At 58.1% G+C, this 458,494-nt stretch carries 424 protein-coding genes, 6 tRNA genes, 3 rRNA genes, 22 pseudogenes and 2 riboswitches (2 of these 457 running past the window's edge); of the genes and pseudogenes, 247 read left to right on the top strand and 208 right to left on the bottom strand.

Features of this window, described 5'->3' with window-relative positions:
* The 9 genes from QPJ95_RS03370 to QPJ95_RS03330 all read left to right on the top strand — a co-directional run.
* Window positions 1-810: the 3' portion of a serine hydrolase domain-containing protein gene (locus QPJ95_RS03370; RefSeq protein ID WP_270920631.1), read on the top strand. Its footprint begins 354 nt before the window's first position; only the last 810 of its 1,164 coding nucleotides appear in the window; its start codon lies beyond the left edge, outside the window; the stop codon is at window positions 808-810.
* Window positions 811-893: 83 nt separating this feature from the next.
* Window positions 894-2,519, top strand: a complete 1,626-nt coding sequence (locus QPJ95_RS03365; RefSeq protein ID WP_270920632.1) for an AMP-binding protein — start codon at window positions 894-896, stop codon at window positions 2,517-2,519.
* A 654-nt stretch (window positions 2,520-3,173) separates the two neighbouring features.
* A 16S ribosomal RNA gene (locus tag QPJ95_RS03360) occupies window positions 3,174-4,640 on the top strand.
* A gap of 267 nt (window positions 4,641-4,907) precedes the next feature.
* Window positions 4,908-4,984: transfer RNA gene (locus QPJ95_RS03355), tRNA-Ile, on the top strand.
* Between the two features lie 201 nt (window positions 4,985-5,185).
* A tRNA-Ala gene (locus QPJ95_RS03350) sits at window positions 5,186-5,261 on the top strand.
* Window positions 5,262-5,779: 518 nt separating this feature from the next.
* A 23S ribosomal RNA gene (locus QPJ95_RS03345) occupies window positions 5,780-8,676 on the top strand.
* A gap of 273 nt (window positions 8,677-8,949) precedes the next feature.
* A 5S ribosomal RNA gene (rrf, locus tag QPJ95_RS03340) occupies window positions 8,950-9,064 on the top strand.
* The 16S, 23S and 5S rRNA genes sit together here with 3 tRNA genes alongside, the layout of an rRNA operon.
* A 136-nt stretch (window positions 9,065-9,200) precedes the next feature.
* Window positions 9,201-9,277, top strand: a tRNA-Met gene (locus QPJ95_RS03335).
* Between the two features lie 446 nt (window positions 9,278-9,723).
* Entirely contained in the window at window positions 9,724-11,694 is a 1,971-nt protein-coding gene (locus QPJ95_RS03330) for an AAA family ATPase (protein WP_270921187.1), read from the top strand.
* A gap of 236 nt (window positions 11,695-11,930) precedes the next feature.
* Here QPJ95_RS03330 and QPJ95_RS03325 read toward each other — a convergent pair whose 3' ends face one another.
* Complete coding sequence (locus QPJ95_RS03325; protein WP_270921188.1) at window positions 11,931-14,015, bottom strand: hypothetical protein; 2,085 nt, start codon at window positions 14,013-14,015, stop codon at window positions 11,931-11,933.
* Entirely contained in the window at window positions 14,012-14,347 is a 336-nt protein-coding gene (locus QPJ95_RS03320; protein ID WP_270921189.1) for a hypothetical protein, read from the bottom strand. Before QPJ95_RS03320 ends, QPJ95_RS03325 begins: the two co-directional genes overlap by 4 nt.
* Here QPJ95_RS03320 and QPJ95_RS03315 point away from each other — a divergent pair.
* Window positions 14,341-15,470, top strand: a protein-coding gene (locus QPJ95_RS03315; protein WP_390922452.1) for an IS3 family transposase whose coding sequence is annotated in 2 segments (ribosomal slippage) — window positions 14,341-14,584 and window positions 14,584-15,470 — 1,131 coding nt in all. Because the reading frame shifts where the segments join, the coding sequence is not laid out codon by codon here. The genes QPJ95_RS03320 and QPJ95_RS03315 overlap by 7 nt on opposite strands.
* On the opposite strand, the gene QPJ95_RS03310 is transcribed toward QPJ95_RS03315, so the two are convergent.
* Window positions 15,388-16,134, bottom strand: coding sequence for a DDE-type integrase/transposase/recombinase (locus QPJ95_RS03310; protein WP_270918405.1), 747 nt, complete (start codon window positions 16,132-16,134; stop codon window positions 15,388-15,390). The genes QPJ95_RS03315 and QPJ95_RS03310 overlap by 83 nt on opposite strands.
* A gap of 254 nt (window positions 16,135-16,388) precedes the next feature.
* Here QPJ95_RS03310 and QPJ95_RS03305 point away from each other — a divergent pair, with 254 nt between their 5' ends.
* The 7 genes and pseudogenes from QPJ95_RS03305 (at window position 16,389) to QPJ95_RS03280 (ending at window position 22,714) form a co-directional block, all read left to right on the top strand.
* The gene (locus QPJ95_RS03305; RefSeq protein WP_270918397.1) at window positions 16,389-17,042 is read left to right on the top strand and encodes a hypothetical protein; all 654 of its coding nucleotides are present in this window, start codon (window positions 16,389-16,391) and stop codon (window positions 17,040-17,042) included.
* A 496-nt stretch (window positions 17,043-17,538) separates the two neighbouring features.
* Window positions 17,539-18,195: an FkbM family methyltransferase gene (locus tag QPJ95_RS03300; protein WP_270918396.1), complete on the top strand. Its 657-nt coding sequence runs from the start codon at window positions 17,539-17,541 to the stop codon at window positions 18,193-18,195.
* Between the two features lie 86 nt (window positions 18,196-18,281).
* The gene (locus QPJ95_RS03295; RefSeq protein WP_270918395.1) at window positions 18,282-19,367 is read left to right on the top strand and encodes a glycosyltransferase; all 1,086 of its coding nucleotides are present in this window, start codon (window positions 18,282-18,284) and stop codon (window positions 19,365-19,367) included.
* A 354-nt stretch (window positions 19,368-19,721) separates the two neighbouring features.
* Window positions 19,722-20,150: an IS3 family transposase gene (locus QPJ95_RS24135; protein ID WP_390923109.1), complete on the top strand. Its 429-nt coding sequence runs from the start codon at window positions 19,722-19,724 to the stop codon at window positions 20,148-20,150.
* Between the two features lie 112 nt (window positions 20,151-20,262).
* A pseudogene (locus QPJ95_RS24130) lies at window positions 20,263-20,515 on the top strand (integrase core domain-containing protein); the annotation flags it as partial.
* 24 nt (window positions 20,516-20,539) lie between these two features.
* On the top strand, window positions 20,540-20,848 hold the full coding sequence (locus QPJ95_RS03285) for a sulfotransferase (protein WP_270918394.1): 309 nt from the start codon (window positions 20,540-20,542) through the stop codon (window positions 20,846-20,848).
* 492 nt (window positions 20,849-21,340) lie between these two features.
* Window positions 21,341-22,714, top strand: coding sequence for an autotransporter outer membrane beta-barrel domain-containing protein (locus QPJ95_RS03280; RefSeq protein WP_270918393.1), 1,374 nt, complete (start codon window positions 21,341-21,343; stop codon window positions 22,712-22,714).
* Window positions 22,715-22,847: 133 nt separating this feature from the next.
* Here the strand turns inward: QPJ95_RS03280 and QPJ95_RS03275 are convergent, their stop codons facing one another.
* Window positions 22,848-23,699, bottom strand: a complete 852-nt coding sequence (locus QPJ95_RS03275) for a LysR substrate-binding domain-containing protein (RefSeq protein ID WP_270918392.1) — start codon at window positions 23,697-23,699, stop codon at window positions 22,848-22,850.
* Between the two features lie 99 nt (window positions 23,700-23,798).
* Here QPJ95_RS03275 and QPJ95_RS03270 point away from each other — a divergent pair, with 99 nt between their 5' ends.
* Both QPJ95_RS03270 and ileS read left to right on the top strand, forming a co-directional pair.
* Window positions 23,799-24,458, top strand: coding sequence for an ureidoglycolate lyase (locus QPJ95_RS03270; RefSeq protein WP_270918391.1), 660 nt, complete (start codon window positions 23,799-23,801; stop codon window positions 24,456-24,458).
* A gap of 276 nt (window positions 24,459-24,734) precedes the next feature.
* Entirely contained in the window at window positions 24,735-27,734 is a 3,000-nt protein-coding gene (gene ileS, locus QPJ95_RS03265) for an isoleucine--tRNA ligase (protein WP_270918390.1), read from the top strand.
* Between the two features lie 97 nt (window positions 27,735-27,831).
* Here the strand turns inward: ileS and QPJ95_RS03260 are convergent, their stop codons facing one another.
* Both QPJ95_RS03260 and QPJ95_RS03255 read right to left on the bottom strand, forming a co-directional pair.
* Window positions 27,832-28,188, bottom strand: a complete 357-nt coding sequence (locus QPJ95_RS03260) for a hypothetical protein (RefSeq protein WP_270918389.1) — start codon at window positions 28,186-28,188, stop codon at window positions 27,832-27,834.
* A gap of 227 nt (window positions 28,189-28,415) precedes the next feature.
* A complete protein-coding gene (locus QPJ95_RS03255; protein WP_270918388.1) occupies window positions 28,416-28,763 on the bottom strand; it encodes a hypothetical protein in 348 nt (115 codons plus the stop codon).
* Between the two features lie 199 nt (window positions 28,764-28,962).
* On the opposite strand from QPJ95_RS03255, the gene QPJ95_RS03250 reads away from it, so the two are divergent.
* Window positions 28,963-29,415 carry a methylated-DNA--[protein]-cysteine S-methyltransferase gene (locus QPJ95_RS03250; protein WP_270918387.1) on the top strand — a complete coding sequence of 151 codons (453 nt, stop codon included), beginning with the start codon at window positions 28,963-28,965 and terminating at the stop codon, window positions 29,413-29,415.
* 7 nt (window positions 29,416-29,422) lie between these two features.
* Entirely contained in the window at window positions 29,423-30,259 is an 837-nt protein-coding gene (locus QPJ95_RS03245) for an EamA family transporter (protein WP_270918386.1), read from the top strand.
* A gap of 31 nt (window positions 30,260-30,290) precedes the next feature.
* Here QPJ95_RS03245 and QPJ95_RS03240 read toward each other — a convergent pair whose 3' ends face one another.
* The 7 genes from QPJ95_RS03240 to fsa form a co-directional block, all read right to left on the bottom strand.
* Window positions 30,291-30,998 (bottom strand): CDP-alcohol phosphatidyltransferase family protein, encoded by a 708-nt coding sequence (locus tag QPJ95_RS03240; protein WP_270918385.1) that lies wholly within the window; start codon window positions 30,996-30,998, stop codon window positions 30,291-30,293.
* Window positions 30,999-31,037: 39 nt separating this feature from the next.
* Window positions 31,038-31,337: an EF-hand domain-containing protein gene (locus QPJ95_RS03235; protein WP_270918384.1), complete on the bottom strand. Its 300-nt coding sequence runs from the start codon at window positions 31,335-31,337 to the stop codon at window positions 31,038-31,040.
* Window positions 31,338-31,479: 142 nt separating this feature from the next.
* Complete coding sequence (locus QPJ95_RS03230; RefSeq protein WP_270918383.1) at window positions 31,480-32,067, bottom strand: cytochrome P460 family protein; 588 nt, start codon at window positions 32,065-32,067, stop codon at window positions 31,480-31,482.
* Window positions 32,068-32,169: 102 nt separating this feature from the next.
* Window positions 32,170-33,090, bottom strand: coding sequence for a tyrosine recombinase XerC (locus QPJ95_RS03225; protein ID WP_270918382.1), 921 nt, complete (start codon window positions 33,088-33,090; stop codon window positions 32,170-32,172).
* Window positions 33,087-33,794: a DUF484 family protein gene (locus QPJ95_RS03220; RefSeq protein ID WP_270918381.1), complete on the bottom strand. Its 708-nt coding sequence runs from the start codon at window positions 33,792-33,794 to the stop codon at window positions 33,087-33,089. Before QPJ95_RS03220 ends, QPJ95_RS03225 begins: the two co-directional genes overlap by 4 nt.
* A gap of 537 nt (window positions 33,795-34,331) precedes the next feature.
* Window positions 34,332-34,733, bottom strand: a complete 402-nt coding sequence (locus tag QPJ95_RS03215) for a hypothetical protein (protein ID WP_270918380.1) — start codon at window positions 34,731-34,733, stop codon at window positions 34,332-34,334.
* A 231-nt stretch (window positions 34,734-34,964) separates the two neighbouring features.
* A complete protein-coding gene (fsa, locus tag QPJ95_RS03210; protein WP_270918379.1) occupies window positions 34,965-35,618 on the bottom strand; it encodes a fructose-6-phosphate aldolase in 654 nt (217 codons plus the stop codon).
* 94 nt (window positions 35,619-35,712) lie between these two features.
* Between fsa and QPJ95_RS03205 the strand changes: the two genes are divergently transcribed.
* The 4 genes from QPJ95_RS03205 (at window position 35,713) to QPJ95_RS03190 (ending at window position 40,808) form a co-directional block, all read left to right on the top strand.
* Window positions 35,713-37,908 (top strand): primosomal protein N', encoded by a 2,196-nt coding sequence (locus QPJ95_RS03205; RefSeq protein ID WP_270918378.1) that lies wholly within the window; start codon window positions 35,713-35,715, stop codon window positions 37,906-37,908.
* A gap of 254 nt (window positions 37,909-38,162) precedes the next feature.
* A complete protein-coding gene (locus tag QPJ95_RS03200) occupies window positions 38,163-39,398 on the top strand; it encodes an MFS transporter (RefSeq protein ID WP_270918377.1) in 1,236 nt (411 codons plus the stop codon).
* A gap of 87 nt (window positions 39,399-39,485) precedes the next feature.
* Window positions 39,486-40,358 (top strand): 50S ribosomal protein L11 methyltransferase, encoded by an 873-nt coding sequence (locus QPJ95_RS03195; protein WP_270918376.1) that lies wholly within the window; start codon window positions 39,486-39,488, stop codon window positions 40,356-40,358.
* 102 nt (window positions 40,359-40,460) lie between these two features.
* Entirely contained in the window at window positions 40,461-40,808 is a 348-nt protein-coding gene (locus tag QPJ95_RS03190) for a hypothetical protein (protein ID WP_270918375.1), read from the top strand.
* A 209-nt stretch (window positions 40,809-41,017) separates the two neighbouring features.
* Here the strand turns inward: QPJ95_RS03190 and QPJ95_RS03185 are convergent, their stop codons facing one another.
* A complete protein-coding gene (locus QPJ95_RS03185) occupies window positions 41,018-41,236 on the bottom strand; it encodes a DUF1127 domain-containing protein (RefSeq protein ID WP_270918374.1) in 219 nt (72 codons plus the stop codon).
* A gap of 333 nt (window positions 41,237-41,569) precedes the next feature.
* Between QPJ95_RS03185 and ruvC the strand changes: the two genes are divergently transcribed.
* The 17 genes from ruvC (at window position 41,570) to folD (ending at window position 57,337) form a co-directional block, all read left to right on the top strand.
* Window positions 41,570-42,067, top strand: a complete 498-nt coding sequence (gene ruvC / locus QPJ95_RS03180; protein WP_270918373.1) for a crossover junction endodeoxyribonuclease RuvC — start codon at window positions 41,570-41,572, stop codon at window positions 42,065-42,067.
* On the top strand, window positions 42,064-42,744 hold the full coding sequence (gene ruvA, locus QPJ95_RS03175; protein ID WP_270918372.1) for a Holliday junction branch migration protein RuvA: 681 nt from the start codon (window positions 42,064-42,066) through the stop codon (window positions 42,742-42,744). Before ruvC ends, ruvA begins: the two co-directional genes overlap by 4 nt.
* Before the next feature lie 41 nt (window positions 42,745-42,785).
* Window positions 42,786-43,805 carry a Holliday junction branch migration DNA helicase RuvB gene (gene ruvB / locus QPJ95_RS03170; RefSeq protein ID WP_270918371.1) on the top strand — a complete coding sequence of 340 codons (1,020 nt, stop codon included), beginning with the start codon at window positions 42,786-42,788 and terminating at the stop codon, window positions 43,803-43,805.
* Between the two features lie 110 nt (window positions 43,806-43,915).
* Window positions 43,916-44,548 (top strand): hypothetical protein, encoded by a 633-nt coding sequence (locus QPJ95_RS03165; RefSeq protein ID WP_270918370.1) that lies wholly within the window; start codon window positions 43,916-43,918, stop codon window positions 44,546-44,548.
* 94 nt (window positions 44,549-44,642) lie between these two features.
* A complete protein-coding gene (ybgC, locus tag QPJ95_RS03160; RefSeq protein WP_270918369.1) occupies window positions 44,643-45,023 on the top strand; it encodes a tol-pal system-associated acyl-CoA thioesterase in 381 nt (126 codons plus the stop codon).
* A gap of 105 nt (window positions 45,024-45,128) precedes the next feature.
* Window positions 45,129-45,824 carry a protein TolQ gene (tolQ, locus tag QPJ95_RS03155; protein ID WP_270918368.1) on the top strand — a complete coding sequence of 232 codons (696 nt, stop codon included), beginning with the start codon at window positions 45,129-45,131 and terminating at the stop codon, window positions 45,822-45,824.
* Between the two features lie 3 nt (window positions 45,825-45,827).
* Window positions 45,828-46,319 (top strand): ExbD/TolR family protein, encoded by a 492-nt coding sequence (locus tag QPJ95_RS03150; protein ID WP_270918367.1) that lies wholly within the window; start codon window positions 45,828-45,830, stop codon window positions 46,317-46,319.
* Window positions 46,320-46,331: 12 nt separating this feature from the next.
* Window positions 46,332-47,465: an energy transducer TonB gene (locus QPJ95_RS03145; RefSeq protein ID WP_270918366.1), complete on the top strand. Its 1,134-nt coding sequence runs from the start codon at window positions 46,332-46,334 to the stop codon at window positions 47,463-47,465.
* The gene (gene tolB, locus QPJ95_RS03140) at window positions 47,462-48,790 is read left to right on the top strand and encodes a Tol-Pal system beta propeller repeat protein TolB (protein WP_270918365.1); all 1,329 of its coding nucleotides are present in this window, start codon (window positions 47,462-47,464) and stop codon (window positions 48,788-48,790) included. Before QPJ95_RS03145 ends, tolB begins: the two co-directional genes overlap by 4 nt.
* An 82-nt stretch (window positions 48,791-48,872) precedes the next feature.
* Complete coding sequence (gene pal / locus QPJ95_RS03135; protein WP_270918364.1) at window positions 48,873-49,370, top strand: peptidoglycan-associated lipoprotein Pal; 498 nt, start codon at window positions 48,873-48,875, stop codon at window positions 49,368-49,370.
* A 3-nt stretch (window positions 49,371-49,373) separates the two neighbouring features.
* Entirely contained in the window at window positions 49,374-50,189 is an 816-nt protein-coding gene (gene ybgF, locus QPJ95_RS03130; protein ID WP_270918363.1) for a tol-pal system protein YbgF, read from the top strand.
* Window positions 50,190-50,199: 10 nt separating this feature from the next.
* Window positions 50,200-51,450 carry a tRNA lysidine(34) synthetase TilS gene (tilS, locus tag QPJ95_RS03125; RefSeq protein WP_270918362.1) on the top strand — a complete coding sequence of 417 codons (1,251 nt, stop codon included), beginning with the start codon at window positions 50,200-50,202 and terminating at the stop codon, window positions 51,448-51,450.
* Between the two features lie 77 nt (window positions 51,451-51,527).
* Entirely contained in the window at window positions 51,528-53,447 is a 1,920-nt protein-coding gene (gene ftsH, locus QPJ95_RS03120; protein WP_270918361.1) for an ATP-dependent zinc metalloprotease FtsH, read from the top strand.
* 135 nt (window positions 53,448-53,582) lie between these two features.
* The gene (locus tag QPJ95_RS03115; protein WP_270918360.1) at window positions 53,583-54,167 is read left to right on the top strand and encodes an MOSC domain-containing protein; all 585 of its coding nucleotides are present in this window, start codon (window positions 53,583-53,585) and stop codon (window positions 54,165-54,167) included.
* A gap of 171 nt (window positions 54,168-54,338) precedes the next feature.
* Window positions 54,339-56,015: a formate--tetrahydrofolate ligase gene (locus QPJ95_RS03110; RefSeq protein WP_270918359.1), complete on the top strand. Its 1,677-nt coding sequence runs from the start codon at window positions 54,339-54,341 to the stop codon at window positions 56,013-56,015.
* Window positions 56,016-56,074: 59 nt separating this feature from the next.
* Window positions 56,075-56,380: a chorismate mutase gene (locus QPJ95_RS03105; RefSeq protein WP_270918358.1), complete on the top strand. Its 306-nt coding sequence runs from the start codon at window positions 56,075-56,077 to the stop codon at window positions 56,378-56,380.
* Window positions 56,381-56,419: 39 nt separating this feature from the next.
* On the top strand, window positions 56,420-57,337 hold the full coding sequence (gene folD, locus QPJ95_RS03100; protein ID WP_270918357.1) for a bifunctional methylenetetrahydrofolate dehydrogenase/methenyltetrahydrofolate cyclohydrolase FolD: 918 nt from the start codon (window positions 56,420-56,422) through the stop codon (window positions 57,335-57,337).
* Between the two features lie 94 nt (window positions 57,338-57,431).
* On the opposite strand, the gene QPJ95_RS03095 is transcribed toward folD, so the two are convergent.
* Together QPJ95_RS03095 and QPJ95_RS03090 are read right to left on the bottom strand one after the other, a co-directional pair.
* On the bottom strand, window positions 57,432-57,818 hold the full coding sequence (locus QPJ95_RS03095) for a hypothetical protein (RefSeq protein WP_270918356.1): 387 nt from the start codon (window positions 57,816-57,818) through the stop codon (window positions 57,432-57,434).
* A 51-nt stretch (window positions 57,819-57,869) separates the two neighbouring features.
* On the bottom strand, window positions 57,870-58,277 hold the full coding sequence (locus QPJ95_RS03090) for a PaaI family thioesterase (RefSeq protein WP_270918404.1): 408 nt from the start codon (window positions 58,275-58,277) through the stop codon (window positions 57,870-57,872).
* A 296-nt stretch (window positions 58,278-58,573) separates the two neighbouring features.
* Here QPJ95_RS03090 and QPJ95_RS03085 point away from each other — a divergent pair, with 296 nt between their 5' ends.
* Window positions 58,574-59,053, top strand: a complete 480-nt coding sequence (locus QPJ95_RS03085) for a DUF4405 domain-containing protein (RefSeq protein WP_270918355.1) — start codon at window positions 58,574-58,576, stop codon at window positions 59,051-59,053.
* 42 nt (window positions 59,054-59,095) lie between these two features.
* Here QPJ95_RS03085 and QPJ95_RS03080 read toward each other — a convergent pair whose 3' ends face one another.
* The 13 genes from QPJ95_RS03080 to QPJ95_RS03020 all read right to left on the bottom strand — a co-directional run bounded on the left by QPJ95_RS03080 (window position 59,096) and on the right by QPJ95_RS03020 (window position 71,107).
* Entirely contained in the window at window positions 59,096-60,403 is a 1,308-nt protein-coding gene (locus QPJ95_RS03080; protein WP_270918354.1) for a P-loop NTPase family protein, read from the bottom strand.
* A gap of 190 nt (window positions 60,404-60,593) precedes the next feature.
* Window positions 60,594-61,088, bottom strand: coding sequence for a prepilin peptidase (locus QPJ95_RS03075; protein WP_270918403.1), 495 nt, complete (start codon window positions 61,086-61,088; stop codon window positions 60,594-60,596).
* A 9-nt stretch (window positions 61,089-61,097) separates the two neighbouring features.
* Window positions 61,098-61,946, bottom strand: coding sequence for a tetratricopeptide repeat protein (locus QPJ95_RS03070; RefSeq protein WP_270918353.1), 849 nt, complete (start codon window positions 61,944-61,946; stop codon window positions 61,098-61,100).
* Between the two features lie 28 nt (window positions 61,947-61,974).
* A complete protein-coding gene (locus QPJ95_RS03065; protein WP_270918352.1) occupies window positions 61,975-62,559 on the bottom strand; it encodes a tetratricopeptide repeat protein in 585 nt (194 codons plus the stop codon).
* 2 nt (window positions 62,560-62,561) lie between these two features.
* Window positions 62,562-63,542, bottom strand: a complete 981-nt coding sequence (locus tag QPJ95_RS03060) for a type II secretion system F family protein (protein ID WP_270918351.1) — start codon at window positions 63,540-63,542, stop codon at window positions 62,562-62,564.
* Between the two features lie 13 nt (window positions 63,543-63,555).
* Complete coding sequence (locus QPJ95_RS03055) at window positions 63,556-64,524, bottom strand: type II secretion system F family protein (protein ID WP_270918350.1); 969 nt, start codon at window positions 64,522-64,524, stop codon at window positions 63,556-63,558.
* Window positions 64,524-65,987, bottom strand: coding sequence for a CpaF family protein (locus QPJ95_RS03050; RefSeq protein ID WP_270918349.1), 1,464 nt, complete (start codon window positions 65,985-65,987; stop codon window positions 64,524-64,526). The genes QPJ95_RS03055 and QPJ95_RS03050 overlap by 1 nt, the downstream gene beginning before the upstream one ends.
* A 25-nt stretch (window positions 65,988-66,012) precedes the next feature.
* Window positions 66,013-67,251 carry an AAA family ATPase gene (locus tag QPJ95_RS03045; RefSeq protein WP_270918348.1) on the bottom strand — a complete coding sequence of 413 codons (1,239 nt, stop codon included), beginning with the start codon at window positions 67,249-67,251 and terminating at the stop codon, window positions 66,013-66,015.
* A gap of 169 nt (window positions 67,252-67,420) precedes the next feature.
* Window positions 67,421-68,047, bottom strand: a complete 627-nt coding sequence (locus QPJ95_RS03040; RefSeq protein WP_270918347.1) for an OmpA family protein — start codon at window positions 68,045-68,047, stop codon at window positions 67,421-67,423.
* Window positions 68,048-68,062: 15 nt separating this feature from the next.
* On the bottom strand, window positions 68,063-69,451 hold the full coding sequence (locus QPJ95_RS03035; protein WP_270918346.1) for a type II and III secretion system protein family protein: 1,389 nt from the start codon (window positions 69,449-69,451) through the stop codon (window positions 68,063-68,065).
* 213 nt (window positions 69,452-69,664) lie between these two features.
* Window positions 69,665-70,525 (bottom strand): Flp pilus assembly protein CpaB, encoded by an 861-nt coding sequence (gene cpaB / locus QPJ95_RS03030; RefSeq protein ID WP_270918345.1) that lies wholly within the window; start codon window positions 70,523-70,525, stop codon window positions 69,665-69,667.
* 125 nt (window positions 70,526-70,650) lie between these two features.
* Window positions 70,651-70,827: a hypothetical protein gene (locus tag QPJ95_RS03025; RefSeq protein ID WP_270918344.1), complete on the bottom strand. Its 177-nt coding sequence runs from the start codon at window positions 70,825-70,827 to the stop codon at window positions 70,651-70,653.
* 91 nt (window positions 70,828-70,918) lie between these two features.
* Window positions 70,919-71,107, bottom strand: a complete 189-nt coding sequence (locus QPJ95_RS03020; protein ID WP_270918343.1) for a hypothetical protein — start codon at window positions 71,105-71,107, stop codon at window positions 70,919-70,921.
* Between the two features lie 352 nt (window positions 71,108-71,459).
* Between QPJ95_RS03020 and QPJ95_RS03015 the strand changes: the two genes are divergently transcribed.
* The gene (locus QPJ95_RS03015) at window positions 71,460-72,266 is read left to right on the top strand and encodes a lytic transglycosylase domain-containing protein (RefSeq protein ID WP_270918342.1); all 807 of its coding nucleotides are present in this window, start codon (window positions 71,460-71,462) and stop codon (window positions 72,264-72,266) included.
* A gap of 143 nt (window positions 72,267-72,409) precedes the next feature.
* A complete protein-coding gene (locus QPJ95_RS03010; RefSeq protein ID WP_270918341.1) occupies window positions 72,410-72,901 on the top strand; it encodes a hypothetical protein in 492 nt (163 codons plus the stop codon).
* A 101-nt stretch (window positions 72,902-73,002) separates the two neighbouring features.
* On the opposite strand, the gene QPJ95_RS03005 is transcribed toward QPJ95_RS03010, so the two are convergent.
* From QPJ95_RS03005 to tldD, 5 genes are all read right to left on the bottom strand, one after another.
* Window positions 73,003-73,629: a 3-oxoacid CoA-transferase subunit B gene (locus QPJ95_RS03005; protein ID WP_270918340.1), complete on the bottom strand. Its 627-nt coding sequence runs from the start codon at window positions 73,627-73,629 to the stop codon at window positions 73,003-73,005.
* Between the two features lie 11 nt (window positions 73,630-73,640).
* A complete protein-coding gene (locus QPJ95_RS03000) occupies window positions 73,641-74,339 on the bottom strand; it encodes a CoA transferase subunit A (protein ID WP_270918339.1) in 699 nt (232 codons plus the stop codon).
* 244 nt (window positions 74,340-74,583) lie between these two features.
* Entirely contained in the window at window positions 74,584-77,316 is a 2,733-nt protein-coding gene (gene topA, locus QPJ95_RS02995) for a type I DNA topoisomerase (RefSeq protein WP_270918338.1), read from the bottom strand.
* Window positions 77,317-77,490: 174 nt separating this feature from the next.
* The gene (gene dprA, locus QPJ95_RS02990) at window positions 77,491-78,648 is read right to left on the bottom strand and encodes a DNA-processing protein DprA (protein ID WP_270918337.1); all 1,158 of its coding nucleotides are present in this window, start codon (window positions 78,646-78,648) and stop codon (window positions 77,491-77,493) included.
* A 212-nt stretch (window positions 78,649-78,860) separates the two neighbouring features.
* A complete protein-coding gene (gene tldD / locus QPJ95_RS02985; protein ID WP_270918336.1) occupies window positions 78,861-80,282 on the bottom strand; it encodes a metalloprotease TldD in 1,422 nt (473 codons plus the stop codon).
* 195 nt (window positions 80,283-80,477) lie between these two features.
* Here tldD and coxB point away from each other — a divergent pair, with 195 nt between their 5' ends.
* The 10 genes from coxB (at window position 80,478) to QPJ95_RS02935 (ending at window position 89,647) form a co-directional block, all read left to right on the top strand.
* Window positions 80,478-81,389 (top strand): cytochrome c oxidase subunit II, encoded by a 912-nt coding sequence (gene coxB / locus QPJ95_RS02980; RefSeq protein ID WP_270918335.1) that lies wholly within the window; start codon window positions 80,478-80,480, stop codon window positions 81,387-81,389.
* A 131-nt stretch (window positions 81,390-81,520) separates the two neighbouring features.
* The gene (cyoE, locus tag QPJ95_RS02975) at window positions 81,521-82,462 is read left to right on the top strand and encodes a heme o synthase (protein WP_270918334.1); all 942 of its coding nucleotides are present in this window, start codon (window positions 81,521-81,523) and stop codon (window positions 82,460-82,462) included.
* A 1-nt stretch (window position 82,463) separates the two neighbouring features.
* Complete coding sequence (locus tag QPJ95_RS02970) at window positions 82,464-82,631, top strand: cytochrome C oxidase assembly protein (RefSeq protein ID WP_270918333.1); 168 nt, start codon at window positions 82,464-82,466, stop codon at window positions 82,629-82,631.
* Complete coding sequence (locus QPJ95_RS02965; protein WP_270918332.1) at window positions 82,631-83,218, top strand: cytochrome c oxidase assembly protein; 588 nt, start codon at window positions 82,631-82,633, stop codon at window positions 83,216-83,218. The genes QPJ95_RS02970 and QPJ95_RS02965 overlap by 1 nt, the downstream gene beginning before the upstream one ends.
* Window positions 83,219-83,240: 22 nt before the next feature.
* On the top strand, window positions 83,241-84,053 hold the full coding sequence (locus tag QPJ95_RS02960; RefSeq protein WP_270918331.1) for a cytochrome c oxidase subunit 3: 813 nt from the start codon (window positions 83,241-83,243) through the stop codon (window positions 84,051-84,053).
* Between the two features lie 97 nt (window positions 84,054-84,150).
* The gene (locus QPJ95_RS02955; protein ID WP_270918330.1) at window positions 84,151-84,828 is read left to right on the top strand and encodes an SURF1 family protein; all 678 of its coding nucleotides are present in this window, start codon (window positions 84,151-84,153) and stop codon (window positions 84,826-84,828) included.
* Window positions 84,829-84,832: 4 nt separating this feature from the next.
* Window positions 84,833-86,221, top strand: coding sequence for a threonine synthase (thrC, locus tag QPJ95_RS02950; RefSeq protein ID WP_270918329.1), 1,389 nt, complete (start codon window positions 84,833-84,835; stop codon window positions 86,219-86,221).
* Window positions 86,218-87,480 (top strand): M16 family metallopeptidase, encoded by a 1,263-nt coding sequence (locus tag QPJ95_RS02945; RefSeq protein ID WP_270918328.1) that lies wholly within the window; start codon window positions 86,218-86,220, stop codon window positions 87,478-87,480. The genes thrC and QPJ95_RS02945 overlap by 4 nt, the downstream gene beginning before the upstream one ends.
* The gene (locus QPJ95_RS02940; protein ID WP_270918327.1) at window positions 87,480-88,064 is read left to right on the top strand and encodes a GNAT family N-acetyltransferase; all 585 of its coding nucleotides are present in this window, start codon (window positions 87,480-87,482) and stop codon (window positions 88,062-88,064) included. Before QPJ95_RS02945 ends, QPJ95_RS02940 begins: the two co-directional genes overlap by 1 nt.
* 167 nt (window positions 88,065-88,231) lie before the next feature.
* Entirely contained in the window at window positions 88,232-89,647 is a 1,416-nt protein-coding gene (locus QPJ95_RS02935; RefSeq protein ID WP_270918326.1) for an FAD-binding oxidoreductase, read from the top strand.
* 37 nt (window positions 89,648-89,684) lie between these two features.
* On the opposite strand, the gene QPJ95_RS02930 is transcribed toward QPJ95_RS02935, so the two are convergent.
* The 5 genes from QPJ95_RS02930 to QPJ95_RS02910 form a co-directional block, all read right to left on the bottom strand.
* The gene (locus QPJ95_RS02930) at window positions 89,685-89,861 is read right to left on the bottom strand and encodes a hypothetical protein (protein ID WP_270918325.1); all 177 of its coding nucleotides are present in this window, start codon (window positions 89,859-89,861) and stop codon (window positions 89,685-89,687) included.
* Between the two features lie 214 nt (window positions 89,862-90,075).
* A complete protein-coding gene (locus QPJ95_RS02925) occupies window positions 90,076-90,270 on the bottom strand; it encodes a hypothetical protein (RefSeq protein ID WP_270918324.1) in 195 nt (64 codons plus the stop codon).
* Between the two features lie 112 nt (window positions 90,271-90,382).
* Window positions 90,383-90,922, bottom strand: coding sequence for an adenine phosphoribosyltransferase (locus tag QPJ95_RS02920; RefSeq protein ID WP_270918323.1), 540 nt, complete (start codon window positions 90,920-90,922; stop codon window positions 90,383-90,385).
* Between the two features lie 103 nt (window positions 90,923-91,025).
* Window positions 91,026-91,655 carry a LysE family translocator gene (locus tag QPJ95_RS02915; RefSeq protein ID WP_270918322.1) on the bottom strand — a complete coding sequence of 210 codons (630 nt, stop codon included), beginning with the start codon at window positions 91,653-91,655 and terminating at the stop codon, window positions 91,026-91,028.
* A gap of 87 nt (window positions 91,656-91,742) precedes the next feature.
* A complete protein-coding gene (locus tag QPJ95_RS02910; protein WP_270918321.1) occupies window positions 91,743-92,621 on the bottom strand; it encodes an S-methyl-5'-thioadenosine phosphorylase in 879 nt (292 codons plus the stop codon).
* A 307-nt stretch (window positions 92,622-92,928) separates the two neighbouring features.
* Here QPJ95_RS02910 and QPJ95_RS02905 point away from each other — a divergent pair, with 307 nt between their 5' ends.
* A complete protein-coding gene (locus tag QPJ95_RS02905; protein WP_270918320.1) occupies window positions 92,929-94,575 on the top strand; it encodes a SulP family inorganic anion transporter in 1,647 nt (548 codons plus the stop codon).
* A gap of 139 nt (window positions 94,576-94,714) precedes the next feature.
* Here the strand turns inward: QPJ95_RS02905 and QPJ95_RS02900 are convergent, their stop codons facing one another.
* The gene (locus QPJ95_RS02900; protein WP_270918319.1) at window positions 94,715-95,362 is read right to left on the bottom strand and encodes a CatB-related O-acetyltransferase; all 648 of its coding nucleotides are present in this window, start codon (window positions 95,360-95,362) and stop codon (window positions 94,715-94,717) included.
* A 237-nt stretch (window positions 95,363-95,599) separates the two neighbouring features.
* Between QPJ95_RS02900 and QPJ95_RS02895 the strand changes: the two genes are divergently transcribed.
* Entirely contained in the window at window positions 95,600-95,992 is a 393-nt protein-coding gene (locus QPJ95_RS02895) for a GFA family protein (RefSeq protein ID WP_270918318.1), read from the top strand.
* 85 nt (window positions 95,993-96,077) lie between these two features.
* On the opposite strand, the gene QPJ95_RS02890 is transcribed toward QPJ95_RS02895, so the two are convergent.
* Window positions 96,078-96,689 carry a flavin reductase family protein gene (locus QPJ95_RS02890; protein ID WP_270918317.1) on the bottom strand — a complete coding sequence of 204 codons (612 nt, stop codon included), beginning with the start codon at window positions 96,687-96,689 and terminating at the stop codon, window positions 96,078-96,080.
* An 84-nt stretch (window positions 96,690-96,773) separates the two neighbouring features.
* On the opposite strand from QPJ95_RS02890, the gene QPJ95_RS02885 reads away from it, so the two are divergent.
* The 4 genes from QPJ95_RS02885 (at window position 96,774) to QPJ95_RS02870 (ending at window position 99,403) form a co-directional block, all read left to right on the top strand.
* On the top strand, window positions 96,774-97,262 hold the full coding sequence (locus QPJ95_RS02885; protein ID WP_270918316.1) for a GNAT family N-acetyltransferase: 489 nt from the start codon (window positions 96,774-96,776) through the stop codon (window positions 97,260-97,262).
* A gap of 46 nt (window positions 97,263-97,308) precedes the next feature.
* Entirely contained in the window at window positions 97,309-98,085 is a 777-nt protein-coding gene (locus QPJ95_RS02880; protein ID WP_270918315.1) for an EcsC family protein, read from the top strand.
* A gap of 120 nt (window positions 98,086-98,205) precedes the next feature.
* Window positions 98,206-98,733, top strand: coding sequence for a DUF1178 family protein (locus QPJ95_RS02875; RefSeq protein ID WP_270918314.1), 528 nt, complete (start codon window positions 98,206-98,208; stop codon window positions 98,731-98,733).
* A 28-nt stretch (window positions 98,734-98,761) separates the two neighbouring features.
* Window positions 98,762-99,403 carry an SDR family NAD(P)-dependent oxidoreductase gene (locus QPJ95_RS02870; RefSeq protein ID WP_270918313.1) on the top strand — a complete coding sequence of 214 codons (642 nt, stop codon included), beginning with the start codon at window positions 98,762-98,764 and terminating at the stop codon, window positions 99,401-99,403.
* A gap of 113 nt (window positions 99,404-99,516) precedes the next feature.
* On the opposite strand, the gene QPJ95_RS02865 is transcribed toward QPJ95_RS02870, so the two are convergent.
* Complete coding sequence (locus tag QPJ95_RS02865; protein ID WP_270918312.1) at window positions 99,517-101,283, bottom strand: trypsin-like peptidase domain-containing protein; 1,767 nt, start codon at window positions 101,281-101,283, stop codon at window positions 99,517-99,519.
* Window positions 101,284-101,530: 247 nt separating this feature from the next.
* On the opposite strand from QPJ95_RS02865, the gene QPJ95_RS02860 reads away from it, so the two are divergent.
* From QPJ95_RS02860 to glmM, 9 genes are all read left to right on the top strand, one after another.
* A complete protein-coding gene (locus tag QPJ95_RS02860; RefSeq protein ID WP_270918311.1) occupies window positions 101,531-102,460 on the top strand; it encodes a glycine--tRNA ligase subunit alpha in 930 nt (309 codons plus the stop codon).
* Between the two features lie 143 nt (window positions 102,461-102,603).
* Window positions 102,604-103,131, top strand: coding sequence for a DUF6446 family protein (locus tag QPJ95_RS02855; RefSeq protein ID WP_270918310.1), 528 nt, complete (start codon window positions 102,604-102,606; stop codon window positions 103,129-103,131).
* A 30-nt stretch (window positions 103,132-103,161) separates the two neighbouring features.
* Window positions 103,162-104,373, top strand: coding sequence for a sodium/glutamate symporter (gltS, locus tag QPJ95_RS02850; protein WP_270918309.1), 1,212 nt, complete (start codon window positions 103,162-103,164; stop codon window positions 104,371-104,373).
* Between the two features lie 10 nt (window positions 104,374-104,383).
* Window positions 104,384-106,549, top strand: a complete 2,166-nt coding sequence (glyS, locus tag QPJ95_RS02845) for a glycine--tRNA ligase subunit beta (protein ID WP_270918308.1) — start codon at window positions 104,384-104,386, stop codon at window positions 106,547-106,549.
* A gap of 302 nt (window positions 106,550-106,851) precedes the next feature.
* A complete protein-coding gene (locus QPJ95_RS02840; RefSeq protein ID WP_270918307.1) occupies window positions 106,852-109,437 on the top strand; it encodes a putative PEP-binding protein in 2,586 nt (861 codons plus the stop codon).
* A gap of 175 nt (window positions 109,438-109,612) precedes the next feature.
* Window positions 109,613-110,254: a cell wall hydrolase gene (locus QPJ95_RS02835; protein ID WP_270918306.1), complete on the top strand. Its 642-nt coding sequence runs from the start codon at window positions 109,613-109,615 to the stop codon at window positions 110,252-110,254.
* A 151-nt stretch (window positions 110,255-110,405) separates the two neighbouring features.
* Entirely contained in the window at window positions 110,406-111,326 is a 921-nt protein-coding gene (locus QPJ95_RS02830; protein ID WP_270918305.1) for a dihydroneopterin aldolase, read from the top strand.
* Entirely contained in the window at window positions 111,323-112,318 is a 996-nt protein-coding gene (folP, locus tag QPJ95_RS02825; RefSeq protein WP_270918304.1) for a dihydropteroate synthase, read from the top strand. The genes QPJ95_RS02830 and folP overlap by 4 nt, the downstream gene beginning before the upstream one ends.
* Window positions 112,319-112,339: 21 nt before the next feature.
* A complete protein-coding gene (glmM, locus tag QPJ95_RS02820; RefSeq protein WP_270918303.1) occupies window positions 112,340-113,698 on the top strand; it encodes a phosphoglucosamine mutase in 1,359 nt (452 codons plus the stop codon).
* Between the two features lie 27 nt (window positions 113,699-113,725).
* Here the strand turns inward: glmM and QPJ95_RS02815 are convergent, their stop codons facing one another.
* A complete protein-coding gene (locus QPJ95_RS02815) occupies window positions 113,726-114,637 on the bottom strand; it encodes a DMT family transporter (protein WP_270918302.1) in 912 nt (303 codons plus the stop codon).
* An 81-nt stretch (window positions 114,638-114,718) separates the two neighbouring features.
* The gene (gene ilvC / locus QPJ95_RS02810) at window positions 114,719-115,741 is read right to left on the bottom strand and encodes a ketol-acid reductoisomerase (RefSeq protein ID WP_270918301.1); all 1,023 of its coding nucleotides are present in this window, start codon (window positions 115,739-115,741) and stop codon (window positions 114,719-114,721) included.
* A 141-nt stretch (window positions 115,742-115,882) separates the two neighbouring features.
* On the opposite strand from ilvC, the gene QPJ95_RS02805 reads away from it, so the two are divergent.
* The 3 genes from QPJ95_RS02805 (at window position 115,883) to QPJ95_RS02795 (ending at window position 118,069) form a co-directional block, all read left to right on the top strand.
* On the top strand, window positions 115,883-116,338 hold the full coding sequence (locus QPJ95_RS02805) for an Lrp/AsnC family transcriptional regulator (protein ID WP_270918300.1): 456 nt from the start codon (window positions 115,883-115,885) through the stop codon (window positions 116,336-116,338).
* The gene (locus tag QPJ95_RS02800; RefSeq protein ID WP_270918299.1) at window positions 116,335-116,793 is read left to right on the top strand and encodes an Lrp/AsnC family transcriptional regulator; all 459 of its coding nucleotides are present in this window, start codon (window positions 116,335-116,337) and stop codon (window positions 116,791-116,793) included. Before QPJ95_RS02805 ends, QPJ95_RS02800 begins: the two co-directional genes overlap by 4 nt.
* 151 nt (window positions 116,794-116,944) lie before the next feature.
* Window positions 116,945-118,069, top strand: a complete 1,125-nt coding sequence (locus tag QPJ95_RS02795) for an aminotransferase class V-fold PLP-dependent enzyme (protein ID WP_270918298.1) — start codon at window positions 116,945-116,947, stop codon at window positions 118,067-118,069.
* A 74-nt stretch (window positions 118,070-118,143) separates the two neighbouring features.
* Here the strand turns inward: QPJ95_RS02795 and QPJ95_RS02790 are convergent, their stop codons facing one another.
* Together QPJ95_RS02790 and QPJ95_RS02785 are read right to left on the bottom strand one after the other, a co-directional pair.
* Window positions 118,144-119,340 carry a UbiH/UbiF family hydroxylase gene (locus QPJ95_RS02790; RefSeq protein WP_270918297.1) on the bottom strand — a complete coding sequence of 399 codons (1,197 nt, stop codon included), beginning with the start codon at window positions 119,338-119,340 and terminating at the stop codon, window positions 118,144-118,146.
* A 94-nt stretch (window positions 119,341-119,434) separates the two neighbouring features.
* Window positions 119,435-120,079, bottom strand: a complete 645-nt coding sequence (locus QPJ95_RS02785) for a pyrimidine 5'-nucleotidase (protein ID WP_270918296.1) — start codon at window positions 120,077-120,079, stop codon at window positions 119,435-119,437.
* Between the two features lie 139 nt (window positions 120,080-120,218).
* Between QPJ95_RS02785 and QPJ95_RS02780 the strand changes: the two genes are divergently transcribed.
* Window positions 120,219-120,869 carry a GntR family transcriptional regulator gene (locus QPJ95_RS02780; protein WP_270918295.1) on the top strand — a complete coding sequence of 217 codons (651 nt, stop codon included), beginning with the start codon at window positions 120,219-120,221 and terminating at the stop codon, window positions 120,867-120,869.
* Window positions 120,870-120,876: 7 nt separating this feature from the next.
* Here QPJ95_RS02780 and QPJ95_RS02775 read toward each other — a convergent pair whose 3' ends face one another.
* Complete coding sequence (locus tag QPJ95_RS02775) at window positions 120,877-122,775, bottom strand: glycosyltransferase (RefSeq protein WP_270918294.1); 1,899 nt, start codon at window positions 122,773-122,775, stop codon at window positions 120,877-120,879.
* Window positions 122,776-122,870: 95 nt separating this feature from the next.
* Complete coding sequence (gene carA / locus QPJ95_RS02770; RefSeq protein WP_270918293.1) at window positions 122,871-124,040, bottom strand: glutamine-hydrolyzing carbamoyl-phosphate synthase small subunit; 1,170 nt, start codon at window positions 124,038-124,040, stop codon at window positions 122,871-122,873.
* 183 nt (window positions 124,041-124,223) lie between these two features.
* Between carA and QPJ95_RS02765 the strand changes: the two genes are divergently transcribed.
* Window positions 124,224-124,697 (top strand): GatB/YqeY domain-containing protein, encoded by a 474-nt coding sequence (locus QPJ95_RS02765; protein WP_270918292.1) that lies wholly within the window; start codon window positions 124,224-124,226, stop codon window positions 124,695-124,697.
* Between the two features lie 186 nt (window positions 124,698-124,883).
* On the opposite strand, the gene QPJ95_RS02760 is transcribed toward QPJ95_RS02765, so the two are convergent.
* From QPJ95_RS02760 to QPJ95_RS02725, 8 genes are all read right to left on the bottom strand, one after another.
* Window positions 124,884-125,105 carry a hypothetical protein gene (locus QPJ95_RS02760; protein WP_270918291.1) on the bottom strand — a complete coding sequence of 74 codons (222 nt, stop codon included), beginning with the start codon at window positions 125,103-125,105 and terminating at the stop codon, window positions 124,884-124,886.
* Between the two features lie 196 nt (window positions 125,106-125,301).
* Window positions 125,302-126,057 carry a sulfite exporter TauE/SafE family protein gene (locus QPJ95_RS02755; RefSeq protein ID WP_390923072.1) on the bottom strand — a complete coding sequence of 252 codons (756 nt, stop codon included), beginning with the start codon at window positions 126,055-126,057 and terminating at the stop codon, window positions 125,302-125,304.
* Window positions 126,058-126,154: 97 nt separating this feature from the next.
* Window positions 126,155-126,850: an ABC transporter ATP-binding protein gene (locus QPJ95_RS02750; RefSeq protein WP_270918289.1), complete on the bottom strand. Its 696-nt coding sequence runs from the start codon at window positions 126,848-126,850 to the stop codon at window positions 126,155-126,157.
* A complete protein-coding gene (locus QPJ95_RS02745; RefSeq protein ID WP_270918402.1) occupies window positions 126,843-127,565 on the bottom strand; it encodes an ABC transporter ATP-binding protein in 723 nt (240 codons plus the stop codon). Before QPJ95_RS02745 ends, QPJ95_RS02750 begins: the two co-directional genes overlap by 8 nt.
* A complete protein-coding gene (locus QPJ95_RS02740; protein ID WP_270918288.1) occupies window positions 127,562-128,506 on the bottom strand; it encodes a branched-chain amino acid ABC transporter permease in 945 nt (314 codons plus the stop codon). The genes QPJ95_RS02745 and QPJ95_RS02740 overlap by 4 nt, the downstream gene beginning before the upstream one ends.
* A complete protein-coding gene (locus QPJ95_RS02735; RefSeq protein ID WP_270918287.1) occupies window positions 128,503-129,429 on the bottom strand; it encodes a branched-chain amino acid ABC transporter permease in 927 nt (308 codons plus the stop codon). Before QPJ95_RS02735 ends, QPJ95_RS02740 begins: the two co-directional genes overlap by 4 nt.
* A gap of 103 nt (window positions 129,430-129,532) precedes the next feature.
* Window positions 129,533-130,831 (bottom strand): ABC transporter substrate-binding protein, encoded by a 1,299-nt coding sequence (locus QPJ95_RS02730; RefSeq protein ID WP_270918286.1) that lies wholly within the window; start codon window positions 130,829-130,831, stop codon window positions 129,533-129,535.
* Between the two features lie 109 nt (window positions 130,832-130,940).
* The gene (locus QPJ95_RS02725) at window positions 130,941-132,392 is read right to left on the bottom strand and encodes a hypothetical protein (protein WP_286018237.1); all 1,452 of its coding nucleotides are present in this window, start codon (window positions 132,390-132,392) and stop codon (window positions 130,941-130,943) included.
* A 146-nt stretch (window positions 132,393-132,538) separates the two neighbouring features.
* Between QPJ95_RS02725 and QPJ95_RS02720 the strand changes: the two genes are divergently transcribed.
* Window positions 132,539-133,708, top strand: a complete 1,170-nt coding sequence (locus QPJ95_RS02720; RefSeq protein WP_270918284.1) for an amidohydrolase family protein — start codon at window positions 132,539-132,541, stop codon at window positions 133,706-133,708.
* A 115-nt stretch (window positions 133,709-133,823) separates the two neighbouring features.
* On the opposite strand, the gene QPJ95_RS02715 is transcribed toward QPJ95_RS02720, so the two are convergent.
* The 20 genes from QPJ95_RS02715 to QPJ95_RS02620 form a co-directional block, all read right to left on the bottom strand.
* The gene (locus tag QPJ95_RS02715) at window positions 133,824-134,261 is read right to left on the bottom strand and encodes a MarR family winged helix-turn-helix transcriptional regulator (RefSeq protein ID WP_270918283.1); all 438 of its coding nucleotides are present in this window, start codon (window positions 134,259-134,261) and stop codon (window positions 133,824-133,826) included.
* A 123-nt stretch (window positions 134,262-134,384) separates the two neighbouring features.
* Window positions 134,385-134,969, bottom strand: coding sequence for an amino acid synthesis family protein (locus QPJ95_RS02710; protein ID WP_270918282.1), 585 nt, complete (start codon window positions 134,967-134,969; stop codon window positions 134,385-134,387).
* A complete protein-coding gene (locus tag QPJ95_RS02705) occupies window positions 134,966-135,547 on the bottom strand; it encodes an amino acid synthesis family protein (protein ID WP_270918281.1) in 582 nt (193 codons plus the stop codon). The genes QPJ95_RS02710 and QPJ95_RS02705 overlap by 4 nt, the downstream gene beginning before the upstream one ends.
* Window positions 135,540-136,397 (bottom strand): UPF0280 family protein, encoded by an 858-nt coding sequence (locus QPJ95_RS02700; RefSeq protein ID WP_270918280.1) that lies wholly within the window; start codon window positions 136,395-136,397, stop codon window positions 135,540-135,542. The genes QPJ95_RS02705 and QPJ95_RS02700 overlap by 8 nt, the downstream gene beginning before the upstream one ends.
* Window positions 136,397-137,887, bottom strand: coding sequence for a 6-hydroxynicotinate reductase (locus QPJ95_RS02695; protein ID WP_270918279.1), 1,491 nt, complete (start codon window positions 137,885-137,887; stop codon window positions 136,397-136,399). The genes QPJ95_RS02700 and QPJ95_RS02695 overlap by 1 nt, the downstream gene beginning before the upstream one ends.
* Entirely contained in the window at window positions 137,877-140,633 is a 2,757-nt protein-coding gene (locus tag QPJ95_RS02690; protein WP_270918278.1) for a molybdopterin-dependent oxidoreductase, read from the bottom strand. The genes QPJ95_RS02695 and QPJ95_RS02690 overlap by 11 nt, the downstream gene beginning before the upstream one ends.
* A complete protein-coding gene (locus QPJ95_RS02685; RefSeq protein WP_270918277.1) occupies window positions 140,626-141,459 on the bottom strand; it encodes an FAD binding domain-containing protein in 834 nt (277 codons plus the stop codon). The genes QPJ95_RS02690 and QPJ95_RS02685 overlap by 8 nt, the downstream gene beginning before the upstream one ends.
* A gap of 153 nt (window positions 141,460-141,612) precedes the next feature.
* Window positions 141,613-142,407 carry a hypothetical protein gene (locus QPJ95_RS02680; protein WP_270918276.1) on the bottom strand — a complete coding sequence of 265 codons (795 nt, stop codon included), beginning with the start codon at window positions 142,405-142,407 and terminating at the stop codon, window positions 141,613-141,615.
* A complete protein-coding gene (locus QPJ95_RS02675; protein WP_270918275.1) occupies window positions 142,407-142,796 on the bottom strand; it encodes a hypothetical protein in 390 nt (129 codons plus the stop codon). The genes QPJ95_RS02680 and QPJ95_RS02675 overlap by 1 nt, the downstream gene beginning before the upstream one ends.
* A 42-nt stretch (window positions 142,797-142,838) precedes the next feature.
* Window positions 142,839-143,798 (bottom strand): dynamin family protein, encoded by a 960-nt coding sequence (locus tag QPJ95_RS02670; RefSeq protein ID WP_270918274.1) that lies wholly within the window; start codon window positions 143,796-143,798, stop codon window positions 142,839-142,841.
* Complete coding sequence (locus QPJ95_RS02665) at window positions 143,795-145,858, bottom strand: dynamin family protein (RefSeq protein ID WP_270918273.1); 2,064 nt, start codon at window positions 145,856-145,858, stop codon at window positions 143,795-143,797. The genes QPJ95_RS02670 and QPJ95_RS02665 overlap by 4 nt, the downstream gene beginning before the upstream one ends.
* Window positions 145,859-145,897: 39 nt before the next feature.
* Window positions 145,898-147,124 carry a P-loop NTPase family protein gene (locus QPJ95_RS02660; RefSeq protein ID WP_270918272.1) on the bottom strand — a complete coding sequence of 409 codons (1,227 nt, stop codon included), beginning with the start codon at window positions 147,122-147,124 and terminating at the stop codon, window positions 145,898-145,900.
* On the bottom strand, window positions 147,121-148,062 hold the full coding sequence (locus tag QPJ95_RS02655; protein WP_270918271.1) for a PP2C family protein-serine/threonine phosphatase: 942 nt from the start codon (window positions 148,060-148,062) through the stop codon (window positions 147,121-147,123). The genes QPJ95_RS02660 and QPJ95_RS02655 overlap by 4 nt, the downstream gene beginning before the upstream one ends.
* On the bottom strand, window positions 148,052-149,368 hold the full coding sequence (locus QPJ95_RS02650; protein WP_270918270.1) for an FHA domain-containing protein: 1,317 nt from the start codon (window positions 149,366-149,368) through the stop codon (window positions 148,052-148,054). The genes QPJ95_RS02655 and QPJ95_RS02650 overlap by 11 nt, the downstream gene beginning before the upstream one ends.
* A 29-nt stretch (window positions 149,369-149,397) precedes the next feature.
* Window positions 149,398-150,780, bottom strand: coding sequence for a serine/threonine protein kinase (locus QPJ95_RS02645; protein WP_270918269.1), 1,383 nt, complete (start codon window positions 150,778-150,780; stop codon window positions 149,398-149,400).
* A gap of 275 nt (window positions 150,781-151,055) precedes the next feature.
* Window positions 151,056-152,369, bottom strand: a complete 1,314-nt coding sequence (locus QPJ95_RS02640) for a TRAP transporter large permease (protein ID WP_270918268.1) — start codon at window positions 152,367-152,369, stop codon at window positions 151,056-151,058.
* Window positions 152,366-153,079, bottom strand: a complete 714-nt coding sequence (locus QPJ95_RS02635) for a TRAP transporter small permease (RefSeq protein WP_270918267.1) — start codon at window positions 153,077-153,079, stop codon at window positions 152,366-152,368. The genes QPJ95_RS02640 and QPJ95_RS02635 overlap by 4 nt, the downstream gene beginning before the upstream one ends.
* Window positions 153,080-153,152: 73 nt before the next feature.
* The gene (locus tag QPJ95_RS02630; RefSeq protein ID WP_270918266.1) at window positions 153,153-154,133 is read right to left on the bottom strand and encodes a TRAP transporter substrate-binding protein; all 981 of its coding nucleotides are present in this window, start codon (window positions 154,131-154,133) and stop codon (window positions 153,153-153,155) included.
* Between the two features lie 41 nt (window positions 154,134-154,174).
* Complete coding sequence (locus tag QPJ95_RS02625; RefSeq protein WP_270918265.1) at window positions 154,175-155,416, bottom strand: NAD(P)/FAD-dependent oxidoreductase; 1,242 nt, start codon at window positions 155,414-155,416, stop codon at window positions 154,175-154,177.
* A gap of 691 nt (window positions 155,417-156,107) precedes the next feature.
* Entirely contained in the window at window positions 156,108-157,799 is a 1,692-nt protein-coding gene (locus QPJ95_RS02620; RefSeq protein ID WP_270918264.1) for a thiamine pyrophosphate-binding protein, read from the bottom strand.
* 128 nt (window positions 157,800-157,927) lie between these two features.
* On the opposite strand from QPJ95_RS02620, the gene QPJ95_RS02615 reads away from it, so the two are divergent.
* Both QPJ95_RS02615 and QPJ95_RS02610 read left to right on the top strand, forming a co-directional pair.
* Window positions 157,928-158,620 carry a GntR family transcriptional regulator gene (locus tag QPJ95_RS02615; protein ID WP_270918263.1) on the top strand — a complete coding sequence of 231 codons (693 nt, stop codon included), beginning with the start codon at window positions 157,928-157,930 and terminating at the stop codon, window positions 158,618-158,620.
* A 22-nt stretch (window positions 158,621-158,642) separates the two neighbouring features.
* Window positions 158,643-159,377 (top strand): aspartate/glutamate racemase family protein, encoded by a 735-nt coding sequence (locus tag QPJ95_RS02610; protein WP_270918262.1) that lies wholly within the window; start codon window positions 158,643-158,645, stop codon window positions 159,375-159,377.
* A gap of 25 nt (window positions 159,378-159,402) precedes the next feature.
* On the opposite strand, the gene QPJ95_RS02605 is transcribed toward QPJ95_RS02610, so the two are convergent.
* From QPJ95_RS02605 to QPJ95_RS02595, 3 genes are read right to left on the bottom strand one after another with little or no spacing between them, the layout of a single operon-like run.
* Window positions 159,403-160,449, bottom strand: a complete 1,047-nt coding sequence (locus QPJ95_RS02605) for an ABC transporter substrate-binding protein (RefSeq protein ID WP_270918261.1) — start codon at window positions 160,447-160,449, stop codon at window positions 159,403-159,405.
* Window positions 160,419-161,804: a sensor histidine kinase gene (locus QPJ95_RS02600; RefSeq protein WP_270918260.1), complete on the bottom strand. Its 1,386-nt coding sequence runs from the start codon at window positions 161,802-161,804 to the stop codon at window positions 160,419-160,421. The genes QPJ95_RS02605 and QPJ95_RS02600 overlap by 31 nt, the downstream gene beginning before the upstream one ends.
* On the bottom strand, window positions 161,801-162,466 hold the full coding sequence (locus QPJ95_RS02595; protein WP_270918259.1) for a response regulator transcription factor: 666 nt from the start codon (window positions 162,464-162,466) through the stop codon (window positions 161,801-161,803). The genes QPJ95_RS02600 and QPJ95_RS02595 overlap by 4 nt, the downstream gene beginning before the upstream one ends.
* Before the next feature lie 104 nt (window positions 162,467-162,570).
* Between QPJ95_RS02595 and QPJ95_RS02590 the strand changes: the two genes are divergently transcribed.
* From QPJ95_RS02590 to QPJ95_RS02580, 3 genes are all read left to right on the top strand, one after another.
* The gene (locus QPJ95_RS02590) at window positions 162,571-163,554 is read left to right on the top strand and encodes a Bug family tripartite tricarboxylate transporter substrate binding protein (protein ID WP_270918258.1); all 984 of its coding nucleotides are present in this window, start codon (window positions 162,571-162,573) and stop codon (window positions 163,552-163,554) included.
* 110 nt (window positions 163,555-163,664) lie between these two features.
* A complete protein-coding gene (locus QPJ95_RS02585; RefSeq protein ID WP_270918257.1) occupies window positions 163,665-164,159 on the top strand; it encodes a tripartite tricarboxylate transporter TctB family protein in 495 nt (164 codons plus the stop codon).
* Between the two features lies 1 nt (window position 164,160).
* The gene (locus QPJ95_RS02580) at window positions 164,161-165,675 is read left to right on the top strand and encodes a tripartite tricarboxylate transporter permease (protein WP_270918256.1); all 1,515 of its coding nucleotides are present in this window, start codon (window positions 164,161-164,163) and stop codon (window positions 165,673-165,675) included.
* A gap of 42 nt (window positions 165,676-165,717) precedes the next feature.
* Here the strand turns inward: QPJ95_RS02580 and QPJ95_RS02575 are convergent, their stop codons facing one another.
* From QPJ95_RS02575 to QPJ95_RS02545, 7 genes are all read right to left on the bottom strand, one after another.
* Window positions 165,718-166,650 carry an AEC family transporter gene (locus QPJ95_RS02575; protein WP_270918255.1) on the bottom strand — a complete coding sequence of 311 codons (933 nt, stop codon included), beginning with the start codon at window positions 166,648-166,650 and terminating at the stop codon, window positions 165,718-165,720.
* A gap of 70 nt (window positions 166,651-166,720) precedes the next feature.
* Window positions 166,721-167,518 (bottom strand): MBL fold metallo-hydrolase, encoded by a 798-nt coding sequence (locus QPJ95_RS02570; RefSeq protein ID WP_270918254.1) that lies wholly within the window; start codon window positions 167,516-167,518, stop codon window positions 166,721-166,723.
* Window positions 167,518-168,333, bottom strand: coding sequence for a TatD family hydrolase (locus QPJ95_RS02565; protein ID WP_270918253.1), 816 nt, complete (start codon window positions 168,331-168,333; stop codon window positions 167,518-167,520). The genes QPJ95_RS02570 and QPJ95_RS02565 overlap by 1 nt, the downstream gene beginning before the upstream one ends.
* 43 nt (window positions 168,334-168,376) lie before the next feature.
* Window positions 168,377-169,504 (bottom strand): DNA polymerase III subunit delta', encoded by a 1,128-nt coding sequence (locus tag QPJ95_RS02560; RefSeq protein ID WP_270918252.1) that lies wholly within the window; start codon window positions 169,502-169,504, stop codon window positions 168,377-168,379.
* Window positions 169,501-170,136, bottom strand: coding sequence for a dTMP kinase (gene tmk, locus QPJ95_RS02555; protein WP_270918251.1), 636 nt, complete (start codon window positions 170,134-170,136; stop codon window positions 169,501-169,503). Before tmk ends, QPJ95_RS02560 begins: the two co-directional genes overlap by 4 nt.
* Window positions 170,133-171,323: a D-alanyl-D-alanine carboxypeptidase family protein gene (locus QPJ95_RS02550; RefSeq protein WP_270918250.1), complete on the bottom strand. Its 1,191-nt coding sequence runs from the start codon at window positions 171,321-171,323 to the stop codon at window positions 170,133-170,135. The genes tmk and QPJ95_RS02550 overlap by 4 nt, the downstream gene beginning before the upstream one ends.
* 18 nt (window positions 171,324-171,341) lie before the next feature.
* Window positions 171,342-172,253: an SPOR domain-containing protein gene (locus QPJ95_RS02545; protein ID WP_390923763.1), complete on the bottom strand. Its 912-nt coding sequence runs from the start codon at window positions 172,251-172,253 to the stop codon at window positions 171,342-171,344.
* Between the two features lie 212 nt (window positions 172,254-172,465).
* Between QPJ95_RS02545 and QPJ95_RS02540 the strand changes: the two genes are divergently transcribed.
* Window positions 172,466-172,555 (top strand) — tRNA-Ser (locus tag QPJ95_RS02540).
* 361 nt (window positions 172,556-172,916) lie between these two features.
* Here QPJ95_RS02540 and QPJ95_RS02535 read toward each other — a convergent pair.
* A complete protein-coding gene (locus tag QPJ95_RS02535; protein ID WP_270918249.1) occupies window positions 172,917-174,584 on the bottom strand; it encodes a recombinase family protein in 1,668 nt (555 codons plus the stop codon).
* A gap of 11 nt (window positions 174,585-174,595) precedes the next feature.
* Complete coding sequence (locus QPJ95_RS02530; RefSeq protein ID WP_270918400.1) at window positions 174,596-174,829, bottom strand: DUF2924 domain-containing protein; 234 nt, start codon at window positions 174,827-174,829, stop codon at window positions 174,596-174,598.
* Between the two features lie 170 nt (window positions 174,830-174,999).
* On the opposite strand from QPJ95_RS02530, the gene QPJ95_RS02525 reads away from it, so the two are divergent.
* Entirely contained in the window at window positions 175,000-175,341 is a 342-nt protein-coding gene (locus QPJ95_RS02525; RefSeq protein ID WP_270918248.1) for a Crp/Fnr family transcriptional regulator, read from the top strand.
* 418 nt (window positions 175,342-175,759) lie between these two features.
* Window positions 175,760-179,719, top strand: coding sequence for an Ig-like domain-containing protein (locus QPJ95_RS02520; protein ID WP_270918247.1), 3,960 nt, complete (start codon window positions 175,760-175,762; stop codon window positions 179,717-179,719).
* A 37-nt stretch (window positions 179,720-179,756) separates the two neighbouring features.
* On the opposite strand, the pseudogene QPJ95_RS02515 reads toward QPJ95_RS02520, so the two are convergent.
* Window positions 179,757-179,840, bottom strand: a pseudogene (locus tag QPJ95_RS02515) (IS5/IS1182 family transposase); the annotation flags it as partial.
* A 79-nt stretch (window positions 179,841-179,919) separates the two neighbouring features.
* Here QPJ95_RS02515 and QPJ95_RS02510 point away from each other — a divergent pair.
* Window positions 179,920-180,564, top strand: a pseudogene (locus QPJ95_RS02510) (IS6 family transposase); the annotation flags it as partial.
* Window positions 180,565-180,581: 17 nt separating this feature from the next.
* Here the strand turns inward: QPJ95_RS02510 and QPJ95_RS02505 are convergent.
* Complete coding sequence (locus tag QPJ95_RS02505; RefSeq protein ID WP_270918246.1) at window positions 180,582-181,964, bottom strand: amidohydrolase family protein; 1,383 nt, start codon at window positions 181,962-181,964, stop codon at window positions 180,582-180,584.
* A 1-nt stretch (window position 181,965) separates the two neighbouring features.
* Complete coding sequence (locus QPJ95_RS02500; protein ID WP_270918245.1) at window positions 181,966-182,664, bottom strand: GntR family transcriptional regulator; 699 nt, start codon at window positions 182,662-182,664, stop codon at window positions 181,966-181,968.
* Window positions 182,665-182,865: 201 nt separating this feature from the next.
* Here QPJ95_RS02500 and QPJ95_RS02495 point away from each other — a divergent pair, with 201 nt between their 5' ends.
* From QPJ95_RS02495 to QPJ95_RS02445, 11 genes and pseudogenes are all read left to right on the top strand, one after another.
* A complete protein-coding gene (locus tag QPJ95_RS02495) occupies window positions 182,866-184,437 on the top strand; it encodes an ABC transporter substrate-binding protein (RefSeq protein WP_270918244.1) in 1,572 nt (523 codons plus the stop codon).
* A 57-nt stretch (window positions 184,438-184,494) separates the two neighbouring features.
* Entirely contained in the window at window positions 184,495-185,484 is a 990-nt protein-coding gene (locus QPJ95_RS02490) for an ABC transporter permease (RefSeq protein ID WP_270918399.1), read from the top strand.
* A 10-nt stretch (window positions 185,485-185,494) separates the two neighbouring features.
* Window positions 185,495-186,418 carry an ABC transporter permease gene (locus QPJ95_RS02485; RefSeq protein WP_270918243.1) on the top strand — a complete coding sequence of 308 codons (924 nt, stop codon included), beginning with the start codon at window positions 185,495-185,497 and terminating at the stop codon, window positions 186,416-186,418.
* An 8-nt stretch (window positions 186,419-186,426) separates the two neighbouring features.
* A complete protein-coding gene (locus QPJ95_RS02480; RefSeq protein WP_270918242.1) occupies window positions 186,427-187,395 on the top strand; it encodes an ABC transporter ATP-binding protein in 969 nt (322 codons plus the stop codon).
* Window positions 187,392-188,426 carry an ABC transporter ATP-binding protein gene (locus QPJ95_RS02475; protein ID WP_270918241.1) on the top strand — a complete coding sequence of 345 codons (1,035 nt, stop codon included), beginning with the start codon at window positions 187,392-187,394 and terminating at the stop codon, window positions 188,424-188,426. The genes QPJ95_RS02480 and QPJ95_RS02475 overlap by 4 nt, the downstream gene beginning before the upstream one ends.
* Window positions 188,427-188,428: 2 nt before the next feature.
* Window positions 188,429-189,064, top strand: coding sequence for a flavin reductase family protein (locus QPJ95_RS02470; RefSeq protein WP_270918240.1), 636 nt, complete (start codon window positions 188,429-188,431; stop codon window positions 189,062-189,064).
* On the top strand, window positions 189,061-189,798 hold the full coding sequence (locus tag QPJ95_RS02465) for an aspartate/glutamate racemase family protein (RefSeq protein ID WP_270918239.1): 738 nt from the start codon (window positions 189,061-189,063) through the stop codon (window positions 189,796-189,798). The genes QPJ95_RS02470 and QPJ95_RS02465 overlap by 4 nt, the downstream gene beginning before the upstream one ends.
* Before the next feature lie 48 nt (window positions 189,799-189,846).
* Window positions 189,847-191,013: an amidohydrolase family protein gene (locus QPJ95_RS02460; protein WP_390923760.1), complete on the top strand. Its 1,167-nt coding sequence runs from the start codon at window positions 189,847-189,849 to the stop codon at window positions 191,011-191,013.
* Window positions 191,010-192,515, top strand: coding sequence for a chlorohydrolase family protein (locus QPJ95_RS02455; protein WP_270918237.1), 1,506 nt, complete (start codon window positions 191,010-191,012; stop codon window positions 192,513-192,515). The genes QPJ95_RS02460 and QPJ95_RS02455 overlap by 4 nt, the downstream gene beginning before the upstream one ends.
* A gap of 42 nt (window positions 192,516-192,557) precedes the next feature.
* Window positions 192,558-192,971 (top strand): annotated as a pseudogene (locus QPJ95_RS02450) (DDE-type integrase/transposase/recombinase); the annotation flags it as partial.
* A gap of 131 nt (window positions 192,972-193,102) precedes the next feature.
* A pseudogene (locus tag QPJ95_RS02445) lies at window positions 193,103-194,123 on the top strand (IS110 family transposase).
* A 343-nt stretch (window positions 194,124-194,466) separates the two neighbouring features.
* On the opposite strand, the gene QPJ95_RS02440 reads toward QPJ95_RS02445, so the two are convergent.
* A complete protein-coding gene (locus QPJ95_RS02440) occupies window positions 194,467-196,830 on the bottom strand; it encodes a PIG-L family deacetylase (protein ID WP_286018236.1) in 2,364 nt (787 codons plus the stop codon).
* Between the two features lie 26 nt (window positions 196,831-196,856).
* Window positions 196,857-198,026, bottom strand: coding sequence for an ROK family transcriptional regulator (locus QPJ95_RS02435; protein WP_270918236.1), 1,170 nt, complete (start codon window positions 198,024-198,026; stop codon window positions 196,857-196,859).
* Window positions 198,027-198,152: 126 nt separating this feature from the next.
* Between QPJ95_RS02435 and QPJ95_RS02430 the strand changes: the two genes are divergently transcribed.
* From QPJ95_RS02430 to QPJ95_RS24125, 12 genes and pseudogenes are all read left to right on the top strand, one after another.
* On the top strand, window positions 198,153-199,412 hold the full coding sequence (locus QPJ95_RS02430) for an extracellular solute-binding protein (protein ID WP_270918235.1): 1,260 nt from the start codon (window positions 198,153-198,155) through the stop codon (window positions 199,410-199,412).
* 67 nt (window positions 199,413-199,479) lie between these two features.
* Window positions 199,480-200,373, top strand: coding sequence for a carbohydrate ABC transporter permease (locus QPJ95_RS02425; RefSeq protein WP_270918234.1), 894 nt, complete (start codon window positions 199,480-199,482; stop codon window positions 200,371-200,373).
* Window positions 200,374-200,416: 43 nt separating this feature from the next.
* Window positions 200,417-201,253, top strand: a complete 837-nt coding sequence (locus tag QPJ95_RS02420) for a carbohydrate ABC transporter permease (protein WP_390923758.1) — start codon at window positions 200,417-200,419, stop codon at window positions 201,251-201,253.
* Window positions 201,250-202,734 carry an argininosuccinate lyase gene (gene argH / locus QPJ95_RS02415; RefSeq protein WP_270918232.1) on the top strand — a complete coding sequence of 495 codons (1,485 nt, stop codon included), beginning with the start codon at window positions 201,250-201,252 and terminating at the stop codon, window positions 202,732-202,734. Before QPJ95_RS02420 ends, argH begins: the two co-directional genes overlap by 4 nt.
* 3 nt (window positions 202,735-202,737) lie before the next feature.
* The gene (locus QPJ95_RS02410) at window positions 202,738-203,796 is read left to right on the top strand and encodes an ABC transporter ATP-binding protein (protein ID WP_270918231.1); all 1,059 of its coding nucleotides are present in this window, start codon (window positions 202,738-202,740) and stop codon (window positions 203,794-203,796) included.
* A 77-nt stretch (window positions 203,797-203,873) separates the two neighbouring features.
* The gene (locus tag QPJ95_RS02405; RefSeq protein ID WP_270918230.1) at window positions 203,874-204,677 is read left to right on the top strand and encodes a carbohydrate kinase family protein; all 804 of its coding nucleotides are present in this window, start codon (window positions 203,874-203,876) and stop codon (window positions 204,675-204,677) included.
* A gap of 537 nt (window positions 204,678-205,214) precedes the next feature.
* A complete protein-coding gene (locus QPJ95_RS02400; protein WP_270918229.1) occupies window positions 205,215-206,063 on the top strand; it encodes a hypothetical protein in 849 nt (282 codons plus the stop codon).
* A 19-nt stretch (window positions 206,064-206,082) separates the two neighbouring features.
* The gene (locus tag QPJ95_RS02395; RefSeq protein WP_270918228.1) at window positions 206,083-207,162 is read left to right on the top strand and encodes an SIS domain-containing protein; all 1,080 of its coding nucleotides are present in this window, start codon (window positions 206,083-206,085) and stop codon (window positions 207,160-207,162) included.
* The gene (locus tag QPJ95_RS02390; RefSeq protein ID WP_270918227.1) at window positions 207,143-208,087 is read left to right on the top strand and encodes an ROK family protein; all 945 of its coding nucleotides are present in this window, start codon (window positions 207,143-207,145) and stop codon (window positions 208,085-208,087) included. Before QPJ95_RS02395 ends, QPJ95_RS02390 begins: the two co-directional genes overlap by 20 nt.
* Window positions 208,088-208,090: 3 nt before the next feature.
* The gene (locus tag QPJ95_RS02385) at window positions 208,091-209,368 is read left to right on the top strand and encodes a class II D-tagatose-bisphosphate aldolase, non-catalytic subunit (protein WP_270918226.1); all 1,278 of its coding nucleotides are present in this window, start codon (window positions 208,091-208,093) and stop codon (window positions 209,366-209,368) included.
* On the top strand, window positions 209,368-210,453 hold the full coding sequence (locus QPJ95_RS02380) for an N-acetylglucosamine-6-phosphate deacetylase (protein WP_270918225.1): 1,086 nt from the start codon (window positions 209,368-209,370) through the stop codon (window positions 210,451-210,453). Before QPJ95_RS02385 ends, QPJ95_RS02380 begins: the two co-directional genes overlap by 1 nt.
* Window positions 210,454-210,556: 103 nt before the next feature.
* Window positions 210,557-210,674 (top strand): annotated as a pseudogene (locus QPJ95_RS24125) (IS3 family transposase); the annotation flags it as partial.
* A 59-nt stretch (window positions 210,675-210,733) separates the two neighbouring features.
* On the opposite strand, the gene QPJ95_RS02370 reads toward QPJ95_RS24125, so the two are convergent.
* Entirely contained in the window at window positions 210,734-211,831 is a 1,098-nt protein-coding gene (locus QPJ95_RS02370) for a D-TA family PLP-dependent enzyme (protein WP_270918224.1), read from the bottom strand.
* A gap of 215 nt (window positions 211,832-212,046) precedes the next feature.
* Between QPJ95_RS02370 and QPJ95_RS02365 the strand changes: the two genes are divergently transcribed.
* From QPJ95_RS02365 to QPJ95_RS02350, 4 genes are all read left to right on the top strand, one after another.
* On the top strand, window positions 212,047-213,240 hold the full coding sequence (locus tag QPJ95_RS02365) for an amidohydrolase/deacetylase family metallohydrolase (protein WP_270918223.1): 1,194 nt from the start codon (window positions 212,047-212,049) through the stop codon (window positions 213,238-213,240).
* On the top strand, window positions 213,237-214,850 hold the full coding sequence (locus tag QPJ95_RS02360) for a GMC family oxidoreductase (protein WP_270918222.1): 1,614 nt from the start codon (window positions 213,237-213,239) through the stop codon (window positions 214,848-214,850). The genes QPJ95_RS02365 and QPJ95_RS02360 overlap by 4 nt, the downstream gene beginning before the upstream one ends.
* Before the next feature lie 121 nt (window positions 214,851-214,971).
* The gene (cnbZ, locus tag QPJ95_RS02355) at window positions 214,972-215,727 is read left to right on the top strand and encodes a 2-amino-5-chloromuconate deaminase CnbZ (protein WP_270918221.1); all 756 of its coding nucleotides are present in this window, start codon (window positions 214,972-214,974) and stop codon (window positions 215,725-215,727) included.
* Window positions 215,728-215,807: 80 nt separating this feature from the next.
* A complete protein-coding gene (locus tag QPJ95_RS02350) occupies window positions 215,808-216,656 on the top strand; it encodes a fumarylacetoacetate hydrolase family protein (protein ID WP_270918220.1) in 849 nt (282 codons plus the stop codon).
* 46 nt (window positions 216,657-216,702) lie between these two features.
* Here the strand turns inward: QPJ95_RS02350 and QPJ95_RS02345 are convergent.
* From QPJ95_RS02345 to QPJ95_RS02320, 6 genes are all read right to left on the bottom strand, one after another.
* A protein-coding gene (locus QPJ95_RS02345; protein WP_286018159.1) for an IS3 family transposase occupies window positions 216,703-217,790 on the bottom strand; the annotation gives its coding sequence in 2 pieces (ribosomal slippage) (window positions 216,703-217,529 and window positions 217,529-217,790; 1,089 coding nt in all).
* A gap of 227 nt (window positions 217,791-218,017) precedes the next feature.
* On the bottom strand, window positions 218,018-218,671 hold the full coding sequence (locus tag QPJ95_RS02340) for a TetR/AcrR family transcriptional regulator (protein ID WP_270921080.1): 654 nt from the start codon (window positions 218,669-218,671) through the stop codon (window positions 218,018-218,020).
* 20 nt (window positions 218,672-218,691) lie between these two features.
* On the bottom strand, window positions 218,692-219,786 hold the full coding sequence (locus QPJ95_RS02335; RefSeq protein ID WP_270921066.1) for an ABC transporter ATP-binding protein: 1,095 nt from the start codon (window positions 219,784-219,786) through the stop codon (window positions 218,692-218,694).
* 16 nt (window positions 219,787-219,802) lie between these two features.
* Window positions 219,803-220,633, bottom strand: coding sequence for a carbohydrate ABC transporter permease (locus tag QPJ95_RS02330; protein WP_270921067.1), 831 nt, complete (start codon window positions 220,631-220,633; stop codon window positions 219,803-219,805).
* Window positions 220,630-221,541, bottom strand: a complete 912-nt coding sequence (locus tag QPJ95_RS02325; RefSeq protein WP_270921068.1) for a carbohydrate ABC transporter permease — start codon at window positions 221,539-221,541, stop codon at window positions 220,630-220,632. Before QPJ95_RS02325 ends, QPJ95_RS02330 begins: the two co-directional genes overlap by 4 nt.
* A gap of 107 nt (window positions 221,542-221,648) precedes the next feature.
* The gene (locus tag QPJ95_RS02320; protein ID WP_270921069.1) at window positions 221,649-222,884 is read right to left on the bottom strand and encodes an ABC transporter substrate-binding protein; all 1,236 of its coding nucleotides are present in this window, start codon (window positions 222,882-222,884) and stop codon (window positions 221,649-221,651) included.
* A gap of 213 nt (window positions 222,885-223,097) precedes the next feature.
* Between QPJ95_RS02320 and QPJ95_RS02315 the strand changes: the two genes are divergently transcribed.
* The 3 genes from QPJ95_RS02315 (at window position 223,098) to QPJ95_RS02305 (ending at window position 225,983) form a co-directional block, all read left to right on the top strand.
* A complete protein-coding gene (locus tag QPJ95_RS02315) occupies window positions 223,098-224,555 on the top strand; it encodes an aldehyde dehydrogenase family protein (RefSeq protein WP_270921070.1) in 1,458 nt (485 codons plus the stop codon).
* A gap of 40 nt (window positions 224,556-224,595) precedes the next feature.
* A complete protein-coding gene (locus QPJ95_RS02310) occupies window positions 224,596-225,390 on the top strand; it encodes an SDR family NAD(P)-dependent oxidoreductase (protein WP_270921071.1) in 795 nt (264 codons plus the stop codon).
* Window positions 225,391-225,563: 173 nt separating this feature from the next.
* Window positions 225,564-225,983: a DDE-type integrase/transposase/recombinase gene (locus tag QPJ95_RS02305; protein ID WP_270921081.1), complete on the top strand. Its 420-nt coding sequence runs from the start codon at window positions 225,564-225,566 to the stop codon at window positions 225,981-225,983.
* 136 nt (window positions 225,984-226,119) lie between these two features.
* Here QPJ95_RS02305 and QPJ95_RS02300 read toward each other — a convergent pair whose 3' ends face one another.
* The 9 genes and pseudogenes from QPJ95_RS02300 to QPJ95_RS24415 all read right to left on the bottom strand — a co-directional run.
* A complete protein-coding gene (locus tag QPJ95_RS02300) occupies window positions 226,120-226,569 on the bottom strand; it encodes a tyrosine-type recombinase/integrase (protein ID WP_270921082.1) in 450 nt (149 codons plus the stop codon).
* 69 nt (window positions 226,570-226,638) lie between these two features.
* A complete protein-coding gene (locus QPJ95_RS02295) occupies window positions 226,639-226,788 on the bottom strand; it encodes a hypothetical protein (RefSeq protein WP_270921072.1) in 150 nt (49 codons plus the stop codon).
* A gap of 200 nt (window positions 226,789-226,988) precedes the next feature.
* Entirely contained in the window at window positions 226,989-227,114 is a 126-nt protein-coding gene (locus QPJ95_RS02290; protein ID WP_270921073.1) for a hypothetical protein, read from the bottom strand.
* Entirely contained in the window at window positions 227,111-227,317 is a 207-nt protein-coding gene (locus tag QPJ95_RS02285) for a hypothetical protein (RefSeq protein WP_270921074.1), read from the bottom strand. Before QPJ95_RS02285 ends, QPJ95_RS02290 begins: the two co-directional genes overlap by 4 nt.
* Window positions 227,318-227,551, bottom strand: a complete 234-nt coding sequence (locus QPJ95_RS02280; RefSeq protein WP_270921075.1) for a DNA cytosine methyltransferase — start codon at window positions 227,549-227,551, stop codon at window positions 227,318-227,320.
* Complete coding sequence (locus QPJ95_RS02275) at window positions 227,539-228,258, bottom strand: DNA cytosine methyltransferase (protein WP_270921076.1); 720 nt, start codon at window positions 228,256-228,258, stop codon at window positions 227,539-227,541. Before QPJ95_RS02275 ends, QPJ95_RS02280 begins: the two co-directional genes overlap by 13 nt.
* 186 nt (window positions 228,259-228,444) lie before the next feature.
* Entirely contained in the window at window positions 228,445-228,663 is a 219-nt protein-coding gene (locus QPJ95_RS02270; protein ID WP_270921077.1) for a hypothetical protein, read from the bottom strand.
* A gap of 370 nt (window positions 228,664-229,033) precedes the next feature.
* Window positions 229,034-229,654, bottom strand: coding sequence for a LysE family translocator (locus QPJ95_RS02265; protein ID WP_270921078.1), 621 nt, complete (start codon window positions 229,652-229,654; stop codon window positions 229,034-229,036).
* Between the two features lie 1,219 nt (window positions 229,655-230,873).
* Window positions 230,874-230,993 (bottom strand): annotated as a pseudogene (locus QPJ95_RS24415) (IS30 family transposase); the annotation flags it as partial.
* A gap of 155 nt (window positions 230,994-231,148) precedes the next feature.
* Between QPJ95_RS24415 and QPJ95_RS02260 the strand changes: the two are divergent.
* Window positions 231,149-231,412: pseudogene (locus QPJ95_RS02260) on the top strand (IS110 family transposase); the annotation flags it as partial.
* Window positions 231,413-231,453: 41 nt separating this feature from the next.
* Here QPJ95_RS02260 and QPJ95_RS02255 read toward each other — a convergent pair.
* Complete coding sequence (locus QPJ95_RS02255) at window positions 231,454-232,353, bottom strand: IS3 family transposase (RefSeq protein WP_270921312.1); 900 nt, start codon at window positions 232,351-232,353, stop codon at window positions 231,454-231,456.
* Window positions 232,350-232,646 carry a transposase gene (locus tag QPJ95_RS02250; RefSeq protein ID WP_286018121.1) on the bottom strand — a complete coding sequence of 99 codons (297 nt, stop codon included), beginning with the start codon at window positions 232,644-232,646 and terminating at the stop codon, window positions 232,350-232,352. The genes QPJ95_RS02255 and QPJ95_RS02250 overlap by 4 nt, the downstream gene beginning before the upstream one ends.
* A gap of 65 nt (window positions 232,647-232,711) precedes the next feature.
* On the opposite strand from QPJ95_RS02250, the pseudogene QPJ95_RS02245 reads away from it, so the two are divergent.
* Window positions 232,712-233,508, top strand: a pseudogene (locus tag QPJ95_RS02245) (IS110 family transposase); the annotation flags it as partial.
* Between the two features lie 473 nt (window positions 233,509-233,981).
* Here the strand turns inward: QPJ95_RS02245 and QPJ95_RS02240 are convergent.
* Window positions 233,982-234,777: pseudogene (locus QPJ95_RS02240) on the bottom strand (IS5 family transposase).
* 93 nt (window positions 234,778-234,870) lie between these two features.
* Complete coding sequence (locus tag QPJ95_RS02235; RefSeq protein ID WP_270921222.1) at window positions 234,871-235,710, bottom strand: hypothetical protein; 840 nt, start codon at window positions 235,708-235,710, stop codon at window positions 234,871-234,873.
* Window positions 235,711-235,883: 173 nt separating this feature from the next.
* On the opposite strand from QPJ95_RS02235, the gene QPJ95_RS02230 reads away from it, so the two are divergent.
* From QPJ95_RS02230 to QPJ95_RS02220, 3 genes and pseudogenes are all read left to right on the top strand, one after another.
* On the top strand, window positions 235,884-236,075 hold the full coding sequence (locus QPJ95_RS02230; RefSeq protein ID WP_270921221.1) for a hypothetical protein: 192 nt from the start codon (window positions 235,884-235,886) through the stop codon (window positions 236,073-236,075).
* Window positions 236,057-236,221, top strand: a pseudogene (locus QPJ95_RS02225) (IS5/IS1182 family transposase); the annotation flags it as partial. The gene QPJ95_RS02230 and the pseudogene QPJ95_RS02225, both read left to right, overlap by 19 nt.
* A 545-nt stretch (window positions 236,222-236,766) precedes the next feature.
* Window positions 236,767-239,112: a tetratricopeptide repeat protein gene (locus QPJ95_RS02220; RefSeq protein WP_270921220.1), complete on the top strand. Its 2,346-nt coding sequence runs from the start codon at window positions 236,767-236,769 to the stop codon at window positions 239,110-239,112.
* A 118-nt stretch (window positions 239,113-239,230) separates the two neighbouring features.
* On the opposite strand, the pseudogene QPJ95_RS02215 reads toward QPJ95_RS02220, so the two are convergent.
* Window positions 239,231-240,066, bottom strand: a pseudogene (locus QPJ95_RS02215) (IS5 family transposase).
* Window positions 240,067-240,480: 414 nt separating this feature from the next.
* Complete coding sequence (locus QPJ95_RS02210; protein ID WP_270920678.1) at window positions 240,481-241,302, bottom strand: DeoR/GlpR family DNA-binding transcription regulator; 822 nt, start codon at window positions 241,300-241,302, stop codon at window positions 240,481-240,483.
* A 197-nt stretch (window positions 241,303-241,499) separates the two neighbouring features.
* Here QPJ95_RS02210 and QPJ95_RS02205 point away from each other — a divergent pair, with 197 nt between their 5' ends.
* The 5 genes from QPJ95_RS02205 (at window position 241,500) to QPJ95_RS02185 (ending at window position 248,937) form a co-directional block, all read left to right on the top strand.
* The gene (locus QPJ95_RS02205; RefSeq protein ID WP_270920677.1) at window positions 241,500-242,447 is read left to right on the top strand and encodes an ABC transporter substrate-binding protein; all 948 of its coding nucleotides are present in this window, start codon (window positions 241,500-241,502) and stop codon (window positions 242,445-242,447) included.
* A gap of 118 nt (window positions 242,448-242,565) precedes the next feature.
* Window positions 242,566-243,597 (top strand): quaternary amine ABC transporter ATP-binding protein, encoded by a 1,032-nt coding sequence (locus QPJ95_RS02200; protein ID WP_270920676.1) that lies wholly within the window; start codon window positions 242,566-242,568, stop codon window positions 243,595-243,597.
* On the top strand, window positions 243,594-245,603 hold the full coding sequence (locus QPJ95_RS02195) for an ABC transporter permease (protein WP_270920675.1): 2,010 nt from the start codon (window positions 243,594-243,596) through the stop codon (window positions 245,601-245,603). The genes QPJ95_RS02200 and QPJ95_RS02195 overlap by 4 nt, the downstream gene beginning before the upstream one ends.
* A complete protein-coding gene (locus QPJ95_RS02190) occupies window positions 245,600-246,487 on the top strand; it encodes a phosphotransferase (RefSeq protein ID WP_270920674.1) in 888 nt (295 codons plus the stop codon). Before QPJ95_RS02195 ends, QPJ95_RS02190 begins: the two co-directional genes overlap by 4 nt.
* 8 nt (window positions 246,488-246,495) lie before the next feature.
* A complete protein-coding gene (locus QPJ95_RS02185) occupies window positions 246,496-248,937 on the top strand; it encodes a GcvT family protein (protein ID WP_270920673.1) in 2,442 nt (813 codons plus the stop codon).
* Window positions 248,938-249,005: 68 nt separating this feature from the next.
* Here QPJ95_RS02185 and QPJ95_RS02180 read toward each other — a convergent pair whose 3' ends face one another.
* A complete protein-coding gene (locus QPJ95_RS02180; protein ID WP_270920672.1) occupies window positions 249,006-249,785 on the bottom strand; it encodes a DeoR/GlpR family DNA-binding transcription regulator in 780 nt (259 codons plus the stop codon).
* A 152-nt stretch (window positions 249,786-249,937) separates the two neighbouring features.
* On the opposite strand from QPJ95_RS02180, the gene QPJ95_RS02175 reads away from it, so the two are divergent.
* From QPJ95_RS02175 to QPJ95_RS02165, 3 genes and pseudogenes are all read left to right on the top strand, one after another.
* The gene (locus QPJ95_RS02175) at window positions 249,938-252,361 is read left to right on the top strand and encodes a GcvT family protein (RefSeq protein ID WP_270920680.1); all 2,424 of its coding nucleotides are present in this window, start codon (window positions 249,938-249,940) and stop codon (window positions 252,359-252,361) included.
* Window positions 252,362-252,382: 21 nt separating this feature from the next.
* Window positions 252,383-253,318, top strand: coding sequence for a choline kinase family protein (locus tag QPJ95_RS02170; protein WP_270920671.1), 936 nt, complete (start codon window positions 252,383-252,385; stop codon window positions 253,316-253,318).
* A 106-nt stretch (window positions 253,319-253,424) separates the two neighbouring features.
* Window positions 253,425-253,568 (top strand): annotated as a pseudogene (locus QPJ95_RS02165) (IS6 family transposase); the annotation flags it as partial.
* A 115-nt stretch (window positions 253,569-253,683) separates the two neighbouring features.
* Here QPJ95_RS02165 and QPJ95_RS02160 read toward each other — a convergent pair.
* Window positions 253,684-254,625: a MurR/RpiR family transcriptional regulator gene (locus tag QPJ95_RS02160; protein ID WP_270920670.1), complete on the bottom strand. Its 942-nt coding sequence runs from the start codon at window positions 254,623-254,625 to the stop codon at window positions 253,684-253,686.
* 450 nt (window positions 254,626-255,075) lie between these two features.
* Between QPJ95_RS02160 and QPJ95_RS02155 the strand changes: the two genes are divergently transcribed.
* From QPJ95_RS02155 to QPJ95_RS02140, 4 genes are all read left to right on the top strand, one after another.
* Window positions 255,076-255,858, top strand: coding sequence for a transporter substrate-binding domain-containing protein (locus QPJ95_RS02155; protein ID WP_270920669.1), 783 nt, complete (start codon window positions 255,076-255,078; stop codon window positions 255,856-255,858).
* Between the two features lie 103 nt (window positions 255,859-255,961).
* Complete coding sequence (locus QPJ95_RS02150) at window positions 255,962-256,708, top strand: amino acid ABC transporter permease (protein WP_270920668.1); 747 nt, start codon at window positions 255,962-255,964, stop codon at window positions 256,706-256,708.
* An 11-nt stretch (window positions 256,709-256,719) separates the two neighbouring features.
* Window positions 256,720-257,565 carry an amino acid ABC transporter permease gene (locus QPJ95_RS02145; protein ID WP_270920667.1) on the top strand — a complete coding sequence of 282 codons (846 nt, stop codon included), beginning with the start codon at window positions 256,720-256,722 and terminating at the stop codon, window positions 257,563-257,565.
* Between the two features lie 12 nt (window positions 257,566-257,577).
* Entirely contained in the window at window positions 257,578-258,324 is a 747-nt protein-coding gene (locus QPJ95_RS02140) for an amino acid ABC transporter ATP-binding protein (protein ID WP_270920666.1), read from the top strand.
* 251 nt (window positions 258,325-258,575) lie between these two features.
* Here the strand turns inward: QPJ95_RS02140 and QPJ95_RS02135 are convergent, their stop codons facing one another.
* Window positions 258,576-260,642 (bottom strand): bifunctional aldolase/short-chain dehydrogenase, encoded by a 2,067-nt coding sequence (locus tag QPJ95_RS02135; RefSeq protein WP_270920665.1) that lies wholly within the window; start codon window positions 260,640-260,642, stop codon window positions 258,576-258,578.
* 99 nt (window positions 260,643-260,741) lie between these two features.
* Here QPJ95_RS02135 and QPJ95_RS02130 point away from each other — a divergent pair, with 99 nt between their 5' ends.
* Window positions 260,742-261,716 (top strand): sugar-binding transcriptional regulator, encoded by a 975-nt coding sequence (locus tag QPJ95_RS02130; RefSeq protein WP_270920664.1) that lies wholly within the window; start codon window positions 260,742-260,744, stop codon window positions 261,714-261,716.
* On the opposite strand, the gene mtnA is transcribed toward QPJ95_RS02130, so the two are convergent.
* Together mtnA and mtnK are read right to left on the bottom strand one after the other, a co-directional pair.
* Complete coding sequence (gene mtnA / locus QPJ95_RS02125) at window positions 261,713-262,813, bottom strand: S-methyl-5-thioribose-1-phosphate isomerase (protein WP_270920663.1); 1,101 nt, start codon at window positions 262,811-262,813, stop codon at window positions 261,713-261,715. The genes QPJ95_RS02130 and mtnA overlap by 4 nt on opposite strands.
* Window positions 262,810-264,084, bottom strand: coding sequence for an S-methyl-5-thioribose kinase (mtnK, locus tag QPJ95_RS02120; RefSeq protein ID WP_270920662.1), 1,275 nt, complete (start codon window positions 264,082-264,084; stop codon window positions 262,810-262,812). The genes mtnA and mtnK overlap by 4 nt, the downstream gene beginning before the upstream one ends.
* Before the next feature lie 128 nt (window positions 264,085-264,212).
* On the opposite strand from mtnK, the gene QPJ95_RS02115 reads away from it, so the two are divergent.
* The 4 genes and pseudogenes from QPJ95_RS02115 (at window position 264,213) to QPJ95_RS02100 (ending at window position 268,516) form a co-directional block, all read left to right on the top strand.
* Window positions 264,213-265,739, top strand: coding sequence for a sugar ABC transporter ATP-binding protein (locus QPJ95_RS02115; protein ID WP_270920661.1), 1,527 nt, complete (start codon window positions 264,213-264,215; stop codon window positions 265,737-265,739).
* Complete coding sequence (locus QPJ95_RS02110; RefSeq protein WP_270920660.1) at window positions 265,729-266,787, top strand: ABC transporter permease; 1,059 nt, start codon at window positions 265,729-265,731, stop codon at window positions 266,785-266,787. The genes QPJ95_RS02115 and QPJ95_RS02110 overlap by 11 nt, the downstream gene beginning before the upstream one ends.
* A gap of 35 nt (window positions 266,788-266,822) precedes the next feature.
* On the top strand, window positions 266,823-267,872 hold the full coding sequence (locus QPJ95_RS02105; RefSeq protein ID WP_270920659.1) for a substrate-binding domain-containing protein: 1,050 nt from the start codon (window positions 266,823-266,825) through the stop codon (window positions 267,870-267,872).
* A gap of 81 nt (window positions 267,873-267,953) precedes the next feature.
* Window positions 267,954-268,516: pseudogene (locus QPJ95_RS02100) on the top strand (IS6 family transposase).
* On the opposite strand, the gene QPJ95_RS02095 reads toward QPJ95_RS02100, so the two are convergent.
* The 3 genes from QPJ95_RS02095 to QPJ95_RS02085 all read right to left on the bottom strand — a co-directional run bounded on the left by QPJ95_RS02095 (window position 268,448) and on the right by QPJ95_RS02085 (window position 269,178).
* On the bottom strand, window positions 268,448-268,666 hold the full coding sequence (locus tag QPJ95_RS02095; protein WP_270920681.1) for a hypothetical protein: 219 nt from the start codon (window positions 268,664-268,666) through the stop codon (window positions 268,448-268,450). The pseudogene QPJ95_RS02100 and the gene QPJ95_RS02095 sit on opposite strands and share 69 nt — an antisense overlap.
* 153 nt (window positions 268,667-268,819) lie before the next feature.
* Complete coding sequence (locus QPJ95_RS02090; RefSeq protein ID WP_449301431.1) at window positions 268,820-268,972, bottom strand: hypothetical protein; 153 nt, start codon at window positions 268,970-268,972, stop codon at window positions 268,820-268,822.
* On the bottom strand, window positions 268,969-269,178 hold the full coding sequence (locus QPJ95_RS02085) for a DUF2924 domain-containing protein (protein ID WP_270920658.1): 210 nt from the start codon (window positions 269,176-269,178) through the stop codon (window positions 268,969-268,971). The genes QPJ95_RS02090 and QPJ95_RS02085 overlap by 4 nt, the downstream gene beginning before the upstream one ends.
* A gap of 118 nt (window positions 269,179-269,296) precedes the next feature.
* Between QPJ95_RS02085 and QPJ95_RS02080 the strand changes: the two are divergent.
* Window positions 269,297-270,277 (top strand): annotated as a pseudogene (locus tag QPJ95_RS02080) (transposase).
* Between the two features lie 30 nt (window positions 270,278-270,307).
* Here the strand turns inward: QPJ95_RS02080 and QPJ95_RS02075 are convergent.
* Window positions 270,308-270,643 (bottom strand): hypothetical protein, encoded by a 336-nt coding sequence (locus tag QPJ95_RS02075; RefSeq protein WP_270920198.1) that lies wholly within the window; start codon window positions 270,641-270,643, stop codon window positions 270,308-270,310.
* 367 nt (window positions 270,644-271,010) lie between these two features.
* Here QPJ95_RS02075 and QPJ95_RS02070 point away from each other — a divergent pair, with 367 nt between their 5' ends.
* Window positions 271,011-271,292, top strand: a complete 282-nt coding sequence (locus QPJ95_RS02070) for a PqqD family protein (protein WP_270920199.1) — start codon at window positions 271,011-271,013, stop codon at window positions 271,290-271,292.
* Between the two features lie 175 nt (window positions 271,293-271,467).
* On the opposite strand, the pseudogene QPJ95_RS02065 reads toward QPJ95_RS02070, so the two are convergent.
* The 4 genes and pseudogenes from QPJ95_RS02065 to QPJ95_RS02055 form a co-directional block, all read right to left on the bottom strand.
* A pseudogene (locus tag QPJ95_RS02065) lies at window positions 271,468-271,650 on the bottom strand (ATP-binding protein); the annotation flags it as partial.
* Between the two features lie 132 nt (window positions 271,651-271,782).
* Entirely contained in the window at window positions 271,783-271,872 is a 90-nt protein-coding gene (locus QPJ95_RS24120; protein WP_390923754.1) for a hypothetical protein, read from the bottom strand.
* A 21-nt stretch (window positions 271,873-271,893) separates the two neighbouring features.
* Window positions 271,894-272,094 (bottom strand): annotated as a pseudogene (locus QPJ95_RS02060) (transposase); the annotation flags it as partial.
* Complete coding sequence (locus QPJ95_RS02055) at window positions 272,060-272,248, bottom strand: hypothetical protein (RefSeq protein WP_270920258.1); 189 nt, start codon at window positions 272,246-272,248, stop codon at window positions 272,060-272,062. The gene QPJ95_RS02055 and the pseudogene QPJ95_RS02060, both read right to left, overlap by 35 nt.
* A 368-nt stretch (window positions 272,249-272,616) precedes the next feature.
* Here QPJ95_RS02055 and QPJ95_RS02050 point away from each other — a divergent pair, with 368 nt between their 5' ends.
* The 11 genes and pseudogenes from QPJ95_RS02050 to QPJ95_RS24410 all read left to right on the top strand — a co-directional run.
* Window positions 272,617-273,588: a sugar ABC transporter substrate-binding protein gene (locus QPJ95_RS02050; protein ID WP_270920200.1), complete on the top strand. Its 972-nt coding sequence runs from the start codon at window positions 272,617-272,619 to the stop codon at window positions 273,586-273,588.
* Between the two features lie 198 nt (window positions 273,589-273,786).
* Window positions 273,787-275,298 carry a sugar ABC transporter ATP-binding protein gene (locus tag QPJ95_RS02045; protein ID WP_270920201.1) on the top strand — a complete coding sequence of 504 codons (1,512 nt, stop codon included), beginning with the start codon at window positions 273,787-273,789 and terminating at the stop codon, window positions 275,296-275,298.
* The gene (locus QPJ95_RS02040; RefSeq protein WP_270920202.1) at window positions 275,295-276,323 is read left to right on the top strand and encodes an ABC transporter permease; all 1,029 of its coding nucleotides are present in this window, start codon (window positions 275,295-275,297) and stop codon (window positions 276,321-276,323) included. The genes QPJ95_RS02045 and QPJ95_RS02040 overlap by 4 nt, the downstream gene beginning before the upstream one ends.
* Window positions 276,324-276,328: 5 nt before the next feature.
* The gene (locus QPJ95_RS02035) at window positions 276,329-277,363 is read left to right on the top strand and encodes an ABC transporter permease (RefSeq protein ID WP_270920203.1); all 1,035 of its coding nucleotides are present in this window, start codon (window positions 276,329-276,331) and stop codon (window positions 277,361-277,363) included.
* A complete protein-coding gene (locus QPJ95_RS02030; RefSeq protein WP_286018233.1) occupies window positions 277,360-278,331 on the top strand; it encodes a sugar-binding transcriptional regulator in 972 nt (323 codons plus the stop codon). Before QPJ95_RS02035 ends, QPJ95_RS02030 begins: the two co-directional genes overlap by 4 nt.
* A 13-nt stretch (window positions 278,332-278,344) precedes the next feature.
* Complete coding sequence (locus QPJ95_RS02025; protein WP_286018232.1) at window positions 278,345-279,328, top strand: aldo/keto reductase; 984 nt, start codon at window positions 278,345-278,347, stop codon at window positions 279,326-279,328.
* A gap of 57 nt (window positions 279,329-279,385) precedes the next feature.
* The gene (locus tag QPJ95_RS02020) at window positions 279,386-281,098 is read left to right on the top strand and encodes a glycerol-3-phosphate dehydrogenase/oxidase (protein ID WP_270920206.1); all 1,713 of its coding nucleotides are present in this window, start codon (window positions 279,386-279,388) and stop codon (window positions 281,096-281,098) included.
* A gap of 11 nt (window positions 281,099-281,109) precedes the next feature.
* Entirely contained in the window at window positions 281,110-281,952 is an 843-nt protein-coding gene (locus tag QPJ95_RS02015; protein WP_270920207.1) for a class I fructose-bisphosphate aldolase, read from the top strand.
* A complete protein-coding gene (locus tag QPJ95_RS02010) occupies window positions 281,945-283,474 on the top strand; it encodes an FGGY-family carbohydrate kinase (protein WP_270920208.1) in 1,530 nt (509 codons plus the stop codon). Before QPJ95_RS02015 ends, QPJ95_RS02010 begins: the two co-directional genes overlap by 8 nt.
* A gap of 46 nt (window positions 283,475-283,520) precedes the next feature.
* Window positions 283,521-284,531: a zinc-binding alcohol dehydrogenase family protein gene (locus QPJ95_RS02005; protein ID WP_270920209.1), complete on the top strand. Its 1,011-nt coding sequence runs from the start codon at window positions 283,521-283,523 to the stop codon at window positions 284,529-284,531.
* A 62-nt stretch (window positions 284,532-284,593) separates the two neighbouring features.
* A pseudogene (locus QPJ95_RS24410) lies at window positions 284,594-284,785 on the top strand (choline dehydrogenase); the annotation flags it as partial.
* 73 nt (window positions 284,786-284,858) lie between these two features.
* Here QPJ95_RS24410 and QPJ95_RS01995 read toward each other — a convergent pair.
* The 4 genes from QPJ95_RS01995 to QPJ95_RS01980 are packed head-to-tail and all read right to left on the bottom strand — an operon-like array spanning window position 284,859 to window position 288,557.
* On the bottom strand, window positions 284,859-286,052 hold the full coding sequence (locus QPJ95_RS01995; RefSeq protein ID WP_270920210.1) for a M24 family metallopeptidase: 1,194 nt from the start codon (window positions 286,050-286,052) through the stop codon (window positions 284,859-284,861).
* A 14-nt stretch (window positions 286,053-286,066) separates the two neighbouring features.
* The gene (locus QPJ95_RS01990; protein ID WP_270920211.1) at window positions 286,067-286,486 is read right to left on the bottom strand and encodes a cupin domain-containing protein; all 420 of its coding nucleotides are present in this window, start codon (window positions 286,484-286,486) and stop codon (window positions 286,067-286,069) included.
* Between the two features lie 12 nt (window positions 286,487-286,498).
* Window positions 286,499-287,347, bottom strand: coding sequence for a phosphoenolpyruvate hydrolase family protein (locus tag QPJ95_RS01985; protein ID WP_270920212.1), 849 nt, complete (start codon window positions 287,345-287,347; stop codon window positions 286,499-286,501).
* 7 nt (window positions 287,348-287,354) lie between these two features.
* Complete coding sequence (locus tag QPJ95_RS01980) at window positions 287,355-288,557, bottom strand: Tm-1-like ATP-binding domain-containing protein (protein ID WP_270920213.1); 1,203 nt, start codon at window positions 288,555-288,557, stop codon at window positions 287,355-287,357.
* Between the two features lie 44 nt (window positions 288,558-288,601).
* Here QPJ95_RS01980 and QPJ95_RS01975 point away from each other — a divergent pair, with 44 nt between their 5' ends.
* The 7 genes from QPJ95_RS01975 to QPJ95_RS01945 all read left to right on the top strand — a co-directional run bounded on the left by QPJ95_RS01975 (window position 288,602) and on the right by QPJ95_RS01945 (window position 295,249).
* Window positions 288,602-289,291 (top strand): TetR/AcrR family transcriptional regulator, encoded by a 690-nt coding sequence (locus QPJ95_RS01975; protein ID WP_270920214.1) that lies wholly within the window; start codon window positions 288,602-288,604, stop codon window positions 289,289-289,291.
* Window positions 289,292-289,607: 316 nt separating this feature from the next.
* Window positions 289,608-290,918, top strand: a complete 1,311-nt coding sequence (locus QPJ95_RS01970; RefSeq protein ID WP_270920215.1) for an ABC transporter substrate-binding protein — start codon at window positions 289,608-289,610, stop codon at window positions 290,916-290,918.
* Window positions 290,919-291,060: 142 nt separating this feature from the next.
* Entirely contained in the window at window positions 291,061-291,909 is an 849-nt protein-coding gene (locus QPJ95_RS01965) for a carbohydrate ABC transporter permease (RefSeq protein WP_270920216.1), read from the top strand.
* Window position 291,910: 1 nt separating this feature from the next.
* Entirely contained in the window at window positions 291,911-292,870 is a 960-nt protein-coding gene (locus QPJ95_RS01960; RefSeq protein WP_270920217.1) for a carbohydrate ABC transporter permease, read from the top strand.
* On the top strand, window positions 292,867-293,079 hold the full coding sequence (locus QPJ95_RS01955) for a hypothetical protein (protein ID WP_270920218.1): 213 nt from the start codon (window positions 292,867-292,869) through the stop codon (window positions 293,077-293,079). Before QPJ95_RS01960 ends, QPJ95_RS01955 begins: the two co-directional genes overlap by 4 nt.
* Window positions 293,079-294,179 (top strand): ABC transporter ATP-binding protein, encoded by a 1,101-nt coding sequence (locus QPJ95_RS01950; RefSeq protein WP_270920219.1) that lies wholly within the window; start codon window positions 293,079-293,081, stop codon window positions 294,177-294,179. The genes QPJ95_RS01955 and QPJ95_RS01950 overlap by 1 nt, the downstream gene beginning before the upstream one ends.
* Complete coding sequence (locus QPJ95_RS01945) at window positions 294,179-295,249, top strand: ABC transporter ATP-binding protein (protein WP_270920220.1); 1,071 nt, start codon at window positions 294,179-294,181, stop codon at window positions 295,247-295,249. The genes QPJ95_RS01950 and QPJ95_RS01945 overlap by 1 nt, the downstream gene beginning before the upstream one ends.
* Here QPJ95_RS01945 and QPJ95_RS01940 read toward each other — a convergent pair.
* Genes QPJ95_RS01940 through QPJ95_RS01925 form a run of 4 tightly spaced genes read right to left on the bottom strand, consistent with a single transcriptional unit; the run spans window position 295,246 to window position 299,059 of the window.
* On the bottom strand, window positions 295,246-296,232 hold the full coding sequence (locus QPJ95_RS01940) for an NAD(P)-dependent oxidoreductase (RefSeq protein WP_270920221.1): 987 nt from the start codon (window positions 296,230-296,232) through the stop codon (window positions 295,246-295,248). The two genes, QPJ95_RS01945 and QPJ95_RS01940, sit on opposite strands and share 4 nt — an antisense overlap.
* Window positions 296,233-296,241: 9 nt before the next feature.
* The gene (locus tag QPJ95_RS01935; protein ID WP_270920222.1) at window positions 296,242-296,940 is read right to left on the bottom strand and encodes a FadR/GntR family transcriptional regulator; all 699 of its coding nucleotides are present in this window, start codon (window positions 296,938-296,940) and stop codon (window positions 296,242-296,244) included.
* A 3-nt stretch (window positions 296,941-296,943) separates the two neighbouring features.
* Window positions 296,944-298,113, bottom strand: a complete 1,170-nt coding sequence (locus QPJ95_RS01930; protein ID WP_270920223.1) for a mandelate racemase/muconate lactonizing enzyme family protein — start codon at window positions 298,111-298,113, stop codon at window positions 296,944-296,946.
* Window positions 298,114-298,171: 58 nt separating this feature from the next.
* A complete protein-coding gene (locus tag QPJ95_RS01925; protein ID WP_270920224.1) occupies window positions 298,172-299,059 on the bottom strand; it encodes a sugar phosphate isomerase/epimerase family protein in 888 nt (295 codons plus the stop codon).
* Window positions 299,060-299,368: 309 nt separating this feature from the next.
* Here QPJ95_RS01925 and QPJ95_RS01920 point away from each other — a divergent pair, with 309 nt between their 5' ends.
* Window positions 299,369-300,226 carry a sugar phosphate isomerase/epimerase family protein gene (locus QPJ95_RS01920; RefSeq protein WP_270920225.1) on the top strand — a complete coding sequence of 286 codons (858 nt, stop codon included), beginning with the start codon at window positions 299,369-299,371 and terminating at the stop codon, window positions 300,224-300,226.
* 67 nt (window positions 300,227-300,293) lie between these two features.
* Window positions 300,294-300,383, top strand: a pseudogene (locus tag QPJ95_RS01915) (IS6 family transposase); the annotation flags it as partial.
* A 159-nt stretch (window positions 300,384-300,542) separates the two neighbouring features.
* On the opposite strand, the gene merB reads toward QPJ95_RS01915, so the two are convergent.
* The 5 genes from merB to QPJ95_RS01890 all read right to left on the bottom strand — a co-directional run bounded on the left by merB (window position 300,543) and on the right by QPJ95_RS01890 (window position 304,074).
* Complete coding sequence (merB, locus tag QPJ95_RS01910; RefSeq protein ID WP_270920226.1) at window positions 300,543-301,253, bottom strand: organomercurial lyase; 711 nt, start codon at window positions 301,251-301,253, stop codon at window positions 300,543-300,545.
* Between the two features lie 102 nt (window positions 301,254-301,355).
* A complete protein-coding gene (merA, locus tag QPJ95_RS01905; RefSeq protein WP_270920227.1) occupies window positions 301,356-302,795 on the bottom strand; it encodes a mercury(II) reductase in 1,440 nt (479 codons plus the stop codon).
* A gap of 72 nt (window positions 302,796-302,867) precedes the next feature.
* Window positions 302,868-303,251, bottom strand: a complete 384-nt coding sequence (gene merF, locus QPJ95_RS01900) for a mercury resistance system transport protein MerF (protein WP_270920228.1) — start codon at window positions 303,249-303,251, stop codon at window positions 302,868-302,870.
* Window positions 303,252-303,351: 100 nt separating this feature from the next.
* Window positions 303,352-303,657, bottom strand: a complete 306-nt coding sequence (locus tag QPJ95_RS01895) for a heavy-metal-associated domain-containing protein (RefSeq protein WP_270920229.1) — start codon at window positions 303,655-303,657, stop codon at window positions 303,352-303,354.
* 12 nt (window positions 303,658-303,669) lie between these two features.
* Window positions 303,670-304,074: a mercuric transporter MerT family protein gene (locus tag QPJ95_RS01890; protein ID WP_270920230.1), complete on the bottom strand. Its 405-nt coding sequence runs from the start codon at window positions 304,072-304,074 to the stop codon at window positions 303,670-303,672.
* A gap of 72 nt (window positions 304,075-304,146) precedes the next feature.
* On the opposite strand from QPJ95_RS01890, the gene QPJ95_RS01885 reads away from it, so the two are divergent.
* From QPJ95_RS01885 to QPJ95_RS01825, 13 genes are all read left to right on the top strand, one after another.
* Window positions 304,147-304,587, top strand: coding sequence for a MerR family transcriptional regulator (locus tag QPJ95_RS01885; RefSeq protein WP_270920231.1), 441 nt, complete (start codon window positions 304,147-304,149; stop codon window positions 304,585-304,587).
* A gap of 36 nt (window positions 304,588-304,623) precedes the next feature.
* Window positions 304,624-305,028, top strand: coding sequence for a hypothetical protein (locus tag QPJ95_RS01880; protein ID WP_270920232.1), 405 nt, complete (start codon window positions 304,624-304,626; stop codon window positions 305,026-305,028).
* A gap of 259 nt (window positions 305,029-305,287) precedes the next feature.
* On the top strand, window positions 305,288-306,076 hold the full coding sequence (locus QPJ95_RS01875) for a WD40/YVTN/BNR-like repeat-containing protein (protein WP_286018231.1): 789 nt from the start codon (window positions 305,288-305,290) through the stop codon (window positions 306,074-306,076).
* A gap of 11 nt (window positions 306,077-306,087) precedes the next feature.
* Entirely contained in the window at window positions 306,088-306,567 is a 480-nt protein-coding gene (locus QPJ95_RS01870) for a DUF411 domain-containing protein (protein WP_270920234.1), read from the top strand.
* A 12-nt stretch (window positions 306,568-306,579) separates the two neighbouring features.
* Window positions 306,580-306,714 carry a hypothetical protein gene (locus QPJ95_RS01865; protein WP_270920235.1) on the top strand — a complete coding sequence of 45 codons (135 nt, stop codon included), beginning with the start codon at window positions 306,580-306,582 and terminating at the stop codon, window positions 306,712-306,714.
* Window positions 306,715-306,746: 32 nt separating this feature from the next.
* Complete coding sequence (locus QPJ95_RS01860; protein ID WP_270920256.1) at window positions 306,747-307,142, top strand: c-type cytochrome; 396 nt, start codon at window positions 306,747-306,749, stop codon at window positions 307,140-307,142.
* On the top strand, window positions 307,139-307,723 hold the full coding sequence (locus QPJ95_RS01855) for a DsbE family thiol:disulfide interchange protein (RefSeq protein ID WP_390923012.1): 585 nt from the start codon (window positions 307,139-307,141) through the stop codon (window positions 307,721-307,723). Before QPJ95_RS01860 ends, QPJ95_RS01855 begins: the two co-directional genes overlap by 4 nt.
* Complete coding sequence (locus QPJ95_RS01850; protein ID WP_270920236.1) at window positions 307,720-308,244, top strand: TlpA family protein disulfide reductase; 525 nt, start codon at window positions 307,720-307,722, stop codon at window positions 308,242-308,244. The genes QPJ95_RS01855 and QPJ95_RS01850 overlap by 4 nt, the downstream gene beginning before the upstream one ends.
* A gap of 313 nt (window positions 308,245-308,557) precedes the next feature.
* Window positions 308,558-308,836, top strand: a complete 279-nt coding sequence (locus QPJ95_RS01845; RefSeq protein ID WP_270920237.1) for a hypothetical protein — start codon at window positions 308,558-308,560, stop codon at window positions 308,834-308,836.
* Between the two features lie 61 nt (window positions 308,837-308,897).
* A complete protein-coding gene (locus QPJ95_RS01840; RefSeq protein WP_270920238.1) occupies window positions 308,898-309,554 on the top strand; it encodes an SCO family protein in 657 nt (218 codons plus the stop codon).
* Window positions 309,551-309,997, top strand: a complete 447-nt coding sequence (locus QPJ95_RS01835; protein WP_270920239.1) for a copper chaperone PCu(A)C — start codon at window positions 309,551-309,553, stop codon at window positions 309,995-309,997. The genes QPJ95_RS01840 and QPJ95_RS01835 overlap by 4 nt, the downstream gene beginning before the upstream one ends.
* Window positions 309,994-310,611 (top strand): hypothetical protein, encoded by a 618-nt coding sequence (locus QPJ95_RS01830; protein WP_270920240.1) that lies wholly within the window; start codon window positions 309,994-309,996, stop codon window positions 310,609-310,611. The genes QPJ95_RS01835 and QPJ95_RS01830 overlap by 4 nt, the downstream gene beginning before the upstream one ends.
* Before the next feature lie 75 nt (window positions 310,612-310,686).
* Complete coding sequence (locus QPJ95_RS01825; protein WP_270920241.1) at window positions 310,687-311,418, top strand: cytochrome c biogenesis CcdA family protein; 732 nt, start codon at window positions 310,687-310,689, stop codon at window positions 311,416-311,418.
* Window positions 311,419-311,630: 212 nt separating this feature from the next.
* On the opposite strand, the gene QPJ95_RS01820 is transcribed toward QPJ95_RS01825, so the two are convergent.
* Window positions 311,631-312,986: an amidase gene (locus QPJ95_RS01820; protein WP_270920242.1), complete on the bottom strand. Its 1,356-nt coding sequence runs from the start codon at window positions 312,984-312,986 to the stop codon at window positions 311,631-311,633.
* Entirely contained in the window at window positions 312,986-313,312 is a 327-nt protein-coding gene (locus QPJ95_RS01815; protein ID WP_270920243.1) for a TRAP transporter large permease subunit, read from the bottom strand. The genes QPJ95_RS01820 and QPJ95_RS01815 overlap by 1 nt, the downstream gene beginning before the upstream one ends.
* Before the next feature lie 409 nt (window positions 313,313-313,721).
* Here QPJ95_RS01815 and QPJ95_RS01810 point away from each other — a divergent pair.
* From QPJ95_RS01810 to QPJ95_RS01790, 5 genes and pseudogenes are all read left to right on the top strand, one after another.
* Window positions 313,722-314,353 (top strand): annotated as a pseudogene (locus tag QPJ95_RS01810) (transposase); the annotation flags it as partial.
* Between the two features lie 176 nt (window positions 314,354-314,529).
* Window positions 314,530-315,603: a transporter substrate-binding domain-containing protein gene (locus QPJ95_RS01805; protein WP_270920244.1), complete on the top strand. Its 1,074-nt coding sequence runs from the start codon at window positions 314,530-314,532 to the stop codon at window positions 315,601-315,603.
* A gap of 87 nt (window positions 315,604-315,690) precedes the next feature.
* Window positions 315,691-316,368 carry an amino acid ABC transporter permease gene (locus QPJ95_RS01800; RefSeq protein ID WP_270920245.1) on the top strand — a complete coding sequence of 226 codons (678 nt, stop codon included), beginning with the start codon at window positions 315,691-315,693 and terminating at the stop codon, window positions 316,366-316,368.
* A gap of 17 nt (window positions 316,369-316,385) precedes the next feature.
* Window positions 316,386-317,042, top strand: coding sequence for an amino acid ABC transporter permease (locus QPJ95_RS01795; protein ID WP_270920246.1), 657 nt, complete (start codon window positions 316,386-316,388; stop codon window positions 317,040-317,042).
* Between the two features lie 17 nt (window positions 317,043-317,059).
* Window positions 317,060-317,833 (top strand): amino acid ABC transporter ATP-binding protein, encoded by a 774-nt coding sequence (locus tag QPJ95_RS01790; RefSeq protein WP_270920247.1) that lies wholly within the window; start codon window positions 317,060-317,062, stop codon window positions 317,831-317,833.
* Between the two features lie 89 nt (window positions 317,834-317,922).
* Here QPJ95_RS01790 and QPJ95_RS01785 read toward each other — a convergent pair whose 3' ends face one another.
* Window positions 317,923-318,891: a LysR family transcriptional regulator gene (locus QPJ95_RS01785; protein WP_270920248.1), complete on the bottom strand. Its 969-nt coding sequence runs from the start codon at window positions 318,889-318,891 to the stop codon at window positions 317,923-317,925.
* Window positions 318,892-319,055: 164 nt separating this feature from the next.
* Between QPJ95_RS01785 and QPJ95_RS01780 the strand changes: the two genes are divergently transcribed.
* The 6 genes and pseudogenes from QPJ95_RS01780 to QPJ95_RS01755 all read left to right on the top strand — a co-directional run.
* Window positions 319,056-320,393: an aminotransferase family protein gene (locus tag QPJ95_RS01780; protein ID WP_270920249.1), complete on the top strand. Its 1,338-nt coding sequence runs from the start codon at window positions 319,056-319,058 to the stop codon at window positions 320,391-320,393.
* 3 nt (window positions 320,394-320,396) lie between these two features.
* On the top strand, window positions 320,397-321,323 hold the full coding sequence (locus tag QPJ95_RS01775; RefSeq protein ID WP_270920250.1) for a BKACE family enzyme: 927 nt from the start codon (window positions 320,397-320,399) through the stop codon (window positions 321,321-321,323).
* Between the two features lie 42 nt (window positions 321,324-321,365).
* Window positions 321,366-322,391, top strand: a complete 1,026-nt coding sequence (locus QPJ95_RS01770) for a histone deacetylase family protein (RefSeq protein WP_270920251.1) — start codon at window positions 321,366-321,368, stop codon at window positions 322,389-322,391.
* A 49-nt stretch (window positions 322,392-322,440) separates the two neighbouring features.
* Window positions 322,441-323,631 (top strand): amidohydrolase, encoded by a 1,191-nt coding sequence (locus tag QPJ95_RS01765; RefSeq protein WP_270920252.1) that lies wholly within the window; start codon window positions 322,441-322,443, stop codon window positions 323,629-323,631.
* Window positions 323,624-324,745 (top strand): alanine racemase, encoded by a 1,122-nt coding sequence (gene alr, locus QPJ95_RS01760; protein WP_270920253.1) that lies wholly within the window; start codon window positions 323,624-323,626, stop codon window positions 324,743-324,745. The genes QPJ95_RS01765 and alr overlap by 8 nt, the downstream gene beginning before the upstream one ends.
* Before the next feature lie 209 nt (window positions 324,746-324,954).
* Window positions 324,955-325,082 (top strand): annotated as a pseudogene (locus QPJ95_RS01755) (transposase); the annotation flags it as partial.
* A gap of 188 nt (window positions 325,083-325,270) precedes the next feature.
* On the opposite strand, the gene QPJ95_RS01750 reads toward QPJ95_RS01755, so the two are convergent.
* On the bottom strand, window positions 325,271-325,660 hold the full coding sequence (locus QPJ95_RS01750) for a hypothetical protein (protein ID WP_270920254.1): 390 nt from the start codon (window positions 325,658-325,660) through the stop codon (window positions 325,271-325,273).
* Window positions 325,661-326,452: 792 nt separating this feature from the next.
* On the opposite strand from QPJ95_RS01750, the pseudogene QPJ95_RS01745 reads away from it, so the two are divergent.
* Window positions 326,453-326,569, top strand: a pseudogene (locus QPJ95_RS01745) (IS5/IS1182 family transposase); the annotation flags it as partial.
* A 239-nt stretch (window positions 326,570-326,808) separates the two neighbouring features.
* Here QPJ95_RS01745 and QPJ95_RS01740 read toward each other — a convergent pair.
* From QPJ95_RS01740 to QPJ95_RS01720, 5 genes are all read right to left on the bottom strand, one after another.
* Window positions 326,809-327,378 carry a thermonuclease family protein gene (locus QPJ95_RS01740; protein ID WP_270918890.1) on the bottom strand — a complete coding sequence of 190 codons (570 nt, stop codon included), beginning with the start codon at window positions 327,376-327,378 and terminating at the stop codon, window positions 326,809-326,811.
* A gap of 183 nt (window positions 327,379-327,561) precedes the next feature.
* Window positions 327,562-327,768 carry a cold-shock protein gene (locus tag QPJ95_RS01735; protein WP_270918889.1) on the bottom strand — a complete coding sequence of 69 codons (207 nt, stop codon included), beginning with the start codon at window positions 327,766-327,768 and terminating at the stop codon, window positions 327,562-327,564.
* Window positions 327,769-328,385: 617 nt separating this feature from the next.
* Window positions 328,386-328,688 (bottom strand): hypothetical protein, encoded by a 303-nt coding sequence (locus QPJ95_RS01730; RefSeq protein WP_270918888.1) that lies wholly within the window; start codon window positions 328,686-328,688, stop codon window positions 328,386-328,388.
* 148 nt (window positions 328,689-328,836) lie between these two features.
* Complete coding sequence (locus QPJ95_RS01725) at window positions 328,837-331,176, bottom strand: M10 family metallopeptidase (protein WP_270918887.1); 2,340 nt, start codon at window positions 331,174-331,176, stop codon at window positions 328,837-328,839.
* Between the two features lie 298 nt (window positions 331,177-331,474).
* Window positions 331,475-332,383: a LysR family transcriptional regulator gene (locus tag QPJ95_RS01720; RefSeq protein WP_270918886.1), complete on the bottom strand. Its 909-nt coding sequence runs from the start codon at window positions 332,381-332,383 to the stop codon at window positions 331,475-331,477.
* Between the two features lie 157 nt (window positions 332,384-332,540).
* On the opposite strand from QPJ95_RS01720, the gene QPJ95_RS01715 reads away from it, so the two are divergent.
* Window positions 332,541-333,104, top strand: a complete 564-nt coding sequence (locus tag QPJ95_RS01715; RefSeq protein WP_270918885.1) for a carboxymuconolactone decarboxylase family protein — start codon at window positions 332,541-332,543, stop codon at window positions 333,102-333,104.
* Between the two features lie 146 nt (window positions 333,105-333,250).
* Here QPJ95_RS01715 and QPJ95_RS01710 read toward each other — a convergent pair whose 3' ends face one another.
* The 3 genes from QPJ95_RS01710 to QPJ95_RS01700 form a co-directional block, all read right to left on the bottom strand.
* Window positions 333,251-334,039: an ATP-binding cassette domain-containing protein gene (locus QPJ95_RS01710; protein WP_270918884.1), complete on the bottom strand. Its 789-nt coding sequence runs from the start codon at window positions 334,037-334,039 to the stop codon at window positions 333,251-333,253.
* 1 nt (window position 334,040) lies between these two features.
* Entirely contained in the window at window positions 334,041-335,165 is a 1,125-nt protein-coding gene (locus QPJ95_RS01705; protein ID WP_270918883.1) for an ABC transporter permease, read from the bottom strand.
* 78 nt (window positions 335,166-335,243) lie between these two features.
* Window positions 335,244-336,194, bottom strand: a complete 951-nt coding sequence (locus tag QPJ95_RS01700; RefSeq protein WP_270918882.1) for a sugar ABC transporter substrate-binding protein — start codon at window positions 336,192-336,194, stop codon at window positions 335,244-335,246.
* Window positions 336,195-336,381: 187 nt separating this feature from the next.
* Between QPJ95_RS01700 and QPJ95_RS01695 the strand changes: the two genes are divergently transcribed.
* Window positions 336,382-337,389, top strand: coding sequence for a LacI family DNA-binding transcriptional regulator (locus tag QPJ95_RS01695; RefSeq protein WP_270918881.1), 1,008 nt, complete (start codon window positions 336,382-336,384; stop codon window positions 337,387-337,389).
* Here QPJ95_RS01695 and QPJ95_RS01690 read toward each other — a convergent pair.
* Genes QPJ95_RS01690 through QPJ95_RS01680 form a run of 3 tightly spaced genes read right to left on the bottom strand, consistent with a single transcriptional unit; the run spans window position 337,386 to window position 340,550 of the window.
* Entirely contained in the window at window positions 337,386-338,519 is a 1,134-nt protein-coding gene (locus QPJ95_RS01690) for a Gfo/Idh/MocA family protein (protein ID WP_270918880.1), read from the bottom strand. The two genes, QPJ95_RS01695 and QPJ95_RS01690, sit on opposite strands and share 4 nt — an antisense overlap.
* A 12-nt stretch (window positions 338,520-338,531) precedes the next feature.
* Window positions 338,532-339,425, bottom strand: coding sequence for a TIM barrel protein (locus QPJ95_RS01685; RefSeq protein ID WP_270918879.1), 894 nt, complete (start codon window positions 339,423-339,425; stop codon window positions 338,532-338,534).
* A gap of 21 nt (window positions 339,426-339,446) precedes the next feature.
* A complete protein-coding gene (locus tag QPJ95_RS01680; protein ID WP_270918878.1) occupies window positions 339,447-340,550 on the bottom strand; it encodes a Gfo/Idh/MocA family protein in 1,104 nt (367 codons plus the stop codon).
* Window positions 340,551-340,670: 120 nt separating this feature from the next.
* Here QPJ95_RS01680 and iolD point away from each other — a divergent pair, with 120 nt between their 5' ends.
* The 5 genes from iolD to QPJ95_RS01655 are packed head-to-tail and all read left to right on the top strand — an operon-like array spanning window position 340,671 to window position 346,054.
* A complete protein-coding gene (gene iolD, locus QPJ95_RS01675) occupies window positions 340,671-342,542 on the top strand; it encodes a 3D-(3,5/4)-trihydroxycyclohexane-1,2-dione acylhydrolase (decyclizing) (RefSeq protein ID WP_270918877.1) in 1,872 nt (623 codons plus the stop codon).
* Window positions 342,542-343,381 (top strand): phytanoyl-CoA dioxygenase family protein, encoded by an 840-nt coding sequence (locus QPJ95_RS01670; RefSeq protein ID WP_270918876.1) that lies wholly within the window; start codon window positions 342,542-342,544, stop codon window positions 343,379-343,381. The genes iolD and QPJ95_RS01670 overlap by 1 nt, the downstream gene beginning before the upstream one ends.
* A gap of 50 nt (window positions 343,382-343,431) precedes the next feature.
* Complete coding sequence (gene iolC, locus QPJ95_RS01665) at window positions 343,432-344,358, top strand: 5-dehydro-2-deoxygluconokinase (RefSeq protein ID WP_286018230.1); 927 nt, start codon at window positions 343,432-343,434, stop codon at window positions 344,356-344,358.
* Window positions 344,359-344,369: 11 nt separating this feature from the next.
* Window positions 344,370-345,212 (top strand): 5-deoxy-glucuronate isomerase, encoded by an 843-nt coding sequence (locus tag QPJ95_RS01660; RefSeq protein ID WP_270918874.1) that lies wholly within the window; start codon window positions 344,370-344,372, stop codon window positions 345,210-345,212.
* Window positions 345,209-346,054, top strand: a complete 846-nt coding sequence (locus tag QPJ95_RS01655) for a class II fructose-bisphosphate aldolase (protein WP_270918873.1) — start codon at window positions 345,209-345,211, stop codon at window positions 346,052-346,054. Before QPJ95_RS01660 ends, QPJ95_RS01655 begins: the two co-directional genes overlap by 4 nt.
* Here QPJ95_RS01655 and QPJ95_RS01650 read toward each other — a convergent pair.
* Window positions 346,035-347,075, bottom strand: coding sequence for a LacI family DNA-binding transcriptional regulator (locus QPJ95_RS01650; protein WP_270918872.1), 1,041 nt, complete (start codon window positions 347,073-347,075; stop codon window positions 346,035-346,037). The two genes, QPJ95_RS01655 and QPJ95_RS01650, sit on opposite strands and share 20 nt — an antisense overlap.
* Before the next feature lie 207 nt (window positions 347,076-347,282).
* Here QPJ95_RS01650 and QPJ95_RS01645 point away from each other — a divergent pair, with 207 nt between their 5' ends.
* The 5 genes from QPJ95_RS01645 (at window position 347,283) to QPJ95_RS01625 (ending at window position 353,147) form a co-directional block, all read left to right on the top strand.
* Window positions 347,283-348,806 carry a sugar ABC transporter ATP-binding protein gene (locus QPJ95_RS01645; protein ID WP_270918871.1) on the top strand — a complete coding sequence of 508 codons (1,524 nt, stop codon included), beginning with the start codon at window positions 347,283-347,285 and terminating at the stop codon, window positions 348,804-348,806.
* Complete coding sequence (locus QPJ95_RS01640; RefSeq protein ID WP_390922994.1) at window positions 348,803-349,822, top strand: ABC transporter permease; 1,020 nt, start codon at window positions 348,803-348,805, stop codon at window positions 349,820-349,822. Before QPJ95_RS01645 ends, QPJ95_RS01640 begins: the two co-directional genes overlap by 4 nt.
* 97 nt (window positions 349,823-349,919) lie before the next feature.
* Window positions 349,920-350,876 (top strand): substrate-binding domain-containing protein, encoded by a 957-nt coding sequence (locus QPJ95_RS01635; protein WP_270918870.1) that lies wholly within the window; start codon window positions 349,920-349,922, stop codon window positions 350,874-350,876.
* Window positions 350,877-350,947: 71 nt separating this feature from the next.
* Window positions 350,948-352,006 carry a sugar phosphate isomerase/epimerase family protein gene (locus QPJ95_RS01630; protein ID WP_270918869.1) on the top strand — a complete coding sequence of 353 codons (1,059 nt, stop codon included), beginning with the start codon at window positions 350,948-350,950 and terminating at the stop codon, window positions 352,004-352,006.
* A 1-nt stretch (window position 352,007) separates the two neighbouring features.
* Window positions 352,008-353,147, top strand: a complete 1,140-nt coding sequence (locus QPJ95_RS01625; RefSeq protein ID WP_270918868.1) for a Gfo/Idh/MocA family protein — start codon at window positions 352,008-352,010, stop codon at window positions 353,145-353,147.
* A gap of 86 nt (window positions 353,148-353,233) precedes the next feature.
* Here the strand turns inward: QPJ95_RS01625 and QPJ95_RS01620 are convergent, their stop codons facing one another.
* Window positions 353,234-354,439 (bottom strand): cation:proton antiporter, encoded by a 1,206-nt coding sequence (locus QPJ95_RS01620; protein WP_270918867.1) that lies wholly within the window; start codon window positions 354,437-354,439, stop codon window positions 353,234-353,236.
* Between the two features lie 552 nt (window positions 354,440-354,991).
* Between QPJ95_RS01620 and nuoH the strand changes: the two genes are divergently transcribed.
* From nuoH to QPJ95_RS01535, 17 genes are all read left to right on the top strand, one after another.
* Window positions 354,992-355,978: an NADH-quinone oxidoreductase subunit NuoH gene (gene nuoH, locus QPJ95_RS01615; protein ID WP_270918866.1), complete on the top strand. Its 987-nt coding sequence runs from the start codon at window positions 354,992-354,994 to the stop codon at window positions 355,976-355,978.
* A gap of 17 nt (window positions 355,979-355,995) precedes the next feature.
* A complete protein-coding gene (locus tag QPJ95_RS01610) occupies window positions 355,996-356,571 on the top strand; it encodes a 4Fe-4S dicluster domain-containing protein (RefSeq protein WP_270918865.1) in 576 nt (191 codons plus the stop codon).
* Window positions 356,572-356,622: 51 nt separating this feature from the next.
* Window positions 356,623-357,066: a CBS domain-containing protein gene (locus QPJ95_RS01605; protein ID WP_270918864.1), complete on the top strand. Its 444-nt coding sequence runs from the start codon at window positions 356,623-356,625 to the stop codon at window positions 357,064-357,066.
* 58 nt (window positions 357,067-357,124) lie between these two features.
* On the top strand, window positions 357,125-357,676 hold the full coding sequence (locus tag QPJ95_RS01600; RefSeq protein ID WP_270918863.1) for an NADH-quinone oxidoreductase subunit J: 552 nt from the start codon (window positions 357,125-357,127) through the stop codon (window positions 357,674-357,676).
* Window positions 357,673-357,975, top strand: coding sequence for an NADH-quinone oxidoreductase subunit NuoK (nuoK, locus tag QPJ95_RS01595; RefSeq protein WP_270918862.1), 303 nt, complete (start codon window positions 357,673-357,675; stop codon window positions 357,973-357,975). Before QPJ95_RS01600 ends, nuoK begins: the two co-directional genes overlap by 4 nt.
* Window positions 357,976-357,992: 17 nt before the next feature.
* Window positions 357,993-359,474, top strand: coding sequence for a monovalent cation/H+ antiporter subunit D family protein (locus tag QPJ95_RS01590; protein WP_270918861.1), 1,482 nt, complete (start codon window positions 357,993-357,995; stop codon window positions 359,472-359,474).
* Complete coding sequence (locus tag QPJ95_RS01585; protein WP_270918860.1) at window positions 359,474-359,728, top strand: hypothetical protein; 255 nt, start codon at window positions 359,474-359,476, stop codon at window positions 359,726-359,728. The genes QPJ95_RS01590 and QPJ95_RS01585 overlap by 1 nt, the downstream gene beginning before the upstream one ends.
* Window positions 359,721-361,493, top strand: coding sequence for a Na(+)/H(+) antiporter subunit D (locus QPJ95_RS01580; RefSeq protein ID WP_270918859.1), 1,773 nt, complete (start codon window positions 359,721-359,723; stop codon window positions 361,491-361,493). Before QPJ95_RS01585 ends, QPJ95_RS01580 begins: the two co-directional genes overlap by 8 nt.
* A complete protein-coding gene (locus QPJ95_RS01575; RefSeq protein WP_270918858.1) occupies window positions 361,490-362,968 on the top strand; it encodes an NADH-quinone oxidoreductase subunit M in 1,479 nt (492 codons plus the stop codon). The genes QPJ95_RS01580 and QPJ95_RS01575 overlap by 4 nt, the downstream gene beginning before the upstream one ends.
* Before the next feature lie 10 nt (window positions 362,969-362,978).
* A complete protein-coding gene (locus QPJ95_RS01570; RefSeq protein ID WP_270918857.1) occupies window positions 362,979-364,466 on the top strand; it encodes an NADH-quinone oxidoreductase subunit N in 1,488 nt (495 codons plus the stop codon).
* 88 nt (window positions 364,467-364,554) lie between these two features.
* Window positions 364,555-364,917 carry an NADH-quinone oxidoreductase subunit A gene (locus tag QPJ95_RS01565; protein ID WP_270918856.1) on the top strand — a complete coding sequence of 121 codons (363 nt, stop codon included), beginning with the start codon at window positions 364,555-364,557 and terminating at the stop codon, window positions 364,915-364,917.
* Window positions 364,905-365,414 (top strand): NuoB/complex I 20 kDa subunit family protein, encoded by a 510-nt coding sequence (locus tag QPJ95_RS01560; protein ID WP_270918855.1) that lies wholly within the window; start codon window positions 364,905-364,907, stop codon window positions 365,412-365,414. Before QPJ95_RS01565 ends, QPJ95_RS01560 begins: the two co-directional genes overlap by 13 nt.
* Entirely contained in the window at window positions 365,414-365,926 is a 513-nt protein-coding gene (locus QPJ95_RS01555) for an NADH-quinone oxidoreductase subunit C (protein WP_270918854.1), read from the top strand. The genes QPJ95_RS01560 and QPJ95_RS01555 overlap by 1 nt, the downstream gene beginning before the upstream one ends.
* Entirely contained in the window at window positions 365,923-367,140 is a 1,218-nt protein-coding gene (gene nuoD, locus QPJ95_RS01550) for an NADH dehydrogenase (quinone) subunit D (protein ID WP_270918853.1), read from the top strand. The genes QPJ95_RS01555 and nuoD overlap by 4 nt, the downstream gene beginning before the upstream one ends.
* Complete coding sequence (locus QPJ95_RS01545) at window positions 367,137-367,649, top strand: NADH-quinone oxidoreductase subunit NuoE family protein (RefSeq protein ID WP_270918852.1); 513 nt, start codon at window positions 367,137-367,139, stop codon at window positions 367,647-367,649. The genes nuoD and QPJ95_RS01545 overlap by 4 nt, the downstream gene beginning before the upstream one ends.
* Window positions 367,646-368,905 (top strand): NADH-quinone oxidoreductase subunit NuoF, encoded by a 1,260-nt coding sequence (gene nuoF / locus QPJ95_RS01540; protein WP_270918851.1) that lies wholly within the window; start codon window positions 367,646-367,648, stop codon window positions 368,903-368,905. The genes QPJ95_RS01545 and nuoF overlap by 4 nt, the downstream gene beginning before the upstream one ends.
* Window positions 368,906-368,919: 14 nt before the next feature.
* Entirely contained in the window at window positions 368,920-371,355 is a 2,436-nt protein-coding gene (locus QPJ95_RS01535) for a molybdopterin-dependent oxidoreductase (RefSeq protein ID WP_270918850.1), read from the top strand.
* A gap of 30 nt (window positions 371,356-371,385) precedes the next feature.
* Here QPJ95_RS01535 and QPJ95_RS01530 read toward each other — a convergent pair whose 3' ends face one another.
* From QPJ95_RS01530 to QPJ95_RS01490, 9 genes are all read right to left on the bottom strand, one after another.
* Window positions 371,386-373,311 carry a beta-galactosidase gene (locus tag QPJ95_RS01530; protein WP_270918849.1) on the bottom strand — a complete coding sequence of 642 codons (1,926 nt, stop codon included), beginning with the start codon at window positions 373,309-373,311 and terminating at the stop codon, window positions 371,386-371,388.
* A gap of 8 nt (window positions 373,312-373,319) precedes the next feature.
* Window positions 373,320-374,168 (bottom strand): SMP-30/gluconolactonase/LRE family protein, encoded by an 849-nt coding sequence (locus tag QPJ95_RS01525; protein ID WP_270918848.1) that lies wholly within the window; start codon window positions 374,166-374,168, stop codon window positions 373,320-373,322.
* Window positions 374,165-374,770 (bottom strand): 2-dehydro-3-deoxy-6-phosphogalactonate aldolase, encoded by a 606-nt coding sequence (locus tag QPJ95_RS01520; protein WP_270918847.1) that lies wholly within the window; start codon window positions 374,768-374,770, stop codon window positions 374,165-374,167. Before QPJ95_RS01520 ends, QPJ95_RS01525 begins: the two co-directional genes overlap by 4 nt.
* Window positions 374,767-375,678, bottom strand: a complete 912-nt coding sequence (locus QPJ95_RS01515) for a 2-dehydro-3-deoxygalactonokinase (RefSeq protein ID WP_270918846.1) — start codon at window positions 375,676-375,678, stop codon at window positions 374,767-374,769. The genes QPJ95_RS01520 and QPJ95_RS01515 overlap by 4 nt, the downstream gene beginning before the upstream one ends.
* 11 nt (window positions 375,679-375,689) lie before the next feature.
* Window positions 375,690-376,460, bottom strand: a complete 771-nt coding sequence (locus QPJ95_RS01510; protein WP_270918845.1) for an SDR family NAD(P)-dependent oxidoreductase — start codon at window positions 376,458-376,460, stop codon at window positions 375,690-375,692.
* Between the two features lie 70 nt (window positions 376,461-376,530).
* Entirely contained in the window at window positions 376,531-377,889 is a 1,359-nt protein-coding gene (gene melA, locus QPJ95_RS01505; protein WP_270918844.1) for an alpha-glucosidase/alpha-galactosidase, read from the bottom strand.
* 33 nt (window positions 377,890-377,922) lie between these two features.
* Window positions 377,923-378,771 carry a carbohydrate ABC transporter permease gene (locus tag QPJ95_RS01500; protein ID WP_270918843.1) on the bottom strand — a complete coding sequence of 283 codons (849 nt, stop codon included), beginning with the start codon at window positions 378,769-378,771 and terminating at the stop codon, window positions 377,923-377,925.
* Between the two features lie 3 nt (window positions 378,772-378,774).
* Entirely contained in the window at window positions 378,775-379,668 is an 894-nt protein-coding gene (locus tag QPJ95_RS01495) for a carbohydrate ABC transporter permease (protein WP_270918842.1), read from the bottom strand.
* 92 nt (window positions 379,669-379,760) lie between these two features.
* Complete coding sequence (locus tag QPJ95_RS01490; RefSeq protein WP_270918841.1) at window positions 379,761-380,999, bottom strand: ABC transporter substrate-binding protein; 1,239 nt, start codon at window positions 380,997-380,999, stop codon at window positions 379,761-379,763.
* Window positions 381,000-381,128: 129 nt separating this feature from the next.
* Between QPJ95_RS01490 and QPJ95_RS01485 the strand changes: the two genes are divergently transcribed.
* The 7 genes from QPJ95_RS01485 to QPJ95_RS01455 all read left to right on the top strand — a co-directional run bounded on the left by QPJ95_RS01485 (window position 381,129) and on the right by QPJ95_RS01455 (window position 389,353).
* Complete coding sequence (locus QPJ95_RS01485; RefSeq protein WP_270918840.1) at window positions 381,129-381,938, top strand: IclR family transcriptional regulator; 810 nt, start codon at window positions 381,129-381,131, stop codon at window positions 381,936-381,938.
* A 3-nt stretch (window positions 381,939-381,941) separates the two neighbouring features.
* The gene (locus tag QPJ95_RS01480; protein ID WP_270918839.1) at window positions 381,942-383,003 is read left to right on the top strand and encodes an ABC transporter ATP-binding protein; all 1,062 of its coding nucleotides are present in this window, start codon (window positions 381,942-381,944) and stop codon (window positions 383,001-383,003) included.
* Between the two features lie 171 nt (window positions 383,004-383,174).
* Window positions 383,175-384,167, top strand: a complete 993-nt coding sequence (locus QPJ95_RS01475) for a BMP family protein (protein ID WP_270918838.1) — start codon at window positions 383,175-383,177, stop codon at window positions 384,165-384,167.
* A gap of 172 nt (window positions 384,168-384,339) precedes the next feature.
* Window positions 384,340-385,857 (top strand): ABC transporter ATP-binding protein, encoded by a 1,518-nt coding sequence (locus QPJ95_RS01470; protein WP_270918837.1) that lies wholly within the window; start codon window positions 384,340-384,342, stop codon window positions 385,855-385,857.
* Window positions 385,857-386,927 (top strand): ABC transporter permease, encoded by a 1,071-nt coding sequence (locus QPJ95_RS01465; RefSeq protein WP_270918895.1) that lies wholly within the window; start codon window positions 385,857-385,859, stop codon window positions 386,925-386,927. The genes QPJ95_RS01470 and QPJ95_RS01465 overlap by 1 nt, the downstream gene beginning before the upstream one ends.
* Window positions 386,927-387,868 carry an ABC transporter permease gene (locus QPJ95_RS01460; RefSeq protein WP_286018229.1) on the top strand — a complete coding sequence of 314 codons (942 nt, stop codon included), beginning with the start codon at window positions 386,927-386,929 and terminating at the stop codon, window positions 387,866-387,868. The genes QPJ95_RS01465 and QPJ95_RS01460 overlap by 1 nt, the downstream gene beginning before the upstream one ends.
* Window positions 387,869-388,060: 192 nt before the next feature.
* Window positions 388,061-389,353 carry an amidohydrolase family protein gene (locus QPJ95_RS01455; protein ID WP_270918835.1) on the top strand — a complete coding sequence of 431 codons (1,293 nt, stop codon included), beginning with the start codon at window positions 388,061-388,063 and terminating at the stop codon, window positions 389,351-389,353.
* A 20-nt stretch (window positions 389,354-389,373) separates the two neighbouring features.
* Here QPJ95_RS01455 and QPJ95_RS01450 read toward each other — a convergent pair whose 3' ends face one another.
* Both QPJ95_RS01450 and QPJ95_RS01445 read right to left on the bottom strand, forming a co-directional pair.
* Window positions 389,374-390,156, bottom strand: coding sequence for a DeoR/GlpR family DNA-binding transcription regulator (locus QPJ95_RS01450; RefSeq protein ID WP_270918834.1), 783 nt, complete (start codon window positions 390,154-390,156; stop codon window positions 389,374-389,376).
* A gap of 13 nt (window positions 390,157-390,169) precedes the next feature.
* Window positions 390,170-390,973: an inositol monophosphatase family protein gene (locus QPJ95_RS01445; protein WP_270918833.1), complete on the bottom strand. Its 804-nt coding sequence runs from the start codon at window positions 390,971-390,973 to the stop codon at window positions 390,170-390,172.
* Window positions 390,974-391,435: 462 nt separating this feature from the next.
* Between QPJ95_RS01445 and QPJ95_RS01440 the strand changes: the two genes are divergently transcribed.
* The 3 genes from QPJ95_RS01440 to QPJ95_RS01430 all read left to right on the top strand — a co-directional run bounded on the left by QPJ95_RS01440 (window position 391,436) and on the right by QPJ95_RS01430 (window position 395,735).
* Window positions 391,436-392,455: a putative 2-aminoethylphosphonate ABC transporter substrate-binding protein gene (locus QPJ95_RS01440; RefSeq protein ID WP_270918832.1), complete on the top strand. Its 1,020-nt coding sequence runs from the start codon at window positions 391,436-391,438 to the stop codon at window positions 392,453-392,455.
* A gap of 146 nt (window positions 392,456-392,601) precedes the next feature.
* A complete protein-coding gene (locus tag QPJ95_RS01435; protein WP_270918831.1) occupies window positions 392,602-393,714 on the top strand; it encodes a putative 2-aminoethylphosphonate ABC transporter ATP-binding protein in 1,113 nt (370 codons plus the stop codon).
* Window positions 393,714-395,735: a putative 2-aminoethylphosphonate ABC transporter permease subunit gene (locus QPJ95_RS01430; protein ID WP_270918830.1), complete on the top strand. Its 2,022-nt coding sequence runs from the start codon at window positions 393,714-393,716 to the stop codon at window positions 395,733-395,735. The genes QPJ95_RS01435 and QPJ95_RS01430 overlap by 1 nt, the downstream gene beginning before the upstream one ends.
* A 44-nt stretch (window positions 395,736-395,779) precedes the next feature.
* Here the strand turns inward: QPJ95_RS01430 and QPJ95_RS01425 are convergent, their stop codons facing one another.
* On the bottom strand, window positions 395,780-396,646 hold the full coding sequence (locus QPJ95_RS01425) for a LysR substrate-binding domain-containing protein (RefSeq protein WP_270918829.1): 867 nt from the start codon (window positions 396,644-396,646) through the stop codon (window positions 395,780-395,782).
* Window positions 396,647-396,760: 114 nt separating this feature from the next.
* Between QPJ95_RS01425 and QPJ95_RS01420 the strand changes: the two genes are divergently transcribed.
* The 5 genes from QPJ95_RS01420 (at window position 396,761) to QPJ95_RS01400 (ending at window position 403,117) form a co-directional block, all read left to right on the top strand.
* Window positions 396,761-397,948 (top strand): 2-aminoethylphosphonate--pyruvate transaminase, encoded by a 1,188-nt coding sequence (locus tag QPJ95_RS01420; protein WP_270918828.1) that lies wholly within the window; start codon window positions 396,761-396,763, stop codon window positions 397,946-397,948.
* 18 nt (window positions 397,949-397,966) lie between these two features.
* A complete protein-coding gene (gene phnA / locus QPJ95_RS01415) occupies window positions 397,967-399,211 on the top strand; it encodes a phosphonoacetate hydrolase (RefSeq protein WP_270918827.1) in 1,245 nt (414 codons plus the stop codon).
* A gap of 14 nt (window positions 399,212-399,225) precedes the next feature.
* Window positions 399,226-400,674, top strand: coding sequence for a phosphonoacetaldehyde dehydrogenase (gene phnY / locus QPJ95_RS01410; RefSeq protein WP_270918826.1), 1,449 nt, complete (start codon window positions 399,226-399,228; stop codon window positions 400,672-400,674).
* A gap of 248 nt (window positions 400,675-400,922) precedes the next feature.
* On the top strand, window positions 400,923-402,281 hold the full coding sequence (gene pbfA, locus QPJ95_RS01405; RefSeq protein WP_270918825.1) for a (R)-1-hydroxy-2-aminoethylphosphonate ammonia-lyase: 1,359 nt from the start codon (window positions 400,923-400,925) through the stop codon (window positions 402,279-402,281).
* Window positions 402,278-403,117 (top strand): DMT family transporter, encoded by an 840-nt coding sequence (locus tag QPJ95_RS01400; protein WP_270918824.1) that lies wholly within the window; start codon window positions 402,278-402,280, stop codon window positions 403,115-403,117. The genes pbfA and QPJ95_RS01400 overlap by 4 nt, the downstream gene beginning before the upstream one ends.
* 154 nt (window positions 403,118-403,271) lie before the next feature.
* Here QPJ95_RS01400 and QPJ95_RS01395 read toward each other — a convergent pair whose 3' ends face one another.
* From QPJ95_RS01395 to cbiE, 11 genes are all read right to left on the bottom strand, one after another.
* A complete protein-coding gene (locus QPJ95_RS01395) occupies window positions 403,272-405,434 on the bottom strand; it encodes a methyl-accepting chemotaxis protein (protein WP_270918823.1) in 2,163 nt (720 codons plus the stop codon).
* Window positions 405,435-405,566: 132 nt separating this feature from the next.
* On the bottom strand, window positions 405,567-406,316 hold the full coding sequence (gene cobF / locus QPJ95_RS01390; RefSeq protein WP_270918822.1) for a precorrin-6A synthase (deacetylating): 750 nt from the start codon (window positions 406,314-406,316) through the stop codon (window positions 405,567-405,569).
* A gap of 103 nt (window positions 406,317-406,419) precedes the next feature.
* Window positions 406,420-406,920 (bottom strand): hypothetical protein, encoded by a 501-nt coding sequence (locus QPJ95_RS01385; protein ID WP_270918821.1) that lies wholly within the window; start codon window positions 406,918-406,920, stop codon window positions 406,420-406,422.
* Between the two features lie 68 nt (window positions 406,921-406,988).
* Window positions 406,989-407,681: a CbtA family protein gene (locus QPJ95_RS01380; RefSeq protein ID WP_270918820.1), complete on the bottom strand. Its 693-nt coding sequence runs from the start codon at window positions 407,679-407,681 to the stop codon at window positions 406,989-406,991.
* A 4-nt stretch (window positions 407,682-407,685) separates the two neighbouring features.
* Window positions 407,686-407,856 (bottom strand): CbtB domain-containing protein, encoded by a 171-nt coding sequence (locus QPJ95_RS01375; RefSeq protein WP_270918819.1) that lies wholly within the window; start codon window positions 407,854-407,856, stop codon window positions 407,686-407,688.
* A 31-nt stretch (window positions 407,857-407,887) separates the two neighbouring features.
* A riboswitch (cobalamin riboswitch) is annotated at window positions 407,888-408,108 on the bottom strand.
* A gap of 57 nt (window positions 408,109-408,165) precedes the next feature.
* Window positions 408,166-408,513, bottom strand: coding sequence for a DUF1636 family protein (locus QPJ95_RS01370; protein WP_270918818.1), 348 nt, complete (start codon window positions 408,511-408,513; stop codon window positions 408,166-408,168).
* Complete coding sequence (gene cobA, locus QPJ95_RS01365; protein ID WP_270918817.1) at window positions 408,510-409,232, bottom strand: uroporphyrinogen-III C-methyltransferase; 723 nt, start codon at window positions 409,230-409,232, stop codon at window positions 408,510-408,512. The genes QPJ95_RS01370 and cobA overlap by 4 nt, the downstream gene beginning before the upstream one ends.
* On the bottom strand, window positions 409,229-410,539 hold the full coding sequence (locus QPJ95_RS01360) for a cobyrinate a,c-diamide synthase (RefSeq protein ID WP_270918816.1): 1,311 nt from the start codon (window positions 410,537-410,539) through the stop codon (window positions 409,229-409,231). Before QPJ95_RS01360 ends, cobA begins: the two co-directional genes overlap by 4 nt.
* Complete coding sequence (gene cobM / locus QPJ95_RS01355) at window positions 410,539-411,324, bottom strand: precorrin-4 C(11)-methyltransferase (protein ID WP_270918815.1); 786 nt, start codon at window positions 411,322-411,324, stop codon at window positions 410,539-410,541. The genes QPJ95_RS01360 and cobM overlap by 1 nt, the downstream gene beginning before the upstream one ends.
* A complete protein-coding gene (locus QPJ95_RS01350) occupies window positions 411,321-411,701 on the bottom strand; it encodes a cobalamin biosynthesis protein (RefSeq protein WP_270918814.1) in 381 nt (126 codons plus the stop codon). Before QPJ95_RS01350 ends, cobM begins: the two co-directional genes overlap by 4 nt.
* Window positions 411,698-412,885 carry a precorrin-6y C5,15-methyltransferase (decarboxylating) subunit CbiE gene (cbiE, locus tag QPJ95_RS01345; protein WP_270918813.1) on the bottom strand — a complete coding sequence of 396 codons (1,188 nt, stop codon included), beginning with the start codon at window positions 412,883-412,885 and terminating at the stop codon, window positions 411,698-411,700. Before cbiE ends, QPJ95_RS01350 begins: the two co-directional genes overlap by 4 nt.
* On the opposite strand from cbiE, the gene QPJ95_RS01340 reads away from it, so the two are divergent.
* Window positions 412,884-413,618 carry a cobalt-precorrin-6A reductase gene (locus QPJ95_RS01340; RefSeq protein WP_270918812.1) on the top strand — a complete coding sequence of 245 codons (735 nt, stop codon included), beginning with the start codon at window positions 412,884-412,886 and terminating at the stop codon, window positions 413,616-413,618. The genes cbiE and QPJ95_RS01340 overlap by 2 nt on opposite strands.
* Here the strand turns inward: QPJ95_RS01340 and cobJ are convergent.
* From cobJ to QPJ95_RS01305, 7 genes are all read right to left on the bottom strand, one after another.
* Window positions 413,615-414,373, bottom strand: coding sequence for a precorrin-3B C(17)-methyltransferase (cobJ, locus tag QPJ95_RS01335; RefSeq protein ID WP_270918811.1), 759 nt, complete (start codon window positions 414,371-414,373; stop codon window positions 413,615-413,617). The genes QPJ95_RS01340 and cobJ overlap by 4 nt on opposite strands.
* Window positions 414,370-415,086: a precorrin-2 C(20)-methyltransferase gene (gene cobI / locus QPJ95_RS01330; protein ID WP_270918810.1), complete on the bottom strand. Its 717-nt coding sequence runs from the start codon at window positions 415,084-415,086 to the stop codon at window positions 414,370-414,372. Before cobI ends, cobJ begins: the two co-directional genes overlap by 4 nt.
* A gap of 2 nt (window positions 415,087-415,088) precedes the next feature.
* Window positions 415,089-415,718 carry a precorrin-8X methylmutase gene (locus QPJ95_RS01325; RefSeq protein WP_270918809.1) on the bottom strand — a complete coding sequence of 210 codons (630 nt, stop codon included), beginning with the start codon at window positions 415,716-415,718 and terminating at the stop codon, window positions 415,089-415,091.
* A gap of 1 nt (window position 415,719) precedes the next feature.
* Window positions 415,720-416,883, bottom strand: a complete 1,164-nt coding sequence (gene cobG / locus QPJ95_RS01320) for a precorrin-3B synthase (protein WP_270918808.1) — start codon at window positions 416,881-416,883, stop codon at window positions 415,720-415,722.
* Window positions 416,880-420,125, bottom strand: a complete 3,246-nt coding sequence (gene cobN / locus QPJ95_RS01315; protein ID WP_270918807.1) for a cobaltochelatase subunit CobN — start codon at window positions 420,123-420,125, stop codon at window positions 416,880-416,882. The genes cobG and cobN overlap by 4 nt, the downstream gene beginning before the upstream one ends.
* Window positions 420,126-420,274: 149 nt before the next feature.
* Complete coding sequence (cobW, locus tag QPJ95_RS01310) at window positions 420,275-421,309, bottom strand: cobalamin biosynthesis protein CobW (RefSeq protein ID WP_270918806.1); 1,035 nt, start codon at window positions 421,307-421,309, stop codon at window positions 420,275-420,277.
* A 4-nt stretch (window positions 421,310-421,313) separates the two neighbouring features.
* Window positions 421,314-421,688 (bottom strand): DUF1636 domain-containing protein, encoded by a 375-nt coding sequence (locus QPJ95_RS01305; protein ID WP_270918805.1) that lies wholly within the window; start codon window positions 421,686-421,688, stop codon window positions 421,314-421,316.
* 97 nt (window positions 421,689-421,785) lie between these two features.
* A riboswitch (cobalamin riboswitch) is annotated at window positions 421,786-422,012 on the bottom strand.
* 111 nt (window positions 422,013-422,123) lie between these two features.
* Between QPJ95_RS01305 and cobO the strand changes: the two genes are divergently transcribed.
* A complete protein-coding gene (gene cobO, locus QPJ95_RS01300; RefSeq protein ID WP_286018294.1) occupies window positions 422,124-422,699 on the top strand; it encodes a cob(I)yrinic acid a,c-diamide adenosyltransferase in 576 nt (191 codons plus the stop codon).
* A gap of 93 nt (window positions 422,700-422,792) precedes the next feature.
* Here cobO and glpD read toward each other — a convergent pair whose 3' ends face one another.
* The 8 genes from glpD to metG form a co-directional block, all read right to left on the bottom strand.
* The gene (gene glpD, locus QPJ95_RS01295) at window positions 422,793-424,400 is read right to left on the bottom strand and encodes a glycerol-3-phosphate dehydrogenase (RefSeq protein WP_270918803.1); all 1,608 of its coding nucleotides are present in this window, start codon (window positions 424,398-424,400) and stop codon (window positions 422,793-422,795) included.
* Window positions 424,393-425,178: a DeoR/GlpR family DNA-binding transcription regulator gene (locus tag QPJ95_RS01290; protein WP_270918802.1), complete on the bottom strand. Its 786-nt coding sequence runs from the start codon at window positions 425,176-425,178 to the stop codon at window positions 424,393-424,395. Before QPJ95_RS01290 ends, glpD begins: the two co-directional genes overlap by 8 nt.
* A gap of 134 nt (window positions 425,179-425,312) precedes the next feature.
* Window positions 425,313-426,392 carry a DUF1513 domain-containing protein gene (locus tag QPJ95_RS01285; RefSeq protein WP_270918801.1) on the bottom strand — a complete coding sequence of 360 codons (1,080 nt, stop codon included), beginning with the start codon at window positions 426,390-426,392 and terminating at the stop codon, window positions 425,313-425,315.
* A 1-nt stretch (window position 426,393) separates the two neighbouring features.
* Window positions 426,394-427,404, bottom strand: a complete 1,011-nt coding sequence (locus QPJ95_RS01280) for an imelysin family protein (RefSeq protein WP_270918800.1) — start codon at window positions 427,402-427,404, stop codon at window positions 426,394-426,396.
* A 3-nt stretch (window positions 427,405-427,407) separates the two neighbouring features.
* A complete protein-coding gene (locus tag QPJ95_RS01275) occupies window positions 427,408-428,967 on the bottom strand; it encodes a di-heme oxidoreductase family protein (protein WP_270918799.1) in 1,560 nt (519 codons plus the stop codon).
* Between the two features lie 145 nt (window positions 428,968-429,112).
* Entirely contained in the window at window positions 429,113-430,381 is a 1,269-nt protein-coding gene (locus QPJ95_RS01270) for an imelysin family protein (RefSeq protein WP_270918798.1), read from the bottom strand.
* A 134-nt stretch (window positions 430,382-430,515) separates the two neighbouring features.
* Window positions 430,516-430,680 carry a hemin uptake protein HemP gene (gene hemP, locus QPJ95_RS01265; protein ID WP_270918797.1) on the bottom strand — a complete coding sequence of 55 codons (165 nt, stop codon included), beginning with the start codon at window positions 430,678-430,680 and terminating at the stop codon, window positions 430,516-430,518.
* Between the two features lie 450 nt (window positions 430,681-431,130).
* Window positions 431,131-432,849 (bottom strand): methionine--tRNA ligase, encoded by a 1,719-nt coding sequence (gene metG, locus QPJ95_RS01260; protein WP_270918796.1) that lies wholly within the window; start codon window positions 432,847-432,849, stop codon window positions 431,131-431,133.
* A 236-nt stretch (window positions 432,850-433,085) separates the two neighbouring features.
* Here metG and QPJ95_RS01255 point away from each other — a divergent pair, with 236 nt between their 5' ends.
* Window positions 433,086-433,802 (top strand): DUF1194 domain-containing protein, encoded by a 717-nt coding sequence (locus QPJ95_RS01255; RefSeq protein WP_270918795.1) that lies wholly within the window; start codon window positions 433,086-433,088, stop codon window positions 433,800-433,802.
* Between the two features lie 59 nt (window positions 433,803-433,861).
* On the opposite strand, the gene QPJ95_RS01250 is transcribed toward QPJ95_RS01255, so the two are convergent.
* The 4 genes from QPJ95_RS01250 to QPJ95_RS01235 form a co-directional block, all read right to left on the bottom strand.
* Complete coding sequence (locus QPJ95_RS01250; protein WP_270918794.1) at window positions 433,862-435,085, bottom strand: MFS transporter; 1,224 nt, start codon at window positions 435,083-435,085, stop codon at window positions 433,862-433,864.
* 81 nt (window positions 435,086-435,166) lie between these two features.
* Entirely contained in the window at window positions 435,167-435,760 is a 594-nt protein-coding gene (locus tag QPJ95_RS01245; protein WP_270918793.1) for a YceI family protein, read from the bottom strand.
* A gap of 319 nt (window positions 435,761-436,079) precedes the next feature.
* Window positions 436,080-436,709: an ImuA family protein gene (locus QPJ95_RS01240; protein WP_270918792.1), complete on the bottom strand. Its 630-nt coding sequence runs from the start codon at window positions 436,707-436,709 to the stop codon at window positions 436,080-436,082.
* A 61-nt stretch (window positions 436,710-436,770) separates the two neighbouring features.
* Window positions 436,771-437,172 carry a rhodanese-like domain-containing protein gene (locus tag QPJ95_RS01235; RefSeq protein ID WP_270918791.1) on the bottom strand — a complete coding sequence of 134 codons (402 nt, stop codon included), beginning with the start codon at window positions 437,170-437,172 and terminating at the stop codon, window positions 436,771-436,773.
* 145 nt (window positions 437,173-437,317) lie between these two features.
* On the opposite strand from QPJ95_RS01235, the gene QPJ95_RS01230 reads away from it, so the two are divergent.
* Entirely contained in the window at window positions 437,318-438,361 is a 1,044-nt protein-coding gene (locus QPJ95_RS01230; RefSeq protein WP_270918790.1) for an aldo/keto reductase, read from the top strand.
* 158 nt (window positions 438,362-438,519) lie between these two features.
* Here the strand turns inward: QPJ95_RS01230 and QPJ95_RS01225 are convergent, their stop codons facing one another.
* A complete protein-coding gene (locus QPJ95_RS01225; RefSeq protein WP_270918789.1) occupies window positions 438,520-439,503 on the bottom strand; it encodes a GlxA family transcriptional regulator in 984 nt (327 codons plus the stop codon).
* Between the two features lie 133 nt (window positions 439,504-439,636).
* Here QPJ95_RS01225 and QPJ95_RS01220 point away from each other — a divergent pair, with 133 nt between their 5' ends.
* The 3 genes from QPJ95_RS01220 to QPJ95_RS01210 all read left to right on the top strand — a co-directional run bounded on the left by QPJ95_RS01220 (window position 439,637) and on the right by QPJ95_RS01210 (window position 442,879).
* Entirely contained in the window at window positions 439,637-440,554 is a 918-nt protein-coding gene (locus QPJ95_RS01220; RefSeq protein ID WP_270918788.1) for a BKACE family enzyme, read from the top strand.
* A gap of 94 nt (window positions 440,555-440,648) precedes the next feature.
* Window positions 440,649-442,121 (top strand): carnitine 3-dehydrogenase, encoded by a 1,473-nt coding sequence (locus QPJ95_RS01215; RefSeq protein WP_270918787.1) that lies wholly within the window; start codon window positions 440,649-440,651, stop codon window positions 442,119-442,121.
* Entirely contained in the window at window positions 442,121-442,879 is a 759-nt protein-coding gene (locus tag QPJ95_RS01210; RefSeq protein ID WP_270918786.1) for an SDR family oxidoreductase, read from the top strand. The genes QPJ95_RS01215 and QPJ95_RS01210 overlap by 1 nt, the downstream gene beginning before the upstream one ends.
* 67 nt (window positions 442,880-442,946) lie before the next feature.
* Here QPJ95_RS01210 and QPJ95_RS01205 read toward each other — a convergent pair whose 3' ends face one another.
* Window positions 442,947-443,810 carry a helix-turn-helix domain-containing protein gene (locus QPJ95_RS01205; RefSeq protein WP_270918785.1) on the bottom strand — a complete coding sequence of 288 codons (864 nt, stop codon included), beginning with the start codon at window positions 443,808-443,810 and terminating at the stop codon, window positions 442,947-442,949.
* A gap of 104 nt (window positions 443,811-443,914) precedes the next feature.
* On the opposite strand from QPJ95_RS01205, the gene QPJ95_RS01200 reads away from it, so the two are divergent.
* From QPJ95_RS01200 to QPJ95_RS01190, 3 genes are read left to right on the top strand one after another with little or no spacing between them, the layout of a single operon-like run.
* Entirely contained in the window at window positions 443,915-444,121 is a 207-nt protein-coding gene (locus tag QPJ95_RS01200; protein ID WP_270918784.1) for a DUF2061 domain-containing protein, read from the top strand.
* Window positions 444,114-445,016, top strand: coding sequence for a fatty acid desaturase (locus tag QPJ95_RS01195; RefSeq protein ID WP_270918783.1), 903 nt, complete (start codon window positions 444,114-444,116; stop codon window positions 445,014-445,016). The genes QPJ95_RS01200 and QPJ95_RS01195 overlap by 8 nt, the downstream gene beginning before the upstream one ends.
* Before the next feature lie 17 nt (window positions 445,017-445,033).
* Entirely contained in the window at window positions 445,034-445,936 is a 903-nt protein-coding gene (locus tag QPJ95_RS01190; RefSeq protein ID WP_270918782.1) for a DMT family transporter, read from the top strand.
* 18 nt (window positions 445,937-445,954) lie between these two features.
* Here the strand turns inward: QPJ95_RS01190 and QPJ95_RS01185 are convergent, their stop codons facing one another.
* Window positions 445,955-446,680, bottom strand: coding sequence for an NUDIX hydrolase (locus tag QPJ95_RS01185; RefSeq protein WP_270918781.1), 726 nt, complete (start codon window positions 446,678-446,680; stop codon window positions 445,955-445,957).
* 26 nt (window positions 446,681-446,706) lie between these two features.
* Window positions 446,707-447,111: a DUF983 domain-containing protein gene (locus QPJ95_RS01180; protein WP_270918780.1), complete on the bottom strand. Its 405-nt coding sequence runs from the start codon at window positions 447,109-447,111 to the stop codon at window positions 446,707-446,709.
* Window positions 447,112-447,350: 239 nt separating this feature from the next.
* Here QPJ95_RS01180 and QPJ95_RS01175 point away from each other — a divergent pair, with 239 nt between their 5' ends.
* From QPJ95_RS01175 to QPJ95_RS01160, 4 genes are all read left to right on the top strand, one after another.
* A complete protein-coding gene (locus tag QPJ95_RS01175; RefSeq protein ID WP_270918779.1) occupies window positions 447,351-447,851 on the top strand; it encodes an EF-hand domain-containing protein in 501 nt (166 codons plus the stop codon).
* 64 nt (window positions 447,852-447,915) lie between these two features.
* Complete coding sequence (locus QPJ95_RS01170; RefSeq protein ID WP_270918894.1) at window positions 447,916-448,500, top strand: RNA polymerase sigma factor; 585 nt, start codon at window positions 447,916-447,918, stop codon at window positions 448,498-448,500.
* Window positions 448,493-448,882, top strand: a complete 390-nt coding sequence (locus QPJ95_RS01165; protein ID WP_270918778.1) for a hypothetical protein — start codon at window positions 448,493-448,495, stop codon at window positions 448,880-448,882. The genes QPJ95_RS01170 and QPJ95_RS01165 overlap by 8 nt, the downstream gene beginning before the upstream one ends.
* Window positions 448,879-449,361 carry a periplasmic heavy metal sensor gene (locus QPJ95_RS01160; protein ID WP_270918777.1) on the top strand — a complete coding sequence of 161 codons (483 nt, stop codon included), beginning with the start codon at window positions 448,879-448,881 and terminating at the stop codon, window positions 449,359-449,361. Before QPJ95_RS01165 ends, QPJ95_RS01160 begins: the two co-directional genes overlap by 4 nt.
* Window positions 449,362-449,934: 573 nt before the next feature.
* Here QPJ95_RS01160 and QPJ95_RS01155 read toward each other — a convergent pair.
* Complete coding sequence (locus tag QPJ95_RS01155) at window positions 449,935-451,347, bottom strand: diguanylate cyclase domain-containing protein (protein ID WP_270918776.1); 1,413 nt, start codon at window positions 451,345-451,347, stop codon at window positions 449,935-449,937.
* A 93-nt stretch (window positions 451,348-451,440) separates the two neighbouring features.
* On the opposite strand from QPJ95_RS01155, the gene QPJ95_RS01150 reads away from it, so the two are divergent.
* The 5 genes from QPJ95_RS01150 to QPJ95_RS01130 all read left to right on the top strand — a co-directional run bounded on the left by QPJ95_RS01150 (window position 451,441) and on the right by QPJ95_RS01130 (window position 456,153).
* Window positions 451,441-451,725 carry a DUF3572 domain-containing protein gene (locus QPJ95_RS01150; RefSeq protein WP_270918775.1) on the top strand — a complete coding sequence of 95 codons (285 nt, stop codon included), beginning with the start codon at window positions 451,441-451,443 and terminating at the stop codon, window positions 451,723-451,725.
* 39 nt (window positions 451,726-451,764) lie between these two features.
* On the top strand, window positions 451,765-452,454 hold the full coding sequence (locus QPJ95_RS01145; protein WP_270918774.1) for an HAD family hydrolase: 690 nt from the start codon (window positions 451,765-451,767) through the stop codon (window positions 452,452-452,454).
* A 151-nt stretch (window positions 452,455-452,605) separates the two neighbouring features.
* Window positions 452,606-454,165: a trimethylamine methyltransferase family protein gene (locus QPJ95_RS01140; RefSeq protein WP_270918773.1), complete on the top strand. Its 1,560-nt coding sequence runs from the start codon at window positions 452,606-452,608 to the stop codon at window positions 454,163-454,165.
* A 330-nt stretch (window positions 454,166-454,495) separates the two neighbouring features.
* Window positions 454,496-455,083 carry a heme NO-binding domain-containing protein gene (locus QPJ95_RS01135; RefSeq protein ID WP_270918772.1) on the top strand — a complete coding sequence of 196 codons (588 nt, stop codon included), beginning with the start codon at window positions 454,496-454,498 and terminating at the stop codon, window positions 455,081-455,083.
* Window positions 455,080-456,153 (top strand): GGDEF domain-containing protein, encoded by a 1,074-nt coding sequence (locus tag QPJ95_RS01130; protein ID WP_270918771.1) that lies wholly within the window; start codon window positions 455,080-455,082, stop codon window positions 456,151-456,153. The genes QPJ95_RS01135 and QPJ95_RS01130 overlap by 4 nt, the downstream gene beginning before the upstream one ends.
* 218 nt (window positions 456,154-456,371) lie before the next feature.
* On the opposite strand, the gene QPJ95_RS01125 is transcribed toward QPJ95_RS01130, so the two are convergent.
* The 3 genes from QPJ95_RS01125 to recJ all read right to left on the bottom strand — a co-directional run.
* A tRNA-Glu gene (locus QPJ95_RS01125) sits at window positions 456,372-456,446 on the bottom strand.
* Window positions 456,447-456,677: 231 nt separating this feature from the next.
* Window positions 456,678-456,752: transfer RNA gene (locus tag QPJ95_RS01120), tRNA-Glu, on the bottom strand.
* A gap of 100 nt (window positions 456,753-456,852) precedes the next feature.
* Window positions 456,853-458,494 carry the 3' portion of a single-stranded-DNA-specific exonuclease RecJ gene (gene recJ, locus QPJ95_RS01115; protein ID WP_270918770.1) on the bottom strand. The gene runs 101 nt beyond the window's last position, so 1,642 of the gene's 1,743 nt are visible here — the last part of the coding sequence; the start codon falls outside the window, past its right edge; it ends in the stop codon at window positions 456,853-456,855.

The raw sequence follows: 458,494 nt of genomic DNA, 5'->3' as shown, positions 1-458,494 counted from the left end.
GTGTCCTGGTCGGTGGCCAAAAGCTATCTGTCTGCCCTGTTCGGAGTGCTGATGGAGGAGGGTGCGATTGCCTCGCTTGATGACCCGGTCACCAAATATGCGCCCTTGCTGGAGGGCAGCGCCTATGACGGTGCCAGCATCAGGAACGTGCTGAACATGGCCAGCGGAGTGAGCTTTGACGAGGATTACCTGGAGTACAGCTCCGACATCAACCGCATGGGCCGGGTCATTGCGCTGGGCGGTACTCTGGATCAGTTCACTGCAGATCTGAAGGACAGTTTTGCCACCCCCGGCGACACCTGGCAGTATGTCTCGATCGACACCCATGTGATCGGCATGGTGATCCGTGGCGCCACCGGCCGCGATATGCCCTCTCTGCTGAGCGAGAAAATCCTGATGCCACTGGGGCTGGAGCGGGATGGCTATTACATCACCGACGGTGCCGGAGTGGCCTTTGTGCTGGGAGGGCTGAATTTTACCAGCCGCGACTATGCCCGCTTTGGCCTGATGATCGCGCAGAACGGCGCCTACGGCGGCCAACAGATTGTACCGGCTATGTGGATCGCCGAGTCGACACAGGCCTCGGCTCCGACGGCGCCCGGTGATATCGGCTATGGCTACCAGTGGTGGATCCCTGTCGGCGCCCAAGACGGAGAGTTCATGGCCCGCGGTGTCTATGGGCAATACATCTATATCGACCAGGTGCGTGACGTGGTGATCGTGACCACCGGCGCCGATCGCAAGTTCCGCGAAAAAGGCGTGAACAACAGTAACATTGGAATGTTCCGCAAACTGGCACAGATATTGTAACTTCGGGAAAGGGGCAGCGCGGCGGTTGCCCTCTCCCGGTACTGCGGACAGTGCTGCGTATTTTGGATCAAGAGGAAATAGAGATGAAAAATTGGTTGAAAACATACGATGACTGCGTTCCGGCCGAGATCAATCCAGATCGCTACCCCTCGATTGTGGCGCTGTTTGAGGAGGCGGCGCAGACCTACGGCGACAGCGCCGCATATGAATGTTTCGGCCAGACCATGAGCTACGCCGAGGTGGAGGCGAAATCGCGTGCGGTGGCGGCCTATCTGCAGGTGAAAATGGCGGTCAAACGCGGTGATCGTATTGCCCTGATGTGCCCCAATATCTTTGCCTTTCCCATTGCCATGCTCGGCATTCTGCGCGCTGGGGCGGTGCAGGTTAACGTCAATCCGCTATATACATCGCGCGAGCTAGAGCACCAGTTGGTTGATGCCGATGTGGACAAGATCCTGATCTTTGGCGGCTCGACGCCGGTGCTGGCCGAAATTATCGACAATACACCGGTGAAGACCGTCATCACCATTGATCTGGGCGATGGCATTGGCCTGCCGATCCCGACGCCGGCCGTGGATCCGCGCCTTGGCGACGCCCTCAAGTTTGCCGATATGCTGCAACAGGGGGCAGGGCTGGCCCATACCCCCGTTGCACTGACAGGTCAGGACAATATTTTTTTCCAGTACACTGGCGGCACAACGGGCCCGTCCAAGGGGGCCGTTCTCAGTCATCGCAATGTGGTGGCCAATCTGGAGCAGTACAAGGCGCTGCTACACGAGGCCTCAAAGCCGGGCGAGGAGGTGATGGTCTGTGCGCTGCCGCTGTATCACATCTTTGGCCTGACCCTGTCGCTGGCCAATCTGTCAATCGGAGCCCGCATCATCCTGATCCCCAACCCGCGTGACATGGATGCCTTTCTGGCCGCGATCAAAGACGCAGGCATCACTGTCTTTCCAGCGGTCAATACGCTGTTTGCCGGCATGGCGATGCACCCCGGTGCTGGGGATGTGGACTTTTCCCGGCTCAAAGTGGCGATTGGTGGCGGCGCCGCCGTCATCGAAACCACCTCGCAGAACTGGAAGGCGCTGACTGGCTCGCATATCACCGAAGGCTACGGCATGTCCGAGGCATCGCCGGTGCTGACGCTGGTGCCGATTGGGGTGTCTGAGTTCACCGGGTCCTGTGGCCTGCCGGTGCCCTCCACCGATATCATTCTGCTCGGCGATGACGACAGACCCGTCGCCCTGGGGGAGCGTGGCGAGATCTGCGCCAAGGGACCGCAGGTCATGGCAGGCTACTGGAACAGGCCCGCCGCCAACGCCGAGGCCTTTACCGCAGATGGCTATTTCCGCACCGGTGATATCGGGGTGTTTGACGAGGCCGGCTTCCTGCGCATTGTCGATCGCAAGAAGGACATGATCATTGTCTCGGGGTTCAATGTCTTTCCCAATGAAATCGAAGCGGTTGTCACCGCCTGTGCCGGAGTCGCCGAATGTGCCTGTATCGGGGTGCCGGATGACAAGACCGGTGAGGCCGTAAGCGTCTTTGTCGTCAAAACCCCCGGAGCTGAGCTGAGTGACCAGGCAATCATTGCCCACTGTCGCGAGAACCTGACCGGCTATAAAGTACCGCGCCAGATTACCTATCTGGAAGAACTGCCCAAATCCAATGTCGGCAAAATCCTGCGCCGCGCGCTACGCGCGGTCTGATGGGCTGCGATTCTGGGTGATTTCCTCTGTGAGACTCTGCAGGCCTGTGGGTATCTCTGCGGGTTGCGCTATATGGTTGATCCGGGGGCTGTGGTTTGGCGGTTCTGCTGGTTTTGTGCTGGGATAATGGGGCAGGGGGGTGGCTTTATCTTGGTGTAAGGCGTTGTTTTTGCGAGGTTTGTCCGCTTTCTTCAAGGAAACTTTCGATTTGTGTAATTTAGCTGTTGCGGGCTGGGTGCGATAACCCTAGAACCCCCCTACCGGCGGCGCAGATGTGCTACCGGGGACGCTTCGGAGAGACGGGGGATGGAGATTGGGGTTGAAGCGGGCGTGCTGAGAGATTGGCGCATCGGTTTGATTTTGGTCTCTGGGGCTTACGAGCCTAGGACCTTTGGTCTGCTGCTCTTTGAAAATTTATATATCTGAAGAGATATGTGGGCGGTTTGGTTCATTCGATGGATCAACCTGTGCATATATCAACGCTGGTAGGGTCGTATATGCATACGAACCGATGACCAGTGTCAGCTTCACTGTTTGGAGGGTTTCGGTTTCTTTTGAAACTGAAGCACAACCAAACGGTTAAACTGTCCCATTTGAACAATGGGACGATATGTGCAGAGGTTCGACGTCAAGGACACGATCGCAAGATCGTTTCAACTTGAGAGTTTGATCCTGGCTCAGAACGAACGCTGGCGGCAGGCCTAACACATGCAAGTCGAGCGCAATCCTTCGGGATCGAGCGGCGGACGGGTTAGTAACGCGTGGGAATGTACCCTTCTCTACGGAATAGCCTCGGGAAACTGAGAGTAATACCGTATACGCCCTTTTGGGGAAAGATTTATCGGAGAAGGATCAGCCCGCGTAAGATTAGATAGTTGGTGGGGTAATGGCCTACCAAGTCTACGATCTTTAGCTGGTTTTAGAGGATGATCAGCAACACTGGGACTGAGACACGGCCCAGACTCCTACGGGAGGCAGCAGTGGGGAATCTTGGACAATGGGCGCAAGCCTGATCCAGCCATGCCGCGTGTGTGATGAAGGCCTTAGGGTCGTAAAGCACTTTCGCTAGAGATGATAATGACAGTATCTAGTAAAGAAGTCCCGGCTAACTCCGTGCCAGCAGCCGCGGTAATACGGAGGGGACTAGCGTTGTTCGGAATTACTGGGCGTAAAGCGTACGTAGGCGGATCAGAAAGTATGGGGTGAAATCCCAGGGCTCAACCCTGGAACTGCCTCATAAACTCCTGGTCTAGAGTTCGAGAGAGGTGAGTGGAATTCCGAGTGTAGAGGTGAAATTCGTAGATATTCGGAGGAACACCAGTGGCGAAGGCGGCTCACTGGCTCGATACTGACGCTGAGGTACGAAAGTGTGGGGAGCAAACAGGATTAGATACCCTGGTAGTCCACACCGTAAACGATGAATGCCAGTCGTCGGGTAGCATGCTATTCGGTGACACACCTAACGGATTAAGCATTCCGCCTGGGGAGTACGGTCGCAAGATTAAAACTCAAAGGAATTGACGGGGGCCCGCACAAGCGGTGGAGCATGTGGTTTAATTCGAAGCAACGCGCAGAACCTTACCAACCCTTGACATCCTATGACAACTCCAGAGATGGAGCCTTCCTTCGGGACATAGTGACAGGTGCTGCATGGCTGTCGTCAGCTCGTGTCGTGAGATGTTCGGTTAAGTCCGGCAACGAGCGCAACCCACATCTTTAGTTGCCAGCAGGTTAAGCTGGGCACTCTAGAGAAACTGCCCGTGATAAGCGGGAGGAAGGTGTGGATGACGTCAAGTCCTCATGGCCCTTACGGGTTGGGCTACACACGTGCTACAATGGCAGTGACAATGGGTTAATCCCAAAAAACTGTCTCAGTTCGGATTGGGGTCTGCAACTCGACCCCATGAAGTCGGAATCGCTAGTAATCGCGTAACAGCATGACGCGGTGAATACGTTCCCGGGCCTTGTACACACCGCCCGTCACACCATGGGAGTTGGGTCTACCCGAAGGCCGTGCGCCAACCTGGCAACAGGAGGCAGCGGACCACGGTGGGTTCAGCGACTGGGGTGAAGTCGTAACAAGGTAGCCGTAGGGGAACCTGCGGCTGGATCACCTCCTTTCTAAGGATGTTTCTAGCCAGATCAGCTTGCTGATCTCGTGAAACACTTAGCAGATCTCCGCTTCTCACGAAGCGGCGCCCGAAATGGGTGTATGATCATAGAGACGCAAGTCTCAGTTTGGGATCGCAAGATCTCAGACAGAGCCAGGCCGTCCTCATATCTCTTCAGAAACACGCGGCAGCAGCCGTTATCGGCAGCTGTTCGGTGACATAACCACTGAGTGCTGCTCGCACACTGGTTTTGTTTTGCTTATGCAGAATGAAAATCGGGTCGGTAGCTCAGGTGGTTAGAGCGCACGCCTGATAAGCGTGAGGTCGGAGGTTCAAGTCCTCCTCGACCCACCACCCCACTTTCCGCTTCGCGGACAAGTGGGAATAACAGGTCCTCTTGGTGACAAGCGACAAGGTAGTCTACGCAGTGGACTGTCCCGACAGCGGGTCTCAGGATTACACCCTGCCTCGCAGAACATGACTGAGTGCTTCTCGCAGACTTTCCCTGAAAGTCGGCTGCCAGCACGCCCAGTCAATTTGCGGCGCAAATTAACTGGGGCCTTAGCTCAGCTGGGAGAGCGCCTGATTTGCATTCAGGAGGTCAGGAGTTCGATCCTCCTAGGCTCCACCAATTTACTTTGATTAGATCTTCAAGCATTCCTTTGAATGTTTGAACGTCCAATCGGACGTGGCTTCGCAAGAAGCCTTGACATCGTTTAGAGAGATATAATCAACAATACTGTTGGTCGCCCGAGTAAGGGAGAGACCTCAGATTGGTGCTGATCTTCCCTTCGGGGGCGTGATGCAAGCCTGTACGACATCTGTTTCCTCGGATGTTTATGGGTATGCCGGACTGAAACGACGGTGTTGTCCAAGTCAAGTAAACTAACCCGAGTACGTTCTTCAGTCACCTCCCGCACGGATGGTGATTGCATACGGGACGTGCTCAAATTGTTCGCATCATTACTATGGTGCGAGCGGGAAAGTATGCTTTTGATATCAGAGATATATGGGAACAGTTTCTTACCAGCTTCTGTTCTCTGATCGATCGGATTGTTCTACATTCCAACGCTGGTTGGGAGCGGTCAAACGCCCTCAAGTAGCCGCTAGGCGGTAGGGCAAATATCAAGTCTTTCTATTTCTGGATCAAATCAAGCGCGAAAAGGGCGTTTGGTGAATGCCTTGGCAGTAAGAGGCGATGAAAGACGTGATACTCTGCGATAAGTCATGGGGAGCTGAGAATAAGCTTTGATCCATGAATTTCTGAATGGGGCAACCCACCTGATACTTTCTTATTTATACTACTTTGTTGAGACTACGAAAGGGTTCGCCCTCAAGTAGCGCTCCGCGCGGTAGGGCAAAATAAGTTGGTAAACCAGGTATTTTTAACCTGAATACATAGGGTTAAAAAGGCAAACCCGGGGAACTGAAACATCTAAGTACCCGGAGGAAAGGAAATCAATATGATACTCCCCTAGTAGCGGCGAGCGAACGGGGACCAGCCGAGCCAGATGAGTGAGAAGAACATGTTGGGAAGCATGACCATAGCGGGTGATAGTCCCGTATTCTAAGCTCTGATGGACGTATTAAGTAGGGCGGAACACGTGAAATTCTGTCTGAAGATCGGAGGACCACCTTCGAAGGCTAAGTACTCCTTACTGACCGATAGTGAACCAGTACCGTGAGGGAAAGGTGAAAAGCACCCCGACGAGGGGAGTGAAACAGTACCTGAAACCGAACGCCTACAATCAGTTGGAGGGCCCCAATGATCTTCGGATCCGGAGGCCTGACAGCGTACCTTTTGTATAATGGGTCATCGACTTGGTCTCACAAGCAAGCTTAAGCCGTTAGGTGTAGGCGCAGCGAAAGCGAGTCTTAATAGGGCGCATGAGTTTGTGGGATCAGACCCGAAACCGAGTGATCTTGGCATGGCCAGGTTGAAGGTGCAGTAACATGCACTGGAGGACCGAACCCACATCTGTTGAAAAAGATCGGGATGAGCTGTGCCAAGGGGTGAAAGGCCAATCAAACTCGGAGATAGCTGGTTCTCTGCGAAATCTATTTAGGTAGAGCGTCATCCGAATACCCTCGGGGGTAGAGCACTGGATGGGCAATGGGGGCATACAGCCTTACTGACCCTAACCAAACTCCGAATACCGAGGAGTACTAGATGGCAGACACACTGCGGATGCTAACGTCCGTAGTGAAGAGGGAAACAACCCTGACCTCCGGCTAAGGCCCCTAATTCATGGCTAAGTGGGAAAGCAGGTGGGACGACCAAAACAACCAGGAGGTTGGCTTAGAAGCAGCCATCCTTTAAAGATAGCGTAACAGCTCACTGGTCTAAATAAGTTGTCCTGCGGCGAAGATGTAACGGGGCTCAAGCCATGAGCCGAAGCCGAGGATGCACGTAAGTGCATGGTAGCAGAGCGTAGTGTGACATAGATCCTATCCTCTTTAGTGTCCTTCGGGGCATTTTGGAGGACCGGATCTTTCGATGAAGCCGGGGCGTAAGCCATCCGGTGGAGAGATCACTAGTGAGAATGATGACATGAGTAGCGACAAAGAGTGTGAGAGACACTCTCGCCGAAAATCCAAGGGTTCCTGCTTAAAGCTAATCTGAGCAGGGTAAGCCGACCCCTAAGGCGAGGCCGAAAGGCGTAGTCGATGGGAACCAGGTTAATATTCCTGGGCCAGGAAGTGGTGACGGATCTCAGAGGTAGTTCATCCTTATCGGATTGAATGGGCTGCTGAGAGGTCCCTGGAAATAGCCCTTCCATGAGATCGTACCCTAAACCGACACAGGTGGATAGGTAGAGAATACCAAGGCGCTTGAGAGAACTATGTTGAAGGAACTCGGCAAAATACCTCCGTAAGTTCGCGAGAAGGAGGCCCGGTTTCTACGCAAGTGGAAGCTGGGGGCACAAACCAGGGGGTGGCGACTGTTTATTAAAAACACAGGGCTCTGCGAAGTCGTAAGACGACGTATAGGGTCTGACGCCTGCCCGGTGCCTGAAGGTTAAAAGGAGGGGTGAGAGCTCTGAATTGAAGCCCAGGTAAACGGCGGCCGTAACTATAACGGTCCTAAGGTAGCGAAATTCCTTGTCGGGTAAGTTCCGACCTGCACGAATGGCGTAACGACTTCCCCGCTGTCTCCAACATAGACTCAGCGAAATTGAATTGCCTGTCAAGATGCAGGCTTCCCGCGGTTAGACGGAAAGACCCCGTGCACCTTTACTACAGCTTCACATTGGCATTAGGCCGAGCATGTGCAGGATAGGTGGTGGGCTTCGAAACCAAAACGCTAGTTTTGGTGGAGCCTCCCTTGAGATACCACCCTTGCTCTGCTTGATGTCTAACCGCGGTCCGTTATCCGGATCCGGGACCCTGTGTGGCGGGTAGTTTGACTGGGGCGGTCGCCTCCTAAAGCGTAACGGAGGCGCGCGAAGGTTGGCTCAGACCGGTCGGAAATCGGTCGTTGAGTGCAATGGCAGAAGCCAGCCTGACTGCGAGACTGACAAGTCGAGCAGAGACGAAAGTCGGTCATAGTGATCCGGTGGTCCCGAGTGGAAGGGCCATCGCTCAACGGATAAAAGGTACGCCGGGGATAACAGGCTGATACTGCCCAAGAGTCCATATCGACGGCAGTGTTTGGCACCTCGATGTCGGCTCATCTCATCCTGGGGCTGGAGCAGGTCCCAAGGGTACGGCTGTTCGCCGTTTAAAGAGGTACGTGAGCTGGGTTTAGAACGTCGTGAGACAGTTCGGTCCCTATCTGCCGTGGGTGTAGGATACTTGAGAGGAGTTGCCCCTAGTACGAGAGGACCGGGGTGAACGAACCACTGGTGGACCAGTTGTCGTGCCAACGGCAGTGCTGGGTAGCTATGTTCGGACAGGATAACCGCTGAAGGCATCTAAGCGGGAAGCCCCCCTCAAAACAAGGTATCCCTGAGGGCCGAGGTAGACCACCTCGTCGATAGGCCAGAGATGTAAGCGTGGTAACACGTTCAGTTGACTGGTACTAATTGCCCGATAGGCTTGATTTGATCCAGTAATAGACAGACTGTTAGCAATAACAAAAACTCTGTGAACGACAATCAAAGCATACATTCCAACCGTGTCTTAAGGTCGCCATAACTGGCGGCAAGACACGTATCAGACTATACAAGACTTGGACAAAACGGAGTGACTTGCCGTCGGCAAACACTCCGGAGTTGATGCAGGAACGCGCCTTTGCTTCGCAAAGACACTGTCTCCTGCTCGGCGCGCTTGCTCTGCAAGCTCGCCGTATATCTCTCCAAAGCGGGGATTTTCCTCGGTTTGGTGGTCATAGCGCAAGTGAAACACCCGGTCCCATCCCGAACCCGGAAGTTAAGCACTGTTGCGCCGATGGTACTGCATCTTAAGGTGTGGGAGAGTAGGGCACCGCCAAACCTAGAAAAATCCCCAACGATAACAAACAATACCTTCAGAACAAACCATCGTCCTGAAGCACCACAGTCTCGCCGCACATCGCAAGAGAGACTGACCTGGGCTCAAGCAGCGTAAGCGGTAGCCCAAACAAAACTGTCGCGGGATGGAGCAGCCCGGTAGCTCGTCAGGCTCATAACCTGAAGGTCGTAGGTTCAAATCCTACTCCCGCAACCATAAAATTCTACAACAAACACAGACGCTTACAGCCACCTTCGGGTGGCCGTCTGCGTTTGTGCAATCCCCTTCGGTGCTACACTGGTGCTACGGCAGAGAGCAAAGTTCAGTAACGTGGAGACAGGTCACATCGCGCCGATTGCGGACCTTCGCGGCATTGACCACGGGCGACCAGGTTGCTGACTTTGCCGCGTTCAATGTTGTCCGCCCAACTGGCGCGAACGGCCCTTTGCCGCCAATTGGTGCGCTTAGCGTCAAGTGACCACTCTCAGTGGCGGTTTCAACTGATCGACGTAACACACGATTGGAAACGCTCTGTGGGAGTTTCGTATCCCATCGTCTTGCGAGGCCGCTTATTGAGATATCTTGCCCCGACGCTTGCACCCCCCGCCTGGCTTCCCGTACTGTTTCACCAGAACCAAATGATTTGTTAAGGAAATTATTGGATGCCCCATACTGTGAGTTTCGTTAGGCCACACATTTCAATCCAAGAACTCGAAACAATCGTACTTCCAGATTTCGCGGTTTTGACGGGCATCAATGGCTCAGGTAAATCCCATTTTCTGGACGGGCTAAGCAAGGGGGCATTTTCTTCCGATAGCGTTCAGGATCACCAAAGTGAAATTTTATCCTTTGATGGGAGCCAGATTGCCCCAGTAAATTCGACGGAATTCAGTTCGGCACTACGACAACAGGAGAAGGATCAAAGATTTGAACAAATTAACCAGCAAAGAAAGCAATTCAAAAAATCCATTCAAAAACTTGTAACGCAACTGGGATTTCCACCCGCTACCGTAATTTCCACCGACTTTCTGCTGCACGTGCAGAACACCCCGAATCTTCGAGAAATCCACGCCAATTTAGACACTCAACAAATAGGTCATGGCAAATTCGTGTCTCAACTTTCCATTTTTGCAAGGCAGCTTGGGGCCATAGTTGACCAAACTCTACCTATGAATGCGTCGGCCGCGAGGAAAGCTACATTCGAACAGAATATGTTCGACATTATCTTCATGAGTGATGCAGAAGTTTTAGAGGTTTCTTCATGGAATTGGGGGAGAACTGAGCCATTCAAGCAGTCTTTCGCTCAACTTTTCGGCACGTATCGTGACTTATATGGCGTGAACCTGAGAAGGGTTGGAGCCGCAGCCAGTGGCCACAGCGATGCCAATCCACTGAGTAATGAAGAATTTGAGACTATGCATCGGCGTCCACCGTGGGACATCGTCAATGAGTTACTCACGGCAGCAAACTTGGACTTTCAGATCAGTTGTCCTAGTCTCTACGACGACCACGCTTTCACTCCCCAGTTAACTAAAGTCTCGACGGGTGCAAACGTATCATTTGAAACTCTGTCGTCTGGCGAAAAAGTGCTGATGTCGTTTGCAATCTGCTTGTTTAATGGCAGCGATGATAGGCAAGAAACAACTTTTCCAAAACTGCTCCTCCTTGACGAAGTCGACGCCCCTCTACACCCATCAATGGTGCGTGGACTTCTCAAAACGATCAAGGAAGTTATCGTTCAAAAGCATCATGTTAAAGTTATTATGACGACGCACAATCCGACAACCGTTGCCCTTGCAGATGAAGAGAGTCTCTTCGAAATTGCGACACCTCGGGTTAACAAAATCAGTAAAGACAGAGCACTCGCGATCCTCACAGACGGCGTACCAACTGTGGCCGTTTCTTACGGTGGTCGACGGCAAGTTTTCGTAGAGAGCGATACTGACGCAAAGCTTTTTTCGTATTTATACGAAAAGTACAGGCACAAACTTGACTCGGAGCTCTCTCTCAGTTTCATCCCGGTCGGAATTAAAAAGGACAGTGGGGAGGAAATTAATTCCGGCTGTGATCAAGTAAGGAAATATGTGGGTGAGCTTACCAACGCCGGTGTCAGAAGCATATTTGGACTGATCGATTGGGACGGAAAGAATTCCAGTGAAGGTCCCCTGAGAGTCCTATGCGAAGACGTTAGGTACAGTATCGAAAACCTGTTGCTGGATCCTGTTCTTTTAATTCCTGCGCTGGCATCATCCAATGAAGCGGATGTGATGGATAAATTGGACCTTGAAGGCGATTTGTCGTTTTTAGGGATATCAAGTTGGTCACAAGAAACTTGGCAAGTGAATGTCGACAAACTGACTGCGTTCATTCTGGGCGTACAATCTGAGGGCGATGACACCGTCAAAGTTGAATATTTGAATGGAATGTCTCTAAAAGTACCTCAAAAAGTACTGACTATGCGAGGGCACGATTTGGAAAGCCTACTTGTCGAAAAGTTCAAGTTTCTGATTCCTTACAACCGAAATGGGAAAAAGCTTACGGATTTCGTTTGCAAAACGACCCTCCGCCAACTTTCTAACTTAGCGCCAATGGAAATCATAAGCACTTTCAGAATGCTCCTTTCGAAGCGGTAAATCGCCCTTTTAGCGTCGGAGCTTGTCGAAATTCACAAAATCGCTGCAAAGGACGACTTCTTTCAACTTTGCAAGGTCCGGTTACTCAGCAGCGCAGCCATTGGCAGCGATCGCAGCGAAGGTCAGCCAGGGTCGTATCATAGCAGTAACCCAAATTTTATCGTCAGCATCGTCAGCATCGTCAGCCGACTGAGATTGTGTGCTTGGCTGACGATACTGACGATGCTGACGATAAACTATATGGTTGTGATCTGGATAAGCCGTTCGCCTGACTTCCCACGACGTTCAAAGCTGAGAGCAATGCCGCGTCTACGAAGCGGTGGTTGCACACGTCGAAGCGCGGCGCTGAGTTTGTTTTCCTGCCGTGGAAAGCTGTATGGATCATCTGTGAGCGCCGGAAAGCGCTGGCGGAGGGTTTGCTTGAGGTCGGTCGCGGTGCCTTCCCAGTGCTTCTGAGCCCCCATGAGGCGCAAGATTGCCAATGCTACCGGGTTGTTTTCGATTGCGGATTGGTCGCTGGTCTCTCTGTTTGCCGCGTAGGAGTCCAGAAACGCCCCCTCAGGCCACCCTAAGGCTGGCGCTGCGGCTACGACCCATTTTGCAAAGTCCGCCATTCTGGGGGCCTCTGAGAGGCTCACAGAATCAATTCGGGAAAGAGCGGTTGAAACCGCATCTAGAAGAGCCCCCAGAATGAAGGGGGCCGCTTTGGCGAAGTCTCGATTAAAACTACCAAGTGTGCGGCGTTCACGTGATGAGATCACCGGCAGGGTGACGCCAATAGAGCGGTCGGCCAGATCGGGGCGTGCAGCCAGATCCGGTATGCCGTTCAACAGACAGGGACGGGTCGCGTTGAACAATACCTCGTCTGTGTCTGTGTGCAGCTTCCTGGTGCCAAAGCCGCCGCCAGTGGCAATCCGGCAAAAAGCATCAGCCATCATTGGGCGGATGTTGGACAGATTGTCGAAAGACAGGACATGGTTGTGCTTGGCTGCAATCACCAAATCCTGTTCTGTTGAGGGTGTGCTGCGGGTGCTGGGATTGGCTGGATCAACCAGGCTGCGCAAAATCTGCGCTGTCGTGCTTTTGGCGCTGCCCTGTTCACCTGACAGGATCAGGATGGGGTAGGGACCTTTGGGATGGAAGCAGCCGACGACCCAGGCGACAAGCATCCGGAAGTCATCGTCATCTTTGACGTTGAGGAAGGGGCGCAGAAGCTCGATGCCGTCGCTGTGCCGTTCTGGAACGGGCAACGCATCCGTAGATGGCGACCGACGGAACCGGGTCATAGGATGGGTGACCACCTGCCAACCCTCGGCGGTAATTGCGACCGCCTGCCAGCTTGCATCCCCAAGGTCGAGATAGATGGTTCGACCAATAGAGGCGATCCGCGAGAAGACGGGATGGGTTTCGCCTCCAAACAGCGCTTCTCCCTCCAGCATTCGCCGCCGATCTTCGAGGGCCGTTGCCGATGGAACCTTTCCCTCGGTCTGAAAGTGAGCGTAGGCCAAGTGTCTTTGAAAGGTCCTGGATGCAGTCGGCCAATGTTCAAAATGGCCGTCCCTTCGCAGAGTTGCATAAGTCTCATCCTGGGGTGTTCTCCAAAGTTCCATCCCGTCGAGGACATTCGGAGAGTCAGATGTCGATTTCTGCGATGGGGAGTTTCTTGTGTCTCCCTTGCCGAGCACGGCTTCATCGCCAATGTCTTTGGGCGCTGCCATTTCCAGAAGGGCGTCTATTTCTGTCCGCCCAAAACCCAGGTCCAAGAAATCGGCTACGTCCCAACCTTTCACCAGGTCGATCTGTGTCCCCGTGATCTCGTGTAGGGTAGAAGCCGAGATCGGGATTAGGCGTGCTTCGGATTTCCCTACCCTACCCGGCGTAGGGGTAGGGGAAGGTCCCAGGGTACGGGTCAGATCAAGGACGTATTTCTGACCCGCGTCGTCTTGGTCTCCCCACGCGTATACGCGGCGCCCGTGTAGCGGGGAGAGGTCCGCTTTCTTCCAGCCGTTGCTGCCGCCGAACGTGGTTGTTGCCAGGTATCCAAGCGCGGTCAGTGCGTCCGCGCATTTCTCGCCTTCAACCAGGATGATCGGGGTTGAAGGGTCCGCGCTCACAACTTTGTCCAGGTTGTAGATTGGACGCAGGTCCAGCGCCTTCCATTTCCCCTGCGCCACATCGTAGGGGAGGAAGTATTTCCCCCCGTCGGGCAGATTGTACCTGTTCGCGACAAGTACCGGATTACCTGCCACATCTCGGTAGACGAACTGTTGGGACGCAACGCCCTTGGTCGGATGCGCTAGGGAGAAAAATTCGTGTTTCATGCGCTCATTCCCAATTGCCGCTTCAGTTCCAATGCCGCTTGCTTCTGTGAGAGGCCGTTGAGATAGGCGAACAAGCTGATCGGGTCGCCGCCTTTGTCAGGCGTCGCAAAGTCCGCCCAAAACCCGTTATCAACATTGATCCGGAAAGAGCCTGGGCGGCGATCGTTGCGGGTGGGATTGAGCGCGACCCATTCACGCCCTTCCAGCCTCCCTCCCGGTAACCACTTGGCGAGAAGGCTTTCCTGGCGCGCCAGGCAAATGGTGGACCTGTCACGGTATTGTTCCGCCCCTTTGAGAGCATATTCTGCCCCAAAGGAGATACACCATGGCACCACGACCATCCGAAGAATTCAAACGCGACGCAGTGCGGATCGCACTGACCAGCGGGCTGACCCGCCGACAGGCGTCCTCCGATCTTGGGGTTGGTATGTCCACCCTGTGCAAGTGGATCAGAACCTATCGTGACGCGGACGTTGTTTCGAAAGAGGATCAGGAACTGGCCAATGAGAACGAGCGCCTTCGCCGGGAAAACCGCCTTCTACGTGAGGAGAGGGAGCTGCTAAAAAAAGCAACAATCTTCTTTGCGGACCAAAGCAAATGAGGTTTTCATTTGTTGAAAAGCACCGCAATAGCATTCCCACAGAGCGACTTTGCCGGATTGTGGATGTCACCCCACGTGGCTACCGAGCCTGGCGCAAACGCCCTGCCTGCCAGCGTCAACGTGGGGATATGGTTCTGTTGGCCCACATCCGGGAGCAGCACCGCCTGAGTTTGCAGAGCTACGGCCGACCGAGAATGGTCGAAGAACTGAAAGAGCTTGGTCTGGATATTGGTCACCGCCGTGTCGGCCGATTGATGCGCCAGAACGGCATATCTGTTGTCAGAACCCGTAAGTACAAGGCCACAACGGACAGCAATCACAAGTTCAACATCACGCCAAACCTGCTGAACCGGAACTTCTCAGCAGATCGACCCAATCAAAAATGGGTTGTCGATATCAGCTACATCTGGGCCCGCGAGGGCTGGCTCTATCTGGCCGTGGTTCTGGACCTGTACTCCAGGCGCGTGGTCGGTTGGGCTGTCAGCAACCGGATGAAGCGTGATCTGGCCATACGGGCGCTGAACATGGCCATAGCCCTGCGCAGGCCGCCCAAAGGATGCATCCATCATTCTGATAGGGGCAGCCAATATTGCTCGCAGGATTACCAGAAAATCCTGCGCCAGTATGGCTTCAAGGTATCCATGAGCGGCAAGGGTAATTGCTATGATAACGCCGCAATGGAAACCTTCTTCAAAACCATCAAGGCGGAATTGATCTGGCGGCACTCTTGGCAAACCCGCAGGGCTGCTGAGATCGCCATCTTCGAGTACATTAATGGGTTCTATAATCCCCGCCGGAGACACTCGGCATTAGGCTGGAAAAGTCCCTTGGCTTTTGAAAAGATCGCCGCCTAAATGAGCACAAGGGGCGGAACGAAAGCGGGACAGGTCCAGTCCACTGCCCGGCAGGGTTATGCGCAGCATGATCCCGAGAAGGGGAATGGTGGATCAATCCGGGAACGGGGCCTCTGCGGCCCAGAGCCATCTTCAGGGCGTCGCAGCAGAGCTCCGCGCGCATATGGCCCTCCATCGCCCAACCGACAATTTCTCGCGTGGCCATATCTTTGATGCCAGCCAGATAAAGCCAGCCCTCGTCCGTGCCGAGATAGGTAATATCCGCCAACCAAACTGTGTTGGGCGTCTGGCAGTGGAAGTTTTGCTCTAACAAGTTTGGTGATGGTCTCAATTTATGGTTGCGGTCGGTTGTAACAGGCTTTCTACGCTTGCGCAGAAGCGGAGACACCTTGTTTTCTTTCATTATTATCGCCACACGCCGCTCAGAAGCGATCTCACCATCAGCCATTAGATCCTGATGAATGCGCTTGGACCCATAGCATTTCCCGCTGGCTTTGAAAAACGCCTTTATCTTTGGCAGCAACTCCAGATCTCGCGCTTCACGGATGACAAGCCGCTGATCGCGGGCGTCCCATTTGGTGCCCCTTTCATGGACAGGGGTAAAGTACCCCAGTGTCCGGGAACAAGGACGAGGTTCATTTGCGACGAGCCATTGAAACCGCACGGGCAAAATGCGCTTTCGCAACGGCCGCCTGAGTGCTATCCGTTTTTGCAAGGGTTGTGCATTGGTCCGGACCCCTTTCGAACCGGAACCAATAGCTGCCAGAGGTGCCGGAAATTAGACTTATTCTTCATTGTGGATGTCACAAAACTGGAACGACGGCCTTTCAAAATTTTTGCGCCTTAAACCGCTCCCGCCTTCATAGGTTTGGCATTCTCTACCCACAGCACGAGCATCCGACCCAGCACAGTAGTCTGATGTGGCGAATTCAGGCCGAAGGCGTTTCAATTCTTGGTGAATTCCTGCAAGATTGCCGCGCGAAAGCTGGCGAAGGCTGCGATACGGTGCTGTTGAGTGGGGAGGACTTCGAAAATGCAATTGTTGATCTCACACTGGCCTCCGAAATCGAGACATTGGCGCGCGATATTGGGTTCTCTGAAGTCATATGGGTTGTTGTCGATCGGGATAAGCACGATTATGCAGCTTCGATATATGCTGAAATGAGCAGACATGGCGTTGTATTACAGCGAAGCGTGGTCGCTGAAGCGTTAAAAAAGCGTGGCTGTCTTTATGTCTCCACGCATAATTTCAATTACATTTTCGCCCTCGATTTTGCGCGCTTCAAGGAACGATTTAGGGCATCACTAAACGGTGAGTTAGTGGAGTATTCGATGAACGATTTTGTGGCCGACCGACCCGGTAGCATCCTGTTGAAAAGGCTGATGACTCAATCGCGGTACGAAGAATTCATGGCGACGGCTGAGTTTAGTACTGAGGTCGCAAACCAACGGATTTCCAGTCGAAAAGTCGAGAAAAATTATCTCGCCACAGCATTGAACCTGACGGCGATACGCCGCCGTATATTCCCATGGAACCCTATAGTTGCACTTCTGGCCACGCTCAGAAGTTGAATGCATCCGATTTGGTTAGGTCGGGCTCGCTTCTGCCTCTCGCTGCGATCCAAATGAAGGCCAACTAAGCGTCGGCTCTCAATCAGGTGGCGATGGGCTAGATACATACGATTTGGATAAGCCGTTGGCCTGTTTTGCCGATACGTTCAAAACCGATTGCAGTGCAACTTCTATTCCCGGAGACTATCTTTACCGCTGTGTCGCCCTATTACTGACGACACCGCAAACGAGGCAAACCTTATACGTTTTGGCATCGACGGTTTCCTTGGCGATCAAGACTGAACTAGCCAAGACCACGCCGCAAGGCAGAAGTATTTCGAAGGCGACTTTACGGCACAATCTCACTAAAGTAAGCCAATTCATGATGTCATCTGTGCAAAATCATATTCCATGACCTCACTCGAGAGCCGCAGAAACCACGAGAGTTCTTGAAATGAACGGACTACAGAGAGCAATTAGGCGCCTAGGCTGGAAGACGCGCGAAAGCATCGTCTACATGGGCCTTACTGTACCTCTTGAAGGGGACCATATCACCAGGCCAATTTTTGATCAGTTGAGTTGGGTTGGATATGAGACACCGGAAATCGAAGCACTTCTGGCGCTCGTTCGTTCTGGAGATCGCATTTTGGAGGCAGGTGTAGGCCTTGGTGTGGTCTCGGCGTTGGCGGCAAAGCACTTCCCGGATGCGAAAATCCGTAGCTATGAAGCAAACCCTATGCTTATTGCTCCCATACAAGACTTGTACCGTAGAAATGGCCTCACCACTATCGATCTACGTAATGAAATTCTTGTACGTGGAGTAGCAGGCGACAGTCATCGTACTTTCTACATTCATGAGTCATTTGCTGAAAGTTCACTCCTGGAACCAGAAGGGGGAGCGGCGTCGGTTGTAAGCGTGCCGACTGAAAATTTCGAACATGTATTGTCTGAATTTGCGCCTGACGTCCTGGTCATCGATATTGAAGGCGGTGAGGAGGAACTTCTTTGCGCTGTCGATTTGACGGAAATTCGCGTTCTTGTCCTTGAGCTCCATCCAAAAGTAGTCTCGCGTCAGGGGATCAAAGAAATCTATGATTCCTGTGCTGCCGCCGGCTTATACCCTCGTTGCGATCTATCAACGGGAAACGTAGTCGCGTTTGAGAAGGTCACTTGAAACATCTCCAAATGTCTCGTCAAAATGCACTGGAATGGAGGATGGAAAGCGAAAATTTAGTTGACCGAATATTGCAGATATGCTGAATGAAAATCGTCTTCTCGTCATTCAAAATTGTACGGGTGACGCGAAAAATGTACCTTACCTTACCTCAGATTAGACCAGTGCCGCTGCCTTCAATTGCCTCGAACGCTTCAATAATCCGACTGCAAATCATTGAATCCACTCAAGAGATTAATAAGTTGAAATACGATACCAGTATGATCGTCCTGACTTTCAATCAGGAGGCTTACGTGCGTCAAGCAGTGGAAGCCGCTCTTGCGCAAACCGGAAAGCCAATTGAGATACTTATCTCTGACGATTGTTCAACAGACTCGACTTTCACAGTGATCAAAGAGGTTGTTGAGGGGTATCGTGGCCCCCACAAAGTTGTCGTAAACCGGAATGATGTAAATATAGGGCTAGTCGCGCACATAAACCAATCTGTTCTCCGGACAGAAGGTGAAATAATTGTCCCCGCATATGGTGATGACGTATCATTCCCAGAGCGGGCAACTTGCATACAAGCTGCGTTTAGCAAAGACTCCCCTCTATTAGTTCACTCACACGCAATGCCGATAGACAAAAATGGGCAGGAATGCAGCTCGGACTATAGAACCGCAGACGTGTTCAAGACCCATGACCCTTGGCCCTTGGCCCCGTCTTTGTGTCACTACCTCGGAGCTTCAGGAGGCTGGAGCCGCGAGCTATTCAGAAAGTACGGACCACTAAACCGATCCCAGGTGTTCGACGACCACATCCTGGGGTTTCGAGCCGCACTCGAAGGTCGAATTACCTTGATAAATGAACCGCTTCTTTATTATCGCGAAGGTGTGGGGATCTCTCACCTTGATTTCAAAGACCGACGTCGTAGTGCAATCTGTGTGCGACGGATCAGAATTCAGACGATCGGCAAGGCAGTCTATGCTGACCGCCTGGACGATGCTCGGATTTTTGGCCTCGCTCACGACGACCCGATCATCTCACTGCTCAAAACGAGACTCTTCCTCAGCCGCGCACGGCTATCATTCTACACGAATAGGTACGATTTTTTCCCGTTATTTTTGAAGAATCCGAAACTGACGCTGAAAGCCTATTCTAGCGAGCTATTTCACCTTTTAAAAAGACGCTGAAAATACCTTTTGCGACACAGGTTGTATTCTTGGTCGTGGTAGGTGCCTACAGCTCAGGGTGGCATCATGCCGCCCTTGATAAGCGCAAGCCCGACAGAACATCCTTCGGGCCAAGCAGAAATACGAAAAGCGGCCTGAACAGAAAGCCGACACATCTTAACTAAACCGCAAACCTATCCCGAAAAACAGACCACTGAGCGCCCCCCCCCCCCCCCGAAATTCGGACACTGGCGTAGGCTGCAATTTGTAGTCTGCTGATCCTCAATACGAAGGAGATCAGATATGACGAAGCGGAAGCAACTTCACCCAGAGTTTAAGGCCAAGGTCGCGCTGTAAGCGCTGAAACGCGCGGAGATGGTCAGCGAGCTGGCCAGCCGGTTCGGTGTTCACCCAACGAAGATCCATCAGTGGAAACGGGCTTTGCTGGAAGGCGCTTCAGACCTGTTTGAGCGCGGTGGCCGAAAACCCCCGGAAGTTGATGAAGAGCAGGTAAAAGCTGAGACTGAGATGAACCTCGATCTGATGCGGGTGATCGACCAGCCGGTGTTGGAAACCCCGTTTTATGGCGTTCGCCAGCCTGTCGGGACATTGCTGCGCAGGTGCCCTGTCGGTCGGCGGATGACAGGGCACCTGCGGAATGAAGAAAACCTGGTCAATGAGAAACGGATCAGACGTTTGATGCGGCTGCTGGGCCTCATGCCGATTGACCAAAAGCCGAACAGCCGTTGCCCGGCAATACATGCTTGCATGTGCGAGAGGGGGCAAACCCGCAAAGGGCCATAAGATTTAACCCTACTTGCTACGTGGCCTGCGGGTGGGTCGGCCCAATCAAGTTTGGTGTGCCGACATCACCTATCTACCCCCTCTCATGCATATAAACATGCTCTGCCGGGCAGTGGATGGACGGCAAAGGCGGGTTCCTCGGCAACATCTTCATGGAACGGCTCTGGCGGCCTCCTGAATACGAATGCGTCTATCTGCATGCCTGGGAGAGCAGATCCGAAGCGAAGGCGGGCGTCAGAAAATGGATCGAGTTCTACAATCACAAGCGCCCACACTCAGCCCTTGGCGGCCAACCACCCGCCGTGGTTTACTGGCAGAGAATTATAACAACCAACCCCGACCAGCAGGTGCAGAGAGTAGCTTAATTTACGCCAAAATCTGTCCAACTATTGGGGAGTAACTTACCAGAGGCGCATCTGGCGTTTTACGAAGCCCACAACGCAGAGGTGCGTGCGTTCTTCGCCGAGCTAGGCCGGACGGATCTTTTGCTGGAGGTGTGTTGGGAAAAGGGGCATGGCTGGAATGAGCTATGCGACTTCTTAGGTGAACCGGTGCCCGACGAGCCGATGCCAATGGCAAATGTCATGGCCACCCGTGCCAAATCAGGTCATGAGGCAGCCAACCGGACCCTTTTGTGGTTGACCTCAGTCAACCGGTGGCTGACTGGCCGACGCCCCGAGCGGCCTTACAACAGCTAATTCTGCCTGCCGCCCGCCGTGATTGGTGCCTCCGGCGGGGCAGCTTGGTTTTTATTTTGGTCTTGAACCATTTCGGGCATCGGTTTGCTCCAGTTGCGCTTCAATGTTTTGATTCTGGCTCGAATCAAAACAGTAAAAACAACAGTAAATCCCGCTGGAGTTTACTGTTGGGTGCTTTATTCAAGCCATTGAAAAGGCTGGAAAAATGCACGCGAATACCTTCGTTTCCGGGTTTTGCGTCCTCGGGATGTGTTTGGGGCTGGGTGTTGTGCAGGTGCGGCCTGACCAAATCAAAATGCGCCTTCGCCGACAGGCCAACGTTAATTTATCCAAGAGCGTTCAAGGCATCAAAGGCGGCCTTTGCCCGGGGAGGGTGCCGAAGTTACGCCGGGTCACTCCGTTGAAATAGTTGCCATATTCACGATCCGGCAACCTGCGGCCTCTAATGGTCAACGGAACGACTTCTGGTGCCTGACGGGCAAGGACCTATTTATGCAAAAAAGATCACTTATTCGGGCAGGGCTGCTGGCGATGGCCTGCATGGCTCCAACTGTTGGGTTGGGGTTTACCGCGGCGGACGCGGTCAGCGGAAGCATCAGGATTGATGCGACTAGTTGCGATATTGGCTGGAGTGTTGATGCAACCGGTTTTACAGCCGTCAGTATATGGATAAATGCCGTCTTAAGTGAAGAAGCCGGAGGGAGTTACTTTGCTTCAAGTGTATATAGTACTGTAAACGCTGACCCTATAACAATCAGCGGCCTGGCCCAGTGCCTCGGAACTCCATCGTCCAATATTTCTGGCCTGAGCCAAGATGGCGCAGACGGGTCATTTGCATCCGACACCTATATTGGATTTTCATTCACTCTGGGCACTGCCGTCGGATCACTCGGGGCTGGTCCTCACGAATTTTCCAGCGATGGCACTACGCCGGTGGTGCCGGATACTTCAGTTGAAGAGACCCAGAAGACCATCGCGCGCTTTTTGCATGGCCGCGCCAACCAGTTGATTTCCAATCAGCCGGATCTGACCGGATTTCTCAGCGGCACCGTCGGCGGGGAATTCGATGTGAATGTGACACGGGGCCTGGGCAATTTCAATCTGGCGGCAGGTGCCGAACAGCCCGTCTGGATCCAGCTCAGAGGTGCGTGGTCAAAGGATGACGGCGCCGACAGCCGCGCGGTCTTTGGCGCCCTTGGCAGCCATCGCAAAATCAGCGAGACCGTTCTGCTTGGCGCCATGCTGCAGTTTGACCACCAGTCACAGGACGAGGGTGATATGGCGATAGAGGGCACTGGTTGGCTTGCCGGGCCCTATGTTGTGGCCAAGATGGTCGATCAACCGCTGTTCCTTGAGGCGCGTATGCTCTATGGCCAATCTTCCAACACGGTGACGCCTTTTGGCACCCATAGCGATGATTTTGACACCTCACGCCTGCTGACGCAGATACAGGTGAGCGGTGATGTCTACCAGGGCCGCACCCGTTTCAGTCCCTTTCTGAATGCGGCCTATGCTGCGGAGGAACAAAAGACCTACCAGGACAGCCTGGGCAATCTTGTCCCCACGCAAAAGGTTGAGTTGATGCAGATGGCTTTGGGTTTGGACGCGACCCAGCCTGTGCCGTTGAAGGGAGGCGATCTGGAGCTGCGCGCCGGGGTCTCGGGGATCTGGTCGAACACTGGTGGCACTGAGGTCGCAGAGAGCATTCTGCCAGGCTATTCCGGCTGGCGGGGCAAGGTGAACCTTGGCCTGAATTATGTGAGCAACACCAGCGGAACCTTTGCGCTGTCGGCCTATCTGGATGGGCTGGGGGCACAGAGCTATGAAAGTTATGGTCTGCAGCTGGACTATAGCCTGGCGTTCTAGCAACGGCCACCCTCTGGCGCGCTCTGCGGCCTGTCCTAAACGGCGTCCGAAATCGGATGCCGACAGGCGCCGCCGTCACCGTCGCTACCGGCCCATAGGACGTCCCGCCGTTGATCTGAAACTCAGGCAAGACTCAGGCAAGACTAAAGAGAGATTTGACAAAAGGGTTGCTCATCTGAGCCTTCATGCAAAGCAATTGATCCGTATTGATCGCTGTCATATCGGTGATTGGTATAGCCGTCAGCCGCCCATCACAGGGCGCTTCATTTTCATAGGCAAATCCGATCCCCATACCTCGCTTTACCGCTTCTATCACGCCCTCGCGGCTGCTGACCTCCAGCTTGGGTTGTTCGAGCACTCCAAGATCCCGCAACGCCGCATTGACTTTTTGCTGAGTGCTGGACCCGGTTTCCCGAAAGATCAGATCATGACCGGCCAGTGTCGCCATGGTTAATTCCTGTTGTCCTGCCAGGCTGTGATCATGCCGCAGCAGGGCAACCATGCTTTGACGGCAGATGTCCTGCCGCATAACGCTGGCATCTGGCCGCGCTCCGGCCATGACCGCAGCATCGACGCGCAGTTGCTGCAGATTGTCCCAGGTCGTATCCGCATTGGCCAATCGCAATTCAACCCGCACATTGGGGTTCTGCTGCCGAAACTTTGCGACCAGGTCGAGCGCAACATGGGGCCCGTCGGCCCCCAGCACCAATGTGCCGGACATGCCGCCAGCGGCCGAGGTTAGGATGTCGTTGGCATCTCGCTGGGCGCGCAGCAATCGGCTGGTTGCCTCAAACAGCGCCTGCCCATTGGGACTAAGCCGCAACTCGTGTCCATTGCGGCGAAACAAATTCACCTTGCGGCCCTGCTCCAGCGCCTTGATCTGGATGGACACCGCCGGCTGGGTTAGCTTCAGAAGCTCCGCCGCTTTCTGGATCGAGCCTTCGGTGGCAACCGCATGGAACGCTTTCAGCTGGGCAAGTGTCATGAAAATTCTGCTTATGTTTTTTTATATTTTATAAATTGGACAGAATCCACGTCAAGTGGTTACTGACGGGCAATACTGCTTTCGGATAGGACCAGAAAAATGGATGCACCCACACCTAACTACATGTTCGACCCTTCGGAAAAACCGTCTCGGGATCTTTTCGAAGTGCCGCTCATCGTTGCCACTGACGAAAGTGTGAAGGGCTATGGATGCCTGGTCGACGATCCCGCCAAATTTGACATTGAAATTGTTCAATGGCCTGCGCAGGGCTGGCGCCCGATTGATGCCAACACCGGTGACGAGGCTGGCTATGTCGAAGGCACCTTCCGCTGTGACTGGAAGGGCGACATTCTTTATGGGGTGAATGAGGCGGTCAACGGCAACTATGTCCTGGGCTGGTCAACCGACCCGCAGACCGCCTCGGCAGAGGCCCAGACCGAGCCGCGCAACAAGGTGCTGTTGTGGCACATGAACTATCACCCGGACGGCGGCCAGTTGTTTTTCCCGCTGGATAACAAACCCTTTGTGGTGCCTGTGGCGCTGCCTGGCGACGACCTGAAACCAGAGAAAGTTGTGGCGTTCTGGGCGGATGGCTCCAAGGGTCTCTATATCCACCCCGGCATCTGGCACGAGGGAATATTCCCGGTCGAAGACCAGCAGCGTTTCCTGGACCGTCAGGGTAAGGTGCATGCCCGTGTCAGTTGCGACATCGGCGAAGAGTTTGGTGTCTATCTCTCTGTGCCGCTGCAGCTGACCTGATCGGGGGCGGCGAAACCTTGGGCTTTGTCAGTTGCTAGACTTCCCGGTCGGCGTGGGGTATCTGCTGGTCAAATTGCACCTGATTGGATCGCGATGGCCTCTCGGGCGTCGCGAACCCTCATAAGCCAAGGATGTTCGGCCCTTTGTTGCCCGCTGCTGACATATTCCGAATTATTTCCCCGGCTCTCTGACCTATGAGACGCCGGGCCAAGGTGTTTGAGACCTCGCACCGTACGCTTTTGATATTCCCGAACAGACCATCCAAAGGACGCCCCCATGAGCGCCGACACGCCCGAAGCCCCAGACTATAAATCCACGCTGAACCTGCCCAAGACCGATTTCCCCATGCGGGCCGGCCTGCCCAAGCGCGAGCCTATGTGGCTGGACCGCTGGGCCAAGATTGGCGTCTATGACCGGTTGCGCGAGAAAACAGACCGCGAACCGTTCACCCTGCATGACGGCCCGCCCTATGCCAACGGCCATCTGCACATCGGTCACGCGCTGAACAAGACCATCAAGGACATGATCGTGCGTAGCCACCAGATGATGGGCTTTGACGCGCGTTACGTTCCGGGCTGGGACTGCCACGGTCTGCCGATCGAGTGGAAGATCGAAGAGCAGTACCGCAAGAAGGGCAAGAACAAGGACGACGTCGATATCATCGACTTCCGTCAGGAATGCCGCAAATTTGCCGAGGGCTGGGTCGATATCCAGCGCGAAGAATTCAAGCGTCTGGGCATCACCGGCAACTGGGATGATCCATACCTGACCATGGCGTACCATGCGGAGGCGGTGATCGCAGCGGAATTCCAGAAGTTCCTGATGAACGGCACGCTCTACCAAGGCTCCAAGCCCGTGATGTGGTCGCCTGTCGAGAAAACCGCACTGGCCGAGGCCGAGGTCGAGTACCACGACAAAGAGAGCCACACCATCTGGGTGAAGTTCAAGGTGGCTAAGGCAGAACCAAAGACGTCAGGCTGGTCTGCGAGAGATCTTGATGGTGAGGATCTCAACGAGAACAACGTCGGGGAATTGTCGCGAAGGCTATCCGCAATTGAAGACGCATATGTTGTAATCTGGACCACTACACCTTGGACGATCCCTTCGAACAAGGCAGTCGTTTATGGGAAAGACATTGCATACGGGTTGTACGAAGTTACGGGCACCCCCGAAGAGTCTTGGGTCAATGTCGGCGAAAAGTACCTGCTGGCTGATAATCTCGCTGCCGACGTGATGAAGCGCGCGCGCTTAGCCGAAGATCAGTATTCCCGTTTGAGAGACGTAACGAACGAAGAATTGGAGAGCATTTCTCTTTCCCACCCCCTCGCAGGTGCCGAAGGCGGTAATGGCGAATGGGACGACATCCGCGACTTCCGCGCCGCGCCCTTTGTCACCGACACCGAAGGCACCGGCTTTGTGCACTGTGCGCCGAGCCACGGTATGGAGGAATTTGAGCTCTACCGTGATCTGGGCATGCTGGAGCAGGTCATCACCTATAACGTGCTGGACGACGGCGGCTTTCGCGCTGATCTGCCGTTCTTTGGTGGCAGCTACATCCTCAACCGCAAGGGCGGCGAGGGTGATGCCAATAAGAAAATCATCGACAAGCTGGTTGAGGTTGGCGGCCTGCTGGCGCGTGGCAAGATCAAGCACAGCTATCCGCATTCCTGGCGCTCCAAGGCGCCGATCATCTATCGCAATACGCCACAGTGGTTTGCCGCCGTGGATCGTGAAATCGGCGACGATCAGGACACCCACGGCAAGACCATCCGCGACCGGGCGCTGACCTCGATTGATGAGCTGGTCAAATGGACGCCGCAAAAGGGCCGCAACCGCCTGTTTTCGATGATCGAAAGCCGCCCCGACTGGGTGCTGTCACGCCAACGCGCCTGGGGCGTGCCGCTGACCTGTTTCGTGAAAAAGGGCCTGCTGCCCACCGATCCCGGCTTCCTGCTGCGTGACGACGCGGTGAATGCTCGCGTTGTCGCCGCGTTTGAGGTTGAGGGCGCTGATGCCTGGTACATGGACGGTGCCAAAGAGCGGTTCTTGGGCGATGACTATAACGCGGATGAGTGGGAGCAGGTGTTCGACGTGCTCGACGTTTGGTTCGATTCCGGCTCGACCCACGCCTTTGTGCTGCGCGACCGCGAAGATGGCACCAAGGACGGCATCGCCGATGTCTATATGGAGGGCACCGACCAGCACCGTGGTTGGTTCCACTCGTCGCTGTTGCAGGCCTGTGGCACCCTGGGCCGCGCGCCCTATCGCAATGTGGTGACCCATGGGTTCACGCTGGATGCCAAGGGCATGAAAATGTCCAAGTCGCTGGGCAATACCATCGTGCCGGAAACCGTGATTAAACAATACGGCGCCGATATCCTGCGGCTCTGGGTGGCGCAGACCGACTATACCGCCGACCAGCGGATCGGACCTGAAATCCTCAAAGGCGTGGCCGACAGCTATCGCCGGTTGCGCAATACCATGCGTTATATTCTGGGGTCTCTGGGGGAGTTCTCGGAAGATCAGCGGGTTGCGCCTGCGGATATGCCCGAGCTGGAGCAATGGGTGCTGCACCGCATGGCCGAGCTCGACCACAAGGTACGCAGCGGCTATCAGGCGTTTGACTTCCAGGGTGTGTTCTCGGCGGTGTTCAATTTTGCCACCGTGGATATGTCGGCCTTCTACTTCGATGTGCGCAAGGATGCGCTGTATTGTGATGGCGATACGCTGAATGCCCGTGCCGCCCGCACCGTGCTGGATCTGCTGTTCCACCGTCTCACCGCCTGGCTGGCCCCGATCCTGGTGTTCACCATGGAAGAGGTCTGGCTGGAGCGTTATCCCGGCGACGACAGCTCGATCCACCTGACCGATATGCCCGACACGCCGGCTGACTGGCTGAACGAACCGCTGGCGGCGAAATGGGCTGGCATCCGTCAGGCCCGCCGCGTGGTGACTGCGGCGCTGGAGATCCAGCGGACCGATAAGGTGATCGGTGCTTCGCTTGAGGCCTCACCTGTGGTGCATATCCGCGACGACGAAGCACGTGCTGCGCTGGCTTCGGTGAATTTTGCCGATATCTGCATCACCTCTGGGGTCGAGCTGACCGGCGATCCAGCCCCGGCCGAGGCCTTCCGTATGCCCGAAGTGGACGGTATTTCGGTGGTGTTTGAGAAGGCCGATGGCGAGAAATGCCAGCGCTGCTGGAAGATCCTGCCGGATGTGGGCCAGCACGGTCACGATGGTGTTTGCGGCCGTTGCAACGAGGCGCTTGGCTAACGATTAAGACACTGCAAGCACGTCAGTGCCTTGCGCGCCGCCCTTTCCCTCGATGGGAGAGGGCGGCGCATTTTGTTTCAGGGCTGCATATGCAGCGTTACATGAACAGCGCGGCGACGTCATATTCGGCTGTGGCAACCTGATCGGCAGCATCCGCAGTGCTGGCGGCCAGCCCCAGAATGATCGATTCCATGTCGGCCTCGCTGGGCGGGGGCAGGGTGGTTGCCGCGTCTTGAGATGTCTCGTCGACCACGCCCACGGCTTGGACTGCATCGGTGATTTCGGCAGGAACCGAAGGTTCCGTAGGGGCCACCGCTTGCGTCTCTTCCGCTGGGGCCGCCTGTTTGGCGCGCCAGCCCCAGGCCTTGGCATGGTCTGGCGGCCCGGGTTGTTTGTTAACTGTGGTTGAGTTGAGTGCCGTGCTGAGGCCACCAACAGCTGAGATAGAAGTCATAGTGTGTCTCCAAAGGATTTGGGAGCGGCGTGAGTGCTTCCATGATCCTAAGGACGATTTGTTAAAATGCGGCTGAAACATAATAAGGCCAGCGGCCCGGTACGCTTAGAATTTAAATTGTATTTTCAAAGCGCCGAAAGGAGGCCGGAAAATCACCATTTGGTGCGGACTGTCAGATGTTTAAAATCTTACCGGTCCGGCACTGTTCGCCATTGGTCCGCAACGCCTTACACTAGGATGTTCAGGATCTGGCGGTACTGCATCTGCGCGGTGATGGCGCTGACAGGGGTGGGGCCTGCGTGGTGGCCAGAGCGCAGATCCTGATAGTTGATCTGCAGGCCATTCGGGCGCTCATTTGTCAGCGCTGCCAAACGGGCAGTGGTCCGGGCTGGGCCTACATATTGGGTCTGCAGGTATTTCTGACGCGCATCTTCAACAGTCTTGGCGGCGGCAGCGACCCGGTCGAGCTCTTGGTTCTTTTCGACAGCGGCGATGGCATCGGCCTGAAGGATCGCGGCTTTGGCGGCCCGGTTGACGGGCTTGTAAATGCTAATGCTGGAAGCTGCCAAGATCATTTTGCTGCACCTTTGGTTTCAAATTCTTCACGTGTTTAGCTCGAATTTTAGCAAAAGTGAGAAGTATTCTTAATAAAGGTTAACGCGATCAGGGGCTGATGAGCAGGCGCTGATGGGGCGCACCTTGGGCGTGTTAGTGTTTGTATTAATGCGCATCGCACCCTTGCGCAGATTGTTGCAATGACTGAGGGTGCACCCCATGCCCATAGCCTCGCTTCAAACTCCAGTTGGTCTACTCTCGGTCCACGAGCGCGAGGGCGCTATTGTGCGGCTGGACTGGTCTGCGGCTGGCGGCGCACAAACGGCCCTGCTGGATGCGGCGCTGGATCAGTTGCGGGCCTATTTTGCCGGCGAATTGCAGGTCTTTGATTTGCCGCTTCAGGTGGAGGGGTCTGATTTTCAGCGCGCGGTCTGTGCCGCCATGTCAGCGATCCCATTTGGCGAGACCCGCAGTTATGGTGACATTGCCCGCGAATTGGGCGGCGCCGCGCAGCCGGTGGGCAATGCCTGTGGCGCCAATCCGATCCCGGTGATCATCCCCTGCCATAGGGTCTTGGCGGCCAATGGGCTGGGTGGGTTTTCCGGCGCGGGCGGGGTCGAGACCAAGGTGGCGCTGTTAAGGCACGAAGGTGCTGCCGGGTTGTTGATTTGAGGACCGCATGAGCGCGACACTGTTTCTGGCCGTCCTGTTTGCGGCCTTTCTTCACGCGGGCTGGAACGCGCTGGTCAAAACCGGTGGCGACAAGCTGCAGGCGATGTTCATCCTGTCCACCTCGCAGGGGGCGATGGGGCTACTGATGGCGCTTGTCCTGCCGCTGCCTCAGGGGCAGATCTGGCTGTGGTTGCTGGCCTCGGGGCTGGTGCATTCGCTGTACAAGTTTTTCCTGACCTCGGCCTATGAACACGGCGACCTGAGCCGGGTCTATCCGATTGCCCGCGGGCTGGCGCCGATGCTGGTGGCGCTGGTCGGGGTGTTCGTTCTGGCCGATCAATTGTCGCTGCTGGAGTATCTGGGGATCGCCGCGCTGGGCACCGGTATCATTGCCATGGCACGCGGGGTGTTCAGCAATGGTGAAAGTCGGCATATGCTGCGCTTTGCCTTTGCCTCGGCGCTGATGACAGCCTGCTATTCGCTGATCGACGGGCTGGGTGCCCGCGAGGCAGGCGATGCCACCCTGTTTGTCGCCTGGATGTTCCTGATCGACGGGGTGATTTTTGGATCCTGGGCCCTGTGGCACCGGGGCACCTCGGTGCTGACCGCCAGACGTCGGGTATGGTTGCGCGGCTGCATGGCCGGAGGCGCCTCGCTGGCGGCCTATTGGATTGCGGTCTGGGCGATGACCCAGGCGCCGATTGCGCTGGTGACGGCGCTGCGCGAGACCTCGATCCTGTTTGCGGTGCTGATTGGCGTGCTGGTGTTCCGCGAGCGGTTTGACCGCGCCAAGGCGGTGGCCACGTTGCTGATTGTTGGCGGTGTGGTGCTGACGCGGATCTAGCTTGGGTCAGCTGAGAAACACTTAGGGCGTCTTAGCTGTTCTGAGATTTGCGCTGAACCGGAACGACCTGCTGAACCACACCGACAAACAGCAAGTAGACCGAAGTCACCACCAAGCCCCAATGGGCCCAGCTTTGCGGGTGGAAATCCACCCAGGCGGCCCAGCCGGCAAAGAAGGTCCAGGCCAGCGCCATCGGCAATGTCACCAGACGCCAGCGCTCGGTGCGGACCGGATGGACGAACTTTAGCGGCAGGAACATCGCCACGGATAGCGCTGTGACCAGCGCCATGCTGGTCCAGTGGCTGGGCTGCAGGGCAAAGATCACCAGCACCAGCATGTTCCAGCAACCGGGAAAGCCCGAGAATGAGTTGTCCTTGGTCTTCATCCGGGTATCAGCAAAATACATCGCACTGGCAAAGGTGATGACGATGATCGCAAACCAACCGGTCCAGCCTGCCATCAGCCCCGAATTGAACAGCGCAAAGGCCGGGATGAACACATATGTCAGATAGTCGATGATCAAATCCAGCAGCACCCCGTCAAATTCCGGCGCGTAGCGTTTGACGTGATAGCGCCGTGCCAAGGGCCCGTCGACGCCATCCACCGCAAAGGCGACCACCAACCACAGGAACATCAAGTCCCACTTTGCATCGACGGCTGCCAGCATTGCCAACATCGCCAAAACGGCGCCGGTGGCGGTAAAAAGATGAACACTAAGGGCGCGGATCTGAGGAGTCATTAGACTGTGATGCCGAATTTCCCCCCAGCCCGCAAGGGCTCAACTATCAGTCGAGCCATTTTCCATTGCTTTGTGGAACAGGATCTCGGCCAATTCACTGGCAGCTTTATTCCCAGTCCCCTGATTGCCCGGGCCGTCTGCCGGAACGAATTCACCTCGTGCAGCCTTGGCGGCGCGGTAAGACCCAAACTCCTGGTCGGAAATCTGACCGTCCCCATCAAGGTCCAACTCTTTCAGCATGTGACTGAAATCGAGCTGACCCGCGTGACTTTCTAGTGTTACGGGAGAGGGGGCCGGGGTCGTGGCGTTGGGCAGCGGTGTGGCTGTTGAAATAATCATCTTGGCGTCCTTTCTGGAACAATACGAGGCCAAGACACCTGAAAGGTTTTAACCGCAGGTTGATACGCTGTGGTTTTAATCCCCTGTATTTTAAATATGTTTTCTGACCTTGCCGTTTTTGCAGGCAAGGCCAGAAACAAGATCAGTTGCCAACGCGGACCTCCTCCAGCGGATAGGCCAGGAAATCCTGTTCTTCCCAGCTCATGTGGCAATCGTGGCAAAAACCCTGCTTGAATTTCATCGGCTTGCCATTGGGCTGAATGCCCCCATAGAGCCAGTCGGCGGTCTCGGGCGCGGCTCCAGCCTCGAGCTTGGTCATCAAGAACAGCGGCCCAACCACAGCCGCGATCTTCTTTTTGTTGATCTTGATGCTTTCCTTGGCCAGTCGCGACCCAGCCGGCATTACAACGCCCTCTTCGGCGAATTTCAGGTATTGTTCGGCGGCGATGTCGTTGGCATAGGTCAGCAGCAGCCGGTTGCCATGCGCCCCGGCCACGCCGTGACGGGTGCCCGTGACAGTCCAGTTGCGATAGTTCTTGGCCACCATGTCCCCACCTTTGCTATAGCCCTCGACCATTTTGTCGCCAATGCAGTCGTAGATGCTGGCGATGTCGGTTTCAGTCAAATCAAAGGGTTCGGTGATTGAAACCTGGCAATCCTGCGCCTGTGCGGCAGTACTGACGAGCAGGGCGACTGATGCTACAGCCGCAAATCTCACTAGGTGGTTCATGGTGTTGGCTCCCGTTGTTTTGCTATCACCGGCTTGGCTTCACAAAACTAGCGGTTTCCGGCGGATCCACATTGCACGATGCTACACAAGCTCGTGACAGGGTCAGGCCTTGGGGTGGGTGCGATTGTAGATTTCCATCAGATGCGCGGTGTTGACGGCGGTATAGGCCTGGGTTGTCGACAGCGAGGCATGCCCCAACAGCTCTTGGATCGCCCGCAAATCACCGCCGGCCTCCAGCAGGTGGGTGGCAAAGCTGTGGCGCAGCGCATGCGGGGTGGCGGTTGCGGGCAGTCCCAGCTGGGCCCGCGCCTTGGCCATCACGCCCTGAATCAGCCGCGGGTTCAAGGCGCCGCCCCGCACCCCGCGAAACAATGGCCCGTTGTGGTCCAGAGAGTGGGGGCACAGGGACAAGTACCGATCAACCGCACCTCGGGCGGCGTTGATCACTGGAACAATGCGTTCCTTGCCGCCCTTGCCGGTGATCCTCAGCACGGCGGCGATGGGTGCGTCTTTGCCTTGCAACCTCAGTGCCTCGGATATGCGCAAGCCGCAGCCATAAAGCAGGGTCACCACCGCCACATCCCGCGCCGCCACCCAATCTGATTGCGACTGCAGTTCAACCGTGTCCAAAACCGCCTTGGCAGCCTCAGCCGCCAGCGGCCGCGGCAGTTTTTTCTGGAATTTGGGGGCGCGGGCCATCAGCACCGCGCTTGGCTCAAAGCCTTCGCGTTCAGCCAGCCAGCGATAAAAGCTTTTGACTGCCGACAGTTTGCGCGCCAGTGAGCGCGCGCCGGTGCCGGAATTGCGACTCTCGGCCATCCAGGCGCGCATGTCGCTGATGGTGATGTCCTGCAGCGCGCCCAGCCCCTGAGGGCTGCCGAAATGCAGCGTCATAAACGACAGGAACTCGCCCACATCGCCGCGATAGGCGGTGAGGGTATTTTCGGCGGCCCCGTTCAGCGCACTTTGACTGGCCAGCCAATGCTGCAGTGCATCGCGGCAGGCTGGCGATAGCAGGCTCAAGACAGCCAGTGGCGCATCGACCGTTCAAAGACATTGCCAAAGAAGGTCAGCAGGTCGGTGCCATGCTGCGGGGTGAATTGATGCGGGTCTTCGGCGCCCAGCACCAGCAGGCCGGGCAGGCGGCCATTGCCAAGATCCAGCTTCAGGCAAGCCTCCGAGCGGATCCAGTCTGCCTTGTCGCCATAGATCTGCTGCGCCGCCCCTTGCACCTGTCGTAGCGTGACCTGCCGTACGGTGCCGCCGCGCCCCTGGCTGATGTAGTCATCAATGAAACCGGGCTCAACTATGTTGAGAACTTCGCCCATGCGTTTGACCGCCGGATCTTTATCATCCTGCACCGTTTCCAGGACCAGAGTCACCGCCTCCAGTCGCAGGATTTCCGCAATGTCACCGCGTAGGTTCTGCAGAAAATCCTCAAAATTGGTGGGGTCCATCAGCGCCAGAATGGCCCGGTGTATCTGATTGGTGCCGGCCAGATTGTCATAGGCCGCCGCAATGACCGAGCGGTGTGTGTCTTCCAACCGATCCAGCCGCGCCTCCATCCGCTCCATCGCGATGCCGCGCAGATCAACGATATTGGCGCCCATGGCGCGTTCATTGGCGGCAACCAGCGCGTTCATCGCCAATGGATCGTCAAGCACCGCATCGGGTTTGTCGACAATGGCCCGGCGCAGGGCGTCTTCGAGTTTAGGACTGCTGCTCATCTCATGACCTCTGCTGGGTTTGGCGCAGGGTATAACATGAGTTTTAATGAAAGGTGGGGAAATTTTGTGCAGGCGCGGCTTTTTGCGCAGCCTAGTCAAATTGGCGGCTCTAATCTTAAAGATCGCATAACCATGATAGCGAACTTGTGCAGCCGTCAAAGATGTCTGAAACCCAAAAAACCTTCGACGCTGTCACGATGCTTTGGCTAAGCCAACCGAAATGATTTGGACGTTCAGAAGACAAAATTTAATCAGTTACTATCAAACGTGTAGTAGGGGCGAGGATTTGACGCGAATTGATAGATCAATTTATTTTCAACCCACTTCCGTTTGTCAGTCCGCATACGGATTGACCAAACTACAAGCTTATGAAATTTTTCGTTACGTGAAAGGCGCACCGACGCGCATGGCAAGGCGTCTATCCCAGCAATAATGGAACTAAACATAGAAACTATGACCTGTTGAGAAAACAGGTTAATAAGAATAATGGTACACTGTGGCGCGATGTTAACTTGAGCCACAGTGTACCATTTGGGCTTATTTTAAACCTATCTGGAGATCATGGTCCCCAGATTTCTTAACGCTGAGTCCTCCACCTGATACAACTATTAAATCTTGAATGTAAGCAGGGTTCCCGGAACTCATATTAAACGTGAATGCCGTCTGCGCAGCCCCAATGGACGCTACGGCGGTATTGGTGCAGGATTTGCCGATTCCGCCTGACACATCATAGGATTTAAAGCTGTTAGGTTTTATTGTATGCGCTCCCTTCAAGTTGTTACTGTTGCAACCATTGAACGCCGATACTTGTAAGTTCAATTTTTCCGCTGAGCCATTGAGGATGGTAAGACCATCTTCTGCCATTGCTGCCGGAGCAAGCAATAAAGAACTAGCTAAAACAGTTGTGAGAAGCATTATTTTTTTGTTGAGTAAATTCATGGTGTCTCCAATTACGTCACTGACAATTCCCTTTTAGAATGCCTTTCCAAGATTAAGTGTGTCGAGGCTTCGACATCAAGCATTTTCTGTTTCCGATCGGTATGCATGATGGTCACTGGTAATATGGGTCTGATGGGCTGTCGCGTGTCTTTGCAAAAGGTGGATTACTGCGTTTAAAATAAAAAGGGAGGCACCGTTAGGCACCTCCCTCTCTGCAAGCTGAACTGGTGCTTACAGGATCTTGATGTCAGCTGCTTTGATGTCAGCCAAGAATGTTGCCAGGCCTTTGTCGGTCAGCGGGTGGTTGACCAGCGCTTTGATCACGGCTGGCGGTGCAGTCATCACGTCAGCGCCCAGACGGGCACAGTCAAGTACGTGGTTCGCCGAGCGGATCGAGGCAGCCAGGATCTCGGTGTCAAAGCCGTAGTTGTCATAGATGGTGCGGATGTCTTCGATCAGCTCCATGCCGTCCAGGTTGATGTCATCCAGGCGACCGATGAAGGGCGAGATGAATGTCGCACCGGCTTTGGCGGCCAGCAGCGCCTGATTGGCCGAGAAACACAGGGTGACGTTGACCATGTGGCCGTCATCGGTCAGCGCCTTACAGGCCTTCAGCCCGTCCCAGGTCAGCGGCACTTTGACGGCGATGTTTTCGGCGATCTCCAGCAGTTTGCGGCCTTCGGCGATCATGGTCTCGGCATCAACGGCGGTGACTTCGGCCGAGACCGGGCCTTTGACCAGCGCACAGATTTCCTTGGTGACTTCGATGATGTCACGACCGGATTTCTTGATCAGCGACGGGTTGGTGGTGACGCCGTCAACCATGCCTAGATCGTTCAGCTCGGCAATGGCGTCAATCTCGGCGGTGTCTACGAAGAATTTCATGGGAAGGATCCTTTGGATGGGTTGGCCATTGATTGCGCTAGCCTTTAGCGCAATAGCGAGGCATTAAAAACCCCTGAGGCAGAAAGGCAGCGGCATGAGCGGACAGGAGTTTTTTCATGCAGGCGAGCGGGTCGGGGTGCTGACCACGCAACCGCTTGATCGGGTTCTGGATTACCGCGCTCCCGAGGGCGGCTGTTTCCGTGGCGCCTATGTCGAGGTGCCATTGGGGCCGCGCCGGGTTTTGGGCGTGGTCTGGGGGCCTGGGCAGGGCGATTTTGATTCGGCCAAGCTGCGCGCAGTGAACCGGGTGCTGGATATCGCGCCAATGCGCGACGAGATGCGCCAGTTCCTGAGCCGAGCGGCTGCTTACACTCTGACGCCGCTGACGATGATGTTGCGGCTGGCAACCCGGGCGCCGGGGCTGTCTGATCCGGTGTCGATGCGCAAGATCCTGCGGCGCGGCCCGAGTGAGCCGGAGCGGATGACCGATGCAAGGGCGCGGGTACTGGCGGCGCTGGAGGAATACGCTGGGCTGGCCTTTACCCCCAAGGAACTGTCGGATCTGGCTGGGGTGACACCCTCGGTGATCAAGGGGTTGGTGAAGCAGGGCGCCCTGCGGGAAGAGGAGGCGCCGCGCGATCTGCCCTATCCCAAACTGGACCCGGAACGGCCAAGCAAGACTCTGACCGCGGATCAGGCCGAAGCGGCGGCGGTTCTTGCGCAGGCGGTGCAGAGCGGCACCTATGGCACTACCCTGCTGAAAGGGGTGACCGGATCGGGTAAGACCGAAGTCTACCTTGAGGCCGTCGCCGCCTGTCTGCGAGCGGGGCGGCAGGCGCTGGTGCTGCTGCCCGAAATTGCCCTGACAGCAGAATTTCTGACCCGGGTCGAGGTCCGCTTTGGCGCCACCCCGGCGGAATGGCATTCCGGCGCCACCATGACCGAGCGCCGCCGGATCTGGCGCATGGTCGGGCAGGGCGCGGCGCAACTGGTGATTGGGGCGCGCTCGTCGCTATTCCTGCCGTTCCAAAATCTGGGTCTGATCATCGTCGATGAGGAACATGACACCTCGTACAAGCAGGAAGAGGGCGTGTTGTATAACGCCCGCGACATGGCGGTGCTGCGGGCGAATATGTGTTCGGCGCAGGTGGTGCTGGCCTCGGCGACGCCCAGTCTGGAAAGTTGGGTCAATGCCGAGGTAGGCAAATACCGCCGCCTCGATCTGGCCTCGCGTTATGGCGCGGCGGTGCTGCCTGAAATGCGCGCCATTGATATGCGGGTTGAGAAACTGGCCCCGGCCACCTGGATTTCCCCGACCTTGCGCAGCGCCATGGGTAAACGGCTGGAACGCGGCGAGCAGTCGCTGCTGTTCCTGAACCGCCGTGGCTTTGCGCCGGTGACGATCTGTCGGGCCTGTGGTAATCAGGTGGCCTGTGATCACTGTGATGCGCGCATGGTAGAGCACCGGTTCCAGAACCGGCTGATGTGCCACCAATGCGGCGAGACCAAACCGCTGCCGACAGTGTGCCCCTCCTGTGAGGTCGAGGGCAAGATGGCGCCGGTTGGCCCCGGCATCGAACGGCTGGGCGAAGAGGCGGCACTGGTGTTCCCCGAGGCGCGCATTGCTGTGCTCAGCTCGGATCTGTTTGGCTCGGCGCGGGCGTTGAAAGAGCGGATATCCGAGATCGTAAAGGGCGAGGCGGACATCATCCTGGGCACTCAGCTGGTGGCCAAAGGGCACAACTTTCCACTGCTGACACTTGTCGGGGTGATTGATGCGGATCTGGGGCTGCAAGGGTCAGACCTGCGCGCCGCCGAGCGCACCTTTCAACTGATGCGACAGGTGGCGGGCCGGGCAGGCCGCGCCGAAAAACCGGGCGAGGCGCTGTTGCAGAGTTTCCAGCCCGAGCATCCGGTGATCCGCGCCATTCTGTCCGGCGATGAGGAAGGCTTCTGGAAAGCTGAGGCGGCTGAGCGTCAGGCCGCCGGGGTGCCGCCCTATGGCCGCATGGCCGGGATCATCCTGTCGGGCCCCGATCTGCCGACAGTGTTTGACCTGGGCAACGCGCTGGCGCGCAATGATGGGCCCTTGCGGGCGATCGGGGCGCAGGTTTACGGGCCGGCGCCCGCGCCGATTGCCCGCATTCGCGGCCGCCACCGGGTACGGCTGCTGGTCAAGGCTGCCAAGGGGGTGCCGCTGCAGGATGCCATTTCGCGCTGGATTGCGCCCTGTCGGCTAAAAGGCGAGTTACGGTTGAATGTGGATATCGACCCGCAGAATTTTTTCTGAGGACGCGGTGCCTGTTGCGGCGCGCGGATTCTGAGTATTTTAGCAAAAAGAAACTCAAGTGATGGCACTCCCCCGATGTTTCTTTTTGCCGGAAATACTCATGGCGCCCCTCTGGCCACGCAGCTCGACATCTCATCAGGGGCGTTGCGGCTGTGCGGGTCTCGACTGGAACGAGGTCTGCAGGGATGCAGACCTCTATGTGCACTTGCCTATTGCCTCTACCGCAGGCCGCAATTGAGGCGTAAGAGCGAAGAATGTTCAAACCATTCAATCTTACCGACGCGGCGCATCTGCCGTTCTGGCGCCGCCCGATAACCCTGTTGTTCGTGATGTCGGCGGCGATGCCCATTGCGTTTTTCACCTGGTATGCGCTGCTGAATAATTTTGTGATTGAGGTCGCCGGATTTGAAGGGTCAGATATCGGCTTGCTGCATACCGTGCGCGAAATTCCGGGCTTTTTTGCCATCGGGGTGATCGCCATCATTCTGTTTGTGCGCGAGCAGGTACTGGGCATGGTGTCGCTGGCGCTTCTGGGGGTGGCGACCGCCTTTACCGCCTGGTTCCCCAGTCTGACCGGTATCCTGACGTTGACCTTTCTCAGCTCGCTTGGCTTTCACTATTACGAGACAGTGAATCAGTCGCTGCAACTGCAATGGCTGCCCAAGGACAAGGCGCCACAGATGTTGGGCTGGCTTCTGGGCATGGGATCGGCAGTGACGCTGGTGGTGTTTGTGCTGATTGTGCTGATGTGGGAGACGTTGAATCTCAGCTATAACATCGTGTTCATGATGGCCGGGTTTACCACCGCTGGGCTGGCGCTGTTTGCGCTGTTTGCCTATCCGCAGTTTGAATCGCCGACGCCGCAGAACAAGACCATGGTGCTGCGCAAGCGCTATTGGCTGTATTACGCGCTGCAGTTCATGGCCGGCGCGCGGCGGCAGATCTTTATGGTCTTTGCCGGCTTCATGATGGTCGAGAGGTTCGGCTTTGACGTGCATGAGTTGACCGGGCTCTATCTGATCAATCTGGTCGTAAAGATGCTGGTCGCACCGTTCCTGGGCAAGGCCGTCGGGTATTTTGGCGAACGCCGCACGCTGATCTGGGAGTATGTCGGGCTGACCCTGGTGTTCATGGCCTATGGCGGCATTTACTGGTTTGGCTGGGGGGTGCTGTTTGCCTCGGTGCTCTATGTGATCGATAATATCCTGTTTGGGCTGGCGCTGGCGCTGAAGACCTATTTCCAGAAAATCGCCGACCCGGCGGATATCGCGCCGACCGCGGCGGTGGCCTTTACCATCAACCATATCGCGGCGGTGTTCCTGCCGGTGTTGCTGGGCTTGTTGTGGATGGTCTCGCCGGCGGCGGTGTTTGGACTGGCATCCTGCATGGCGCTGACCTCGCTGGGCTTGTCGCTGTTGGTGCCGCGCCATCCTGAACCGGGCAATGAGACGGTGCTGAGCAAATACCGGATGGCCGCGCCGGCCGAGTAAGGTACTGCTGAGCGGTTACATCTCCTGTTTGCTTGACCTCCCGGCCCAGTCAGCCTAGGCGCAATGGATCAGTTTCAGGAGATCGTGATGCCCACCTTTACCGCCCTCACCACCCTATCCGGAAAAGCCGCCGCCGAGGCGCTGGGCGAGGCAATGGAGCATCTACTGCCGGAGCCCATCGGTGTTGGCATTCTTGATCTCGAAGACGCATCCGGGTTGTGGGAAGTGGGGGGCTATTTCACCGAGGCGCCGGACCAGGCCGGGCTGGCGCTGTTGGCGACCCTGCATGATGCCAGGCCGTTTGCGGTGTCCGAACTGCCCGATACCGATTGGGTGGCGCATGTACGACGCGAGCTGGCGCCGGTTGAGGCGGGACGGTTCTTTGTCTATGGCAGCCATGACGCCGACAAGCTGCCGGATGATAAAATCCCGCTGCTGATCGAGGCGGCAATGGCCTTTGGCACCGGCCACCACGGCACCACTTTGGGCTGTCTGCGCATGCTGGACCACCTGATCAGCGAGGGGTTCGAGGCTGATAAAGTTGCCGATATCGGCTGTGGCACTGCCGTTTTGGCGATGGCGGCAGCACGGGTCTGGCAGGGCACCATCTTGGCCAGCGACATTGATCAGGTGGCGGTGGATGTGGCCGAGGTCAACCTGAGTGCCAATGGCATGGCTGGGCGGGTCGGTTGTGTTGAGGCGGCTGGTTTTGATCATGCCGATCTGCTGGCCGCAGCGCCTTATGATCTGATCTTTGCCAATATCCTGAAAGGCCCGCTGGTGGCGCTGGCACCTGAGATGGCCGCGTATCTGCGCCCCGGAGGCTATGCGATTCTGTCGGGCATTCTCAACGAACAAGCCGATTCTGTGGCAGAGGTCTATGAGCAGAATGGCATCAATCAGGTGCGGCGGGATGAGGTTGGTGACTGGAGCACCTTGTTGTTGCAGCGAAAGATCTGAATGCAGTCGGTTTGAAACGCATTTTAAGTAGCTGCCACATAATTGCCTCATTTAAGACGCATGCTGCCTTATCCACTGGTGGGGGCCAGTTCAGGATCTGTAATGAGTGAAGATCATCATAAATTTTTGTCGCGGGTGCGTCGTCTTGAGAACAAGCACGAGGCCATGAGCTATGGATATTCGGCCCGGATACGGTCGGATGGGTTGATTGTTGTCGCACCAAAGAAGAAAATCGCGTCGCGAATTTCCGCCCGATCCATTTTCCTGTTCCTCGCCGCGTTCCTTCTGTTCAAAGGCTTTCTGATCGCCTCGATTGGGCTGGATGGCTATCAGGAGCGGCTGGCAAAACTGCAGGCGGGATCGCTGCTGGAGCAGGGTGGCGCGCTGATCATGACCGCTGATCCGCTGTCGCAAATGGCAGCCGCGCAGATCGGACCGATTTTGCGCTAAAGGCTGCCGTTTTCCCAATGACCCGGTGCTTTGCGCATAGCGGGCTTCAGAAAATCGGCTGCCTGGCGCATCGACTGCTTTGGGGTTTGAGAGCAGCACCGATCATATAGACAGCGGCTAAGCTGTCTTTGAAACATAAAACGCCGCAGCCCTGGGGCTTGCGGCGTTTTTGTTTTCTGCCCCGAGGGAGGAGCCGAAACAGAAAGCTGTCAGTACAGGGATTTCCCGGCGGCGAGGGTCTCGATGTCACCACGACACAATCCAATATCAGCCAACTCGCGGTCGGTCAGAACCGACAGGGCGTTGCGGGTCACGCGGGCGACGTTCCACTGCGCAATGCTTGCCGTGGTTGCGGCGATAATCGTGCCAATACGGCCGATCAGGCCAGTTGCGCCATAGGTGGTGCGGGTGGTGTCAAAAGCAGCCATATCTTTTCCTTTGATTGGAGGTGTCGAAAGTCATCTGTTCAGTTGGGGGGCATTTAGGGTTGGGATCTGTGTTGAGCAAGGGGAGAAAATGCAACTGTCCTATGCGTAAATTGCATAGCTTCTGCTCATATAAACAAGGCCTATGGATGTCCTGCGACAGGCTGTCTTAAAATGTCGGTTTCCCCCTTGATGAGGGTCGTTTTTGATCCACATTGCCGCCAGTTTAGCACTGTTGTGGCGCTGTGGCGGCACTGGAAAGGGTTTGGACATGTTCGCGGTTTGTGCTAATCGACAGAAAGAAATGACAATCGATGGGCAGGGGCCGGGCAAAACATGCGGATTTTAGGAATTGATCCGGGGTTGCGGAACCTTGGCTGGGGCGTCATCGAATCACATGGCTCTAAGCTGAGCCATGTTGCCAATGGGGTTTGCCAGTCCGATGGTGATGATCTGGGCGAGCGGCTGCTGTCGCTGCACAATCAGGTCACCGAGGTGATCGCGCAATTTGTCCCGGATCAGGCAGCGATTGAGCAGACCTTTGTGAATAAGGATGGCGCCGGCACCCTCAAGCTGGGTCAGGCGCGCGGTGTGGCCTTGTTGACCCTGGCCAAGGCTGGCTTGCCGGTGGGCGAATATGCTCCGAACCGGGTGAAGAAAACGGTTGTTGGGGTTGGTCACGCGGACAAGAAACAGGTGATGCATATGGTCAAGTTGCAATTGCCCGGCTGTAACCCGGAAAACGCCGATGCGGCGGATGCGCTGGCGATTGCCATCTGTCACGCGTTTTATCGCGGCACTGCTGATAGGGTCCTGCGCGAGGTGCGGGCATGATTGGCAAGCTGACCGGGCGGCTGGATTACCGCGCCGAGGATCATGTGCTGATTGATGTGCGCGGCGTTGGCTATATTGTCTATTGTTCAAGCCGCACCATGATGGCGCTGCCCGGCGTCGGCGAGGCGGTATCACTCTATACCTCGATGCTGGTGCGCGAAGACCTGCTGCAATTGTTCGGCTTTACCTCCCTGGTTGAAAAGGAATGGCATCACCTGCTGACCTCGGTGCAGGGGGTTGGCGCCAAGGCATCGCTGGCGATCCTGGGCACTCTGGGTCCGGATGCGGTGGGCCGCGCCATTGCCCTGGGGGACTGGGCCAGTGTCAAGGCGGCCAAGGGAGTTGGCCCCAAGATCGCGCAGCGCATTGTTCTGGACCTTAAGGACAAGGCGCCAGGGGTGATGGCGATGGGCGGCACCATCACCGAGGCGCTGGAGGGGCCGGATCTGGAGGTGGTGGAAACCGTGGAGGCGGCGCCGAGGCCAAAGTCGAAAAAGGCGTCGAAACCCAATACAAGCGCAATTGCGCAAGCCAGTGCCCTGTCGGCCTTGTCGAACCTGGGCTACAGCCCCAGTGATGCGGCCTCTGCAGTAGCCGAGGCGGCGGGGGCGGAGCAGGGGGCAGATGAGGCAACGCTGATCCGCGCCGCCCTTAAGCTGCTGGCGCCAAAGACGTGAGTACCTGGGTATCGGACGCCCAGACGGCGGGAGAGACGTAAATGATTGATGCAGATCCGGCGCTGCGACCAGAACAGCAGCCCGAAGACAATGACCGCGCGCTGCGGCCGCAGGGCTTGTCCGAGTTTATCGGTCAGGCCGAGGCCCGTGCCAATCTGCGGGTGTTCATCCAGTCGGCGCGCCAGCGCGGCGAGGCGATGGATCACACGCTGTTCCACGGGCCTCCGGGCTTGGGCAAAACCACCCTAGCGCAGATCATCGCCCGCGAATTGGGGGTGAATTTCCGCATGACCTCTGGTCCGGTGCTGGCCAAGGCCGGCGATCTGGCGGCAATCCTGACCAATCTTGAGGCGCGTGATGTGCTGTTCATCGACGAAATCCACCGGCTGAACCCGGTGGTCGAAGAGATCCTCTATCCGGCGATGGAGGATTTTGAGCTGGATCTGGTGATCGGCGAGGGGCCAGCGGCGCGCACCGTGCGGATTGAGTTGCAACCTTTCACGCTGGTGGGGGCGACCACCCGTATGGGGCTGTTGACCACGCCGCTGCGCGACCGCTTTGGCATTCCAACCCGGTTGCAGTTCTACACTGTGGATGAGCTGCATGAAATCGTCAGCCGCAATGCCCGCCGGTTGGGGGCACCCGCGGATGAGGACGGTGCCCGCGAGATTGCCCGCCGGGGCCGCGGCACCCCAAGGATTGCCGGGCGGCTGTTGCGCCGGGTGGTGGATTTTGCGGTGGTCGAGGGCGACGGCACAATTTCCCGCGAATTGGCCGATAGTTCGCTGACCCGGCTGGGGGTGGATCATCTGGGGCTGGATGGGGCGGATCGGCGGTACCTGCAGCTGATTGCCGAGAATTATGGCGGCGGCCCGGTGGGGATTGAAACCCTGTCGGCGGCGCTGTCGGAAAGCCGCGATTCCCTGGAGGATGTGATCGAGCCTTTTCTGCTGCAACAGGGGCTCATTCAAAGGACCCCTCGTGGGCGGATGCTGGCGCAAAAGGCCTGGAGCCATTTGGGGTTGGAAGCGCCCAGAACTGCGGATGATTTGTTTTCCTGAAATTTCAGAAGCCTCCGGCGGGAGCATTTGATAAAAGATGAAAGCACGGGGTCTTGTTTGTGACCGGGGGGCGCGGCATAGATCGTGGAGCCTAGAATGAGGACGCCGAGATGACTCCGGACCAGATCGAACAGCTTTTCACCCGTAACGATGGCTCTTATGCTTTTGCGCGCTGGGGGCGGCCGATTGTTCCGGTGGTATTTGGGGTCGAGGACGAGACGCTGACGGTGGTCAAAGGCGCGATCGAGGCAGTGGCGACGCTGGCCGGGGCTGAGATGGACGGGATGGATCCTGAACTGGGGGCCAACCTGATGTTCTTCTTCTTTCGCGATTGGGATGAGTTGTCGGCGGTGCCCGATCTGGGGCGGTTGATCCCGGATCTGGAGCCATTGGTGGCGCGGCTGAAGGCGGCGGATGCCAGTCAGTACCGGGCGTTCCGCTTTGATGATCAGGCGGCCATTCAGGCGGCCTTTGTGTTTTTGCGGATGAGTGGTGAGATGGCGGATATCCCGGCGGAGACGCTGGCGCTGTCTCAGTCGGTGCAGGTTATTTTGATGTGGGGCGATGGCGCCTTTGCCGAGGTGTCACCGCTGGCGGTGCTGCCGGACAGCGGTACCGCCATCCTGCGGCCTGAGATCGCCGGGGTGATTGCCGCCGCCTATGACCGGATGATGCCGGTCTCGGCGGATGACAAATCGCATGCCCTGCGGATGTTTGCCCGGTTGCAGGGTGAGGCGCCGTAGCGTGATGTCGCCAGAAAATTCGAATTTTCTGGACAAAATTCTTCGAAGAATTTTTCTGTGGGCAAATCTTTAGGGCAATTGAGCGAGGTTGCGGATGCATAGGTTTCCGATCCGGGTATATTATGAAGACACTGACATGGGGGGCGTGGTCTATTACGCTAACTATCTTCGGTTTATCGAGCGTGCGCGCAGCGATTGGGTGCGCAGGCTGGGCAATGACCAGAACGCTATGCGACTGGATGGGTTGATCTGGGTGGTGCAGCGGCTGGAGGCGGATTACCGGGTTCCGGCGCGGTTCGACGATGAGCTGCAGGTGGAAACCGAAGTGCTGAAGGTGAGTCCGGCGCGGCTGATCATGGGGCAGCGGGTGATGCGCGACGGCACGGAGATTTTCCGGGCCAAAGTTACCGTTGCCTGCGTCAGCACCGAGGGACGGCCTCAAAGGCTTCCGGCAGAGATCCGCGCATTGTCGTAAGATTTTGACCGCTTATGGCTGTTTGATTGGATTTTTCCGCTGATCTAGGTTAAATTGCCGCCCGATAAGGTCAGAAAACTGGCCACAAATATAGCGAGCAGGCTAATGGAAGCAGAAACTCTGGCGTTGGCGCAGGAGATTGATTTCTCCATGTGGGGGCTTTTCGCACGGGCGACACTCACCGTGAAATTGGTGATGATGATGCTTGTGGTGGCCTCGATCTGGTCTTGGGCGATCATTATTCAGAAACATATCTCGTTTCGACTGGCGCGCGGTGCTGCGGATGAGTTTGATGAGGCGTTCTGGTCGGGTGAGCCGCTGGATGGATTGTTTGAACAGATTGGCCCGCAGCCCGAGGGTGCGGCGCAGAGGATCTTTGCATCCGGTATGACCGAGTGGCGGCGCAGTCATCGCAGTGATGGCGGCTTGATTGCCGGTGCGCAGGCGCGGATTGACCGGTCGATGGATGTGGCGATCGCCAAAGAGGCCGAGGTGCTGCAAAAGGGCTTGCCAGTGCTGGCGACGGTCGGATCGACAGCGCCCTTTGTGGGGCTGTTCGGCACCGTTTGGGGCATCATGACCTCCTTCATCGAAATTGCCGAGCAGCAGAGTTCCAACCTTGCGGTGGTGGCTCCGGGCATTGCCGAGGCGCTGATGGCCACCGGCATGGGGCTGTTGGCGGCGGTGCCTGCGGTGATTTTCTATAACAAGCTGAGCGCCGACAGTGACCGGATCATTGGCGGCTATGAGGCATTTGCCGATGAGTTTGCTACCATTCTCAGCCGCCAGTTGGATTCCTGAGCGATGGCGGGCGCGGCACAGCAATCCTCGGAGGGTGGACGCCGCCGGGGCCGTCGTCGGGGGCGCACCCGGCCGATGGCTGAAATCAATGTGACGCCTTTTGTCGATGTGATGCTGGTGCTGTTGATCATCTTTATGGTGGCAGCGCCACTGTCGACGGTTGGGGTGCCGGTTGCGCTGCCCAAGATCGCTGCCGGTGCCTTGCCGGGGGATCAGGATGAACCCTTGACGGTGACCCTGACCTTGGCGGGTGAGGTGCAGATCATGACCACGCCGGTGGCGCCCAGCGAGCTGGTAAGCAAACTGCGGGCGATTGCGGCTGAACGCACCTCTGACCGGGTGTTTTTGCGGGCTGATGGCGGCTTGCCTTATGAGCAGGTGATGAAAGTCATGGGGGCGCTGAATGCCGGTGGCTTCTCGAATGTCGGGCTGGTGACGGATATTGGCGGGCCAGAGCTGGCTGATCCGGCTGATCCGGCTGCGGCCGGGCAATAGCGGAGCAGCATCTTGCAAACCGGGACCAAAATATCTCTGACGGCCCATGTCGGGCTGATGGGATGGGTGGTGTTTGGCGCCTGGTTCCCGTCGGAGCCGCTGCCGTTCCAGGTGCAGGAGGTCACGGTGATCAGCAGTGCCGAGTTTGCCCTGTTGAGCCAGCAGCATAGCGCACCTGAGATTGCCGATGAGCCACCCACACTGTCACTTCCGGGCCAGGAGCCCGCCGTGCCTGAGGTGGCGACCCAGAGCGATGCGGTGCCAGAGACCCTGGTGCCAGAGCCCATCGCGCCGCCTGCGCCGGATCCTGAAGTTGCCGCTCGGCCAGAGCCAGAGCCAGAACCGGTGCCCAGTCCGGTGCCGCAAGCGCCGGAACCTCCGTCGCTGCCGGATGTGGTGCCCCCGCTGCCCGAGCCTATTGAGCGCCACGTCGCACAGCCCGCTGACCGGGTGGCCCCCATTCCGATTGCGCCGCCTGCGCCGGACACTGCGGTGGACGAGATTGTGCAGCCCGAGATCGCGCCGGACGAAGGGGCCGAGACGCAACAAGAGGTGCAGCAGGCAACCGCGCCCGAAGCCGCCAGTGATCGCATTGTGACCGAGGCCGAGGAACAGGACGAGCAGGCCAGCGTTGCGCCGAGGCAATCGCTGCGGCCCAAGACACGACCCAGACGGGTTACGCCGCCTGAGGCGCCGGCGGAGCCAACCGTGGCAGATGCGCCAATTGAACAGCCAGCTGATGTGCAAAATGATGCCGTCGCCGATGCGGTCGCCGAGGCGATCGCAGGGGGCGGTGAGGTGATTGCCCCTGTGCCCTCGGGGCCGCCTTTGACCTCGGGTGAGAAAGATGCGCTGCGCATATCCGTGTCAAATTGTTGGAATGTTGGCTCACTTTCGACTGATGCACTGGGCACCACCGTGGTTGTGGGCGTATCGTTAAGTCAGGACGGCAAGCCGGAGGTTGGCAGCATCCGAATGCTGTCAAGCACTGGCGGCTCGGGCATTGCAGCGAAACAGGCATTTGAGGCAGCGCGGCGGGCGATTATCCGTTGCGGGGCAAAGGGGTTCCAACTTCCCCCTGAAAAATACGGCCAATGGCGTGATATTGAGATGACATTCAATCCGGAAAGGATGCGGATCAAATGAGGATTTTTCTGACAGGTGTTTTGCTGGCTGCGGCGGTGTTTGCTCCGGCTGCCTCTGCGGTGGCGCAAAATGGGCCATTGCGGATTGAAATCACCGATGGTGTCATCGAACCGCTGCCCTATGCGGTGCCCAGTTTCATTGCCGAAACCGCCTCGGCGAGCGAGATGTCCGCGCAGATTTCACGGGTGATTGCCTCGGATCTGAGCGGCACTGGCTTGTTCCGCGAGATCCCGGCCTCGGCACATATCTCAAAAGTCACCGATTTCAACGCGACAGTGCAATTTGCCGATTGGAAGGCAGTCAACGCGCAGGCGCTGATCACTGGTGCGGTCAGCGTCAATGGCAACCGGCTGACGGTGCGGTTCCGGGGCTACGATGTGTTCGCCGACAAAGAGCTGGATGGCGGTGGTTTGCAGTTCACCGGCACCACCGAAGGTTGGCGGCGGATGGCCCATAAAGTGGCAGATACCATCTACAGCCGGATCACCGGCGAGGGCGCATATTTCGACAGCCGGGTGGTTTATGTCTCGGAAAACGGCCCCAAGAATGACCGTCGCAAGCGGTTGGCGATCATGGATTATGATGGTGCCAATGTGCAGTTCCTGACCAACAGTGCCTCGATTGTGCTGGCACCGCGGTTTTCCCCCAGTGGCGACCGGGTGCTCTATACCAGCTATGAAAGCGGCTTTCCGCAGATCCACGTGATGGATATCGGCAAGGTCCAGCGCCGGGTGCTGTCCACCGATGATGGCATCATGAGCTTTGCGCCGCGGTTCTCGCCGGATGGTCGCACGGTGGTGTTTTCGCAGTCGCAGGGCGGCAACACCGATCTTTTCACCATGGATATCAACGGTGGCAGGCTGACCCGGCTGACCAGTGCGCCGTCGATCGAGACGGCGCCGTCGTTTTCGCCGGATGGCAGCCAGATCGTGTTTGAGAGCGACCGCTCGGGCAGCCAGCAATTATATGTGATGGCGGCAACTGGCGGCGATGCGCGCCGGATCAGCCATGGCAAGGGGCGCTACGGCACTCCGGTTTGGTCACCGCGCGGCGATCTGCTGGCCTTTACCAAGCAGAACAAGGGCCGGTTCCACATTGGCGTGATGCGCACCGATGGCAGCGAGGAACGGCTGCTGACCGCCTCGTTCCTCGATGAAGGGCCAACATGGTCGCCCAATGGCCGGGTGATCATGTTCACCCGGGAAACCCAAGGCGCCAATGGGCGTGCCTTGCTGTATTCGGTGGATATCTCGGGCCGCAATCTAAGACCGGTGCGCACCCCGGACGGGGGTTCGGATCCGGCCTGGTCGCCATTGCAGAATTAAGAAGAAAATCACCCCCATAGCGTGGCCAATTGGCCTGTGATAGGGTTAACGGAACATAAGACAAAAGCATGAGGCTGACATCATGAGCGGTTTGACAAAAGTTATTCTTATCACTTCGGCGCTGGCCCTTGCGGCTTGCGATAACGTGACTGGGGGGAATTCCAACTCCAGCACCCTAAACGGTGGTGGCGCGGGAGGCGTGGCGGATCAGACCAGCCCGGCCTATTTCCAGCAAGAGATCGGCGATCGGGTGTTGTTTGTGGTGAATCAGTCCTCGCTGACAACTGAGGCTCAGGGCATCCTGCTGTCGCAGGCCAACTGGTTGCTGGCCAATACCGATTACACCGCCACCATTGAGGGTCACGCGGATGAGCAGGGCACGCGGGAATACAACCTGGCCCTGGGCGCCCGTCGCGCCAATGTTGCGCGCGAGTATCTGGTGTCGCGTGGCGTCGCCAGCAACCGCATTCAGGTGGTGAGCTATGGCAAGGAACGGCCGCTTGAGATTTGTTCGGCCGAGAGCTGCTATTCGCAGAACCGCCGGGCGGTGACCATTCTGACCGGCGGGTTAACGGGGTAAATCATGCGTCTTTATGCTCTTGCCGTGATCGCGGCCGTTGCTTTTGTTCCTGCAGGCCTAAGGGCGCAGGATCAGCAAACCTTGGCTGATATCCGTCAGGAGTTGACGGTTCTGCACGTGGAAATCCAGCGGTTGAAGCGTGAGCTGTCCACCACCGGGGCGCCGGGCACCAGTCTGGGCGGTCAATCCGTTCTGGACCGGGTTGGCGCGATAGAGAACGCGTTGCAGGGGCTGACCTCGCAGACCGAGCGGCTGGAACACCGGATCGACCGCGTGGTGGCGGATGGCACTAACCGGATTGGTGATCTGGAGTTCCGTCTGGTCGAATTGGAGGGTGGCGATATCAGCCAGTTGGGGGAAACCTCGACGCTGGGCGGCGACACCGAAACCCAAGCGCCGAATGGTCAGTCACCGGTTGATACCTCGGATGAGTTGGCGGTGGGGGAACTTGCGGATTTTGACGCTGCCAAACAGGCTCTGAGCGCGGGCAATTATCAGGATGCAGCGGCGCGGCTTGCCAGTTTCGACGTTGCCTATCCCGGCAGTCCGCTGGCCGCCGAGGCCCATTACAACCGGGGCAAGGCGCTGGACGGTTTGGGCGACACCCGCGAGGCGGCGCGCGCATATCTGGCCGCTTTTACCGGCAATTCAACAGGTGCCATCGCGCCCCAAGCCCTGTTTGAGCTGGGCGCCGCGCTGGGCCGTCTGGGACAATCCAGCCAGGCCTGCGTGACCCTCTCCGAGGTCAAAGCGCGCTTTCCCGATACCGCGGCGGTTCTGGCAGCGGAACAGGAAATGGCGACGCTGAGCTGTTCTTGACCGACACAGCATGAATATTCTGTCCGAAGTCCGCGCTCATTTTCAGGCTGATATCCGGGGGGCGTTGCCACCCCGTGTGGGGGTGGCGCTGTCGGGTGGCGGCGATTCGATGGCCTTGCTACACCTGCTGACCCGGTGTTTTCAGGGTCACCAGGTGGAAATTCTGGCTGCGACCGTTGACCACGGGCTGCGCGAGGGTTCGGCGCAGGAAGCGCGGCAAGTGGCGGCAATAGCGAGCCGAATGGCCGTCGATCACGAAATTTTGCTCTGGCAGGGCTGGCAGGGCGAGGGCAATCTTCAGGATCAGGCCCGCCGGGCCAGATACCGGCTGCTGGGGGACTGGGCACAGCGCCGACAGATACCGGTGTTGGCGCTGGGTCATACCGCCGATGATCAGGCGGAAACGGTTTTGATGCGGTTGGCGCGTTCGGCAGGGGTCGACGGATTGGCGGCGATGCCGCAGCGTCGCGCGCTGAATGAAATCACCCTGCTGCGGCCGCTGCTCAAGGTGACACGCGCCCAGTTGCGCAGCTATCTGACACAGAATGATCTGACCTGGGTTGAGGATCCCTCCAATCAGGATCGACGCTTTGAACGGGTGCGCCTGCGTCAGGCGATGAAAGATCTAGCGCCGCTGGGGCTGACCATCGAATCGCTGTCAGCGGTGGCCGAAAATATGGCAAAAGCTAAAGAAGCTCTTGATTTAATTGCATTTAAATTGGCAAGGGAGCTGGCGCAAACGATCTGTGGAGGCGTGGCTTTTGACGAAGTCAGGCTGCGCGATCAGCCGGATGAGATCATCCACCGCTTGCTGTCGGGCGCCCTGCGCTGGGTCTCGGGCGCCGAGTATCCACTGCGGCGGCGGGTCATGGGCAAGGCTTTGGATGTTGTGCGCAGGGGCGGCGGATTGACCCTGGGCGGCTGTCGTATTCTGTCTCGCCGGGGGCAGATCTGGGTCTGTCGTGAATATAATGCGGTGCGCAATGAAGTGGCACCGGCGGATGCGGTCTGGGACAAGCGCTGGTGTTTTCAGGGCGGCGACCCACAGCAGCTGGAGCAGCGACCCTTGGGGCAGGCGGGCCTGTTGCTATGCCCGGACTGGCGCGATTCTGGCTGTCCGCGAGAGCTGCTGGAGGCGACGCCCGCTTTGTGGCGAAATCAGCAGCTGATCGCCGCGCCGCTGGCCAAAATGGCCAATGGATGGACGGTAAATGCGGTAATTTCTGACGAAGAGTTCTATACAGGGCTTTTATCGCATTGAACCTGACAGAATGATCCTTATTTTAGCATCAAAGCAGGTGTGTCGAATGGCATGCCTCAAAAACTAGGAGAGCTGCCTTGGGCAACGCACGTAATATCGCCTTCTGGGTCATTCTGTTTCTACTGGTCTTGGCGCTGTTCAATATGTTCAGCGGTTCGGGCAGCTCGATGCAGAGCCAGGAAAAGACCTTTTCTGAATTTGTCACCGCAGTTGAAGGCGGCGGGGTGACCAATGTCATCCTCGATGGCGAGCAAATTCGCTTTGCCGGGTCTGATGGCAACAGCTACCTGACCATCAAACCGACAGATGCTGAGGTCACAAGGCTGTTGATCGAGAACAATGTCCCTGTGCGGGCTGAAAAACAGACCCAGTCCGGGTTTCAGGCGTTTCTGATCACGCTGCTGCCATTCCTGCTGCTCATTGGTGTCTGGGTTTACTTTATGAACCGGATGCAAGGCGGCGGCAAAGGCGGCGCGATGGGCTTTGGCAAGTCCAAGGCCAAGATGCTGACCGAGAAACAGGGTCGGGTGACCTTTGATGACGTGGCTGGCATTGATGAAGCCAAGGAAGAGCTGGAAGAGATCGTCGAGTTCCTGCGCAACCCGCAGAAATTCAGCCGCCTGGGTGGCAAGATCCCCAAGGGTGCTTTGCTGGTGGGCCCTCCGGGCACCGGTAAAACGCTGCTGGCGCGCGCCATTGCCGGCGAGGCCGGGGTGCCGTTCTTTACCATTTCTGGTTCGGACTTTGTCGAAATGTTCGTGGGTGTTGGTGCTTCGCGGGTGCGTGACATGTTCGAGCAGGCCAAAAAGAATGCGCCGTGTATCGTGTTTATCGATGAGATCGACGCTGTCGGTCGCCATCGGGGTGCCGGTTATGGTGGTGGCAATGATGAGCGTGAACAGACTTTGAACCAGTTGCTGGTGGAGATGGATGGCTTTGAGGCCAACGAGGGTGTGATCATTCTGGCGGCCACCAACCGCAAAGACGTGCTGGACCCTGCCTTGCTGCGTCCCGGTCGTTTTGACCGTACGGTGACTGTTGGCAACCCCGACATCAAAGGCCGCGAGAAGATTTTGGGGGTGCATGCCCGCAAGACGCCGCTGGGACCAGATGTGGATCTGCGTATTATCGCGCGGGGGACACCGGGGTTCTCGGGCGCTGATCTGGCCAATCTGGTCAATGAGGCGGCCCTGTTGGCGGCCCGCCTTGGCCGTCGCTTTGTCACCATGGATGATTTTGAAAGCGCCAAGGACAAGGTGATGATGGGGGCCGAGCGCCGCTCTATGGTGATGACCCAGGAGCAAAAGGAAATGACCGCCTATCACGAGGCCGGCCACGCGGTTGTGGGGATTACCCTGCCGAAATGTGATCCGGTCTATAAGGCGACCATCATTCCGCGCGGATCGGCACTGGGCATGGTGATGAGCCTGCCGGAGTTTGACCGTCTGAACATGTTCAAGGAAGAGTGCCACCAGCGTCTGGCCATGTGCATGGCGGGCAAGGCTGCCGAAATCATCAAATACGGCGACGGCGAAGTCTCCAATGGGCCAGCGGGCGATATCCAGCAGGCCTCGGGACTGGCGCGGGCGATGGTGATGCAATGGGGCATGTCCGATACGGTCGGTAATATTGACTACCAGGAAGCCGCTGCGGGTTATCAGAGCAATGGAGGCGCTGGCGGCTTCTCGGTTTCAGCCGCGACCAAAGAGCTGATTGAGGGCGAAGTGAAACGCCTGATTGATGATGGTTATGAGCGGGCGTTTAAAATTCTGTCTGACAATGCCGAAGGCTTTGAACGGCTGGCGCAGGGTCTTCTGGAATATGAGACTCTGACCGGTGAAGAGATCAAGCGGGTGATGAACGGCGAGTTGCCGAGCGCCAATGATGACGAGGACGATGACGCGGATCAGGGCAATGCCTCGGTCACCGCTATACCCAAGGCCAAGCCAAAGAAGGCGCCGCCCGAAGGCGACATGGAGCCGGAACCCTCGGCCTGATATCAAAACACAATGGCCCGGATACCTTGATAGGTGCCCGGGCCTTTTTTATGCGCTGAGCCTGTGGGCTAGGGTGGATTTGAGTATTTTTAGCAAAAAGAAACCCTGACCAGGGGGATTTGCAGGGAGAGTGATATGCCGACACTACGTGAAGTTGAGTTTCAGGGGGAGATTACCTGGTTGGGGCATGTCGCTGCGGATGCGGGGCTTCGGGCCGCCCTGGTGGCGCATCTGGATTTTGGATTTGACGGCGATGCGGGGGCGCGCCACGCGGGGCACAACCGCGCCTCCTGTGTTCGGGTGAGGGATCTGTACCCGCAGGGCACCGAAATCCGCAATGTGCGTCAGCTGACCATTCTGTCCGAGGAAGAGCTGGCCCTGATTGCGGCTGATATGGCGATGCAGGCACTGGACCCGGCGCATCTGGGGGTGTCGATCGTGCTGCGTGGCATTCCGGACTTTAGCTTTATTCCGCCGTCGTCGCGGTTGCAGGGCCCGGATGGGGTGACGCTGGTGGTGGATATGGAAAACCGGCCTTGCCTATTTCCGGGGCGGGAAATTGACAAGGAGCACCCCGGATTTGGTCCCAAATTCAAACCGGCGGCGAAGAACCGCCGGGGAATCACTGGCTGGGTCGAGCGGCCGGGGCGATTGGCGATTGGCGATAGGTTGCGACTTTTTATTCCGGATCAGAGGCCCTGGACGCCACAATCGCAATGACGGCCCGAGGCGGATTTCAGATCTGCAGTCTGGAGTTGCAGTTACGCCGTTTCGCGTCCTGAAAATGTCGGAAATCATGCTCTGCAAAACGGCTATCAGAGCTATGGCTTGATGAGTGTCGGCGATAGTATGCCGCAAAAACTGCAACATCTGAGACCAGGGGCCAGGGCCATGAGCTACAAAAGCGATATTGAGATTGCGCGCGAAGCGCAAAAGCGTCCAATTCAGGAGATCGGCGCCAAGCTGGGCATCTCCAGTAACGATCTGGTTCCTTACGGCCACGACAAGGCGAAAATCAGCCAGTCGTTCATCAACTCGGTTCAAGACCGCACCGATGGCAAGCTGATCCTGGTGACCGCGATCAACCCAACTCCGGCCGGTGAAGGCAAGACCACCACCACCGTTGGTCTGGGGGACGGGCTGAACCGCATCGGCAAGAACGCCATGGTTTGTATCCGCGAGGCGTCCTTGGGTCCGAACTTTGGTATGAAGGGTGGCGCTGCTGGTGGCGGCTATGCACAGATCGTGCCGATGGAGGACATGAACCTGCATTTCACCGGTGACTTCCACGCCATCACCTCGGCCCATTCGCTGCTGTCGGCGATGATCGACAACCACATCTATTGGGGCAATGATCTGGAAATCGACACCCGTCGTGTTGTCTGGCGTCGGGTGGTCGACATGAACGACCGCGCCCTGCGTCAGATCACCGCCAGCCTGGGTGGCGTTGCCAATGGTTTCCCCCGCGAAACCGGCTTTGACATCACCGTTGCCTCGGAAGTGATGGCGATCCTGTGTCTGGCCAACAATCTGAAAGACCTGGAAAAGCGTCTGGGTGACATCATCGTTGCCTATCGTCGTGACAAGACGCCAGTCTATTGCCGCGATATCGAAGCCGATGGCGCCATGACCGTACTGCTGAAAGACGCGATGCAGCCAAACCTGGTGCAGACGCTGGAAAACAACCCGGCCTTTGTTCACGGTGGCCCATTTGCCAATATCGCCCACGGCTGTAACTCGGTCATTGCCACCAAGACGGCGCTGAAAGTGGCGGATTATGTTGTCACCGAGGCGGGCTTTGGCGCTGACTTGGGTGCCGAGAAGTTCATGAACATCAAGTGCCGCAAAGCAGGCCTGGCCCCCTCGGTGGTGGTTCTGGTTGCGACCGTACGTGCGATGAAAATGAACGGTGGTGTTGCCAAGGCTGATCTGGGAACAGAGAACGTCGAGGCGGTGATGTCTGGCTGTGCCAACCTGGGCCGTCACATCGAAAACATGAAATCCTTTGGGGTTCCGGTGGTTGTCGCGATCAACCACTTTGTCACCGATTCCGATGCCGAAGTGCAGGCGATCAAGGATTTTGTGGTCTCGCAGGGCTCAGAAGCGATCCTGTCGCGTCACTGGGAACTGGGCTCGGAAGGTTCGGCTGAGCTGGCAACCCGTGTGGCTGAGATTGCCGATGCGGACATGGGTAATTTTGCGCCGATCTATCCGGACGACATGCCACTGTTTGAGAAGATCGAAACCATCGCCAAGCGTATCTATCGCGCCGACGAGGTGCTGGCTGATCAGAAGATCCGCAACCAGTTGAAAGACTGGGAAGATCAGGGCTATGGAAATCTGCCGGTCTGCATGGCCAAGACGCAGTATTCCTTCTCGACTGATCCAACATTGCGCGGTGCGCCGGTTGGCCACTCGGTGCCGGTTCGCGAAGTGCGGTTGTCGGCGGGGGCTGGGTTTATCGTCGCAGTCTGCGGTGACATCATGACAATGCCGGGTCTTCCGCGCAATCCAGCGGCGAAAAGCATTTGTTTGAGTGACGAAGGCGAAATCCAAGGCTTGTTCTAAGGCAGAATATGCGCTTTTTGCGGCCCCGGGGAAACCCGGGGCCGCAGGAGTTTTAAGACATGACTCAATTGACACCACCACAGGACTGCCGGGACATGGACGCGTTAAGGGCCGAAATTGACGCTCTTGATGGGCGTCTTATTGCGCTTTTGACCACCCGGGCAGAGTATATCGACCGGGCGATTGCGCTAAAACAAATCAATGGCTGGCCAGCACGGATACCTGAGAGGGTGGAAGATGTGGTCACCAAGGTGCGCAACACAGCCGGGGCCGGGGGATTGGACCCCGATTTGGCGGAAACCTTATGGCGGCAGTTGATAGATTGGTCGATTGCGCGCGAAGCGCGGGTTATCCGGGAAACATGAGCGGGCTTTGATCTGGGCCTGGGGAAAAGGAAGAGAATAATGGCAGCAACTATCATCGACGGTAAGGGTTTCGCCGCAACTGTGCGTGAAAAAGTGGCGGCTCACGTTGCCCGCCTGAAGGACGAGAACGGCATCACGCCGGGTCTGGCGGTGGTGCTGGTGGGTGAAGATCCGGCAAGCCAGGTCTATGTGCGCGCTAAGGGCAAGCAGACCACTGAGGTCGGCATGAACTCCTATGAGCATAAGCTGGAGGCCGACACCTCTGAGGCGGATCTGCTGGCGGTCATCGATAAGCTGAACAACGACCCAACTGTTCATGGTATTCTGGTGCAGCTGCCACTGCCCAAGCATCTGAACGAAGATCTGATCATCAATTCAGTGGCTCCGGCCAAGGATGTGGACGGGTTCCATATTTCTAACGTCGGTCTGCTGGGCACTGGTCAAAAATCAATGGTGCCCTGTACGCCGCTGGGTTGCCTGATGATGCTGCGTGATCACCACGGCAGCCTGTCTGGCCTGAATGCGGTGGTTATTGGTCGCTCTAACATCGTTGGCAAGCCGATGGCGCAACTGTTGCTGGGCGATAGCTGCACCGTGACCATCGCCCATAGCCGTACCAAGGATCTGGCGGATGTTGTGCGTCGTGCCGACATCGTTGTTGCTGCTGTTGGCCGCGCGGAAATGGTACCGGGCGACTGGATCAAGCAAGGTGCCACTGTGATTGACGTGGGTATCAACCGTATTGAAGCGCCTGAAAAGGGTCTGAAGGAAGATGGGTCGGTGAAGACCCGTCTGGTTGGCGATGTTGATTTCGTCAGTTGTTCTGAGCGTGCCGGGGCGATCACGCCGGTGCCGGGTGGGGTTGGTCCGATGACCATTGCCTGCCTGCTGGCCAATACCGTGACCGCCTGTTGTCGCGCCAATGGTCTGGCTGAGCCGGAGGGGCTGACCGCCTGAGCCTGCGCTTGTTGTTGGGCTGGATTTGAGTATTTTTGGCAAAAAGAAGCAGGGGCGGTTCGTGAGAGCCGCCCCTGTTTTATTTTGATGTGCTTTAATCTTGGTAGCCACTGCCGCCGCCTGTTGCACCGCCGCTACCTGACGAACTGCCACTGCTGGACCCGCCGCCCTCGGGTCGTGGTGCCGATTGGGCGGCTTTGATCAGGGCGGTGAAATCTGTGGGGCTGACATAGCCATCGGTCAGATCAACACCTGCGGGTACAGCGATGGGGTCGTGGGGGCTGATCTGGACGCTGCGGGTCTTGGCGTTGTAGGTAAGGCAGCGCCCCTCCCAGCAATTGCGGCCGGTGTTGATCTGTACCTCGATACCGCCGGCGGCGAGTTCCTGAACGGCGTTGTTTTCCGGCGGGGTACAGGCGCCAAGCGCGATCAAGCCAAAGGCAACCGCAAGCCAGCGGTGTGGGGATCTGGGGGTTTGCATCTATCAAATATCTTTGGGTTTTCAATTATATTGATAGTGAGGGCACAAAGGTCAGAGTGCAATGGGCACCATGGTGCCCTGCAAAATGGCGACCAGTTTTTCAGTGTTACCTGTGATGGCGTGGACCTCGGCTGAGACCACCACCAGGCGGCGGCCGGATTTGATGACCTTGCCGGTGGCGCGCAACTGGTCGCCCATGGCGGGGGAGAGCAGGTTGATCTTGATCTCGGCGGTCATCACCTCTTGGTCATCCGGCATTTTTGTCAGGGCGGCATAGCCGGCGGCGGTGTCGCCGATGGCGAAGGTCAGGGCGGCATGGGCGACGCCGTGTTGCTGGCGGCTGCCGGGCAGGATCGGGGCGGTGATGATCACTTCGCCGTCGCTGACCTGGGTGATTTCGGCACCAAGGGTCTGCATCATGCTCTGGCGGGCAAAGCTGTCGCGAATACGGTTTTCCATTTGGCTCATCTGAGGCTCCTGTGTTGTTGCGGGCAGTATAGGCAAGTTGGCCCCACTCGGGGGAGTAACGTGACGGCGTTTGGCATGGACGCGACCCTGACCCTGGTTCTGCCGATGGCGGCGAGGGATCCCCCAGTCATGAGCCGAAAACCAATGAAGATTGCAGCCGAAAGCGGGACCATCCGGGCAATCTGCAGTCGCGCAAAAATAGGTGAAATTATTTTGTCTTTCTAAGACGGAAGACGGCGCGGGAACCGTTTCAGTTGTGGGGAGTTTCGCAAATGGAGATATTGAAAATGAAGCTACGGAGTTGGGTAACGCCTTTGACCATTGGCAGCTTTGTGATCATGGCTGTTTCAGGCACTTTGATGTTCTTTCGTCTGAAATTCGGACTAATCCAGGAGGTGCATGAATGGGCCGGTTGGGTGCTGTTGGCGGCGGTGATTGTGCATCTGGTTATGAACTGGCGCGCCTTTGGCACCTATTTCAAACAGCCACTGGCACGCGCCATCATGGGGGCCTGTGCGGTGGTATTGGCACTGTCGTTCATTCCGATATCCGGTGGCGGCGGCGGTGGAAATCCGGCTCATATGGTCATGCGGGGCATTGGCCAGGCGAATATCGAGACCGTGATTGCCGTCAGTGGCTTGTCGCTGGAGGACGGTCTGCAACGGCTGAAGGGGGTCGGGATCACCGCCGAGGAAGGCATGACAATGCCTGCACTTACGCAGGGTGATCAGGAGCTGCAACGCAGGGTCATTCAAACGCTTTTCTAACGGGGACAAAAGGCATGGGGCCCAGAAACGGGCCCCTTGTCGTCACTTCACAATCACCTCGTCCTTGACGAACATGTTGGCCCAGGCGCGGTCGATCAGCTCGGGGGACATCTGATAGGGGATGCCCTCGAATTCGCAGATGGCGATCATCTGGTCGATCAGGAACACCGGCTGATAATTGGCGTAGATATTGTCGATGGTCGGGTATTTGTGTTTCAGCAGGTGGACTAGGGTCGCCTCGTCCAGCGCCATGCCTTTCTTGCGGGCCACCAGGGCAAAGATCTTCAGGAAGTTTTCCTGACTGGGACCGTCGATCTTGATCTTGAAGAAGATCCGCCGCAGCGCCGCGGTATCAAAAATCTCGTTGGGGTGAAAGTTGGTGGAAAAGATCACCAGAGTGTCAAACGGCACCTCGAATTTTTCACCCGATTGCAGCGCCAGGATATCTTTGCTTTCCTCGAGCGGAACAATCCAGCGGTTGATCAGCGCCTGTGGCGATTCAGCCTGACGGCCAAGGTCATCGACGATGAAGATGCCGCCGGTTGATTTCAGCTGCAGCGGTGCCTGATAGGTGCGGGCGGTGGGGTTATAGACCAGATCCAGCATCGACAGGGACAGCTCGCCGCCGGTGACCACAGTGGGGCGCTGACAGCAGACATAACGGCTGTCAAAGCGGCGTGAGCGGCGCAGGGCGTTTGGATCGTCCTGAACCTGTTCCACCTCGGTATGCACGATGGGGTCATAGACAGTGATCACCTGGCCTGCGTATTCAATTGCGCGCGGCACATAGACCTGATCCCCCAAAGCATCGCGAATGCCGTTGGAGATCGAGGATTTACCATTGCCGGGAGGGCCGTACATAAGAATGGACCGGCCGGCGCTGACTGCCGGGCCGAGGTGGTCCAGCAGGCTGTTTGGCAGCACCAGATGGCCCATTGCATTGGTCAACTGGTCGCGGGTGACCCGGATATTGCGGATCGACTGGCGTTTCACCTGTTCGCGGTAGACATCCAGCGGCACCGGCATGGCGCCGAAATATTCCGACTGCTGCAGCGCGTCCAGAGCACGGGCCTTGCCCGCATCGGTCAGCTGATAGCCCATTTCATTGCCGTTGTTGGCGTTCAGCGTGCCGGTGGCCTCCAGCAGTTTCTGGCCGCGGGCAATATCAACCAGCTCTTGGGTGACAGAGATCGGCAGGCAGATCGCAGCGGCGATGTCGGTAACCATATCGACGTTTTTGCGAAAGATGGTTTTCAGCAGGATATCGCGCATCATCACCGGCGGTAGCTGCATTTGTGTCAGCCCCTTGGGGGCAGGCGGGGCCATCACGTGAGAGGTCTGCATGTTCATGGATAAAGGCCTGTTGCTGGACGCTGCATGATGCACCCCCCTCCAGATCGGACAGGCGCGGTTGTGCAACAGTTTTGTTCAGCACTGTGGCAAGAGCGGGGCAAAGCTGCAGCAATTCGGCGGTTGTTGCGCGGCGGCAAGCCAGAGACGCCGCCGGGGGCGCGGTTGGACAGCGCGGTCTGCTGTTATTCTATCTGCCGAAACAGGCGCCGAGGATCAGATAGATCGCCAATGTGCCGCCCAGACACAGGCCCATGGGGAATTTCTTCCCGACGTCCCAGCTTTGCCATTCGGGGGCCAATCGTCGCAGGGGGGTGTGTTTGGCAATGCGGTGGGTGGCAAAGCCGGCCAGTAGATTGGCGGCAAAAATCAACAGAATGAACCGCATGTCTCCAAAGGCAACCAGCGGCGCCGCCGCGCCGGCGAATTTGGCATCGCCGGCGCCGATCATGCCGGCGCTGTAGAACAGAAACCCCAGGCCGACGCCGATCGGCAGGTGTAGCAATTGCCAGCCGTAATCGGTCCAGTTCATCAGAAAGGGACCGACGACGATGAAGACCACCGCCAGCAGATCCACCGCCCAGTTGGGTATTCGCATGCCGCGCAGATCGGTTAGCGCAATAGCATAGCAGATCGGCAGCACAAAGGGCAGAAACCACAGTGCTGCATGGGCCGGGATAGCCAACAACATGATCTAGGCGCCTTCCAGGGCACGCAGGGCGCGCACTGCTTCTTCAAAATGTTGCGGGTGGGTGCTGATGGCCTCGCGGAGCAGGCCTTCGCCGGTCGAGACATCACCCTGCTTGATGGCCGCCAAAGCCATGGTGTGCAGCAGCTGAGCCCGTTCGATCTGTCCCATCGGGATCACTGGCAGGCTATAGTTGCGCTGTGCGCCGCGGGCCAGAACCAGGTTGTTCTTGGCGGTAAACAGGGACTGGTCCTGGCGGATGGCCTCGCCAAACAGCCGTTCGGCATCGCCGTAGTCGCCACGGGTCAGTTTGGAATAGCCCCAATTGTTCATCACGCCAGCCGGGCGGGTGGTCAGCGATACCGCAATTTCATAAAAGCTGTCGGATTTTTCCCATTCCTTGTTGGCATCCGCCACCATGGCCTCAAGCCGATATCGCCTAAATGTCTCGTGGGTTGGCGGCACCTTGTCCAGGGCAACCTTGGCAGCGTCCCAAGCACCGGTGCGGATCAGCGCATCAGCCAGGCCAACCATGTCGGCATTGGTCGCTCCCGGCAGAGCGTTGACTTTCTTCCAGCTGGCGACGGCCTCGATATTGCGCTTGGCCCGCACCAAAGATATGGCCAGCCCGCGTTGCAGATCAATACGGTCGGCGTTGCCCTCCAGCGAGCGGGTGAAATAGCTCACGGCCTCATTGGGGTCGGCGGCGGTCAGCATCACATCGTTGAGATCTGTTTCGTCAACCACATTGACGTCCTGAAAGGCACGTTCAACGGTTCCAGCGTCGTCATTGGCGCAGGCTGACAGGAAAAAACCCCCGGCCAGACATGCCGATACAAGAAATACTTGGCGCATTTTTGCGTCCTTTACTGCTCTGCCATCGTCATGGTGTCTGGCGGATCAGAATGTTGCCACGGCCGCGCTGCACCAATTCATAGTCTTGGTTTTGTCCAGCATTAATAGCAGAATTATCCAAATTTGCGAGTGCCAAGAGTAGATTCTCGCGGATTGGGTCACTTTCGCCATTGTCCAGCGCATAGGCCCGCCGCAAAACCTGCTCGGCCTCGGCATAGTTGCCCTGTTCCATCAGCACTACACCAAGATTATTCATCGCCTCAGGCCAGTCGGGCTCTGCTTTGACGGCGCGCCGCAACAGGGTTTCGGCCTGGCCAAGACGGCCCAGACCCAGATTGGCGGTGCCCAGGCTGGACAGCACCTCGCCGGTCATGCCATGATCCAGCGCCGCGCGGGTAAAGGCCTCCAGGGCCAGTTCGTATTGCTGGGCTGCCATCAATCGGTGGCCAACTTGCAGCCCGTCTTCGGCCTTGCTGCTATAATCCACCCCCGGCGCCCAGGGGTTGGTGGGATCCACTGTCTCAGCTGTGCAAGACGCCATCACTGCGCTGGCAGCAATGGCGATCAGGGTGTTGCGAAACAGGGCGGGAAAGGCCCCACTGGTTGGTTTCATATCTAGTTGCTCGTGTTGCCCAAATTCTCGATGTTCTTCATCGACGGGCCGACCAGGATGATCAGCAGTGGCGGCAGCGTCAGCCCCATTGTGGCAAGGGTCATTTTGGTTGGCAACTTGTTTGCGGCCTCTTCTGCCCGCATCACCCGTTTATCCCGCATTTCAGCCGCATAGACCCGCAACGCATCGGCGATCGAGGTGCCGAAGGTGGCCGATTGGATCATCACGGTGACAAAGGAGCTCAGATCCGGGACATCACAGCGTGTGGCCATATCGCGCAGAACCTTGTCCTTGTCCTTGCCCGCCTTCATCTCATAGGCAACGATATCAAATTCCTCCGCCAGGTCGGGATAAGAGGCGTGCAGTTCCTTGGCGACGCGGACGATGGACTGATCCAGCGATTGCCCGGCCTCGACGCAGACCAGCATCAGGTCCAGCGAGTCGGGAAAGCCGGCGGTGATCTGCTCCTGGCGCTCGGCGATGCGACGGGTGATCCAGTATTTGGGCAGCATATAGCCGGCCCCGCCAGGCCCGATGATGCGGATCATCATCTGCTGGCCGTCATATTCGGTATCGCCATTCAGCACATAGACAAAGACCAACCCCAGAATAAGACCCAGTATGCCAAGCGCAAATTGGGCAAAATGGAAAAACCGAACCGAGTCCTTGGACTTATAGCCCGCCTGACGCAGTTTCAGCTCCATCGCCGAGAGTTCGTCGGCGTCTTGCGGCTCAAGGAAGCTGGCGAATTTCTTTAGCTGCTCGTTGCGGTTGCCCTGGCGCAGGCGTTCCTTTTGCGGTTTTCCGCCGCTGTCGGAGTGGCTGTTTTTCTTCAGCTTGGCCAATGGATCTTCGCGTTGGTTCATTAACAGCGGCACGGTCAGCAGGATCATGAACAGGCCCAGCAGACCGATCACCAGCAACGGGCCAAAGTCGCCCAGCTGTTCTGTCAGGAAGGTGTTTATATTGGTCAGCAGTTCCATGTCCGGAGCTCTCTCATACTTTGATATTGGTCAGCGCGCGCATGACGAAAAGATTGACGGTCAGCATTATCCCAACAATGAAACAGCAGGGAATGAAGTAGGGGTGGTCCAGCACGTCGTCATAAAATTGCGGATCCTTGGCCAGAGTGCCCATCAAGGCCAGCAGCGGAAAGGCCGACAGGAACTTGCCCGACCATTGGGCCTCGGCGGTGATGGCTTTGACCCGGCGGAACAGGCGGAACCGGGCCCGGATCACCTTGGCCAAACCGCTCAGGACTTCGGCCAGGTTACCACCAGACTGGGCCTGGATGGTCACCGCCACTGCCAGGAAGCGCATATCCTGCATGTCCAGCCGTTCTGCCATCTCCTTGAGCGCCTCGCCGATATCCCGCCCATAGGCGCTTTCGTCAGCGATCATGCCGAATTCAGTGCCCAGCGGATCACTGACCTCTTTGGCAACCATTTGAATCGCGGCCATAAACGGGTGCCCGACCCGCAGGCTGCGGACAATCAGTTCAACTGCGTCGGGCAGCTGCTCTTCGATCATCGACATGCGTTTCTTGGCCTTGTTGTTGACCCACATGAACACCGCCGCGACGCCGATGATGACAGAGCCCAGGATGCGCAGTGGCAATTGGGTTTCGGTGCCGATGCTCAGGCCGACAAAGGCCAGCGCTGCCAGGCCGCCCATGATCATGACCAACTGCCGGGGTGAAAAGGCAATTGCTGCCTTCTGTGCCTTTTCGGCCAGCAGTGAATACAGCGGGATCGACTGCGACTTCATGTGCTGCTGCATTTCCTTGCGCAGCTGGTCCAGCACCTGTTCGCGATTGCCGCCCTTGTCGAGCATTTCCAAGCGGCGGTTGACGCGGCTGTTGAGGCTGATGGATTTGCCAAAGGCCACCAGATACAGGCCCTCGACCAGCACCAGCACGCCGACAAAAATCAGACCATAGATAATGGGTTCTGCGCTCAGTTCCATCAGTGTGCCTCCATCGTGGTGGGCTCGTAAATCGCGCCCGGTAAGTCATAGCCCCACATGCGGAAGCGTTCCGAAAAGTGGCTGCGCACGCCAGTGGCGGTGAAATGGCCGATGATCTTGTTTTCGGGGGTCAGGCCAACGCGCTGGTAGCGAAAGATTTCCTGCATCGAGATCACGTCGCCCTCCATGCCGGTGATTTCGGTGATCGAGGTCATGCGGCGCGAGCCATCCTGCAGCCGTGAGACCTGTACGATCAGGTTCACCGCCGAGGAAATCTGACTGCGGACCGCCTTGAGCGGCATTTCAATACCGGACATCGCAATCATGTTCTCCAGGCGGCTGACCCCATCGCGGGCCGAGTTGGCGTGGATGGTGGTCATGGATCCGTCGTGGCCCGTGTTCATCGCCTGCAACATGTCGATGACTTCCTCGCCGCGGGTCTCGCCGACGATGATGCGGTCGGGGCGCATCCGCAGGGCGTTTTTCAGACAATCCCGGGGCGAGACTTCGCCCTTGCCCTCGACGTTGGGCGGGCGGCTTTCCATCCGGCCGACGTGGGTCTGTTGCAACTGAAGCTCCGCGGTGTCTTCGATGGTCAGGATGCGTTCGGCGTTGTCAATGAAACTGGACAGGGCGTTCAGCGCGGTTGTTTTACCCGATCCGGTGCCGCCCGAGACGACAATGTTGAGCCGGGTGGCCACCGCCGCTTGCAGATATGCAGCCATTTCCTCGGTGAAAGCCCCGAAATTCACCAAGTCATCGATGCCCAACTTGTCTTTTTTAAACTTTCGGATCGAAACCAGCGATCCATCCACTGCAATCGGCGGCACCATCGCGTTAAAGCGCGAGCCATCGGCCAGCCGGGCATCAACATAAGGATTGGATTCATCGACGCGACGCCCCACGGCAGAGACGATTTTATCAATGATCCTAAGAAGATGCTTTTCGTCCTTAAAGGTGACATCACTGAGCTGTAGCTTGCCGTCGCGCTCAACAAACACCTGTTGCGGGCCATTGACCAGAATATCGTTGACGGTATCGTCACGCAGCAGAATTTCCAGCGGGCCCAGGCCGGTGACCTCGTCATAGAGATCTTTGGTCAGGGTCTGGCGGTCGTCGCGGTTAAGAACAATGCCCTTTTCTTCCAGAATCTCGGTGGCGATAGAGGTGATTTCGGCGCGCAGTTCGGTCTCGTTGGCGGTTTCCAGGGCGGCCAGGTTCAGCTGTTCCAACAGTTCGCGGTGCAGCTGGATCTTGATCTCGCCTAGCCGTTCCTTGCGCTTGCGTTCCTTGTCCTGAGGGGCAGATTCGTCAGCGGTTAAGGGCATCGGTCGGCGCAGGGAGGCGCTTTGATTGGCCGCTGCTTTAGGGGTTATCACCTCGGCTGGTTTGGCGGCCTTCAGTCTGGAGACCTTGCCTGCCGGCGTCGCTGCCGCAGAATTTTTTTTGTATTTGGAAAACATTTACGACCTCCAGGGGCGATTTGTATCAGGCTGCGGCAACGTCTTGCTGGCCCAACTCGTGAAGGGACAGAGCCAGTTTGGCAATTTCCTTGCGCAGCGGATTCTTGGGTGCAGAGATCGCCAGAGGAAGCCCGTGATCGCAGCATTGGGTCACCGGCTTGCCACCATCCGGCAATTGCAGATCAATTGAGATGCCGAGGGATTCAGCCATCCGCTTGACCCGGCTCTTGCCGCTCAGGTCGGTGAATTTGGGGGCCCGGTTCAGGGTGAAACGCAGCTTCTCGAATGGCAGCTCTTCGGATTGCAATGCCCGTTTCATCCGCAGGGCATTCTGCGCCGAGCGCATGTCGAGCTCAATCAGTGCAAAATAGACATGCGCCATGTTGAGAACGCTTTCTGACCATTGCACCAGGGTGCGCGGCAGGTCGATCACCACAAAGTCGAAATGGCTGCGCGCCATACCAACAATGCGTTCGATGTCCTCGGCTGAAAAGAAATCCAGCGGCACCATTTCAGAGGGCGCGGTCAGAACCTGCAGCTTGTCCTGGAACGACAGCAGCGCCTGGCCAAACATCTCGGCATCCATGTCATCAATCTGGCCCAGCATCTCCATGACGATCTCACGGCGGGGCAGGTCCAGATAGGTGGCCACCGAGCCGTGCTGCAGATCGAAATCCAACAGGCAGACGCTTGGTTTATCGTGCTCGCTCAGCTCGGCCAGTTCCCAGGCCAGATTGACCGCCAGCGTGGTTGAGCCCGAGCCGCCGGCCAGACCCTGACACACGATCACGGCGCCTTCGCGGGCACTGCCGGATTGCAGTTGATGCGGATTGGGCTTGGCGGCTTGCGGTCCCGGAGCAGGCGTGGTCACCCGCTCAATCGCGGCCTGCAGTTCCTGTTCGGGAAGCGGGTAGGGGACAAATTCATCGGCGCCCTGGCGCAGCAACTGGTGCAGCGAGGCGGGGGTGACGTCTTCGGCAATCAGGATCACTTTGATATCGCGGGACTTGGCCTGAGAGATGATTTCTCCCATCAGCACCAGATTGTCCTCATCGTTGCCATCAATGGCCAGCGCGATAAATTCCAGCGCTTCCGCTTCGGGCTGGTTGAAAAACGCCAGCGCCTCGGCAAAGCCAAGATCGCCCCAGCTTTCGCCCATTGTGGTTTCCATGTCTTCGATCAGCAAATCGAAGTTCTGCACGTCGCGGCTGACGGTGCAGGCGACAATTGCGTTGGTCTCTGGTTGCGGCGTTACACTGCTCATTGCCATTATCCTCGTTGCGGGAAACGGCAGGTTTCACCCGTCCGTTCCTACGTGCGACTCAGTCGGCGCACGTCACCTGTTGGGGATAATGTGGGTGGCAAATCAGGCGATAGTGGGGCCAAAATGCCCCAATAGTTGGGAAATGCTAAACAGTCGCGTGACGCCTAGTTTATTCAGCGACAGTGGCAATTGACCGTTCAGAAGTCAGTGTTGAAGTAGGTACTGCGCTTTCGATATACTCGCGATAGACCACCTGAGCGTATTTTCCGTCCAGCAGCGAGGGGGGGGTTTCCAGAAACCCCGAGACCTCGGTTACGGTTCGCCGGTTTTGACGTTCACGCCCTTGAGTGACGATCAAAGGCTGTGTTTCGCCATGTGAAACAACGGCTTCCAGACGGGACCGGCTGATGCCACGCGACGACAGATAGCTCACCGCAGCCCGCGCCCGGCGCAGGCCCAGCGATTTATTATAGCCGGATGATCCGACTGAATCGGTGTGGCCGTAAACGCGAAAGCGCACCTCGGGGAACTGTTTGATCCAGGTCGCCTGGCGGTCCAGCACCGCACGGGAGTTGGCATCCAGGCTGGCACTGTCAAAGTCAAAGTTGATGGTGGGCGGAACTTCCAGGGCAAAACGGTTGGCCAGTTGCACCGCATAAGACCGATCACCGCTCATCACCAGCGCGTTGTTCAGCGTGGCACTGCCAAAACTCGCCCGCTGCAGCTCGCCGCCGGCTTCGTTTTCGCAGGCGGCGGCCGTCAGGCACAGTCCGAATATCGCTGCTTTCTTAATCATCTGTGCCATCCTTTATTAGTCCAACACATAGCCATAGGAGCCGCTGAAGTCTTGTCGGGCAATTTCACCGGCCGGGCCATCCTGGTTCCGCGATATACGCCCAAACAGGAACAGGTCATTTTCGCTGGGCGGTTTGACCCGGTCCGTCGGCAGGCTCAGCGCCTCGCCGCGTGTGGGGGTGACCAGATGGGCGCTGATAATGACCACCAGTTCGGTTTGGTTGCGTTGATAGTCGGCGCTGCGGAACAGCGCCCCCAGAATGGGAACATCGCCGATCCAGGGCAGTTGGGCGCTATTGTCTAGGAAATCATCCTGGATCAGGCCTGCAATGGCAAAGCTTTCACCATCGCGCATTTCAACAGTTGTGGATGCCTCGCGGCGCGAAAAAGCAGCAACCGATAGGCCACTCACATTTATTGAATTGGTGGTGTCGATCGCCGAGACAGCGGTGACGAGCTCTAGATTGATGAGGTCGCCGTCGATGACACGCGGAATAAAGTTCATTTCGATGCCGAAAGGCTTGAACTCGATCGTGGTCACGCCGTCTTCTTGCGCCACCGGCACCGGGTATTCGCCGCCCGCCAGGAACTTTGCCTCTTGGCCGGACAGGGCCGCCAGATTGGGCTCCGCCAGGGTGCGGACCATGCCTTTTTGTTCCAACGCTTCCAGCAGCAGGCCAACCTGGGTCGATCCGATGTCAAAACCGAATAAGACCGTGCCAAGGGTTCCGTCCTGCGGAGTCACTGGAGTGCCGAGACCATTCCCGTTTTGCAGCCAAGTACCCGTTTTGGCAGCAAAGCTAGTGCCACCCAGCGCAATGGATGAGCTGAGTGATTTGGACACCGAACGCTGCATCTCAGCAAAGCGAACCTTGAGCATCACTTGCTGCACGCCACCAACGGACATCAGGTTTGACACCCGCTCGGGGGCATAGCGTTCGGCGAGATCCATCGCCCGTTGCAGGCGGGCGGCGCTGGACACGGTACCGGACAGCACAATGCCATCATTGGCGGTGCGCACTTCGATTTTCTCATCGGGAAGGATCTGCCGCAGCCGTTCCTTGAATTCGCTGACATCAGCAGCGACATGCACGTCAACATTGGTGATCAAGCGGCCGGTGGCGTCCAGCAGGGTGAGCGTGGTCACGCCGGGCGACTTGCCCAATACATAGATGGTGCGGTCCGACAGCGACGAAATATCTGCAATTCCGGGGTTGGCAATGCTGAGTTCCGAGAAGGGAACGTCGCTTTCGACCACCACCGCCCGGTTCATTGGCACCGCAAGCTTGGTGGCGGTGCCCTTTTTGACAACCCGCAGACCTTCGGCCCAGGCGGTATCCGCGACCGGTGTGCAAATCAAAGCAACCCCGGTTAGGGCTGCTGCTAATGTCGTTCTAAATGCCATGTGACCTGCCTCTCGGATCACGCCTCGTTGTCGGGTCTTTTGCCCGTCTTTTGTCGTACTGTGGATCAGTTTGCCGATATTAGCAAGAATCATTGGCTGCGAAGCCCGCCGCATTGTGTGGACTGAGCAACAGAGATGCGAAAAAGCCGCCCAGGATGAGCGGCTTTCATATGGCAGGTCTCGTGCAGCCTCCGCTCCGGCCCGGGGAGCGGCCTAGTTGCTGCAGGGGATCGGGATTTCCACCACTTCGGCGCCACGGCGGGTGCGGATGGTACAGACCCGTTCGGTCTCTCGTTCCGGGGCTGCCACACGTTCGCCCAACCCCAGCAGAGAGCGTTGATCCACTTCGACAAAGGAGGCAATTGTATCATCGCCGGCGCCAACCAGGGAGAGCGACAACCGCCCGGTGGTCTGGGCCTGGGCCAGTGCGGCCACCTGTTTGGGCAGTGCCGATACGGTCACCGTGCGGGCAATGCTGGCACTGTCAATGTCACCGCCAGCGCTCTGGTCGATGGCAATCAGTTCGATATTGGCCTGGATCAAACGGGTCAGCTCACCGCTGCGGCGCTCATCGGCCTGACCGAGACTGCCTGTCCAATAGACGTCGACCCGGTCGCCTGGGCGCAAAAATCCAGACACCCCGGACGAAACATCAACCTTGATGGCAAAGGCCCGCATGCCGCGTTTCAGGCGCGAGGTAATGCCCGCATCCTCGCCGGGTTTGGTGATTTTTACGGCAAGAACAGCCTCGTTTGGCTCGACCGTGCGCAACACAACCCGGAACTCGCCTTTGAACTCTGGCGGGAACAGGGCTTCCAGGGTGGAATATGTGCCCTCGGGAAGGCTGTCTTGGGGCCATTGCACCAGTCGCACCGCGTCCTGGGTCAGCCGTTCACCGTATTTCAACGCGCGGTTGGCAACAAACACATCGACGGTTGCGATATTCTCAACCTTCTGTGCATTGGCCTGGGCCAGGGCATATTGGTACTTGGCTATGTAATTCTTGGCCATCATCACCGCGCTGCCTGCCAGGGCGAGACCGACAATCAAAACCAGTCCGAAAACTGCGCGCATTGTGTTACCTCTCTTTGGGGTCGCCAGGATGCCGATGGCGGTTTCGAAAGCTATATCACTCGAATCTGAGTAATCGGTTTAGATGATGCACCGCCGTTGCGGCGGGGCGGACCCAAATGGGGAGGTCAGCTGAAAGACCAGTTCGACATATAGCTTGCCAATCCATCGGCCAGTCCAAGCGCACCGTCTTGCATCGCTGAGGCAATCAGAACGACCAGGCCAACGATCGCAGCGGTAAGGACCACCCAATCAACCGTGACGGCACCGTCATCACCTTTGAAAAATGACTTAAATTTATTCATTGCGAACCTCGGTTTGAGTGTTCCTGGGCAAAGGGCCGCGTCTTTGGATCAAAGACGCGGCCCCAAAACTTATACCACTAAGACTGGCGAATTAGACCGGGTCTACTGGACCTTTACCCGACAGGTATGTACCTGTCTGTGAGGTCAGGTCGGAAGCGCCAGTTTCGATCGAGGTGTAAACAACGCCGGCCAGAGCGGCAACAGCGGCGGTCAGAACAACCCAGTCAACAGTCACGGCGCCAGCTTCGTCTTTGCGGAAGTTTTTGAAGAATTTAATCATTGAGTGTCCCTCCAGGGATCTAAAAGTTTTGTTTCCACCTTGCCGTCCGTGGTGTGAGCCTGCTCTCTCCTGCGAAGCTCCGTTCGACTTGGTATGAACACTTATACCCCTTTGAGCGTGGCAGCATTTGGGCCAAAATCTGGACTCTGACGCCTTAGTTTAACTCTTTGACAATATCTAGGCTAAGGCATTGAAAGTTAATGATTTGATTATTCATTTATCATAAATATTCAAGGCAGAGGTGGGGCGGGGAGTGGCAATTGTGGCGGTATCGCCAGAATTCGGCCGTAAGTTCTGGTTTTTTGGCTGCAATCCTTGATAATTTGTTAAAAATTATCATCAAGGCGGGCCCATGTTTCTTCGAATTGCGTCTTTGGCAGTGATTGCTCTGTCCATTCCGGTCTGGGGGCTGGCTGAGACGCCGGCGCCCTTTCCGAGTTTTGAGGCAAAACGGGTGCGGCCACCGCAACCGGGTAGCGGGAACAGAATAACCATACAGATAGAGCCGCCGCAGGCACCGGTTGCTGTGGCGGATAGCCCGGCAGCGACAGGTGATGGCGATGTGGAGCAGCCCGTAGGGCGGTATGGCTGGTTCTGGGAACAGGTCTCGCCTGATCTGGCGGCTTCGGGGCCGGGTCGGCTGGAGCAGGCTCTGATGGTTCTGGCAGGGGGCGAGCCGGTGACCGCGCCGCGGTTGCAACTGATGCAGGACATTGCGGGCGCGCAGGGGATCTCGATTCTGACTGCCAGCATTGGCACCAAAGTATCACCGGCGCTGATTCTGGCGGTGATTGCGGTGGAATCGGCGGGGCAGGTGGAGGCGGTCAGTGCCGCCGGGGCGCAGGGGTTGATGCAGCTGATGCCAGAGACCGCTGCACGGTTTGATGTGAGTGATGCGTTGGCTGCACAGCAGAACATTCAGGGCGGTGTCCGCTATCTGGACTGGCTGATGGAGGAGTTTGGCGGCGATCCGATGCTGGTGCTGGCCGGCTATAATGCCGGCGCGGGATCAGTGCAGAGCCATCAGGGGGTGCCGCCCTTTGCCGAGACCCGCGATTACGTGCCCTTGGTGCTGGCGGCCTTTCAGGTGGCCAAGGGCCTGTGCCTGACGCCACCCCAGTTGATTTCCGATGGATGTGTGTTCCGGACGATGAACTAACAACAGCTGGATGGTGGTGCGAAGAGCGTTGCCCGGTTATTTCCCCAGTGGTTCACTTAAATGGCTAGACGTTGCCATAATTTCGCCAGACGCGATCCGCATCACCCTCACATTGCTTAAAGTTGCATTTTTGGGAGAGTGATTTGGAAATTGGGATTGATATTTCGTCTTTGACCTCGGGAATACAGGGACTGATAGGGCCGGGCATCATCGTTGGTCTGATTGCCCTTGCAGGTTTCATAGGGCGGCTTGTTTTTGTGTCCTTTGGGTCGTCCATAAAAGAAGCCAACCCTTTGCGCAATTTTTCAGGTCTTGGGCTGATTGCTACGAGTATTGCGATGTTTGTCGGTGCCCTTGTGGTGACTGGCAAACTGGACAAGGCGGTGCACCTGATACAACGAAACACGATGGACCCTTTCAATATCTATGTCCTGCAGCGTGATTCCTGTGATCTTTCGGGCAGCAAATACTGTGTCATCGTGTTCGAAGGGGGCCGGGAAATTTCGGTCAACTGGTTCGATAGCAAGGTTTACATGTGGGAGCTGCTCAACCCCCAGACTGGGGCAGTATATAAGACTCTGCGACCCAGATCCCGTGTAGGAGACGGAGAGAGCATCGGGGTAGGGCTTAGCTAGGTTGAAACGCAATTCTGCCAGATCCCGATCGGTTTTTCACGCAACAGGCCCGCTCCAATAAGGGCGGGCCTGCTTATTTATCGGTAAGATGTCTACGTGCATTAACCGACGATTGTGGCCTCGGTGGCGGCGCGCAGCTCGGCCTCAGTCACGCCGTCGGCGGTTTCGACGATCTTCAAGCCGCCTGTCACCACGTCCAGAACGCCGAGGTTGGTGATGATGCGATCAACCACCGCCTTGCCGGTCAGTGGCAGAGTGCAGTCTTTCAGCAGCTTGGAGACACCGTGCTTGTTGGTGTGATCCATCACCACCACAACACGGCCCACGCCGGCCACCAGATCCATGGCGCCGCCCATGCCTTTGACCAGCTTGCCGGGAATCATCCAGTTTGCCAGATCGCCGTTTTCAGCCACTTCCATGGCGCCCAGAATCGCCATGGCGATCTTGCCGCCGCGGATCATCGCAAAGCTTTGTGCCGAGTCGAAATAGGCGGTCTGCGGCAGCTCGGTGATGGTCTGTTTGCCGGCGTTGATCAGATCCGCGTCCTCATCGCCTTCAATCGGGAAGGGGCCCATGCCCAGCATGCCGTTTTCCGACTGCAGAGTGACCTCGATGCCCTCGGGGATATAGTTGGACACCAGCGTCGGAATGCCGATGCCGAGGTTTACATACCAGCCGTCCTGCAGCTCTTGGGCGGCCCGCGCCGCCATTTGGTTACGATCCCACATGTTCGCTCTCCTTATGCCGCTGGCCGGGTGGTGCGCTGTTCGATGCGCTTTTCGTGGGTGCCCTGAATGATCCGGTGCACATAGATGCCGGGCAGGTGGATGGTATCGGGGTCCAGCGAGCCGGTTGGCACGATCTCTTCCACCTCAACCACGCAGACCTTGCCGCAGGTGGCGGCCGGGGCGTTGAAGTTGCGGGCGGTCTTGCGGAACACCAGATTGCCGGTCGCGTCGGCCTTCCAGGCTTTGATGATGGCCAGATCGGCAACCATGCCTTCTTCCATGATATAGGTCTCACCGTTAAAGTCGCGGTGGTCCTTGCCCTCGGCGATCACCGTGCCAACACCGGTTTTGGTGTAGAAGCCAGGGATGCCAGCGCCGCCGGCCCGCATCCGTTCGGCCAGGGTGCCCTGCGGGTTGAATTCCAGTTCCAGCTCGCCGCTCAGGTACTGGCGCATGAATTCGGCGTTCTCACCCACGTAAGACGAGATCATCTTTTTGACCTGTTTGGTCTGCAGCAGGATGCCGATGCCAAAATCATCCACGCCGGCGTTGTTGGAGGCAAAGGTCAGATCCTTGGTGCCGGCGTCTTTGATGGCGTCCAGCAGCAATTCCGGAATGCCGCAGAGGCCAAAGCCACCTGCCGCAATGAACATGCCGTCATGAAGCAGCCCGTCGAGCGCCTCAGTGGCATTGGTGTAGATCTTTTTCATCAAAAACTCCCTGCAACGTTCCTTTTGCAAGGGTTCTGACGCTGAGGCGGGGGGCTGTCAACAATACTGAGGCTACTGAGTATTAGTACTTAGGTGGTTTATAGAAAAAAGAGCGAAGGGGCTTTCCACTCGGAAGAAAGGCACGAGGGGGCGGCCCGCCCGCCCAGTGAAAAGAGCGAGGGGCCTGCCCCTCGCGCTCCCCGGGATATTTGGGGCCAGATGAATGCGGACCTGGCGGTTTTCTCTAGTCTTTGGCAGCGGCCTTTTTTGCCGGGGCTTTTTTTGCGGGTGCTTTTTTCTTGGCGGCGGGTTTCTTTTTGGCGGCTGGCTTTTTCTTGGGGGCGGCTTTTTTCTTTGTTGGCTTCTTGCCAGACTTTTCAGTGATCAGCTGCACGGCCATGTCCATGGTGACATCCTTGACCTCGACATCTTTGGGGAGGGTGGCGTTGACCTTTTCCCATTTGATGTAAGGGCCATATTTACCGTCCATGATAACGACGGCGCCGCCGCCGTCTGGATGATCGCCAAGTTCCTTTAGCGCCTTGGCAGCGGCCCGACCACCGCGGCCCGGATTGGCGCGTTTTTCGGCCAGCATTTCCATCGCGTGGTTCATGCCAACCTCAAAAACGTCCAGGGTATTCTTAAGGTTCACGTAGACCGGTTTTTCCTCATCTGGCAGTTGATGCATGATGTAGGGGCCGAAGCGACCCAGGTTAGAGGCAACGGCGCCGCCTTCAGGGTGCTGGCCAATTTCGCGTGGCAGGGTCAGCAGGGTGACAGCCTGTTCCAGGGTGACCTCATTTGGCCCCCAGCCGGGCAGGTAGTCTTTGTTCTGTTTCGGCAGCGAGGAGCGTGGCGGCTTCTTGACTTCTGGTGTCGGTTCACCGCGCTGGACGTAGGGTCCGAAACGGCCGGATTTCAGATGGATTTCGTCGCCGTCATCCTCACCCAATACACGTTCATAGCCTTCGGCGCCTTCGCCGGAGATCGGTCGGGTATAGTTGCATTCGGGATAGTTGCCGCAGCCGACGAAGCCGCCGGTGCGCGAGGATTTCAGGTGCAATTGGCCCAGTCCGCACTTGGGGCAGGCACGCGGATCAGTGCCATCTTCGCGCGGCGGGTATAATTGCGGTGCCAATGCATCGTCGAGCACGTCGAGCACTTCGGAGATGCGCAGGTCCGAGGTTTCGGAAATTGCCGCCGAGAAGTCACGCCAGAAGCTGGCCAGCAGTGCCTTGTAGTCGCCATTGCCGGCGCTGACCTCATCGAGCTGGTTTTCCAGATCGGCGGTAAAGTTGTAGCCGACGTAGTTGCGGAAGAAATTGAGCAGGAAGATGGTGACGATGCGGCCCTTGTCTTCGGGGTGCAGCCGGTTCTGTTCTTTGCGAACGTATTCGCGGTCCTGGATGGTGGTGATCACACTGGCATAGGTCGAGGGGCGGCCGATGCCCAGCTCTTCCATCTTTTTGACCAGTGTCGCCTCGGTATAGCGGGGTGGCGGTGCGGTGTGGTGTTGCAGCGCCAGCACCGATTCATTCTGCGACAGCAGCGCCGCGCCATTGCTGCGCAGATCGCCGCTTTGGGTTGTCGCGGCGCCATCCTTGGCCGCCTTGTTGAACTGAGGCGTCAGCGCGGTATCGGCAAATTTCGCCGTCTCGCCCATCATGATCTGCGGCAGGCGCTTGTCGTCGTCATCCTGGACCACATCATCGCGGCCTTCTTCATAGACCCGCATGAAACCGTCGAACAGCACCACCTGACCGGTGGCGCGCAGCACCACCTGGCGATCATTGGAGCCGACATCGACAGTGGTGCGCTCCAGTCTGGCGCTGGCCATCTGGCAGGCCAGGGTGCGTTTCCAGATCAGGTCATAGAGCTTGCGCTGGTCGGGCTCGGTGACTTTGAGGCTGGCGGCATCGCGGCCCATTTCGGTGGGGCGGATACACTCGTGGGCTTCCTGGGCGTTCTTGGCCTTGTTCTTGTAGACCCGCGGGCTGTCGGGCACATAAGAACTGCCATAGCGTTTGTCGATTTCCGCCCGCGCTTCGGTCACCGCCTCGGGGGCCATGTCGATGCCGTCGGTCCGCATATAGGTAATGTACCCGGCCTCATAGAGACGCTGGGCGGTGCTCATGGTTTGCTTGGCGCCCATGCCGAATTTACGGCTGGCTTCCTGTTGCAGGGTCGAGGTCATGAAAGGCGCCGAGGGGTTGCGCGCGGCTGGCTTGGCCTCAACCGACTGGACCATCAGGTCGCGACTGGCGACGGCCTGCACTGCCAGTTCGGCGGCGGTAGAATTGGCGAGGCTGAATTTGTCCAGCTTGTCGCCGCCCAGAACCGTCAGGCGGGTCTCGAACTCCTGGCCACGCGGGGTGGTCAGAAGGGCGCGCACCGACCAGTATTCCTGCGGATTAAACGCCTCAATTTCCATCTCGCGCTCAACAATCAGGCGTAGACATACCGATTGCACCCGGCCAGCCGATTTGGCGCCGGGCAGCTTGCGCCACAGCACTGGCGACAGGTTGAAGCCGACCAGATAGTCCAGCGCCCGCCGCGCCAGATAGGCCTCGACCAGCGGCATGTCGACCTGACGCGGATTGGCCATCGCCTCGAGCACGGCGTCCTTGGTGATGGCATTAAACGTGACCCGGCTGACCGGGGTGTCCTTCTTGATCGAACGCCGTTTGGTCAGCGCCTCTTGCAGGTGCCAGCTGATCGCCTCTCCCTCGCGGTCGGGGTCAGTCGCGAGGATCAGTGCGTTGTCTTCTTTCAGGGCGTCGGCAATGGCCTTCATATGTTTGCGGCTGTCGGCCCCGACCTCCCATGTCATTTCGAAATCATTGTCGGTATCGACCGAACCATTCTTAGGCGGAAGGTCGCGCACGTGGCCATAAGATGCCAAAACGGTGTAGTTTGAGCCGAGATATTTATTGATCGTTTTTGCTTTGGCAGGGGATTCTACAACAACTACGGGCATTTAAGCTTAACCTTATGGGGCGGACACGGCACGTTCTATGGCCGGGGAGGATGTGGGGCGCAAGAGGGGATTGTCAATCCGCGAGTTTGGGCGCCGGTTTGACGGCAGTTTTGACGACCAGAAACGGCGGCTGAGCCGCTTTGCGGCGGCTGACTGTTGCCGGGCCAGGGGATGTTAGCGACCGGGGCCACGGGACAACATGCCGCCGGGTTGGCGAATGATCTCGCCCTCCAGTTCCAGCTCGGTCAGGGCGGGGGAGACATCGCGGGTTGCGGCGCAGAGGTCGCGAATCAACTGATCCTCGGCGGTGGGAGAGGGGCCAAGGCGCGACAGGATTTCCTGGTGCAGGGCGGCTGTTTCACGCAGGCTGCGCCGTTGTGGCGGCGGCGGTGGCTCGTCCAGTTGCAGCTGCTGTTGTGCGGGGGGGGATGAGCCTAGGCCTGTGGGCAGCGCCGCGATGACATCCTCGGCGTTGCGCACCAGCTGCGCGCCGTCCCGGATCAGCATGTTGCAGCCACTGGCGCGGGCGTCAAACGGGTGGCCGGGGACAGCCAGAACCTCGCGGCCCTGATCCAATGCGTCGCGGGCGGTGATCAGGCTGCCGGACTTGGCCGCCGCCTCGACCACAACCACGGCACTGGCCAGCCCCGAGATGATGCGGTTGCGGCGGGGGAAATGGCGGCCCTGCGGCGCCAGGCCCATGGGCTGTTCCGAGAGCAACAGGCCCTGTTGGACAATGTCGCTGGCCAGGCTGGTGTTTTCCGCCGGATAAATCACATCCACCCCGCCGGCCATCACGGCGATGGTGCCGCTTTTTAGGGCTGCGAGATGGGCGGCTGTATCGACGCCGCGGGCCAGGCCTGAAACCACAATATATCCCTGCGCGCCAAGCTCACGGGCCAGGGCGCGTGCCATGCGGATGCCAAGAGACGAGGCATTCCGGGCCCCAACCAAGGCAATAATGGGGTGCTGCAATAGGCTGAGATCACCGCGTGTCCACAACAGCGGCGGCGCATCTTTCAGGGCTGCCAGTTGCGACGGGTAGGCGACGTCGCCAAGGCACAAAAGCCGCGCTTTAGCGGCTTTTGCGGCCTTGATTTCGGCGTCAACCACAGGGGCGGGGCATATTTTATACCCTTTTACTCCTGCGTTGCGTGCCACTTTAGGCAACGCGGCCAGCGCATTCTGCGCTGAACCATACTCGGCGATCAGGCGGTGAAAGGTCACCGAACCAACCCTGCGAGAACGCAACAGACGAAGCCAGGAATAACGAATATCTTCCGTGGTGGGTGGGAGTGGGGGGTGAGTGGAAGAAGTGTATTCTTCGGTCATCCGTCGCTCCGCCTGCTTGCTGAACTATGTCTAACGCGAAGGCGGTTAACAGATGGTGAACAGGGTCCAATTTTCAGAAAATTTGCTAAAAACCATTCAAATATATAATAATAAAGAGAATTTCGCTGTCACGGTGTAAGCAGGGTGCAAACCGACGGCGCCGTGACAGCATTTTTTGCGCAGGTTTTCCGGTTTCTGCGCCGGGAGATGCGCTAGGCGGCGGCGCCGCCAACGGTCAGCCCGTTCATCAATACGGTTGGCTGGCCAACGCCGACGGGCACCCATTGCCCGGCCTTGCCGCAATTGCCCATGCCGGGGTCCAGTGACATGTCGTTGCCGAGGGCGCGAATCTGGTGCAGCGCGGTGGCGCCGTCGCCAATCAGGGTGGCGCCTTTCACAGGTGCCCCCACCTTGCCGTTCACCACCCGGTAGGCCTCGGTGCAGGAGAACACGAACTTGCCATTGGTAATGTCGACCTGACCGCCGCCAAAACCAACCGCCCAGATTCCATCCTTGATATCCGCCACCAGATCCGCCGGATCGGCCTCGCCACCCATCATATATGTATTGGTCATCCGCGGCATTGGCGCATGGGCATAGCTCTGGCGGCGTCCGTTGCCGGTTGGGGTCACCCCCATGAGGCGGGCGTTTTGGCGGTCCTGCATATAGCCGACCAGAATACCGTCTTCGATTAGCGTGGTGGCCTGCGACGGGGTGCCCTCGTCGTCGATGGTGGTCGAGCCGCGACGATCGGGCAGGGTGCCGTCATCCAGCACGGTGACGCCCTTGGCGGCGATACGCTGGCCCATCAGGCCAGCAAAGGCAGAGCTGCCCTTGCGGTTAAAGTCGCCCTCCAGACCATGACCAATGGCTTCGTGCAGCAAAATGCCCGGCCAGCCAGGCCCCAGTGCCACTTCCATCACCCCGGCAGGGGCGGGCACTGCCTCCAGATTGACCAGGGCGATCCGCAGCGCCTCGCGTGCCTTGGCCTGCCAGTCCACAGGATTGACCAACCCGTCCAGACCGACCCGTCCGCCGCCCCCCGCCGAGCCGCTTTCGCGGCGGCCGTTTTGTTCCACGATGACCGAGACATTCAGCCGGGTCATCGGCCGCACATCGCGCACCAGAACCCCGTCGGCCCGCAAAATCTCCACTTCTTGCAGCGAGGCCGCCAAAACAGCCGAGACCTGCACCACCCTTTGATCCAGATCACGTGAAAAGGCGTCGATGTCGCGCAGGGTTTCGATCTTGACGGCAAAGGGCATCGCACCGATCGGGTCCTCGTCGGTATAGAGCTTGCGGTTGGTGGCGCTGGGCGCATCCGCCAGAGTGCCGCCGCCATCGCCCACCGCCAGACGCGCGGTCTCCGCTGCCCGCTTGAGCGCGGCGATGGAAACATCGGTTGAATGGGCATAACCGGCGACCTCGCCGTTGATGGCGCGCAGTCCAAAGCCTTCGGAGGCATCATAGCTGGCGCTGCGCAGGCGGCCATCATCAAAGACCAGGGTTTCGGACTTGCGGCGCTCGGCGAATATCTCGCCATCATCAGCCCCGGCGAGAGCAGATTTCAGCACGTTCAATGCCTCATCCGCCGGCAGGGCGGTTTCAAAAGGTCGAAAAGGCGCGTTTTCCATGGTGTGGACCTCATTTTTTTTGATCTAAATCAAGAAAGCGCCCATTTGACGCAAGCATAACTCTTTATCTGTCGCGTGGAATATGATTTCTACCGTCAACAAAGACAACGGGGCCGATGCGTTTTCTGGAATCAAAGATTCCTGATTGAATGTGGCGGCGCGAGGAACAACGCGATCAAACGATCAGGACAAAATATGAAGAACGCTTTTAAGCTTTCGGGCCTTCTTGTGGGCCTGTCGAGCCTGCCCGCCATGGCTCAGAATGGTCTGGAGACCATTGGCAAACCGATTCCAAGGGGCCTTGATTTTCAGCCGGCCGCCACCGAACTGGCGCGGGGCATGCAGTCGCTGGACTGGATGATTCTAATCGTCATCACCGCAGTCACCCTGTTTGTTGCCGCGCTGATGCTCTATGTGATCCTGCGCTTTAACCGCCGTGCCAACCCGACACCCTCCACCTTTACCCATCACACCCCGGTCGAGATCGCCTGGACGCTGGTGCCGATTGTGATTCTGGTGTTCATCGGCTCGTTCTCATTGCCGCAGCTGTTCAACCAGCAGGAAATCCCCAAGGCGGACATCACCATCAAGGTGACTGGCTACCAGTGGTATTGGGGCTATGAGTATGTCGATCACGATTTTGCGTTTGATAGCTACATGCTTGGTCACCCTGCGACCATCGAGCCAGATCTACGGGCCGCAGATGCGGATGTGACGGCCTTTGTGCTGACCGATGCGATGCGCGCCAAGTTGACAGATGCGGGATATAACGAGGACGAATTTTTGCTGGCGACCGACACCGCCGTCGTCGTTCCGGTTGGTAAAACCGTTGTGATGCAGGTGACCGGTGCCGACGTGATCCACTCCTGGGCGATGCCTGCCTTTGCGGTCAAGCAAGATGGCGTTCCCGGCCGTCTGGCTGAACTGTGGTTCAGCGCCGACGTGGAAGGCGTGTATTTTGGCCAGTGTTCCGAGCTCTGCGGCAAGGATCACGCCTATATGCCAATCACTGTCAAAGTGGTTTCCGTAGCCGCCTATGACGCTTGGATCGCAGCCAACAAAGACGCCGATGATTACGTTGAAGTCGAAAGATTTCTGACGAACTAAGATTGGCGGGTGCTGAGATGGCATCCTACTCGTTACCAAAACAAGGCGCGATGTAATCCGCGCCTTGCCTGATTTCTAAACTGCCCTAGGCTACGTGTATGAAGCGCAGCCAGAAAACAAATGGACCAAACATGAGCGACGCAAGCATTCAGGCCAGCATCCTCCGCGAGGATGAGGCCAGCTTTGGTGATTATTTTGCCCTGCTGAAACCGCGGGTGATGTCGCTTGTGGTGTTTACCGCGCTGGTTGGCCTGCTGGCAGCTCCGGTCACGGTTCACCCGGTCATCGGCTTTTGCGCCATCCTGTTCATCGCCATTGGCGGCGGCGCGTCTGGCGCGCTGAACATGTGGTGGGATGCCGATATCGACAAAGTGATGAAGCGCACCAAGGGCCGTCCGATTCCCGCTGGCAAGGTTGAGGCCGGCGAGGCGCTGAGCCTGGGTCTGGCGCTGTCGGGCCTGTCGGTGATCATGCTGGCGCTGGCCACCAATCTGCTGGCCGGTGCGTTTCTGGCCTTTACCATCTTCTTCTACGTTGTCGTCTACACCATGTGGCTGAAGCGACTGACGCCGCAGAACATCGTTATTGGCGGCGCCGCCGGGGCCTTTCCGCCGGTGATCGGCTGGATCGCAGCAACCGGAACCATGTCGATCGAGCCCTGGCTGATGTTTGCCCTGACCTTCATTTGGACGCCGCCGCACTTCTGGGCGCTGGCGCTGTTCATGCGCAATGACTACGACGATGCCGGGGTGCCGATGCTGACGGTAACCCACGGTCGTCGCACCACCCGCGTGCATATTCTGGTCTATACCATTCTGCTGGCGCTGCTGGCCGTTGGCACGGCCTTCTCGGGGGTTGGCGGACCGATCTATCTGGCGGTATCGCTGGTGCTGAACGCCTTGTTCCTGCACGGCGCCTGGAAGATCTGTCGCCGCGACGAGGATGATTCTGAGCGCGACAACTTCAAGGTTGAGCGGAGCTTCTTCAAGCTGTCGCTGCTCTATCTCTTCCTGCATTTCGGGGCCATTCTGACCGAGGCCCTGCTGAAACCTTTTGGACTGGGAGGCTGGTGATATGAGCTTTAAGCCGCAACATGAACTGCACCGACGTCGTTTGGGCCGCAATATGGGCGTCGGCCTGTCGCTGGCCGCCTTTGTGGTGCTGGTGCTGGCCCTGACCATCGTCAAGGTGACATCAGATGACTTCAAGTTCCCGCAGGCCCGCGCGGCAGAGCAGAACTGATGGCGCTGGACGCTCCTCAGAAAACGGCGGCCCAGCTGGTGGGCGTTGTCGTGGTGATGGGCGCGTTGGCCTGGGCCTCGGTGCCGTTCTATGACTGGTTCTGCCGGGTCACCGGATTTGGCGGCGTCACCGGCATTGCCCTGACCGATTCCGACACGGTGCTGGATCAAACCATCACCATCCGCTTTGATGCCTCCAAAGAGCGTGACATGCCGTGGGAGTTCAAACCGGTGGTGCGCGAAATGGAGCTGAAGATCGGTGAGACCGGACTGGCCTTTTACGAGGCCTACAATCCAACCAACCGGCCGGTGGCCGGCGCCGCCGCCTATAATGTCACGCCCTATTCGGCGGGTGGCTTTTTTGAGAAAATTCAGTGTTTCTGCTTTGAGGAGCAGATTCTGGAACCAGGTGAGCGGGTTCAGATGCCCGTGACCTTTTATGTCGACCCGGAAATCGTAGACGACCGGGACGGCAAATACGTGCATACGATAACGCTGTCGTACACATTTTACGAAGTAGATCTGCCCGAGGGTTATGCCGCCCTTGAGCCCGGTGAAAACACCGGGGCAGAAACCAACATGAACTAGCCGGCAGGTGAGGGACACTTAAATGGCGCACGCTAAAAATCACGATTATCATATTCTTCCACCGTCAATTCTGCCATTCTTGGGCGCGTTGTTTGGCTTTGTCATGCTGTTCGGTGCCGTGCTCTGGATGCACGGCATTACGGCATGGATGTTCTGGGGCGGCCTGCTTGGTGTGCTCTACACCATGTTTGCCTGGTGGTCCGAAGTGACCGTTGAAAGCAACATCGGCGATCACACCACCGTGGTGCGAATCGGCCTTCGCTATGGCTTCATCCTGTTTGTGATGTCCGAAGTGATGTTCTTCTTTGCCTGGTTCTGGTCGTTCTTCAAACACGCGATCTATCCAATGCAGGACTATATCGGCACCGAATATATCCAGCCGGCCATCCATATCGTTGACCCGCTGCACCTGCCGCTGATCAACACGCTGATCCTGCTGCTGTCGGGCTGTGCCGTCACCTGGGCGCACCATGCGCTGGTGCATGACAATGACCGCAAGTCGCTGGTTCAGGGTCTGGCCATCGGTATTGCCTTTGGCATCGCCTTCACCGGCCTGCAGGGCTACGAGTACTATCAGCTGCTGGCCCATGATGGCTGGGAGTTTGGTGGCGATATCTTCTACTCGAACTTCTTCATGGCCACTGGCTTTCACGGTTTCCACGTGCTGCTGGGGACCATCTTTCTGGCGGTCTGTCTGATCCGCGCCATGAAGGGCGCCTTTACCCCCGAACAGCACGTCGGCTTTGAAACCGCTGCCTGGTACTGGCACTTTGTGGATGTTGTTTGGCTGTTCCTGTTCTTTGCCGTGTACCTCTGGGGCACTGCCGGAATGTAAGGGATACATGTTTGCGGTTGAAAAACCGCAGACACAGCGTATCAAGCACAGCGCGCGGGGGATGCTCCGCGCGCTTTTGCGTTGACGGGAGGCTGTGATGCGGCGGCTGATTTTCTTACTGGTGGTTGGCCTGGCCGGGCTTGTTGTCTTGCTGAGCCTGGGGGCGTGGCAGGTGCAGCGCATGGCCTGGAAGCAGCAGATCCTGGACATCATTGACGCCCGTGTTGTCGCCGAACCCGTCGCACTGCCGTTAAATCCGGATCCTCTGGCAGATAAATACCGGCCCGTCCGTCTGCTGGGCGAGATGGCGGCGGGCGAGCTGCTTGTGCTGATCTCAACCCGCGAACTGGGGCCGGGCTTTCGGGTCATTGTGCCCTTCGTCACCGAAGATGGCCGCCGGATACTGGTGGACCGCGGCTTTATTCGGGCCGCTGCGAAGAAGTCAACGCGCAACACCGGCAAGGCCGAGCTGATCGGCAATCTGCACTGGCCCGATGAGACCGACAGCTACACCCCAGCCGCCGACACAGCCAATAACATCTGGTATGCGCGGGATGTGGTGGCAATGGCTGCTGCACTGGACAGCCTGCCAATCCTGGTGGTGCTGAATGGCCATCCGATTAATGGCAGTTCTGTCCTGCCGATGCCAATCAACTCTGCCTCAATCCCCAATGACCACTTGCAATATGCGATCACCTGGTTTTCGCTGGCCCTGATCTGGGCCGCGATGACTGCCTACTTCCTATGGCGCCCGCGCGCCAAAACTGAAAGCTGAAGCGATGAAATACATCTCCACCCGTGGGCAGGCGCCCGAGCTGAGTTTTGAAGAGGCGATGCTGACCGGGCTGGCTCGTGATGGCGGACTGTACGTGCCTGCCGAGATCCCTCAGATGAGCCACGATGACATCGCGGCGCTGTCGGGGTTGAGCTATGAAGAGACCACCTTTCGGGTGATGCGGCCATTCCTGGGGGATTGTTTCACCGACGACGAATTCCGCGACATCATCGCCAAGGCCTATGCCGGTTTCGACCATGCCGCCCAGGCGCCGCTGAAGCAATTGGCGCCAAACCATTTCCTGCTGGAGCTGTTCCACGGCCCGACGCTGGCGTTCAAGGATTTTGCCATGCAGCTGATCGGTCAGCTGTTCCAAAGCGCGCTGGCCAGGCGGGGTGAGCGGGTGACCATTGTTGGTGCCACCTCAGGCGATACCGGCTCTGCCGCAATTGAGGCCTTCAAGGGCCTGAGCAATGTCGATGTGTTCATCCTGTACCCGCATGGCCGGGTCTCCGAGGTGCAGCGCCGCCAGATGAGCACGCCTGCGGAGGCCAACGTCCATGCGCTGGCGCTGGACGGGGATTTTGACGAGTGCCAGGCGCGGGTCAAAGACATGTTCAACGATTTCGATTTCCGTGACGGGGTGAAACTGGCCGGGGTCAACTCGATCAACATCGCCCGCGTTTTGGCGCAGGTGGTTTATTACTTCTCGTCCGCCGTGTCGCTGGGCGCGCCGCATCGCAAGATCAGCTTTACCGTTCCCACCGGGAACTTCGGCGACATCTTTGCCGGTTATATTGCCAAGCAAATGGGGCTGCCGATTGATCAGCTGGTGGTGGCCACCAACCAGAATGACATCCTGCACCGCTGTCTGGACGGGCAGGGGTACTACAAGGGTGAAACCATCCCGTCGATCTCGCCCTCGATGGATATTCAGGTCTCGTCGAATTTTGAGCGCGCCTTGTATTTTGCCTACGGGCGCGACAGCGGCGCGGTGGCGCAGTTGATGGACGAGTTGGCCTCTGGTGGCTTTGATGTCTCGCAGGGCGCCCTTCAGGCGCTGAGCGAAACATATGACTCGGGCCGCTGTTCCGAGGCCGAAACCCTGGCCACCATCAAGGCTCAGCTGGCGGCCAGTGGCGATCTGTTGTGCCCGCATGGGGCCATTGGGGTCAAGGTGGCCGGCGAACACCGCAATCCGGCCGTGCCAATGGTGACGCTGGCCACCGCGCATCCGGCCAAGTTTCCGGCTGCGGTGAAAGATGCCTGTGGCATTCATCCGCCTCTTCCCACACAGATGTCGGATCTGTATGACAGATCTGAGCGGGTGACCCGGATCGCCAACGACCTAACGACTCTCGAAGAGCACATCAGAAAGCACATCTCCAAGTGACTGTTCAACAAGACCAGCTGTCTAACGGCTTTCGTATCGTTTCTGAAAACATGCCGGGGCTGCAATCCGCCTCCATTGGCATCTGGGTAACTGCGGGCGGTCGTCATGAGCGGCTTGAGCAAAATGGCATCGCCCATTTTCTGGAGCACATGGCGTTCAAGGGCACTGCCACCCGGTCGGCGCTGCAAATTGCCGAGGCGATCGAGGATGTTGGCGGCTATATCAACGCCTATACCAGCCGCGAGGTCACCGCCTATTACGCGCGGGTGCTGCAGGACGATGTGGCGCTGGCACTGGATGTGATTGGCGATATCGTGCTGAACCCGGTGTTTGATCCCAAAGAGATCGAGATCGAGCGCGGGGTGATCCTGCAGGAAATCGGTCAGTCTCTGGACACGCCGGATGATGTGATTTTTGACTGGTTGCAGGAAGAAAGCTATCACAACCAGCCACTGGGCCGCACCATTCTGGGCCCGGCTGAGCGGGTCAGTGCCTTCAACCGCGATGATCTGGCTGGTTTTGTTCGCGAACATTACGGCCCCGGCCAGATGATTCTGTCGGCGGCGGGAGCGGTGGATCATGATGCTCTGGTCAAAACCGCGGAAAAGCTGTTTGGCCATATGCAACCCCGCGAGAGCCAGCTGGTGGAACCGGCCCGCTTTACCGGTGGTGAGGCGCGGCATGAGAAATCGCTGGAGCAGGCCCATTTTGCGCTGGCGTTTGAAAGCCCCGGCTACCGCGATGACGCGATCTATACCGCGCAGATCTATTCCAGCGCTTTGGGCGGCGGCATGTCCAGCCGGTTGTTCCAGGAGGTGCGCGAGAAACGTGGGCTGTGCTATTCGATCTTTGCCCAGACCGGCGCCTATGCCGATACCGGCTCGGTGACCATCTATGCAGGCACCTCGGCCTCGCAACTGGGCGAGCTGGCCGAGATCACCATCGACGAAATGAAGCGCGCCGCCGAAGATATGGGCCCGGAAGAAGTAGCGCGGGCGCGGGCGCAGATGAAGGCGGGGATGCTGATGGGGCTGGAAAGCCCGTCGAACCGCGCCGAACGGCTGGCCCGGCTGGTGCAGATCTGGGACAAGGTGCCGCCACTGTCGGATACGGTGGCGCGCATTGATGCGGTCACCACTGGCGATGTGCGCGAATTTGCCGAGACAATGGCGACCCAGGCCCCGGCGGCTTTGGCCCTGTACGGGCCAGTGTCAGAGGCCCCCAGCCTGGCCCGGTTGCAGGAGAGGCGCACCGCTTGATGCTGCTGTCCAAACGGAAAGTTCGGGTTGAGACCGAGCGGCTGACCCTGCGGCCGCCGGTCCATTCCGACTTTCATGCCTGGGCCCGTTTGCGGCAGGACAGCCAGTCCTATCTGATGCCATGGGAGCCCAACTGGGCGGAGGATCATCTGAGCCGGAAATCCTTTACCAACCGGGTCTACTGGGCCCAGCGGGCGATCAGCGGCGGCACCGCGCTGCCGCTGTTTCTGTGCCGCCGCGCGGATCAGGTGCTGGTCGGGGCGATCACTCTGGATAACATCCGCCGTGGCCCGGCGCAGGCTGGAACCCTGGGCTATTGGACCGGCCTGCCCTTTGCCCGTCAGGGCTATATGCGCGAGGCCATTGGGGCGGTGGTGCATTATGCGTTTACCAAACTGGATCTCAGCCGTATCGAAGCGGCCTGCCTGCCGGAGAACACCGCCTCACGCGGGTTGCTGGAGCGCAGTGGCTTTAAATATGAAGGCGTGGCGCAGTCCTATCTGCAGATCAATGGCCGCTGGCGTTCTCATGTTTTGTATGCCTCGTTGCGCAGTGACCGCCGAGGGCGGACTGAGACGGGATGATTTTTGGGGGCTTTGTCTTGGGGCGCTGCCCCAAACCCCGGGATATTTTTAGCCAGATGAAACGCGGACCCGGGTTGCGCAGCTGGTCTTTGACTATACGCTATATTCAGGGTGCCTCTATGTGCTGTACTGCTGAGTGAGCGCAAAGGAATGAAAAGAGATTGAGCATGGATTTGAACTCTGTCGATGCTGATTTTATTGCCGGTCTGGAGGCAGACCTGCCTGCGGGCATATTAGGCGAGGCTGACCATAGGTATCTTGAGGAGCCGCGCGGGCGCTATCGCGGTCAGGCCGGAGTGCTGGCGCGGCCGCAGAGTGCGGAGCAGGTCTCGGTGTTATTGCGTGCGGCCAATATCGCCCGCGTGCCGGTGGTGCCTTATGGCGGCGGCACTGGGCTGGTTGGCGGTCAGGTGATGGGGACGGGACCGGCGCCATTGGTGATCTCGATGGAGCGAATGAACGCGGTGCGTGTGGTCTATCCCCAGGAGAATGTGCTGGTGGCCGAAGCAGGAGCCATTCTGGCGGATGTGCAGGCTGCAGCGCAGAGTGAGGAGCGGTTATTCCCGCTGTCGCTGGCCTCGGAAGGGTCGGCCCAGATTGGTGGGAACTTGTCCACCAATGCCGGTGGAGTGAATGTGCTGCGCTATGGCAATGCCCGGGAATTGTGTCTTGGTTTGGAGGCGGTGCTGCCCAGTGGCGACATCTGGCATGGGTTGAGTCGGCTGCGCAAAGACAACACGGGGTATGATCTGCGAGGGCTGCTGATTGGCGCGGAAGGAACGCTGGGTATTATCACCGCCGCGGCGTTGAAACTGTCGCCCATTCCGGCGGCGACAGGCACAGCTTTGCTGGTGGTGAGCTCGCCTGCAGCGGCGCTGGCCATCCTGTCACTGGCACAAGATCGGCTGGGCGAAGGCATCAGTGCCTTTGAGCTGATACACCGTCAGGGGCTGCAGTTTCTGACGGAGACATTGCCGCAAGTGCGCCAGCCGTTTGCGACGCCACCGGAATGGTGCGTGTTGGTTGAGCTGGGGCTGGCCCGGGGATTGGATCCCGAACTGGCACTGGCGGATCTGTTTGAGGCGGCGATGACGGCGGGCCATGCGCTGGACGGGGTGATTGCCCAGTCCGAGGCACAGCGGCAAGAGCTATGGGCGCTGCGTGAGCAGATCCCCGAGGCGAACCGGCTGATCGGCTCGGTGTCCAGCCATGATATCTCGGTGCCGCTGTCGGCGATCCCGGAGTTTATTCTGCGCGGTGGCGTGAGGATCGAGGCGCTGGGAGATTTCCGCATCAACTGTTTCGGCCATCTTGGCGATGGCAACCTGCATTACAACGTGTTCCCCGCGTTTGGGCGATCGCGGGCGGACTATGAGGCTCAACGTGGCGCGGTAAAGCGGACGGTGCATGATCTGGTACATGAGATGGGCGGCTCGATCAGTGCCGAACACGGCGTTGGCCGCATCAAGGTCGAGGATATCGCGCGCTATGGGGATCCGGTCCGGCTGGCGGCGATGCAGGCGATCAAGCAGGCGCTGGATCCCAATGGCATCATGAACCCCGGCGCCGTGCTGCGGGTCTAGCTGAAATTGTAGGGTGCGTGCTGGCACGCACCGGTGGTCACGGCGTGGCAGCTGTCGCGGCCTGGTGTTCGCCCCGACGTTCTGCCGTACGGCTGCGCCGCAGCACCAGCAGTGCATAGCTGGGCACAATGCCACCCTGAGCCAGGCCAAATACCAGACTGACCATATAGAGCGAGACCATGCCGTCGTAGGACAGGTATAAAAACAGCGCCAATTAGTGCAGCATGGAACCGACCAGCAGGGTCAGCAGCCCCCCCCCCAGACGATCAGCCAGACGATCAGCCAGCAAGCAAGCCCGAGACAATGCGGCTGGCAACGCCGCCCAGCGGTACAGTGACAGCCTCTCGGCGCCAATTGCCGGCCCATAGCCCAGACCAACGCAATATGCGACACTGCAAACCCGGCTGCAATCATCAGGGCGGCACCGTTCAGGGCCAGGGTGCCCCCAACCCGCTCCACCAATCGTCAGATAACACGATTGCCACCGCAAATCCGATCATCGTCAGGGTATAGGGCAGTGCGGTCTCGGCCAGACCCGCGCCAAATTCCACTTCAACTGTCGGCAGGATCACAATCAACGCCAACATGCTGACAATGGCCCGCGTAGCGATGGTCAGGGTCATAATCAGGCGGATCCAGGACTAGCGGCTGTCCTGTATCGATGGGGTGCTCATTGCGACAGGCTAGGTCAGACGCAAAACTGCCCGCAAGCCGTTTCGCGCCAAATTTGGGAGGTTATTCGCCCTCGAATTCACACAGGACATGCACATCCATGCCCATGCTTTCCAACACTTTACCGCCGCCCAATTCCGGCAGGTCGATGATGAACGAGCAGGAGACGATGTCGCCGCCCAGTCGCTCGATCAGTTTGATGCCCGCAGCGGCGGTGCCGCCGGTGGCGAGCAGGTCGTCGACCACCAAGATCTTCTCGCCCGGTTGGATCGCATCCTTATGGATCTCGACGGTGGCCTCGCCGTATTCCAGTTTGTAATCTTGGCTCAGGGTGGCGCCGGGCAGTTTGCCCTGCTTGCGGATGGGCACAAAACCGGTGCCCAGTTGGTGGGCAATGGCGCCGCCCAGAATAAAGCCACGCGCCTCCAGCCCCACCACTTTGTCGATGCGCATGCCAGCATAGGGATGCAGCATCTGGTCCACCGCCATGCGAAAACCGCGCGGATCGGCAAATAAAGTGGTCACATCGCGGAACATGATACCTTTGTGCGGGAAATTCGGAATGGTGCGGATGTAATCTTTGACGGTGGTATGCTTTGGCATGGTGGGGCCTCTTTGGGGGTCGGCTCTAAATGGCGCAGGGCTGACCCGTGCGGCCAGACCAAAGATGGTTTGTCTTATGTCTGCTTGTCATGCAAGCCGGAACCTAGGCCGGGCGACGTAGAAACGCCGTGGTCAGCCCCATGCCAATCAGGGCAACGCCGCCACCTTTGGTCAGGTTGGCCACGACGGCAGGGCGGGCGATCCAGCCGCGCAGGCGATCTGCCAGCAGCGCATAGGCCAGCGCATTCAATCCGCCTAAGATCACAAATGTGGCAATCAGAATGGCAAACTGCGGTGCCAGGTTTCCTTCGGGGCGGATGAACTGCGGCACAAAAGCAATGAAAAAGCCAATGGATTTAGGGTTTAAGGCAGTCACGGTTGCTGTATGGCCAAAGATGCCTTTGGCCTGCACATCGCGGGTGTTGGCGAGTTCGGTTACGCCTTCTGCCGAGGCACTGCGCCACAGCTTGATACCCAGCCAAACCAGATAGACCGCCCCCGCCCATTTCAGAACCACAAACAGTGTGGCAGAGGCCATCACCAATGCGCCCAGTCCCACCAGCGATGCGGTCATGGCGATGAAGTCCCCCAGCGCCACACCTAACGCCGCCGCCACAGCCACTTGCCGACCCTTGGATAGGGCATAGCTGAGAACTAACAGTACAGTTGGTCCGGGGATCATCAGTAGGGCCACAGATGCGGCCACAAAGGTCAGCCAGAGGTTCATGTCCATAAAAATCATCCTGTCTAAGTGGTTCTGGAACAGCAAAGACAGCGCTTTGAAGCTACGTCAACGCCAAATTCTGATATCTCGCCTAGACTAACCCAGCACGCGCCCAGCCACCGCATCCAGTTTTGTCAGCAGCGCCGGGTCGCGTTTCTCCGGCGCGGTCATGATTGCATATTCCAGTGCGGTGTCACAGCCGTGGGGGCATTCAGTTCGTTCACCGCCAAGCAGTGCGGGCAGGCGGCGCACCAAGTCAGCCCCATTGCTGGAGTTGCCCTGCAAGGTCGCAAGGATGGCGGTGATATCAACGGCGCCGTGATCTGGATGCCAGCTGTCAAAATCGGTGACCATGGCAATCGAGGCATAACAAAGCTCGGCCTCCCGGGCCAGTTTGGCCTCGGGCATATTGGTCATGCCAATGACGTCGGCGCCCCATTGTTCGCGGTACAGCTTCGACTCGGCCACGGTGGAAAACTGCGGCCCCTCCATCGCCAGATAGGTACCGCCCCGATGCACCGTGATGCCGGCGGCGCGGGCGGCGGTCTCGCAGGCGTCTCCCAGTCGCGGGCAGGTGGGATGGGCCAGGCTGACATGGGCGACACAGCCCGATCCAAAAAAGCTCTTGTGCCGCGCGAACGTGCGATCAATGAATTGATCGACAATAACAAAATCACCCGGTGCCATGGACTCGCGGAACGATCCACAGGCCGAGACCGAAATCACATCCGTGGCCCCCAGCCGCTTCAGCGCGTCGATATTGGCGCGGTAGGGCACATCCGAGGGCGCATGGACATGGCCGCGGCCATGACGCGGCAGAAACCCCATTTTTACCCCGTCCAGTTCCCCGGTCAGGATCTGGTCCGACGGCGCGCCCCAGGGGGTGTCTACGGTAACCCACCGGGCGTCCTGCAACCCGTCAATCTCATACAGGCCCGAGCCGCCGATCACGGCAATCATGGTGGGTTTGGTCATGGTCTGCTTCCTGCTTTGTAATTTCCACCTTTTGTTGTGCCGCGCAGGCGGGCTGTTGGCAAGCGGGGCCTGTATAACAACTACAGTAAACCGCGCGGTTTGGGGTCCCATGTTCATCTGGCCTTAAATATCCCGGGGTTTGGGGCAGCGCCCCAATCTGTGTCACCAGTCAGCCCAATAGCCAGCCCAAATACTCCGGCAAAAGCGCCACCGCCCTGCCGCGCATCGCAGCGCAGCCTTGTATCATAGGCGAATTTTCGCTAGGGGCGGGCAGCGAACACATATTCCCCAAGACACAGGTAACCCGATGAAACGCGCCGCGCTGGCCTTATTGGCCAATCACATGTCCCCGCCCAATCTCTCTATCATGCAAGACGAGGGCTGGTCAGTGGCCCGGGTGCGGACCGAATTGCTATCGGGTCTGACCGTCGCACTGGCGCTGGTGCCCGAAGCGGTGGCCTTTGCCTTTGTCGCCGGGGTGCACCCTCTGGTGGGGCTTTATGCGGCCTTTATGGTCGGACTAATTACCGCTGTGTTTGGCGGCCGCCCGGGGATGATCTCCGGTGCAACCGGCGCCCTGGCCGTTGTGATGGTGGCTTTGGTGGCTGAACACGGGGTGGAATATCTGTTTGCCACAGTGGTGCTGATGGGGGCGCTGCAGATCATCGCCGGCATCATGCACTGGGGCAAATTCATCCGCCTGGTGCCGCATCCGGTGATGCTGGGCTTTGTCAACGGGCTGGCGATTGTGATTTTCCTGGCCCAGTTGACCCAATTCAAAGTGCCGGGAACCGAGGGCAGCGAGTGGCTGACCGGGGTGCCATTGTATCTGATGCTGGGGCTGGTCGGGCTGACCATGCTGATCATCTGGGGGACTCCCAAGATCACCGCGGTGATCCCGGCGCCACTGGCCGGGATTGGCATTGTGGCGGCGATCGTCATTATCTTTGGACTGGATGTGCCACGGGTCGGAGATCTGGCCTCGATCCAGGGCGGTTTGCCGAGTTTTCACAACCCCTTTGGCGAAGGGGTGGGGATCTATGGCACGGCGCTGGCACCCTTCACCTGGGAGACCTTCCTGATCATTCTGCCCTATTCGGGTATTCTGGCGGCGATTGGCCTGATTGAGAGCCTGCTGACGCTGAACCTGGTGGGTGAAATCACCGGCAAGCGGGGCGGCGGCGCCAGTCAGGAATGTATCGCGCAGGGGGCCTCGAATGTGGTGACCGGCTTCTTTGGTGGCATGGGCGGCTGTGCGATGATCGGCCAGTCGATGATCAACGTCAAATCCGGTGGTCGCACCCGCATCGCCGGCATTGCCGCCGCTATGTTCCTGCTGTTGTTCATTGTTGCGGCCTCGGGACTGATCGAACAGATCCCGCTGGCGGCGCTGGTGGGGGTGATGTTCATGGTGGTGATCGGCACCTTTGCCTGGAATTCGATGAAAATCATGACCAAGGTGCCGCTGATGGACGCCTTTGTCATCGTGCTGGTCACCGTGGTGACGGTGATGGAAGATCTCGCCATCGCGGTGGTGGTCGGGGTGATTGTCTCGGCACTGGCCTATGCCTGGAACAACGCGCGGCGCATTCACGCGGTGATCCGCGACTCGGAAAGTGACAAGGGCGCGCGGGTCTATGAAATCGAAGGCCCGCTGTTCTTTGGCTCCACCGACGGGTTTACCGAATTGTTCGACGTGGACGCGGACCCCGATCGGGTGATCGTTGATTTTGTCCGCAGCCGGGTGGTCGATCAGTCGGCCCTGCAGGCGATCGAGGCGCTGGCCGGACGCTACGAGGATGCCGGCAAGACGCTGACCCTGCGCCACCTGAGCCGGGACTGTCACCAATTGCTGTCCAAGGCTGGCCATCTGATGGTCGACAGTGATGATGACCCCGATTATGAAATCGCGGCGGATTACTCGGTTAAGACGGGCATTCTGGGCGGCCATTGAGCCCTGAAAAAACGGAGTGCGCCCGCGGGCGCACACAGGTTTGTTGATTGGAATATGTAGAAGGGCCAGTCTGTTTGTTCAGACCGGCCCTTTTTGCTGTTGAGGGTGAGGGGCTTGGCTCTCACCAAAACAGCGATCTTCAGCTCAGGGTGTTGAGGGCGTCGAGATCACCGCCGAGCAGAGCAGGCCTGGCTGTTGCAATGCTGTCTGCTGGCCAGTGCCACCACTGCAGCTGTTGCAGCCTGTCGATCTGGGCCTGCGCAAACCGATAGCGGCTGACAGTACCGGGATTGCCGGTCACCACGCCGTAGGGCGGGATGGTTCCGCGAACCACGGCTCCGGCGCCGATAATGGCGCCGTTTCCGATTTGGGCGCCGGGCAGGATCAGCGCGCCATAGCCGATCCAGACATCATGACCGATCACCGTGTCGCGGGTATCCGGCTGAAAGCCGATCCTCTGCTCGGGATCGAACGCCGGAAAGGGGAAGCAAGTCAGCCCATCCATGGCGTGGTTGGCACTGGAGGTGATAAAACGGACACCATGGGCGATCTGGCAGTAGCGTCCGATCCGCAGTGTTTCCTGCGACATGGGAAACAGATAGGGCGCCAGGCGGTTGGCCCAGCCCCCGACCGGCGGCGGATCAAAATCCGAGGCATAGGTGAAATCCCCAACCTTGAATTTTGGGTGATCAATGACATTGCGCAGAAAAACAGAGCCAAGGTGGGGTTGGCCATCAGGCAAGACAATGGGATGGACGCTGTTTGCGTCGGGCAGGGAGTAAGGCATGGGGCCTCCTGAACTGGAAAATGTGGTAGTCTTCGTGGGCTACAGGTGCTGGTCCATCATGCCCTCCATGGTTGAGGTTAGATTACCCAATTTCTGTGTGGGGGCAAGCTGTGCCGAGGGATCCTTTTGACGTGTATAAGCTTGGCACGCTGTGCCTGCCGTTGGGTTTACCCGTGCGGGGAAAGCTGAAATGGTTTGTCGGATGTATCCGGCATGTTATTATTGAGGAGACAAGTTTTGGATCAGTTCACCGGTGGCTGCATGTGCGGCGATGTTCGATTTATTGCGTCAGGACGCCCACACCGGGTTGGCATTTGTCATTGTCTGGATTGTCGCAAGCATCATGGCGCGTTGTTTTATGCCGCTGCTGTGTTTCCGCAGGATGCGGTTTTGGTCGAAGGCGAGACGCGGGACTATATTGGACGACATTTTTGTCCACAGTGTGGGTCGTCCGTTTTTGCGCGCAGTGGCGACGAGGTTGAAGTGCACTTGGGGGCTCTGGATGCAGCGGATCAACTTGTGCCGACTTATGAAAGCTGGACCGAGCATCGTGAAACCTGGTTGCCGCCGTTCCCGGAAACGAGACTGTACCAGCGCGACCGCGAAGCCACTGGCCGGTCTGATGAATAGATAATTAGGAATATGGAAGAGCGATCGTTGGAACCAGTTTGTAGGCAGCCCGCTTTTTTAGTCTGGGACGGGCTGCTAGAATGCCTCACGAGGCCTCGTCTGGCCGGGTCAGGCTGAACACCTCGCGGACGGCAGAATAATCGCGGTATCCCATACGGGCCAGCGGCACATAGCGGGTGACGTCAAAGGCGCCACCCACCAGACAGTCATCGCGCATGTGGATGCCGACCACCTCACCAAAAACCACACGGTTGGCGTCGCCGGGTAGGGTGATGACCTTGGTCAGTTTGCATTCAAGTGCGGCGGGCACATTGGCCACACGGGCGCAGGGGATCGTGCTGCATTCCACCGTTTCCAGTCCTGCGTGGACGAATTCGTCATCCTCGCGGGGCAGGGCTGCCGAGGAGGCGTTCATCGCGTCGCGCATGGCATATTCGACGATGTTCACGCAGAACACGCCGGTCTCCAGAATGTTGGCGACGCTGTCCTTGGTGCCGGTCTGATCCGGTTTGGCGCTGGTTGAGGCGAACATCACCTGTGGTGGCTCATAGGCCACTGCGTTGAAAAAGGAATAGGGGGCCAGATTGTTCACGCCATCGGCTGAGCGGGATGAGATCCAGCCGATGGGGCGCGGGGTGACGATGGCGTTGAATGGGTTGTGGGGCAACCCGTGGCCGTCTTCGGGGCGATAGAACATGCGTGTCTCCAAGTGTTTGCCCAAGGCTTAGCCCCGTGTTAGGGCGAATGCCAGTCTGAGTTGGGATGCGGGAGGCCATGTGCGGTGATCGAGCTGATAGCGGAACAGCCGCAGGACCGCTGGGAGGTCGAGGCGCTGTATGATCTGTGCTTTGCGCCCGGTCGCGAGGCCCTGTCGTCGTACCGGTTGCGGGACGATATCCCCCCGGTTCAGGGGCTCAGCCAGGTGGCCCGCGATGAGCTGGAAATTCTGGCCGGCGCGATCCGCTTCTGGCCGGTGCATGTCGGTGAGGTAGATGCGCTGCTGTTGGGACCGGTTGCGGTGCACCCAACCCACCAGGGCGAGGGGCTGGGCGGCTCGCTGATCCGCGATTCTCTGGCCAAGGCTGAAAGCAGTGGCTGGGCGCGGGTGCTGCTGGTGGGCGATGCCCCATATTACCGGCGGTTCGGCTTTGAGCGCCTTGCCGGGGTTGAAATGCCGCCCCCCACAAACCCAGCCAGGGTGCTGGGTTTTGCGTTGCAACCTGGTGCCTGGGACGGTGTTTTTGGCATGGTGCGGCGCTGGCAGGGTTGAAATTTGCGCGCCACCGGCCAATGTTTGATGGATAGAGGAGGCTGATTTGAGCGAAATTCTATCCCCTGCACGCGGCCTTAGCCGGCAGGAAACCGAGGCTGAACTGGATATCTTGGCCGAGCGCTATCGCACTGCGGCGGGTGTTGGTGTGCAGCTGTTGAATCTGGTGGGTGGGCAGGCTGAAAACCTGTTGGACCGTCTGCCGGAAGGGGTGCGGGCCGGGTTGGGCCGCGCCACCGAACAGGCCTTGAGGTTGGCGATGGGGGCGGCTGTGCGCTCGCGCCGTGTGGTGCCGGACCAAAAACCGACAGTGAACCGGGTGATGAGCGCCGCAATGGGCGCGGCTGGTGGCATGGGCGGATTGCCGGGGGCGCTGGTGGAACTGCCAACCACAACCGCATTTCTGTTGCGCATCATTCAGGGTGTCGCCGCCGAGAACGGATTTGATCCCGAAGCCGAGAGTGTCACATTTGACTGTATCCGGGTGTTTGCCGCCGCAGGCCCGCTGGCGCATGACGATGGCGCTGATCTGGGCTTCCTGACCCTGCGCCTGAGCCTGTCCGGTGGCGCCTTGCAGAAACTGATCGCGCAGGTTGCGCCCAAGCTGGGCGTGGTCATGGGGCAGAAACTGGCGACCCAAGCAGTGCCGGTGCTGGGGGCGGTGGCTGGCGCCACTACCAATTACGTTTTCTCCGGCTACTACCAGAAAATGGCCCAGGTTCATTTTGGTCTGCGGCGGCTGGCGATTGATGCCGATGTTCCGCATCAGGATCTGGTGCAGGCTTTGCAGTTGCGATTGCAGCCGGCGGTTTCCAAGGGCTGACCCGGAATGGGCGGGTGTTTTGCAACAGTTTTGCCCGGAAGCCCGGCGGCAATTGGCGCATTGCGCTTGATATTGTTCTGGTCTGGGCTTTAATCAAACTCCGCAACGCGAGAGCAATACATGATACAATATTCCCTGAAATGTGAGGCTGGACATACCTTCGACAGCTGGTTCCAATCCGCTGCGGGTTTTGACAAGCTGGCGGCCAATGGTTTGATATCCTGCGCGGTCTGCGGCAGCGGATCGGTTGAAAAGGCCATCATGGCGCCACGGGTTCGCCCCGGGCGCAATGCTGTTTCGGGGCGCGGTGAACCAGATGTGGTTGCCGCGGACCGCTCGGACAGGGATCAATCACCGCAGGCCGGAGAGAGTGCGCAGGGCTCTGCTCTGGCTGTCCCGACTGCGGGTGCGTTGAGCAAACCTGCCAATGAGGCGGAACAGGCGATCGCCGAATTGCGCCGCAAGGTCGAAGATAATTCGGACTATGTGGGCAAGGATTTTGTGACCCAGGCGCGGGCCATGCACGAAGGTGATGCGCCTGGCCGGGCGATCTACGGTGAAGCCAAGCTGGACGAGGCCAAGGCCCTGATCGAAGAGGGGATTCCAGTGATGCCGCTGCCGTTCCGGCCCCATCGCAAGACCAACTGACAAACGGAACCAACAGGGAGAGTGCAAAATGCATGTTGTGGTGACAGGATCCAGCCGTGGCATCGGCCGCGAAATTGTGAGCCGCTTGCGGGGGGCGGGTCATGCGGTGACCGGCACCGCGCGGGATCATTCCGCCGACGCCCGGCTAGAGGTCTCGGATCCGGGTCAGCAAGCGCGGCTGGCGGCGCAGTTAAAGGGCCAGCCGGTGGATCTTCTGGTCTGCAATGCCGGGGTCTTTCTTGATAAGAATATGGCGCTGGAGGACTACAGCGCCGAGATCTGGGCCAGCTCATTGGCCACCAATGTCACCGGGGTGTTCCTGACGGTGCAGGCGCTGTTGCCAAATCTGCGGCTGGTAACCGAACCCAAGATCGCCATCATCTCGTCACAGATGGCCAGTCATGCGCTGGCACCGGGCGGCGCTTATGCCTATCGCGCCTCCAAGGCAGCGGCAGTGAGCATCGGCCGCAATCTGGCCGTTGATCTGCAACCCGAAGGCATTGCTGTGGGGATCTATCACCCCGGTTGGGTGCGCACGGATATGGGCGGCGATCAGGGCGAGATTTCGGTGCAGGACTCAGCCGAAGGGCTGCTGAATGAATTTGAAGTTCTGAACGTTGCGACCTCGGGCTGCTTTCATACCTGGGATGGCCGCATCCAGGCGTTTTGACCACGGCTGGTGCGTGCAAGCACGCACCCTACAATTGCCAACAGGACGTACTTAAACAAAAACGCCGGGACCCTGGGTCCCGGCGTTTTTGCTATCGTTTTGTTTGGTGCGGCTCAGTTCCAGCAACTGACCAACACCGTCATGCCATTCACCAGGCGGTTCATTGCCGCGTTTGTCAGTGTTGCCGCTTCGGGGGTGCGGTCGCTGGCGGTCAGTCCCGCGTCGGTCAGAACCACCCGGATTGCCGCCGCGTTGGCGGCAAAGCTGACACCTTTCGGCAGTTGCCGCGCGCCGATTTCCTGCGGCAGCAGCATCCCCAGAACCGCGCCGCTGCCATCCAGCACCGGACCGCCGGCATCACCGGTCTGGGCGGCCAGGTCCAGCCGGGCAATACCGGAATTTCCGTCCAGGCTTTTGATGTCGGCGAGGGTGCCCCAGGTCAGGCTGGGCGCGCCGAGGATGCCCTCATAGGAATAGCCGGAGACCGCCACTTCGGACTGCAGGCGTGGCGATGTGGCGCTGAACTCGGCCACTGCCATGGGCGCCAGTGGGGTTGTCGGGCGCAGCACGGCCAGACCATTGGCGCTATCGTTGCTGAGCAGCTCGGCGGTATAGTCGTGATCCAGGGTGATGCGGGTACAGTCGGCCACCACATCCGAGGTGGTCAGCACCGTACCTGCGCCGTCAACATAGAACCCCGACCGCGACATCCGGGGCTGGCGGATCTGCAGGCCCGACATCAGGTCGATGCTTTGCTGCGCATCGCCACCAGCGGCCGGGTCCAGAACGCCGTCGATGCGGGTAAAGCTGGTGCGCATTGCAGTGAGCACCCTGGAGCGGCGGTGTTCATCGCCAGCGGGCCAGATCAGGGTGAAGCCTTTGATCTCGCCATTTTTCAGGCTGGCCTGAGTGAACGAGACAAACCCCTTGCCGCGGCCCTCGATGGTGAAACTGTCAGAGCCGCGTTCCCGTGGCCCGACCAAAGGTACGATTTCCAGCGTTTGCAGAATGTCATAGAGGCCAAACAAAGTGCGCTTGTCGCCGGGCTGCGAAATCAACAAGACCCGGATTTCGCCATCGTCCTTGCTGCTATAATGCGCAAATGGCGGCTCGAACCGCGCAAAAGCCACTTCGCGGGTCGGGATCTGCATGGTAATACCGGCGTCAGTGTTGGTCATCGAAGCCATGCCAACCGAGAGCAGCGGTGCGTTGTATTCATCCAGCAGTGCCTGACGTTGCAGAGTTGTCAGAATACCGCTCAGCTCATAGCCACTGGCCGCCTGCCAGTCAGTCATCGAGGCCCGGGTGCCGCGGCCAAAAGACCCGTCAATGGCGGCGCTGTAAAACCCGGCGGCCTTGAGCGCGATCTGCAGCGCCTTGCGCTCATCGGCGCTCAACTGGCGTTCGCTGCGGCGGGCCTGGGCCGGGGTTTCATCGGCGAGAGCTGGCGTCGGGGTGGGTTGGATCGCCTCAACCTGGGTTGTTATCGGCGCAAGAGTGGCGGGCAGGGTGGTCGCGGCTGTACTTGGCGCGACGCCATCGGGCCAGAACTGCTGACGCAGATTGCGGCCAAAGGCGATAAAGCTGTCGCGCGGGATTTGCCCCTGACCACGATAGACCTGCATGGCCCGTTCGGCATCGGCGCGGCTGTAGGGGCCCAGCACAACGCCGTACCAGCCGCCCCCTAGGGTAAAGCCGCTGACGTCGGGCAAATTGGATGACAGCAGGGCCGCCCGGGCCTTGGCGTCCGCAAGAGACGGGTGGGCGGCGACCTGAATCCAGACCGAGTTCGGTGAGACTTGCTGTGCCTGCGCCGCCCCCGGAAGAGTTGCGGCCAGTGCCATCAGTGTCAGCACCATTGAAGCAAAGAAAATCTTCATTGCAGTTCCTTAATCCCTGAGGAGTCCATTTTTCAGGGCAATTAAGCATTTTAGCGGCTCAAAGGGAATGCCCTATACGGGGGGGAATTCTAGGATTGACGCTTCAATATGGGCTGATTTGGCCAGAGCGGAGATATTCTGGCATAATTCTGCGTCTGAGGCTGTTCCTGCCATATGTGGCGTTGACCCTGACCGGGGGCTTGCATAGGAAAGACCCCGCATTTGCAGCCCCAATAGGGAAAGAGACATGACCCAGACCAATGGCGCTCCGCGCTCGTTCCAAGAGATCATCCTGCGGCTTCAGAGCTATTGGGCCAGCAAGGGCTGCGCCATGCTGCAGCCCTATGACATGGAGGTTGGCGCCGGCACCTTTCACCCGGCAACCACGCTCCGCTCGCTGGGCCCGACGCCCTGGGCCGCCGCCTATGTGCAGCCATCGCGGCGCCCGACCGATGGCCGCTATGGGGAAAACCCCAACCGGTTGCAGCATTATTATCAGTATCAGGTGCTGATCAAACCCAGCCCGCCCAATCTTCAGGAACTGTATCTTGGCTCACTTGCCGCGATTGGCGTTGACATGGAACTTCATGACATCCGCTTTGTCGAAGATGACTGGGAAAGCCCGACACTGGGGGCCTGGGGCTTGGGCTGGGAAGTCTGGTGTGACGGCATGGAAGTCAGCCAGTTTACCTATTTCCAACAGGTTGGTGGCTATGACTGCAGCCCGGTCTCGGGCGAGTTGACCTATGGGCTGGAGCGGCTGGCGATGTATGTTCTGGGTGTTGATCACGTGATGGACATGCCGTTCAACGACCCGGATTCGCCGATCCCGATGACCTATGGCGATATCTTCAAGCAGACCGAGGAAGAATACGCCCGCTGGAACTTTGACACCGCCAATACCGACGTCTTGCTGCGCCATTTTGAAGAGGCCGAGGTGGAATGTGCCGCGATCCTGTCGCAGCCCGCTGACGACCCCAAGACCGGCAAGCGCATTGTGATGGCGCATCCGGCCTATGATCAATGCATCAAGGCCAGCCATATCTTTAACTTGCTGGACGCGCGCGGGGTGATCTCGGTCACCGAACGCCAGGCCTATATCGGCCGGGTGCGGGCGCTGGCCAAGCAATGTGCCGATGCCTTTGTGCAAACAGCGGCGGGCGGCTGGGCGGCCTGATCGGCACTTATCGCGCCTGCCCGGCCAATAGGGCAGGTGCGAGCCAAAAATGCTGACAGCCGGTGCGGGTGACCGGTTGTCAGTGACCAAAAATACAGCAGGGGCGCAGCCCTTCATAGACTGTCTAAAGGACGATAATCATAATGGGTAAGTTTCTTGCCGCCTTCATCGTGGTCTGCGCCGTCGGCGCCGGTGCTGCAATCTATTACCTGAACGAATATGCCTACTATGAAGAGGTCACCCTGCACCCGGGACTGGATGTGGTTCTGCTGCCGCAGAATAGCGACGCCAGCGTGGTCATTGATTATGCGGATTTTGAGGCCATTGACGCCAGCAGCTCTCCGATCCGCTATCGCGCCTGTTTCACCACAGCGCTGACACGTGATGAGCTGGCCCAGAGCTATACCGTGTTGCAGCAGCAGAAACCGCGTATTGCGCCGGGCTGGTTTGACTGTTTTGATGCTCAGGCAATCGGCGCAGAGCTAGAGGCGGGCACCGCCACCGCCTTTATGTCGGTCAAGAACATCGAGTACGGTGTGGATCGCATTGTCGCGGTGACGGATCAGGGCCGCGGCTATGTCTGGCACGAACTGAACAATTGCGGCAAAAAGGCTTATGACGGCACCGTGGTAGGAGAGACCTGCCCGGATTTACCAGAGGTAAGCCAATAACTTAGGCACGGCAACACGGCGGAGATAGATATGAACGCAGCAATCGTCATCCCGGAATTCATCACTGTGACCCTTGGCTTTGCAGTGTTCCTGCTGGGGGCGCGGCTGAATGCCCGGGTCGAAGTTCTGCGCCGTTTCAATATCCCCGAACCGGTGACCGGTGGCTTGCTGGCGGCGCTGGTGGTGCTGGTGATCTATCTGGCTTCTGGCCGCGCGGTAGAGTTTGAGATGGCCAGCCGCGATTTCTTTCTGGTGCTGTTCTTCGCCGGGATTGGCCTCAACGCCCGCCTCAGTGATCTGATTGCCGGCGGCAAGCCCTTGGCGATCCTGCTGGTGCTGACCCTGATGACCATTATCGCGCAAAACCTGATTGGCGCGGCCGGAGCGGTGCTGTTTGGCTATCCGGCGCAGGCCGGGGTGCTGTTTGGCTCTGCCTCGCTGATTGGCGGCCACGGCACGGCAATCGCATGGGCGCCGGATGTGGCCAAGGCCACAGGATTGTCCGGTGCGACTGAGCTGGGGGTTGCTGTCGCCACCCTTGGCCTGGTGCTGGCGGCACTGGTCGGCGGCCCGGTGGCGCGCCTGCTGATCACCCGCAACAATCTGGCACCGGCGCGCCCAGAGGACGGGTCCACCATCGGACTGCCAGATGCAGATCTAGCCCCTGCGGCACAGATTGATCACCTCAGCCTGATGCGTGTCATGCTGTTTTTGAACTTTGCCATTATGCTGGGCTATGTCGGATCCGAGCTGATCGAGGCCGCCGGGCTAAAGCTGCCGCTGTTTGTGCCCTGTCTGATTGCAGGTATTCTGATCGCCAACCTGCGCAGCTGGCTGCGCCCCAATGCGCCCGCGGTGGCGCGCACCCCGGCGCTGGCACTGGTGTCTGAATTCTCGCTGGGTGCCTTTCTGGCGATGTCGCTGATGGCGCTGCAACTGTGGACCATTGCCGAACTGGGTCTGGCCATTGCGGTGATCATGACCGCGCAGACCGCCTTTGCCGTTTTCTTTGTGCTTTATGTGCTGTTTCCGCTGCTGGGCGGTGGCTATCGCGCCGCTGTTCTTGCGGCCGGCTTTGGCGGTTTTGCGCTGGGCGCCACCCCCACCGCCATCGCCAATATGACCGCCGTCACCAAACGCTACGGCCCATCGCCTATTGCCTTTGTGGTGCTGCCCCTTGTATCCGCCTTCTTTGTTGATATCGCCAATGCCATCGTCATCCAGATGATTGTGAATTTCTGAGGACCCCCAGATGCCTGACCTGCTGATTGAACTGTTTTCCGAGGAAATCCCGGCCCGCATGCAACGTCGCGCCGGTGACGATCTGAAAAAGCGGATGACCGATGGTCTGGTCGAGGCGGGTCTGACCTATGCGGGCGCCCACGCCCTGTCGACACCGCGCCGCCTGACGCTGGCCATCAGCGGCCTGCTGGCAGCCTCGCCGACGGTGCGCGAAGAGCGCAAGGGGCCAAAGGTCGGCGCCCCTGATAAAGCTATTGAGGGTTTCTTGCGCGGTGCCGGCCTGACCCGTGACCAGCTGGAAGAGCGCGACACGCCGAAAGGCGCGATCTATTTCGCCTCCATCGAAAAGCCCGGTCGCCCGGCAGCCGAGATCATCGCCGAGGTGCTGGAAACCACCATTCGCAACTTCCCCTGGCCCAAATCCATGCGCTGGGGCACCGGTTCGCTGAAATGGGTGCGCCCATTGCACTCGATCCTCTGCCTGCTGTCGGATGAGGCGGGCGCCGAGGTTGTGCCGCTGGACGTGGACGGCATTGTCGCGGGCAATAGCACCCGCGGCCACCGTTTCATGGCGCCGGATGTGATCACCGTCAGCAGCTTTGACGACTACGCCGCCAAACTGAAACGCGCCTTTGTGGTGCTGGACCCGGATGAACGCGCTGATGCGATCTGGCAGGACGCCAGCAATCAGGCCTTTGCCAATGGGCTGGAGCTGGTCGAAGACAAGGCACTGCTGGCCGAGGTCGCCGGTCTGGTCGAACACCCGGTGGTGCTGATGGGGACGATTGACGAGGCGTTCCTGTCGCTGCCGCCGGAAGTGCTGCAAACCTCTATGCGCGAGCACCAGAAGTTCTTCTCGGTCCGCAATCCCAAAACCACCCGTATTGAGCGTTTCGTCACCGTCGCCAACCGCGCAACGGCGGACAACGGCGCCACCATTCTGGCTGGTAATCAGAAAGTGCTGAGCGCGCGTCTGGCCGATGCCAAGTTCTTCTGGGAGAACGACCTGCGCACCGCCAAGGCGGGCATGGGCAAGTGGACCGAGGCGCTGGAGAACGTCACCTTCCACAACAAGCTGGGCACCCAGGCCGACCGTATCAACCGCATCGCGGCGCTGGCGCGCGAGATCGCACCGTCTGTTGGCGCTGACCCGGATCGGGCCGAGCAGGCGGCACGGATCGCCAAGGCCGATCTGTCCTCCGAGATGGTCTATGAATTCCCCGAACTGCAGGGCCTGATGGGGCGTTATTACGCCGAGGAAGCAGGCCTGCCACAAGACGTCGCCAATGCCTGTGAAGCGCATTATTCACCGCAAGGCCCATCGGATGATGTGCCGAGCGAGGCGGTTTCCGTTGCTGTGGCGCTGGCCGATAAGCTGGACACCCTGACCGGATTCTGGGCGATTGACGAGAAGCCGACCGGGTCGAAAGACCCCTTTGCGCTGCGCCGTGCAGCGCTGGGTGTTATTCGGTTGATTTTGGGGAATGACCTCAAGATACCTCTTGTAGATGCTATGAAGACTGCATTTGGTCCACAGCCTTCGGAATTTCTGATTAGGTCAGCGAAATCATCTGGCGGTGAAGCAAAGTTTCAAGCTGCAACTAAAGTTTCAGGAGAGCATCTTGAATATGATGAAAAGAAAGCGGTAGTCTTTGACCTCCTCTCCTTCTTCCACGACCGACTCAAAGTCTTTCTGCGCGAGCAGGGCATTCGCCACGACGTCATCGACGCCTGTATCGCCATGGATGGCAATGACGATCTGACCCTGCTGGTCAAACGGGCGCGTGCACTGGAGGACTTCATGAAGTCCGACGACGGCACCAACCTGCTGCAGGGCTATAAGCGCGCCAACAACATCCTGATCCAGGCCGAGACCAAGGATGGGGTTGAATATTCCTATGGCGGCGACGTGAAATTCGCCAAGGATGCCACCGAGATTGCCCTGTTCGAAGCGCTTGCTTTGAGCGAGGGGGCGATCTCTTCGGCCATCGAAGCCGAAGATTTCGCGGCTGCCATGGGCAGCATGGCAGCGCTGCGGGCGCCGATTGATGCGTTTTTTGAGGCGGTGCAGGTGAATGATGACAACCAGGTGGTGCGCCGCAACCGGTTGAACCTGTTGCATCAGATCCGTCAAATCTGTGGTCAGGTCGCTGATTTGACTGTCATCGAAGGGTGAGCGGCGACTAAGAAAGGCTCCGGGGGAGCCTTTCAGCCGCGAACGGGCGGAGCCCCGGAGCAAACGGCGACTGGTCGCGTCCTTATCGCTTAGCATGCAACGGACCGGGGCCAGCCCCGGACCCCGGAGTAGTTGGACAAAGGTGAATTGCGGGGCGCTCCGCCAAACCCATTCACTTTGCCAAAATACTCCCGCCGGAGGCAAAGCCATCCACGCCCACCCATCGCGCAGTGTAGGGTGTGTGCTTGCACGCACCACTCGGCGCTTGCACCATAGGCGCACCGCATTATGCTGCGGGGCAAATGAAAGGTGCTGCAGTGCAGAAACAATTGCCAGAGATCCCGTTTGCGGCGCTGATCACGTCGGATGCCCCGATTGTGGCCAATGCCCATGGTGGCCGGGCCAAATGCCTGCAGCGGCTGGTGCGGCTGGAGTTGCCAGTGCCCTGCACGGTGGCGCTGTCGTTTGCCGCTGTGCGCGCCATTGCCGAGGGGCAGATACCACATCTAGGCGCGATCCTGGGTGAGTTTCCAGCAGAGGCCCTGCTCTGTGTGCGGCCCTCGTCCGAGGATCCGGATTGGGGCGGCCCCGGCGCGGTGCTGAATGTGGGCATGAACGATGCCCGTTATGTGGATCTGTGTGACAGCATGGGGGCGCAGGCGGCAGCGGCGCTGTATTTGCGGTTTGTGCAATCTTATGCGGTGCATGTGGCGCGGCTGGACCCGGATGTGTTTGACGCGGTGGCCGAGGACGGTCCCGAGGCGCTGGGCCTGATCCTGCAGGCCTATGAGGCGGAGACGGATGAGAGCTTTCCGCAGGATCGCGGCGAACAGCTGGCGGCGGTATTGCGCTCGATGGCGCGGGCCTGGGATGGCACCACGGCCCGGTTGTTGCGTCAGGCCAAAGGTGCGCCTGTCGATGCGGGGCTGGGGTTGGTGGTGCAGGAAATGGTTCCGGGGCTGGGCCAGGGCGAATGCGGCTCAGGGGTGTTGCAGCTGATCAATTCGCAGACCGGGCAGCCGCAGATCACTGGCCGTTATCTGAGCCAGTCGCAGGGGCGTGATGCCTTGGGCGCCGGAGTGGCGGCGCTGTATCTGGAGCAGGACCCGCGGGGACCGGCGCTGGCGGATGTGGCGCCGGCGGCGTTTGCGGATCTGAAATCCCATGCGGCGCTGATGCGACGGCGCTTGCGCGAGGCGATGCAGGTCGAATTTGTCATTGAGAACGGCCATGTGCATATTCTGGACGGGGTTCGGGTGGCGCGCTCGGCGCGGGCGGCGGTGCGGATTGCCGTGGCGCTGGCCGAAGATGGCATTATCTCGCCGCAAGAAGCGGTGATGCGGATTGATCCGCATTCGCTGAATGAACTGCTGCACCGTCAGGTGGACCCCACCGCGCCGCGCGAAGTGATTGGCTCTGGCATTGCCGCCAGTCCCGGCGCCGCCAGCGGACGGCTGGTGTTTACCGCCGCCGAGGCCCAGGCCAGTGCGTCGCGGCGGGAGCCCTGCATTCTGGTGCGCCGCGAGACCTCTCCCGAGGATATTCGTGGCATGCATGCCGCCGTGGCAGTGTTGACGCAAAAGGGCGGTGTCACCAGTCACGCGGCGGTGATTGGTCGAGGCCTGGGGTTGCCCTGCATTGTTGGCGCCTCGACATTGAAATTTCTCAGCAAGGAAAAACAGCTGATCACCGCCGAGGGGCGGGTGTTCAAGGCCGGTGATATCGTCACCATTGACGGCAGCTCGGGGCAGGTGCTGGCCGGAGAGCCTGCCATGCTGGAGGCGACGCTGGATGATGCCTTTCAGACCCTGATGGGCTGGGCGGATGCCGAGCGTGACATTGGCATTCGCGCCAATGCCGATACCCCGGCGGATGCGCAGCTGGCGCGCAATTTCAATGCCCAGGGCATTGGCCTGTGCCGCACCGAGCATATGTTCTTTGAGCCCGGACGGCTGACGGTGATGCGCGAGATGATCTTTGCCGAGACCTCGCTCGGGCGGGCCGCCGTGTTGGCGCGATTGCTGCCGATGCAGCGCGGCGATTTTTACGAGCTGTTCCGCATTATGGCGGGGATGCCGGTTTGCATCCGCCTGTTCGACCCGCCGCTGCATGAATTCCTGCCCGCCACCAAGACCGGCCAGCGCGAACTGTCCGAGGCGCTGGGCATTCCGGTCAGTGATGTCACCCGCCGGGTTGAGGAAATGGCGGAATACAATCCGATGCTGGGCCTGCGCGGGGTGCGCTTGGGGGTCACGGTGCCGGAAATCTATGACATGCAAGCGCGGGCCATTTTTGAGGCGGCATTGGATGCCTCGGAGGATGGCGTGCCGGTGGTGCCGGAAGTGATGATCCCGCTGGTGTCGGCCAAGCGCGAAGTCGAACTGGTCAAGGCCCGCATTGATGCGGTGGCGGCGGCGGTGAAATCGGAACGCGGGGCTGAATTTGAGTATCGCCTGGGCGTCATGGTGGAAACCCCGCGGGCGGCGTTGCGGGCGGCTGATATTGCGCCGCAGACGGCCTTTCTCAGTTTTGGCACCAATGACCTGACCCAGATGACCTATGGGCTGTCGCGCGATGATGCCGGCCGGTTCATGTCGGACTATGTACGCCAGGGGGTGTTTCCGGAAGACCCGTTCCATGTGCTGGACGTCGAAGGGGTGGGCGAATTGCTGAAGCTTGGGGTGCAGCGGGGCCGCGAGAGCAATCCCGGCGTCACCCTGTCGATCTGTGGGGAGCACGGCGGCAACCCCGAATCGATTGCCTTTTGTCGCGAGGCCGGATTCGATTATGTGTCCTGTTCGCCGTTTCGGGTGCCGGTGGCACGATTGGCCGCAGCTCAATTGGCGATTGCACATACGTTAGCGGTAGAGCCCCCTGCCTCTGCCTAGATGTAGCGAAAACCGGGCCGATTATCGAGGTATTCTGGGTGTTAACAGCCTGTTAGTCCTCTGTTTTGAGTTGCAAATTTTTCGAAAACTGGACCTTTTCGCGACTTTGGGGTAAATGGTCCCCGCGCATGAATTGACGGTGGGCGCGACCTTTTGGTACCTGGGGGTATCCGGAATGAAATCTCATGTATTGGCCGCATTTGTTGCGGCGTCTTTGGCTGCGCCCTGCGCCGCCGTTGCCGAAACCGCGCTGGGAGGCGTGTTCCAACGGGATCAATCGACGCAAACTGCGACTGCCAAAGAGGGGGGGCGCGGCTTTTTGTTCTTTGGACGTAAATCGCCAAAACCGGAGCCGATGGATTACTCTACCGCCTGGTTGGATGCGCGGCCTGCTGCCACGGGTGATGCCGATTTTGCCTGTCTCGCACAGGCGCTGTATTTTGAGGCGCGGGGCGAGACCGTGAAGGGTCAGTTTGCCGTCGCCGAAGTGATCTTGAACCGGGTCCAAAGTGCCCAGTTCCCCAAGTCTGTCTGCGGCGTTGTCAAACAGGGCACCGGGCGTCTCCATCAGTGTCAGTTCAGCTATAACTGCGACGGGCTCACTGAAGCGGTCAGTGAACATCAGGCCTACACGCGGGTTGCCAAGGTCGCCCGGGCCAGTCTGGATGGCGCGACAGAACAGCTGACCGATGGCGCCACCTACTATCACACCACGGCTGTTCGGCCGCGCTGGAGCCGTGTTTTTAAAAACACCACCCAGATCGGAGTGCATCTGTTTTACAGTGACGAGCGCTATCGCACCGCCTCTACCGAATAAGGCGCGACGGTTTTCTCACCAAAATCTGCCGTGTGACTTTCATTGTGCCGCATTTTGCCATTGGATTGGCGCAAGTGGGGCTGTTCTCCGGCTGCGCATCGCCTAAAGTATATTACCATCTTCTGCTACTGTTAGCCAAAGGCGCCATCCCATGAGTTCAGAAATTCGTCTAGCGTTTGAGCATCCTTCTGAGCGCGCCGACGCGATGGCATCCGGTGGGGTGTTGGATCGTATTTCATTGCGTGACCACATCGTTGATGTGGAAATCGGCGCCTTTCAGGCCGAGCGCGGCACCACCCAGCGGATCAGTTTCAACGTGGTGGTCGAGGTGGAACCGTTGGCCGACGATGTTGACGATGATGTGGACCGCATCTTGTCTTATGACCGGGTGACCGAGGCGATTGCACATGAGCTGGCGGACGAGAGGTTGAACCTGCTGGAAACCCTGGCCGACCGGGTCGCCGAGCGTATTCTGCTGGAGCCGCAGGCGGTGCGGGCCTTTGTGCGGATCGAGAAACTGGACCGTGGCCCCGGCGCGCTGGGGGTTGAGATTGTCCGCGCCCGTGATCCGCACACCCCGGATGCCGAAGTTGAGGAACCACCGCATCCGCGGCTGCTGTATCTTGCCAACGCGGCGATCGACAGTGACAATTTCTCGGGCTGGATTGACCAGATGCAATGCCGTCAGCGGCCGCTGATCCTCTGTGTCGGAGCCCATGAGCTGGCGGTGCCGCGGACCGGTCACAAAATGACCGAACGCCGGATTGATCTGCTGGCCATCGAGCAAAACGCCTGGCGTCTGGCGGCGCATGATGATCGCTGCGTGGTGGTCTCGACCCGGACTGAGCTGGACTGGGCAATGAAGAATGGCCAGATCAGCGTCTGGGCCCCCTCCAAAATTGTGCTGGATGCGGTGGATGGCCCCTCGGCGGCGCCGTCCCAGCCGGTGGAACTGGCCGCTTGGTTTGCTGCAACATTTGAGGCCGGTGAGCTGATCGTTATCGGCGCGGACTTGCCAGAAGCAGCCGATGTGCCCCTGCGCGCGGTGCCGGCGGATCAAGTTACGTTATGACCTACTACCGGCCTCTGGTTCAGCACGGCGATGCCCGACCAGAGGGCGCGGTCGAACTGGCCGGGGGGGCGTTGTGGTTTACCCATGCCGAGGCGCTGGATCGTCGGTCGCCTTCTCATATCATCCCAGCGGGGCTGGTGCCTGAGCAGATCCTGCGCCGCCTGTCCGGGCACCGGCCGACAATTGCCGGTCTGGATATGGCGCAGCCGCAGCTGATGGGGGTGCTCAATGTGACGCCAGACAGTTTCTCGGATGGCGGTCAACACGATGATTTGGCCGCGGCGGTCGATGCTGCCCGCCAGATGATCGCCGATGGCGCCAGCCTGATTGATATTGGCGGTGAATCCACCCGACCGGGGGCCGATTTTGTCCCTGAAGACGCCGAGATTTCGCGGACCGCGCCGGTCATTGCAGCGCTGCACGCAGCCACCGGAGCGGCCATTTCCATTGACACCCGCAAGGCACCGGTCGCCGCCAAGGCGCTGGCTGCCGGCGCTGCTCTGATCAATGATGTCTCAGGCTTTACCCATGACATGGCGCTGGCGCCTCTGGTCGCACAGGCCGGGGTGCCGGTCTGTATCATGCATGCGCAGGGTGATCCTGCGACCATGCAGGACAAGCCGGTCTATGAGAACGTGCTGCTGGATGTCTATGACTTCCTTGCGGCGCAGATTGACCGGCTAGAGGCCATCGGCGTGTTGCGCGACCAGATTGTCATCGATCCGGGCATTGGCTTTGGCAAAACGCTTGCGCACAATCTGATCCTGCTGAGGGGCATTGCCCTGTATCATGCGCTGGGTTGCCCGATCCTGCTGGGGGTATCGCGCAAGCGATTTATCGGCACAATCGGCAAAGAACCGCAGGCCACAGCGCGGGCTCCGGGGTCGATTGCCGTAGGCCTTGCAGGCCTGGCCCAAGGCGTGCAATTCCTACGGGTGCATGACGTCGCCGCAACGGCGCAGGCGGTGCGGCTCTGGCAAGCCACCCGTTAAGGCCCGATTAGAAAGAAGAATATGCGAAAATTATTTGGTACCGACGGGGTGCGTGGCACCGCCAATATTCACCCGATGACCGCTGAAATGGCGCTGCGTATTGGTGCGGCGGTGGGGCGGTATTTCCGCCGTGATGCCTCGGGGGTACACCGGGTGGTGATCGGTAAGGACACCCGGCTGTCTGGCTATATGTTTGAAAACGCGCTGACCGCCGGGCTGACCTCAACGGGCATGAACGTGCTGCTGATGGGGCCGGTGCCCACCCCCGCCGTGGGTCTGATGACCCGCTCCATGCGCGCCGATCTGGGGGTGATGATCTCGGCCAGTCACAATCCGGCGGAAGACAACGGCATCAAGTTTTTCGGCCCCGATGGCTTCAAGCTGTCCGATGCCGCCGAGCTGGAGCTGGAAGCGCTGATCGAGGCTGGTGTTGAGCCTGCCCAGACGCAGAATATCGGCCGCGCCAAACGGATCGACGATGCCCGCTTCCGCTACGGCGAGCGGGTCAAAAGCTCATTGCCCAGGGATATCCGCTTTGATGGGCTGAAGGTGGTGATCGACTGCGCCAATGGCGCCGCCTACCGCGCCGCGCCGGAAATCCTGTGGGAGCTGGGCGCCGAGGTGGTGCCCATCGGCGTGTCGCCGGACGGGGTCAATATCAACAGCGGCTGCGGCTCGACCTATCCGCAGGCGGCGGCCGAGGCGGTTGTCGCCCATGGCGCCCATGTGGGGATTTGCCTCGATGGCGATGCGGACCGGGTGATCCTGATCGACGAAACCGGCGCCGTTGCAGATGGCGATCAACTGATGGGGCTGCTGGCCTCGCGCTGGGCCGAAAAGGGCCAACTGACCGGCAATGCTCTGGTCTCCACCGTGATGTCCAATCTGGGGCTTGAGCGGTTTCTGAACGATCAAGGTATCGGCTTGGAACGCACCGCTGTTGGCGATCGCTACGTGGTCGAGCGGATGCGTAGCGGTGGCTTTAATCTGGGCGGCGAGCAATCGGGCCATATCGTGATGACCGACCATGCCACCACCGGTGATGGCTTGATGGCGGGGCTGCATTTCCTGGCCGAGATGGTGCGCACCGAGCAGCCCGCCTCGAAACTGGCGCGGCAGTTCCAGCCGGTGCCGCAGCTATTGAAAAATGTACGTTTCAAGGCGGGGCAGACGCCGCTGGAACTGGACGCGGTGCAACAGGCGATCCACGCGGCGGAACAAGCGCTGAGCGGGCAGGGGCGTTTGCTGATCCGCAAATCCGGCACCGAGCCGCTGATCCGGGTGATGGCCGAATGTGAGGACGAAGCCCTGCTGCATGTCACCGTCGACAAGGTGGTGGATGCGGTCACAGAGGCGGTCACAGATCTGGCGCCCGTTTAAGCGCGCCAGTTTTCCCTGTCAGGCCCGTCAGGCGGCGACGGCCTGACGGCGTTTGCGGCTGAGCAACAGACCGCCAAGGATCAGCGCCAGCGACAGGTAGAGCTGCGGCGGCAATATTTCGTTCAGCAATACCACGCCAAACAGCACCGACCAGACCGGCACCTGGTAATTCACCAAAGACATAAAGCTGGGGCCAGCATCGCGAATGACCTGAACCAGCAGCACCTGCGCCAGAGCAGTTGGAAACAGACCCAGATACAGGATGGCCACCAGTGACAATGCTGACGGCATCGCCGGGATGCCCTCAATCGCCAATGCAAAGGGTGTGATGATAACCGTCGCCGACAGCAGCGCCGCGGCGGACAGCGACAGCATATCGGTCTTGGGGCACAGCCGGGTGATAATGGCGCCGGCTGCATAACACAGCGAGGCGCCTAGGCAGGCAATCCGCGCCAGAGCCTCGTAGTCACTGCCGACCAGCCGCAGCGCGTCAAAGCCGATCAGCACCACAACGCCGGCAAAGCCAATCAGAAAGCTGATACCCCGTTGCAGGGTCAGCCGCTCTCCGGGCACCAGAAAATGGGCCAGTGGCAGCACAAACAGCGGCACCACCGCCATGCAGACCCCGGCAAAGCCACTGGCGACATATTTCTGCCCCCAGCTAAGCAAGGCAAAGGGCAGGGCGCTGGAGAACAGCCCCATTGCGGCGGCCGAGAGCCAGACCAGACGGCCATTGCTGGTCTTAAAGCTTGGCAGGGTGATACCGCGCATCCGGAGAACGACCAGCAGCACCAAGGTGCCCAGCCCGACCCGGCCGGCCACGATGGTCAGCGGCCCCATGTCGCGCAACGCCACCGAAATAAACATGAACGATGCGCCCCAGATCAGGCCAAGGGCCAATAGTTTGATCCAGTTTAGCTTTCCAGCAGATGCACTCATGTCGAACTCTCCAGATGAAAAGGGCGCCCCGGTCTGGGACGCCCCAATTGTCTCACTTGGGCGGTCGCCCGCCCGCGCGGTTTAGTTCTTTTCTTTGTCGACCATTTTGCCAGCCGAGATCCAAGGCATCATGGCGCGTAGTTTGCCACCAACCTGTTCGATCTGGTGCTCGTCGTTGGCGCGACGGGATGCCTTGATTGTTGGCTGACCAACAGCATTTTCCAGCATGAAATCGCGGACAAATTTGCCGGACTGAATGTCGTTCAGAACGGCTTTCATGTTTGCCTTTGTCTCGTCGTAAGGCAAAATGCGCGGGCCGGAAACATATTGACCGAATTCGGCGGTGTTGGAGATCGAGTAGTCCATGTTGGCGATGCCGCCTTCATAGATCAGGTCGACGATCAGTTTGGTTTCGTGCAGGCACTCAAAATAGGCCATTTCAGGCTCGTAGCCTGCTTCGACCAGGGTCTCAAAGCCCATGCGGATCAGCTCGACGATACCGCCACACAGAACAGCCTGCTCGCCGAACAGGTCGGTTTCACACTCTTCGCGGAAGTTGGTCTCGATGATGCCGGAACGACCGCCACCGATGGCCGAGCAATAGGACAGACCGATTTCCAGCGCTTTGCCGGTTGCATCTTTGTCGACAGCGACCAGGCAGGGCACGCCGCCACCTTTGCTGTATTCGCCGCGCACAGTGTGACCGGGGCCTTTAGGCGCCATCATGATGACGTCGATGCCTTCTTTGGGCTCAATCAGGCCAAAGTGAACGTTCAACCCGTGGGCAAAGGCAATCGCGGCGCCCGGCTTGATGTTGTCGTGGACGTATTTCTTGTAGGTTTCAGCCTGCAGCTCGTCGGGCATGGTGAACATGATCAGGTCACACCAGGCCGCCGCTTCGGCAATGCCCATAACCTTCAGGCCTTCACCTTCAGCTTTGGCAGCGCTGGCCGAACCTTCGCGCAGCGCGACGACAAGGTTCTTGGCGCCGGAATCGCGCAGGTTCAATGCATGCGCGTGACCCTGCGAGCCATAGCCCAGGATGGCCACTTTTTTGTCTTTGATCAGGTTGATATCGCAATCGCGATCATAATAAACGCGCATGTCCACGTCCTCTCGGTTTGATGTCTGTTTGTATCTGCGGCGATCATAGCGCTGTATACACAGGGTTCGAGAGGGTGATTGAGATAATTTTGCGATTTTTCGCCCTATTCATTCGCCAACTTCAGGTATAGTGACACATTCATGCTAGATGACCTCGACAGGCGCATACTGCGCCATTTGCAAAGCGACCCAGCCCAGTCGATTCCCGATCTTGGCGAGCGTCTTGGGCTGTCGATATCCCGCCTGACCCGACGGCTCGACAAGCTGCGCCAAGGCGCGGTGCTACGTGGCCAGCATGCGGTGATCAACTGGCGGGCCCTTGGCTATGCGGTCGAGGTCAGCCTGCGGGTGACCTTGGACAAGACCCAGTCCCGCGCCTTTGATGACTTCATCGAGGCGGCGCGCGATATCCCCGAGGTGATCGAAATCCAGACCTTTCTCGGCCGGGTGGATGTGCGATTGTCGGTGATCGCCCGCGATATGGCCCATTATCAACAGATCTACCGCGCCGGCATTCTCAGCCTGCCACATATCGCCGACATCGAGGCGCTGATGCATGTGGCCCGGATTAAAAACGATGCGGGGCTGCCGTTGTGACGGATCTCGACGACATCGACCAGCACCTGCTGCGCGCGCTGAGCCAGGATGCCAGCCTGTCGGCCGGGGCCTTGGGCCGCACATTGGGGCTGAGCCAGCCGGCCACCTGGCGCCGCATCAGGCGATTGCACGACAACGGCATTATCGCCGGGCGCCGTCTCGATCTGGACCACGAGAAGCTGGGCTTTGGTGTTACCGTGTTTCTGGGCATCAAACTGGCCACCAAGGGCCGGGTCAGCCTGGATGATTTTGAACGCGCTGTGACCGCCATTCCCGAAGTGCAGACGGTGGAACATGTGCTGGGCATGTATGATTACCGGCTGCGGGTCACCGCCCGCGATATCTCTGATTTTGAACGGGTGCTGCGCCGCCGGATCATGACCCTGCCGGGGGTCGGCGATGTCGAGGCCAACGTGCTGCTCAGCGAAGAGCGCCGCCCCGGACCGCTGGGCTGACCGGTCCAGGCTTCATCTGGCCAAAAATATCCCCGCCGGAGGCTCCCTGACCTTTGCCGCCGGGATTGACGGCTGATTGCGCAAAGAAGCCTTTGCCAATAGGCCCCGGGAAGGGTAGCCCTAGGCCAACACATTTAACGGAGGATTAGCAATGGCACTATTGCAAACTGTCGACCCGACAGGTCTTGATGAATTTTCAGTGGTCTTCACCGACCGCTCGCTCAACCATATGTCCAAGGCATTCCAGCAGGTTATGCTGGACATCAATGAGATGCTGCGGGACGTCTACAAGGCCGACTCCGTTGCCCTGATCCCCGGGGGTGGCACCTACGCAATGGAGGCGGTGGCGCGTCAGTTCGCCCGCGGCGAAGATGTGCTGGTGGTGCGCAACGGCTGGTTCTCCTACCGCTGGAGCCAGATATTTGAGACCGGCGGCCTGACTGCCTCGGCCACCGTCCTGAAGGCCCGCCAGACTGGCAACGCCAGCCCGGCACCTTTTGCCCCGGCGCCAATCGACGAAGTCACCGCCGCCATCCGGGCGCAAAAGCCAGCAATCGTCTTTGCGCCACATGTGGAAACCGCCGCCGGGGTGATCCTGCCGGATGATTACGTCACCGCCATGGCCGCCGCCGCACATGAGGTCGGCGCGCTGATGGTGCTGGATTGCATCGCCTCGGGCTGTGCCTGGATCGACATGCAGGCCACTGGTGTCGATGTGCTGATTTCGGCACCGCAAAAAGGCTGGAGCGCCTCGCCCTGTGCCGGTCTAGTGATGCTGTCGAAACGCGGCGCCGTGCGGCTGGAGGAGACCAGCTCTGACAGCTTTGCCATCGACCTGAAGAAATGGCGTCAGATCATGGTGGCCTATGAAAACGGCGGCCACGCCTATCACGCCACCCTGCCAACAGATGCGCTGCGGGCGTTTCGCGATACCATGGCTGAAACCCGTGACTATGGCTTTGATAAATTGCGCGACGCGCAATGGGCGCTGGGCGACGGGGTGCGGGCGCTGCTCAAATCCAACGGTGTGACCTCGGTTGCGGCTGAGGGCTTTGGCGCGCCGGGGGTGGTGGTCAGCTACACCACAGATCCCGAGATCAGCACCGGCAAGAAATTTGCCGCTCTGGGCATGCAGATTGCCGCCGGGGTGCCGCTGCAATGTGACGAGCCCGACGACTTTCAGACCTTCCGTCTGGGGCTGTTTGGTCTCGACAAACTATATGATGTGGACGGCACAATAACCCGGCTGCAGGCGGCACTGGATCAGGTTCTCTGATTTTTGGACGGGTCACGGCAACATATGGTGCTGCCGTGACCCGATCCGTGGCGCAGACATAACCCGCCGCAGGGTCAATTCGTGCCCAATCCCTTTCGCATCAATGTCTTGCGAAGGGGGGCGATCGAGTAAAAAGCGTTCAACGCCGCAGCCCGCATATCGCGCAGTGGCCGCGCCTCCAGCATCGAGGCGCGGTTCAGCAGGTCAATGCCCTTGACCCGCAGCTTGATCTCATTGTGACGCGCCTTGTGATAGGCGTCCAGCATCTGCGCATCGCCCAGACTCTCACGTCGGGCCTCGGCCAGCTGCAGCAGGCAGGCCAGATCTCCCAGCGACATATTCAACCCCTGCGCCCCAATCGGCGGCACCACATGGGCGGCCTCGGCCATCAGCGCCAGCCGTTCGCCGTTCAGCCGTTCGGCGCATTGGCTGATGATCGGCCAGATCGTGCGCCGTGATGCCAGTTTCAACTCTCCCAGCACCGCACAAGAGCGCCGGGTCATGGCGGCTTCAAACTCTTCCGCCGGTAATGCTTGCAGTTCCTGCGCCCTTGGGCCGCGCTCCATCCAGACTACTGCCGAACTGGGCTTGCCCTGATGATCGGGCAGCGGCACCAGGGTGAAGGGTCCGCCAGAGCGGTGCACCTCGGTTGAGACATTGTCGTGTGGCTTTGGATGGGTGACCGCAAAGGCCAGCGCTTTTTGACCGTATCTGGTGGTGCTCACCGGTATCCCGGCGGCCTCGCGCATGGGTGAGCTGCGACCGTCAGCGGCAATAACCAGCCTGGCAGAGACCCGGCTGCCATCGCTGAGCCCGACGCGCGCCTGGGCGGTGCGGGTGAACAGGCTGGTGGTGGCGACGCCGGGGCGGAAATCGACATTTGGCAGTTCGGCCAGCCGGGCCAGTATTTCACGCCGCAGCAACCAGTTGGGCAGGTTCCAGCCAAACGGCCTGTCGGACAGATCGGCGGCGTTGAAATCCTTGATCACCCGTGGCTCGGGCAGCTCGCCACCGGCATCGACAATCCGCATGATTTGCAGCGCCGCGGCGTGATCCGCCAGCCGGTCCCACAGCCCACAGCGTTGTAACAACTCCTGCGCGGGCTGCAAAAACGCGGTGGTGCGCAGGTCTGAGCCCTCCGCGTCGCGCACGGTCACCGGCACTGCCGGATCAACACAGATCACCTCAAACCCTGCGGCGCCAAAGGCGCAGGCTGCGGTCAGTCCGGCAATGCCGCCGCCGGAAATCAGGATGTCGCAGGTATCGGCCATAGGTCAGCTCTCCGTTCTTGCGGTGATCTAGGCCTGTGACCAGGGGAATGGCAAGGCGCAAGCGGTCGCAGGGGCGCCGCTCTCGCGAGTTGCCTCAGTCAAGCTGGCGCAAAAAATGAGCCAGATCAGCGGTGTGGTATTCGATGTGATCGGCCTCATGCGGATCCGGTGCCACATGCACGGTACGCATCCCCATCAGGTGTGGTGCTGCCAGATTGCGCGGATCGTCTTCGAACATCGCGGCGCGGGCCGGGGCCACTGCGGCCTGGGCAAACACCTGCTCAAAGGCCGCTTGTTCCGGCTTGGGCAGATAGCCGGCATGTTCGACGCCATAGATGCCATCAAACAAGCCGCTCAAGCCGCGCGCCTCTAGTACCCGTTCCGCATAGGGCGCGCTGCCGTTGGTATAGACGATCTTATGGCCCGGCAGGGCGGTGATTCTGGCCGCCAGCTCGGTGTCTTTTTGCAGGTGGTCCAGTGAAATATCATGCACGTCGATCATATAGGGAACCGGGTCCAGATCATGCTCGCGCATCAACCCGGCCAGGGTGGTGCCATGTTGCTGCCAGTACAGATTGCGCAACCGGTTGGCCTCAGCCTGATCGACGTTCAGCGCGTCCATCACATAACGGGTCATCTTGACCTCGATCTGATCAAACAGACGGGCCGAGGGGTGATACAGGGTGTTGTCCAGATCGAACACCCAGTGATTAACGTGAGAAAAACTGTCTTTGACCATGGCTCTGCTTTAGGCAGCGGGCGATGGATTTGCAAACAAAACCGCGCTTTGTCTCTGACAATTGATGCTGGCGGCACTCCTGGGCTTGATTGCTGCGGCAACAGCCATATAAAATGTGAAACTGAAGTTGAGAGTGACCATGAGCCAGAGCCGACCCAATCAGAAAGACGCCTATAGCCTGATCCTCGAAGCGATCGACGTTGGCATCTACAAACCCAATGACCGGCTGGTGGAAAGCGATCTGGCAGAACGCTTTGGGGTGTCCCGCACCCCCATCCGCGAGGCGCTGCAACGGCTTGAGACCCAGTCGCTGCTGGAACGCGATGGCCGGTCGCTGATCGTCGCCTCGCTGGACCACAACCAGATGGCCGAACTCTATGTGGTGCGCCGTGAGCTGGAGGGCTTGGCTGCCAAGCTCGCCGCCCGTCACGCCACCGAAGAAGAGATCGCTGTGTTGCGCGATATGGTCAGTGCCGATGATGCCTTGGTCGGCGATCCGATTGCCCTGTCCAAGGCAAACCGGCGCTTTCATGAACAGATCCATCTGGCGTCGCACAATCGCTATCTGGTGCAGCAGCTGAACCTGGTACATCGCACCATGGCGCTGATGGCGACAACCTCGCTGGCGGCCAAGGGGCGGGGTGAAATTGCCCAGGGTGAACACAAGACCATCGTCAACGCCATTGAACGGCGCGATGAGGCGGCCGCCGGGCAGGCGCTGAATGATCACATCTCGACCGCCTTCATGACCCGGCTGAAACAGGACGCAGGCCAGCGCGGCGGCCGTTGATCCGGTTCTAAGGCGCTGGGGGCGGCGTTTCCGGCTCGGCACTGCGATGGCCATGCTCCGTTTTATCCCAGAAAAACGGGTGCCAGATCAGCTCATGCAGGGCTTTGTAAGCCGCCACCGCACCCAGCGGAAAATAGAGCATCATGGTTGGCGCCCAGAGCGCCAGGCTGCGCCGGTTAGAGGCAAAGGCTGCCATTATGGCAATGCAGATCCCCAGCAGCTCAAACACAATCAGCATGAGGGTGGTGCCAATCAGCAGGCCTGCGGGCAGCAGCGCGGCGCTGGGATGCGGTAGGCCCAGCAGGATCAGCCAGAAGGACCACAGGAACGGCGCCAGCAGAAACTGCCCGACGCTGCCCAGGAAAAAGGCCTGAAACCCCAGAAAACGTTTCCATCCCAGCTGTGTCAGCAGCACCCGGGGCCGTCGCATATGGACCAGATAGGTCACCATGAAGCCCTTGAGCCACCGGGATCGTTGGCGGATCCAGGGCCAGGGGCGGCAATTAGCCTCCTCATGGGTGGCGGTGGCGATCATTTCGGTTCGGTAACCGGCCCGGTACAGCCGGACCCCAAGATCGGCGTCTTCGGTGACATTATGGGCATCCCATCCGCCCAGTTTCTCCAGCGCATCGCGCCGTACAAACAATGTGGTGCCGCCCAGTGGGATCACCAGCCCCAGATGCGCAAGCCCCGGAAGCACAATGCGAAACCAGCTGGCGTATTCCAGGGTGAAACAGCGCGACAGCCAGTTGGAGCGCGGATTGTAGAAGTCCAGGACGCCCTGCAAGCAGGCAACATCGGCATCCACCTGTTCAAATCTGCGGGCGACCTGTTCCAGCTGACCGCGCGCCGGGGCATCTTCGGCATCCCACACGCCGATGATATCCCCATGGCAAAAGTCGAGCGCATAGTTCATCGCGCGGGGCTTGGTGGTGAGGCTGCCAAATTTCGGCACCTCCACGATTTTCACCCACCGGGGCAGGGTTACTTTGGCCAGCGCGTTACGGGTGATCTCGTCGTGTTCCTCGAGCACCAGAAACACTTCTAGCAGCGAGCGCGGGTAGGTCAGCCGCTGCAGGCGTCGCAGCAGCGCCTTGCTGACCTCGGATTCGTGGAACAGCGGCACCAACATAGATATGCGCGGCAGGCGGCGGATCTTGTGCGGCGCACCACCTGCCAGTGGCGGCTGTCCAACAGGCGCGGCCCTGGCCAGATGGGAGGCGAAGCCGATCAGTTTCAAGCCGACGAACAGGCTCAGCGCGATCACCGACAAGGCGCAGAAACCCGTGAAAACCAGCCGTGGGGCAAACCCCGTTAGCCCGGCGAGTGCGACCAACAACATCAGGGGCCGCAATGGGCGGTTGCTGGTGTGCCAGTGGCGGCTGCTGTCTTGCAGCGGCACACGGGTGCTGGCCGCCAATGCCAATTCCTTGCGAAAATGCGCGGTCAGGAACGCGGTGACCTGGTCCTCAGCCGCCAGCACTGGTCGGATGGAATCGAAACTGCCGCGCAGGGCAGTCTTTAAGGTTTCAAAGTGCTCGGGGTGGGCAATGGCCACGACAAGTTGCGAGCCACTATACGTCCACGGAACGGCCCGGTGCTTGAGCCAGAATTGCGCCGGCTTGCGGTTTAGCAGCCGAGAGTCTGCGGTGATGTCTGAAAGATCGACCCGTTGCAGGCCCTGTTGTTGCGACAGCGCCTCAAGCACCTGATCCGGATCGGCCCAGCCCTGACTTATCAGAATATGGCCAAGCGGCGCGTCCTGGTGGCGTTGCAACACCAGCGCCCGCAGCAAATCGGTATCTCGGATCGCCCGGGCGTCAACAAGGTGACGGCCAAGGCGGCGGCGCAACTGCGGCGGATGTAGTGGCTGCGGATCACGAAAAACAACCGACTCATCAGGCATTGCACCACCGCCATTGTTAACTGTCAGACAGCCTCGGCGGCGGTGGTTAACGGTCGATTAACCGACCGGACCCTTTGCGGGGTTTTACCCTAGGTTTACGCCACCGCCGCTTTGCGGGCGGCCATCGCCTCGGCAAAGCGCTCAAACAGGTAAAAACTGTCCTGCGGGCCGGGGCTGGCCTCGGGGTGCTGCTGCACCGAGAACACCGGGCGGTCGGCCAGACGGATGCCACAGTTAGAGCCGTCGAACAGCGATACATGGGTTTCCTCAACGCCGTCGGGCAGGGTCTGGGCGTCTACCGCAAACCCGTGGTTCATCGAGGTGATCTCGACCTTGCCAGTCGCGTATTCCTTGACCGGGTGGTTGGCGCCGTGGTGGCCGTGGTTCATCTTCACGGTCTTGGCCCCCAGCGCCAGCGCCAGCATCTGGTGACCCAGACAAATGCCAAACACCGGCAGCTCGGTGGTGTCGAGAATGGTCTTGATCATCGGCACCGCATATTCGCCGGTTGCGGCCGGATCACCAGGGCCGTTGGACAGGAACACACCATCGGGGTTATGCGCCAGAATCTCTTCGGCACTGGCACTGGCGGGTAGCACGGTGACATCACAGCCAGCCGAGGCAAGGCAGCGCAGGATATTGCGCTTGGCACCATAATCGATGGCGACAACCTTGTGCTTGGCAGCACTCTGCTTGGGGAAGCCGTCAGGCCAGGCCCAACGCATTTCGTCCCAGCGATAGCTCTGCGCACAGGTCACGTCCTTGGCCAGATCCATGCCTTCCAACCCTGACCATGCGCGGGCAGAGGCCACCAGTGCCTCGACATCGAAATTGCCGTCGGGGTCATGCGCCAGCGCCACATGCGGCGCGCCCTGCTGGCGAATCGCACGGGTCAGGCGGCGGGTGTCGATGCCGCCAATGGCAATGCGCCCGGTGCGGGTCAGCCAGTCCTTCAATTCCTCGGTGCTGCGCCAGTTGCTGGCCAGGGTCGGGTCCCATTTGACCACCATACCCGCGGCCACCGGGTTGCCCGTTTCGTCGTCTTCCGGGGTCACACCGGTATTGCCGATATGCGGGAAGGTGAAGGTGACGATCTGACCGGCATAAGACGGGTCCGTCATGATCTCCTGATAACCGGTCATAGCCGTGTTAAAGCAGAGCTCGGCGACGGTTTGTCCGGTGGCACCAAAACCTGCGCCATAAAACACTGTACCATCGGCCATTGCCAGGCATGCGGTGGGCTTGGACGGGGCGGTATCGGCCATTGCGCGAGTCTCCATGTGGGATAAATTCATGGGTTCTTAAGGGCAGGGCTCAGTCGGGTCAAGCCCGGCCTAATCTGCCGCGGTCATGGGTTTCATGGCGTCAGGTTTGATCGGGTGGTCTTGTCTCCTGTCAGTTGATTGGGTAAGGCTATGGGTTCCAACGCCATGGGGATGGAAAACACAATGGATATGCGCACACGGGTCACCACGGCTCTGAAGCAGGCAATGAAGGATCGGGCTGCAAGCCGCCTGGCTACCCTGCGTCTGATCACTGCTGCGATCAAGGACATGGAAATTGCCGCGCGGGGGGATGGCGAAGAGATCACCATCGCCGACAGCGACATTCTGGCGATTCTCAGCAAGATGACCAAACAGCGCAACGAAAGTGCCCGCGCCTACGAAGAAGGCGGTCGTTTGGATCTGGCCGAGCGAGAGCTTGAGGAAATCGCCATCATCGAAGAGTTTCTGCCCAAGCAATTGGCCGAGTCTGAGGTGCGGGATGCCATTCGGGCGGCGGTTGCCAGCACCGGTGCCAATTCGATCCGCGACATGGGCAAGGTCATGGGGGCGCTGAAATCGAAATACACCGGCCAGATGGATTTTGGCAAAGTCGGGCCACTGGTCAAGGATCAGCTTTGCTCGGGCGGTGACTGCTGAACCCGCCAGGGTCTGCATTTTCAGATAAAGCTGTGTTGGCCGTCAGGCCGACACAGAACACGACACCCGATCAACTGCTATCCATTTTGCCGCCGGTCCACCGGCGGCCGACAGTGGGCCTGACAGGGGTGGTCGGCACGGGTGATCATCGACGAGGCGCCGATACTGGCGCCCCGGGATGGGGTCTTACATCCAGTGACCAAACACATGCATCACGATGTCATCGCGCTTCAGACCTTTTTTCGCCAGCTGCGCGTCGCTGAGCGCCTGCAGCTTCTGGATCTGTAAATACCGGGGGTTGGCCTCGGCCATATCGGCAAGACCCTTGAAAAAGGCGGTCAGACCGCGCTTGAGAGCGGCAAGTGGGGAGCCGGTTGAAACGGCCTGTGTTGTTGCTGCGATAGCCATTGGAGCTTACTCCTGAATATGTTCAAACTCTGTTGACGCAGATCTATGCTGCGGCTGCAGCATCCACCAGTGTTGTCTCGGAAACTCGGCCATGCGTTTCTGACATACCGAAAATATTAACCGTGTTTTTGAAGGCTTTAGAGCCGAAAGTGGCAATGACCATCGGTGACCATCGGTGACCTGCGGCGGCGGGGGGCTAGGTCAGCCCATCCCAGATCAGTTTGACGCCGGTGCAGGTCAGCAGAACATAGGTCAGCGCAAAAAACGCCTTTTCGGGCATCTTGTGGTGCAGGTTGACGCCAATCCAGGCGCCGATCAGCGCAAAGGGCGCCAGGATCAGATCCAGTTGCAGGGTTTCCAGGGTGAACAGGCCAAGAAACCCGTAAGGGATGAGTTTGGCCGAGTTCAGCACTCCAAACACCAGCACGGTCGAGGCCTGATACTCGGTCTTGCTCATCCTACGCCCCAGCATATAGACCGCCGCCGGTGGGCCACCTGCATGGCTGACAAAACTGGTGAAACCGGCGACAACCCCGGCCAGCGCCCCGGCCCATTCCGGCATCGGCGGGCGATCGACCAGATTTTTTCGCAGGTTGGTCGACATCTGCCAGACGACAAAGCCAACCGAGATCACCCCGATCATCACCCGCATGGCATCGGCGTTCACGGCCCGGTACAGCAGTGTTCCCAGCATCACACCGGGCAGACCACCGACCAGCAACAAGGCTGAGTCGCGCAAATTCCAGCGGCCCCAATAGGGTTTCAGCGAGGCCAGATCGACCAGCATCAGCAGCGGCAACATCAGCGCCAGCGCAAAGCCCGGCTCAAGAATGATCGCCAGAAACGAAGATGAGGCAAAGGCCGCGCCGGATCCAAACCCGCCCTTGCTGATGCCGGCAAATATTACCGCAGGGATCGCAAAGACGAAGAAATATGCTGTCATGTCCATCAAATACCTGCCCGCAAAACTCTAATATGTCAGGGTTTTAGCGCTGTCACATGAGGGCTGGCAAGTGGGCTACTGGATTATGCGTTAAATGCGGGGCGGCTCAAACCCCCAGATATTGGTGGATTTTCTGCGGATCAGCGCGCAGCTCTGCGGCCTCCAGCATCTCGCGGGTCTGGCCATGTTCGATAAACGCCACCTTGTCGGCAATCGACAACACCGCATCCACCCGTTGCTCCACCAAAATGACCGCAACACCGTCGTCGCGCATGCGCACCACAACCTGCCGGATCTGCTCAATCATCGAGGGCTGCAAGCCTTCGGTCGGCTCATCCAGCAGCAAGACCTTTGGCCGCAAACACAGGGCGCGGGCGGTTGCCAGCATCTGCTGTTCCCCCCCCGACAGGGTGCTGGCCTGTTGCTGCAACCGTTCACGCAGGCGGGGAAAGATGTCGAGCACCCATTCGCGGGTGTCCTCATCTGATTTGCAGGTCATCATGCCCATCTCGATGTTCTCAGCCACGGTCAGCTCGGAAAACAACCGCCGCCCCTGTGGTACATAGCCAACCCGCCGGGTGGGGATCTTATGGGGGGGCAGGGCGCTGATCTCTTCGCCGTCCAGATGGATGCTGCCCGACATTAGCGGCAGCAGCCCCATGATGGATTTCATGATGGTTGTCTTGCCAGCCCCATTGCGGCCCAGAATACACAGGATCTCGCCCGGTTTGGCGGTCAGAGATACACCAAACAGCGCCTGCACCCGGCCATAGGCAACCTGAATGTCATTGATTTCAAGCATTGGTGGTGGTCCCCAGATAGGCCGCTTGCACCGCCTCGTTTGCGTGGATTTCGTCGGGGGTGCCCGCCGCCAGGATCTCGCCGCCGTTCAGCACCGTGATATAGGCCGCGGTCTGCATCACCACATCCATGTTATGTTCGATCAGCAGGATGGTGGTTTCCCCCGCCAGCGCATTGATCAGCGCGATGAAATCGGCCACCTCGGAATCCGCCAGCCCTTGGGTGGGTTCGTCCAGAATGAACAATCGCGGGTCCTGCGCCAGTCCCATGGCGATTTCCAGCAGGCGCTGATGGCCATAACTCAGATCGCCGGCAATCTGCTCGGCGCGGTCGGTCAATCCCACCCGCGCCAAAACATCCGCCACCTTGGCATTCACCGCCGCGGCATCCGCGCCCAACCTGCGGCGCGCCGCCAGTGCGACGTTTTCATGCAACGTCAGCCCGGCAAAGACCGAGGTGATCTGGAAGGTATAGGCAATGCCCAGCGAGATCCGCTGATGCGCCGCAAGGGCATTGATATTCTGCCCCTCAAAGAACACATCACCACTGGTGGCTGATATGCGGCCACAGAGCATGCCGACAAAGGTCGATTTGCCCGCACCATTGGGGCCGATCAGCGCCATGGTCTTGCCGCGAGGCAGGACAAAGTCGATGTCTGTATTGGCCTTGATGCCCCCATAGGCCTTGGTCAGGCCCTTGGTCGACAGGATATTCATGGCATCCATTTGAACACTCGCTTCCTGAGTTCGCCCGCCAGTCCCTGCGGCGCAAACAGCGTCAACAGCACCAGCACAACGCCGGCAATCAGCATATAGGCCGAGGTGATCGAACTGCTCAAATCAATCAGATAGAACATGAAGATGACACCGATCAGCGGCCCGATGGTGGTGCCAGCCCCCCCCAGCAACACCCAGAGCAGCGGAAAGATCGAATATTGCACGGTGGCAAAGGTCGCTCCGGCATAGCCAAACAGAAGCGCATATGCCGCACCCGCAAGGCCCGATATGGTGCCCGAGATGATCACCGCCTTCAGCTTGTGCGCGACTGTGTTATAGCCCAGCATCCGGGCCCGTTCCTCGTTCTCGCGGATCGCAATCAGGGTGCGGCCAAATGGCGATTGCACCAATCGGGCAACGGCGAGAAAGCAGATCGAAAACAGCAGCAGTGCGGCGAAATAGCGGGTGGTGTCCTGGCTTAGATCCACCCCGAACATCACCCGCTCGGCCTGCGGAATGACAAAGCCTTCGTCGCCACGTGTGTAGCTGCCAAAATACAGGATCGACAGATATCCGGCTTGGGCAAACATTAGCGTCACGATCATGAAGGACACGCCACTGGTGCGCAGCGCCAGAAAGCCGATCACCGCTGACACCACCAGCGCCGAGGCCAGCCCAACCGCCAGCGCCGGGGCTGAGGTCAGATCGAACAGCTCCATCGACAGGCCTAGGCCGTACATGCCTGCGGCAAAGAACAACGCATGGCCAAGGCTAAGCAGGCCGGTATAGCCAAACAGGAAATTATAGCCGATGGCATAGACCGCCAGCACCATGATGCGCGACAGGTTGCCGACGTGATAGGCGGGCAGAATGAAAAACGCCGCTGCCAGCAGGGCAATCACCCCCAGATGCAGCAGGTTGGAACGCTGGGTATCGGTCAATGTGCTGACCTCCCCAACAGACCCTGCGGGCGAAACGCCAACACCATGGCCACCAACAGTGTTGCGATGATCTTGGCCAGCGTCGGCGAAAAGAAGACTGAGATGATGCCGTCGCTCATGCCGATCAGAATGGCGGCAATAATGGTGCCGGGCAGACTGCCCAGACCGCCGATGATCACGGTGATGAAGGCCAGCAGCAGCGGGTCATGCCCCATCAGGTAATGCGCCTGCTGAATTGGCACCACCAGCACCGCTCCTACGGCGGCCAGTCCGGCACCCAAGCCAAACACCCACATATAGACCCGGTCCACCGGCACCCCAAAGGCCAGCGCGGTTTCGCTGTCCAATTGTGTGGCGCGCATGATCAAGCCGACCTTGCTGCGGGTGATCAGCAACCACAGGGTGGTCAGGATAGCCACCGCCGCGACGATCACGAATAATTTGTAACTGGTGATGCTGAGCCCCCAGGGCCAGACCATGGCAAAGCCGCTTTCGCCGTACTCAAACCAAGGCAGGGCAAGGCGGGTGTTGAACGGCGGCTGCACCGGGCGGGCATCGGGGCCAAATGTCATCAGCGTGGTCTGCTGGATGATATACATCAGCCCGATCGTCGCCACGATGGTGCGGTCGGGGTCATAGTTGATCTTTTGCAGGATCAGCTTGTCAGCAGCAGCGGCCAACAGACCCACCACCAGCGGTGCGATCCCCAGCGCCAGGATAAAGCCAATCGCCGGATGGCCACCAATTAGCGAGGTCACCCACCAGGCGATCACCGCGCCCAGCATGTAGAATTCTCCATGTGCCACATTGACGACGCGCATGACGCCAAACACAATGCTCAGCCCCATGGCCGTCAGGGCCAGAATGGCCGCCGTCACAGCGCCTTCAAGTGAGGCCAGCAGTAAGTGAGGACCAAAGTCCATGAGTTATAACCTCGGTTTAAAGAGTTGTATTGCCTGGCCGATAGGCCGGACCGCGCCTCCTCAAGGGTCGGCGCGGTCCTGTTTTTGCAGACTAAAAGTGGTGTTAGAACGACTGGGTGGTGTAATCCACCTCGTCTTCGTACAGCCCGTCCTCAATCGAGGTGGTGTGCTCGACCACCAGCTTACCATCGGATACCTTTGAGATATACTGATGGCCAAAGGTCTGGTGGGTCTTGCCGTTGAACCGTTTGGCGCCCTGCGGATGATCATCCGACAGCGGCATGTCCGACATTGCCTCAACCGCCTCAATCAGTTTTTGGCGATCCGCCGGTCCCTGATAATTGGCCGTCTCCATGCCGCGCTTGATGACGTTCAGGGTCTCCCAGCAGCCGAACATGTGGGAATAGGTCGATACATCCTGCGCATCCTCCACCGAGGCGCCATTGTCATCGACGCCCACGGCAGCCCGGTAGGCCGCATCATGGCTGCTCTGGTCGGCCTGCGCATTGCGCGGGTTGCCCTCCCAGAAATAGGTGCCTTCGAGGAACTCAAGTCCGGGGCTTTTCAGATCCACCGCCTCAAGACTGTCGATAAAGCCAAAGATCTCAGGGCTGTTGGGACCAAAGAATTCACCCAGCTCTTTGACGAATGTCAGCACAGCGGGGCCGACCATGACGTGATAGATCACTTCGGTTTCACGCGGGATACGCGGGAAATACTTGCTGAACGAGGTTTCGGTCGGTGGAATGGCGATGCTCTCGACCACCTGACCACCCTGGGCCTCGATTGCGGCGGTAAAGAAATCACGGTGATCATGGCCAAAGGCAAAATCGGGGAAGATCATGGTGACCTTCTTGCCCAGATTATTAGCGACAAACGGCGCCATCGCCTGCACCTGGCTTTTCACATCGGTGATGCCGGGTTGCAGAGTGTAGCGGTTCAGCTTGCCACTGGCGACGTGGTGGCCTTCAGAGACCACAAAATACGGCAGCTTCAGCTCGCCTGCGCGCGGGGCCGAGCCATAGACAACATGGCTGAACAGGGTGCCAAAGGCGATGTCGCATTCATGCTGGGTTGCGAATTTCTCGATAACCTCGGCGCCGCGCTTGGGGTCGGTGCCGTCGTCTTCGGCGACCAACTCGACCGGACGGCCATTGATGCCACCCATATCGTTGATGCGTTTCACCGCAGCCTGCGAGGTGCGGTTGTACCAGCGACCATAAGCAGCGCCGATGCCGGTGCGATGCACCTGAAAGCCGATCTTGATCGGGGCCGAGCTCTGCGCCTGGGCAAAGCCAGACAGGCCGGGCAGGACGCTGGTGGCCGCAATGGCGCCCGTTCCAGCGGCCAATGTTTTCAACACTCCGCGACGGGTAAATTTGGATTCCGGTTTCGTTACCATTATTTTTCACCTCCCAGTGGTGCACCGTTACGCAAGGTGCATTAAAATCATATTGTGTGTATACAAATGACTTGTCCAGAGTTTTTTCCGGTGAAGTTTGGCTTTGCCGTCACATGCCGCGCGGAGTGGCCAGCAGCCAGAGGCCAAAAAACGTATATAGGATCATGAAAATCGCCAGTGGAATCTGGCTGATCAGGGTTGCTCGCTTGCTCTGATATAGCCGGGCGGTCAGGCCATGCGCGATCAGAACTGACACCACATGCGACACTACCACAGCTGCGGCCTGAATGAAAAAGACCACCTGAACACTGTCTTTTGTTTTCAGAAACCCGGTTGTCACCTGCGTCTTCGCCAGTCCCAGATAATTCGCACCATGGGTCAAGGGGTCGCTCAGCGCCAGCAGAGCGTATTGGCCGTTGACCAGAAAATAGATGAAAAAATGGGCAAAATGATAGCCCAGTGCAATCGGAATGATCGAAAGGGAAAGCCAGCAAAACGCAGTGACAAAGGGCACCCGGTCTTTTGGCACAAGGCGGGCGTTTGCGGCGCGGCTGCCGATGTAGACCACCGCTGCAAAGACGCAGACCAGTGCGGCATTCAGCGCCAGCAATCCGATGACCGAGGGCCAGAAGATCGCTGATTTTCCGGGGAACATCAGCGGGTTCACCCCGATTTTGGCCAGCCACCAAAAGCTCTCCTTTAGCCCGTCAAAGCTGCCGACTCCCAATAGGATCAGGCAGAATACCGCCAGGCTGACCGGGGGCTTGCTCAGCGAGAAGATCGACCAGCCGGGCAGGCCGATGGATAGGCGCGGCAGCCAGCGCACGGGCGAGATCGCCGCGATCAGCCGGAACAGAATGGTGAACGGCTCACAGCGCGACAGCCAGATTCTGGCGCCAAACAGCATCATGCCGAAAAAGGTGAACAGCCAATAGCCCAGCACGAATTTGGTCAGCCGCACCGGGTCATCCGGGGCCGGATCGGCGATCTCAAAGGCGCCGAACGCCAGAAACACCAGCACCGCAATCCAGTACCCGCAGGCCCTTGGCAACCTCAGAACCGGCGGCGCCGACTGATAGCCGAGCAGGATATGATACAGCCCGGTCCAGGGGTTCAGGGCATGCCACAGATTGCCCAACACCCCATGCGCCACCACCAGCCCGACCCACCAAATGGCCCAGATGGTCAGCGAAAACAGGTTGTTCAGCGGATCATGGGTGCCAAAGGCTCCGATTGCGCTGATCGCAAACAGAAATGTCATCGACACAATGCTGATCACATGTGTCACAGATCCGGGCAGTTTGACGCTTAACAGCGACAGCGGTTTGAACGCCGCCAGCAATCGCGCCTCCGAGAGCAGCGCCACCCCCAGGATCGAGGCCACAACCGCCGCGCAGCCGGCCAGAATATACAGGTTGGTAGGCAGCAACAGTACCAGCGCCTGCTCCGAGGCATGCGCCTGAGCGGGTTGCGATTGCCAAAACCAACCAAGGCAGGCAGCGATCAATAGTCCGGGAAATGTGGGTGAGATGGGTCTGAACCTTGGAAAAGTATAAGTCATATGGATGCCAGTCTTATAGTCAGGCGGATGGAAACCTGTACAGCGTCTTGCCATCGGGCCTTTGTTTTCGCGATCTAACGGGCTTGACGCCCAAAGGAGATACGTTAGCATACAAATGAATAAATCACACCCTGGAGACCCTGGCCATGACCGAGAAACTTGTCATTAAAAATATTGGTTTACTGCTGTCTGGCAAGATGGAGCAACCGATACTCGACGGCGACTGCATGATTGCCATTGATGGTAAAATTCATGAATGGGGCTATGAGAAAGACCTGGATACCGATGATGCCACTTTGGTTGTCGATGCCCATGGTGTGGCGCTGGCGCCGGGCTTGATCGACAGTCACATTCACCCGGTGGTGGGCGATTATACACCGCGCCAACAACAGGTTAACTGGATTGATTCGACCCTGCACGGCGGCGTCACCACGCTGATTTCGGCGGGCGAAGTGCATATGCCGGGCCGCCCCCGGGATATTGTCGGGCTCAAGGCGATGGCGATTGCGGCGCAGCGCTGGTACGAGAATTTCCGCCCCTCAGGAATGAAGGTGATGGCCGGCGCGCCGGTGATCGAACACGGTATGGTGGAGCAGGATTTCAAGGATCTGGCCGACGCCGGTGTCACCCTGCTGGGCGAGGTGGGGCTGGGCACCGTCAAGGATGGCAAGACCGCCAAGCAGATGGTGGACTGGGCCCGTAAATACGGCATTCAATCGACCATCCACACCGGCGGCCCCTCGATCCCCGGTTCGGGGCTGATTGACGCCGACATGGTGCTGGAAACCGGCACCGATATCATCGGTCACATCAACGGCGGCCACACCGCGCTGCCGGATGATCAGATCATGTGCCTGTGCGAAGGCTGCACCGCAGGGCTGGAAATTGTCCACAACGGCAATGAACGTGCCGCACTGCTGACCCTGAACACCGCGCGTGAGCTGAAGGTGATGGACCGCATCATCCTTGGCACCGACGGTCCTGCCGGGTCAGGGGTGCAGCCGCTGGGCATCCTGCGCATGGTGGCAATGCTGTCGTCACTGGGCAATGTCCCGGCCGAAATCGCCTTTTGCTTTGCCAATGGCAATACTTCGCGCCAGCGCGAGCTGGACACCGGCTTGATCGAACAGGGCTATTGTGCCGATTTTGTGCTGATGGATCAGGCCCAGCATGCGCCGGGCAAAACCATGCTGGAATCGGTTCAGTTGGGCAATCTACCGGGTGTGGGCATGACCATCATCGACGGCGTCGTGCGCAGCCAGCGCAGTCGCAATACGCCGCCGGCAACCCGGCTGCCCGAGGTTTTGGTGCAATAATCCAAGGGTAGCGCCTGACCCTGGGTGGGTGCAAAGCGCCCTCCCGTGGGGAGGGTCGGGCGCTGCCCGGCTTGCCACCGGGCGAACTGGCAACCAATGGGCGCTGTTTAGGCCCTCAGGACAGTTTGCGCAGCAGCTTTAACAGTTTTTGCTGTTCGGCGGCGGTCAGCGGCGCCAGAGTCTCGGCGGTGATGCGATGGGCCACCGGGAACATCTCCTCGATCAGCTGGCGGCCCTGTGCCGTCAGCGAAATCAGACTGCGCCGCTTGTCGTTCGGGTCGGCCTCGACATTCGCGTAGCCTTTTTTGCGAAGCCGATCCACGACTCCCTTGATGGTGGCAACGTCCATTGACGCCAACCGGCCCAACTGGTTCTGCGAGCATTTTCCCTGCTCGTGCAGGCGGGTCAGCGCGGCGAATTGAGTTGCGGTAAGCCCTTGTAACGCATGGGATTGATAGATCGCCGCATGTTTCTGGCTGGCCTGACGCATAAGATAGCCAACCTGATCATCCAGGATGTAATCGTCTTGGCTGTCTGGGGTAGGCTTGGCCATTTTTGCTCTTTTCATTCCCGAATTTTATTCGTGTTAGTACGAATGAGGCCGACGGGCAATGTCGATCACGCAGAGGTCGCGGCGATGGTGGCCGCTCTCTCCCCGTGATCTTGCAAGTCCTGTCTACTTTAGCCCGTCCTTGCCAATGGCCTCTGTGCTGGTCAGCCCGCCCACCCGGGGCAATGGGCGACCACTGTCGGTGACAGCAACCGCAACCATGATTTCATTGGCCCGAGGCGCATCGTTCAGGCGCACTTCGATGGCGTCGAAATGGCTGCGCACGTAGGCCGCATCCTTATGGCCCAGCGGCACATCCAGCACCTGACCGGGGCTGCCCATCTTTTTCGACGACGGCACCAGCGCGGCGCCTTTTTCAACTGCCGCCCGTAGCGGTGCGCCCAGTTTGGGATGCAGAATGGCCGCCGCATGTTCCAGCTCGCCGTTCTCGCCAACCATTGCCGATTTGCCATAGCTCTCGGCCTGCTCCGGGGTGATCCCCAGCGCCTCGACACATTTGGCCCCCAGCAAGCCGCCCAGCTCGGCACCGATCTCCATCAGGTCTGACAGATCTTCGTGATACTGCCCGGCAAAGGGGTTCTCGATCACCGCCACCGCCACCGCCTTGCGGGTCACCGGGTTGATCACCCGGCCGATCTCGGAATGGATTTCCTCGACATTCACCGCGATTTTGCGAATTTTTACACTCATCGTAATCCATCCTCACCCTTGATGTCCCAGGCCTCCAACCCGCCAGAGCGCGAATGCACCCTTGGACCAGTTGTCATCACCAGGGCAAATGCCAGCTCACCCGCGCGGGGCGCATCGTTGCAACCGACCTCCATTGAATCAAAATGGCTGCGCACATAGGCGGCGTTGATATGGGTGATCGGCACATCCAGCCGGGCGCCGACGCCGCCGACCTTTTTCGACGATGGCACAATGGCGTTGGCGCTGCCCAGCAGCTGGCGCATGGCATAGCCCCCCGGCGCATGCCACAGGGCGCCATGCTCCAGCTCGCCGCCTTCGCCAACCAGCGATCCCTTGCCATAGCCCTGGATCTTGTCGGCGCCGCCCAACATGTCGAGCAGCCGCTGCGCCATCTCCAGTCCCAGTGGTTTCAGGTCTTCCATGAAGCCCTGGATCTCGGGCTCATAGCGGCCGGCAAAGGGGTTCTTGATCACCGCCAGAATAGCCCCGCGCAACAGCGGGGTCGCGGCGACCGGGCCGCCTTCGTGGTAGACCTCTTCGCGGGATGAGATGATCTTTCGGATTTGTAAATCAGGCATATAACTGCGTCCTAATGGATGGGGTGAAACCGGTGTGGCCAATCAACCTGCTGTCGCCCTGCAAAAACAAAGCTGCGGCAATGATATGGCCGGAGTGCATCATGTCCAAGCCCCGATGGGCGCCGGCTTGCAGGGCGGTGTGGATTTCGGTGGCTGAGAGCGGCTGACACTGGGTGACCACCGGCTGGTCGCCCAGATCGCTGTCGCTTTGCAACTGGTCGGCGGCAAGGCGGTGAATGGCGGGATGACCGGGCAGGTCCACCGCATTGGCGATCAGGGTGGCGGCGGCATCCGCCTGTGCGGCGCTGGCGGCCAGCACCGTGACACTATCGGCAATGCCCAGCGACAGGCTGCGGCCATGCCGGCCTGAGGTGGCGATGCCGCCGATCCCGTCCGCATGGGTGATCTCGATACGGCCAAGATCATACCCTTGATGATCCATCATGGCCGTTGCAAAGCTTTGTCCGGGGCTTAGGTGCAGGGCGATATCGCCGCCATTGTTGACATAGGCCCGCTGTAGCGGCGTGGCCACGCGCATTGCGGCCAAAACCGTGTCCGCCACCGCCCCGGCCACCGCCGCCATCGGGGTGATGAAGGCACTGCAATGGGGCCGCGTGGCGCGATCCATGATCTGGGCGATGCCACCCTTGGGGCGGGGAGACTTGGCGAAAAGCTGCGATTTCAACAGCGGCAACTCGGTGACCAGCTCCTCCAGCACAGTTGCAAACCGCGCCTCAGCCGCGGCAAAAGCCGTTGCCCGATCCCCATCCGCGCCGATCACCAGATCAATCGGCCCATGTTGCAAATGCAACCGGGTGCCGCAGGACAGGATACGGGCGACGGGAGGCATCAGCGGCGTTCCTTTGCCCAGCGATAATTGGTACGGTCCATCGGGTCCGGCTGGCTGTCACGCTGCGCAATCTTGCGGGTCTCAGCCGACACGATGGACGAGACCTTTTTGATCTCATCCATATGGCCGCCCAGAGTGGCGTAATCGGCCACCCGCATGGTGAATTCAATCGGTGCCACCAGCGCCGGGGTGGGCACATAGCCAAATGATCCGGTGGGCATATCCAGCACATCCACCATCACGGTGATGCCGCCGCCGGGCCAGACATAGCTCTCGGCACCGCCGCAGGACACAAAGGTCAGCGAGTCCTTGACCGAGCGGGTCAGCCGCACCGGGTTTTCCGTCACCCCGGCGCGCAGGCTGCCACCGGCGCCGCCCATGAACAGCACCGAACAGATTGAGGGCTCACAGTTCTCAGCAATCAGATCCGCCGAGGCCTTGAGCCGGGCAGGGATCTCGGCTGGTTGCGGCATCAGGTCGGCGTCCAGCACAAAATAGCCAAACTGCTCGCCGGTGGTAGAGACCATCAGCAGGCTCAGACCCTCCCAGGCGATCTTGGGGTTGAAGGGGCCGAGAATGGTCAGCGGGTCCTCGATATCGGTGCCGCCCCAACCGGTGCCGGGTTTGGCCACCTGAAAATAGCGACCGGGGGTAGATTTGCGGCCCTTGATCTTGATGCCGGTCGGCGCCACCTCCAGCATCTTGCCGGTCTGGTGTTCGGACAACACGCCGGTGATATGGTCATCCACCACCACCACCTCGTCCACATGGCCAACCCATTGCTTGGGGAACATGCCGATGGTCGCCGATCCACAACCCACCCGCATCAGTTTCTCTTCCATGCCGTTGACCAGTGGCGGCTTGCCAGCCTCAACCACCAGGGTCGTTGTGTGATCCTCTTCGCCGATCTGCATCTCTACCGGTTCGCGGTTGCACAGGCGCAGCAGCGCATCACAGGTCATCCGGCCTTCTTTCTTGCTGCCGCCGGTCAGGTGCTCGACGCCGCCCAGTGACAGCATTTTTGATCCGTATTCGCTGGTCATCACATGACCGATCGGCTCGCCGCCCACCCGCACCACGTCGCGCTCATGACCAATGTGGCGGTCGGTGTCGATCTTCACCTTCACCCCGCAGTACGAGAAGATGCCTTCGGTCACCACGGTGACCATATCGACGCCATCAATTTCCTGACTGACGATGAACGGCGCCGGTTTGTAGTCGGGATAGGTGGTGCCAGCGCCGACGGCGGTGACAAAGGGGCGATCACCCTGAACGATATTTCCGTCCCAGTCCTCGGGCATGCTGTCCTTCATAAACGGCACCAGCTTGTGGCTGGTGTTTTCAATGATGGTCAGCGGGTCCAGCCGCACCAGATCGCCGCCGTGGTTGGCATAGCGGTCACAGGCGCCGATTTTGCCCTCGGCGATGAAACACATCACCGGGCAGGCGTCACAGCGGATTTTGGCGGGGGTCATGCGTTCAGTTGCCATCGGTCAAGTCCTTGATTGCGGCCCGAACACGCGCGGGAGTGGCGGGAACCTGTGTCAGTCGCACGCCCACGGCGTCTTTGATGGCGTTCAGAATGGCCGGAGCCGTGGGGATCAGCACATGCTCACCCAGCCCCTTGGCACCGTAGGGGCCATGGGCGTCCGGGACCTCGACAATGATCGTTTCAATTGGCGGCACATCGCCGATGGTGGGGATCAGGTAATCATGCAGGTTTTCGGTGCGGCCCGGAATGTATTCCTCCATCAGGGCCATGCCCAGGCCCTGGGCAATGCCGCCCTCGACCTGACCCTCGACCAGCATTGGATTGATTGCCTTGCCCACGTCATGGGCGGCGACAAACCGGATTGGCGTCACCGTGCCCAGCAGGCTGTCCACCTCGACCACCACCAGCTGCGCACAATAGCCAAACTGCGCATAAGGGCTGCCCTGACCGTTTGCATCCAGCGGTTTGGTGGGGGGATCATAGGTCTCCTCGGCGCGAAATACATAGCCCTCGCCGTCATGCGACAGCGCCGACAGGTTGATCCGGTGTTCGCTGGCGCCGTCGATAACCCGGATTGTTCCAGTGCTAAACTCCAGCTTGGCGCCATCACTGGCATTGACCCGCTTCAGGATCGCAGCGTGCAGGGCCAGACCGGACAGCCTTGCAGCATTGCCCGACACATAGGTCTGGCGCGAGGCCGAGGTCTTGCCCGCATCCGGGGTGACATCGGTGTCGGCGCCAATCCGCTGGATCTGGCGCACCGGAATGCCCAGGGCGGTGGCAAAGATCTGGGTGATCACCGTATTGGCCCCCTGACCGATATCCATCGCGCCCTGATGCAGCACCACGGTGCCATCAGGCCGGATGCCCGATTTGATGGTCGAGGGATTGGGCAGCGAGGTATTGCCGCAGCCATACCAGCCGGCAGCGATGCCGACGCCGCGCTTATGGGTCTTGTTGACCGCATTAAACGTGGCTGCCGCTGCGCGCTCAACCTCCCAGGCCGGTTGCAGCGCTGATAGGCAGGCCTTGACCCCAACACCTTGTTCAAACACCTGACCACAGACCGTGGGGGCGTTGTCCTCCAGCGCATTCAGCAGGCGAAATTGCAGCCGGTCGATGCCCAGCTTATCCGCCAATTCGTCAAACAGACTTTCCTGAGCGATGGCGGCCTGGGGGACTCCGAAACCACGAAAGGCACCTGACGGCGGGTTATGGGTGTGGATCGCCCGCGCCTCGGCCCGGTAGTTCGGGATGCGGTAGGGGCCAGAGGCGTGCACCGGCACCCGGTTGGATACGGTTGGGCCCCAACTGGCATAGGCGCCGGTGTTGAAATCGCCGGAAAAGTCAAAGCCCTGAATGCGCCCATCCCGGTTGGCGCCGATTTTCAGCTGAATGTTTGAGGGATGCCGTTTGGTGGTCGATTGCATCGATTCCGAGCGGCTATAGGTGATCCGCACCGGCCGCCCCGTGCGCAGTGCCGCCAGCGCCAGATAGGGCTGCACCGACAGATCCAGCTTTGAGCCAAAACCACCACCGACTTCGGTGGGCAGGATGCGGATATCCTTGCGGTCCATGCCCAGAATGATCTCCAGCGCGTCAAGATCCATCACCGGGGCCTGGGTGCAGGCGTGCACCTCGACCCGGCCATCTATGATCTGCGCAAAGCCCGCCTCCGGTTCGATATAGGCGTGTTCGACAAACCCGGTCTGAAACTGGCCCTCGACACAGACATCTGCGCCTGCCGCAGCCTGCGCCGCATCTCCCTGCTGGACAAACCCGCTGCACATCAGGTTGTTGTCACGACCCGGATGCAGTTGCGGCGCCAGCGGCGCGGTCGCTGTGGCCACACTCTCGACGCTGGGCAATTCGCTCCAGTCCACCGGGAATGTGCTGGCGTCAAAGACCTGCATGACATCGGCGCGCCCAACAACGGCGGCGATGGCCTCGCCGCGGAACCGGGCTGTGCCCTCGGCAAACACCGGCTGGTCGGCAAAATCCGGGATGACGCCAAATACATTCTGACCCGGAATATCTGCGCAGGTTAACACCGCCTCGATACCATCGGTCTGGGCCTGCCATTGCTGCAAGTCACCAAAGGTAAACCCCGCATGGGCAAAGGGTGAGCGGATGACCCGCAGCACCAGCGCATCAGCCGGGGCAACATCGTCGCCGTACATCTCGGTTCCACTGACCTTGGCCGCGCCATCCAGCCGCCGGATAGAGGCCCCGACGGCACCATCACCCACCTCAGCGCCGGTGGGGATCTGGGCATGGCTGGCCAGTACCGCATCAATGATCTTGCGATAGCCGGTGCAGCGACAGAGCACGCCGCCCAATGCATCCTTGACCTGACCATCAGTCGGTGTCGGCGTTTCGCGCAGTAGTGCCACCGCCGCAACCATCATGCCGGGGGTGCATATGCCACATTGCGCCGCCCCGTGGTTTTGAAAGCTCTCCGACAGGCGCTGGGCGTCCGGGTCACCAGTGGCCAACCCAGCCAGCGTTTCCACGTTCCGCCCATCGGCCTGATGGGTTGGGGTCAGGCAGGCACAGACCGGCGCACCGTCGATCAGCACCGTACAGGCCCCACAATCACCCGCATCACAGCCGACTTTGACATCGCGCTGCCCAAGTTTTTCGCGCAGGGTCTGCGACAGGCGCTCTCCGGCCAGCGGGGTGACGCTGACATTCTGGCTGTTCAGGCGAAATTCTGTCATCGGGTGTAAGACCTGCTTATCCATTTGAAACCGCTGCCTTGCCAATTGCTCGTTTGATTTGTTCGGCCGCCGCCTCCAGCCGATAGCCGCCATCGGCGCGAATATCGGTGATCGGCGCCAGTGGTGCCAGATGGTCAGGGCTGACCGTGACCTGCTGCGGCATTTGCCCGATCAGATCCGCCTCAAGCCCCATCAGTCGTTGGGCAACCGGCGAGCAGGCGCCGACTGCGACGCGGGCAAAATCAATACGGCCCATGGCATCACAGCCAATCACCACCGCCACCATGGTGATGGAGATCACCAGATATGTGCGACTGCCCAGTTTCTCAAACGCCGCGCGACAATGGGCTGGCAGCGGCGGGATGAGAATGGCCGTCACCAGTTCGCGAGCGCCCAACTGGATCTGACGCGGGCCGGTCACAAACTGTTCTACCGGCATTCGGCGGGGTCCATCGGGGCCGGAGATCTCGACCTCGGCCCCCAGCGTTATCAGCGGCGGCATGCCATCCGCCGCCGGAGAGGCGTTGCAGATATTGCCGGCAATGGTGCCCGCGTTCTGGATTTGCACGCTGCCCACCGTGCGCGCCGCCGCCTGCAAGCCGGCAAAGCCATCGGGAAGATCGGCGTTGGCGATCTCGCTCCAGCGCGTTGCGGCGCCGATGCGCAGCCCATCTGGGCCCCAGTGCAGCCCCGTCAGCCCGTCGATACGGGTGACATCCAATAGGCTTTCTTGCAACGGGGTCTGACCCTGCGCGGGAAAGACATCGGTGCCGCCTGCAATGATGCTGACGGTCTCCGAGGCGATCAGGGCCAGCGCGTCGTTCAGCGTGGTTGGGGCGAAATAGGCCAAAATCCCTGCTCCTCGGGCGATTGAAAAGTTGTTCGTATGCTAATGGTATTGCGCGACGTCAAACCTTGTCAACGGAAAACCCTTTTCCGGACCTGCCAGAAGGCAGGTTTCGGGTCGGATCAGGTCGGGAGAAGGGGGGGGCTGGGCCGCTGGCTACGGCGCGGAGAAAACCATGTGCCAGGCTGCATCCGCAGCTGCCAGATGCTGGACGGGTAAGGCAATCAGCAAGGTCTCGGTCTGGTCGCAGGCGACAATGAGCTTTATCTCACTGGATATCGACAGCAGCAGATAGTGCGGGGTCTTGTCCGGCAGCCTCAGGGCGTGGCCATTTTTCTGCTTTGCGGCCCGATCGGTTGCGGCCAGATCCATAAGCTGGCGGGCCAATGGGGCCGGGCCGTGACTGCGGTTTTGACCGGCGGTTTCAGCCTGCAAAGCCCAGGCGTCAGCCGAGGCGCCGATCATGGTCAGCAGCCGTTCCAGCCGGCTGTCCTGTTGCTGCGAAGCAAGGCTTTCGGCCAGTTGAGACGCCGAGCAGCTTTCAGTCTCTATGCCAGTCTCACAGACCTGCCGGGTGATCCGGAAGCCGGTGCCCTGGTATCTGGCCGACAGGTGGTGCAGTTGCTGCGCGTAGACCTGCACAGTGGAGGTCAGCCCAGCGTGATCCGCTGGGCCAATGTCACTGGCAAGTTCAAGCGACAGCAGCCTGCGCTGGCTGACCCGCAATCTGGCAACGACGACCTGATCAAAATACAAGGTCAACTGCCGGGGCAATATGGTCTCATCAATTTCAGCCAGTAGGCTGCCCATCAGGTTGGCCCGCCCCTGGGCGGCATCGCGTCGCTCTCCCTGCAGCCCCGAGACATCGGCGCAAAGCCGGATCAGAAGCGCCCGCAGGGGGCTGGTGGTGTTGTCCTGTCCGGCCAATTGTTCTGCGTTCAAAGGTGACATCATGCCCCCTCGGACAGGTCGCTCAGCAAGCTCATTGCCGGGGCCACCAGAGCCTGGGCGCTGTGCTCATTGTCACAGACCGCTAGAATGGCATCGTTTGCGGTGGAGGCTGTCGCGCCGGGCCTGCGGATATATATCCGGGTTTCCTGCGGCGTGACGACGATCACCGTGGCGGCGCCACCGCTGGGCGCGGTGATCGGAGCTGCAAGGGCATCCTGCAGGTGAAACCCATGCTCGGCCTGGGCGCAGAGCTGGTCCAGATATTCTTGCCGGTGCTGAACGGCAGCACTGCTGCGCAGCACCAGCCGGGTGCCGAGATCACCAAAGGCAACCAGGCCACATCCGGCAGTGGTCTTGCGCAGGGAATCCAGCCGTGCGGTTATGTCCATCTGGGGCCCCCGCAGAGGCACCGCCCGGCTGGCTGGCGCGCCTTATTCATCATGCGTTGCCAATCTGGGGTGACGATCGACCCTGCGCTGTCCCCGCCTTTCGGCCTTGACGCGGCGGGGCACCACATAGTCCTCAGCCGGGGCAGAATCCGGGTTGATTGGGTCGTCGTGCTCCGGCTCGGCGATGTCGCGAATGTCACCAATGGCAAAGACCTCGGCCTGCATAATCTCCTCGGGGGAGCGGTCACTGGCGGTCTGTTCACCGGTTGCCATGGCAGCAGCCGCAGTGGACAGGGGTCTGTCGAGCAGCGTTTCAACCAGAAATTCAACAAGCCTGTCGGCGCCGCTGGCCTTCCAGGCCTCGATGTCATCACCCGCCTGCAGGGCCTGGCTTAGGGACACCGGAAAGATCCTGTCGAACAGCGCGCCGGTTTCCCTAGCGACCCGGGCCACCACCCGGCTGCGGTCCCGGTCGTTGCACAGCTTGTCAAAATGAGTGACCAGCAGGATGTTGGGGCCGGTCACTGTCTCGGCAATATGATCCCAGACCGCCGCCTCGGACTGGCGCCAGGCCTGGGTTGCATGGGTACACCAGATCACCCCGTCCACCTCGGGCATCAGCGATTGCCAGACCTCGGGCTCCATGTTTGGGTCGGAAATCCCTGGCATGTCGATCAGATCGCAAAGGGTCAGCGCATCGGAGGGAAAGAACAGCCGTATCATCGCCGTGCTCTCCATCTGGATCTCGCCAAGATCCTCTAGCGCGACTGGCGTCTGGGTGCCGTCGGTTGCCACCACAAAGGCCGCGTCGTCGCCATAGGATATCCACACCGGCGGCAGCCGCGTTGCGGTGACACGGGTGGGCAGGATCTGTCGGCTGACCAGCAGGTTGGTCAGGGTGCTTTTACCGGCGCTGAATTCGCCCATGAGCGCCAGGCGCGGCTTGCGCTGGGGGGCGGAGGGGGGGCTGTCGGGGCTTGGCATGGCTGTCTCCTGCGTCATGCGGTATATTTTCCAAGGGTGGTCAACGCGGCCTGCGTTATATCCTGTCGTTGCTGTTGCCCTTGGCTGGCGAAAAGGTCCTGAACGTCCTGGTCCTGTCGACAGTGATCGGCGATTTCCATTAAGATATTGCGTTGGTCCTCAAAAAAGATCTGTAATCCGGCAAGGGTGCTGGCGCGGGTATCGGCGGTCTGAACCTGCTTGAGCTGGGTCATGAAATCCTCGGTTTCACCGCAGATCAGCTGTTGGAAGTTTTTGACAAAGGCCTTGTAACCCCGGGTGCGCCGCCACCAGGAACTCCACCAGTTGTCATTGAAATCCAATGCAATTGTCTGACCCAGTGCTACCGGAGAGGGCACTGTTGGCGCCTCGGGTACCGAAATCTGAATGCCCTCCACCGCCGTGCCAAACCCTGCATACAGCAGCCCGGCCACCTCTTGCACGGCCAGTTCATAGCGCGCCAGGGCAGTGGCCTGCACCCGGCTGGTCATCACCGAATAGGCCGATTTCAGCAGCAGCCGCAGCCCGGTGGCATCATATTCCCAAACACAGGCTTCGCCCCAGCGTTCCAGATGGTCGATCAGCGAATGGGTGGCGCGGTTTACAAATGTGGCATGGGCCCGGTCCGCCCGCTGGCGAAAGGCGTCAAACACCGCGTCGATTTCATCCTCCAGCGCCGCCATCTGGGAGGTGACGATCTGTTCGAACCGGGTTTCGATGTCGCGCATGTTCAGGGCCGCGCCGGGTTTGGAGCCACGGATCATCACCGCATGGGCCGCCTGTTGGCCGGTGGTCATGGTGATGGCCGAGCTGGCAACGCGGGCCAGCAGGGGGGCGCCCAGATCCTTGACGATGCGGTTTGAAATAGAGCGGAGCAGCTCCGGCAGGCCAGACAGTGCCCAGGCCATATCCTGCGGCGATTGATCGGGGTTGGCGGCGGCAAGCCCGACTTTGGCCCAGTTCAGCAAGGCGGCACCGCTGGCGCCCTGCATCTCCTCCAGCTCACCGGTCAGCACTTTCCCGGCCCAATAGGCGCTGCCAAAAATGATCTCGGCCTCCTTGGGTCCGTGGTGGCTGTCTAATGTCTGGCGGATGCTGGCCTCGATCTCGGGGATCTGATTGGCCGGGTCCGCCAGTTCGTCGATGCGATTGACAAAGATCACCACCTCACGCGATTTCAGGGTCGAGATCATCCGGATCAGCCCCATATCCACCGAGGTCAGCGCCTGACTGGCAGAGAGCACCACCACGCAGATGCGGCTGTCGCGGATCGCCTGAATGGTCACCTGTTCGCGCATCATGAAGGTGTCATTGACACCGGGAGTATCGCGCAGGCACAGAGCAATGGGCACGGTGGGGCTGTTCAGATACAGATCGGCCGAGCGGGTGATATCGGCAAACCGGCCCTGACTGTCCTCGCCCTCCATGCCCGACTCAAGATCAAAATCATCGCCAAGGCAGATATAGCGTTCGATCAGGTTCTTGTCGAAATACTCGTATTCATGGGTCTGCCCCATCAGCAGTTCGAACTTGCGGCCCAGCCGGTTGCGCGACCGCTCGCGCATCTGTTCGATCTGGGCCTGGATTTTCGCCAGCTCACCTTCGGCCCCAGCCCGGCCCGCCATCTCGCCAATGCGACCGCCCTTGGTCAGCAACCGGTCCCATTCAGCCTCGGTCATGAACTGAAAACGGGCACTGGTTTCAACCCGGGCATCGCCCGGCGTCAGGTGCAGCGAAGTCACAACCGAGGTCCAGGGATTGACGTCCGAAGGCAGCAGGTCAGCCCAGCCGCCCATCGCGTTGACCAGCGAGGTCTTGCCGGATTTCACCTGTCCCAACAGGGTGATGCAGGGCTCAAAACCGGCCAGCTCTTTGTTCAGGCGCAACAGGGTGCGCTGCGCCTTGTCGCCGGTCTGACCCGCCAAAGCCTCCAGTGCGCCGTCCAGCTCGGCCATCTGGGTGGCCAGCTCGGCAAGCGGCTCCATCCCGGCGTTCAGATTGGCCGGGCGCGCGGCGGCATGAATATTGGTCGTTCTGTCGATCTGTGGCTGCATGTTCATGAGAATCTGGCCCAATGGCGATGGTGATTACAGCGGGGGTTACTGAGAGATGTCATCGGCGATCTCTCTCTTTAGTTGCAGCAGTAAAGTGACCGCATCTATGGCGGCGTCCTCACCGCGTTCCAGCTGAAACAGGATCAGCAGCTCTTCGCCGTCCTGCGCGCCGTCCAGCGCCGCCTGCACCTGTGGCGAGCGGTTTTGCGACGCCAGAAGGGTTTTGGACAGGTCCTTGACGGTGTCCATACAGGTTGAAAGGATCGCATCGGCATTTGCGGCGCCGTCGGTCTCGGCCAGCATCTGACGGGCACGGCCCTGCAACAGGTCCAGCGCGGTGTGCAGAAACGCGTCGGTTGGCGTGTTCTGTGGCGTTGGGTCTGGTTTGGGGGCAGGCGGGGTTTGCTGCCACTGTTGATCCGCGACTTTGGGGGCGAACTGGCGCACCAGCATTTCGGCCTGATCCACGTCCGAGGCACGCCCCAGTTCGACCTGCTTTTGCACATCACGGGCCAGCTGCCTGCCGCCGCTGGACTGCCACAGCTGGGCGTTGACGGTGTGGTCGGCGGTCTGTGCGGTGATGGCCTGAACCGCGGCCAGGGGGTAGACGCCGAGAAATTGCTCGGCGGCAAAGCCATCCAGCCCGGCCAGCAGGCTGGTCAAGGTGCCGCGCATGATCTGGCGATCGGCCATGGTCAGCACCAGAAAGCTGTGGTCCTTTTTTGCGTCTGGAACCGTCGCCCACAGGCTCTGCTCGGCCGGGGTGAAACCCTCGCTGCACCACAGGATGACATCCGCATGGCGGGCAGCGCGTTGCAGGATGTTATGGTTTTGCTCGGCTGAACCAGAGAGCGAGATCTCGACAAAGCTGTGGGTTTGCAGCCGGGTGCCGGGCAGCTCTTGCCGCAGTCGAACGGTGTCGGGCGGCAGGGCAGTCTGGGCGAGGGTGCCGGGATGCCAGCTGGTTCTGCCGTCTGGCGCCTCGATTTCGATACGGGCTTCGGGGCCATAGCAGACTTCGATTATGGGGGCGGTTATGTGGGCTGGAATGGCGGCGGCGTGGCGGCAAATCACCGACTGGCCCAACATCATGTCGATCACCGTCGATTTACCACTGCCGGGGTAGCCGATGACCATGACCTGCACCGGCTTGTCCAGCCGTTGCAACAGCTGCTGGCCCCAATCAAAGTACTCCTGCGGCAAGCCCTGCTGGCTCAGCGCCTGTTGCAACTGGCCGAACAAGGGGCTTTGGATTGGGTCTGGATGTGTCATGCGCTGTCGCCATTCACGATATGAAAAGAGGTGATGCCTTTGGATCTGGAGGCCGAGGCCATGATGGTGATGGTGTTGGATTTCGGCTTTGAAGCCTGCGGCTGGATCGGCGGTTTGGCGGGCTGCGCCTGTGGTGTCGCAGCCTTGAGCTGATCCGAGACCTTGATGACGCAGAACGAGATATTGTCCTGTTCCGGGTCGTTCAAGTGGTGCAGGCAGCCCATCAGCGCGGCGCTGATGTCGCTGCTGGACTGGTCTTGCCGGGCGGTCAGGACCTCTGCAATCATGCTGTCCTCCAGATATTGCAAGCCGTCGCTGGCGGCGATCACGATGTCTCGGTGGCGCAGGGTAAAGGCGGTGCTGCGGCAATCGATGCGGGCAATGTCCTGACCGGACAGCACCGAGGTCAGGCAGGCCCGGTCAGGATGGTTGTGGGCCTGTTCAAGCGACATCAACCCCTGCGTCACGCGCGCATCCAGCTGCGCGGCAAGCGAGTGTTCATCATTCAGCCGCATCAGTTCACCGTCGCGAAACAGATACAGCGGCGAGTCGCCGACCGAGATCCAGTACAGCCGGTCCTGAAACAGCACCGGCGCCAGAAGGGTGGCCCCCATACCGTCGGCGCTGGCGTTCTGGGCGGCGTAATGGCCGACACAGTCATTGGCCGCCCGCGCCGCCGCAGAGAGGGCCTGAGTGATCTGCGCCTCTAACTGTTGCGGCGCATCGGCGCGGAATTTCAGCTCGCTGAACACCTCGGTGACCACGATCTTGCTGGCAATGTCCCCGGCGGCATGGCCGCCCATACCATCTGCCAGAACCGCAAATCCCAGCCCGGCACCGGCCATGAAATCCGAGGCAACGGCATCTTCCTGCCGTTCGCGCCGACCCTGGCTGATTGCGGTGGCGGCATCATAAGTGAACTGGAGCTCAGGCCCCATGCCCGGCTTCGTTCTGTGGGGTCTCGGACCAGCCAAACTCGGGTCCGCAGAGCGGTACAAACCGCAGGGTGGTTTCGCCAATGCGGATCAGATCCCCCATCGCCAGCTCTTCGGTGCTGAGAACCGGGCGGTCATTGCGGCGCACCAGATTGGCCTTGCCGCCGTGACCGATGAAAAAGCTGTTCTGCTCAGAATCAAAGGCAATGGCGGCGTGATTGGCGCGCGAGATACTGTTGTCGCCAAAATCCAGCCGCACGGTCTGGTCTTCGCCGCGACCGATGATGGTGACGCCACTGAACAGGGTAAAAGTGGCGCCGCGTCCGGGACCCTTGACCACTGCCAGCCAGCCGACGGGGTATTGGGTGTAGCCCGAGGTCGCAGTGTCGTCAGCGCGGGCAAAGGGATCGGCGCCTGCGGCCTGACCGGGGTTGAATCCCAGCAGACGGGTTTTGACCCGGCCGGCCTTGCTGGAGCCGCGCCCCATGGCAGGTGAGGGCACGTCGATGGGCTGGGCCGGATCGGGTCTGGCCGTCTCGACCTGCGGTGCTGTCTCGACCTGCGGTGCTGGGGCGCCAAGGCTGGGTTGAACGGCTGTTTCCGGTGCAGCCCTTTGCGGCGCTCGCTCTACCGGTGGCTGGGCTACCGGAGGTTGGGCAACTGGTGGCGGGGCAACTGGCGCGCGGTCCACTGGAGCCGGGACAGCGGGGGCCGGAGCAACAGGGGCCGGAGCAACAGGGGCCGGAGCAACAGGGGCCGGAGCAACGGCTTTTTGGCGTATCGGGGCCGGATGCTGGACCGGTGACTGGGCCGGTGATTGGGCCGCTTGGTCGGGGGCTGGTGTTGGCCTGTCGGCGACAGCGGGCTGAGCCTCAGGCAGGTCCAGATCAAGGCTGCGCAGCCGGGTTTGGGTGCGGGTGAACCGCTTGAATGGTCGGTCCTGCGGCGCCTGTTCCCGGGGCGCGGCCGAGGCCACAAGGCGTTGAAAATCAACATCCAAAAGATCACTCTCGGGGTCGCCAATAGAGGCCAGCTCTGGCTGCGGCTTGGCGGGGGCCGTAAATGGCTCGGCCACCGCCAGTGGGGTTTCTTCGGGTGAAACCGGTGGTTGGTCAGGCACCGTGGTGGCTTTGCTTTGCGGCTCTGACACCTGAAACCGGTTATCCAGACGAAAGGGATCCGTCGCTGGACCGGTTTCCGACAGGATCGAGGCCATGACGTCGTGATCTGATCTGGCGTCGGCAACCTGCCCCCTATTGGGAGAGTTCTGCTCGCGCTTGTCGGCGATGATGTCTCTGATGAATTTCATGGGAGGTCCTTTTCGCGGGTGGCGGCGGGCTAGTCGTTGCGTTGAGAGGCGGCGCCGCCAAAAATCCGACGCAGGGGGAAGAGGATGAATTTGGCGAAGGGGCTTCTGCGGCGGCTGCGGGGCTGCTCTGGCTGGGGGGCAGAGAGACCTGCCTCGGCGGCGGGTGGCGCCATGGGCTGTGTCCGGCTGGCGCTGCTGTCCTGCTCTTGCAGCCAAAGATCGACGTCGCCGATTGGGTCGCCAAAAATATCGACCAGCTGGCGCGGCTTGGCGGGCTGATCAGGTTGTATCTGAGGCCGCTTGGCCTGACGGTGTTTGGAGGTTTCCGGACCCGCAGGAACCAGCCCGCTATTGGTGTTTTCAACCAGCGAGGCGAGCATGTTTTCCAGCTCGGCACTGATCTTCAGCGGTGCCACGTCGGGGCTGAAGATGGCCCGCGTTGCCCGGGTCTGTGCCCGGATAGCCAGCGCCTGTGTCTGGGCCTGTGTCTGGGGCACATCACCCTGCAATTCATCCAGCCATTCCAAAGCTGATTGGTAGCGGACACCGGGCAGAACCGACAAGGCCTTGTCGATGGAGGCCAGAAACGCCTTGTTGAAATCGCGGTAGCCATCACTCAGCGTCAGGCAGGGGTCCGGGTCGCCTGCGGTCAGGGCATCCAGCCGATGCTGGCTGATGGGGGGCGGTGCAGAGGTCACCAGATAACTCAGGGTCGCCCCCAAGGAATAGAGATCGCTTGAGGCCCTGTGCGGCATCTCTGACTGATACAGCTCATGGGCGGAATAGCCGTCCTTGACCGACAGCATGGGATCAAGAGTGCCATCGCCGTCGTCCTGGCCGCCGCTGGCGGCGCCAAAGTCGATCAGCGTTACGGTGCCGTCAGGGCTGAGAAGGAAATTGTCCGGCGAAATGTCCCGGTGCAAAATGCCAAGCTCGTGGATAAAGGCGAGGATGCCCAGGGCCTGTTCCAGCACGTCTTGCAGCAGGGCGTCGGTGACGCGCTCGGGCTGCTGCTCGCGCAGGGTGACCAGATCAACCCCATCGACGAATTCCATCGCGATATAGGCGGTGTTGTTTTCGCGAAACACCTGATGAATGCCGACAATGCCCGGATGCACCGAGCGCGCCAGCCACTGGGCCTCGCGCAGGAAATGGCGCAGCACGGTTTTATATTGTCTGGCGTAAGGAGCGGAGACCGGCTCGACCATGCCCTGGCTGCGGTGGCAGACCCCGGCGGGAAAGCATTCCTTGATCACCACCTGGCGGTCCAGACTGTCGCGCGCCAGATAGGTGATGCCAAAGCCACCGCTGCTCAGGGCGCTTTCGATCTGGTACTGACCGTGCAGCAGTTTAAAGCCACATTGCAGTTCATCTGCCTGATGCTGATTGTCTGCAATGTCGTTGTGAAGCACAGCAATGACCCCCTGTGGCGACCCCTGTGGCCGCAAGAACCTGAGCTGTCAGGGTGCGCGGGGATTGCGTCCGGATCGTGTCAATTTTCGGATGAATTGGGCGAAACTGCCCAAATGTCGCCATGATTGGGTGGAAACGCTTGTAAAACAAACCTTTCCGGCAGGTCAGTAACTTAGGTAAAAATTGTTTTAGATCAGCGGTCTAATTGGGGTGGATCAGGTTTGAAGGGTCAGCCCGAGCCTGTCGTGGCTCGGGCATGGGGTTTGATCCGTGCTTAACCGCCGGGACGGCTGCGGATGTTGTCAGGCAACCAGGTGGCTAGTTCTGGAAAGACCACCAGGATCACCACCATCAGCAGCATCAGACCCACCATGGGAAGGGCGGTTTTGGAGATATAGGAGATCTCGTGTTTGGTCATGCCCTGCAGCACAAACAGGTTAAAGCCGATCGGTGGTGTCACCTGAGCCATCTCAACCACCACCACGATGAAGATACCAAACCAGATCGGGTCAATCCCGGCCTGACGAATCATCGGTTCAATGATCGCCATGGTCAGCACCACCGATGATATCCCATCCAGGAACATGCCCAGGAACACATAGAAGATGGTCAGCGCCACGATCAGCGCCAGCGGCGACAGGTGCAGGGTGTCGATCCAGTCGGCCAGGGCCCGCGGCAATCCGGTAAAGCCCATCGACAGCGACAGGAAGAACGCCCCCATCAGGATCAGCGAGATCATCGCCGAGGTGCGGGTGGCGCCCATCAAGGATTCCGTGAAGGTCTTCCAGCTCAGCGAGCCCTGCAGGAAAGCCAGTGTCAGAGAACCGAGCACCCCGACAGCGGCGGCCTCGGTTGCCGTGGCAAAACCCATATACATCGAGCCGATGACCACCGTGACCAGCATCAGCACTGGCACCAGAAAGCGGCTCTCCGCCAGCATGGTGCCAAAACTCATCGGCGGTTCCGGGTCGGGGCGGGGGCCCTTGGAGAAGAAATGCCAGCCCATGATGTAGAAGGTGAACAGACTGGCCAGCACCAGACCGGGCAGGATGCCGGCCATGAACAGCTTGGTGATGCTTTCATTGATGGTGACACCGTAGACAATCAGGGTCAGCGAGGGCGGGATCATCAGCCCCAGCGTTGCGGCGCCGGCCAGGGTGCCGATGATCATATGCTCGGGGTAGCCGCGCTTGCGCAGCTCGGGGATCGACATCTTGCCGACGGTGGTCAGGGTGGCAGCGGATGATCCCGACACCGCGGCAAAGATGGTGCAGGCGGCAATATTGGTGTGCAGCAAGCCGCCCGGCAGCCAGCGCATCCAGGGCGCCAGACCGCGGAACATGTCTTGCGATAATCGGGTTCGATATAATATCTCGCCCATCCAGATGAACAGCGGCAGCGCCGTCAGGGTCCAGCTGGAGGAGCCGGTCCAGATGGTGGTGATCATCGCGTCGCCGGGTGGCCGGGTGGTGAACATCATCATGCCAACCCAGGCCACGCCCATCAGCGCCAGGCCAATCCACACCGAGCCGCCCAGCAGGGCGAACAGCACGAACAAAAAGATCATGGTGGTATAAAGCTCGTTCATTCGACCGCCTCCGAGATGATGCTGGTTTCGCGTTGGACCAAAAGACGGGTCAGGTAATCCCAGATCGCCACCGCCAGCAGCACGGTGCCGATCGACATCGGCAATTGTGGCAGCCAGACCGGGGTATAGACCCAGTCCGAGCCGGTCTCGGCCCAGATCTGCGCCCATTTGCCGGGCGCATTGGCGAACATTGCAAAGAAAGACAGCAGCCATTCGGGCACAAAATCCTGCCCCTGGGTGCGGTCGTTCAGCAACTCCGACATGATGTTTGTCTTGATCGCGTAGCGGGCGAAATAGGTGGCGATGACGGCGGCGACCCACATCGCCACGGCGTCCAGCCAAAAGCCCAGAAACCGGTTCATGTTCAGGAAGATCGACACCCGGATATGGGCGCCCCGGGTCAGCGCATGGGCCAGCGCCAGGAACGAGGTCGCGGCCATCGCATAGCCGGCATACTCAGTCGATCCGGGAAAGGTCAGGCTGCTCCAGCGTGCGATCATCTGCGCCACGATCAGCAGCAGAATGGCCACCATGAAACAGGACGCGGCGACGCCAGCGCCCAGATAGACCCGGTCAAGCAGCCGCCAGACCGGACGCAACAGGCGCTCGGCCGGGTCGCGGTAGGCCAGACAAAACGCCGCCAGAACAGTTGGAAAAATAAACAGCCAGACCCATAGTGGCAGGCCCAGAAAAGGTTGCCAATCGCGCAATACCCTATCCCCCGGTCAGATATGACACGGCCCCACACAGGATTGCGCGGGGCCGTAAAGTAAAGTGGTGCCTTTAGTTGGCGTTATAGGCGTCCAGAATGGCCTGACCGTCGGCGCCGGCCTGCTCCAGCCAGTCCGAAGTCATTTTGGCACCGATCGCTTCCAGCTCGGCCAGGAATTCGGGGCCTGCGTCGGTCACGTCCATGCCATTGTCTGCCAGCTGTTCAAAATACCAACCTGCCAGTTCTTCCGATTTGGCTGAACAATCGGCGCCGGTCTCGTTGGCCGCTTTTTGCACCGCAGCCTGGGTGTCGGCGCTGAGCCCGTCCCAGATGCCTTTGTTGACCATCACATAGTTGCGCGGCAGCCAGGCGTTGACCTTGTAGTAATGGGTCAGCTGTTCCCAGACTTTACGATCATATCCTGTTGACCCGGAGGAGATGAACGCCTCGGCCACGCCGGTGGCCAGTGCTTGTGACAGTTCGGCGGCTTCGACCTGAACCGGGATCATGCCCAGGGCCTCGGCAAAGGTGGCGGTGGCGGTGTTATAGGAGCGGAACTTGACCCCTTGGGTATCCGCAGAAGAGTTCACTTCTTTCTTGAAATAGAACCCCTGACCAGGCCAGGGACAGGTATAAAGCGCCACAAGGTTCAGATCCGACAGCTGGGCGTTGACCTTGTCCTTGGCCGCGTTCCACAGCTTGTCGTTGTCGGCATAGGTGGTGGCGATAAAGGGCAAGTTGTCCCAGCCCAGAAGCGGCACCTCGTTGGCGTGGGCTGACATAAAGCGTTCGCCAATCGGGGCCTGGCCGGTCTGGACCGCCCGTTTGATCTCGCCGCCTTTGAACAGCGATCCACCCGGATGTACGGTGATGTCGATCTCGCCGCCGGTGTAGTCGCGCACGCGGTCGGCAAAAACCACGCCCATTTCCGAATGGAAGTTGGTTGCCGAATAGGCCATCGGCATGTCCCATTTTTCGGCCATCGCCGCCGTCGCCCCTAATGTCAGAGCTGAAACGGCCAGCGCCGCCTTTACGGTGTAATGCGTTGTCATCTTGTGATCTCCCTATTGGTTCTTTTGTTATTGCCTTGACCCTAGCCAAACCGTTGTGGGGCGTAGGGTGTCATATCAATGTTATTGCGCTGACCGGTGATCAAATCCGCGATCATGCGGCCGGTCTTGGGGCCGCCTGTCAGCCCGATGTGGTGGTGGCCAAAACCTGCATAGACGCCGCTGTTGCCCACCTCGCCAATCAGAGGCAGACTGTCGGACGGCGCCGGGCGAAAGCCCAACCATTCTTCTTCACTGTCGGCGGTCAGCTGCGGAAACAGCGCGCTGACCTTTTTGCGCAGCAGCTTTAGCGGCGCTTCTGACGGGGTGTCCTCCAGGCCGCCAAATTCAACCACACCAGCGCATCTTAGACCCTGATCCATTGGTGTAGCAACGAATTTCCCCGCCGCCATCATCATCGGATTGTTGGGTGTCTGCGACGGGTTCTTGAACTGGATATGGTAGCCGCGCTCGGCCTCGAGCGGCACATTGATGCCGAGTTTCTGCATCAGGGGCTTGGACCAGACCCCCGTCGCCAGCACCGCCTGATCACAGTCGAACCGGCCCTGATCGGTGTCCACCGCGCGAATTCGCCCGCCGCTGAGATCAAAATCCTTAACCTCGGCCCGCACAATTGTGCCGCCCATTTCGACCAGAAGTTTGACCAGATCCTGCACGTAATGGGCCGGATTATGGATGAAGCCGTGGCTTTTGTTCACCGCCAGCAGGGTGATTGATTTCGCCAGGATCGGCTCTTTCTCCTGCACGGCGGCGCCTTCGATCAGTTCGGGGACAAAACCCGCCTCGCGGCGCAGGTCCCAGCTGTAGGCATCGGCGCCAAAGGCGGCGCGATCGGTGTATGCGAAGTTGTATTCACTGGGTTGCACCCATTTTGCTGCATCGGTGCCAGCGGTTAGCGCCTGATGCTGCTGTAGACTGTCGCCAACGATATGGGTCAGCCCGCGGGCAATCCGCCGGGTATCGCCGTCATTGGCATGGGCCAGGTATTTCACCAGCCAGGGCAGCAGTTTCAGCGTATAGCCCCAGCGCAGGAACAGCGGGAAGTCGGGGTTCAGCAGATAGCCCGGACCCTTGGCGATCAGCCCCGGAGCGGTCACCGGCACCATGCCGGAACTGGCCAGAATGCAGCCATTGCCATAAGACGCCCCCATGCCGGGCTCGCCCTTGTCGATCAGGGTGACCCGATGGCCGGCGCGGCTCAGCCAGATTGCGGTGGCGGCGCCAACAATGCCTGCGCCGACAATGACAGTATGCGAGGCGGTCATGAGCGGTCTCCGGCAGCGGGTCTTGGGTGTGGATTGAGTAAATGAGGCACGGTGGTTTCCATAAGTTTTTGAAACCATGCCCGCGCTTGGGTCTCATTTCAAATAGGAATTTCTGGATAGAGCATCATTTATTTTGAAAAGGGGTGCCAGGCATCCCAGATTTCACCAGCTCCAAGTCTTTCACGCCATTATCGAGCCCGGCCAGCCACCGGCACAGTCACTGGCGCCGCCTCGGTTCTGGGGGGCGTTAAACGTCATGGGGCCGGATCACATGACCCGCCACTGCATCCGCGAGGTGTTCCAGGAGGCTTGAATGCCGTTGAAGACAAGGGTGCATTCACATCTGTTCAAGGCCGAGCTGGAGCCCTGTCAGGCACAGCTTTGGGCCGGTGCCAAGTCAACCTTGCCGGTAAAGATGGTGTATTCAGATCTGTATAAGTCATTTCCGCAACCTTGGTTGACCAGGGGATAAGGGGGGACGGCGCCGCCCAAGCGGAGAGGGACGGGATTTTCACCCGCGTGAAGAAAGCTTAACTCAGCACTCCGGTTTTAAGGGAGCCCAGTCCAGGGTGCCAGTGTGCCAGTCTGGCGGGTGTCGCGACGTCCGGGAGACTGGCAGAGCGGGGTTAAGGACCGGCAAGCAGGGCGCGCGCTGGCGGCGCAACGGGTGCCTTTGGGGCGCGGGGGTTGCTTACCCCATCCAGCGCCGCACCGGGGCGTTGCTTTCCTCCAGGGCCTGGATCACCACGTCGATCAGGGTGGGGCCGTCTTGGTCAATGGCCTCGCGCAGGACCCGGTCCAGATCGTCCGGGTTTTCCACCCGCCAGCTTTTGACACCATAGGCGGCGGCAACGGCGGCGTGGTCGGTCTGGTTGAAGTCGACGTTGTAATAGCGCGCGCCCTTGTCGGCGAACTGGCTGGCCTTGATCCAGCCGAAATTGGAGTTGGAAAACACCACGCAGGTAATCGGCGCGCGGCAGCGGCAGATGGTTTCCAGCTCGCCCACGGTGAAGCCAAACGAGCCATCGCCCATCAGCGCCACCACCTTGCTGCTGGGGCGGCCGAACCAGGCGCCAAGGGCCGCTGACATGGAATAGCCGAGCGCCCCGTGGGCGCGGTTGGTGATAAAATGGCGACCGGCCTGGGGCAATTGGTAATAGGCCGAGAAATAGGGGCAACTGGTGCCGGGGTCCGACACCACGGTGGCATCGGGCGGCAGTATCTTCATCAGGCTGTCGATCACCCGTTCCGGCCGGATCGGCGCCTGATCACTGCTGGCGAGTTTGCGAAAGATGTCGAACTTGCGCATCTTGATATCGGCAATTGCGGCCGCGCCACCAAAGGTTTGCGCCCCCTGATCGCGGGTATCCAGCACTGTATTCACCTGTTGCAACGACAGTTTCAAATCACCGACCACGCCGACCTCGGTGCGGTAGTTGGCACCGATCACCATGGGGTCATTGTCAAAGTGAATGATGCGGGTATTGGCGGTTGGCGCCTCCCAGCGTGAGGTGGTGGTTGATCCGGCCCGGCAGCCCATGAAGATGACCAGATCGGCGGCCTCCATCATTTCCCATGTCTGGTCGGTGCCGCCGTTGGAGCCGACGACGCCCAGACATTGCGGGTGGATCTCGGCCAGCGAACCCTGACCCGAGATTGAGGTGGCGACGGGGATGTCGAGACGGCTGGCAAGGCGGGAGAGTTCCCCCATCGCGCCGGCAATCACCACGCCGCCACCACAGACGATCAGCGGATTTTTGGCCGACAGAATGGCATCAACTGCGGCTTGCGCCGCACCGGGTTCCGGGGCCTGGGGGTAGGCGGGGTAGCTTTGGTGTTTGGGGTCGGCCCAGATATCCGAGGCATCGACCTGATCATACTGGATGTCATAGGGCAGGCCGATATGGGCGGCGCCGGAGCGGCCGGTGGTCATCGCCCGAAACGCAGTGCGCATCATCCGCGGGATGTGCTGGGCCTGTTTGATCACCGTGTTCCACTTGGTCAGCGGCCCCATCAGCCGGTCCTGGTCCACCTCGGTCAGCGGGTATTTGCCGTAAGAGCCAACCGAGATATCGGTGGTGATGCCGAGCACCGCATAAGAGCTCTCGGTGGCTTCGATCAACCCGGGCAGGATGTAGGTGGCACCACCGCCCGAGGGGCCTTCGGCGACACCAACCCGACCGGTGACGCGGGAATAGCCATCGGCCATATAGGTGGCGCTGCGCTCGTCCCGGGTCATGATATGGGTGATGCCGTGATCGAGCCGCAGCAGGGCGTCGTAAAACGGCAGCGTAGTGTCACCGGCAAGGCCAAACATGTGGCGCACGCCATGCGCCTGAAGCATTTGCACCATGGCCTCGGCGCCGTTCAGTTTCGATGTCATATCGGTGTCCTCTGGGCTGATTCGCTGTTGAACTTACTGCGTTCAAAATTGTATACAGTTTAGAATGCAAGCTTGCACTCATGTCAATTCTCTTGTAAGTTGTCTGTAATCTAAGGCGGGTAAGGTCCATGTCCAAGCAGCAAAGCAATGTAAGCCGGGTCTATGCGGCGCTGCGCCAAATGGCTGCGGACTTTGCCTTTATGCCAGATCAGCGCATCAACGAGAGTGCGCTGTCCAAGCAATTGGGGGCCAGTCGCACCCCTCTGCGCGAGGCGTTGAACCAATTGGTGGCCGAAGGTTTCCTGACGTTTCAAAACAACCGGGGGTTCTTCTGCCGATCGCTGACGCCCAAGTATATCCAGGATCTGTACGAGGCGCGGGTGGCGGTGGAATGTGAGGCCCTGCGGCTGTCGTGTCGCCGGGCCAGCGATGGCGATATTGCTGAACTGGGCGCCTATCTGCAACACACCGAGGCCGAATATGAAAATGCCGACGACCCAGCCGAGCGGTTGGATATGGACGAGACGTTTCATATGCGGTTGGTGCTTCTGTCTGGCAACGGCGAGCTGGAGCGGAGCTTGCGCAGTCTGAATGATCGCATCCGTTACATCCGGTTGATTGATCTGCAGCGGATGCGGGACAAGGCAGGCGTGCGGGTGCCGGGTGAATTGTCGGCGCATAGCCGCATTTTGCTGGCACTGGCGGGGCGCGATGCGGCGGCGGCCGAGGCGGCGATGCGCGGGCATATCGAAAAGCGCCGCGAAGCTGCGACCGATGCGGTGCGGATCGCGTTTTCTCAACTCTATGTGCCACAAGACTAATCACCATCGGGAAGGGCAGCCAATGCAACAGGGCGGTAAGACGGTTTACGGGGCGACGGTTGGCATCCTGATGCTGGAGACGCGGTTTCCCCGCATTTATGGTGATATGGGCAATGCCATGAGCTGGGATTTCCCGGTGCAGTACCGGGTAGTGACAGGGGCAACGCCGGACAAGGTGGTGCGCAATGATCCAACAGAGATGGCGCAACAGTTCATTGATGCGGGGCGTGATCTGCTGCGGTCGGGCTGTGATGGGATCACCACCAATTGCGGCTTTCTGGCGCTGATCCAAGATCAGGTGAAACAGGCGCTGGGCGTGCCGGTGGCGACCTCGTCGCTGATGCAGGTGCCGATGGTGCAGGCGCTGTTGCCGGCGGGTAAACGGGTTGGGGTGATCACCATCTCGAAGCCGTCGCTGAGGTCGGATCATCTGGCGGCTGCCGGGGCGCCGCTGGATACGCCGGTGATCGGCACCGAGGGTGGCCGCGCCCTGACAAAGGATATTCTGGGCGACAGGCTGGAGATTGATTTTCAGGCCTGTCGGCTGGATATGATCGAGGCCGGCCGCGCTATGGTAGAGACCCACCCAGAGGTGGGGGCCATCGTGTTGGAATGCACCAATATGGTGCCCTATGCGCGTGACATTCGCCGGGTGACCGGGCTGCCGGTGTTTTCGATCCATTCCTTTGTGAACTGGTTTCAGGCCGGGCTAATGCCGCGTGGGTTTCCGCTGGAGCTGGATGATCCGCGCTGGTGATGAAGACCTAGTTCTGTTGCACAGATTAGTTTTGCTGCACAGTGCTGTGCCACTCGCTCAGGAAGCGTTTGCGTTTCAGGTGATCCAGAAAGACCAGCAACCCCGGCCCCAGCTGAATGGGACGGAACGGCACGTTTCGCGCCGTGCCGGTGGTGGGGTAGCGGTGAAAGGGGTATTCAACCACAATGGGGCTGTTCCAGGCGGCGTCCAGCAAATGATCGACGAAGTCGCCGGCCAGATCGGGTTCCTGCGCCGTGGTCAGGATCACCGCGGTGCGCAGCATCATATTGGTGTAATCCTCGGGCTCGATGATGAGAATGCGGTCGCCCAGATCCTTGCGGGCGCGGGCATAGCTGCCCAGCACGTTATAGGCGACAGCGATCTCGCCCCGTGCCACCGCCTCGATCATATCGCTGGAGCAGCAGAACAGTTTGGCGCGCAGACTGCCCATGATCTCCATCAGCCGCCAATAGGATTCCGAAGTGCGGGCATCCTGGGTTGCAAATAGGTAGCCCAACCCGCTGGTGCTCACGTCGTAGGTGCCGATGCGACCGCGAAACCGGTCGGGGTGCTTGCGCAGCAGCGAGATCAGCTGTTGCCGGGACTGGGGGATCTCCAGCTCGGCAAAGGCTGAGGGTGACACCACAATGGAGGCGGGTTCCTGCGAGAAGGCAAACACATGGTTGCGCCAGTTGCCCCAGACCGGGATCAGATCCACCGCCTTGGAGCGATGGGCGCGGGTGTAGCCATCGTTGGCCAGTTTGATCTGCAAATCCATCGCCGAGGAGAGCGCAAGGTCAAAGGGCTGTTGTTCCTGCATCACGGCACTCATCAGCTCGGCACTGCTGGCGCTGGTGTAGTCGATGGCCACGCCGGGCTGATCCTGCAGGAAGGTCATGATCATCGGCGTCAGCAGGGCAGTGTCGGTGGTTGACAGAATCCTGAGCGTGCGGGCCTCGCCGGTGCCGAACCGGTGGTGTTCCTCGACCTCAAACGCCGCCGCCGGTTTTGCGAGAGCCGATAGGGTCGATAGGGCCGCAATCAGACCAATGGAAAGCAAAGAGATACGCATGCGCCGGTCCTGGATTTATTGGTTTCAATGAGGAGAGTGCCGCCGTGGGCCTCGACCACCTCGCGGGCGATGGTCAGGCCAAGGCCGGAGCCGACAGTCCCGACGGCGTTGTCGCCACGGGTGAACCGGTGGGTCAGCGCCTCGGTGTCCATGCCGGCAAAGCCGCCGGCCTGGTCTTCGACCTGGATCACGATGGCGCTGGTGGTTTGCCGGGTGGTGACCTGAATGGCGCGGTCACTGGGGGAATATTTGATCGCATTGTCCAGGATGTTGCGGACCGCGTTCTGGACCAGAATGGCGTCGCCGGTGATTGCCGGGCAATGGGAGCCGGTAAAGCTAAGGTCGATGTCTTTTAGTTCGGCAATCGGTTGCAGGCGGTCTACAAGGTCTTTGGCCAGTTCGGCCAGATCAATCGCTTTGCGCTCCAGACTATCGATGCGAAAGGTGACCATGGCGTGGTCCAGCAACTGCCCCGCCGCGCGTGAGCTTTCGTCGATGGCGCGGATCATTTCCCGCAGCGAGGCGCGGTTTTCAGGTTTTTCAACCCGCAGCAGAGTGATTTCGGCCTGGGCCCGGACGGTGGCCAGCGGCGTGCGCACCCGGTGGGCGGCCTCGGCGATAAAATCCTCGGAGCGGGTGAGCGAGACCCGCAGGCGGGCGATAAACTGGTTCAGCGACAGCACCAGCGGGATCATTTCGCTGGGCACCGGGCGTCTTACCGGGCGCAGATCCTTGGGACCACGGCGCGATACGGCTGCGGTCAGCTGGTTGAGCGGGCGGATGCTGGACTGCGCGGTCCAGATCGCCAGTATTGTTGCCACCAGAAAGAAACCAAGGCCAAGCTGCAGGGCCGAACGGGACAGCTGCGCCAGTTGCGCCGCCTGACCCTCGCGGGTTTGGGCGACGGTGATCAGGATGTCGGCCGGCGCCCCATTCAACGACAGACGCCGCGACAGGGTGACCATGCGGATGCTGTCGCCCTTGTAGGAGAGGGTATCAAAGGCCGATTGGCCGGAGCGCAGCATTTGGCCGCTGATGGGCAGGTCATCGTAGCCGGTCAGCAGCTGGCCCCGCATTGACACGCTGTAGAACACCCGGTCGTTACTGACATTGCCCAGCATCGACAGCGCCGCATAGGGCAGGTCCACGGTGACCGCATCCGCCTGCACCGAGACCGAGTCCATGATCGAGGTGGCCGAGGCCAGCAGGATGCTGTCATGGGTCTGTTGCGCCACATCGCGGGCAAAGGCGAGCACCACAAAGAACAGCAGGGTGGCCAGAACCGCGGCGCTGCCCACCAGTTGCAGGGTCAGACGGCGGCGCAGCGAGCCACTGGTGGGCAGCGGATCGCTCATATCTGTGATATCCGGTAGCCCAGGCCGCGCACGGTGGTGATCTCAACCCCGGAGCCGGTCAGATGTTTGCGCAACCGGCCAACATAGACCTCGATGGCGTTCTCAGAGACCTCTTCGTCGTAGGAAAACAGCCGGTCCACCAGTTTCGATTTGGAGTGAATGCGGTCTGGGCCATTGAGGAATATTTCCAGCAGCCGCAGCTCTTTGTTACGTAGGGTGATGGATTTTCCAGACACTGAAAGGGTGCCGGCAAAGGGGTCGAATACCAGATTTCCGAATCGTCGCTGGTTGGAGCTGTCGCCTCCGTGGCGCCGCAGAACCGCGCGGCAGCGGGCCTCGAGCTCGGAAAAATCAAAGGGTTTGGTGATGTAATCGTCGGCGCCAAGGTCCAGCATTCCGACCCGGTCCGAGACCTCGGATCGGGCGGTCAGCACGATCACCGGGGTTTCAATCAGACGGTTGCGATGCGATCTGAGAAAGCTGCGACCGTCTCCGTCTGGCAGCATAATATCCAGCAATATCAAGTCGTAATCAGTGGTGGCTGAATAATCCTCGGCGACGGAAATACTTGCGGCATGGTCAACCACATGGCCATCCATCCGCAGCCGGTCCAGTACCGCGGTGGCCAGGCTGATATTGTCCTCGACCAATAGGAAACGCATATGATCGGTGGTCCTTTCTGCTGGCGTGACAGGTTTGTGTCAGCTTGTCGTGGTCCCCTTAGTCATGAGCGGCGTTGCCGTGATTTGTCAAATGGGAGGACAATATGATGAAACTGAAACTGACCCGCCGCGCGGTGATGGTAGCTGCGGCTGCAACCTTGGCGCTTGGGACCCCGGCTGTGGCCGAGGATAAAATTCTCGATAGCCTGCACTTTTTGATCCCCGGTGGCGCTGGTGGCGGCTGGGATGGCACTGCGCGCGGCACCGGCGAGGCGCTGACCGGCGCCGGTATCGTCGGCACCGCCAGTTATGAAAATATGTCCGGCGGCGGCGGCGGCAAGGCCATTGGCTTTCTGATTGAGAACGCCGACAGCCAGCATGGCACCCTGATGGTCAACTCGACCCCGATCGTGATCCGCTCACTGACCGGAGTGTTCCCGTATAATTTTCGAGACCTGACGATGGTTGCCGGCACCATTGGGGACTATGCGGCGATTGTGGTTGGCAAGGATAGCGCCATCAACTCGATGGGCGATCTGCTGGCGGCCTATCAGGCTGATCCGCGCGCCACCGCCATTGGTGGTGGCTCGGTGCCCGGTGGCATGGACCACCTGGTTGCGGCGATGGTGATGAAGGCCGCAGGCGAAGATCCAACGGCGGTGAAATACATCCCGTACGATGCCGGTGGCATGGCCATGGCGGCTTTGTTGTCGGGGGAGATCGCGGCGCTGTCGACCGGCTTCTCGGAGGCGGTGGACCTGGCCAATGCAGGCGAGGTGAAGATCATCGGTGTGACTGCGGATCAGCGGGTGTCGGCCTATGCGGATGCGGCGACCATGATGGAGCAGGGCATCGATGTCGAGTTCGTCAACTGGCGTGGGTTCTTTGCGGCTCCGGGTCTGTCTGACGACAAGCTGGCGGCCTATCAGGCGACATTGGCCAAGATGTATGAGACCCCCGAATGGGAAGCCGTGCGGGCGCGCAATGGCTGGGTCAACATCCACAACAATGGCGACGATTTTGTCAGCTTCCTGGAAAATCAGGAAAAGATCATTGGTGATCTGATGACTGAGCTCGGCTTTCGCTGATCCATGCATGTTCCGGGGCGGGTGCGACTGGCCCCGGAATTTTCGAAAATTCCGACTCGTTTTCTGACAAGAAAACGGGCGGTGACACTTACCTTTTGGGGGAGGATCCGATGGCGCTTGATCGCTGGATCGCACTGATCATCCTGATGATCTGCATGGCCTATGGATATGCGGCCTTTTTCACTCTGGACGTCGGATTGCCGCCGTTCATGCAACGCAATGCCATCTGGCCCAGCACCTTTCCCAAGATGTTGGTGGTCATGGCCATTGGCTGTGCGCTGATTATTCTGTTGGGGCAAGGCAAGGGCGACGAGGGGGCCAAAGAGGGCGATATCGATTATCGCCGTCTGACTGACTACAAACTGGGCCAGGCGCTGCTGCTGCTGGCGATGATGGCGGGCTATGCGCTGATGCTGCGACCGGTTGGATTTTTGCTTTCAACGGTGGCCTTTTTGACCATCAGCGCCATGGTGCTGGGGGAACGTAAGCTACAGTATCTGCTGCCGGTCACCGTGCTGGCCACCGGGCTGGTCTGGTATCTGGTGCAACAGGTTTTGGGGATCTATCTGCGCCCCCTGCCGTATTTTATGGGAACCGGAGGCTGATATGTTCGAAGGCATTATGATTGGGCTGACCACGGCCTTTACTTTCTCTAACATTTTGATGGTGATTGGCGGCTGTCTGATTGGCACCTTTATCGGCATGTTGCCGGGACTGGGCCCGATGAGCATCATCTCCATCATGATCCCGGTGGCGATCACCATTGGCGACCCCTCGGCGGCGCTGATCCTGCTGGCGGGGGTCTATTACGGCGCCATTTTTGGTGGCTCGACCTCGTCGATCCTGATCAACGCGCCGGGAGTGGCATCAACCGTTGCCACCTCGTTTGATGGCTATCCACTGGCCCGCGCGGGCAAGGCCGGCAAGGCGCTGACCGTGGCGGCGATTTCATCGTTCTGCGGTGGCTCCATCGGTGCGGTGCTGCTGATGATCTTTGCGCCCGCACTGGCCACTGTGGCGCTGCTGTTCCATTCGTCCGAGTATTTCGCGCTGATGGTTGTTGGCCTGTCGGCGATTGCCGCCTTTGCCGGCACTGGCCAGGTTGCCAAGGCGCTGCTGATGACCCTGCTGGGGCTGATCATGGCCACCGTCGGCGAGGGGGCGCTGTTCAACATGCCACGCTTCACCATGGGGATCATGGATCTGCAATCCGGCTTTGGCTTTGTCACCCTGGCGATGGCGATGTTTGCGCTGCCCGAGGCGCTGTATCTGGTGCTGGACCCAAGCCGGTCCAACAATGAGACCGGTGGTGAGATCAAGGATCTGCGCATCACGCGGGCCGAGGCCAAAGAGATCGCGCCGGTGATTGGCCGCCAGTCGATCCAGGGCTTTATGATCGGCGTGTTGCCGGGGGCCGGGGCCACCATTGCCTCGTTCCTGGGCTATGCGGTGGAACGCAATATCGCCAGTAAAGAGGATCAGGAGAAGTTCGGTAAAGGCTCGCTCAAAGGTCTGGCAGCGCCGGAAGCGGCCAATAACGCCGCCTGTACCGGCTCGTTTGTGCCGCTGTTGACGCTGGGTATTCCGGGGTCGGGCACCACCGCGATCCTTTTGGGGGCGCTGATTGCACTGAACGTCAACCCGGGGCCGCGCCTGATGGTGGATCAGCCCGAGATCTTCTGGGCGGTGATCATCTCGATGTATATCGGCAACCTGGTGCTGCTGATCCTGAACCTGCCGCTGATCCCCTATATCGCCAAGATCTTGGCGGTGCCGCGCAACTATCTGATCCCCTTCATCCTGTTTTTCACCATGATGGGAGCCTATATCGGTCAGAACAACGCCACCGAACTGCTGATTCTGGTGGGGCTGGGGATCTGTGCCACGGTGCTGCGCTTTGCCGACTACCCGCTGGCACCGCTGCTGATCGGCTTCATCCTTGGTTCGATGCTGGAGGACAACTTTGCCCGGGCAATGCAACTATATGATGGGCTTGGTTTTATTCTGGATCGGCCAATGACCCTTGGGTTGCTGGGGATTGCCGCAGTGCTGATTATCCTACCCAGCTACCGGGCCCGTCGGGCGCGATTGCGGGCGAAGGGTATTGCGGACGGCGATTGAGACGGGACCCAGCGGGCAGGATTTGGCTATCCTGCCCGGGTCTTAACCCAGTATTGTCAGCCAGAACCAGACGGTAAACAGGCAAAGACCGGTGGCAAGCAGCACCGAGGTGGCCGCCACTCGTTTGGCGCGGCCATACAGATTGGCAAAGATATAGGCGTTGAACCCCGGTGCCATCGAGGCGTTCAGCACCCCGGAGCGGAACAGATCCTGTGGCACTGCCAGGGTGGTGCCAAACGTCCAGACCAGCAAGGGATGGATCATCAGCGAGGTCATGCAGACAAAGCCGATGATGCGCATATCGCCTTCGGGGCGGTATTTCACCAATACGCCGCCGAGGGCGAACAGCGCTGCGGGCAGGGCGGCGCGGATCAGCAGTTGCAGCGCCTCGTCAATGGCGGTTGGGATCAGCACCCCGGTCAGATTGACGATGAACCCGAGGCCAATGGCCAGGATCAGCACGTTCTTGAACATTGCCGAGAACACCGCTGTCACCGTCTTGAGACGGCCTGCGCCCCGGTTGCGCACCACCTCCATTACGGTGATGCCCAGCCCGTAGCAAAACGGCGCATGGAAGGCGATGATGGCGAAGTTGCCGGTCAGATTACCGGCGCCGTAAGCGCGCTCGGTGATCGGCAGTCCCAGCAGGACCGAGTTGGAGAACAGGCAGCAAAAGCCAATGACGACGCAGTCCTCCCAGTCGCGTTTGAAGATCAGCCGGGCGCCAGACACGCCAATGAAAAAGCAGATCGTCGCCCCGGCGTAAAAGCTGGCCAGCAGACGCAGATCAAAACTGGCGGCGATGTCGAGGTTGGCGATGGCGCGAAACAGCAGGCAGGGGATGGCAAAGCTCTGGGTGAACTTCATCAGGCCTTCGACGTGGCCCTGTTTGAAATAGCCGGCCCTGGTGGCGCTGTAACCGGCGCCGATCACCAGAAATACCGGCAGGATAACGTCAATCAGGTTCTGAAACATTTACGGCCTGGGCTGGCAGAGGACGGATGCCTCCGGCGGGAGTATTTTCGGCAAAAAGAAACTGTGGGTGTCAAATTGCATACCGGATCACCATGCCGTCATAGGCCGGAGTGATATGGTCAGGGGTCTCAGATTCGACCGTGGCGTAGTCCAGATCGTTGTGCATATTGGTCAGCACCGCACGGCGCGGCTGCAGCCGGTCGATCCATTCGAGTGCCCGGTCGTAGTGAAAATGGGTCGGGTGTGGTTTGCGGCGCAGGGAGTCGACAATCCAGCAATCGAGATCCTGCAGTTTTTCCAGCGCATCATCGTAGATCTCGGCGACATCGGGCAGGTAGGCGAGGTCGCCGATGCGAAATCCCAGCGCGTCGATGGCGCCGTGGTTGACCTTGAAGGGGTGAAAGTCGATGGTGCCGCCGGGGCCTTTGATCGAAACCACTCCGTCGATGCTGCGCAGGTCGAGGATTGGCGGGTAAGAGGAGCCTTCGGGCTGCACAAAGGCATAGCCAAAGCGCGACAGCAGGCCGTTCTGGGTATCGCCATTGGCGTAGACCGGCACCCGTTTCTTCATGTTGAAGACAATCATCCGCAGGTCGTCGATGCCATGCACGTGATCGGCGTGGTCGTGGGTATAGATGACCGCGTCCAGCCGCCCGGTGCCGCTGTCCAGCAGCTGGCTGCGCATGTCCGGTGAGGTGTCGATCAGCACCGTGGTGGTGCCGTCAGGCCCGTCGCGTTCCACCAGCAGTGAGCAGCGGCGGCGGCTGTTGCGAGGGTTGTTGGGGTCGCATTGGCCCCAGTCCCCGCCCAGCCGCGGCACCCCGCCGGAGGAGCCGCAGCCCAGAATGGTGAAGCGCAGCTCTGCCATCAGGAGGATACCGCATAGGCGGCGGCCTTGGTGAACAGGCGGTCAAAATTTGCCTGGGTGCGGGCGGCAAAATCGGCGTAGTCGAGCCCATAGACCTGGGCTCCGACGCGGGCGGTATGGGCGGTATAGGCGGGCTCGTTGCGTCGGCCGCGATGGGGCGGCGGCGCCAGATAAGGCGCGTCGGTTTCGACCAGCACGCGGTCTATTGGGGCGGCAGCAAAGATGTCGCGGATCTCCTGACTTTTGGGGAAGGCGGCGATGCCGGACATCGACAGGTAGCAGCCAAGTTCCAGGGTGGCGCGGGCCAGCTCTGGTGACGATGAGAAGCAATGCATGACGCAGGAGAAGGCGCCGTTGTTCATCTCGTCCGTCAGGATGCGTGTCATGTCTTCGTCGGCGGCGCGCGAGTGGATGATCAGCGGCAGGCCGGTGTCGCGGGCGGCGGCGATGTGGATGCGCAGGCTGTCTTTTTGCACCTGTGCGCTGTCGGCGGTGTAGTGATAGTCAAGCCCGGTCTCACCAATGCCGACAAATTTGGGGTGTTTGGCCAGCTCCAGCAGCTGATCCAGCGTCGCCATAGGCTCACTTGCGGCGCTCATCGGGTGGGTGCCTGCGGCGTAGAACACCGGCGCGTGGGCCTCGGCGATGGCGCGCACGGAGGGCTCGTTCTTCAGCTTGGTGCAGATGGTGACCATGCGGGTCACACCGGCCTCGGCTGCATTGGCGATGATCTGCTCCAGCTTGCCCTCGAAGTCGGGGAAATCGAGATGGCAGTGGCTATCGGTGATCTGGGGAGTGATGGTGGTCTGGGTCATGCCTGTCTCTGTCGCGGGAGCGTCCTGGCGGCGCAGCGCCGACCTAAGGGGACGCGGTTTTCTGCATCTTGAAAACGGTATCTAGGACAAGCGCCGCGGGGTCAAGGTTCACCGCCTGACCATGGCGGGCCCGTGCGGTGACCTCAGCCGCGAGATCGGCCCAGGCGCGGGCCGCTTGTGGGGAGGGCGACAGTTGGGTCAGCACCGTTGCCTCATCCGCTGCCGCCTGAGGCACTGGCGGCGTGCCGGTGGCCCCGGTACGGGCCAGCCGTGCCAGTGCCACGTCGATCAGGGTGAGCAGCAGTTCGAACTTCTCAGACGCACCGCGTTGGGCGGCGGCCTCGGCCAGGGCCATGGCGCGTGGTCGGTCAAGGCGGGGCATCGAGGCGAGGATCTGCACCAACTCGGAATAGATCTGCAACCCGCCGAGGTTCAGCAGGCGCAGGGCGACGCCGACAGAGCCACCCGCGAGGGCCGCGAGGTGATCCGGGTTTGCGGGCGGCTCGGCGCCGGACTGGGTCAGCGCCTTTTGCATGTCCTCGGAGGACAGCGGCGACAGGCGCAGGCTGCGACAGCGCGACCGGATGGTGGGCAGCAGCCGCGAGGGCTGGTGCGAGATCAGCAGCAGGGTGGTGCGGGCTGGCGGCTCTTCGAGCATTTTCAGCAGCGCATTGGCGGCACTGGTGTTCATGTCGTCGGCGGCATCAATTATCACCACCCGGCGTCCGCCGTCGGTGGCAGTGAGGCCAAAGAAGCGGTTCAGGGCGCGGATGTCATCAACCACGATCTGGCCGCGCAATTTCCCCTTGTCGTTATAGCTGCGGCTGATGGCGGCAAGGCCGGGTTCGGCCAGCGCCTGAATGCGGTGCGCCACCGGGTGTTCGGGGCTGACATCCAGCGTCTCCACCGGCGGAGGGGCGCCGAACAGGCCGGTCTCAGCCGGCGGGGTGGCCAGCAGAAAGCGGGCGATGCGCCAGGCAAGGGTGGCCTTGCCGATGCCCTGCGGTCCGGTCAGCAGCCAGCCGTGATGCAGGCGGTCGGAATTGAAGGCGGTGAGAAAGGCAGATTCCGCCTGAGACTGGCCAAACAACTGTGGTGTTTCGCGCGGATGTAACGCGCCGGGAGCCTGATCGGCGCGCGGCAGGTCTTCGTCTGACGGATTGCCCTTCATGACAATGCGGCCCGAACCTGAGCCAGAACATCAGCGGCGACCGCATCGAGGGATTGGGTGCCGTCGATCACCCGAAAGCGAGGGGCAAATTCCTGTGCCAGGGCCAAAAATCCGGCGCGCATTTTCTGTTGCAGCTCAATGCCAAAATCCTCGAACCGTTCCTCAGCAGTCTGGCGGCCCTTGGCGCGAGACAGGCCCACCTCGGGGTCCATGTCGATCAGGATGGTCAGATCGGGTTCGCGGGTGATCATCAACTGGTGCAGCGTGTCGACGGTGGCGCGCAGATCGCCGCGTGACAGGCCCTGATACATCCGGGTGCTGTCGGCAAATCGGTCACAGATCACCACTTTGCCGGCCTCCAGGGCCGGTTCGATGGTGCGCTCCAGATGGTCGCGGCGGGCGGCGGTGAACAGCAATAGCTCGGTCTCGGCGGACCAGCGGTCGGGATCGCCTTCCAGCACCAGACGGCGGATTTCCTCGGCGCCGGTAGAGCCACCGGGCTCGCGGGTCAGGACAACCTCGTGGCCCTGTTGACGCAGGGTTTCCGCCAGCAGGCGGCATTGGGTGGATTTGCCCGAGCCGTCGATACCTTCGAAGGTCAGGAACAGGCCCTTGGCCAGTGGTGTCGTCACAGTGCCGCCTCGGGACCATTGATGAATTGGGTGATCAGGACGGATGCGGCGGTTTTCACCCGCACAAAGAAACCGCCACTGGGCACGTCATTTGCCGCCACAAGGGGCAGGCGTATTTCGGGCAGGTCTTCGGGGTGCAGCACCAATTCAGCCAGTTTCTGCCCCTTTTTGATGGGCGCCTGGATGGGGCCGGTATAGACCACCTCGGCGTTGATCTGCTTGCCTGACAAGGCGGGCAGCAATACGACCAGATCCTCGGCGGGCACCAGATCTACGGTTTTTTGCGCCCCGCGCCAGACTTCGGCCTGCGCCACCGGAACAGAGGCTTTGGCGATTGTTTTGCTGGCAAATTGGCGAAACGACCAGTTCACCAGAGCCTCAGACTGTTCGGCCCGCGCGCGGGTGCTGTCCAGCCCCGAGAGCACAAAGATCACCCTGCGGTCGCCCTGAACAGCGGAGCCAACCAAGCCATAGCCGGCCTCAGCTGTGTGGCCTGTTTTCAGGCCATCGGCGCCAATGCCAAGACTGAGCAGGGGATTGCGATTGCGGGTGTTCGAGGGGGCGCGGCCGTCAAATTTGAATTCGGTTTCCGAAAACAGGGGGTAATATTCTGGAAAATCCTCGATCAGATGCTGGGCCAGAATGGCCAGATCCTGAACCGACATGCGATGTCCGGCGGCGGGCCAGCCATTGGCATTGGCAAAGGTTGAATTCGCCATGCCCAACTGCTTGGCGCGCTTGGTCATGTAGCGGGCAAACCCGGCCTCGGTTCCATCCGGGCTGAGCGCCTCGGCAAGCACCACACAGGCGTCATTGCCGGACAACACGATGATACCGCGCAGCAGATCCTCGACCCGGACCCGGTCGGTGGTGTCCAGAAACATGGTGGAGCCGCCATAGCTCATCGCGTGCTGACTGACTGGCAGTTCATCATCCAGGGTCAGGCGGCCATCGCGGATCGCCTCAAAGGCAACATAGAGCGTCATCAGCTTGGACATCGAAGCGGGCGGCAGCGGGGTTTCGGCGTTTTTGGCCAGCAAAACAGTGTCTGTCAGCTGATCCACAACATAGGCGGCGCGGGCCTTGGTTTCAAAGCCTGCGGCAGAGAGCGCCGAGAGGCCAAGCATCAGGCCACCCAGGCCACCCAGTGCGACCAGTCTGGCAGAGGATTTCAAGACATCAATCATAGCTGTACCCTCGGGTGATTAATTGGTGACCGCATAGGCATCCGAGAAGCCGGCAGACTTGACCTGCTTCAACAGGGAGCTGCGTTCGGACTTGCTTTGCGCCGGGCCGACCAGCACACGCCAGAACGGTTTGCCATTGGAGGACTGGGCTAGCACGGTTGGGATCATGCCCGCATTGCGCATTTGCCCAGCGGTGCCGTTGGCATTGGCTTCGACGCTGAAAATGCCGATCTGGATAAAGGGTTTCTCTAGCGATGACGGTCGGGGTGCGGGTTTCGGAGCCGTGGGGGCCGGCGGGGTGGCAGCCCGGGGGGCCGGTGGGGTGGCAGACGGGGTGGCCGCGTCAATGGCGGCGGCAGCGCCGGCGATGGGGTCAAGCGTGGATTGCGAGATGTCATCAGTGTCGCCCGTCGCCGGTTCCAGCGTGGCGATCTCAACCTCGGCGGCGTCTTCGATCACCGGGCTTTCATCGACGGTTTCGCGGCGCAGGGCGGTGACGTTCAGCTCCACCGGGGCGCCAGCCAGCATCCCCAGTGCGGCGGCGGCATCCGAGGAGGCCTGCAATTTTGGACCGGGGATCTCGCGTTCGCGGCGAAACAGGGCGCCGATGACAAATTTGCCGTTGGCATTGTTGCGGATGATCACCCGTTCGGGGTCTTTGGCATCCGGGTGAGCCACCCAAACGCCGCCCAGCGACGGCCGCCCGTCCCAGAGCCCAGCCGCGGTTACCTGAAACACATCCGGCGCTTCGACGTCGCGTTCGACCAGGTGGGTACTGCTGCTGGCGACGGGCGCGGTGTCGCTGGCGCTATCCTTAGGCGTCAGAAATCCCAGTGTGGCGCCGTCTTCGCAGGCGGTTAACAGCACCAGGCAAATGGCCGTAGCTGCCAAGCGTGTGGTGCGAGTTTTCATCCCCGTGGCGTCGCGCATGTTGTATTCCTTGCCTGTCATTTGGACGTCGTTGCGTCGCGTATCGGTTATCCCGGTTCGCCCTATCCTGACGATACCATAGCGCGTGCCTGTTATCATGGAAAGTCTGTCCCTTAATCCTCGGCAATATATCCCCATTTGAGGCAATATTGAAATCCGGTTGGTTTTCCTCTTGCCAGTGTTGCCCGCAGCGCCTAAACCCCGATCCGACCGGGGAGGTGGCAGAGTGGTCGAATGCGGCGGTCTTGAAAACCGTTGAACGTGAGAGCGTTCCCGGGGTTCGAATCCCCGTCTCCCCGCCACCCATGCCCGTCTCGATTTACCATACGGAATTTACTCTGAATTCGTGCGCGATTTCCGTCGATTGCGTGATGGGATTTTACGCCGAGACGTACCAAAGTCAGCCTCTTTGCATGAACAGCCTTGCCAGTCTCTGTTGCCTGATTGAGGCGGTGCCGTTTTGGGAGAACTCCCTGGTAACAGGGTATTTACAGGGAACTTGTTGATTTATCGGCGTATTCAGAGTTTCCGAGTCAGAATCGTGGATGGATTACAGTGAGTTGCGATGAAACTCCCTAAACAGTAGAACAGGGATCTATTTGGCCTGAACAGGGAAGGTGCTTTGTCACAACAGGGATCTGTTGTGACAAAACGGGGTTGGGCTCAAACGCGGATCCCGAGCTTTCGTTCCTGTTCATTCCAGTCCAGTGGCAGTCGGCTGCGCACCAGAGTTTCGAGGTTCACGTTGACCGGTTGGGAGCCCTCGAGAATCGCAGTCTGAATTCTAGGTGAAAGACAGGCGAGGGGGAGAACCCGGGCGACGTAGCTTTTGGAGACACCTCGTGCTTCGGCGATCCGGGCCAGCGGGGTGCCGCTGCGCAGATCGGCAGCCCAGAGATGAGCGTTGCGCAGAGCGCGGATCATTGCTGCGTCAGGAGCGGGTTCGGTTTCGCCTGCAATGATCTTCATCTCCACGCCCCGGCGGCGGCAGGTGAAGAGGGCACTAATAGCAAAGAAGTCGGAGTTGAGAGCGCTGGGGGGTAGGTTCAGGGCTTCGGCTAGAGATATGTGATCTAGGTTGATCCAGATCCGCCCGCGGGCGATTTCACCTGATGTGATCATCGGGGCGACGACGGTGATGCCCGCTTTTTTGATCCGGGCCACAAAGTCAGTCGCCTTGCTGGATGCGCTAACGGAGGGGGCCATTTCGGTATGAGCGAGAATCCGGTGTCGCTTTGCCTGCTCCGCAAGATGATCCGAGATCACTTTGGCAACAGAATCTTCAAAGGCCAAGGCAGGCAGGCGCCAGCCTGAGGGATCCGTCCCACCCGAGATCAGCCGGTTGGAAATGTAGTAGCGCAGGCGTCGGCCATGGCGTTGCGTGTGGGTTGGCGTGAGCAGGTCGCTGGTTTCGTCGCGGAACAGTCCGGTCAGACAGGCGGCGCCTGCCTGGTTGCCAGCCCGATTTTTGGCTGGCACCTGTCCCCGTCGACGGGCGCTTGCAGCCTGCAGCTTTTCCTGAACCCGGTCCCATTGATCCTTTTCAACGATGGCCGGGTGAGTTCCGGGCCAGATCTTGTCCTTGTGGCAAATCTTGCCGAGATAGACGGGATTGCGCAGCAGGGAATAGATCTGACCGCGTTTGAAGGCATTGCCACCCTGCTCCCGACCGGTAGAAAAGACATGGTTTTTGGAGCGTAAACCGAGCCGGGCGGCTTCGCGCGCCACACCCGCAAGGCAGCCAAGGGTCTCATAGAGGTCGAAGAGTTGACGGACCGTTTCAGCCTCACCTTCATTGGGCACCAACTCCCGGGTCATCGGGTCTGGATGGGGATCATATCCGATGGGCGGGACGCCGCCCATCCAGAGGCCTTTCTTCTTGGAGGCAGCAATCTTGTCGCGGATCCGCTCGGAGGTGACTTCGCGCTCGAACTGGGCGAAGGACAGGAGCATGTTCAGAGTCAGCCGACCCATCGAGGAAGAGGTGTTGAAGGCTTGGGTGACGGAGACAAAAGAACAGCCTGCGGCGTCCAACCGATCGACCATGCGCACGAAGTCCGGCAGCGACCGCGTGAGGCGGTCGATCTTGTAGACGACCACCATATCTATGTGGCCGGCATCGATGCTGGCCAGCAGGCGTTGCAGGGCAGGACGCTCGAGCGTGCCGCCGGAGATACGACCGTCATCATAGCGCTCGGTCAGCAGCTTCCAGCCTTCCTGGCGTTGGCTGGCGATGTAGGCGGTGCAGGCTTCATATTGAGCATCCAAAGAATTGAAGTCCTGATCAAGCCCGTGTTCCGAGGATTTGCGGGTGTAGATCGCGCAGCGCATTTTTGGGATGCTCATCGCAGCGTCTTTCCCTTGAGCCCGAAGAAGCGGGGCCCAGACCAGTGTGCGCCGGTGATCGCGCGGGCAATAGCCGAGAGCGAGCGGTAGCGCGCACCGTTCCAGACAAACCCGGTATCGGTTTCATCAACGGTATAAGTTACGCCGTTCCATTGGCGCAGCAGTCGCCCACCGGATCTGAGGGCGGGCGACTTGAGGTGGGGTGGCGTTGCGTCGTGGCGGGCGCGCATGCGCTGCACGTGCACTGTCAGAGGAAAAATTATTACTTGCCCAAACGCAAATTTGGAATTTTACCACCATTGATTTCTCTCGGTCTTTTTCGAGTCTGACCAGGCGAATCCACACCGCTCCAAGTAATCATAGTTTTCCTCTGACAGTGCCGCGCGCACTGCTCCAAGTCATGAAAACCGCTCCGAATTTAGCGATCAGGTTGCTCGAATTGCTCTGCGCGCGTCTGCGCCGCTCGGACGAACGTATGATGGAGTTCGCCTTTCTCAAGTTGCCGTCCCGGCTGGCCCGTACCATGCTCCGCGTGTCTTCAAGCGGTGAAGGTGCCGGTGCGCGACCGACGAAACGGCTGTCACATTCACAGTCCGAAATCTCCGACATGGTCGGCAGCTCGCGTGAGAATGTGAACCGCTGCCTGCACAAATGGCAAAGGGATGGTTTGCTAGATCTGACTAAGGGCTGGATAACTTTGCTGAACCGGGACGGGCTGAAAAGAATTGCAGAAGCGGACTGAAGCGCTCGTCTGTGCATGACCGAACTGTGACGCGCGTCACAGGCTGACGGTTGGCCAAGGGATAGATGTGGCGCGCGCCGGTTCCCCGTACCATAGCATGACTAGTTCGCGACAGAAGGCGCCTGATCATGTGGGTTAAGCTTGAAATGAGTCGGTTGGCAAATTTTGAAGCCGCTGAGAATGAACTTGTTTTCATCGGTATGTGCGGTGGATCGCCTGTCGACCTGAGTGGCGGATTTGCCGATCTGGTGAACCGGGAACGATTCCGACTACGAGGAACATGACTGTCTGGTCTATGACACTGCGTTCGGCAACTTTTACTGCGCCCGGCGCATGGACGTGACATCGCCCAAATTCTCGACCCTCGGTAGTCAGGTGGTCGCGGGCGCTGCGTCAAGGACTGCAGTGGCGGTTGTAAATGGAGAAAATACAGATGGCTGGCGTTAATGTTCTAGACGGCCTTGGCGTATTCGTAGCGACGTTCAGTACGATCCAGGACGCGATTAACAGTCCACAAACGCAAGACGGCTTCACGATCCGAGTGATAGCGGCGGACTACGCCCCCGTCGTGCCGGAGGCTGTCACGGTCACCAAAGAGCTGACCATTGAGACGGACACCAATGCGGGGATTGATCCGAACACGGGTGCGCGCGGGGCGGAGGTGATGGTCGACCGGTTCGTGGTTCAGGCCGACAATGTGACGATTGACGGTTTTACGGTGTCGGGCACGTCGTTCGACGAACGCATCGAGGTTATCAACGGCGCTACCGGAGGGCTGATTACCAACAATATCATTGTCCAGGGCAGGTCGATTGAGGCAGTGTTGATCGAAGGAGGCGCAGAGGTCAGCGCCAACAATATTCAAACCCTTGTAGTGGGGATCCAAATCCAACATCCCGATGCCATATCCAATGTTCAGAACAATGTGATCACTCTGTCCACGGGGGGTGGTGGTTCCGGCATAATTTTAAATGGTTTTCTTCAGAACTCCCAGATCAGCAGCAACAACGTCACCTTCTCCCAGCCCAATACAATTGGCGCAGGGATCCAACTTTCTACCACTATGCAGGCTGTCACACTGCAAAACAATGCGGTTTCCGGCGGGGGCGACGGCATCCTGTTTTTTGAGTTTAATCAGGCATTCGATCAAAGCAGCGTGGTTATTGCCGAGGATATTGCCAATTTTACTGGGCAAGCCAACACAGCGATTGTGCTGGCCACACAAGTCATTGTCTATGGCGTGGTAATCGACGAGACGGCCCTTTCCGCCACAAGCCGTTTCGCCAGGAGCAATAACCCCGATCATCCGGATGGCAGTTTGGACGGTGGCACGGCCTATTTCACCGATCTTCAGGCGGCCATCGACACGTCCTTCGACTTCGCCAGTATCGCGCTGTCGGACAATTACGGCGCGGCCGGTGCCATCACGGTCGGCAAGGAAGGCCTCACACTCGATGCGCCCGCTGGCACCTCAGGCACCCTCACCCTCGATCCCGGCATTCTCAACATCACCCTCCAAGGTGACGGCAACATCGATGTCACCGGCAATGCCTCCGCCAACCGCATTGAGGGCAATGACGGGGCAAATACCCTGACCGGCGGTGATGACGACGACAGCTTCTTCGGCAATGGCGGCAATGACGCCATCAATGGCGGGGTGGGTACTGACACGGTGCTCTACGCGGGCATCCAAGCTGGCTACACGGTTGTCGACAATGGCGGCGGCAGCTTCACGGTCACCGACAACAACGCCGCGGATGGCGATGACGGTACCGACACGCTGACGGGTATCGAGAGTATCGTGTTCAACGATGCACCCGTTGCGTCTGCCGACAGCGGGACGGTTGCCGAGGACAGCTCGGTGGCGGTTGATGTGCTTGCCAATGACACGGATGCGGATGGGACGCTCGATGCGGCGAGCGTCGAGATCGAGGCGGCGGATGACGCCAGCGGCAAGGTGAAGTCAGTCCCGGGCGAAGGCGTCTGGACGGTGGATGACACCGACGGCTCGATCACCTTCACGCCTGAGGCGGATTACGACGGCGCAGTGACAGACATCGCCTATACGGTGGCCGACGACCAGGGCGCGCGCTCTGTGCCCGCGGCCGTATCGGTGACGATCATCGGCGATCCCTTCCGGGTTGAAGCAGAGACGATGACGATCGTCAGCGGCTTTGTTATCAAGAACAGCGGCCAGTCCTCTGGCGGTCAGTATCTGCAAGCCGGTGGGTCGGGAGAGCAGCGCGCCTCCTATACCTTTATGGATACCGATGGCAGCTACGACCTGACCGTCGGCCACTACGATGAATCCGACGGCCAGTCGCAGATGAACCTTTGGGTGAATGGCTTTTTGGCCGGCAGTTTTGTGTGGGACGTCGATGCCGGGGATGCGGTCGCCAATCAGACCGCCTTTGCCGAATTCACCTTCAGCGGGGTGTCGTTGTCTTTGGGCGATGTGATCGAGATTTCCGGGTTCAAGGACGGCGGCGAACCGCTGCGGACCGACTATCTGGACTTCACCTTCACCGGGAGCGGCGGCGGTGATACGCTGGCGCCCTTTGTGCAGTCTGCACAGGCGCCGGACGTGGGACCAGCAGAAGCGGGCACAGCCAGCACTGACATCACCGTGACCTTTGCCGATAATGCGGGCATCGATTTTGCGAGCATAGATGCGGGCGACATCACGGTTACCGGGCCGGGCGGCGCGCTCACGGTCAGCGCCGTCAGCGTCGATACTGGCAGTGACGGCTCCCCCCGCACGGCGACCTACACTGTGGCGGCCCCTGGTGGCACTTGGGATACGGCCGATGAGGGCAGCTATACGGTGGCGCTGCTGGCGGGTGAGGTGCTGGACACCAGTGGCAATGCGGTTGCAGCCGACCCGTCCCTCGAAGGCTTCACTGTGGCGCTGTCTGACGACGGACAGCCTCCGATTACCAGCGACGGCTATTTTGATGGTGTGGGGGCGGACTCCAATTTCCGGTACAAGATCCAAGTCGAGAGCCTTGGCGGTACAGGTGTTGCCCAGATACGCAGCGGGGCAAACGATGCCTTTGTTTATGTTGAAAGCGGCGCCTGGAACGACAACAACTCCGGCGAGCAGGGCGACGGCTATTTCGTATTCACGAACGACATTCTGGACGCAGTAAGTGATGTCGAGGACACCGGGCTCACCAATGACACGAGCATTGTCAACAATCCCCTCGCACGCAGTGGCGACAATCAGCTTGTCTACCGCATTATGGTGCCGGAGGAGCAGGTCGGTGAAGCATTCGAGTGGAGTTTCCGGGTGACCCGCGACGCATTGAACTTCTCCGGACCGGACGGAATAAGAAACGATCAGCAGAATGATCTGCGTTTCAATGTTGTCTCTGTTTCTGATCCATCGGTCACACTGGGGGATCTTCGGCCGAACGGTGCCGGGGAGGACGGCGACTTCAATCAAGGGTTCGCCCGGATTGCGAATGTCAACAGCTCAGGCGAGTTTGGAAACAACCTGAGCTCGATTGCTGAAGCCAGCGGCGATGATCAGATAATCTTCCCCGAAGCAGGACTTTACGACGTATATATTGCCGGTCGCAGTGTTGGACTGCATATCGACCATTTTGAAATCTACCGGGACGGCAGCAGCCCGAACCCGAGCGGGGCAAATTCAACTTTTGTGGCCATCAACGAAACGTCTCCGACTGTGGCAAACTTCATTCGGGATGCCTGGCTGGAGCCGGGGAGCTCTCTCGATATCACCGGTAATTTCGGCGATGTTGACGGCGATCTTTTGGCCTATACCGCAGACGTGCTGCCGCCCGGCGTCTCGTTTGTAAACGGAGAATTCGAAGTTTCCCAAGGTGCGGCATCTGTAAGCGGTTTGGACATCACTGTTACCGCCACGGACGACGACCTGAATTCTGTATCAGACACATTCCTCTTTACGGTCACGGAACCGGGCGGTGCTGGTGATCCGCCAGAACTATTCCGGGTTGAAGCTGAAACGCTTTTGCCAACAACGGATGACCTGACGGTCGAGACTAACGCGCTCGCCTCGGGTGGAGCACTTCTTAAGGCGACCGACGATATGCTTCAGGAGGCGACATACCTGTTCGACGAAATTTCCGGGTTTTACGAATTCCACTTAGGTATCTTCGACGAAAATGACGGGCAATCGGAACTCTCCGTGTTTGTGAACGGTAACTTGGCCGGATCGATTGATTTTGATGAAGATGCGGGCAGCAGCACCGCCTCACCCGACAGTTTCAGAATTGCGTCTGTCGGCGACATCGCTTTGAACACCGGTGATCTGGTTTCCTTCCAAATCAGCCGGGATGGCAGCGAACCAGCACGTTTCGACTACTTCGAAGTTGATTTTGACAGTTTCGTGTAGATATCCATTCTAGGATCCAAACACATTGATTACACCGCCAAAAGATGACTGCTGCGGCCAGTGCGATAGCGGAGAGGAAGACCTTTGGGCATCTGTCATAGCGAGTTGCGATACACCGCCAGGGCAGTGCCATGTGTGGACGTGGCGGTGTCAGAGGGAATCTGCTTGAGGCGGGCGGAGCGAATTTGTAGCGTTCCAGGATGACGAAACGTGATCCTTTCAAGTACTTTCATAGCAGCCCCGAGATCATTCGCTTGGTGGTGATGATGTACGTATGGTTCCCTCTCTCCCTCCGAAATGTCGAAGACCTGTTGCACGAGCGAGGGATTGATATCAGTCACGAGACAGTCCGTTTCTGGTGGAATCGGTTCGGCCCGTTGTTCGCCGCGGAGATCCGCAGCAATCGTATCCAGCAGGTGCGCGCCCATTCCAATTGGCAATGGCACCTGGACGAGGTTTTCGTGAAGATCAACGGCGAGATGCACTATCTTTGGCGTGCTGTGGATCACGAAGGTGAAGTGTTAGAAACCTTTGGCACTAAACGCAGGGATCGCAAGACGGCGTTGAAATTTCTACGAAAAATCATGAAACGCTATGGGAACCCGCATGTCATCGTGACGGACAAACTTCGATCCTACGGTGCTGCCATGAAAGTCATAGGCAATGCACAGAAGCAGGAAACTGGTCGTTGGATGAACAATCGGTGCGAGAATTCTCACTCACTGCCTGGCAGTGGTTTGTTAGCAAACCACGAGAAGGGGCCGTTTCGACGACGAGAACGGGCGATGTTGGGCTTTCGGAGCATGCGTACATTGCAGAAATTCGTCTCTGTCCACGCATCCGTTTAACAGCACCTTCTAGCCTATTCGACGAGCAAGTGAAGTAGCCCGGTTCGCCTGAGTGCCTTATCAAGTTCTGCTGCTGCGCTCGCCAGAACCTCTGCTTCGTCCACAAGTATGCTTCTGTTCCGCATGCAGATTTTTCCGTTGACGATGACCGTGTCGACATCCGCGGCATTGGCAAACTGAGCAACGGTTGTCAGCGGCATCATCGGTGGGAATAGATGGGCTTTTTGACGGTCAAGCAGCACGATATCGGCTTTCTTGCCGACTTCCAATGAGCCGAGTTCCGTCTCAAGTCCGAGCACTTTGGCGGCGTTAATTGTACACATTTCGATAACTTGCTTTGGCATCAATACCGCCGGGTCACGAAAGTGACGGCGATGATAGTGCAGGCATTGGGCCATATGGCGAAACATGTCGTAGCCCCTGTCAGGGGCGGCGGCATCTGATCCAAGCGCAACATTGACGCCCATCTCCAGCAATTCGGGAACTGGGCAGCGGCCGTAAATGGACATGATGGCCGACGGGTTGTGTACGATCGCAGTGTTTGTGCGCAAAGCGGCTTCCATGTCCTCAGACGTCAGATCAACGCTGTGCGAAAAATAAGAATCCGGGCCACACAATCCAAGAGTCTCTGCCAACGCGATGGATCCGTTTCGATGGCCATCCTGTGTGAATAGAACGCCGAATTCGTCTCGAAGCGCCATGACGTCGTTGCACATTGAGCGGATTTCGTCCGGGTTCTGCGCGTACTCATCTGGTTGATAGACCGGCATGATAAGGCAAATGCCGGTGCCTTTGTCCAAAAGGTCATTATGGCTTTCGATCAGCGCGCGGCAGGTTTCCAGCTGTTGCTCAAAGCTCACGTCGATGTCTTGGGACAGGTCGAGGCTGCGATATTTTTTGGGGAAGGGGGGCTGGTTTGGTCCGACCGCCAGATTGGTACGAAGACCGAATTCGCGCGTGGCAGCGCAATGTAGATCGCCAGCTTCTGTCGTTTCGGTACGGTAGTGGTCGCTGCCACCGCCAAGCAACATCGTGCAGGTGGTGATCCCGGCTTTCAGGCGCTCCATTGCACTTAACCGCGCTTCGGCACGCCAAAAATCAGCGGTGGAGGCGCGGGTGTAAAATGCCTCGCAAACATCAAACCAGGCAGCGACATCTCCTGCGCCAAGATTGCGGGTCAATCCGTGCCCGGCATGAGCGTGGCTATCGATCAGGCCCGGCAGGGCGATCATGCCGTGCGCGTCGATGATCTCTGCACCCGGCGGAATTTCGATCTCTGTAGCGGTGCCAACGGCCGTTATCCTGTCGTCGGTCACCACCAGCACCGCGTCATCGATCACTCGGCGTTCTTGGTTCATGGTGATGGCTGTGGCACCGGCGATATATAGTGTTGTCATGCTATGTGTCTTCTGAAAATGCGTTGCTCAACAGGTCGGCCTGCAACTTGGCGTCATCTGCGGATTGCGCCAAATTCAACTGGGTTTCGATATCTCTGAGGTGATGGTCCATAGAGGCAATCGCTCCGAGAGTGTCGCCCTGCTGAAGGTGGTGAATGATGTCTTCATGTTCATCCGGGCCGCATTGTGACACCGATTTGGGTTGATAAACGGCGGTCACAAGGGTGCTCTTTGACACAAGGTCACGCAGCACATCGGTCAGGATCGGTGTTTCGGCGAGTTCGGCCAGCAACAGGTGAAAAGCGCCTGAGAGCCGGATGATTGCCGCATTTTCACCCGTGGAATGTGCTTCTCGCTCTTGGGCGACATGGTCGCGCAAGGTTTTGATCTTGTTTGGTGTAATTCGCTCGGTGAGGGCACGAAGTATCCCAGGCTCGATGACCTGACGAGTGTACAAAACATCACGCGCTTCGTCGATCGAAGGTGTTGCAACAAAGGCGCCACGGTGCGGAATGTGCTTGACCAGCCCATCATGACCCAATTGATCCAATGCGCGGCGAATGCGGGGTCGGCTAACGTTGAATATTTCGCACAGTCGTTCTTCTTTCAGACGAGTGCCGGGTGGAAGTTTACGCTCGGCTATGGCCGCCCATATCCGTTCGTAGATACCCATCTCTGTAGATTTTGCGTCTATTTCCATTACCTAGTCCGACCTCCTTAACTCATTCCGCACTGCATGCCGAATGATTATCGGATCGCATGGCTTCGCATTTCAGACAATTGCAAATACAGAAAATTTCGTCAACAAAAATTGTTAACAATAATTGTGGACAAAAATTTCTATCTATGTACGTTGCGTAAATGTCGGGTGATCCCGGCTTCACATTCCAGGGAGGAAGTTATGAAAACATCTGGGCTAGTACTTGCGGCCGTCTCCGCGATGGCACTCAACGTCGGGGGCGCGAGTGCGGAAACATTCAGACTCGGTTCAAGCGGCGATTTGTATGGTATGGATCCACATTCCATGACCGACAGTTTCACTGTCGCCTTTTTGCACCATGTCTATGAACCTCTCGTGCGCTATGACGCCTCGCTGGGAACCGAACCTGCACTTGCCACGGAATGGGAATGGGTAAGTGAAACCACTGCACGTTATCATCTGCGCGAAGGTGTAACGTTCCACGACGGACAAGAATTCACTGCCGAAGATGTCGTGGCATCGATCAATCGCGCGATCCATCCGGATTCGCCGGTTCGTGGCAACATGGCCGGGGTCATTGGCGCGGTCGCAGTCGACGACTTCACGGTGGATATCACTCTCGAAGGTCCCTCGCCGCTGCTGAACAATTACCTGACCAACATTTACATCATGGACCGTGGTTGGCTCGAAGAACACGATTCGCTGGACCCAATCGACGCGCAAAAAGGCGAAGAAGGCTACACCACCTCGAACGCCAATGGGACCGGTCCGTTTATCCTGAAATCCCGTACGCCTGATGCCAAGACGGTGTTGACCGTCAACGAAGGCTGGTGGGATGAGCCGGTGCACAACCTGACACAGATCGAGTTGAACCCAATCAATTCCGATGCCACACGGGTTGCTGCACTGCTTTCTGGTGAGCTTGACATGATTTTCCCGTCGCCGTTGCAAGATGCGCGCAGGATTGCAGGCACGGACGGTATCAAGGTGATGCAAGCACCGGGTTTGCGCACCATCATGATGGGTTTCAACCTTAGCGATACACTCAACAACTCGGATGCCGACGGTAATCCTCTGAAAGATTTGCGCGTTCGCCAAGCGATTGCCGAGTCGATCAGCTACGATCTGCTGCACGAGAAAATAATGCGTGGTACATCGCGTAGTGCCGGCACATTGGTGGCACCAGATGTGTCTGGCTTCGACGCCGAGGTTGACGCAATTTCGGCATACGACCCCGAAGCGGCCAAGGCCAAACTGGCCGAAGCCGGTTACGCTGATGGTTTCCGGCTGGCAATGAACTGCCCGAACGACCGTTATGTCAACGACGCGGAAATTTGTCAGGCGCTGTCTGCAATGATGGCGCGTGTCGGGATTGAAGTTGCTTTGACCACGGAAACCAAGTCTCTGCATTTCCAACGTGCACGTGCGGGTGAAACCGATATGTTCATGCTCGGTTGGGCAACTTTGCCGATGCTGGATGGCTTCAGCGTTCTGTCTGCGATGCTGCACACCCCTGAGGGGCAATATGGCACCTGGAATCCCGGTGGCTATTCCAACCCGGAGGTGGACCGCCTGACCACAGCCGTTGCTGTCGAGCTTGATGCGGACAAACGGGTTGAGATGACGATTGCAGCGCTGAAAATCGCCGACGACGAATTGGCCTGGTTGCCGCTTCATCAGCAGCCGTTGTCCTGGGCTGCGCGCGATGTGGTGGAAATTCCGCAGACCGCTGACGATAAGCCACGCTTGTGGCTGGCGCAGATCGCGAACTGATCACCAAGGCGGGCTCTTGTGGGGGCCCGCCACTACTTTCTGTCAACGGAGATTGCCATGCTAGCTTTCTTAATTCGCCGATTGGTGCAGGCTGCGCTGGTAATGTTGGTTGTGGCGTCCATCGCCTTTTTGATGTTTCGATTTCTGGGCGACCCGATCACCAACCTTCTGCCCGAAGATGCAACCGAACAGGACAGGGCCGAGATGTCGCAAAAGCTCGGTCTCAACGATCCATTCCTGGTGCAATACGGGCGGTTCATTTCGAACGTTGCGCAGGGTGATTTCGGACAGTCCTACCGCAACAATAGGCCGGTTTCGGATCTTCTGGTGGAACGTTTCCCCGCGACCGCGGAACTTGTTCTTGTGGCGGCACTTCTGTCCTTGATGCTGGGCATACCGCTGGGGATCTATACCGCGCTAAACCCAAGCGGCTGGATAAGCCAAGGATTGCAGATCATCTCTCTGCTTGGAATCTCGGTGCCAACTTTTGTCACCGGCATCCTGCTCATCTTGATTTTCTCTGTGAATCTCCACTGGCTGCCAAGTTTCGGACGCGGTGAAGTGGTTGATCTGGGCTGGTGGACGACTGGATTTCTGACAGTCGCGGGTCTCAAGGCACTGGTCCTTCCCTCGGTCATGCTCGCGTTATTTCAAATGACATTGATCATGCGTCTGGTGCGCGCAGAGATGCTTGAAGTGTTGCGCACCGACTATATAAAATTTGCCCATGCCCGCGGCATCCCGAACCGCATTGTGAACTTCAAATACGCGTTGAAGAACACACTGATCCCGGTAATGACGATTTTCGGTCTGCAACTTGGCGGGCTGATCGCTTTTGCAATTATTACGGAAACGGTGTTTCAGTGGCCTGGAATGGGGTTCTTGTTTATTCAGGCAGTCAACTTCACCGATGTGCCAGTGATGGCCGCTTATCTGGTGCTGGTTTCCCTGATCTTTGTGGTCATCAACACGATTGTTGACCTGCTCTATCACGTTGTTGACCCACGCTTGCGGATGGAACGCCCCTCCGCCAGCCGTGGCGTCTGAGGAGGCCCGGATGTCGGTACTTACACAAAAACTCTATACAGTCTGGGACAGCGATATCGCCTACAGCTTTCGGAAATCCCGCGTCGCGGTTTTTTCAGCGACGGTGCTTGCACTCATGATGCTGTCGGCGTTGTTTGCGCCCTTGGTTTCGCCCCACGATCCCTTCGATATTGCACAGTTAAGCTTGTTTGACAGCGAATTGCCTCCGGCTTGGGTCGACGGCGGCCAGTCGAACTATCTTTTGGGTACTGACACCCAGGCACGTGATGTGCTGTCTTCGATCATCTATGGATTGCGTATTTCGCTTATCGTCGGATTTTCCAGCGTCTTCCTGGCGGCCTTCATCGGGGTTTTGTCTGGTCTGATCGGTGGGTTTCTTGGCGGGTTTGTTGATGCCGTTCTGATGCGGATAGCCGACGTATTGCTTAGCTTTCCGCCCATTCTTGTGGCGCTGATGATCAATGGCATTCTACGCGGAATATTGCCGCAGTCCGCACACGCGGATTCCGCCTTGTTGGTGCTGATCTTGTCGATTGGTCTCACCAACTGGGTTCAGTATGCCCGTACGGTGCGCGGTTCCACCATGGTAGAGCGCAGTAAGGAATACATCGAAGCAGCGCGCACACTGGGCACCGGATCGGGCGGCATCATGCTGCGCCATATTCTGCCGAACGTAATGGGGCCGGTCCTTGTCCTAGCCACTATCAACCTTGGTATGGCGGTTCTGACAGAGGCGACACTCAGTTTTCTGGGGGTTGGCATGCCTGCGACGCAGCCATCGCTGGGCACGCTCATTCAGATTGGCAATGAATATTTGTTTTCTGGCATCTGGTGGGTCGTGATATTCCCGGCGGCCACGCTCGCGGCGCTGGTGTTGTCGGTCAACCTTTTGGGCGACTGGCTACGTGACGCTCTCAACCCAAAACTCCGCTGAGGTAACCCATGAGCCTTCTGAGTATCGAAGACATTGTTGTTGAATTCCCGACTCGCCGCGGCCCGCTTGAAGCTGTCAAAAATCTGACGTTGAACCTTGAAGAAGGACAAATTCTTGGTCTGGTCGGTGAATCCGGCGCTGGTAAATCCATCACAGCGGCCGCAATCACTGGATTGATTGAACCACCAGGCTATATCCGCGCCGGCCAAATTCTGCTGGATGGGAAACGCATCGACAACTTGCCACGCGAACAGATGCGGCGCATCCGAGGCCGCCAGATAGGGTCAATCTTCCAGGACCCGCTGACCAGCCTTAACCCGGTTTACACCGTCGGTGAACAGTTGGTCGACACGATGCAAGTGAATCTTGGCCTGAGCAAAAAAGAAGCCAGAGTGCGCGGAATTAAATGGCTCACGGACGTTGGCATTCCGGCCCCGGAACTGCGGTTTAACCAGTATCCGCACCAGTTTTCCGGCGGCATGCGGCAACGGGTTGTGATTGCACTGGCGCTTTGTTCTGAACCAAAACTTATCATCGCGGATGAACCTACGACGGCACTTGATGTCTCGGTTCAGGCCCAGATCCTTGCCCTTCTGCGGCGGCTCTGCCGAGAGCACAACACGGCCGTTGTCTTGGTCACACACGATATGGGAGTGATTGCCGAAACCGCCGACAGGGTGGTGGTGATGTATGCAGGACGGCTTGTCGAAATTGGCGATGTGGCACAAGTCATCAAAGCGCCGCTACACCCCTATTCCAGAGGTCTGATGAACTCGATCCCGCAAGTGGGCGCCCCGGCCCATCGGTTGACCCAAATCGCTGGCGCTATGCCCGGCCTGCGCAACCCCGCCCCCGGATGTGCCTTTGCGCCACGCTGTTCAAAAGCTATGGAAATATGCTCTGTATCCCGCCCATCAATAACACTTAAGGGCGACACCCGTGTTGCCTGTTTCCTATATGAGGGGGATGAACAATGACGACTACCAATAGGGACCCCCTGCTGAAGGTCGATGGCATTAGCAAACGGTTTGACGTCTCGGCACCGCTGCTGAACCGTCTGCTTGAAGGCAAGCAGCGTCAGACGCTCACTGCTGTGGATCAGGTCAGTTTCGACGTCCCCAAAGGATCGACATTTGCCATTGTCGGGGAATCCGGATGCGGAAAGTCCACCGTCGCGCGACTATTGATGGGGCTTTATCAGACCGACGAGGGCGAAATCACCTTTGACGGGCAGGCAATTGGTCAGATGCCCGCCGGCAAGCCGCCGGAATTGCGGCGACGGATGCAGATGATATTTCAGGACCCCTACGCCTCGTTGAACCCGCGTTGGCGGGTTCGCGATATCATTGGCGAGCCTTTGCGTAATTTCGGTATTTGCAAAACCAATGCCGAAGTTGAACAGGCCGTCGGGAAACTGCTGTCGCAGGTTGGCCTGCAACCCGCCGATGGCGCGAAATTCCCTCATGAATTTTCCGGTGGTCAGCGCCAACGCCTGTCGATCGCCCGAGCGCTTACGACAAAGCCCGAGTTGCTGATCTGTGATGAGCCGACTTCGGCCCTTGACGTGAGTGTTCAGAGCCAAATTCTGAATTTGATGAAGGACTTGCAGGACGAATTCGGTCTGAGCTATGTTTTCATCAGCCATGACCTTGCCGTGGTCTGGTTCATGGCTGAATATCTGGCGGTGATGTATTTGGGTCGGATTGTCGAGATCGGCCCGCGCGAGCAGATATTCCACAATCCGCAACACCCCTACACCCGGTTGCTGATGGAGACCGTGCCGAAACTGGATGTGGGGGCGCCTGAACATGAGCCAGTGGCGGGTGAAGTCCCCAACCCGATATCACCCCCATCAGGGTGCACCTTCCACCCACGCTGTGTGTTTGCCAATGATCGCTGCAAACAAACGGCCCCAACCCTTGCGACGCGCAGTGATGGTGCGCGTTCAGCTTGCCATGCCGCTGATGAAGGGCGTTTGCCCTATTGGTCCCTGCAGGCGGCGGAGTAGATATGGATTTTGATTTCACCCAGCTTCCTGCCGAAGACCGCTACCGGTTACTGGTCAGTTTTATCGTTCCGCGACCGATTGCGCTGGTCACGACATTGTCACCCGCCGGAGTGCCAAACGCCGCCCCAATGAGCTTTTTCAACGTTTTTTCGCAAGAGCCGCCGATCATCATTCTTGGTATTCAGTCACGTCCTGACGGGACGAAAAAGGATACAGTCGTAAATATTGAAGAGGATGGCGAATTCGTCGTCAATATGGTGGACCTGAGTTTGTCAGAGGCGATGATCGACTGCGGTGTAAGCTATGAACCTGATGTGGACGAGATTGCCACTGCGGGGCTGACATGGGTGCCGGCGCAACAGGTGCGGGGCGGTCGGATTGCCGAGAGTCCCTGCGCAATGGAATGCAAGGTGGTTGAAACCATCCGTTATGACCGCCGCTCGATCATTCTTGGGCAAGTCTTGCAGATGCATGTTCGTGACGACTGCATGCACGAAAACGGCCGCCATGTGCGCCCCGACGTCTATCAGCCGATCGCCCGGCTTCATGCCGACAACTACATTGTGTCGGACAACCAATTCCAACTAAAGCCCCCGACCGAGCCCAGGCCCGGAATTAAAGCGAGCGGTACTGTATGAAACTCCACGTCATTAACCCAAACTCGTCCGCGTCAATGACGGATGGAATCCGTCGTACTGCCATTGCCGCCTGTAGCCCGGGCACAAAAATCATCGCCCAATCTGCCTTTGGCACCCCCGCGAGCATCGAAGGCTACGCCGACGAAGCGCGCTCAGTTGCTGCGATGCTCGACGCTGTCATCGAAGCCGAGCGCAATGGAGCGGTGGCGCATATTATTGCCTGCTTTGACGATCCTGGCCTTGATGCGGCGCGCGAAGTGGCCCTCGGGCCGGTGATTGGTCTGTGCGAAGCAGCCTTCATCGCCGCGGCGGGCATTGCCAAACGCTATTCCGTGGTCACGACACTGCCGCGCTCGATTCCGATCATCGAAGAGCTGGCGGACCGGTACGGAACCGGGCGTGGACTGCGCAGCATTCGAGCCGCCGATGTCCCGGTGCTGGATCTGGAATGCCAGTCCGAGCAGGCGGTCAGGAAAGTAGCCGAGACTATGCGTCTGGCGGTTGCCGAAGACGGCGCCGAAGCAGTGATCCTTGGCTGTGCCGGAATGAGCACGCATCTGGAAACCCTATCAGCCGCGGCAGGCGTGCCCGTGATCGACGGTCTTGCCTTCTCCGTTTGCATGGCCGAGGCGTTCGTGAACGTCGGCCTGCGCACATCTAAAGTTGGCGCCTATGCCTTTCCCCGCCTCAAAAATATCCCCGAAACCCGGCTCGCCAGTATTGGCGAGGTTTGACAGAGATCTCCGATGACCCAACCTTTGTTGATTAGAAACATACGCCCGATGGCTGGCGACAGCGTCGATATCCTGATCGAAAATGGCCGCATCAAGCGAATTGCGTCGGCGATTGAAGCGCCGGGGGTGCAGGTCGAGGACGGCTGCGGCGCCATTGCCATTCCGGGATTGGTCGAGGCTCATACTCACCTCGACAAGACGCTTTGGGGGATGCCCTGGCATAGGCACGAGCAGGGCAAGACTCTTGGCAGCATGATCGCAAATGAACGGAGCCTGCGCCGGGATCTGGACATGGATCCAGCCCGCCAGTCGGCGCGTCATGTGGCCATGACCATGGCCAAGGGGACAACGGCAATTCGCAGCCATGTGGATATCGACACTGACCACGAATTGGCAATGTTTGACGGTGTGGTGGCGACCCGTCAGCGCTATTTGGACGTCATCGACATCGAAATCGTTGCCTTTCCGCAATCGGGCATGATGATCCGCCCTGGCACCGAGGCGCTGATGGACACAGCGCTGGCGAACGGAGCGGATGTGGTGGGAGGGCTCGACCCTTGCGGTATTGACCGTGACCCCAAAGGCCATCTGGACGCTGTTTTTGCCCTGGCTGAAAAACACGGAAAACCCATAGACATCCACTTGCATGAGCCGGGCGAGATGGGGGCATTCAGCCTTGAAATGATCCTTGAGCGGACCGAATCTATGGCCATGCAGGGCAGGGTCACCGTCAGCCACGCCTTTTGTCTCGGCATGCCCGATCAAGCGCGGGTGCAGGGATTGATGGAATGGATTGCGCGCCTCGATGTTTCGCTGGCAACGACCGCGCCGCCCTCGCGCCCGGTGCCATCTGTCGCTGCATGTCGTGACCTGGGCATTGCGATCTGTGCCGGATCTGACGGCATCCGCGACACCTGGACCCCCTATGGCAACGGCGACATGCTGGAGCGCGCTATGCTGGTGGGGCTGCGCAATAATTTCCGGGCCGATGAGGAAGTCGGTTGGGCCCTGGAGACCTGCACCACCCAAGGCGCGCGGGTTATGGGGCTTGATGGATATGGCTTGATTGAAGGGGGATCCGCCGATTTGGTGCTGATTGACGGTCTCGGCCTGTCTGACATCGTCGCATTGCGGCCAGAACGGCGGCTTGTGGTCTCCAAAGGGCGGATCGTTGCGCGAAACGGCGTCGTTGAGACGGAGTATCAACCGGCATGAAGCGGATTTTGATGACGGCCGATTGGGTTGTTGGTCACCAAGACGGTGCCCATTGCATGTACCGCAATGGCGTGGTCGTGGTTGAGGGCGACAAGGTCCTGCATGTGGGCTACCAATTTGACGGTGACGTTGCCGAAACGGTCGAATTCGGCGCCGCCCTGATTGGTCCCGGCTTTGTCGATCTGGATGCCCTTGGTGATCTCGACACCACGGTTCTGGGATACGACAATCAACCGCCCGAACGAAAAGGCCGCGTCTGGCCACAAAGTTATATCGATGCCGGGCCCAGGGAAATGTATTCCCCGGACGAACTGGCTTTTCAAAAGCGCTATGCATTCAGCCGGTTGATTAGGAACGGGATCACCACGGCGCTGCCGATCGCCTCGCTGTTCTATCGTGCCTGGGGTGAGACCTACGAAGAGTTTGCTCAGGCCGCACAGGCCGCAGAAGAGCTCGGACTCCGGGTTTATCTTGGCCCTGCCTACCGAACCGGAAACCTGGTTGTCGACGACGTCAGTGGAGATATTTCATTTCACTATGATGAAGAAAAAGGGTTGGCCGGCCTTGCGCAAGCCGAGCGATTTGCTGAACAGTTCGAGGGCCGCGCCAAGGGTCTGATCCGCACCATGCTTGCCCCTGATCGAATTGAGACCTGCACGCCCGAACTGCTTTTGCGCACCGGCGAGCTTGGTCGTGCGCTGGATATACCTGTCAGGCTGCACTGCTGCCAAAGCCGGATGGAATATGACAAGGTTCTGGCCCAACACGGTAAAAGTCCGCTGGAGTTGCTGCGCGATGTGCATTTCTTCAATGACAAGACAGTGCTGCCGCACGGCCTTTTCCTGTCTGGACTGAATGGAATCGCCTATGACGCGCCCGATACGTCGATCCTGGTGAATTCAGGAGCCGCATTGGCCCATTGCCCATTGGTGATGGCCCGTGGCGGGCGGATCATGAAGTCGTTCCGAAAGTTCCGCGATCTCGGTGTCGGTATCGGACTTGGTACCGACACGCACCCACCGGACATGATCGCCAACATGGCTTTGGGCGTGATGACGGCACGGATTGCCGAAGAAAATCCCGGCGCGGCCACTGCCGCGGATCTATACTCTGCTGCGACGGTCGGCGGGGCCGATGCGCTTGGCCGATCCGACCTTGGTCGTCTTCAACCCGGTTCAGCCGCCGATCTCAATGTGATCCGATTGGACGATCCTGCCATGGGGCAACTCATCGACCCGATCCAGACCATCCTTTTGAACGGCTGTGGCCGCGATGTAAGTGATGTGATGATTGCGGGTGTATTTGTGATGAGAAATCGTGAGATCAACGGTGTCGACAACGCGTCAGCTCAGAAAAAAGCACAAGCGCAATTTGAAGGAATGATGGCAAAATATCCGGAACGAACCCTTGGCCACCCTGATACTTCCGAGATTTTCAGCTCAAGCTTTCCAGCTGGGCCAGTGAGACAAAACTTGGTTGAAGAGGGCAGGCGGCGCACTTAGCGTTTCCAGATGCCCTGGCAGAGGAAATCGACTTGAGGCGGGCAGGCCGTGGATCACGAGGACGAGGTGCTTGAAAGCCATGTCACCAAGCGCCGTGACCGCAAAGCGGCATTGAAATTCCTCAGAAAAACAATGAAGCGCTTTGGTCCGCCACATGTCATTGTGACCGATCTACTGCGGTCTTACGGCGCCGTGATGAAGGTCATCGGCAATGCTGACCGACAAGAAACCGGCCGTTGGCTGAATAACCACGCTGAGAATTCCCACCTTCCGTTTCGACGACGAGAACGGGCAATGCTGCGCTTTCGTCGTATGCGAAGTTTACAGAAATTCGTCTCGGTCCACTCGTCGGCCTGCAACCACTTCAATCAGGAACGCCTCTTTTCTTTATGCGACAGTTTCAGGCTCAACCGCACCGCCGCTCTCGCCAAGTGGTGTCAACTTTGTTCAGTATAGGTTCCTGTTTTTGGCGGTAAACTGAGACCAGTTCGAATTGGTCTGATGGTGTGGACGGCTCCACCGGAACGGCATCGCAATGTGCCATGCTGGTTCTGTTAAGAACCAACAGAGAGAAAGAGCCATCCACAATGTGTATTACAACACTCGGGATTGATCTCGCCAAGTCCGTTTTTCAAATTCACGGCATAGACACAAATGGCGTCGTGGTTTTGCAAAAGAAGCTGCGCCGTGGCGCTGTTCTGAATTTCCTGTCGAAACTGGAACCCTGCTTGATCGGCATGGAGGCCTGTGCCACATCGCATCATTGGGCGCGTGAGATTGCGGCGCTTGGACATGATGTGCGGTTGATCCCGCCCGCCTATGTAAAGCCATACGTCAAACGGCAAAAGAACGATGCTGCAGATGCGGAAGCCATCTGCGAGGCTGTCATGCGACCGAACATGCGGTTCGTGCCCATCAAGACCGAGGAGCAACAGGGCGTTCTTGTGCTGCACCGGTCTCGTGACTTGCTGATGCGACAGCGCACGATGATCCTGAATGCCATCCGTGCGTACTTCGCCGAATTTGGGATCATCGCCGCACAGGGGGCCGAAAGGTTGCTGAACTTGTCATTTGCCTAACAGATGAAGGTGATATCAAATTGCCCGAGACAGCCCTGTCTGCTCTCCAGGCTTTGGCGACACAACTCAACGGCTTGGAACAAGAAGTCCGTAAGATTGAGCGCCAACTTCTGGCGTGGCATCGGCATAACGCTGCGAGCCAACGGCTCGAGACAATCCCGGCTGTCGGCCTTATCACGGCGACAGCGCTAGCTGCCAGCGTGCCCGATCCGACTGTCTTCAAATCCGGCCGACAGTTTGCAGCTTACCTCGGCCTTGGGCCAGACAAAATTCGTCGGGGGGCAAGGATTAGCTCGGGCATTTTTCGAAGATGGGGAACGGCTACCTGCGCCGGTTGCTGGATGTCGGTGCCACCTCCGTCACACGGCAGGCGCCAACCACTGACACCCGAACGGGCGCTTGGGTCCGATCATTCCTGGAGCGCAAGCCGACCCGGATTGTCACCGTCGCCATCGCCGACAAGACCGCCCGTACCGCATGGGCGCTGCTCGCCAAGGGAGAAAGCTACAAGGCCACACCGGCCATCTGAACGAAGGAGGTACATGCGGCGCCTGACTACGCCGCGATGAGATGCAAGGGCAGACGTGAGTGATGATGATCGAAAGGAACCGCCGCCGGGACACCCCGAGGTGCTGTCTGGGCTATAATGCTCGCTGGTCTGATTGGGACCTGGCAAGCGGACTTCATCCACTGCCCGGCAGGCGATTGCGAAGCAATCTGCCGAAAGGGGGGCCAGCGGTTATATGAACCGCAAACAAAGGCCGAACACATTACCGCAACCTGCAACGATCAAAATCAGTTCAAATCAACCCTTGCGCAACCGGAGCCGTCCACACATGACAGCACCATCAATTTTGCAAACGCATCGATGGTCATAAAACGTCCCGTTTTGCCAGCAGGTTGGCCATTATCCGAAAGGCACCCGGAGTGGTTTTTTCCATCTGATGATGTAGGATAAGCGAAGTATGAATGTGCCGGCCCTTGCCAATATCTGCGCAAAGAAGCGCGCCTTGCAAAGGCTGCTCTTTGGGGTCTGCCATTGACAAAATAGGAAGATAAGCCGGATCCCATTGTTTGGCAAAATACAACCCGCGTTCTTTTTGCCAGTTCTCCCAGTCGGCGTCTGTGATTTGGTTTGGACGGGTCATCAGTGGAGAATTTGGTTGCAGAACGTCGACCTTTGCCGTCTCATCTGTAACCCGCCAGCGAAGCGATGGTTGGCCAATTTCAAGCGGTCGGGGTGGGCTGCGGTCCGGATCCCAATTGTCCCATGGCCGGTGGTATAGGGTCAGCAAAGTGCCGCCTCGTTCGCACCATCTATGCAATCGCGGCATTTGCTCCGCCAAACCGTCGCGAAACTTTAGGGCAAAAATTCCAATGACCAAAGTGTCAAACCTTGCAAGCGCGGTGTCACTTTTGAGATTGTCGTCGCTAACGGCAGCAACATCGACGCCCAGCCGGTCGAGCCAATGATCAACCCGATCATTGCCACCGCCAATGTAGCCAACCCGCACATCTGGAAGCGCCACGTGAACGACTTGAATGCTCAATTCTGCCGGGCTGATAACTGCACGTGGATCAATGTGAGAGTATTTGATCTTACGGACTTGCTGCGCAGGTCGGCCATCCAGTAACAGCCCGAGGCTGTATCGGCCTTCGGAGACATCGTCAGGGGCTGTCACAATGAATCCAGTCTCTGTCTTGGTTGCCTGCCAGTGGTCCGGAAGCAAGAGCGAGACCTTTGCCGTTGGCGGAAAAATGTCTTTTACCGCTATCGTCAGCGTGCGATCTGCCACTGCCGAGTTGATAACATCTGCATCGGGGGTGATCGCTGCTGAATAAGCAGGCAGTACAACCGGCGGAGTCTCAAATGCAAACCGGCGGACAATTTGTTCGCCATGCACCACTAGACTTGCCTCGATGCAGGGCAACCTGGGTGTGTCTGGCAGATAGAACGAAGGGTAGGGGTCTGTGACCTGCACATCCACCGTCGTGATGAGCCTGTTTTGATCCTGTGACCACCCCTTCGGCAATGCTGATTTGACAGCGATGGTCTCGACCATGCCTGGACGCAATTCGGTTGTTATCTCAACTCCATCACCCGCATTTAAGTAGGACTTGTCGAGACGGGCATGGACCTGGACACCGGCGGCAATTGTGATCAAGTGTGATAGCTGCGTCTCTTTGCGGGTCAGTTTGTGCAGAATGTCTCCACGGGCTTGGTCAGGGCAAACCTGGATTGCATCGCGGATGTAGCGCAATGCAGAACAGGCCAGTGGCAGAATTTTCGCCCCATCAGGAAAGGCTGCTATAGCGGCCGTAATATTATTCTGAGCTTCGCGGAGGACAGGGTTCAGCGCAGGCTCATCGATATCAGCCAGAGTGGACGCAAGCCCCGAATGCAGATCTGTGTCGGGTCCAGCAACATGGCTTTGCGCCAAATGGAGTGGCCAGTCCTTTTCGTCGTCCGCTGAAACCCAACGCCCCATTGCCTGGGTCAAATGGAACGCTCGACTCTGCTGTCCGATCCGGGCAAAGCTCCAGCCGGTGTGCGGCTCGACCCCCTTGACCTGGACTGTCAGCGTCACCGGCGGTGGCGGTAGATCGTCGTCATAGGCCTGGCCTGCGCCGGAAAAGGCTGGCAGGTAGAGTTTTCTGACCTGCCAGACCGGTAGGTCGCTTTCTGCGTAGTTCGGATCTGCCGCCAAACTCGTGACTTCGAAGGCGGCTTGGGTCATCGCGCGATGATGCCCATGTTGCCCCGGGACATCCAAGAAGGTCGGACACATGATATCAGGGCGCTCAGTTCGGACGATCTCGACAAACCGCTTTAACAGTCGTTTGTGGCCCCATTTTCCAAGAGTTTCGACTCCAGACTTGGAGAACCCAAAATCGAAAATACTGTCTTGCGGGTCCTCGCAGTGCCAGTACATGCGCATGTTCAGGATATCACAGGCGCGTTCCATTTCGGCCGTGCGCAGGGTGCCCAGTGCCTCACTTGCTTCGGTACCGATATCATTTTGCCCGCCTTCTCCCCGCGTTGAGCAAGCATAGCTAAGGTCAAACCCATCGCGGAAAGACAGTGCCGCCAGTATGTCAGACTTTTCATCGTCGGGGTGTGCGCCGGTACTCATGAACGAAATTACTGACTTCAATGGCACGAGGGCACGCCAAAGCTGCAAAATCTGTGGCGTCAAACGTTCAGCCGCCAGGCGCTCGGGATCGGTCAAAGACATAGGGGCTCCACTGAGATGGGTTTTAATTATAGGTCGGCGGCGTTGGGTGTGAGGCGCCTGTTCAGGATCAACGCAGCAGCCCCTAAAGTGGCAACCAGCCGTCCAGACGCGCCACACTGAAGACGCGGTTGAGAGTTGTCATTCCGCTGGGATACTGATGCGCTGTTCAGGACCACATTGTTTACCAGATGCTGTAGGATTGTCTCGGGCATGGCCCCGCCCAGAATAATGGTACGCGGATCAAAGATGTTTTCGATAATTTGTGTCGCGTGACCCAAGGCATCTGTTGCTGAACGTAACCACGTCATCAGATCAGGGTTCGACTGGACATACAGTGCTTCAAGAGCTTCGAAATCAACGTCTTCCTGGCCTGCCAACTCCAGGTGATGCTGGACTGACATTCTGCTGAGCCGGGTTTCCAGAGGGGCCGAGCCCCGCGGCGTTGGCACTGGGATGTGGCCAATCTCGCCTGCGTTGCCAAACGCACCACGGATCAAGTGACCCTGACTGACCAGCCCAAGGCCAAGTCCACTGCCAAAGTATAAGTACCCAAAACTGCCCAAGCCTTGAGCGCATCCAGATATGCGTTCAGACATGGCAGCGGCGTTGGCGTCGTTGCTGACTTCAATTGGCAGGTTGAGTGCCGTTTGGAACAGTTCAGTTGGATTGACATTTTGCCAGTTGGGTAAATCCGTTTCGCGGCCGGAAAGGCCTGTGGCCCCAAAGGGCCCGGGCATTACGATGCCGGCCCCCAGCAGGCGATCCCTGGCCTTTGGTACAGCTTGCAGTGCCAGATCCCGCAGCCGCGTCACCTCTGGAACGACCGCATCTGGTTGTGCATCACCAATGGTGGAGCGATGGGTAAAAACTGTGTCGCCAAGTAGATCTAACATCGCAGCATAGATCACCGTTGGCCGGATCTCGATGCCCAACGCATACCCACCGGTCGGGTTTATTCCGTATTGCACCGCCGGCAACCCGCGTCCCGCAGAACGCGCGCCTTTTTCTACCAGCATTCCATCCCCAAGCAGGTCGGCAATGATATTACTGACCGCCTGCACGCTCAGGTCTAAACCACGGGCCAATTCCGCCCGTCCCAACTCTCCTGAGTGGTGAATCTTGCCCAACACAGCAATTCTGTTTCGGGTCCGCGAGCGTTCGGCATTGCTGCCCTTTAAGGTGGGTGATGAAGTCATGTCAGAGCATTAACTCAAATAACTTGATAATTCAAGCAAGTTGAGTTAATACGGTTTCCAGAACAGCGAAATGATGCACACCTCCGGTATTATCGCGGAGCCAGACACGCAACTTGGAGAAAGCCCATGATGAAGACATTCAAAGGATTGGTCGTCGCCAGCCTGACAGCATCCTCAGCACTGCTTGCCTCTTCGGCCACTGCAGACGTTGAGATTCAGTATTGGCAATATTATTATGATGCCCGCGTAACGGCGATGGAGCAGCTGATTGAGGGGTTCGAGGCCGAGAACCCTGGTATTACTGTTAAGATGACCCACTTTCCCTACGCAGATTATCGCACCAAAGTTGCTGCCGCCATTCCTGCAGGAGAAGGCCCGGACGTTGTGCAATTGTTCTATGGTTGGTTGAATGACTACATCGCTGCCGACTTGATTCAGCCCCTGCCGGTCGAAGCTTTTTCGCCATCGGAAATCGACAAAGACTTCTTCCCGATGGTTCAGGCGATGAAAAAGGACGGTGCCTATTATGCACTGCCCACAGCCGTACGCAGCTTGGCGCTGTTTTATAACCAGCGCCTGTTTGACGAGGCCGGTATTACTGCACCACCTGCCGATCTGGACGAATTGATCGAGGTTGCAAAAAAGCTGACCAAGCGCGACGGCGCGGGAAATATCACTCAGGTGGGAATTACCACTGGCATGACCGCGCAGGACCATCATTGGTTTCGCGAAGGTTTGATCCGCCAGTTTGGCGGTACGCCGTATAATGATGGCTACGATACTGTGTCCTACAACAGTGAGGCTGGGGCCGCCGCATTGCAGTATTATACTGATCTGGAAAAGCTGCACGGGGTTACAGCCTCGGGCTTTATGGATGAACCCCAAGCCGCGTTTAAAGCGGGCAGGGCAGGAATGCACATCGACGGCTCATTCCGCATTGGGTCGCTTAAGGCAATCCGCGGGTTGAAGTGGGGCGTTGCTGAATTGCCCGCCGCTGTTGATGGGACCCAGTCCAACTATTCCTCTTATTGGGTCAATGCAGTGACCACCAAGGCCGAGGGAGAGAAGTACGAGGCCTCACTAAAGTTCATGTCCTATATCACCTCGGATGCGGCGATGCAGATCTGGCTGGACGTGGTGGGTGAATTGCCGGCAAAACCTTCGGTTGGGCTAACCGAGACCAACGCCAATGATCCTGTTTTTGGGCCATTTATCAAAGGATTAGCCTACGCACACACGACAGTTTTTGCCAACGAAAGCTCGCAGCGGCAGGTATTGGTCGATATGGTGGCACGTACCGATATTGAAAATCAGCCGATTGCCGAAAGTCTGGCCATTGCCGCCGAGGCCGAGCAAAAAATCCTGAACGAATATTACTCCAAGTAAACTTCTCCCCAGGGCCTAGGCTCTGGGGAAGCTCCCTGTTTCTGACCATTTAACAACCGGACATCCGATGAGCATCTATCGCAACCTGACAATCAAACAGAAACAGATTGTCTGGGCCTGGACCTTTTTAGCGGTGCCGGTCGTTTTCTACTCGGTGATCCGGTTTTACCCCACCGGCACGGCAATTCTGATTTCGTTCCAAGACTGGAACTTGCTGGGCGCGCGGACCTGGACCGGTTTTGATAACTATATCAAACTGTGGAATGATCCGGTGTTCTGGAAGGTGTTTCGCAATACCTTCGCCTATCTTCTGATCGGCACACCTGTGTCCTTGGTTCTGTCCTTTGTGATCGCTTATCACTTGGACAAGGTCCGCTTCATGCATGGTTTTATGCGGATGTTGTATTTCCTGCCCTTCATGACAAGTGCGGTGGCCATGGCTTGGGTTTGGCGCTGGTTCTATCAAGCGGTTCCCATTGGATTGTTCAATAATGTCCTGGCCAGCTTTGGGATCGCGCAAATTGAATTTCTGAACTCAACCACAAATGCACTGCCGGCTGTTCTGGCCCCTGCGGTCTGGGCTGGATTGGGGTTTCAGGTGATCATTTTCATGGCTGGTATCCGCGCCATTCCAACTTCTTATTACGAGGCGGCACGCATTGACGGTGTCGGGTGGTGGGTCGTGCTGACACAGATCACTCTGCCGCTGCTGCGCCCGACCATCGTGTTTATTGTGGTGTTTTCGTCGATTGGGTTTTTGCGGATCTTTGACCATGTGTTCAATATGACCACGAACAATCCTGGTGGGCCGCTGAATGCGACAAAACCACTGGTTCTGATGATCTATGATACGGCGTTTAACAGTTTCAATATGGGCTATGCTGCCGCGCAGACCGTGGTGCTGTTCACCATCCTTATGTGTGTCAGTCTGATACAACTGCGCCTGCTGAGGAGCAGCTGACATGAGCACAACAGAAATAATCCGGCCCACCGCAACTGCGGTGATGGCGAAGAAGTCAATATCCGCAAACCGAAACATGGGGCAAATTCTGCGCTGGTTGGTCCTGTTTGGCGGTGGCGTGCTGATGGTGATGCCCATCGCCTATATGATCTCGACCTCGCTGAAGTGGCCGCACGAAGTCTATAATGTGAATCTGATCCCGGTTGAGCCAACTTTAGATAACTACATGTTTGTGCTCGAGGATGGGCGGTTCTACATGTGGTTTATCAACTCGGGTATCATCGCGGTTCTGACCACGATTTCCAATCTGCTGTTTGACAGTCTGGTCGGCTATACCCTGTGCAAATTCAAATTTCCCGGCCGCACTATTGTGTTCATTGCCATCTTGTCAACGCTGATGATCCCTACAGAAATGCTGGTGATCCCGTGGTATTTGATGAGCCAGTCTTTTGGGTGGTTGGATAGCTATTGGGGGATCATGTTCCCCGGTCTTATGACAGGGTTTGGCACCTTCCTGATGAAGCAGTTTTTTGAAACTGTGCCTGACGATTTCATCGAAGCCGCCCGAATTGATGGGCTGAACGAGTTGCAGATTTGGTGGACTGTCGCACTGCCGCTGGTGAAACCAGCCTTGGCGGCCCTGGCGATCTTTGTCTTTTTGGGCAACTGGACCGCATTTTTGTGGCCGCTAATCGTGACCAATTCAACCGAGATGTACACAATTCCGGTTGGCTTGTCCGGCTTTGGTGACGAGGCGGATGTCGCCTGGGAGTTGATCATGACAGGGGCGGCTATTTCGACCATTCCAACTCTCATCGTATTTTTGATTTTCCAACGCTTCATTATTCGCGGCGTTGTTATGGCAGGGCTCAAAGGATGATTGATAAAAGCGTGTTCCCGGATCCCGTCTATAAGGACACTGTGCTTGCGCCTTTGTTCGAAGGGGTCAAGAACAACTATGCAGGCTACATGGGCGCGGTGAACAAGGCGCACCTGGTGATGCTGGTGGAAACTAAGATCTTGTCGTCCGAACAAGGTCGCGATATCGCCAATGCGCTGATCGGGATCGAAGCTGACACTGACATCAGCGGTCTAAGCTATACCGGCGAGTACGAGGATTATTTTTTTCTGGTTGAGGCCGAGTTGCGCCGACGTCTGGGGGATCTTGGGGGCGCCTTGCACACTGCACGCTCCCGCAATGATATGGATCACACGCTGTTCAAGCTGGCGCTGCAAACGCGGGCAGAGGTAATGCTGGCGCAGATCAACAAACTGGCTGCAGAATTGATCGACAAGGCAAAGATAGAGCAAGACACGTTGATCGTCGCCTATACTCATGGTCAACCGGCCCAGCCGACGACCTTTGGCCACTATTTGGCTGCCGTGATCGAGGTTTTGCTGCGTGATGCTGTCCGTCTGAACGCTGCCATTGCCGGGCTAGATCATTGTCCTATGGGGGCCGCGGCGATCACCACCTCAGGATTTCCAATCAATCGCGAGCGTGTGGCCGAGTTACTGGGATTTGCAGGTCCATTGGTCAACTCCTACGGCTGCATCGCCAGTGTTGATTACATCACCGGGCTTTATTCAGCGATCAAGTTGGTGTTTCTCCATCTGGGGCGCGTGGTTCAAGACATGGCCTTTTGGTCGGCCTTCGAGGTTGGCCAGCTATATGTTCCCAATGCTCTGGTCCAGATCAGCTCGATCATGCCGCAAAAACGAAACCCGGTACCGATTGAACACATGCGCCATTTGGCTTCCGTCACCGTGGGACGTTGCGATATGATGGTAAACACAATGCATAACACTCCGTTCACCGATATGAACGACAGCGAAGGTGAAGTGCAACAAGCCGGATATGCTGCCTTTGAGAGTGGTGGCAGAGTTCTGGAATTGCTTGCGGCGTTTCTGCCTGCCTGCGGGATCAATGCAGATCGGGTGGCGCAAACCACCGATGCGGCCTGTATCACCATCACAGAGCTTGCCGATACTCTCGTTCGCGACGAAGGACTTAGCTTCCGCCAAGCCCACGAAGTTGCTGCAATTACAGCAAAATCAGTTATCGAGCGCAAAAGTTCACTCGCACATGGGTTTGCAGATTTCTCAGCTGCCTTTGTTTTTGAAACGGGGAAGGCGGCCTCTCTGACCCAGGCTCAATTTGAAACCGCCGTTTCAGCTCAAGAGTTCGTAGCGCGACGTGATCGAACCGGTGGTCCTGCACCTGCTGCGTTGGAACGGGCGCTACAGGCCAGTTCGGCTGGTCTGACAGCGTTGATTAGCATGCAACACCAGCGGTCTGAGCGCCGAACCAACGCCTCTGTCCAATTGCAACAGGCCTTTACGACCCTTACGGAGCACTGATCTATGGCTAATCTCGCCCTGCGCAACCTTGTGAAATCTTACGGAAAAACTGAAGTGCTCCACGGCATCAATCTAGAGGTTCAGGATGGAGAGTTTGTCGTTTTTGTTGGGCCTTCCGGGTGCGGGAAATCAACAACCTTGCGTTTGATCGCCGGGCTCGAAGAAACCACTTCTGGCACAATCGTCATCGGCGACCGTGAGGTGAATAATTTGGAGCCGAAGGAACGCGATATTGCGATGGTGTTCCAGAATTACGCGATCTATCCGCACATGTCGGTGAAAAAGAATATCGCCTTTGGGTTGCGATCTTCCAAGGCGTCAAAGGCTGCGAAAGAGGAGCGGATACAGGAGGTTGCTACTATTCTTGATATGGTCAACCTGTTGGACCGCAAGCCTTCCCAATTGTCCGGGGGGCAACGCCAGCGGGTGGCCATTGGCCGAGCCATGGTGCGTGATCCAGCCGTGTTTCTGTTTGATGAACCGCTGTCCAATCTGGACGCCCAGCTGCGCACGCAAATGCGATTGGAGATTAAGAAACTACACCAGCGGGTTGGCAACACCATTGTGTTTGTCACCCACGATCAGGTCGAAGCCATGACCATGGCAGATCGGATCGTCATCATGAAGGACGGCGATATCCAACAGGTCGGCACCCCAGAGGAGGTTTATTACAATCCCGCCAATACTTTTGTCGCACAGTTCATCGGAGCGCCGTCCATGAACCTGCTAGCGGCCGAGGCAACATCAGATGGCCTTCGCCTTTCTTCGGGGCAGAGGATCAACACAGACCGTTGGTCAGACTTACATCCGGGCAAAGTTCAGCTTGGCGTGCGGCCGGATGACTTGATGATTGGTGGCGAGTGCATTTTGATTGAGGGGAAAATCACCCTAAGAGAACCTCTGGGATCCGAGACCCTGATTTATGTTTCGACGGAACAGGGTGAACTGATTGCCAGAGCGGATGGAAGGCATCCGCCAGCTGTTGGGGAAAACATTCTGCTGGGGGCCAATCCTGTCGACCTGTACCTGTTTGACGCAGCGGATGGAAAGGCACTTTCATGAGTTCACAAAACGGCGCGTCCGAGATCATCTGTGCCGGGCGGCTCTATTGTGATCTGATCTTCTCAGCGGTTCCTCGCATGCCAACTCTGGGCACCGAAGTCTTTGCCGACGATCTGACGCTGTCTGCGGGTGGCGGAGCATTTATTACAGCTGCAACTCTACAGGCCTTGGGCAAACCTGCGTCCTTGCTGGCGACGCTGCCGGCCGCTCCTTTTGACGAAGTGGTGAAAACGGATATCCAGAATTGTAGCGTCAACGCCAGCCGTTGTCGCCCAGCATCAGAGGGGGGTAGCCCCCAAGTCACGGTCGCAATCGCCAACTCCAAAGACCGCGCTTTTATTAGCCATCAATCGGGTAGGGCAATTCCTGACATTGTAAAAGACAGCCTTAAAGGCATCCGGCACCTCCATATTGGTGAGCTGCGAAGCCTGGTTGAACACCCAAAACTTATTGAACAGGCCCGCTCAGCAGGTCTAACGATTTCTCTCGACTGCGGCTGGGATGACGAAGTGATGGCCGGAGAAATTGATGTTGGAGAAATCATCTCTGCTGTCGATATTTTCTTTCCCAACAGGATAGAGTTTGAGCGGCTCACAGCCCTTGGATTACCAGCGGATGCGACACCTTTGACGGTGGTCAAATGTGGGGCTGACGGTGCTCGAGCGCTTGGTACAGATGGATGGAAAAGCGCCACCTGTGACCCAACGGATGTCATCGACGCAACCGGTGCGGGGGATTCATTTAATGGTGGGTTCTTGTCAGTCTGGCTGGAAAATGGATCGTTGGACCGTTGCCTGAAACGCGGCAATCAATGTGGACATCTTGCGGTTCAATCAAAAGGCGGTATTGGAGCCTATAAACACTGGTGTGAGCTGACATAAATCCACCCTCTTTATGGGTCCTGTCAGAGGAAACTCGGTTGTGAAGGGCAGGGTGGCGATTTAGCTTTTCGGCATGACCAAACACAACCCATTTCGGTATTTTTCGAGTCTGACCACGCGAATCCACACCGCTCCAAGTAATCATAGTTTTCCTCTGACAGTGCCACTATGTCGGAAACCTTCCCATCAGAGAATATGGCCTCAGTGCCGAATGCAATTATCCTGCGAGCGCAGCAATCTGCTTGAATGGCGACACCCCGGATTGGCCGAATTGTCCTTTTCGGATGATATGAAGAACCTCGAATCCTTAGAGGGTGGCGACCGCTGAATGTATCCCCATTTTTTTCTGAGACACTGCCGTCGCGGGGGGGCGTGGGGTAGTTTCGCAACAATTTCTTGTCAACCGTGTAGTTCTATGGACAGATTGGGTGGGGAATTGTAGTTACATAAGAATCGTCCGCCTAGAACGATCAGGTAGGTGACAGTACTGCAAAATATGTAGTTCTATGAAAAAGTCGGTTTAGCCAGTTAAGAGACATGTCAAAAAATAACATCGCTCAACGCATTCAAGAAGACCGCGGATCTCTGACTCGCGCCTTTCGTAAGATCGCTGATTTTTTAGTTGCTGAACCGCAGCAATTCATCAGCAACCCTATTCGAATTTTGTCCGAAAGCATTGGCGTCAGTGAACCCACGATTATTCGCTTTGCACGCCATTATGAATTTCAGGGTCTACCTGATTTGCGACTCGCCTTCGCCATGTCGACGGCCGCAGCGGACAGCAACCTGTCTGCGCACCTCGAACCGCGCCTAAAGGATAAAGAAGTCGTGAACCGCGAAGCTAAGCAAGCAATAGCAAGCAGAGCAGTTGAACTGACAACCAGCGACAACTCGCTTTTGCTTGACTCCGGTTCTACTGCCCAGTTTCTGACGGAACAGCTAGTGGATGCTCCTGCAAAGACCATCATGACAACTAGTCTGAATTCAGTGCTGATTTTGAGGAATTCCAACCAGCATCGCTTGATCATGTCCGGTGGAACTTTGCGCCCGGACGCAATGTCTTTGGCTGGACGTATGGCAGAAACCAATCTGTCCGATATGGCTTTTGACACCGCCTATCTTGGGGTCGACATCATTAACCCCGAACGCGGACTATCGACTTTCAGCGAAGAAGAATCACATTTGAACCGCGCAATGATTCGGGCCAGTAAACGTGTTGTGGTTATGGTAGATTCCAGCAAGTTCGTTGGACCTGCGTTGCACAATATTTGCGATCTTTCAGCGGTAGATATCATCATTTCTGACACATCACTGCCTGCAGATATTTGCTCTGCAATCAAGGGGCGCGGCGTTGATCTGATCCTGGTGGATGTGCCCTCTTACTAGAATTAGTACTGGAACAATCATGACTTTGCATTTTTCAACCGACCGCGAAATCGCAGCGCAACCAGATATCTGGGATCACTGGGCAACAAGACTGCCTGAGATCGCCTCCCAAACCCGCTCATGGATATCCAGCCGTGCGCCAGATGAGATCTGGCTTTGCGGCGCCGGAACGTCCGCCTTTGTGGGTGATTCACTTGCCAGAGCTATGGGCGGTATGTCTATTCCAATGCACAATATTGCCACCACCGATCTAGTTGCGCGTCCTCAGGATTTCTTTCGTCCAGGCCTGCGCCCATTAGTGGTTTCTTTTGGACGCAGCGGCAACAGTTCGGAAAGCATCGGAACGCTGGACCTTCTGGATCGCTTATGCCCTGCAGCGGAGCGGCTAAACATCACTTGCAATAAGGACAGTGCGCTTGCCACGCGGTTACCGAAAGGTACTGGCGAACAGAGGGTCATTACCTTACCGGACGCCTGCCACGATCAAGGCTTTGCAATGACGTCAAGCTACACAACAATGCTTCTGACTGCGCTGGCAGTTCTCGGAGATGATCCGATCCAGACACTGGAGCAAAAAACCAAAACGCTGGCCGCGCATGCACGGACCATTCTGGCGACAGAAATCCACCACGCACGCCCCACGCGCGCGGTCTTTCTTGGGTCGGGCCCATTTCTGGGCACCGCCCGTGAATCTGCATTGAAAGTTCTGGAATTGACCGCCGGGGCTGTCGTCACAGCCTGGGACAGCCCTTTAGGCTTTCGCCATGGGCCCAAAGCGGTCGTGAATGATCAAACTTCGGTTTTTGTATATCTGTCTGCTGATCCGCTGACGCGCAAGTATGACCAGGACATTGTGGATGAAATTCGAGCACAATTCCCAACCATTTCGGTGACGTCAATTGGCTACCCTCTAGCAAGCGCCGAGACCCCTGACATCCTTCTGGGATTTTCCGACGATCTTTGGGCTACTCCGCTGGCAGTCATTGCTGCACAGCGTCTAGCTGTTGCATGGTCTAAATCGCTTGGACTGAATGTCGATGACCCTTTTTCAGGACGCAACCTTACTCGTGTGGTGTCACATGTCCAGCTTTACACCTGACCCTTGTGCCGGTTGGGTCGGCGGGATTGATCTGGGTGGCACCAAAATTGAAGCCGTCCTGTTTGACAGCGCTCTCTCCCGAAAAACCCTCCGTCGGCGTATTACACCCCGCGACAACTACTCCGATCTACTGGATGCATTGGCGGAAGAAGTGGCTTGGTTGCGTAGTCAATCAGGGCGGCCCGATTTGCCTGTGGGCATCGGCGTGCCCGGACTGATAAATCGCCAAACCGGCATTTCAGTTACCGCGAATTTGCCTGCAAATGGCCACCCACTTGCGCAAGATCTCGCGCAAAAAGCCGGTGGTAAAATTGTCGCGGCAAATGACTGTAAATGTTTCACCTTATCCGAGGCTAATGGCGGTGCTGGAGAGGGACATGAGCACGTGTTCGGGCTGATTTTAGGCACTGGGCTGGGCGGTGGCTATTGTCTGAACGGTCAGTTGATTTTGGGCCGGAATGACCTGCCGGGCGAAGTCGGTCACTATGGGCTCCCTGCGTATTTGGTTGCAACACATCAGTTGCCTCTACTGCCCTGCGGCTGTGGCCGGGTTGGCTGCGTTGAAACGCTGATTTCAGGTACCGGTATAGCGCAGATTGCTAAGACAGTTACCGGCATCGCGCTATCAGCTGAACAAGTAGCGGCAGACCCAAGCGAACCTGGAAACGTCAAAACATTACAGATCTGGTCCGAACTGACAGCGGAGCTTTTGCACACGATCCAACTGCATTTAGATCCGGACTGCATTGTTCTGGGCGGTGGGTTGTCCAATATCGATGAAGTGGACATCATTTTGAGTAAAGCGCTGGATCGCATCGCTCTTCCCTCTGTTCGCCGCCCTGCCATCGTAAAACCTGCCTTTGGCGACAGCAGCGGAAGCCGCGGAGCAGCTTTGTTGGCGTACGGCCTCACTAGGAAAGACTAAATTATGAATATCGTGAAAGACATCATTGCGCGCAATCGGTCGGGTAAGGCGGTTACTTTGCCGTCGGTTTGTTCAGCGCAGCCTGACGTGCTGAAAGCCTCTCTGTTGGTGGCCCATGAACAAAACGCTCAAATGTTGATTGAGGCAACAAGCAATCAGGTCAACCAGTTTGGCGGCTATACTGGCATGACACCTAAGGATTTCATTGCCTATGTGCGCAAACTGGCGGGAGGGATCGGTATTAACCTCGACCAGATAGTATTTGGCGGGGATCACCTTGGTCCTCAGGTCTGGCGCAACACCAAAGCAGAAGAGGCCATGAGCCACGCGCAAGATCTGATGCGTTGCTATGTCGAGGCTGGATTTACCAAAATTCACCTTGATTGCTCAGAGGGATGCGCTGGCGAACCTGCACAGGTTGACGACGAGACCAGCGCGACTCGCGCTGCTGAACTGGCGGCGGTTTGTGAAAAATACGCCCCTAACCCCAACGCACTCAGTTATGTGATCGGGACCGAAGTTCCGCCGCCCGGAGGGGCCCGCGCTGAAGAAGCCGGACAATCCATTACACCCACAAACCCCGAGCACGCGAGACACTCTCTGGCTTGCCACATGGCGGCGTTCGAAGCCAAAGGTCTGGCCGCTGCCTGGGACCGGGTAATTGGGCTGGTCGTGCAGCCGGGCTTGGAATTTGCACCCACACATGTGGATCATTTCGACATGGCTCAGCCCGATCGCTTGTCTGCCGCCCTGTCGGGCACGCCTCATATCGCGTTTGAGGCCCATTCGACTGATTACCAGAACGATAATGTATTCCCTGAGTTGGCGAGGCGTCATTTTGCGGTACTCAAAGTCGGCCCCGCGCTAACTTTTGCTTACCGACAAGCGCTATATGCACTGGATCACCTTTCCGCGCGGCTGAACTCCACCCGTGATGGGCAGGGGCTGAGCAAAGTAATGGAACAACTGATGCAAGACCAGCCTGGCTATTGGCAAAACCATTACCTTGGGACTGAGACCGAGCTACGTCTTCAGCGTCATTTTGGATATGCTGATCGCATCCGCTATTATTGGCCGGAACCGGCTGCACTGGCAGCAGTTGACGATCTGTTTGCAGCCATCAAAGCCCCGGTTGCTGCGCCACTGGTCGCACAGTATTTTGCTCCTGACGTCATCCGCCGTGCCGAGACGTTAGAGGTTACTGCAGGAGGCTGGGCCCGTGCATTGGTTTGGGCCGAAATTCAGACTGCGCTGGCGCCCTATTTCATTGGAGAGACGTAGTGCGCTGGGTCAAACCAAGGGCGGTGTTTGACGGCGACACTTTGCGCGAAGATCTAATAGTCGCAATTGAGCAAGAGATTGTCACGGAACTACGCGAAGTGGGACAACTCGAACCGGGTATTGCGGTTGAAGCAAAAGATGCGGTCCTTGCGCCCGGCCTGTTTGACATTCAGGTCAACGGAGGCGGTGGGGTGATGCTGAACAACAACCCGACCCGCGAAGGCGTTCGGACCATTGCACAAGCACACCGATCGGTTGGAACTGCTTTTGTACTGCCGACAGTAATAACGGACCGACCTGACATTATTGAAAGTGCCGCAGATGCTGTGTTGGCGGAACGCAACAAAAATGGAGTGTTGGGTATCCATATTGAAGGTCCCCACATTCACCCTGCGCAGAAGGGCACCCATAATCCCGAATTTATTCGCAGCTTCGATGCGCGAACGCTGACTCTTCTTGAAAGGCTCAGGAACCACAAATTGCCAGTGCTTTTGACCATCGCGCCTGAGCTGATGGAGAGCGGGCAAATTGCCAAACTGGTAAAAATGGGGGTGACCGTTTCGGCCGGACACAGTACTGCCAGCTCCGAACAAACAGAACTGGCGCTGGCCGAAGGGCTGGCAGGGTTCACGCATCTTTTCAATGGAATGCCGCAAATGGCCTCTCGTGCTCCCGGTATCGTTGCCGCTGCTTTGAACAGCGCTGCCTTTTGCGGGATCATTGCAGACGGGCACCACGTTGACGATCGTATGGTCGAATTGGCATTTCGGGCTCGTCCCAAAAAGGATCGAATGGTGCTGGTTTCCGATGCAATGTCGACAATCGCTGGACCCGACCATTTTGAACTTTACGGCGAAACTATCCATGTGGAAGGAGGAAAGTTGGTGAATGCCCAGGGATCTCTTGCCGGCGCACATACTGACCTGCAATCCTCCGTCCTACGGTTGGTGCGCAATGTCAGATTGAGCACTTGCGACGCATTAAATGCGGCAACGACCGCACCCCGACAGTTTATGTCGCTGCCGTTACAGTCTGTTCAGGGTAGTCCGTTGGGAGAGTTGTCATGGCTTTCATTGCCGCGTTAGAATGTGTCGCAAACTGTTACCAACAGAGAATACAGCCTCAGCGCCGGATGCAACTTTCCTGCGGGCCCAGCTAACTGCTTGAATGGCGACATAAACTGGAAGGTTTTTTGCTTCATTAAAAAAGGAACTGGTGCGTCGGGGGGGGCAAAACCCACGCTCAAGCCAAGGCCGCGATCTTCGAGTACATCGAGGTCTTTTACAATCGCCAGCGCCTACACGCCGGGATCCAATACAACAGCCTAGTTAACTTTGCCGCTTAGATTGGTTATTTTGGCACCCATTATTTTACTGCCCCTCGGGCTGCGACCGTTTGGTGTTTGACAAAATAGTCGCCCCGCACAAATGTGATGTGATCGAAAAGGTTACTGACGACACAGGCGTGGTTGGGCAATATGCGCAGCGTGTCTCCGACTTTGATCTGCCCTAAACCCGCGGTCGATTTGGATTTCAAATGTCCATGTTCTTCACTCAGACTAGCCAGTTGAATATTTGGATGCCCCAGAACGGTACCAAAATCCGCATGGCCAAAGGTGTCGGACGTCAGGGACTTTGATCCGGCGTCGATGGCGGCGCGATCCTTTGTTGGCCGACTGACAACTGTCGTTAATACACTGAGTGCACAGTCATCTTCAGTGACGGCACCTGATGATACCAGTGATCTGTCGTTATAAATATACGAACCTGGTCTGTATTCAGTAATGATGTCATTGGCGGTCAATTTGAATAGGTCCGGCGTGCCGCCGCTTGAAATCACAGGGACGTCTAGACCTGCTTTCTGGCAGGCCTCCTTGGCCTGACCCAGCCATGTTATGGCTTCGTTTCCTTGATCGGCGGCGGGGTAAGTCATGAGTCCGGAAAAAGTCAGTCCCGGTGCCCGAAAAATTTCTTGCGCCAAGTTTGCCGCCTCAGCGGCGGTAGTGACACCACAACGGTTCATTCCTGTGTCGCATTCGACCATAACTTCTAATGGCTTTTTGGCGTCCGCAAAGGCATGTGACAATCCGGCTACAACGTAACCACTATCCGCACAGACGATAATTCGCGCCTTTTCAGTCAGGGCTTTTAGACGCGCAAGCTTGGCGGCCCCGATGATGTTATAACTGATTAGGATGTCGTCGATACCTGCCTCGACCATCACTTCGGCCTCTCCGAGTTTTTGACATGTGATGCCCATTGCACCTGCATCCAATTGTGCCTGAGCGAGCAGGGGTATCTTGTGAGTTTTGATATGTGGTCGAACCGTAAAACCCAATTGTTCACATCGCTTTTGACAACGTGCGATATTCCTCTCAACTACGTTAAGATCAACAAGAACGGCTGGGGTGTCGACTAGGTTGCGCCAGAGTTGCTTGCTTGAGTTATGCTTGGGCAAAGACATGATGAATTCCTAATATTTTCCTGATGCCCATCTTCCAAATATGGGTTTGCGGCTGATCAAACAATACTACAATCGATTGAGTTTCCATTCCGGCCCGCAAGGTTCGGAGTAGTCAGTTACTCGGGCGCCGATCACGCAAGGAGATAAAGAAACCCGTTGACCAGCTTTATCGATGTTAGTATGTAACTGACTAGTCTGTCAATTAGGATTCTGCTATGCCTACCTCATCTGTTACTCAAACGATGGCCTTGAAGCCCTTCGCTACCAACGATTTTGTTATCAAGGGCGGGCATGTAATGGCATTTGATGGGCAGGACGCCGATGTCATGGATGTTCGCGTCAGCGATGGCCGCATAGTTGAACTTGGGGCGGCACTGAGCGGGGAGCAGGTAATTGATGCTAGCGGCGCAATTGTTACGCCCGGATTGATTGATATTCACACGCATATTTACCGCGGCGCGACGTCGCTCAGTGTACCACATGAGAAGGTTGCTATTCGATCGTCGGTTGGAACATTCGTAGATGCAGGATCTGCGGGCGGTGGCAATATTGATGGATTTGAAGAATTCATCCAGAGATCATCTCAGCAGAATATCTTTGCCTATCTGAATATTTCATTTCCCGGGATTTTTGGTTTCAGCAAAAATGTCATGGTTGGAGAAGCGGAAGACGTTAGGCTCTTGAGTAAAATTGATTGCATTGAAGCCGCAAAAAGACACCCTGATTTGATTGTAGGAATAAAAGTTCGGGCTGGAAAAATGGCCGCTGGGGAAAACGGAGCCAAGGCGCTTGAAGTCGCATTGGAAGTCGCCCAGGAATTGGGTTTGCCCATTATGTGCCATGTCGACTATTCGCCACCGGACATCGAGCACATTTTGAAAGCGCTCCGCCCGGGTGATATTCTAACGCATTGCTGCCGGCCAGACCCAAATTCGGTGGTCACGCGCGAAGGCGTAATGCAAGCGGCGTGGCAAGCCAAAAAGCGCGGCGTATTCTTTGATATTGGTCACGGTATGGGCGGTTTTTCGTTTGAAGTATGTCGCCAAATGTTGGCTCAGGGCTTTGTGCCTGATATCATCAGCTCAGACATACATTGTCTGAGTGTCGACGGTCCAGCCTTTGATCTGTTGACGACAATCAACAAAATTATAACGCTGGGCGTTTCGCAAGTTGACGCGATTAAAGCCACGACACAAACCCCCGCTCGCGCCATCTTCAAAGACAGCTTAGGTCGAATTCGCGTTGGCGATACTGCAAATATTTCTGTGTTAAAACCAGACACTGCCGAAAACATATATGTCGATGCCGTTGGCGAGAAAATTTCGTCTACGGACGCTCTCCGTGCCGCGGCACTGGTTGCGAAGGGATCGCTCATTTGTTGTGATCGTGAATTGGCAACCGTGAAATGACCTCGGATTTTGAGAAAATAGGAAACTGGGACTATATTGTAATCGGTGCAGGTTCAGCAGGATGTGTCCTGGCAAACAGACTCAGTGAGAACCCAAATAATTCGGTATTATTGCTTGAGGCTGGCGGCAAGGATTGGCATCCATGGATTCATATCCCTGTGGGGTATCTCTACACAATGAATAATCCAAAAATGGATTGGTGCTACTCTACCGAGAAAGAAAGTGGACTGAATGGTCGCAGCCTAAATTACCCGCGCGGTAAAGTATTAGGCGGCTGTTCGTCGATCAACGGAATGATCTACATGCGTGGTCTGGCGCGGGATTATGATGAATGGCGCGATGCGGGGAATGCGGGATGGGGTTGGGATGATGTTCTTCCCCACTTTCTAAAATCTGAGGACCACTTCGAGCAAAACAACGCATACCATCGCCAAGGCGGCGAATGGCGGGTCGAAGAGCAACGTCTATCGTGGGACATACTGGATTCGGTTAGGGATGGTGCTCAGGAACTTGGAATTCCGCGCGTTGATGATTTTAACGAGGGCACTAGCGAAGGTTCTGGCTATTTCCAAGTTAATCAAAAATCTGGGCGACGCTGGAGCACGGCTCGGGGCTTTTTGAAGCCAGCAATGAAGCGCCCTAACTTGACTGTGCTAACCCGTGCGCAAGTCAGCTCACTGGAACTGAAGGGCAAAGCAGTCGTTGGCGTGAATTTTCTCCAGAATGGGCAACATAAATCAGCTAAGGTAAATCGAGAAGTTGTTCTTTCCGCAGGCGCAATTGGCACGCCGCAGATATTGCAACTGTCCGGAATTGGCTCTGGAAGTCACTTGAGGGACCTCGGGATCGACGTTGCACATGAACTGGATGGCGTGGGTAAAAACCTGCAAGATCATTTGCAAATCCGAACGGTGTTTAAAGTTAAGAACGCCAAAACGCTAAATGAAATGTCGGCGTCGTTGTTTGGTAAATTTAAGATCGCCTCACAATATGTACTGGCACGAAGCGGTCCGATGTCAATGGCACCCAGCCAACTGGGGATATTTGCACGGTCAAATTCTGACTGTGAGTCTCCGGATATTGAATACCATGTGCAACCCTTGTCGCTAGAAAAATTTGGCGAACCGTTACACAAATTTCCGGCGATCACGGTGTCTGTTTGTACGTTGCGTCCGACCAGTCGCGGCACCTGTATGATCCAGTCATCGGATCCAAAGGATGCGCCACTGATTCAGCCCAACTATTTGTCAACGCTCCATGATCAAGAAAAAGCGGTGGCCTCTATCCGTCACGCCCGCACTCTTATGTCGACGAAAGCCATTCAGAAATACGCGCCGTCAGAGATTTTGCCCGGTCGGGAAATTGACGACGAAGCATCGCTGACCAAAGCAGCCGGTGACATATCAACCACTATTTTCCATCCCGTAGGCACCGCAAAAATGGGACATGGCAAAGATGCTGTCGTTGACCAGGAACTGCGCGTGCACGGGGTAACCGGCCTACGCATTGTGGATGCGTCGATCATGCCCACCATAACTTCCGGAAACACAAATTCACCCGTCATTATGATCGCGGAAAAAGCGGCGACGCTTATGACAAAAGTCACTTGAGCGCGATGAAAGTGAGAAAAGGCAGGCCCAATGCAAAAAAACAACCGTCACGGACCGCACTTCATTCTTTGACGCACTAGGCAACGGATACAGTGAAATAAACATTTTTCGGAGAGAAAAAATGAGCACAACAAAAGAGTTAGTATCGAGCGGGTATGTATATGTACCGGGTGTTTTCCAATATTCCGCAGGCGTGGCCGCCATGCCCGGACACACCATCGAGCGGCTTCGTTTCGCCGATCCCGTCCCGTTGAAGGAGGGTTTTAAACGCATTTCGGAGATCATTCAGGCGGCTGGGCAGCCGCTGAAATCTTTTTGTGCATGTGAACTTCGCTCCCCTGCGCCATTCGACGACGCGGGCTTCCAGTCTTTCAACGAAATCTATGCCGGTACATTGAAAGAATGGGGTCTATTTGACCAAGATGACAATCCCGTAGCACGCAGCAATGTTTGTCCGGAACTGAATGGGCCGACAGAGCCAAGTTTTCATTCGTTCGCGTTTGCACGCCCAATAGTTGAATCCTCTGGCCGCCCATCATTTATTGTTTCTGGCAGTGCAGAAGTGCCCGAAGGCACAGATAGCTATGGCGGGAATGCAATCGCTGCGAGCGATACGTCTGCGGATGGCATGCGCTGCAAAGCTCAATGGGTATTGGGCGAGATGGAACGCCGTCTGACAGCGCTTGGTGTGACATGGCAGGACACAACGGCTACCCAAATCTATTCAGTCTATAATATCCACAACTTCCTAGCGGACGACATCGTGTTACGCGGCGCAGCACGGCACGGCGTAACTTGGCACTATAATCGGCCGCCACTGACTGGACTTGACTACGAAATGGACTGCCGCAGCGTGTCCATTGAACGCGTGATTTAGGGCGTTCAGATGGCATCCGCACCACGCCGCTATTGGCGCCTGAGTGAATGATTATTCGCAAGTATTGAAAGAAGTTTTTGATGAAACTATGCCGATTTGGAGCGTTGAACGCTGAAAGACCGGGCTTGATTGATGATCAAGGACGTCTTCGTGATTTGTCAGATGTTCTTGATGACATCGGGCCAGATCAACTTTCTGAGGATATATTTGAAATGCTAAATGGGATCGATGTGGAGGCACTTCCGATCGTATCAGGCAGTGTGCGAATGGGTGCGCCTATCGCCGGCATTTCAAAATATATATGCATCGGATTGAACTACTCGGACCATGCCGCGGAATCTGGGCTGCCAATCCCAACGGAACCAATTATTTTCCTGAAAGCTACGTCCGCAATTTCTGGTCCGAATGACCCTATCATTCAGCCGCCTCATTCAAGTCAACTGGATTGGGAAGTTGAATTGGGCATCGTGATTGGAAAAACGGCGCAATATGTTAGTGAAGATGATGCCTTAGATCATGTTGCAGGTTACTGCCTTATGAACGATGTGTCCGAGCGCACGTTCCAGCTACAGTCCACGCAATGGGACAAGGGTAAAGGATGTGATAGTTTCGGACCAATTGGCCCTTGGATGGTGACCAAGGACGAAATCAGAGACGTGCATAATCTCGAAATGTGGCTGGACGTAAACGGAGCACGTATGCAAACAGGAAACACGCAAAACATGATCTTTAAAATTCCAGAAATTGTTTCTTATTGCAGCCGTTATATGACCCTTCGCCCCGGGGATGTTATTGCGACTGGTACGCCTCCAGGTGTGGGTATGGGAATAAAGCCAAATCCCGTTTGGTTACATCCTGGCGATACTGTGCAATTGGGCATTCAAGGACTTGGGCAACAAACACAGCAAGTTGTGAAGCACGGCTCCTAAAGCACTGGGTAATCCCCCCATTTTTAACAGGGGGCGGTCGTAGAATTTACGCGGCCATTTTCAGTTTCATTGCGGGTGTGATGCCGCCGAGGCCCATATTCGGGCGGTCATTATTGTAAGTCCATAGCCATTGTGTGGCAAAGTCCTGTGCCTCCTCTATGTTTTCGATGATATGTTGGTCCAACCATTCATGCCTGACGGTGCGATTATAGCGCTCGATGTAAGCGTTCTGCTGCGGCTTTCCGGGTTGAATGTACTGGATGATAATACCTTGTTTCTCAGCCCATTCCAGCAGCTTACCACTGATGTACTCCGGCCCATTATCGACCCGAATGGTTCCTGGTTTCCCACGCCATTCAATGATCCGATTAAGGCTGCGAATAACCCGTTCGGCTGGCAAAGAAAAATCGACCTCGATGCCCAAACCCTCGCGGTTAAAATCATCCAGCACGTTCAAGAGCCGAAACGCCCGACCATCCCCGAGGCGATCCGCCATGAAGTCCATCGACCAGGTCATGTTCGGGGCGTCCGGCACTGCCAGCGCATCGGGTTTGTCCCGCTTTAACCGTTTCCGAGGTTTGATCCGCAAGTTCAGTTCCAGTTCGCAGTAAATCCGGTAAACCCTTTTGTGGTTCCACGAATGACCTTGCACGTTACGTAGATGCAGGAAACATAGCCCAAACCCCCAAGTCTTCCGTGCGGCCGTCAGCCCAACCAGCAGATCGGCAATCTCTTCGTTCTCATCGCTCAAGAGCGGGCTGTAACGATAGCACGTCTCACTGACATCAAACGTGCGGCAGGCCAGCGCAATGCTGATACCGTGGCGCGCCACCGCTTTCTCGGCCAGACCCCGTCGTAAGGCTGGCCGGATCACTTTTTTCCCAGGGCTTCCTTCAGTAATTCTGCTTGCATGCTCATCTCGGCATACATCTTTTTCAGCCGCCGGTTCTCGTCTTCAAGCGCCTTCATTTGGCTGATCATCGACGCGTCCATACCACCGTATTTTGATCGCCATTTGTAGAACGACGCGTTGCTCATCCCGTGCTCGCGGCACAGCTCCGTTACAGGCACACCGCCTTCGGCTTGGCGTAGGATCGCAAGAATTTGGGGTTCGCTATATCTCGTCATCTTCATCAAAATCTCCTCATGCATTCTGCCGAGAAAATTCTACTTCCACATCCCCTTAGTTTCGGGGGGGATTACCACTGGACGCACGCAAAAAGGGCGTCCACATCGTGAAGGCATGTTGACCTGCTTTGGGCACGTCTCACTGCATGGACATGCCTCCACAGAGTTTGTGTCAGACCCTCTCTTGCATGCAGATACGCGCTAGTTCAAAGATTCCGGGGCGTACATACCCGCTAGTTTAGTGTGTGTGGGTTGGGGCGCAAATAGCTCAAGATCATATCTTCGATATGTCTTTGACGATTGCTGAGAGTATCATCTTCAAAGAGCGGAGTATCAAATACAACTTCAAGTGTGTGGCGGTTTCCAAGGAAAAAGTATCCGAGACCGACAATAGAAACGTATAGCTGTATTACGTCCACATCTTCTCTAAAAATCCCCTGTCGGGCCCCTCTGTCGAGTAGAGCTTGTATTTTGACAACAATCGGCCGAAAGAGATCTCGCATCATTACCGATTTTTTAAGATGTTCGGCATGCATCATATTTTCTGAATTCACCAGAACAAGAAATTCAGGGTGCTTAGAAAAATACGTGAAGGTGTGGTTGATGAGTTGGCGAATGCCTTCCTCTGGCTCAAAGTCGTCTAGGACCAAACCTGAGTTTTCATCACGCAGTTCTTGGTAGATGTCTTCGAGAATTGCCAAAAATAACCCGCTCTTTGAGCCAAAGTAGTGGTAGATGAGGCCCTTACTCATATTTGATTTTTCAGCGACCCGGTCGACGCGTGCGCCTTCGTAGCCGGCGACCGAAAACTCAGCGCGGCCTGCAGAAAGGATTGCCTTGCCCGTTCGCACCGGATCGCGCTTCCTAATTTTTCTTACGGGTTTCATTTTCAACAATTCTCCGTTGTTTAGTTAAGGCGGTGCTCACCAGATTGATCAAAAAAATGTAAGTGCTCTGGTGTCAGGGTCACAAAAATTTGGTCACCGCTAGAAAATAGCACGCGCTCATGCGTTTGCAGAGTAAGCTCGAGACCCCCTTCAACCTGAACGACTAAAATGGTCTCACAGCCCGTTTGCTCAGCAATTTTTACTGTTGCCTCGATCGAATTTTCAATGGCCTCATGGCTGGTGGATATGTGCTGTGGCCGTAGACCGATCTGAACCATATCACCTAGGCTTACGCTTGGAAATCCTTCGGTTGGAGTGGAGAACTCGCTCGAAGTACCGCCAATTTTATAGACTGTTTGCTTGTCGTTTTTGGCGGCAACGACTGCAGTCAAAAAGTTCATCGTTGGCGCGCCAAGAAACCCCGCGACAAATACGTTTTTAGGGCGGTCAAAAAGCTCCATTGGCGTTCCAACCTGCTCAATAATCCCGCCGTGCATGACCACGATCCGGTCTGCCATTGTCATGGCCTCAACCTGATCATGGGTGACATAGATCGACGTCGCGCCCAACTCGTCGTGCAGTCCGCGAATTTCGGATCTCATATGAATTCGGAGTTTGGCATCCAGGTTGCTAAGCGGTTCGTCAAATAAGAACGCTTTGGGCGACCGAACAATCGCGCGGCCCATTGCAACCCGTTGACGTTGGCCACCAGAGAGATGCTTTGGCAGCCGATCTAGATAGTCCGCAAGCTTCAAGATATTAGCCGCATTCTCAACCTTCTCGGCGATCTCAGCTTTTGGCAAACCACGCATTTTCAGAGGAAATCCGATATTTTCTGATACTTTCAAGTGCGGATAGAGTGCGTAGGATTGGAATACCATGGCCAAATCGCGGCGCTGTGCTGGTGTGTTGGTGACGACTGTGTCGTCTACGATAATATCACCCGCGCTCAGGGTTTCCAGACCCGCAATCATTCGCAGCAACGTGGATTTCCCGCATCCAGACGGGCCAACTAGCGCCACAAATTCTTTGTCTTGAACGGTAATGTCGATGTTATTCAAAACCTTCAGCAGACCAAAGTTTTTGGAAAGATTTTTGATTGTGATCTTTGCCATTTTATTGCTTTCTTACTTATTTTACACCGCCCACAGACAGGCCTCGAACGAGGTAGCCCTGGATGCCGGAGAAGATGATTGCGACTGGAATGGTCGTTACAAGGGTTCCTGCCATGATAAGATTCCACTCAATTTCGTAGAGAGTGCCAGTCAAAAATGCGACTTGTACGGGGGCCGTTTGCATATCGGCGTCGCGCAACATGGTGAGAGACATTGCGTACTCATTCCATGAGTTTACGAATGTAAATATCGAAGTTACCGCGATTCCTGGGATACAAATGGGCAAGAATATTGCCCCGAAGGCTCTGAGGCGGCTGGCTCCGTCCATCCAAGCGGCTTCTTCTAGGTCTTTCGGCACTGTGTCGAAATAGCTCTTAAGCATCCAAACGGCAAACGCCATGAAAAAGGCACTGTGACCGATGATCAACGCGTTGTGGCTGTTGATCAGGCCCAGGGCCGCAAACATTCTGAACAAACCGAGGATCAATACAATTGGCGAGATCATTTGCGTGATCAGCAAATATCCAGTGAAAAAACCTTTACCGCGGATAGGTAGTCGAGACAATGCATATGCCGCGGGAAGGGCCAGTGCGAGGGACACCAACGTTGCGCCAAGGCTAATGTACAGGGAGTTGAAGATCGCGCGACCAAACCCGAGTTCCAGGAATAGTTCTGCAAAGTTCCCAAAGTAGATTTCCTTGGGAAACCACGTCAGAGTAAAGGTGAATACTTCGTCTTTTCTCTTGAGAGCGGTTGAAAGCATGACAGCAAAAGGAAACAAAATGACGATGATAATCGGCAAGAGCAGCAGCCAGCTGATCAGAGTGCGTAGCGGTTTTCCAATCATAACGTTTCCTTGGGACTTCTTGTAATGAATAGAAATAAAAGCGAGAATCCTAACAAAATGGCAAACATCATAACGGATCCAGCGGCTGCATTTCCGATACGCCCAAAGGCAAATGCCTGTTTGTATACATAGGTGATCAGAATGTCGGTTTTATTGGCGGGACCACCGCGCGTCATGATCCAGATAATCGGAAATGAATTGAAGACGTAGATGACGTTCAAAACAACCGAAATTTGCAGGAATGGGCGAAGCAGAGGCAGCGTGATATTGATGAACTTCTGCCAGTGGCTTGCCCCATCTATCGATGACGCCTCGTAAAGGGAGTCTGGTATTGCCGATAGTCCACCCATCAAAATGGTCACAGTGAAGGGCATAGATACAAGAATTCCCACCAGTATTTCGATAGCAAACGCAAATGTAGCATCGGCGAGCCAGGGTATCTTTGTATCAATTAGGCCGAAGGTCTCGAGCGTGTGATTCAACATGCCGAAATCGCCGTTCACCACAAATTTCCAAACAACGGCCGTCATGGCCATCGAAACCGCCCATGGAAGTAATAGAATGGTCCGCGCAACGGATCTGCCGAAGAAATTTCCGTTCAGGATGATGGCAATCGGTACAGATATTAGCAGCGTGCCACCCACGACACAGAATGTCCAAATAAGCGTTTGATTTGTTGCCTGCAGAAATATGGGGTCGTTGAATATTTTGAGAAAATTATCGACCCCCGCAAATCCGCGCACATGGCCATATCGGTTCACGTCCGAAATTGACATTCTAAGAACATCAAATATCGGGTAGCCGATGACCAGCGCCGACAGGAACAAGCTGGGTAGAATTAGGAATACGCTGGGCAGCTTCAACAACCTTGCTCGTCCATCGGGGTTATTTACGCTTGAGTCCGTCAAAGTGGTCTGCTCCCAACAATCTAATGCTGTGTTCTTGGTGTTGAAACTGATGAGTGATCGAATGTGGCTGCGAACGGCCAAGAAACCGGCCGTTCGCTATGCTATCTTTATTCTGCTAGCAATTCATCCATTTTGGCAGCGGCTGCCTTCAGGCTTTCTGATGCAGGCGTGTCACCGGAGTAAGCAACGGAAAGTGCGGAAGCCAAAGATTCAGCCATTTCTTCCCAATTTGGTACAAGTGGCGCAAATTTCGCTACTGGACCCATTTCAAGAAATACAGCCATGTTTGGGTCTTCTGTGAAGAAGGGCTCTGCGGCCATAGACTTGAGAACCGGCACAAAGCCCTCAATCTTGCCAAATTCCAGACGATTTTCGTCGTTGAACATGTACTCAAGGAACGCAACAGCTTCTTCTTTAACTTCGGAGCTTTCGAGAACCGAAATCGTGTCTGTCACACCGTAAGTCGCAGCTTCTGTTGCGGTTGGCACGGCGCTAATTCCGTAGGAAACATCAGGAGCTTCGTCAGCAAGTTGCTTGTTCAACCAAGGTCCGGACAAGACCATGCCCAATTTGCCAGCAGCAAACAGGTTTTGTAGGTCTTCACGGCTGGATCCAGCAACGCCGGGTTGTGTTGCGCCACCTTCGATGAAGCGAACATAGTTGTTTGTCGCAGCAATCGCCGCTTCGCTCGCTAAACCACTTTTGCCATCAGCAGTGATCACTTCGCCACCGTGCGTCCAAAGGCTATAGAACCAATAACCTTCGACATCCAGATCGTTGCCTTGAATACCGATGCCATAAATAGCATCGTCAAGTGCTGCGATTTTAATCGCCGCGTCATAGGCTTCGTCCCAGGTCGAAGGTGCCGCGTCAATGCCGGCTTTTGCCAACAATTCATTGTTTACAAACAGACCACGAGCGGAGGCAGCTATTGGCAGTCCCCAAGTGTGACCTTCTTGTTTTTGTAGGTCTAGATATGTTGGTACGAAGCTGTCTGCAAAGTCGTCACTCATAAGACCTTCAATTGGTGCAAGCACACCATCAACTGCAAAACCAGCCATCCAACGTGTCGCCATATGCGAGATGTCTGGGGCAGTTCCAGCGGAGATATCCGTGATCAACTGTTGCTGCATTTCAGGCCAAGGCAGTGTTTCGATTTCAACGACGATGTCACTTTGACTGGCGTTAAATTTTGCCGCGACTTCTTGGAAATGAGCTTCTGTGTTCGAGCTGTATTCCGCAAATCGAACGCGAACTGTTTCTGCGGACATGGCTTGACCCGTGAGCGCGAACGACAGTGCAAGGGTGCAGAGCGCGGTGCTTCCATACTTAAGTTTGTTCATTGATTTTCCTCCCTGAAAATTCTTGCTGACCCTTAGATTCCTAAGAAAACCATTGACCAACACCGTCCTGAATATTAGTTACTGACTAGTCTGTCAATAAGGTTTGAATTTTCACTGCCTCAGTTTAAAAACCACTCTTAAGAATGTGGCGCTGAAGAAAAGATCTAATTGGGTGTCCAAAATGCCAACCGTAAGCTTTCCAAGGAAGAAATCATGAGCACCTCTAACACTCCTCACATGCAGAACTTCATTGACGGTGCATGGTGTGATGCGAGAAGCGGGAAGTCGGTCAAAGCTAAGTCTCCAAGTACCAATTTAATTCTTGCAACAGTGACTTCGAGTGATCGGGTCGATTCTCAAAATGCAATTGTCGCGGCTCAAAAGGGGCATGAAATCCTCGCCAAAATGACCAATTGGGAACGTTCTTCGCTATGTAATCGGGTCGCAGATGAAATGGTCAAGCGTCGCGACTTACTGGCGCAAACACTGGCAGAAGAGCAAGGCAAGCCCATTGCCAGCGAAGCTTATCCCGAAGTAGACGCCGCCATCGCTGGATTTAGAAATGCCGCAGAAATGGTGAAATGGATGGAGGGCTCCGTCATCCCTGCCGAAACGCCCGGCAAACGGGTGATCAGCATCCGTCAACCTCGTGGCGTTTACGGCATAATTACACCGTGGAATTTTCCGATTAACATCCCTGTGGAATATTTGGCACCCTGTCTCGCCGCTGGAAATGGTGTCGTTTGGGTCCCATCCCCATCAACGGCAATCTGTGCTGCGCGTTTAATGGAATGTATTGTTGCAGCGGGCCTTCCTGATGGCGCTATCAATTTGGTGCTTGGCCCAGGGCAATCTGCCGGCGATGAAGTTGTATCAAATCCGGGCACTCATGGCATCGGGCTCACAGGTAGCCCACAAACCGGTAAAATCGTGGCTCAACGCGGTGCAGGCAAACCAATGCTGCTAGAGCTTGGTGGCAATGGCCCACTGATTGTTCTAGATGACGCCGACGTCGCAAAAGCGGCAGACGCCGCAGCATTCGGTTTTTACTTTAATGCGGGTCAGGTTTGTGCGGCGACTGGTCGGGTCTTGGTAACGCGCAAGAACTACGACGAAGTTGCTGAACGGATCACCGCTTATGCGAACAATCTCGTCGTGAATGATCCCCTCGCAAACAGCACAACAATGGGGCCGCTCCACAATGCAGGGGGCATCCTCAAAACCACCCAGCATATCGAAGATGCGTTGACAAAGGGGGCTGATCTCTTGTCCGGTGGTAAGCTTCTGGCTGGTCAGAAATCGGATCTATTCTTTGCGCCAACCGTATTGGGTAACGTATCTGAAGATGCACTCATAAATATCGACGAGACTTTTGGCCCCGTCGCACCGATCGTTGTCTACGAAGATGAAGCGGGGCTTTTGCAGGCAGCGAACTCAGCGTCTCAAGGGCTGGCGACGAGCGTTTACACACAGAATCTTGCGAAAGCCTTCCAGTTTGGCGAGGGTTTGCAATCGGGTTTGGTAAATATCAATAGTCCAACTTGTTACTGGGAGCTTCACATACCGTTTGGCGGCGCAGCGGGCAAAGACAGTGGTGTGGGCCGGATTGGTGGAATATCGATGCTAAATGAAGTTACTCAAGTAAAGACCATTACGTTTGATATCACTTAGAAATACTAAGGCGCTATCAGGCGATCCTAAGGAGAAGAACATGTCTCGATATGACAACAAAGTCGCTTTGATTACGGGCGCGGGGCACGGGATTGGCCGCTCAATTGCACAGAAGCTTGCTCAAGATGGCGCTGCGGTATCAGTCCTCGATATCGACGAAGAAATGGGGCAACAAACAGTCGAGATGCTCCAATCGGACGGTCATAAAGCGATTTTTGTTCGGGCGGATATCACCAAATATGATGAGGTCGAAGCGGCTTTTGCCAAAACCGCAGAAACTTTGGGAACGATTGATCTTCTTGTCAACAATGCAGCGTTTAGCATGGCCGGGGATCTCAAAAATATGCCGTTGGACGCATGGCATCATGAAATCAATGTGAACTTAAACGGTCCATATCACTGTATCCGCGCCGTTTTGTCATCGATGGTAGAGTCCGGAGGCGGCGCAATTATTAACATCGCCTCGGTGAATGGCGTTCGCTATTTTGGGAGCCCCGCCTACAGCGCAGCAAAGGCAGCAATAATTAGTCTGACTCAATGCGTCGCAAGCGAATATGGCAGCAAGGGCATTCGCTGCAATGCGATTCTCCCTGGTTCGGTTCAAACAGACGCTGTCGCATGGCAGACCCGTATCGACAGAGACCCAAATGTGTTTGAAAAATTGGCGCGCTGGTATCCGGTCGGCCGTGTTGGGCAGCCAGATGACGTTGCCAAGGCCGTGTCTTTCTTAGGTTCAGACGAGGCCGAATACATTAGCGGGGTAGCACTCCCAGTTGATGGTGGACTGCTGGCCGGAATGAACGTCATGATCGACGAGTTCGTTTTGGAGGGTTGATCTGCTACGTCCAAGACGCTCCGCAATCACGTCTACACTCACTTTGGCTGCACACGGTCCTGTCAGAGGAAACTCGGTAGTGAAGGGCAGGGTGGCGATTTAGCTTCTCGGCATGACCAACACTGCCCATTTTGTATTTCAAGACCAGTCCCGACATCATCCGCCTTGCGGTGATGTTGTACGTCCGGTTCCCCCTGACGCTCCGGAATGTGGAGGATTTTCTGCATGAGCGCGGGATCGAAATCAGCCATGAGACTGTGCGGTTTTGGTGGAACCGCTTTGGCCCACCACATGTCATCGTGACCGATCTATTGCGGTCTTACGGCGCTGCGATGAAGGTCATCGGCAATGCAGACAAACAAGAAACCGGCCGTAGGTCGAATAACCGGGTTGAGAATTCTCATCTGTCATTTCGCCGACGAGAGAGAGCCATGCTGCGTTTCCGCCGAATGCGAAGTTTGCAGAAGTTCGTCTCCGTACACGCCTCGGTCTGCAACCACTTCAACCAGGAGCGTCACCTTTATTCACGCGAAAATTTCAAGCTCAACCGCACCGCCGCTCTCGCTGAGTGGCGGCTACCTTGTTCAGCATAGGTTCCCGTCCTTGGTGGTAAACTGAGACTGGTCCGAATTCGCCTGACAGCACCGCCACTAAATCAACGACTTAGCTGAATGATGTTGCCGCCTCGCTAAGGGTGCGAATGGGTGTTTCCCAATAAATTTCCCACGTTCATGATCTGTTTTTGTTCTGTTCGCGTAGGGTTTGGGCCTGCTTTGCTAGGCGCTTCTGACTCGCCCCTTTGGATTTTTTCTGGACCATTGACAGGCTTTTGTGGCCCGTGACCGTTGCGATCTGCTGATCTGTGCAACCTGCCTCGGCCAATTCGCTTGCAGCGCTGTATCGCAACCCGTGCAAGGTGAACTCTGTCAGGTAGTTGGCTTTTCTGACTACCATTACCTTCTTTTGTATCTGGCCATAGTTCAGCTTTCGTCCAAATTCATCGTTCAAGATGTGGTTGAGGCTGGTGCGCTTTGTTGTTCCTAGCACCGCTTTCAGTGCGGTGGTGAAGGGGGTCCAAAGCCGTGGCTTGGTCTTCCCCTGTGTCACCCAGACGCCGTCGCTTTCAATGTGGGCCCATTCCATCCTTGTCAGGTCAGAGGCACGTTGCCCGGTCCCCAGTGCAAGTTCAAAGATCAGCAGGGCTGTTTCCTGGGCCTCTTTGCGATATGTCGCAATGGCCCATGCTGGCTAGGGCTTATGGCCGTCACCAGTCTTGATTTTCGCGATGCCCTTGGCTGGGTTGTCGCGTTGCCAGTCGAGGTCAATGGCCTGTTCAAACAGAATTGAAAGCATGTGGGGAATGTAGTTGGCAAATCGCGCCCGGTGGCGGTTGGCCATTTGCGCCTCGATGATCGTGGATCGGCGCAGTGTCGTCGGATCTTTGGGCCAATAACGTCGTGCAAGTATTCCAGAACTTTCGAGTAATCAGCCTTGGTACGTGTGGCTAGTCGCTCCCATTTCGGCCTTTGCTTGTAACTCAAGATCAGCTTGTCAAAGGTAAATCTTTGAGAGAGTGCGCCATCGCCGCGCATTGGGCGTCAGTATTCCCGATCGTATTCCTCTCTCTTGGGGTCGTCCGGCAGCCGCACATATTGGCCGCCCTTGCGAAAATACTGGTAACTGCGACCTTTGACTTTCTTTGACGTGGTAAATTTCTTTTTCACCATTTCACGCCCTCATACCCATCAACAAAATCACCCCTCACAACGGCCCGTAACTCGGCGGCGTCCCATCGTTCAAATGGACCGACTTTTCGTGGGCGTGGCAAGATCCCTTGTTCAACAAGTGTCCGAAATTCTTTCAATTTCAAGTCGAGCAAGTGGGCTGCATTTTTTTCACCAACTGCAAGGGGCGCCAGGCTGCTCATTTATGCCTCTTTCTGTTCGGGGTGGGTCTCGGCGACCAGGTGGGCGCAGTTGGCGGCGGCCAGCGCGCGGGCAAGGCCGGGGCAGACGCTGTTGCCGCAGCAGCTGACCTGCTGGTGCTTGGTGAAGGGTCCGAAGGTCCAGTTTTCGCCGGTCTGGTGCCAGACACCTTCGATCACGTAGTCGCGCGGGAACCTTTGGTCGTTGAACAGCTCGCGCGGGGTCAGCATCCGCATACCGATATCGACCACCACGTATTCGGTGGCCTTGATGGTGACAGTGACAAATCCGCCTCCGTCCCTGACGCTTGGCTGCGCAGGAACTCGGCCACCTGACGGGCCCGCTGATGGTGCTCGGTCGAGAACTCTGGCACGGCTAGCTCAGCCTGCATGTGGCCCACGCGGTCTTTGACGGTGACCGTGTGCAGCGGTCCGCCGCTACGGGCCCCATCGCCGGTGCCGTAGTATTTGGCGAACCATGGGGCAATCACGCCTTGCTGAGATCCGGTGGCGCCAGTGTTGAACCGCCGGACTGAGGGCGCAGTGGTCTGGCCTCCCGGCAGCCCGACCACATAGGGGTCGCCATGGCTCGGCTTGGGCCAGACAATTGGCCGACCGTCGCGCCGTGCCACCATGAAGAACCGTTTGCGGATTGTCGGGTCGCCAAAATCGCAGGCGCGCAACTCGCCCCATTTTTTCTTGTAACCGGCCTTTTTCAGGCGCGTCATCCATAGCTCAAAGGTGAGGTCAGCGAATTCCTTGATCGGCTGGCCGTCCTCGTCCACCGGGCCCCATGTTTTGAACTCTTCGACGTTCTCCATCAAGATCACATCGGGTTCCACCTCCCAGATATTGCTATCCAGATGGATGGTGTCCGGATGGTTGGCCTGGTGCAGCGCCAGGGCTGCGACCCAGAGCCATTTCAATCCCAGTGCTGGCGCCACCGCCTCCGGCAAAGCTGTCGATGATCAGTGGGGCGGTCATGGCGTCCTCTTTCAGTTTTTCAGGAACCCCGCCGCCACCCGACCAAGGGATTACGGCGGCGGGGTATCAGTCAGAACCACCGATTAGTTTTTACCACCAGCCCTGCGCATCCGTTTGATGCAGCGGTTCATGATGGTCTGGCGTTGTCAGATAAGTTCGGACAAAGCCGCTTTTTTCCGTTCACTCCGCAGATGAAGCTTTGCCAAACGCCTTATTTCCATTTGGTTTGCGAAGTGCAGCCATGCCGCGTGTAAGCCAAAAGGCTCTGCGGTTTTGGTGTCGCAATTGCTCTCTTTCCGGTGCTCTTGTACAGCGGCAGGAGGTGCACATTTGGCGACTTCTATTTGTAGCTGCATGGCGTCCATTCCGGTTCCTTAGTTGGATGAATTGGCGGGGCCGCAGTTGGAAAAACCCATGAGTGGATTTCGCGCCCCCCTGTGCGGCGCTCGCGCCGCTGGTGTGAGAAAGGGTCGGGGGCAACGTGACCCCCGGCCAGTGGGGCCTAGCCGTTGGCTGTGTCTTGCAGGGAGTGATCGGGGCTCAGCGCGTAGCCTTTGGTGCGAGCGTGGCTGCGCACACGGTCTATGATGCCGTTGGTGGTCTCTGACTGGTGCGCAGGGGGGCGGATGCGTTCGAAATCAACCGCCTAGCCTAGCTCTTAGGGTGATTTCGGCCCATACTAGACCTTCGTGCATCCCGCAGTAAACGTTTACTTCGAGCCCAAACTACCGGAAGTCAGCTCCGCGACACAGCCAGCCCGACTCCGCCAGAGACGAACAAGCCACCTGTTATTTTGTGGACCCACGTCATCGCGGACTGAGTAATGCTCATTGCTCTCAATCGCGATCCGAGCGCAGCGTAAATCATCGCGACACTGAATGCGATTACACCAGCTAACATGATCATAAGAGCCATTTGGCTGTAAGCAATTTCGGCAGCGCCGAGAAATTGCGGGAACAGTGCAGTGAAGAAAATTATTGCCTTTGGGTTGCTGGCCGCGACCAGAAACCCACTGCTGAACAGACGTTGGAAGACGGCGACATCGCTCACAAGTTCTGATTTTAGATCAACGCCCTGCGATGCTCCACGCCACATCGAAATGCCCATGAAAATCAAATAGGCGGCGCCTAGATACTTGATTAACAAAAACAACGTTGCCGACTTAGCAAGTGCGAGGCCGAGACCGGCACAGGCTGCAACCGCCTGTAGAATAGTTGCCAGGGCGTTTCCCGAAGCAGTTGCAATCGCCTTGGCCCAACCCAATTTTGCTCCATGCGTAAAAGCGATCAGCGTGCTTGGGCCTGGGATCATCGAAGCCACAAAAACGGTAAAGCAAAACAAAAACCAAAACGTCATTCAAAATTCTCCTTCATGGCAGCTAGGCCATTGAATTCATGAAAACACAAGTCCTATTCGGCGTCAGCTTGGTCCGCACAGCAGACAGTAGTGCAGCGCGCAGCGAAGGACCGGTTTCCGCCCATTGCGTCGAATTTCTGCGGCAGCAGCATGGGTCAAAATGGCTCCGTCTTACCGTTCGTTTCAGTGTGAGTAATGGCCGCCTAAGTCCATGATCGTGTTTCACTAGAGGATCGCGAACCCCAAATATAGGAACGTGTGTGGCCAAGGTGCTGCATGACCCGTTCATCTATTCACTGCGGTATCTATCCATCCCCTTCACATAGGGCGGCAACCCCTCTTTTGTCCCTGCAATCAAAGTCGGCCAGCGGCCCCACGATTGCACGTCAAATCACCTGGAGAATTTTGCCATGAGAAACGTAAGGCCGGGTTCAGTAAAGGCAGCTGTACAGGCATTGATCCGTGAAGCAGGGGCCCTAGAGGCTGCCAGCAACGATCTGGGACACTCTGGCTCCAGCTTATCGCGCGCCTCTTCCAATGACGAAGACAGGCCGGGTGGGTTGGGAGTGAACCATCTGCATCGGTTGGGTCGCATTTTGCCTGCGTCGGCTGAGCCTATGGCAGTCCACTTTGCTGGATTAGCTGGCAGAGTGTTTCAACCCGTTCCAGCATGTGGCTCTCTGACATCTGATCTCAGCGTCTAAATGAAGGAGTTCGCCGACGTCGCGCCGCTTCACGCAAGTGCTCGCTCCGAGGCATCGGACAATCCAAGTGATTTCACTCCAACTGAGGCTTTGGCTTCAGCCGTTGAAGTGGAAAAATTTGTCCGGGCCGCCCTGATCTAAAAGGCGGCGATTGAGGATAAGACCAAACCGCAAACGGTGCGAAATGGGTAGGGGACAGGTCGGGACACAGGTAGGGACAAAACAAGACAGCAGGACAGTTGCGCGACACAGCAGTGGCCCTGCCTGTGGGGAAGTCAGAATTGCTGAGAAAGAGGGAGGGCAGTGAAATGGAGGCGATCGATCAGGCGACAGGTGAGACGCGGGTGCAGGTCAACAGGCAAGCGCCAGATCGGGGTGTTGCAGCGGATTGAATGGGCGTTCCAGCGGGAGCATGCCCGTGTTGAGTTTGATGAGATCACCCGCGAGACAGGTGCGCGCCCCGGTGTTGATACCATCTGGCATCTGATGGAGGGCAAGAGGCTCGGCTGTCGGGTCGATGATGATGCACGATCAAATCCACGTCCAATCGAACTCATCGGCTCTCCGCATTGCCAACGATGTCAGATCTCCGACTTCTGTTTCTCTGTAAAAAAATGTCTGCGGCGATAGGCCATGATTTACACTCCATCTTTCCATAAAGACTAAAGTGTTGCGTCGACCCGTTGAAACCGCCGCGGAAAGCAGATGGGGTGGATGGCTCCTGCTCCAACCGGCGTCGCTTTGCGCCATAATGCAGGTGTCGAAATCTGCGAATGAGGGGAGCCACCCAATGCAAGTTACAACAGTTGGCCTCGACCTGGCCAAGAACATCTTTCATGTGCATGGTGTGACTGATGCAGGTGAAGTCGCATTCAATCGCCCGTTGCGCCGTGCGCAGGTGCTGGCATTTTTTAAGCGCCTTGATCCTTGTTTGGTCGGGATTGAAGCCTGCGGTACCAGCCATCACTGGGCGCGCGAGCTGAGTCAAGTGGGACATGAAGTACGGCTTATCCCGCCGATGTATGTCAAACCTTATGTGAAGCGCGGCAAGTCTGTGATCCTCGTCCCTAAAACCGGACAGTTTCACTATTGACCCTATGCGGCCATTTTCAAAGCTGTATCTTCAAATGCCTGCAGGGGCGTTTTGTAGCCGATACTGGAGTGGCGGCGCTGGCGATTGTAGAAGACCTCAATGTATTCGAAGATTGCAGCTTTGGCTTGAGCGCGCGTTCTGAACCGATGGCGATGCACGAGTTCTTTTTTCAATGAAGCAAAAAAGCTCTCCATTGGCGCGTTATCCAGGCATTCTCCTTTGCGGCTCATGGATTGGGTGATGGAGGCCTTGCCAATTAGCTTGCGGTATTTCCCACCTGCATACTGGCTCCCCCTGTCGGAATGGTGGATCAATCCGGAAACGGGCCCTCGTCGCGCCAGAGCCATCTTCAGGGCCTCACAGCAGAGCTCTGCCCGCATATGGTCCTCCATCGCCCAGCCAACAATCTCCCGCGTGGACATGTCTTTGATGCCAGCCAAGTAAAGCCACCCTTCATCCGTGTCGATATAGGTAATATCCGCCAGCCAAACGGCGTTGGGCGTCTGGCAGTTGAACTTCTGCTCCAATAGATTTGGTGAAGGCTTCATGTCGTGATTGCTGTCAGTAGTTTTGGGCTTTCGGCGCTTACGCAGAAGCGGAGACACCTTGTTTTCTTTCATTATTATCGCCACACGCCGCTCAGAAGCGATCTCACCATCAGCCATTAGATCCTGATGAATACGCTTGGACCCATAGCATTTCCCGCTGGCTTTGAAAAACGCCTTTATCTTTGGCAGCAACTCCAGATCTCGCGCTTCACGGATGGTACGCCGCTGATCTCGGGCGTCCTGACTGGTCAGAAAGCCATAGAACCAACCCCGAGATATCTTGAGGTGTCGGCATAATGTGGAGACCGCATATTGCGCTTTATGGGCAGTGACGAAGCTGTGCTTGTTCGTCATGGTTTCACCGCCCTCGTTGCGAAAAAAGCGGATGCCTTGTGCAAAATCTCCACTTCCTCAGCAAGACGCCTGTTCTCTTTGCGAAGGCGGACCAGTTCAGCGGCATCCGCCTTCTGACGGCGCTTGGCTTCTGATGAACCAAACGCCTCAATCTCAAGCCTCCACGTCTTCAGTTGTGTACCGGTGATCCCAAGCTCGCTCGACACGCTACCCTGCGTCGCTCCTGGCTCGTAAAGCCGTTCAACTGCCGCAGCCTTATAATCGTCCGTATAATTCCGTCGCTGTCGTCCCATTTGGTGCCCCTTTCATGGACAGGGGTAAAGTACCCCAGTGTCTGGGAACAGGGACGAGGTTCACTGACGCGATTGATGCGGAGGCTATTTGCGAAGCAGTCACGCGGCCCACGATGCGGTTTGTTGAAATCAAATCGGTTGACCAACAAGCGCTTCTGTCCTTGCACCGGGCACAAAATCTGATTGTTCGACAACGCACCCAATTGATCAATGCGCTTCGCAGTCTGTTGGCCGAGTTTGGTATCTACATTGCCCGTGGCCTCGCACGGGTGATCAGCTTTGCGCAAAGTGTGGTCGAAGGCGTTGAACTGGAACTTCCCACTATTGCGCAGGACGTGTTCCGCAATCTGTGCCAGCGGCTTGGAGCCCTTCATGAGCAGGTGAGATGGTATGAGACACGTCTGAGATTGGAGGCGAAGCGAGACGCGCGCGTGAGGCTCTTGCAAACAATACCTGGCGTCGGCACTGTCACGGCATCTGCGATCGCTGCTAGCATTGGCGATGGCCATCAGTTCAGGAATGGTCGAGAGTTTGCTGCGTGGATAGGATTGACGCCTGCCAACAAATCGAGTGGTGGGAAAGAGCGATTAGGCCGGATCACCATCCCTCTCGGGACATTGCTGCGCAATGCCCTGCCGGGCAGCGGATGGGTGATCAATATCTGCGCCAGCTCCTTGTCGTAGGAATGACATCGCTTGTGCGACAGACTCGATCCCACCCGGAAAGGGCGAGCAAATGGCTAACAGCCCTTTTGGAACGCAAACCAGCACGCTTAGCAACTGCGGCAATGGCGAATAAAACGGCACGGATCGTCTGGGCAGTTTTGACAAAGAATGAGCCGTACACGCCGAGAACAATTTGAAAACACCTAAACAACACGAGATAGCAAGACCTGCGAAGTGATGGTGCAAAAGTCAGCCGCAACAACCAAGACACCCCGTCGAATGTCCCGGGCGCTATTGCCCGCAAAGCAGAAAGGGACTTGGTTCGCGGAACCCATCCACTGCCCGGCAGGGCATTGCGCAGCAATGTCCCGAAAGGGAGGGCCAGCGGTCAAAACCGCGCAAACAGGCCGGACACAAGACTGCTTCTGACAAATGCGCGGATCACCGCAAAAATGTCTTGCTATGCAGGAGCCATCTACACAGGACATTCGCTGCAGTGGGCATCAAGGTCTGTTGTACGGACAATACAGTCGTTTAGCAGAACCAATGCAACTGCTACTCCCAGCCCATTACCAGCCTTGGTTCTAATCCCCGCGAATATCTTTTCCAAGCCCACTGCTGGGGCACACCAGTTGGTTGTTTCAGCCAAGCAGCTCCCTAGGCTCAGGACTCAAAACCAGAAGATCACGGTTGCTGCGAGAGCGATGGCGGACAGGAAGACCATCGGGCATCGGTCATAACGGGTAGCCACGCGCCGCCAGTCTTTCAGGCGACCAAACATGATCTCAATCCGGTTACGTCTTTTGTAACGACGCTTGTCGTACTTGATGGTTTTGTCTCGCGACTTTCGTCCAGGGATGCAGGGCGTTATTCCCATATCTACAAGGGCCTCTCGGAACCAATCCGCGTCATATCCGCGATCTCCCAATAGCCAGTCGGCCGCTGGCAGACTATTCACCAGAGCTCTTGCCCCAGTGTAATCGCTAACCTGACCGGCGGTCAGGAAGAACTGGATCGGCCGCCCAATCGCGTCCACTGCCCGGCAGTGGTTTGCCTGCAAACCATGAGAGGGGGCGCGGCATGCAACTTCGTGTTCATACCGCCCTTGGTACGTCCGATCAGACGTCCACGCCCCCTTTTTTTACCCGCAGGCTGGAGGCCGTGCGATGTGCCTTGAGGTAAGTTGCGTCAATTGAGATCGTCTTGTTGTCAGGAACCTCGGCTGCCAGCCCCATCATAATCCGCGCGAACACCCCCATGTCGCTCCACCGTTTCCAGCGGTTGTAGAGCGTCTTGTGTGGACCATACTCCTTGGGCGCATCACACCAACGCAACCCATTGCGATTGATGAAAATAATACCACTTAACACTCGACAATCATCGACCCGTGGCACGCCATGACTCTTCGGAAAATAGGGCCGAAGCCGAGCCATCTGATCTTCGCTCAGCCAGAAAAGATTACTCATAAAACCCCCGTAATTTGGGGACTTGAATCATGCAGAACAGATAGCCTCAAGCAGATTAATGGGTCCTGAGCCTAGGAAGCAGCCTTTTTCCGGTCAACCATTTTTCGACTTCAAATTCGATCGAAGCAGATCAACGTCTTTACTCAATTGTTTCTGATTTTCTTGGAGAAAACGGATCACCGCAGATTGTTCAAAAAAACTAAATCTCGCTTTTTTAACGCTCCACCTTATATCCGCTTTCGGGATAGCGGCTATTTCTTCGACCATGCTGTTCAACTCTTGATGGAAGATATTGGTGTCACGAATCGGAAGTGCGACGTAATGATTGCACCCACAAAATCGTTCCCTTTCCTGGGATCGCAGTGAATCCGTATCGATTTCAATATGATCGCCGACATCCAACCTCCAAAGACCCGCATAGCCAGGGCCAGGCCCTGTTCGGAAGAAGTAATCAATTTCGCGCAATTTCTTTTCGCCCAAGAAAGCCGTCTGGTGATCATAAAACACCGGAATGCCATTTTTAAAATTTCGGTTATAAGAGTGCGCGTCCCGTCTGCGAATCCAGATCGAAAACACTATTTCCGCAGCCATCGCAGATTCGAGAGTTTTCTTCGGAAGTTCCCAAATATTGTAATCCGGAGCAAATCGAACCAAGCATGTATTCAGAAAGTTTGAACTTTCTGGTAATGTTATCCCGCAATTTTTCAGAGCTGAGAAATCAGCCTTGTCCAGACAATGAACTTGGGCGACGTTGGCCAACTTCCCGCCCAATAAACTCGCTAGTAGGTTCCTCCTGATATCGGCAATTCCCTGTTTCTTCACGAACCAGACTTTTCCCTGATATCTAACAAGACAGTCACAATAGCGATTTTGCCACCAGTCAACAAGACTGTGACGGTATTTTTTGCTCAGGTTGCTTTCTAATTCAATCATTCGAATGTTATGTGGTAAATGCACTGTAAGTGAAAGGGGTACTTCCGTTTTTATCCATGAGTCAAATGTTTCTTTCAGGCAAACCTTAACTGTCAAAGCGTGTTCGCAATGGGCCGAGGCTGTGTGAAAACGAGTATTTCTGCTGCTCTCATTGAGTAATTAGGAGATGTCGGATGAAGCGTTTCATTGAAGGCGATGACCGAGAACAAGGCGTTCTTTTCTCCGCTCATCTTGAGGGTTTTGTGAGCGACGATAATCCGGTTCGGGCTGTGGACGCCTTTGTTGATGCACTTGATTTGGTCGATATCGGTTTCACGGCGCTGCCGCGACAGGACGGCCCGGTTACCATCCCTTTGGAACATTGAAGGCTTGGATGGGCCACACCCATTTCCTGACCTGAACACGAGAAAAACTCGCCGCAGAGATGAGCCTCCATGTCCAGGCCTATAACTTCAAACGGGTCCTCAATATAATCGGGATTGCCCCCTTGATGGCCGCGCTGAAGGCATAAATGAGCCGAACACCGATACTTGTCGGTCAGAACCCGCTATCAAAGCCCCAACTCGATCAAACAGGACCCCAATGGGGACAAATGGCGCTCTTGGAATAGAAGAAGCGCCAAAGACGGAAAAGCACAGACACAAAGCCCGCAATCAAATGCGTTTCCACACAGCCTCAGCCCAAACCGGGCCTTGCCAGACTTGCTTGGCGCTGCATGGCAGCTTTCGCATTTCAGACATTGGTGCAGATTGCAGCATTTGGATCGTTGCAGGTTCGTCACTCGCTTGAATTTGCGCAAGCACCTTAGGTGTCATCGTCGCCTGACTTTTGGGTGCCGCGCGTAACCTTGATCGGCAGCTAACGGTACTCGGCACGCGGTAAGTATAAAATTAAATGAAAACCATTTTTTAATTTATCTATCCTAGGTCTATTTTACGGCAACACTTTGGCGATCTTGAATTTTGCAATTCATTAACAATATTTATGTGCGCCTGATGTGAACCAACCAGCTAAAGTAACACGCGCTCCATTCAATCTTGAAGTGACAACTTATCCATGAAAAATTCCATCGAAATCGCGTTTTCGGAGGCTAAGGCTCTAGAACGCAACGGTAATATATCGTTGGCGTTGAAGGTTTATGAAGGTGTCGTTGATCGATTCCCTGCAAATGTGCGCGCAAAAAAAGCTATTTCACGCCTAAGGTCGATAGCTGCGGCACCCTCACAAACTATAGTTCGTGAGATTGTGAATAGTTACAAAAGTGGTCATTTTCAGCGCACGCTGGCCATTACAAGTGAACAGTTGATCGTTTTTCCAAACTCGGAGCAGCTGTGGACATTGCGAGGTGCTGCTGCAACGGCACTCGGCCAACATGCTTTAGCTGAAAACGCCTTTCGGCAGTCCGTGAGGCTAATGCCCCAAGTTGCCTCGACATATTTCAATCTGGGAGCTGCCTTGGAATCGCAAGGTAACTACATTGAAGCTGTTGAGAGCTTTACCTCAGCCATTGAACTGTCACCCAAACAAGCTGGATATTATCCGTCCCGAGGCAATGCGCATCGGTCTGCCGGCGATCTTAAGGCAGCGATCGCTGATCTGAGGACGAGTACCAAACTGGACACAGGAAATGCCATAGCTTTCGGTTTTCTTGGTCAGTACCTGCAGGAATACGGCGAAACCCGATCTGCCATAGACGCTTTTAAATCCGCGATTCTGCTAGACCCCAATTCACCGGCTATGCATCTCAACCTGGGGGATTCATATCACGAAGCCGGGGACATTCCTCAAGCCTTAAAGCATTTGGAGCGCGCGACTGTATTGGATCCGAATAATTCCTCGGCTCATAACAACCTGGCTTCCGCATATTTTTCTGCGCGGCAGTATGATGCATCCCTTCTAAGTTGTATGGCAGCAATCGCTCTCAATCCAGACTACGCGAGAGCATACCACAATATTGCCAATGTTCATCACCGCCAAGGGCGTCTCGACCTGGCCGTTGCAGCTTATGGAACAGCTGTGAGTTTAGACGATTCCATGCATGTCGCGCAGACGCTGAAACTCCATTTTCAGGCCCAGATGTGTGATTGGCAGGCACAGGAGGAGTTTGAAACAGTGGCCAATACGATCGGCATCACCGGCAAGGCTGTTCCCCCATGGCCGTTATTGGGTTTTGAAGATCACCCCGAACGTCAAAAACTTCGCTCTGGCCAATATGCAAAGCAGTGGCAGAACAATCGAGCGGACCTGACTGGGTCACCAACAGGGTCCCGGATCCGGGTTGGCTATTTTTCCAGCGATCTTTGCGAACACGCGACGTTGTTTTTGTTGAATGGGGTCATTGAAAACCACAATCAGGCTGATTTTGAAATTATTGTGTATTGCATGAATGAGCCGAAACGAAGCCCGCAGTTGGACAGGCTGATCCGCAACGCAGAGCATTTTGTGGACGTCCATCTAGCGTCGGATGACGACATAGTAAAACGGGCGCGGCAGGACGAGTTGGATATTGCCATTGACCTGAAAGGCTACACGCAAGATGCGCGCACGGGTCCTTTTTCCGCAGGTCTTGCTCCGATCCAGATCAGCTATTTGGGTTATCCCGGCACCATGGCAACACCTTGCATGGACTATCTGATCGCAGACACCGTCGTCGTGCCGCCAGAACAGCGCGAACACTATTCGGAACAGCTCATCTATCTGCCGGACAGCTATCAGCCCAACGATGATCATAGGATCATTGCGCAGGCCCCAGTTTCCAGAGCGTCCTGCGGGCTGCCCGAGGATGCTGTGGTTTTGTGTTGCTTCAACAGCAGCTACAAAATTACACCGCAGGAATTCGACATTTGGATGCGCATCCTGTCATCAGTGCCTAAGGCGGTCCTTTGGTTACTGGATGGCAATGAATGGGCAAAAGATAACCTTAAGCAGGCGGCGCGAGATCGCGGCGTCGATGAGACGCGGTTGATTTTCGCCGAAAATCTCCCGCATGACGCACATCTGGCCCGCCATCGGCTTGCTGATATCTTTGTAGATACTTTCAACGTAAACGCTCATACGACCGCAAGCGACGCTCTCTGGACTGGATTGCCTGTCGTTACCAAAGCTGGATCACAATTTGCGGCCCGCGTCGCCGCCAGCCTTTTAAAGGCTGTGGGAATGGCTGACTTGATTACCGAAGATGCGCAGCAGTATGAGAATCTGATCACAAAACTTGCAACCGACAAGGCTGCGTTGTTAGCGGTCAAATCGCGCTTGAGGGCAAATTTGGCGACGACACCTCTTTTTGACACCGCCGCCTACACCGCGCATCTCGAAGAGGGGTATCGACAGGTCTGGCAGCGTTGGCAGCAGGGTTGGGCACCGCAGGATGTTCATGTACAATCAACACCCAAACCCAATTGAAAGTAGTAGGCTTTGTTGCATCAAGTTTCTGCCGGGTTTCATTGCGTGAATCCAGCGTGATAGCTGGAGGCTTAGTCAGCACGAGTCAAACTTTCGGCTCGTCTTTTAGGCTCAGGACTCATAACCAGAAGATCACGGTTGCTGCGAGAGCGATGGCGGACAGGAAGACCTTCGGGCATCGGTCATAACGGGTAGCCACGCGCCGCCAGTCTTTCAGGCGACCAAACATGATCTCAATCCGGTTACGTCTTTTGTAACGACGCTTGTCGTACTTGATGGTTTTGTCTCGCGACTTTCGTCCAGGGATGCAGGGCGATATTCCCATATCTACAAGGGCCTCTCGGAACCAATCCGCGTCATATCCGCGATCTCCCAATAGCCAGTCGGCCGCTGGCAGACTATTCACCAGAGCTCTTGCCCCAGTGTAATCGCTAACCTGACCGGCGGTCAGGAAGAACTGGATCGGCCGCCCAATCGCGTCCACTGCCCGGCAGTGGTTTGCCTGCAAACCATGAGAGGGGGCACGGCATGCAACTTCGTGTTCATACCGCCCTTGGTACGTCCCCTCTCGGGACATTGATGCGCAATGCCCTGCCGGGCAGGGGATCAGACGTCCACGCCCCCTTTTTTTACCCGCAGGCTGGAGGCCGTGCGATGTGCCTTGAGGTAAGTTGCGTCAATTGAGATCGTCTTGTTGTCAGGAACCTCGGCTGCCAGCCCCATCATAATCCGCGCGAACACCCCCATGTCGCTCCACCGTTTCCAGCGGTTGTAGAGCGTCTTGTGTGGACCATACTCCTTGGGCGCATCACACCAACGCAACCCATTGCGATTGATGAAAATAATACCACTTAACACTCGACAATCATCGACCCGTGGCACGCCATGACTCTTCGGAAAATAGGGCCGAAGCCGTGCCATCTGATCTTCGCTCAGCCAGAAAAGATTACTCATAAAACCCCCGTAATTTGGGGACTTGAATCATGCAGAACAGACAGCCTCAAGCAGATTAACGGGTCCTGAGCATAGGGATGGTCAGGGCGATCTTATTGCGCATAGGTCTGGAAAAGGCAATTTCCAGCATCTGAATTTGCCCGCGATTGCAGAACAGAAGACGCAGCACCAATTGTACTACGGGTTCCAGTGGACCCGTCCAGCAGGGGCTGCGCTGTGTCCTGAGCGGGAAGACCTCGCACCCATCGAGGCCATTCAAGCCGAGATCGGCCATGCTGCATTTCAGACCCAATACCCGCAGGACCTGGCGTCTGCAGGGGAGGACGTCCTGGTGACCGTAGGCTGTCGGAACTGAATATTCATTGCCGCGATACTGCACGACGGACAGTGAACAAACCACGAGACGGGGCCACTTCACTCTCTATGGGTTTGGTCGATGACGATAATTTCGGTTTTCCAGGTTTTTGCAGCTGTAACAATGTCTTGTGGCGGTGTCGCATCGGTGATCAATAGGTCGACACTTGACGGATCACCGATGGAAATCGGTGCAGAGCGACCAAACTTCGTACTATCGGCAGCAATGATCGTCGTGCCGGACCGTGCCATGATGGCGCGCGAATACTGTGCCTCTTCGAGATCAAACAGCATGAAACCATTTTTTGCATTGATAGCAGCGGCAGATAGCACTGAGAAATCAGTTCGAAATTGGCCGACAAAATCCAACACTTGAGCGCCAAATATGCCACCGTCATGTTCGCGTAATTCACCTCCTGGCATGAAGACACGGTTGTTATTGCGAGCAGCCAACGTATGGGCCACAGCGACGGAATTGGTCACCACCAGCAATTCGGTGTGATTTTTTAGAGCATTGGCAATGAATGCCGTCGTTGATCCGATGTCGAGGAACAGTGAACTGCCGTTGCTAATAAGCCCGGCGACATGGGATGCAATCCTATGCTTGGCGCGGGGGCTTTCATCCATCCGTTGCGTAAAGCTGAGTTCAATCGAGCCATGTTTTAAGAGCACGCCGCCGTGTACTTTTTGAACAAATCCATCTTCTGATAACCGCCGGACGTTCCGCCGCACAGTTTCTTCGGACACATCCAAAGCCTCGGCAATGGAGTGAATGCGCATGCTGCCCCCCGACATCGTGATCAGATCTAGTATCTCGGCGCCGCGACTTGTGGCTGGGCGCTTGGGTTTTTCTGTGACGGCTGCGGCTGGTTGGGTGTTCATGTGGGGAGTCTCACATATTGGCTATGTTTTTCCCTTAAAAACCACATTTACCCTCTAATTACCACAAAAATTGATCATTTATGTCGATAATGATTGAATAATGTTGGAGTTTGGCCAGTGTGGGGGGTAGGAACTGCGATTCGAAAGGTCAGCCAATAGGTCTTTGGTCGCTCCATGAAACCACAGGGGGTTTGAAAATGCGTACCATCACCACTTTTCTTGCGGCTGCAGTCACAGGGCTTAGCCTAGCTGGCGGCGCTCTTGCCGAGGCTGAATCGCAACAGCCGATTAAGCTGACGATGCATGATTGGACGGGTCAGTTGCTGACCACGACAATCATGGGCAAAGTTCTGGCCAAGGCTGGCTATAACGTCGAATATGTTCAGGCGGATTACATCGCCCAATTTGCTGGCCTGAAAACGGGCGATCTACACGTTGCGATGGAGATCTGGGAAACCACTGGCCGCGAAGCGATGGATGAAGCCACTGACACTGGCAAGGTCGTCAACATGGGTGAGTCCGGGATGATGGCCATCGAAGAGTGGTGGTATCCGGCCTATATGGAGGAAGCCTGCCCCGGTCTGCCGGACTGGAAGGCGCTGAATGATTGTGCACGCGAATTTTCAACTCCTGAAACCGCGCCAATGGGCCGCTATCTGGGCGGACCGGTAACCTGGGGCGGCTTTGATGACGAGCGCGTCGAGGCGCTGGAAATGGATTTTGAAGTTGTGCATGCCGGCACCGATGCCGCGTTGTTTGCTGAACTGGAAAGTGCCTACCAACGTCAGGCACCTATTGTGTTGTGGGTTTATGCGCCACATTGGGCACCCACCAAATACGACGGAAAATTCGTGAAATTCCCCGCGTATTCCAGCGAATGTTACTCGGATCCGTCGGTTGGGTTGAACCCGTCGCTGGCTTATGACTGTGGCAAACCGACTGGCCCAATCTGGAAGGTCGCATGGTCCGGCCTGGCCGACACATGGCCCGGTGCTGCAGCGGCAGTAAACGCTTTTACCATCAGCAATGATGACATGGGTGCCATGGTCACTGCGGTTGACCTGAATGGCGGCAGTGTTGACGAGGTGAGCGAAGCCTGGCTGGCCGCAAACGAAGGCACTTGGTCCAGCTGGATTGCCAACTAAATAACGTCGACGAACCGGAGCGGCTGGGTGACCTGCCGCTCCCCTTAAATACCCCAATTTATTCAACTATTCCTGACCCGCATTTTGTTGGGACGGTCTGGTTGTGCCCGAGGACGACATGGAAAAACCTATCTTGCTGGACTGCCGAAATGTCTGGAAAATTTATGGGGCTCATGCCAATCGCGTTCATAGGGAAAACAAGGGCAACCCAAGCGCCGATGATCTGAAATCGCATGGGTTGATTGGTGCCGTTCGCAACGCCAATGTTCAAATTCGACAGGGCGAAATCTTTGTCATTATGGGGCTGTCGGGTTCTGGTAAATCCACACTGGTGCGCTGCATGTCGCGGTTGATTGAACCCACCAGCGGTGAGGTGTTGTTTGAAGGCAAAGACCTTTTGACAATGACCGGCAAAGAGCTGATCGAAATCCGCCGCAAGAAGATGGGCATGGTGTTTCAGCATTTTGCCCTGCTGCCGCATTTGACGGTGTTGCAAAACGCAGCTTTTCCTTTGGAAATCCAAGGTGTGCCAAAGGCCGAGCGTGAAGCCCGAGCCCGCGAAGTGGTCGAACTGGTTGGGCTGAAGGGACGTGAGGCTTATTATCCGCGTCAGCTATCCGGCGGGCAGCAGCAGCGCGTCGGTATTGCACGGTCCTTGGCAGTTGAACCTGATCTGTGGTTCCTGGACGAGCCGTTTTCGGCGCTGGACCCGCTGATCCGCCGTGAGATGCAGGACGAATTTCTGCGATTGCAAAACCTGTTGCACAAGACAATTGTTTTCATCACCCATGATTTTGACGAGGCCATTCGTCTGGCTGACCGCATTGCAGTGATGAAAGATGGGGAGGTGGTGCAGATTGCAACGCCAGAAGAGCTGGTCCTGAATCCGGCGACAAAATATGTCGAGGAGTTCACCCGTCACATTCCACGTTCGAAGGTGCTGTCGCTGGGCGCGGTGATGACACCGGGTGCCCCTGATGGTGAAACCGCAGGCTCTCTTCAGGCCACTCAACGCATCGAAGATTGTGCGGACCAGATTGAATCCAATGCGTTGCCGTTTCGGGTTCTGGATGAGGACGGCACTGTCGTCGGCTCGATCGGGCGTCAGGCCGTCGTTGATGTGTTGATCGGCCGGATAGCTACGTCATGAACCGGATGCGCCAAATATTTGCCCAACCGGCGGCGCGATTTTGGATTATCCTGTTTGCCGCGACCTGGCTGCTGTCCAAGTATTCGTGGGATCTGTATAAGGCGCTTGATGCGCGCTGGATCATCAAATACCCCGCCGCAGCACGCCTGCCGCTGGAAGACAAGATCAGCGCCTTTATGCAATGGCTGGTCGAAGACGCCAGCTTGGGGTTGTTTTCCTTTCGCGATCTGACCCGGTTTATCGCCTCGCTGATCGAAGGCCCCTATGATTTTGCCCGTAGCCTGCTGATCGAAGGGTTCTCTGTTGGGTTGGGCAATGAGGCGGTGGAGATTGCGCCATCGCTGAGCTGGATCGCTATCATCGTAACGCTGGTGGCGATGGGCCACTATGCGCGGGACTGGAGACTGGCAGGTTTGATGGGCGGGTGCTTTCTGTATCTTGCGGTCTTTGGCCAGTGGGACAGTGCCATGGTCACATTGGCTTCGGTCCTGATTGCCGTGCCAATTGGGGCGATTGGGGGGCTGATGCTGGGCATTCTGGCCTATCGCTCGCCGCTGTTCGAGGCGATTATTCGCCCGGTTCTGGACTTGATGCAGACGGTTCCGGTCTTTGCCTATCTGGTTCCAATCCTGTTTTTGTTTGGCTTTGGCCCGGTGGCCGCGCTGGTGGCGACAATTATCTATGCCATGCCGCCCATGGTGCGGGTCACGATCATGGCGCTGAGGAACGTCCCCAGTGAAATCAATGATGTGGGTGTCATGATTGGCTGCACCAAACATCAGCTGATGTGGAAAGTGATTGTGCCTTCGGCCTCGCCTATGCTGATGGTGGGGGTGAACCAGGTCATCATGCTGACGTTGAACATGGTGATTATTGCCTCGATGATCGGGGCAGGGGGGCTTGGCTTTGACGTGTTGACGGCGCTGCGGCGACTGGATATCGGCGGCGGTATTGAAGCGGGCGTTGCCATTGTAGTGATGGCGATTGCGCTGGACCGGCTCAGCCAGGCCTTTGCCACCCGTGTTGCTGCTGATCACCTAGTTGACCCCGATCTGAACCTTGCCAAGCGTCATCCGTGGACAACGACAGTCCTGGTTGTCGCTATTGGGACCTTCCTACTGGCGCAGGTGCTGCCGGGAATTCAGTCCTACCCTGACGTCGCGACCCTATCGACAGGCACCTTCTGGTCCGATGTCATGGCCTATATCAACGTCAATTACTTTGACACGTTTGAGGCTGTTAAGACAGCGTTTCTGTCCTATCTGCTGTTGCCGGTGAAACGGTTCTTCACCGGTATTCCCTGGGCCTGGGGCATCTTTGCCATGACCCTGATCGGCTGGCGCGTGGGTGGGCTTGGCCTGTCCATCATGACCGGCCTGTTCACTGCATTTATCGCGGCCAGCGGGCTGTGGGACAAAGCAATGGTGACAGTGTACCTGTGCGGGGTGTCGGTCTTGGTGGCCTCGGCCATTGGTATCCCAATGGGGATCTTGGCGGCGCAGAACGACCGGGCAAACCGAGTTGTGAATTCGCTGATCGACACGCTGCAAACGCTGCCCAGTTTTGTTTATTTGATCCCGGTGGTGATGTTGTTTCGGGTCGGAGATTTTTCGGCAATGATCGCGGTGGTGCTTTATGCACTGGCACCGGCTGTACGTTATGCGGCGCATGGCATCCGCAATGTTGATCCACAGTTGATCGAGGCAGGGCTGGTGTCAGGCTGCACACCGCGCCAGCTGTTGTGGCGGATCAAATTGCCGATGGCGCTGCCTGAACTGCTGCTTGGCCTGAACCAGACCATCATGCTGGCGCTGTCTATGCTGGTCATCACTGCACTGGTCGGGACACGCGATCTTGGCCAACAAGTCTACATCGCGCTGACCAAGGCCGATTCAGGGCTGGGCATCGTTGCGGGCCTTTCGGTGGCCTTTATCGCCATCATTGCCGATCGCATCCTCTCCGCCTCGGCCAAGCGGGCAAAACAAAGGTTGGGATTGACAGAATGAATGTCGCCGCAAAAGCAGCTCTGGATCGCGCCGCGGCTCTGCCGCTCTGGCAGGCTCCGCAACAGGTGGCCCTGTTGGGGGGCGGGATCACAAACTTTAACGTGTCACTGGTGGATCAGGGCAAACGCTATGTTGTGCGTGTTGGGCAGGACATTCCGCTGCACCAGATCATGCGGTTCAACGAACATGCTGTGCATAGTGCTGCGCAGGCCATTGGGGTGGCTCCGGCCATTGTTCACGCAGAACCGGGTATTCTGGTGCTGGAGTTCATTAATGGCACTCCGCTGGATGAGGCCTCCGTGCGTCAGGATGACATGCTGGCCCGCATCATTCCGCTCATCAAACGATGCCACACCGATGCAATGCAGCAAGTGCGTGGCCCGATCCTGACGTTTTGGGTGTTCCATGTTCTGCGCGACTATGCGGCGACGCTGCGGGATGGCGGATCGCCGTATGTGGCCAAACTTGACGCTCTATTGCGCACCGCCCGCCAGTTGGAACAGGACGTTGGTCCGGTTCAGCTGGTGCTTGGCCATAACGACCTGCTGGCGGCAAATTTCCTTGAGGATGGCGACAGGTTGTGGCTGCTGGACTGGGAATACGGCGGCTTTAACTCGCCGCTGTTTGATCTGGCGGGACTGGCGTCCAACAATGAACTTAGCCAGGCGCAAGAATGCGCAATGCTGGAAAGCTATTTTGAGGCGCCGCTGACACCCCAGCTGGCCCACCAATACCACGCCATGAAATGCGCGTCTCTGCTACGAGAGACGATGTGGAGCATGGTTTCCGAAATCCACTCTGAAATCGACTTTGATTACGCGCAGTACACAGACAAAAATCTGATGCGTTTCCAAGCGGCCCTTTCTGACTTCCAAAATACGTGAGGAATACTATGAGCTCCTTCCCAACCAGCGCAAAAGCGGTCATCATCGGCGGCGGAATCGTGGGCTGCTCTACGGCCTACCACCTAGCAAAACTTGGCTGGACCGACGTGGTTCTGCTGGAACGCAAGAAACTGACATCGGGCACCACCTTTCACGCGGCGGGGCTGGTTGGTCAGCTGCGATCAAACGCAAATATCACCCAGTTGTTGGGATATTCCGTTGATCTTTACAAAAAGCTGGAAGAGGAAACCGGTCAGGCAACGGGCTGGAAAATGAACGGCGGGCTGCGTCTGGCCTGCAACGAAGAACGCTGGACCGAGGTTAAGCGTCAGGCCACCACGGCGCATTCCTTTGGTCTCGAAATGGAGCTTTTAACCCCGTCCGAGGCGAAGGAGCTTTGGCCGCTGATGAACATCGATGATGTGATTGGCGCGGCCTACATGCCCACGGACGGTCAGGCCAATCCGTCGGATATTACCCTGTCCTTGGCCAAAGGCGCCCGGATGGCAGGAGCCACCATTTTGGAAGACACCAAGGTCACCAAGGTTGTGATGGACGATGGTGTCATCAAGGGTGTGATGACCGAAAAGGGCTTTATCGAGTGTGAAAAGGTCATTCTGTGTGGCGGCCAGTGGACGCGCGAATTTGCGGCTACTGTTGGCGTCAACGTGCCGTTGGTGCCGATGGAGCACCAGTATATGGTCACCGAACGGATCGACGGCATAACATCCGATCTTCCGACCCTGCGCGACCCTGATCGGCTGACTTATTACAAAGAGGAAGTTGGCGGTCTGGTCATGGGGGGCTATGAGGCAAATCCAATCCCCTGGGCCACGAAGGGCATTCCAAAGGGGTTCCATTATTCATTGTTGGACAGCAACTATGATCATTTTGAACCGCTGATGGAACTGGCACTAGGGCGTGTTCCGGCGCTTGAAACTGCTGGTATCAGGACGCTGACCAATGGCCCCGAAAGCTTTACCCCGGATGGTAACTTTATCATTGGCGAAGCGCCCGAGTTGAAGAACTTCTTTGTTGGCGCTGGCTTTAATGCTTTTGGCATCGCTGCCGGTGGTGGCGCCGGCATGGCGCTGGCCGAGTGGGTGAAAAATGGCGAGCCGCCGTTTGATTTGTGGTCGGCTGACATTCGCCGCTTTGGTCGGCCGCATTTTGACACCGATTGGGTGCGGACCCGGACAGTCGAGGCTTACGGCAAGCACTACACCATGGCCTGGCCGTTCGAAGAGAACAGCTCGGGCCGTCCGTGCCGCAAGTCACCGTTGTATGACACGCTGAAAGACAAGGGTGCTTGCTTTGGTGAGAAACTGGGTTGGGAGCGTCCCAACTGGTTTGCAACAGAGGGTATGGAAGCCAAAGACATCTATAGCTTTGGCCGTCAGAATTGGTTCGACACTGTTGGAGAAGAACATAAAGCTGGGCGCGAGGCAGCTGTCTTGTTTGACCAGACTTCGTTTGCCAAATTTACCCTCAAAGGCCCAGACGCCGAGGCCGCACTGAGCTGGATTGCTGCCAATGACGTGAAAAAACCGGTTGGATCGTTGATATACACTCAGATGCTGAACGATCGGGGCGGTATCGAGTGTGACCTGACCGCTGTGCGTGTGGCCAGAGACGAGTATTATATTGTCACCGGCACCGGCTATGCGACGCATGACTTTGACTGGATTTCGCGCAACATTCCCAAAGGCATGAATGCACAACTGGTTGACGTGACCTCGGCCTATTCGGTGTTGTCGCTGATGGGCCCCAAAGCGCGCGATATCCTTGCGACGGTGACCAACAGTGACGTCTCTAACGAAGCGTTCAAATTTGGCACTGCCAAGACAATTGGTATCGCAGGATGCCCGGTCAATGCTCTGCGTGTCACCTATGTGGGCGAGTTGGGCTGGGAACTGCATCTGCCGGTGGAATATGCCACAACCGTCTATGACGCTTTGACCGAGGCCGGCGCTGAATTTGGACTGAGAGATGCTGGATATCGAGCCATCGAAAGCATGCGTCTGGAAAAAGGCTACCGGGCCTGGGGGTCGGATATTGGTTCGGATCACACCCCGGCCGAGGCCGGGCTTGCTTGGGCGGTTAAGCTGAAGAAGAACATCGACTTCAAAGGTCGCAAAGCGGCGGAAGCGCAGCGCGACAACGGGGTGAAGAAGATACTTGCCTGCTTTACCACCGATCCTGATGTGGTGTTGTCGGGCCGTGAAACCATTTACCGCGATGGCAAACGGGTTGGCTGGCTGTCCAGCGGCGGATTTGGCTACACGGTCAATAAGTCGATCGGCTATGGCTATGTGCGCTCAAATGAAGTGATCAATGCCGACTTTATACGGGCCGGGTCTTATGAGCTGGAAGTTGCGACCAAACGGGTGCCCTGCACGGTTCAGCTCGGGCCGCTGTATGATCCAAAAATGGAACGGGTAAAGCGCTGACCGGCAATAATGTAGTGACGCTGGACACCCGGTGAGCAGAGCAGTGACAGCGCGTTTTTGGCTAAAAATCACGCGGAGCGTGGCGAGGCAGGCTTGGCGATCACCAGTTGGTGGTCGCTGGTCAGATCTGAAAATGCCGAACCGGGTTTCTGGTCGCAAATGATCAGATCATCTGGTTCCAGCTTGGGCAAGCGAAGCGACGGTTTGTCTCCATCGCTGATAAACTTGGATCTATCCACCGCCATAATGGTTCGCCCGGCAATGTCGATCATCGCCCGGGCGATATCTACCTCACATTGATCGTAGGCCATAAACCCAAGCGTGGGGTGAACTTGAGATGCCGATAAAATGGCATAGTCAACCGAGGAACTGGCGATGACGTCAAATGCCGCCCGGTCAAATGCCGCGCCGTCATGGGTCCGCAATTGGGTGCCTGCCATAAAGACCCGGTTGCCCTCGATCATTGATAGGGTGCTGGCGATGAAGGCCGAGTTGGTGACGATGGTCAGGTTTTGTTTTCGACGCAACGCCTGACTCACAAACCCAGATGTTGACCCGGTATCGATGGCAAGCGAAGACCCATCAGCCACCAGGTCGGCAATGCAGTTGGCGATGGCTACTTTTGCGGCCCGGTTCTTGTTCATGCGCGCCAGAAATGGTGGATCCATCACGTTCTGGGTGCTGACCAGCGCGCCATGTACCTTTTTTATGTCGCCGCGTTCGACCAAGGGGATGACAATCCGGCGCACCGTCTGATCTGTGACATCGAGAATCTGCGCCAGTTCGGTAACGGTGACTGTGCCACGCAAATTAACGGTGTTGAGGATTTTCTGTTCGTGTTTTGACATATCAGACTTGTCTTGCTGCTGCGGCGGCCAAATTATGACAGTTTGGCGGGCCGCTCAAGGCGATTAAACAACAAAAAGCCAAATTAATGTTGATTTTTGTTGAAGCTGGAGGTTAGCTGACAAAGGCAGAAGTGTGAGAGGCCTGGTTGGACATGACAATACACGCGGTAAAACATCTTATCATTGGCGGTGGAATAATTGGCTGCTCGATCGCCTATCACCTTGCAAAATCGGGTGAAAAAGACGTTGTCCTTTTGGAAAAGTCGTCTCTGACCGAGGGTGCGACATGGCATGCCGCCGGATTGGTTGGGCAGTTGCGGTCGTCGCGCAACACGACACGCATGCTAAAACGATCCGTCGCTATGTATGATCAGTTGGAAGCAGAGACCGGCATGGCGTTCGACTGGAAGAAAGTCGGCAGCCTGCGCTTGGCCGCAACCAAAGAACGTCTGCTGGAGGCGCAACGGCTGACGACAATGGCGCGTAGTTTTGATCTGGAAATGGAGATTATCAGCCCTGCCGAAGCCAAGGAGCTTTTCCCCTATATCAACGCCAGCGGGTTGGAGGGGGCAGCCTTTATTCCATCTGACGGCCATGTGGATCCGGCAGGCCTGTGTCAGGCCATTGCAGCAGGTGCGCGTAAATATGGCGCGCAGATCCGCCAGGGCGTCAAGGTCACGGATTTTGAAATCACCAATGGCCGCATCACCAAGGTGATGACTTCGGATGGCGATTATGAAGCAGAAGTTGTGGTTCTGGCAGCCGGCATGTGGAGCCGTGAACTGGCGGCAAAACTGGGCGTTACCGTTCCGGCCTGTGCTGTCGAACACCAATATATCGTCACTGAGCCATTGCCGAACCCTGAACTGGTCAAGGGGCTGCCGACGCTGCGCGACCCTGAACGGTTGGTCTATTACAAGCCCGACGTGGGTGGTCGATTGGTGATTGGTGGCTATGAGGAAGGCACATTGCCATTTGGGGATCAGGGCATTCCCGGAGAGTTTGTGCGTCAGTTGCTGCCGGACAATCTGGACCGGTTTGCGCCGCTTGCGGAATTGGCGGCTCTGGTAACTCCGGTGATCAATGAGGTTGGCATCCGCACGGTCATTAACGGCCCAATCCCCTATTCCGCCGATGGCGATTTTGTCATGGGCTGGGCTCCGAACCTGAGTAACCTGATGCTGTCCACTGGTTTTCTATACGGTATTGCTGCTGGTGGTGGGGCAGGGGAAATGATCGCCGAATGGATCGTGGATGGCAGTCCCAGTCTGGATTTGTGGCCACTGGATGTGCGCCGGTTCAGCCCGCACCACGCTACAAAGGCATTTATGTACCCCCGCGCAGTCGAGCATTACGCCCACCACTACAAAATGCGCTATCCAGGCCAAGAGGCGGAAACCGCCCGCAATCTTCGGCTCAGCCCATTGTATCAGCGGCTGAAACAGCATGGTGCGGTTTACGGGTCAAAAAATGGTTGGGAACGGCCCTTGTGGTTTGCCCCTGAAGGGGTGGAGCCGGTGGATCAACTGGCCCTTATCAATCCAGGATGGAAGAGATACGCTGCCGAGGAACACCGGGCGGTCCGCGAAGGGGTGGTGCTGATTGACCAATCCAGTTTCGCCAAATTCGAGTTGATTGGGGCAGGGGCGCTGGCTGCGATGCAACAGATAGCTGTCTCCAACATGGACCGACCCATCGGCAGCGTCATCTATACCCAGCTGTGCAATGAGCGCGGCGGGATTGAGGCTGATGTCACCATCACCCGGACAGGCAAGGACCGGTTCTACATTGTGACCGGATCCGGGTTTGGCGTGCATGACAGCGACTGGATCAACCGGGCCCTGCCCAAAGATGGCTCGGTACACTTGATTGATGTGACCTCTGCCAAGGCGGTGATCAATATCTGTGGCCCCAAAGCCCGCGACGTGTTGCAGAAGGTATGCGAGACCGATGTTTCAAACGCGGTTTTCCCCTTTGGCACATCACAGGGCATCATCGTCGGAGCCGCGACACTGCAGGCGATCCGCATTGGCTATGTTGGTGAATTGGGGTGGGAGTTGCATGTTCCGACGGAATTTGCGCTGCATGTCTATGATTGCCTGTGGCAGGCTGGCCAGGCTGAGGGCATTCGCGACATTGGTTACCGGGCAATTGACTCGCTGCGCCTGGAAAAGGGGTATCTGTACTGGAGCGCTGATATCACCCCCGATTATTCGCCGATTGAGGCCGGTTTGGGGTTTCGGGTGCATCTCAAAAGCAAAGGAAACTTTTGTGGGCGGGCCGTGCTTGAGGAGCAGAAAACGAATGGCACGGAACAACGGCTGTGCACCTTTGTCCATAATGGACCGCTGCCGGTAACGGGCGGCGAAACCATTCTTAAATCTGGCGAAATGGTTTCGCTGGCTTGTAGCGCCGGATATGGCCACACGGCTGGGCAGACTATCATTTTTGGCTATCTTCCGTCAGCTATGGCAGAGGACGAAGATTTTGAACTGGAAGTGTTTGGGGATCGATACCCCATACGCCGGGTTGATGGCCCGATCTATGACCCTTCAAATAGCCGACTAAAAGCATGACCAACACAGGAGTACTGGATTATGGCAGATGAAAACACCGCACCCGTGTTGAAGGCCCTGCGCAAATTGCAGGCGTTTGAGGCTGCCACCCCTCAAACTTGCACAATACAGCGGTTGGGTGGGTTGACCAATCTGGTCTACCGGGTCGAATTTGAAGGCCAAAGCGTGATTGTACGTATTCCCGGACAGGGCACCGAGGCCTACATAGACCGGGCGGTTGAGATCCATAATACCAAAGTTGCCGCAAAGACTGGCATCGCCGCCAGAGTATTGTGGGCCGACAGCAATACCGGTGTCATGATCAGCGATTGCATTGAGGGCATTGAGACGATGACTCCTGCATTGTTTCACAGCCGCACCGGATCTGCGGCACGGGCAGGGCTGGCGTTGCAGCAATTGCACCAGTCTCCGACCCCCTTCAAATTCCGGTTCGAACTGTTTGCAATGATTGATGACTACCTCGGGATCCTGTCCCAAAAACAGATCGAATTACCTGATGGATACGAGGTTGTTGTTGCCGAGTCCGCCCCGATCAAACAGCTGCTGGCGGATAGGCCGGGCACTCTGGTTCCCAGTCATTGTGATCCGCTGTGCGAAAACTTTCTGGACGATGGTACGCGCATGTGGATCGTTGATTACGAGTATTCCGGCATGAATGACCCGCTGTGGGATCTGGGTGATCTGTCGGTCGAGGCGGGACTGACAGACGCGCAGGATATCGAAATGCTGACGGCCTATTTTGGCGCGGCCCCGTCGGCGGCACAAGTTGGACGGATGGTGATCTATAAGGCCATGTGCGATTTGTTGTGGACCCTGTGGGGATTGATTCAGCATGCGGACGGCAATCCGGCCGAGGACTTTTGGGTCTATGCCATCAACCGGTTTGGACGGTGCAGGGCATTGATGATGGGCCCAGGATTTGCTGGCCATATTGCCGCGGTTCGCGCGGCTGACTAACCTTGATCGGCCATGTTGCGCGGCGGCACCTGACTATCTCTGGCTGCAGATCAGACATCCAGGTCAAAAACGGTTTTTCCTTCGGACCCGCCAGAGCAGCCCCTAAATCATCCGGCTTGCCGTGATGATGCAATTTCGGTTGCCACTTTCCCTCCCAAATGTCTCAGACCTGTTGCGGGAGCGAGGGATTGCTATCAGTCACCAGACGGCCCGTTTCTGGTGGAATTGGTTCGGCCCGTTGTTCGTCGCCGCGCAAGATTTATGCGCCATAAGGGATAGCGCTACTGTCCTTACAGAGACTGGTTCGCATCCATCTGACAGCCCCCTATGAGGGCGAGCCTGACAACGAGCAGGATTGGCTGTCGTTAAAAATATGCGCCGCTCGTGTTGCGAACAAGTTCAGTCTGCTTAATCCGATCAAGCGCATCTGATGCTGCAACAGTGGCTGACAATAGGACTTCTATCATCAGGACCGTGGAAATGACCGACGGGTAATAATGCGGGCTTTCTGTTGGGGCGATAAACACATGATCCGCGTATTCAACCAAAGGCGAACTGAGCTTGTCCGTTATGGCAAATACCTTAGCGTTCTTATCGCTTGCATAGGCTGCGGCCACGACCGTTTCTTTGGCGTAAGGTGCATAGGCCAGAACCAGCGCCGTATCGCGTTCTGTTATAGATGCGATGGTTTCAACCATTGTTGCACTGCCGGAATGATCCGTCCGCAGACCGGGGATGGCCATTTGGCCGGTTGTTTCCATCAGGGCGGCCATCCAGTGCATGGACCCTGACCCAAGAATTATCGTCCGTTCCGAGTCTTGAACACTTTTGGTAAACGCCTCGACGGCTGACAGATCCATCTGCTTGAGCGTCAGCGCAATATTCTGCGTTGCTGCCTGGGCAATGTTTTTGGGCAGCTGGTCTTCTTTTTGCGACCCGGCGCCGCTGCGCAAAGCAACAGCGCGATTGCCGAGCCCTTGGGTTACAAATCTTTGCTGGAACTCATAACGAAACGCCTCGTAGTTTTCATAATCCAACGCCCGGGCTAGGCGCAACATCGTTGGCGATGCCACATCGCAGGCCGTTGCCACTGTGCGCATGGAATCAAAGGCAATCCGGTCAGGGTTGTCGAGCGCATATCGCGCTGCCCGGCCAAGTTTTTTTGGTAGATTCGAGAGCGCCTTGGTCAGTTTCTGATCAATTTTTAACATGCCTGACGGGTCCACCTTGTCGCAATAGTCGTACTTCGTACTTTTTTGGTTCGTTCGCAACGGGAATATCGTACCATATGAAATATACTTTGACAAAAAATGGTATCCGCTACATTTTTAAAGCAAGAATTCTTGGGGGGGGGCACTTATTTCATATGTCACATTATTCGACCCTATTTGTGTTCCCGACAGCACGGGGGGGCGGCATTGGCAACGGTTTTGGCGAGGCTTGCAGGTTAGATCTGCAGGCGGAACAGCCGCCAGGAGCAATGCCCGAGCCGACGAGTGCCAAGGCGGGGTCCTCATTCCGAAAATTACAGCGTGCCGCACAATACAGGGTGGCAAAATCGCCAGTGTCAATTGCCAGTGTCAATCGCCAGTGTCGAGACCCCGTGCAACCCGGTCAGAAACCCTGAAAATACCATCTATTCACGCCTGAAACGAGCAACCTTAGCGGATGTTCAAAATCGCCACCAGACATTCAGACTATATGTGTGGCCCTTACTGGAGAAGACTATGTTCAAGGTTATGACAAAGAGAATGGCGATGACCGCGGCTCTGAGCGCGCTTGTCTTTGCGGCCCTGCCTGCACAGGCTGATGTCCTTGATGATATCAAGGCGCGCGGCACTTTGCGCGTGGCCGTCAAAGCCGACTATAAACCATACGGCTATCGCGACACGTCGGGTGCGATCATCGGCATCGAGCCTGATCTGGCTCAGGATGTGGCTGACAAGCTGGGTGTCAGCATCGAATTTGTGCCGGTCGTCAGCTCTAACCGCATGCAGTTCCTGCAGCAGGGCAAAGTTGATCTTTTGATCGCCACCATGACGGACAAACCGGACCGGCGCAAAGTGGTGTCGATTGTTGATCCGAATTACTATTCTTCGGGCACCAACATCATGACCCCCAAAAGCTTTGGGTTCACAGAATGGGAAGACCTGCGTGGCAAACCTGTTTGCGGCATTCAGGGTGCGTTCTACAACAAAAAGACCGGGCGTGATTTTGGCGCCACGATCGTCGCATTCAAAGGTACGGCAGAAGTGTATGCGGCTCTGAAGGCCGGCAATTGTGTGGCATTCGTCTATGATGATTCATCCCACGTGGCGACGCTGGAGCAGGCCGAGTGGGCCGACTACGAAATGCCGCTGCCAACCATCGACGACGCCCCTTGGGGACTGGCCGTTGCACTTGGTGAAACACGGTTCCACGAACTGATGTCTGAGATGATCATCGGTTGGCACAAATCTGGCCGTATCCTTGAACTGGAAACCGAATGGGGCGTCGCCAACACGCCGTTTGCCATGGATATGAACGCCAAATACAAATAGGTGCCAAACCTTTTGGCGGCGGGATTCCTGCGTTTCCGCCGCCAACTTTAGTCGACTTTAGGCGGGCGAGCCTGCGTCAGTTGGGCAGAGGGAAGGAGATCACATGGAAGCATTTTATGACTGGTTCAGAGTTCTTTATGAAACCACCGGAATAAACCTGCCTTTCCTTTACGATAGTTACGACCGGGACCGGATGTTTTTTGGTTTTTTCATGACCATCAAATTGTCGTTGGTCTGCCTGTTTTTCTCGATCATCATTGGGATCATCGGCGCGTGGCTGCAAAATTCACCATTTAAATGGACCCGCCGCATTATGAACGGCTATATTCAGCTGTTCCGCAATACGCCGCCTTTGGTACAATTGTATTTTTTCTATTTTGCCATCAGTTCTTTGCTACCAACCGTGTCGAACGGCTATGGCGGACAACAGCCCATTCTGGGCGGGTTTGCCTGGGCCGCGATTTCGCTGTCGTTTTTTGCCGGCGCTTTCAACGTAGAGATTTTCCGATCCGGGATTGAAGCCGTGCCTCGATCAACCATCGAGGCTGCCGAGGCACTGGGGTTCTCGCGCCTGACAATCTATACCCATATCACGATGCCGCTGGCCATCCGGGTGGCGCTGCCTGCGCTGAATAATAATCTGGTAAATTTGGTGAAAACCACCACTCTGGCCTATGCGATTGCCGTCCCCGAGATGCTTTACGAGGCCAATCAAATCTGGTCCGATAATGTCAACGTAACCGAAATGATGTTCTTTTTGCTGCTAGTCTATTTTGGCCTTGTTGGTGTCCTTGTATGGGGAATGAACAGCTGGGAGCGGAAGCTGAAACTCCCTGGTTTCGGGGCCTAGGGGGCATGACAATGAACAATCAAACGCCCAAAATCATGCCAGTCATGATGTTGACCCCAAAACCACGGCCCGATGATCGGTTTCAGTTACGGCCTTGGCACGGGCTTGTATTGATCGTTGTCTGCATTGCCGCATCGATTCCGGCGGCGTTTGCAGCCACTGACCCGGGCCGGGCTTCAATATGGGACATTCTGGTGCAATGGATGCCGCTTTTGTTGAAGGGGTTTATTTTTAATATCGTCATATCCATCAGCGCGATGGCCCTTGGCACCCTTGCAGGGGCGGCTCTTGGGCTTGGGCAGATTTCGCTGAACCCTGTGGTGCGAAAATTAGCCTGGATCACAACCCAGTTTTTCCGCAACGCGCCGTGGCTGGTTTTGTTGTTCTTTGCCATGTTCCTATTGCCGTTTGAGTTGAAGATTTTTGGCCTGACGATCCCGTTACCGGACTGGCTTAAGGCAATGTTCGGACTGGCACTGCCGGTCATGGCCAACGTGTCCGAAATTGTCCGCGGCGCTATTGTCTCGCTCCCCAGCGGCCAATGGGAAGCGGCAGAGAGCCTGGCGTTCTCGCGCACTCAGGTGCTGTGGCGGATCATCCTGCCGCAATGTGTGAAACGCATGTTGCCGCCCTGGATGAACCTCTATTCGATCCTGACAATGGCCACTGTTCTGGCCTCGATTGTCGGAGTGTCCGAGGTGATGACCCTGACCGGTCAGGCACTGGCAGCCGAAGGTGGGCGCAGTGATCTGCTGATCCCGTTCTATTCATTCGTTTTGTTTCTTTTCTTTGTCTACTGCTATCCGATTGCACGGCTGACAGTACGTCTCGAAAAGAAATTTGCCGTAAAAACCTGAAGGATTACCAATATGGTATGGACTGACACAGACCCGATGGTCTCGATCAAGGATCTGCATAAATCTTTTGGATCCCTTGAGGTTCTGAAGGGTGTGTCAATGGACATCATGAAGGGCGAGGTGATTTGTATCATCGGCCCATCAGGGTCCGGAAAATCCACGCTTATTCGCTGTGTTAACGCGCTTAATAACTTTCAGAGCGGCTCCATTCTGGTCGAAGGTCAGGAAGTGAACGATCCGGATCTGGACAAGCTGGAGCTGCGTAAGAAAGTAGGCATGGTGTTTCAGCAATACAATCTGTTCCCGCACAAGACAGCCATCGAGAATATAATGATGGCGCCGCTTTTGGTGCTTAAAGACAAAAAGGAAGATGTGGAAAGGCTGGCGCGTGGGCTGATCAAGAAAGTTCGCCTTGAGGGTAAAGAAGACAGCTATCCAGGAGAGCTTTCGGGCGGGCAGCAGCAGCGTGTCGCTATTGCGCGTTCGCTGGCGATGAACCCGGATGTGATGCTGTTTGACGAAGTGACGGCGGCGCTGGATCCGGAAACTGTCAACGAGGTCTTGCAAACAATAAGGGATCTGGCCGAAGACGGAATGACCTGTATTCTGGTGACCCACGAAATGGGGTTTGCCCGTGAAGTTGCGGATCATATCTATTTTACGGACCGGGGCGTAATCGTAGAGCACGGGCCGCCGGCCACGTTTTTTGACGCTGCCAAAGACCCGCGCACCATCGCGTTTCTAGGTCAAATTCTGTAACAGTCTGAACAACCGCGCTGAGAACTCCCAGCCACTTCCGGACAGTGGTTTGTTAGCAAACCACGAGAAGGGGCCGGGTCGAATTGGTCTGACAGTACCAATTTTGATGCCGCGCGACTGAGGCTGGCAGCAGGAGATAGCCGCTCCAGTTACAGTGCGGGCTTTCATCAATCGAAAACACCGCCCGGGTTTTCACGGGCGGTGTTCGGGCTTTTTGTCCTGCAGTACCGGTGTCTTCAACCGCCAGGCGGCTAGCGAAGTGCCGCTTCGATATTGCCGCCGTCTACGGTCATGACATGGGCCGTTGTGCGTTCGCTCTGCGCCAAAGCCACAAATGCCTTTCCGACATGCGCGGCCTCGACTTCGCGGCGCAGCAAGTTGCCGGCCATATAGGCCTCCTCATCGATGCCCCTTGCCTTGGCGCGCTCGGTGACAAAAGCTGGGTCGAGCAGGCCTGATCGGATACGGTCGGCGTTGATGCCATTGACCCGCACCCCCTGTGGCCCCAGTTCCAGTGCCAGTTGCCGCAGCAGGAAGAATGTTGCGGCTTTTGGGATGCCATAAGCCCCGAACCCCTTGCCGGGATTAACCGCCTGTTTCGACACGTTGATCAGGATTTGCCCGCCGCGTCCCTGGGCCGCGAACACGCCTGCGGCGGCTTTGGCAAAGGCCTGATGGGCAAAGAAGTTCAGCTCAAAGCTTTTGCGCAAAATCGCGTCATCCAGCCCGGCAATTTCGCCGGTCCACGCGGCGCCGGCGTTGGACACCAGGATGTCCAACCCACCAAATGTCTGGATGCAGGCCTGCATGGCGCGCGTGGCGGCATCGGCTTCGGTGATGTCCAGTGCAAGGCCGCCATGATTGCTGCCGAGATCGGCTAGCGCCGCGTCAAGCGCTGTGGCCTCCAAGTCGACCAGGAACACATTGGCTCCGAGGGCGGCGAATTCCTGCGCCGTGGCCAGACCGATCGCGCCACCGCCGCCGGTGATCATCACCACACGGCCCTGCAGTGCCGGTGGTTTTCCTTTGCCGAGTTTGGCCTGCTCAAGCGACCAGTATTCCATATCGAACAGTTTGGCTGCATCCACCGGCTGGAAGCCGCCGCAAGCCTCGCCGTTGGTCATAGCGGTGATGTTCTGCGCTGCCAGATCTGATGCGGCGGCTGCTGCCTTGGCATTGGCCGAAATACCGACGGCGCCGATGCCCTCGATCCAGGCCAGATTGGGGGTTGGCATCAACATGGTCTTGGCACCACCAAAGCGGGCGGCGTTGGTGTCAAAATAGGCGGTGTATTCGGCGATGAAATCCTCGACCGCCTGGGCAATGGTCTCGCGTCCGCCGGCAAGGATTTCGGCCGTTAGATGCAGCGGGTAATTTTTGGTGCGGATGACGTGATCCGGGGTGGCAACGCCGCGGCGGGACAGGGCGGCAAGATCGTCGCGGGCAAAAAACTCCTGCACATTGTCGCCGTTGCGCATATTCATCACCGGCATGGCAACGTCGCGATCCCCGGTAAAGCGGGCGTTTGCATCGCCAATGATGCCGCGCAGCATCGGCAGAATGTCGGCGGCATTTGCCGACATTTCCTCGGACTGGCCTTGGGCCGTTTTTGGTACCGAACCGCTGGTTTTTTCCAGCCAGGCCTCGACCATATTGGTGTGTTCGATCAGCCGGTCGTATGATTCCCTGGCGGTGTCGCCAAAGGCGAAATGGCCGTGGTTGATCAGGATCAGACCTTCGACATTCGGGTTGGCGTCATAGACCTCGGCGGCAACCTTGGCCAATTCAAAGCCCGGCATGATGAAGGGAACGCAGACCAACCGGTCGCCGAAAATCTCGGCTACAACATCCTGAACATTTGGCAGATCGGCCAGTGACAGCATTGCAGTGGCATGGGTGTGGTCAACGTAGGTGTGCGGCAGGAAGGCGTGCAGCAGGGTCTCGACCGAGGGGTTCGGCGAGGTGGAATCAATCAGATTGGCCCGTTGCAGGTTGACCATGTCCTCGTCGCTCAGCGCATCAAGCTGGCGCAGTTCCAGCAGTGGGTTCAGGCGTACGCCGGGCAGGCCGGCGGCCTTGATAACCCCAAGATCCCAGCCGCTGCCTTTGACGTGCAGCACATCCATCTCGTTGCCGAAAATATCTTTGCGTTTCAATTTGCAAGAGGTGTTGCCGCCGCCATGCAGCACCAGGTTGGAATCCCGGCCGATGATCTGCGATGTGTATACCCGCAGCGCCAGTTCGCGGTCTGCCGGGTCACTCCCTGCAGCGTCCACGAAAATCTTTGCCTCTTTGTCATCCCATCTGTTAAGGACCATGGCCAATATACCCTTTTTCACGTGTGTGTTTTATGCGTTAGAGCATAGATTTTGACAATTGTCAGCACATGGTGTCAAATATCTAAAAGGAGGGGTTTCATGGCGACATCATTGCGCAGACGGACAGCCGGGCAGGTGAGCGGTGAGAGCATCGTGATCGAAGCTGCCTGGATGTATTACCATGACGGGCTGAACCAGACCGAGATCGCCAAATTGTTGCAGGTTTCGCGGGCAACGGTGGTCAATTACCTGCAAGAGGCCCGCGAGCGGGGGTATATCCGTATCAGTCTGGCGCCGGAGGTGTTCACCAGCCATCAGTTGGCCCAGGATCTGCGAGAAAAATTCGGACTTCAGGCGGCGTTTGTCCTGCCCCGTGGCAAGGGCACCGAGGAAGAGGCGCTGATGCGGGTGGCGCGCGGCGCCGCTGATTGGCTGCCCAGCCTGCTGGCGCCCGGTGATCGGCTGGGTGTTGCCTGGGGGCGGACGATTTTTGAAATCGCAGAGGCTATTGAGCAGACCAAGATTAGCGATGTCACGGTGTCGCAACTGGTCGGGTCGATGGCGACGCCCTATGGGTTCACCGCCGAGATCTGTTCCGCCCATATGGCGCAGAACCTAGGGGCAAAATGCATCAACCTGCATGCGCCGGCGGTGCTTAGTGATCCGGACCTGGCGGCGCGACTGCGCGACGAGCCGATCATTCGCCGCCAATTGGATGCCTTGAGCCACTGCAACAAAGCCCTATTTGCCGCAGGATCCTGTGATCCGGACAGTCACATTGTCAGCAGTGGTCTGGCCAGCCGTGCTGATCTGGACTGGTATGTCAAACAGGGTGCGACAGGGGTGTTATGCGGGCGGTTCATTGACGCCGAAGGTCAGGCCATTCCGGGCGCACTGGACGACCGGATGATCGGCATTACCCTTGATAACCTGCAAGGGCTAGAGGTCGGCTTGCTGGTCTCTGAGGGGAACACCAAAGTTGTACCGATGCTATCGGCCATCGCGGGCGGCTGCGTTACTCATGTTGTCACAAGCAACGAAACCGCCCGACTGATGTTAGAGGCTGCAGGTTAATCCAGAACCTGCTCGGGGAACAATGCGGCCAACCCTTCGGCTGAGGCCTCGCAGACGCCGCGTTCGGTGATCAACCCGGTCACCAGACGGGCCGGGGTCACATCAAAGGCCGGGTTGCCGCCGGCGGTTCCGTCCGGGCTGATCTGCACCTGGCCGACACGTCCGTCCTCCATTTTGCCCCAGACCTTGGTCACCTCATCGCCGTCGCGTTCCTCAATCGGAATTTCCGCGACGCCGTCCTTAAGGGTCCAGTCAATGGTCGGTGAGGGCAGGGCCACATAAAACGGGATATTGTTGTCCCGTGCGGCCAGCGCTTTCAGATAGGTGCCGATCTTGTTGCAGACATCGCCGTGCGAAGTGGTGCGATCGGTGCCGACAATCACCATGTCAACGTCACCGTGCTGCATCAGATGTCCGCCGGCATTGTCGACGATCAGCCTGTGCGACATGCCGTGGCTGTCCATCTCCCAGGCGGTCAATTGCGCGCCCTGATTGCGGGGCCGGGTTTCATCCACCCAGATATGCACCGGAATGCCTGCCTCGGCCGCGTGGTACATCGGCGAGGTGGCAGTGCCCCAATCCACAGTTGCCAGCCAGCCAGCATTGCAATGGGTCAGGATATTCACCACTTCGCCCGGTTTTTTGGTGCTGGCGATTTTCTTGATGATTTCCAGCCCGTGCAGCCCGATCTGACGGTTACACTCGACGTCCTCGTCGCAGATTTGCTGGGCGAGCGCCTGGGCTGTTGCTGCGCGTTCAGACTCAGGCACATCCCTAAGCCGGTCGCGCATTACGTTCAGCGCCCAACGCAGGTTGATGGCGGTTGGGCGGGTTTCATGCAAAACTTCCCATGTTTCATCCAGCGAGGCGTCAGAGGCGTCGCGTTTCATTTCCTCGGCCACCGCAAACGCTGCGGTGGCGCCGATCAGTGGGGCACCGCGCACCCACATATCCCGGATGGCGACGGCAAAATCATCGCGGCTTTTCAGATCGACGACGCGGAATTCATGGGGCAGCCAGCGCTGGTCAATAATTTTCACCACCTGCTCTGCATAGTCATACCAGATTGAGCGATAGTGCTTAGCGCCAACTTTCATTCTTTTGCCTCCACAGCAATTACCCGAGCCAGATCCGTCACCGAGGCCATGCAATTCATCCGGGCCCGGTTCACTACAAGCGCCCGGCCAAGTTTCAGCCCGCGCGCCTCGCAATCCGCTCGTAATTCATCATTTTTGATAGTTTCGTTTTCGGCGATATGGGCCAGACTCAAGGTGCGCCGTATAATTTCCACACCGGCAAAGCCCAAGGTGTCCTGCCAGATGTCGTTCAGCCGATGGGCTAGCGCCTGTTCACTGGCCAGCGCGTGCCCCTGATCCTCAAACAGTGTTTTCTCGTAGAGAATCCCGGTCCGTTCCTCGCGCCACAGACGCGAGAATTCGCTGGTGAATACGGTCCATATTCTGTCCACGACGCCGAGAATCCAGTCCTGGTAGTCTGCCCGCGTGCCGGGTGCCTCGGCGTGTCCGGGCTGAGCGAAGTAGGCCATCCAGAAATTGCCCAACAGCATCCCGATATCAAAGCCCATAGGCCCATAAAGTGCGAACTCAGGGTCGATCACCTTGGTCTCGGTGTCGCTGACCATGACCGAGCCGGTGTGCAGATCGCCGTGCAGCATGGTTTCCGCGTTGTTGCAGAACTTTGCTTTCAGATGATGCGCTTCGACTTTCAGATCCACGTCGTTGCGCAGTGTCGCCACAAGGGCATCCAGCTGTGGCGTGTGATGGTTCCGTTCCGCGTCAAAATACGGATCGGAAAACACCAGTGTTTCGGTGATGTCGCAGAGCTCCACGCTTTCGGCGAACAGGGCCACGTCTGCTTTGCGTTTGGCGGTGTCCATGCTCAGGTCCGAGCCGCGGAATAAAGTGCGGGCGCAGTACAGGCCCAGGGTATCGGCCAGCCCGTCATGTGTCTTGCCTGCCATCAGGCTCTGCCGCAGGATGACGTGAGGGGTGAAAAATTCCATCACAATGATGGCTTGGATCTCATTGAAATAGTAGATTTCTGGCACCGTGCCGGGCGCGCGTTTCGCCTGTCTGATAAGCGCGTGATACTCAAAGAACGAGCGTTTCAGCGGCAGCGGCCAACTGTCACCCACTAGGCGCACATAGGGCAGCGCCTGCTTGACGATGACGCTGCCCTGGTCGCTTTGGACGATGAAAACCAGGTTCAGGTTGCCATCGCCAACCTCCTTGGAGTTCCAGTTGGATGTATCCGAGCCCAACAGGTCAGTCAGGGCTTTGATTGGCCCAAGCCGCGCCGCCAGCGTGTCGGTGGTCAAAGGTTGGTAATCCGGATCAATATTGTTCATTTTGCCCCCTTGCAACGGTCACTTGGCGTCGTGTTGATGCCAATCTTCTCGAGCGTCGAGCAAAAGTCAATAGTTGTTGACATATGACAGAATGGGACATTAGGCTCGCTCATCAGGGAGGAAAGCCGGTGCAGAATAAAGCTGTGGAGCTTACGGGGATCACCAAGGCCTTTGGTGCCAACGATGTCTTGCGGGGCATTGATCTGACGCTGAGCCCCGGGCAGGTTACGGTTTTGATGGGGGCCAATGGCGCCGGGAAATCGACGCTTGTCAAAATCTTATGCGGCGTTCACAGCGCAAACTCCGGCACAATCACGCTTGACGGTGAGCCGTTCAGCCCGTCCAGCCCCTCGGAGGCCATTCGCGCCGGAGTGGTGACCGTCCACCAAAGTATCAATGATGGGGTGATCCTCGACCTGGATATCGCGTCCAACCTGATGCTCGATCATCTGACCGCACCTGGCGCTGGGTTCTTCCTGAACAAGCGTAAACATCGCGCCGAGGCTCGTAAAATCGCCGCCGCCATGGAACTGAACGTTGACGTGACCCAATCCGTCAGCGAACTGGGCCTGGCGGACCGGCAACTGGTGGCGATTGCCCGGGCCATGGCCCATAGGCCCAAACTGCTCATTCTCGACGAGCCAACGTCGTCGCTGTCCGCAGTCGAGGCCCGGCGGTTGTTCAGCTTGCTGGACCGCTTGCGCGACGCTGGCGCGGCCATCCTTTATATTTCGCACCGCATGTCCGATATCCGCCGCATTGCCGACCGTATTGTCAGCATGCGAGACGGTAAAATCTCGGGCGTGTTCGAGACATCCCCCCTGAACTATGAGGGGGCCGTGAAGGCCATGCTGGGCCATGCGATGACCGATGTGGATATTGATATTCCCAAGGTCGGCGCGCCGGTGATGCGATTGAGCGATATTTCTCTGCGCCCCGGTTCAAAGCCTTTCTCGCTTGACCTGCACGCCAACGAGGTGGTGGCCATCACCGGTCTTGTGGGCAGCGGTAAGACCGATTTCGCAGATATTCTGTTCGGTCTAGGACAGCCAGTGACCGGCAGGATGAGCTTGCTGGGCAAGCCCTATCATCCCGCCTCACAGCGCCAAGCCATAAATGCAGGGGTGTTCCTGTGCCCCAAGGACCGGGCCAGTAATGCGGTGGTGCAGGATTTCGACATCACCCGGAACATCACTATTCCCTTTTTGGCCCGGCATTCAGCCTTTTCCTTTCTGAAACGGCGCAGCGAACGGGCAACGGCAGGCAAGACGATTACCGATTTGGGAATCGTCTGCCAAAGTGATGGCGATGAGATCGGCAGACTGTCCGGTGGCAATCAACAAAAAGTCATGGTCGGACGCTGGCTGTCCGAAGCCTCGAATCTTCTGGTGCTTGATGAGCCTTTTCAGGGGGTGGACATCAAAGCCCGCAGAGACATTGGCCACAAAATTCGGGAAACCGCCGGTGGACGGGCCACTGTCGTGCTGGTGGCTGAAATGGACGAAGCCCTGGAAATTGCCGACCGAATTATCGTGATGGCCGATCATACGATCGTTGGCGATCACCGAAACGAAGACATTGATCTGGGGGCTGTGCTGACACAGGTCGCCGGGCAGCAAAGCGAAACAACGGATAAGACCGAATATGCAATCTGAAGCCTCAAACGATACGCTGCCCAATACCGAACGTCGCGTCAAATCCAAGCTTACAGCGACCGAATTCGCAATCCGGTACGGCTTTATTGCGCTGACCCTTGGGTTGGTGCTGTTCTTCAGCATTTTTGCCGAAGGTTTCGCGGGCCCCTATAGTGCCGTGTTCATCTTTCAGTCGGTGGCCATCACCGGCATTCTGGCCCTTGGCGTCACCGTGACCCTGGTGGTTGACGGGTTTGACCTGTCCATCGGCTCGGTGGCCACCACATCGCTGATGTTATCGTCTTATGTTCTGGTGGTCTGGGAGATGAGCGCCTTTGCTGCGGTTGCGGCTTGTCTTGCTATGGGGGCAATTGTCGGGCTGATCAACGGGCTTCTCATCGTCAAGATGCGGGTGCCTGACCTGCTGGCAACCCTGGGCATGATGTTCCTTCTGGTCGGGTTGCAGCGGATCCCGACACAGGGGCGTTCGATCGCCACTGGAATGACCCTGCCTGACGGGCGGGTGGCCGAGGGGATATTCTCAAAGGCCTTTCTGGCGCTGGGTCGTCACCGGTTTGATTTCTTCATCGACAATCTCATTCCGGTCTCGGTGATCGTCTTGCTGGTGGTCGGTTTTCTGGTCTGGGGCTTCATGGAGCTGACCCGGCATGGGCGCATTATGTATGCCATCGGCTCAAACCAACGCGCCGCCAGCCTGGCTGGGGCCAATGTCAACCGGTACAAGATCCTTGCCTATATGATCTCCGGAGTGCTGGCCTCTGTTGGCGGCATCCTGCTGGCCGCCCGGTTGGGGCGTGGTGATATCGCCTCGGGCAACAATCTGTTGCTGGATTCGGTTGCGGCGGCGCTGATCGGGTTTGCGGTTCTGGGCGCGGCAAAGCCCAACGCATTTGGCACAATTATCGGCGCCCTGTTCATTGGCATTCTGTTGCAGGGGCTGACGATGATGAACGCGCCTTACTACACACAAGATTTCGTCAAGGGCGCGGTTCTGGTCGTGGCACTTGTCTTTACCTTCGCACTGTCAAAGCGCGGAGGGGCTCATTAGGGCCGCTCACAAAAACACCAAAAGGGAGACTAAGAATGGACTTTTCACGTCGGATATTTATGAAGTTGGCGAGCAGCGCAATGGCACTGGCCGCCGGGCTGTCGCCTGCACTGGCGGGTGAGATGCCGGCGCCGTTTGACAACGCTGGCGACGTTAAAATCGCTCTGGTGCGTTACCTGTCCACCGGCGATTTCTTTCAGGCCTATTTGTCAGGTGTCGAGAGCCAGGCCGCTGCCATTGGCGTCGATCTCCGCATTTTCGATAGCCGCCAGGATGCAGCACTTCAGGCCGACATGGTGGACCAGGCTATCGCTCTGGGCGTCGACGGAATCATCGTGCAGCACGGTCTGACGGAAGCCATGCAAGACGCTGTTCAGCGGGCTCTGGACGCGGGCATCAAGGTCGTGGCATTTGATGTGAACGTCGAAAACCCGGCGGTGCCGCAGGTCGAGCAATCTGACCGTGATCTGGCCCGTCTGGCGCTGGAACAGGCGATCATCGACAATGGTGAAGCCTGGAAAGCCGGATATGTCTATGTGCCCGGTATCGCGCCGCTGGACCGCCGCGACGAGACCTGGAAGATCTTCCGTGAAAAATATGCTGGCATCGACGAAGCGGCTGTCTTTGGTACGCTCGACAACCCAATTGCCAACTCTGTTGCCAATCAGGCCCGGTCTGTGTTGCAGGCAAACCCGGACATCACGGTGATGTTCGCGCCCTACGATGAATTCGCCAAGGGCGTGAAAATCGCGGTCGACGAAGCAGGTCTGAGCGATCAGATCAAAATCTATTCGGCAGATGTGTCCACGGCTGACATCTCGGCAATGCTGGAAGAAAACAGCGCCTGGGCTGCAACCGCAGCGACAAACCCGGCAGTGGTTGGCGAAGTTTCAGTGCGTACCCTGGCCATGCTGTTGGCGGGCGAAGAGGTCGGTCACAACGTCATCGTGCCGCCGACGCTGATCACCCAGCAAATGCTGATGGATGGCGACATCAAAAACATGGCGGATCTTTCGGCAAAGCTGCCTCAGTTCGCCCATGCGGACGTGTCGGTTCCCGACTGGATGCCGCTGCCTGCCCGCTAAATCCGGCACATGGGTCCGAGCAAATTAGGGGCGCAGGAGGTATCCTGCGCCCCTTTTTAGTTATTCCGAACTCGCCCCGATATCATCCGGCTTGCGGTGACGATGCACGTTCGGTTGCCGCTTTCCCTCCGAAATGCCGAGGACCTGTTGCAGGAGCGAGGGATTGATATCAGTCACCAGACGATCCGTTTCTGGTGACATTGGGTGGGCACGTTGTGCGCCGCGCAGATCCGCAGAAAACCTATTCGGCAGAGGCGCGCCCAGTCCAATGGGCAATGGCACCTGGATGAGGTTTTTTTGAAGATCAACGGCGGGACGCAAGCCCTTGGCGTGCTGCGGATCACCATGCTGAGGTGTTGGAAACCTTTGTCACCAAACGCCGGGACCGCAAGGCGGTGTTGAAACCCCTACGAAAAATCATTAATCGCTGTGGGGTCTGCATGTCATGGTGACGGATAAACTTCGATCCTAAGCGCTGCCAGGAAGGTCATCGGCAATGCACAGAAGCAGGAAACTGGCCGGTGGTTTAACAATCGGGGCATGAATTCCCTGCCGGGGTGGAACGCCAGCTTTACTCACGCGCCAATTTCAAGCGCAACCACGCCGCCGATCTCGCCGAGCGGCGCCAGCTTTGTTCGGCATAAAGAACAGTCATGTTGTCCTTGCTGAGACCCGTTCGAATGGACCTGACAACACCGTTTGCGCAGATCAGCAGTCCAGAGATGAGCGTTGTGCAGAGCGCGGATCATTGCTGCGTCAGGAGCGGGCTTGGTCTCGCCTGCGATGATCATCATCTCTACGCCCCAGCGGCGGCAAGTGAAGAGGGCACTAATAGCAAAGAAGTCGGAGTTGAGAGCGCTGGGGATCAAATCCGACGGGAGGGACACCGCCCATCCAGAGGCCTTTCTTCTTGCAGACCGCCAAAGATGCCACCGTCGTCATAGCGCTCAGCCAGCAGTTTCCAGCCCTTTCCGGCGCTGGCTGGCGATGTCGGCGGTGCAGGCTTCATACTGAGCATCCAAGGAATTGCAGTTCTGATCAAGCCCATGTCCCGAGGATTTGCGGGTGTAGATCGCGCAGCGCATATGGGGGATTCTCATCGTAGAGTCTTTCCTTTGCGCCCGAATAAGCGGGGCCCAGACCAGTGTGCGCCGATGATGGCGCGGGCAATCGCCGAGAGCGAGCGGTCGCGCGCTCCGTTCCAGACAAACCCGGTATCAGTTACTTCAACGGTATAAGTTACGCCGCTCCATTGGCACAGCAGTCGCCCACCGGATTTGAGTACGGGCGACCTGAGTACGGGCAATTTGGACCTGTCGCGGTTTGATGCCGATCCTTTAATAGCATTTACTGCAACAAACGGCTCTGTTGCACAAATCTGGTGGGGGATTCATGTTGTGAATCCAGAGTGGTAGCTGACGGGCCTGAGCAAACCGACATCGCCCACCTACAAGACCACGAACCGGACTGCCTATAATGAGGCGCTGAGGCGTCGCGGGTCGCTTACGATCTGGTTCGATCCGGACATGAACTGGGATGCCAAACCTTGCGGCAAGAGGGGCCGATCGCGGATATTCAGCGACGCCGCCATCCAGACCTGTTTGACCGCTGCCCGGCAGGGTATTGTGGCGCAATATCCCGAGAGGGGATGAAAGTGCTGTTCGGGATGGCGCTTCGCCAGACCACAGGCTTTGTCGAAAGCCTCTGGCTGCTGACGGGACTTGATTGGGTAGTGCCTGACTTCAGCACCTTGTCCCGACGTCGAAAGACACTTGCGGTGAACATCCGGTATTGCGGTTCAAAGGGGCCGCTGCATCTCCTGATCCCCTCTCGGGACATCGCGTTGCGATGCCCTGCCGGGCAGTGGACAGTACGGGCATCAAGGTCGAGGGTGAAGGCGAGTGGAATGCACGCCAGCCCCTCTCACGCATGCAGGCATGTGTTGCCGGGCAGCGCGTGGCCCCAAACGGCGCGTTTGGCGCATACGACACGCGCAGATGTCACAACGCCATTGCTGACCGCGGTGCGGCCGCAGTCATTCCGCCACGCAAGACTGCCCAGCCGTGGAAGCCATGCACCGCTGGCGCCATCGCCAGGAACGACGCGCTCCGCGCATCGAAGTATCTGGGCCGGGCGATCTGGCGGGACTGCAGCGGCTATCACCGCCAGAGCCGCGTCGAGACAAACCCTCTCGGGATCATGCTGCGCATAACCCTGCCGGGCAATGGATGCATTGCATGAAACTACTGGGCCAGCGCCTCCCTCTCATGGTTTGCTTGCAAACCATTGCCGGACAATGCATGGCCCGCGACTTCGACCGACAGGTCGCGGAGGTTCAGGTGCGCATCGCGGTCCTGAATGGCTACACCGCGATTGGCATCCCTGTCACAAAATCCGCAAGCTAAACCTGCTTGGGGAAAGGGGAACTCCGTTCATCAGCCTGTTTGTGCAACAGAGTCCTTGCGCAAGTGACCTCTGCTGAAAGCAATCCGCACAAATGTTTCGCGGACATCTTCACGAAGTGGATATTCAGCGATCAGCGCCTGGAAAATCGCGTCACTTTCCATTACATACCCCGCATCAACCAAAAGGGCCGCTTTGGTAACACGTGTCTCGACGGTTTCTGTGTGACGGGATGTCAACTGCTCGATGATTGCTTTAGCCTCTCCCCGACGCCCCGCAGAACACAGTTTTCGGACTTTCATCCTAGCAAACATTACAGCTTTTTCGGGGGAGTTTTGATTAGATAGAAGGGAAGTTAGCAGGCTCACACGTCACCTCGATTTGTAAGAAAGGCGCCTAGCGACAATGAGCACCTCATAGGGAGTTGCTTGTCAGTAGATCGACCAAGTGCAAAATATAAAGCAATGGAGCAACTACAGGTTGTGGCGCCTGCAATTTCGAAGGCGCCGCCAAAGGTTGACACCTTGTCGCAATACGGTACGTATCGCGAAATTGTCGGCTAGAGCTAGGTATCACTTTGTCGGAGCCGAGTTCTTTTGAGATAAGGTTATGAGATTGCTGGAAAAATAAAGAATCGGGCAAACGCGCATCGAAGTAAATGTCTTCGATGGGGAGTTGATCGTACTGAATCTGGAGAGTGGATGTTACTATTCAATCGAAGGCTAGGGATAAGTTATGTGGGCGATGATCGAGGCCGGCCTAACGGCTGATCAAATGGCGACCGCTCTTGCGGACAACTATGATATTGCCAAGGAGACCATCCGCGCCGAAATCCAAAGTTTCTGTGGCAAGCTTGTCGACGAAGATGTTCTAATCGCTTCGAAGGTTGATACCGTAGCGGACACTGCTGAATTCTCTGACTTTCGTCCTAAGTTCGAACCCGCATCGATTTCCAAATATGATGATCTGGTAGACAGCTTTGCGCTCGATCCACCTTTGGTTATCGGATCGATTTAAATCTACTGAACAATGCGTCAAAACCACACCAATTGGCTGTGACATTACAGGAATTCAGAGTACCGGATCTTGCATCCGGTGCGTATGGGCTCGCTGTGCGGATCCCGTCAGAAAACAATGAGTTATCTACCGGGTAGAGTTTGCCACGGGAGCTGTTTTCTCGCAACTACGCAGGCCCGAGTTCGTCGAGGATCCGGATGTCCAAGCGATAGATCCGGTCGGCGGTTCGCCCCTGGTGTTCTACCCGGGATTCGGCATCCAGCTTGTTCACCAGTTCGACGACGTTGAAGAACCGTCCGCGGCGGCTATTCCGGATGCAAGCCCGGGCAATGCTGACAGCCATATGGTTTTTGCCGGTCTCCGATGCCTGATTGAGACGGTGCCGTTTTGGCAGAATTGCCTGGTAACAGGGTATTTGCAGGGAACGTGTTGAGTTGCCGTGACAAAATAGGGTTGGGCTCAGACGCGGATCCCGAGCTTCGGTTCCTGGTCAATCCAGTCCAGTGGTCGACGGGCGCTTGCGGCCTGCAGCTTTTTGCAGCTTTTCCTGAACCCGGTCCCACTGGTCCTCATCAACGATCGCCGGATGCGTGGCAGGATAAGTCTTCTTCTTGCAGGCGGGCCATACCGAGAGGGGAATGGTCAGACATGTTTGGATCGCCGCATCGCTATAGAACGGCTTTCGACCACGCTTGCCCCCCTCTCATGGTTTGCAAGCAAGCTGCGGCCGGGCAAGGGATGGACCTGGCTTCCAGCTCATCTCGGGATCAAGCCAGATTGTTAGCGACCCGCGCTGCTTCATTGCTGCATTGTAATCCGACCAGTTCTTCGTCTTGTAGGCCGTGGCATATCCGCTTGGCCGTTGGCACATTCCACAGCGAATGAAGTTCGCACATGATTTCCATTTTGTCGCCATCGGCAGTGCGGATTCTTTCGAACGGTAAAATGGCAGCCATCAATTTTCTCAGTTTTGTCACGCGTGTTGAGATAACTTTCACCATCCCCCGAACGCGGGAATGCTGGCCGCAAATTTGTTCCTGTCTCACAAGTATCAGAAATGTTGCCTCATAACCCGATGCTACGCTCTCGCTGGTTCATGAAGGGCTGCTGTTAAATAAAATCACTTGTTGACAATTATTTCATTTATGCGAAAGTTCTATCACACACTGCAGGAAATTTCACATTCTAAGTCTGCTGATTGTGGATGTTTGCAGTTCAAGAAGGGCCAACAGGCCATGTGGCCCGGCTCGGCCTACAGAAAAGGGAGTGATGTAATATGATGATACGGAAGAGAATTTTCTTAACGGGCCTTGTGGCCTCGTCGATGATCGCAGCGGCAAGTGGCGGCGCCTTGGCTCAGGATGGAAAGCGGATTGCGTTCTTCGTGTCCAACCTGTCGAACGTGTTCCACCAAGCTCAGGCCGATGAGGCCAAGCGTTATGCTGCTGAGAAATACGGCGCAGAAGTTGTGATCTTTGATGGCCAGGCAGATTCGGCCGTGATGACTCAGAACATCGACCAAATCGCCGCTGGTGCCTTCGATGCCGCGACCCTGCATATCTGGGACGCCGAAGCAGCCACGCCCGGTGTCAGAGACGCCCTCGACGAGGGTATTGTCATGACGTCGTTCTTCAGCCCGATCACGGACACTGGTATTCCGACGGCGCGCAGCGACGAGGCTGGTGTCTCGTTCGAGATGGGCGCACAGATGGCAACAGCCTGGAAAGAAGCACATCCAGACACGCCGATCGTCATGGTTCAGCTTGGGTGGCCAAACCACACTGAAGTGAACTCTGGGCGCACGGAACCGTTTGCTAAGGGTGTGCTGTCTGTCGATCCCGATGCCGAGAACCTTGGCGCATTGGATTCAAGTGCCGGACAGGAAGCGGCAAAGCAGATCATCGTTGACCTGCTGACGCAACGGCCAGAAGTCAACCTGATCTATTCCGAGTCTTCCGATCTTACCGTTGGCACCATGGCCGGCCTCTCTCAGCTTGGCCGGGGCAAGTTCGAAGACGGCAAGCCGTTGACCGAGATCGTGGCCAGTGTGGACTTTGACACTGTTGAATTCGACCTGGTTTATGATCCGAATTCCAGCCTGAAGATCTCGATGGGTCTGCCCCCGGTCGAGACGGCGCAAGGGCGCATTGATCTGATCATGGATGTAGTGAACGGTGACGTTGCAGCTGCGACTAACCCGGCCGAGGAGTTCTTCTACAAGGCTTACACTATCTCCTATTGGTCGATGCCTCAGGAAGAAGCCAAAGTTTGGCTCTCGGCCCAGTTCGGCGGGTAATCGTAAACTCATACCTGGCGGTCAAAGTCTGAAATGGGGCGCAGCCCTAATCCGATCGCCAGGTATCAAAAGCGCCAGCGGCACTTGCACGGGGGTAAATCCCCTCCGCTATCCGCTAATCGGATTAACTCACACATTCAGCGACGGCGTTGAACAATTCTGCAAGTTGATGTGCTGCGGGTTGAAGGAGAGACTAGTTTGACAGGCCAGCAGCAATCACCCGCTCTCTCAGTCGAGGGACTCACCAAGGACTATCCCGGTGTAAGGGCCGTCGACGACGTGAGTTTTGCGATTGAAAACAGCACAGTCCATTGCCTCGTAGGCGAAAACGGAGCTGGGAAATCAACGCTCGTCAAGATGCTGACAGGTGCGTTGCAACCCACCACCGGGTCGATGACAGTGCGCGGCTCATCCTATGAGCCAAGCAACACCCAGGATGCCCGCGCAGGTGGCATCGCCACACTTTTTCAAGAGCTTCACGTGGTTGACGAACTTACCGTTCTGGAGAACCTCACACTTGGGATGGAGCAGAGCCGATTTGGGTTTCTGGTCAAATCAGATCTCGACGATCGAGTGGTCCAGACGCTTGCTGCGATCGAGCCCTCCATCGACCCGTCGGCCAGGGTGGCCTCTCTCAGCGTCGCGCAAAAGCAGATCATCGAAATTGCGCGCGCAGCGTCGTCCGGGGCAAATGTCATCATTATGGATGAACCAACAGCGGCCTTATCTGAGCGAGAGGTTGAGCGGCTTTTTGGAGTGATCCGACGCCTGCGCGAAACGGATGTGACGGTGATCTACATCTCACACAAGCTCGACGAGATATTCAAACTTGGTGACGCAGTTACAGTGCTTCGGGATGGCAAGCACATTGCTACCAAGCCGCTGTCGGAGGTCGCGGGGCGGTCCGAACTGATCGAGATGATGATCGGTCGCAGCGTGTTCCAGGACTACACGCCGCGAACAACTGTCACCGATGACGCCGTGCTTATCGCAAAGGGACTGACAAACACCCTGCTAAAAGACGTTTCTTTCCATATCAACCAAGGTGAAATCGTCGGCTTCTACGGTCTCGTGGGCGCTGGCAAGACTGAGATCGCCCGGGCCTTGTTCGGAGCTGACAGGGTCTCTGGTTCGATCCTCTTCAAGGGGCAGGAGGTTGGACGGTCGCCCAAGGAAGCCATTGCTGCGGGTATTGCCTTGGTTCCCGAAGAGCGCCGGACACAGGGCCTGTTCACCAGCCTTACAATTCGGGAGAATATTCCGGTCATGAATTTGCAACGCCTGTCGAACCGAGGCGTATTTCGGTCCTCAGTTGAGCTGGAAGCCGCTGTTGAATATGTCGGCAAGCTCAACATCGCAACGAATTCGATCGACAAGTATGCAGAGAAACTGTCTGGCGGGAACCAACAGAAAGTCGTGCTCGCAAAGTGCCTGTTTGCCGATGCCGATTTGTTGTTGCTGGACGAGCCGACCCGTGGCGTGGATGTCGGTGCCAAGGCAGAGATCTACGACATCATCAGGAGCGTGGCAGACGAGGGCAACTCGGTTGCTGTCTTCTCCTCGGAACTCGAAGAAGTGCTTGGGATCTGTGATCGCATCTTCCTCCTGTTCGACGGTTCTCTTGAAGCTGAGGTCATCAATGGGCCGGATGTTGACGCAGCTCACATCCTCAATGTTGTGACCGGTGGCCGGGAGGGTTTTCTGCAATGAGTGTTTCGGAAAAAATTGGCAGGACGCTTGTGCACAGCCGCAAACGTATGAGCGACGAGGCTTTTATCACGCTCCTGGTTGCGTCGGTTGCGGTCGGGCTGTTCCTGATCGCCTCCATAGTGGTGCCGAATTTCTTCCAGCTTCTCAACATGCTCAACTTGGTGACCAACAATTGGGCCGTCATCTCCCTCGGCGTCGGGGTTACGTTCCTCTTGGTGTCCGGCAACTTCGACTTGTCTGTCGGCGGTATCCTTGCCCTTTCAGGTGTCCTCGCGGTCTGGTTCTCCCAATCGACGGATGGCCATAACGCGCTGTCTACCGGGCTTGGTATGCCTTATTGGTTGGCGGTCTTATGCGCGCTTGGCGGCGCGCTGGCGATTGGTGGTTTGAATGCTCTCTTTGTTGTTCGGTTGCGCATTCCGTCCATCATCGTGACCCTGGGAACGATGATGCTTGCACGGGGCATCGCGCAGGTTGTGACACAAGGGTCGCAGCGCAACACCAACCTGCCTGACGCATTTGGGGTGCTCGGGAATATGACGATGTTTGGGACGTCGCTTAAGCTGCCCGTGGTCTTAATGGCTGTGCTGGTTCTCATCGCGATCTTCATCGAGAAGAAGACGATATTCGGCCGATTGACCTTTTGGATCGGAACGAACCCGGTCGCAGCCCATTTGTCGGGGATCGATAAATCCAAGCACGTAACCTATCTGTATCTGTTCAGTGCAGTCATCGCCGGGGTCGTGGGGATCCTGCTCGCTTCGGAGTTCAAGTCCGGATATTCGAACCGCGGAACGTTAATGGAATTCGATGCACTGGTGATCGCTTTGCTGGGCGGCGTTGCCATCGCCGGAGGCTTCGGGTCAGTGGTGGGAATGTTCTTCGGTGCGATAATTCTCGCAATTGTGACTTCGGCGGCGACAGGATTGGTTCTGTCGCCGGACTGGCAATACGTTCTCAAGGCTATCGCGGTGTTTCTTGCGATCATTATTCAGACCTGGGCGCTTGCCCGAAGGAACCGGTGAATTTGATGTCACAATCCTCCACTCTTGATCAGCCCTCGGCCACCCGAGATAACCGCATCGGGCAATTTTTGCGCAGCTACTACATCTACTTCGTCCTGGTGGCCGTCGTCGTTTTGCTGAGCATGGCAAACCTCGACAAGTTCGATCTATTTGAGCGCGGTAACTTCCTAAACCATAGGAACATCATCAACGTCCTGCGGGTGTCTGCACCGCTGCTCACGCTTGCGGGGGCCTTCACGCTGCTGATGGTCTCGGGGTACATCGACCTTTCGGTCGGGAGCACGATGGGCTTAAGTGCTGTCGTTTACGCCATGCTGGCGATCAACGGTGTTCCGTTTCTCGCGGCCTTCGCCCTCACCATGGTGGTTGGGGCCGGGCTAGGGGCGATCAATGGTTTGCTGGTTGTCAGGCTCAAGATCACGCCGGTGATCGCAACATTGATCACGCTCAGTCTCTTCAAAGGCGTGGCGCTGCTGCTGGTCCAGGATGGGGTGTCGGCGATCAAGTCCGGTGGCGGCCTGAAGATACCCAGTTGGTTCAACTCCTATGGCAGAGAGGGAACGCTTTTGGGTCTGCCTATGGCTTTCTGGGTCGCTGTCGTTGTCACGCTCGTCCTTGTCATCGCGCAAAATCGCACCCTGCTCGGCAAATACGCAGCGGCGACTGGCGGCAATCCCACGGCCGCGAAACTGTCCGGGATCAATACCGGTAAGATCGTCATGTTGCTATACGTGATCGTAGGCGTGACTGCGGCGCTTGCAGGCATTGCCCGGTCTAGCTTCATGTCACTGGGCGATCCGCTTTCCGGCGATGGTATGGAGCTCTCGGCCATTCTCGTGGTCCTGATCGGCGGCACCGCGTTCAGCGGTGGCGAAGGCAGGGTTCTGCGATCATTCATTGGCGCCTTGATCATCATGGCGCTGACGGTGGGGATGTTGACTATCATTCCAGCCTATTACCAGACACTGGTCCTCGGTGCCGCACTGCTTGCCGCTGCCGCATCGAACCACCTCATCAGCCGAAAGGAGACGGCCTCGTGAATACTAACGCAACCGACTTCCATAGCATGCGTCTCATGGCGCGCGTTCTCACCCTTTATTACGAAGAGGGTCGCCTCCAAGCCCAAATCGCCAAAGAGCTGGGCCTCTCCTCGGCCAAAGTGAACCGCCTTATTAAACAAGGCCGTGCTCTGGGCATGGTCGAAATCAATATTCGCACACCTTTCCAACCACTGTTCGATCTGGAAACACGGATTAAGAACCGCGCCAAGATCGACGATGTGTTGGTGGCGCCCACGGTATCGGACAATCCGGACGTGGTGCTGCAAAATGTCGGCAGCGCCGCCGCGGATGTTCTTTTGAAGAACCTGAAAGATGGCGACACCATCTGCATCACTGGCGGTAAAGGCGTGAGCGCGGTGGTTGAGGGACTGAACCCCGAGCGCACATATGACATTGAAGTGGTTCCGGCGACGGGCTGCGTGCAGGGAAAGCACTATACCGATGTGAACCATGTGGCGACGCAACTGGCCGAAAAGCTTGGTGGACGGGCGCATCAGATCCACGCGCCGTTGTTTGCCGATACGGCCGAACAAAAAGACATGCTGATGGCCATGCGGTCAGTCAACGAGGTGCTGGACCGGGCCCGGCAGGCCACCCTGGCCATTGTCGGTGTCGGGTCGATCCTGACGGCGGATTCCACGTATTACGACCTGCATCCGATGCCCATGGGCGATCAGGATCAAATCAAACGAGTTGGAGCTGTCGGCGAGTTGCTGGGCCATCTGATGGATGAAGACGGCAACGTCTGTGATTACGATCTGAACGCGCGGCTTGTCGGGCTGAGCCCGGTCGAACTGGCCAAAGTACCGCTCACAATGGGCGTGGCGTCCGGGATAAACAAGATTGCGCCAATCTGTTCGGCGCTGCGGGGACATCATTTGGAGGCGCTGGTCATCGACGAGGCAACAGCAAACGGCGTGCTTGACGCGCTGAGTGGAGGGAACTGAAATGAGCAGTGAAATGTTAACACGGGAAATCGGCAAGTCCGGCGTCAAGGCCAGTGGTGTCGGTCTTGGCACATGGGCTATTGGCGGCTGGATGTGGGGTGGCACCGACGAGGATGCCTCTGTCGCGGCCATACAAGCCTCGATTGACGCCGGGATCACCTTGGTCGACACCGCACCGGCCTACGGCATGGGGCGCTCGGAAGAGATTGTTGGCAAAGCCTTGAAGGGTCGGCGCGATCAAGTGGTGCTGGTCTCAAAATGCGGGTTGGTCTGGCACAGCCAGAAGGGCAATCATTTCTTTGATCAGCAGGACAAGCCGGTCCATCGATATCTGGGTAAGGATTCGATTATCTATGAGGTCGAGCAAAGCCTGAAGCGGTTGGGGACTGACCATCTGGATGTCTTCATCACCCATTGGCAGGATCCGACGACGCCTATCGATGAAACGCTCGAGGCCATGCTGGCATTGAAATCTCAGGGTAAAATCAGGGCAACGGGTGCCAGTAACCTGTCAGTAGAGGATCTCAACGCCTATATTGCTGCCGGACAGATTGATTGCATTCAGGAACAGTTCAGCATGGTGCACCGTGTCATTGAGGCTGACCTCTTGCCGATATGTCAAAGCAACGGAATTTCTGTGCTCAGCTATTCGTCGCTGGCGCTTGGATTGCTCACCGGAAAAATCGGCCCGGACCGCACATTTGAAGGCGACGACCTGCGCAAGGATAATCCGTTGTTCTCGCTTGCCAATCGCCAGAAGATCACCGCGCTGATGGATGCAATCGCGCCAATCTGCGCTGCACATAATGCCAGCAGCGCGCAAATCATTATCGCCTGGACGCTTCAGCAACCGGGCATAACGTTCTCTTTGTGTGGCGCACGCAATCCGGAGCAAGCCATCGAAAATGCTGATGCCGGCCGTATCACTCTTAGCCAGGACGACATCGCACAAATCAACACCGCAGCTGCGAACCACCTGACCAACCTAGACGGTTAGACAACGCCAAATCTTAACAAGGAAAAGCACTGACGCCGGTCAGTGAACGGTAGAAATATGCCTAACGACAGAGACCAGAGATTTTCCAGAATTGCCGATAACGGTGCCTTCGACGTGATCGTCGTTGGCGGCGGTATCAATGGCATCGGAGTATTTCGCGAACTTTCCCTGCAGGGGTTGCGGGTATTACTGGTCGAACAGAACGATTATTGCTCCGGCTGCAGCGCCGCCCCATCCAGAATGATCCACGGCGGATTGCGCTATCTGGAAAATGGTGAATTCTCACTGGTGCGCGAGTCCTTGCAGGAGCGGGACGCGTTATTGCAAAACGCCCCCCATATGGTGCGGCCGCTGCCCACAACAGTACCGATCCGCTCAGTGTTTTCCGGCGTCATGAACAGCGTCGCAAATTTCCTGAATTTGCGCACCCAGCCAGCCGAACGCGGGGCGTTGATGATCAAGGCTGGCCTGACGCTGTATGACTGGGTGACGCGCCGTCGCCGTGTACTTCCGACCCATGATTTCCAGGGACCTCGCAAAACACGCAAGCAATGGCCGCAGCTGCGCAAGGACACGCGGTTTACGGCCACCTATTATGACGCCTGGATCAGCCATCCCGAGCGGCTGGGCCTTGAATTGCTGGAGGACAGCGAGGCGGCCAATCCGGATTCTATTGCATTGAATTATGTCTGCCTGACGGCGAACGACGATACGACACTGACTCTGAAAGACACTGAATCCGGCGCCATCTGGCCGGTTTCTACCAAGGCCATTGTCAACGCCACCGGCGCCTGGGTGGATGTAACCGCCGCGCAGCTTCCGGGGCAGTATGACGCCTTAAAGCCAATGGTTGAGGGCACCAAAGGCTCGCACCTGATGATCGATAGTCCCGAGTTGAGAGATGCTTTGGGCGGGCATATGATTTTCTATGAGAACTCCGACGGGCGGGTTTGCATCCTATTTCCCTATCTGTCGAACGTGCTGGTCGGGGCGACGGATATCCGGGTTGCTGCCCCCGGTAGAACACGCTGCGAGGATGAGGAAACATCTTACATCCTGCAGTCGTTGGGCGGTGTGTTTCCGGATATCTCTGTCACCCCTTCGCAAATCGTTTTCAGCTACAGCGGCATCCGACCGCTGCCCAAAAGCGATCAGGAATTCACCGGGCGGATCTCGCGCGGGCATTTTGTCAAAAGGCTGGATGGACCGGTTCCGCAGTTCTGCATGGTCGGTGGCAAATGGACGACGTTCCGTGCTTTTGCCGAGCAGACCACGGATGATGTGTTGCATGAGCTTGGCAGGTCCCGTGTTTGCCACACGTTGAGCATGCCGATCGGTGGTGGTCGGGACTATCCAGAAGACACGCTCAGTTGGGTTGCCGAGACCTGCGCCAAGTTCGGTGTATCGCCGAAACGCGCCCGCCATGTGCTGGATCTCTATGGCAGCAATGCGCACTTGGTTCTGACGGCATGCGAAGAGTTCCCAGAGGACTCCGATTTAGTGCCCAATTGCGCATACTCGGTTGCAGAAATTACCTATCTGATCCGGTCGGAGCGCATAGTTCACCTTGCGGACATTATTCTGCGCCGTACCAGCCTGGCGATCACGGGGCAGGTGTCTTCTGACATTATCTCACGCGTTGCAGCGATTGCCGCCAAATGTCTGGGTTGGGATGCGGCGCGCCAGAACAAAGAAACAGCCTCTCTGATTTCAGAGCTGGGCGAGTATCACGGCGTTTGTCCGCAAACGCTGGCAAACCGATCAAAATGAAGGAACAGACAATGCGTATCAGCACCAAGGCCCGGATGAACCGGATGTTCACCAATGGGGGCTGCCTGGATGTCGCCATTGATCACGGGGTCTGCAACGAGCCCAGCTTTTTGGTTGGGCTGGAGGATATGGGCAGTGTTGTGAATACGCTGGTCGATGCCCGTCCGGATGCGATCCAGATGGCATATGGTCAGGCTGACCTGCTGCAAGATCGGCCTGAGAAAGACAAACCGGCGCTGGTGATGCGCATCGACATGGGCAATCCTTATAACGATCAGCGCCACCGGGTGATGTGGTCTCTGCTGCAAAATGCGGACGAGCCGATCATCGGTGCGCTTGAAATGGATGCGGCAGCAGTGGTGGTGAACCTGTTCATGTTGCCGGACGAGCCCGAGTTGTTCCGCCAATGCGTCGAGAACATCTCAAAGGTGCGGGCTGCCTGCCTCAAATACGGTATGCCGCTGATGATCGAACCGCTGGTGATGCTGCCCAATGATGTTCGCGGTGGTTATCAGGTCGACGGCAATGCCGACAAGATCGTCACATTGACGCGGCTGGCCAGTGAAATGGGGGCTGACATCATCAAGGCGGACCCAACCGAACATGCCGAGGACTTTCACCGCGTGGTCGAGGCCGCACGGGTGCCGGTTCTGGTGCGGGGCGGCGGCAAAGAAGACCTGAAAACCGTGCTGACCAAATCCGCCGCATTAATCGGCCAAGGGGCCAAGGGCATGGTCTATGGCCGCAACATCTATCAGCATGATAACCCAAAAGCTGTGGTCGCCGCGCTGATGGCGATGATCCACAAGGGGGCGTCAGGCGAAGAAGCCTGGGAGATTTATCAAAATGCCTGATCGACAAAAGTATCTTCTGGGACTGGATGCAGGCAACACGGTGATCAAGGCGGTTCTGTTTGACCTTCACGGTCAGCAGGTCGCCACTTCGGCGCTGGATGGGCAATCTGAAACCCCGGCACCTGGCCATGTTGAGCGCAGCCTGCGTGAGCTGTGGCGCAATGCGGCGACAGTGATCCGCGACTGCCTGGACAAAGCGGGCATTGCGGCGGAGCAGATCGCTGCCATTGGCTGCGCGGGACATGGCAATGGGCTCTATTTGCTGGACAAGGCCGGCGCACCGCTGTTGGCCGTGCAATCGCTGGACAGCCGGGCGGCCGATATTTCGGCGGAACTGGCCGCCGGGGAAAATGGTCGCGCCTTGCACGCGATCTGCCTGCAAAAACCCTGGCCGTCGCAAACACCCAGCCTTCTGGCTTGGGTCAAACGCCACCAGCCTGAGATTTACAGTCAGATCGGTACGGTTTTTCTGTGCAAGGATTTCATCACCTTTCAGCTGACCGGCCGCCGCGTCTCGGATCTGTCGGACATGTCCGGCTGCGGTCTGCTGAGAATGCCCGATCTGACCTATGACGACGGGCTTTTGGCACGGTACGGGCTGACTGACGCCAAATCCATGTTGCCCGATCTGGTGCGCCCCGACGAAGTTGTGGGTGGTATCAGCGAACAGGCGGCGGCAGAAACGGGGCTTGCAGCCGGAACCCCGGTTGTCGGTGGTTTGTTTGACGTTGTGGCCAGCGCCCTTGGCTCGGGAGTTGTCGAAAACGGCCAGGCCAGTATCATTGCTGGCACCTGGAGCATCAATCAGGTACTGTCCGAAGCCCCTGTGAGTGACGAGAGTGTTTTTATGGTCGCAGGCTTTGCCGCAGACCGGTTCATCAATATCGAAGCCAGTGCGACCTCGGCGGCCAATCTGGAATGGTATGCCCGTGAGTTGGTCGAGCGGGACATTCACCATGACGATCCCTTTGGCCATTGCAACGCATTGGTCGCCTCGGTCACACCGGCGGCGGACGACCCGTTTTACCATCCGTATCTTTATGGATCAGGCCAGGGTGCTGACCATCGCGCGGGCTATTACGGCATAGCTGGGTGGCACGGCGAGGGCCATTTGTTGCGGGCCTTGTTCGAAGGTGTGGCCTTTGAGCACAAACGCCATATCGACGTACTGGGGCAAGCCGGTGTGCGCTTTGACCGGGCCATTCTGTCGGGCGGAGGGTCCCGCAGCCCAATTTGGCCACAGATGTTTGCCGACATTTTGGGCATCCCGGTGACGGTCGCCAAGGCGCAGGAAACTGGGGCATTGGGCGCGGCCATCGCCGCCGGTATCGGTGCTGGGCTGTTCGTTGATTACGACGGTGCAGTAGGGCAAATGACCGCATCAGACCGGCACTACGCACCGGACACTGCGATGTCGGAACACTATCGGGAACGCTATTTAGCTTTCACCGATCTGGCCACGGCCATGGCCCCGTTCTGGGCTCGCCTAAATGCGGCGCGCGGTCTGACTTCTTCCAAATGACTGCCAAACCAAATGCGGAAATACCGCAAAATCAGAAAGATATGACATGAAAGCTGTTGGCTTTACCCATTCACTGCCCATCGACGACCCGCAAAGCCTGTTTGACGTGGATCTGCCTGATCCGCAGCCATTGGCGCAGGATCTGCTGGTCGAGATCGAGGCGATTTCAATCAACCCTGCCGATGCCAAGCGCCGCCTTCGCACCGCTGTTGATCAACCGCATCCAGAACCATTTCTGGTCGGCTATGACGCGGTTGGTATCGTCCGTGAGCTTGGGGCTGACGTGTCCGGGTTTAGTGTGGGCGACCGGGTCTGGTACGCTGGCGACGCCAACCGTCCGGGCTCTTATGCAACGCTGCAATGCGTCGACGCACGCATCGCCAGCTTGGCCCCAAAATCGGTTGCACCAGAAGCGGCAGCTGCCATGCCACTCACCTCTCTCACTGCTTGGGAGATGTTGTTTGACCGGCTTTGCGTGTCCACGGGTGCGGCAGAGGGCAGCCTGCTGGTCATCGGCGGGGCTGGTGGTGTCGGGTCGATTACCACCCAATTGGCGCGTCAATTGACTGGGCTGACGGTGATTGCCACGGCCTCGCGCCCGGAAACCGAGGCCTGGTGCCGCAAAATGGGAGCCCATGAGGTGGTGAACCACCGTGATCTGATCGCCAGTACCCGTGCCACCGGCCATGAACATGTGGACTACATCACTCAATATGCCGATACTGCCCAGCATTGGGATGCCATGTGCGAGTTGGTCGCGCCGCAGGGTCGGATCGGCACCATCGTTGAAACCGACGAGAAGCTGGACATCTCAAAACTGCAGGGCAAGTCGGTTGGCTTGATGTGGGAACTGATGTTCACGCGATCTCTTTTTGGGACTTCTGATATGGCCGAACAGGGCAAAATTCTGGCGCGAGTTGCTGCGATGATTGACAATGGTCAGTTGGTCACCACCCAAACACAGGTTTTGAACGGGCTGTCAGCAGATGTCGTGAAGCAGGCGCATAAGATTATCGAGACTGGTGCAATGATCGGCAAACTTGTCATCAAATACTGACCCCATACTCCCCATCAAAGACTGAGACGCAGGCGCAGCCTCTTGATGGGGAGACTGTCCATATTATCATTAGAGCAGGCACCGCAGGCTGCGTTTTGGCCAACCAGAAGAATGAAGATCCCAAGACCCGGGTGCTGCTACAGGAGGCGACTGGACCTGACAATTACCCCTGGGTGTATATCCCAATGGAATACCATTATTGCATTGGCAATCCACGCAGGGACGGGATGATGAAGACCGCGCCTGAACCGGGCTGAGAATTCCCAGCCATGCCGGACAGAAACCCGTCTCGGTCTACGCCTCCGCCTAACAGCAGCCTTTTTCGCGTTATTCTGTCACGTTCCATCCCCGGCCTTCAGTGCCAAACATTTCGTAGCCATGAGTGGTCACTGCCAAAGTATCTTCCAGCTTTAGAAAACCGCGTTTTGGGTGGAGCATTGTTGTTTCAATGGACAGCACCATCCCAGCCTCCAGAGGATTATCCGCATCGATCCCGTCGTAGGCCACTGGATGGTTGGTCATTAGGAACGGTGCTTCGTGGCTGATCAGGCCCATGCCATGCGCAAAAAAATCCGTGCAAGCTGCATTTGGTTGCTGAGCAAGCACATTTTGCCCGCGTTCAATTAGATCTTTGCCCAAGGTTCCGGCGGCAACTTTGGAGAATGCGGCCTGTTGCACGATTTCGATTTCCTCCAGCAAATCCTTCAATTCGTTGTCTGGCTCTCCGAGCACACCCATACGGCAGATATCACCAATATACCCCTTCAGATTGCCACCGGAGTCGATCGACAGGATCTCGCCTTTGGCCCATTTTTGGGAGGAGGCGGCGCGGTTGTGACTGGTGCCAAGTGTCAACAGGCAATACTCGAAATTAAGCCCGCGGTTGGTTTCTTCCCGGCGCAGTCGCTCAATTATATCAAACTTTGTGTCACCCTCATGCGACCCCAAAATTGTCGTCTGCATCGCGTCGGTGATGTGGTTCGAAGCCTGCCGCAACAGGTCAAGCTCGGCGGCGGATTTGACGGCGCGCAGACGTTCCAGAACGCCGGTCGCATCGCAAATCGCGGCATCCGGTATCGCGCTGGTCAGAGCGACGTGAGAGTCGGACGGAAGAAAAGCAGGTTCAATGCCAATCCGCGGCTTGCTGATGCCAATCTTGGCCAGATGGGCCAGCGCCATTTGCATGGAATCGACGCTTCCCCAAGCCACGGGATGGAAATTGGGGACCCAGAACGGGTGGTTCTCATGCTCGCCACTCTCCATCTTGTTGGCGACATAGGTGGTTTTGTCAGCGTCTCCCCTCACATAGATGAAAATAGGCAGGTAACGGCTGTGGCCGATCGCATCCATGGCTGCGAAAAAAATGAATTTGTAGCCACCCAGCAGATATTGGACATTGTGTTTTGAGGTGGCGAGCAGCACGTCGAGACCGGCAGCTTCCATCAATGCGTCAAGTTTTTCAAAGCTGTAGGGCAGGGCGTCCGGCGTGGCTGCTGGGGGCGTGTGCATTGTTGTCTCCATTAATACGTGAGGGCCTAAAGGTCAGCGGCTGGGATCAGATGAAAATCGGGGAGTTCGCGCAGCGCCAATTCTGGTCCGGCCGGGGAATAGACAACAAAAATTTCCATCGCCTCTTCGCCGGTGTTCAGGGTGGAGTGAAAGCGGCTTTCGGGAATGAATATGCTGCATCCCGGCCCGACCTGCCGGGTGACCGGCTTGCCTGCCTCGTCTTCGACCATTTGTTCACCCTTCCCTTTGATGATGAAGATGAGTTCTTCGGCGCCCGGATGGTTGTGACGGGTGTGCCCCTGACCTGGCGGCACAAACACAACACCCGCAGAAAGATGTTTGGCACCATTCACCTCGGGCCCAACTGTGAGGGCCAGCCGCCCCCAGTCAAAGCCAAAGTTATCAACGTCATTGGGATATACAAATATACGGTCCATATTGCTCATGGCGGGGGCCTCCTAAATGGAATTGTTGGGGGTGAATTGCAGCGATTTAAACGTCTCGATCTGCTTTCGAATGGCGGTCTCGGCTGGCAGCCGTTCCGCTGAACTGGCCCCGTAAAACCCGTGGCAGCGATCACAGTTCTGCAGGATGAAAGCGGCATCGTCTGGCATTGAAATCGGGCCGCCGTGGCATAGGACAATCACGTCGTTGCGAACTGAACGGGCCGCGGAGGCAATGGCGTCAATCTCACCAACACAATCGTCCAGTGATTTTGCCGATGTGGCGCCAATGGCTCCGCCCGTGGTGACCCCCATGTGGGCCACAATGATATCTGCGCCGGCCTGTGTCATGGCACCGGCTTCTTCCGGGTTGAATACATAGGGCGTTGTCAGCAGGTCAATCTGATGCGCCTGAGCGATCATATCGACCTCAAGACCGTATCCCATACCGGTTTCCTCGAAGCTTTGCCGCATGGCGCCGTCAAACAGACCAATGGTTGGAAAGTTCTGGACGCCGGAAAAGCCCATTGATTTCAGCTCGTTTAGAAATTGCGGCATCAGGATAAAGGGATCGGTGCCGTTCACCCCAGCCAGAACCGGAGTGTTTTTGACCACCGGCAAAACTTCAACCGCCATCTCTTTGACGATTTCATTGGCATTTCCATAGGCCAGTAGCCCGGCCGCAGACCCACGCCCGGCCATGCGGTAGCGTCCTGAATTGTAGATGATGATGAGATCGATCCCGCCGGCCTCTTCGGATTTAGCGGAAAGTCCGGTGCCGGCACCGCCGCCAATTATCGGGCGGCGTTGTTCGACCATTGCCTGAAGCTTGTTTAGAATTATGGTTCTTGCTATCGCGGGCATGGGGTTCTCAATCCTGGTTGATTTCGAGAAAGGCGTTGGCTGCGGCAGCCGAGAACGCCGGGTCATTGATGTGGTGGGGCAGAAAGATCAGTTTTCGGTTTTCAGTTTGGTGAATTCGGGACTTCAGGGCCTCAAACAGCGCGGTATCAGCCGCAGGGTCCCAAAAGTCGCCACCCTCGATGTCGAGCGCCGATATGCCTTTTTCAGGGATCAGAAACCGGACCGGTCCTTCGCAAGCATTCAGCTTGTCAGCGATCCAATGGCCCAGTTCGGCACATTCTGCAGGGGTGGTCCGCATCAGGGTGACATTCGGGTTGTGGTGGTAAAACCAGCGGTCCTTGAACTTTTCCGGCACTGAGCCGGGAGCCCAGAAATTCACCATATCCAGAGCGCCAACAGAGCCGACATAGGGCAGCCCCGTTTTTGCGACAATATCCAGGCGATCCGCATTTGCAGGGAGCACGCCGCCAAAAAGCAAGTCGGCAATTTCGGTGGTGGTGATATCCAGCAGCCCATCCAAGAGACCATCGGCCAACAGCCGTTCCATGGCCCGGCCACCAGTGCCTGTGGCGTGAAAGACAAGGCAATCGAACTGGTCGGCAAGCCGGTCCGTTATCCCGGTGACCGAAGGGGTTGTGACGCCAAACATGCTTAGGCCAACGGCCTTTTTTGCGTTTGTTACAGCCAGGTATGGGGATTTGACCATGCCAATCAACGCCTGAGCTGCATTGTGCAGAATGGCGCGGCTGATTTGGTTTAGGCCTGCAATATCGGTGATCGAGGGAAACATGTTGATATCAGAGATATCGACATAGGGGGCGACGTCGCCCGAGGCGAGAGTCGAGACCATCACTTTGGGCACCCCGTAAGGAAGTTCACGCATACCGGAGGTAACAATCGAGGTGCCACCGCCACCGCCGATGCCAATGATCCCTGCTATGTCTTTGGAATGATCCCGGCAATAAACGGCGAAGGCCGCACCCATGGCCGCAACGGCTGTGCCCCGATCCTGGTTCTGCAGGACTGCGTCAGCACCATTGCGATGATGGCGGGCGATCTCAACATTTGAAACATCAACCGGTATCGTCGGCTCTTGGGTTCCAAGGTGGAGGCAGAGAACATCGGGGAATTCAGCAGCGATAAGGGCTCGCAGATACGCGAGTTCGTCGCCTTTCGTATCCGCTGTGCCTACCAAGTAAATGCATGACATTACGCGATCCCCTTTGGTCCAGTTGGCTCCGGCAGTCTTGGTGAGTGAAATATCTTGATCTTGTTTTGGGACTCGAGTACCATAATGAGATGATAGTACCAAGCAAAAAACTCACCGAGCCCGACGCCGTCACCAAAGGGCCGCGTGCGCGAACGCGCCGCCTGATGGTGATGACGGCCAGTCAAATGATGCAACGGGGCGGTTCGCCTTCCGTCAGTGAAGTGGCTGAAGTCGCGGAGGTTTCGCGTTCGACCGCCTATCGGTATTTTCCGACGCAATCTGCCATGGTCCAGGCCGTCGTTGTTGAGGCGCTTGGTCCGATACTGAGTTGGGAGCCCAGCAAGACAGATCCGGAAGAATTGATCGCGTCGCTTTTCGAATCTTCGTTTCCCCGCATTCTGGCCAACGAAGCAATCTTCAGGGCAGCGCTGCGCCAGTCTCTGGAGGCAGGGGGCGACGCTCTGCAAGATGGCGAGGATGGTTCGTTTGGCAGGGGGCATCGGGTCGATTTGTTGATGCGGGCGCTGTCTGGTCTGGCTGATGTGCTTTCGGATGCTCAAAGGACTCGGCTGGCTCAGGCTCTGTCCTTGGCCTTCGGGATCGAAAGTGCAGTCGTCCTTAAGGATATCTGGGGTTTGAACAACGGCGGCGTTCAGTCTGTGACGCTCTGGGCTGCGCGCGCCATGATCCGGGCCGCGCTTGCGGAGATTTCTGAAAATGACGTCGTGCGATGAAAACCTTTTCATCTGAAAATTGGTCCGGCCAGATGGGGGCTTCGATGCGCGACCTGCCTGGAGGGGCGGGACGGTCCTTTCTCGGTGAATGTATAATTTACTCATAAAATACCCTTATTCTGCGATTTTTATGACTTGAAATACGATAAGTGGCAAGGGGAAATAGGAAACAAACGCTTGACAGATTGGTTCATCTGGTAATACCAATTTTGCAAGAAGAAAGTTCGACGGCCGACACGGAAAACGAAACCGGAAAAGGGAAGATGCTGGCCCGAAATAAAAGGAAAATGAATTCGTATCTGGGAGGAAATCTACGATGAAAACCAATTTCAAAAACTTGATGGCGGGCGCCGCTATTTGCGCAATGTCATCAACGTCACTCGCGGCCGAAGAGCTCGTGATATTTTGGGCAGAATGGGATCCGGCGAACTTTCTGCAGGAACTCGTGAATGAATACGAAGAAGTATCGGGTGTAGAAGTTATCGTTGAAACGACACCCTGGTCCGATTTTCAAACCAAGGCCTTTACCGAGTTCAACGCGCGCGGTGATGCTTACGACATGATTGTTGGTGACAGTCAGTGGTTGGGCGCGGCCTCAACCGGCGGCCATTATGTTGACCTGACCGGGTTCTTTACGGAGCACAATCTGGCGGAAGTCATGGCGCCTGCAACCGTCAAATATTATGCCGAATATCCCGGCAATTCCGGCTCCTACTGGGCTGTGCCTGCTGAAGGTGACGCGGTGGGATGGTCCTACCGGAAAGACTGGTTCGAAGATCCAGCCGAAATGGCGGCCTTCAACGAAAAATACGGCTACGATCTGGCACCGCCCGCGACCTGGGCTGAGTTGCTCGATATCGCCGAGTTTTTCCATCGCCCGGACGAAGATCGCTACGGCGTCGCGATCTACACAGACAACTCGTATGACGCGATGGTCATGGGCGTTGAGAACGCGATCTTCTCTTATGGGGCTGATTTAGGCGATTTTGAAACCTATGAAGTCGATGGCTACATCAACTCCCCGGCGGCTGTTCAGGCGCTGGAAGACTATAAGCGGCTCTATGGCTATACCCCTCCGGGCTGGGCTAAGACGTTCTTTGTCGAGAACAATCAGGCGATCACTGAAGGTCTGACTGCGATGTCGATGAACTACTTCGCTTTCTTCCCGGCCTTGCTGAACGAAGCAACCAACCCGCATGCAGCCAACACCGGCTTCTTTGCCAACCCGGCTGGTCCGACTGGGGCACAGTTTGCGGCACTCGGCGGCCAGGGCATCTCGGTGGTGAGCTACTCTGACAAGCAAGAAGAATCGATGAAGTTCCTTGAGTGGTTCATCAGCGATGACGTTCAGAAGCGCTGGGCCGAACTGGGTGGATATACGGCTCATGCCAAGACCCTGTCGTCAGATGAATTCCGCAACGCTACGCCGTATAACGAAGCCTTTTACCAGACCATGTTCAAGGTCAAAGACTTCTGGGCCGTGCCTGAGTTCGCCGAGCTGCTGACCTCTGCCAACCAGCGTCTGTATCCGTTCATCGTTGGTAATGAGGGGACTGCGCAAGAGACAATGGACGCACTTGCCGCTGACTGGGAAGCAACGTTCAAAAAATATGGTCGTACGGAATAATCCGGACTTCCAATTACCAGTGAAAGGGGCGGCAATTCGCCCCTTTCATGCACCAAACGTCAGCAAAGTTCTGGAGCTAAACAAAGTGACACTATCAGTCATCGCTCGGCTTGATCCGGGCTCGCGCGCGGCAAAGAGGGGAATGAGCGACCTTGCGATCCGCAATTTGTTCATCATTCCGACGATCACCTTTCTGATCGTGTTCAACATTTTTCCGCTGCTCTATTCGTTGGGGTATTCCTTCACGGATTTCAGAGCCTCGACCAACGCCCCCGCGAAATTTGTCGGCTTGGACAATTACAAGTTTCTGCTGAACGACGAGTTCATCTGGCGCAATTTCACCATCACTGCGAAGTACGTGATTATCTCGGTCAGCGGACAGGTGATTGTCGGTTTTGGCATGGCAATGCTGCTTAATCGCGACATTCCCTTGAAAGGATTGATCACCACGCTTTTGATGCTGCCGATGATGTTGTCGATGGCCGTCGTCGGCCTGTTCTGGAAACTTCTCTATGATCCGTCTTTTGGCATCATCAATTACGGCTTGGGGCTGGGGAAATTCGAATGGCTCGCCGATCCTGATGTTGCGCTCTATGCCGTTGCCCTGACGGACATCTGGATGTGGTCACCCTTTGTGATGCTGCTGTCGCTGGCGGGCCTGTCGGCGGTGCCAAAGCACCTGTATGAGGCCGCTGAAATCGACCGCGCAGGCAGCTTTTACACTTTCACGCGCATTACGCTGCCACTGGTCGCGCCGATCCTGATGATCGCGATCATTTTCCGAACCATGGAGGCCTTCAAGACGTTTGATCTGGCCTATATCCTGTCGAGCCAGCCAACGACCGAGTTGATTGCGATCCGGCTGTACAAAATGGCGTTCCTGGAGTGGCAGACGGGTCAGTCCTCAGCTTTTGCCTACATCGTTCTGATCATGGTGGTTGCGATTACCAATCTCTACGTCAAGTACTTGAATAAAGTGAAGGAACGCTGAGATGGCTGGAATTCGTACTCGCCGGGAAGTGTTCTTTAACCGCGCGGCAATTGCCGGTGTTATGGTCGCCTTGTTTATAATGCTGGTGCCGATCTACTGGATTGCGTCCACGGCTTTTAAACCACGCAATCTGGCCACCACTATCCCGCCAACAGTGTTGTTTACGCCCGAAGTCTCACCCTTTGTGAAACTGTTTACCAAACGGTCGCAACTGCGCGATCCGGTGTCCCAAGAGATCTATGATGCGGCCCCCTGGTGGGAGCAGATGGTATTTGACGGCGGCCAAAAGGTCGTGCGCTCAAACAAAGGCGTGGTTCGGCGCTCGGGCTATGGCCAACGCTTTGTCAATTCGTTGATCATCGCAATCACCTCGACGTTCCTGGCGGTATCTATGGGCACGCTGACGGCCTATGGGTTCTCAAGGTTCAAAGTAAAAGGGGAGGATGATTGGCTGTTCTTCATTCTCTCGACCCGAATGCTGCCACCTGTAGTGGTGGCGATCCCGATGTTCCTGATGTACCGGCTGGTCGGTTTGCACGACACTCACGTTGGGCTGATCATTCTCTACACGGCGTTCAACTTGTCGTTTTCGGTCTGGCTGATGAAAGGTTTCATAGACGAGATCCCGCGGGAATATGAGGAAGCGGCGCTTGTTGATGGCTATACTCGGATGCAGGCGTTCTTCAAAATTGTTCTGCCCGAGGCGATGACCGGCATCGCGGCCACGGCGGTGTTTTGCTTTATCACCGCGTGGAATGAGTATGCCTTTGCGTTGATCATGACCAACCGGAGGGCGCAGACAGCGCCGCCATTTATTCCTAGCCAAGTTGGTTCGGGACTGCCGGACTGGACGGTGATTGCTGCCGGAACCTTCCTGTTCCTGCTACCGGTCGCCATCTTTACATTCCTGCTGCGGAACCACCTGCTGCGCGGCATGTCTTTTGGAGCAATTCGCAAATGACCTTTCGAGAGTTGAACCAAAGGTTCTTGGCCCCGGCCGCGCAAAGCCTGATGATCTTTGGTATCATCGCGCTTTGCCAGCCCTGGATCCAGTTTCTCCACCGCTATGGGCTGACGCTGATCATTGTGGGGCTGGTGTCTTTCATGATCACCTCCAAGATCGCACCCGAGCCTGAGATCATCGAAGATATCGAAGAGGACGTCATCTGATGGCTCAAATCGAGTTGAAAAACGTTCAGAAATTCTTTGGCCCTGTGCAGGTGATCAAGGACATGGACCTGACCATCAATGACGGCGAATTTGTCGTTATGTTGGGGCAGTCCGGTTGCGGCAAAACCACCACGCTTCGGGCGATTGCCGGCCTGGAAACTGTCACCTCTGGAGAGATCTTCATTGATGGCGTTGCGGTTCACGAAAAGAAGGCAGCCGACCGGGATATCGCTTTTGTTTTTCAGTCGTTCTCGCTCTATCCACATATGAACGTCTACGAAAACATCGCCTTTCCGTTAAGGGCGGTGGGCATGAGCAACGCCGAACGTGACAAGGCGGTAAAGGAAGTCGCTGAAATCCTGCAGATCACGGCCCTTTTGGATCGGCGGCCGTCGGCGCTGGCGGGCGGTGATATGCAGCGGGTTGCAATTGGCCGTGCACTGGTGCGTCGGCCCAAGGCCTTGCTGATGGACGAACCGATTGGTGCGCTTGATGCCAAGCTGCGCGAAGAAATGCGGTCTGAAATCAAGCGGCTGCACATTTCGCGCGGCTCGACCAGTGTTTACGTGACCCATGATCAGATTGAGGCCATGTCACTGGCAGACCGGATTGTCATTATGCATGACGGCCTGTTGCAGCAAATTGGCGCCCCGGATGAGGTCTATCTGAAGCCAGCCAATCTATTTGTGGCCGAGTTTGTCGGCAGCCCAGTGATGAATGTCGCGGATGTGGTGCTTGAAACCTCGGGCGGGCAAACCCAGGTGCGGCTTGGGCGCGGTGACACCGGCTTTCACTTCCCGGCAGGCTTGACCAACCACCTGAGAGAGACCGGCGCAGATATAGCGCTGGGCATCCGCCCCGAAGCGGTCTCGTTGCAGCACGATGCTAGGGACGGTTATATTCCGGTGGAGACGACAAATATTGAGCCCCTTGGGTCGCATGACATCGTTGATGTCAGGCTGGGTGACACCTTTCTGCGGGCCCGGACCGAAAGTGGATTTGTGTCTGGGGAAGGGCAACAAGTCTGGGTGAATATTGATCCAGCGCAGGCACATTTCTTTGACCGCTCAAGCGGACTTGCGCTGAGGGGGCAAAACTGATGGCCAATCTTGAATTAAGAGGGGTTTCGAAGGATTTTGGCGCCAACAAGGCGCTTCGATCACTGGATCTTCGGATTGAGGACGGTGAATTTTTTGTACTTTTGGGCCAGACGGGGGCGGGTAAAACCACAGCTCTCCGGGTGTTTGCCGGTCTGGAAAAGCCGAACGATGGTCAGGTTCTGATTGATGGCGAAGATGTCGCCAACTGGACGGTGGCAGAACGCGATGTGGCATTGGTTTTGCAGCAATACTCGCTTTACCCACGCCTGACTGTGCGCGGAAATCTTGAGTTCCCGCTGCGCTCAAAAATTCGTGGATTGAACGATGCGGAAATTGCTGATCGGGTTGAAAAAGTGGCGAAAACCCTGCAGATCACCGCGCTGCTGGATCGAAAGGTCGAACGGCTTTCCGGCGGGGAAATGCAGCGTGTTTCGATCGGCCGCGCCATTGTCCGTGAGCCAAGGGTCTTCTTGATGGATGAGCCTTTGTCGGCGCTTGATGCCAAGCTTCGCGAGACGCTGCGAGTGGAGCTGAAGAAGCTTCACAATAACCTTGGGGCAACCTTTCTGTACGTGACCCATGATCAGGTCGAGGCGATGTCGATGGGGGACAAGATCGGCGTGCTGAACAAAGGCAAGCTGGTACAGGTCGGCACCCCCTCCGAAGTCTATAATAACCCGTGCAACACATTTGTTGCGCGGTCTGTTGGCACGCCGCCGATGAACCTGGTCAAAGGCGCATTGGATGGCAGTACGGCAGTCATGGACGCAAATGGTTTTTGCTTACCGGTGCAAGCCAGAAATGCGACTGAGGGGAAAGACCTGCTGTTTGGTGTCCGGCCGGAAAACCTGGTCATCGAAAGCGGCGCGCCGGTCGAGGCCAAGGTCTTTGATATCGAAGACCATGGTGTGATCAAGATCCTGACAATCGAAGTTGGGGCGAATAAACTGCACGCAACTGTGTCAGCTCAAATGAAAGTGTCCCTGGACGAAACTGTTCGGTTTGGCTGGAAAGCAGACAAGGTCTTGCTGTTTGATCAGGCGACAGGGCGAAACCTGGCTGCCAGTTAGTCCAGATTGAAACGAGACCGATAGTTTGAAACTGCCGAGGGATTGATCAGGTTTTTCGGCAGGATGCCATCGACAATACGACGAACTTCAGCCACCACACCGGCCCCCATCCGGTACATGCTTTCCTCAGTAATCCCTGCCATATGTGGGGTCAGAATGACGTTGGGCTGCGAGAAAATGGGGTGGTCTGGGGGCAAGGGCTGCCCGGAAAACACATCCAGAGCCGCACCAGCCAATTTGCCTGCTTGCAGCGCCCCTATGACCGCATCTTCATCAATCACCGGGCCACGGGATACATTCACCAAAATGGCCCCTGTCTTCATGCGGTCAATCGCCTGCCGGTCAATCACGCCTCTGGTCTGGTCGTTGAGCGGGCAGCAAAGGGCCAGAATGTCCGAGTTACGCAACAGATCGTCGAACGAGACCGCGCGGATGTTGGTGGGTAGTTTGGCGGGCGTGCGCGTGTGTGAAATCACCTTCATGCCAAACCCCAATTGGGCCATCCGGTGCAGGGCCTGGCCGACGTTTCCCATGCCAAGGATGCCAAGTGTTCGGCCACTCATTTCACGGCCGCTATTGGAATGTTGACGGCCTGCCTCCCAGCCGTTCTGACGCAGGTCAGAATTCACCCGCGGATATTGGCGCAGAAGGGCCAGGCTGGAAAAGATCACATGTTCAGCCACGGTGACAGAGTTGGCACCAGGCACGTTTGCCACCAGCACACCAGCCTGCGTTGCGCTATCGACCGGGATCATGTCCAGACCCGCACCGTGGCGCACAAGGGCCCGCAAGCCAGTCTCGCGTCGCAGGATTTCGGGATCAATAGGCGCGCGCACAATGATGATTTCCGCGCCCGCGCTTTCGCCGTAAATAGCACTCGGAGTAGGCGCGCTGGCAATGCGAAGCTCACCGATTTCCTGCAGATCGCTGGCGACATCCGGGTGCAAGTTATGGGTCGAAAAAATCAGCGGTGAAAAAACCATTTCAACTCCTTACTGGGACGCGTCCCCGTCTTTGTCTTCCAAGAGTTCGGACCAATAACTCATAGCGCCCCGTAGGTGTGAATTCATCAGCGCCTGCGCAAGCGAGGCATCCCGGCGCAAAAGGGCTTCGAAAATCTGCTGGTGCTCTTTGTGGGACTGCTGGTTCCTGTCGTCTTTTTGAAAGTAGAAAGAAGAACGATGCTGACTCAACTCATAAAAGGACGTACAAATCGAGTAGAATACCGAGTTTTGCGTAGCGCGAACGATCTCCAGGTGGAAATCGTGATCGAGCTGAGCCAAGTCCAAGCCGTTTGAAATACGCTCTTCTGATGCGGCCAGGATTTCGCGCAGCCGGTCATAGTTTTCCTCGGTTGCGCGCTCCGCCGCCAGTTCCGCGGCTTTGATCTCATGGATCTTACGCACTTCAACGGCTTCGTAAATCTGCCAGGGTTCCAAGGGAATTCCAGCGCGGGCGTAAAACGCCATGGTTTCGATGCCAGATTGATCAGGGTTGACGTAAATGCCCGATTTGGCCCGACGATCAATGATATGCATAGACTCCAAAATCGCCAGGGCTTCCCGGACCTGGCCGCGGCTGACTGCAAAATGATCGGCCAGCTCCCGTTCCGATGGCGCCTTGCCACCCTTGGATTTGGCAGAGGCTATGACATAAGACGCAAGCCTAGGTAGAAGCTGGTTTTCCTGCATTTTTCACTCAGTTATTGCGTAGGTGCTGATTACTTTTTCATTTACGGTAAGACCAAGGCCCGGGGCCTCGGGGACTTCGATTTTGCCGTCTTTGACCACGATCTCTTCTTCTGCAAGGTCATGTATCATGGGATTTGCTCCAAGCGAAAACTCAACCGTGAAACTTGCAGGCGACGCCGCACAGATGTGTAAGCCGGCAAAGAAACAAGGAGCCCCTGCCCAAAGATGCGGCGCCAATTTCAGGTTAAAAGCGCTCGCCAAGTTTCCTATGCGCATCGCCTCAGTAATGCCACCACAAAAGGCGGGATCCGGTTGGAATATGTCAGCTGCCCGCAACACCGCAAGATCGCGGAATGCATAACGCGTCGCCTCGGACTCTCCAGCAGCTATCGGAATGTGGGTCGCTGCACGCAACTCTGCCATGCCGGCTTTGTCGTCAGCAATGACGGGCTCTTCAAACCAGGCCAAATCGCAATCTCTGACCTGATAAGCAAACCGTTTGGCCTCTGCCACTGTGTAGGTGCCATGGGCATCGACCATCAGGTCGACATTCGGCCCGAGTGCGGAACGCGCGGCTTTGACTCTGGCTGCAGAAACGCAAGAGGCGCCATCCATTGCACCTACTCTCATTTTCACGGCCCCAAATCCGCCTTTTTCGATGTAGGATTTCAACTGGTCACCAATGTTGTCCTCATCCGCCCAGCCCCCCGAAGCATAAGCGGGCAGACGGTCGGATTTGCGCCCGCCCAAGAGCTTCCAAACGGGCTGTCCCTGCGATTTTCCCAGGATGTCCCAAAGGGCAATGTCGATGGCGCTGATGGCGGCTACAGTCAGGCCGCGGCGTGCCAATTCAGGCATTGCCTGCCCGGCCGCAGCAGCTTTTTCGCTGCGAACACCATTATAGAGATCTTCCCAAATATAGGTCACATCTGCTGGATCACGGCCAATCAATGTGGGGCCGAACTCGTGGTTGAGCAGGTGAACCAATGTGCTGTAGCGGCCGGCACTGCCCGCTGCGTTTTTACCTTCGCCCCAACCCACAAGCCCGTCGTCGGTTTCAATTCTTAAGATGGCAGCGTCAAAGCTGCGCAACCGACCAAAATCGCTAACGTGCTGCTTGTCCATCGCGATAGGAATTTGAACCCACCAAGCTTTTACCGATTTGATTCTCATGACTTTTCCTTAATCCCCCGACACGCTAAGGAATTGCGCAACGGGGGCAGGGTGCAGATTACTTCATCAACGGGAGAAGGGTTTCAGCTGTAATCCGCATCTGGTCTGCATAAAACTCTTCAGCCAACAGGCTGGAGCCATGGTCTTCGATGAATTTCAGCTGCTCGGGAGAAATGTCGACCGGATTGGTTTCGATCATCTCCGGATAGGGTGCAGCAGGGGTCCGGTCCACGGGGGCGACAAATTCGTTGGTCAGCGCCCCGTCATAGCCCACTTCTTTTAGGGTGCCGACAATTTTGGCCCAGTTGAGATGGCCAAGGCCGGCGGCAAACCGGTTGTTGTCCGCCACGTGAAAATCAAACAACTTGTCACCAGCCAGACGAATGGCATCGTAAATGTCGTCTTCCTCGATATTCAGATGGAACGCGTCAAGGCAGACGCCACAGTCTGGTCCAACCGCCTCGGCCAAGGCCAGGGCCTGGGCGCAGCGGTTGAAGAAATAAGTCTCGAAACGGTTTAACGGTTCAATTGCGATTTTCACGCCGCGGGCTTGGGCATGGGCATAACATTCCTTGGTTGCCTCAACCACCCAACCCCATTCTTCATCCGGATTGCCATCGGGCGTGACCTTGCCAACAGTGGCAGGCACCAAGGTGATGATTTCACCTTCCAACTCCGACACCATTGTGATCACGCTTTTTACATAATCCACAGAACGGGCCCGCTGGCCTTCGTCCTTGGCGGCCAGATTCCTGTCCCCCAGCGTCAGCGTCACAGCCCCCCAGCAGCGCATGCCGGTGTCCTTCAACAGAGCGCGGGTTTCACCGATGTCATATTGATCGGGTTCGCCGGAAATTTCGATGCTCTCGTAGCCAAATTTCTTGATCCGCCGTACGGTGGTCTCCAGCGGTTCGGCCCGCATCCAGTTATGTGTTGATAAGTGCATTTCTGCCCTCCCATGGGATATCTGTCCGCGTGGCACCGGCGCAGAACCGGATGCACGCCAAATTCTCTAATTGCCAATCTGGTTGGACCAGATTGCGACATATCCAATGTCAGGTCAAGTGGCGATAATAGGAGATAATACGTGAAAATTCTCTCGTACTTGCTGAAAAATCGAAAAACATATGACCGAGTGACCCGGAAATTTGCCAGTCTCCAGACTAATGCATTGACTGATCTGGCATTTTTGGTATTACCAGATGGCGGGTAGCTTTCCATGCACCGGCGTTGCATTCCAACTGAGAGAGCAAAAATGAAGATCGGCATGTGCATGTTCCTCTGGACGACCAACATCGGTCTGGAGCACGAGGCTCTGCTTTGCGAGATCAGGGAGGCCGGGTTTGACGGGGTTGAAATTCCGGTGTTTGAGGGCCGACCGAGCGACTATGCTGAAACGGGTAAAATGCTTGACCGGATTGGCCTGGAACGCACCGCTGTGACAGCAATCAGCGACCCGCAAAAAAACCTGATATCCGGCGATGCAGATGCACGTGCTGCAGGTGTGGACTACATGCGTTGGGCGATTATGTGTTCACGGGCAATGGGCGCAAATAAACTGAGCGGGCCGCTGCATTCTACACTTGGACATTTTTCTGGAGAGGGACCCACAGGTGATGAATTCAGTCGCTCAATCGACGCGCAACGGCGCATAGGCGATTGCGCCGAAGCCTTTGAAGTCACGATTTGTCTGGAAGCGCTGAACCGGTTTGAGTGTTATTTTCTCAACACAATGGCGGCGCTTTCAGCCCATATTCGCGAGATTGATCACCCTAGAATTCGAGCGATGTATGATACGTTTCATGCGAACATTGAAGAAGCAGACCCAATTGCTGCCTTCACCCAGAACGCTGACTTGGTCGAACACATCCACATTTCAGAAAACGACCGTGGCGTGCCGGGACGCGGCAATATTCCGTGGGACGACACATTCGCTGCTATTGCTCAAAGCGGCTACGATGGCTGGCTGACCATCGAAAGTTTCGGAAGAGGCCTTCCCGACTTAGCAGCCGCCACCAAAGTCTGGCGCGATTTTGCTGAGAGCCCGGAGGCCGTTTACAGAAATGGCTACATGCATATTCGCCGTGGCATGGCCAAAGCAGGCCTGTCCTGATGATCTCCATGGAGCTGGCAGAAAAAACTTTGTGGCGGCGGGCAAAATGGGTCCATAGCCTGCAAGCCTGACAAAACTCAGTCCGGTCCACTATTTCAGGACGACGCCTGAAATCATCCGCCTGGCGGTGAGGATATACCTTAGATTTCCGTTGTCCCGCGGTTATGTTGCACAAATCGGTTGATGGCCGCACTTGCCCTGTCGCTGGACGGAGTTGGGCTATTGCATCTGTCTTGGCTAGGCCAAGAGCCGTGAAAAAATCGAAGCCAGACATACGGACATGCAACTCTGCAAGATGCTAAACTAGAGTCGTGATTCAGGTATCGCTCACGCCCAGAAATGGCCGGAAGATAGCTGCTCCCAGCTGGACAGCCTGAGAGAGAGACAGGTCAAACCCGCGTACGACCGGCTTTTGTGTCTCGCGCCACACGGCCAGATGTTTGGGCGAGCAGAAAACAAGCATGGTTTGACACTGGGTGTCGGCGGCGCAGCCTGCAATGTCCACAACCCCGGCCCAAAGCCGCGCCGTTGCTGGCCATGCCGCTTGAATTGTCAGCCCGTCAGCGCGGATCGACACGTCGATTTTACCATTGCAAATGGGACACTGACATTGAACTCGCGACGCCAGTGCCGACATGGCGGCGACTCCCAAGGCATCAATTGCACAGACTGCACTGTTTGTTACTGCATCAACGGTAACGGCATGTGTGGTCGCTATGGTCGAGAATGGATAGGCCGACGTGATCTGCCCATTTTTGACAACGATCAAGTCTCTGGATTGCAGGTCTTCAAGTATTGCCGGCTCTAAGCTGGCAATTTTCGGTGGCGCTGCAGATCTCAGGTAAGATCTCAAGATCTCCTTATGAGTATCACGCGCATTGGGGCTTATTGCATCCCAGCGCTTTCGCATTCGCCAATCCTGCAACAATTGCGGAATGGCCTCGGCAACTTGAGTGTCACTCACGGCAGACCAGTCGATTCTTGCCAGGGAGTTGGCGGCACTTTGGGCTTCAATGCTATTCTTCAATTCTCTGCTGTCCTTTTTGATTGAGAGGGAGGGTTTGCGGATCGCGAAGTTTACGCGACACTTTGCCAAGCCTGCGATACATTCTCCTTGCCAGTCATGTCATTACCCGGCGCAGCAGCTGAGTTTGGCCACATCCATATCAAAGGTCTGCGCCGCCAGTTTCAGCCCCTCTACCGTGGTCAAATAGGGAAAGAGGGTCTCGCCCAGTGCCTTGGTGGTCATGCCGAACTTCAGGGCCATGGCCAGCGTCTGGATACTATCCGAGCCTTCGGGGGCCATGATCTGGCCGCCGAGCAGCCTGTCGGTTTTGCGATCCGCCACCAGCTTGATCAGCCCGCGTGTATCCCGTGCGGCCAAGGCGCGCGGCACCTGATCCAGTGGCACAATCGAGGTTTTGACGTCAAAGCCCGCCTCTTTTGCCGCCCCCTCGTTGAGCCCAACCCCGGCGACCTGCGGGTCGCTGAACACCACCCAGGGCATTGCGGCGTTTTCATAGCGTCCGGTGCCCTCCAGTACCGCGTTCTGTGCGGCCAGCTTGGCACCATATGCGGCCATATAGACAAACTGATCCCGGTTGGTGACATCGCCAGCGGCATAGATGCCGGGGGCCGAGGTTTGCATGTCCTCGCCAATGACAATTGCGCCGCGCGGGTCCAGCGTGACCCCTGCCTCTGGCAGCCGCATGTCTTTGGTATTGGCCCGCCGACCAGCGGCCACCACCAGCTTTTCGGCGGTGATTTCAACAATTTCGCCCCGCCGTTCAATGCTGAGGGTGACAGATCCGGCATTGCCCGAAACCGCGTGGTAAGACAGGCCGTCCAGAACGGTTATGCCTTCGGCTGCAAAGGCATCAGCCAGCGCCTGTGAGACTTCCGGTTCGGCCTCAGGCAACAGGCGTGAGCGGGTGACCAGCGTCACCTCGACCCCAAGCCGGGCCATCAGCTGCGCCAGTTCAACCCCGACGTAGCCGCCACCGATAAAAATTAGGCTTTTTGGTTTCTCAGGCAGCTCCAGCAGAGAGGTGCTGTCGAGCACGGGCACATCTTCAATGCCCTGGATCGCAGGGGTCATCGAATGGCTGCCGGTGGCGACCACAATCCGCTCCGCCCTGATCAGCCGGTCGCCAACTTGAACGCCGCCTTCGGCCAGCTGCGCCGCGCCCTGTTCGATGTAGTCGATACCTTGGTATGACGGCAGCAGGTCAGAGTATTTCTTTTGCCGCAGCGCATCCACCAAGCCATCCTTGGCGGCCACAACGGCTGACCAGTCGACACTGTGCTTGCAGGGGGTGATGCCGGGGAACCGGGCAGCCGAGGCGCCGCCGTGCACCGCTTCGGCGACGCGGATCATCGCCTTGGATGGCACGCAGCCGACGTTGACACAGGTGCCTCCAATGGTGCCATGACCAACAAGGGCCACACGTTTGCCAGCATTGGCTGCGGTAATCGAAGCCGAGAACCCGGCCGATCCTGCACCGATCACGATCAGATCGTAGCTGCCGCTGCCGTCCTCGCAACACTCATTCATACTGTTACCTTCCATAGTAATTGCCGCGCTTAGCTTGTTTGAAAATCAGATAGGCGATGGCCCCAACTGCCGGGAGCGGCGAGGCCATCATGTTTTGCTCCTGTCAGATCCGCGGGGGGTGCCACTGCGCGACAGCCAGAACCCGTAAAATGCGACAGATAAAATCGCCCCGATGGACAGACGGAACGCATAGTGGAACTGCAACAAGAACAGCAGCGCCGACAGCCCGACAACCGAGACCATGATCCAGCGACGCGGGTTGCTGCCTGGTTGTCCGGCCCGGAGCCAAAGGGCCTGTGCGGTGATGCCAAGCGACGCAAAGAATAGCGGAAACAGCGCGTAATCCAGCCAACCGATTATGGCCGAAAGGCCGACCCCGGCCACCACCACCACCAATAGAGGGGTAAGACAGCACAACATGGCAATCGCGCTCCCGATCAACCCGGTTCGCAACATGGTCTTGTCGTTCATTTTTACCTCCAAATTCAGTGCCGCCACAGCCGCTGCTGCTATCGAATCCAGGTGGGGTGTTTTGACCAGAGACCGGTCCCGGCTGTCAGGACCCAGCGGCTCAAGACTCGGGCGGGTTTTGCAGAACCCGTCCCGGATAGCCGAACTGTTCTGACGCACTGGCGATTTCAGCCAATGTGGTTATCTCGGTGTCATAGGTCAGCTCGAATACCACACTCTGTGCCGCATCGTCGTAAACCCCATCGACAATCACCACCAAGTCGACAGCCGATACCGCCTGGGCCGCGATATAGGGGCACGAGGGACAGGTCAGTTCGGAAACCTCAATCGTTGCCTGTCTCTGTTCAGCCAGCGCACCGCCGGCAAAGCAGGCGGCCATTAGTGTTGGAATAAGCAGATTTTTCATCAGTGTTCTCGCTCAAAAGCTCAGGATGTAGGGGGTGATGTAGGGGAAAATCATGGCAATCAAAGTCACCACCACGGCAGCCCACAGGCAGGCCTTCATGACCCGCTTGTTCACCGGATGGGCGCAGGCATTGCCAGCGCAGTCACCACCGGCGGGGCGATAGGCTTGCCAAAAGCCCCAACCGATAAAGACACTGGCACTGGAAAACATGTACCATTTATAGGCGTAAAGCGCCGTCAACTGCGCGATCCACAGACCGCCCACACCCATGCTGACCAGAACCAGGGGCAGAATGCAGCAGGAGGTCATGGCCAGCGCGCCAAACAGGCTGGCCGCCGTGGCGATACGGTCGCTTCGGGCAGACCCTTCCTTCATAATGACATTTGTTGCGTCGCTTGCCGATATGTTTTCTGACATTCGAATCATCCTTGTCCGCGTCACATCTCCACCTTACGGTCTGTAGGTGGTACAGAGACAAGGAGCCTCGCCATGAGTGACAATCACAAGACAGTGAAGACCGTCCGGCGCTCGGATCTTGCCCGCCTGACCGGGTGCAACCTGGAAACCATACGGTATTACGAGAATATTGGGGTGATGCCTGAACCGCCGCGAAACGCCAAAAACTATCGCTGCTATGATGAAAGCCACATTGCCCGTCTGAGTTTCGTGATGCGGGCCCGTGATCTGGGTTTCACGCTCGAGGAAGTTCGCGATTTGTTGGCTCTGGTCGATGGCGGCATGCAGACCTGCGCCGAAGTCCAGGCCCTTGCGTCGCGCCACCTGGAGAGCATTGGCGCAAAAATTGCCGATCTGCGCCGCATTCAAATGGTGTTGTCAGAAACCGTCGCGCAATGTTCAGGAGAAGACGTGCCTGACTGCGCGGTGATTGACGCCCTGACACAGTCAGATTGCAAGTTGCACACCGCCTAAAGCCACAGTCTGTAGCCTGGTCGAGATAACTCAAACGTGAGCGGGAACAGAGACATTCTTATTGCGCTTGGCTCTGAGAATTTACAGATTGCCGGTATGGCTCTGATTCTGCGTCTTCTGTGTGTGGTGGTGTCCTTCGCATTTATTGCGGGGACAACTGCGCATGGGTTAGCGGCCGCAAAGATGGAGCTCGGCATGCTGAATAGCGACATGATTGCCGACAGCTCAGGTGAAGACTGTAGTGAATGCTTTTCTGATGAGAATTCCGCTAGTAGCTGCGAGCTGAGTTGCCATTCTCCTGTCTCTTTTCTGAGTGCTGAAAATACTATTGATGCTAGCGGATCCGCCAAGCGTATAGTCAAGAAAACGTCTGATCGCTTAGAGGCTGGTATAGTCTTGGGGCTCGATCCGTCGCCTCCACGAACCATCATCCTGATCTAATGAGGCCGCCACTCTGTTGAGTGGCCGGCCACAGCAACGCTTGGGTGTTCTGCTTTCGCAGACCTGCATCCCAAGGTCCGACTGGCTTCCATCAGGATGACTTACGATGACAAACCGGATCCCAATAGGGATATCCCGCCGCACGCTCTTTTCAGGGGGCGTCGCACTTCTGACGGCTATTGCGCAACCTTCCTGGGCGCAAATTCTCAACTCCATAACTCAAGAGCATATTGGGGGGATCACCTTCGACGGGGTGAATTTGGTTCGAGCCCAGGATGGCATCTGGCGCAGCGAAGATGGCGGTGCGAGCTGGCACAAGAGCGCAGAAACTGACCTTGGACAAGTAACGGATCTTGCCTCCCACCCAGATCAGCCGGGGCTGATCTATGCCTCTCATGCCACAGGCGGCGTCTTGCGGTCCGGCGATGGCGGCCGGACGTGGCGTTCGGCGGCGCAGGGTCTGCCGCAAGCGCCTGTTGATGCCATCACCATCGCCGCTCACGATCCAAACATGATCTATACCGCAGTGCGGGGAGACGGGCTCTGGCGCAGTCAGGATGCTGCACAGAGCTGGGAATTTGTCATGGACCGACCGTTTGTCGAGGCGGGCGAGCGCAATGTTCTGTCCCTTGCGTCAGTAAACGATCCAACCGGCATGGGCGGCATCTGGATTTACGCAGGCACCGAGATCGGGGTGATCCGTGTGCCGGATTGTTTCTGCCGCTGGCAGGGCGTGCAGTCCGGTGATGCCATGGATGCTCTGGTTGCGGGACGGGAGCCAACCGCCGAGGTCCCTCTGCCGAAAGGTGAGCCTGTGCAGAGCCTGGCGACGACGGCCCAAATGCCCCAGATGATCTTTGCCGGGTTGCCTTCAGCCATCTGGAAAACAAACGACGCAGGGGTGACCTGGGCCCATGTTAGCGATGCGGTTCAACCGCGCATTGCCATCAACCCTGCAGACCCAAACCATGTCGTCGCCATCACTAAGAGCGAGACACTGATAAGCCGCGACGGAGGCCAGAAGTGGTCTGCGACGCCCACCATCTGATGGAGATCACCATGAATAACTTTCTGAAAACCACCCTGTTTGTCACCGCTTCTGTCGCTGCTGTAGCAGGTGTTACGGCCTTTGCAAATTCCGACGAAACGAGCGCGGAGCAATCTCTGGGAAACGGCGAGGCCGTCACCATCTATAGGGATCCGGGCTGCGGATGCTGCGATGCCTATGCGGCGTATATGGTCGAAAACGGCTTTGACGTCACAATCGTCGATGATCCGAATTTTGACCAGCGTTCGGTCGATGCAGGCGTTCCAGAACGCGGTATCGGCTGCCATCTTGCCATGATTGACGGCTATCTGGTCAGCGGGCTGGTTCCTGCCGAAATCGTAAACCGGCTGTTGGAGGAACGCCCCGATATCCAAGGCATCACACTGCCCGGTATGCCCGGCAATGCACCAGGCATGGCGCGCATCAAGACCGGGACACTCAAGGTCTATGCCTTCGGCGATACCGGTATCAGCGTCTATTCCAACGAGTAAAGGAGCGGATTAATGTCTGACATGATGACGATGATGAGCGGGCCGATGATGTTGGCTATGGGGTTGCTCTGGCTGCTGGTCCTTACCTTTTTGATCTTGGGTATCGCCAGCTTTGTGAAATACCTGTTGCGGGAAAACCGATCGTGAGCGCCGCTTGGACAGCATTGCGGCTGGCCGCCATGCTGCTGCCGGCCGCAGCAAGCGGCGCTGCCGCCGATCAAGTGGACCAGGGCCAGCCACTATATGCGGAGAACTGCGCCTCGTGTCATGGGGTCAAGCTGGAAGGGCAACCGGATTGGCGCCGCCGGCTGGACAGCGGACGGATGCCTGCGCCACCCCATGACGCGAGTGGTCACAGCTGGCACCACTCGGATGCCGCTCTATTCCGCCTGACAAAACAGGGCGTCGCGGCAGTCGTGGGCAACGGGTATCAAAGCGACATGCCCGCTTTCGCAGAGGTGCTGAGCGATGACGAAATCCGCGCGATTCTTGATTATATAAAGGGCACTTGGCCTGCGAAGCAGAGGCAGGTTCAGGCCGAAATATCGCGCGACGCCAGCGCGCTGTCGCAATGATGGGGCGTGAAACCCAGTCGCCGGGTCGCAAATGGGGGCCAGGCATATTTGCCCTGCTGCCAATCAGTATTGCCGTCGGGCTTGGGGCGCTCTTCTTTTGGGGGTTGTCCCACGCCAGCAGTGATCTGCAATCTCCGCTGATCGGGCGCGCTGTTCCAGAGTTTTCTCTGGCTCCCATTGAGGGCATGGAAAACGGCCTTGCCACGGCTGATCTGATTGGCCGGGTTTCCCTGGTCAATGTCTGGGCCTCGTGGTGTGTGCCTTGCCGCGCGGAAAACCCGCTGATGGTGGAGCTTGCGCAATCGGGCCAAGTGCCAATCTACGGGATCAACTATAAGGATGAAGCAAAAGACGCTTTGGCGTTTCTAGAAGAACTGGGCGATCCCTTTACCCGGATTGGCGCAGACCGGTCCGGTCGGGTGTCAATCGACTGGGGGGTCTACGGCGTTCCCGAGACCTACATCATCGATGCCGAGGGCCGCATAGCCTACAAACATATTGGGCCATTTGATCGGCAAGTGCTGCGGGACACCATCCTGCCAATCGTTGCCGAACTTCAATCCAAGGAGGCGGCATCATGAACCGCCGCTTCCTGTTGGCCGCAGCTTTGGCATCGCTGGCAACACCGCTGGCGGCGCGGCCAGCGATGCCACTCCACGACGCGCCACGCCGCATTCCGTCGCCTCCGTTCAGCGATGGTGAGGGTCGAAAACTGACCCTTGATAATTTCCGGGGAAAGGTGGTTCTGCTCAACATCTGGGCGACCTGGTGTGTTCCATGTCGGGAAGAGATGCCGACATTGGACCGGTTGCAGGGGCAGCTTGGCGGCGACGATTTCCATGTTGTGGCCCTGTCCATCGACCGGGCTGGACTGCCGGCAATACGACAGTTCTACCAGGAAAACGGCATCCAGAACCTGACGATCTATCTGGCCGAGGATATTCGCGTCCAATTTGCCCTCGCTGTTCAGGGACTGCCGACAACGCTGCTGATTGGCCGGGATGGCGATGAGCTTGGCCGCCTGGTGGGTCCGGCAGAATGGGACAGCCGCAAAATGATCTCTCTTTTTGAAACGGTAATTGCAGAACAAAGGAGCCCATAAATGACGGTGGGATTTGGAAATTTCAGACACCTGAAGCGACTGACACTGCCCATTCGGTTTGGACGGAGAAGTGGGATTATTCTTGCTTTGGTCACTGTGTCTGTTGGGTCTGCCTTGAACTGGTCTTGGCTTACCGCCATTGGCGCGGCTCCGATCATCCTGTCTGTCGCCCCCTGCGCCATCATGTGTGCGCTGGGGCTTTGCATGAAAGGAAGCGGAAAATGCGCGGCAGGGAACGGCAATCAGTCGCCGCAAACGGACGTGAAACCCGTTGAACAGCAAAACTTAACCCAAGGCACGAAAGGATAATTCGATGCTGAACAAAACCACCAAACTGAGCGCCGCAATTCTGTTGACTGGCGTTCTGAGCACTTCATTTGCTTGGGCCGAAAACAATGACGGCAACGGTCAGAAAACCCCGATGCCGAACCAGGACAGCCCGATGATACACAACGATAGCCAAGGCATGATGGGCATGATGGGCATGATGCAGATGATGTCCCAAATGGAGCCTCTGATGGAACAGTGCACCGACATGATGCAGGCCATGACCGACCATCACGACATGCCAAGCGAAGAAAATAAGGGATAAATCCCTGCGCCGCCTCCATGCTTCGCTATGGGATGGGGGCGGCGATCAAAGGTTCAACACTATGAATAATATACCTAAAATAAACAGGCTGAAACCCCTTCGCCACCTGACTTGGGGCGCTTTGGTAATTGTTGTCGTTGCTTCGGCAGGACACTTGGCCTGGCGCACGCTTAACCCTTCCAATGACCCTGCCCGGGTAGTGGTGACCGGTGAGGCGCTGATCAAAAGCCAGTTCAGCTTGATTGACCACACCGGGCAACGGGTCAGTGAACTGGACTACCGGGACCGTTGGCAATTGGTTTTCTTCGGCTTCACCTATTGCCCAGATATTTGCCCTACCACGCTGTCTTATGTCGCCAACATTCTAGACCTGTTGGGGGGAAATGCGGAACATGTTGCCCCGCTGTTCATCACCGTTGATCCCGCGCGGGACACACAGGAAGTCATGGCCGAATATGTCAGCGTGTTTCATCCACAACTGATCGGCCTGACCGGATCAGAGGCCGAGGTCGCCAGCGCCGCTCAGTCCTTTCGGGTGTTTTTCGAAAAACGAACCGACGAGACCGTACCGGATGGCTATCTGATGGCACACTCCGGCTACATCTACCTGATGACGCCTGATGGCAAATACGAGGCCATATTCCTCGAAGGCCGCGAAACTCCCGAAACCGTTGCTGAGCAAATTCAACTGCGGATCGAAAAGGAATACAAATCTTGAAACCCCTTCTACTTGCCCTGAGCTTGGCATTGCTGCCGGGCATCGCCTTGGCCAATGATGCAATCCAAATTTCCGCCGCATGGGCCCGGGCCTCAATCTTGCCATCCCGCCCCGGGGCTGCATATCTGACACTGCAAAGTGAGCAGGGTGACAGGCTTCTGCAGGTTACTTCGCCGATGGCCAAAACCATAATGATCCATCAAGTTTTGGAAAGTGATGGCGTTAGCCGCATGATGCACCTGCCGGCGCTGGATCTACAGCCGGGGCAGGCGCTGGCCATGGCTCCTGGTCACCTGCATCTGATGATGATGGGGCTGACGGAAAAGCTTGTTGAGGGCACGGAATTCCCGCTGGTGCTACAGTTTGAGGACGCCGGTGACGTCTCCGTCAACGTATCGGTCCTTGGTATTGCCGCCCTTGGACCTGCCGAGGTGGTTCAATGAGGCACATGATCGTTTTGTTGATGCTGATGATTGCGCCTGCAGCATATGCAAACCATCCGGGCGAACAGCTCGGTTCCGTTACAGCGGCAAAGGAAGCCGCGTTTGAACCCACGGGCCTAAGCCAGATCCCACCCCTCGATTTACAAATTGAGGGAAGCCGGCCATTTGCCCTCACCGATCTTGCCGGGCGCGTTATTGTTCTGAGTGTACTCCCGCCGGATTGCGGCCTGCCTTGCAGCAATCAGCAAGCGATACTGACCTCTGTGCAGCAGAGCCTCAATGTCTCACCGATGCGCGATATGGTATCTTTCGTTACCCTTCAGCAGCCAGACGCGCGCCCAAATGCGCTTTGGGATGGGCTGAATTGGTTCGCAGCGGTGCCGAACGGGAACAAATCGGTGGCGGCATCTGCTACTCCTCTCGCTGAAATCAGCACCCGCGATCCCAAGATCCCTATGGTTCATATCTTTGACAAGGACGGCAGGCATTCGGGCATTTTCCACGGTGCCGAATTTTCTGAGATCAACATGGTGCTGTACATCAACGGCCTGACCAATGCGCACCCACATCCAGACATTGGGTTCTGGGGCAGGGTTTGGCAGGCGTTTCAATGATCCGTCCAACCCAACTGTTTCAGACATCCGCAGTGCAGACCGACAGTCAGAGATCCGACTTTTGGGAGCCGCTTCATGACTGATATTTCGACCGTCGGCCTTTTGGTGGCGTGGATCGCCGGAGCTATCTCCTTTTTGTCACCCTGCGTGCTGCCGCTGGTGCCCGGATATATCTCGTATATTGCCGGGCAAACCGGCTTTGAAACGCGCGATGAGGTGCCGCGTAGAGTTGTTCTGGGTCTCAGTGTCTGTTTTGTGCTGGGGTTCTCGACAATATTCATATTGCTCGGGGCAAGTGCGACAATGATCGGTCAATCATTGCTGCAGTGGCGGTACGAGCTGAACTTTGCAGGCGGCCTCATTGTCGTGTTGTTTGGTCTTTTCATGCTGGGCATGGCGCGCATTGCAGTCATGGAGCGCGATTTCCGCTTCCAGATTAACGTTCCGGGCGGCAAACCGCTTGCATCCTATGTTCTCGGCCTTGCCTTCGGCTTTGGCTGGACCCCCTGCATCGGGCCAATCCTTGGCGCGATCCTGACCGCAAGCGCGGCAAGTGCAACTGTTGGCGAAGGCGTTGTTTTGCTGGCAGTCTATTCCGCAGGCCTTGGCATCCCTTTCCTTGTCGTTGCAGCCTTCACCGATCGGTTGGCCGGTAGATTGCGTCGCGTGCGCGGCATTGGGCGGCGGTTGCATCAATTTGCCGGCGTTGTGATGATCCTGATGGGGATTGCCATGATGACGGGCCGATTGTCAGCAATGTCCTACTGGTTGCTGGATGCATTTCCAGTGTTGAGCCGGATTGGGTGACCTTTTGGAATTGGTTATGCTGCTGACCGGGTGAACGCGCGGGTCACGCAATCATGCCCAACACTTCACAACCCGTCTCTCAGAGATCAGGCCGCCCCAGACCCCCAGACCCCCGCAAACCCGGTAGAAATTCTCTGCGCCAGACCGACAATAAAGACGACCATCAGGCCGGTGCCAATACTGCCCATGATGATGTTGACAGTACGGGCATGTTAGGTCTCCGTTGTTTCGGCGCCAGCCGCCAGGACAGCCTGCATCCAGGCGGCAGTGCGCAATAACCGGTCGTCTTCTTCAGCGGCGCCAATCAGTTGCACGCCAACCGGCAGGCCGTTGTTGCCGACCAGAAGCGGCAGATTGAGCGACGGCAGGCCAGCCAGGGTCCAGAAGGTGCAAAACACCGGATCGCCGGTTGTATTGGCCGCCAGCAGCGGCGCCTCACCGGTCGCGCTGGGAGCCAGGATCGCATCGAAATCCATGAAGTGTTTGGCAAAAAAAGCCTCGCATGAGAGTTTCACTGCCAGCGCATCCTCGTATTGCGCAGAACTGATCTGTCTGGCGCGTTCGATTGCCACCTGCAAAGTCTGGCTGAGCTGATCCCAGTGGGCGCTAAAGACGTGGCCTTGGTGTAGATTGATCTCGTACTCGTGGATGGTTGCCTGCACCGCGACCAGATCCGCCATTTGCGGCGCGGCATCAAAGCGTTCTACGCGCCCGCCCAGGCCGCTGATAACCGCCTCCAGGCCTTCCCGCGCGTCATCGTCCAGGCGGCTGTTGAACGGCAGGTCAAACCAGGCAATGTCGGGTTCCACCGGCACCTCAGCCTGCGCCCCCTGCAGCATCTGTGGCCGGGGCCGGGCAAAACTGTTCGGATCAGATGGATCGTAGCTGCCAATCACATCGCATAGCAGCGCCACATCTTCTAGCGTTCGGGCAAATCCGCCAATATGATCCAGCGAAACCGAGGTTTGCAGCACGCCGCGTCGCGAAACCACCCCTCGGGTGGGTTTGAACCCATAGACACCGCAGAACGAGGCCGGCCGGATCATCGATCCGTTGGTTTGGGTGCCGATCGCCAGCGGCACCTGATGCGCGGCCACTGCGGCAGCTGATCCGCTAGAGGATCCTCCAGGGGAACGGGAGGGGTCATGTGGGTTGCTGGTGTCGGTGGGATGCACAAAGGCAAACTCGGTTGTCTTGGTTTTGCCCAGGATCACTGCACCTGCCTCGCGCAGACGCTCGACGATACAGGCGTCGGCGTTTGCGCGACGCCCGGAAAAGATCTCAGAGCCGCGTTGGGTGGGCATATCCACTGTATCAATGATATCCTTAAGGCCAACCGGGACGCCGTGCAATGGGCCAGTGGCGCGGCCGGCCTTGCGGATCAAATCCATCTCGCGCGCTTGCGCCAGCGCCGCACAGGGATCGACAAAAGCCCAAGCGCGGATCGCCTTGTCCGTTTCTTCGATACGCGCCAGACAGGCCTCGGTGAGCTCTTCGGATGAAAACTGGCCGGTGCAGATTCCGTCGACGGCTTGGTTGGCCGGAAGCAGGTAAAGATCTCGTTTCACTATGGTATCCACTTTCCAAACAGATAATCAGGCTGCCACAGTGTAATCCCCGGGAACTGGTACATCAAGAACATGCAGAAGATCACAGTTCCCAGATAGGGAATAATACCACGAAAAATCTCCATCAGTTCGATCTGCTTTTTCAACACCTCTTTCAGGTAATAGGCTGACATTGCCATAGGTGGGGTCAGGAATGAAACCTGCAGGTCCATCCCGACCACCCAGACTTCGATCACCCTGTGGCCGCCCAGATACGAGAAGATCGAGGCAAATGTCCAAGACCCGACAAATAGCCAGCACACCATTGCGGTGGCTTTGGCGGTCAAGAACACACTTTGCTTGACCTTGGTCCAGGTTGCCTGACGTCAGCACCTGTTGAACCGAATTGAGGATTTGAACAACGGAGGATTTCTGAGTCATCGTAACTGTTACGAACAACGAAGTTTGGCGGATCAGGAAAGGCGGCAGTGGGGCGTTTACCCGACGATTGTTCGCCTGAGGTAAAAGACCTGCGATCCGAGGCGATGGCACTGAGGGAATGCGTTGCGGACCTCACATTGGAAAACTGCCTGCTCAACAAAAAGCATGACAGGGCCTCTCGGTGGTGCCTGCACCCCCTGCCGGGAATAGATGGGGGATAGTGAGCCTTTTGGCCGCCATTGGTCCGACGGCAATGGGCGAACGAATGAGCTATCTGTCACCCGGCAGGATATTGCGTAGCAATGTTCGAGAGGGAGCAATGCATCGTTTTACAAGTGGCGAGCGAAGTTTGGCGGCATGGACGCGTCCATGATCAGCCAGATGAAGGCCATGGAAGATGAAAACCGACGTCTAAAGCGAATGTATGCGGACTTGAGCATGCATGCAGATCTATTGAAGGAAGCTCTTGGAAAAAAGTAGGTGGGCCATCCACTGCCCGACAGGCGAATGTCGGCATTCTCCGACAGGGTCATCGCCGGGATATGGCCGAGAATGCGGTGGCGCGCCGAGCCTTCGGTGTCAGCGAGACTTGTTATCGTTATAGTCCCCTGCTGAGCGACAAGAATGAGCAGATTTCCGATCTGCTGGTTGGGCTGACCGAGGCCCGAAAGACTTGGGGGTTTGGGTTATGTTTTTTGCATCAGCGGAACGTGAAGGGGCATCTCTGGAACCACAAAAGGGTTTACCGGATCTACTGCGAACTGGAGCTGAACTTGCGGATCAAACCTCGGAAACGGCTAAAGCGGGACAAAGCTGATGCGCTGGCCATGCCAGAAGCGCCGAACATGACGTGGTCGATGGATTTTATGGCGGATCGCCTCGGGGATGGTCGGGCGTTCCGGCTCTTGAATGTGCTGGACGATTTTAACCGCGAGGGTTTGGGCGTCGGCGGCATCACACCCGCCATGAAACTGAAAATGGCTGCGTAAGTTCTACGAATGAACCCCGTTAAAAATGGGGGGATTACCCGACTTTACTCACGCGCCAATTTCAAGCGCAACCGCGCAACCGCGCCGCCGCTCTCGCCGAGTGGGGCCAGCTTTTTGCGCAATAAGGGACAGCGTTGCTGGCCTTGCAGAGACTGGTTCGCATCCGTCTGACACTGGGGTATTCGGAGCTGGAGCCTGTATTGCTCGCCGGGCAAGTTTGCGACAAAACCGTTCCGGCCTGCGAGAAAAGGTACAAAAACGCAGTAGGCTCGCCCATAGATCATTTCTATATTTCACATTCTGGATATCTATTGGCGCAATGGCCTGGGCTGTGCAAGCTTCGGCACACAAATATCAAGGGCCAAGGCCGACGTGCCAAGGTGCTCAAAAAGAAAAGACCTAAACCGACAATGGAGATCACCATGACTACGCGTAGAACGCTTCTGAAAACCGTGCTAGCTGCGGGTATTGCGACTGCTGTCAGCCTGAGTGCCGCCAGTTTTGCTATGGCCGATGAAATGGCAAAAATCAAAGAATCCGGTGTGATCCGTATCGCGATGAGCGGCGCTTATCCTCCGTTCAATTTCGTGAGTGAATCCAACGAGGTTGTCGGCTTCGACCCGGCCATCGGCGCAGAGATTGCTAAACGTATGGGCGTCGAAGTAGAGATTGTCACCACAGCATGGGACGGCATCATCGGCGGCCTGCTTGCCAATAAATATGATGCTATCGTTGGCTCGATGTCGATTACCGAAGAGCGCAAGGAAGTGATCGATTTCGTTGGTCCATATTACACCACCAAACGCGCGATCTTCTCCAAGCCTGGGTTGGTGATCACTGATACATCGCAGCTTGAGGGCAAAGCCGTTGGCGTAACTTTGGGCGAAACCCATGAAGATTGGGCGCGCGGTCAGGGCTATAATGTGCGCACCTACAAGGGCCTGCCAGAGCTTCTGCTGGAGCTTGAGCATGGCCGGGTAGATGTCATCATCAACGACTCCATCGCGGCGATCCTGGCAATGAAAGAAACCGGTCAGGACTATGTCATGCTGATCGACGAAAGTGCTGGAGTCATTGAAGCTGGCATCGCGATCCGCAAGGGCAATCCTGAGCTGGCGACGTCGATGCAGGCAGCACTTGATGCGATGATGGCTGACGGCACCTATCTTGCGATTGCCAAGGAATGGGTTGGCGGCGATATCCGCTAATTCGCTGGATATCTGGCCCTGCCTGACCTATCAGGCAGGGCCGTTTTATGCGCTGTGTGACCCATCGCAATATGCAGGGCGCGGCAATTGACGTTACTGTTCAGGAGGCAGGCCACGGTGGACTATGAGCTGATGCAACGGGTCTTTCCCTACTTTCTGGAGGCGGCCTGGACTACTATTTTACTGTCGGTTCTAACTGCAATATTAGGGTTGGCATGCGCGATTGTCGGCGCCTCGGCGCGGTTCTCTCGTTTTGCGGTATTCCGCTTTTTGGGCGCCGCCTATGTCAGCGTGTTTCGTGGCACTCCGGCGCTTATCCAGCTGTTCATCCTCTATTTCGGCGGGCCGCAGATCGGCATTCAGCTGGACGCCTTTGAAGCCGGAGTGATTGGGCTGGGGCTCAATTCCGGAGCCTATATGACCGAAACCATTCGAGGTGCGATCATTGCAGTCGACAAGGGTCAGAAAGAGGCCGCTCGGACGCTTGGCATGAGCCGCTGGCAGGCGATGCGCAACGTGATCTTACCACAGGCTATGCGGCTAATGATCCGGCCACTTGGTGTAAATATCAACGCCTTGATCAAAGGTACTGCCCTGGTGGCGGCGATCTCTGTGGTGGAGCTAACCTACACCGCGCAACGCTATATCGGCTCGACCTACAAACCATTCGAGATGTTCCTGATCGCGGGCGTTCTTTACATGATCATCATTTACGTGGTGGGGCTGGGCATTGCCTGGGCCGACCGTAAAGCGCGCATCATTTAATCGAGGAAGGAAAACTCATGGGTCTCGATTTTAGCGTCATTCCAAAATATCTTGATATCGTACTGATCGGCGCGCTTTGGACGATTGCAATTACGGTCGGTGCCGCTGTTGTCAGCTTTTTCGGTGGCATCCTGCTGGCTGTCATCGCTCTTTATGCGCCCGCAGTTCTGCGCTGGCCGTTCCGAGTGTTTTCGTTCCTGTTCATGGGAACACCGCTGTTGCTGCAACTCTTTCTGATCTATTTCGGCCTTGTGCAAATCGGCATCGATGTGCCCGCTTTTGTCGCTGGTGTTGTCGGGCTTGGGTTGCATTTTGCAGTCTATAATTCGGAACTGTTCCAGGCCAGCATTCTGGCTGTTGACAAGGGCCAGATCGAGGCCGCGCGCACACTCGGGTTGAGCCGGATGCAGGCGCTTCGTAAAGTGGTGGTGCCACAGGCCGTACGCGATGTGATCCCGCCAATTGGCAACAATATGATTGCCCTGCTCAAGGATTCGGCTCTGGTGTCGGTGATTGGCGTTTCCGAACTGACCCTGTCGGCGCAGCGCGCCATTGGCAGCACTTACCGGCCGTTTGAGTTCTATGTGCTCGTGGCTGTCGTCTATTATATCATCAACCTCGTTATGGAAGCTGTATTGCGCCACGTTGAGCGCCGCATTCAGGTTTCACGATGAACGGGGAGGAGAGCAAAATGACCAACCAAAAACCGTTCATCGACATCCGCCATGCGCAGAAAAGCTTTGGGTCGCTGAAAGTATTGCGAGACATCAGCTTGCGAGTTCAGCGTGGCCAGATCGTGGCGATTATCGGCCCTTCAGGCTCGGGCAAGAGCACGCTTTTGCGCGCGATCAATGATCTTGATCCGCTGACGGGTGGCGAGGTCTGGCTGGAAGACAAGCAGATCAATAAGAGCCTGCCGCATCGCCAGTATGAGCAGCACATCAATAAAGTGCGGCAAGAAATCGGTATGGTGTTCCAGCACTTTAACCTGTTCCCGCATCTGAAGGTGCGTGAAAATGTGACTATGGCGCCCAAGATGCTCAAAGGCTTGTCTGATGCTGAGGCCAATGCTCTGGCAGAAGAGCAGCTGACCAAAGTGGGCATGATTGAGCGAATTGATTATTACCCATCGCAGCTGTCAGGCGGACAAAAACAACGGGTTGCGATTGCACGGGCACTGGCGATGAAGCCCAAGGTGATGCTGTTTGACGAGGCGACTTCGGCGCTTGACCCTGAATTGGTCGAAGAGGTGAACCTTGTCATGAAGAAGCTTGCAGAAGAGCACATGACAATGATCATCGTGACCCATGAAATGGGGTTCGCCGAGAGTGTCTGTGATCGGGTCTTGTTTATGGATCAGGGCGTTGTGGTGGAGGAAGGCCCGCCAGAGGTGATCTTCCGTAACCCGAAAAATGACCGCACGCGGAACTTCTTGCGAAAGCATCTTGCAGGCCAAAAGGGCTAAGGCTCCGTGCCAGTGCGGATGCCAGTGCGGTTGGCGGTGCATCGCCAAACGGCCCGCTGTTGCGACCCCCTCTCATGGAGGCGCGCAGCTCACCGGTAGCTGCGCTCTTCTATTGGGGTGGTTTCAATCGCTTGCAGCAATCCATCGAGCAAAATCTGTTCCGCGCGGCTCTTCGCTGCGTGGCTGCTCCAGACCAGATAAACGTCAATCGGGGGCAGGTCATCAAAGGGTGGCACCTGCCAAAGTTGCCCGTCCCGGACGTCGCGGGCAGCGACATGAACAGGCAGCGGGCCAACACCCAATCCCGAGACGATCATCCGTCGCACTTCTTCAAGATGGCTCGATACGCCAGTGATCTTTTGTCCCAGAGCGGCCTGTGCGCGCATCACAGTGACGGGTTTCAGAACATCTTGCAGCCGGTCGGTTTCAAAACTCACCGAGGAATGGCCCTCGAGATCGGAAATCGTCAGGTTGTCGCGTCCGAAAAGTGGGTGAGGCGGGCCACAGAACAGCCCGAAATACTCCCGAAACATGCGCCGATACTCAAGCCCTGGGCTGTGATCACCCACCAGGCAGATCGCAAATGAAGCGCGTTTGGCAGCGACCTCGGCAATCGCCTTTGAGCTGGAGAGCACGTCAATAGTCAGGGTCGATTTCGGGTGCGCGGAGTGAAAGCTGGTCAGCGTCTGATCAATTAGCGGGCTGACCACATGGCTTGCCATCGCTATGCGCACATGGCCACGCACGTCATCGGTCATCTCACGCATCAGGGTTGAAAGGCGCAACACCGAGCCGTTGATCTCAACCGCTTCGCGGTACAACAGCCGCCCGGCTTCGGTAAGCGCGTAATGGCCCGGAGAGCGATTGATCAGCTTGCGTCCAATTCGGTCTTCAAGCCGTTTGAGCGCCGTTGAAACTGTCGGCTGTTTGAGCCGTAACTGGTTTGCGGCATCGGTGATCGAATAACTTTCAGCCAGAACCACGAAGGTGCGCAAAAGGTTCCAGTCGAGCTCGCGTGCGGTACGCTCTGCCTCGCATTGGGGGCCAGTCTCTTTCATAGGTACTCGCTATATCTGGAATTTAGATTATCTATTTGAACTATACTAGCGTCTCTCGCATGGTTCCGGCAAGACCACACTCAGACCCCAAGCACGCTGACAGCGATGTTAAGCAGTGCGGGCTGACAAGGCAAAATAGCGGTCGGAAAACTGGGAAGCAGACAATGAGCAATCTTTTCTATCAAGCGCATGGGCGCAAACCTGTTTTGGACCAGGCGCGTGGCGTTTATATGTGGGACCAGGATGGCAAGCGTTATCTGGACGGGTCCTCGGGCGCGATGGTGTGCAATGTCGGCCATTCCAACGAGACTGTGCTCACGGCGATGCGTCGCCAGATGGAAAAATCTACTTTCGGCTATCGATTGCATTTTGAAACCGAAGCCTCCGAGCAATTGGCGACCAAACTGGCTGGTTTGATGCCTGAGGGGCTGAACAAAGTGTTCTTTGTGTCCGGCGGCTCTGAAGCGGTGGAAAGTGGGCTGAAACTGGCGCGGCAATATGCGGTGGCCACGGGGCAGGATACGCGCTGGAAGGTCATCTCGCGCAGGCCGAGCTATCATGGCTGCAGTTTGGGCGCACTGGCTGTAACGGGATACTCACCGCTGACCGCGCCATTTACTCCGATGATGCAAGAGATGCCCAAGATCCCGGCGCCGCGCGCCTATCTGGACGGGCTGGATGCCGATGACACGGCCACCGGTCTTTACTATGCCGACATGCTCGAAGCCAAGATTTTGGTTGAAGGGCCCGAGAGCGTGCTGGCCTTTATCGTTGAGCCGGTGGGGGGGGCATCGACGGGTGCACTGGTGCCGCCGCGCGGATATATGGAGCGGATCCGCGAAATTTGCACCCGCCACGGCATCCTGCTTATCATGGATGAAGTGATGACGGGAGCGGGCCGTACGGGCAAGTTCTTAGGCTCAGATCATTGGCAGGCGCGGCCTGACATTGTGGTGATGTCCAAGGGGCTGGGCGCGGGTTATGTGCCGCTGGGTGCGATGATCGCCGACGAACGGCTGGTCACGCCGATTTTGGACCAGGGTGGCTTTGCGCATGGTTTCACCTATGCCGGTAATCCGCTGGCCTGTGCCGCCGGTCTTGCCGTGCTCAATGAGATTGAAATGCAGGACCTTTGCGCCAATGCCGCTGTGATGGGCAACGGGCTTTTGGCGCGGCTCAACGGCTTGATGCAGAAATACGAATTGATCGGCGATGTGCGCGGCAAGGGCTTGTTGACGGCCTTTGAATTCATGGGCGACCGCGACAGCAAAGCGCCGCTTCCGGCCAGTCTGAATGCGCATCAGCGCTTTGTTGATCTGGCTTATGCGCGCGGGTTGATCGTTTACTCGCGACGCACGCGCGATGGCACCCATGGTGACCACATATTGGTCTGCCCGCCGCTGATCGTGAATGCTGGGCACATCGATGAGATCATCGAGGGTCTTGATGCCAGCCTGGCGCAGTTCAGCCAAGAAATTCATGCCGATTTGAAAGCAGCCTAACCGATGACAAAAATCCTGATCACTTGCGCTATTACCGGCTCGATTCACACGCCATCAATGTCGCCCTATTTGCCGATCACGCCCGACGAGATCACCGAGCATGCCCTGGGTGCAGCCGAGGCGGGTGCGGCGATTTTGCACCTTCATGCGCGCAACCCAAAAACGGGTCAGCCATCGGCGCTCAAAGAAGATTTTATGGCGTTTTTGCCGCGTATAAAGCAGGCATCTGATGCGGTGCTGAATATCTCGACCGGTGGCAGCGCGCTGATGACGCTGGATGACCGTCTCGCCGCTCCCAAGTTGGCAGAACCGGAGATGTGCAGCCTGAATATGGGCTCGCTCAATTTTGCGCTTTATCCGGCGGTGCAAAAGGTCAGCGAGTGGAAATTTGACTGGGAAAAGCCGTTTCTGGAAAACAGTGATGATCTGGTTTTCAAAAATACTCCCCGCGATATGGCCCGTATCCTGACCGAAATGGGCGTCGATCGGGGGGCTCGGTTTGAGTTTGAATGTTATGATATCGGCCATCTCTATATGCTCAAGCATTTCGTGGATCGTGGGCTGGTGCAAAAGCCTCTGTTCATCCAATTCGTCTTTGGTGTGTTGGGCGGTATGGGGGCTGACCCGGAGAACCTGATGCATATGAAGGTGATCGCCGACAAGCTGTTTGGCGATGATTATATGTTTTCGGTTCTGGCTGCCGGGCGTCACCAGATGCCGTTTATTACCATGGCGGCGGCGATGGGCGGGCATGTGCGGGTTGGCCTGGAAGACAGTTTGATGATTTCGCGCGGCACCTTGGCCAAAACCAATGCCGAGCAAGTCGTCAAGATCCGGCGGATCGTTGAAGATCTGGGCCGCGAGGTCGCCACCCCAACCGAAGCCCGCGCGATGCTGGGCCTAAAAGGTGCCGATCGCACCGCGATTTAAGCGCAACCAAGATGCAGGACAGGCAAAATGCAGGACAGGCAAATGAGAGCGATACTAGACGAGCGCCAATGGCAGCATGACCCCAAGCATTTCATGGCCAATGGCAAGATACTTCCAAACCCCGAACAGCCCAAACGCATTGAGGTGTTGCGCGCCGGTGCCGAGGCTGCGGGCTGCATTTTTGAAGCCCCCAAGGATGCAGGGCTTGGCCCGATTGCAGCGGTGCATACGGCTGAATATTTAACCTTCCTCAAAAACATCTACCGTCGTTGGCAATATATTGAGGGCGCCAGTGATGAGGTGATCCCAAATATTCACCCTGCACGCCGCAGCGATGGCTACCCGAAATCGGCGACCGGCCAATCCGGCTATCATCAGGCTGACACGGCTTGCCCGATTGCAAAAGGCACCTGGGAGGCGGCCTATTGGTCAGCGCAATCAGCAATCACCGGGGCGGATATTATCGTCGACGGTGCCCAATCCGCATATGTGCTGTCGCGCCCGCCAGGGCACCATGCTTTTGGTGATTTGGCCGGTGGCTTTTGCTTTCTCAATAATTCGGGCATCGCCGCTGAGCGGTTGCGCGCCGCAGGTTTGCGCCCGGCAATCGTCGATGTCGATGTGCATCACGGCAACGGTACGCAGGGCATGTTCTATGACCGCGACGACGTGCTGACCCTCTCCATTCATGCCGATCCTGACCGATTCTATCCGTTCTTTTGGGGCTATGCCCAAGAACGCGGCGAAGGGCGCGGGCTGGGTTACAATCTCAACCTGCCACTGGCGCGCGGCACTGAGGATGATGGTTTCATGAAAGCACTGGCCACCGCGCTGGAACGGGTGTCGCTGTTTGGTGCCGATGTCCTGGTGGTTGCCTTGGGGTTGGATGCGTCGATTGATGATCCGTTTCAGGGGCTTGCCGTCACCCAAGATGGGTTTGCCCGGATCGGGGCTGCGGTGGCTGACTTAGGGATCCCGGTGCTGTTCGTGCAAGAGGGCGGCTATCTCTCTGACAGCCTCGGCGCCAATCTGACGCGCTGCCTGACGGGGTATCAAACCGCGCGTTGAAGCTATGGCCGCTTGGCCCCAATGTGAAAGAATGCCTATGACACGTCCCTTGACTGATCGTCAGATTGCAGAACTGGGCGAGCTGCGCCGCGCCTTGCATCAAACTCCCGAAGTTTCGGGCGAAGAAAAACAGACCGCTGCGCGCATCGCTATGGAGCTGGAGCGCGCAGGCGCGGACCGGATTTGGACGCGGCTTGGCGGGCATGGCGTTGCGGCTGAATTCATCGGCAAGCAAGACGGCCCGACGGTCATGATACGCTGTGAGCTTGATGGCCTGCCGATCCACGAAATTTCCGAGGTGCCGCATCGCTCAACGATTGCAGGTAAGGGGCACCTTTGCGGGCATGACGGCCATATGGTGATGGTGCTTGGTGTGGGGTTGGCCTTGGCCAAACGCCCAGAATACGGGCGCGTTGTAGTACTGTTTCAGCCTGCCGAAGAGACCGGAGCAGGCGCACAAGCTGTGATCAACGATCCGCGCTGGCCCGAGATTCGTCCCGATTTTGCCTTTGCCTATCACAACATTCCGGGCCGCCCATTGGGTGAGATTGGCCTGTGCGAAGGCCCGAGCAATTGCGCCTCACGGGGGATGAAGATCACATTTACGGGCAAAACCTCGCATGCCGCCGCCCCCGAAGATGGAGACTCGCCCGCTCAGGTGATGGCGGGCTTGATGCAGACTTTGCCTCTGCTCGGCAATGGCGGCACTATGGATGATGATTTTGCCCTGGCCACGTTGACCCATTCTCGCTTGGGCAAGGCGAGTTTTGGCATTGCACCGGGAGATGGCGAGCTGTGGGTTACACTGCGCAGCCAGACAGACGGGCGAATGGACCGGATGGTCGCCGAGGCAGAAACTCTGGTGAGCACAGCGCTTGGGCAAGAGAGTGCTCTATTGGCTGCGGTCAGCTGGCATGACGTGTTTTTGGCAAATGTGAATGAGGCAAACGCCGCCGCCATTGCCGCGCGTTCAGCCCAAAATCTTGATCTGACCAAACACCTTATGACAGCGCCGATGCGTTGGTCGGAAGATTTTAGCCGTTTTGGACTTGATGGTGCGAAATCGGCAATGTTGTTCATTGGCTCTGGCGAGGATCAACCGCAGTTGCACAATCCCAATTTTGACTTTCCTGACGCACTTATTCCGGTTGGAATTTCGCTGTTTGTTGAGATCATTGAACAGATCTTGTCAAACCCCGCGTTACCGGCGCAAACCGGTCGGCCCGCAGCGGATGGCTGATCAATTGCTGGAAAGCTCATGGTGTGAAATCTCGCTGCCAAAAATTGCGCAAAACCTGACCAATGCACTGGCGCGACTGCCACAAGGCACCCGGTTTTGCGCCGTGGTCAAGGCGAATGCCTATGGGCATGGTATTGAAAACGTGGTGCCCTTGTTGATCGAACAGGGTGTCAGCTATATCGGGATTTCATCAAACTCCGAGGCGCGGGCGGCACGTGATGCGGGGTTTGCAGGCTCGATATTGCGCCTGCGCACAGCCACTCCGCAAGAAGTTAAACACGCTGTGCAAGACCGTGTTGAAGAGCTGGTTGGAACCGTCGACGGCGTGAGGTCTCTGATCGAGACACTGGGGCAGGGGGCGTTGCCCCGGCTGCATATTTCTCTGAATGCGGGTGGCATGTCACGCGACGGGCTCGAGCTTTCAACCGCTGGCGGGCGCGAGGCTTGCAAAAAAATTCTGGATTTGGCCGGTGAGCGTGTCATTGGGCTGTGTACGCATTTCCCATCAAACGAACCCAAAGAGCTGGCTGACAGCATTGCCCGGTTTCAAGATGATCTTTCCTGGATCTTCGCCAACAGTTGTCTGCGCCGTGAAGATGTGCTGGTGCATGGTGGCAGCACGCTGACACTGGCCTCTGGGCAAGATCCCCAAACTGATATGATGCGCTGTGGTGCCATCCTATATGGCATTGCCGGTTCGCGGCCAGACTTCCAATCTACTCTCACGCTGAAATCGCGGGTGATCAGCGTGGGTGTCTATCCGAAAGGCAGCACGATCGGCTATGACCGGACCAGTTGTTTGCGCCATGACAGGGTGCTGGCCAGTATCGCGCTTGGCTATGCCAACGGCTATTGTCGCCAGCTTTCGGGGCGCTGTGCAGTGCTGATTCGGGGAAGGTGCTTGCCGGTGCTGGGCAAGATCTCGATGAATACGATCGTGGCGGATGTCACCGATCTGCCCGGTGTGGTGATCGGCGATGAGGTCGTTGCGTTTGGCCGCCAGGGCGGTCAAGCGATCAGCACCCAGGCGATTGAGCAGCTCACTGGAAGGATCATCGCCGATCTGTTCACCGATTGGGGGCAGCGCAACCCGCGTGTGATCTGCCAACGGTAATGGGGCTCGAACTCGGGACGGCTAAGTTTGGTCATTTTGCTGAGAATGCCGACACCAATCCTGACTTCTGTCTTCTGGTTTTCGAAACGGCTCTGTCGTTGATTTTAGGCAGATGGGCTTGCCGACTAACTTGTGAAACCAGCGTGATAGCTGGCGGCCCTGAGCAGCTGGACAGCAATGATTTAAAAGGCCAAAAACGGATGGCTTGGCTTGGGCTGGTAGGCTTGGACTGGGTGTCCCGGACTTCAGCACCTTGTATCGACGACAGATGCTGCTGTCGGTTGCCATTCCCTGCTGGGGTTCAGCAGGCCCATTACACCTTCTGATCGACAGTACCAGCAGACGAATGGTGCATTCTCTGAGTATCCGTATTGGTCAAGTTTGCATTTCAGTCCATTTTCGACCGTCACGTAGCAACGCATTTGCCATTGGCAATCAGCTCGTGACATTATGCTTTCATATCTGCATTGAGGCGCGTGGCGACCACGGCAGGTAGATCGCTCTTCGCAGGCGGGCCCGCCCGCCCTAGATGCGCTCTTTGCCCTGCCATTTACACCTTGGTTGGCAGGTGATGCTTGCATCACCGAGAAGCGGATTGGCGTGGAATTGGGGCAAGGCCTGCCAGGCTCGCGGCTTGCTTTCCGCTCCGGCTGCCCAGTTCGGGCATTCGCTGACCGGCAGTGATTTGCCCTGCAAATCATGTGAGGGTCCATGAGCATCGCAAAAGCGGTTATCCGTTGCCTGGCAGGGCATTGAAAATGCTCGAGAGGGGGCAATATCAGGGATGTTGATAAGGATGTCGACCTTTTCGGAGAGCGTTTTGTCGGAAGTAATGATCGTCTCAATTGTCGCGTCGATCTGCTCAATGTCGCGCTCAACCTGGCGCCGGCGCAGAGTGGCCTGCTTCCTGAGCAATGGGTGTGTTGCGGTGGCAAGTCGAGCCCTGGCAGCCGTCCGATCCTTGATCCACGGCCTGACAGTGCATGTTTACATGCATGAGAAGGGGAGCCTGTCGGGCGGTTGTCATCCCTTTGAGATTGTGAAGCATTTCGATTTTAGGTTTGTCAGCCTGCAACTCCAGGAGAGACCCCAGCATGGCCGCATCCGTCGCCTGGCAGGTGATGCTTGCATCGCTGAGAAGGAACCCGATCCGTTTTGGCCATTGTGCCGGTCCCTTCGGCGAAGCGGCGCGCCTGACGTGGGTTAACCGGTGCAAAAGGTAAATCATGCATTGCAAGACTGGTGTCCAGCAGCCGATGATAGACGCCGTTTGACGGGAAATTGATTCACTGGATCAATTCCTTGCCCGCCTCACCCTCGAATACGACCAAAGATACCTCCGCCTCTCGCACCCAGCGGATGAGCGATCTCAAGCCCGTCTTGGTGTTGGCAAATTGTTTGGGCTTACGGTTTGAGAGCCAAAAGGTGCCGAGCGTATCTTTCGAAACCCCTCTCGGTGCATGCTCTGCATGCACCTACCGGTCAGCGATCGATTCCGCCTCGTTCATTTGTCTTTTCCTTACCTCGTCTTGTCATGCGAGCCCAAAGCCCATGTATCCGTTCATCCCTCTCGCGGTTTGCGTGCAAACCTCTGCCGGGCAGTGGCTCTACCGTCACATGAGGGCCGGGATAAACATAAGACAAGAGGGGGTATTGATGAACAATCACTAGAGATACCAGCAATCGAGGTGACGCGCAGCAGCATCGGGGACGCGCCTCTCAGCGCGAGACTTCGATCGGCAGGTTGCCGAAATCCAGATCCGCGCTGCCGCACCTAACGGCGACACCGCGCTTGGCATACTCAAAACAGGGGCCGTAGGATAAGTCCGTCCGGGGAAAGGCGAAGGATGCCCATCACCCTATTTGTGCAACAAAGCCCTGTCAGGCGATAGCCGCAAAAATTATCGAGCGATTACAGAGCGCCCAGAGAGGCGCATTGCGGCCCGGTCCCCCCCTTTCAATCTTGGACTCGCCTTTGCCCTGGCATCCATTTCAAGCGGAACAAGGTCGCCGCTCTTGCTGAGTGGTGGCCAGCTGCTGCGGCATTTGCGACGGTCCCGATGTCAGTGCTGCTGCATGCGCCATTCCCATGGGGGTTGAGTGTAGGCTTGCCAGATTCCAATCTCATCGGCCTGGGCCAGGTTTGATTCAGAAAGATAATAGCCCTGATCCTGGTTGGGCCATGCCAGTCCTTCTTCGACCAATAGGGCACCGACGTCGCGGCCGTCTGCCTGGCAGGAGGCAAGGTAGAGCCCGTGGTTGCCAGTGTCGCTGCTGAAGCAGTCGACACGCTCGGCCAGGTGAATGATATTTCGTGCACGGTCACTGGATTGAGCCGAGCAATCCCAAAATGAACCGCTTGCTGTGTTGCATTGTTGAGCAGCCTTCGGGGCGTCGATACCAACCAGACGTATTCTGAGGTTGCCTAGGGCAAGGAAGTCGCCATCAATGACGCGAAACGCCTCACCCGGTGCGGAGACCAGAGGCCGAATATCGGCGGACAGTTTCTGAATGCTATGCAATTCCAAAAAGATTTTTGCAGAGATCGGGTCTGCCAGCGGCAGCTCTGCAGAGAACGCTACGCTGGCGATGGATGCGAGGGTCGCGGCTGCAATGGTTCGCTTTATAATCATGCTGGTGATCGCTCAAGTTATTGGATGGGATCTTGGTCTAGCCAAAGAATGCATCCAAAGAGCACAAAATTCAGTTAACTCGCCGCATTTCATTGTGGGTATTGGGGTGAAGTCGGCGCCGGAAACGCAAAACGCGGCCCGCTTAACAGGGGCCGCGCTTCTATAACTTGTCTTCGAAAAGGCTTATGCCAGTGCGAGGTTCACAGCGGACTCACGACCGTCACGGCCGGGCTCAATGTCAAAAGTCACTTTCTGGTTGTCGGCCAGACCGGTCAGACCGGAACGCTCAACAGCGGAAATGTGAACGAATACATCGTTGCTGCCGCCTTCTGGTGCGATGAAGCCGAAGCCTTTAGTAGAGTTGAACCATTTTACGGTGCCATTGGCCATATCCGTAGTCTCCTATAATTTGCTGCCCGCGTTGGTGCGGCAGCCCGGCATGTCAGGTCTGGATCGAAAGACTGAACGCCGTAGAACGGGAGACAGTAGGCCGAAAAAGAAAATCGTTAGCCATGTCCATTTGCGGGATTGTGGCGCAGCTATCAAGAGCTAAATTCAACATAGGCGTAGATTGGCCGAAATCCGCGGTCTCTTTTGCGGGCGGATATTGCCCGATCCGGCCAAACGATCAGTCACAGGCCTGCGGGCTCCATGGTTCCGAAAATACGGATAACTATTGGAAAAAAATGCATAATCACATTTGCACGGACAAATTTGATCGACGTGTAGTTGAGTAAGGTCAGGTCGGAATACCTCTGGTTGTCGCTAATGGGCCGCTATCAGCAGTCCCAGAAACCTCGGCAACAGGTTGGAATTAATTTGCATGACAGTGGCATATTGCGACGAAGAGGCGGCCAGCAGGGGGAAATCGGCCAACCGGGTCAGATAGTCAGGTCTGGGAAAAGGTGATTCGCCGCCAAAACGAGCCCCGCGATGTTGAGGTGGAACCGGTGCCGCAGCGGCGTTGATCCTTAAACGCGGGGAGCTGGGCCTATTTGGGGGCCGCACTATCTGTTTTCACGACCATTGTAGGAGGCGCGGCTCGCTCGGGTGTAGGCCTGTTGAAATGCGGCAACGGATATATAGCCGTCGCTCTGTATCGCGCCCGCAGGGGCGTTGACCGAATAGCGGCCTGGGATTGAAAACGTGCCGTTATATGCATGGTACCGCATGCATCGGTTGTCCCAGCAATTCTGGTTGTTTTGAAGTTTGATTTCGGTGCTGCCGTTTGCAGTCGTCCGCGTCGCGCTATTGGGCGCTTCGCAGGCTGTGATGACCAGCAAGGTCGGCAGAATAAGAAGTGCTTTCATGACCGTCTCCGAAGAAAATACCATTCTTTTACAATAGGATTGGTAAGATCCGATTTGAAGGGAAAACCCGCAACACTATCGCAATACTACCCGATTTCGGGGGAAGTGCAATTCGGGCGAACCCTGCGGGTTTATCTAGTCAACGGTGTCAGAAAATGAAGTCGTTCATGTCCATGTCTGTGAGCAACAGGCCATCAAGCAGAACCGATCCGCCGCTGCCGGTGGCAATCAGCAGCCCGTCTCCTGTCTGCGTGGCGGCGGCGGCGACATCGGCAAACGAGGTCAGGGTTGTGACCTCGCTAAACATGATCCGGTCGCCCTCCTGGGTGGAGAAATCGGTGACCCGGTCGGTCCAGGTGCCGTCTGTAAAGACAAAGATATCCGCCTCTGTGCCGCCAGTCAGTATATCAGCGCCATCGCCGCCTTCCAAGCGGTCTGCGCCGCTGTTGCCTGACAAGTCGTCATTGCCGGTATCGCCAATCAGCCGGTCTGCCCCGGCGTCGCCGTACAATCTGTCGTTCTGCGCACCGCCCTGCAAAAGATCGTTGCCATTGCCACCAAATAGCCGATCCGCGCCATCGTTGCCGTACAACCGGTCTTTGCCGTCCTGTCCATAGAGCTTGTCGGCACCATTGCCGCCGATCAGAGTGTCGTTGCCGGAGCCGCCGAACAGCCTGTCCAAACCGTCCTGTCCATAGAGCTTGTCGGCATCATCGCCGCCGATCAGAGTGTCGTTGCCGGAGCCGCCGAACAGCCTGTCCAAACCGTCCTGTCCGTAGAGCTTGTCGGCATCATCGCCGCCGCTCAGGGTGTCGTCTCCCGATCCGCCGAACAACCTGTCCAAACCGTCTTGTCCGTAGAGCTTGTCGGCATCATCGCCGCCGCTCAGGGTGTCGTTGCCGGAGCCGCCGTACAGCCTGTCCAAACCGTCCTGTCCGTAGAGCTTGTCGGCACCATTGCCGCCGCTGAGAGCGTCGTCGCCCAAGCCGCCGAACAACCTGTCCATACCGTTTTGACCGTAGAGCTTGTCCATGTCAGCGCCACCGCTCAGGGTGTCGGCGCCGGTGCCGCCGTGGGCCTGGTTGTTGCCATCGCCCAGGTCGATGGCGTTGTCGGCGCCATTGCCGGTGACAGTGTCGTCGCCAGCCCCCGCAATGAGATTTTCCAGCAGGGTGCCACCGGCGATGCCGACGTTGCCGGTCAGGCCGCCAATATCCGAGAAATATCCCCCCCGCATGTCGATCCGGTTTGCGGTTGCAAAGGGGCTGGTGTCCAGGGTGTCTGTGCCGCCTTGATCATAGATGGTAAAGGCCACGGCGCCTCCGTTGTAGGGCCCGGTGGCGCTGGTGCCGGTGAGGCTGGCAAAATATTCGCCCAATGGTCCGCCAAGCTCAGAATTGGCCCCCCAGACCGTATCGCCAGCCGTTTCGCTGCTGCCGCCAGCGGCGCCGTATAGGTCCTGAATGGCAATGATGTCCGCCATCATCGGAGTCAGAAGTAGGGCATGGCTGGCCTCGGTCTCGGTGTTTTCCGACTGACTGAAATAGGACATAAGCGACAGTTGCCAGCTGTCATTTGTGAAATTATTATCAACGCCATAGCTGGCGCTGCCGTTGTAGTCTCCCTGGTGGCCCAAGCCCAGAGCATGGCCTATTTCGTGGAAAAAAGTTTGCAGTGAGTAGCTGTCGACCGTGGTGCCGTAATTGCTGATCCAGTCGGTTGACACATTGACAATCGAGTATCCCGTGTTGCCGCTAACAACATTGTGGGCGCTGGAATAGGCGCCACTTTGGTGATCCTGAAAACGCATGTCTGCACTGGTGTTCGAGGTCTCCTGGAACAGGATGTCAGCGACCATTTCCCAGGCGTCAAAGGCCCAGCGGGCCAGCTGTTGTCCGGCGGCGGTCAGGCTGGTCAGGTTTACCGAGATGATGTTGCTGCCCGAGGTATCAAAGCTGTGGCGTATGAAACTGTTGTCTGCCCAGTAGCCGTCGGTCAGATAGGTCGCCAATTCATCCAGCGTTGCCAGAATGGGGCTCGGCTCAGGCGTGCCGCCAGAGGTGACGGTCAGTTCATATGTCCCGGCGTATAGATCCCGGTAACTGCCTGCGGAAAGATAGTAGGTGCCACTGACATCAACAGATGCAATCAGGGTGGAGTTCAGGCTGTCACCGTTGTCGTCGTTGGAGGACACCATAACACCGGCGGAATTGTAGAGCCGCAGATAGGGGTCGGACAGGGTACCGCTGCCGCCATATGATCCGTTGAGGTTGATCGTATTGACCGCGCCGGCCTGTAGCTCAATCGCCACCCAGTCCCGGTCACCACTGGACAGGCTGCCGGCAAATATATCGCCGACTGATATGGAATATGTGGTGGCGATCGAGGCTGCGGCGTCCGAGGTCTCCAGGATCCTTGCCGCCGAAACGGGTCTCTCTGCAAGGGGCAGTTGGCTTGGATCAGGTGTCAGCTTTGAAACCATAGTCATTCGGTCTTCCTGTCTGGTTCCGTTTCGTGCCTATTTAGCGACGCCATGAAGGCTCAACGTTCAGCCCCGAAGCAGCGTGAGGCACCGTGAGGCTACGGTGTCCAGTTTTGATGCTATCTCCCTTGGGGAGAGTCGGCCAAGCGATAATCCCTTGTATTGCGGAGTTTTGTCGACCACAGCCCTGTCGTAGCCTTGACATAAAATCTGGCTTTTATGGGGACCGCCTATGTCCGATCTCATCGGCCGATGCGAATTAGGGTGTTGCGGCGGCTCGGACTGCCGGTCAAGCTGGCTGGCGTTAGTATATGGCCCAAGCGTTGGCTCTGATTTTCTGGCTCATGAACTCCACAAATACCCGGATCTTGGGCGGCAGGTGTTGCTTATGGGCAAAGACCGCATGGATTGGGATGCTGGCGGGGCCGTGCTGGTGATCGGCCAGGATCCGCACCAGCTGGCCATTGTCCAGCGCGGTCTGAACCGACCAACAGGGCTGCATGACGATTCCATAGCCGGACAGCGCCGCCGCGATCAGCGTATCGCCATTGTTGCTGTACATGGAGCCGCCGACCTTTATCGACTGAGACTGGCCGCCAAGGGTAAAGCTCCAGTTGTTGCTGCCGGGGTTGGAGCGAAAGCACAGGCAATTGCGTGTTGCCAGATCCGAGACCTGTTGTGGGGCTCCGTATTGATCCAGATAGCCGGGGCTGGCGCAAGCGACAAGGGCGCTGCCTGCAAGGTTGCGAGCGACCAGCCCGGAGTCCGGCAGCGCGCCGAACCGGATCGCGACATCGTAGCCGAGGCCGACAAGATCCTCGACCGTGTCCTGAAGGGAAAGGCCCAGATTGATCTCGGGGTGGAGCGCGGAAAATTCGACCAGATGCGGTGCGATATACTGGCGTGCAAAGCCTGCTGGCGCGGTCACCCTGAGCAGCCCGGAGGGCGTGCCGCTGAGATCGCGGACAGCGGCGCTGGCCTCGTCCAGGGCGGTGACGATCTGGCGGGCGCGTTCGAAATAAATGCTGCCGGCCTCGGTCAGCTGCAGGCTGCGGGTGGTGCGGTGCAGCAGGCGGGTGCCGAGGTTCTCTTCGAGCCGGGTGAGCAGGCGCGAGGCTGACGACTGCGGCACGTTGAGCCGGGCGCCGCCCTTGGAGACGCTGTTTTCCTCGACCACGCTTACGAACAGTCGCAGGGCCAGTTCATTGTCCATTTTATAGATGGTCCATTTTATAGATGCCAACTGTGATACATGCCGAATTTGGATAAATAATATTCAAATAGCCAGTCTTATCTATTTTGGGCAATGAAATTACATCTCTTGCACAAGAGAAACTGATCACCGGTTTCCCAGCCAAGGACTACAGATGATGACCCATGCCGTTTTGCCGAATCTTCCGCTTCTTGATGAAAACTCTGCTTTGCCCGCGGCTGCTGAGCAACTGACCGCCGCCAAGTTGGCGATGGGGTTTGTGCCCAACATGTACGGAAATATGGCCAACCTGCCTGCGGTGTTGAGCACGTATAACGCCGGGTACGCAGCCTTTCGGAAGGACGCGGGTTTCTCCTCGGTTGAACAGGAGGTGGTCTTTCTGGCGATCAGCCGCGCCAATGGCTGTGACTATTGTACTGCGGCCCATTCAATGGTCGCGGATAAGATGTCGGGTGTTCCGGCAGATGTGTTGGAGGCGCTTCGGTCGGGGACACCGATATCCGACCTTCGTTTGGATGCACTGGCGCGATTTGCCTTTGCCATGACCGAGACGCGCGGCAAAGTCGAGCCGTCGCTGATGGATGACTTCCTGAGCGCAGGTTTCACCCAAGAGCATGTTTTGGCGGTGGTTTTGGCAATTTCGGTCAAGACACTATCGAACTACACCAACCATTTGGCTGCAACGCCGGTGGATGCGGCGTTCCGCGCTTATGCGGTCTGAGGAGTAAAGCCGGTCACCGTGAAAGGAAGGTCTCTTTCGACTATGTGGAGACAGATCCATACGACAGATCCATACGACAAATCCGTCGACTGGATGCGTCTGATCGTCTGCCCCCGCCGCGATTACTCGGGCGGGGGCATTTGGTGTTAGACGGTGCCGCCCAGGCTGCCTTCAAGCGCCACCAGCTCCTGACCGCCGGCCATCAGGTCCTGCAGTTCTTCGGGAGTGATTTCGCCGCGTTTGGCGGTGCCCAGCGTCTTGCCACGGTTCAGAACCGTGAACTGATCGCCGACCGCCATCGCGTGGCGCACGTTGTGGGTGATGAAGACCACCGCGATCCCCTGTTTGCGGACCTTGTCGATGGTGGCCAGCACATTGGCGGTCTGGCGCACACCAAGGGCCGAGGTCGGCTCGTCCAGGATCAGCACCTTGGCGCCAAAGTGAACGGCGCGGGCAATGGCGACGGTCTGACGTTCGCCGCCGGACAGGGTGCCGACCGCCTGATCCGGGCCGCGCAGGCTTATGCCCATCTTGCCCATCTCTTCCAGGGTGACCTTATTGGCATATTCATGGTCAAACAGCTTGAGCGGTCCGACCCTGCGCAGCGGTTCATTGCCCATGAAGAAGTTGCGGCTGACCGACATCAGCGGGATCATCGCCAGGTCTTGATAGACTGTCGAAATACCCGCAGCGATGGCGTCACGGGGCCGCTCAAAACTCAGCGGTTTGCCGTCAAAGTGGATCTCGCCCTTGGTCGGTTTATGGACCCCGGACATGGTCTTGATGAAGGTGGATTTACCAGCGCCATTGTCGCCCAGCAAGCAGTGACATTCACCGGGATAGACCTTGAGCGAGACACCAGCCAGGGCAATAACCGAGCCAAAATGCTTCTCGATGCCCTTCATTTCGATGATCGGGTTTCGGGTGCTGCTCATGTTATCTCTCCCCAGTGATCATGCGGCGGATATAGGTGTTCAGGATCACTGCAAACAGCAGGATGACGCCCAGGAACACTCGGAACAGGCTGCTTTCCACGCCAGCAAAGAACAGGCCCTGCTGCACCACACCAAAGATCAGCGCCCCAAGAGCCGCGCCAATGACCGAGCCATAGCCGCCGGTCAGCAGAGCGCCGCCGATGACCACGGCAATGATCGCCTCAAATTCCTTCAACAGACCGCGGTCAGCCCCGGCCGAGCCAAACTCCATCACCTGACAGGTGGCAAAGACTGTGGCGCAAAAGGCGGTGGCCATGAACATCAGGATCTTGACGCGATTGACCGGAACACCAGCGTAGCGGGCCGCTTGGGCGTCGCCGCCGACGGCGAAAATCCAGTTCCCGAACCGGGTTTTTGTCAACAGGATATGACCAATCACCACCAGAACCAGCGCCCATACTATGAGCATGGGAATGCCGCTTACCACCGGCTGGCCCTGGCGGGTGCCACGCTCAAACACCGCGATGATACCGGCGTCGCCCATCCACTGGAACAGCCCGGTAAAGATCTTGCCGCCGAATAACGGCGCCAGCCAATCGCCCTCGGCAACGTCCTTGATACCGCCGATAATTGTTTTGCGTTCAACCGTCTGCGGCAAATAGATGGTGAATCCGCGCAGGATGAACAGGAAGGCCAGCGTGACAATGAAGCTGGGCAAGCCGGTCCGCACCACGATAAAGCCGTTCAGCGCTCCGATTGCCAGCGACAGCACAAATGTGACCAGGATTGCCAGCCAGACTGGCCAGCCCAAGGTGACGCTGAAGATCGCAATCATCATGCCGGAAAAGCCGATCATCGAGCCGACCGACAGGTCGAATTCGCCGGCGATCATCAGCAGGCAGGCGCCCACTGCAATGATCATGAACTGAGCGGAAACCTGGCTCCAGTTCATAATGCCCTGGCTGTTGAACATGCCGCTGTCGAAGGCGAACAGCAAAAACAGCGTGAAAACGAGGACGGTGCCGACAATGCCGCCCAGTTCGGGACGGATCAGAGATTCTCGAAAGCGGGAACGGGTCTTGATGCGCTCGTCGCCGTCTAGGGCAGGGGTTGGTGCTTCGGGCATTAGGATGGCCTTACCTGGTCCAGATGTTGGATGGTAAAAGGGCGGCCAATTTGCACTGACCGCCCTAATTCGGAAGAGTTAGCGGTATTCGCCCGCAAACATCTCGACTTTTTCAAGTCCGTCGGCGGTGACAAAACCAGGACCGGAGTTGATGTTGTTGCCGGGCAGCACACCGTAGCGGTGATAGTTGGTCATCACCACAACCGGCAGATAGGCCTGCAGGAACGGTTGCTGGTCGATGCCCCAGTTGATCACGCCGGCCTTGATGCCTTTGACGATTTCTTCGCCCAGATCAAAAGTGCCGAAGTAGATGTCACCGGCCAGACCGTTTTCATCCAGCGCCAGCAGCGTCGGATCGGCGCTGGTTGGGCCCAGTGTCAGGATCGCATCCGTTTCAGGGTTGGCGCTCAGATAGGCCATCACTTTGTTCTTGATCTCGGATGGATCCTGTCCACTGTCGATCATCTGGTTGGCCAGATCGACGCCCAGACCATCGGCAAAGCCCTGGCAGCGCTCAGTGGAGGAGGGCGAGCTGATATAGTGGTTGACGCAGAGAAAGCTGCCCACCCCATCGCCCTTGGCCCGCAGTCCAGCCGCAAGACCGGCGTCATATTCGGGCTGGCCCACATACATCAGCGCGCCCACTTGGCGGGTCTGCTCGGGGGTGCCCGAGTTCATGATGATCACGTCGACACCGCTGTCTACAGCCGCTTGGATCGGGCCGGACAGCACGTCAAAATCGCTGAGCGTGGTGATGATGCCGTTGGGCTGGGATGCGGCAGCCTGTTCAATGATCCGCGCCATGTCAGCCAGATCACCGGTTGGCGGGTTGCGGTATTCAACCTCGACATTCATCTGCTCGCCTGCCAGTGCGAGACCGTTTTTGACTGTGTTCCACCAGCTGTCGCTATCCGGAGCGTGGCTGACCAGAATATATTTCTCGCCCTCAGCGGATGCGGTTGTTGCGATCATCATTGGTGTCGCCACAACGGCTGTCGCCAGCATCAGTTTCTTCATTAGTGAAGTCATTGTTTCCCTCCCAGAAAATACCGTCTCTTGGTGCAAAAAAACGGTTATCTCCGTCTCTTCGACTCATATCTAACCACACTTGAGACCCCCTTGCAACCGGTTGCAAAATTTCCTTAAATTTTTGATACTGTCTTTGCCGCGTAAAGCAGCTAGAACGCGTACCGCAGGATCAGGGGATCGGGACAGGATGGCCGTTACATTGAAAGAGGTTGCCGAACGCGCCGGGGTTTCCCGGTCTGCGGTGTCTCGGACATTTACCGATGGTGCTTCGGTTTCCAACAAGATGCGGCACAAGGTTGAAGCCGCCGCCGATGAGCTGGGCTATAGTCCCAATGCGCTGGCCTCCTCGCTGACCACTGGCCGCACGAAGCTGATCGGGTTGGTATCCAATAACTTCAAGAATCCATTTTTCCTGAGGGTCTTTGATCTGTTTACCTCTGGTTTGCAGGAACGCGGGCTGCGACCGCTGCTGGTCAACCTGACCGGCGACCAGGGGCCGGATGAAAGCGTCCGCATGCTGCGTCAATACTCGGTGGATGGGGTGATCGTGGTCTCCTCGACTGTCCCGGCCAGTTTTGCGGGATCATTTGATAAGGCCAATATTCCGGTGGTGTTTGCCTTTGCGCGCTACAAAGACAACCCAAATGCCAATCTGGTTGGCATTGATAACGTCGCGGCCGGTGCTTTTGCGGCGCGCACGCTGATTGGGCGAGGCTATAAACATATTGGATTTCTGGGCGGGCCGGAAAATGCGGTCTCCACCTCGGATCGTTTTCAAGGCTTTGCCGCCGAAATGGCCGCGCACCCTGAGCTGAGGTTCTCGCATGCCTATTCCAGTGAATACTCGTTTGCCGCTGGCCGCGCGGCGATGCTGGGCCTGCTGGACCGTGGTGGTCACGCCGAGGTGTATTTTGGCGCCGATGATGTGATTTCGATTGGGGCGCTGAGCGCCATAGAAAGCCGCGGGCTGCAGGTGCCCGGGGACATTGGGGTGCTGGGCCTGAATGACATGGAAATGGCGGGCTGGGAGAACATCAACCTGACGACGATCCGGCAGCCCATCCGCCAAATTACCAATGCCGCTGTGGACCTGATGGTGTCTCAACTGGAAACGCCTGACCACTACCCCGAGGCGCGCTTGTTCCCCTGCACGTTGATCGAGAGGGGAACACTGCGCAGGCCGGTTACGACCTAACGGAAGATTGACGGACGGGCGTCCATCCAGGCTCCGTTCGCCTTGGCCGAGGCCACCGCTGTGTGAACCGCAGCCATTGACCGCAATCCGTCAACGGCTCTGGGCAGGCTGTCACGGGTCTCGCCGCGAATGGCATCGGCCAGATCGCAGTAGATATTGGCAACTGCCAGCGGAAAGCCTTCGGGGTGGGCAATGGCCACACGCGACAGGCGCTGAGCGTCTTCGTGGAGCCCTGCCTCGCCTTTTTCAATGATCTGAGTGCGACCGCCAACCGGAGTATAGATCAGTTGGTTCGGCTGCTCCGAGGTCCAGCGCAGCCCGCCGGTCTCGCCAAACACCTGGATGTCAAAGCCGTGTTGACGGCCAATCGCCACTGACGATGTCCACAGGCGCCCAACAGTGCCACCGCTCATGCGGAAATTGACCATTGCGTCATCTTCCAGCTGGCGGCTGGGAATGGTCGAGGCAAAGTCAGCCGACAGGTTTTCTACCTCGTCATTGCTGATAAAACTAGCCATATGCAGGGCGTGGATACCGCAATCGGCGAACTGCCCAGAGACCCCGGCCATCGCCGGATCATAGCGCCAGCGCACCCGTGGATTGTCTGCATCCGTGGCGTCGCCGTGGTGGCCGTGACTGAAGTTGGTCACTATCAGCCGCACTTTGCCGATCTCGCCGCTGCGCACCATGGCACGGGCCTGACGCACCATCGGGTAGGCGGAATAGCAGTAGTTCACGGCGCAGATCTTACCGGTGGCCTCGGCCACCCGGACGATTTCCTCGCCCTCTTCGACGGTCATGGTCATCGGCTTTTCGCACAGCACGTTGATCCCGGCCTCTAGAAACGCCTTGGTGATCTCAAAGTGGGTGGAGTTGGGGGTTGCGATTGTGACCAGATCAATCCGATCCTCGCGGTTTTTCTCGCCAGCGAGCATTTCGCGCCAGTCGCCATAGGCGCGATCTGCCGCCACGCCCAGGCGCAGAGCATAGTCGCGGCCCTGTTCAGGCCGGTGATCCAGCGCGCCAGCGGTGAGATCAAACAAGCCGTCAGCCAGTGCGCCCAGGCGGTGTGCCGGGCCGATCTGGCTGCCTTCGCCGCCGCCGATCATGCCCCATTTCAATTTTGTCATCTGTTAGGCTCCTTAGTTAAAGCCAATAGTTTCAAGGTATTCACGGTTCTTGCGCGCATCACCGATGGGATCTGGGTCCAGCGTGGGGTCACAGTCCTGCTCGACCGTGCACCAGCCGGCAAAGCCCGCCTCCAACAGCACCTGACGCACCGCCGGGAAATCCACGTCGCCGTCGCCCAGGTTGCAGAAAATGCCCTGACCACAGGCATCGTAGAACCCGGCCCGGCTGGCAATGACATCTGCTTTGACCCTCGGGTTGATGTCTTTGAAATGCATGTAGGAAATCCGGTCCACATGGCGCTTCATAAAGGCGATCGGGTCAAAGCCGGCGTAAGAGTGGTGGCCGGTGTCAAAGCAGATCTTGAGGATCTTGTCGTCAACCTCGTCCAGCAGGCGCTCAAGCTCGGGCTCAAAATCCATGAAACCTGCGGCATGGGCGTGGATACCAACGGTCAGCCCGTATTCCTCGCTGCCGATCCGCGCTGTTTCGGCGATGCGGTCGCGGTAAGCAGCCCATTCGGCCTTGTCCATCTGCGCGGCCTCAGAGGCGCGGCCGGCGGTGGGGGCGCGGCGCGGCGAGATGGAATCGATCAGCACCAGATGCTCGGCCCCATGTGCCTTTAGCGCGCGCGCAGTGCGGTGGGTGGCATCCAGTACCTCGTCCCAGGCGTCCGGATCATGATAGGCGCGGAACACCACGCCGCCAATCAGCTCCAGCTCATGTTGCGCCAGCGCGTCGCCCAGCTCAGCCGGGTCCTCGGGCATATAGCCAACGGGGCCCAGCTCAATGCCCTTGTAGCCGGCCTTGGCGCAGTCGCTGAGGACGGATTTCCAGCTGGGGTTTCTAGCGTCATCCGCAAATTCCACCCCCCATGAACAGGGAGCGTTGCCAATTCTGATTGTCATTTGTTCGTCCCTTTCAAAGGCTCAGAACGCGTTTATATCTTGCCACTTACGGTCTCGCGACGAGGCGAAAGCAGCTGCTATCACTCGGTTGACATCCATTCCGTCGCGGAAGGTTGGCCAAACCGGTTGTCCGGTCTCGATGGCAGTCAGGAAATCCCTTGCCTCGATGATGATCTGATCCTGATATCCGGTGCCGTGGCCCGGGCCCTGACAAAACGGTTCATAGTCAGGATGGGCGGGGCCGGTCAGGATCTTGGTGAATCCACGCTCGGCCTCGGGGGTGTCCATCTGGTACAGCCAGACTGCGTTCTGATCTTCCTGATCAAACCGCACAGCCCCCTTGGTGCCGGTGATTTCATAGGCATAACCCATCTTGCGCCCGGTTGCGACGCGGCTGAAATACATCTGCCCCATGGCGCCGTTTTCAAACCGGCACATCATCTGCGCATGGTCGTCATTGGTCACGTCGCCGCCCGGGCGGGTTTTATGCACGGTTTCGATTTCCGCCATGACGCGGCTGATTGGCCCCATCAGGGCCAGCGCGCCGTTGATCATATGTGGTGCCAGATCGCCCATGGTGCCATTGGACTGGCCGCTGCAGCGCCATGTGGCAGGGGCCTTGGGGTCGGCATAGAAATCCTCGGTATGCTCACCGCGGAACATGGTGATCTGGCCCAGTTTGCCATCGGCAATCAACCTGCGCACATACTGGCTGGCCGGGGTGCGGATATAGTTGAATCCCACCATATTGGCGCAGCCCGAGGCCTCGGCGGCGGCGGTCATCGCCCGGCTGTCGTTCAGCGAGGCGCCCAAAGGCTTTTCGCAGAAAACCGGCTTGCCCAGAGCAAAGGCGGCCTCGGCTACAGCGCGGTGGGTCGACTGAGGGGAGGCAATCACAATGGCCTCGACCAATGGGTCATTCACCAGCGCACGCCAGTCCTCAGTGGCGCGGCGAAAGCCGTAGGCCAGACGATACCGCTCGGCGCTATCGGCCGATGACGCGCAGACCATTTCCAGTCGGGGGCGCAGTCGCGTGTTAAAGACCGCACCAACCGCAGACATGGCAACAGCATGGGCTTTGCCCATGTAGCCACCGCCAAGAATGCCAATGCCAATTTCCACCATGTTTCGGGTTCCTGCTGAATTTGAGTTTGCAACCGGTTGCAAAATTTGTATCCTGAGATTCGAATTCTAGCAAGCCGCATTCGACTGGGTGCCGGAAAATCCAACAAAGGTCGTGCTGAAATGACGCCAACATCAGACACCATCCGCCTGACCACCGCGCAGGCAATTATTCGCTGGCTAAGCAACCAGTACATCGAGATCGACGGCGCAGAGATGCGCCTGTGCGGCGGCGGTTTTGGTATCTTTGGCCACGGCAATGTGACCTGCCTCGGTGAGGCGCTGCACGAGGTTCAGGACGCGTTGCCGCTTTACCGTGGCCAGAACGAGCAAAGCATGGGGTTCGCCGCTGCCGGCTATGCCAAACAGTGGCTGCGCCAGCGGTTTATGTTCTGCACTGCCAGCGCCGGGCCGGGCACCTCGAACCTGCTGACCTCGGCGGCGCTGGCGCATGCCAACCGGCTGCCGATGCTGCTATTGTGTGGCGATACGTTTCTGACCCGGCTGCCCGATCCGGTTCTGCAGCAGATGGAGAATTTTGGCGATCCGACATTTGGGGTGAATGACGCCTTCAAGCCGGTTGTGCGCTACTGGGACCGCATCACCCATCCGGCGCAGGTGATCCAGTCGCTGCCCGCTGCAATTGCCACTATGCTCGATCCGGCGGATTGTGGCCCGGCGTTTTTGGGGCTGCCGCAGGATGTGCAAGGCTGGACCTATGATTACCCATCGGTGTTCTTTGAGAAAAAGGTCCACCGTATTCGCCGTATCAGCCCGGATGCCGATGAAATTGCCGATGCGACGGCCCTGTTGAAATCGGCAAAGCGCCCGATGATCATCGCCGGTGGCGGGGTGCAGTATTCGCGCGCGGTGGCTGAATTGACCGCCTTTGCCGAGGCACATCAAATCCCGGTGGTCGAAACCATCGCCGGCCGGGCCAATATGGTGGCAACCCATCCGCTGAATATCGGGCCACTTGGGGTCACGGGATCCAACAGTGCCAACGAGATCGCCGAGCAGGCGGACGTGATTGTTGCCGTGGGCACCCGGCTGCAGGACTTTACCACCGGATCGTGGACGGCTTTTGCCAAGGATGCCCGGATTATCTCAATCAACGCAGCCCGGCATGACGCGGCTAAGCATATGTCACTGCCGGTTGTCGGCGATGCCAAGCTGTCGATTGGCCAGTTGGGAACGGCTGTTGCCGGCTATCAAACCCCGGCCAGCTGGACCAGGCAGGCACAGGCGGGGCGCGCCACTTGGGATGCCTATGTCGCTGAGAATGTTGAATACGGCAATCGGCCGGCCTCTTATGCGCAGGCCATTGGTATTGTGAACGAACTGTGTGATCCGCGCGACCGCGTGGTGGCCGCCGCAGGGGGATTACCGGCCGAGGTGACCGCCAACTGGCGCACGCTGGATATCGGGACCGTCGATGTTGAATTTGGCTTTTCCTGCATGGGATACGAGATCGCCGGGGCCTGGGGCGCCCGGATCGCGCAGATGCAGCGGGAACCCGAACGCGACACCATCGTTTTCCTTGGTGATGGCTCCTACATGATGTTGAATTCGGACATCTATTCCTCCGTGCTCAGCCAGAAAAAGCTGATTATTCTGGTGCTGGATAATGGTGGCTTTGCGGTCATCAACAAGCTGCAGAACAACACCGGCAATGAAAGCTTTAACAACCTTCTTGCGGATTGCCCGACAATTCCCGAACCGTTTGCGGTGGACTTTGAGGCCCATGCAGCGGCGCAGGGGGCCGTTGCTGAAACCGTGTCAAACCCGGATGAATTGGGTGCGGCGTTCAAACGGGCCAAAGCCAGCGCCCGGACCTATGTGATCGTTATGAAGGTCGACCCCTATGAGGGCTGGACCACCGAAGGCCATACCTGGTGGGAGGTCGGCACCCCGCATATCACCACAAGCAATCGTGTTCGCGAGGCGCACACCGACTGGGAAGCCAGCCGAGACAAACAGCGAAAGGGCGTATGATGAAACGGTTTACCGCAGCAACAGCAAATCCAGCCGAGATTGTTGAAGAGCTTTTGAATGGTGGCGGAGCGGTCGGAATTTCAGGACTGTTCACCGCGCAAGAGATCGCCGAGGCGCGGGCCATTGTCATGGCGCACTCGGAACACTCCGCCGAAAAGGCCACCCATTTTCAAGGCGCGGCCGAGGGTGCAGGCAATCTGAACCTGCAACGCCGGGTCTGGAACCTGCTGGCCAAGGGCGAGGTGTTCTCGCACATGGCGACCCATCCGGTGCTGATGAATGTCCTGCGCAGTTTTCTGGGCACCGAGTTCATCATGGGCTCAATCGCCGCCAATCGCATTCTGCCCGGTGGGCCGGGGCAGGAGCCGCATGTGGATTACCCCTATTGGGATTTCCATAAGCCTGAGACCCATCCGGTGGGGTTCAACGGCTCGTTTCCGATGAACGCGCAGGTATCGGTGCTGCTGGACCCGTTCACCAAGGAAAGCGGCGCCACCGGTTATGTGCCGGGTAGCCAGCGAGAGCTGCGCTATCCCGCGCCCGAGGATGGATTTTATAACCGCTGCGAGCGCATGACCGGCGAGCCGGGCGATGTCGCCCTGTTTTACGGGGTGACCTGGCACTGTGCGATGCCAAACAAGGCAGATCACGATCGCAGTGCAATTCTGATCCAGTATCTGCCCAAGTGGGTGAAACCGATGGAGGACATGCCTGCGGCGTTGCCGCAACCATTCCTAGACAACGCCAGCCCCGAGTTGCGTCAATTGCTGGGGATGAACTATCCCTATCCCGAGGTGCTGGACGCCGCCAAAGCAGGCAATACGGAGGGCCGCAAGTGATCCTGGACGGAATCAAAAAACGCAATTTTCTGGTCATTGGAAGGGTCGGAATGGACCTGAGTCCTGATCCGGCCGGGACCAGCATCCGTGATGCCACCACTATGGCTGTCGCCATGGGCGGCAGCAGTGCCAATATCGCGGCCGGGCTGGTCAAACTGGGGTGCCAGTCAGCTTTGCTCACCTCAGTTTCTGACGATGCGGTCGGCTGGTATTGCGAAGGCCAGTTGGACCATTACGGCATTGATCGCACCCATGTGAAACGGATCACCGGTGAAGCCCGGACCTCCCTGGCGATCTATGAGACACGGCTCGCCGACCACCAGTCCGTTATCTACCGCAACAATGCCGCCGATTTTCAGATGAGCATCGAAGATGTCGAGGCGGTGGACTATAGCCAATACGGCGCCCTGATCACGGCGGGCACGGTGTTTGCGGCTGAGCCGTCACGTTCGGCAACCTTCCGGGCGTTTGAGCTGGCCCGCGAGGCCGGTCTGCCGATCATCTTTGACGTCGACTATCGCCCCTACAGCTGGCCGTCGGCACAGGTCGCCGAAGAGGTGCTGTCGCGGGCTGGCGCGCTGTCTGATGTGATCGTCGGCAATGACGAAGAGTTTGGCTTTATGGCGGGCGACATCAGTCGCGGGTTGGATAGGGCGCGCGCACTTGCCAGGTCCAGCGCCGCAATCGTGGTCTATAAAATGGGCCCTGGGGGGGCTGTGACCTTTGCCAACCAGCAAGAGATCCGCACCGGGATCTACCCGGTGACTGCCTTGAAACCCACCGGCGCTGGCGACAGCTTTATGGCGGGGTTGCTGGCCTCTCTCGCCGAGGGGCGCGAAATGCAGGATGCAGTTTTGCGCGGCTCCGCCTGCGCCTCAATCGTGGTGGCCCGCCCCGGCTGCGCCCCTGCCATGCCCGTCATGGCCGAGCTTGAAACCTTCCTGGCCTCGCACCCTGGCCCGACCGACCCTCGCTAAAGGATCAAACTATGCACATCGCACCGCATGACAATAAGAACATTCCCATTGTGGACGTGGACGACGCAACTGTTCCGCTGAACTATTTCAACATCGTCAAGCTGAAGAAAGGCGAGGCCTTTGAATATCAGGTGCCGGGATATGAGACCTGCGTGGCGCCGGCAACCGGCACCGTGGATGTCGATGTTGAGGGCGTCAGCTATTCCAATCTGGGCAAGCGGACCATTGATGTCTGGGATGGAGAGCCCGAAGGGGTCTATGTCCCGGTGGGCGCCAAGGTGACCATTGTCTGCGTCTCAGACGAGACCGAGATATTTATCGCCGGGGCCAGATACGACAAGGTTCTGGATCCGTTTGAGGTGCGCGCAGGTGACATTGATCTGGTGCAATACGGCAGCGACGACACCAAAACCCACCGCAAGATCAAGCATATTCTGGGGCAAAAGCAGCACGGCAAAGTCGGCCGTCTGCTGGTCAGCGAGTTGTATACCGTGGGGCAGGGCGGCTGGTCGGGCTTTCCGTCGCACAAGCATGACACCGACCGTCTGCCGGTTGAGACCCGCCACGACGAAACCTACAATTTCCGCTTCCGTCCCAATTATGGCTCGGGTGTGCAGATGCTTCAGCGTGAGGATAACACGCCGGGCGAGGCCTATCATATCATGGATGGCTCGACCGTCATGCTGGACAGCGGCTATCACCCCTGCGCCGTGCTGCCGGGCTACGAGATGTATTACTTCACAATTCTTGGCGGCCTCAGCCAGCGCTCGCTGGTGCAGTATTTCCAGCCAACCCATGCCGCCCAGATTGAGACCATTCCGGGTATCAAAGACATGATCGCAAAGTTCAAATGACGCTGGTCACGCTGGCGGATGTGCTGCAACCCGCACTGAAGAACAACTATGCCGTTGCTGGATTGGTGACATTGGGCTGGGAGGAAATGCGCGCCTATGTGGCCGCAGCCGAGGCTGAAAACGTGGCGGTTATTTTGCAGGCTGGCCCGTCTTGCCGTGATCACACGCCACTGCCTGTGCTGGGCAAGATGTTTCGGCATCTGGCCGAGCAGGCCTCGGTTCCCGTAGTGGCGCATCTGGATCACGGTTACACCGCCGACGACTGCCGTGTGGCGATTGAAAGCGGCTTTACCTCGGTGATGTTCGACGGATCACGCACATCGCTGTCGCAGAACATCGACGATACTGCCGCCATTGTTGAAATGGCCCATGCGGCGGGGGTGTCCTGTGAGGGCGAGATTGGTTTCGTTGGCTATAGCGGTGGTGAAGGGTCCGCCGGCACCGACCCAGACGAAGCTGCAAAATTTGCCCGCGAGACCGGTGTTGACGCGATGGCGATTTCGGTGGGCAATGTTCACCTGCAACAGGACAAAGAAGGTGGGCTGGACGAGGCCCGCATTCGCTCCATCGAAGCGGTGACAACTGTGCCGCTGGTGATCCACGGCGGCTCTGGCGTGCCCGAGTTTCAACGCCGGGCACTGGCGCGGGGGTCAAAGGTCTGCAAGTTCAATATCGGCACCGAGCTGCGCATGGTGTTTGGCGCAGCTCTGCGCGACGCAGTGAACCGCGATCCGTCGCGGTTTGATCGGGTGGCAATTCTGAAAGAGACACATGACCCGTTGGTTCAGGCCACCCGCCATGTGTTGCGCACCTTCAAGGCGGCTAGCGGCTGCGCCGAATAGGGGCGGGGCCGCAGCTTTCGCGGACAACAAGATCGCCGTGTAGCAGGGTTTCCAGTGTTTTATCGTCGCTGCCTGCAAGGCGGTCCAGCAATTGCCCCATCGCCAGTTCGCCAATCCGGGTGCGCGGTTGGCGGATTGTGGTCAGCGCCGGGGTAATGTTGTTGGCAAAGGGGATGTCGTCAAAACCGATCACCGAGAAATCTTCGGGAATGCGGTAGCCGCGCAGTTTCAAGGCGCTGATCACGCCAATTGCAGTGTCGTCATTGTAGCAGAAAAAGGCAGTCGGCAGCGTATCTTTGATGAACAACCGCTCTACCGCAGCGCGGCCGCCCTCGCTGGATCCATCGCCGTCAACCCGCCAGACCGGCAGCGGATCGGCGGCCTCGGCAAGCCCCTTGCAGTAGCCATCCAGACGCAGATCCGACACCGCGTCGCTGCTGCCGCCGGCGATGTAGGCAATGGATCGGTGGCCCAGAGATATCAGATATTCGGTGGCCATTTTTGACGCCGCAACGTCATCAACCCCAACATAGGGAAGGTCAGTGCGGCTGGCGGGGCAACTGACGGGGCAACTGGCGGCAACCATTTGCGGCAGTGCCGAGGGTGGGCTGTTGGGACGGCCGGCAACGGGCAGGTGTCCGGTCAGCAGGATGAGCCCATCTACCATACCCGAGGCCAGGAACCGCATGTGGTTTTCCTCCAGCGAGATGGTGCCTTCGGTATTGCCGATCAAAACCCCATAGCCGCGGTCATTGGCCGCCTTTTCCAACCCGATCAGGATGCCGGGGAAATTGGGGTCGGCAATGGACTGGGTCAGAACCATCACCATTTGCGACCGCTGCATGCGCAGGTTCTGCGCCATGGCATTGGCAATATATCCCGTGCGGGCAATGGCGGCGGTCACTTTCTTGCGGGTGCTCTCGGCAACCTTCTCGGGCTTGCGAATCGCCCGGCTGACCGTCGCGATAGAGACGCCAGCCAGCTTGGCCACGTCCTCGATAGTCGCTGGTCTTTCCGGCATTTCTTTCAATTTCCCTGACCCTCAAAAACGATGTGCTTGTGGCTGCTTTCGCCATTGTTTTGCAAGTGTTTAAGCAATTCTATAACGGTATTGTCTGTATGTGAAAAGGTTTACATCTCCTTATGTAAAGGTTTACATGGGTTATGAAAAGGTTTACATCCGACAATCAGGCTCGCTCACTTACATAACGGCGGGATGGGGATGATGATGTTTGATGAGACACCAGAAACGGCCACGGTTCTGAAGGCAGACCATATCAGCAAGTCATTTGGCGCTGTGCCGGTATTGTTCAGTGTCAGCATGGAAATTCACCCTGGCGAAGTTCATGCACTGATTGGTGAAAATGGCGCTGGCAAGTCGACCCTGATGAAGATCCTGTCAGGGTTTCACGCGCCGACATCTGGTCGCATTCTGTTTGACGGCGTGGAGGTGGTGCTGCCGCCGGATGGCGAGGCCGAGACGCTGGGGATTGTGCTGATCCATCAGGAGTTGAACCTGGCCGAGCAGATGACGGTTGAGGAAAACATCTTTCTGGGCCGTGAGTTGACCCACCGCGGGTTGTTGCAGCGCGACAAGATGCGCGAAAAAGTGTCTGGGTACTTGCAGGATATTGGCGTTGATATCTCACCCTCGGCCCGAATTTCGGACCTGTCCATTGCTGAAAAGCAGATGGTTGAGGTGGCCAAGGCCATTAGCCGCAATGCCCGTGTCCTGATCATGGATGAACCCACCGCAGTGTTGACCGAGGCTGAGACAGAATTGTTTTTCCGCCAGGTTGAGCGGCTCAAGTCCAAGGGTGTTGCCATTGTTTTTGTGTCCCATAAGCTCTCTGAGGTGAAGCAGATTGCGGATCGCGTCACCATCCTGCGCGACGGCCAGTGGATTGGCTCGCAAAAGGCCGAGTTGCTGACCCCGGATGCGATGGCGCAGATGATGGTCGGACGCGAGTTGTCTGATCTGTACCCGCCGATGCATGAGGCCGATGTCGATGCTGTGCGGGTGCTGGAGGTTCGTGATCTCTGCGCCAAGGGTGTTCACGATGTTTCGTTCGACCTTCGTCAGGGCGAAATTCTGGGGTTTTCGGGGTTGATCGGCGCCGGTCGCAGCGCGGTATTTGAGGCAATCTGCGGGCTGGAGCCGATCGCATCGGGGCAGATCCTGGTTGATGGGGTCGAGACCCGATTTGCCGATGTGGCGGAAGCCCGCGATGCCGGGCTGGCCTATCTGACCAAGGATCGCAAAGCCAAAGGTCTGTTGCTGGACAAGCAGATGCGGCCCAATCTGACGCTGTTTTCGCTGCCTAAATTCATTCGCCGCTTTGGGCTGGATGTTGCCGCCGAGGAGGCGGCGCTGGAACGCGCCATCCGTCGTTTTGACATCCGCACCCGTGACGCAAATATCAAGGTGGGCGACATGTCCGGCGGCAACCAGCAAAAACTGCTGCTGGCCAAGGTGATGGAGAGCGAGCCGCGCATTGTCATCATTGATGAACCAACGCGCGGCATCGACGTGGGCACCAAACAGCAGATCTATCACTTCATCGCCGCTCTGGCTGCCGAAGGCGTGTCGGTGGTGATCATCTCGTCCGAGATGCCCGAGGTTATTGGCATCAGCCACCGTGTTGTGGTGATGCGCGAGGGGCAGGTGATGGGGGTGCTGACGGGTGACGACATCAATGAAAACGAAATCGTGCGCTATGCCGCAGGACTAAAGCGGGAGAGCAAGGGATGAGCGAAGTGACAGCAGAGACAACCCCAAAGAACAAGCGGATGCGGTTTGACATCAAGACCGCAGGCCCGGCCATTGCGCTTTTCCTATTGTGCATCATCGGCTTTCTATTGAACCCGGCCTTTCTGAGTGAGGGCAACCTGACCAACCTGCTGACCCGCTCGGCCTTTATTGGCATCATCGCGGTTGGCGCCACCTTTGTGATCACTGCGGGTGGCATTGACCTGTCGGTGGGCTCGATGGCGGCGGCGATTGCCGGGGTGATGATCATCATCATGAACGCGGCCATGGAAACCCTAGGGCCGGGGCTGGCCACTGTTCTGCTCGGCGGTGGATGTTCCATTCTGTTGGGCCTTGGGGCTGGCTGGATCAACGGGGTGCTGACCACCAAAGGCAAGATAGAGGCCTTTATTGTGACCCTGGGCACCATGGGCATCTACCGCTCACTGGTCACCTATTTTGCCGATGGCGGCACCCTATCGCTCGACTTTGCCATCCGTGGCACCTACCGGCCGGTCTATTACGGCAGCGTGCTGGGTCTGCCAGCGCCGGTCTGGGTGTTCATCGCGGTGTCGATCTGTGGCTGGCTGCTGATGAACCGGACCGCCTTTGGCCGCTATTGCACCGCCATTGGCTCCAACGAGAGTGTCGCCAGATATTCGGCCATCAAGGTCGACCGGATCAAGACCATGACCTATGTGATCCAGGGGCTCTGCGTCTCACTGGCGACCATCATCTATGTGCCTCGCCTGGGCTCGGCCTCGGCGTCGACCGGAGTGATGTGGGAGCTGGAGGCAATCGCCGCAGTGATCATTGGCGGCACTGTTCTAAAGGGCGGCTATGGCCGGATTGGCGGCACCATTCTGGGCGCGCTGATCCTGACCACCATCGGCAATATTCTGAACTTTACCGATCTGATCTCAAATTACCTGAACGGGACAATGCAGGGTCTGATCATCATCATCGCGGTGTGGTTGCAGCGCGGTGACTGGGGCAAAGCAAAAGCCAGCAAGAGCTAAGAGTTTAAGAACACGGCGGGAAATTTTCCCAAATGAGACGAACCGGGCGCCACCGGAGGAGAGAGGTGCGCCCAAATTCACCAGTGGAGGAGAAACTATGAAGACCCTGAAATCCCTAAGCGCCCTGGCATTGACCGGTGCACTGGCTCTGAGCGCAGCTGCACTCAGCGCAGAGACCATTAAAATCGGTGTCAGCTATCCAACCCCGACCCATGCCTGGGCGGCTGGCATGAACTGGCACGCCGAGCAGGCCGAAAAGCGGCTGGAGGCGCTATACCCGGATATTGACCTGATCCTGATCAACTCGCCCGATCCCAACGCCCAGGCCTCGGCGCTGGAGGATCTGGTCTCGGTGCATAAAATTGACGCCCTGGTGGTGCTGCCGTTTGAATCCGAGCCGCTGACCGATCCGGTTCTCAACGTCAAGAAAACCGGCGCCCTGATCACCGTTGTTGACCGCGGGTTGAGCCAGCCGGGCATCGAAGACATTTATGTGGCGGGCAACAACCCGGAACTGGGCCGGGTGTCGGCTGTCTACATGAAGGGTCGCCTGACATCCGGCGACAATATCGTGGTGCTGCGCGGCATCCCGACAATCATTGATAACGAGCGTTTCGATGCCTTTATGGCCGAAATGGAAGGCACCGGGATTAACATTCTGGATCACAAGCACGCCAACTGGAACCGCGATGATGGCTTTGAGGTGATGCAGGATTTCCTCAGCCGGTTCCCCGACATCGACGCGGTCTGGGCACAGGATGATGACATTGCTATCGGTGTTGTCGCAGCCCTGAAACAGGCCGGCCGCGATGGCGACGGTATGTTTGTTGTCGGCGGTGCCGGCATGAAGGAAACCATCAAGTCGATTATGGACGGCGACACGCTGGTCCCAGTTGACGTTCTGTATCCGCCATCAATGATTGCCACGGCAATGGATGTAACGGTTGCTGCTTTTAAATCCAATGGTCCGGTTGCTGGCCGCTACATTCTGGGGGCGACTTTAATCACCCCGGAAAACGCGGCAAGCTTTTACTTCCCTGACTCGCCGTTCTAAGCTTTGGGTTTAAAAAGCACAAAGAAGGGGGCTGGCGAAATGGCCCCCTTCATTTTCTGGGAGGAATTAACATGAAAACGATCAAGGGACCGGCTCTGTTTCTGGCACAGTTCGCCAGCGATGAGGCCCCGTTCAATTCCTGGGCGGGCATCACCAAATGGGCCTCGGATTGTGGTTACAAAGGCGTGCAGATCCCCAGCTGGGATGCCCGCCTGTTTGATTTGGCCAAGGCGGCCAGCTCGCGGTCCTATTGTGACGAACTGGTCGGTGTTGCGGCTGAAAATGGTATTGAAATAACCGAGCTTTCGACCCATTTGCAGGGGCAGCTTGTGGCGGTGAACCCAGCCTATGATCAGGCCTTTGACGGGTTCGCAGCTGAACACGTGCGCGGTAACCCCAAGGCGCGGCAGGCCTGGGCGGTTGAGCAGGTCAAACTGGCGATCACCGCCAGCTACAATCTGGGCATTACCGCGATGGCGTCGTTTTCCGGGGCGCTGGCCTGGCCTTATGTCTATCCTTGGCCGCAGCGCCCCGAAGGTCTGATTGAGACCGCCTTTGACGAGCTGGCACGGCGCTGGCGCCCCATTTTGGATCACGCCGATCAGATGGGGGTGGACGTTTGTTATGAAATCCACCCCGGCGAAGACCTGCACGATGGTGTCACATTTGAGATGTTTCTGGAGCGGGTGGGTAATCACCCGCGCTGCAACATGCTGTATGATCCGTCGCATTACCTGCTGCAATGTCTGGATTATCTCGACAATATCGACATCTACAAAGACCGGATCAAGATGTTCCACGTCAAGGATGCCGAGTTCAATCCAACCGGCCGTCAGGGTGTCTATTCGGGCTACCAACCTTGGGTCAACCGCGCTGGCCGCTTCCGCTCTCTGGGCGATGGGCAGGTCGATTTTGGCGCAATCTTCTCCAAAATGGCGGCCAATGATTTTGAGGGCTGGGCGGTCGTTGAATGGGAATGTGCCTTGAAACACCCCGAAGACGGCGCCCGCGAAGGCGCGCAATTCGTCAAGGACCACATCATCCGGGTCACCGAACACGCCTTTGATGACTTTGCGGGCGGCGGTGCAGACGATGCTGCAAATCGCAGGATGCTGGGGCTGGAGACTTGATATGAGCGATACAAAACCCATTCGCCTTGGCATGGTTGGCGGCGGCAATGACGCCTTTATCGGCGCCGTCCACCGCATTGCCTCGCGCATAGATGGTGGTTTTCAGCTGATCGCCGGGGCGCTGTCCTCGACGCCCGAGAAATCTATCGCCTCGGGCGCGGCGCTGGGTCTTGTGCCCGACCGTACCTATGAAGACTTTAAGGCGATGGCCATTCGCGAGGCGCGCCTGAAAGACGGCATCGAGGCGGTGGCGATCGTCACCCCCAACCACATGCACTACCCGGTGGCGCGCGAGTTCCTCAGACGCGGTATTCATGTAATCTGTGACAAGCCGCTGACCTCGACGCTGGCGGATGCCAAGAAACTGGTCAAGGCGGTGGAAAGCTCAGATGCGCTGTTCATTCTGACCCATAATTATACCGGCTATCCGATGGTCCGCCAAGCGCGTGAGATGATTGCCAATGGCGATCTGGGCGATATCCGGGTGGTGCAGGCCGAATACCCGCAGGATTGGATGACCGAACCGCAGGACAACAAACAGGCCGAGTGGCGCACTGATCCGGCCCGCTCGGGCGCGGGTGGATCTGTTGGCGACATCGGCACCCATGCGTTCAACCTGCTCAGCTTTGTCACCGGGCTAAAGACCGAAGCGCTGGCGGCAGATCTGCAAAGCTTTGTGCCCGGGCGGAGGTTGGACGACAACGCCCATGTCATGCTGCGCTTTGATGGCGGCGCGCGCGGCATGCTGTGGTGCAGTCAGGTGGCACCGGGCAATGAGAACGGGCTGCGCTTGCGGGTCTACGGCGCCAAGGGCGGCATCGAGTGGGATCAGGAGGATCCAAACAAGCTGTGGTTCACCCCATTTGGCGAGCCCAAGCGGTTGATGACCCGTGGCGGCAATGGCGCAGGTGAGGCCGCAAACCGCGTCACCCGCACCCCGGGCGGTCACCCCGAGGGCTATCTGGAAGGCTTTGCCAATATCTATGCCGAGGCGGCACGGGCCATTCGCGCTCGCCAGGCCGACGAGCCGCTGCCGCCCGAGGTGGTGTTTCCAACCGTTCAGGATGGTTTGACCGGAGTGCAGTTCATTCAGGCCTGTGTGACCTCATCCAGCAGAAATTCGGCCTGGGTTGCCCTCTAGGGGGGGCGGCCTGAAGCAACCACAAATCTGCAGCATGGGCCTAAACGCTCTTGCTGCAGGTTTCACTTTGTCAGCGGGCTGGACCGTCAGTCTGCCTTGCCTGAGTGGTGCCTGGAGATCCAACCAGACAATGGCCTGGCGGTGATCCCATGGATGATAAGGCTCAGGAACACTGTTAGAACGACCACAAGCGCAATCACCTCGCCGCCCGGCAGTTCACTGTCCATCACGATGATGACAAATACGATGCTGGCCAGGCCGCGGGGGCCAAACCACCCCAGAAACAGCCGATCCTGTTTGGTCGATGCGGTTCCGCTCAGCGAAAGGAATATGGGGAGTACCCTGACAACAGTCAGGCTGAGCAGGGCGTAGGCCATGATTTGCCATGTCACCAGCCCAATGATGCTCGCAACAACGGCTGACCCGAACAACAGCCAGGTCAGCATGGCCAGGGTTTCACCGATGCCTTCAGCCGCCAGCACAAATTTATGTTTGGCCGGTCCCATCAGGCGGCCGAATAACAGGCCTCCGGTAAAGGCGGCGATGTAGCCACTTCCGTGCATCTCTCCGGCCAACTCAAAACAGGCCAGTGCCAGAGCCGGCACCGTCACCTGGGTCCAGACCTCGGTCAGCCAGCCCCTGGAAATGCAGAATTTGAGCAGGGTGCCCGCCACCAAAGTCAGCCCCAGGCCAGCGATCAGGCCGATGCCAATCTCCTCAAGAACAATGATCAGCGGCGCGACAGTACTGGCTGCTGTTCCGGCGGTTTCCAGCGACAGTGCAATGAAAATAAACAGGAACGGAACGCATATTCCGTCGTTCAGCCCACTTTCCGCATTCAGGCTTGCGCGGATCCAGTCCGGCACCCGCGGGTCTGAAATCACTGCTTTGCCAAGGGCGGCATCGGTGGCCGCAAGAATAACCCCCAGAATGGCGGCTTCGTAAAGGCTGAGCATATCCAGCAGTACCAGGGCCAGTCCAAACCCCAGCACAATGACCCCCGGCAGGCCGACCAGTAACATCCGTGTCGGGATTTTTATTTTCGACCGCAACACGGATAATTCGACATTCGCCGCATCGCTGAACAAGATCAGCACCAAGGTCATATCCGCAAATATCCGCAGTTGCTGGCGCAGAGCTCCACCTTCGAACCACCCCAGCACCAGAGGCCCCATCAAAATGCCGGCCGAGACAAAAACGATGGGCCCTGAAACCATGCCACGTTCAATGCGACCGGCGACAATGCTGTAGAGAAAGGCAAATATCGCTAATATGAGGATTCCGTTGTGCATTCTTGCGTTCCGTTTCTGTCAGGTCCGGAGTTCAAGGGGGTAATTCCCCAGAGGATCTCTCACTCTAACACTGAGACCCTGTTATCGGTCAAATGGCTTGGTGCAGGTGCATGTAATAAGGATGACAGCTGAGCCCGCCCAATAGCCCTTGTTCAGGTCGCGAGATATACTAACAATTATGCGGTCCAAATTCAGCGAAGATGCACTCCTTCCAGTTATGAAAACTGCATGGGCTGAAACTGAAATATATTTGGAGAAGGTTTTCATATGGCCCTTGGCTGGGCGCCTTTCTGCTGCGCGCGATCGGAAATTGGGAGTATGAGCCGGAATTTGTGTTGATGCAGCCTGTCCACCTGCGTTGAGCACCAGGGCATCAAACTGGCGCGGCGCCAAATTGCTGAGCCTCCAACAGGATGAAATCCTGTGCCGGCGGGCAGTTTGTTGCGGCAATTTTGCAAAATTGCGCCATCTGTCTAGTCCAGAACGGCTGGGTCCAGGTGCAAACAAGCCATCGGATGCTGCTGATATTGGTCGACACAGGGGTTCGGAGATATGGAATATGTCCTGAGTTTGCTGCCGCTAGCGATTAAAATGCTCATTGTTGTTGGCATCTTGCTGCTGCTGCCGCTGCCGCTGACCTGGCTGGAGCGCAAAATTGCCGCCCATATCCAACAACGTCCCGGGCCGATGCGGGTGGGGTGGCATGGGCTGCTGCAACCGCTGGCCGATGCCATCAAACTGCTGACCAAAGAGGACCATATTCCGGCGCAGGCCGACCGGATATTGTTTGCCGTCGCCCCGGTGGTGGCCCTGGTGCCGCCATTTCTGGTCTTTGTGGCGATCCCGTTTGGCGATCCCGTTCAGCTGTTTGGCACTACGGTGACCCTGTCCTTGGCGGATCTGAATGTCGGGCTGCTGTTCATCCTAGCAGTCTCCGGGATTGGGGTGTTTGGCACCATTCTTGCGGGCTGGGCCTCGAACAGCAAATATGCGGTATTGGGCAGCCTGCGCTCCATTGCTCAGATGATTTCATATGAAATTCCAATGGGGTTTTCGGTGATTGGTGTGGTCATGCTGGCCAACTCCATGCAATTGAGCCAGATTGTCGCGGCGCAGCAGGGATTGTGGAATATCGTGCTGCAGCCGATCGGGTTCTTCGTATTCTTTGTCGCCGGCCTGGCCGAGGCCCAGCGAATACCCTTTGATCTGCCCGAGGCCGAGGGCGATTTGGGGGCAGGGTATCATACTGAATATAGTGGTATTCGGTTCTCTTTGTTCATGCTGGCGGAATACCTGGTTTTGGTTGCCCTGGCCTTTCTGAACGTGCTGCTTTTCTTTGGCGGATGGCTGGGCGGCCCGGCGTTCCTGCCTCCCTTCCTCTGGCTGTTCTTTAAGGTCGGTTTGTTTATTTGGGTGTTTATGTGGTTGCGTTTCACGTTTCCGCGCTACCGTTATGATCAGCTGATGACCATCGGCTGGAAGGTTCTGCTGCCCCTTTCACTGCTGAATATTTTGGTGAGCGGCTTTTTAATGTTGTAAATAGCGGGTCAATTGCAATGGCGAGAACAGGTGTAAAGCGGCACAGTTGGATTGGGCGGATATTCTTTGCCGATCTGCTGGCAGGCCTGCGCCTGACACTGGGTTACATGATGTCCAAAACAGTGACCCACCACTACCCGGATTACGAAAAATGGGTCCCTTATCAGCGCCACCGGGGTCATCATTTTATGAATACCAATGATCAGGGCGAGGTGAATTGCGTCGCCTGTGGCCTGTGTTCGGTAATCTGCCCCTGTGATTGCATTACCGTTATTCCGTTTGAAACAGAACAGGGCGACCGCCGACCCAAGGTGTTTGATATCGACCTTGCGCGCTGCCTGTACTGCGGATTATGCGAGGACGCCTGTCCGGCGGATGCGATTAAACTGGGCCAGGAATATGAGGTATCGACCACCAATCGGGCCACTCTGAAAGTGCATCTGGAGGATCTGATCGCGGCCCCACGTAAGGCCGAGGATGGCGGCCTGGTCAGACCGGCCAGATTGGATTCTGAGGGCACTCAGCGCTCGGTCCTTAGATCAGGACCGTCGACAGGTCTGGATTGGTGGTCGCGTATCCGACGGCATAAGTAGTCAGTTTTCGTCGGTCAGGGGACCCAAAACAATAACAGGAAAGGGCGAGATATGTATGTCAGCACAATATTGCTCCAAAAAGGCACTGATATCTATTCGGTTGCGCCTGACGACAACCTGATGACAGCGCTTCAGTTGTTCAGCACCAAGAAGATTGGCTTTGCTCTGGTATTGGACAAGAGCGGTAACCCGCTGGGTGGAATTTCAGAGCGTGAAATTTGTTCTGCAATGGCGAATTCCGATGGCGCAGGGCGGCAGACGCCGGTCCGGGAGGTGATGAACACGGACGTGGCCAGTTGCGCGCCGGGTGACAACCTGATCCGGATCATGGCGATGATGACGGGCAAGCGAAACCGCCACATGCTGGTCTGCGATGACGGCGGGCTGCGGGGGGTGATTAGCATTGGCGATGTGGTCAAACACCGGCTTGATGAGATCATGCGCGAAGAAGAGGAACTGCTGAAATACATCGAGGGAACCGGCTACAGCCATTGATATGGGCGCCATCTGATCGCGTGGAGAATGGATCAGGGGACACACACAGGGGACAGGTATGGAGCGCGAGTTTTTTCTGCTGTTGTCAGGGGTTGCAACCATCTCGGCACTGCTGGTGGTACTGGCGCGCAACCCTGTTCACAGCGCCCTGGCGCTGGTCGCCTGCCTGGTGCAGATCGCCGCGCTCTATGTGCTGTTAGGCGCGCCGTTTCTGGCGGTAATTCAGATTTTTGTCTATGTTGGCGCGGTGATGGTGCTGTTTTTATTCGTCATCATGATGCTGGATGTGCGAAAAGAAGCCCAGGCCAGATACCTGCGAAACGCCGCCTTTCCCGGGCTGATTGTGCTGGCGCTGCTGGCGGCTGAACTGTTCACCCTGCTGATGCAAAGCACCCGGTTGCATGCGGCCCTGGGGGCAGGGCAACCCATCACCGAACAGCCCTCGGTCGAGGCTCTCAGTCTTTTGCTGTTTCAGGATTTCCTGCTGCCGTTTGAGGTGGCCTCGGTGATCTTGTTGGTGGCCCTGATCGGGGCGGTGGTGCTGGCCCGCCCTGATGAGGCAACCGCCGCTGGCAAGACTGGCAAACCCCACAGCGGGGGGCGCCGATGATCCCGACATTCTGGTATCTGATCCTTGCGGCGACGTTATTTGTGATTGGCGCTGCGGGTGTTTTGTTGCGCCGTAACGTGCTGATCGTGCTGATGTCGCTAGAGCTGATGCTGAACAGTGTGACCATCAATCTGCTGGCCTTTGGCCATGTGTTGCAAGACCTGCGCGGCCAGATCATCGCCATTTTTGTCATCGCCATCACCGCCGCCGAAGTCGCAGTGGCGCTGGGCATACTGGTTGCCTTGCTGCGCAATAAACACACGTTGGAAGTGGATGAGCTGACGATCTTGAAAGGTTAAATTTTTTGGAATTATTGTTGTTCATCAGACCTATACTGGCCATATTCGTCAGCCTGACGGCTGCTGTCTTGATCCTGTGTCTGCGCCATCAGGCCAACATTCGCGATACCGTGTCGGTGGTGGCGGCGGTGGTGAAATTTGCGATTGTGATCTCGCTGGCGCCGCTGGTGCTAGCGGGCGGCACCCATGATCTGACCCTGTTTGAGGTGCTGCCGGGGGTCACCTTTGCCTTTCGGGTTGATGCGCTGGGCATGGTTTTTGCAACGGTTTCCAGCCTGCTGTGGATTTTCGCAGCGCTGTACTCGATCGGCTATATGCGCAGCCAGAACGAACACGCCCAGACCCGGTTCTTTGCCGCCTTTGCGGTGTCACTGTCGGCCGCCGTGGGCGGTGCCTTTGCTGCCAATCTGTTCACCCTGGTGATCTTTTACGAGGTGCTGAGCCTGGTCACCTATCCGCTGGTCTACCACAAAGAGGACGCCACCAGTTGGGCAGGCAGTCGCCGCTATATGGTCTATCTGGTCGGGGCGTCGAAATCGCTGCTGCTGGCGGGCCTGGCGCTGACCTATCATCTGGCGGGCACTCTGGATTTCATGCCGCAGGGCCTGCTTAGCGGTGTTGATGCCTCGGGCGCGCTGTTCAGCGTGGTTTATTTTTGCTATCTGTTTGGATTTGCCAAGGCGGCGATCATGCCGTTTCATGCCTGGCTGCCAGCCGCGATGGTGGCGCCAACCCCGGTCAGTGCCCTGCTACATGCGGTGGCGGTGGTCAAAATGGGGGTGTTCTGCCTGCTGCGGGTGATTTTTCACGTCATGGGCGTGGACCTGATGGGCAGCCTTGGGCTTGGCATCGCCACTGCCTATCTGGTGTCCTTTACCATCGTCATGGCCTCGATCTATGCGCTGACACGCGATGATCTAAAGGCGCGGCTGGCCTATTCCACGGTCAGCCAGCTGTCTTATATCATCCTTGGTGCGGTGCTGCTGACGCCGATGGCAGCTGTTGGCGGCGTGACCCATATCGCCGCCCATGCATTTTCCAAAATCACCCTGTTTTTCTGTGCCGGATCAATCTACTGCGCCTCGCATCGTCGCAATATCAGCGATCTGGCCGGTATCGGGCGGCAATTGCCCTGGACGATGGGGGCGTTTTTCATTGGCTCGCTGGGGATGATAGGGCTGCCGCCAACAGGCGGTTTCATCAGCAAATGGTATCTGGTTCTGGGCTCGGCGCAGGCGGGCGAGATGGTGTTTCTGGCGGTTCTTCTGGTCAGTGCCGTGCTGAATGCCGCCTATTTCCTGCCGGTCACCTACACCGCCTTCTTTGAACCCGCCAAACCGCCACAGGATCAGTCTTTGGTGGCGATGCAGGAGGTGCGCGAGATCCCGATGGTCACGGTGCCACTGCTGGCCTCGGCGCTGCTGTCGGTGGCGCTGGGGCTGAACCCTGGTTTTTTTGTTGAACTGGCGCAGCTGGTTATGCGCGGGGCGGGATTGTGATGATTGCTCGGTTGGTGAATTTCTTTGGCGATAAGCGTCATGCAAAACTGCGCTGGCGGCTGTTACAGCTGGTGCTGGTGCTGGTTGTCATCGCCGACGTTCTGATGCCGCGCCCGCACGCGCAATACCCGTGGCAAGCCATCCCCGGCTACTCGGCGATTTTTGGTTTCATCAGCTGCGTCGCCATTATTTTCATCAGCAAATTCATCGGTCACAGCGGCGGCATTATGCGCAATGAGGATTATTATGACTGAGTGGCTGCATCCTGCCTTGCTGATGCTGCTTGGTGCGCTGGTGCTGCCCTTGCTGGCCGGGGTCTGGCAGAAACTGCTGTCGGTGCTGGTGCCTGTACTGGCGCTGATCAGCGTGGCGCAGATCACCCCTGGCAGTGCCGGACAGGTCCATTTTGCCGGGGTGGATCTGGTGCTGTTTCAGGCCGATCAGCTGTCGCTGGTGTTTGCCTGGGTGTTTGCGATCATGGCGGTGATTGGCAATATCTATGCCTGGCATATCAATGACACTGGCCAGCGGGTCTCGGCCTTGCTGTATATCGGCAGCGCTTTTGGCGTGGTCTTTGCCGGTGATTGGTTCACCCTGCTGGTGGCCTGGGAGGTGATGGCCTTTGCCTCGGCCTATCTGATTTTTGCCTCGGCCAATCGGGCTGCGGTGGCGGCTGGATTTCGCTATCTGATGGTGCATGTGGCCGGCGGAGTGCTGCTGTTTGGCGGCATCATATTACATGGGCTACAAACAGGGTCGTACCTGATTGGGCCGCTGGATCACGGGCAGGGCGGGCTGGCCTATAACCTGATCCTGATCTCCTTCATGCTGAACGCTGCCGTGCCGCCGCTGAGCGCCTGGCTGACGGATGCCTACCCCGAGGCGACGGTGACGGGGGCGGTGTTTCTCAGCGCCTTTACCACCAAAACCGCGGTTTATGTGCTGATCCGCAACTATCCCGGTGCCGAGGTGCTGGTGGGCTTTGGCGTGGCGATGGCGCTGTATGGCGTGGTGTTTGCGGTGCTGGAAAACGACTGCCGCCGGTTGCTGGGCTATCACATCATCAGTCAGGTGGGATACATGGTCGCTGCGGTGGGTATGGGAACCGAGATGGCGCTGAACGGTGCGACCTCGCACGCCTTTGCCCATATTCTGTATAAGGGGCTGCTGTTCATGGGGGCGGGGGCGGTGATCCTGATGACCGGGCGGCGCAAACTGACCGAGCTGGGCGGCTTGTACCGCACCATGCCGATCACGGTATTCCTGTATATGATCGGCGCCTTGGCGATCTCGGCGTTTCCGCTGTTCAGCGGATTTGTCAGCAAAAGCATGATCATTTCAGCTGCGGCTGGGGATCATCGCGCAGTGGTGGTGCTACTGCTGACGGTGGCTTCATCCGGCACCTTTTTGCACACCGGGCTAAAGCTGCCCTATTACATGTTCTTCGGCAAAGATTGCGGGCTGCGGCCATCTGAGCCACCGCTGAACATGCTGCTGGCAATGGGGCTGGCGGCGCTGTTCTGCATCGGCATCGGTCTGTTCCCGCAACTGCTATACGCCCAGTTGCCCTATCCCGTAGACTACCACCCCTACAGTGGCGCCCATGTGACCGAGAGTCTGGCGCTGCTGATGTTCACCCTGCTAGCCTTTGTGCTGTTCCTGAAATACCTGGATCCGGAGAAGACCATCAGTCTGGACACCGATTGGTTCTATCGACGTGGCGCCAGCTTGTTTATGTGGATCGCCCGCCGCCCGGTGCTGATCTGGGAGCAATGGCTGATCACGCTGGGGGACGGGGCCGGGCTGCGGCTGCTGCATCACCTGTCACGGCTCAGCCTGCGCATTGATACACGGGTGGTAGATGCCGCTGTAAACGGCGTGGCCGCCACCGCGCTGCGGCTTGGTAACTTGTTGCGCCATCTGCAAACCGGCATCGTATCGCATTACGCATGGGCGATGATTGCCGGGGTGACCCTGCTGCTTGGCTGGCCGATCTACGTCGCGATGGGCACCCCATGACGGGGCTGCCGGTTCTTAGCCTGCTGATCCTGCTGCCCGCTGTCGGCGCCGTGTTGCTGCCGTTTCTGCGCGCGGCGCAAACCGCCCGCTGGTGCGCCTTTGTCTTTTTGTTTGCCGATTTCCTGCTGGCGGTCTGGGCTCTGGTTGCCTTTGATGCCAGTTCAGCCGCGATGCAGTTTGGCGAGCACTATTCTTGGGTGCCGTCGCTGGGCATCAGCTATCGCCTGGGAGTGGACGGGATCAGCGTCTGGTTTGTGCTGCTGACGACTCTGCTGGGCTGGATCTGCGTGCTGGCGTCCTGGACGTCCATCACCACCCGTGTGCAAGAATTCATGACCTGCCTGCTGGCGATGCAGAGCCTGATGGTCGGAGTGTTCTGCGCGCTGGACATGATCCTGTTCTACATCCTGTGGGAGGCGATGCTGGTGCCGATGTATCTGATCATCGGCATCTGGGGCGGCGACAACCGGGTCTATGCGGCCTTCAAGTTCTTTCTCTATACGCTGGCCGGCAGCCTGCTGTTCCTGATCGGCATTCTGCTGCTCTATTTCAACGCAGGCCAGAGTTTTGATATGCTGGCGCTGATGGACGCGGACTATCCGTTGCAGCTGCAAATCTGGGTCTTTCTGGCCTTTCTGGTGGCTTTTGCGGTCAAGGTGCCGATGGTGCCACTGCACACCTGGCTGCCGGACGCCCATGTGCAGGCGCCAACGGCGGGCAGCATCATTCTGGCCGGGGTGCTGTTGAAAATGGGCGCCTATGGCTTTCTGCGGTTCTCGCTGCCAATGCTGCCCGATGCCTCGCATTATTTTGCGCCGATGATGATCGCGCTGTCCTCTGTGGCCATTGTCTATGGTGGGTTGCTGGCACTGGTTCAAAGCGACATCAAGAAGCTGATTGCCTATTCCAGCGTCAGCCACATGGGTTTTATCACCCTGGGCCTGTTCACATTTGACGCCATGGGCCTGTCGGGTGCGGTGATCCAGATGTTCAACCACGGCATCACCACCGGGGCGCTGTTTCTCTGTGTCGGGCTGATCTACCAGCGGAGCCATTCGCGAGAGATCACTGCCTATGGCGGCTTGATCAAGATGGTGCCGCTGTTTGGTATCCTGTTTGCGGCGTTCCTGCTGGCGTCGATGGCGCTGCCCGGCTTGAACGGCTTTATTGGCGAACTGCTGGTTCTTGCCGGGGCCTTTGGCGTCAGTGGCTGGGCCGGGGCCGCCGGGGTTCTTGGCGCGCTCATTGGTGCGGCCTATCTTCTGGGGGTCTACCGTCAGATGTTGCTGGGGCCGGCAACCGTGCCGGGGGGCGCAGTTCTGGGGGATTTGAACCCCCGCGAGCTGGCCTGTGCCCTGCCGCTGTTGCTGTTTGTGATCTGGTTCGGGCTCTACCCAAAGCCCTTTCTGACCATTCTGCAACCCTCGCTGGACCAGTTGATGATTCAGCTGACCCCATCGGCGGTGTCGCCATGAGGAGGGCGCCATGGATCTGACACTGATCAAGACTTCGGTGCTGCTCTCGGGGCCTGAGATTATCATTATTCTGGGGGCCTGCGTGGCGCTGATGCTGTCGCTGGTGCCGCGACCGGGGCAGGGCGGGTTGATTGCGGGCCTTAGTCTGCTGATGATCGCGCTGGCCGCCGGGATGAGCGCAACACTGGGCCACATGCCGCAATCGGCCTATCAGGGCATGTTTGTGATCGACGGGATCGCAACCTATTTCAAGCTGTTGATGTATCTGGGCACGGCGCTGACTGTGTTGATATCGGGCGGCTATCTGGCCACCGAGAACACCGACAAGGGTGAATATTACGTATTGCTGCTGTTTGCCCTGTCCGGGGCGATGATCATGGTGTCGGGCACCGATCTGCTGATCATCTACATCGGGATCGAGCTGCAGGCGCTGTCGATCTATGTGCTGGTGGGGTTCCTGACCAGAAATAGGCGCTCGAACGAGGCGGCGTTGAAATATGTCATCCTGGGCGCATTCTCCTCTGGGCTGCTGCTGTTCGGGCTGTCGCTGTTCTACGGGCTGACCGGCACCACCCAGCTGGACGCCATGGCGATAGCGCTGGGCAACGCCGAGACCGGTGATCCGCTGTTGGTGCTGGCCACCCTGTTGCTGCTGGTTGGCTTGCTGTTCAAGGTTGGTGCGGTGCCGTTTCACATGTGGTTGCCCGACATCTACGAGGGCGCGCCATCGCCGGTCACCGGGTTCATGTCCACCGTTGGAAAGGTTGCCGCTTTTGCGGTGATCCTGCGGCTGCTGATGCATGATCTTACATCGCTTGCCCCGATCTGGCGGGGCGCTGTGGTGGCTGTGGCGGTGCTGACTATGGCTGTGGGCAGCCTGGCGGCGCTGGTGCAGACCAATATCAAACGAATGCTGGCCTATTCCTCTATTGCCCACGGGGGCTTTTTGCTGCTGGGCCTGCTGGCAGGCGGTGACGACGGCATGGCCAGCGTGATGTTTTACCTGTTGGTCTTTACCTTGATGAACCTAGGCCTGTTTGCGGTGATCGTGCTGCTGAATCAAGGCGCCGCATGGGGCGAACCGATCTGGGATTTCAGCGGCCTGGCCAAGTCCCATCCGGGACTGGCGCTGATCACATTGGTGTTGCTGCTGTCACTGGCAGGCATCCCGCCGACTGGCGGATTCTTTGCCAAATTCTATGTACTGGTGGCATTGGTCGAGTCCGGCCAGGTCACGCTGGCAGTGATTGCGGTGCTGTTCAGCGCGGTTTCGGCCTGGTTCTACCTGCGCATCATCATGCTGATGTATATGGAGGAAACTGATCATCCGGCCCAGGTCTCGATGACCCCCGCCCTGCGTCTGGCCCTGGCGGTGACGCTGATTGGCACCGTGCTGACGGGGCTGTTTCCCGCCATGTTCCTTGACGCAGCCCAGACGGCCGCCCAGGCCGCAACTCAGGCCGCAACTCAGGCGGTGGCACAGGCGGGCTTGGGTTGAAATTGCCTACTTCGCTTTACCTTGTTCCTAAGGGCCCAGTGTCACGGTTTAAGAAAGAGAAACAGGGCCACAGCAATAAGGACAAGACATGCCTATTGATTTCCTGCCGGTGTTTTTGATGGTTGCGGTGGTTGTCGCATTGACGGCGTTCATCCTGACGCTGTCGCGACTGATCCGACCCAATAACCCATACCCCGAGAAAAACCGCCCCTATGAATGTGGCGTTGATCACGTGGGCGAGGCCTCGGCCGGGTTGTTCAAGGTGCAGTATTTCGTGATCGCCATCCTGTTTGTGATCTTCGATGTTGAAACCATGTTCCTGTTCCCCTGGGCCGTGGTCCTGCAGGACATGGGGCTGTTTGGCTATATCGAGATGTTTGTCTTCATCGTGCTGCTGCTGGTCGGCTTTGCCTATGCCTGGATCAAGGGGGCGCTGGAATGGGTGTCCTGAGCAACCGGTTTCAAGACAATGTGTTTTTCACCTCGTCCGATGCCCTCATAAACTGGAGCCGCAAGTCATCGCTGTGGCCGCAGACCTTCGGCATCGCCTGCTGCGCAATTGAGATGATCTCGGCCGGGTGTGCGCGTTATGATCTGGACCGGTTTGGAGTGGTGTTCCGCCCCTCGCCGCGGCAGTCGGATGTGATGATTGTGGCGGGCACCGTGACCCGCAAAATGGCGCCGATTGTGCGGCGTCTCTATGACCAGATGCCCGAGCCGCGTTACGTCATTGCCATGGGCACCTGCGCCATTTCCGGCGGGGTGTATAACACCTACGCAGTGGTGCAGGGGGTGGACCATGTGGTGCCGGTGGACATCCATGTCGCCGGTTGCCCGCCCCGCCCCGAGGCGCTGCTGCATGGGTTTGTTCAGCTGCAGGAAAAGATCACCGGCACCCGGGTTCTGCGGGTTCATCATCCCGATGACGCCGCGATGGAACCGTCCTGATGGTCGCGGATGATATGCCTCTTGCCGCAGTGTTGCAGGCCTATGACCAAAGGGTCAGCCTGGATCTAAGCGCCGCCGATATGCCCTGCCTGCTGGTGCCGCCGGCTGATCTGATTGCCCTGTGCCGCCAGTTGCGCGACGCGCCAGCGCTGCGGTTTGATTTCCTGTCGGATATCTGCGGCGTGGACATCTTTCCGCAAACACCACGTTTCATGCTGGTCTATCACCTGTTTTCCATCCCGCATAAAAGGCGGCTTCGGCTTAAGTGCCGCCTTAGCGAACAAGCCAGTGCCCCGACACTCACCCCGGTTTGGCCCACCGCCAATTGGCACGAGCGCGAGGCCTATGACATGTACGGCATCACCTTTGACGGCCACCCTGATCTGCGGCGGATCTACATGTGGGAGGGCTTTGATGGCTTCCCTATGCGGCGGGATTTCCCATTGCGGGGATACAAGGATGACTACAATCCCATGGGCGCCAAACACCCGCCAGACGAGGCGGCGGGATGACCGAGACAACTGTGCTCAGTGAGATCACCACCGACAGCGGCTTGTCGCGGGACGTGCTGCTGAATCTCGGCCCACAGCACCCCAGCACCCACGGCGTGTTGCGATTATTGCTACAGATGGACGGCGAGATCGTCGAACGGATAGAGCCGCATATCGGGCTGCTGCACCGGGGCACTGAAAAGCTGTTTGAGAGCTTTACCTATACCCAGATTTTCCCGCTGACCGACCGGCTCGACTACCTGTGCCCGCCGTCCAACAACTTGGGCTACGCGCTGGCGGTTGAGGGGCTGCTGGGGATCGAGGCGCCGGTGCGGGCGCAGTATATCCGGGTGATCATGGCCGAGCTGTCGCGGATCTCGGGGCATCTGCTGATCACCGGCGCCCTGCCGATGGACGTGGGGGCGATGACCTCGCTGCTCTATACCATGCGCGACCGGGAAATGGTGATGGACCTGATGGAGATGATCAGCGGTGTGCGGATGCATACCTCGTTCTGCCGGGTTGGCGGTGTGCGCGAGGATCTGCCCGAGGGCGCCGAGGCCCGAATACAGGAGTTCTGCGATATCTTCGCGGCGCGGATATCCGACTATGAGACCCTGCTGGAAAACAACCGGATCTTTCTGGCGCGGGTCGAAAATATCGGCAATATCACCGGCGAGGATGCCATAGCGCTGGGCCTAAGCGGCCCCAATCTGCGGGCCTCGGGGGTGGATTGGGACATTCGCCGCGATGCGCCTTATGAAATTTACGGTCAGGTTGAATTTGATGTCATCCTGCGTCAGGACGGCGATTGCTATGACCGGTGGAAGTGCCGGGTGGATGAGATGCGCGAAAGCCTGAAGATCATCCGCCAGTGTATTGGCCAGATGCCCAAGGGCGACATTCTGATTGATGATCCCAAAATTGCCTTCCCGGTGGACAAAGACCTGCTCGCCCACTCGATGGAGACCCACATCCACCATTTCCTGCTGTCCGCCAATGGCTTCAAGGTTCCGGCGGGTGAGTTCTATTCGGCGATTGAGGCCCCCAAGGGGGAGCTGGGCTATTACCTGATCTCGGATGGCAGCGAAAAACCATTCCGCCTCAAGGTACGCGCACCGTCCTTTGTCAATCTTCAGGCGCTGTGCGAACGCACCACCAATATCAAATATCTGGCCGATGTGATTGCCATGCTGGGCAGCCTGGATCCGGTGATGGGCGAGGTGGACAAATGAGCGATGCCCGCAGTCTGGCCGACATCAAAAGCGACCTTGCGGCACAGGTGCAGCAGGTGATGACGCGTTACCCAACGACCCGCAGCGCTATCATGCCGGCGCTGGATCTGGCGCAGCAAAAATATGGCGGCGTTGATGGTTTGACCTATCAGGCGGTGGCCGAACTGCTGGATGTCCCTGAAATCTGGGTGTTTGAGGTGGCCAGTTTCTATAGTCTCTATGACCGCGCCGCGAGTGGTCGCCACCACATCCGGCTCTGCACAAACCTGCCCTGCCTGCTGCGCGGGGCCGAGGCACTGATGATGTATCTGCAACAACGGCTGGACGTTGGCCCGGGTGAGACCACCGAGGATGGCCGTTTCACCCTGTCCGCAGTGGAATGCCTTGGCGCCTGTGAACAGGCCCCGGTTCTGATGGCAGACAAGCAGTACCACGGGGATCTGACCGCTGCAAAACTGGATGCGCTGCTGGCCTCGCTTGCGGATCAGCCCGCTGAGGATCTGTCATGAGCGAGCAGGTGCTGCTGAGAAACATCGACAACCCAAACGGCCATAAGATCGAGACCTATGAAGCCTCGGGCGGCTATCAGGGGCTGCGCACCGTGCTGCGTGACTTTGCCCCGGATGAGGTGATCGAGGAAGTGAAATCCGCCAACCTGCGCGGGCGCGGCGGTGCGGGCTTTCCCACCGGGCTAAAGTGGGGCTTTGTCCCCAAGGACAGCCCGCTGCCACGCTACCTGTGTTGCAACGCGGATGAGGGCGAGCCGGGCACCTTCAAGGACCGCATCCTGATGGAACGCGACCCGCATCAGTTGATCGAAGGCATGGTGATCGCCGCCTATGCCATCGGCTGCCGCACCGCGTATCTGTATATTCGCGGTGAATACCACCTGTCGATTGACCGCTGCCAACAGGCCATAGCGGCGGCCCATGCGCGGGGCTATCTGGGGGCAAACATACTGGACAGCGAGCACTCGCTGGAGATCCATATCCACAAGGGGGCCGGGGCCTATATCTGCGGCGAGGAAACCGCGATGTTGGAATCCATCGAGGGGCGGCGTGGCCAGCCAAAGCTGAAACCACCGTTCCCGGCGGTGGCGGGGCTGTACGAATGCCCGACTGTGGTCAACAATGTTGAAACCCTGGCCTGCCTGCCACATCTGTTTCGTCGTGGCGGCGAATGGTTTGCCTCTATCGGCCCGGATCATTCGCCGGGGCCAAAACTGTTCGGGCTCAGCGGCCAGGTGAAACGGCCAGGGGTGTATGAGCTGCCAATGGGTATGGCTCTGGGGGAAATGCTTGAGGTCCACGGCGGCGGCGCGCTGACTGGGAAGTTCAAGGCGGCGATCCCCGGCGGGGTCTCGGCACCGATGTTTCCGCGCAGCGCATTTGATGTGAAAATGGACTTTGGCTCGCTGGCGGCGGCGGGCAGCATGTTGGGGTCGGCAGGGGTTATCGGCTTGGATGAAACCGCCTCAATCCCGGTGGTGGCCCGCCGTATCACCGAGTTTTTCAGCCATGAGAGCTGTGGCAAATGCACCCCCTGCCGCGAGGGGCTGACCTGGGCCGCCAAGATCCTGCGCCGGATAGAGGCAGGCCAGGGGCAGCCGGGCGATGTGGAACAACTGGAAATGCTCTGCGGCGGTATTTTTGGCAACTCCTTTTGCGCCCTGGGCGACGGCGCGGCCTGGGCGCTGGGCGCGGCGCTGAAACATTTCCGGCCTGAATTCGATGCGCTGATCGCGGCACACTCACAGGCAGGCTGAAAGGATGCTTGACCATGGTAACCTGCATATTTGACGGTGAGACGATTGAGGTTGATCCCGGCACCACGATCCTGACCGCCGCCCGTCAGGTCGGCAGTGAAATCCCGACGTTTTGCTATCACGCGCGGCTGTCGCTGTCGGCCTCGTGTCGCATGTGTCTGGTCGAGGTCGAGGGCCGCAACAAGCTGGAACCGGCCTGTGCCACGGTGATCGCGCCTGACATGGTGATCCACAGCCAGTCCGCCAGGGTGGTCAGTACCCGTCAGGATATGCTGGAAATTCTGCTCGCCAATCATCCGCTGGATTGCCCGGTCTGCGACAAGGGCGGCGAATGTGAATTGCAGGATACGGTGTTTAAATACGGCAAAGGCGACTCTAGGCTGTTTGATCCCAAACGGGTGTTTCGCGAAACAGACATTGAGCTGAACAAGGTGATCGTGTTCAACGCCAACCGCTGCATCCAGTGCCAGCGCTGTGTACGGGTCTGCGAGGAAATCGTCGGCGATGTGGCGCTGGGCACCGCTGAACGGGGTCTGGACAGTGAAATCACCGGGGTCGGCAACAGCCTGAAAGACTGTAGCCATTGCGGCAATTGCATCGAGGTCTGTCCCGTCGGAGCGCTGATGAGCATTCCCTACCGCTATCAGGCGCGGCCCTGGGACCTAGCGAAAACCGAAACCATTTGCGGCATGTGCGGCACTGGCTGTTCACTGTCAGTGGAATTCGCTGGGGGCACTTTCAAACGGGTCAAAAGCGCCCCCGACACTGGTCTTAACAAAGAGCTGCTCTGCGCCAAGGGCCGCTTTGGCTTTGATGCCATCGACGGTGGGCGGCGGATTGAACAGCCGATGATCCGCAAGAACGGCGTGCTGGAACCGGCCAGCTGGGACGAGGCGATCGCCTGCATCGCCTGCAAAGCCTGGGAGGTCAAAGAGCGACAGGGCCGTATTCAGGGGCATATTTCACCACGCCAGACCAACGAGACCGGTTTTGTGTTTCAACATCTGATGCGGCGGGTGTTTGAAACCCAGGACATCCACTCCAGCACCCGGTTCAGCGGATTACACGCGCCAGATGCAGTCACTGCGCTGGCGCGTCTGGTGACGGGGCATATGCAGCGCAGACCCTTGCAGGAGCTGTTGGAAGCGGATTGTATTTTCCTGCTGGGGGCAAACATCACCGAGGAAAACCCGGTCTCGGGCTATCTGATAAGATCCGCCATGAAGGGCTCCGGTAAGCGGCTGATCATTGCCTCGTCCAGGCCTTGTGGTTTAGACCTTATCGCCACCGCCACATTGCGCCTGCTGCCGGGAAACGAGGGTGATCTATTGTCGCGGTTGATTGCTGAAACCCCTCAGGTTCAGGGCAATCCCACGGATGAGTTTGCCCATAGGGCTGCGGGGCTTCTGGCCGGGTCCAAGCATATCGCATTGCTGATCGGCAGTGAATTCATGCGATCCTCAAAGGCCACCGCGTGTCTAAGTTGGATAGAGCAGGCTGCTCGCCACTTTGGTGCGCAGGGCAAAAAACTCGGCTTGCAGTTTCTGTTTGATAGGCCAAACCAGTTGGGGCTCTGGGATATGGGCTGTCTTGCCGGGGTGGCGCCGGGCTGGCAGAACAGTCAGACACCATTGCCAATCAGCGATGATCCGGTTGACCTGCACTATGTTCTCGGCGCCGATCCCCTGCACAACAACCCGCACCCAGCACCTGATGCCAAACCGCCGTTTCTGGTTGTGCACAGCTCTCACTATAGCAAATCGGCTGAGCAGGCAGACGTGCTGTTGCCTGCACCATCTTATGGCGAGGAAGGCGGGACATATACCAACAATGAGGGACGGGCGCAGAGCCTGCGTTCTGTGCGCCCTCCAAAGCAGGATCTGCTGGGTGCCCGGCAGGTGTTCAATCTCATCTCCGGCGCCATGGGGCAGGGGGCACTACCCGTTGACGCAGATCAGGTCCGCGACAGGATTGCAGCCGAATACCCGGGGTTTGGTCAGTTTGATCAGGGTTTGGGCCGCACCATGGCGGCGATGGATTACCCTTGGCAAGAGGCAGATACCCTGTTGCAGGTGGTGGAAAATCCCCCATCAGACGACGGTGGGACGGGGCAGCGCCGTTACTTGCTGAGTGGCGATACCCTGTTTCAGTCAGGTCAGTTGGCGGCCCGATCCTCTGTTTTATCATCGCTGGACAAAGGCGCTTATGTGGAAATGAACCCAGGCGCAGGGCCCGAACACGCTTTTGAAGGTCTGAGGGTCACACTTTCCGCCGCCGGGCAAAGCTTTACCGCGCCGCTCAAAGTCAATCACAGCTTTGATGCCAAAACGGTTTTTGTCCCGGAGCGGTTTTTGAGGGAACATGGGCAGGATTTTCTATCCGGTGTTGAGTATCCTTGGCGGGTGGACGTGGCACTGTCTGGCTCCGGGGATCCATCCGAGACGGAGTGAAGCTGTCGCGGATGGGTTAACTGAGTGCTGTCAAAGGGGCAGTGCCACACGCAGAACACCGGCAGCGGGCAGCGGGCCGGCCTCACAGGTGACCGGTTCGGCGTTGTAATTGAACCAGAAACGCTCGGTTGCGGTGTCGCGAATGCGCACCCCTTCGGGCAGCGCTTGGGTGGCAATACCAGCCCGCGCACAGAGATCTCCGATCAACCCGTCCAGCGCCGCATCATCGCCCCAGCCGCCCATATAGGTCACAGGACCCGTCCGCATCGCCATTGCGGCCCCGGCTTCTGTTTGCAGCACCACCTCTGCCGATCCCTCCAGTTCCTCCAGATACCCGGTGATAACGCCGCCGGATTTCAGCGCTACCGGCAGATCGGGGCGCAGGGTTTCAACCCGCGACACGGTGACGTCCAAGCCGGGAAAGGCCGGTGGCAGGGGCACAGGGATCGCCATATTGGCATCCCGCGCAGCCGTGCGTGGGCCAATCAGAACCTCAGCGCCGCAGTCCGCCAGCGCCTGTTTCAGATCCTGCGGCATATGCATCATGCCCGGTGCCAGCACCAGGTCATAGCCGCTGAAATCCCGGCTGTCGGGTGGCAGGATATCGACCGACAGGCCCAATCGGCGTAGTGCGCGGTAGTGATCAAACACCAGGCCGAAATAGCTCAACCCGGCGCCCTGTGGTTGCACCGCCCAGGCCCAATCGGCGTCATAGTCAAACATCAGCGCCACCCTGGCCTGTACGGGCTGCACCTCTGGCGCTTGTTTCAGCTCACCCGCAACCTGTCGCGCCTCGATGATCGCCGGGGCATCGGCGCTGTCGGGGCGCAACATGCCTGCGTGCATTTGTTCCTGTGCAAATGGGGCCTGCCGCCAGCGGAAATAACACACTGCCTCGGCCCCGTGGGCAAAGGCCTCCCAGCTCCACAGCCGCACCATGCCGGGCAGCGGCGAGGGGTTGTAGGGCGCCCAGTTCACCGGTCCGGGCTGCTGTTCCATCACCCACCAGCGCCCACGGCCGACGGCGCGGTACAGATCGTGGTGAAAGGCCTGAAAATCCGGGTGGCCCTGATTGGCATATTTGCGTTGCACCTCGGCGCTGGCACCAACGCGATCCTCCAGAAACCCCAGCGGATAGCTGTCCCATGTGGCGATCTCCAGATCCGCGCCCACCTTGAAGTGGTCAAAATCGGTAATCCGGCCCATATAGTTATGGGAAATCGGTGCTTTCGAGTGCGCCCGGATGATCTCCACCTGGGCCCGGTTGAACGCCACCACCTGATCCGAGGCATAGCGGCGAAAGGCCAGCGCATGCGACGGGTTCGGCTCGGTCACCGTCAGGTTGGGCAGGTCGATATCGTCGAAACTGGCGTAGTCCATCGACCAGAACACATTGCCCCAGGCCGCGTTCAGCGCCTCGATGCCATCGTTCTGGCCGCTGCCGGAAAACTGATGCCGCAGCCAGTGGCGAAACCCCTGACGAGCTGCGCCGGAGTATGAAAGGGTGGTGTCGTGGCAGCCGTATTCGTTGTCTGTCTGCCAGGCCGCCACATGCGGGTTCTGTCCATAGCGTTTTGCCAGTAGCCCGACAATGCGGCGACATTCCGCCAGATACCCGCCGTGGCTGAAACAGTAATGCCTGCGCGAGCCGAACTTGCGGGGACGACCCTGATCATCCACCGCCAGCATATCGGGGTGCTTGTCCAACAGCCATTTCGGCGGCGTCGCGGTTGGGGTGCCCAGCACCACCTTCAGCCCGGCCTGACCCAGCACTTCAATCGCCTGATCCAGCCAGTCCCAATTCAGATTGCCCGGCGTCGGCTCAATCCGTGACCAGGCAAACTCACCGATCCTGACCCAGGTCAGCCCGGCCTCTGCCATCCGGCGCGCGTCGCTGGCCCAGATGTCAGCGGGCCAGTGTTCCGGGTAGTAGCAGGTGCCTAGGGTGCGTTGCATTTTGGGCCTCACAGGATGACTTGATACTCGCGTTGCCCGGTGACGTCGGTGGCAATGCAAAAGGTTTGGCCGGCCTGCGCATCATTGCTGTCTACAGCGGCCGAGGTGACAAACAGCGTGGTCAGACCCGGCCCACCAAAGGCAGGGCAGGTGGTCTGTGCGGGCGGTAGGGGCCAGACTGACAGCAACGCGCCGCTGGCCGAGTATCGCGCAACGCGCCCGGCGCCCCATTGGGCATTCCAGAAACAGCCCTCGGCATCTACCACGGCGCCATCCGGGCCAAAATCCTCGCCCGAGAAATCCAGAAACACCTCAGGGTCACCTAGCGGCCAGCCATCAGCCTGATCCAGGGGTTGCCGCAGGATGCGTCCATCGGCGGTATCGGTGTAATAGGCGCAAGACCGATCTGGGGCAAAGCAAATCGCGTTGCTGATGGTGATGTCACCGACAAGCTGTTTCAGTTCGCCGCGATAAAACCGATAGATCGCGCCGGCACCGGGTTCAGCGTTGAACCCCATGGTGCCAATCCAGAACCCGCCCCAGGGATCGGCGCGGCCATCGTTTGACCGGGTTAACGGGTTGTCAGCCTCCAGTGGCACCACAAGTTCGCGCTGGCCACTGGGGATATCGAACCGATACAGCCCGGTCTCGGCGGCCATCAACAGGGTCTCAAAATCCACCCAACCGGCGGCTGAGACACAATCATCAAAGCGCCAGATGTGCTCGCCTTTCGCGTCGCGGTTCAACAGCTGCTTGGACAGGATATCGAACCAGAACAATTGCTTGCGCTCGGGGTGCCACAGGGGGCCTTCGCCCAGGGTGCAGGCCGTGTCGCTAAAGACCTGAGCCCGCGTCATGAGAAAACCGCGTCATAAGCGGCAACAATGTCATCGGCGCGGGTTTTCACATCCTCGGCGCTGAACCCGGGCTTGTAGAGGCCTGATCCAATGCCAAAACCGGTGATGCCTGCCGCCTGCCAGTCGGCAAAGTTGGCCGGGCCAACGCCGCCAACCGCATAGGTCTTGGTGCCTGCTGGCAGCACCGATTTCACCGCCGCCAGCCCATCAAGCCCCATCTTGAACGCCGGGAACAGCTTGATGCCATCGGCGCCGGCCCGCAGCGCCGCAAAACACTCAGTTGGGGTCATAACGCCCGGATACGACAGCATGCCCGCCGCCTTGGTCGCACGGATCACCTCGGCGCAGGTGTCGGGCGACACCACCATCTGAGCGCCGAACTTGGCCAGATGGGCCACCGCACCCGTGTCCAGAACGGTACCCGCCCCGACCACAGCCCGATCGCCTGCATGGCTAACCAGCCGCGCGATGGTGGCAAACGGGTCGGGTGAGTTCAGCGGCACTTCGATTTTGGTGATGCCGGCATCGATCAGCACATCGGCGATGTCACAGATCTCGTGGCCTCGAATGCCGCGAAGGATGGCGATGATTTCTCGTGTCATGGGGTCATTTCTGCCAGTTTGGCCCGGGCGGCGCGCAAGCCGTTCAGGGTCATGTTTTCAGCGGTAACGCGGCGCGCCATTGCGCCCTGTTGGGCAAGGCCACTTTCATAGGCCGCAGCAATGCCGCTTTCGCCGACAATCACCACATCCTGACCCAGCCAATAGGGGCGGGCGGCTGCCAGTTCGATACCGATCAAAAGCCCCGAGATCCGGGATCGGGCTGCGGCGCTGCCCAGATCACAGAGCAGCGTTTCGGCGCGGATGGAAAATAGATTGCCCGCCACCGCCGAGGGCCTGGAGATGGCATCGGCAACCGCCGCCTCAAACGCCTCGGCGTCCCAGCCATCATCGCCCACCGAATGGCGCAACACTGATGCGCCGCAGATCAGTGCAAACAGCTCGCCGGTCATGAAGGTGCGAAAGCTGACAACCTCTCCGGCGCTGATGTGAACCCATTTGCAATGGGTGCCCGGCAGGCAGATCACCCCGTCGAAATCTGGGGTTACCGCAAGGAACCCGGCAATCTGGGTCTCTTCTCCGCGCATGACATCAGCGGCGGGTAGCTGCTTGATACCGGGTAGAAGATAGACGCTGATCCGTGGGTCCTCTGTCTGTACCCGCGTCGCCGCGTCAATCGAGGGCGGGGTGCAGGGGGCCTGACTATAGCGGGCTTCCGCCCATCCCTGACGGGATCCGACCATGCCGCAGCAGATCACCGGGATGCGGCCCTGTTCGGGCAGCGCAGCGCCGACCAGAGCGATCAGCGTCGGCTCAAATTCCTCTGGCCGAAGGCTGGACATGCCCCGGGCGGAAGCAATGTGCTGCAGCACTTGGTGCTGATCATCCATCAGCCACAGCCGCAGATGCGAGGTGCCCCAGTCAACGGCAATCCAGTTTAGGTTTTCCATATCTCCGGTCCTCAACCTGATACCACCACTCCGCCATCAACCGCCATGGTCTGGCCGGTCATCATCCGGCTGGTACCCGAGGCCAGGAACAACACGGCATCAATGATATCCTGCGGTTTCAAATGGTCTTTCAGGCACTGGCGCTCCAGATGCGCCGACAGGGCCTCGGGCGTCGCCCATTTCTCTAGCTGTTTGTCGGTTAGCACCCAGCCCGGCGCCAGCGCGTTGACTCGGATGCCGTCGGGGCCAAATTCACGCGCCAGACCACGGGTCATGCCGGTGATACCCGCATTGGCACTGACATAGGCCGGATAGCCCGCATTGCCCATCATATAGCTGATCGACGAGAAGTTGATGATGGACCCCGTGCCTGCCGCTTTCATTCCCGGCAGCACCGCCTGACAGGCAAAGAAGTAGGCCTTGAGGTTGATCGCCTGCATCCAGTCCCAGAACTCTTCGGTGACCTCCAGCGTCTCATGGCGCTGGTCGTTGGCGGCATTGTTCACCAAAACGTCGATGGTGCCGTTTGCCTGCGCGCTTTGCGCGATGGCGGCCTGCAGGGCAGCGGTATCGGTGATGTCACACTGAATGAACAGCGGTCGCTGACCGGTGTCGCGCTCCATCTGATCGACAAAACCCGAGGCATCCGAACGCCCGACAAAAGCCACCTTGGCGCCCTGGCGCAGGAAGCCTTCGGTCAACGAGGCGCCAATGCCCGAGCCGCCGCCGGTGATGAAGACGGAAGCACCTGCAAGATCGTGAAATGTGGCTGTTTTGCTCATCGTTGGGTCTTTCGTATGCAAGGGTGGGAGAGACCCCCACCAAGTTCGGTTTTCATGTTCGTGACATGGTTCATGTTGCGACCTTACCGCTGACCCAGCCGGGCATCCAGTCACCATGCGCGACCAGCAACTCGTCCACCAGCTTTCGGATCTGGCGCAGATCCAGCTCGGCGGCGGTGCGCGGGTCCATCATGGCGGCATGGTAGATATGGTCGCGGTTCTCGGTCAGCAGCGCCTGCACCGTCAGCTCCTGCACATTGATATTGCTGCGCATCATCGCAACCAGCTGCGGCGGGATGTCATTGACCACCGTGGGTTGAATGCCACTGGCATCCACCAGACAGGGCACCTCAACCGCCGCACCCAGCGGCAGTTGCGGGATCTGGCCGCGGTTTGGAAGGTTGCCATAGATCACTGACGGCGTGCCGGTGGTGATGGCGTTCATGATGATCGCCGCATATTCGTGGCTTTTGGCAACTTCGAGTGTCGGGGCCTGGCGCAGCGCCTCGGCCTGAGCGACCCAATCGGCGATCTGCTCTTCACAGCGAAGCGGGTATTCATCCAGCGGGATCTGAAACTGCTCGATCAGGTCAGGCCGGTGCGATTTGATGAACCAGGGCACATATTCCGCGAAATGCTCGGAGGATTCGGTGACGAACAGGCCAAAGTGTTTCATCACCTCATAGCGCACAAAATTCGGGCAACGATCATTGGCGCCGGTGGCGGTGGGAAAGCGGCCCTCGTCATAGCCCGCCTTCAGGGCAGGGTAGAGATCCCGGTAGCTGCCATCCTTTTGACGGCCCTCAAACTCCAGATAAAACGCCATATGGTTGATGCCACCGGCGCGATAGCGCAGATCACTGGCGGCGATCCCCAGATCCCGCGCCAGTTCCTCGGCGGTGCCCTGAACCGAATGGCACAGGCCCACCTGTTTGATCTTTGGGTAGCGCGCGCCAATCGCCCAGGTGTTGATCGCCATCGGGTTGACGTATTGCAGCAAGGTCGCCTGAGGGCAGACCGCCATCATGTCTTCGCAGACCGACCACAGATGCGGCACGGTGCGCAGGCCCCGCATGATGCCACCAATGCCCAGCGTGTCGGCAATGGTCTGATCCAGACCATAGCTTTTGGGGATGTCGAAATCGGTGACAGTGCAGGGCCTGTAACCGCCGATCTGGAACGCCACCACCACGAAATCCGCGCCCTCCAGCGCCGCTCGTTGATCGGTGAATGTCGCCACCCGCGCCGCCACACCCATGGATGCGATCATCTTGTTGGCCACCAGCGCGGATTCCTCCAACCGGGTGGCGTCGATATCCATCAGGGCGATCATAGCATCGCTCAGGGCAGGGTGGTGCAGCACATCGCCGATGATGTTGCGCATGAAGATGGTCGAGCCGGCGCCGATAAAGGCAATCTTGATGGCCATTGGCTTTCCTATACGAATATCCGCGCTTGCGGATTACTTGACAGCGCCCAGAGTCAGGCCCGCGATGAAGTGTTTTTGCAGCAAAAAGAAGATCGCAACCGGTGGCAGCGCCGCCACTATTGATCCCGCCGAAACCAGATGCCAGGCGGCGACCCACTGACCGTTCAGCGAATACAGACCCGCAGTGACCGGCTGGCTTTCGGCACCCTGGGTCAGCACCGTGGCCCAGAAATAATCGTTCCAGATAAAGGTGAACACCAGCACCGCCAGCGCCGCAATGGCCGGCCGCATCAGTGGCAGGATGATGAACCAGAAAATCCGCCATTCCTTGACCCCCTCAACCCGTGCCGCCTCGATCAGCTCAACCGGCAGCGCGCGGATGAAATTGCGCATGAACAGGGTGCAGAACCCGGTCTGAAAGGCGATGTGGAACAGCGCCAGCCCGGTGACGGTGTTGTAAATGCCCATTTGCAGGGTCAGATCCCGCACCGGCACCATCAGGATTTGAAATGGCACAAAATTGCCGGCCACAAACATGAAAAACACCAGCATGTTGCCCTTGAATTTATACACTGCCAGCGCAAAGCCCGACATGCACGACAGCGCCAGGGTGCCGATCACCGTGGGAACAGTCACCCGGACTGAATTCCACATGTAACTGCCCAGCGGCGTATTGGTGAAGATGTCCGAGTAGTTCTGCGCCAGATTAAAGGATGTCGGCCAGCCCCAGTAATTGCCGGCGGTGATGTCTCCCGCCGAGCGGACCGAGGTCAGCGCCACAGCGATCAGCGGCAGCAGCCACAACACCATGGCAAAGGGCAGGGCGGTTTTATACAGCCGTTGCACGGCGGCCGAGCGGCGCTCAATAGGGGTTGGGAACATCGGTCAGTGGCCCTTTTCGTCGCGGTACATCTTCACCAGGAAGACGGTGATGTAGATCATCATGATCAGGAACAGGACAACGGCAATTGCGGCGCCATAGCCCATGCGGAATCCGTACTCGGAAAAGGCTTTTTCATACATGTAGTAGGCCAGCACCCGTGAGCTGCCCCAGGGGCCGCCTGCGGTCATGATCGACACCAGATCGAAACTGCGCAACGCGCCAATGACGGTGACCACGATGGCGATGAAGGTGGCCGGTTTCAGTTGCGGCAAGATGATGTACCACAGCATGTTCCAGCCCTTGGCATTGTCCAGACGCCCGGCCTCGATCTGTTCGGGGTCAACGGCGTTCAGCCCGGTAATATAGAGGATCATGCAATAGGCGGTCTGCGGCCAGAGCCCGGCAAAGATGATGCCATAGGTCACCCAAGTCTCATCGCCCAGGATGGTCACCGGCCCCAGGGAGAACCAGCCGAGGATCACATTCAGCAGCCCATAAGAGGGGTCATAGAACCAGGTGAACACCAGGCCAACCACCACTTGGCTGATCACAAAAGGAAAGAAGAACAGCGATTTATACAGGCGCATGCCAAACACAGTCTGGTTCAGAAACAGCGCGATGAACAGGCCCGCCGGGATCGCCAGCATATAGAGCACCAGCCAGATCACGTTGTTCTTGAGCGAGGTATAGAACGCCTCATCATCCATCAGCTCAACATAATTGTCGATGCCAACAAAGGTTTTGTCCCCCAGACCATCCCAGTCATACAGCGAAATTTGCATCGACTGAAAAATCGGAAAGATCACATAGAACATGAAAAACAGAATGGCCGGCGCCAGGAATAACACCGGGGCAAGGCTGCGCTGATTGAAACGGGATGCGCGAGACGCTGACATGGGTCAAATCCTGTTGGTTTATTAGGGGGTGGCATCTGCGCAGGGCAGTGACGCAGGACCCTTGGGTCCTGCGCGATTTTTTAGTACTGCTCTTATTTGTAGACGCGCTGACGGGTCTTTTCGAGACGCGCCAGAATGGCGTCCAGACGCTCGGGCTTGACCATGAACTCCTGGAACCCTTCCATGCCGATCTTGGCCATTTCAGCCGGCGCATCGCGGTCAAAGAACTGGGCAATGCCGCCATCGGTTGACGACAGCATGGCATAACCAGCCTGCAGGAACTTGTCGTCACCCACGGTTGCATCCTTGTGGATTGGCAGCTGACCAAGCGTCTCATTGATCTTGGTCTGCGCATCAGCCGTTGCCAGGAATGCCAGGAATTTCCTTGCGTCTTCCTTGTTGGTCGCATTGGCCGGGATGTGCAGCGTATCGGTTGGCGCTTCTTCGGCCAGCGGTACATCCGGGTTGATCACCGGGAACTGGAAGAAGCCCAGCTGATCATCGCTCAGACCTGCCTCACGCAATGGCGCCACGGCAAAGTTGCCCATGACATACATGGCGGCGTCGCCAGCAACCATTGGCGCCAGGGCTTCCTGCCATGAATACGAGGTGTGGTTCTCCAGGAAGAAACCGGCGTCGATCAGCTCTTTCCAGTTGTTCATGGTGTCGACAACGCGCGGATCGGTCCACTCGACCTCACCTTTGGTCAGCGCCATGTGGAACTCATAGCCATTGGTGCGCAGGTTCAGGTAGTCAAACACACCGCCTGCCGTCCACAGGTATTTGGTGCCGATGGTGATCGGGGTAACGCCTGCCTCGGTCAGAGTGGCACCTGCCGCCTTGAACTCGTCCCAGTTGGTGGGCACTTCGATGCTATTGGCCTCAAAGATGTCCTTACGATAGTAAACACCCCACTGGTAATAGGTGTAAGGCACCCCCCATTTTTTGCCGTCGATGGTCATCGAACCGGCCGCCGAGGCCAGCGATTCGTTCAGGCCATTGTCGTCCCAGACATCGCTGACATCTTCAAACAGGCCGGCGTTGACGTAGGGCAACATGCGGTTGCCGGCATACCAGTTGGCCAGATCAGGCGCATCAGCGGTCAGGAAGTTGCGGATCGAGGTCTTATAGCCCTCGTGATCGAACAGGTTCCATTTGACGGTGATACCTGGGTTGGCCGCCTCAAAATCGGCGATCAACTGTTCAAAGGCCGCCTTGGGGGCCGGGTCGGATGTGTCGGTGTTGATCACCAGCTCACCCGCGAATGCAGATGTCGCAAGGATCGTCGAGGCAGCTAGCGCCGCGATGGTTGTTTTGAATTTGGTAACCATGATGCCCTCCCTAGGCGGTTTCATTATTTGAAACTGAATTTCACATATTGAAAATATAACCGCGACTCGCTATGTCTTGTCAATGCTTTCGTCCAGGTCTCTGGTCGGAAGTGATCGAAGGAGGTATCTATGGCAGAACGGCAGGCAGGGGACGGAACCGTCGGAAAAGCACTGGAAGTGCTTGATATGGTGGCGGGCTTTGAACGTCCCGTGCGATTTTCAGAGGTCCTGGAGGACAGCCCCTATCCAAAGGGGACGCTGTATCGTTTATTTCAGACGCTCACCAATCAGGGCATGTTGTCCTATGACCCGGATCGTCAAACCTATGGGCTGGGTGTGCGGCTGGTCCGTCTGGCCCATGCCGCCTGGCAGCAAAGCTCCTTGGCGCCCATTGCCCGCAGCTATGTGGATGCCCTGTCCCAGTCCACCGGCGAGACGGTACATCTGGCGCAGTTTGACCATGCACAGGTGCTCTATCTGGACAAACGCAACGCGCTCAACCCGATCGAGATGTATTCACAGGCTGGCAAGATTGGCCCGGCCTATTGCACCGGTGTTGGCAAGGCGATGATGGCCTTTCTGGGCGAAGAAGAGGTGGCCCGGATCATCGCCCAGCAAAGCTTTCACCGCTTCACTGAACACACGCTAACCACCGAGGCGGCGCTGCGGGCTGATCTGGCGGACATCCGCGTCAAGGGGTTCGGCATGGACCGCGAAGAGCACGAGCCCGGCATCATTTGTATCGCCGCGCCAATCCTGACCCGACGCGGCCGGGTGCTGGGCGGGCTATCGGTCACATCGACCACTGCACAGAAATCACTGGCCGAGCTTGAGGCGCTGGCGCCGCAGGTTCAGGCCACAGCACAAGACATCGCGGTCGAGGCCCAGAACTGGCGCTTTCCTGACCAAGCCACTGACACTATTCGAGCGGGGACATAATTTATGTCGGGACTGACACTGAACAACGTGGTCAAGAAATATGGCGACATCCAGGTAATCCACGGGGTTGATCTGACGATTGATGACGGTGAATTCTGCGTCTTCGTCGGCCCCTCGGGCTGCGGTAAATCCACCCTGTTGCGGATGGTCGCCGGGCTGGAAGAAACCACCGATGGCCAGATCACCATTGGTGGTCGGGACGTCACCGCAATTGATCCCGCTGAACGCGGTGTGGCGATGGTGTTTCAGACCTACGCCCTGTACCCGCATATGACGGTTGAGCAAAACATGGGCTTTGGCCTGAAGATGACCGGCCACCCCAAGGATGAGGTCCGGGCAAAGGTTGCCGCCGCCTCCAAGATCCTGAAACTCGACGATTATCTCGCCCGAAAGCCCAAGGCTCTGTCCGGCGGCCAGCGCCAGCGCGTCGCCATTGGTCGCGCCATCGTGCGTGGCCCCGAGGTGTTCCTGTTTGATGAGCCGCTGTCCAACCTTGATGCCGAGCTGCGCGTCGATATGCGGATCGAGATCGCCCGCCTGCACAAGGAAATCGGCGCCACCATGATCTATGTGACCCATGATCAGGTGGAGGCAATGACGCTGGCGGACAAGATCGTGGTGCTGCGCGATGGCCGCATCGAACAGGTCGGCAGCCCGATGCATCTGTACAACGATCCCGACAATAAATTTGTGGCCGGCTTCATCGGCTCGCCCAGTATGAACTTCATCGACGGTGTGGTCGAAGGCGGCCAGATCCGGGTGCCTTCGCTGGGGGATGTGCTGGTGGCCACTTCGGTTGCTTTGCCGGCGGAGGGCGCGCCGGTCTATGTCGGGTTGCGCCCGCAGCATCTGAACATCGAAGAGGGTGACAGCGATATCAAACTAGATATCCGCGAGCAGCTGGGCGGCGTCGCCTATGTCTACCTGACCACGCCCACCGGCGGACGTATCACCGTTGAAACCCGTGGAGACGAGGCTCTCCCCGAGGGCGGTTCGGTCAGGTTGCGCTTTGACGACGCGGATGTGCTGGTTTTTGACAAGATATCCGAGCAGCGTCTGCGGTAACAAACTGCCCTGTAATGTTTTTTTTAATGCCTGGCCCTTGTGCGATTTGCTTGGACGCGGCCACAACAAAGGGTCATATGGCCTTGTGTTGTGCCTTAAAGTGCGAATTTTATTGACCGGTTGGTTAAATAAATGCCTCATTGCGACATTCATTCAACCGGGGATTGGCAGATGAAAAGCAAATTTTCTATTACACGACGGGCAATGTTGGCCGGAACGGCTGCGCTGGCACTTATGTTGCCCGCCGGTGCGGCCCTAGCCGGAACCGTCAAGGTCGCAGCTATTTACACGCTGCCGGTGGAGCAGCAATGGATCAGCCGTATCCACCTGGCGCTGAATGCCGCCAAAGACCGCGGCGAGATCGACTATGTTTTCTCGGAAAACGTCGCCAACACCGACTATGAGCGGGTGATGCGCGAATACGCTGAACAAGGCGTGCAACTGGTGGTGGGCGAGGTGTTCGGCCTGGAACGTGCGGCGCGCAAAGTGGCCGCAGACTATCCCGAAACGGGCTTCCTGATGGGCTCCTCCTTTGGTCCGGTCGCACCGAATTTCTCGGTGTTCGACAACTGGATCCACGAACCAAGCTATCTGTCTGGCATGGTGGCGGGCGCCAGCACCGAAAGCAACGTGATCGGCATGGTCGGTGGCTATGCGATCCCCGAAGTGAACCGGCTGATGAACGCCTTTATGGAGGGCGCCCGCGCCACCAACCCCGAGGTCAAGTTCCTGGTGAACTTCATCGACAGTTGGTATGATCCGCCCAAGGCCAAGGAAAGCGCCTTTGCGATGATGGATGCCGGTGCGGACATCATGTTCGCCGAGCGGTTCGGCGTCGCCGATGCCGCCGTGGAGCGTGGCGTCAAGGCCGTCGGCAATGTGATCGACACCTCTGCCGACTATCCCAATACCATCCTGACCTCTGCCCTGTGGCACATGGAACCCACCATCGACCGCGCCATTGCGGCTGTGGCCGGTGGCACGTTTGAGGCAGCCGATTATGGCCAGTACAGCTTTATGGGCTACGGCGGCGGATCCTTGGTGGTGGATGAATCGCTGGTCTCAGCCGAGGTGCTGGCCGAGGTCGAAAAGACCGAAGAGTCGATCATGGAGGGCATGTTCCGTGTCAACGTGAACGACGACCGTCCGGTCTCGGATAAGTAACTCAAGTTCAAACTGATGGGAATGGCCCGGCCGACAGGTCGGGCCGCGCCTGACCTTCCCGACACGCCATAGGCGTGCTTTCAGCACGACGAAGGCGCTTTGCACTTCCCCAAGGTCAGTCGCGGCTCTGTGTGGGGGAGCAAGCGTGTGGACCTGAATGCCAGAGAGACTTATGACACAGCCCAAAATCCTCTCATTAAACGCGCTGTCCAAGCGGTTTGGCTCCGTTGTGGCCAATGACAGCGTCAGTCTCGAACTGCACCGGGGCGAGGTTCTGGCCCTGCTGGGTGAAAACGGCGCTGGCAAGACGACGCTGATGAACATGCTGTTTGGCCACTATATGCCCGACGGCGGCTCTATCGACGTGGCCGCGCCCAGTGGCGACATGCAGCCGCTGCCCCTCGGCCATCCACAGGCGGCGCTGTCGGCGGGTATCGGTATGGTGCATCAGCACTTTACCCTCGCCGAAAACCTGTCGGCACTGGACAATATCACGCTGGGGTCCGAACCGCTGTTCTCCCTGCGCCGCGACCGGGCCGGGGCCCGCGCCAAGGTGCAGGGCATCATGACCCGCACCGGGTTGACCGCGCCGCTGGACACGCCGGTTGGCAAGCTGTCGGTGGGCGAGCGTCAGCGGGTGGAGATCCTCAAGGCGCTGTACCGCGATGCCCGCATTCTGGTGCTGGATGAACCCACCGCCGTGTTGACCCCGCAAGAGGCCGACACCCTTTTTGAAAACATCGGCGCCATGACCCGCGACGGGCTATCAGTGATCTTCATCTCGCATAAACTGCGCGAAGTGCTGGCGTTTTCCCACCGCATCGCGGTGCTGCGCCACGGTGTGAAGGTGGGCGAGATCGCCACCTCTGATGCGGATCAGCGGGTGATTGCCCGGATGATGGTGGGCGAGGACACCCCAACCCCAACCCGGGCCGCGATGAAACCCGGCGCCCCGGTGCTGGCACTGTCGGGCCTTGGACTGCGCAGCCATGCGGCGCGCGACAGCCTGACAGATGTAAACCTGACCGTACACGCCCATGAAATCCTCGGCATTGCCGGGGTGTCGGGCAATGGCCAGTCGGCACTGGCGGCCGTGATCTCAGGCCTGCGCCGCCCCGATAGCGGCAGCATTCAGGTCGATGGCGTCGAAATCCTGAACCCTGACCCCAAGGTCATGATCAAGGCCGGCGTCGGCCGCATCCCTGAAGACCGCCATCACGATGGTATCGTTGGTGCCATGTCGGTGGCCGAGAATATGATCATCGAGCGGTTGGATGATCCATTGGTACAGACCAATGGCTTGCTGAACCGCCACGCAATTGCGGCCAATGCCAAGACCCTCAGCCAGTCCTATGACGTGCGCGGCCCCGGTCCCGATGCTCCGGCCCGGCTGCTATCTGGCGGCAATATCCAGAAACTGATCCTGGCGCGGGTGTTTGAACAGAACGCCCGGCTGATCCTGGCCAACCAACCGATCCGAGGCCTCGACATGGGCGCCGCCGCCGAGGTCAGCCGCCGCCTGCTAGAGGCCCGCGCCGCCGGGGCAGGGGTGCTGCTGATATCTGAGGATCTGGACGAGATTCTGGGGCTGGCTGACCGCATCATGGTGATCCACGACGGCCAGTTGACCGAGATCAGCAGCCGCAACCGTGAAGACATTGGCCTGAAAATGGCAGGAGAGCACACATGATCCGTATCGAGCCACGCAACGCGCCGAGCCGGTTGATGACGCTGGGGGTGCCGGTGCTGTCTGCCGTAATCGCATTGGCCCTGGCCGCGATCCCACTGGCGCTGGCCGGGGCGGATATCACCGTGGCCTATGGTGAGATGGTCAAAGGGGTGTTTGGCTCGATGTTTGCGTTTTCCGAAATGCTGACCCGCGCCACACCGCTGATGTTCACCGGGCTTGCCGCCGCCTTGGCCTTTCGCGCCAAGCTGTGGAACATCGGTGCCGAGGGCCAGTTGTATCTGGGCGCCATGGCCGCCGTCGCCATTGGCGCCGGGGCCGTGGATATCCCCGGCATCTTCCTGATCCCATTGATCATTATCCTGGGCGCCGCTGCCGGGGCTGCTGGCATGGCGGTGCCTGCACTGCTGAAAACCCGCTTTGGTGCGGATGAGGTGGTGACAACCCTGCTGCTCAACTTCATCATTCTGATCTTTGTGCAGATGATGCTAGAGGGCGCGCTGAAAGACCCAATGGGGCTGGGCTGGCCGCAGTCTGCTCCGATCCTGGATCAAGGAATGTTGCCGCAGTTGATGCCGCGGATGCGCATGCACTCGGGTTTGATCCTGGCGCTGGTGCTGGCGGGGGTTGCCCAGTTCATGCTGGCGCGATCCGTTTGGGGGTTCCGGCTGCGCGCCGTTGGTGAAAACGCCGCCGCCGCGCGGCACGCAGGCATCGGCGTCAACCGCTCGCTGTTTGGCGTCGCGATCCTGTCCGGCGGTCTGGCCGGGCTGGCTGGCGTTAGCGAAGTGGCGGGGCTCAAAGGCTATCTGACGGCTGATCTGTCACCGGGCTTTGGCTATACCGGCATTGTCGTCGCCATGCTGGCGGGTCTGTCTCCGGTGGGCGTGGTGATCTCGGCGCTGTTCATCGCATCGGTATTTGTCGGCGCTGACAGTATGAGCCGCGCCATGGGGGTGTCGTCTTATCTGGCGGATCTGGTGGTGGCGATGTCGCTGCTCTGTGTGCTGGTTGGCGGCTTTGTCGCCCGCTATCGCATCACCCGCAGCAAACCCGCAGCGAGGGCCGCATGATGGATATCCTGCAAATTCTGCTGTCTGAGTCCTTCTGGGCCGCCTCCCTGCGTATTGCCACGCCGCTGATCTTTGGCGTTCTGGGGGCGCTGCTATGCGAAAAATCCGGGGTGCTGAACCTTGGCATCGAGGGTATCTTTGCCGCTGGCGCCATGTGTGGCTGGATGGCGGTCTGGCTGGGCGCGGGCCTGTGGGGCGGGGTTCTGGTCGCTGCCCTTGCCGGCGCGTTCTTTGGCCTGATCCACGGAATTCTGACAGTGCCGCTGGGCCTGTCGCAACATGTCTCCGGGCTGGGGGTGACGCTGTTTGCCACCTCGCTTAGCTATTTCACCTATCGCACGGCGCTTCCCACCGTGACATCGCCGCCTCGGATCGAACCGTTCCGGGCGCTCGACATCCCCATACTGTCGGACATTCCGTTTCTGGGCCCTGTGGTGTTCCAGCAAACCGCAATGACCATGCTGGCGCTGGCGATGGTGCTGCTGGTCTGGTACGTGCTGAACCGCACTGCGCTTGGCGTGGCCTTGCAGGCGGTTGGCGACAATCCTGACAGTGTCGACGCCCAAGGCCTGTCGGTCTATGGCCTGCGTATTGGCGCGGTGATGGCAGGATCTGCCCTGATGGCCCTGGGTGGTGCCTTTCTGACCATGTCGGCCTTTGATGCATTCTTTTTTGGTATGGTCAACGGGCGTGGCTGGATCTGCATTGCGCTGGTGATCTTTGCCAGCTGGAGGCCCGGTAAGGCGCTGCTGGGCGCACTGTTGTTCGGAGCATTTGACGCCCTGCAGGTCCGCTTGCAAACCGAGGTCGGCGCCATGGTGCCGGGACAGGTGTTTCTGATGGCGCCTTATGTATTGTCGATCATTGCACTGGTGCTGGCGGCCCGCAGGGCGGAATATCCGCGTGCGCTGCTAACGCCCTGGTTCAAAGGGCAACGGTAGAATGACCATTGCTAAGGGCGGCGCCCGACCCTGGGGCGAAGGCCGTCTTGCAAATGCTCCAGTGGAGCATTTGAGGCCGCAGCGGGCTTTAGCCCAGGAAGCACGAAGTGCGCCCTCCCGTGGGGAGGGTCGGGCGCTGCCCGGACCGCTTTGCGATCCGCACCTGAAAAAAACAAACACGCAGGTATCCAAATGTTCGATCTGATCCTCAAAAACGCCACCCTGCCAGATGGCCGCAGCGGCATAGACATCGCCTGCAAGGATGGCATGATCGCCGCCGTCGAGGCGAATATCACCGCCGAGGCGCAAGAGATTATCGACGCCACAGGCTATCTGGTGTCGCCGCCTTTTGTTGACCCGCATTTCCACATGGACGCCACCCTGTCGCTGGGCACCCCGCGCATGAACACCTCGGGCACCCTGCTTGAAGGGATCGCGCTGTGGGGCGAGCTGAAACCGATCCAGAGCGTCGAGGACATTGTCAGCCGCGCCCTGCGCTACTGCGATCTGGCGGTGTCGATGGGGATCGGCGCCATCCGCAGCCATGTGGACGTCTGCGACGATGCGCTGACCGGCGTGCAGGCGCTGATCGAGGTGCGCAAACAGGTGGCGCCCTATCTGGACCTGCAATTGGTGGCCTTTCCGCAAGACGGCGTGCTGCGCGACCCCACGGCGATGCAGAACCTGATCCGGGCGCTGGACATGGGCGTCGATGTGGTCGGCGGCATCCCACATTTTGAGCGCACCATGGCTGACGGGGCTGAATCTGTGCGCCAGCTCTGTGAAATCGCTGCGAAGCGCGGGCTGATGGTGGATATGCACTGCGACGAAAGCGACGACCCCCACAGCCGCCACATCGAAACGCTTGCCTATGAGACCCAACGGTTGGGGCTACAGGGCCGGGTGGCCGGCTCGCATCTGACCTCGATGCATTCGATGGACAATTACTATGTCTCCAAACTGATCCCGCTGATCGCCGAGGCACAGGTGCATGCGATCCCCAATCCGCTGATCAACATCATGCTGCAGGGCCGCCACGACAGCTATCCCAAACGCCGTGGCCAGACCCGGGTGCCACAACTGCGCGAGGCCGGCATCACCGTTGGCTTTGGCTCGGACTGTGTGATGGATCCGTGGTATTCGCTGGGTCGCGCCGATATGCTGGATGTGGCCTCGATGGGGTTGCATGTGGGGCAATTGTCCAGCCGCGCCGACATGACCTGGTGTTTTGAGGCAGTGACCAGCAATTCGGCCAAAATCATGGGGTTGCAGGGCTACGGGCTGCAAAAGGGCTGTGCTGCCAACATGCTGCTGCTACAGGCCCGCGACCCGATTGAGGCGCTTCGCCTGCGGGCCACCCGTCTGGCGGTGATCCGGGCTGGCAAAGTGATCGCCCGGACCGCGCCGCAATTGACAGAACTGGCCTTGCCCGGCAGACCAGCAGGGCTGAACCCGGCAGACTACGCGCCGCAACAGTCCAGCTAGGTGGTCACGACAGGATCGGGTTATTCAGCGATAATCAGCTGTTTAACCCGTTCAGCGACGCTGTGCACCAGATCCGGCTGCTTGCGGATCTGGGTATCCGTCACCAGCGTATCCATCTGCTCGAAGCGGCAATAGCGATAATTGCCATTGGCCGAGAACTTGGCCGCATCCGCCAAAACCGCATTCTCGCGGCTGTTCTCCAACATCGCCAGGGCAACGTCGGTTTCTTCCTCAGCCGCGTTCAAAGCCCCATATTGATGGTCGATCGCAGTGGGGGACACAAAGGCAATATCCGCCTGAATGCGCGAGATTTCACGGATTGTCTGCTGTCCGGAGGTGGCAAAATCAAACGCCGTCAGGCTGCCGCCGAGTAGGGTCACCCGGCTTGCAATGCGATTGGCGTCATACTCCCTCTGCAACCGGCCTGCCGCCTTCAGCGAATTGGAGATGACGTGCAACCCGTGAATGGAGCCCAACTGCTTGGCCAGGGAAATCGTGGTGCTGCCAGTGTCGAAAAAGATCACCTTGTGATCAGTGATCAGGTTGCAGGCGGCGCGGGCAATCGCCTTCTTTTCCTTGACGTTCAGTTTGGAACGCACATCCAGAGGCGGTTCCGAATGCGCATCCGCCGAGACCGCGCCGCCGTGTACCCGCCGCAACAGCCCCAGCGCCTCCATGTCCAGCAGATCCCGGCGCACCGTCTCACGCGACACCGACAGGTCATCGACCAGATCATCGGTGGTGACGCTCTGTAACTCTTCGAGCCGTCTGAATATTCTCTGATGTCTTTGGTTTTTCCACATGCTGCTATCTGTGTCAGATCTGTTGCAGTATTTCCAGCGCCGCCGCGTGCAATTGCGGCGTCGCGGCAGCAATCACCCGTCCGTCCGATCCCTGATGCAGGGTGTTGCCGGACCAGTCGGTAATAATGCCGCCGGCGCTTTCCACTACCGGGATGAGGGCGAAATAATCATAGGGTTCCAATTTTGCCTCGACCACCAGATCCACATGACCCGAGGCCAGCAACCCGTAAGAATAACAGTCACCGCCAAAGCGCGGCACCGCTGCCGTTTGCAACAGGATCTCGATCTTGGCCCGGTCGGCGGGCTCAAAATACAGGATATTGGTGGTATAGAACCGGGCTTGCGCTAGTGTTTCACAGCTTGAAACCCGGCAGTCCTGTTTGACCCCACTGCGATCCTCAAAAGTACAACCTTTTCCACAAATACCCAGCCATCTTTCCCGAATCGCGGGCATATCAATTAGGCCGATCTCCGGGCTCCCGTTGCGAAGCTTGGCCAGCAAGGTGCCCCAAATGGGCCATCCAGTGATAAAGCTTCGGGTTCCGTCGATGGGATCAACAACCCATAACTCCTCGGCATCCAGGTTCAGAGAGCCAAATTCCTCGCCCAGAAACCCGTGTGACGGATAGGTCTTCTCAACCATTCCACGCACAAAGGATTCGACGCTCCGGTCGATTTCAGTCACCGGGCTAAGGTCATTTTTCTCTACGATTTGAACATCTTTTCGGAATCCTGGCAGCGAAACCAACCGGGCTTGGTCCGCCAGATATATGGCGAATTCCACGGTGCTATCCGCGACGATGCGAGTATTGCTCATAGGGGGTCCCAATTGTGACTGATCTGGCCCGGCGTAAACATAGGCGTCTTGCCGTGCGGCGTAATTGCATCAAAGCTCTGATGAGCCCGGTTGTAGACAGAAAAACACAATTATGCAAGAAAACATAGAAATACACAGGACTACACACTAGGGTAACCTGATAGGAGGCTAAGAATCCCATGTGCTGGACGGCAGGTTCTGTCGTGATCTCAAGGTGTTGACTGCGGGCTGATACGCTTAGCCAAACTGTGATGGCGATCACTCGAAAGACACCTTCCCTGGTTGGGCCAATCAGGAATTGATCGAATGCTTAACTATAGGTTCTAGTAATGAAGTTGTAGGTTTAATCGATTTTTCTTGTTAAAAAATCATGCCAAACTGACCAAGGCTTCACATGGATCTTACAAAGGGGTGATCAACAACCCCGCATGAAGTTCATTAAGACTAACAGAGGAGACTAACATGAAACTTAAGGTATCAACTCTCACATCTCTGCTCGCGGGTGCGTTTTTTGCGTCATCACTTGCGGCTGAAACTGAGCTGACAGTCTACACCGCAGTCGAGGCCGAGGATCTGGCCCGCTATGCGGAGACCTTCAACAAGTCCAATCCAGATATTAAAATCAACTGGGTCCGCGATTCTACGGGTATCATTACTGCCAAGCTGCTGGCCGAGCGCGACAACCCGCAGGCCGATGTGGTCTGGGGACTGGCGGCGACCTCGCTGCTGCTGCTCAAGGCCGAAGGCATGCTCGAAGCCTATGCGCCTGCCGGTGTTGAAAAGCTCGACGCCAAATTTGTCGACGGCGACAACCCACCCGCTTGGGTTGGCATGGATGCCTGGGTGGCCTCTGTTTGCTACAACACAGTTGAGGCCGAAAAGGCTGGCCTGACACCGCCAACATCCTGGCAGGACCTGACCGACCCACAGTATGCCGGTCATCTGATCATGCCGAATCCGAACTCTTCGGGCACTGGCTTCCTCGACGTCTCCAGCTGGCTGCAGATCTTTGGTGAAGAGGGCGGCTGGGAGTACATGGACGCGCTGCACAACAACATCGCGCGCTATACCCACTCCGGCTCCAAGCCTTGTAAACTGGCCGCTGCCGGTGAAATCCCGATTGGCATTTCCTTTGCCTTCCGCGGTGCCAAATCCAAGGCCGCAGGCGCGCCACTGGACATCATCGTGCCAAGCGAAGGTGTTGGTTGGGACATGGAGGCCACCGCGATTGTAGCCGGTACCGCCAATCTGGAAGCAGCGCAGAAACTGGTTGATTTCACCGTCACCCTGGGTGCCAACGAGATGTATAACACCGGTTATGCGGTTGTTGCCTATCCCGGTGTTGCCAAGCCGGTGGAGCATTTCCCCGCCGGCCTGTTGGACGCGATGATCGACAATGATTTTGAATTCGCCGCCAACAACCGCGCCTCGATCCTGAAAGAGTGGCAGTCGCGTTACGACGGCAAGTCAGATCCCAAGTAAGAACTGACTCCTAAATAAGCACTGACGGACGGGGGGCAACCTTGCCCCTCGTTCCCCCTATCTCCCAAATTATTCCGGCAGCGTACGGTGGCCTTGGCCGCGACGTGTCGGCCCGTGCGCATAGCGCAGACCGAAGGACCAATCTCGTGACGCAAGCAACAGCATCTGGTGATCTCTATCTGAGCATCACTAACCTCTGGAAAGCCTTTGGCGATTTCCTGGCGCTCAAAGACATTTCCCTAGACATAAACGAGGGCGAGTTCATTTGTTTTCTGGGGCCCTCGGGTTGCGGAAAAACCACCCTGCTGCGCGCTATCGCCGGGCTGGATCTACAGACCAGGGGTCAGGTTTTGCAGGATGGCAAGGATGTGTCGAACCTGCCTCCCTCCGAGCGTGACTTTGGCATTGTGTTCCAGTCTTACGCCCTGTTCCCCAACCTGACGATCGAGAAAAACATCGCCTTTGGTTTGGAAAATACCGGCCGCGGCAAATCTGAAATCACCGCGCGGGTCAGTGAATTACTGCATCTGGTGGGCTTGCCCGAGCAGGGCAAAAAATACCCGGCGCAACTGTCCGGAGGCCAGCAGCAGCGCATTGCGCTGGCGCGCGCCATTGCCACCAATCCCGGCTTGTTGTTGCTGGATGAACCGCTGTCGGCACTGGATGCCAAGGTGCGGGTGCATTTGCGTCACGAAATCAAAGAGTTACAGCGCAAACTTGGCGTGACCACCGTTATGGTGACCCACGATCAGGAAGAGGCGCTGACCATGGCCGATAAGATTGTGGTGATGAACCAAGGGGTGATCGAACAGGTCGGCTCGCCCACTGAGATCTACCGCGAACCGGCCAATCTGTTTGTCGCCGACTTCATTGGTGAGATGAACCAGATCGACTCCACCGTAGCCTCTGACGGCCAGCTGTCGTTGGGGTCGGAAAACTATGCCTGCATCAGTCATAAATTTGCCGCCGGCAGCCCAGTGGTCGCCGCCATCCGCCCCGAGGACATCATCCCGCACGAGGCTGGCTTTGTCCCCGATGCACAAAACAGCAATTGCATCGAAGTCATGTTGAAGGAGATGGAATTCCTCGGCTCGTTCTGGCGCTGCCACCTGCACAGCGACCGCTTTGGCGCCTCTGAGCTGATCGCTGATTTCTCTATTAACGCGGTGCGCCGGCTAGAGCTGGGCGAGGGCAAGGCGATGGTTGTTGAACTGCCCGAAAACCGATTGATGGCCTTTGCCCGCCCGGAGGCTGTGTGATGACTGAGACAACAACTGACCTCACCACGATGCCACCCGGACCGGTGATCAAGGGCAAGCTGAGCCGCGATGACATCGTTATGCGCGGCGGTATGATTGTGATCGCGCTGTATCTGGTGGTGACCCTGGCGCTGCCGCTCTACGTGATGCTGTCCAAATCCTTCTCCACCTACCGGTTTGAGCTGTCACAATATGAAATGCAGGTGTCAGATCAGGATGGGGTGTTTGACGGCACGGTGTTGAACCCGGCGGATCTGAACGCTGCCGTGGGGGTCTTTGACAACGCCGATCTCAGCACCGGATCAGACGGTCGCCTGCCGGTGAGCAAACTATTCCCCGATTTCAGCTTCCGCAGCCCGGTGATGTACCAGATCCGCAATGCGCAGCCTGGCGGTCGGTTCCTCGTCGGCTCAACCCTGCATGACGAGTCCACCTGGCTCGAGCTGGACAGCAACAGTTTCCGCCGGGTGCAATTGCGGCCGATGAAATCCACCGGGTTGGACAATTTCAGCAATTATTTCTCAACCCCGGCTCTGTTCAACTCGATCAAGAACTCGCTGTTCATCGCGGTGATCAGCACCGTGGTCACCGTCACCCTGGCGTTCTGGTTCGCCTATGCGCTGAACCGCAGTTGCATGCGCTTTAAGGGCGCGTTCCGGCTGATTGCCATGGCGCCGATTCTGGTGCCGTCGCTGCTGCCCGGCATTGCGCTGGTCTATCTGTTCGGCAATCAGGGCATGCTCAAGGAGCTGCTGTTCGGCGCCAGTATCTATGGCCCGATCGGCATTATCATCGGCTCGGTGTTCTTCACCTTTCCACATGCTTTCCTGATCATTTCAACCGCGCTGGCGATCTCTGATGCCCGCCTGTACGAGGCGGCGGTGTCGCTGCGGGCCTCGCCCTGGCGCACCTTCTGGACTGTCACCATCCCCAGCGCCCGTTACGGGCTGATCTCGGCTGGCTTTGTGGTGTTCAATCTGGTGATCACCGATTTTGGCCTGCCCAAAGTGATCGGCGGTCAGTTCAATATGCTGGCGGTGGACATCTACAAACAGGTGATCGGCCAGCAGAACTTTGAGATGGGCGCGGTGGTGTCGGTGGTGCTGATTGTGCCGGCGATCTTTGCCTTTGCGCTGGATCGTTATGTGCAGAGCAAACAGGTGGCCACCCTGTCGGCGCGCTCAGTTCCGTTCCAGCCCAGCCCAGACGCAAAAATGGACCGGATCTTTCTGATCTATTCCAGCCTGGTTGGCATCTTCATCATCGGTATCCTGGCGGTCTGCCAGTTTGCGGCGCTGATCAAATTCTGGCCCTACGATCTGTCGCTCAGCCTGAACAACTATCAGTTCGACAAGATGGACGGCGGCGGTTGGGCCTCGTATTACAACTCGATCAAACTGGGTCTGCTGACGGCAGTCATCGGCACCTCGGTGATCTTTTTCGGCGCCTATCTGGTGGAGAAATCCAATGGCTTTCGTGTGGGGCGCTCGCTGTTCCAGATGATCGCAATGCTGCCGATGGCGATCCCCGGAATGGTGCTGGGCCTGGCCTATATCTTTTTCTTCAACAATCCGGCCAATCCGCTGAACTGGATCTACGGCACCATGGCCATTCTGGTGATCTCGGCTGTGACGCACTTTTACACGGTGTCGCACCTGACGGCAGTGACGGCGCTGAAACAGATGGACCGCGAGTTTGAATCGGTGTCGGCCTCGCTCAAGCAGCCAACCCTGAAATTGTTCAGCCGGGTGACGGTGCCGGTTTGCCTGCCGGCGGTGCTGGATATCTCGATCTACCTGTTCGTCAATGCGATGACGACAGTGTCGGCGGTGGTGTTCCTCTATTCACCCAAAACCTCGCTCGCCTCGATCGCGGTGCTGAACATGGATGATGCGGGCGATATCGCTCCGGCGGCGGCGATGGGGATGATGATTTTCTACACCAACGCAGGTGCGCGCATTATCCACCTGATTGCCTCCAAGGGCATCCTGCGCCGCACCCAGGCCTGGCGCGCCCGCTAAGCCATTCTAAACGCCCCCCGCCAATGAATTTTGGTGGGGGGCTGTTAACCCTGCAGGCTGCGGGCGCAGTCCATGAATGAGCGGATGACTTTGACATCCCGGCGCTGCGATAGATGCACCAGAGATTCACTCATGTTGATGTTCAAACCGTCAATCTTTAGCGGCACTAACCGCGCGTCGCTGCCAAATTCCGCCCTTGAGACAAAGCCAATGCCAGCCCCCGAAGCCACAACCTCGCGCCCCGCCTCACGGCCTTCGGCCTCAATCGCCGGCAGCAGCGTGATGCCCTGCTTCGCCGCCTCCTGAACCAGTTTCTCGCGGGTCTTTGAGCCAACCTCGCGAAAAATCAGCGGCATAGTCGCCAGTTCTTTCAGCGTCACCGAGGTCTTGCCCGCTGGCAACAGATCCTTGCTGGCAAAGCCGATGATCTCGGTTGCGCCCAGATCCAGCATATCCATGTCCTTGCCCGGCGATGGGCTGCCGGCCACACCAATCTCGGCGTTATAGGCGCGCAACTCTTCCAGGATTTCTTCGGTATTGCCGACCCGCAGGCTCAGGGTGACATTGGGATAGCGCTGGCGATAGAGGCGCAGGATATCGGTGACGTGATGCGCCGAATCCGCGACGATGCGCAGGGTTCCGTGCACCGCAGCGCTGGTTTCAGTCAGGTAATCATGGATCTGCAGCTCGATCTCGAAATACTGTTTTGTCCGCAGGAACAACTGGTGGCCGGCCTCGGTCAATTGCACTCGCTTGCGGTCGCGACTGAACAGCAACACATCATGCTGCTGCTCCAGTTTGCGCACCTGCTCCGAGATCGCCGGCTGGGTCAGGTGCAGCGCTTCAGCCGCGCGTGAGAACCCGCCCAACAGCGCCACATGGTGAAAGGCTTTCAACTGGCTATGGCGCATTTTCCGGTCTCCGTTTTGATATAAGCAGGGCTTATAAAGTGATCGTTATTTGCAATTTTACATATAGATCTGAATGCCGCAATGCTAGCCATGAAACGAGTGCCGGAGATCATTATGACTAGCCCAAACAGCACGCTTCCAGCCCCCCGATTGGGCGAGCCATATTTGTTGACACCGGGGCCGTTGACGACCTCATTCCCGGTAAAAGAGGCGATGCTGCGCGACTGGGGCAGCTGGGACGATGACTTTCGCGCCATGACCGCCGAAATGCGCCGCCGTCTTTTGGCGATGCTGGGGCAGGGGGCAGAGGATTTTGACTGCGTGCCAATGCAGGGCAGCGGCACCTTCTCGGTTGAGGCGATGCTGGGCAGCTTTGTGCCGCGTGACGGCAAGGTTCTGGTGCTGGCCAATGGCGCCTACGGCCAGCGAACAGTACAGACCCTTGAGTATCTGGGCCGCGATCACGTGGTGTTGGACAAAGGCGATTATCTGCCACCGCGCGGCGATGAAGTGGCGCAAATTCTGGCCGATGACCCGGCGATCACCCATGTGGTGGCGATCCACTGCGAAACCAGCTCGGGCATCTTGAACCCGGTCGAGGAAATCTCGCAGGTGACCTATGCTGCGGGCCGCAAACTGCTGGTCGACAGCATGTCGGCCTTTGGCGCGATCCCACTAGAGGTGGCGCAGGTCAGATACGAGGCGCTGGTGTCCTCGGCCAATAAATGCATCGAGGGCGTTCCCGGATTTGGCTTTATCATCGCCCGCAAAAGCGAGCTGGAAGCGGCCAAGGGCAACAGCACCTCGATGAGCCTGGATGTGCATGCGCAATGGGCCACAATGAACAAAACCGGCCAGTGGCGGTTCACCCCGCCCACCCATGTGGTGGCCGCCTTTCTTGTGGCGCTGCGCGCCCACGAGGCCGAGGGCGGGGTTGAGGGCCGTGGCGCACGCTATGCCCGCAACCGTGATGTGATGGTGGCCGGCCTGCGCGGCTTGGGCTTTGAAACCCTGCTCAAAGACCGCTGGCTGTCGCCGATCATTGTGACCTTTTTCTGCCCGGAGGATCCAAAATTCGTCTTTGCCGAATTTTACGCTCTGATGAAGGCAAAGGGCTTTATCATCTATCCTGGCAAGCTCACCGTGGTGGACAGTTTCCGCGTCGGCTGTATCGGTCAGATGGATGAACATGTTATGCGGCAGGTGGTTGCCGCAGCTAGGGATACTCTGGCAGAGATGGGCGTGAAATCCGCGACCCCTCCGGCCCGAGCACTGGAAGAACGCGCCAAGCTGGCGGCCTGAAGACACAAAGGAAGACCCATGACTATTCAATCCCCTATCGAAGCCAACGGCCGCATCTATCCCACCCCCAAGGTTTGCGCGATTGCGATCTGTCTGGACGGCTGCGAGCCGGAATACCTGGACAAGGCCATCGCCGATGGTCTGATGCCAACGCTGAAGCGCATGCGCGAGACCGGCACCAACCGGCTGGCCCACTCGGTGATCCCGTCCTTCACCAACCCCAACAATCTGTCCATCGCCACCGGCCGCCCGCCAAGCGTTCACGGCATCTGCGGCAATTTTCTCTACGAGCCGGAAACCGGTGAAGAAGTGATGATGAACGACGTGCGCTTCCTGCGCGCCCCCACCGTGTTCGCCAAATTCTACGAGGCCGGCGCCAAGGTGGCGATTGTTACCGCCAAGGACAAGCTGCGCGCATTGCTGGGGGCAGGCCTGTCGTTCGACGATGACCGCGCCAAATGTTTCTCGGCCGAGAAATCGGACACTTCCACCGTCGCCGTGCACGGTCAGGACGCCGCCAGCACATGGCTGGGCATGGCGCAGCCCGAGGTCTATTCGGCTGATCTGTCGGAATTTGTCTTTGCTGCGGGTGTCAAACTACTGGCGGATTGGCAGCCGGACGTGATGTATCTGACCACCACCGACTACGTGCAGCACAAATACGCACCCGATCAGGCGGATGCAAAATCCTTCTATGAAATGTTCGACAAGTACCTGACCCAGCTGGATGAAATGGGCGCTGCGATTGTTGTTACCGCCGATCACGGTATGAAACCCAAGCACCTGGCTGATGGCTCTCCCGCCGTGATCTATGTGCAGGACGTGCTGGACGAATGGCTGGGCGAGGCCGCGGCGCGGGTGATCCTGCCGATCACCGACCCTTACGTCGTACACCACGGCGCGCTGGGGTCCTTTGCCACCGCCTATCTGCCCGAAGGCGCCGACCGCAACGACGTCATTGCCCGGCTGCAAGCCATCGACGGCATGACCGATGTTCTGACCCGCGAACGTGCGGTTGAGAAGTTTGAACTGCCCGCCGACCGCATTGGCGATATCGTGATGGTCTCCGGTGAAAACATCTGCATCGGCACCTCTGAACACCGCCACGATCTGGCGGCGCTGAACGAACCGCTGCGCAGCCACGGTGGATTGACCGAGCAGGTGGTGCCCTTCATCGTCAACCGGGTGATTGATCTGGGCAATAAGCCGGATCTGCGCAACTTTGATGCTTTGTTTTACGCCACCACTGCAGCGGCGCTTTGAGGGTGGACGGAACCATGAGCAAAACAGAAATCCGACACGAAGGTATGCGCATCGGTGGAGAGATTGTCTTTACCGACGCGGTCATCGAGGTGAAGTATCCCTATACCGATGAGGTGATCGGCACAGTGCCTGCGGGCACTGCCGAACACGCCAAGCGGGCCTTTGAAATCGCCGCTGCCTACAAGTCCAAACTCAGCCGCTATGAGCGCAGCCAGATCCTGCAGCGGGCGGGTGAGCTGATCGGCGAACGGCGCGAGTATCTGGCCAAATGGCTGGTGCTGGAGCTGGGCATCTGCCACCAGCACGCCCTGTATGAGACCAAGCGGGCGCAGGATGTCTATCAGTTTGCCGCGTCACAGGCGCTGCAGGACGATGGCCAGATTTTCTCGTGCGATCTGACCCATAACGGTAAAGAGCGCAAAATCTTTACCAAGCGGGAGCCGGTGCGGGCGATCAGCGCGATCACCCCGTTCAACCACCCGCTGAACATGGTCAGCCACAAGATCGCGCCGTCGATTGCCACTAACAATTGCATGGTGTGCAAACCAACCGAGCTGACTCCGCTGACGGCGATCGCGCTGGCCGACATTCTGTACGAAGCCGGGTTGCCGCCGGAAATGTTCCAGATTGTCACCGGCTTGCCGCAGGATATCGGCGAAGAGATGATGCTTAATGAAAATATCGACATCATCACCTTCACCGGTGGGGTGCCAGTGGGCAAGCTGATCGCCTCCAAGGCGGGCTATAAACGTCAGGCGCTGGAGCTGGGCGGCAATGACCCGCTGATCATCTGCAACGATTTGACGGACGAAGATCTGGAAAAGGCCGCCACAATCGCTGTGGCTGGGGCCACCGGCAACTCGGGCCAGCGTTGCACTGCGATCAAACGTATTCTGGTTCAGCACTCCGTCGCCGACAGGTTTGTGCCTTTGGTGCTGGAAAAGGCCAAGGCGATCAAGTTTGGTGACCCGCAGGATCCTGAGACACAACTGGGCTGCGTGATCCATGCGCAGGCGGCTGAATTGTTTGAGAACCGCGTCTATCAGGCCGAAAAAGAGGGCGCCAAAATCCTCTATCATCCGGGTCGGCGCGGCGCCTTGTTGCCGCCCATCGTGGTCGATCACGTGCCCCATGACAGCGAATTGGTGATGGAAGAAACCTTTGGCCCGATCATTCCGATCGTGCGGGTGCCTGACGATGATGTTGAGGTGATGGCGATCTCCAACTCGACCGAATTCGGCTTGTCGTCAGGGGTCTGCACCAACGACCTGAACCGGGCGATATCCTATATCAACGGGCTCGACGTGGGCACCTGCAACATCTGGGAACAGCCCGGCTACCGGATTGAGACCTCTCCATTTGGCGGCATCAAAGACAGCGGCAATGCCGTCAAGGAAGGCGTCACCGAGGCGATGAAGTTCTTCACCAACGTCAAGACCTACTCGCTGCCCTGGCCCAATTAAGATCCAGTTATCAAGGGTCGCGCAAGACCCGCCTGGCGGTGCGTGCGAGCACGCACCCTACACCAACCTGGCCGGTCGCTTCATCTGGCCAGAAATATCCCGGGGGTGAATGAGGGGCCAATTGCTTGGCCCCTCAGAGGGGGCTGGCCCCCTTTGTCCTAGAGGCGAGGAAATCCCGCCAAATCCGTGACGCAGAAGTATTTGACATGGCTCCACTGCTGGGGCTCAAGTTATGAGTCGAGGTCCAAATGAAAATCAAACTTGTTCACACCGAAGGGGAGTCCAATACCTCGGACGCCCGCAAGATCTGGCTGAAGCAATCCATCGGGCCAAAATCCGCGCCGCTTCTGGCCCGCGATTCAGATGCCTTTCTGCATCAAAGCCTGTCCAGCCCCTGCGTCAGCACCATCGCACGCGCGGATGGCATCTGGATCGAGGACATGGACGGTCGCCGGTTGATGGATTTCCACGGCAACTCGGTGCATCACATCGGCTATGGCCATCCCAGACTGGTGGCGGCGATCAAGGCGCAACTGGATGATCTGCCCTTTGCGCCGCGCCGCTTTACCAATGATCCAGCGGTGGAGCTGGCCGAGAAACTGGCCGAGATTGCCCCCGGAGATCTGTGCAAAACCCTGTTTACCACCGGTGGTTCCGACGCCAACGAGGTAGCGTTGAAAATTGCCCGCGCCGCAACGGGGCGTTTCAAAACCATATCGTTCTGGGATGCCTTTCACGGCGCCGGCATGGGGGCGTCCTCGGTTGGCGGCGAGGCGACGTTTCGCAGCCATATCGCCGGGCCCCTGTTGCCGGGATGCGAACATGTGGCACCGTTCCACCCCAGCCGTTGCCCCTATGGTCACAAAACGCTGGAAGACAGCGCCATGGCCTGTGCCAATATGATCGACTATGTGCTGGAGCGTGAAGGCGATGTATCTGCCGTCATCGCCGAGGCGATGCGGGCGGTGCCAATCGTGCCGCCTCCGGGGTTCTGGAAGGCCGTGCGTGCGGCCTGTGATCGCCACGGTGCCCTGCTGATCCTGGATGAAATCCCCACCGGTCTGGGCAAAACCGGCAAGATGTTTTGCTGCGAACATGACGGGATCGTGCCGGATATCCTGACGGTGGGCAAAGCCCTGGGCGGTGGTATTCTGCCCATCGCTGCCTGCATTGTGCGCCCTGAACTGGATGTCTGCGGTGACTTTGCCATCGGTCACTATACCCACGAGAAAAACCCGGTCACTGCACGGGCCGCTCTGACTACCATCCAGATCATCCAGGACGAGGGTCTGGTGGACCGCGCAGCTGAACTTGGGCACTACGCGCTTGAGCGGCTGCATGATCAGTTGGGCGATTGTCCCATCGTCAGCGATATTCGCGGTCGGGGCCTGATGTTCGGCATTGAGATCGTCACTGACCGCACCGATAAAACCCCTGACGTTGCTCGGGCTGAGATGATCTACTATGCCTCACTGGCCGCCGGACTCAGCTTTAAAATCTCGGCGGGTTCCGTGTTGACCTTGTCGCCACCGCTGACGATTTCGCGCGGGGATCTGGACCGGGCACTGGATATCGTTGTCACCGCAATCAAGGATTCCCTGGGGTGAGCAGCACAATTGTTCTTATCGTTCTGGGGGCTGCCTTTTTGCACGCGTTCTGGAATGCGGTGGTCAAAGGGGCAGGCGACAAGACCCTCACCCTGGGTCTGATCGCGCTGGGGCACGTGGGGCCGGGGCTTATTCTGGTCACCATGTTCCCGTCTCCGGGCTGGGATGTGCTGCCCTATGTGATTGCGTCTACGGTGATCCACTGGGGATATTATTTCCTGCTGAACGTGGCGTATCGGCTGGGCGATCTAAGCATGATCTACCCGATCACCCGAGGCATGTCGCCGGTGCTGATTGCGCTGGGGGCGCAGTTTTGGCTGGGCGAGACATTGCCCGCCTTGGCCTGGGGCGGGGTGCTGATCATTTCGGCAGGTGTTTTGATCCTGACCAAGGGGATCGTGCGCGGCGGCATGTCGCGCAAAGGGATTGCGGCGGCGATGGCGGCGGCGGTGATCGTTGCGTCGTATTCCCTAGTGGATGGCGTTGGGGTGCGTCTTGCGGACAATGCCATGGGCTACATCGGCTGGCTCTATATCTCGGAACTGACAGTGGCAGTATTTGTCTTCTCGACCCGCTGGCAGCGGCTGAGAGAGATGTCACTGAAAAGCTGCGCCTTGGGATATCTGGGCGGGGTGCTTTCGGGCACGGCCTACGGGCTGGTGCTCTATGCCAATACAATGGCGCCGCTTGGCATGGTCTCGGCGGTGCGCGAGACCTCTGTTATTTTTGCCGCGATGATTGGGGTGATGTGGTTTGGCGAGGGCCCCAAACGCCGCCGTCTGCTGGCGGCGGTTGTGGTATCTGTGGGCATCATCTGCATCGGATTGACCAAATAGCGCCGCGAAAAGAGGGCGATTTCCACGGGGTTCACCGGTGTTTCTGCTCCAGCGAGATTGGCTGAGCTCAATCAAGACCCGGTGGCCACTGTCATGGCGCATCAGGACCACGACCGGTCACAGACTTGAACCAGCCGTGGCTGTTGCCCTGAGGTCAGAATTCCTGCCAATCGCCGGCCTTCAATCCGACCACTTTGGCGGGCTTGACTGTTGTGTTTTCCTCTAGCTCCCAGTTGGCCTTTGGGCTTGAGCGGTTGGATCGGCTGACGGCTCGGTGGCTGTTTTTGCTAATTTTGAACTGGGCCACCATGGCTGCCAGCTTGCTGGCATTGTCGTTCAGCAAATGACCTGCGGCGGTTGCCTGTTCGACCATGGCGGCGTTTTGCTGGGTCACCTGATCCAGCTGGGTGACGCCAATATTGATCTCGCCCAGACCGGTTGACTGTTCAGCAGAGCCTTCGGCGATTTCGGTGACGAGTTGTGAAATGTGATTGACCCGATCAACGATATTCCCCAGCGCCTTGCCCGCCTGACCGACCAGATCGACGCCGTTTTCCACGTGGCGCGCGCTGTCGTTTATCAGTGATTTGATCTCGGTTGCAGCATCCGAGGAGCGTTGCGCCAAGGCGCGCACCTCAGAGGCGACAACGGCAAAGCCCCGGCCTGCCTCGCCGGCGCGGGCCGCTTCGACACCGGCATTCAGGGCCAGCAGGTTGGTCTGAAAGGCAATGTCGTCAATCACACTGATGATCTGCGATATGCGGCCGGAGGATTGTTCGATCTGCTTCATCGCCGAAACGGTTTTCTGCACAACTTCACCACTGTTTGTAGCCTCCTGACGGGCCTCATCCATGATGATTTCGACACTATGAGCGCCTTCGGCCGAGGATTTCACCGAGACGGTCATCTGCTCCAGTGCAGCGGCGGTTTGTTCCAGCGTTGCGGCCTGGCTTTCGGTGCGGTTGGACAGGTCGTCCGAGGCCTGACTTATCTCAGCGGCGCCACTGCGAATGCTGTCAGCGGCATCGACCACTTGCTCGACCGTGGTTCTTAGGGTGGCGACCGTTGTGTTGAAACTTTCGCGCAGCTGTTCATAGTCCCGTGGGAAGATGTCGTCGATTGTGCAGTTCAGATCGCGCGCCGCCAGTCGGGACAGATGCTGGTCAAGGCGGCCAATGACAGCGCCGCGATCTGCCACCCGTTCCTGTTCGATAGAGGTCAGCCTGTCCTCGGCCGTCTTCAACGCCGCGCGGGTGATATTCATGGCTCGGCTCAGATGACCAATTTCGGTTTTTGACTCCATGAACGCAGGTTCAAAGTCGAATTCCTTATGCGCCAGCTTGTCCAGATCCTTTTGCAAAGCGCCAAATTGTCTGGTGAATGTCAGGATCAGGCGCACACCAATTGCGGTGCTGGCCAACACGGACAGAAGGACCAGCGTTATAGTGATCAGCAGGGCGGTTCTGGCGGACTGGGCCTGTTGTCCGGCCAATGCGTCCATGTTGGCGGCGATCATATTTTCAACAGAGTGCAAATAGGTCAACCAGCTTGTCGCGCGGCTGAACCATTCCTGTGCCGTCAAGTCTGGAACCGGGCCGTTTGGCCCAGCCGCCAGCACTGCTGAGCGGATGTCTTGCAGGCGGCTTTGACGCAGGCCTTTGGCAAAATCCAGATCGGCAAAATACTCGCCCAGTGTCAGGCTCGCAAGGCGCAGCAGCTGCGCCTCGGTGGCGCCTTTTTCGGCAAATTTTTGATAGGTGGGCAGCTCAAACCGGCCAAGTCCAAAACCTGTGGCACCCGCAGCGCGCTGCACGCCTGCGGCTTCCTTGGCGGTGCTCAATGCAATCAAACCAGATCCAATTTGCACAATTTCTGGATTGTCCTGCAGAACCAGCTGGCCGCCAACCTGGGTCAGAATCTGGTTGATAACACCAGAATAATAAGCTGCCATCTGCGGCGTGTTGATGGTGAGCGCGTCAACAGATTTCCGCATCTCGTTCATTTTGGTGAGTTGAGGGAACAAGCCAATTGTTGACGCTGGGGTCTTGGCCAGTGACGCCTTGGTCGCAAGTCTGGTTTTCACCAGTTCGTTTTTGAAAACAGTCCCTTGCGACGATATCAGAGCGGCTGATTGACCCCGTTCCACTTGCAGGAAGTGCACAAGGTTGATCAGCGTAAGGGCCTCATGTGTTTCTGACTGTATCGTTTGGGCACTGCGGTACCGGTCTAAGTCGGCGGACCCTTTCAGACCTCCTATGAAAACAAGAACAATAAGCGGCAGGGTAACAAGCAATAGAATTTGGGATCGCAGTGACATCGTGCGATGCTCCTTTTACGGGTGAGACGTCAGATTTGATCTGTCCATTCTCACGTAAAGGATAATGTTCGATTACTGTAAAAGATGCCAAATAGAGATATGATTTACGGCGCGCCAGTGGGCAGAGGCGGGTTATTTCCGCAGCAGGTAGATATCCATGATCCAGCCGTGATCGGCGCGGGCGCGGGCGCGGGTGGCTATGATCTGATCGGCAACCTCGCTCAACAGACCAGAGACCATGATCTCTTCACGCATGCCTGCGTAGGCCGACCACCAGATCTGCACCCCGGTGGCGTCGATGCTTTGAAACGAGCAGTCGCCGTCCAGCATGACAACCAGCGTGTCGGCACTGTCGGGCCAGCCGTGGTCGCGCAGCTGGCGGCCGGTGGTGACGGTAAAGGGAGCGCCGATTTCATTGACGGGAATGGCGTGCGAGGCGGTCAGCGCCTGGATCGAGGTGACGCCGGGGATCACCGTCAGGGCGACCTGTTGCTGGCGTTGCAGCCGAGTGGCGATGCGCATGGTGCTGTCATACAGCGACGGGTCGCCCCAGACCAGAAATCCAACCTTGCCACCGCTGGGCAGCTGCGCCGCAATTGTCTCACTCCAAACCACGGCAATGGCGTCGTGCCAGTCGTCAACACGCTGGCGGTAATCCGGTGTCTTGGGGTCGCGGCCGGGCAGGTCGAACTCGGCGATTTTGACCTTTTCGTTGGTGATCACCTGATCGCAGATTTGACGGCGCAGCCCGGCCAGATCATCTTTGCCGGCGCCCTTGTTGGGGATCAGGATCAGATCAACCGCATTCAGCGCGTCAATCGCCTGCAAGGTCAGATGTTGCGGGTTGCCGGTGCCGATACCAATCAGTGTCAGGTCGATCATTGCTGGTCTCCAGAAACGAGAGGGCGCGCCTGACCTTGGGGAGGTGCAAAGCGCCTTCCCGGGGGGAAGGTCAGGCGCGGCCCGGCGGTGCCGGGCCAACACGTTATTTGACTTGTATTGTAACCGCTGCATCCACCGGGGTATTATCCACCGTCAGTGGACTGTGACTGTTGCCGTTGAGCGAGACTTTCACCTCGACCTCGCCTTTGGGCAGCTCACCGATGTGCAGCCAGTTGCCGTATAGGCGGCCCAGCTTGATGCCGTTGATATAGACATGCGCATGACCTTCGCCGTCGATATCGGTGGTCGAGGCATGCTCGGGGGCAAAGCGGAAATTCTGCGGCATAACCTGCAGGTTCCATCCGGCCATTGGGTCTTTGGTGAGTTTGATTTCCAGACCGGGGGCATCAGCCCCGGCGGGCAGGTTCACAGCATTTGCGTGATCGTGGCTGGTCATCTCGGCCTGCATTTCCATGCCAGCATGTTGAGATGGATCTGCGTGGTCGTGACCTTCGAAAGTGACGCCATTACCGGCAGCAATCACAAAACCAGCGCCGCCTCCAAAAAGGAGACCAATTGCAAATAGGGCGAGTGGGCGGGACATTTATTTTTCCTCAAAACAAAGAAAATCCTCCGCCGGGCAATACACGGCGGAGGATCATGGAGGTTTGATTAAGCAGAGGCCTCGGCGCGCTCACCTTCGGCTTGCCAGAAATATCCGGCAAATGTGCCGACCAGAACCCAGGCTGCCATGCCAACGCCAAAGGCGCGGGCGGCAAACAGAGCGCCGATCTCGGTTGGCACGGGACCCGAGAAGCTGTCGGGTTCGGGCGCACCGATCAGATGCGGTGCCAGCAGCAGAACCGCCGCAATCGCATAACTGATCTTGTTGCCACCAAAGGCGATCAGCCACATGGCAATGCCAGCCGTCGCGACGGTTGCGGTCCACCAGAGCTGGCGATCGCCTACGTCTGCGGCGGCAACACCCGGAACCTCGGGCGCCAGGGTCAGACCCGGAGCAAAGTGGAAGGTGATGAAACCGGCCAGACCCCAGATAATACCAACACGGGCATTGATCTTAGCGCCTCGCTCTTCGGCAATGGACATCAGCGCAACCATCACCAGCGCATAACCGGTATAGGTCAACATGGTGAAGACGATGCTGAGCCCATCGCGCATGGCATCGAAACCGGGCAGGGTTGGATGAGCAGACACGGATTCGGCCCCGAAATGCACCAACTCACCGGACTCATAAAGCTCGGCGTGGAGCAGAACAGGCTGCACGAACACTAACTGCAGCAGGGCGGCAATCAACCCTGCTGCAGCACCAGCGAACAACGCGCTGGTTAAAATGCGGCTAAACATTGCCTTAGTGGCAGGGAAAGCCGGATGCGTGACGCACATCATGTGCGGCGTCATGCAGGGCTGATGCCTGAACGTGGCCGGTCAGGGTCATGATGCCCAGACCCAGAACCACGGCAAAAACGGCCGGCAGAAAACCAAGGCCAGTGGCGGTCGTGTTAAGTGTTTTAGTCGTCATGTCGTTCTCCTTGCCGTCACACCCGACGGCATCAATTGCGTTCCATATGGCCGGTCTCCTGACTCGTGGGTCACAGCCAACTTTCCCCTTCCCACCGGACATCTGCCCGGCAGTGGTCTGGAAAGCCGCTCGCCACTCACAGTCGCGGGGGCGGTTGAGGTCTCGACGCCGCAATTGGGTCCGCCGTTCCTCATTCCCGTTTCAGTCCTGACGCTTTGCGCCCATGTGAACACCATATGGCGCCAATGTGCCTTATTGCCCCTTGCTGGGTCAAGTTTGAAACCGACCGTTCAGAGGCGGATTTGCGACTTATTGCGGCGTGGCTGCGATGTTTGCCGGGATTCGGGCAATCGCCTTGAACCGCAAATTGCCCAAGGGGCGCGCGTCGGCGAAATTGCCGTCAGGCGACTCGGCGTAAAGACGCAGAAAGGTCAGGACCTCGCCGATGTCATCGGTGGAGATTTCGCCAAACAGATAAGCCGTCTTGCCGGTCTGGCGTACTGACAGGGTCTGGGGCCGCTTGCAGCCGGACATGCAGTCCACCTGTTGCAAAGTGGCCGCCAACCCAGCGCCGCTGATGGCCTCGGCCAGTTGATCTGGCAGGGTTGGATCGGCCTCTTTGCAGGTCCGGCACAGGGTGAGGGTTGGCGTGTTCATTCCGGTTCGGCCAGAGGGCCGTAAAGGATCAGCACCGGCGCGGTGGTTTTCAGCTCGCGCAGCAGCTTGGGCAGTTCGCCAACCGTGTGATGCGACAGTTGTTGATCCGGGGTAGAGACTGCCATCGCCAACATGGCCGGGGTTTCAGGCGGTAACCCGTGGGTTATCAGCAGTTCCGCCAGCGCCGCAAAGGTGCGTTTGCCCATATAGACCACGGTGGTGGCATTTGGGTCGGCCAGCGCGGTCAGGTTCAAGTCGTCCGGCAGCTCACCCGTCACATCATGGCCGGTAATGTACTGCAAGCGCCGCGCGGTCAGGCGGCGGGTCAGCGGAATGCCAGCGGCGGCAGCGGCTGCCGAGGCGGCGGTGACGCCGGGGATGATCTCGTAGCCGATACCCGCAGCGCGCAGGGCGGTGATTTCTTCCTCAAGGCGGCCAAACACACCCGAGTCGCCGGATTTGAGCCGCACCACTTTGGCGCCGGACAGCGCGTAGTCCACCAGCAGCTTGCTGACGTGGTCCTGCTTGGGCGAGGGGCGGCCGGCCCGTTTGCCGACGCCGACCAGATCGGCATCGTCCCGGGCGCAGTTAAGGATCGGGCCAGAGGACAGATCGTCAAACAACACCGCATCGGCGGCCTCTAGCCGTTTGACGGCCTTGACGGTCAGCAGGTCTGGGTCGCCGGGGCCGGAGGAGACAAAGCTGACAAAGCCGCTCATGAGGGTTCTCCGGTGATCAGGTGGAAGAAGCTGCCGGTGACATGGCCCTTGACCGATCCGGTTTCGGGCACCGGGTTGCCATCGGCGTCAAACACCTGCGCCAGCGGCGCGTCGGGTTCATCCAGGATGGTGGTATAGTGGAACTCATGGCCTCGCAGGGCGTCACCGGCTGTAAATCCAGGCATGGCGCTTTGCAGCACGGCGCGGCGATACCCAAGGTGGAACTTGCGTTTCTCATAAGAGGTCACCAGCCCCAGCAGTCCGGCCATTTGGTGACGGTTGCCCTGCTTGTCGATCAGCGCTTCGCCCAAAGCCATGTAGCCGCCGCATTCGCCGTGCACCGGTTTGGTGGCGGCATGTTTGCGCAGGCCGGTCAGATAGGTGGTGGCGGCAGCCAGGGTGCCACCGTGCAGTTCCGGATAACCTCCGGGCAGCCAGACCAGATCGGCGTCCTGCGCCGGCGCCTCATCGTTCAGGGGCGAGAACGGCAGGATCTCGGCGCCGGCATTGCGCCAGCCGGTGAGCAGGTGCGGATAGGTGAACGAGAACGCCGCATCGCGGGCCAGGGCGATGCGTTGGGCGGGCGGTGTTGGCAGCGGTTTCGGCGTCGGAGCCGGGCCGCCTCGGGCGGCGGCTTTGATGGCGTCGAGATCGACGTTTTCGCGCAGGAAGGTCGCATATCCGGCGATTGCCGCCTCAAGATCGGGGTGTTCCACCGCCTGGATCAGGCCCAGGTGGCGTTCGGGCAGCGACAGATCACCGCGCCGGGGCAGCGAGCCAAGCACCTTGATGCCGGCCTTTTCCATGCCCCGCCGGGTGAGCCGTTCGTGACGCGGGCTGGCGACCCGGTTGAGGATCACGCCGGCAAAGGGCACATCGAGGTCGTAGTTCTTGAACCCCAGCGCGGTGGCGGCGGCGCTCTGCGCCTGACCGCTGACATCGACCACCAGAATAACCGGCCAGCCCATGCGCTTGGCGGTTTCGGCACTGGTGCCAAAGGCGGTCTGGCCACGGGTGGCGACGCCATCATAGAGCCCCATGGAGCCTTCGCCGATGCAGATCTCGGCACCAGTGGCTTGCGAAGCGACGGCATCCAGCAGGTCAGGTGCCATCGCCCAGGTGTCCAGGTTGAACGAGGGCCGTTTGGCAGCGGCGAGGTGAAAGGCCGGGTCGATATAATCGGGGCCGCTTTTGTAAGGCTGCACCACCATGCCGTCTTCGGCGAAGGCGCGCAGCAGGCCCAGCATCACGGTGGTTTTTCCGGTGCCCGAAGAGGGCGCCGAGATCATCAGGCCGGGGGGCATCATCATTCGGTTCCTTCGGGAAAGCGCGGATCGGTGCCGACGGGGCGGTAGCGGCGATCATAGTCGCCCGCGTAGAGGCAGCTTTCGTCGAATTCCTCGGCGCCGATGGCACGACCAACAAGGATCAGCGCGGTGCGGCCACGTTCGCCTTCGGTGGCGTCTTCCAATGTCTCCAGCGTCGCCTTGACCACCCGCTGATCGGGCCAGGTGGCGCGCCAGACAATGGCAACGGGGCAATCGGCACCGTAATGGGGTGTCAGCTCAGCGATAACTTTCTCTAGCACATGCACCGACAGGTGAATGGCCAGGGTGGCGCCGGTTTTGGCAAAGTTTTCCAGCGTTTCGCCGTCGGGCATCGATGATGCACGTCCGGATGTGCGGGTGAGGATCAGCGATTGGGCAACGCCGGGCAGGGTCAGTTCAGCCCCCAGTGCGGCTGCGGCTGCGGCAAAAGCGGGCACGCCGGGGGTGACGTCGTAGGCGATATCCAGTGCGCGAAGGCGGCGCAACTGTTCGCCCATCGCCGACCAGACCGACAGATCGCCGGAATGCAGCCGGGCAATGTCGTGACCGGCGTCATCGGCTGCTTTGATCTCAGTGATGATTTCATCCAGTGACATTGAGGCAGTGTTGATAATGCGCGCACCGTTGGGGCAGTGCTGCAACAGCGCCTCGGGCACTAGCGAGCCGGCATAGAGGCACACCGGGCAGGCGGCAATCAGGTCGCGGCCGCGCAGGGTGATCAGGTCGGCGGCACCGGGGCCTGCGCCAATGAAATGTACGGTCATGGGGTCGTCCTTTCGGCAATTGCCGCTGTGGCAAGGCCATTGTCTGTTGTAACGCGGGGCGCGATCAGGCGCGCGGATGTGTTTGGCTGGCCGTTGCGGGCGGCGACCAGAGCGGCGGCCTCACACAGTGATCCAGTGCCAAAGCGGGTTTGGATCCGGGGGGAGCTGGTTAGGGTCGGGGTGTCGGCGATCTCGTCCTCGGACAGGGCGATCACCGGCAGGTTCAAATCAGCGGCGAGTTGTTGCATTTGCGGCGCTGCCGCCTTGGCGGTGAGTGAGGCCAGCGCGTCGGGGCGTGGACAGCCGGTAAGGGCCAGAGCAGCACGCAGGTCATCTGTGCTGGCGCTTTGGCGAAATCCGAGGCCGGCGATCCTCATCGGGTGACGCTCCATTGGATGACGGGGCGGGCGCGGGTCCAGCCGCGCATGGAACCCAGCGGGCTGACTTCGGCGATTTCGGCCTTCATCAGGTCGCCGCCGTGTTGGGCATGGGCATTCATCAGCAGGGTCTCGGTTTCCAGTGTTACGCCGTTTGCCACCACGCGGGTGCCGACGGGCAGGATTTGCCACAGCTGGTCCAGCAGGGCCTGCGAGGCACCGCCGCCGATGAACACGGTGTCGGGCAGCTCTTGCGCCTCCAGTATTTCCGGGGCCTGTCCGACCACCAGGCTGATCCGGTGTGTGAGGCCAAACTTTGCCGCATTCAGGTTAATATTCGCGCTCCGCTGCGTGCGCTGCTCAAATATCAGCGCCCGGGCGCCGGGGGCGGCAAGGCACCACTCCACCGAGACCGAGCCTGATCCGCCGCCGATATCCCAGAGCAACTGGCCGGGGCGCGGCGCCAGTGCCGACAGGGTCAGGGCACGGATCGGCCGTTTGGTGATCTGACCGTCGCTGTGGAACATCTCGTCGGCCAAGCCCGAGGCGCGCGGCAGACCGCCGTGGCCGACGGCAGCAATGGCCAGCGCCACCGGGGCCTGAATATCATCCAGATCAAATCCATCGGCCTGGGCACTGCGCACCCGTTGATGTGCGCCGCCCAGGCGTTCCATCACCGCCAGTTGCGAGCCGCCAAACCCCTGCTTGGTCAGCCAGTTTGCCAGCTCGGCCGGGGCGTCGCCGTGGCGCAGGGTGCAGATCACTTGGGTGTTGGAGGCCAGCAGCGGCAGCAGTTGTTCAAAGGGGGCGGCATGCAACCCGAGGCAGAGGGTGTCCTCAAGTCGCCAGGCCAGATGATTGGCCGCCAGCGCAAAGGTCGAGGGCGCGGGGTGGGAGGTCCATTCGCCGGGCTGAAGGTGCTTGGCCAGCGAACCGCCGGCGCCATGCCAGAACGGATCACCCGAGGCGAGCACGGCGACTTTTTTACCGCGTGCTGCTAATACCGGGTCGATGGAAAAGGGCAGCGGCCAAGGCTGGCCCTTGTCGGCGGCATTGACCAGGTCCAGATGGCGCGGACCACCAAAGATGATTTCCGCCCGGTGCAGTGCGGTTCGGCTTGCATCTGTCAGGCCAGCCAGTCCATTTTCACCCAGACCAATAATCGACAACCAGGGGTCAGACATGACAGGTATCCTTTTGCTGGGAGGCACCACCGAAGCCAGTGCCTTGGCCCGTGTGCTGGCGGTGGCCGGGCGGGACGCTGTGTTTTCCTATGCCGGCCGCACCGCGCGCCCGGTGCCGCAGCCGTTGCGGATGCGGCTGGGCGGGTTTGGCGGTGTGGCTGGATTGGTGGCGTATTTGCGGGATGAAGGCATCAGCCATGTGGTGGATGCCACCCATCCTTTTGCGGCGCAGATGAGCCGCCATGCGGTTGCCGCCTGCGCCGAGGCCGGTGTGGCGCTGTGCGCGCTGGAGCGGCAGCCGTGGCAGGCAGGCAAGGGTGATAACTGGATCATGGTGGCGGATATGGCAGCCGCCGTTGCCGCCTTGCCCGAGCAAGGCGCGCGGGTGTTTCTGGCGATTGGCAAGCAGAATCTGGATATCTTTGCCGCCAAGCCGGGCAATCACTACCTGCTGCGGCTGGTGGATGCGCCCGAGGCGGCACTGCCCTTGCCGGATACCACGGTGGTACTGGCGCGAGGACCGTTTGACGGCGCCAGCGATCGGGCGTTGATGTTGGACCATGGCATCAGCCATATCATCTCCAAGAACGCCGGAGGCAGCGGCGCCGAGGCCAAGCTGATCGCGGCGCGCGCACTGGGCCTGCCGGTGGTGATGATCGAGCGGCCACAGGTGCCGGAGCGGCATATCCTGGGCTGCGTCGATGAGGTGATGGCCTGGCTGGATCATTGCTAGTCTACATCTTTGGCAAAGCGCGGGGTGTAGACATAGCGGCCCACCCGGCGGGTGTCACTGTTGCCAACGATCACCACGGTGCGCATGTCGGCCATCTCGGGCCTGGCCTCGTTCAGGGTGACGGTGGTGATGGTCTCGCCGGGTTTCGAGACGTCGCGGGCGAATGAGATCAGGGTGTCACCGCCACAGGCCTGGCGCAGGATCTCCAGAGCGCGGCCAAACTGGTGTGGGCGCGATTTTGAGCGCGGGTTGTAAAAGCCCATGGCAAAGCCTGCTTCACCCGCCAGACGCAGGCGCTTTTCGATCAGGCTCCAGGGTTTCAGGTTGTCGCTGAGGTTGATGGCAGCAAAGTCGTGGCCCATTGGTGCGCCGATACGGGCTGAGGCGGCCAGCATGGCAGTGATACCGGGCAGCACCTGGATATCCAGATCCAGCCACTCGGGTTTGCCTGCTTCCAGCGCCTCGAATACAGCCGAGGCCATGGCAAAGACGCCCGGATCACCGGAGGAGACCACCACTACGCGGCGGCCCGAGGCGGCCATTTCCAGCGCGTGGGTGGCGCGTTCAATCTCGACCCGATTGTCCGTGGCGTGCAGGGTCAGGCCGGGGCGGGGGAGGATGCGTTTGACGTAGGGGATATAGCCAACGATATCAGTTGCCTCGGCCAATATGTCCTGCACCTGCGCCGTCACCATGCTCTCGTCACCGGGGCCGAGGCCGGCGATTGCGATCCAACCTGTATTTGATAGGGTCATGGGCGGCGTCCCTGTCCATGTAGGATGACAATGGAGAAATAGGGCACTTTGCCGGTGATCTCGGTGAGTTTCTGCACGGTCTGATCCGCCATGGTGCCGCGTTCCACCAGCCAAGCGTCATCGAGACGGCCGGCTGTTTCCAGTGCGCGGCGCAGTTTGGGCAGGTTGCGGCCGATCTTCATCACCACCAGCGCATCGGTATTGGCGGCGCGGGCAGCCAGCTCGTCCTCGGGCAGGGTGGCCATCGCCACGGTTAGCACGTCGTCGCCCCAGGTGATCGGCAGGCCGGTGGCGGTCCAGCAGCCGGTCATGCCGGTGATGCCGGGAATGATCTCCATCTCGGCGCGCCCTTGCAGGCGGGTGTAGAGATGCATGAAGGAGCCGTAGAAAAACGGATCGCCCTCGCAGAGGACAACCACGTCCTGACTGCGGGCCATCTCAGCCAGGGTGTCGGCCCAGCGGTCATAGAACGCGGCAAGCTGGCGGTTGTATTCCGGGTCCGAGAAGTGGATCTCGGTGGTGACCGGGTATTCCATTGCGTGCTCGACAACGCCTTCAGGCAGTAACCCGTCGACCAGGGTGCGCGCTTGACCTTTATAGCCGGCCTTGCGGAAAAACGCGACGTGATGTGCGCCCTGGATCGCGCGGTAGGAGCGCAGGCTCATCAGGTCGGGGTCGCCGGGGCCGAGGCCGGTGCAGATGATTTTACCCATTGTCATTCTTTCCAGCTGGCCAGCGCATTGACTGCGGCGACGGTGATGGCAGAGCCGCCCAGGCGGCCTTGCACGATCATCGAAGGCACTGGCAGGTCCAGCATCAGCGCGTCTTTGGACTCCATGGCGCCGACAAATCCAACCGGGCAGCCGATGATGGCGGCGGGGCGGGGGCAGCTGGGGTCTTGCAGCATGTTCAGCAGGTGGAACAGTGCGGTGGGGGCGTTCCCGATGGCGACCACGGCGCCGTCGAGGTTGGGGCGCCACAGTTCCAGCGCCGCGGCGGAGCGGGTATTGCCCATCTCCTTGGCCATATCCGGAACCCGGCTGTCGCGCAGGGTGCAGATCACCTGGTTATTGGCAGCGAGGCGCGGGCGGGTGATGCCTTCGGACACCATGTGGGCATCGCAGAGGATCGGCGCACCAGTGGCCAGCGCGGCGCGGGCGGTTGCAGCCATGTCCGGGGAGAAGCGGATGTATTGTTCCAGCCCGACCATGCCGGCGGCGTGGATCATGCGGACGGCGACGCTTTCCTCGTCCTTGGAGAACCGGGCCAAGTCAGCCTCGGCGCGGATGGTGGCAAAACTTTCGGCGTAGATGGCGGCGCCGTTGGTTTGGTAGGTGTGGAGCATATTAGCTGCCCTTTGTCAGAATGTCGGGAGCGGCGCGCAACTGGCTGGCGCTCAGGTTTAGGTGTGCGGGCTGATCACTGGCGGTGCCGTTGTAGATCAGGTTGAAGGTGTCGGCCCCGGTGGCGGTCAGGGTCAGCGGTGCGGCGCCGGGATGGGCGCAGCCCTTGGCGCAGCCTGAGACATGTAGTCTGCGGCCCGGTGGCACAGAGGGTGCCAGATCGCGGGCCAAATTCCGGGTGTTTGATAGCGCCTGCAGGCAGCCGGGTGCGCCGGTGCAGGCACTCACTTGCAGGCGCGGGTCCGCTGCATCCAGGATCAGGCCGGGAAGGGGGGGCAAGTCTGTAGCGTGCTCGACCAGCAGCATCCGCCACGGGGTCAGGCGCAGGGCACCCTGAGCGGCGAGGGCGGCAAAGCTGGTGGCCGGGATCTGGCCGAACTCCAGCCCGACCAGCCTGCCGCTGGCGATCTGTCCAAGCCGTTGTTGTGGCGCGGCGGCGGTAAGGGTCGCGCCATGCGCTGAGGGTGGTGCGCGGCGCGCAATGAGCGGGCGCATCCTGCCGCGACCGTCCGGCGCGCCGCCATGGGTCAGGAACCAGCGGGCCAGAGACAGGGCCTCGGCCGCGGCGGTGGTCGGCGTCACTGCGAGGCCTCTGTCAGCGCCGTCGGCGATCAGCACAAGTCCATCAGGGTTGCGCTCAATGCGTATATCGGCGGCGGTATCGCGCAGCACAGGCGCAGGCCCGGTATCGACGGCAAAGCCGAATTTGCCCGGCAAGGGTAGGTCGGTGGCCGCGACCAGCGCGTCGCTGAGTTGCTGGGCCAGACTGTGGGTCTGATCGCCAGCGGCCCAGAACGGCGCGACGAGGACATTGCGGCGGGATTCGGTTGCCGCGTCGGCATCAACCAGACCAAGATCCTGAAGCGCGGTGACCAAGGGCGCGTGATCTTCCTCGGACACGCCGCGCATTTGCAGGTTGGCGCGGGATGAGAGATCCAGAATGCCATTGCCGAAGCGGTGTGAGAGGTCGGCGACCGCTTGCGCTTGGTCACCAGATAAGCGGCCCAGTGGTGCGCGGATACGCACTACCAGCCCGTCGCCGGACATCATCGGCCGCAGCGCGCCGGGGCACCAGCCATAGACCTTTGGCGCGACGCGGTTGTTCATGCTGTACCTTCAAGATCGGCGATGATCGAGTTGCGGCGACTGATCCACAGCCCGGCCTGATGCAACGCGCGGAAGCGGTCGCGCATGGCTTGCAGCGCCTGTGGGTTCTCGGCCTGCATGAAATCCACCAGATCGTCGCGGCCCAGAGTGGCCTCGTAATACAGGTCGAACAGATGCGGCGGCACCGCCTGCGCCAGATGGGCAAAGGCGGCCATGTGATCCAGCGTCGCCGCGATCTCGGCGCCACCGCGAAAGCCATGTGCCATCATCGAGGTGGCCCAGTCCGGGTTGGCGGCGCGGGCGCGGGTGACGCGGGCGATTTCCTCGCCCAGGGAGCGCGCCTGTGGCTGATCGGGTCGGGTCATATCCATATGGTAGAGCGCCGGGCCGGGCTGGCCAAGCCGGGCCATGGCAGCCGCAAAGCCTGCCTCGTGGGCGGCATAGTCTGAGGCCATAAGCAGGTCGGTTTCCGGCAGGTCCTGCAGATGCACAAAGCTGTCGGCCCCTTGCAAGCGGCTTTCCAGTGCGGCGCGGGCCGGTGCGATGTCGCCCTGTGCGTCGATGGCATGGGAGGAGGCGTTGAGCCAGGCCTCGCCTGCGGCCTGGCGGGCGGTGTCAGTGTAGTTGTCCAGATGGGCGCCCATGTTGAGCCCGTATTGGCCGGGTTTGGGGCCAAAGACCCGAGGGGTCTGGGTCAGGTAGGGGTTGTCGCCGGCGTCTTCATCTCGCTGTGCCAGCGTGGCGGCGGCCACCTCGAACATTTGTGCCAGACCGGGAAAGACATCGCGAAACAGACCGGAGACCCGCAGGGTGACGTCGATGCGGGGGCGGCCCAGCAGCGCCAGCGGGATCACCTCAAACCCAGAGACGCGATCAGAGCCGTCGTCCCATTTGGGGGCCAGACCTGCCAGATGCAGCGCCATGGCAAATTCCTCACCGGCGGTGCGCATGGTGGCCGAGCCCCAGAGGTCGATCACCAACCCCTTTGGCCAGTCGCCGTGGTCCTGAAGGTGGCGGCGCAGCAGCTCTTCCGCCAGTTTTACACCCTGCGCCTGCGCCGCCCGCGACGGCACCGCCCGTGGATCGGTGGTAAACAGGTTGCGCCCGGTGGGCAGCACGTCGGAGCGGCCGCGATAGGGCGAGCCGGAGGGGCCGGGGGTGACCAACTGGCCGCTGAGTGCCGCCAGCAATCCAGCCTGTTCCTGCGCGCCGCAGTCGCCGCAGCCAAAGATGTGCAGGCCCTCGCCGTATTGGCTTTCCTTGATGTCGCAGACAAAGCGGTCGATGCGGGTCAACGCCTCAGCGGCAGAGCTGTCCCCGTCGAGGCCCAGATCGGCCTCGACCCCGGTGCCCTGCGCCTCAGCCCGGATGTCGGCGATCAGCCGGTCGCGCCGCGCCGGGTCGAGACCTTCGGCGGTTGAGTACTCATCCAGCAGGCTTTCCAGCCGTGCCATGCCGTCGGGCAGAGTGGTCTGCGCCAGCGGCGGCGGCAGGTGGCCGAGGGTGACGGCACCGATGCGGCGTTTGGCCTGCGCCGCCTCGCCCGGGTCATTGACAATGAACGGGTAGATCACCGGCAGCGCACCAGTTAGCGCTTCGGGCCAGCACTCCGTTGACAGGGCGACAGATTTGCCGGGCAGCCATTCCAGGGTGCCATGGGCGCCGATGTGGACGAGCGCATCGACCTGCGCCTGTAGCCAGAGATAGAAGGCGACATAGGCATGGCGCGGAGTGCGCTCCAGATCGTGGTAGTCGTCGCTGCGGGTTGTCACATCGCCGCGCTCGGGCTGCAGGGCGATCAGCGCCTTGCCGGCGCGCAGGGCGCGGAAGTGAAAGGCGCCGTCGTTGCAATCGGGATCGGACTGCGGCTCGCCCCAGGCTTGGGTCAGGTCATCGCGCAAGGGTTGCGGCAGTTGGCTCAGGGCGGTTTGGTAGTCGGCCAGGGTGAAACTCAGTGTCTCAACTATCAGGCGCGGGGCGAGGGCGCCGGGCTGCTCCACATCATAGCCCTGCGCAGCCAGTGTGGTGAGGATTGTCTCGGCCGAGGCCAGCGCGTCCAGCCCTACCGCGTGGGCCAGTTGGTGCGCTTTGCCGGGGTAGGTGGACAGCACCAGGGACAGGCGTTTGTCGGCATTTGCCAGCGCCGAGAGGCGGTGCCAGCCGATCACCCGGTCAACCACCGACTGAATGCGGCTGGGGTCCGGGTGATGGGCAAAGCGGGAATATTGCAACTTGGGATCTTTGCGACCCGGCGATTTGAAGCTGACCACGCCGGCAAAGACGCGGCCGTCGACCTCGGGCAGCACCACATGCATGGCCAGGTCGGCGGGCGACAGACCCCGGGCGGCGCTGGCCCAGTCCTTGCGTCGGGCGGTGGACAGGGCGACCTGAAACACCGGGCAACCCGTGGTGTTGAGCGGCGAGGCGCTGCCGTCGCTGCTGATGGCGGAAAAGGCGGTGGCGTTGATCACCGCCGAGGGGGCCAGCTGTGGCAGGGTCTGGCGCAGCCAATGGGCGGTTTTGGGGGATTTCAGGCTGGCGGCAAAAATACCGTAGGCGGCAAAGCCCCGGGCGCGCAGTTCCGTTATCAGAGCGTCCACCGGGCCAGTGTCGGCGGCAGTGAGGTAAGAGCGGTAGAAGCTGACGAGAAACAGCGGTTTTCCATCCGCGTCGATGGAGGTGGCGGCGCCGGTGGTCGGATCGTAAAAGCCATGCTCGGGGGTGGTCTTGAGGCCGATGACTGGTCCGGCGTATAGGCCGGCCGCCAGAGACAGCTGTGCAAGTGCCGCCTGTGCCGCCACAGCGCCGCCTGCGTCACAAAGCGATTGCAACCGGCGCAGGGTCGAGACCGGCAGGGTGGAGAGCTCATCCAGACGCGGGTCTTCGCGGCCGTCGGCGGGCAGCACGGCCAGGGCGATGCCGTTGCGGCGGGCCAGATCCTGCAGGGTGGCAAGCCCATAGGACCAATAGCTTTCACCACCGATCAGTCGCACCAGAATGCCTTTGACGCCGATGAGGGTCTGTTCCGCGTAGGTGTCCACCGACAGCGGATGTTTCAGCGCCACCAGATTGGCCAGCCGCAGCGAGGGTAGTTTACCGTCGCCGCGGTGCCAGCCCGCCGCAAACGCGCCGAGGTCACTGTCAGAGAATGACAGTACCACCAGATCAGCCGGGGTCTGGCCCAGATCCTGTGGGGTCTCGCTCTCTTCGAGACCGTGGCTTTCGCGGAAGACGACGTGCATGAGATTTGGTTCTCTGTGGTAGTTAAATGTGGATCATTGCGCGGGAAGTTCTTGCCCGGCCGATAGGTCGGGCGCGCCTGACCTTCCCCCCGGGAAGGCGCTTTGCACCTCCCCAAGGTCAGGCGCGCCCTGTGCATTTGGCCGAAACATCAGGCCCCCAGTTCGGCGCGGATGGCGGCGGCGTCGATGTTATCATGTTCGGCAATGACAACCAGCTGGGTGCGACGGCTATCGCTGCCCCAGGGTCTGTCATATTGCGCCCGCAGACGCTCGCCCACAGCCTGTACCAGCATCCGCATTGGTTTCCCCTCAACCGCGACATAGCCTTTGACGCGCAGGATATTGCGAGTTTGGGCGAGTTTCACGATGGCATCTTGCAGTGCCTGCGGATCGGATACTTCGCCCATTTCGACCACTATGCTCTCAAAATCGTCATGTTCGTGATCGTGGTGGCCGTCGTGGTGTGAGGGGCGGGCCTCCAGATCATCCTCGGCCGCCGCATTGAGGCCCAAAACGATGCGCGGATCAATCACGCCTTCGCTCATCGGCAGCACCGGCAGGCTGCGCGGGTTGATGCTGGTGATCATTTTGCGGGCCTGCGCCACGCCTTCTTCGCCGGCCAGATCGGCCTTGGACAGCAGGATGATGTCGGCGCAGGCGATCTGATCCTCGAACACCTCGGACAGCGGAGTGTCGTGGTCGATGCTGTCATCGGCCTCGCGCTGGGCCTGCACCGCCTTCAGGTCGGGGGCAAACTGACCCTTGGCGACGGCTTCGGCATCAGCCAGGGTGATCACCCCGTCGACGGTAATGCGCGAGCGGATGGCGGGCCAGTCAAAGGCCTTGAGCAGCGGCTTGGGCAGCGCCAGACCGGAGGTCTCGATCAGGATGTGCTCGGGGGGCTCGGGCAGCGCCATCAGCGCCTCGATGGTGGGAATGAAATCATCCGCCACGGTGCAGCAGATGCAGCCATTGGCCAGCTCGATGATATTGTTTTCCGGGCAGTTTTCATCGGCGCAGGACTTCAGGATATCGCCATCGACCCCGGCGGTGCCAAATTCGTTGACCAGAATGCCCAGACGTTTGCCCTGCGGGTTCTGCATCAGGTGACGGATCAGCGTGGTCTTACCGGCGCCCAGAAATCCGGTGACGACTGTGACCGGGATCTTGTTGAGATCGCTCATTGAATTACTCCTGAATAGGGGTGTCGACCGGCGGAATGCGGGCGATGGATTGTTTGCGGAAAATGACCGGACGCTGGCGCCAGGGCACAAGGCCATCGTCGGTGGCGGCATAGGCGGCGGCACCGGCAAGGATGTCGTCAACATGTTCGTCGGGGTTCAGATCGCCGTAAACATAGGTCCAGCGGGCATCGCCGCCGCTGAGCACCATTGAGCAGCCTCGCTTACAAGCCGACAGGCATTCAACGCCGCGCAGCTGGACGCCTTCGGGCAACCCGGTTTCTTTCAGAGCCTCCAGCAGAATAGATCCTGGACGGGTGGCCTCGGGGTCCACGTCTGCGCGGCGGCAGGTGGTACAGACTGTAAGCATTACGTCACCCATAGGGGACCGTCTCCTTGGCTGTGACAAAAAGGGTAGGGCCAGAAGGGGGGCCCGTCGAGCAGGATCCCTCAACCGGTCGCGAAACACCCCGTTCGCCCGTTGAATTCATGTGTTGGCAGGTCTCCCGGCTTGCGGAGTCAAAAGGCAATTGCCTCTTTGCGGTGCTCTTGCCTTCCCGGCCATAGGCCAGTGGCATCAGAGACCTCTCCGGTCACGGTCGCGGGGGCGGCTGTGCTTGCACCTGATGATCCCGGATGGATCACTGGTCACATCACATTCCCTCTTCGCCTGTCAAATACAGGAACCAACAAAACCCCCTTGCGTCATCGCCCCGGTCCTTGTCAAGTCATTGGTGGAATCAGCAGGAGAAGTGCCGTGAGTGACACCCCGAAAAAAGAAGCCCCCATCGATGACGAGGCCCGTCATGCGGCCAAGATGGCCAAGAAAAAAGCCGCCCGTGACCGGATGATGGCCACCAAGGATGGTGAAAAAGGGCTGATCATCATTCACACCGGTCCGGGCAAGGGCAAGAGCAGCTCGGGCTTTGGCATGATCATGCGCTGCATTGCCCACAAGATGCCCTCGGCGGTGGTGCAGTTCATCAAGGGTGGCTGGCAGACCGGTGAGCGAACGCTGATTGAGGAGAACTTTGCCGATCTGTGCCAGTTCTATGCGATGGGCGAGGGGTTCACCTGGGAGACCCAGGACAAGGCGCGCGATATCGCGGCGGCCCAGGCGGGCTGGGAAAAGGCCAAGGAAATGATTCGCGACGAGCGCAATACCATGGTGTTGCTGGACGAGATCAACATCGCGCTGCGCTATGAGTATCTGGATCTCGGCGAAGTGGTGGAATTCTTACAGACGGAAAAGCCGCCGATGACCCATGTGATTTTGACTGGGCGCAACGCCAAGGAAGAGCTGATCGAGATTGCCGATCTGGTGACCGAGATGGGCCAGATCAAGCACCCGTTCCGGGCGGGCATCAAGGCGCAGAAGGGCGTGGAATTTTAAATCTGAGGGCAGCGCCTGACCTTGGGGAGGCGAGAAGCGCCTTCCCGGGGGAAAGGTCAGGCGCTGCCCGGCCTTTCGGCCGGGCATGGAGTCTTAGGCTGCAAGACTGGCCACCTGGTTGGTGATGTATTCGTCCACTGCCACAATTTGTTCTTCGCTGAGCCGCAGGCCCAGCTTGGTGCGGCGCCACAGGTAATCCTCGCCTGAACGAACCCATTCGCGGGCGATGGCCCAGTCCAACTCGCGCGCCGTAATTGTCGCCCCGAAATCCTGCCCCAGATCGGTCGCTGATTTGGCATCACCCAGCAGTTTCCAGGCCTCGGTGCCATAGGCGCGGATCAGGCGGCGGCTGGCGAAAGGGCTGAGGAAGGCATAGTCGCCTGCCAGTTTGCCCTGCAGTTTTGCAACATCCGCAACCGGGAAATCACCGCCAGGCAGCGGCACGCCTGCGGTCCATTTGGGTTTTGTACCGGGCAAGGCCTCGGCGATCTTGACCAATGCAGCCTCGGCCAGTTTGCGATAGGTGGTGATCTTGCCGCCAAACACGTTGAGCAGCGGCGCCGCGTCGCGGTCCAGGGACAGCACGTATTCGCGGGTTGCGGCGGTGGCTGAACTGGCGCCGTCATCATAGAGCGGCCGCACCCCGGAGTAGGTCCAGACGATTTGGTCGCGCGTTACCGGCTTGGCGAAATACTCAGAGGCAAACCTGACCAGATAGTCCTGTTCCGCCTCGGTGCATTCGGGGGCTGTATCGGCATCCGAGTGATCCGCATCGGTGGTGCCGATCAGGGTGAAATCTTCCTCGTAGGGAATGGCAAAGATGATCCGCCCGTCCGTGCCCTGAAAGAAATAGCAACGGTCATGATCATAGAGCCGCGGCACCACGATGTGACTGCCGCGCACCAGCCGCACAGTTTCTCGGCTTTGGATTTTCAACTGGTTCTTCAACAGCTCGGCCACCCAGGGGCCGCCGGCGTTGACCAGCATTTTGGCGCGGCGGGTATGGGTCTTGCCACTGTCGCGATCCTCCAGTGTGATCAGCCAGTGATCGGCAAGGCGCTGGGTGGCGATCACCTTGGTGCGGGGCAGGATGGTAGCACCGCGGGCCTGCGCGTCGCGGGCGTTCAGCATCACCAGACGGGCGTCCTCGACCCAGCAATCCGAGTATTCAAAGGCGGTTTTGAACTTGGTGTTCAGTGGCTTGCCTGCCGCATCCGTGGTCAGGTCCAACCTGCGGGTGCCGGGCAGGATGCCGCGTTTGCCCAGTGTGTCGTACATGAACAGGCCCAGACGGATCAGCCAGGCCGGGCGGCGACCCTTCATCCAGGGCATGATGCCGGACAGCAGTTTTGATGTGGGGGTGTCATTGTCAAACCGCATGTCTGCGTGGAATGGCAGCACAAAGCGCATCGGCCAGGAGATATGTGGCATCGCTTTCAGCAGGACTTCACGCTCGATCAGCGCTTCGCGGACCAGACGGAATTCGAAATACTCCAGATAGCGCAAGCCGCCGTGAAACAGCTTGGTCGCCGCCGAGGAGGTGGCTGAGGCCAGGTCGTTCATTTCCGCCAGGGTCACCGACAATCCGCGCCCCGCAGCGTCGCGGGCAATGCCGCAGCCGTTGATGCCGCCGCCGATGATGAAAAGATCGGTGATCGGGTGATCCATGAGCGGGCGGTCAGTGATCGGGTGGTTAGGCATTTTCGCTGCTTTCGTTTTGAGCCGCACTGAGAATGCGGGTGCCAGCCAGCGCTGCGGCTTCGGAGAATTGTCTGGGCACCGGCTGGTCGGTGATCACCACATCCAGATCGGCAACCGAGCAGATCCGCACCGGGGCAGAGAGCTGGAATTTGCTGCTGTCGCAGACCAGAACCTTGGTGCGGGCGTTTTTCAGAATGGCGCGCGCAACCGAGACTTCGCGGGCATCGTGATCCATCACCGCCCCATCGGCGTCCAGGGCCGAGGCGCCGATAATGGCAAAATCCACCTTGTAGCGCGAGATGAATTCCACCGCGTCTTCTCCGACAATGGCGCCGTCGCTCTGGCGCACGGTGCCGCCCACCAAAATCAGCTCTTTGGCCTGGCCGCCCATCATGGCGTTGATGATATTGATGTTGTTCGACAGGACTGTCAGCCCGCGATGGGTGGCCAATGCGCGGGCCACCTGTTCGGTCGAGGTGCCGATGTTCAGGGTGATCGAGCAGTTTTCCGGGATCAGATCTGCCGCCATTGCCGCCATGCCCAGCTTGCCTGCGGCATTGAGCTTGCGGCGGTCGGCATAGGCGCGGTTGGCCGCCGAGCTGATGCGGACGGCGCCGCCGTGCACCCGCGACAGCGCGTTGCGCGCGCTAAGGTCGCGCAGGTCGGCCCGCACGGTTTGCAGCGAGACATCAAAACGGCTGGCCAGGTCCTCGACCTCGACCCGGTCCTGATGGTCCAGAAGCTTCAGAATTTCAGATTGGCGAGTGTTAGCATCCATGGGGAATCCCTTCACCAAGGTACTAGCGGTCTTCTTTCGTTATGTCACGTTTCAATTGCGAAAGACTTTCGCAATTCTGTTTCTTATGCCGGTAGACCCGCCTGAGGTTCTCAATGCTACTAGCAAATGTGAACTCAGCTCAAGCGGATCAGGTGATTGTCCCAGCGCAGATCGGTTTGGGACAGCATCGTCATCGCTGTCTTGGTGAGCGCCACAAGCTGGCCAGTTCCGGTGCTGGCAATGAAGCCGTTGCCGTTGCTGGCGAGACCGCAGACATCGTCCAGATGATGTTCCTGCAGCAAGGCACCGGAGGCCACATCCATCAGCTGCACCACACCGCCACGCGGCGAGGTGACGGCGAGGGTCATGCCATCATTTGAGAATTGGATCGAGCCGCCATATCCGTTCAGGTTGCGCAGGCGTGGGTCGTCCTCGGCCAGCAGGCGCGGCGCGATGCCGGGGCGGTGCAGCCCGACGATTGGCATATCTGCCCCCGGCTCACCCTGCCATTGCATGGCAAAACCAGTGGTGCCGTCGTGCCGCATTGCCAGGTGGCGGATAGAGTTCTGGTGCAACTCGTCGGGCAACTGCATGTGGTGGTCAACAGTGCCGTCGAACCGCAGGTAGCTGAGGTTGGGCTGCATAGTGTCAAGGTTCAGCTTTTCGCGGCCCCGGTCGGGGTGGGTCTGGATGCCGCCATTGGCGATGACCAGGCCGGCTGCATCGCGCCGCAGCAGCAATTCATGCGGGCCAATGCCGCCCGAGGCAAAGCTGGTGAGGCGCTGGTAGCCGTCAGTGGCGTCCCAAACCCCGATCATGCCGCGGGCGGTGTGATATTCGTTTTCGCTGGTGTAAAGACGGCTGCCGTCCTGGCTAAAGCAGCCGTGGCCGTAAAAGTGATGCCCCGAGGGCGGTTCAAGGCGGGCCAGTCGCATGCCGGTGCGGCAGTCGATCACGTCGGCAAAGCGGCCGGGGCGGCGGGCAAAGCCGATCACCTCGGGGCGCTGGGGATGGGCGCTGGCGCCGTGGCCGCGATCGGGCAGCGGGCATTGAAAAAGCACTTCGCCCTGGGCTGACACTCCGGCCAGAATATAGGTTCCGCCGGGTTGTTTGGCGGCTGACAGATAGGCCGGGCAACCCAGATCCGCCCAACTGGCCTGCGGGGCCAGCCCGGTGGCCAGCAACCCGGCAAGAAAGTTACGGCGCGAGGTCACATCAGTCTCCGTCCAGCGAGTTAAAGCCGGGGTCAACGCCCAGTGAGGGGCCAAGGTCGGTCTCGGCCAGGCTGCGCAGGTCGTTGACCTGTTGTTGCAGGGCCTCAATGCGGAACCGGCTGCCGGGATCGGCGACACCAGCCAGGGTGGGATCGTCGAGCCGGGCGGTTGCGGTCAGGGTCTGGGAAAAAGCTGTTTGGAACCTTGCGGCCAGCTCCTGGTTGTCGCCAGATAAGGCCAGAGCGAGGGGTTGCAGTGCGCGCAGGGACAGCTCCACATGGTGCAGGCTGCGGCCTGAGCGGCGCGCCTCGGCCCGGTTGGGGCGGGGGCGGTCAAAACTGCCCAACGGGCGACCCAGGCGCATATCTGCGGTGATCTGAAAGCCGGTGTTCAGGGCTTTGAACAGTTCCTGCTTTATCTCGGTCCTGGTCTGATAGCGGTCACCGGGGCGGCGCATTTGTGCGGCGTAATTATCGTACCAGTCGGTCTGGATGGCGCGCGCGGTGCTGGCGATGTCGCCCGCGATAGCCCGTGTCAGGCGGCAGCGGGTTTCCGGGGTGCCACGGGTGCTTAGATTTGCGTCATAAAGCAGGAATTCCAACGCATATAACCCCCGCGCCGCGATCGAGTAGCTGGCGAACTCGGACGGCTGATCAATCGACGGTTCACCCTCGGCGATGATCTTGGCCAGTTCCTTGGGGATCTTGCCGCGACTGTCCGGCCAGAACGCCAGTGCAAAGGCGCGGTTGTCGGCCTCACTTGGGCCAAAGCGCAGGTGACTGACCGAGACCCAGGCATCAAAGGTGGCACCAAAAGCCTGGCGCAACTGCGGCGATTCAGCCCGGCAATCCGCCTGCGCGACCTGGGCCAGCTGACTGGCGGTGCTGGCAAGGCTCATCATGCCCGGCAGGATTTGCTGGTCCAGGATATCGTCAACCATATCTGCGCGGGCGGTGAGCGGCGACAGGATCAGGCTGAGGCTGAGGGTGAGGGCGGGGACAATGGCGCGCATGGGTTAGAGACTTTCCAGAAAACGAATAAGGGCAGCGCGGTCGTCGGGTGCCAGTTGCACCACGGTGTCGCGTGCCGGCTGCGCCTCGCCGCCATGCCAGAGCACCGCCTCAAGCAGGCTGCGGGCGCGGCCGTCGTGCAGATAGCCCGCCTGATCCGAGACCTGTTGGGTCAGGCCAACACCCCAGAGCGGCGGTGTGCGCCATTCGCGCCCGGTAGCGCGGGCCTCGGGGCGGTTGTCGGCCAGGCCATCGCCCATGTCATGCAGCAACAGATCCGAGTAGGGCCAGATCAGCTGAAAGCTTTGCTCGGGGCGGTCGCTCAGGCGGTGGGTGACGAATTTTGGTGTATGGCAGCTGCTGCAACCGGTGTCGTAAAACACCTGTTTGCCGCGCAGCACCTGCGGGTCGTCCAGATCGCGACGGGCGGGGACGCCCAGGTTGCGGCTGTAGAAGGTCACCAGATCCATGTTGGGCTGGTCGATCTCACTTCCGCGCACATCGCCGTCGCCGTGGGTCGCGTTGCGGCAGTCGGTTTGTGTCTCGGTGCATTCGCCCCAAGGTTCCGGGTAGAGCGGCGTGGATATGCCGATATCGCCGGAAAAGGCGGCTGCCGATTGCTGATGCACCGTGGGTTGGCCCGCCTTCAGGCCAAAGCGGCCCAGCATGACCTGATCATATTCGCTGGACCAGACCAGATTGGCCCGACCGGAGATGCCGTCACCATTGGTGTCATTTTCGTCCGCTTGGGCCAGAATGTCAGCCACCGGGATGGCCTCGATCAGGCCAAGGCCTATCATCGGAGGCGCCACCCGTGGCGACAGCATGGCATCGGCGTGCAATGGGCCGTATCCAAGGTTGAGCGCGCGGTAGCTGGGGGCGCGCAGAGTGGCACTTTCGCCACCGGACAGGGCGACATCAATATCGCGGTAGGTGACGGAGAACTGATATTCCGGGGCCAGACCCGGCGGCGAGAAATCCTGTAGCTGGGTGCCGTAATTGGGATCTGGCGCGGTGCCGATATAGTCGTGTATTGCGGCCATTTCCGCAGGTGCATCACCGGGAATGGACAGCCGCAGGAACATGGATATGGCGCTGTCATCGGCGCCCTGCGGGGTATGGCCGCGACCATCCTTGATGTGGCAGCGCTGGCAGGAGCGGGCGTTGTGCAGCGGGCCCAGCCCGTCCGACGCTCTGGTTGAGGCCGGGGCAAACACCCAGATCTTTTTGAACAATCCGTTGCCGAGCTTGAATTCAAGCTGCTGCTCGAAGCTGATATTGTCTGAGTGCTGGGAAAACGCCTCGTCATCCTTGCGCGCGCGGACTGTGGCGGCACCCGCCGGGTGATCCTCAAAGGCTTCGGCTGTGGTGAAGTCCGAGGTCGCCGCGGTGGCCGCAGTGATGCGGGCCTGTTCGGCTGCGGTCCGGGGCACCAGATTGAGATGAGGGTCTGCGAGGTTCAGCGTGGTCAGATCCAGCGCTGACAGAGGACTGGCCGCCGTAAATGCGACAGCCAGGACTATTTTATTCTGCGTTTTCCATAGTGGTCGCATTGAGGTGAGCATAGATTTTTGCACCGATCCGGTCGTGGAGTTCAAGCTGCGTTTTTAAGAAATTGGACTGCCGCGCTATGCGCGACAGTCCCTATTCATATAGCGCCAGGATGACATAACTACTGGCATCATTATACAGATCGCGGGAGTATGCTGTTTATTCAAAAACAGCCTTGGGGTTGTCCAGCGAATCCGAGCCTTCGATTGCAACGCCGTCCAGCTTCAGGGCCGAAACAACCCGTTCGATGGATTGGGTCTGGTCGATCAGACCGTTGACGCCACCCATGATCAGCGCTTCGCCTTCGGCATTGCCCTGCTCCAGCATCTGGTCATAGGAGAACCCATTGTCGCCAGCGGTCTTCAAGGCGCCCAAGGCCGCCATGGTGGCGGTCAGCTTGGTGCGCATTTCGCTGTCCAGATCGGGGTTCACAGCGGCGACCAGATCGGACAGGGAGGCGCCCGAGATCATCTCGCCGGTGACGCGGGTATATTCCCCCAGATAGACGTTCTGCACGCCTTTGCCGTCGTAGAAATGGCTGTTGTGGGTGTTGTCCGAGAAGCAATCATGCTCTTCCTCGGGATCGTTCAGCATCAGGCCCAGGCGCATACGTTCGCCCGCCTGTTCACCGTAGGACAGCGATCCCATGCCGGTCAGCATGGCGACGATGCCAGCATTTTCGTCGCCCAGCAATGCGCTGCGGGCGTCGCCAGCTTCAGCCCATTGTGCGGCCATCCAGTCCAGATCAGAGACCAGCAGATCGGTGGCGGCCGTTAGAAAGGCGCTGCGGCGGTCGCAGTTGCCGTTGGTACAGGTCTCGCCGACAGCGTAATCGGTCCAGGGCCGCATGCCCGCGCCATGTTCTGTGCCATACAGATCCTGGCCCCAGAGCATGAATTCGATGGCGTGATAGCCAGTGGCCACATTGGCTTCTACGCCATCGGCCTCGTGCAGCGAGCCTTCCAGCAGGGCTGGGGTGATATCGCTGGCGTCGATGGTCTTGCCGGACAGCTCAAACATCGGGTTGGCAATAACATTCAACGATGCCAGGGCGTTCTCGTCCGAGGGGCCACCATAGGATTGGCTAACATAGTCGATCAGGCCCTCGTCCAGCGGCCAGGCGTTTACCTTGCCTTCCCAGTCGTCAACGATGGCATTTCCAAAACGGAACACTTCGGACTGCTGATAGGGAACGCGGGCCGCCAGCCAGGCGGTGCGGGCGGCGTTCAGGTTTTCATCGGACGGGTTCGCCAGCAGGGTCTCGACGGCAGATTGCAGGTCTTTTGCGGTGGCCAGGCTGTCTTGATATTTGGCCTCGGCAATATTGGAGTAATTCTCCAGAACTGCAGCTTTGTCAGCGGCCAGAAGAGCCGTGGTTCCGGCGGCAAAAACCGTCAGAGCCGTGCCTGCAAGTGTCAGTGATTTCATCAAAGTAAGTCCTTGTGGAAGAGTATTCGTGAGGTCTGGTGGAGGCGCGGCGCCGGGCTGCAGATGGCTCAGGGCGGTTGCCTCTATAGGGCGAAGAGCGTGCCAACTTCGGCGGCTCCACGATGCGATGTGGCTTATTTCGTCAGGATCAATTTTCCGGCGCGGGTGATGCGCAGACTGTAGATCTGACCGTTCAGCAGAATCCGGGCCTGGATGCCGCCGCGGGTCAGCTCTTCGGCGTGATAAGTCGGGAAAACTTCCGCGGTGGGAATGGCCACTTCGGCTACGTGCATGTTCATCAGGGTCGCCCTTTGTTGATATCCGCCCGGTCCTGGATCCATTCCAGGCAAAAACCAGACAGGGTTTCCGGTTCAGACAGCGCCTGCGACCAAAGCGGATCCGGCGGCTGCTGGATCGGCGCGATTGGGTGCGGCTTTTGACCTGAAGAAACACTGTGCGGCATGAGGCGATCTAAACGGTTGTTTCTGGTGCGGGCTGACCTGAATTCAAGCAGGCTGGCTGGAGTGTCGCTAACCTGATTTATTTACTCAGGTATGTCAACCTGAGTTTTTCAGTCAGATATAACTTTCTACAGGAGGTTGCATCATCTGTGGTTGCTGCGGCGGCAGGCTGCTGGGGGGGAGCAAGGATGGTATCCCCTTCACTGGCGGGGATATTTCGAGCTGCGCAAACAAAAACGCACCCCCAAAGGGATGCGCTGATTGTTGTTCTGGTGGGGCGCTTGGCGGTCAGTCACGGACTCCGGAAAACCGCTGCTGCCAGTCCTCGCGCTGGTCATCGGTGATCTTGGCAAACAGCACCTCGGGCACCGCAAAATCATGGCCAGCGGGCAGGGCGTTGAGCGCCGCTGCGACATCTTCGGGCCAGCTGGTGTCCAGCGTGTTCATGGCGCTGAGCATGCTGGCGGCGGCGGTGGGGATGAACGGTGCGCTGAGCACCGCATAGAGACGGATCAGGTTCAGCCCCATGCGCACCTGAGTAGCAGCCTTGACCGGATCACTCTTGAAGGTTGACCAGGGCGCGGTACTTTGCAGGTACTCATTACCTGCCGCCCAGATCGCGCGCAGTTCCTGGGCTGACTTGCGCACCTCGATGGCTTCCATCTGGGCCTCATAGGCGCGGATGCGGGTGGTCAGCTCGGCGATCAGCGCCAGTTCCTGTTCGCCGTATTCACCGCCCTCGGGCACCGTTTCGCCAAACTTGGCGCGGCAGAACTTGGTGATGCGGCTGACAAAATTGCCCAGCACATCGGCCAGATCCTTGTTGGTGGATTGCTGGAAATTCTCCCAGGTGAATTCCGAGTCCGAGCTTTCGGGGGCATGCGACAGCAGCCACCAGCGCCAGTAATCGGCGGGCAGGATCTCTAGCGCCTGATCCATGAATACGCCGCGCCCCTGCGAGGTGGAGAACTGGCCGCCGTCATAGTTCAGGTAGTTGAACGACTTTAGGTGATCGACCAGTTTCCACGGCTCGCCCGAACCCAGAATAGTGGCCGGGAAGGACAGGGTATGGAACGGCACGTTATCCTTGCCCATGAATTGGACATATTTGACGTCATCGGCGCCTTTGTCGGTGCGCCACCAGCGCTGCCAGTCGGCATCTGTTTTGCCATTGGCCTCGGCCCATTCGCCAGCGCAGGCGATGTACTCAATAGGGGCGTCGAACCAGACATAGAACACTTTGCCCTCCATGCCGGGCCAGTCCTGATCGCCTTTTTTGACCGAAATGCCCCAGTCCAGATCGCGGGTGATCCCCCGGTCGCGCAGCCCGTCACCGTCATGCAGCCATTTCTTGGCGATCGAGGTGGTCAGGATCGGCCAATCATGTTTGGAGGTGATCCATTCGTCCAGCTGGTCTTTCAGGGTGGATTGGCACAGATACAGGTGCTTGGTTTCGCGCACTTCCAGATCGGTGGAGCCAGACACCGCCGAGCGCGGCTCGATCAGATCGGTGGGGTCCAGCTGCTTGGTGCATTCTTCGCATTGGTCGCCGCGCGCCTTGTCGTAGCCGCAGTTGGGGCAGGTGCCCTCGATATAGCGATCCGGCAGGAAGCGGCCATCGGTGTTGGAATAGACCTGTTTTTCAACCACCTCGCGGATCAGGCCGTTTTCAGCCAGCTTGCCGGCGAAATGCTGGGTCAATTGGTGGTTCTGCGGGCTGGAGGAGCGGCCAAAATGGTCAAAGCTGAGGCCAAATCCCTTGGCGATTCCGGCCTGAACCTGGTGCATTTCGGCGCAGAACTCATCGACGGGTTTATGCGCCTTGGCGGCGGCCAGTTCGGCCGGTGTGCCGTGTTCGTCAGTGGCGCAAAGGAACATCACTTCATTGCTGCGACCCCGATGGTAGCGGGCATAGAGATCGGCCGGCAGCTGGCTGCCAACAAGATTGCCCAGATGTTTGATCCCGTTGATGTAAGGGATCGCCGAGGTAATGAGAATTCGTGCCATATCAGGTTTCCGCCTAGCTGTCTGACAGCCCGTCTAACGCAAGTCTAAGCGGTTAGAAATCCCCCTGCGATGGGTTCCCGGATTTTCCTTGAACGGTAACGAATGGCAAAGGAAAGACAAGGGCTGCCCGAGACCAGTGCTTTCTAGCGGTTTTGACCATTCTTTTTTGGTGAACCCAGAGGTGACGGAAACCCCTTTTGCACTACTCTATAACTATGGTTAAGCCGGCCATCATATTGCGCTGGGTTGTTGCGCTTTGTTTGATGCTGTCACCACTGGCCGGGCAATCGGCCTGTCGACAGGCGTTGGCGCTTGGGCTGGATGTGTCTGCCTCGATCGACAACGGAGAATTCGAGCTTCAGATGAAAGGCCTGGCAAAGGCCATTCTGGCGCCTGAGGTGCAAGACGCCTTTTTAGTGGCCCCTGAGGCGCCGGTTAGATTGTACATCTACATTTGGGCCGGACAAGGTGGAACTTTTACAATCCTGCCGTGGACAGAGATTTCAGATCAGGCCGACCTTATTGAAGTCGCAAATGTATTGAACAGCTATACACGACAAAGGCGCTCGTCTCATACCGCGTTGGGTGAAGCAATGAGGTTTGGTCGAAATGTGCTGAAAACCCAGAACGGATGCTGGCGGTTGACGCTGGACATCTCTGGTGATGGAAAATCCAATTTTGGTATCAGCCCATCATATTTACGAGGTTCATCTTCGCTGACTGGGGTTACAATAAATGCCTTGGCCGTCGGCCAAGAGTACACGTTCCTGTTGGGGGGCAGAGACACGGAGAATGAGGATCTTGTCAACTATTTCGCGATGAATGTCATCCAAGGGCCGGATGCCTTTGTTGAAGTCGCTGTAGGATTTCCTGTTTTTGAGGAAGCAATGAAGCGAAAGTTGCTGCAAGAACTGCGGTTTTTTTACATCGGGTCGCTGGGAGAGGAGCCTTAGGCGGGCGGCGTGGACCCGGAAATTGCATCTAGGGTTGTTACTTTGGGCCGGTTGTCCCGCTATCGTTTTTCGCGGCTGCGTTTCAGCAGGCGGCCGATGATAAAGGAGGTGCGAGGGGCATAGACATATTGGGTGCGCTCCTCGGGGGTTGGTCGGGCGCGCATCCGGTTCAGCCCAAAAAGGATCAGCGCCAGATGGCCAACGGCGATCATCGCAAACAGCGCTCGCGGCCCATAGTTTTCGATCAGGGCCGAGGCTGTAAATGGGCTGGCGATGGCGCCAAGGGCAAAGAAGAACATCAGCGCGGCCGACAGCTCAACCCTTTCGTCCGACTTGGCAAAATCATGGGCATGGGCGGCCGAGACCGAAAAGATTGGGAAGGTGGTAAAGCCAAACAACCCCGCCGAGCTCATCACTGCAAGAGTGCCCATCCCAGAGGCCCAGATGGTGATGCCGCTGGACAGGATGGCGGCCACCGACAGCCAGATCAGCACCCAGCGGCGGTCGTATTTGTCGGCCAGCCAGCCCATTGGATATTGCGCCAATGCGCCGCCCAGCACAAAGGCGGCCAGGAAAAAGGCGATCTGGTCGATCTCCAGCCCGACCTCCTGGCCATAAAGCGGCCCGACCATGCGGAACGAGGCAGAGCTGAGCGCCGCCACAATCACCCCGGCCACCGCCAATGGCGAGCAGCGCCAGGCCAGTTTTGGGCGCAGCCGCGGCGCCGACGGGGTCTCGGGTTGGCTGGCGCGGGTCAGGGTCAGCGGCAGCAGCGCGGCGCAGCACAGAATGGCCAGCATGTTGTAGGATACATAGGCCGCAGGCGGCAGCACGGCGATGATCAGCTGCGCCGCCAGCGAAGCCCCCATATCGACAATCCGGTAACTGCCCATCGCTCGGCCGCGATTCTCATTGGTGACCTTGGCATTCAGCCAGGCCTCGATCACCGTATAACAGCCCGCCACGCAGAGCCCCGATGCAATCCGCATGGCAGCCCAGGCCAACGGGTTATTGGTCAGCGTATGGCCAATCAGCCCAATCGCCCCCAGCGCGGTAAAGGCGGCAAAGGCACGCGAATGGCCAACCGTGCCCATCAGCCGCGGCGACCACCAGCAACCGATAAAAAATCCCAGAAAATGAGCCGAACCCAGCAGGCCGATCTGTTCCTTGCTAAAGCCCAGGGTCAGCCCGGATATGGCATCCAGCGGCCCCACGCCGCCAGTGGACAGCTGCAACAGCACGACAGAGAGAAGCAAGGCGGCAAAGGATATGATCAGGCGCATAGCTGCGCAGAATGCCGCCAGATGGCTGACGGGCGCAATCGTTTTCGACAGCAATGTCGCATTTGACGTTTTTGCGCCGGTTTATTTGACTGCGTTGATCCGGGCGCGGATGTCCAGGATCACGGTATCTGCGACCAGATCGGGAAATCCCGAGGCGCCAAAGTCAGCGCGGCTAAGGCCGCCGCGCAACACCACATCCAATTGGCTCAGATCATCTGCCGCAGTGCCGGGTGGCCGATACAGCGCCGCTTGCAAGGTGACCGATCTGGTCACCCCGCGCAACGTCAGGTCCCCCCGTATTCGCGCCCCGTCGGATATTCGCCCCGAGTCGCCCAGGGTGATGTGGCGGGAGACAAACCGGATGGTGGGAAACTGCGCGGTGTTCAGAACGTCAGGGCCGGTCATCGCCCGGGTGATAAAGATCAGTCCGGTGCGCGACTGCGCGGCAGTCACGGTCACATCAATCCGTGACCTGGACAGGCGTTGCGGGTCAATGGTGATATCGGCCCGCTCAATCGGCATCGAACCATTTTGGGTGACGCCGTTCAGTTTGAACTTAAAGCCAACATGCGACTTGGCCGGATCCAGCTGGTAGCGGACCGGCGCGCCCAAGGCGACCGAGGGCAGGACCCAGGCGCTTGCAAGCAGGATCAGGGCGTGGCGTCTTTGAAACATACATCCTCCAGGCCGGTATTTTAAGGGGGATGGCTGCAAATTGCACCTGCTTTCCCGCAGGTCCCTGATCTGACCAAAGCGCTTGGGGCACCGCCGCTCAAATCTGACGGCGCCGCCGGTTCAGACTTGAAACCGTCCCCCAGATGGTTTCCAAGACAGTCTTCACTCCCTCGGATTATTTCCAAGACGGGCTTGGAGCTCCGCCCGTTCGATCCTGGCGGATCTCACTTCATCTGGCTAAAAATATCCCGGGGTTTGGGGCAGAGCCCCAAGTCTGTCTGGCCCCCAAGTCTGTCTGGGCAACAGGTCTGCCGGCGCCTCAGGACAAAACCGTCAGCGGCTCCTGCACCTCCTCCAGCCCGGCGCGGGGGGCGGACTGGCGCAATCGCCAGCTGCAGGGTGGCAGGGTGCGGGCGCGCAGCCGTTGCAACAGCCACTGGCGGTGCTGCTCCCGGTGGTCAGGGGCCAGATGCCAGCGGCTCTCGATGCCAGCGGCGCCGCCGCAGCCCGGTGTCAGCAGCAATCCCAGCGGCTGTGGCCCATGACGGCCGCCGTTTTGCGCCGCCAGATGCAGGCGCCGCACCGGTTTCAGGGCTGGCGGCGCCGACAGGTCCGTCACCACCAGCGGCAGCTGACCTGCGCGCAGGGCCTCTTCGGTGGCCCAGAGCAGATCGTCCTGACGGGTGGCGCGCAGAAACAAAAAACGGCTGGGGCAGGTAAAATCCATCATCCCGTCCGGGTTCAGTTGATCCGCCTCCCAGGCGGGTGAGATCCACAGCACCGGCCCTGTCATGGCTGCCGCCAGCCATAGGGCAAAGCTGCGCCGGGCAGGGCCGCAGACCTCATGGGTGCGGCCATAATCCAGGGCTATACCGTCACAGATCGAGACCTGCGGGCGGTGGTGAGACGGGGGGTGGTGAGACGGGGGGTGCAGCATGTGAGACGACATGCAGATCCCTATCATGTTCCACTTTTGTTCTCAATCGATCTATTGCGGGTCGATTTGTCCTTCAGCTCTCCTGGGGCACCACAGGGCCGCCCTGTTTGAGCCATTCGCCAAAGCCACCCTCAAGATGCATCACCGGCTTTAGCCCCATCTCCATTGCCACTTTGGCACTGAGCGCCGAGCGCCAGGCGCTGGCGCAGTAGAACACATAAGTTTTGTCCTGATTGAACACCGGTTTGTGGTAGGGGCTGTCGGGGTCGATCCAGAACTCCAGCATACCGCGCGGGCAGGAAAACGCCCCCGGGATCAGGCCTGCGCGGCGCAACTCGCGGATGTCGCGCAGGTCGATGAAGACATAATCGTCGCTGGCTACCAGCTTCTTGGCCTCGGCCACCGGCAGTCTGGTGACAACATCATTGGCTTCGGCCAGTAGCGCCTTGATGCCCTTGGTGATGATCTGCGGCATGGGGCAGTCCTTTATGGTGAAGAGGGGTTGGATACTGGCGACAGGCTGGCGGATTATTCGGGGGATCTCAAGCCATGACGTGAGGTGGTTGCGCCCGGGCACTGGACCATTAAAGTGCGCCCGACAGCAAGAAGGAACGCGCACCATGAAAATGAATCCGCTAGGCCGCACCGGCCTGCAGGTCTCGGAACTGTGTCTCGGCACAATGACCTACGGTACCCAGACCTCGCAGCAAGAGGCCCATGCGCAGATCGATTATGCGCTGGCGGCGGGGGTGAATTTTGTCGACACTGCCGAAATGTATCCGGTCAATCCGGTGCGCAAGGACACCACCGGTCGCAGTGAAGAGATCATTGGCGCGTGGAATGCCAGGACTGGCCGCCGGGGCGATTATATTCTGGCCACCAAACACTCGGGCGAGGGGCTGGGCATCGTGCGGGACGGTGCACCGATTTCAAGCCAGACCATTGCCGCAACAATCGAGGGCTCGTTGAAGCGGTTGCAGACGGATTACATCGATCTGTATCAGTTTCACTGGCCCAATCGCGGCAGCTATATGTTCCGTAAAAACTGGAGCTATGATCCCTCAACGCAGAACCGCGAAGAGACCCTGGCCAATATGGTCGATTGTCTGGAGGCGCTGCAAGCCCAGGTCGACAAGGGCAATATCCGCGCCTTTGGCCTGTCCAATGAGAGCGCCTGGGGTACCGCGCAATGGCTGCGGCTGGCGGCGGAGGCCGGGGCGCCTCGGGTGGCCTCGATCCAGAATGAATACTCGCTGCTGTGCCGGTTGTATGACACTGATCTGGCTGAGCTGAGCGTCAACGAAGATGTCGGGCTGCTGGCGTTTTCACCGCTGGCTGCCGGGTTGTTGAGTGGCAAGTATCAGGATGGCGCGGTGCCTGCTGGATCGCGCAAATCGCTGGTCCCTGGGCTGGGCGGGCGGGACGTGCCCCGGGTCTATGATGCGGTGGCGGCCTATCTGGACATTGCAGCACGGCATGGGTTGGACGTGGTTCACATGGCGCTGGCCTGGTGCCGGACAAGGCCCTTCATCGCCTCGGCGATATTCGGAGCCACCACGCAGGCGCAGCTGGAGCATCTGTTGGGCGCGGTGGATGTTCAGTTGAGTGATGAGGTTCTGAAGGAGATCGATCAGGCGCATCGGGCCCATCCGATGCCGTATTGAAGGGCGGTCTCAACAAGGGCAGTGTTAAAAAGGCAAGGGGAGGGGGCGCTGCCCCCTCTGGGCCTGTTGGCCCATTCACCCCCGGGATATTTTTGGCCAGATGAAGCGAGATCCGTCTTGGTGGAACGGGCGCCGCACCATGGCTTGGGAATGGCTGGCTAGTGCCGCAGGGGCAGGGTGGCGTCCTGACGCAGATCGCGGGCGGTGCTGCCATGGGCGGTGCGAAAGGCGCGGGCAAAGCTGGATTGCGAGGTGAAGCCGGTGGCAACGGCCACATCCATTAGCGGCAGATCGGTGTCTGTCACCAGGCGGCGGGCCTCGGCCAGGCGCAGCTGCAGGTAGTGGTCTTGCGGGGTGGTGTTCAGGCGCAGGCGGAACTGTTGCTGCAGGCTGCGCGGGCTGGTGCCCAGGTTCTCGGCGATGTGGCTGAGCGGCAGCGGTTCGTCCAACGAGGATTCCATCAGTGCATTGGCCTTGGCGGTGAGTGCGTTGTGCTTCTGGCTGCCCAGGCGGCTTTGCGGCCGGGTTGGGGCGCTGGGGCCATCATAGAGGAACAGCCCGGCGACGCGGGAGGCAAAGCCGATGCCGTGGCGCGCACCAATGATATGCAACATCATCTCGATCGCAGGGGTGGCACCGCCCGAGGTCAGGCGGCCTTCGGACAGGGTGAAGCGGTCCTGGCGGGTGTCAACCTCGGGGAAGCGGTTGGCGAAATTGTCCAGATCCTCCCAGTGGGTGGTGGCGGCATGGCCATCTAGCAAGCCGGCCTCGGCCAGCAGCCAGGGGCCGCCGTCGATGCCCGCTATCGTCGCACCGGTGGCAGCGATGCGGCGCAGACCTGCCAGCAGGCTGGGGGTGGCGTGGCGGGCCAGTTGGAAGCCGGCCACCACAATCAGCAGCTCGCAGCCCTGCAGCCGGGCCAGTGGGATGCCCGGCACTGTCAAGCCGCTGGTCAGCATTGCGGGCTCGTCGGTGGCGGTGACATAATCCCAGTCAAAGGCGTGACGCCCAGCCAGCCGGTTAGCGGCGCGCATCGGATCGACCACGGCGGCAAAAGAGAGGGTGTTGCATTCGTCCAGCACCAGCACCGCTGTTTTCAGCGGACGGTGTTCTGGTTGAAGTATGTTTTTTGCGGATTTCATCAAGTAGGATTCGCATTCTGTAAAGTTCAGGCCCCAAGGCTGGGGCAGAGTGCAGATCAGTGCAAATAGGAAACTGGGGAAGAGCCTGTGGATAACTACAGGCAAAACTCTGTACATTGCGGGGAAAAGCAAAATGCCTCTGAATATGACCAAAGACGTCTTTATCACCTGTGCGGTGACCGGCTCGGGAAGCAGCCAGGATCGCAGCCCACATGTGCCGCGCTCGCCAGCGCAAATTGCCGAAAGCGCCATTGCGGCGGCCAAAGCCGGTGCTGCCATTGTGCACTGCCATGTGCGTGATCCCGAAACCGGCGCTCCGAGCCGTGATCTGGGCCTGTACCGTGAACTCACCGATCGCATCCGCGAGTCCGAGGTGGACATGGTTCTGAACCTGACCGCTGGCATGGGCGGTGATATGGTGTTTGGCGATGTCGAGAACCCGCTGCCAGTGAATGCCGCGGGCACCGATATGATCGGCGCCACCGCGCGGATGGCGCATGTGGCGGAATGCCTGCCGGAGATCTGCACGCTGGACTGCGGCACCATGAATTTCGCCGAAGCCGATTACGTGATGACCAACACGCCCGGCATGTTGCGCAGCATGGGTCAGATGATGACCGATCTGGGTGTAAAGCCCGAGATTGAGGCCTTTGACACCGGCCATCTTTGGTTTGCCAAAGAGCTGGTGAAAGAGGGCGTGCTGGACGGTCCGGCGCTGGTGCAGCTGTGCATGGGGGTGCCATGGGGCGCGCCGAATGATCTGAACACCTTCATGGCGATGGTCAATAATGTGCCGGAGAGCTGGAACTGGTCGGCGTTCTCGCTTGGCCGTGATCAGATGGCCTATGTGGCGGCCTCAATCCTGGCGGGCGGCAATGTGCGCGTTGGGCTGGAGGACAATCTGTGGTTGGGCAAGGGTCAGCTGGCCGAGAACTGGCAGCTGGTCGAGCGCGCGGGCACCATCATTGAAAACATGGGTGCGCGGGTGATGGGTCCAGAAGCAGTGCGTGAGAAGCTGGGTCTGGTGAAGCGGGCGCCACTGGCGAAGTAAAGACCAACAAGGGTCGCGCCTGACCTTCCCGTGGGGAAGGTCAGGCGCGACCCGTGCTGCGCACGAGCCAATTAGGATCTGAGAAGGAAGCAACATGACAACAGCAGCAATTATTGGCGGCGGTGTAATCGGTGGTGGCTGGGCCGCGCGGTTCCTGCTGAACGGCTGGGACGTGCGGGTGTTTGACCCGGACCCTGAGGCCGAGCGCAAAATTGGCGAGGTGCTGGACAATGCGCGCCGCAGTCTGCCGGGCTTGGGCAATGTGGCATTGCCGTCTGAGGGAAGCCTGAGCTTTCACCCGAGCATTGCCGAGGCGGTGTCTGGCGCGACCTGGGTGCAGGAAAGCGTGCCCGAGCGGTTGGATCTGAAGCAGAAAGTCTACGGCGAGCTGCAACAACACTGTGCTGCTAACGTGGTGATTGGTTCCTCCACCAGCGGTTTTAAACCGTCGCAATTGCAGGAAGGCCACGCAAATGCCGGGCAGATCGTCGTCGCGCATCCGTTCAACCCGGTCTACCTGCTGCCGCTGATCGAACTGGTCGGCACCGAAGTAAATCCGCCCGAATTGATCGCCCGCGCCAAAGAGATCATCACTAGCATTGGCATGTACCCGCTGCACTTGCGCAAAGAAATTGATGCGCATATCGCTGATCGCTTCCTCGAGGCGGTCTGGCGTGAGGCGCTGTGGCTGGTCAAGGACGGCATCGCCTCGACCGAGGAAATCGACAACGCGATCCGTTATGGCTTTGGCATTCGCTGGGCGCAGATGGGGCTGTTTGAAACTTACCGCGTGGCGGGCGGTGAGGCCGGAATGAAACATTTCATGGCGCAGTTTGGCCCCTGCCTGACGGAACCCTGGACCAAACTGATGGATGTGCCCGAGTTCACCGACGAGCTGGTGGATCTGATCGCCGATCAGTCGGATGAGCAATCCGGCATGCATTCGATCCGCCAGTTGGAGCGCATTCGCGATGATAACCTTGTCGGTATGATGCGGGCGATGTCGGCCAATGACTGGGGTGCCGGCGCGTTGCAGAATGCGCAGGACAAGGCGCGCGAAGGCGAGGCAGGACTGCTGAGCCATGTGGACCAGATGACGGATCTGTCGCAGCCGGTGCTGACCTTGAACCGCACGGTGCCGCTGGACTGGACCGACTACAACGGTCACATGACCGAAAGTCGTTACTTGGATGCCTTTGCCCAGTCCACCGACCGGCTGATGATAATGATCGGTTGTGACGCCGACTATATCGCCTCGGGCGGCAGCTATTTTACCGCCGAAACCCATATCCGCCACATTGACGAGATCCACGCGGGCCATGCCATTCAGGTCAGAACCCAGGTGATCATGGGGGCGGGCAAGAAGATGCATCTGTGGCATGAAATGTATGAGGGTGACCGGTTGCTGGCCACCGGTGAGCACATGTTGCTGCATGTGGATCTGGCGACCCGTCGATCCGCACCGCCAGCCCCTCATGTGGAGGCGGCGCTGGTGAAGCTGGCGCAGGCGCATGCCGCGCTATCGGCGCCTGATGGTTTAGGCCGCGCTATTGGGGCACCACGATAATGGCGCGGGTTCTGATCACCGCAGGTGCCTCCGGTATTGGCCGCGCCATGGGCGAGGGATTTGCCGCAGCGGGCTACGAGGTCTGGGTTACCGATGTGAATGAGGCCGGATTGGCGGCGCTGCCATCCAGCTGGATCACCCACCGCGCCAATGCCGCCAGCGAAGACGATATGCGGGTGGTGTTTGCGGCTGTGGCTGCGGCGGGCGGCGGGCTGGATGTGCTCTGTGCCAATGCAGGCGTCGCCGGGCCAACCGCCAAGATTGAGGATGTGGCGCTGGCGGACTGGCAGGCCTGCGTTAGCGTCAATTTGGAAGGCGCGTTTCTGGCGGCGAAATACGCAACACCGATGATGAAGGCTGCGGGGGCGGGGTCGATCATCGTGACCTCCTCAACCGCAGGGCAATACGGCTATCCCAACCGGGCGCCCTATTCGGCGGCGAAATGGGCGGTGATCGGGCTGACCAAAACGCTGGCGATGGAGCTGGGCCCACACGGCATTCGCGCCAATGTGATCTGTCCGGGCGCCGTCGAAGGCCCCCGGATCGAGGGGGTGCTGGAGCGCGAAGCGGCGGCCAAGGGGATGACCCGGGATGAGGTCTATGACGGCTATGCTGCTGGCACCTCGATGGGGAGTTTTGTCGAAGCCAGTGATATTGCCAATATGGCGGTCTTTCTGGCCTCGGATGCGGCCCGTCTGGTGTCGGGGCAGGTGATCGCGGTGGATGGCCACACCGTGAACCCGGACCCAAAAGTCTAGCGGTGCCGGTGGCTCAAGTCGCTGTCGCGACTTGAGCCTGAACGCCGCCGTGTCGGCGCCGTGGGGCCTAGCCGGTGAGGCTTGCTTTAAGTGCGCGCAGGTGGTCGGGTAATTGCCTTGCGGTCAGATCGGCCTCGCGGATCAGTGTGTCAAAATGCTGGGTGAAGGTCTCGATCCGGTCGCTGTCGCGAAAGGCCATATAGTGCGAGCCGGCATAGAAGACGCAGAGCAATGGTCCAAAGATGGTCAGCGGCGACGAGTACAGCCGTTTGGCATCAAACAGATAGACTCGCAGCCGGGGATAGAGCTGGGTGCAGAGGCGCTCAAAGTTATCGAGCTGTTCAATGCGGGTCTGCAGTGGCAAGTCCTGATAATAGCCAGTGCCATGGGCAAAGCTGTGCAGCTCATAAATGGGCATGGCGATTTCATAGTCCGACTGTGACTGCCGCATCCAGGCCAGCCGGTCCTCGGAGGCGCCAATGGCCTGGCCGGCGGTGCGCCCCAGATGCGGGGTATATTCCCATTCCAGCAGGGCGCGGGTCTTCATCATATCGGGCAGGGTGGCGGGCACATGGCGGATCTTGTAGCCCGCCGCCTCGCGGTGCCAGTCAAAGATGCGGGCATCCACCAGCGCCCGCGGGGCCTCGGACAGGGACAGGGCGCCCGCCAGCAGTTCGGCCGCACTTTCGGGGCGATCAGACAGGCTGAGCAGCCAGTCGGCCGAGACCCCCAGAGCGCTGGCACAGGCGCCAACCACATGGGCGTTGGGAAGCCGGGCGCCATCGCCGCCCACCAGTTGCGAAATGGTGGAGCGATCGACGCTGATTTGTCGCGCCAGGGCGCTTTGGCTGAGGCCGCTGTCGCGCAGGGCTCGAATCAACCGTAGGCGGAATTGCTCAGCTCGGGTGCGTTTGTCGATTTTTATACTCATGTGTTCACTTAAATCACAGTTGTTTTGATTTGTTAATCATATACGGAATTCTGCACAGCGTCGCTTTACGGTACTCCTGAGGCAACTTATCGTCAGGAGGTAGAATGGAAACGCGGGTACGGTCGCTGGTCAAGGCGCTTATTTGGAATATCATCGGCTTGGGGTCGATGGCGCTGGTTGGATTTCTGGCCACCGGATCGATTGCCGTGGGTGGGGTGATCGCGCTGATCAACACCGCGATCGGGTTCACCCTGTATCTTCTGTACGAGCGGATTTGGTCGCGTATTGGCTGGGGCCGAGACCATGTCTGAACATCTGCCCAAAGGCCCGGAATGGCGCACCCTATTGCTGATCGTGGCCTGCTATGGGCTGTGGTTTGCAACCCTGTTGCTGCTGCCCGAAATCAGTCTGGTACTGGCGATTTCGGTCAGTGCCATTCTGGTCGCCTTTCACTCTTCGCTGACCCATGAGGCGCTGCATGGGCATCCTTTTCGGCTGCGGTGGTTGAACGAGACCCTGATGGCGCCTCAGCTGAACATGGCGATCCCCTATAACAGGTTTCGCGATACCCATCTGGAGCATCACCGCGATGAAAACCTGACCGATCCCTATGACGACCCGGAAAGCAATTTTCTGGACCCAGAGGTGTGGCAGCGGATGTCGCGGGGGATGCGTTGGATGTACCGGGCCAACAACACCCTGTTGGGGCGCATCCTGTTGGGGCCACTGATTGGTCAGGTCTGTTTCCTGGCCGGAGATGCCCGCGCTGCCGGGCGAGGTGAGTGGGCGGTAATCTGGGCCTGGCTGCTGCATCTGCCGGGACTGGCGCTGGTGCTGTGGGCGGTCAGTCTGACGCCGATGCCATTTTGGGCCTATGCCATCGCCGCCTACCTGGGGCTGGGACTGGTCAAAATCCGCACCTTCCTGGAGCACCGGGCCCATGACCAGATGCATGCGCGCACCGTTCTGGTCGAAGACAGTGGTCCGCTGGGCTTTCTGTTTCTCAACAATAACCTGCATGTGGTGCACCATCTGCACCCCGGCGTGCCCTGGTATGCGCTGCCGCGCCTGTACCGGGACCGCCGGGACGCGTTCAGGGATGCCAATGGGCATTATACCTATACCTGCTATGGGCAGGTGTTCCGTCGCTATTTCCTGCGTAGCAAGGATCCGGTGCCGCATCCTCTCTGGCATCCGGATGCGTAAACCGCCATAACGCCGGCATGAGTTTATGGATTCCAGTCGCGATTGCGGCCGCTACATTTCAAACCGTTCGGTTCATGCTGCAAAAGGTTCTGGCCAGTGTCACCCTGTCTGCGGCCGGGGCGACCTTTTCGCGCTTTGCCTACTCGGCACCGTTTATCCTGATCGGGCTGGCGACCTATCTTTACGTCTCAGGCCGGGCGTTTCCGGCGCTGACACCGGGGTTTTGGTTGTTTGCCACCATTGGCGGGCTGTCGCAGATCCTGGCGACGATCTGCGTGGTGGCCCTGTTCAAGCAACGCAATTTTGCCGTGGGAATCACCTTTAAGAAAACCGAAGTTATCCAGACTGCAATTGTCGGCCTGCTGGTGCTGGGCGATCAGATCAGCAACTGGGGCTGGGTGGCGATTGCCTTGGGGTTGAGCGCGGTGCTGGTGCTGTCAAAGACGCCGGGAAGCAGTGGGCCCTGGTGGCAGCATCTGACCAATAAGGCGGCAAAGCTGGGGCTGGGGTCTGGGGTGCTGTTTGCCTTTTCCGCCGTCAGCTATCGCGGTGCGTCGTTGCAACTGGGCGATCTGCAGCCTGCCTTTCGCGCAGGCGTGACCCTGGCGGTGGTGGTCAGCCTGCAATGCCTGATGATGCTGATCTGGCTGGGCTGGCGTGACCGGGATGAGATCGCCCGGGTCTGGGCCGCGCGACGGATGGCGATCTGGGTTGGCCTAACCAGCATGGGCGGTTCGTTCTGCTGGTTCTGGGCCTTTTCGATGCAGAATGCGGCTTATGTCAAGGCGCTGGGGCAGGTCGAGCTGCTGCTGTCAATTCTGGCAACAGTATTGTTTTTCAAGGAAAAAATCACCAAGCGCGAGATCATGGGGATGGCTTTGCTAGTGCTGTCGATCCTGGCTTTGGTGCTGGCGCTATAACTTGGGAGGTTTTGTCGTTCAGTCGGCAGCGGGCATTTCTTTGCCGTAGAGACGCAGGAACAGACTGGCCTCGTCGGTATTGCGGAAATAGGGCACCGAACCGGGCGGCGTCAGATCGGTGATCCGGGCGGCGACTTCGGCCAGTACCACCTCGGTTATGAACGGCAGGTCAAACTGGCGGGCCTGGGAAAGCCTGACCCATTGCAAATGGGACAGCTCGTCCGAGGCGCGGGAGAAATCATCGAGATCGGTGGCAATCTCCTCCGCGTCGACAAGGAAGAAACGGGCGTCAAACCGGCGCGGGCGACCCGGTGGGGTGAGGGCGCGGAAGACGTATTGCAAGCCGCTGGCAGTGGGCAGGTAGCCTGCCGATGCAAACTCTTGCCAATCAGCTGGGACCGCACCCGGCCAGTTGCCCAAGCTCCCCAGCACCAACCCGGTTTCCTCCCATAGCTCGCGAATGGCAGCGACCGTCAGCGCGGTTTGCAAATCACCCGGCGCCTGATCGGCAAGCCGTGTGTGACAGGTCTCGGAAATGGCAGAGGCCAGCGGCACATCCGCATCCGTTGCATCAACCGCGCCGCCGGGAAAGACAAATTTGTTGGGCATGAACGCGGCCCTGGCGCCGCGCTGGCCCATCAGAATGGCGGGGTCCGCGCCCAGCCGGTCGCGCACCACAATCACAGTGGCCGCGTTGCGCACAGCGGTCTTGTCAACAACCGGGTTATCTTGGCCTGCCGTCATGAGATCCTCATTCTGTCGTTGGCTGTTCAGGAGTTCTTTTCAAACCCATACATGCGTTTTGCCCATTGGTAAGCAATTATACCGCCCTTTAGTCTGGGCAGAAGATAGAGGGACAGAGAGACGCAGCCAATCGTAAAAATTGTGAATAAGACCAGGGGTTCAGGGCGCCAGGTGACAAAGACGAGGTGGATCAGTGGCGCCAGCAGGTGACCAACAACCAGGATGGTCAAATAGGCCGGGCCGTCATCGGCGCGGGCCTGTGACAGGTCCAGATCACAATTGTCGCAGCGCGCTTTGACCTTGAGATAGGAGTGCAGCACGGCACCTTTGCCACAGCTGGGGCATGTGCGGCGCCAGCCCTTCAACAGGGCCGGCAGGGTTGGGCGATCGTTTTCGAGGTCTGTGGCCAGCACAGTCTGAGTCTCGGTCATGATAAATCCTATATGTTTGACCCATCTTTGCGCTCTTCCTGGCTGAATTCTGGCCGGACCGAAAGGGGGCGCGGCAGCTTTGCGGTGTAATGTCGCAAATTCCGCTGCGATGTCCGGCTATTTTTGGCGCGAACCTTTTTTAGACATTTTTTTGCTCAGGGGGCGACGGAAACCCGTTGATGAGCCGTTTGACTTGCATGATCGGCGACACGGGGTCGCCACAAACGAAGGAAATTGACATGAAGAAAGCAGCTTTCATCGCGGTTATCGTAGGCACAGCCAGTATCATCGCGGCAGGATCAGTGCTGGCAAAGGGTGGCCCTGATGGCCCAGGTGGACCGGGAATGCGCATGTCTTTTGAGGAAATTGACACCGACGGCAATGGCGAGATCAGCCAGGCGGAAATGGATGCCATGAAAGGCGCCCGTTTTGCCAAGACAGATACCAATGGCGACGGTGTGGTGTCGCTTGAGGAACTGACAGCTCAGGGCGTCAAGAACGTCGCCGCGCGTGCGGAGAAAATGCTGAAGATGCGTGATGCCAATGGCGATGGGGTGCTGAGCCAGGAGGAGCTGAGCAAACCGCGCCGTGCGGGCCAGATGTTCGATCGCTTTGACGCCGACGGAAACGGCTCCATTTCGAAAGAAGAGTTCGAAGAGGCTGGCAAGCATATGCGCCAGCGCGGTAAGGGTCATCATCGCCCAGGGCAGCAGCCCGATGCAGAAACGGAGCAGAACTGATCAGCCGGACGTGTATTATAACGCTGAAATATCAAAACAGTGGCCCCCGGGAACGGGGGCGCTGATGGTGGGTGAGCCGGGTTCCAAGTTGAGCGACGACGCCTTGCTGGTGCTCTATGCCAATGGCGACGGACGCGCGGTGCAGGAGCTGACCATGCGGCTGAGCCCTCGGTGTTTTGGGGTGGCAATGCGGGTGCTGGGCAATCGGGCCGAGGCCGAGGATGTCACCCAAGAGGCGATGATGCGTCTGTGGCGCATGGCCCCGAACTGGCAGCCGGGGCAGGCGCAGCTGTCCACCTGGCTGTACCGGGTGGCGATGAACCTGTGTATTGATCTGAAGCGACGGCAACGTGGCGGATATGTTGATCTGGATGCGGTGCCGGAACCGGCCGATACCAGTCGCAGCGCCGCCGAGCAGATGCAGGATGGGGCGCGGCAAGATGCCTTGCAACTGGCGCTGATGCAATTGCCCGAGCGGCAACGACAAGCGGTGGTGCTGCGCCATATCGAAGAGTTACCCAACCCCGAAATCGCGGGGATCATGGACATTGGCGTCGAGGCGGTGGAGAGTCTGACCGCGCGGGGAAAACGGGCATTGGCGGCCATTCTGGCCGACCGACGCGAAGAGTTGGGGTATACTGATGGCTGATACGGAAAAAGCAAATCAAGCGCTTGATGACCTGTTTGCTGCAGCACGGGAAACCCCGGTGCCACTGCCGAAGCATCTGGCGACAGCAATTATGAACGACGCATTGGTGGCGCGCGCTGAAAATCTGGTGCCGGCGCCGAAACAGAACAGGCAAAGCCGAACGCGGCTGCGGGCCGGGGCCTGGCGGCAATTGATGATTGCCATCGGCGGCTTACCTGCGCTTGGCGGATTGGCTGCGGCCTGTGCCGTTGGGGTCTGGGTCGGTCTGGCGCCACCTTCCTTCCTGCCGGATCCGGCGCAATTGGTCGGGTATTCCAACAGCACCTCGGTGCCCTATACAAGTTATGACCTGGCGGTAGTGCTGGGTGAGGAGGTGCAATGAGCACAGAAAAACCGGCAAATCCGGCAAAGATGAAGCTCTGGCTGCGAATCGTGCTGGCGGGATCGCTGGGGTTGAACCTGGCCGTCGCCGGTCTGGCCGTCGGCGCCGCGGTGCGCTTTCGCGACGGGCCACAGATGCGGCCCGGACCAATGTTTGGCGTGATGTTGTTTCGCGAGTTGGACCGCGATGCGCGGCGCTCTCTGCGGCAAAAGGCCGGCGGTGAACATGGCAGTTTCCACGACCGGCTGCGTGCAGAAGGCGAGGCAATATTGACCCTGTTGCGGGCGGACCCGTTTGAACCGGATGCTCTGGCCCAGTTTATCGAGGCGCAGGCCGCCACCGGTCATCAGTTTCAGACATCGGTGCAACGGGCCTGGGTGAACAAGGTTGAGACCATGACCGCTGGCGAGCGTGCCAGCTATGCGGATGAATTGCAGGGCAGAATGCGCCGAAAGTCCGGAGCGCGGTCGCCACATTGATGGGCTTTGGCTGGCAGAGTCCAACGGCCTTTGCCAGTGCCATCTGGCGGCCCTGACCGGGCTGAGGTGATCCGGCAAAAGTATCCAGTCTGCTCAGCTGTGTCCCCCCCTTGAAACTGGATATGCAAAGGACGATGGGACGCCGATTTTCGGACAAATTTAAGGCTACATCAGCCCTGGTAGACGCCGGGCGATTGATGACCTGACCGGCGTGTTTTCTGACAAGGTAGAGAAAGCCGAGAGCAATGTAGCCAAGATCAAAACCTTCCCTCTCAGCCATGCAAACATCCGCTGTCGGGGAGTGAATGGATGGTCGGGTTTCAGGTCAAACCCGTTATCGAAAACGGGTGGGGATTTTACACCGCAGAGTGGCCGCACACTGCCCTTTAAAAAGGAACGCGAGACCCTGCATGTTTTGGTACAAGCGCGAGTGAAACAGCCGGTATCAAACCTTACAAAGATGCATCTTAGCTGAGCCGACAGCCTGTCTACAAAGGCAGGACCACATCAGTCATCGGGTTGCTCATCTGAATTTCGGATGCGACCTGGCTGGGCGCAGCGTTCAGCTTTCCTTCAGGCCGCAACCGAGCTGAGGGTGACCTGATTGCGGCCAGCATCTTTTGCGCCATATAGCGCCCGGTCGGCATCGGCGATCAGATCGGTAACGCTGGTGGGGCGGGATTTGCGGGTCGGGCCCGCGCAGGGGTCGCCGCCACCGATGGCCAGGCCAATGCTGGTGGTGACGTGGATCGGCTCGTCGATACCGGCAACCTGAAACGGAGTGGCGTTGATCTGGCGGCACAGGCGTTCAGCGATTTCGCTAGCCTGAGCGGCGCCAAGTCCGGGCATGACGATCATGAATTCCTCGCCGCCAACCCGGGCCAGCAGATCGACAGGGCGTAGCTGTTTCAGCAACCGGTTCGAGGCCTCGACCAGCACTGCGTCGCCTGCCGGATGACCGTAGCGGTCATTGACCTGCTTAAAGTGATCAAGATCGATCAGCATCAGGGCAAAATGTTCATCGCAATCAACCGCATTTCGCGCGACTCGGTCCAGGAACGGTCTGGCATAGCGGCGGTTGTACAGGCCGGTCATCGGATCCTCGACCGCAGCGCGCAGCCCATTGCGGACGGTGGCGCGCAGCCGGTCGTTGCGGGCTTTGTGCTGCAGTTGGGTCGACAGGCGCAGGGCCAATTCCTGCACATTAAAGCCGGACTGCAAAACATCATGTGCGCCACGATCCAGCGCTTCAGCCGCCACATGGGCGTCCGCCGGGCTGGGGATGGCAATCACCACCGAGTTGCGGGTTGCGGCGCGGGCCCGCAGATCGGCCAGCAACCGCAGGCCGAGGCCGGTGGCGGTCTTGGTCAGCTCAACCACAATCACGTCGGGCACCGGGTCGGTCATCAGCTGCTGGATGTCACCAATCTGATGCGGATGCAGGTGATAGGGCACCAGTGACTGCAATCTGGCGGCCCATTGCGCCGCGGTGGGGGCGTCTTGCGCTACCAGTGCCACCTTGGAATTGCGGATTTTGGCCAGGCATTCCCCCTCGGACAGCGGTTGCCCAAAGGTCTGCGCCGCCTCGTGCTGCAGGGTCAGGTCGTCGCGACTGCTGCGGCTGCGGATCAGGCTGCGAATGCGGGCCTGCAGGATCACATCGTCCAGTGGCTGGTGCAGCACGTCGTCAATGCCTGCGGACAAAGCCTCGATCCGGCTGGCGTTGTCGTTTTGGGCTGAAACCGCGATGACCGGGACGTTTGCCAGTGCCGCGTCACTCGCCAGGGCGGCGGCCACATCGACGGCACCGCCATCGGGTAATGTCATCGCCGTTAACACCAGATCAGGACAACAGCGTTGCGCCACCGACAGGGCGCTGGCAACGCTGTCGGTCTGCACCACGCGGTAGTAGGCCGCCGAGAGCTGCACCTTTAGCATAATGCGGTTGGTGGCCACGCCGTCTATGATCAGGATTGTGCCTTGCACGCGGTTCCCTTTCGCCCTTACAATTCGACTTGCCCAGAGTCTTTATGACTTGGGTTAACAAACCCTTTCCCATTCCCGTAAAAGTGTCGTTAAATGCCAAAAATCTCTCTCGCCGCCGAAACTTTAGCGCTGCAGGCACTGGGCTGGCTGGTGGGGAACGAAGACTTGTTGCCTGTCTTTCTCGGGGCTTCGGGGGCCAGCGAGGCCGATTTACGGTCGCGGGCGGCAGATCCAGAATTCCTAGGCTCGGTTCTCGACTTTCTGATGATGGATGACGCCTGGGTGATCAGTTTTTGCGATGCGCAGGGATTCTCCTATGAGTCACCGATGCAGGCCCGGATGTCGCTGCCGGGTGGTGCGCAGGTCAACTGGACCTGATAGGGAGGCGATAACCGCCGTGACCCATTAGGAGCCCCCATGCCCGTTGATGCACTTTTGTTCGACAAGGACGGAACCCTGTTCGATTTTGCAGCCACCTGGAATGTCTGGACCGAGACCCTGATTCGCGACCTGTCGCAGGGGCAGGAGGAGACCGCACAGGCGTTGGCCAAGGTGCTGGGCTACGATCTGGATGCGGGATCTTTCTATCCCGACAGCATCGCCATTGCCTGCGCCAATACGGAAATTGCCGCCGCCATAGCCCCTCTCATCGATCACATGGATCAGGCTGCGATTGAGCAGCATCTGGCACTCAGCGCCGCCACTGCGCCGTTGGCCGAGGCGGTGCCTCTGGCCGCGTTCCTTGATGATCTGCTGGCCCGTGGCAAAGTGCTGGGAGTGATGACCAATGATGCCGAGTTTTCGGCGCGCAGCCAGTTGCAGCGCACTGGGGTGCTGGGCCATTTTGCTTTTGTCGCAGGCTATGACAGTGGCCACGGCGCCAAACCGGACCCGGACCCGTTGCTGGCCTTTTGCAAGGCTGTTGGCGTCGATCCCGCCCGCACCGCCATGGTTGGGGACAGCTGCCATGACCTGGAAGCGGGCCGCGCCGCCGGTATGCGCCGAATTGGCGTGCTGACCGGGCTTGCGCAACGGGGTGATCTTGCACCGCTTGCGGATGTTGTGCTGCCGGATATCGGCCACATCCCGGCCTGGCTGGACGGCTGACAATCCGCACCTACTGGGCACTTCTGTACAGAAAATGCCCTCTGCGTCCCATTGAGCTGAAAAAACGACACTAAATGTCGTGATTGAAGCGGCGACGGCGTCGGGAATTGGGCCTGCTGGTCAGTAACAGCAGAAGATCCAGGAGGCGATGATGGCTGAGAGCTCAGGACGCAGGCGGCGCAGTGGCGGTAGGGCAGGGGCAGCCACACGGCGGGGTGCGGCCATCATCGAACAGATGCCCTGGCAGATCCCGGTCAATATCGACCGCCCCACCGAACCGTTGCCCCCCGAAGGCGTGCAGGCGATCCACGAGGGCGCCATGCGTATCCTCGAAGACATCGGCGTGGTGTTTCTGAACCCCGAGGCGCTGGCGATCTTCAAGCAGGCAGGGTGCCGGGTCGAGGGCGATCTGGTCCGCATGGACCGTGATTTTGTGATGGAGATGGTGGGCAAGGCGCCCAGTACCTTTACCATCACCCCGCGCAACACCGATCGTACGCTGCCCATTGGCGGCAATCATCTGCTGTTTGGCAATGTGTCGTCGCCGCCAAGTTACTGGGATCTGGAGCTGGGCAAGAAGGTGTCCGGCACCCGGGCGCAGTGCCAGGACCTGCTGAAACTGACCCAGTATTTCAACTGCATCCACTTTGCCGGCGGCTATCCGGTTGAACCGGTCGATATCCACGCATCGGTGCGGCACCTGGATGTGCTGTATGACAAATTGACGATCACCGACAAGGTGATGCACGCTTACTCGCTGGGCAAAGAGCGGGTGGAAGACGTGATGGAGATGGTCAAGATTGCCGGCGGGCTGAGCGAGGAAGAGTTCCAGGCCAAGCCGCGGATGTATACCAACATCAACTCGACCTCGCCGCTGAAACACGATTACCCGATGATTGACGGTTGTTTGCGGCTGGCGCGCCGCGGCCAGGCGATTGTGGTGACGCCGTTCACTCTGGCGGGGGCCATGGCGCCGGTGACCATGGCGGGCGCGGTGGCGCAGTCGATCGCCGAGGCGCTCTGTGCGATTGCGCTGTTTCAGTATGTGGCCCCCGGAACGCCCTGCGTGATCGGCACCTTTACCTCAAACGTCGACATGAAAAGCGGCGCGCCTGCCTTTGGCACACCGGAATACATGCGCTCGACCCAGATGACCGGCCAGATGGCACGGTTCTATGGTTTGCCGATGCGCTCTAGCGGTGTCTGTGCCGCCAATGTGCCGGATGGCCAGGCCATGTGGGAGACCTCGAACTCGCTCTGGGCGGCGGTGCAATCGGGCACCCATATGGTCTATCATGCGGCGGGCTGGCTGGAAGGCGGGCTGATCGCCAGCCCTGAAAAATTCATCATGGACTGCGAGGTCTTGCAGCATATCCAGCGCTATATGCAGCCTGCGATCTTTGCCACCACAGCAGACGATATTGCCTTTGACGCGATCAAGGAGGTCGGCAATGACGGCCACTTCTTTGGCACCCAGCACACCCAGGACCGATACGCCGATGCCTTCTATCAGCCGTTCCTGAGCGACTGGCGCAACTATGAGGCCTGGGAGGGTGCTGGCGGCGAATGGACCGCGCAGCGGGCGCATAAATTGTTCAAGCAGATCACCGCCGATTTCGAAGAACCACCGATGGAGGACGCGATCCGGGGGGCGTTGCAGGACTTTGTGGCCCGCCGCAAAGAGGAAGGCGGCGCGCCAACCGATTTCTAAGCGGTGGCCCTGAGCGGCTTGACGCCGGTCCGGCCATTGCATCGCATTGCAGCCGCACCCTTGATGGCATTAGGGTGCGGCTGACTTGACTGGTCTCCGGGAGACTCCAATGCCGTCCAGCACTGCCCTGCAAATTGTTCCGCACCGCATCCTGTTGTGCTGCCGTTGCGTCAAGTGCCTCAGGCTGCCGCATATCAGCGGTTGAGGCCTCACTCCAACACAGTAAAATCAATGTGATTGGACAGGAATTACATCAGACATCCTATTTGTTGGGCCTTTCTTAAGGTTCACAGGTCATGTCTAGGGCAGTTTAGAGCGAGGGGCCTTCTTATGCATGGGCTGATTAACAGGGCAATTCAGGCCTTTGTCTGCAGCACTTATGGCGTGTCACGTTGGCGCGATGTGACAGATTCTGCCGGTCTCGGGTTTTCCGAGTTTGAGGCAATGTTGATTTATACCGATGAGCAGTCTCAAAATCTTCTGGTGGCCATGGAACAGGTATTAGAGCGTCCTCTGCCCGAAATGCTTGAGGATATGGGGACTTTTCTGGTCTCCAATCCGCAGGTCGAGGCGCTGCGCCGATTGCTCCGCTTTGGCGGCGTAAACTATGTGGAATTCCTGCACTCTCTGGATGATTTGCCGGACCGGGCTCGACTGGCGGTGGCGGATCTGCACCTGCCGGGGCTGGAGCTTCTCGAAACGGCGCCAGGCCAGTTCAAACTGCTGTGCCAAAGCGGCTTGCCGGGATATGCCAATGTCATGATGGGGGTGCTGCGCGCCATGGCTGATGACTATGGCGATCTGGTTATTCTGGAACATTCAGGAGCCCAGGACGGAGCAGAGGTAATTTCTGTGATGCTGGTCGAAACCGAATTCTCCGAGGGCCGGACATTTGATCTGGGGGTAAAATTGCCATGATCTGCCTTAACCAGCTGGCCGACATGGCAGCCAAAATTGCACCAATGCATGTGTTGCTGGACCTCGAAGGGCGCATTAGTCGTGTCGGGCCGACCCTGCAGAAACTGCGTGCCGACCAAGACTGGATTGGGCGCCCGTTTCTGGAGGTGTTTGATCTGCTGCGTCCCCGTTACATTCAAAACTTGGATGACCTGCTGCGAACCTCAGGGGCAAAATTGCATTTGAAGTTTCGCGATGACCCTCAGACCGGGCTTAAGGGGGTCCTGGCCCCGTTGCCGGGCGACTTGGGTGCTTTTGTCAACCTGTCCTTCGGGATTTCGGTTCTCGATGCTGTGCGCGACTATGACCTGACCAGCGCTGATTTTTCGGCCACGGATCTCACCATCGAGATGCTGTATCTGGTGGAGGCCAAATCGGCCGCAATGGAGGCGTCGCGGCAATTGAACCTGCGCCTGCAGGGGGCAAAAATCGCGGCTGAGGAACAGGCGTATACCGATACTCTGACCGGGCTTAAGAATCGCCGGGCGATGGATCATATTCTGGAACGGATGATCAGTACTGGCCGAAATTTTTCGGTGATGCAGGTGGATCTGGATTTTTTTAAGGCGGTCAATGACAGCCTGGGTCACGCCGCCGGGGATACGGTCTTGCAAAAGGTGGCAAGCATCATGGTTGAATGCACCCGCTCCATCGATACGGTGGCCCGGGTTGGCGGCGATGAATTTGTGTTGATTATCGATAACCTGGTTGATCGAGACAAGCTGGGGGACATCGCCAAGCGTTTGATTGGCCAATTGGAAGAGCCAATCCCATATGCCGGCCAACTGTGCCGGATCTCGGGCAGCATCGGCACCGCTCTTTCGGCGACAGGTGGCCAGAAAAATGCGGCTCAACTGCTGAAAGAGGCTGATATGGCTCTGTATGCGGCCAAACGGGCCGGACGGGCCTGCCATTTCTTTTACGAATCGGGAATGGAGAGTGTGGATCTGAACGAAGAGGCTGATGATCCATCGATTGCGGCGCCGGTGGCTGTGGAAAGCAACGGCAGCCAGACCTCTGGCGATGCCTGAAGCTGATGCCGCCCCGTGCCCCTGCCGCTAGCAGGCGCCCTTAACACAGGTCCGATCACCAAACAGGGATGCCAGGATGAGCGAGCTGCAAGCCAGCGATGCTGCGATGGAGACTGGGATGGATACTGGGAAGGATACTGGGCCAGTCGATGATTCTGCGCGCAGCTCTGCTGCGCTGGGTTGGCTCTGTCATTTTTTTTTTTTGGGGGGGGGGGGAGTGGCAGCCCGTACGAGAATCGAACTCGTCTTTCCAGGTTGAAAACCTGGCGTCCTAACCGATAGACGAACGGGCCACTTAGTGCTTGAGCCGGTATTTAGATAACCCGCCCCCGGGACGCAAGAGGGTATTTTGAGAAAGTGACAATCATTTTGTTCGCCGGTCTTAGGGGGTGCAAAAGGGCGGTGGCGCGATCAGATACGCCAGTATCATCCCTGTGCTGGGGTCGCATATATTATACTGAAGCGGGGGATTTACGCCGCAAAAGCCGACCAAAGTAAGGTCCGAATTTGCAGCCAGTACACCATGGCAGCCCGTACGAGAATCGAACTCGTCTTTCCAGGTTGAAAACCTGGCGTCCTAACCGATAGACGAACGGGCCACTTGGTGTCAGCGGGTAGTAGTAATTCCCGCTGCACATCGCAAGAGAAAAAATGCCCTGCGTCGCGTTTTTTTTACACCGGCGTCCGGCGGCATTTATGTTAGGCTGGTGCGGCGTCTTCCAGACGCAACTGGGGGCTTTGTCGTCCGCGCCACAGGTTGATCTCCAAGCGTCCGGCAAAATGGAACCGCGCACCACCATGATCCAGCAAACACTGCCCCATCGGGGTGTCAAAGGCACCAAAACAGATCGCGTCAATACCGCCGCCCATGCCATCGCTCAGCGACAGTTTTAAATGGGTTTCGCCAACCCGTTTGGCAAACCGTATCTGCAGATCGGGAAAGGCATAACGCGGGGCCGGGGCACCCGCCCCAAACGGTCCGGCCTGTTCGATCTGTTCGATCATCTCCACTGTCGCGGCACCGGGCATCAACACGCCGTCCAGTTTCAGATCCGCAGGGCCGAGGTCTCCAGCACCTTGCTTCTCCAGCAGCTCCGACAACCGCGCCATTGCCGGTTCCAGCTGGTCGCGCTTTACACTCAGCCCCGCAGCCATCTTGTGGCCACCGCCCTTGATCAGCAAGCCGTCGCTGGCCAGACGCTGGATCGCCGCGCCCAGATCGATGCCGCTGACCGACCGCCCCGAGCCCTTGCCCTCATCGCCGTCCAGCCCGATTACCACGGCCGGTCGCCCGGCGGCTTCCTTCAGCCGCGAGGCCACAATGCCCACCACGCCGGGATGCCAGCCCTCACCGGCAGCCCAGACCAGCGGCGCATCAAAACCGCGGGCCTCGGCCTGTTCCATCGCCGCCGCCCGCACCGCATTTTCAATCTCGCGCCGCTCGCTGTTCAATTGGTCCAGCCGTTCCGCAATGGAGGCCGCTTCATGGGGATCGTCGGTCGACAGCAGCCGTGCGCCCAGATCCGCCTTGCCAATCCGTCCGCCCGCATTGACCCGTGGCCCCAGCATGAACCCCAGACTATAGGTCGACGGCGCCGAATCCATCCGCGAGACATCCGCCAGCGCCACCAGGCCGGGACGTTGCCGTGCGGCCATCACCTTCAACCCCTGGCGCACCAGGGCGCGGTTGGCACCAATCAGCGGCGCCACATCGGCCACCGTCGCCAGCGCCACCAGATCCAGCAGCGCCATCAGGTCCGGTCCGGTGCCATGGCCACCCTCGCGCAATTGCCTGCGCGCTTCGACCAGCATCAAAAACACCACGCCAGCGGCACAGAAATAGCCCAGCTCGCCATCTTCATCCTGCCGGTTCGGGTTCACTACCGCAACGCAGTCAGGCAGGGTCTCGCCACCCAGGTGGTGGTCCAGTACCACCACATCGGCGCCCTTGGCTGCTGCAATCGGGGCATGGCTCAGGGTGCCGCAATCGACGCAGATGATCAGATCATGATCGCGCGCCAGGGCCGCCATCGCCGCGTCGTTGGGGCCATAGCCCTCGTCGATCCGGTCCGGCACGTAAAGTGTCGCCACCTGTCCCATCTGCCGCAACCAGACCAGCAGCAGTGCCGCCGAGCCACCGCCATCGACGTCATAATCGGCAAACACAGCAATGCGTTGGCGCTGTTGCACCGCCAGCAGGAACCGCTGTGCAGCCACCTCCATATCTTTCAGGCGGCGCGGGTCGGGCAGTAGATCCTTCAGTTGTGGCGTCAAAAACCCTTTCGCCTCATGCAGTGGCACACCGCGCCGTGCCAGCACCTGACAGACCGGCGCCGGGATC

This window comes from Parasedimentitalea psychrophila (assembly GCF_030285785.1).
Taxonomy (GTDB): domain Bacteria; phylum Pseudomonadota; class Alphaproteobacteria; order Rhodobacterales; family Rhodobacteraceae; genus Parasedimentitalea; species Parasedimentitalea psychrophila.
This window is presented reverse-complemented; position numbering and strand designations above follow the sequence as displayed.

Bases quoted from the DNA above. Each gene is read 5' to 3' on its own strand.
- QPJ95_RS02650 (WP_270918270.1), bottom strand. From the start codon at position 149,368: ATGAAATTCATCAGAGACATCATCGCCGACAAGCGCGAGCAGAACTCT.
- nuoK (WP_270918862.1), top strand. From the start codon at position 357,673: ATGATCCCGACATTCTGGTATCTGATCCTTGCGGCGACGTTATTTGTG.
- QPJ95_RS01130 (WP_270918771.1), top strand. From the start codon at position 455,080: ATGATCTGCCTTAACCAGCTGGCCGACATGGCAGCCAAAATTGCACCA.
- QPJ95_RS03040 (WP_270918347.1), bottom strand. From the start codon at position 68,047: ATGATTAAGAAAGCAGCGATATTCGGACTGTGCCTGACGGCCGCCGCC.
- QPJ95_RS01995 (WP_270920210.1), bottom strand. From the start codon at position 286,052: ATGGAGACAACAATGCACACGCCCCCAGCAGCCACGCCGGACGCCCTG.
- QPJ95_RS02410 (WP_270918231.1), top strand. From the start codon at position 202,738: ATGGCTAATCTCGCCCTGCGCAACCTTGTGAAATCTTACGGAAAAACT.
- QPJ95_RS01990 (WP_270920211.1), bottom strand. From the start codon at position 286,486: ATGAGCAATATGGACCGTATATTTGTATATCCCAATGACGTTGATAAC.
- QPJ95_RS01490 (WP_270918841.1), bottom strand. From the start codon at position 380,999: ATGGTTACCAAATTCAAAACAACCATCGCGGCGCTAGCTGCCTCGACG.
- QPJ95_RS02155 (WP_270920669.1), top strand. From the start codon at position 255,076: ATGACCGCGGCTCTGAGCGCGCTTGTCTTTGCGGCCCTGCCTGCACAG.
- QPJ95_RS02700 (WP_270918280.1), bottom strand. From the start codon at position 136,397: ATGCCTCCCGTCGCCCGTATCCTGTCCTGCGGCACCCGGTTGCATTTG.
- ybgF (WP_270918363.1), top strand. From the start codon at position 49,374: ATGCGTCTTTATGCTCTTGCCGTGATCGCGGCCGTTGCTTTTGTTCCT.
- QPJ95_RS02525 (WP_270918248.1), top strand. From the start codon at position 175,000: ATGAAAACCGCTCCGAATTTAGCGATCAGGTTGCTCGAATTGCTCTGC.
- QPJ95_RS02910 (WP_270918321.1), bottom strand. From the start codon at position 92,621: ATGACCAAACCCACCATGATTGCCGTGATCGGCGGCTCGGGCCTGTAT.
- QPJ95_RS01170 (WP_270918894.1), top strand. From the start codon at position 447,916: ATGGTGGGTGAGCCGGGTTCCAAGTTGAGCGACGACGCCTTGCTGGTG.
- QPJ95_RS01440 (WP_270918832.1), top strand. From the start codon at position 391,436: ATGAAACTTAAGGTATCAACTCTCACATCTCTGCTCGCGGGTGCGTTT.
- folP (WP_270918304.1), top strand. From the start codon at position 111,323: ATGACCTACTACCGGCCTCTGGTTCAGCACGGCGATGCCCGACCAGAG.
- QPJ95_RS02025 (WP_286018232.1), top strand. From the start codon at position 278,345: ATGTTAACACGGGAAATCGGCAAGTCCGGCGTCAAGGCCAGTGGTGTC.
- QPJ95_RS01555 (WP_270918854.1), top strand. From the start codon at position 365,414: ATGGTCGCGGATGATATGCCTCTTGCCGCAGTGTTGCAGGCCTATGAC.
- QPJ95_RS01925 (WP_270920224.1), bottom strand. From the start codon at position 299,059: ATGCACTTATCAACACATAACTGGATGCGGGCCGAACCGCTGGAGACC.
- QPJ95_RS02315 (WP_270921070.1), top strand. From the start codon at position 223,098: ATGAGCACCTCTAACACTCCTCACATGCAGAACTTCATTGACGGTGCA.
- cobA (WP_270918817.1), bottom strand. From the start codon at position 409,232: ATGAGCGGCTTTGTCAGCTTTGTCTCCTCCGGCCCCGGCGACCCAGAC.
- QPJ95_RS02710 (WP_270918282.1), bottom strand. From the start codon at position 134,969: ATGAGTGTAAAAATTCGCAAAATCGCGGTGAATGTCGAGGAAATCCAT.
- QPJ95_RS03295 (WP_270918395.1), top strand. From the start codon at position 18,282: ATGAAAATCGTCTTCTCGTCATTCAAAATTGTACGGGTGACGCGAAAA.
- QPJ95_RS02490 (WP_270918399.1), top strand. From the start codon at position 184,495: ATGCTAGCTTTCTTAATTCGCCGATTGGTGCAGGCTGCGCTGGTAATG.
- QPJ95_RS02420 (WP_390923758.1), top strand. From the start codon at position 200,417: ATGGCGAAGAAGTCAATATCCGCAAACCGAAACATGGGGCAAATTCTG.
- QPJ95_RS02925 (WP_270918324.1), bottom strand. From the start codon at position 90,270: ATGACCCTGACCATCGCTACGCGGGCCATTGTCAGCATGTTGGCGTTG.
- QPJ95_RS02270 (WP_270921077.1), bottom strand. From the start codon at position 228,663: ATGGACGCCATGCAGCTACAAATAGAAGTCGCCAAATGTGCACCTCCT.
- QPJ95_RS02110 (WP_270920660.1), top strand. From the start codon at position 265,729: ATGCAATCTGAAGCCTCAAACGATACGCTGCCCAATACCGAACGTCGC.
- QPJ95_RS03245 (WP_270918386.1), top strand. From the start codon at position 29,423: ATGAGCGCGACACTGTTTCTGGCCGTCCTGTTTGCGGCCTTTCTTCAC.
- tolQ (WP_270918368.1), top strand. From the start codon at position 45,129: ATGGAAGCAGAAACTCTGGCGTTGGCGCAGGAGATTGATTTCTCCATG.
- QPJ95_RS02425 (WP_270918234.1), top strand. From the start codon at position 199,480: ATGAGCATCTATCGCAACCTGACAATCAAACAGAAACAGATTGTCTGG.
- QPJ95_RS02140 (WP_270920666.1), top strand. From the start codon at position 257,578: ATGGTATGGACTGACACAGACCCGATGGTCTCGATCAAGGATCTGCAT.
- QPJ95_RS01350 (WP_270918814.1), bottom strand. From the start codon at position 411,701: ATGAGGATCGCCGGCCTCGGATTTCGCCAAAGCGCCAGCACAGATGAC.
- QPJ95_RS01945 (WP_270920220.1), top strand. From the start codon at position 294,179: ATGGCCAATCTTGAATTAAGAGGGGTTTCGAAGGATTTTGGCGCCAAC.
- QPJ95_RS02670 (WP_270918274.1), bottom strand. From the start codon at position 143,798: ATGACGCAGGAGACAGCCATGCCAAGCCCCGACAGCCCCCCCTCCGCC.
- QPJ95_RS01950 (WP_270920219.1), top strand. From the start codon at position 293,079: ATGGCTCAAATCGAGTTGAAAAACGTTCAGAAATTCTTTGGCCCTGTG.
- iolD (WP_270918877.1), top strand. From the start codon at position 340,671: ATGACGCCAACATCAGACACCATCCGCCTGACCACCGCGCAGGCAATT.
- folD (WP_270918357.1), top strand. From the start codon at position 56,420: ATGGCAGCAACTATCATCGACGGTAAGGGTTTCGCCGCAACTGTGCGT.
- cobW (WP_270918806.1), bottom strand. From the start codon at position 421,309: ATGAGCGATCTCAACAAGATCCCGGTCACAGTCGTCACCGGATTTCTG.
- cobG (WP_270918808.1), bottom strand. From the start codon at position 416,883: ATGAACAACCGCGTCGCGCCAAAGGTCTATGGCTGGTGCCCCGGCGCG.
- QPJ95_RS02400 (WP_270918229.1), top strand. From the start codon at position 205,215: ATGTCAAAAAATAACATCGCTCAACGCATTCAAGAAGACCGCGGATCT.
- QPJ95_RS01865 (WP_270920235.1), top strand. From the start codon at position 306,580: ATGTCTGACATGATGACGATGATGAGCGGGCCGATGATGTTGGCTATG.
- QPJ95_RS02480 (WP_270918242.1), top strand. From the start codon at position 186,427: ATGAGCCTTCTGAGTATCGAAGACATTGTTGTTGAATTCCCGACTCGC.
- QPJ95_RS03110 (WP_270918359.1), top strand. From the start codon at position 54,339: ATGAGCTACAAAAGCGATATTGAGATTGCGCGCGAAGCGCAAAAGCGT.
- iolC (WP_286018230.1), top strand. From the start codon at position 343,432: ATGGACCTGAGTCCTGATCCGGCCGGGACCAGCATCCGTGATGCCACC.
- QPJ95_RS01495 (WP_270918842.1), bottom strand. From the start codon at position 379,668: ATGTCAGCGTCTCGCGCATCCCGTTTCAATCAGCGCAGCCTTGCCCCG.
- QPJ95_RS01225 (WP_270918789.1), bottom strand. From the start codon at position 439,503: ATGAAATCCGCAAAAAACATACTTCAACCAGAACACCGTCCGCTGAAA.
- QPJ95_RS02835 (WP_270918306.1), top strand. From the start codon at position 109,613: ATGAAATCTCATGTATTGGCCGCATTTGTTGCGGCGTCTTTGGCTGCG.
- QPJ95_RS01855 (WP_390923012.1), top strand. From the start codon at position 307,139: ATGATGGGGCGTGAAACCCAGTCGCCGGGTCGCAAATGGGGGCCAGGC.
- QPJ95_RS01825 (WP_270920241.1), top strand. From the start codon at position 310,687: ATGACTGATATTTCGACCGTCGGCCTTTTGGTGGCGTGGATCGCCGGA.
- alr (WP_270920253.1), top strand. From the start codon at position 323,624: ATGGCTGATCAATTGCTGGAAAGCTCATGGTGTGAAATCTCGCTGCCA.
- QPJ95_RS01235 (WP_270918791.1), bottom strand. From the start codon at position 437,172: ATGCCGCAGATCATCACCAAGGGCATCAAGGCGCTACTGGCCGAAGCC.
- QPJ95_RS02170 (WP_270920671.1), top strand. From the start codon at position 252,383: ATGGCAGATGAAAACACCGCACCCGTGTTGAAGGCCCTGCGCAAATTG.
- QPJ95_RS02460 (WP_390923760.1), top strand. From the start codon at position 189,847: ATGGCTGGCGACAGCGTCGATATCCTGATCGAAAATGGCCGCATCAAG.
- cobI (WP_270918810.1), bottom strand. From the start codon at position 415,086: ATGGGTAAAATCATCTGCACCGGCCTCGGCCCCGGCGACCCCGACCTG.
- pal (WP_270918364.1), top strand. From the start codon at position 48,873: ATGAGCGGTTTGACAAAAGTTATTCTTATCACTTCGGCGCTGGCCCTT.
- QPJ95_RS02505 (WP_270918246.1), bottom strand. From the start codon at position 181,964: ATGACAACACTATATATCGCCGGTGCCACAGCCATCACCATGAACCAA.
- QPJ95_RS01700 (WP_270918882.1), bottom strand. From the start codon at position 336,194: ATGACTTCACTAATGAAGAAACTGATGCTGGCGACAGCCGTTGTGGCG.
- QPJ95_RS02805 (WP_270918300.1), top strand. From the start codon at position 115,883: ATGCTAGATGACCTCGACAGGCGCATACTGCGCCATTTGCAAAGCGAC.
- QPJ95_RS01710 (WP_270918884.1), bottom strand. From the start codon at position 334,039: ATGAGCAGCACCCGAAACCCGATCATCGAAATGAAGGGCATCGAGAAG.
- QPJ95_RS03280 (WP_270918393.1), top strand. From the start codon at position 21,341: ATGCAAAAAAGATCACTTATTCGGGCAGGGCTGCTGGCGATGGCCTGC.
- argH (WP_270918232.1), top strand. From the start codon at position 201,250: ATGATTGATAAAAGCGTGTTCCCGGATCCCGTCTATAAGGACACTGTG.
- cpaB (WP_270918345.1), bottom strand. From the start codon at position 70,525: ATGCGCGCAGTTTTCGGACTGGTTTTGATTGTCGGTCTCGCCCTGGCA.
- QPJ95_RS01515 (WP_270918846.1), bottom strand. From the start codon at position 375,678: ATGGAAAACCTAAACTGGATTGCCGTTGACTGGGGCACCTCGCATCTG.
- QPJ95_RS03215 (WP_270918380.1), bottom strand. From the start codon at position 34,733: ATGAATTTACTCAACAAAAAAATAATGCTTCTCACAACTGTTTTAGCT.
- QPJ95_RS01830 (WP_270920240.1), top strand. From the start codon at position 309,994: ATGAGGCACATGATCGTTTTGTTGATGCTGATGATTGCGCCTGCAGCA.
- QPJ95_RS02370 (WP_270918224.1), bottom strand. From the start codon at position 211,831: ATGTCTTTGCCCAAGCATAACTCAAGCAAGCAACTCTGGCGCAACCTA.
- QPJ95_RS02870 (WP_270918313.1), top strand. From the start codon at position 98,762: ATGCATGTTGTGGTGACAGGATCCAGCCGTGGCATCGGCCGCGAAATT.
- QPJ95_RS02455 (WP_270918237.1), top strand. From the start codon at position 191,010: ATGAAGCGGATTTTGATGACGGCCGATTGGGTTGTTGGTCACCAAGAC.
- QPJ95_RS01480 (WP_270918839.1), top strand. From the start codon at position 381,942: ATGTCGGGACTGACACTGAACAACGTGGTCAAGAAATATGGCGACATC.
- QPJ95_RS02955 (WP_270918330.1), top strand. From the start codon at position 84,151: ATGCGGCGGCTGATTTTCTTACTGGTGGTTGGCCTGGCCGGGCTTGTT.
- QPJ95_RS02340 (WP_270921080.1), bottom strand. From the start codon at position 218,671: ATGAAACCCGTAAGAAAAATTAGGAAGCGCGATCCGGTGCGAACGGGC.
- QPJ95_RS02610 (WP_270918262.1), top strand. From the start codon at position 158,643: ATGCAACAGGGCGGTAAGACGGTTTACGGGGCGACGGTTGGCATCCTG.
- QPJ95_RS01960 (WP_270920217.1), top strand. From the start codon at position 291,911: ATGGCTGGAATTCGTACTCGCCGGGAAGTGTTCTTTAACCGCGCGGCA.
- QPJ95_RS02595 (WP_270918259.1), bottom strand. From the start codon at position 162,466: ATGCGTTTCCTATTGGTCGAGGACAATATCAGCCTGGCCACCGCGGTA.
- QPJ95_RS02790 (WP_270918297.1), bottom strand. From the start codon at position 119,340: ATGGCCGATACCTGCGACATCCTGATTTCCGGCGGCGGCATTGCCGGA.
- QPJ95_RS02680 (WP_270918276.1), bottom strand. From the start codon at position 142,407: ATGTCACCTTTGAACGCAGAACAATTGGCCGGACAGGACAACACCACC.
- QPJ95_RS03190 (WP_270918375.1), top strand. From the start codon at position 40,461: ATGAGTGAAGATCATCATAAATTTTTGTCGCGGGTGCGTCGTCTTGAG.
- QPJ95_RS02050 (WP_270920200.1), top strand. From the start codon at position 272,617: ATGATCGCAGCGGCAAGTGGCGGCGCCTTGGCTCAGGATGGAAAGCGG.
- QPJ95_RS01220 (WP_270918788.1), top strand. From the start codon at position 439,637: ATGCCTCTGAATATGACCAAAGACGTCTTTATCACCTGTGCGGTGACC.
- QPJ95_RS02940 (WP_270918327.1), top strand. From the start codon at position 87,480: ATGCTGCTGTCCAAACGGAAAGTTCGGGTTGAGACCGAGCGGCTGACC.
- QPJ95_RS02660 (WP_270918272.1), bottom strand. From the start codon at position 147,124: ATGACACATCCAGACCCAATCCAAAGCCCCTTGTTCGGCCAGTTGCAA.
- QPJ95_RS01965 (WP_270920216.1), top strand. From the start codon at position 291,061: ATGAGCGACCTTGCGATCCGCAATTTGTTCATCATTCCGACGATCACC.
- QPJ95_RS02935 (WP_270918326.1), top strand. From the start codon at position 88,232: ATGGATTTGAACTCTGTCGATGCTGATTTTATTGCCGGTCTGGAGGCA.
- QPJ95_RS01450 (WP_270918834.1), bottom strand. From the start codon at position 390,156: ATGTGGAAAAACCAAAGACATCAGAGAATATTCAGACGGCTCGAAGAG.
- QPJ95_RS02690 (WP_270918278.1), bottom strand. From the start codon at position 140,633: ATGGATAAGCAGGTCTTACACCCGATGACAGAATTTCGCCTGAACAGC.
- QPJ95_RS02535 (WP_270918249.1), bottom strand. From the start codon at position 174,584: ATGCGCTGCGCGATCTACACCCGCAAATCCTCGGAACACGGGCTTGAT.
- QPJ95_RS02620 (WP_270918264.1), bottom strand. From the start codon at position 157,799: ATGACATCGAAACTGAACGGCGCCGAGGCCATGGTGCAAATGCTTCAG.
- QPJ95_RS02675 (WP_270918275.1), bottom strand. From the start codon at position 142,796: ATGGACATAACCGCACGGCTGGATTCCCTGCGCAAGACCACTGCCGGA.
- QPJ95_RS01205 (WP_270918785.1), bottom strand. From the start codon at position 443,810: ATGAGTATAAAAATCGACAAACGCACCCGAGCTGAGCAATTCCGCCTA.
- QPJ95_RS01935 (WP_270920222.1), bottom strand. From the start codon at position 296,940: ATGCAGGAAAACCAGCTTCTACCTAGGCTTGCGTCTTATGTCATAGCC.
- QPJ95_RS02830 (WP_270918305.1), top strand. From the start codon at position 110,406: ATGAGTTCAGAAATTCGTCTAGCGTTTGAGCATCCTTCTGAGCGCGCC.
- QPJ95_RS03365 (WP_270920632.1), top strand. From the start codon at position 894: ATGAAAAATTGGTTGAAAACATACGATGACTGCGTTCCGGCCGAGATC.
- QPJ95_RS02905 (WP_270918320.1), top strand. From the start codon at position 92,929: ATGAAACGCGCCGCGCTGGCCTTATTGGCCAATCACATGTCCCCGCCC.
- QPJ95_RS03095 (WP_270918356.1), bottom strand. From the start codon at position 57,818: ATGCAAACCCCCAGATCCCCACACCGCTGGCTTGCGGTTGCCTTTGGC.
- QPJ95_RS02310 (WP_270921071.1), top strand. From the start codon at position 224,596: ATGTCTCGATATGACAACAAAGTCGCTTTGATTACGGGCGCGGGGCAC.
- QPJ95_RS03220 (WP_270918381.1), bottom strand. From the start codon at position 33,794: ATGAGCAGCAGTCCTAAACTCGAAGACGCCCTGCGCCGGGCCATTGTC.
- QPJ95_RS02390 (WP_270918227.1), top strand. From the start codon at position 207,143: ATGTCCAGCTTTACACCTGACCCTTGTGCCGGTTGGGTCGGCGGGATT.
- QPJ95_RS02815 (WP_270918302.1), bottom strand. From the start codon at position 114,637: ATGAGTGCATCTGCTGGAAAGCTAAACTGGATCAAACTATTGGCCCTT.
- QPJ95_RS02150 (WP_270920668.1), top strand. From the start codon at position 255,962: ATGGAAGCATTTTATGACTGGTTCAGAGTTCTTTATGAAACCACCGGA.
- QPJ95_RS03275 (WP_270918392.1), bottom strand. From the start codon at position 23,699: ATGACACTTGCCCAGCTGAAAGCGTTCCATGCGGTTGCCACCGAAGGC.
- phnY (WP_270918826.1), top strand. From the start codon at position 399,226: ATGAGCAAAACAGAAATCCGACACGAAGGTATGCGCATCGGTGGAGAG.
- QPJ95_RS03255 (WP_270918388.1), bottom strand. From the start codon at position 28,763: ATGATCTTGGCAGCTTCCAGCATTAGCATTTACAAGCCCGTCAACCGG.
- QPJ95_RS24135 (WP_390923109.1), top strand. From the start codon at position 19,722: ATGGTCAGCGAGCTGGCCAGCCGGTTCGGTGTTCACCCAACGAAGATC.
- QPJ95_RS02775 (WP_270918294.1), bottom strand. From the start codon at position 122,775: ATGCCTGATGAGTCGGTTGTTTTTCGTGATCCGCAGCCACTACATCCG.
- QPJ95_RS03305 (WP_270918397.1), top strand. From the start codon at position 16,389: ATGTGGCGAATTCAGGCCGAAGGCGTTTCAATTCTTGGTGAATTCCTG.
- QPJ95_RS01980 (WP_270920213.1), bottom strand. From the start codon at position 288,557: ATGTCATGCATTTACTTGGTAGGCACAGCGGATACGAAAGGCGACGAA.
- QPJ95_RS01640 (WP_390922994.1), top strand. From the start codon at position 348,803: ATGAGCGAAGTGACAGCAGAGACAACCCCAAAGAACAAGCGGATGCGG.
- QPJ95_RS02970 (WP_270918333.1), top strand. From the start codon at position 82,464: ATGAGCTTTAAGCCGCAACATGAACTGCACCGACGTCGTTTGGGCCGC.
- QPJ95_RS02395 (WP_270918228.1), top strand. From the start codon at position 206,083: ATGACTTTGCATTTTTCAACCGACCGCGAAATCGCAGCGCAACCAGAT.
- QPJ95_RS02705 (WP_270918281.1), bottom strand. From the start codon at position 135,547: ATGCCTGATTTACAAATCCGAAAGATCATCTCATCCCGCGAAGAGGTC.
- QPJ95_RS03080 (WP_270918354.1), bottom strand. From the start codon at position 60,403: ATGAACATGCAGACCTCTCACGTGATGGCCCCGCCTGCCCCCAAGGGG.
- QPJ95_RS03325 (WP_270921188.1), bottom strand. From the start codon at position 14,015: ATGAAACACGAATTTTTCTCCCTAGCGCATCCGACCAAGGGCGTTGCG.
- QPJ95_RS01445 (WP_270918833.1), bottom strand. From the start codon at position 390,973: ATGAGCAATACTCGCATCGTCGCGGATAGCACCGTGGAATTCGCCATA.
- QPJ95_RS02090 (WP_449301431.1), bottom strand. From the start codon at position 268,972: ATGAGAATCCCCCATATGCGCTGCGCGATCTACACCCGCAAATCCTCG.
- QPJ95_RS02665 (WP_270918273.1), bottom strand. From the start codon at position 145,858: ATGAACATGCAGCCACAGATCGACAGAACGACCAATATTCATGCCGCC.
- QPJ95_RS01655 (WP_270918873.1), top strand. From the start codon at position 345,209: ATGACGCTGGTCACGCTGGCGGATGTGCTGCAACCCGCACTGAAGAAC.
- QPJ95_RS01560 (WP_270918855.1), top strand. From the start codon at position 364,905: ATGGGTGTCCTGAGCAACCGGTTTCAAGACAATGTGTTTTTCACCTCG.
- QPJ95_RS01795 (WP_270920246.1), top strand. From the start codon at position 316,386: ATGGGTCTCGATTTTAGCGTCATTCCAAAATATCTTGATATCGTACTG.
- QPJ95_RS02010 (WP_270920208.1), top strand. From the start codon at position 281,945: ATGCCTGATCGACAAAAGTATCTTCTGGGACTGGATGCAGGCAACACG.
- QPJ95_RS03205 (WP_270918378.1), top strand. From the start codon at position 35,713: ATGAGCGGACAGGAGTTTTTTCATGCAGGCGAGCGGGTCGGGGTGCTG.
- QPJ95_RS02220 (WP_270921220.1), top strand. From the start codon at position 236,767: ATGAAAAATTCCATCGAAATCGCGTTTTCGGAGGCTAAGGCTCTAGAA.
- QPJ95_RS02565 (WP_270918253.1), bottom strand. From the start codon at position 168,333: ATGACCCAGACCACCATCACTCCCCAGATCACCGATAGCCACTGCCAT.
- QPJ95_RS02855 (WP_270918310.1), top strand. From the start codon at position 102,604: ATGGGTAAGTTTCTTGCCGCCTTCATCGTGGTCTGCGCCGTCGGCGCC.
- QPJ95_RS01140 (WP_270918773.1), top strand. From the start codon at position 452,606: ATGGCTGAGAGCTCAGGACGCAGGCGGCGCAGTGGCGGTAGGGCAGGG.
- QPJ95_RS01200 (WP_270918784.1), top strand. From the start codon at position 443,915: ATGGAAACGCGGGTACGGTCGCTGGTCAAGGCGCTTATTTGGAATATC.
- QPJ95_RS01680 (WP_270918878.1), bottom strand. From the start codon at position 340,550: ATGGTGGAAATTGGCATTGGCATTCTTGGCGGTGGCTACATGGGCAAA.
- QPJ95_RS01985 (WP_270920212.1), bottom strand. From the start codon at position 287,347: ATGCCCGCGATAGCAAGAACCATAATTCTAAACAAGCTTCAGGCAATG.
- QPJ95_RS03230 (WP_270918383.1), bottom strand. From the start codon at position 32,067: ATGAACCACCTAGTGAGATTTGCGGCTGTAGCATCAGTCGCCCTGCTC.
- melA (WP_270918844.1), bottom strand. From the start codon at position 377,889: ATGGCCATCAAGATTGCCTTTATCGGCGCCGGCTCGACCATCTTCATG.
- QPJ95_RS02265 (WP_270921078.1), bottom strand. From the start codon at position 229,654: ATGACGTTTTGGTTTTTGTTTTGCTTTACCGTTTTTGTGGCTTCGATG.
- QPJ95_RS01215 (WP_270918787.1), top strand. From the start codon at position 440,649: ATGACAACAGCAGCAATTATTGGCGGCGGTGTAATCGGTGGTGGCTGG.
- QPJ95_RS01895 (WP_270920229.1), bottom strand. From the start codon at position 303,657: ATGAAAAATCTGCTTATTCCAACACTAATGGCCGCCTGCTTTGCCGGC.
- QPJ95_RS01395 (WP_270918823.1), bottom strand. From the start codon at position 405,434: ATGTCACTGCGATCCCAAATTCTATTGCTTGTTACCCTGCCGCTTATT.
- QPJ95_RS02235 (WP_270921222.1), bottom strand. From the start codon at position 235,710: ATGATTGAATTAGAAAGCAACCTGAGCAAAAAATACCGTCACAGTCTT.
- QPJ95_RS02960 (WP_270918331.1), top strand. From the start codon at position 83,241: ATGGCGCACGCTAAAAATCACGATTATCATATTCTTCCACCGTCAATT.
- QPJ95_RS03330 (WP_270921187.1), top strand. From the start codon at position 9,724: ATGCCCCATACTGTGAGTTTCGTTAGGCCACACATTTCAATCCAAGAA.
- QPJ95_RS01940 (WP_270920221.1), bottom strand. From the start codon at position 296,232: ATGGTTTTTTCACCGCTGATTTTTTCGACCCATAACTTGCACCCGGAT.
- nuoD (WP_270918853.1), top strand. From the start codon at position 365,923: ATGACCGAGACAACTGTGCTCAGTGAGATCACCACCGACAGCGGCTTG.
- QPJ95_RS02005 (WP_270920209.1), top strand. From the start codon at position 283,521: ATGAAAGCTGTTGGCTTTACCCATTCACTGCCCATCGACGACCCGCAA.
- QPJ95_RS01470 (WP_270918837.1), top strand. From the start codon at position 384,340: ATGACACAGCCCAAAATCCTCTCATTAAACGCGCTGTCCAAGCGGTTT.
- QPJ95_RS01185 (WP_270918781.1), bottom strand. From the start codon at position 446,680: ATGACGGCAGGCCAAGATAACCCGGTTGTTGACAAGACCGCTGTGCGC.
- QPJ95_RS03165 (WP_270918370.1), top strand. From the start codon at position 43,916: ATGACTCCGGACCAGATCGAACAGCTTTTCACCCGTAACGATGGCTCT.
- QPJ95_RS01565 (WP_270918856.1), top strand. From the start codon at position 364,555: ATGCCTATTGATTTCCTGCCGGTGTTTTTGATGGTTGCGGTGGTTGTC.
- QPJ95_RS02520 (WP_270918247.1), top strand. From the start codon at position 175,760: ATGGAGAAAATACAGATGGCTGGCGTTAATGTTCTAGACGGCCTTGGC.
- QPJ95_RS01970 (WP_270920215.1), top strand. From the start codon at position 289,608: ATGAAAACCAATTTCAAAAACTTGATGGCGGGCGCCGCTATTTGCGCA.
- QPJ95_RS02965 (WP_270918332.1), top strand. From the start codon at position 82,631: ATGGCGCTGGACGCTCCTCAGAAAACGGCGGCCCAGCTGGTGGGCGTT.
- QPJ95_RS02735 (WP_270918287.1), bottom strand. From the start codon at position 129,429: ATGGACTTTGGTCCTCACTTACTGCTGGCCTCACTTGAAGGCGCTGTG.
- QPJ95_RS01280 (WP_270918800.1), bottom strand. From the start codon at position 427,404: ATGCGCGCCATTGTCCCCGCCCTCACCCTCAGCCTCAGCCTGATCCTG.
- QPJ95_RS01705 (WP_270918883.1), bottom strand. From the start codon at position 335,165: ATGCCCGAAGCACCAACCCCTGCCCTAGACGGCGACGAGCGCATCAAG.
- pbfA (WP_270918825.1), top strand. From the start codon at position 400,923: ATGAAAATCAAACTTGTTCACACCGAAGGGGAGTCCAATACCTCGGAC.
- QPJ95_RS01380 (WP_270918820.1), bottom strand. From the start codon at position 407,681: ATGTTTAGCCGCATTTTAACCAGCGCGTTGTTCGCTGGTGCTGCAGCA.
- QPJ95_RS01860 (WP_270920256.1), top strand. From the start codon at position 306,747: ATGCTGCTGCCGGCCGCAGCAAGCGGCGCTGCCGCCGATCAAGTGGAC.
- QPJ95_RS01735 (WP_270918889.1), bottom strand. From the start codon at position 327,768: ATGGCCAATGGCACCGTAAAATGGTTCAACTCTACTAAAGGCTTCGGC.
- QPJ95_RS02320 (WP_270921069.1), bottom strand. From the start codon at position 222,884: ATGAACAAACTTAAGTATGGAAGCACCGCGCTCTGCACCCTTGCACTG.
- QPJ95_RS02605 (WP_270918261.1), bottom strand. From the start codon at position 160,449: ATGCGTATCTCTTTGCTTTCCATTGGTCTGATTGCGGCCCTATCGACC.
- QPJ95_RS01645 (WP_270918871.1), top strand. From the start codon at position 347,283: ATGTTTGATGAGACACCAGAAACGGCCACGGTTCTGAAGGCAGACCAT.
- QPJ95_RS02750 (WP_270918289.1), bottom strand. From the start codon at position 126,850: ATGCTTGAAATCAATGACATTCAGGTTGCCTATGGCCGGGTGCAGGCG.
- QPJ95_RS01715 (WP_270918885.1), top strand. From the start codon at position 332,541: ATGACCCATGCCGTTTTGCCGAATCTTCCGCTTCTTGATGAAAACTCT.
- QPJ95_RS01600 (WP_270918863.1), top strand. From the start codon at position 357,125: ATGGAGCGCGAGTTTTTTCTGCTGTTGTCAGGGGTTGCAACCATCTCG.
- QPJ95_RS03270 (WP_270918391.1), top strand. From the start codon at position 23,799: ATGGATGCACCCACACCTAACTACATGTTCGACCCTTCGGAAAAACCG.
- QPJ95_RS03045 (WP_270918348.1), bottom strand. From the start codon at position 67,251: ATGAGCAGTGTAACGCCGCAACCAGAGACCAACGCAATTGTCGCCTGC.
- phnA (WP_270918827.1), top strand. From the start codon at position 397,967: ATGACTATTCAATCCCCTATCGAAGCCAACGGCCGCATCTATCCCACC.
- QPJ95_RS02785 (WP_270918296.1), bottom strand. From the start codon at position 120,079: ATGGTCAAAGACAGTTTTTCTCACGTTAATCACTGGGTGTTCGATCTG.
- QPJ95_RS01145 (WP_270918774.1), top strand. From the start codon at position 451,765: ATGCCCGTTGATGCACTTTTGTTCGACAAGGACGGAACCCTGTTCGAT.
- QPJ95_RS02890 (WP_270918317.1), bottom strand. From the start codon at position 96,689: ATGTTCTATCGCCCCGAAGACGGCCACGGGTTGCCCCACAACCCATTC.
- QPJ95_RS02760 (WP_270918291.1), bottom strand. From the start codon at position 125,105: ATGGCTATCGCAGCAACAACACAGGCCGTTTCAACCGGCTCCCCACTT.
- QPJ95_RS02105 (WP_270920659.1), top strand. From the start codon at position 266,823: ATGGACTTTTCACGTCGGATATTTATGAAGTTGGCGAGCAGCGCAATG.
- QPJ95_RS02695 (WP_270918279.1), bottom strand. From the start codon at position 137,887: ATGGCAACTGAACGCATGACCCCCGCCAAAATCCGCTGTGACGCCTGC.
- QPJ95_RS01850 (WP_270920236.1), top strand. From the start codon at position 307,720: ATGAACCGCCGCTTCCTGTTGGCCGCAGCTTTGGCATCGCTGGCAACA.
- QPJ95_RS01775 (WP_270920250.1), top strand. From the start codon at position 320,397: ATGACAAAAATCCTGATCACTTGCGCTATTACCGGCTCGATTCACACG.
- QPJ95_RS01650 (WP_270918872.1), bottom strand. From the start codon at position 347,075: ATGCCGGAAAGACCAGCGACTATCGAGGACGTGGCCAAGCTGGCTGGC.
- QPJ95_RS01585 (WP_270918860.1), top strand. From the start codon at position 359,474: ATGATTGCTCGGTTGGTGAATTTCTTTGGCGATAAGCGTCATGCAAAA.
- QPJ95_RS03105 (WP_270918358.1), top strand. From the start codon at position 56,075: ATGACTCAATTGACACCACCACAGGACTGCCGGGACATGGACGCGTTA.
- QPJ95_RS02585 (WP_270918257.1), top strand. From the start codon at position 163,665: ATGGCGCTTGATCGCTGGATCGCACTGATCATCCTGATGATCTGCATG.
- QPJ95_RS03260 (WP_270918389.1), bottom strand. From the start codon at position 28,188: ATGACTTCTATCTCAGCTGTTGGTGGCCTCAGCACGGCACTCAACTCA.
- QPJ95_RS01605 (WP_270918864.1), top strand. From the start codon at position 356,623: ATGTATGTCAGCACAATATTGCTCCAAAAAGGCACTGATATCTATTCG.
- QPJ95_RS03240 (WP_270918385.1), bottom strand. From the start codon at position 30,998: ATGACTCCTCAGATCCGCGCCCTTAGTGTTCATCTTTTTACCGCCACC.
- QPJ95_RS02095 (WP_270920681.1), bottom strand. From the start codon at position 268,666: ATGATGATCATCGCAGGCGAGACCAAGCCCGCTCCTGACGCAGCAATG.
- QPJ95_RS01535 (WP_270918850.1), top strand. From the start codon at position 368,920: ATGGTAACCTGCATATTTGACGGTGAGACGATTGAGGTTGATCCCGGC.
- gltS (WP_270918309.1), top strand. From the start codon at position 103,162: ATGAACGCAGCAATCGTCATCCCGGAATTCATCACTGTGACCCTTGGC.
- ruvC (WP_270918373.1), top strand. From the start codon at position 41,570: ATGCGGATTTTAGGAATTGATCCGGGGTTGCGGAACCTTGGCTGGGGC.
- QPJ95_RS02255 (WP_270921312.1), bottom strand. From the start codon at position 232,353: ATGACGAACAAGCACAGCTTCGTCACTGCCCATAAAGCGCAATATGCG.
- QPJ95_RS01845 (WP_270920237.1), top strand. From the start codon at position 308,558: ATGCTGAACAAAACCACCAAACTGAGCGCCGCAATTCTGTTGACTGGC.
- QPJ95_RS01740 (WP_270918890.1), bottom strand. From the start codon at position 327,378: ATGATTATAAAGCGAACCATTGCAGCCGCGACCCTCGCATCCATCGCC.
- QPJ95_RS01770 (WP_270920251.1), top strand. From the start codon at position 321,366: ATGAGAGCGATACTAGACGAGCGCCAATGGCAGCATGACCCCAAGCAT.
- QPJ95_RS01690 (WP_270918880.1), bottom strand. From the start codon at position 338,519: ATGACAAAATTGAAATGGGGCATGATCGGCGGCGGCGAAGGCAGCCAG.
- QPJ95_RS02130 (WP_270920664.1), top strand. From the start codon at position 260,742: ATGGCGACATCATTGCGCAGACGGACAGCCGGGCAGGTGAGCGGTGAG.
- QPJ95_RS03300 (WP_270918396.1), top strand. From the start codon at position 17,539: ATGGGCCTTACTGTACCTCTTGAAGGGGACCATATCACCAGGCCAATT.
- QPJ95_RS01190 (WP_270918782.1), top strand. From the start codon at position 445,034: ATGAGTTTATGGATTCCAGTCGCGATTGCGGCCGCTACATTTCAAACC.
- glmM (WP_270918303.1), top strand. From the start codon at position 112,340: ATGCGAAAATTATTTGGTACCGACGGGGTGCGTGGCACCGCCAATATT.
- QPJ95_RS01720 (WP_270918886.1), bottom strand. From the start codon at position 332,383: ATGGACAATGAACTGGCCCTGCGACTGTTCGTAAGCGTGGTCGAGGAA.
- QPJ95_RS01150 (WP_270918775.1), top strand. From the start codon at position 451,441: ATGCCAAAAATCTCTCTCGCCGCCGAAACTTTAGCGCTGCAGGCACTG.
- QPJ95_RS03090 (WP_270918404.1), bottom strand. From the start codon at position 58,277: ATGGAAAACCGTATTCGCGACAGCTTTGCCCGCCAGAGCATGATGCAG.
- QPJ95_RS02530 (WP_270918400.1), bottom strand. From the start codon at position 174,829: ATGCGCGCCCGCCACGACGCAACGCCACCCCACCTCAAGTCGCCCGCC.
- QPJ95_RS01580 (WP_270918859.1), top strand. From the start codon at position 359,721: ATGACTGAGTGGCTGCATCCTGCCTTGCTGATGCTGCTTGGTGCGCTG.
- QPJ95_RS01275 (WP_270918799.1), bottom strand. From the start codon at position 428,967: ATGCTCACCTCAATGCGACCACTATGGAAAACGCAGAATAAAATAGTC.
- glpD (WP_270918803.1), bottom strand. From the start codon at position 424,400: ATGCCTAACCACCCGATCACTGACCGCCCGCTCATGGATCACCCGATC.
- QPJ95_RS01475 (WP_270918838.1), top strand. From the start codon at position 383,175: ATGAAAAGCAAATTTTCTATTACACGACGGGCAATGTTGGCCGGAACG.
- ileS (WP_270918390.1), top strand. From the start codon at position 24,735: ATGAGCGCCGACACGCCCGAAGCCCCAGACTATAAATCCACGCTGAAC.
- QPJ95_RS01660 (WP_270918874.1), top strand. From the start codon at position 344,370: ATGCACATCGCACCGCATGACAATAAGAACATTCCCATTGTGGACGTG.
- QPJ95_RS01165 (WP_270918778.1), top strand. From the start codon at position 448,493: ATGGCTGATACGGAAAAAGCAAATCAAGCGCTTGATGACCTGTTTGCT.
- QPJ95_RS03005 (WP_270918340.1), bottom strand. From the start codon at position 73,629: ATGTGGGATCGTAACCAAATGGCGGCGCGGGCCGCCCAAGAGCTGCAG.
- cobN (WP_270918807.1), bottom strand. From the start codon at position 420,125: ATGCACGTCGTCTTCCGCGAAAGCCACGGTCTCGAAGAGAGCGAGACC.
- QPJ95_RS01360 (WP_270918816.1), bottom strand. From the start codon at position 410,539: ATGATGCCCCCCGGCCTGATGATCTCGGCGCCCTCTTCGGGCACCGGA.
- QPJ95_RS01885 (WP_270920231.1), top strand. From the start codon at position 304,147: ATGAGTGACAATCACAAGACAGTGAAGACCGTCCGGCGCTCGGATCTT.
- QPJ95_RS01250 (WP_270918794.1), bottom strand. From the start codon at position 435,085: ATGCGCCTGATCATATCCTTTGCCGCCTTGCTTCTCTCTGTCGTGCTG.
- QPJ95_RS02430 (WP_270918235.1), top strand. From the start codon at position 198,153: ATGATGAAGACATTCAAAGGATTGGTCGTCGCCAGCCTGACAGCATCC.
- QPJ95_RS02580 (WP_270918256.1), top strand. From the start codon at position 164,161: ATGTTCGAAGGCATTATGATTGGGCTGACCACGGCCTTTACTTTCTCT.
- QPJ95_RS02765 (WP_270918292.1), top strand. From the start codon at position 124,224: ATGGATATGCGCACACGGGTCACCACGGCTCTGAAGCAGGCAATGAAG.
- QPJ95_RS01485 (WP_270918840.1), top strand. From the start codon at position 381,129: ATGGCAGAACGGCAGGCAGGGGACGGAACCGTCGGAAAAGCACTGGAA.
- QPJ95_RS02145 (WP_270920667.1), top strand. From the start codon at position 256,720: ATGAACAATCAAACGCCCAAAATCATGCCAGTCATGATGTTGACCCCA.
- merA (WP_270920227.1), bottom strand. From the start codon at position 302,795: ATGGAAGGTAACAGTATGAATGAGTGTTGCGAGGACGGCAGCGGCAGC.
- QPJ95_RS01370 (WP_270918818.1), bottom strand. From the start codon at position 408,513: ATGAACACGCCAACCCTCACCCTGTGCCGGACCTGCAAAGAGGCCGAT.
- QPJ95_RS03150 (WP_270918367.1), top strand. From the start codon at position 45,828: ATGGCGGGCGCGGCACAGCAATCCTCGGAGGGTGGACGCCGCCGGGGC.
- QPJ95_RS02655 (WP_270918271.1), bottom strand. From the start codon at position 148,062: ATGGGGCCTGAGCTCCAGTTCACTTATGATGCCGCCACCGCAATCAGC.
- QPJ95_RS02185 (WP_270920673.1), top strand. From the start codon at position 246,496: ATGAGCTCCTTCCCAACCAGCGCAAAAGCGGTCATCATCGGCGGCGGA.
- cnbZ (WP_270918221.1), top strand. From the start codon at position 214,972: ATGAGCACAACAAAAGAGTTAGTATCGAGCGGGTATGTATATGTACCG.
- QPJ95_RS01890 (WP_270920230.1), bottom strand. From the start codon at position 304,074: ATGTCAGAAAACATATCGGCAAGCGACGCAACAAATGTCATTATGAAG.
- QPJ95_RS01430 (WP_270918830.1), top strand. From the start codon at position 393,714: ATGACTGAGACAACAACTGACCTCACCACGATGCCACCCGGACCGGTG.
- QPJ95_RS03070 (WP_270918353.1), bottom strand. From the start codon at position 61,946: ATGCGCCAAGTATTTCTTGTATCGGCATGTCTGGCCGGGGGTTTTTTC.
- QPJ95_RS01840 (WP_270920238.1), top strand. From the start codon at position 308,898: ATGAATAATATACCTAAAATAAACAGGCTGAAACCCCTTCGCCACCTG.
- QPJ95_RS01455 (WP_270918835.1), top strand. From the start codon at position 388,061: ATGTTCGATCTGATCCTCAAAAACGCCACCCTGCCAGATGGCCGCAGC.
- QPJ95_RS02305 (WP_270921081.1), top strand. From the start codon at position 225,564: ATGTTGTACGTCCGGTTCCCCCTGACGCTCCGGAATGTGGAGGATTTT.
- glyS (WP_270918308.1), top strand. From the start codon at position 104,384: ATGCCTGACCTGCTGATTGAACTGTTTTCCGAGGAAATCCCGGCCCGC.
- QPJ95_RS01270 (WP_270918798.1), bottom strand. From the start codon at position 430,381: ATGAAATCACTGACACTTGCAGGCACGGCTCTGACGGTTTTTGCCGCC.
- QPJ95_RS02250 (WP_286018121.1), bottom strand. From the start codon at position 232,646: ATGGGACGACAGCGACGGAATTATACGGACGATTATAAGGCTGCGGCA.
- QPJ95_RS02475 (WP_270918241.1), top strand. From the start codon at position 187,392: ATGACGACTACCAATAGGGACCCCCTGCTGAAGGTCGATGGCATTAGC.
- ruvA (WP_270918372.1), top strand. From the start codon at position 42,064: ATGATTGGCAAGCTGACCGGGCGGCTGGATTACCGCGCCGAGGATCAT.
- QPJ95_RS03025 (WP_270918344.1), bottom strand. From the start codon at position 70,827: ATGAATAAATTTAAGTCATTTTTCAAAGGTGATGACGGTGCCGTCACG.
- QPJ95_RS02435 (WP_270918236.1), bottom strand. From the start codon at position 198,026: ATGACTTCATCACCCACCTTAAAGGGCAGCAATGCCGAACGCTCGCGG.
- mtnA (WP_270920663.1), bottom strand. From the start codon at position 262,813: ATGAAAGTTGGCGCTAAGCACTATCGCTCAATCTGGTATGACTATGCA.
- QPJ95_RS01340 (WP_270918812.1), top strand. From the start codon at position 412,884: ATGACAGGTATCCTTTTGCTGGGAGGCACCACCGAAGCCAGTGCCTTG.
- QPJ95_RS02865 (WP_270918312.1), bottom strand. From the start codon at position 101,283: ATGAAGATTTTCTTTGCTTCAATGGTGCTGACACTGATGGCACTGGCC.
- QPJ95_RS02205 (WP_270920677.1), top strand. From the start codon at position 241,500: ATGCGTACCATCACCACTTTTCTTGCGGCTGCAGTCACAGGGCTTAGC.
- QPJ95_RS01780 (WP_270920249.1), top strand. From the start codon at position 319,056: ATGAGCAATCTTTTCTATCAAGCGCATGGGCGCAAACCTGTTTTGGAC.
- QPJ95_RS01500 (WP_270918843.1), bottom strand. From the start codon at position 378,771: ATGTTCCCAACCCCTATTGAGCGCCGCTCGGCCGCCGTGCAACGGCTG.
- QPJ95_RS01955 (WP_270920218.1), top strand. From the start codon at position 292,867: ATGACCTTTCGAGAGTTGAACCAAAGGTTCTTGGCCCCGGCCGCGCAA.
- nuoF (WP_270918851.1), top strand. From the start codon at position 367,646: ATGAGCGAGCAGGTGCTGCTGAGAAACATCGACAACCCAAACGGCCAT.
- mtnK (WP_270920662.1), bottom strand. From the start codon at position 264,084: ATGAACAATATTGATCCGGATTACCAACCTTTGACCACCGACACGCTG.
- QPJ95_RS01210 (WP_270918786.1), top strand. From the start codon at position 442,121: ATGGCGCGGGTTCTGATCACCGCAGGTGCCTCCGGTATTGGCCGCGCC.
- QPJ95_RS01180 (WP_270918780.1), bottom strand. From the start codon at position 447,111: ATGACCGAGACTCAGACTGTGCTGGCCACAGACCTCGAAAACGATCGC.
- cobO (WP_286018294.1), top strand. From the start codon at position 422,124: ATGGCCAAGAAAAAAGCCGCCCGTGACCGGATGATGGCCACCAAGGAT.
- QPJ95_RS02560 (WP_270918252.1), bottom strand. From the start codon at position 169,504: ATGAAGGGCAATCCGTCAGACGAAGACCTGCCGCGCGCCGATCAGGCT.
- QPJ95_RS03200 (WP_270918377.1), top strand. From the start codon at position 38,163: ATGTTCAAACCATTCAATCTTACCGACGCGGCGCATCTGCCGTTCTGG.
- QPJ95_RS02720 (WP_270918284.1), top strand. From the start codon at position 132,539: ATGACCGAGAAACTTGTCATTAAAAATATTGGTTTACTGCTGTCTGGC.
- QPJ95_RS03050 (WP_270918349.1), bottom strand. From the start codon at position 65,987: ATGTTTTCCAAATACAAAAAAAATTCTGCGGCAGCGACGCCGGCAGGC.
- cobJ (WP_270918811.1), bottom strand. From the start codon at position 414,373: ATGACCCTATCAAATACAGGTTGGATCGCAATCGCCGGCCTCGGCCCC.
- QPJ95_RS02500 (WP_270918245.1), bottom strand. From the start codon at position 182,664: ATGGAAATAGACGCAAAATCTACAGAGATGGGTATCTACGAACGGATA.
- QPJ95_RS01920 (WP_270920225.1), top strand. From the start codon at position 299,369: ATGAAGATCGGCATGTGCATGTTCCTCTGGACGACCAACATCGGTCTG.
- QPJ95_RS02920 (WP_270918323.1), bottom strand. From the start codon at position 90,922: ATGCCAAAGCATACCACCGTCAAAGATTACATCCGCACCATTCCGAAT.
- QPJ95_RS02180 (WP_270920672.1), bottom strand. From the start codon at position 249,785: ATGTCAAAACACGAACAGAAAATCCTCAACACCGTTAATTTGCGTGGC.
- QPJ95_RS02840 (WP_270918307.1), top strand. From the start codon at position 106,852: ATGAAAGGTGCTGCAGTGCAGAAACAATTGCCAGAGATCCCGTTTGCG.
- QPJ95_RS01325 (WP_270918809.1), bottom strand. From the start codon at position 415,718: ATGCTCCACACCTACCAAACCAACGGCGCCGCCATCTACGCCGAAAGT.
- QPJ95_RS02630 (WP_270918266.1), bottom strand. From the start codon at position 154,133: ATGACAACGCATTACACCGTAAAGGCGGCGCTGGCCGTTTCAGCTCTG.
- tolB (WP_270918365.1), top strand. From the start codon at position 47,462: ATGAGGATTTTTCTGACAGGTGTTTTGCTGGCTGCGGCGGTGTTTGCT.
- QPJ95_RS02040 (WP_270920202.1), top strand. From the start codon at position 275,295: ATGAGTGTTTCGGAAAAAATTGGCAGGACGCTTGTGCACAGCCGCAAA.
- QPJ95_RS03195 (WP_270918376.1), top strand. From the start codon at position 39,486: ATGCCCACCTTTACCGCCCTCACCACCCTATCCGGAAAAGCCGCCGCC.
- QPJ95_RS01625 (WP_270918868.1), top strand. From the start codon at position 352,008: ATGAGCGATACAAAACCCATTCGCCTTGGCATGGTTGGCGGCGGCAAT.
- QPJ95_RS02725 (WP_286018237.1), bottom strand. From the start codon at position 132,392: ATGACTTATACTTTTCCAAGGTTCAGACCCATCTCACCCACATTTCCC.
- QPJ95_RS02470 (WP_270918240.1), top strand. From the start codon at position 188,429: ATGGATTTTGATTTCACCCAGCTTCCTGCCGAAGACCGCTACCGGTTA.
- QPJ95_RS01730 (WP_270918888.1), bottom strand. From the start codon at position 328,688: ATGAAAGCACTTCTTATTCTGCCGACCTTGCTGGTCATCACAGCCTGC.
- QPJ95_RS01305 (WP_270918805.1), bottom strand. From the start codon at position 421,688: ATGGGTGACGTAATGCTTACAGTCTGTACCACCTGCCGCCGCGCAGAC.
- QPJ95_RS02600 (WP_270918260.1), bottom strand. From the start codon at position 161,804: ATGAGCGATCCGCTGCCCACCAGTGGCTCGCTGCGCCGCCGTCTGACC.
- carA (WP_270918293.1), bottom strand. From the start codon at position 124,040: ATGGCCGATACCGCCCCGTCCAAGCCCACCGCATGCCTGGCAATGGCC.
- topA (WP_270918338.1), bottom strand. From the start codon at position 77,316: ATGCCCGTAGTTGTTGTAGAATCCCCTGCCAAAGCAAAAACGATCAAT.
- QPJ95_RS01570 (WP_270918857.1), top strand. From the start codon at position 362,979: ATGGATCTGACACTGATCAAGACTTCGGTGCTGCTCTCGGGGCCTGAG.
- QPJ95_RS02350 (WP_270918220.1), top strand. From the start codon at position 215,808: ATGAAACTATGCCGATTTGGAGCGTTGAACGCTGAAAGACCGGGCTTG.
- QPJ95_RS03055 (WP_270918350.1), bottom strand. From the start codon at position 64,524: ATGGAACTGAGCGCAGAACCCATTATCTATGGTCTGATTTTTGTCGGC.
- QPJ95_RS01685 (WP_270918879.1), bottom strand. From the start codon at position 339,425: ATGACAATCAGAATTGGCAACGCTCCCTGTTCATGGGGGGTGGAATTT.
- tldD (WP_270918336.1), bottom strand. From the start codon at position 80,282: ATGGAAAACGCGCCTTTTCGACCTTTTGAAACCGCCCTGCCGGCGGAT.
- QPJ95_RS01230 (WP_270918790.1), top strand. From the start codon at position 437,318: ATGAAAATGAATCCGCTAGGCCGCACCGGCCTGCAGGTCTCGGAACTG.
- QPJ95_RS02135 (WP_270920665.1), bottom strand. From the start codon at position 260,642: ATGGTCCTTAACAGATGGGATGACAAAGAGGCAAAGATTTTCGTGGAC.
- QPJ95_RS03085 (WP_270918355.1), top strand. From the start codon at position 58,574: ATGAAGCTACGGAGTTGGGTAACGCCTTTGACCATTGGCAGCTTTGTG.
- QPJ95_RS01290 (WP_270918802.1), bottom strand. From the start codon at position 425,178: ATGGATGCTAACACTCGCCAATCTGAAATTCTGAAGCTTCTGGACCAT.
- QPJ95_RS02780 (WP_270918295.1), top strand. From the start codon at position 120,219: ATGAGCCAGAGCCGACCCAATCAGAAAGACGCCTATAGCCTGATCCTC.
- QPJ95_RS01695 (WP_270918881.1), top strand. From the start codon at position 336,382: ATGGCCGTTACATTGAAAGAGGTTGCCGAACGCGCCGGGGTTTCCCGG.
- cyoE (WP_270918334.1), top strand. From the start codon at position 81,521: ATGAGCGACGCAAGCATTCAGGCCAGCATCCTCCGCGAGGATGAGGCC.
- QPJ95_RS01630 (WP_270918869.1), top strand. From the start codon at position 350,948: ATGAAAACGATCAAGGGACCGGCTCTGTTTCTGGCACAGTTCGCCAGC.
- QPJ95_RS01520 (WP_270918847.1), bottom strand. From the start codon at position 374,770: ATGACACGAGAAATCATCGCCATCCTTCGCGGCATTCGAGGCCACGAG.
- QPJ95_RS01790 (WP_270920247.1), top strand. From the start codon at position 317,060: ATGACCAACCAAAAACCGTTCATCGACATCCGCCATGCGCAGAAAAGC.
- QPJ95_RS01385 (WP_270918821.1), bottom strand. From the start codon at position 406,920: ATGTCCCGCCCACTCGCCCTATTTGCAATTGGTCTCCTTTTTGGAGGC.
- QPJ95_RS02570 (WP_270918254.1), bottom strand. From the start codon at position 167,518: ATGGCAGAGCTGCGCTTCACCATTCTGGGCTGCGGCTCCTCCGGCGGG.
- ruvB (WP_270918371.1), top strand. From the start codon at position 42,786: ATGATTGATGCAGATCCGGCGCTGCGACCAGAACAGCAGCCCGAAGAC.
- QPJ95_RS01510 (WP_270918845.1), bottom strand. From the start codon at position 376,460: ATGAGCAAAACAGCCACATTTCACGATCTTGCAGGTGCTTCCGTCTTC.
- QPJ95_RS01135 (WP_270918772.1), top strand. From the start codon at position 454,496: ATGCATGGGCTGATTAACAGGGCAATTCAGGCCTTTGTCTGCAGCACT.
- QPJ95_RS02365 (WP_270918223.1), top strand. From the start codon at position 212,047: ATGCCTACCTCATCTGTTACTCAAACGATGGCCTTGAAGCCCTTCGCT.
- QPJ95_RS02915 (WP_270918322.1), bottom strand. From the start codon at position 91,655: ATGGACATGAACCTCTGGCTGACCTTTGTGGCCGCATCTGTGGCCCTA.
- hemP (WP_270918797.1), bottom strand. From the start codon at position 430,680: ATGAACATGCACGTAGCCGAAGTGGCCATTCCCACCGCGGAAGTTTTC.
- nuoH (WP_270918866.1), top strand. From the start codon at position 354,992: ATGGAATATGTCCTGAGTTTGCTGCCGCTAGCGATTAAAATGCTCATT.
- QPJ95_RS02190 (WP_270920674.1), top strand. From the start codon at position 245,600: ATGAATGTCGCCGCAAAAGCAGCTCTGGATCGCGCCGCGGCTCTGCCG.
- QPJ95_RS02385 (WP_270918226.1), top strand. From the start codon at position 208,091: ATGAATATCGTGAAAGACATCATTGCGCGCAATCGGTCGGGTAAGGCG.
- QPJ95_RS02615 (WP_270918263.1), top strand. From the start codon at position 157,928: ATGTCCAAGCAGCAAAGCAATGTAAGCCGGGTCTATGCGGCGCTGCGC.
- QPJ95_RS02035 (WP_270920203.1), top strand. From the start codon at position 276,329: ATGTCACAATCCTCCACTCTTGATCAGCCCTCGGCCACCCGAGATAAC.
- QPJ95_RS02405 (WP_270918230.1), top strand. From the start codon at position 203,874: ATGCCAACTCTGGGCACCGAAGTCTTTGCCGACGATCTGACGCTGTCT.
- QPJ95_RS02440 (WP_286018236.1), bottom strand. From the start codon at position 196,830: ATGTCTTTGACCGATCCCGAGCGCCTGGCGGCTGAACGTTTGACGCCA.
- tilS (WP_270918362.1), top strand. From the start codon at position 50,200: ATGAATATTCTGTCCGAAGTCCGCGCTCATTTTCAGGCTGATATCCGG.
- QPJ95_RS01525 (WP_270918848.1), bottom strand. From the start codon at position 374,168: ATGACGCGGGCTCAGGTCTTTAGCGACACGGCCTGCACCCTGGGCGAA.
- QPJ95_RS02640 (WP_270918268.1), bottom strand. From the start codon at position 152,369: ATGAACGAGCTTTATACCACCATGATCTTTTTGTTCGTGCTGTTCGCC.
- QPJ95_RS02495 (WP_270918244.1), top strand. From the start codon at position 182,866: ATGAAAACATCTGGGCTAGTACTTGCGGCCGTCTCCGCGATGGCACTC.
- QPJ95_RS02625 (WP_270918265.1), bottom strand. From the start codon at position 155,416: ATGACCGCCTCGCATACTGTCATTGTCGGCGCAGGCATTGTTGGCGCC.
- QPJ95_RS02280 (WP_270921075.1), bottom strand. From the start codon at position 227,551: ATGCGGATGCTGACCCCGCGCGAGCTGTTCAACGACCAAAGGTTCCCG.
- QPJ95_RS02055 (WP_270920258.1), bottom strand. From the start codon at position 272,248: ATGGCTGCCATTTTACCGTTCGAAAGAATCCGCACTGCCGATGGCGAC.
- QPJ95_RS03115 (WP_270918360.1), top strand. From the start codon at position 53,583: ATGCCGACACTACGTGAAGTTGAGTTTCAGGGGGAGATTACCTGGTTG.
- QPJ95_RS01160 (WP_270918777.1), top strand. From the start codon at position 448,879: ATGAGCACAGAAAAACCGGCAAATCCGGCAAAGATGAAGCTCTGGCTG.
- QPJ95_RS02285 (WP_270921074.1), bottom strand. From the start codon at position 227,317: ATGAGCAGCCTGGCGCCCCTTGCAGTTGGTGAAAAAAATGCAGCCCAC.
- QPJ95_RS03015 (WP_270918342.1), top strand. From the start codon at position 71,460: ATGTTTCTTCGAATTGCGTCTTTGGCAGTGATTGCTCTGTCCATTCCG.
- QPJ95_RS02575 (WP_270918255.1), bottom strand. From the start codon at position 166,650: ATGTTTCAGAACCTGATTGACGTTATCCTGCCGGTATTTCTGGTGATC.
- QPJ95_RS03035 (WP_270918346.1), bottom strand. From the start codon at position 69,451: ATGGCATTTAGAACGACATTAGCAGCAGCCCTAACCGGGGTTGCTTTG.
- QPJ95_RS02175 (WP_270920680.1), top strand. From the start codon at position 249,938: ATGACAATACACGCGGTAAAACATCTTATCATTGGCGGTGGAATAATT.
- QPJ95_RS03000 (WP_270918339.1), bottom strand. From the start codon at position 74,339: ATGAAAAAGATCTACACCAATGCCACTGAGGCGCTCGACGGGCTGCTT.
- QPJ95_RS02860 (WP_270918311.1), top strand. From the start codon at position 101,531: ATGACCCAGACCAATGGCGCTCCGCGCTCGTTCCAAGAGATCATCCTG.
- QPJ95_RS02745 (WP_270918402.1), bottom strand. From the start codon at position 127,565: ATGAATATCCTGTCGACCAAGGGCCTGACCAAGGCCTATGGGGGCATC.
- QPJ95_RS01870 (WP_270920234.1), top strand. From the start codon at position 306,088: ATGAATAACTTTCTGAAAACCACCCTGTTTGTCACCGCTTCTGTCGCT.
- merF (WP_270920228.1), bottom strand. From the start codon at position 303,251: ATGAACGACAAGACCATGTTGCGAACCGGGTTGATCGGGAGCGCGATT.
- QPJ95_RS02020 (WP_270920206.1), top strand. From the start codon at position 279,386: ATGCCTAACGACAGAGACCAGAGATTTTCCAGAATTGCCGATAACGGT.
- QPJ95_RS02195 (WP_270920675.1), top strand. From the start codon at position 243,594: ATGAACCGGATGCGCCAAATATTTGCCCAACCGGCGGCGCGATTTTGG.
- QPJ95_RS02210 (WP_270920678.1), bottom strand. From the start codon at position 241,302: ATGAACACCCAACCAGCCGCAGCCGTCACAGAAAAACCCAAGCGCCCA.
- QPJ95_RS01240 (WP_270918792.1), bottom strand. From the start codon at position 436,709: ATGTCGTCTCACATGCTGCACCCCCCGTCTCACCACCCCCCGTCTCAC.
- QPJ95_RS02360 (WP_270918222.1), top strand. From the start codon at position 213,237: ATGACCTCGGATTTTGAGAAAATAGGAAACTGGGACTATATTGTAATC.
- cobM (WP_270918815.1), bottom strand. From the start codon at position 411,324: ATGACCGTACATTTCATTGGCGCAGGCCCCGGTGCCGCCGACCTGATC.
- QPJ95_RS01620 (WP_270918867.1), bottom strand. From the start codon at position 354,439: ATGCACAACGGAATCCTCATATTAGCGATATTTGCCTTTCTCTACAGC.
- QPJ95_RS01425 (WP_270918829.1), bottom strand. From the start codon at position 396,646: ATGCGCCATAGCCAGTTGAAAGCCTTTCACCATGTGGCGCTGTTGGGC.
- QPJ95_RS02875 (WP_270918314.1), top strand. From the start codon at position 98,206: ATGATACAATATTCCCTGAAATGTGAGGCTGGACATACCTTCGACAGC.
- thrC (WP_270918329.1), top strand. From the start codon at position 84,833: ATGAAATACATCTCCACCCGTGGGCAGGCGCCCGAGCTGAGTTTTGAA.
- QPJ95_RS03020 (WP_270918343.1), bottom strand. From the start codon at position 71,107: ATGATTAAATTCTTCAAAAACTTCCGCAAAGACGAAGCTGGCGCCGTG.
- QPJ95_RS02715 (WP_270918283.1), bottom strand. From the start codon at position 134,261: ATGGCCAAGCCTACCCCAGACAGCCAAGACGATTACATCCTGGATGAT.
- QPJ95_RS01635 (WP_270918870.1), top strand. From the start codon at position 349,920: ATGAAGACCCTGAAATCCCTAAGCGCCCTGGCATTGACCGGTGCACTG.
- QPJ95_RS02485 (WP_270918243.1), top strand. From the start codon at position 185,495: ATGTCGGTACTTACACAAAAACTCTATACAGTCTGGGACAGCGATATC.
- QPJ95_RS03235 (WP_270918384.1), bottom strand. From the start codon at position 31,337: ATGATTATTTCAACAGCCACACCGCTGCCCAACGCCACGACCCCGGCC.
- ilvC (WP_270918301.1), bottom strand. From the start codon at position 115,741: ATGCGCGTTTATTATGATCGCGATTGCGATATCAACCTGATCAAAGAC.
- QPJ95_RS02335 (WP_270921066.1), bottom strand. From the start codon at position 219,786: ATGGCAAAGATCACAATCAAAAATCTTTCCAAAAACTTTGGTCTGCTG.
- QPJ95_RS02545 (WP_390923763.1), bottom strand. From the start codon at position 172,253: ATGCGCGACGCCACGGGGATGAAAACTCGCACCACACGCTTGGCAGCT.
- QPJ95_RS02295 (WP_270921072.1), bottom strand. From the start codon at position 226,788: ATGGCCAACCGCCACCGGGCGCGATTTGCCAACTACATTCCCCACATG.
- QPJ95_RS02200 (WP_270920676.1), top strand. From the start codon at position 242,566: ATGGAAAAACCTATCTTGCTGGACTGCCGAAATGTCTGGAAAATTTAT.
- QPJ95_RS02465 (WP_270918239.1), top strand. From the start codon at position 189,061: ATGAAACTCCACGTCATTAACCCAAACTCGTCCGCGTCAATGACGGAT.
- QPJ95_RS01670 (WP_270918876.1), top strand. From the start codon at position 342,542: ATGAAACGGTTTACCGCAGCAACAGCAAATCCAGCCGAGATTGTTGAA.
- QPJ95_RS02795 (WP_270918298.1), top strand. From the start codon at position 116,945: ATGGCACTATTGCAAACTGTCGACCCGACAGGTCTTGATGAATTTTCA.
- QPJ95_RS02900 (WP_270918319.1), bottom strand. From the start codon at position 95,362: ATGCCTTACTCCCTGCCCGACGCAAACAGCGTCCATCCCATTGTCTTG.
- QPJ95_RS01175 (WP_270918779.1), top strand. From the start codon at position 447,351: ATGAAGAAAGCAGCTTTCATCGCGGTTATCGTAGGCACAGCCAGTATC.
- QPJ95_RS01245 (WP_270918793.1), bottom strand. From the start codon at position 435,760: ATGTTTCAAAGACGCCACGCCCTGATCCTGCTTGCAAGCGCCTGGGTC.
- QPJ95_RS01575 (WP_270918858.1), top strand. From the start codon at position 361,490: ATGACGGGGCTGCCGGTTCTTAGCCTGCTGATCCTGCTGCCCGCTGTC.
- QPJ95_RS01785 (WP_270920248.1), bottom strand. From the start codon at position 318,891: ATGAAAGAGACTGGCCCCCAATGCGAGGCAGAGCGTACCGCACGCGAG.
- QPJ95_RS01420 (WP_270918828.1), top strand. From the start codon at position 396,761: ATGACTAGCCCAAACAGCACGCTTCCAGCCCCCCGATTGGGCGAGCCA.
- QPJ95_RS01530 (WP_270918849.1), bottom strand. From the start codon at position 373,311: ATGCAACGCACCCTAGGCACCTGCTACTACCCGGAACACTGGCCCGCT.
- QPJ95_RS01725 (WP_270918887.1), bottom strand. From the start codon at position 331,176: ATGACTATGGTTTCAAAGCTGACACCTGATCCAAGCCAACTGCCCCTT.
- coxB (WP_270918335.1), top strand. From the start codon at position 80,478: ATGAAGAACGCTTTTAAGCTTTCGGGCCTTCTTGTGGGCCTGTCGAGC.
- QPJ95_RS03060 (WP_270918351.1), bottom strand. From the start codon at position 63,542: ATGGAACTGCTGACCAATATAAACACCTTCCTGACAGAACAGCTGGGC.
- QPJ95_RS01545 (WP_270918852.1), top strand. From the start codon at position 367,137: ATGAGCGATGCCCGCAGTCTGGCCGACATCAAAAGCGACCTTGCGGCA.
- QPJ95_RS01460 (WP_286018229.1), top strand. From the start codon at position 386,927: ATGGATATCCTGCAAATTCTGCTGTCTGAGTCCTTCTGGGCCGCCTCC.
- cbiE (WP_270918813.1), bottom strand. From the start codon at position 412,885: ATGTCTGACCCCTGGTTGTCGATTATTGGTCTGGGTGAAAATGGACTG.
- QPJ95_RS03065 (WP_270918352.1), bottom strand. From the start codon at position 62,559: ATGAAACCAACCAGTGGGGCCTTTCCCGCCCTGTTTCGCAACACCCTG.
- QPJ95_RS01610 (WP_270918865.1), top strand. From the start codon at position 355,996: ATGGCGAGAACAGGTGTAAAGCGGCACAGTTGGATTGGGCGGATATTC.
- QPJ95_RS02070 (WP_270920199.1), top strand. From the start codon at position 271,011: ATGTGGGCGATGATCGAGGCCGGCCTAACGGCTGATCAAATGGCGACC.
- metG (WP_270918796.1), bottom strand. From the start codon at position 432,849: ATGGCACGAATTCTCATTACCTCGGCGATCCCTTACATCAACGGGATC.
- QPJ95_RS02730 (WP_270918286.1), bottom strand. From the start codon at position 130,831: ATGGTAACGAAACCGGAATCCAAATTTACCCGTCGCGGAGTGTTGAAA.
- QPJ95_RS02230 (WP_270921221.1), top strand. From the start codon at position 235,884: ATGAAGCGTTTCATTGAAGGCGATGACCGAGAACAAGGCGTTCTTTTC.
- QPJ95_RS03185 (WP_270918374.1), bottom strand. From the start codon at position 41,236: ATGGCTGCTTTTGACACCACCCGCACCACCTATGGCGCAACTGGCCTG.
- QPJ95_RS02015 (WP_270920207.1), top strand. From the start codon at position 281,110: ATGCGTATCAGCACCAAGGCCCGGATGAACCGGATGTTCACCAATGGG.
- QPJ95_RS02330 (WP_270921067.1), bottom strand. From the start codon at position 220,633: ATGATTGGAAAACCGCTACGCACTCTGATCAGCTGGCTGCTGCTCTTG.
- QPJ95_RS01930 (WP_270920223.1), bottom strand. From the start codon at position 298,113: ATGAGAATCAAATCGGTAAAAGCTTGGTGGGTTCAAATTCCTATCGCG.
- fsa (WP_270918379.1), bottom strand. From the start codon at position 35,618: ATGAAATTCTTCGTAGACACCGCCGAGATTGACGCCATTGCCGAGCTG.
- QPJ95_RS02590 (WP_270918258.1), top strand. From the start codon at position 162,571: ATGATGAAACTGAAACTGACCCGCCGCGCGGTGATGGTAGCTGCGGCT.
- QPJ95_RS02550 (WP_270918250.1), bottom strand. From the start codon at position 171,323: ATGATTGATGTCTTGAAATCCTCTGCCAGACTGGTCGCACTGGGTGGC.
- QPJ95_RS01195 (WP_270918783.1), top strand. From the start codon at position 444,114: ATGTCTGAACATCTGCCCAAAGGCCCGGAATGGCGCACCCTATTGCTG.
- QPJ95_RS01375 (WP_270918819.1), bottom strand. From the start codon at position 407,856: ATGACGACTAAAACACTTAACACGACCGCCACTGGCCTTGGTTTTCTG.
- ybgC (WP_270918369.1), top strand. From the start codon at position 44,643: ATGCATAGGTTTCCGATCCGGGTATATTATGAAGACACTGACATGGGG.
- dprA (WP_270918337.1), bottom strand. From the start codon at position 78,648: ATGACCGAAGAATACACTTCTTCCACTCACCCCCCACTCCCACCCACC.
- cobF (WP_270918822.1), bottom strand. From the start codon at position 406,316: ATGATCGACCTGACACTGATTGGTATCGGCACCGGCAACCCGCAACAT.
- QPJ95_RS03250 (WP_270918387.1), top strand. From the start codon at position 28,963: ATGCCCATAGCCTCGCTTCAAACTCCAGTTGGTCTACTCTCGGTCCAC.